Annotated in this window: 378 protein-coding genes, 3 tRNA genes and 4 pseudogenes (1 of these 385 only partly in view); 178 read left to right on the forward strand and 207 right to left on the reverse strand. The window is 60.9% G+C overall.

The window, feature by feature from the left end; all coding sequences use genetic code 11:
* The 4 genes in view from PVV54_RS24580 to PVV54_RS24595 are tightly spaced (at most 15 nt apart) and all read right to left on the reverse strand, a layout consistent with a single transcriptional unit that may run on beyond the window.
* On the reverse strand, positions 1–647 hold the start of the coding sequence (locus PVV54_RS24580) for a sarcosine oxidase subunit alpha (RefSeq protein WP_274907680.1). Its footprint begins 2,371 nt before the window's first position; only the first 647 of its 3,018 coding nucleotides appear in the window; it begins with the start codon at positions 645–647; its stop codon lies off the left edge, out of view.
* A complete protein-coding gene (locus PVV54_RS24585) occupies positions 644–979 on the reverse strand; it encodes a sarcosine oxidase subunit delta (RefSeq protein WP_274907681.1) in 336 nt (111 codons plus the stop codon). Before PVV54_RS24585 ends, PVV54_RS24580 begins: the two co-directional genes overlap by 4 nt.
* Before the next feature lie 15 nt (positions 980–994).
* Positions 995–2,245, reverse strand: a complete 1,251-nt coding sequence (locus PVV54_RS24590; protein ID WP_274907682.1) for a sarcosine oxidase subunit beta family protein — start codon at positions 2,243–2,245, stop codon at positions 995–997.
* Positions 2,246–2,260: 15 nt separating this feature from the next.
* Positions 2,261–3,514, reverse strand: a complete 1,254-nt coding sequence (locus PVV54_RS24595; RefSeq protein ID WP_274907683.1) for a serine hydroxymethyltransferase — start codon at positions 3,512–3,514, stop codon at positions 2,261–2,263.
* Between the two features lie 319 nt (positions 3,515–3,833).
* On the opposite strand from PVV54_RS24595, the gene PVV54_RS24600 reads away from it, so the two are divergent.
* On the forward strand, positions 3,834–4,874 hold the full coding sequence (locus tag PVV54_RS24600) for a threonine aldolase family protein (protein WP_274907684.1): 1,041 nt from the start codon (positions 3,834–3,836) through the stop codon (positions 4,872–4,874).
* Positions 4,875–5,008: 134 nt separating this feature from the next.
* Here the strand turns inward: PVV54_RS24600 and PVV54_RS24605 are convergent, their stop codons facing one another.
* The 3 genes from PVV54_RS24605 to PVV54_RS24615 all read right to left on the reverse strand — a co-directional run bounded on the left by PVV54_RS24605 (position 5,009) and on the right by PVV54_RS24615 (position 7,664).
* Positions 5,009–6,946, reverse strand: coding sequence for a methyl-accepting chemotaxis protein (locus PVV54_RS24605; RefSeq protein ID WP_274907685.1), 1,938 nt, complete (start codon positions 6,944–6,946; stop codon positions 5,009–5,011).
* 188 nt (positions 6,947–7,134) lie between these two features.
* Positions 7,135–7,437 (reverse strand): cell division protein ZapA, encoded by a 303-nt coding sequence (locus PVV54_RS24610; protein WP_274907686.1) that lies wholly within the window; start codon positions 7,435–7,437, stop codon positions 7,135–7,137.
* Complete coding sequence (locus PVV54_RS24615; RefSeq protein ID WP_274907687.1) at positions 7,434–7,664, reverse strand: hypothetical protein; 231 nt, start codon at positions 7,662–7,664, stop codon at positions 7,434–7,436. The genes PVV54_RS24610 and PVV54_RS24615 overlap by 4 nt, the downstream gene beginning before the upstream one ends.
* Positions 7,665–7,955: 291 nt before the next feature.
* Between PVV54_RS24615 and PVV54_RS26675 the strand changes: the two are divergent.
* Positions 7,956–8,711 (forward strand): annotated as a pseudogene (locus tag PVV54_RS26675) (MCP four helix bundle domain-containing protein); the annotation flags it as partial.
* Complete coding sequence (locus tag PVV54_RS26680) at positions 8,703–9,566, forward strand: methyl-accepting chemotaxis protein (protein WP_446731481.1); 864 nt, start codon at positions 8,703–8,705, stop codon at positions 9,564–9,566. The pseudogene PVV54_RS26675 and the gene PVV54_RS26680, both read left to right, overlap by 9 nt.
* Positions 9,567–9,689: 123 nt before the next feature.
* Here the strand turns inward: PVV54_RS26680 and gbcB are convergent, their stop codons facing one another.
* Positions 9,690–10,790, reverse strand: coding sequence for a glycine-betaine demethylase subunit GbcB (gene gbcB / locus PVV54_RS24625; RefSeq protein ID WP_274907689.1), 1,101 nt, complete (start codon positions 10,788–10,790; stop codon positions 9,690–9,692).
* 295 nt (positions 10,791–11,085) lie between these two features.
* Here gbcB and gbcA point away from each other — a divergent pair, with 295 nt between their 5' ends.
* Positions 11,086–12,378, forward strand: coding sequence for a glycine-betaine demethylase subunit GbcA (gene gbcA, locus PVV54_RS24630; protein WP_274907690.1), 1,293 nt, complete (start codon positions 11,086–11,088; stop codon positions 12,376–12,378).
* Between the two features lie 742 nt (positions 12,379–13,120).
* On the opposite strand, the gene etfB is transcribed toward gbcA, so the two are convergent.
* The 6 genes from etfB to PVV54_RS24660 form a co-directional block, all read right to left on the reverse strand.
* On the reverse strand, positions 13,121–13,891 hold the full coding sequence (etfB, locus tag PVV54_RS24635; protein WP_274907691.1) for an electron transfer flavoprotein subunit beta: 771 nt from the start codon (positions 13,889–13,891) through the stop codon (positions 13,121–13,123).
* 10 nt (positions 13,892–13,901) lie between these two features.
* Positions 13,902–15,134 carry an electron transfer flavoprotein subunit alpha gene (gene etfA / locus PVV54_RS24640; RefSeq protein ID WP_274907692.1) on the reverse strand — a complete coding sequence of 411 codons (1,233 nt, stop codon included), beginning with the start codon at positions 15,132–15,134 and terminating at the stop codon, positions 13,902–13,904.
* The gene (gene dgcB, locus PVV54_RS24645) at positions 15,134–17,086 is read right to left on the reverse strand and encodes a dimethylglycine demethylation protein DgcB (protein WP_274907693.1); all 1,953 of its coding nucleotides are present in this window, start codon (positions 17,084–17,086) and stop codon (positions 15,134–15,136) included. Before dgcB ends, etfA begins: the two co-directional genes overlap by 1 nt.
* 177 nt (positions 17,087–17,263) lie before the next feature.
* Positions 17,264–19,324, reverse strand: a complete 2,061-nt coding sequence (gene dgcA, locus PVV54_RS24650; RefSeq protein WP_274907694.1) for a dimethylglycine demethylation protein DgcA — start codon at positions 19,322–19,324, stop codon at positions 17,264–17,266.
* A gap of 15 nt (positions 19,325–19,339) precedes the next feature.
* Positions 19,340–19,870, reverse strand: coding sequence for a DUF5943 domain-containing protein (locus tag PVV54_RS24655; protein WP_054891724.1), 531 nt, complete (start codon positions 19,868–19,870; stop codon positions 19,340–19,342).
* 78 nt (positions 19,871–19,948) lie between these two features.
* A complete protein-coding gene (locus tag PVV54_RS24660; protein ID WP_003257506.1) occupies positions 19,949–20,926 on the reverse strand; it encodes a dipeptidase in 978 nt (325 codons plus the stop codon).
* Positions 20,927–21,211: 285 nt separating this feature from the next.
* Between PVV54_RS24660 and PVV54_RS24665 the strand changes: the two genes are divergently transcribed.
* A complete protein-coding gene (locus tag PVV54_RS24665) occupies positions 21,212–21,613 on the forward strand; it encodes a lysozyme inhibitor LprI family protein (RefSeq protein ID WP_274907695.1) in 402 nt (133 codons plus the stop codon).
* A gap of 154 nt (positions 21,614–21,767) precedes the next feature.
* On the opposite strand, the gene PVV54_RS24670 is transcribed toward PVV54_RS24665, so the two are convergent.
* Positions 21,768–22,712 carry a GlxA family transcriptional regulator gene (locus PVV54_RS24670; RefSeq protein ID WP_274907696.1) on the reverse strand — a complete coding sequence of 315 codons (945 nt, stop codon included), beginning with the start codon at positions 22,710–22,712 and terminating at the stop codon, positions 21,768–21,770.
* Positions 22,713–22,858: 146 nt separating this feature from the next.
* Between PVV54_RS24670 and choX the strand changes: the two genes are divergently transcribed.
* The 5 genes from choX to PVV54_RS24695 all read left to right on the forward strand — a co-directional run bounded on the left by choX (position 22,859) and on the right by PVV54_RS24695 (position 26,773).
* The gene (choX, locus tag PVV54_RS24675) at positions 22,859–23,803 is read left to right on the forward strand and encodes a choline ABC transporter substrate-binding protein (RefSeq protein ID WP_274907697.1); all 945 of its coding nucleotides are present in this window, start codon (positions 22,859–22,861) and stop codon (positions 23,801–23,803) included.
* 114 nt (positions 23,804–23,917) lie between these two features.
* Positions 23,918–24,802, forward strand: coding sequence for a 3-keto-5-aminohexanoate cleavage protein (locus PVV54_RS24680; protein WP_274907698.1), 885 nt, complete (start codon positions 23,918–23,920; stop codon positions 24,800–24,802).
* Positions 24,803–24,811: 9 nt separating this feature from the next.
* Positions 24,812–25,777, forward strand: coding sequence for an L-carnitine dehydrogenase (locus PVV54_RS24685; protein WP_274907699.1), 966 nt, complete (start codon positions 24,812–24,814; stop codon positions 25,775–25,777).
* Between the two features lie 10 nt (positions 25,778–25,787).
* Positions 25,788–26,261 carry a thioesterase family protein gene (locus tag PVV54_RS24690; protein ID WP_274907700.1) on the forward strand — a complete coding sequence of 158 codons (474 nt, stop codon included), beginning with the start codon at positions 25,788–25,790 and terminating at the stop codon, positions 26,259–26,261.
* A gap of 254 nt (positions 26,262–26,515) precedes the next feature.
* Positions 26,516–26,773: a hypothetical protein gene (locus PVV54_RS24695; RefSeq protein ID WP_159412923.1), complete on the forward strand. Its 258-nt coding sequence runs from the start codon at positions 26,516–26,518 to the stop codon at positions 26,771–26,773.
* A gap of 135 nt (positions 26,774–26,908) precedes the next feature.
* On the opposite strand, the gene PVV54_RS24700 is transcribed toward PVV54_RS24695, so the two are convergent.
* From PVV54_RS24700 to PVV54_RS24730, 7 genes are all read right to left on the reverse strand, one after another.
* Positions 26,909–28,576: an ABC transporter ATP-binding protein/permease gene (locus PVV54_RS24700; protein ID WP_274907701.1), complete on the reverse strand. Its 1,668-nt coding sequence runs from the start codon at positions 28,574–28,576 to the stop codon at positions 26,909–26,911.
* Positions 28,573–31,341 (reverse strand): insulinase family protein, encoded by a 2,769-nt coding sequence (locus tag PVV54_RS24705; protein ID WP_274907702.1) that lies wholly within the window; start codon positions 31,339–31,341, stop codon positions 28,573–28,575. The genes PVV54_RS24700 and PVV54_RS24705 overlap by 4 nt, the downstream gene beginning before the upstream one ends.
* Positions 31,342–31,371: 30 nt before the next feature.
* Positions 31,372–34,200 carry a TonB-dependent receptor gene (locus PVV54_RS24710; RefSeq protein WP_274907703.1) on the reverse strand — a complete coding sequence of 943 codons (2,829 nt, stop codon included), beginning with the start codon at positions 34,198–34,200 and terminating at the stop codon, positions 31,372–31,374.
* 120 nt (positions 34,201–34,320) lie between these two features.
* Positions 34,321–35,283 carry a FecR family protein gene (locus PVV54_RS24715; protein ID WP_274907704.1) on the reverse strand — a complete coding sequence of 321 codons (963 nt, stop codon included), beginning with the start codon at positions 35,281–35,283 and terminating at the stop codon, positions 34,321–34,323.
* An 88-nt stretch (positions 35,284–35,371) separates the two neighbouring features.
* A complete protein-coding gene (locus PVV54_RS24720; protein WP_274910494.1) occupies positions 35,372–35,863 on the reverse strand; it encodes a sigma-70 family RNA polymerase sigma factor in 492 nt (163 codons plus the stop codon).
* A gap of 158 nt (positions 35,864–36,021) precedes the next feature.
* Positions 36,022–37,128 carry a choline metabolism transcriptional regulator GbdR gene (gbdR, locus tag PVV54_RS24725; protein ID WP_274907705.1) on the reverse strand — a complete coding sequence of 369 codons (1,107 nt, stop codon included), beginning with the start codon at positions 37,126–37,128 and terminating at the stop codon, positions 36,022–36,024.
* Between the two features lie 463 nt (positions 37,129–37,591).
* A complete protein-coding gene (locus tag PVV54_RS24730) occupies positions 37,592–38,968 on the reverse strand; it encodes an L-serine ammonia-lyase (protein WP_274907706.1) in 1,377 nt (458 codons plus the stop codon).
* Positions 38,969–39,409: 441 nt separating this feature from the next.
* On the opposite strand from PVV54_RS24730, the gene PVV54_RS24735 reads away from it, so the two are divergent.
* The 3 genes from PVV54_RS24735 to choV all read left to right on the forward strand — a co-directional run bounded on the left by PVV54_RS24735 (position 39,410) and on the right by choV (position 42,462).
* Complete coding sequence (locus PVV54_RS24735; RefSeq protein WP_274907707.1) at positions 39,410–40,357, forward strand: choline ABC transporter substrate-binding protein; 948 nt, start codon at positions 39,410–39,412, stop codon at positions 40,355–40,357.
* A gap of 81 nt (positions 40,358–40,438) precedes the next feature.
* Positions 40,439–41,287 (forward strand): choline ABC transporter permease subunit, encoded by an 849-nt coding sequence (gene choW, locus PVV54_RS24740; RefSeq protein ID WP_274910495.1) that lies wholly within the window; start codon positions 40,439–40,441, stop codon positions 41,285–41,287.
* Positions 41,284–42,462, forward strand: a complete 1,179-nt coding sequence (choV, locus tag PVV54_RS24745) for a choline ABC transporter ATP-binding protein (RefSeq protein ID WP_274907708.1) — start codon at positions 41,284–41,286, stop codon at positions 42,460–42,462. Before choW ends, choV begins: the two co-directional genes overlap by 4 nt.
* Positions 42,463–42,579: 117 nt before the next feature.
* On the opposite strand, the gene hisF is transcribed toward choV, so the two are convergent.
* The 6 genes from hisF to PVV54_RS24775 form a co-directional block, all read right to left on the reverse strand.
* Positions 42,580–43,350 (reverse strand): imidazole glycerol phosphate synthase subunit HisF, encoded by a 771-nt coding sequence (gene hisF / locus PVV54_RS24750; protein WP_079226229.1) that lies wholly within the window; start codon positions 43,348–43,350, stop codon positions 42,580–42,582.
* 10 nt (positions 43,351–43,360) lie between these two features.
* Positions 43,361–44,098, reverse strand: a complete 738-nt coding sequence (gene hisA, locus PVV54_RS24755; RefSeq protein ID WP_274907709.1) for a 1-(5-phosphoribosyl)-5-[(5-phosphoribosylamino)methylideneamino]imidazole-4-carboxamide isomerase — start codon at positions 44,096–44,098, stop codon at positions 43,361–43,363.
* Between the two features lie 27 nt (positions 44,099–44,125).
* Entirely contained in the window at positions 44,126–44,386 is a 261-nt protein-coding gene (locus tag PVV54_RS24760) for a DUF2164 domain-containing protein (RefSeq protein ID WP_217886690.1), read from the reverse strand.
* Entirely contained in the window at positions 44,387–45,025 is a 639-nt protein-coding gene (hisH, locus tag PVV54_RS24765; RefSeq protein WP_274907710.1) for an imidazole glycerol phosphate synthase subunit HisH, read from the reverse strand.
* Entirely contained in the window at positions 45,026–45,619 is a 594-nt protein-coding gene (hisB, locus tag PVV54_RS24770; RefSeq protein ID WP_023532883.1) for an imidazoleglycerol-phosphate dehydratase HisB, read from the reverse strand.
* Between the two features lie 178 nt (positions 45,620–45,797).
* Positions 45,798–47,456 (reverse strand): OFA family MFS transporter, encoded by a 1,659-nt coding sequence (locus PVV54_RS24775; RefSeq protein WP_274907711.1) that lies wholly within the window; start codon positions 47,454–47,456, stop codon positions 45,798–45,800.
* A 429-nt stretch (positions 47,457–47,885) separates the two neighbouring features.
* Between PVV54_RS24775 and PVV54_RS24780 the strand changes: the two genes are divergently transcribed.
* The 5 genes from PVV54_RS24780 (at position 47,886) to PVV54_RS24800 (ending at position 52,235) form a co-directional block, all read left to right on the forward strand.
* Complete coding sequence (locus PVV54_RS24780) at positions 47,886–50,117, forward strand: AsmA family protein (protein WP_274907712.1); 2,232 nt, start codon at positions 47,886–47,888, stop codon at positions 50,115–50,117.
* The gene (gene mutY, locus PVV54_RS24785) at positions 50,114–51,181 is read left to right on the forward strand and encodes an A/G-specific adenine glycosylase (protein ID WP_274907713.1); all 1,068 of its coding nucleotides are present in this window, start codon (positions 50,114–50,116) and stop codon (positions 51,179–51,181) included. The genes PVV54_RS24780 and mutY overlap by 4 nt, the downstream gene beginning before the upstream one ends.
* Positions 51,178–51,450: an oxidative damage protection protein gene (locus tag PVV54_RS24790; RefSeq protein WP_274907714.1), complete on the forward strand. Its 273-nt coding sequence runs from the start codon at positions 51,178–51,180 to the stop codon at positions 51,448–51,450. The genes mutY and PVV54_RS24790 overlap by 4 nt, the downstream gene beginning before the upstream one ends.
* A gap of 90 nt (positions 51,451–51,540) precedes the next feature.
* Positions 51,541–51,616, forward strand: a tRNA-Phe gene (locus tag PVV54_RS24795).
* 175 nt (positions 51,617–51,791) lie between these two features.
* Positions 51,792–52,235, forward strand: a complete 444-nt coding sequence (locus PVV54_RS24800; protein ID WP_274907715.1) for a hypothetical protein — start codon at positions 51,792–51,794, stop codon at positions 52,233–52,235.
* Positions 52,236–52,429: 194 nt separating this feature from the next.
* Here PVV54_RS24800 and gabP read toward each other — a convergent pair whose 3' ends face one another.
* The gene (gene gabP, locus PVV54_RS24805; RefSeq protein WP_274907716.1) at positions 52,430–53,815 is read right to left on the reverse strand and encodes a GABA permease; all 1,386 of its coding nucleotides are present in this window, start codon (positions 53,813–53,815) and stop codon (positions 52,430–52,432) included.
* 596 nt (positions 53,816–54,411) lie between these two features.
* Here gabP and PVV54_RS24810 point away from each other — a divergent pair.
* The 5 genes from PVV54_RS24810 to PVV54_RS24830 all read left to right on the forward strand — a co-directional run bounded on the left by PVV54_RS24810 (position 54,412) and on the right by PVV54_RS24830 (position 58,701).
* On the forward strand, positions 54,412–55,185 hold the full coding sequence (locus PVV54_RS24810; protein ID WP_274907717.1) for an ABC transporter ATP-binding protein: 774 nt from the start codon (positions 54,412–54,414) through the stop codon (positions 55,183–55,185).
* Positions 55,186–55,196: 11 nt separating this feature from the next.
* Positions 55,197–55,949, forward strand: a complete 753-nt coding sequence (locus tag PVV54_RS24815; RefSeq protein WP_274907718.1) for an ABC transporter substrate-binding protein — start codon at positions 55,197–55,199, stop codon at positions 55,947–55,949.
* Between the two features lie 55 nt (positions 55,950–56,004).
* Positions 56,005–56,697 carry an ABC transporter permease gene (locus PVV54_RS24820; RefSeq protein ID WP_274907719.1) on the forward strand — a complete coding sequence of 231 codons (693 nt, stop codon included), beginning with the start codon at positions 56,005–56,007 and terminating at the stop codon, positions 56,695–56,697.
* Positions 56,697–57,386: an ABC transporter permease gene (locus PVV54_RS24825; RefSeq protein ID WP_274907720.1), complete on the forward strand. Its 690-nt coding sequence runs from the start codon at positions 56,697–56,699 to the stop codon at positions 57,384–57,386. The genes PVV54_RS24820 and PVV54_RS24825 overlap by 1 nt, the downstream gene beginning before the upstream one ends.
* Before the next feature lie 109 nt (positions 57,387–57,495).
* Entirely contained in the window at positions 57,496–58,701 is a 1,206-nt protein-coding gene (locus tag PVV54_RS24830; protein WP_274907721.1) for a methyltransferase, read from the forward strand.
* A gap of 356 nt (positions 58,702–59,057) precedes the next feature.
* Here the strand turns inward: PVV54_RS24830 and PVV54_RS24835 are convergent, their stop codons facing one another.
* Together PVV54_RS24835 and PVV54_RS24840 are read right to left on the reverse strand one after the other, a co-directional pair.
* A complete protein-coding gene (locus tag PVV54_RS24835) occupies positions 59,058–59,321 on the reverse strand; it encodes a DUF3077 domain-containing protein (protein WP_274907722.1) in 264 nt (87 codons plus the stop codon).
* Complete coding sequence (locus PVV54_RS24840) at positions 59,314–59,583, reverse strand: hypothetical protein (protein WP_274907723.1); 270 nt, start codon at positions 59,581–59,583, stop codon at positions 59,314–59,316. The genes PVV54_RS24835 and PVV54_RS24840 overlap by 8 nt, the downstream gene beginning before the upstream one ends.
* A 408-nt stretch (positions 59,584–59,991) precedes the next feature.
* On the opposite strand from PVV54_RS24840, the gene PVV54_RS24845 reads away from it, so the two are divergent.
* The 3 genes from PVV54_RS24845 to PVV54_RS24855 all read left to right on the forward strand — a co-directional run bounded on the left by PVV54_RS24845 (position 59,992) and on the right by PVV54_RS24855 (position 60,867).
* Positions 59,992–60,240 carry a hypothetical protein gene (locus tag PVV54_RS24845; protein WP_274907724.1) on the forward strand — a complete coding sequence of 83 codons (249 nt, stop codon included), beginning with the start codon at positions 59,992–59,994 and terminating at the stop codon, positions 60,238–60,240.
* A gap of 97 nt (positions 60,241–60,337) precedes the next feature.
* Positions 60,338–60,413, forward strand: a tRNA-Thr gene (locus PVV54_RS24850).
* 130 nt (positions 60,414–60,543) lie between these two features.
* On the forward strand, positions 60,544–60,867 hold the full coding sequence (locus PVV54_RS24855; RefSeq protein WP_274907725.1) for a helix-turn-helix domain-containing protein: 324 nt from the start codon (positions 60,544–60,546) through the stop codon (positions 60,865–60,867).
* Between the two features lie 404 nt (positions 60,868–61,271).
* On the opposite strand, the gene PVV54_RS24860 is transcribed toward PVV54_RS24855, so the two are convergent.
* The 3 genes from PVV54_RS24860 to PVV54_RS24870 all read right to left on the reverse strand — a co-directional run bounded on the left by PVV54_RS24860 (position 61,272) and on the right by PVV54_RS24870 (position 64,541).
* Positions 61,272–61,745, reverse strand: a complete 474-nt coding sequence (locus PVV54_RS24860) for a helix-turn-helix domain-containing protein (RefSeq protein WP_274907726.1) — start codon at positions 61,743–61,745, stop codon at positions 61,272–61,274.
* Positions 61,746–61,798: 53 nt separating this feature from the next.
* Positions 61,799–62,152, reverse strand: a complete 354-nt coding sequence (locus PVV54_RS24865; protein ID WP_274907727.1) for a type II toxin-antitoxin system HigB family toxin — start codon at positions 62,150–62,152, stop codon at positions 61,799–61,801.
* A 130-nt stretch (positions 62,153–62,282) separates the two neighbouring features.
* Entirely contained in the window at positions 62,283–64,541 is a 2,259-nt protein-coding gene (locus PVV54_RS24870; protein WP_274907728.1) for a TonB-dependent siderophore receptor, read from the reverse strand.
* A gap of 157 nt (positions 64,542–64,698) precedes the next feature.
* On the opposite strand from PVV54_RS24870, the gene PVV54_RS24875 reads away from it, so the two are divergent.
* Entirely contained in the window at positions 64,699–65,418 is a 720-nt protein-coding gene (locus PVV54_RS24875) for a response regulator (protein WP_274907729.1), read from the forward strand.
* A gap of 1 nt (position 65,419) precedes the next feature.
* A complete protein-coding gene (locus PVV54_RS24880) occupies positions 65,420–66,787 on the forward strand; it encodes an ATP-binding protein (RefSeq protein WP_274907730.1) in 1,368 nt (455 codons plus the stop codon).
* A gap of 188 nt (positions 66,788–66,975) precedes the next feature.
* Here PVV54_RS24880 and PVV54_RS24885 read toward each other — a convergent pair whose 3' ends face one another.
* Positions 66,976–68,295, reverse strand: coding sequence for an OprD family porin (locus PVV54_RS24885; RefSeq protein ID WP_274907731.1), 1,320 nt, complete (start codon positions 68,293–68,295; stop codon positions 66,976–66,978).
* 468 nt (positions 68,296–68,763) lie between these two features.
* Here PVV54_RS24885 and PVV54_RS24890 point away from each other — a divergent pair, with 468 nt between their 5' ends.
* A complete protein-coding gene (locus PVV54_RS24890; RefSeq protein WP_274907732.1) occupies positions 68,764–70,863 on the forward strand; it encodes a TonB-dependent receptor in 2,100 nt (699 codons plus the stop codon).
* Positions 70,864–70,929: 66 nt separating this feature from the next.
* Here PVV54_RS24890 and PVV54_RS24895 read toward each other — a convergent pair whose 3' ends face one another.
* From PVV54_RS24895 to PVV54_RS24910, 4 genes are all read right to left on the reverse strand, one after another.
* Entirely contained in the window at positions 70,930–71,925 is a 996-nt protein-coding gene (locus PVV54_RS24895; protein WP_274907733.1) for an IS110 family transposase, read from the reverse strand.
* A gap of 440 nt (positions 71,926–72,365) precedes the next feature.
* A complete protein-coding gene (locus PVV54_RS24900) occupies positions 72,366–72,563 on the reverse strand; it encodes a hypothetical protein (RefSeq protein ID WP_274907734.1) in 198 nt (65 codons plus the stop codon).
* A gap of 183 nt (positions 72,564–72,746) precedes the next feature.
* Complete coding sequence (aguA, locus tag PVV54_RS24905; RefSeq protein WP_274907735.1) at positions 72,747–73,853, reverse strand: agmatine deiminase; 1,107 nt, start codon at positions 73,851–73,853, stop codon at positions 72,747–72,749.
* Between the two features lie 141 nt (positions 73,854–73,994).
* Positions 73,995–76,895, reverse strand: a complete 2,901-nt coding sequence (locus PVV54_RS24910; protein WP_274907736.1) for an aminotransferase — start codon at positions 76,893–76,895, stop codon at positions 73,995–73,997.
* 192 nt (positions 76,896–77,087) lie between these two features.
* Between PVV54_RS24910 and rfbC the strand changes: the two genes are divergently transcribed.
* From rfbC to PVV54_RS24930, 4 genes are all read left to right on the forward strand, one after another.
* The gene (gene rfbC / locus PVV54_RS24915; RefSeq protein WP_274907737.1) at positions 77,088–77,633 is read left to right on the forward strand and encodes a dTDP-4-dehydrorhamnose 3,5-epimerase; all 546 of its coding nucleotides are present in this window, start codon (positions 77,088–77,090) and stop codon (positions 77,631–77,633) included.
* A 79-nt stretch (positions 77,634–77,712) separates the two neighbouring features.
* Positions 77,713–79,527, forward strand: coding sequence for a sensor histidine kinase (locus PVV54_RS24920; RefSeq protein WP_274907738.1), 1,815 nt, complete (start codon positions 77,713–77,715; stop codon positions 79,525–79,527).
* Positions 79,524–80,933, forward strand: coding sequence for a sigma-54-dependent transcriptional regulator (locus PVV54_RS24925; RefSeq protein WP_274907739.1), 1,410 nt, complete (start codon positions 79,524–79,526; stop codon positions 80,931–80,933). The genes PVV54_RS24920 and PVV54_RS24925 overlap by 4 nt, the downstream gene beginning before the upstream one ends.
* Positions 80,930–81,385 (forward strand): thioesterase domain-containing protein, encoded by a 456-nt coding sequence (locus tag PVV54_RS24930; RefSeq protein ID WP_274907740.1) that lies wholly within the window; start codon positions 80,930–80,932, stop codon positions 81,383–81,385. Before PVV54_RS24925 ends, PVV54_RS24930 begins: the two co-directional genes overlap by 4 nt.
* A gap of 100 nt (positions 81,386–81,485) precedes the next feature.
* On the opposite strand, the gene cysQ is transcribed toward PVV54_RS24930, so the two are convergent.
* Together cysQ and nudE are read right to left on the reverse strand one after the other, a co-directional pair.
* The gene (cysQ, locus tag PVV54_RS24935) at positions 81,486–82,313 is read right to left on the reverse strand and encodes a 3'(2'),5'-bisphosphate nucleotidase CysQ (RefSeq protein WP_274907741.1); all 828 of its coding nucleotides are present in this window, start codon (positions 82,311–82,313) and stop codon (positions 81,486–81,488) included.
* The gene (gene nudE / locus PVV54_RS24940; protein ID WP_274907742.1) at positions 82,310–82,876 is read right to left on the reverse strand and encodes an ADP compounds hydrolase NudE; all 567 of its coding nucleotides are present in this window, start codon (positions 82,874–82,876) and stop codon (positions 82,310–82,312) included. The genes cysQ and nudE overlap by 4 nt, the downstream gene beginning before the upstream one ends.
* Before the next feature lie 64 nt (positions 82,877–82,940).
* Between nudE and yrfG the strand changes: the two genes are divergently transcribed.
* Entirely contained in the window at positions 82,941–83,603 is a 663-nt protein-coding gene (yrfG, locus tag PVV54_RS24945) for a GMP/IMP nucleotidase (RefSeq protein WP_274907743.1), read from the forward strand.
* Between the two features lie 65 nt (positions 83,604–83,668).
* Here the strand turns inward: yrfG and lysM are convergent, their stop codons facing one another.
* On the reverse strand, positions 83,669–84,109 hold the full coding sequence (gene lysM / locus PVV54_RS24950) for a peptidoglycan-binding protein LysM (RefSeq protein WP_274907744.1): 441 nt from the start codon (positions 84,107–84,109) through the stop codon (positions 83,669–83,671).
* A gap of 174 nt (positions 84,110–84,283) precedes the next feature.
* Between lysM and fdhD the strand changes: the two genes are divergently transcribed.
* The 3 genes from fdhD (at position 84,284) to PVV54_RS24965 (ending at position 88,271) form a co-directional block, all read left to right on the forward strand.
* The gene (gene fdhD, locus PVV54_RS24955; RefSeq protein WP_274907745.1) at positions 84,284–85,114 is read left to right on the forward strand and encodes a formate dehydrogenase accessory sulfurtransferase FdhD; all 831 of its coding nucleotides are present in this window, start codon (positions 84,284–84,286) and stop codon (positions 85,112–85,114) included.
* A 5-nt stretch (positions 85,115–85,119) separates the two neighbouring features.
* Positions 85,120–87,465: an FdhF/YdeP family oxidoreductase gene (locus PVV54_RS24960; protein ID WP_274907746.1), complete on the forward strand. Its 2,346-nt coding sequence runs from the start codon at positions 85,120–85,122 to the stop codon at positions 87,463–87,465.
* 326 nt (positions 87,466–87,791) lie between these two features.
* The gene (locus PVV54_RS24965; protein WP_274907747.1) at positions 87,792–88,271 is read left to right on the forward strand and encodes a glycine zipper domain-containing protein; all 480 of its coding nucleotides are present in this window, start codon (positions 87,792–87,794) and stop codon (positions 88,269–88,271) included.
* A 54-nt stretch (positions 88,272–88,325) separates the two neighbouring features.
* On the opposite strand, the gene PVV54_RS24970 is transcribed toward PVV54_RS24965, so the two are convergent.
* From PVV54_RS24970 to hslO, 3 genes are all read right to left on the reverse strand, one after another.
* Positions 88,326–88,766 carry an acyl-CoA thioesterase gene (locus tag PVV54_RS24970; protein WP_274907748.1) on the reverse strand — a complete coding sequence of 147 codons (441 nt, stop codon included), beginning with the start codon at positions 88,764–88,766 and terminating at the stop codon, positions 88,326–88,328.
* A 196-nt stretch (positions 88,767–88,962) separates the two neighbouring features.
* Positions 88,963–90,504, reverse strand: a complete 1,542-nt coding sequence (locus tag PVV54_RS24975; protein ID WP_274907749.1) for a phosphoenolpyruvate carboxykinase — start codon at positions 90,502–90,504, stop codon at positions 88,963–88,965.
* Between the two features lie 179 nt (positions 90,505–90,683).
* On the reverse strand, positions 90,684–91,583 hold the full coding sequence (hslO, locus tag PVV54_RS24980) for an Hsp33 family molecular chaperone HslO (protein WP_274907750.1): 900 nt from the start codon (positions 91,581–91,583) through the stop codon (positions 90,684–90,686).
* Positions 91,584–91,691: 108 nt separating this feature from the next.
* Between hslO and PVV54_RS24985 the strand changes: the two genes are divergently transcribed.
* Positions 91,692–92,486, forward strand: a complete 795-nt coding sequence (locus PVV54_RS24985) for a phosphatase PAP2 family protein (protein ID WP_274907751.1) — start codon at positions 91,692–91,694, stop codon at positions 92,484–92,486.
* Positions 92,487–92,513: 27 nt separating this feature from the next.
* Here the strand turns inward: PVV54_RS24985 and PVV54_RS24990 are convergent, their stop codons facing one another.
* Positions 92,514–92,915 (reverse strand): RNA-binding S4 domain-containing protein, encoded by a 402-nt coding sequence (locus tag PVV54_RS24990; protein WP_274907752.1) that lies wholly within the window; start codon positions 92,913–92,915, stop codon positions 92,514–92,516.
* A 109-nt stretch (positions 92,916–93,024) separates the two neighbouring features.
* Between PVV54_RS24990 and rimB the strand changes: the two genes are divergently transcribed.
* Together rimB and rimK are read left to right on the forward strand one after the other, a co-directional pair.
* The gene (rimB, locus tag PVV54_RS24995; RefSeq protein ID WP_274907753.1) at positions 93,025–93,507 is read left to right on the forward strand and encodes a retropepsin-like aspartic endopeptidase RimB; all 483 of its coding nucleotides are present in this window, start codon (positions 93,025–93,027) and stop codon (positions 93,505–93,507) included.
* Positions 93,504–94,409 carry a 30S ribosomal protein S6--L-glutamate ligase gene (gene rimK, locus PVV54_RS25000; protein ID WP_015268602.1) on the forward strand — a complete coding sequence of 302 codons (906 nt, stop codon included), beginning with the start codon at positions 93,504–93,506 and terminating at the stop codon, positions 94,407–94,409. The genes rimB and rimK overlap by 4 nt, the downstream gene beginning before the upstream one ends.
* 62 nt (positions 94,410–94,471) lie before the next feature.
* On the opposite strand, the gene PVV54_RS25005 is transcribed toward rimK, so the two are convergent.
* A complete protein-coding gene (locus PVV54_RS25005; protein ID WP_274907754.1) occupies positions 94,472–95,785 on the reverse strand; it encodes an ATP-binding protein in 1,314 nt (437 codons plus the stop codon).
* A 13-nt stretch (positions 95,786–95,798) separates the two neighbouring features.
* Entirely contained in the window at positions 95,799–96,539 is a 741-nt protein-coding gene (gene ompR / locus PVV54_RS25010) for an osmolarity response regulator transcription factor OmpR (RefSeq protein WP_274907755.1), read from the reverse strand.
* A gap of 184 nt (positions 96,540–96,723) precedes the next feature.
* On the opposite strand from ompR, the gene PVV54_RS25015 reads away from it, so the two are divergent.
* From PVV54_RS25015 to PVV54_RS25030, 4 genes are all read left to right on the forward strand, one after another.
* Entirely contained in the window at positions 96,724–99,048 is a 2,325-nt protein-coding gene (locus tag PVV54_RS25015) for a Tex family protein (protein WP_274907756.1), read from the forward strand.
* Positions 99,048–99,431, forward strand: coding sequence for a PaaI family thioesterase (locus PVV54_RS25020; protein ID WP_274910496.1), 384 nt, complete (start codon positions 99,048–99,050; stop codon positions 99,429–99,431). Before PVV54_RS25015 ends, PVV54_RS25020 begins: the two co-directional genes overlap by 1 nt.
* A gap of 154 nt (positions 99,432–99,585) precedes the next feature.
* On the forward strand, positions 99,586–101,163 hold the full coding sequence (gene gshA, locus PVV54_RS25025) for a glutamate--cysteine ligase (RefSeq protein WP_274907757.1): 1,578 nt from the start codon (positions 99,586–99,588) through the stop codon (positions 101,161–101,163).
* On the forward strand, positions 101,163–101,795 hold the full coding sequence (locus tag PVV54_RS25030; protein ID WP_274907758.1) for a TetR/AcrR family transcriptional regulator: 633 nt from the start codon (positions 101,163–101,165) through the stop codon (positions 101,793–101,795). Before gshA ends, PVV54_RS25030 begins: the two co-directional genes overlap by 1 nt.
* Before the next feature lie 142 nt (positions 101,796–101,937).
* Here PVV54_RS25030 and PVV54_RS25035 read toward each other — a convergent pair whose 3' ends face one another.
* The 8 genes from PVV54_RS25035 to PVV54_RS25070 form a co-directional block, all read right to left on the reverse strand.
* Positions 101,938–102,153, reverse strand: coding sequence for a TOBE domain-containing protein (locus tag PVV54_RS25035; protein WP_008095172.1), 216 nt, complete (start codon positions 102,151–102,153; stop codon positions 101,938–101,940).
* Between the two features lie 31 nt (positions 102,154–102,184).
* Positions 102,185–102,997, reverse strand: coding sequence for an aliphatic sulfonates ABC transporter ATP-binding protein (gene ssuB / locus PVV54_RS25040; protein WP_274907759.1), 813 nt, complete (start codon positions 102,995–102,997; stop codon positions 102,185–102,187).
* Complete coding sequence (gene ssuC / locus PVV54_RS25045; protein WP_274907760.1) at positions 102,994–103,791, reverse strand: aliphatic sulfonate ABC transporter permease SsuC; 798 nt, start codon at positions 103,789–103,791, stop codon at positions 102,994–102,996. Before ssuC ends, ssuB begins: the two co-directional genes overlap by 4 nt.
* A 10-nt stretch (positions 103,792–103,801) precedes the next feature.
* Positions 103,802–104,950 (reverse strand): FMNH2-dependent alkanesulfonate monooxygenase, encoded by a 1,149-nt coding sequence (gene ssuD / locus PVV54_RS25050; RefSeq protein ID WP_274907761.1) that lies wholly within the window; start codon positions 104,948–104,950, stop codon positions 103,802–103,804.
* A gap of 35 nt (positions 104,951–104,985) precedes the next feature.
* Positions 104,986–105,951, reverse strand: a complete 966-nt coding sequence (locus PVV54_RS25055; protein WP_274907762.1) for a sulfonate ABC transporter substrate-binding protein — start codon at positions 105,949–105,951, stop codon at positions 104,986–104,988.
* Positions 105,952–106,035: 84 nt separating this feature from the next.
* Complete coding sequence (gene ssuE / locus PVV54_RS25060; RefSeq protein ID WP_274907763.1) at positions 106,036–106,629, reverse strand: NADPH-dependent FMN reductase; 594 nt, start codon at positions 106,627–106,629, stop codon at positions 106,036–106,038.
* A 281-nt stretch (positions 106,630–106,910) separates the two neighbouring features.
* Complete coding sequence (locus PVV54_RS25065) at positions 106,911–107,549, reverse strand: peroxiredoxin (protein WP_274907764.1); 639 nt, start codon at positions 107,547–107,549, stop codon at positions 106,911–106,913.
* A gap of 164 nt (positions 107,550–107,713) precedes the next feature.
* Positions 107,714–109,048 carry an OprD family porin gene (locus tag PVV54_RS25070; RefSeq protein ID WP_274907765.1) on the reverse strand — a complete coding sequence of 445 codons (1,335 nt, stop codon included), beginning with the start codon at positions 109,046–109,048 and terminating at the stop codon, positions 107,714–107,716.
* Positions 109,049–109,546: 498 nt separating this feature from the next.
* On the opposite strand from PVV54_RS25070, the gene tauA reads away from it, so the two are divergent.
* The 4 genes from tauA to tauD are packed head-to-tail and all read left to right on the forward strand — an operon-like array spanning position 109,547 to position 113,049.
* On the forward strand, positions 109,547–110,518 hold the full coding sequence (gene tauA, locus PVV54_RS25075; RefSeq protein WP_274907766.1) for a taurine ABC transporter substrate-binding protein: 972 nt from the start codon (positions 109,547–109,549) through the stop codon (positions 110,516–110,518).
* A gap of 24 nt (positions 110,519–110,542) precedes the next feature.
* Positions 110,543–111,331 (forward strand): taurine ABC transporter ATP-binding subunit, encoded by a 789-nt coding sequence (tauB, locus tag PVV54_RS25080; protein ID WP_274907767.1) that lies wholly within the window; start codon positions 110,543–110,545, stop codon positions 111,329–111,331.
* Positions 111,328–112,167 carry a taurine ABC transporter permease TauC gene (gene tauC / locus PVV54_RS25085; RefSeq protein WP_274907768.1) on the forward strand — a complete coding sequence of 280 codons (840 nt, stop codon included), beginning with the start codon at positions 111,328–111,330 and terminating at the stop codon, positions 112,165–112,167. The genes tauB and tauC overlap by 4 nt, the downstream gene beginning before the upstream one ends.
* A 48-nt stretch (positions 112,168–112,215) precedes the next feature.
* The gene (gene tauD / locus PVV54_RS25090) at positions 112,216–113,049 is read left to right on the forward strand and encodes a taurine dioxygenase (protein ID WP_274907769.1); all 834 of its coding nucleotides are present in this window, start codon (positions 112,216–112,218) and stop codon (positions 113,047–113,049) included.
* A gap of 85 nt (positions 113,050–113,134) precedes the next feature.
* On the opposite strand, the gene betT is transcribed toward tauD, so the two are convergent.
* Positions 113,135–115,096 (reverse strand): choline transporter BetT, encoded by a 1,962-nt coding sequence (betT, locus tag PVV54_RS25095; protein WP_274910497.1) that lies wholly within the window; start codon positions 115,094–115,096, stop codon positions 113,135–113,137.
* A 280-nt stretch (positions 115,097–115,376) separates the two neighbouring features.
* Positions 115,377–116,309 (reverse strand): serine O-acetyltransferase EpsC, encoded by a 933-nt coding sequence (epsC, locus tag PVV54_RS25100; protein ID WP_274907770.1) that lies wholly within the window; start codon positions 116,307–116,309, stop codon positions 115,377–115,379.
* Between the two features lie 254 nt (positions 116,310–116,563).
* Between epsC and tcyJ the strand changes: the two genes are divergently transcribed.
* The 9 genes from tcyJ to PVV54_RS25145 all read left to right on the forward strand — a co-directional run bounded on the left by tcyJ (position 116,564) and on the right by PVV54_RS25145 (position 125,462).
* Positions 116,564–117,358, forward strand: a complete 795-nt coding sequence (gene tcyJ / locus PVV54_RS25105) for a cystine ABC transporter substrate-binding protein (protein ID WP_274907771.1) — start codon at positions 116,564–116,566, stop codon at positions 117,356–117,358.
* Positions 117,355–118,023 (forward strand): cystine ABC transporter permease, encoded by a 669-nt coding sequence (tcyL, locus tag PVV54_RS25110; protein WP_274907772.1) that lies wholly within the window; start codon positions 117,355–117,357, stop codon positions 118,021–118,023. The genes tcyJ and tcyL overlap by 4 nt, the downstream gene beginning before the upstream one ends.
* A gap of 1 nt (position 118,024) precedes the next feature.
* Positions 118,025–118,786, forward strand: coding sequence for an L-cystine ABC transporter ATP-binding protein TcyN (gene tcyN, locus PVV54_RS25115; protein ID WP_274907773.1), 762 nt, complete (start codon positions 118,025–118,027; stop codon positions 118,784–118,786).
* Between the two features lie 224 nt (positions 118,787–119,010).
* Positions 119,011–120,252, forward strand: a complete 1,242-nt coding sequence (locus PVV54_RS25120) for an SfnB family sulfur acquisition oxidoreductase (protein ID WP_274907774.1) — start codon at positions 119,011–119,013, stop codon at positions 120,250–120,252.
* A gap of 108 nt (positions 120,253–120,360) precedes the next feature.
* Positions 120,361–121,542, forward strand: a complete 1,182-nt coding sequence (locus PVV54_RS25125) for an SfnB family sulfur acquisition oxidoreductase (RefSeq protein ID WP_274907775.1) — start codon at positions 120,361–120,363, stop codon at positions 121,540–121,542.
* Positions 121,542–122,924, forward strand: a complete 1,383-nt coding sequence (locus PVV54_RS25130; protein WP_274907776.1) for an LLM class flavin-dependent oxidoreductase — start codon at positions 121,542–121,544, stop codon at positions 122,922–122,924. Before PVV54_RS25125 ends, PVV54_RS25130 begins: the two co-directional genes overlap by 1 nt.
* A complete protein-coding gene (locus PVV54_RS25135; RefSeq protein ID WP_274907777.1) occupies positions 122,917–123,717 on the forward strand; it encodes a MetQ/NlpA family ABC transporter substrate-binding protein in 801 nt (266 codons plus the stop codon). Before PVV54_RS25130 ends, PVV54_RS25135 begins: the two co-directional genes overlap by 8 nt.
* A 1-nt stretch (position 123,718) precedes the next feature.
* On the forward strand, positions 123,719–124,828 hold the full coding sequence (locus PVV54_RS25140; RefSeq protein ID WP_274907778.1) for a methionine ABC transporter ATP-binding protein: 1,110 nt from the start codon (positions 123,719–123,721) through the stop codon (positions 124,826–124,828).
* A complete protein-coding gene (locus tag PVV54_RS25145) occupies positions 124,818–125,462 on the forward strand; it encodes a methionine ABC transporter permease (protein WP_008096606.1) in 645 nt (214 codons plus the stop codon). Before PVV54_RS25140 ends, PVV54_RS25145 begins: the two co-directional genes overlap by 11 nt.
* Positions 125,463–125,588: 126 nt before the next feature.
* Here the strand turns inward: PVV54_RS25145 and dibA are convergent, their stop codons facing one another.
* Positions 125,589–127,487, reverse strand: a complete 1,899-nt coding sequence (gene dibA / locus PVV54_RS25150; protein ID WP_274907779.1) for a phosphodiesterase DibA — start codon at positions 127,485–127,487, stop codon at positions 125,589–125,591.
* A gap of 152 nt (positions 127,488–127,639) precedes the next feature.
* Here dibA and desA point away from each other — a divergent pair, with 152 nt between their 5' ends.
* Together desA and PVV54_RS25160 are read left to right on the forward strand one after the other, a co-directional pair.
* Entirely contained in the window at positions 127,640–128,824 is a 1,185-nt protein-coding gene (gene desA, locus PVV54_RS25155) for a delta-9 fatty acid desaturase DesA (protein WP_274907780.1), read from the forward strand.
* 141 nt (positions 128,825–128,965) lie between these two features.
* Positions 128,966–129,952 carry a GGDEF domain-containing protein gene (locus tag PVV54_RS25160; protein WP_274907781.1) on the forward strand — a complete coding sequence of 329 codons (987 nt, stop codon included), beginning with the start codon at positions 128,966–128,968 and terminating at the stop codon, positions 129,950–129,952.
* Positions 129,953–129,974: 22 nt separating this feature from the next.
* Here PVV54_RS25160 and PVV54_RS25165 read toward each other — a convergent pair whose 3' ends face one another.
* From PVV54_RS25165 to PVV54_RS25185, 5 genes are all read right to left on the reverse strand, one after another.
* The gene (locus PVV54_RS25165) at positions 129,975–131,243 is read right to left on the reverse strand and encodes a response regulator (protein WP_274907782.1); all 1,269 of its coding nucleotides are present in this window, start codon (positions 131,241–131,243) and stop codon (positions 129,975–129,977) included.
* A 137-nt stretch (positions 131,244–131,380) separates the two neighbouring features.
* Positions 131,381–132,658 carry a 4-aminobutyrate--2-oxoglutarate transaminase gene (gene gabT, locus PVV54_RS25170; RefSeq protein ID WP_274907783.1) on the reverse strand — a complete coding sequence of 426 codons (1,278 nt, stop codon included), beginning with the start codon at positions 132,656–132,658 and terminating at the stop codon, positions 131,381–131,383.
* Between the two features lie 177 nt (positions 132,659–132,835).
* On the reverse strand, positions 132,836–134,278 hold the full coding sequence (gabD, locus tag PVV54_RS25175; RefSeq protein WP_274907784.1) for an NADP-dependent succinate-semialdehyde dehydrogenase: 1,443 nt from the start codon (positions 134,276–134,278) through the stop codon (positions 132,836–132,838).
* A gap of 256 nt (positions 134,279–134,534) precedes the next feature.
* A complete protein-coding gene (locus PVV54_RS25180; RefSeq protein ID WP_274907785.1) occupies positions 134,535–136,211 on the reverse strand; it encodes an aryl-sulfate sulfotransferase in 1,677 nt (558 codons plus the stop codon).
* Positions 136,212–136,228: 17 nt separating this feature from the next.
* A complete protein-coding gene (locus PVV54_RS25185; RefSeq protein ID WP_446731433.1) occupies positions 136,229–138,601 on the reverse strand; it encodes a TonB-dependent receptor in 2,373 nt (790 codons plus the stop codon).
* Between the two features lie 156 nt (positions 138,602–138,757).
* Between PVV54_RS25185 and PVV54_RS25190 the strand changes: the two genes are divergently transcribed.
* A complete protein-coding gene (locus PVV54_RS25190) occupies positions 138,758–139,660 on the forward strand; it encodes a LysR family transcriptional regulator (RefSeq protein ID WP_274907787.1) in 903 nt (300 codons plus the stop codon).
* A 369-nt stretch (positions 139,661–140,029) separates the two neighbouring features.
* On the opposite strand, the gene PVV54_RS25195 is transcribed toward PVV54_RS25190, so the two are convergent.
* The 3 genes from PVV54_RS25195 to PVV54_RS25205 all read right to left on the reverse strand — a co-directional run bounded on the left by PVV54_RS25195 (position 140,030) and on the right by PVV54_RS25205 (position 143,194).
* Entirely contained in the window at positions 140,030–141,088 is a 1,059-nt protein-coding gene (locus PVV54_RS25195; RefSeq protein ID WP_274910394.1) for an IS110 family transposase, read from the reverse strand.
* A 133-nt stretch (positions 141,089–141,221) separates the two neighbouring features.
* Complete coding sequence (locus tag PVV54_RS25200) at positions 141,222–142,127, reverse strand: TauD/TfdA dioxygenase family protein (RefSeq protein ID WP_274907788.1); 906 nt, start codon at positions 142,125–142,127, stop codon at positions 141,222–141,224.
* Between the two features lie 32 nt (positions 142,128–142,159).
* Entirely contained in the window at positions 142,160–143,194 is a 1,035-nt protein-coding gene (locus tag PVV54_RS25205; RefSeq protein WP_274907789.1) for an ABC transporter substrate-binding protein, read from the reverse strand.
* A 297-nt stretch (positions 143,195–143,491) separates the two neighbouring features.
* On the opposite strand from PVV54_RS25205, the gene PVV54_RS25210 reads away from it, so the two are divergent.
* Positions 143,492–145,072 (forward strand): ABC transporter permease, encoded by a 1,581-nt coding sequence (locus PVV54_RS25210; protein ID WP_274907790.1) that lies wholly within the window; start codon positions 143,492–143,494, stop codon positions 145,070–145,072.
* The gene (locus PVV54_RS25215; protein WP_274907791.1) at positions 145,069–145,932 is read left to right on the forward strand and encodes an ABC transporter ATP-binding protein; all 864 of its coding nucleotides are present in this window, start codon (positions 145,069–145,071) and stop codon (positions 145,930–145,932) included. The genes PVV54_RS25210 and PVV54_RS25215 overlap by 4 nt, the downstream gene beginning before the upstream one ends.
* A 3-nt stretch (positions 145,933–145,935) precedes the next feature.
* Here PVV54_RS25215 and PVV54_RS25220 read toward each other — a convergent pair whose 3' ends face one another.
* The 9 genes from PVV54_RS25220 to PVV54_RS25260 all read right to left on the reverse strand — a co-directional run bounded on the left by PVV54_RS25220 (position 145,936) and on the right by PVV54_RS25260 (position 155,723).
* On the reverse strand, positions 145,936–148,464 hold the full coding sequence (locus PVV54_RS25220; protein WP_274907792.1) for a dermonecrotic toxin domain-containing protein: 2,529 nt from the start codon (positions 148,462–148,464) through the stop codon (positions 145,936–145,938).
* 84 nt (positions 148,465–148,548) lie between these two features.
* Positions 148,549–148,824 carry a DUF971 domain-containing protein gene (locus tag PVV54_RS25225; RefSeq protein ID WP_274907793.1) on the reverse strand — a complete coding sequence of 92 codons (276 nt, stop codon included), beginning with the start codon at positions 148,822–148,824 and terminating at the stop codon, positions 148,549–148,551.
* Positions 148,824–149,789 (reverse strand): HEAT repeat domain-containing protein, encoded by a 966-nt coding sequence (locus PVV54_RS25230; RefSeq protein ID WP_274907794.1) that lies wholly within the window; start codon positions 149,787–149,789, stop codon positions 148,824–148,826. Before PVV54_RS25230 ends, PVV54_RS25225 begins: the two co-directional genes overlap by 1 nt.
* Positions 149,786–150,643 carry an ABC transporter ATP-binding protein gene (locus PVV54_RS25235; RefSeq protein ID WP_274907795.1) on the reverse strand — a complete coding sequence of 286 codons (858 nt, stop codon included), beginning with the start codon at positions 150,641–150,643 and terminating at the stop codon, positions 149,786–149,788. The genes PVV54_RS25230 and PVV54_RS25235 overlap by 4 nt, the downstream gene beginning before the upstream one ends.
* Entirely contained in the window at positions 150,643–151,425 is a 783-nt protein-coding gene (locus PVV54_RS25240) for an ABC transporter permease (RefSeq protein WP_274907796.1), read from the reverse strand. Before PVV54_RS25240 ends, PVV54_RS25235 begins: the two co-directional genes overlap by 1 nt.
* 16 nt (positions 151,426–151,441) lie before the next feature.
* The gene (locus PVV54_RS25245; protein ID WP_274907797.1) at positions 151,442–152,848 is read right to left on the reverse strand and encodes an ABC transporter substrate-binding protein; all 1,407 of its coding nucleotides are present in this window, start codon (positions 152,846–152,848) and stop codon (positions 151,442–151,444) included.
* Positions 152,849–152,968: 120 nt separating this feature from the next.
* The gene (locus tag PVV54_RS25250) at positions 152,969–153,214 is read right to left on the reverse strand and encodes a 4Fe-4S dicluster domain-containing protein (RefSeq protein ID WP_046616397.1); all 246 of its coding nucleotides are present in this window, start codon (positions 153,212–153,214) and stop codon (positions 152,969–152,971) included.
* A 38-nt stretch (positions 153,215–153,252) separates the two neighbouring features.
* A complete protein-coding gene (locus tag PVV54_RS25255; RefSeq protein WP_274907798.1) occupies positions 153,253–154,977 on the reverse strand; it encodes a fumarate reductase/succinate dehydrogenase flavoprotein subunit in 1,725 nt (574 codons plus the stop codon).
* Positions 154,974–155,723 carry a GntR family transcriptional regulator gene (locus tag PVV54_RS25260; RefSeq protein ID WP_274907799.1) on the reverse strand — a complete coding sequence of 250 codons (750 nt, stop codon included), beginning with the start codon at positions 155,721–155,723 and terminating at the stop codon, positions 154,974–154,976. Before PVV54_RS25260 ends, PVV54_RS25255 begins: the two co-directional genes overlap by 4 nt.
* A 247-nt stretch (positions 155,724–155,970) precedes the next feature.
* On the opposite strand from PVV54_RS25260, the gene PVV54_RS25265 reads away from it, so the two are divergent.
* From PVV54_RS25265 to PVV54_RS25275, 3 genes are all read left to right on the forward strand, one after another.
* A tRNA-Arg gene (locus PVV54_RS25265) sits at positions 155,971–156,047 on the forward strand.
* 134 nt (positions 156,048–156,181) lie between these two features.
* Complete coding sequence (locus tag PVV54_RS25270; protein ID WP_274907800.1) at positions 156,182–157,909, forward strand: dipeptidase; 1,728 nt, start codon at positions 156,182–156,184, stop codon at positions 157,907–157,909.
* Between the two features lie 162 nt (positions 157,910–158,071).
* Positions 158,072–158,509 (forward strand): CBS domain-containing protein, encoded by a 438-nt coding sequence (locus PVV54_RS25275; protein WP_274907801.1) that lies wholly within the window; start codon positions 158,072–158,074, stop codon positions 158,507–158,509.
* Positions 158,510–158,517: 8 nt separating this feature from the next.
* Here the strand turns inward: PVV54_RS25275 and PVV54_RS25280 are convergent, their stop codons facing one another.
* From PVV54_RS25280 to PVV54_RS25290, 3 genes are all read right to left on the reverse strand, one after another.
* Complete coding sequence (locus tag PVV54_RS25280; protein ID WP_274907802.1) at positions 158,518–159,156, reverse strand: NADH:ubiquinone oxidoreductase subunit N; 639 nt, start codon at positions 159,154–159,156, stop codon at positions 158,518–158,520.
* Between the two features lie 70 nt (positions 159,157–159,226).
* Positions 159,227–159,469 (reverse strand): DUF2789 domain-containing protein, encoded by a 243-nt coding sequence (locus PVV54_RS25285; RefSeq protein WP_274907803.1) that lies wholly within the window; start codon positions 159,467–159,469, stop codon positions 159,227–159,229.
* A gap of 61 nt (positions 159,470–159,530) precedes the next feature.
* A complete protein-coding gene (locus tag PVV54_RS25290; RefSeq protein ID WP_274907804.1) occupies positions 159,531–159,989 on the reverse strand; it encodes an aminoacyl-tRNA deacylase in 459 nt (152 codons plus the stop codon).
* Positions 159,990–160,086: 97 nt separating this feature from the next.
* Here PVV54_RS25290 and PVV54_RS25295 point away from each other — a divergent pair, with 97 nt between their 5' ends.
* The gene (locus PVV54_RS25295; RefSeq protein ID WP_274907805.1) at positions 160,087–161,436 is read left to right on the forward strand and encodes an NfeD family protein; all 1,350 of its coding nucleotides are present in this window, start codon (positions 160,087–160,089) and stop codon (positions 161,434–161,436) included.
* Positions 161,437–161,438: 2 nt separating this feature from the next.
* Positions 161,439–162,191 (forward strand): slipin family protein, encoded by a 753-nt coding sequence (locus PVV54_RS25300; protein WP_274907806.1) that lies wholly within the window; start codon positions 161,439–161,441, stop codon positions 162,189–162,191.
* Positions 162,192–162,235: 44 nt separating this feature from the next.
* Here the strand turns inward: PVV54_RS25300 and PVV54_RS25305 are convergent, their stop codons facing one another.
* Positions 162,236–162,868 (reverse strand): LysE family transporter, encoded by a 633-nt coding sequence (locus PVV54_RS25305; protein ID WP_274907807.1) that lies wholly within the window; start codon positions 162,866–162,868, stop codon positions 162,236–162,238.
* Between the two features lie 171 nt (positions 162,869–163,039).
* Positions 163,040–164,950 carry an ATP-binding cassette domain-containing protein gene (locus PVV54_RS25310; RefSeq protein WP_274907808.1) on the reverse strand — a complete coding sequence of 637 codons (1,911 nt, stop codon included), beginning with the start codon at positions 164,948–164,950 and terminating at the stop codon, positions 163,040–163,042.
* Positions 164,951–165,000: 50 nt separating this feature from the next.
* Here PVV54_RS25310 and PVV54_RS25315 point away from each other — a divergent pair, with 50 nt between their 5' ends.
* On the forward strand, positions 165,001–165,477 hold the full coding sequence (locus PVV54_RS25315; RefSeq protein ID WP_274910498.1) for a TIGR02444 family protein: 477 nt from the start codon (positions 165,001–165,003) through the stop codon (positions 165,475–165,477).
* Here the strand turns inward: PVV54_RS25315 and PVV54_RS25320 are convergent.
* Positions 165,453–166,535 carry an AlgP family protein gene (locus PVV54_RS25320; protein ID WP_274907809.1) on the reverse strand — a complete coding sequence of 361 codons (1,083 nt, stop codon included), beginning with the start codon at positions 166,533–166,535 and terminating at the stop codon, positions 165,453–165,455. The two genes, PVV54_RS25315 and PVV54_RS25320, sit on opposite strands and share 25 nt — an antisense overlap.
* Before the next feature lie 224 nt (positions 166,536–166,759).
* Here PVV54_RS25320 and PVV54_RS25325 point away from each other — a divergent pair, with 224 nt between their 5' ends.
* A complete protein-coding gene (locus PVV54_RS25325) occupies positions 166,760–167,425 on the forward strand; it encodes an FKBP-type peptidyl-prolyl cis-trans isomerase (RefSeq protein WP_274907810.1) in 666 nt (221 codons plus the stop codon).
* Between the two features lie 9 nt (positions 167,426–167,434).
* Here the strand turns inward: PVV54_RS25325 and rsd are convergent, their stop codons facing one another.
* The 7 genes from rsd to PVV54_RS25360 form a co-directional block, all read right to left on the reverse strand.
* Positions 167,435–167,905 (reverse strand): sigma D regulator, encoded by a 471-nt coding sequence (rsd, locus tag PVV54_RS25330; RefSeq protein WP_274910499.1) that lies wholly within the window; start codon positions 167,903–167,905, stop codon positions 167,435–167,437.
* A gap of 230 nt (positions 167,906–168,135) precedes the next feature.
* Positions 168,136–168,642 carry a disulfide bond formation protein B gene (locus tag PVV54_RS25335; protein WP_274907811.1) on the reverse strand — a complete coding sequence of 169 codons (507 nt, stop codon included), beginning with the start codon at positions 168,640–168,642 and terminating at the stop codon, positions 168,136–168,138.
* A 220-nt stretch (positions 168,643–168,862) separates the two neighbouring features.
* The gene (locus PVV54_RS25340) at positions 168,863–170,101 is read right to left on the reverse strand and encodes a heme biosynthesis protein HemY (protein WP_274907812.1); all 1,239 of its coding nucleotides are present in this window, start codon (positions 170,099–170,101) and stop codon (positions 168,863–168,865) included.
* The gene (locus PVV54_RS25345) at positions 170,098–171,198 is read right to left on the reverse strand and encodes a uroporphyrinogen-III C-methyltransferase (protein ID WP_274907813.1); all 1,101 of its coding nucleotides are present in this window, start codon (positions 171,196–171,198) and stop codon (positions 170,098–170,100) included. The genes PVV54_RS25340 and PVV54_RS25345 overlap by 4 nt, the downstream gene beginning before the upstream one ends.
* 46 nt (positions 171,199–171,244) lie before the next feature.
* Positions 171,245–172,012: a uroporphyrinogen-III synthase gene (locus PVV54_RS25350; RefSeq protein ID WP_274907814.1), complete on the reverse strand. Its 768-nt coding sequence runs from the start codon at positions 172,010–172,012 to the stop codon at positions 171,245–171,247.
* Complete coding sequence (hemC, locus tag PVV54_RS25355; RefSeq protein WP_274907815.1) at positions 172,009–172,950, reverse strand: hydroxymethylbilane synthase; 942 nt, start codon at positions 172,948–172,950, stop codon at positions 172,009–172,011. The genes PVV54_RS25350 and hemC overlap by 4 nt, the downstream gene beginning before the upstream one ends.
* A gap of 77 nt (positions 172,951–173,027) precedes the next feature.
* Complete coding sequence (locus PVV54_RS25360; protein WP_274907816.1) at positions 173,028–173,771, reverse strand: LytR/AlgR family response regulator transcription factor; 744 nt, start codon at positions 173,769–173,771, stop codon at positions 173,028–173,030.
* A 310-nt stretch (positions 173,772–174,081) separates the two neighbouring features.
* Between PVV54_RS25360 and argH the strand changes: the two genes are divergently transcribed.
* A complete protein-coding gene (gene argH / locus PVV54_RS25365) occupies positions 174,082–175,476 on the forward strand; it encodes an argininosuccinate lyase (protein WP_274907817.1) in 1,395 nt (464 codons plus the stop codon).
* A 118-nt stretch (positions 175,477–175,594) separates the two neighbouring features.
* Here the strand turns inward: argH and PVV54_RS25370 are convergent, their stop codons facing one another.
* Positions 175,595–176,257: a glutathione S-transferase gene (locus tag PVV54_RS25370; protein WP_274907818.1), complete on the reverse strand. Its 663-nt coding sequence runs from the start codon at positions 176,255–176,257 to the stop codon at positions 175,595–175,597.
* A 112-nt stretch (positions 176,258–176,369) separates the two neighbouring features.
* Between PVV54_RS25370 and PVV54_RS25375 the strand changes: the two genes are divergently transcribed.
* The 3 genes from PVV54_RS25375 (at position 176,370) to PVV54_RS25385 (ending at position 180,079) form a co-directional block, all read left to right on the forward strand.
* Positions 176,370–176,672, forward strand: coding sequence for a hypothetical protein (locus PVV54_RS25375; protein ID WP_274907819.1), 303 nt, complete (start codon positions 176,370–176,372; stop codon positions 176,670–176,672).
* A gap of 69 nt (positions 176,673–176,741) precedes the next feature.
* Entirely contained in the window at positions 176,742–176,987 is a 246-nt protein-coding gene (locus PVV54_RS25380) for a TIGR02647 family protein (protein ID WP_274907820.1), read from the forward strand.
* Between the two features lie 179 nt (positions 176,988–177,166).
* Positions 177,167–180,079 carry a class I adenylate cyclase gene (locus tag PVV54_RS25385; RefSeq protein WP_274907821.1) on the forward strand — a complete coding sequence of 971 codons (2,913 nt, stop codon included), beginning with the start codon at positions 177,167–177,169 and terminating at the stop codon, positions 180,077–180,079.
* An 8-nt stretch (positions 180,080–180,087) separates the two neighbouring features.
* Here PVV54_RS25385 and rnk read toward each other — a convergent pair whose 3' ends face one another.
* From rnk to cyaY, 3 genes are all read right to left on the reverse strand, one after another.
* Positions 180,088–180,498 carry a nucleoside diphosphate kinase regulator gene (gene rnk / locus PVV54_RS25390; RefSeq protein ID WP_274907822.1) on the reverse strand — a complete coding sequence of 137 codons (411 nt, stop codon included), beginning with the start codon at positions 180,496–180,498 and terminating at the stop codon, positions 180,088–180,090.
* A 111-nt stretch (positions 180,499–180,609) separates the two neighbouring features.
* Positions 180,610–180,822, reverse strand: a complete 213-nt coding sequence (locus PVV54_RS25395; protein ID WP_274907823.1) for a DUF1289 domain-containing protein — start codon at positions 180,820–180,822, stop codon at positions 180,610–180,612.
* Between the two features lies 1 nt (position 180,823).
* Entirely contained in the window at positions 180,824–181,156 is a 333-nt protein-coding gene (gene cyaY, locus PVV54_RS25400) for an iron donor protein CyaY (protein WP_274907824.1), read from the reverse strand.
* A 186-nt stretch (positions 181,157–181,342) separates the two neighbouring features.
* Here cyaY and lptM point away from each other — a divergent pair, with 186 nt between their 5' ends.
* From lptM to PVV54_RS25430, 6 genes are read left to right on the forward strand one after another with little or no spacing between them, the layout of a single operon-like run.
* Positions 181,343–181,546: an LPS translocon maturation chaperone LptM gene (gene lptM, locus PVV54_RS25405; RefSeq protein WP_274907825.1), complete on the forward strand. Its 204-nt coding sequence runs from the start codon at positions 181,343–181,345 to the stop codon at positions 181,544–181,546.
* Between the two features lie 9 nt (positions 181,547–181,555).
* A complete protein-coding gene (lysA, locus tag PVV54_RS25410) occupies positions 181,556–182,803 on the forward strand; it encodes a diaminopimelate decarboxylase (RefSeq protein WP_274907826.1) in 1,248 nt (415 codons plus the stop codon).
* Between the two features lie 4 nt (positions 182,804–182,807).
* On the forward strand, positions 182,808–183,638 hold the full coding sequence (gene dapF, locus PVV54_RS25415; protein WP_274907827.1) for a diaminopimelate epimerase: 831 nt from the start codon (positions 182,808–182,810) through the stop codon (positions 183,636–183,638).
* Between the two features lie 13 nt (positions 183,639–183,651).
* On the forward strand, positions 183,652–184,362 hold the full coding sequence (locus PVV54_RS25420) for a DUF484 family protein (protein WP_274907828.1): 711 nt from the start codon (positions 183,652–183,654) through the stop codon (positions 184,360–184,362).
* Positions 184,362–185,258, forward strand: a complete 897-nt coding sequence (gene xerC, locus PVV54_RS25425; protein ID WP_274907829.1) for a tyrosine recombinase XerC — start codon at positions 184,362–184,364, stop codon at positions 185,256–185,258. Before PVV54_RS25420 ends, xerC begins: the two co-directional genes overlap by 1 nt.
* On the forward strand, positions 185,258–185,956 hold the full coding sequence (locus PVV54_RS25430; protein ID WP_274907830.1) for an HAD family hydrolase: 699 nt from the start codon (positions 185,258–185,260) through the stop codon (positions 185,954–185,956). Before xerC ends, PVV54_RS25430 begins: the two co-directional genes overlap by 1 nt.
* A 109-nt stretch (positions 185,957–186,065) precedes the next feature.
* On the opposite strand, the gene sutA is transcribed toward PVV54_RS25430, so the two are convergent.
* The 3 genes from sutA to glnK all read right to left on the reverse strand — a co-directional run bounded on the left by sutA (position 186,066) and on the right by glnK (position 188,544).
* Positions 186,066–186,395, reverse strand: coding sequence for a transcriptional regulator SutA (gene sutA, locus PVV54_RS25435; protein WP_274907831.1), 330 nt, complete (start codon positions 186,393–186,395; stop codon positions 186,066–186,068).
* Between the two features lie 427 nt (positions 186,396–186,822).
* Complete coding sequence (locus PVV54_RS25440) at positions 186,823–188,157, reverse strand: ammonium transporter (protein ID WP_274907832.1); 1,335 nt, start codon at positions 188,155–188,157, stop codon at positions 186,823–186,825.
* A 48-nt stretch (positions 188,158–188,205) separates the two neighbouring features.
* Complete coding sequence (gene glnK, locus PVV54_RS25445; RefSeq protein ID WP_002555808.1) at positions 188,206–188,544, reverse strand: P-II family nitrogen regulator; 339 nt, start codon at positions 188,542–188,544, stop codon at positions 188,206–188,208.
* Positions 188,545–188,908: 364 nt separating this feature from the next.
* Here glnK and PVV54_RS25450 point away from each other — a divergent pair, with 364 nt between their 5' ends.
* Entirely contained in the window at positions 188,909–189,172 is a 264-nt protein-coding gene (locus tag PVV54_RS25450) for an accessory factor UbiK family protein (protein WP_060479960.1), read from the forward strand.
* 23 nt (positions 189,173–189,195) lie between these two features.
* Positions 189,196–189,627: a TOBE domain-containing protein gene (locus tag PVV54_RS25455; RefSeq protein ID WP_274907833.1), complete on the forward strand. Its 432-nt coding sequence runs from the start codon at positions 189,196–189,198 to the stop codon at positions 189,625–189,627.
* Between the two features lie 11 nt (positions 189,628–189,638).
* Here the strand turns inward: PVV54_RS25455 and PVV54_RS25460 are convergent, their stop codons facing one another.
* From PVV54_RS25460 to flgA, 4 genes are all read right to left on the reverse strand, one after another.
* Positions 189,639–191,654: a DUF4034 domain-containing protein gene (locus PVV54_RS25460; RefSeq protein WP_274907834.1), complete on the reverse strand. Its 2,016-nt coding sequence runs from the start codon at positions 191,652–191,654 to the stop codon at positions 189,639–189,641.
* A gap of 178 nt (positions 191,655–191,832) precedes the next feature.
* Positions 191,833–192,264 (reverse strand): flagellar protein FlgN, encoded by a 432-nt coding sequence (gene flgN / locus PVV54_RS25465; RefSeq protein WP_274907835.1) that lies wholly within the window; start codon positions 192,262–192,264, stop codon positions 191,833–191,835.
* Positions 192,265–192,303: 39 nt separating this feature from the next.
* Positions 192,304–192,600, reverse strand: coding sequence for a flagellar biosynthesis anti-sigma factor FlgM (locus PVV54_RS25470; protein ID WP_274907836.1), 297 nt, complete (start codon positions 192,598–192,600; stop codon positions 192,304–192,306).
* 88 nt (positions 192,601–192,688) lie between these two features.
* Positions 192,689–193,372, reverse strand: coding sequence for a flagellar basal body P-ring formation chaperone FlgA (gene flgA, locus PVV54_RS25475; protein ID WP_274907837.1), 684 nt, complete (start codon positions 193,370–193,372; stop codon positions 192,689–192,691).
* Between the two features lie 160 nt (positions 193,373–193,532).
* On the opposite strand from flgA, the gene flgB reads away from it, so the two are divergent.
* Genes flgB through flgL form a run of 11 tightly spaced genes read left to right on the forward strand, consistent with a single transcriptional unit; the run spans position 193,533 to position 203,417 of the window.
* Positions 193,533–193,946: a flagellar basal body rod protein FlgB gene (gene flgB, locus PVV54_RS25480; protein ID WP_274907838.1), complete on the forward strand. Its 414-nt coding sequence runs from the start codon at positions 193,533–193,535 to the stop codon at positions 193,944–193,946.
* A 15-nt stretch (positions 193,947–193,961) separates the two neighbouring features.
* On the forward strand, positions 193,962–194,369 hold the full coding sequence (gene flgC, locus PVV54_RS25485) for a flagellar basal body rod protein FlgC (RefSeq protein WP_274907839.1): 408 nt from the start codon (positions 193,962–193,964) through the stop codon (positions 194,367–194,369).
* A gap of 2 nt (positions 194,370–194,371) precedes the next feature.
* Entirely contained in the window at positions 194,372–195,049 is a 678-nt protein-coding gene (locus PVV54_RS25490) for a flagellar hook assembly protein FlgD (RefSeq protein ID WP_274907840.1), read from the forward strand.
* Positions 195,050–195,070: 21 nt separating this feature from the next.
* Complete coding sequence (flgE, locus tag PVV54_RS25495; protein WP_274907841.1) at positions 195,071–196,219, forward strand: flagellar hook protein FlgE; 1,149 nt, start codon at positions 195,071–195,073, stop codon at positions 196,217–196,219.
* 4 nt (positions 196,220–196,223) lie between these two features.
* Positions 196,224–196,979 (forward strand): flagellar basal body rod protein FlgF, encoded by a 756-nt coding sequence (locus PVV54_RS25500; protein ID WP_274907842.1) that lies wholly within the window; start codon positions 196,224–196,226, stop codon positions 196,977–196,979.
* A 30-nt stretch (positions 196,980–197,009) separates the two neighbouring features.
* On the forward strand, positions 197,010–197,792 hold the full coding sequence (gene flgG, locus PVV54_RS25505) for a flagellar basal-body rod protein FlgG (protein WP_274907843.1): 783 nt from the start codon (positions 197,010–197,012) through the stop codon (positions 197,790–197,792).
* 5 nt (positions 197,793–197,797) lie between these two features.
* Entirely contained in the window at positions 197,798–198,466 is a 669-nt protein-coding gene (locus PVV54_RS25510; RefSeq protein ID WP_274907844.1) for a flagellar basal body L-ring protein FlgH, read from the forward strand.
* Positions 198,467–198,476: 10 nt separating this feature from the next.
* Positions 198,477–199,616 carry a flagellar basal body P-ring protein FlgI gene (locus PVV54_RS25515; protein WP_274907845.1) on the forward strand — a complete coding sequence of 380 codons (1,140 nt, stop codon included), beginning with the start codon at positions 198,477–198,479 and terminating at the stop codon, positions 199,614–199,616.
* A complete protein-coding gene (gene flgJ, locus PVV54_RS25520) occupies positions 199,616–200,527 on the forward strand; it encodes a flagellar assembly peptidoglycan hydrolase FlgJ (protein WP_274907846.1) in 912 nt (303 codons plus the stop codon). The genes PVV54_RS25515 and flgJ overlap by 1 nt, the downstream gene beginning before the upstream one ends.
* Positions 200,528–200,587: 60 nt before the next feature.
* Positions 200,588–202,198 carry a flagellar hook-associated protein FlgK gene (gene flgK, locus PVV54_RS25525; RefSeq protein WP_274907847.1) on the forward strand — a complete coding sequence of 537 codons (1,611 nt, stop codon included), beginning with the start codon at positions 200,588–200,590 and terminating at the stop codon, positions 202,196–202,198.
* A 22-nt stretch (positions 202,199–202,220) separates the two neighbouring features.
* Positions 202,221–203,417, forward strand: coding sequence for a flagellar hook-associated protein FlgL (gene flgL, locus PVV54_RS25530; RefSeq protein WP_274907848.1), 1,197 nt, complete (start codon positions 202,221–202,223; stop codon positions 203,415–203,417).
* Between the two features lie 116 nt (positions 203,418–203,533).
* On the opposite strand, the gene PVV54_RS25535 is transcribed toward flgL, so the two are convergent.
* From PVV54_RS25535 to PVV54_RS25550, 4 genes and pseudogenes are all read right to left on the reverse strand, one after another.
* Positions 203,534–203,899 (reverse strand): hypothetical protein, encoded by a 366-nt coding sequence (locus PVV54_RS25535; protein ID WP_274907849.1) that lies wholly within the window; start codon positions 203,897–203,899, stop codon positions 203,534–203,536.
* Between the two features lie 383 nt (positions 203,900–204,282).
* Positions 204,283–205,254: pseudogene (locus PVV54_RS25540) on the reverse strand (hypothetical protein).
* 11 nt (positions 205,255–205,265) lie between these two features.
* On the reverse strand, positions 205,266–205,754 hold the full coding sequence (locus PVV54_RS25545) for an Hcp family type VI secretion system effector (RefSeq protein ID WP_274907850.1): 489 nt from the start codon (positions 205,752–205,754) through the stop codon (positions 205,266–205,268).
* Between the two features lie 266 nt (positions 205,755–206,020).
* Positions 206,021–206,365, reverse strand: a complete 345-nt coding sequence (locus PVV54_RS25550; protein WP_274907851.1) for a hypothetical protein — start codon at positions 206,363–206,365, stop codon at positions 206,021–206,023.
* A gap of 758 nt (positions 206,366–207,123) precedes the next feature.
* On the opposite strand from PVV54_RS25550, the gene PVV54_RS25555 reads away from it, so the two are divergent.
* Positions 207,124–207,980, forward strand: a protein-coding gene (locus PVV54_RS25555; protein ID WP_274907383.1) for an IS5 family transposase whose coding sequence is annotated in 2 segments (ribosomal slippage) — positions 207,124–207,465 and positions 207,468–207,980 — 855 coding nt in all. Because the reading frame shifts where the segments join, the coding sequence is not laid out codon by codon here.
* Positions 207,981–208,514: 534 nt separating this feature from the next.
* Positions 208,515–208,730: a hypothetical protein gene (locus tag PVV54_RS25560; RefSeq protein ID WP_274907852.1), complete on the forward strand. Its 216-nt coding sequence runs from the start codon at positions 208,515–208,517 to the stop codon at positions 208,728–208,730.
* Between the two features lie 33 nt (positions 208,731–208,763).
* On the opposite strand, the gene PVV54_RS25565 is transcribed toward PVV54_RS25560, so the two are convergent.
* The 14 genes from PVV54_RS25565 to fliF all read right to left on the reverse strand — a co-directional run bounded on the left by PVV54_RS25565 (position 208,764) and on the right by fliF (position 220,283).
* Positions 208,764–209,252: an Hcp family type VI secretion system effector gene (locus PVV54_RS25565; RefSeq protein WP_274907853.1), complete on the reverse strand. Its 489-nt coding sequence runs from the start codon at positions 209,250–209,252 to the stop codon at positions 208,764–208,766.
* A 213-nt stretch (positions 209,253–209,465) separates the two neighbouring features.
* Positions 209,466–210,245: a flagellar biosynthetic protein FliR gene (gene fliR, locus PVV54_RS25570; RefSeq protein ID WP_274907854.1), complete on the reverse strand. Its 780-nt coding sequence runs from the start codon at positions 210,243–210,245 to the stop codon at positions 209,466–209,468.
* 6 nt (positions 210,246–210,251) lie between these two features.
* Positions 210,252–210,521: a flagellar biosynthesis protein FliQ gene (fliQ, locus tag PVV54_RS25575; protein ID WP_274907855.1), complete on the reverse strand. Its 270-nt coding sequence runs from the start codon at positions 210,519–210,521 to the stop codon at positions 210,252–210,254.
* A gap of 19 nt (positions 210,522–210,540) precedes the next feature.
* Positions 210,541–211,290, reverse strand: coding sequence for a flagellar type III secretion system pore protein FliP (gene fliP / locus PVV54_RS25580; RefSeq protein ID WP_274907856.1), 750 nt, complete (start codon positions 211,288–211,290; stop codon positions 210,541–210,543).
* Positions 211,287–211,688: a flagellar biosynthetic protein FliO gene (gene fliO / locus PVV54_RS25585; protein ID WP_274907857.1), complete on the reverse strand. Its 402-nt coding sequence runs from the start codon at positions 211,686–211,688 to the stop codon at positions 211,287–211,289. Before fliO ends, fliP begins: the two co-directional genes overlap by 4 nt.
* The gene (gene fliN / locus PVV54_RS25590; protein ID WP_446731434.1) at positions 211,685–212,149 is read right to left on the reverse strand and encodes a flagellar motor switch protein FliN; all 465 of its coding nucleotides are present in this window, start codon (positions 212,147–212,149) and stop codon (positions 211,685–211,687) included. The genes fliO and fliN overlap by 4 nt, the downstream gene beginning before the upstream one ends.
* Positions 212,142–213,221: a flagellar motor switch protein FliM gene (gene fliM / locus PVV54_RS25595; RefSeq protein WP_274907858.1), complete on the reverse strand. Its 1,080-nt coding sequence runs from the start codon at positions 213,219–213,221 to the stop codon at positions 212,142–212,144. The genes fliN and fliM overlap by 8 nt, the downstream gene beginning before the upstream one ends.
* A gap of 4 nt (positions 213,222–213,225) precedes the next feature.
* Positions 213,226–213,681 carry a flagellar basal body-associated FliL family protein gene (locus PVV54_RS25600; RefSeq protein WP_274907859.1) on the reverse strand — a complete coding sequence of 152 codons (456 nt, stop codon included), beginning with the start codon at positions 213,679–213,681 and terminating at the stop codon, positions 213,226–213,228.
* Between the two features lie 112 nt (positions 213,682–213,793).
* Complete coding sequence (locus PVV54_RS25605) at positions 213,794–215,023, reverse strand: flagellar hook-length control protein FliK (protein ID WP_274907860.1); 1,230 nt, start codon at positions 215,021–215,023, stop codon at positions 213,794–213,796.
* A gap of 8 nt (positions 215,024–215,031) precedes the next feature.
* A complete protein-coding gene (gene fliJ, locus PVV54_RS25610) occupies positions 215,032–215,484 on the reverse strand; it encodes a flagellar export protein FliJ (protein WP_274907861.1) in 453 nt (150 codons plus the stop codon).
* A gap of 31 nt (positions 215,485–215,515) precedes the next feature.
* On the reverse strand, positions 215,516–216,901 hold the full coding sequence (fliI, locus tag PVV54_RS25615; protein WP_446731435.1) for a flagellar protein export ATPase FliI: 1,386 nt from the start codon (positions 216,899–216,901) through the stop codon (positions 215,516–215,518).
* A complete protein-coding gene (locus PVV54_RS25620; protein ID WP_274907862.1) occupies positions 216,898–217,590 on the reverse strand; it encodes a FliH/SctL family protein in 693 nt (230 codons plus the stop codon). The genes fliI and PVV54_RS25620 overlap by 4 nt, the downstream gene beginning before the upstream one ends.
* On the reverse strand, positions 217,583–218,581 hold the full coding sequence (gene fliG / locus PVV54_RS25625) for a flagellar motor switch protein FliG (protein ID WP_274907863.1): 999 nt from the start codon (positions 218,579–218,581) through the stop codon (positions 217,583–217,585). The genes PVV54_RS25620 and fliG overlap by 8 nt, the downstream gene beginning before the upstream one ends.
* The gene (gene fliF, locus PVV54_RS25630; protein ID WP_446731482.1) at positions 218,574–220,283 is read right to left on the reverse strand and encodes a flagellar basal-body MS-ring/collar protein FliF; all 1,710 of its coding nucleotides are present in this window, start codon (positions 220,281–220,283) and stop codon (positions 218,574–218,576) included. The genes fliG and fliF overlap by 8 nt, the downstream gene beginning before the upstream one ends.
* A gap of 249 nt (positions 220,284–220,532) precedes the next feature.
* Here fliF and fliE point away from each other — a divergent pair, with 249 nt between their 5' ends.
* The 12 genes from fliE to PVV54_RS25690 all read left to right on the forward strand — a co-directional run bounded on the left by fliE (position 220,533) and on the right by PVV54_RS25690 (position 231,778).
* Positions 220,533–220,850, forward strand: coding sequence for a flagellar hook-basal body complex protein FliE (gene fliE, locus PVV54_RS25635; RefSeq protein ID WP_274907865.1), 318 nt, complete (start codon positions 220,533–220,535; stop codon positions 220,848–220,850).
* 109 nt (positions 220,851–220,959) lie between these two features.
* Positions 220,960–222,342, forward strand: a complete 1,383-nt coding sequence (fliD, locus tag PVV54_RS25640; protein ID WP_274907866.1) for a flagellar filament capping protein FliD — start codon at positions 220,960–220,962, stop codon at positions 222,340–222,342.
* 18 nt (positions 222,343–222,360) lie between these two features.
* The gene (gene fliS / locus PVV54_RS25645) at positions 222,361–222,756 is read left to right on the forward strand and encodes a flagellar export chaperone FliS (protein WP_274907867.1); all 396 of its coding nucleotides are present in this window, start codon (positions 222,361–222,363) and stop codon (positions 222,754–222,756) included.
* 8 nt (positions 222,757–222,764) lie between these two features.
* Positions 222,765–223,127 carry a flagellar protein FliT gene (locus tag PVV54_RS25650; protein ID WP_274907868.1) on the forward strand — a complete coding sequence of 121 codons (363 nt, stop codon included), beginning with the start codon at positions 222,765–222,767 and terminating at the stop codon, positions 223,125–223,127.
* A 312-nt stretch (positions 223,128–223,439) separates the two neighbouring features.
* The gene (gene flhD / locus PVV54_RS25655; RefSeq protein ID WP_274907869.1) at positions 223,440–223,778 is read left to right on the forward strand and encodes a flagellar transcriptional regulator FlhD; all 339 of its coding nucleotides are present in this window, start codon (positions 223,440–223,442) and stop codon (positions 223,776–223,778) included.
* Positions 223,779–223,780: 2 nt separating this feature from the next.
* On the forward strand, positions 223,781–224,347 hold the full coding sequence (gene flhC, locus PVV54_RS25660; RefSeq protein WP_274907870.1) for a flagellar transcriptional regulator FlhC: 567 nt from the start codon (positions 223,781–223,783) through the stop codon (positions 224,345–224,347).
* A 94-nt stretch (positions 224,348–224,441) separates the two neighbouring features.
* Positions 224,442–225,320, forward strand: a complete 879-nt coding sequence (gene motA, locus PVV54_RS25665) for a flagellar motor stator protein MotA (protein ID WP_274907871.1) — start codon at positions 224,442–224,444, stop codon at positions 225,318–225,320.
* Entirely contained in the window at positions 225,317–226,162 is an 846-nt protein-coding gene (gene motB / locus PVV54_RS25670; protein ID WP_274907872.1) for a flagellar motor protein MotB, read from the forward strand. Before motA ends, motB begins: the two co-directional genes overlap by 4 nt.
* Before the next feature lie 180 nt (positions 226,163–226,342).
* Positions 226,343–227,512, forward strand: a complete 1,170-nt coding sequence (gene flhB, locus PVV54_RS25675) for a flagellar biosynthesis protein FlhB (protein WP_274907873.1) — start codon at positions 226,343–226,345, stop codon at positions 227,510–227,512.
* Complete coding sequence (gene flhA / locus PVV54_RS25680; RefSeq protein ID WP_274907874.1) at positions 227,509–229,611, forward strand: flagellar biosynthesis protein FlhA; 2,103 nt, start codon at positions 227,509–227,511, stop codon at positions 229,609–229,611. Before flhB ends, flhA begins: the two co-directional genes overlap by 4 nt.
* Before the next feature lie 142 nt (positions 229,612–229,753).
* Positions 229,754–230,446, forward strand: coding sequence for an RNA polymerase sigma factor FliA (locus tag PVV54_RS25685; RefSeq protein WP_274907875.1), 693 nt, complete (start codon positions 229,754–229,756; stop codon positions 230,444–230,446).
* Positions 230,447–230,455: 9 nt separating this feature from the next.
* Positions 230,456–231,778 carry a UDP-glucose dehydrogenase family protein gene (locus tag PVV54_RS25690; protein WP_274907876.1) on the forward strand — a complete coding sequence of 441 codons (1,323 nt, stop codon included), beginning with the start codon at positions 230,456–230,458 and terminating at the stop codon, positions 231,776–231,778.
* Positions 231,779–231,793: 15 nt separating this feature from the next.
* Here the strand turns inward: PVV54_RS25690 and PVV54_RS25695 are convergent, their stop codons facing one another.
* Positions 231,794–235,195: an O-linked N-acetylglucosamine transferase, SPINDLY family protein gene (locus tag PVV54_RS25695; RefSeq protein WP_274907877.1), complete on the reverse strand. Its 3,402-nt coding sequence runs from the start codon at positions 235,193–235,195 to the stop codon at positions 231,794–231,796.
* 261 nt (positions 235,196–235,456) lie between these two features.
* On the reverse strand, positions 235,457–236,509 hold the full coding sequence (locus PVV54_RS25700; RefSeq protein WP_274907878.1) for a flagellin N-terminal helical domain-containing protein: 1,053 nt from the start codon (positions 236,507–236,509) through the stop codon (positions 235,457–235,459).
* A gap of 272 nt (positions 236,510–236,781) precedes the next feature.
* On the opposite strand from PVV54_RS25700, the gene PVV54_RS25705 reads away from it, so the two are divergent.
* The 7 genes from PVV54_RS25705 to PVV54_RS25735 all read left to right on the forward strand — a co-directional run bounded on the left by PVV54_RS25705 (position 236,782) and on the right by PVV54_RS25735 (position 243,558).
* Entirely contained in the window at positions 236,782–237,606 is an 825-nt protein-coding gene (locus PVV54_RS25705; RefSeq protein ID WP_274907879.1) for a motility protein A, read from the forward strand.
* On the forward strand, positions 237,603–238,448 hold the full coding sequence (locus PVV54_RS25710) for an OmpA/MotB family protein (protein WP_274907880.1): 846 nt from the start codon (positions 237,603–237,605) through the stop codon (positions 238,446–238,448). Before PVV54_RS25705 ends, PVV54_RS25710 begins: the two co-directional genes overlap by 4 nt.
* An 87-nt stretch (positions 238,449–238,535) precedes the next feature.
* Positions 238,536–240,026 (forward strand): YifB family Mg chelatase-like AAA ATPase, encoded by a 1,491-nt coding sequence (locus tag PVV54_RS25715; protein ID WP_274907881.1) that lies wholly within the window; start codon positions 238,536–238,538, stop codon positions 240,024–240,026.
* A 129-nt stretch (positions 240,027–240,155) separates the two neighbouring features.
* Positions 240,156–240,416 (forward strand): DUF2790 domain-containing protein, encoded by a 261-nt coding sequence (locus PVV54_RS25720; RefSeq protein ID WP_274907882.1) that lies wholly within the window; start codon positions 240,156–240,158, stop codon positions 240,414–240,416.
* Positions 240,417–240,632: 216 nt separating this feature from the next.
* Positions 240,633–241,934: an Nramp family divalent metal transporter gene (locus PVV54_RS25725; RefSeq protein ID WP_274907883.1), complete on the forward strand. Its 1,302-nt coding sequence runs from the start codon at positions 240,633–240,635 to the stop codon at positions 241,932–241,934.
* 179 nt (positions 241,935–242,113) lie between these two features.
* A complete protein-coding gene (locus tag PVV54_RS25730) occupies positions 242,114–242,365 on the forward strand; it encodes a helix-turn-helix domain-containing protein (protein ID WP_274907884.1) in 252 nt (83 codons plus the stop codon).
* The gene (locus tag PVV54_RS25735) at positions 242,362–243,558 is read left to right on the forward strand and encodes a type II toxin-antitoxin system HipA family toxin (RefSeq protein WP_274907885.1); all 1,197 of its coding nucleotides are present in this window, start codon (positions 242,362–242,364) and stop codon (positions 243,556–243,558) included. Before PVV54_RS25730 ends, PVV54_RS25735 begins: the two co-directional genes overlap by 4 nt.
* Before the next feature lie 48 nt (positions 243,559–243,606).
* Here PVV54_RS25735 and PVV54_RS25740 read toward each other — a convergent pair whose 3' ends face one another.
* From PVV54_RS25740 to PVV54_RS25755, 4 genes are all read right to left on the reverse strand, one after another.
* Positions 243,607–243,879 carry a DUF3077 domain-containing protein gene (locus PVV54_RS25740; RefSeq protein WP_274907886.1) on the reverse strand — a complete coding sequence of 91 codons (273 nt, stop codon included), beginning with the start codon at positions 243,877–243,879 and terminating at the stop codon, positions 243,607–243,609.
* 3 nt (positions 243,880–243,882) lie between these two features.
* Positions 243,883–244,155 carry a hypothetical protein gene (locus PVV54_RS25745; protein WP_274907887.1) on the reverse strand — a complete coding sequence of 91 codons (273 nt, stop codon included), beginning with the start codon at positions 244,153–244,155 and terminating at the stop codon, positions 243,883–243,885.
* A 449-nt stretch (positions 244,156–244,604) separates the two neighbouring features.
* On the reverse strand, positions 244,605–244,976 hold the full coding sequence (locus tag PVV54_RS25750) for a response regulator transcription factor (RefSeq protein WP_274907888.1): 372 nt from the start codon (positions 244,974–244,976) through the stop codon (positions 244,605–244,607).
* Positions 244,973–245,965: a response regulator gene (locus tag PVV54_RS25755; protein ID WP_274907889.1), complete on the reverse strand. Its 993-nt coding sequence runs from the start codon at positions 245,963–245,965 to the stop codon at positions 244,973–244,975. The genes PVV54_RS25750 and PVV54_RS25755 overlap by 4 nt, the downstream gene beginning before the upstream one ends.
* A gap of 240 nt (positions 245,966–246,205) precedes the next feature.
* Here PVV54_RS25755 and PVV54_RS25760 point away from each other — a divergent pair, with 240 nt between their 5' ends.
* Positions 246,206–251,245 carry a trifunctional serine/threonine-protein kinase/ATP-binding protein/sensor histidine kinase gene (locus tag PVV54_RS25760; protein WP_274907890.1) on the forward strand — a complete coding sequence of 1,680 codons (5,040 nt, stop codon included), beginning with the start codon at positions 246,206–246,208 and terminating at the stop codon, positions 251,243–251,245.
* 42 nt (positions 251,246–251,287) lie between these two features.
* On the opposite strand, the gene ycaC (PVV54_RS25765) is transcribed toward PVV54_RS25760, so the two are convergent.
* Complete coding sequence (gene ycaC / locus PVV54_RS25765) at positions 251,288–251,914, reverse strand: isochorismate family cysteine hydrolase YcaC (RefSeq protein ID WP_217840925.1); 627 nt, start codon at positions 251,912–251,914, stop codon at positions 251,288–251,290.
* A gap of 72 nt (positions 251,915–251,986) precedes the next feature.
* Positions 251,987–252,358, reverse strand: coding sequence for a helix-turn-helix domain-containing protein (locus PVV54_RS25770; protein ID WP_274907891.1), 372 nt, complete (start codon positions 252,356–252,358; stop codon positions 251,987–251,989).
* A gap of 130 nt (positions 252,359–252,488) precedes the next feature.
* On the opposite strand from PVV54_RS25770, the gene PVV54_RS25775 reads away from it, so the two are divergent.
* The 3 genes from PVV54_RS25775 (at position 252,489) to PVV54_RS25785 (ending at position 256,172) form a co-directional block, all read left to right on the forward strand.
* The gene (locus PVV54_RS25775; protein ID WP_274907892.1) at positions 252,489–253,466 is read left to right on the forward strand and encodes a GlxA family transcriptional regulator; all 978 of its coding nucleotides are present in this window, start codon (positions 252,489–252,491) and stop codon (positions 253,464–253,466) included.
* Positions 253,467–253,598: 132 nt separating this feature from the next.
* Complete coding sequence (locus PVV54_RS25780; RefSeq protein WP_274907893.1) at positions 253,599–255,386, forward strand: monovalent cation:proton antiporter-2 (CPA2) family protein; 1,788 nt, start codon at positions 253,599–253,601, stop codon at positions 255,384–255,386.
* A gap of 207 nt (positions 255,387–255,593) precedes the next feature.
* Positions 255,594–256,172, forward strand: a complete 579-nt coding sequence (locus tag PVV54_RS25785; RefSeq protein ID WP_274907894.1) for a PBECR2 nuclease fold domain-containing protein — start codon at positions 255,594–255,596, stop codon at positions 256,170–256,172.
* Positions 256,173–256,367: 195 nt separating this feature from the next.
* Here the strand turns inward: PVV54_RS25785 and ycaC (PVV54_RS25790) are convergent, their stop codons facing one another.
* A complete protein-coding gene (gene ycaC / locus PVV54_RS25790; protein WP_274907895.1) occupies positions 256,368–256,997 on the reverse strand; it encodes an isochorismate family cysteine hydrolase YcaC in 630 nt (209 codons plus the stop codon).
* A gap of 135 nt (positions 256,998–257,132) precedes the next feature.
* On the opposite strand from ycaC (PVV54_RS25790), the gene PVV54_RS25795 reads away from it, so the two are divergent.
* The 3 genes from PVV54_RS25795 to PVV54_RS25805 all read left to right on the forward strand — a co-directional run bounded on the left by PVV54_RS25795 (position 257,133) and on the right by PVV54_RS25805 (position 261,097).
* Positions 257,133–258,044 carry a LysR substrate-binding domain-containing protein gene (locus PVV54_RS25795; RefSeq protein WP_274907896.1) on the forward strand — a complete coding sequence of 304 codons (912 nt, stop codon included), beginning with the start codon at positions 257,133–257,135 and terminating at the stop codon, positions 258,042–258,044.
* Between the two features lie 220 nt (positions 258,045–258,264).
* The gene (locus PVV54_RS25800; RefSeq protein WP_274907897.1) at positions 258,265–259,509 is read left to right on the forward strand and encodes an OprD family porin; all 1,245 of its coding nucleotides are present in this window, start codon (positions 258,265–258,267) and stop codon (positions 259,507–259,509) included.
* 1 nt (position 259,510) lies between these two features.
* Positions 259,511–261,097: an MFS transporter gene (locus PVV54_RS25805; RefSeq protein WP_274907898.1), complete on the forward strand. Its 1,587-nt coding sequence runs from the start codon at positions 259,511–259,513 to the stop codon at positions 261,095–261,097.
* An 81-nt stretch (positions 261,098–261,178) separates the two neighbouring features.
* Here PVV54_RS25805 and PVV54_RS25810 read toward each other — a convergent pair whose 3' ends face one another.
* The 4 genes from PVV54_RS25810 to ycaC (PVV54_RS25825) all read right to left on the reverse strand — a co-directional run bounded on the left by PVV54_RS25810 (position 261,179) and on the right by ycaC (PVV54_RS25825) (position 265,481).
* Entirely contained in the window at positions 261,179–263,020 is a 1,842-nt protein-coding gene (locus PVV54_RS25810) for an amidohydrolase (RefSeq protein ID WP_274910502.1), read from the reverse strand.
* Positions 263,021–263,307: 287 nt separating this feature from the next.
* Entirely contained in the window at positions 263,308–264,126 is an 819-nt protein-coding gene (locus PVV54_RS25815; protein WP_274907899.1) for an alpha/beta fold hydrolase, read from the reverse strand.
* Positions 264,127–264,168: 42 nt separating this feature from the next.
* Positions 264,169–264,735, reverse strand: coding sequence for an antibiotic biosynthesis monooxygenase (locus PVV54_RS25820; protein ID WP_274907900.1), 567 nt, complete (start codon positions 264,733–264,735; stop codon positions 264,169–264,171).
* Positions 264,736–264,851: 116 nt separating this feature from the next.
* Positions 264,852–265,481: an isochorismate family cysteine hydrolase YcaC gene (ycaC, locus tag PVV54_RS25825; protein ID WP_274907901.1), complete on the reverse strand. Its 630-nt coding sequence runs from the start codon at positions 265,479–265,481 to the stop codon at positions 264,852–264,854.
* 219 nt (positions 265,482–265,700) lie between these two features.
* On the opposite strand from ycaC (PVV54_RS25825), the gene PVV54_RS25830 reads away from it, so the two are divergent.
* Positions 265,701–267,128: a mechanosensitive ion channel family protein gene (locus PVV54_RS25830; RefSeq protein ID WP_274910503.1), complete on the forward strand. Its 1,428-nt coding sequence runs from the start codon at positions 265,701–265,703 to the stop codon at positions 267,126–267,128.
* Between the two features lie 62 nt (positions 267,129–267,190).
* Here PVV54_RS25830 and amaA read toward each other — a convergent pair whose 3' ends face one another.
* Positions 267,191–268,477 (reverse strand): L-pipecolate oxidase, encoded by a 1,287-nt coding sequence (gene amaA / locus PVV54_RS25835; RefSeq protein WP_274907902.1) that lies wholly within the window; start codon positions 268,475–268,477, stop codon positions 267,191–267,193.
* 148 nt (positions 268,478–268,625) lie between these two features.
* Positions 268,626–270,116 carry an L-piperidine-6-carboxylate dehydrogenase gene (amaB, locus tag PVV54_RS25840; protein WP_274907903.1) on the reverse strand — a complete coding sequence of 497 codons (1,491 nt, stop codon included), beginning with the start codon at positions 270,114–270,116 and terminating at the stop codon, positions 268,626–268,628.
* A 136-nt stretch (positions 270,117–270,252) separates the two neighbouring features.
* On the opposite strand from amaB, the gene PVV54_RS25845 reads away from it, so the two are divergent.
* Both PVV54_RS25845 and hglS read left to right on the forward strand, forming a co-directional pair.
* Positions 270,253–271,143 carry a LysR family transcriptional regulator gene (locus PVV54_RS25845; protein ID WP_274907904.1) on the forward strand — a complete coding sequence of 297 codons (891 nt, stop codon included), beginning with the start codon at positions 270,253–270,255 and terminating at the stop codon, positions 271,141–271,143.
* Positions 271,144–271,347: 204 nt separating this feature from the next.
* Entirely contained in the window at positions 271,348–272,742 is a 1,395-nt protein-coding gene (gene hglS / locus PVV54_RS25850) for a 2-oxoadipate dioxygenase/decarboxylase HglS (RefSeq protein ID WP_274907905.1), read from the forward strand.
* Between the two features lie 63 nt (positions 272,743–272,805).
* Here the strand turns inward: hglS and PVV54_RS26685 are convergent, their stop codons facing one another.
* From PVV54_RS26685 to PVV54_RS25860, 3 genes and pseudogenes are all read right to left on the reverse strand, one after another.
* Positions 272,806–273,669, reverse strand: a complete 864-nt coding sequence (locus PVV54_RS26685) for a methyl-accepting chemotaxis protein (protein WP_446731483.1) — start codon at positions 273,667–273,669, stop codon at positions 272,806–272,808.
* Positions 273,667–274,707 (reverse strand): annotated as a pseudogene (locus tag PVV54_RS26690) (Cache 3/Cache 2 fusion domain-containing protein); the annotation flags it as partial. The gene PVV54_RS26685 and the pseudogene PVV54_RS26690, both read right to left, overlap by 3 nt.
* A gap of 210 nt (positions 274,708–274,917) precedes the next feature.
* Complete coding sequence (locus PVV54_RS25860; protein WP_274907907.1) at positions 274,918–275,844, reverse strand: LysR substrate-binding domain-containing protein; 927 nt, start codon at positions 275,842–275,844, stop codon at positions 274,918–274,920.
* Positions 275,845–276,002: 158 nt separating this feature from the next.
* Here PVV54_RS25860 and PVV54_RS25865 point away from each other — a divergent pair, with 158 nt between their 5' ends.
* Positions 276,003–277,391, forward strand: a complete 1,389-nt coding sequence (locus tag PVV54_RS25865; RefSeq protein ID WP_274907908.1) for a NorM family multidrug efflux MATE transporter — start codon at positions 276,003–276,005, stop codon at positions 277,389–277,391.
* Between the two features lie 71 nt (positions 277,392–277,462).
* On the opposite strand, the gene PVV54_RS25870 is transcribed toward PVV54_RS25865, so the two are convergent.
* Positions 277,463–279,130 carry a putative bifunctional diguanylate cyclase/phosphodiesterase gene (locus PVV54_RS25870; RefSeq protein WP_274907909.1) on the reverse strand — a complete coding sequence of 556 codons (1,668 nt, stop codon included), beginning with the start codon at positions 279,128–279,130 and terminating at the stop codon, positions 277,463–277,465.
* A 295-nt stretch (positions 279,131–279,425) separates the two neighbouring features.
* Between PVV54_RS25870 and rep the strand changes: the two genes are divergently transcribed.
* Positions 279,426–281,435 carry a DNA helicase Rep gene (rep, locus tag PVV54_RS25875; protein ID WP_274907910.1) on the forward strand — a complete coding sequence of 670 codons (2,010 nt, stop codon included), beginning with the start codon at positions 279,426–279,428 and terminating at the stop codon, positions 281,433–281,435.
* A 63-nt stretch (positions 281,436–281,498) separates the two neighbouring features.
* Complete coding sequence (gene xpt, locus PVV54_RS25880) at positions 281,499–282,071, forward strand: xanthine phosphoribosyltransferase (RefSeq protein WP_213658889.1); 573 nt, start codon at positions 281,499–281,501, stop codon at positions 282,069–282,071.
* A 73-nt stretch (positions 282,072–282,144) separates the two neighbouring features.
* Here xpt and PVV54_RS25885 read toward each other — a convergent pair whose 3' ends face one another.
* From PVV54_RS25885 to dadA, 5 genes are all read right to left on the reverse strand, one after another.
* Positions 282,145–284,004, reverse strand: coding sequence for an acetyl-CoA hydrolase/transferase C-terminal domain-containing protein (locus tag PVV54_RS25885; RefSeq protein WP_274907911.1), 1,860 nt, complete (start codon positions 284,002–284,004; stop codon positions 282,145–282,147).
* A 205-nt stretch (positions 284,005–284,209) separates the two neighbouring features.
* Positions 284,210–284,614 (reverse strand): c-type cytochrome, encoded by a 405-nt coding sequence (locus tag PVV54_RS25890; RefSeq protein ID WP_274910504.1) that lies wholly within the window; start codon positions 284,612–284,614, stop codon positions 284,210–284,212.
* Positions 284,615–284,768: 154 nt separating this feature from the next.
* Positions 284,769–285,317 carry a cupin domain-containing protein gene (locus PVV54_RS25895; protein ID WP_274910505.1) on the reverse strand — a complete coding sequence of 183 codons (549 nt, stop codon included), beginning with the start codon at positions 285,315–285,317 and terminating at the stop codon, positions 284,769–284,771.
* A 110-nt stretch (positions 285,318–285,427) separates the two neighbouring features.
* The gene (gene alr, locus PVV54_RS25900; RefSeq protein ID WP_274907912.1) at positions 285,428–286,501 is read right to left on the reverse strand and encodes an alanine racemase; all 1,074 of its coding nucleotides are present in this window, start codon (positions 286,499–286,501) and stop codon (positions 285,428–285,430) included.
* Between the two features lie 100 nt (positions 286,502–286,601).
* Positions 286,602–287,906, reverse strand: coding sequence for a D-amino acid dehydrogenase (gene dadA, locus PVV54_RS25905; protein WP_274907913.1), 1,305 nt, complete (start codon positions 287,904–287,906; stop codon positions 286,602–286,604).
* Positions 287,907–288,059: 153 nt separating this feature from the next.
* Between dadA and dadR the strand changes: the two genes are divergently transcribed.
* A complete protein-coding gene (gene dadR, locus PVV54_RS25910; protein WP_003258963.1) occupies positions 288,060–288,548 on the forward strand; it encodes a transcriptional regulator DadR in 489 nt (162 codons plus the stop codon).
* Positions 288,549–288,550: 2 nt separating this feature from the next.
* On the opposite strand, the gene PVV54_RS25915 is transcribed toward dadR, so the two are convergent.
* Positions 288,551–288,904 carry a YkgJ family cysteine cluster protein gene (locus PVV54_RS25915; protein WP_274907914.1) on the reverse strand — a complete coding sequence of 118 codons (354 nt, stop codon included), beginning with the start codon at positions 288,902–288,904 and terminating at the stop codon, positions 288,551–288,553.
* A 110-nt stretch (positions 288,905–289,014) separates the two neighbouring features.
* On the opposite strand from PVV54_RS25915, the gene PVV54_RS25920 reads away from it, so the two are divergent.
* Positions 289,015–290,307, forward strand: coding sequence for an NAD(P)/FAD-dependent oxidoreductase (locus tag PVV54_RS25920; protein WP_274907915.1), 1,293 nt, complete (start codon positions 289,015–289,017; stop codon positions 290,305–290,307).
* A 14-nt stretch (positions 290,308–290,321) separates the two neighbouring features.
* On the opposite strand, the gene PVV54_RS25925 is transcribed toward PVV54_RS25920, so the two are convergent.
* The gene (locus PVV54_RS25925; protein ID WP_274907916.1) at positions 290,322–290,552 is read right to left on the reverse strand and encodes a DUF1127 domain-containing protein; all 231 of its coding nucleotides are present in this window, start codon (positions 290,550–290,552) and stop codon (positions 290,322–290,324) included.
* Positions 290,553–290,731: 179 nt separating this feature from the next.
* On the opposite strand from PVV54_RS25925, the gene PVV54_RS25930 reads away from it, so the two are divergent.
* Together PVV54_RS25930 and PVV54_RS25935 are read left to right on the forward strand one after the other, a co-directional pair.
* Positions 290,732–292,162, forward strand: coding sequence for an aminotransferase-like domain-containing protein (locus tag PVV54_RS25930; protein ID WP_274907917.1), 1,431 nt, complete (start codon positions 290,732–290,734; stop codon positions 292,160–292,162).
* A 60-nt stretch (positions 292,163–292,222) separates the two neighbouring features.
* Positions 292,223–293,776 carry a phospholipase D family protein gene (locus tag PVV54_RS25935; RefSeq protein WP_274907918.1) on the forward strand — a complete coding sequence of 518 codons (1,554 nt, stop codon included), beginning with the start codon at positions 292,223–292,225 and terminating at the stop codon, positions 293,774–293,776.
* A 5-nt stretch (positions 293,777–293,781) separates the two neighbouring features.
* Here PVV54_RS25935 and PVV54_RS25940 read toward each other — a convergent pair whose 3' ends face one another.
* On the reverse strand, positions 293,782–294,921 hold the full coding sequence (locus tag PVV54_RS25940; RefSeq protein WP_274907919.1) for an MFS transporter: 1,140 nt from the start codon (positions 294,919–294,921) through the stop codon (positions 293,782–293,784).
* 127 nt (positions 294,922–295,048) lie between these two features.
* Positions 295,049–296,542, reverse strand: coding sequence for an aldehyde dehydrogenase (locus PVV54_RS25945; RefSeq protein WP_274907920.1), 1,494 nt, complete (start codon positions 296,540–296,542; stop codon positions 295,049–295,051).
* A 196-nt stretch (positions 296,543–296,738) separates the two neighbouring features.
* On the opposite strand from PVV54_RS25945, the gene PVV54_RS25950 reads away from it, so the two are divergent.
* The 3 genes from PVV54_RS25950 to PVV54_RS25960 all read left to right on the forward strand — a co-directional run bounded on the left by PVV54_RS25950 (position 296,739) and on the right by PVV54_RS25960 (position 297,976).
* Positions 296,739–297,098 carry a cupin domain-containing protein gene (locus PVV54_RS25950; protein ID WP_274907921.1) on the forward strand — a complete coding sequence of 120 codons (360 nt, stop codon included), beginning with the start codon at positions 296,739–296,741 and terminating at the stop codon, positions 297,096–297,098.
* Positions 297,099–297,175: 77 nt separating this feature from the next.
* On the forward strand, positions 297,176–297,379 hold the full coding sequence (locus tag PVV54_RS25955) for an I78 family peptidase inhibitor (RefSeq protein WP_274907922.1): 204 nt from the start codon (positions 297,176–297,178) through the stop codon (positions 297,377–297,379).
* 321 nt (positions 297,380–297,700) lie between these two features.
* Positions 297,701–297,976, forward strand: coding sequence for a hypothetical protein (locus PVV54_RS25960; protein WP_274907923.1), 276 nt, complete (start codon positions 297,701–297,703; stop codon positions 297,974–297,976).
* Positions 297,977–298,052: 76 nt separating this feature from the next.
* Here PVV54_RS25960 and rpmG read toward each other — a convergent pair whose 3' ends face one another.
* A complete protein-coding gene (rpmG, locus tag PVV54_RS25965; protein WP_003253507.1) occupies positions 298,053–298,208 on the reverse strand; it encodes a 50S ribosomal protein L33 in 156 nt (51 codons plus the stop codon).
* Between the two features lie 10 nt (positions 298,209–298,218).
* Complete coding sequence (gene rpmB, locus PVV54_RS25970; protein ID WP_008091535.1) at positions 298,219–298,455, reverse strand: 50S ribosomal protein L28; 237 nt, start codon at positions 298,453–298,455, stop codon at positions 298,219–298,221.
* A 361-nt stretch (positions 298,456–298,816) separates the two neighbouring features.
* Here rpmB and PVV54_RS25975 point away from each other — a divergent pair, with 361 nt between their 5' ends.
* On the forward strand, positions 298,817–300,406 hold the full coding sequence (locus PVV54_RS25975; RefSeq protein WP_274907924.1) for an ABC transporter substrate-binding protein: 1,590 nt from the start codon (positions 298,817–298,819) through the stop codon (positions 300,404–300,406).
* Positions 300,407–300,441: 35 nt separating this feature from the next.
* Here PVV54_RS25975 and radC read toward each other — a convergent pair whose 3' ends face one another.
* Complete coding sequence (radC, locus tag PVV54_RS25980; RefSeq protein ID WP_274907925.1) at positions 300,442–301,122, reverse strand: RadC family protein; 681 nt, start codon at positions 301,120–301,122, stop codon at positions 300,442–300,444.
* 126 nt (positions 301,123–301,248) lie between these two features.
* Between radC and coaBC the strand changes: the two genes are divergently transcribed.
* From coaBC to argB, 4 genes and pseudogenes are all read left to right on the forward strand, one after another.
* Positions 301,249–302,460: a bifunctional phosphopantothenoylcysteine decarboxylase/phosphopantothenate--cysteine ligase CoaBC gene (coaBC, locus tag PVV54_RS25985; RefSeq protein WP_274907926.1), complete on the forward strand. Its 1,212-nt coding sequence runs from the start codon at positions 301,249–301,251 to the stop codon at positions 302,458–302,460.
* 5 nt (positions 302,461–302,465) lie between these two features.
* Positions 302,466–302,921: a dUTP diphosphatase gene (gene dut / locus PVV54_RS25990; protein ID WP_274907927.1), complete on the forward strand. Its 456-nt coding sequence runs from the start codon at positions 302,466–302,468 to the stop codon at positions 302,919–302,921.
* Positions 302,922–303,057: 136 nt separating this feature from the next.
* A pseudogene (locus PVV54_RS25995) lies at positions 303,058–304,431 on the forward strand (phosphomannomutase/phosphoglucomutase); the annotation flags it as partial.
* A 30-nt stretch (positions 304,432–304,461) separates the two neighbouring features.
* Positions 304,462–305,367 (forward strand): acetylglutamate kinase, encoded by a 906-nt coding sequence (gene argB, locus PVV54_RS26000; RefSeq protein WP_274907928.1) that lies wholly within the window; start codon positions 304,462–304,464, stop codon positions 305,365–305,367.
* Positions 305,368–305,453: 86 nt separating this feature from the next.
* On the opposite strand, the gene pyrE is transcribed toward argB, so the two are convergent.
* A complete protein-coding gene (gene pyrE / locus PVV54_RS26005) occupies positions 305,454–306,095 on the reverse strand; it encodes an orotate phosphoribosyltransferase (protein ID WP_016394033.1) in 642 nt (213 codons plus the stop codon).
* Between the two features lie 80 nt (positions 306,096–306,175).
* Here pyrE and PVV54_RS26010 point away from each other — a divergent pair, with 80 nt between their 5' ends.
* Entirely contained in the window at positions 306,176–306,955 is a 780-nt protein-coding gene (locus tag PVV54_RS26010) for an exodeoxyribonuclease III (RefSeq protein ID WP_274907929.1), read from the forward strand.
* Between the two features lie 88 nt (positions 306,956–307,043).
* On the opposite strand, the gene rph is transcribed toward PVV54_RS26010, so the two are convergent.
* Positions 307,044–307,766: a ribonuclease PH gene (gene rph / locus PVV54_RS26015; RefSeq protein ID WP_274907930.1), complete on the reverse strand. Its 723-nt coding sequence runs from the start codon at positions 307,764–307,766 to the stop codon at positions 307,044–307,046.
* A 227-nt stretch (positions 307,767–307,993) separates the two neighbouring features.
* Between rph and PVV54_RS26020 the strand changes: the two genes are divergently transcribed.
* Together PVV54_RS26020 and gmk are read left to right on the forward strand one after the other, a co-directional pair.
* On the forward strand, positions 307,994–308,857 hold the full coding sequence (locus tag PVV54_RS26020; RefSeq protein WP_274907931.1) for a YicC/YloC family endoribonuclease: 864 nt from the start codon (positions 307,994–307,996) through the stop codon (positions 308,855–308,857).
* A gap of 13 nt (positions 308,858–308,870) precedes the next feature.
* Positions 308,871–309,491, forward strand: a complete 621-nt coding sequence (gmk, locus tag PVV54_RS26025) for a guanylate kinase (protein ID WP_274907932.1) — start codon at positions 308,871–308,873, stop codon at positions 309,489–309,491.
* A gap of 56 nt (positions 309,492–309,547) precedes the next feature.
* Here gmk and PVV54_RS26030 read toward each other — a convergent pair whose 3' ends face one another.
* The 3 genes from PVV54_RS26030 to PVV54_RS26040 form a co-directional block, all read right to left on the reverse strand.
* A complete protein-coding gene (locus PVV54_RS26030) occupies positions 309,548–311,086 on the reverse strand; it encodes an APC family permease (protein ID WP_274907933.1) in 1,539 nt (512 codons plus the stop codon).
* Positions 311,087–311,200: 114 nt separating this feature from the next.
* The gene (locus PVV54_RS26035; RefSeq protein ID WP_274907934.1) at positions 311,201–311,950 is read right to left on the reverse strand and encodes a gamma-glutamyl-gamma-aminobutyrate hydrolase family protein; all 750 of its coding nucleotides are present in this window, start codon (positions 311,948–311,950) and stop codon (positions 311,201–311,203) included.
* 4 nt (positions 311,951–311,954) lie between these two features.
* On the reverse strand, positions 311,955–313,337 hold the full coding sequence (locus PVV54_RS26040) for a glutamine synthetase family protein (protein ID WP_274907935.1): 1,383 nt from the start codon (positions 313,335–313,337) through the stop codon (positions 311,955–311,957).
* 205 nt (positions 313,338–313,542) lie between these two features.
* Between PVV54_RS26040 and PVV54_RS26045 the strand changes: the two genes are divergently transcribed.
* From PVV54_RS26045 to PVV54_RS26065, 5 genes are all read left to right on the forward strand, one after another.
* Complete coding sequence (locus PVV54_RS26045; protein ID WP_274907936.1) at positions 313,543–314,415, forward strand: LysR family transcriptional regulator; 873 nt, start codon at positions 313,543–313,545, stop codon at positions 314,413–314,415.
* Positions 314,416–314,679: 264 nt separating this feature from the next.
* Complete coding sequence (gene rpoZ, locus PVV54_RS26050) at positions 314,680–314,943, forward strand: DNA-directed RNA polymerase subunit omega (RefSeq protein WP_016394025.1); 264 nt, start codon at positions 314,680–314,682, stop codon at positions 314,941–314,943.
* Positions 314,944–315,002: 59 nt separating this feature from the next.
* Complete coding sequence (spoT, locus tag PVV54_RS26055; protein ID WP_274907937.1) at positions 315,003–317,111, forward strand: bifunctional GTP diphosphokinase/guanosine-3',5'-bis pyrophosphate 3'-pyrophosphohydrolase; 2,109 nt, start codon at positions 315,003–315,005, stop codon at positions 317,109–317,111.
* A gap of 23 nt (positions 317,112–317,134) precedes the next feature.
* Positions 317,135–317,515, forward strand: a complete 381-nt coding sequence (locus PVV54_RS26060) for a RidA family protein (RefSeq protein ID WP_274907938.1) — start codon at positions 317,135–317,137, stop codon at positions 317,513–317,515.
* Positions 317,516–317,570: 55 nt separating this feature from the next.
* Positions 317,571–318,296, forward strand: a complete 726-nt coding sequence (locus PVV54_RS26065) for a hypothetical protein (protein WP_274907939.1) — start codon at positions 317,571–317,573, stop codon at positions 318,294–318,296.
* Between the two features lie 105 nt (positions 318,297–318,401).
* Here the strand turns inward: PVV54_RS26065 and PVV54_RS26070 are convergent, their stop codons facing one another.
* Complete coding sequence (locus PVV54_RS26070) at positions 318,402–319,259, reverse strand: SDR family oxidoreductase (RefSeq protein ID WP_274907940.1); 858 nt, start codon at positions 319,257–319,259, stop codon at positions 318,402–318,404.
* A 193-nt stretch (positions 319,260–319,452) separates the two neighbouring features.
* On the opposite strand from PVV54_RS26070, the gene exbB reads away from it, so the two are divergent.
* The 6 genes from exbB (at position 319,453) to PVV54_RS26100 (ending at position 326,172) form a co-directional block, all read left to right on the forward strand.
* Positions 319,453–320,424: a tonB-system energizer ExbB gene (gene exbB, locus PVV54_RS26075; protein WP_274907941.1), complete on the forward strand. Its 972-nt coding sequence runs from the start codon at positions 319,453–319,455 to the stop codon at positions 320,422–320,424.
* Between the two features lie 3 nt (positions 320,425–320,427).
* A complete protein-coding gene (exbD, locus tag PVV54_RS26080) occupies positions 320,428–320,856 on the forward strand; it encodes a TonB system transport protein ExbD (RefSeq protein WP_013974803.1) in 429 nt (142 codons plus the stop codon).
* A complete protein-coding gene (locus PVV54_RS26085) occupies positions 320,853–321,587 on the forward strand; it encodes an energy transducer TonB (RefSeq protein WP_274907942.1) in 735 nt (244 codons plus the stop codon). Before exbD ends, PVV54_RS26085 begins: the two co-directional genes overlap by 4 nt.
* Before the next feature lie 94 nt (positions 321,588–321,681).
* On the forward strand, positions 321,682–322,608 hold the full coding sequence (locus PVV54_RS26090) for a hydrogen peroxide-inducible genes activator (protein WP_274907943.1): 927 nt from the start codon (positions 321,682–321,684) through the stop codon (positions 322,606–322,608).
* A gap of 3 nt (positions 322,609–322,611) precedes the next feature.
* Positions 322,612–324,690 carry an ATP-dependent DNA helicase RecG gene (gene recG / locus PVV54_RS26095; protein WP_274907944.1) on the forward strand — a complete coding sequence of 693 codons (2,079 nt, stop codon included), beginning with the start codon at positions 322,612–322,614 and terminating at the stop codon, positions 324,688–324,690.
* Between the two features lie 78 nt (positions 324,691–324,768).
* Positions 324,769–326,172 carry an aminoacyl-tRNA deacylase and HDOD domain-containing protein gene (locus tag PVV54_RS26100; protein WP_274907945.1) on the forward strand — a complete coding sequence of 468 codons (1,404 nt, stop codon included), beginning with the start codon at positions 324,769–324,771 and terminating at the stop codon, positions 326,170–326,172.
* Positions 326,173–326,359: 187 nt separating this feature from the next.
* On the opposite strand, the gene PVV54_RS26105 is transcribed toward PVV54_RS26100, so the two are convergent.
* From PVV54_RS26105 to PVV54_RS26120, 4 genes are all read right to left on the reverse strand, one after another.
* On the reverse strand, positions 326,360–326,734 hold the full coding sequence (locus PVV54_RS26105) for a helicase (protein ID WP_274907946.1): 375 nt from the start codon (positions 326,732–326,734) through the stop codon (positions 326,360–326,362).
* A gap of 148 nt (positions 326,735–326,882) precedes the next feature.
* Positions 326,883–327,179, reverse strand: coding sequence for an HU family DNA-binding protein (locus PVV54_RS26110; RefSeq protein WP_054884748.1), 297 nt, complete (start codon positions 327,177–327,179; stop codon positions 326,883–326,885).
* Positions 327,180–327,365: 186 nt separating this feature from the next.
* A complete protein-coding gene (locus PVV54_RS26115) occupies positions 327,366–328,514 on the reverse strand; it encodes an NAD(P)/FAD-dependent oxidoreductase (RefSeq protein ID WP_274907947.1) in 1,149 nt (382 codons plus the stop codon).
* 34 nt (positions 328,515–328,548) lie between these two features.
* The gene (locus PVV54_RS26120; RefSeq protein WP_274907948.1) at positions 328,549–328,716 is read right to left on the reverse strand and encodes a rubredoxin; all 168 of its coding nucleotides are present in this window, start codon (positions 328,714–328,716) and stop codon (positions 328,549–328,551) included.
* A 117-nt stretch (positions 328,717–328,833) separates the two neighbouring features.
* Between PVV54_RS26120 and PVV54_RS26125 the strand changes: the two genes are divergently transcribed.
* On the forward strand, positions 328,834–329,391 hold the full coding sequence (locus PVV54_RS26125; RefSeq protein WP_274907949.1) for a chorismate--pyruvate lyase family protein: 558 nt from the start codon (positions 328,834–328,836) through the stop codon (positions 329,389–329,391).
* Positions 329,391–330,281 carry a 4-hydroxybenzoate octaprenyltransferase gene (gene ubiA / locus PVV54_RS26130; protein WP_274907950.1) on the forward strand — a complete coding sequence of 297 codons (891 nt, stop codon included), beginning with the start codon at positions 329,391–329,393 and terminating at the stop codon, positions 330,279–330,281. The genes PVV54_RS26125 and ubiA overlap by 1 nt, the downstream gene beginning before the upstream one ends.
* A gap of 31 nt (positions 330,282–330,312) precedes the next feature.
* On the opposite strand, the gene PVV54_RS26135 is transcribed toward ubiA, so the two are convergent.
* Positions 330,313–330,681, reverse strand: coding sequence for a COG4315 family predicted lipoprotein (locus PVV54_RS26135; RefSeq protein WP_274907951.1), 369 nt, complete (start codon positions 330,679–330,681; stop codon positions 330,313–330,315).
* A gap of 173 nt (positions 330,682–330,854) precedes the next feature.
* Between PVV54_RS26135 and phoB the strand changes: the two genes are divergently transcribed.
* The 3 genes from phoB (at position 330,855) to PVV54_RS26150 (ending at position 334,358) form a co-directional block, all read left to right on the forward strand.
* A complete protein-coding gene (gene phoB, locus PVV54_RS26140) occupies positions 330,855–331,544 on the forward strand; it encodes a phosphate regulon transcriptional regulator PhoB (RefSeq protein WP_274907952.1) in 690 nt (229 codons plus the stop codon).
* Positions 331,545–331,592: 48 nt separating this feature from the next.
* The gene (phoR, locus tag PVV54_RS26145) at positions 331,593–332,900 is read left to right on the forward strand and encodes a phosphate regulon sensor histidine kinase PhoR (protein ID WP_274907953.1); all 1,308 of its coding nucleotides are present in this window, start codon (positions 331,593–331,595) and stop codon (positions 332,898–332,900) included.
* A gap of 117 nt (positions 332,901–333,017) precedes the next feature.
* Positions 333,018–334,358, forward strand: a complete 1,341-nt coding sequence (locus PVV54_RS26150; protein WP_274907954.1) for a hemolysin family protein — start codon at positions 333,018–333,020, stop codon at positions 334,356–334,358.
* A 9-nt stretch (positions 334,359–334,367) separates the two neighbouring features.
* On the opposite strand, the gene PVV54_RS26155 is transcribed toward PVV54_RS26150, so the two are convergent.
* The 8 genes from PVV54_RS26155 to PVV54_RS26190 all read right to left on the reverse strand — a co-directional run bounded on the left by PVV54_RS26155 (position 334,368) and on the right by PVV54_RS26190 (position 344,746).
* On the reverse strand, positions 334,368–335,270 hold the full coding sequence (locus tag PVV54_RS26155; RefSeq protein ID WP_274907955.1) for a peptidoglycan DD-metalloendopeptidase family protein: 903 nt from the start codon (positions 335,268–335,270) through the stop codon (positions 334,368–334,370).
* 107 nt (positions 335,271–335,377) lie between these two features.
* Positions 335,378–336,277 (reverse strand): response regulator, encoded by a 900-nt coding sequence (locus tag PVV54_RS26160; RefSeq protein WP_274907956.1) that lies wholly within the window; start codon positions 336,275–336,277, stop codon positions 335,378–335,380.
* Positions 336,278–336,442: 165 nt separating this feature from the next.
* Positions 336,443–337,201 (reverse strand): phosphate signaling complex protein PhoU, encoded by a 759-nt coding sequence (phoU, locus tag PVV54_RS26165; protein WP_274907957.1) that lies wholly within the window; start codon positions 337,199–337,201, stop codon positions 336,443–336,445.
* Positions 337,202–337,262: 61 nt separating this feature from the next.
* Positions 337,263–338,096, reverse strand: coding sequence for a phosphate ABC transporter ATP-binding protein PstB (pstB, locus tag PVV54_RS26170; RefSeq protein WP_274907958.1), 834 nt, complete (start codon positions 338,094–338,096; stop codon positions 337,263–337,265).
* A gap of 72 nt (positions 338,097–338,168) precedes the next feature.
* Positions 338,169–339,839: a phosphate ABC transporter permease PstA gene (gene pstA / locus PVV54_RS26175; RefSeq protein WP_274907959.1), complete on the reverse strand. Its 1,671-nt coding sequence runs from the start codon at positions 339,837–339,839 to the stop codon at positions 338,169–338,171.
* 17 nt (positions 339,840–339,856) lie between these two features.
* Positions 339,857–342,145: an ABC transporter permease subunit gene (locus tag PVV54_RS26180; RefSeq protein ID WP_274907960.1), complete on the reverse strand. Its 2,289-nt coding sequence runs from the start codon at positions 342,143–342,145 to the stop codon at positions 339,857–339,859.
* 140 nt (positions 342,146–342,285) lie between these two features.
* Positions 342,286–343,284, reverse strand: a complete 999-nt coding sequence (locus PVV54_RS26185; RefSeq protein WP_274907961.1) for a phosphate ABC transporter substrate-binding protein PstS — start codon at positions 343,282–343,284, stop codon at positions 342,286–342,288.
* A gap of 172 nt (positions 343,285–343,456) precedes the next feature.
* Entirely contained in the window at positions 343,457–344,746 is a 1,290-nt protein-coding gene (locus tag PVV54_RS26190) for an MFS transporter (RefSeq protein ID WP_274907962.1), read from the reverse strand.
* Between the two features lie 359 nt (positions 344,747–345,105).
* Here PVV54_RS26190 and PVV54_RS26195 point away from each other — a divergent pair, with 359 nt between their 5' ends.
* Both PVV54_RS26195 and PVV54_RS26200 read left to right on the forward strand, forming a co-directional pair.
* Positions 345,106–345,504 (forward strand): acyl-CoA thioesterase, encoded by a 399-nt coding sequence (locus PVV54_RS26195; RefSeq protein ID WP_012274860.1) that lies wholly within the window; start codon positions 345,106–345,108, stop codon positions 345,502–345,504.
* A gap of 71 nt (positions 345,505–345,575) precedes the next feature.
* Positions 345,576–346,472 (forward strand): D-hexose-6-phosphate mutarotase, encoded by an 897-nt coding sequence (locus PVV54_RS26200; RefSeq protein ID WP_274907963.1) that lies wholly within the window; start codon positions 345,576–345,578, stop codon positions 346,470–346,472.
* A gap of 774 nt (positions 346,473–347,246) precedes the next feature.
* On the opposite strand, the gene PVV54_RS26205 is transcribed toward PVV54_RS26200, so the two are convergent.
* The 6 genes from PVV54_RS26205 to PVV54_RS26230 form a co-directional block, all read right to left on the reverse strand.
* The gene (locus PVV54_RS26205; RefSeq protein ID WP_274910394.1) at positions 347,247–348,305 is read right to left on the reverse strand and encodes an IS110 family transposase; all 1,059 of its coding nucleotides are present in this window, start codon (positions 348,303–348,305) and stop codon (positions 347,247–347,249) included.
* Positions 348,306–348,468: 163 nt separating this feature from the next.
* A complete protein-coding gene (locus PVV54_RS26210; RefSeq protein ID WP_274910506.1) occupies positions 348,469–349,002 on the reverse strand; it encodes a DUF3299 domain-containing protein in 534 nt (177 codons plus the stop codon).
* A 48-nt stretch (positions 349,003–349,050) separates the two neighbouring features.
* Positions 349,051–349,296, reverse strand: a complete 246-nt coding sequence (locus tag PVV54_RS26215; protein ID WP_010955824.1) for a GlsB/YeaQ/YmgE family stress response membrane protein — start codon at positions 349,294–349,296, stop codon at positions 349,051–349,053.
* A gap of 96 nt (positions 349,297–349,392) precedes the next feature.
* On the reverse strand, positions 349,393–350,475 hold the full coding sequence (locus PVV54_RS26220; RefSeq protein WP_274907964.1) for a 5-(carboxyamino)imidazole ribonucleotide synthase: 1,083 nt from the start codon (positions 350,473–350,475) through the stop codon (positions 349,393–349,395).
* A 10-nt stretch (positions 350,476–350,485) separates the two neighbouring features.
* A complete protein-coding gene (purE, locus tag PVV54_RS26225) occupies positions 350,486–350,977 on the reverse strand; it encodes a 5-(carboxyamino)imidazole ribonucleotide mutase (protein ID WP_003253304.1) in 492 nt (163 codons plus the stop codon).
* Positions 350,978–351,148: 171 nt separating this feature from the next.
* On the reverse strand, positions 351,149–352,081 hold the full coding sequence (locus PVV54_RS26230; protein ID WP_274907965.1) for a LysR substrate-binding domain-containing protein: 933 nt from the start codon (positions 352,079–352,081) through the stop codon (positions 351,149–351,151).
* A 182-nt stretch (positions 352,082–352,263) separates the two neighbouring features.
* On the opposite strand from PVV54_RS26230, the gene aspA reads away from it, so the two are divergent.
* The 4 genes from aspA to PVV54_RS26250 all read left to right on the forward strand — a co-directional run bounded on the left by aspA (position 352,264) and on the right by PVV54_RS26250 (position 357,112).
* Complete coding sequence (aspA, locus tag PVV54_RS26235) at positions 352,264–353,688, forward strand: aspartate ammonia-lyase (protein WP_274907966.1); 1,425 nt, start codon at positions 352,264–352,266, stop codon at positions 353,686–353,688.
* A 152-nt stretch (positions 353,689–353,840) separates the two neighbouring features.
* Complete coding sequence (locus PVV54_RS26240) at positions 353,841–354,833, forward strand: AraC family transcriptional regulator (RefSeq protein ID WP_274907967.1); 993 nt, start codon at positions 353,841–353,843, stop codon at positions 354,831–354,833.
* Between the two features lie 132 nt (positions 354,834–354,965).
* Entirely contained in the window at positions 354,966–356,009 is a 1,044-nt protein-coding gene (locus PVV54_RS26245) for a histone deacetylase family protein (RefSeq protein ID WP_274907968.1), read from the forward strand.
* Complete coding sequence (locus PVV54_RS26250; RefSeq protein WP_274907969.1) at positions 356,009–357,112, forward strand: polyamine ABC transporter substrate-binding protein; 1,104 nt, start codon at positions 356,009–356,011, stop codon at positions 357,110–357,112. The genes PVV54_RS26245 and PVV54_RS26250 overlap by 1 nt, the downstream gene beginning before the upstream one ends.
* Before the next feature lie 78 nt (positions 357,113–357,190).
* Here PVV54_RS26250 and pdxR read toward each other — a convergent pair whose 3' ends face one another.
* On the reverse strand, positions 357,191–358,723 hold the full coding sequence (gene pdxR, locus PVV54_RS26255; RefSeq protein WP_274907970.1) for a MocR-like pyridoxine biosynthesis transcription factor PdxR: 1,533 nt from the start codon (positions 358,721–358,723) through the stop codon (positions 357,191–357,193).
* 90 nt (positions 358,724–358,813) lie between these two features.
* Between pdxR and PVV54_RS26260 the strand changes: the two genes are divergently transcribed.
* The 3 genes from PVV54_RS26260 to PVV54_RS26270 are packed head-to-tail and all read left to right on the forward strand — an operon-like array spanning position 358,814 to position 360,580.
* Positions 358,814–359,443, forward strand: a complete 630-nt coding sequence (locus PVV54_RS26260; protein ID WP_274907971.1) for an FMN-binding negative transcriptional regulator — start codon at positions 358,814–358,816, stop codon at positions 359,441–359,443.
* 11 nt (positions 359,444–359,454) lie between these two features.
* Entirely contained in the window at positions 359,455–359,901 is a 447-nt protein-coding gene (locus tag PVV54_RS26265; protein WP_274907972.1) for a GNAT family N-acetyltransferase, read from the forward strand.
* A gap of 7 nt (positions 359,902–359,908) precedes the next feature.
* Positions 359,909–360,580, forward strand: a complete 672-nt coding sequence (locus PVV54_RS26270; RefSeq protein WP_274907973.1) for a GNAT family N-acetyltransferase — start codon at positions 359,909–359,911, stop codon at positions 360,578–360,580.
* Positions 360,581–360,657: 77 nt separating this feature from the next.
* Here the strand turns inward: PVV54_RS26270 and oadA are convergent, their stop codons facing one another.
* On the reverse strand, positions 360,658–362,466 hold the full coding sequence (oadA, locus tag PVV54_RS26275; RefSeq protein ID WP_274907974.1) for a sodium-extruding oxaloacetate decarboxylase subunit alpha: 1,809 nt from the start codon (positions 362,464–362,466) through the stop codon (positions 360,658–360,660).
* Between the two features lie 10 nt (positions 362,467–362,476).
* Entirely contained in the window at positions 362,477–363,892 is a 1,416-nt protein-coding gene (locus PVV54_RS26280) for an acetyl-CoA carboxylase biotin carboxylase subunit (RefSeq protein ID WP_274907975.1), read from the reverse strand.
* A 189-nt stretch (positions 363,893–364,081) separates the two neighbouring features.
* Between PVV54_RS26280 and PVV54_RS26285 the strand changes: the two genes are divergently transcribed.
* A complete protein-coding gene (locus tag PVV54_RS26285) occupies positions 364,082–365,044 on the forward strand; it encodes a LysR family transcriptional regulator (protein WP_274907976.1) in 963 nt (320 codons plus the stop codon).
* Here PVV54_RS26285 and PVV54_RS26290 read toward each other — a convergent pair.
* Positions 364,986–365,204: a PA3496 family putative envelope integrity protein gene (locus PVV54_RS26290; protein ID WP_274907977.1), complete on the reverse strand. Its 219-nt coding sequence runs from the start codon at positions 365,202–365,204 to the stop codon at positions 364,986–364,988. The genes PVV54_RS26285 and PVV54_RS26290 overlap by 59 nt on opposite strands.
* A 133-nt stretch (positions 365,205–365,337) precedes the next feature.
* Complete coding sequence (gene hexR / locus PVV54_RS26295; RefSeq protein ID WP_274907978.1) at positions 365,338–366,204, reverse strand: transcriptional regulator HexR; 867 nt, start codon at positions 366,202–366,204, stop codon at positions 365,338–365,340.
* A gap of 103 nt (positions 366,205–366,307) precedes the next feature.
* Between hexR and zwf the strand changes: the two genes are divergently transcribed.
* The 5 genes from zwf (at position 366,308) to PVV54_RS26320 (ending at position 371,961) form a co-directional block, all read left to right on the forward strand.
* Positions 366,308–367,750: a glucose-6-phosphate dehydrogenase gene (zwf, locus tag PVV54_RS26300; RefSeq protein ID WP_274907979.1), complete on the forward strand. Its 1,443-nt coding sequence runs from the start codon at positions 366,308–366,310 to the stop codon at positions 367,748–367,750.
* A gap of 85 nt (positions 367,751–367,835) precedes the next feature.
* The gene (locus PVV54_RS26305) at positions 367,836–368,141 is read left to right on the forward strand and encodes a hypothetical protein (protein ID WP_274907980.1); all 306 of its coding nucleotides are present in this window, start codon (positions 367,836–367,838) and stop codon (positions 368,139–368,141) included.
* A 132-nt stretch (positions 368,142–368,273) separates the two neighbouring features.
* Positions 368,274–370,460, forward strand: a complete 2,187-nt coding sequence (gene uvrD, locus PVV54_RS26310; protein WP_274907981.1) for a DNA helicase II — start codon at positions 368,274–368,276, stop codon at positions 370,458–370,460.
* Between the two features lie 121 nt (positions 370,461–370,581).
* Positions 370,582–371,439, forward strand: a complete 858-nt coding sequence (locus PVV54_RS26315) for a Tim44 domain-containing protein (RefSeq protein WP_274907982.1) — start codon at positions 370,582–370,584, stop codon at positions 371,437–371,439.
* Positions 371,440–371,553: 114 nt separating this feature from the next.
* The gene (locus PVV54_RS26320; protein WP_274907983.1) at positions 371,554–371,961 is read left to right on the forward strand and encodes an SMI1/KNR4 family protein; all 408 of its coding nucleotides are present in this window, start codon (positions 371,554–371,556) and stop codon (positions 371,959–371,961) included.
* A 99-nt stretch (positions 371,962–372,060) separates the two neighbouring features.
* Here PVV54_RS26320 and PVV54_RS26325 read toward each other — a convergent pair whose 3' ends face one another.
* Positions 372,061–373,821: a cation:proton antiporter gene (locus tag PVV54_RS26325; protein WP_274910507.1), complete on the reverse strand. Its 1,761-nt coding sequence runs from the start codon at positions 373,819–373,821 to the stop codon at positions 372,061–372,063.
* Positions 373,822–374,142: 321 nt separating this feature from the next.
* Here PVV54_RS26325 and PVV54_RS26330 point away from each other — a divergent pair, with 321 nt between their 5' ends.
* Complete coding sequence (locus PVV54_RS26330; RefSeq protein ID WP_274907984.1) at positions 374,143–374,628, forward strand: acyl-CoA thioesterase; 486 nt, start codon at positions 374,143–374,145, stop codon at positions 374,626–374,628.
* On the opposite strand, the gene pdxY is transcribed toward PVV54_RS26330, so the two are convergent.
* Positions 374,625–375,497 (reverse strand): pyridoxal kinase PdxY, encoded by an 873-nt coding sequence (gene pdxY / locus PVV54_RS26335; protein ID WP_274907985.1) that lies wholly within the window; start codon positions 375,495–375,497, stop codon positions 374,625–374,627. The two genes, PVV54_RS26330 and pdxY, sit on opposite strands and share 4 nt — an antisense overlap.
* Before the next feature lie 121 nt (positions 375,498–375,618).
* On the opposite strand from pdxY, the gene PVV54_RS26340 reads away from it, so the two are divergent.
* Positions 375,619–376,011 (forward strand): DUF3301 domain-containing protein, encoded by a 393-nt coding sequence (locus PVV54_RS26340; RefSeq protein WP_274907986.1) that lies wholly within the window; start codon positions 375,619–375,621, stop codon positions 376,009–376,011.
* Here PVV54_RS26340 and PVV54_RS26345 read toward each other — a convergent pair whose 3' ends face one another.
* From PVV54_RS26345 to zigA, 3 genes are read right to left on the reverse strand one after another with little or no spacing between them, the layout of a single operon-like run.
* Entirely contained in the window at positions 376,012–376,983 is a 972-nt protein-coding gene (locus PVV54_RS26345) for a CobW family GTP-binding protein (RefSeq protein WP_274907987.1), read from the reverse strand.
* Positions 376,984–377,021: 38 nt separating this feature from the next.
* Positions 377,022–377,648 carry a DUF1826 domain-containing protein gene (locus PVV54_RS26350; RefSeq protein ID WP_274907988.1) on the reverse strand — a complete coding sequence of 209 codons (627 nt, stop codon included), beginning with the start codon at positions 377,646–377,648 and terminating at the stop codon, positions 377,022–377,024.
* Positions 377,645–378,853 (reverse strand): zinc metallochaperone GTPase ZigA, encoded by a 1,209-nt coding sequence (gene zigA, locus PVV54_RS26355; RefSeq protein ID WP_274907989.1) that lies wholly within the window; start codon positions 378,851–378,853, stop codon positions 377,645–377,647. The genes PVV54_RS26350 and zigA overlap by 4 nt, the downstream gene beginning before the upstream one ends.
* Before the next feature lie 137 nt (positions 378,854–378,990).
* Here zigA and PVV54_RS26360 point away from each other — a divergent pair, with 137 nt between their 5' ends.
* Positions 378,991–379,344 carry a glutamine synthetase gene (locus PVV54_RS26360; RefSeq protein ID WP_274910508.1) on the forward strand — a complete coding sequence of 118 codons (354 nt, stop codon included), beginning with the start codon at positions 378,991–378,993 and terminating at the stop codon, positions 379,342–379,344.
* 24 nt (positions 379,345–379,368) lie between these two features.
* The gene (gene folE2 / locus PVV54_RS26365; RefSeq protein ID WP_274907990.1) at positions 379,369–380,256 is read left to right on the forward strand and encodes a GTP cyclohydrolase FolE2; all 888 of its coding nucleotides are present in this window, start codon (positions 379,369–379,371) and stop codon (positions 380,254–380,256) included.
* A gap of 8 nt (positions 380,257–380,264) precedes the next feature.
* Here the strand turns inward: folE2 and PVV54_RS26370 are convergent, their stop codons facing one another.
* Entirely contained in the window at positions 380,265–380,792 is a 528-nt protein-coding gene (locus tag PVV54_RS26370) for a DUF3617 domain-containing protein (protein WP_274907991.1), read from the reverse strand.
* Between the two features lie 129 nt (positions 380,793–380,921).
* Here PVV54_RS26370 and cls point away from each other — a divergent pair, with 129 nt between their 5' ends.
* Positions 380,922–382,361, forward strand: a complete 1,440-nt coding sequence (cls, locus tag PVV54_RS26375; protein ID WP_274907992.1) for a cardiolipin synthase — start codon at positions 380,922–380,924, stop codon at positions 382,359–382,361.
* A 37-nt stretch (positions 382,362–382,398) separates the two neighbouring features.
* Here the strand turns inward: cls and cfaB are convergent, their stop codons facing one another.
* Positions 382,399–383,583, reverse strand: coding sequence for a C17 cyclopropane fatty acid synthase CfaB (gene cfaB / locus PVV54_RS26380; RefSeq protein ID WP_274907993.1), 1,185 nt, complete (start codon positions 383,581–383,583; stop codon positions 382,399–382,401).
* A gap of 214 nt (positions 383,584–383,797) precedes the next feature.
* Between cfaB and lpdA the strand changes: the two genes are divergently transcribed.
* Complete coding sequence (gene lpdA, locus PVV54_RS26385) at positions 383,798–385,198, forward strand: dihydrolipoyl dehydrogenase (protein ID WP_274907994.1); 1,401 nt, start codon at positions 383,798–383,800, stop codon at positions 385,196–385,198.
* A gap of 60 nt (positions 385,199–385,258) precedes the next feature.
* Here the strand turns inward: lpdA and glmS are convergent, their stop codons facing one another.
* The 21 genes from glmS to rpmH all read right to left on the reverse strand — a co-directional run bounded on the left by glmS (position 385,259) and on the right by rpmH (position 405,411).
* Entirely contained in the window at positions 385,259–387,094 is a 1,836-nt protein-coding gene (glmS, locus tag PVV54_RS26390; protein ID WP_274907995.1) for a glutamine--fructose-6-phosphate transaminase (isomerizing), read from the reverse strand.
* A 2-nt stretch (positions 387,095–387,096) separates the two neighbouring features.
* Positions 387,097–387,873 carry a DeoR/GlpR family DNA-binding transcription regulator gene (locus PVV54_RS26395; protein WP_274907996.1) on the reverse strand — a complete coding sequence of 259 codons (777 nt, stop codon included), beginning with the start codon at positions 387,871–387,873 and terminating at the stop codon, positions 387,097–387,099.
* A 137-nt stretch (positions 387,874–388,010) separates the two neighbouring features.
* Entirely contained in the window at positions 388,011–389,378 is a 1,368-nt protein-coding gene (gene glmU, locus PVV54_RS26400) for a bifunctional UDP-N-acetylglucosamine diphosphorylase/glucosamine-1-phosphate N-acetyltransferase GlmU (protein ID WP_274907997.1), read from the reverse strand.
* 121 nt (positions 389,379–389,499) lie between these two features.
* Positions 389,500–389,919 carry a F0F1 ATP synthase subunit epsilon gene (locus tag PVV54_RS26405; RefSeq protein ID WP_274907998.1) on the reverse strand — a complete coding sequence of 140 codons (420 nt, stop codon included), beginning with the start codon at positions 389,917–389,919 and terminating at the stop codon, positions 389,500–389,502.
* 44 nt (positions 389,920–389,963) lie between these two features.
* Positions 389,964–391,340, reverse strand: a complete 1,377-nt coding sequence (gene atpD, locus PVV54_RS26410) for a F0F1 ATP synthase subunit beta (RefSeq protein ID WP_009684662.1) — start codon at positions 391,338–391,340, stop codon at positions 389,964–389,966.
* A gap of 27 nt (positions 391,341–391,367) precedes the next feature.
* Entirely contained in the window at positions 391,368–392,228 is an 861-nt protein-coding gene (gene atpG / locus PVV54_RS26415) for a F0F1 ATP synthase subunit gamma (RefSeq protein WP_013974905.1), read from the reverse strand.
* A 48-nt stretch (positions 392,229–392,276) separates the two neighbouring features.
* Entirely contained in the window at positions 392,277–393,821 is a 1,545-nt protein-coding gene (gene atpA, locus PVV54_RS26420; protein WP_054884841.1) for a F0F1 ATP synthase subunit alpha, read from the reverse strand.
* Positions 393,822–393,842: 21 nt separating this feature from the next.
* Complete coding sequence (locus PVV54_RS26425; RefSeq protein ID WP_003253191.1) at positions 393,843–394,379, reverse strand: F0F1 ATP synthase subunit delta; 537 nt, start codon at positions 394,377–394,379, stop codon at positions 393,843–393,845.
* Between the two features lie 12 nt (positions 394,380–394,391).
* Positions 394,392–394,862, reverse strand: coding sequence for a F0F1 ATP synthase subunit B (locus PVV54_RS26430; protein WP_254482375.1), 471 nt, complete (start codon positions 394,860–394,862; stop codon positions 394,392–394,394).
* 58 nt (positions 394,863–394,920) lie between these two features.
* Positions 394,921–395,178, reverse strand: a complete 258-nt coding sequence (atpE, locus tag PVV54_RS26435) for a F0F1 ATP synthase subunit C (RefSeq protein ID WP_003097235.1) — start codon at positions 395,176–395,178, stop codon at positions 394,921–394,923.
* A 143-nt stretch (positions 395,179–395,321) separates the two neighbouring features.
* Entirely contained in the window at positions 395,322–396,191 is an 870-nt protein-coding gene (atpB, locus tag PVV54_RS26440) for a F0F1 ATP synthase subunit A (protein WP_274907999.1), read from the reverse strand.
* Positions 396,192–396,207: 16 nt separating this feature from the next.
* Complete coding sequence (locus PVV54_RS26445) at positions 396,208–396,615, reverse strand: F0F1 ATP synthase subunit I (protein WP_274908000.1); 408 nt, start codon at positions 396,613–396,615, stop codon at positions 396,208–396,210.
* A gap of 149 nt (positions 396,616–396,764) precedes the next feature.
* The gene (locus tag PVV54_RS26450; protein WP_274908001.1) at positions 396,765–397,637 is read right to left on the reverse strand and encodes a ParB/RepB/Spo0J family partition protein; all 873 of its coding nucleotides are present in this window, start codon (positions 397,635–397,637) and stop codon (positions 396,765–396,767) included.
* Between the two features lie 9 nt (positions 397,638–397,646).
* Positions 397,647–398,438, reverse strand: coding sequence for a ParA family protein (locus PVV54_RS26455; RefSeq protein ID WP_167063662.1), 792 nt, complete (start codon positions 398,436–398,438; stop codon positions 397,647–397,649).
* An 18-nt stretch (positions 398,439–398,456) separates the two neighbouring features.
* The gene (gene rsmG, locus PVV54_RS26460; RefSeq protein ID WP_274908002.1) at positions 398,457–399,107 is read right to left on the reverse strand and encodes a 16S rRNA (guanine(527)-N(7))-methyltransferase RsmG; all 651 of its coding nucleotides are present in this window, start codon (positions 399,105–399,107) and stop codon (positions 398,457–398,459) included.
* Positions 399,104–400,996, reverse strand: coding sequence for a tRNA uridine-5-carboxymethylaminomethyl(34) synthesis enzyme MnmG (mnmG, locus tag PVV54_RS26465; protein WP_274908003.1), 1,893 nt, complete (start codon positions 400,994–400,996; stop codon positions 399,104–399,106). The genes rsmG and mnmG overlap by 4 nt, the downstream gene beginning before the upstream one ends.
* 482 nt (positions 400,997–401,478) lie before the next feature.
* Positions 401,479–402,849: a tRNA uridine-5-carboxymethylaminomethyl(34) synthesis GTPase MnmE gene (gene mnmE / locus PVV54_RS26470; protein WP_274908004.1), complete on the reverse strand. Its 1,371-nt coding sequence runs from the start codon at positions 402,847–402,849 to the stop codon at positions 401,479–401,481.
* 86 nt (positions 402,850–402,935) lie between these two features.
* Positions 402,936–404,618 carry a membrane protein insertase YidC gene (gene yidC / locus PVV54_RS26475; protein ID WP_274908005.1) on the reverse strand — a complete coding sequence of 561 codons (1,683 nt, stop codon included), beginning with the start codon at positions 404,616–404,618 and terminating at the stop codon, positions 402,936–402,938.
* A 2-nt stretch (positions 404,619–404,620) separates the two neighbouring features.
* Complete coding sequence (gene yidD, locus PVV54_RS26480; protein ID WP_274908006.1) at positions 404,621–404,866, reverse strand: membrane protein insertion efficiency factor YidD; 246 nt, start codon at positions 404,864–404,866, stop codon at positions 404,621–404,623.
* Positions 404,859–405,263: a ribonuclease P protein component gene (gene rnpA, locus PVV54_RS26485; RefSeq protein ID WP_274910509.1), complete on the reverse strand. Its 405-nt coding sequence runs from the start codon at positions 405,261–405,263 to the stop codon at positions 404,859–404,861. Before rnpA ends, yidD begins: the two co-directional genes overlap by 8 nt.
* A gap of 13 nt (positions 405,264–405,276) precedes the next feature.
* A complete protein-coding gene (gene rpmH / locus PVV54_RS26490) occupies positions 405,277–405,411 on the reverse strand; it encodes a 50S ribosomal protein L34 (RefSeq protein ID WP_003253163.1) in 135 nt (44 codons plus the stop codon).
* Between the last annotated feature and the right edge of the window lie 584 nt (positions 405,412–405,995).

The raw sequence follows: 405,995 nt of genomic DNA on the forward strand, positions 1-405,995 counted from the left end.
AGGGTTTCACGGCTGTCGAGCAGGCTGCCACCGAACTCTTCCTGTTCGTCGGCCAGGATCACGCGGGCACCGCTGCGGGCAGCGGCCAGCGCGGCGGCCAGGCCAGCAGGGCCGGCACCAACGATCAGCACGTCGCAGTGCTGGTTCATGTAGTCGTAGCTGTCCGGGTCGTTCTGCAGCGGCGCGCGGCCCAGGCCGGCAGCCTTGCGGATGTACTTCTCGTAAGTCATCCAGAACGATTTCGGGTACATGAAAGTTTTGTAGTAGAAGCCAGGCGGCATCATGCTGCCACCCACCTTGCCAAGGATGCCCATCACGTCGTTGTTGACGTTCGGCCAGCCGTTGGTGCTGGTGGCAACCAGGCCTGCATACAGCGCCTGCTGGGTGGCACGCACGTTAGGGATCTGGGTGGCTTCGCTGGAGCCGATCTGCAGGATGGCGTTCGGCTCTTCGGTACCGGCTGCGATGATGCCGCGCGGACGCGAGTACTTGAAGCTGCGGCCCACGATGTCGACGCCGTTGGCCAGCAGTGCGGCGGCCAGGGTGTCACCGGCATAACCCTGGTAGGTCTTGCCGTTGAAGGTGAAATTCAGGACCTTGCTGCGGTCGATACGGCCGCCGCTGGCGAGGCGATAGGTCTGGCTCATACTTTTTCCCCTTGGCCTTTGACGGTCGACGGTGCGCTGCTGGCCTTGCCTTGGGCGGTCACCTGTGGCTTCTCGCCAATCTTGTAGGTTTCCAGAATCTCGTAGGTCACGGTGTCACGGGTGACGTTGAAGTACTGGCGGCAGCCGGCAACGTGGTCCCACAGCTCGTGGTGGATGCCACGCGGGTTGTCGCGGAAGAACATGTACGTGCCCCACTCCTCGTCGGAGCAGGCATTAGGGTCCAGCGGGCGGGCGATGTGCGCCTGGCCTGAGGCGTGGAACTCTTCTTCGGAGCGCAGCTCGCCGCAGTGGGGACAGAAAATTTGCAACATGACGGTTGTCTCCGGTTAGTGGGCGACGGCAGCAGCGCCGTGTTCGTCGATCAAAGCGCCGTTGTAGAAACGGTCGATGGAGAAAGGCGCAGCCAGCGGGTGCATCTCGCCCTTGGCCAGGCTCGCCGCGAAGACGTTGCCCGAACCCGGGGTGGCCTTGAAGCCACCGGTGCCCCAGCCGCAGTTGAAGAACATGTTCTTGACCGGGGTCTTGGAGATGATCGGGCAAGCGTCCGGGGTGGTGTCGACGATGCCGCCCCACTGGCGGTTCATGCGCACGCGCGACAGGTTCGGGAACATTTCCACGATCGCCTGCAAGGTGTGCTCGATCACCGGGTACGAACCGCGCTGGCCGTAACCGACCCAGCCGTCGATACCGGCACCGATCACCAGGTCGCCCTTGTCGGACTGGCTGATGTAGCCGTGCACGGCGTTGGACATGATCACGCTGTCGATGATTGGCTTGATTGGCTCAGAAACGAGAGCCTGCAGCGGGTGCGATTCCAGCGGCAGACGGAAGCCGGCCAGCTTGGCCATGTGCCCGGAATTACCGGCGGTGACCACGCCGACGCGCTTGGCGCCGATGAAGCCTTTGTTGGTTTCTACACCAATGACCGCGCCGTTTTCCTTACGGAAGCCGATCACCTCGGTCTGCTGGATCAGGTCCACGCCCAAGGCGTCGGCAGCACGGGCAAAGCCCCAGGCCACGGCGTCGTGACGAGCCACGCCGCCACGGCGCTGAACGGTGGCGCCGAGGATCGGGTAACGGGTGTTCTTCGAGCAGTCCAGGTACGGGATTTCAGCCGCAACCTGGGCGGTGTTCAGCAGCTCGCCATCGACGCCATTGAGGCGGTTGGCGCTGACCCGGCGCTCGGAATCACGCATGTCCTGCAAGGTGTGGCACAGGTTGTAGACGCCACGCTGGGAGAACATCACGTTGTAGTTGAGGTCCTGGGACAGGCCCTCCCACAACTTCATGGCGTGCTCGTACAAATGCGCCGACTCGTCCCACAGGTAGTTGGAACGCACGATGGTGGTGTTACGGGCGGTGTTGCCGCCCCCCAGGTAACCCTTCTCGATCACCGCGACGTTGGTGATGCCGTGTTCCTTGGCCAGGTAGTAGGCCGTGGCCAGGCCGTGGCCGCCACCGCCGACGATGACCACGTCATAGACCTTTTTAGGGGTCGGCGTGCGCCACATGCGCTGCCAGTTTTCGTGGTGGCTGAGGGAGTGTTTGAAAAGGCCGAAGCCCGAGTAGCGTTGCATGGTCGTTTACTCCACTCAGCGGTAAACAGGGAAGTCGGCGCACAGGGCGGCGACGTTTTTCGCCACATCGGCTTCCACGTCGGCGTCACCCAGGTTGTCGAGGATGTCGCAGATCCAGCCGGCCAGGGCTACGCACTGGGCCACTTTGAAGCCACGGGTGGTGACGGCCGGGGTACCGATGCGCAGGCCGGAGGTGACGAACGGCGACTGCGGGTCGTTCGGTACGGCGTTCTTGTTGACGGTAATGTGCGCGCGGCCCAGAGCGGCGTCGGCGTCTTTACCGGTAAGGCCCTGGCGGATCAGGCTGACCAGGAACAGGTGGTTGTCGGTACCACCGGAAACCACGTCGTAGCCACGGTCGACAAATACTTCAGCCATGGCCTGGGCGTTTTCGATGACCTGCTTCTGGTAGGCCTTGAAGCCTGGTTCCAGGGCTTCCTTGAAGCACACGGCCTTGGCGGCGATGACGTGCATCAGCGGGCCACCCTGGGCGCCCGGGAATACGGCGGCGTTCAGCTTCTTCTCGATCTCTTCGTTCGACTTGGCCAGGATCAGGCCGCCACGCGGGCCGCGCAGGGTCTTGTGGGTGGTGGTGGTCACCACATCGGCGAACGGGATCGGGTTCGGGTACAGGCCAGCGGCCACCAGGCCGGCGACGTGGGCCATGTCGACGAACAGCAGCGCACCGACTTTATCGGCGATCTGACGGAAACGTGGGAAATCGAGGGTCTTGGAGTAGGCCGAGAAACCGGCGACGATCATCTTAGGCTTGTGCTCGACGGCCAGGCGCTCGACTTCGTCGTAGTCGATCAGGCCAGTGTCGGTGTTGATGCCGTACTGAACTGCATTGTACAGCTTGCCCGAGGAAGACACTTTGGCACCGTGGGTCAGGTGGCCGCCGTGGGCCAGGCTCATGCCCAGGATGGTGTCACCGGCTTGCAGCAGGGCCAGGTAGACCGCGCCGTTGGCCGACGAGCCGGAGTGCGGCTGAACGTTGGCGTAGTCGGCGCCGAACAGCTGCTTGGCGCGCTCGATGGCCAGTGCTTCAACCTTGTCTACGTGCTCGCAGCCGCCGTAATAGCGCTTGCCCGGGTAGCCTTCGGCGTACTTGTTGGTGAGGCCGCTGCCTTGGGCCTGCATCACGCGCTTGCTGGTGTAGTTCTCCGAGGCGATCAGCTCGATGTGATCTTCCTGGCGCTGTTCTTCGGCATTCATCGCCGCCAGCAGTGCGTCGTCATAACCCTGGATCTGGTCTTGCTTGCTGAACATCGTGTTTCTCCCGGCAGCGATCGATTCTTGTCTGTAAGGCACTGTGGCCCTTTGTGGCGATGGTATGACTGGCCGGGGCGGGTCAGATGCCTGCGCACGCCTTGCAATGGCGCGTTTACGACATTGGCTTTTGTGTTGCTCGCGCCGGCCTTATCGCGGATGAATCCGCTCCTACAAGCAATACGTACCACTGTAGGAGCGGATTTATCCGCGAAGGGCCCGTACAGACAGCCGCGAATCCAGCTGATACATCCTTGTATAGGCAACCGTTAAAGCGATGGTTTAGAGTGCTGTTCTGCGTCGTTCACAGGACAGTGTCATGACAGATAAGAGCCAACAATTCGCCAGCGACAACTACTCCGGCATCTGCCCCGAAGCGTGGGCGGCAATGGAGATGGCCAACCACGGCCACGACCGCGCCTACGGCGATGACCAATGGACCGAGCGTGCCTCGGAGTACTTCCGCAAACTGTTCGAAACCGACTGCGAGGTCTTCTTCGCCTTCAACGGCACCGCTGCCAACTCCCTGGCCCTGGCCTCGTTGTGCCAGAGCTACCACAGCGTGATCTGCTCCGAGACGGCCCACGTCGAGACCGACGAGTGTGGCGCGCCGGAATTCTTCTCCAACGGCTCCAAACTGCTGACTGCAGCCAGCATCAACGGCAAGCTGACGCCCGAGTCGATCCGTGAAGTGGCGCTCAAGCGCCAGGATATCCACTACCCCAAACCCCGCGTGGTGACCATTACCCAGGCTACCGAGGTAGGCACCGTCTACCGCCCTGACGAGCTCAGGGCGATCAGCGCCACCTGTAAGGAACTGGGCTTGAACCTGCACATGGACGGCGCGCGCTTTTCCAACGCCTGCGCGTTCCTCGGCTGCTCGCCAGCCGAACTGACCTGGAAGGCCGGGGTCGACGTGCTGTGCTTTGGCGGCACCAAGAACGGCATGGCGGTGGGTGAGGCGATTTTGTTCTTCAACCGTGACTTGGCAGAAGACTTTGACTACCGCTGCAAGCAGGCAGGGCAACTGGCGTCGAAGATGCGCTTCCTGTCGGCGCCTTGGGTTGGCTTGCTGGAAGATGATGCTTGGTTGAAGTATGGGTCACATGCCAACCGATGCGCGCAGTTGCTGGCTTCGCTGGTGAAGGATTTGCCAGGGGTGGAGCTGATGTTCCCGGTGGAGGCCAACGGGGTGTTCCTGCAGATGCCGGAGCATGCCATTGAAGCGCTGCGCAATAAGGGCTGGCGCTTCTATACCTTCATTGGTAGCGGCGGCGCGCGGTTCATGTGCTCGTGGGATACCGAAGAGGAACGGGTGCGGGAGCTGGCAGCGGATATCCGTAGCATTATTGGCGCCTGACAGATTGCTGGGAGGGCTTTGCCCTCCTTTCCGACCGGTCCGGCGCCCCGGCGAGGCCGCTCCTACAAGGGAATGCGCTGTCACTGTAGGAGCGGCCTTGTGTCGCGAAAGGGCCGCGCAGCGGCCCCGGCAATTTAAAGCCTAAACCCACCCATCTGCCGCGCCAGATCATCAGCCAACCCACGCAACGCCCGGCATTCCTCACGGCACCCCTGCACCTCCGCCACCGTTTCCCGCGCCAAATCGGAAATCCCCTGCACTGTCCGGTTAATTTCTTCGGTCACCGCAGATTGCTCTTCAGTCGCCGTGGCCACTTGGTGGTTCATGTCGCTGATGTGCTCAACCTGATCGGTAATTGCGCCCAGTGAAGCCCCGGTACGCTGGCTCGACTCCACGCCACTGCCTGTGGCCTGCTGCCCCGCCTGCATCGAACTCACCGCCGAACCCGCGCCCTGCTTGAGCCGCTGGATCATCTGCTGCACCTCATCGGTGGACAGCTGCGTGCGCCGCGCCAAAGTGCGCACTTCATCAGCCACCACGGCAAACCCACGGCCCATGTCCCCTGCCCGCGCTGCTTCGATGGCGGCATTCAGTGCCAACAGGTTGGTCTGTTCGGAAATACTGCGGATCACCGCCAAAACCTCATCAATTGAGGCAACTTCGTCGGCCAATTGGCTGACGGCATCAGCCGCCTTGCCAATATCTCCCGACATGCCTTCGATACCCTGAATCGACCGCCGCACCACTTCACGCGCCTGCAAGGCTTCATCCCGCGCCGACTGCGAGGCCTGCGCCGCATCCCCGGCATTGCGCGCAATGTCCTGCACCGTCAGGCCCATCTCATGCACGGCAGTAGCAACCATTTCGGTCATTTCCTGTTGCCGCCCCGAGCGCTCGGCAGTGTTATCCACCACATGGGTTACCTGCGCGACTGCCAGGTGCAGGCGCTCGGTGGTGCGCAAGACTTCGCCAATCAGCCCGCGCTGGCTGTCGAGGAAGCCATTGAAGCCACGGGCCAAGTCGCCTAGTTCGTCCTGGCGCGAATCGTCAAGGCGCTTGCTGAGGTCACCACCACCGCTGCCGATCTGCATCAGTGCGGTCGTCACCTGGCGGATCGGCCGTACCAGCCCGCGAGCAAGCAACACCACCAGTAACAGGGAAATCAGCGCCACACCGCCGCCGATCAGCGTGGTTAGCCAGATCGACTGGCGCATTTGCGCATAGATCTGCGCCTCGGGCACCTCTGCGACCAGCGTCCAGTTCATGTCGCGCAGGGGCAACGCTAGAGCCAGGTAGTCTTCGCCATCACGGCTGAAACGGCTGCTGCGTTGGGCGGAATCGCCCGAAAGAAGCGCTTGGGATGCATCGGCACCCAGCTGTTCGGCGAGCCGACGCTTGCCGCTGTACTGATTGTCGGGGTGCACCTGGATCAGGCCATCGTTGCGCACCAGGTACACCTTGCCGCGCTCACCGAAGCTGAAGTCATGGATCAGCCGTGACAGCTCGCTCATACGCAAGCCCATGCCTGCAACACCGACCAGCTTGCCGTCTTTTTCAACGCGATAGTCGATGAACAGCGCCAATTCGCCGGTAGAACCGTCAATGTCGATGTTGATCAGGCGCTCGGCACCGCTGTCGATGTAACCGTAGAACCAGCTGTCCTTGGGGTTGGCGCGGCTAAGGGTGCGGTCCAGGCCTTTCTCGTTGTAGTAGTGGCCAGTTTCGGTAGCGGCGAACATGGTGGTGAACGCTTTATTACGCTGCCTGGCGGCCTCAAGGTATTCAACGAATCGGGGAGCTTCGGCGGGGTCTTCGCCAGCTGCCAGCCAGTCGCGCAGCAGCGTATTGCCGGCGATGTCCGCAGCCGCCACCAACGGCTGGCCGAGCATGCGTTCGATATCGTTGCGGATGGCTTCGATACTGGCGGGCAAGGCGGTATCCACCAGATACCTTTCAGTCAGGCGGTTGAGCGCCACCGTGAAGATCACCACTACAACCAGAATGCTCGCCAGCAGGGCCGCGCCCATGCTCGCGATCAATTGCCACTGGATGCTCTTACGCCAGATACGCATGCCCCTTGCTCCCCGCAATTATTGTTTTGCGAGAAGTGTATACACATGAGTATCCGATTATTCCAGTGATCTAGAACAAGATCACGGTCCCTGTAGGAGCGGATTTATCCGCGAAGCAGGCGACGCGGTGGGCACCGGCTACGCCGGTGAACGCGGCTGAAGCCGCTCCTACAAGGGGAGTGCATTTCTTACTGCTCGGCAATGGTCCGAACAATCGCGTCCACCGTAGCATCAATCTGCGCCTGTGTACGTTCAAGCGTCTGCTGGTGTTCCTTCTGCAGTTCGACCTGCTTCGAGCACAGATTCAAGGCAGCCAACACCAACAGCTTGTCACCAATCAAAGTCGGGTACGAACGCTTGGTCTCGTTCAGCGCGTTGTTGAGCATCCGCACGGCCTGCGCCAGGGTTTCCTCCTGGCCTTCGGGCGCCTTGATCGAATAGTCGCTGCCGAGGATCGACACGACATTGATCGGCTGCGCTTGCAGTCTCATGCGCCGACGACGCCAGCACTGGCGCGCTCAACCAGCGCCTGAATACGCGCGGCGGTAGCGCCGTGCTTTTCTTCCTGCTCCATCAGCGACAGTTGCAGGGTTTCGTTTTCTTCCTTGGCCTGGGCCAGTTCCTGGCCAAGGGCGGAGTTCTGCTCGGTGAGTTGAGCGTTTTTCTGCATCAGGTCGCTGACCAGTTGCTCGAGTTGATTCAGGGAGGCTTCCAGCATGGGGGCTATCTCGGGTTGTTGCAAAGGGCGCACACGATAAAGAAAAGTGTCAGCCCTCGCCATTAAATATCGGATTTACAAGGAATATGCCTGGCAGATTGACAGAGTATCCCGGCCCTTGTTCCGACTTGGGTCAACCGCCGGTCAGGTAATTAGTTAGCTGGCTCACATTTTTTGCCTGTCGCACTCAAGACTGATCAGTCACGACCGATACCGGGATAGGTCACATTCTGTCGCACGGACCGCGCCCCTGCCCTAGCCCGGAATCTTCTTCCCATGTCCCTACGCAACATGAACATCGCCCCGCGTGCCTTGCTCGGGTTTGCCATGATCGGCCTGCTGATGCTTGGCCTCGGCGTCTTCTCGCTCATTCAGATGGGCAACATCCGCCAGGCCGGCGTCGCCATCGAGAACGTCAGCGTGCCCAGCATCAAGACCCTCGACGAACTCGGCATGCTCAACCTGCGCCTGCGCACCCTGTCTTACCGCCTGTTGCTGAACCGCGAACCGGAAACCCTGCGCGACACGCTGAATCTGCTGGACCAGCGCAACGCCCAGATCGACCGCGCCCGCCAGGCTTACGTGCCTTTGATCGGTGCACGTGATGAACAGGCAGCATTCGACCAGTACACCCAGCTGCTCAACGAGTATCGCCAACTCGAAGCGCGCATGCGCAGCATGAGCCAGGCTGGGCGCACCGACGAACTGCGCGATTTGCTGAACCGCGATTTGCTGGCCAACTCCGAACAGATCAACAAGGTCATGGACACCTTGGTGCAGATCAACACCGACCAGACCCGCGAAACCAACGAAACTGCCGCCAGCCAATATGCCGCGGCCTTTGCCCTGGTGATCGGCCTGCTGATCGCAGCCACCGTGCTGACTTTCCTGTGCGCCTTCCTGCTGACCCGCAGCATCGTCAAACCGATCGACGAAGCCCTCAAGGCCGCCGAGCAGGTGGCTGATGGCGACTTGACGCATGCGATCCACGCCGAAGGTACCGACGAAGCCGCCCGCTTGCTACGCGCCATGGCGCGCATGCAAGACAAACTGCGCGACACCCTGCAACTGATCGCCGGCTCCGCTACCCAGCTTGCCTCTGCAGCGGAAGAGCTCAACTGCGTCACCGACGTCAGTGCTCGTGGCCTGCAACAGCAGAACAACGAAATCGAGCAGGCGGCCACCGCCGTCACCGAAATGACCAGCGCTGTCGAGGAAGTGGCGCGCAACGCAGTAAGCACCTCCGAAGCCTCCAGTGAAGCCAGCCGGTCAGCTGGAGATGGCCGTGACCTGGTAATGGAGACCGTGGGCGCCATCGAGCGTATGAGCGGTGACGTGCAGGCGACCGCCAAGCTGATCACTCACCTGGCCGAGCAGTCGCGAGACATTGGCAAGGTACTGGACGTGATTCGCGGCCTTGCCGACCAGACCAACCTGTTGGCGCTGAATGCCGCCATCGAAGCCGCCCGCGCAGGTGAGGCCGGCCGTGGGTTTGCAGTGGTGGCAGACGAAGTGCGTGCACTGGCCCATCGCACGCAGCAGTCGACCAGTGAAATCGAGCGGATGATCGGCAGCATCCAGGGCGGCACCGAAGAAGCCGTGGCGTCGATGCGCACCAGCACCGAGCGCGCCGAATCGACGCTGAACATCGCCAAGGGCGCGGGCATGGCACTGGACAGCATTGCCGGAGCCGTGGCGCAGATCAATGAACGTAACCTGGTGATTGCCAGTGCGGCGGAAGAACAGGCCCAGGTGGCGCGGGAAGTGGACCGCAACCTGGTGAACATCAATGACCTGTCGGTGCAGAGTGCGACAGGTGCGCATCAGACCAGTGCGGCGAGTGCCGAGCTGTCGCGCCTGGCCGTTGATTTGAACGGTTTGGTGGCTCGTTTCCGTACTTGATATTAGAAAGGGGCCGCTTTGCGGCCCATCGCGGCTAAAGGCCGCTCCTACAAGGGAACGCGTACCCCCTGTAGGAGCGGCTTCAGCCGCGATGGGCTGCAAAGCAGCCCCAACAATCCAGGATCAGTAATCGATCCGAACATCCCCCTTGGGCACACTGCAGCACGACAGGATATAACCCTCGGCCTCGTCCTCCTCGGTAATCCCGCCGTTGTGCTCCATCTCTACCTCGCCGCCCAGCTTGAGCACCTTGCAGGTGCCGCAAATGCCCATGCCGCAGGCTTTCGGAATCATCAACCCGACCTTCGCCGCCGCCGCATGCACGGTTTCACCCGGGGCGATACGAATGCTCTTCTCGCTGCCGATGAACTCCACCAGGTTCAGGTCGGAAGCATCCACCTCCGGCGCATCGGCCGCCTGCTCGGCGTGCTCCACCGCATCGGCTTTGGCCTCTGGTGGCGTCGCGCCAAACGATTCCTCGTGGTAGTTGTTCATGTCGAAGCCCACTGCTTCGAGCATGCGCTTCACCGCCGTCATGTAAGGCGTAGGGCCGCAGCAGAAGATCGTGCGCTCCATGTAGTCCGGCGCAATCAGCTCCATCAAGCGCTGGTTCAGGTAACCGCGGTAACCCGCCCAAGGCTCACCCAACCCGTGCTTCTCGCAAATGATGTGCAGGCTGAAGTTGGGAATACGCGACGCCATCTGCTCCAGTTCGCGGTGGTAGATGATGTCCTTCGGTGAGCGGGCGCTGTGCACGAACACCATGTCGACGTTGGCGTTGGTGTCGTAGAACCAGCGAGCCATCGACATCACCGGGGTAATGCCTACCCCACCCGACAGGTACAGCGTTTTACCTGCCGGGAAGTCGATGGCATTGAACAGTCCCACCGGACCATGCACAGGCAATTCGGCGCCTTCGTGCATGGTGTCATGCAGGAAGTTGGACACCAGCCCGCCCGGCACGCGTTTAACCGTGATCGAGAAGCTGTATGGCACCGACGGCGAGCTGGAAATGGTGTAGGAGCGCATCACCGGCTTGCCTTCGATCTCCAACTCCAGGGTGACGAACTGCCCTGGTTTGAAGAAGAACATGATCGGCTGGTCTGCCATGAAGCAGAAGGTGCGCACGTCCCAGGTCTCCTGAATGACCTTGACGCAGCGCACGATGTGGCGACCGTTGGCCCAGGTCTGGGTGCTGACCGGATTGAGGAAGGTATCGGACATGTTCATCTCCAGCGGCCGACAATTGGCCTTTTTATGGCTGGGATAATGCGCAAGCCGAAGGCGTCGCACATTTCTGCCAGCGACATCGGCGTGCTTATAGCGACCAGCCCCGCGCTACAAGGGCTGGCGCGTCGGAATTGAAATAGGCCATGTCGCCCATGGATACGGTTCACAGTGCCTTCGGACGCACACTCCACGGCAAAAGAACACGCTGTTTGTGATGAGCAGCCTTGCGGCACCCAAAAGAACGATTAGCCACCTTTTGCCGGCCGAACACGGCCCCGAGGAATACACGATGGACGTCACCGCAACCCTGAGCCTGGGCGATCCACTTGAACCTGCACGCAAGGCCACCGCCGAGATGCTGCAAACCCGCGAGCGCACCTACTCGCTGCCCCAGCCGTTCTACACCGACGAGCGTCTGTTCCAGATCGACATGCAGGAGATCTTCCACAAGGAGTGGCTGATTGCAGGCATGACCTGCGAGATCCCGGCAAAGGGTAACTACATCACCCTGCAAATCGGCAAAAACCCGATCATCGTGGTGCGCGGTGCCGAGGGCAAGGTGCATGCCTTCCACAACGTCTGCCGCCACCGTGGTTCGCGCCTGTGCGTAAGTGAAAAAGGCAAGGTGGCCAAGCTGGTGTGCCATTACCACCAGTGGACGTATGAGCTGGACGGTCGGCTGCTGTTTGCGGGCACCGAAATGGGTGCCGACTTCGACATGAAGGAATACGGCCTCAAACCCGTGAACGTGAAGGTTGCCGGCGGCTACATCTTCATCAGCCTGTCGGAAAACCCGCCTGCCATCGACGAGTTCCTGGCCACCCTGGACCACTACATGGAACCGTACGACATGGAAAACACCAAGGTGGCGGTGCAAACCACCTTGATGGAAAAGGCCAACTGGAAACTGGTGCTGGAAAACAACCGCGAGTGCTACCACTGCAGCGGCTCACACCCGGAATTGCTGCAAACCCTGCTGGAATGGGATGACACCAACGACCCACGCGCCAGCCAGGAATTCAAGGACCATGTGGCCGCCTCCGCCGCCGCCTGGGAAGCCGAGAAAATCCCGTACCTGCACAAGAGCCACGGCCTGCGTAACCGCATCGTGCGCATGCCGCTGCTCAAGGGCACCGTGTCGATGACCATGGACGGCAAACAGGCCTGCCAGAAGCTGATGGGCCGCATCAAGAACCCGGATTTGGGCTCGATGCGCATCCTGCACCTGCCGCACTCGTGGAACCACTGCATGGGCGACCACATGATCGTCTTCACCGTGTGGCCAATCAGCGCTCAGGAGACCATGGTCACCACCAAATGGCTGGTGCACAAGGACGCCGTGGAAGGCGTGGACTACGACCCTGAGCGCATGCGCAAGGTGTGGGACGCCACCAACGACCAGGACCGTCGCCTGGCTGAAGAGAACCAGCGCGGGATCAACTCCACCGCCTACCAGCCCGGGCCTTACTCCAAGACCTATGAATTCGGCGTGGTGAACTTCATCGACTGGTACAGCCAGCGCGTGCTGGAAAACCTCGGCGCAGAGCCTGCGCCGTACTTGAAGGAAGTCAAAGCCCAGTAGCTTCAGCTGTTTGTACAAACGCCCCGGCCGAGCGATCTGCCGGGGCGTTTTACATTTCAGTCCAGAGCTTTGGCACATCTTATCCACAGAGTTAACTACAGGCGCAGTGGAAAGACACTTCAGAGGCCACGCCACACGTACTGGTCGTTTTTTGACCAAATCTCTGTAAGCCAATGATTACGCTGGCTGCAAGGTATATCCAACACCTTGTCCACAGAAGCGCCAACAGAATTTGTGAGCAGTCTTGAAAATGGATGTGGATAAGCGGCCCAGGCCCTTGAAAATGCTGGATTCACATGCGAATCAAGGGAATTGATCATTTATTGACCAATACACTGTAGGCCATGTATTTCAAGGCTCTCAGGATTTATCGAACATATTATCCACAGAGCGACCAACAGGGATTGTGGGAAACTGAGGACGGCGAGCGCCGGATGGCGTAAAAGAAAGCTGGATATTTTTTGATCAAAACCTTACAGCCCTTACCAGCAAAGGGCTGTAGCGATGCGCAAACACTTTATCCACACATTGGCGAACAGATTTGGTGAGCAAGTTGAGTGGAGGTGAAGGGGGTACGACGGGAGGAATTCGTTTGGCGCGAGATCGCGCGCCGCCCGCGCGGCGCATCGCGGCGGTCCGACGTCTCGGTAAATCCGCTCCTTGTATGTTGTGCTTGGCGCATTCCTGTAGGAGCGGATTTATCCGCGATGCACCGCCTTGGCGGTGCGCAATTTGAAACCACCTAACGCAAAACCCCTTCCTCAACCAACAACTTCAGAATCGCTTCAGCCCCTTCCTGTGGGGAAACATCTTTCATTACCTTCCCGCCCCCTCCACTGGCCTTGGCCGTCGCCGCCTTCATACGGTCCGCGCCACTCTTGGCCTTGATCACCTTCAACCGCTTGGGCCGTGGCCGGGCGGGTTGCAATTCGGCATCAACCAGCAGTTCATCTTCAACAACCGCCACATGACGTGCCGCCAACACACCCCGACGCGCCGGGCCAAACGCACTCTGGCGTGGCTTGGGCGCCGCGTTATCCACCGTGGCCAACAGCGGCAGGCGCACCTTCAACCTGCGCCGCTGCCCACGTGGCAGTGCCTGCAGTACCACGGCGCTGCCACTCTCGATCGACTCGACTTCGGCCAAGCCCACCACCAGCGGCCAGCCAAGCTTTTCTGCCAGCAGAAACGGCAGCATCCCCGACCCTTCCCCGGTTTCGGCCTGGCTGCCGGCCAGCACCAGTTGTGCGCCTGCATCACGCAGGTAATCGCCCAGCACGCCCAACACATCGGCGCCGACTGGCTGTTCGAGCACGTCCAGGTGCTCCAGCCCCATGCCCAGGTAGGCACGCAACGCCTCTTCACGAGGATCACCCGCATGCACAACCTGCAAGTTATCCCCAGCCAGCTGCAAGCCCAACTCGACCGCACGCGCATCCTGCTCTGCGCGGCGAGCGCGGCCCGAGCTTGGGTGGGCACCGATAGAGACCAGGCTGATGACTTTCGTACTCATGCTCATGCCCTTATGCCGCGTCGCGCTGAGCGCCGCTGCGGTAGTTGTCCACAGCCTCGATCAATGCCTTGAGAATCGCCGAACTGTCGCCAATCACCGACAAGTCGGCCCGTTTGATCATGTCGCAGCCCGGGTCGATGTTGATCGCCACCACCTTGTCGCAGGCACCGATGCCCTGCAGGTGCTGGATGGCGCCAGAGATACCCACAGCCACATACACGCGCGCCGTGACCCAAGTGCCCGTGGCGCCCACCTGGCGATTACGCGGCATGAAGCCATCGTCCACAGCCACCCGCGAGGCGCCCTCGGTGGCGCCAAGGGCCGCAGTGGCCTTGTGGTACAGGTCCCAATCCTTCACACCATTGCCGCCCGAGACGATGAACTCGGCCTCGGCCATTGCGATGGTTGCCGGGTCCACGGCCACCGAGCCGAGGTCTTCGATGCGCGACAGGCTGCGCGCGACGCTTGTGGACAACTCCACCGGCAGCGCTTCGTGGCGGGTTTCGCTGACCGGTTCGGCACATTCCGCAGCGCCCAGGATCAAACGCGGCACAGCGCGTTGCAGGTCTTGCTGGCCAGCACCGGCGCGGCCGATGCACTGGCCGTCCTTGACTTGCCAGACCCGCGTCGCCGGGCGCTCGCCCAAGGCCGCGCCCAGGCGCCGGCCCAGTTCGCCACCACCGGTGCGGCTGTCGGGCAGCAACCAATGGCGGGGCGTGAACTGGTTATCCACAGCCCGCAGGCCCTGCACCAGTTGCTCCGGTGCATAACCGTCAAATTCCTCACCTTCGATGACCAGCAAGCGGTCAACGCCGGCTGTGGAAAAGTTGCTTTCCTTGTGTTCACCGAAGACCACCGCCAACACTGCACCATCGCTGCCCGCCAAACCGTGGGCCATGCCCAGCAGATCTCGGTCATGGCTGCTGAGGCGACCGCCGACCATGTCCGGCACCACGGCGATGTAGAACGCCGGGGCAGGCACCTGATGCAGCGGCAACTGCACCTCGGCTGCCGCGCTGCGCCGCCCACCCACACCGGTACCCTGCTGGGCGCCGCTGCGATCGATGCGTTTGATGCCGGCCGGCCCTATGAAGCCGGCAGCCATTGCATGCGGGTTCTTGCGAATCAGGCCGTTTGGCCCCATCCAGCTGGTTTGTTGGGTCTGCATGGCCGCGTGCAGCGGGTGCAGGCGGTTACGGGCGATCCACTCGGCGCGTGGGTCGCGGCGGATGATGTCGCTCATCAATGCACCTCCGCAGGTTCACGTTTGGCCGCTTGCGGCTTTGGGGTTGCCGGGGTTTCCTCTTCGATCAGCACGTCAGCCACCAACTCGGCGAGGTCTTTGATCAGGGGGCGTGGTTCGACCACACCTTCGAGCATCGCCGTGCACTGCGGGCAGCCCACGGCCACCAGTTCGGCCTCGGTCTGGCGGATGTCGTCCATGCGCATGTCCGGGATGCGCTGCTTGCCCGGGATGTCGGTGATCGGCGCACCGCCGCCACCGCCACAGCAGCGGGAACGGAAGCCGGAGCGTTCCATCTCGCGCACTTCGATGCCCAGCGCCTTCAGCACTGCACGCGGGGCTTCGTACTCCCCGTTGTAGCGGCCCAGGTAGCACGGGTCGTGGTAGGTGACGCTGCCACCCTTGTGCTGGCCAAGGTTGAGTTTTTTCGCGGCAATCAGCTCGGCCATGTAAGTGCTGTGGTGCAGCACTTCATAGTTGCCACCCAGCGCGCCGTACTCGTTCTTCAGCACATGGAAACTGTGCGGGTCGCAGGTGACGATGCGTTGGAACGTGTACTTGGAAAGGGTCTGGATATTGCGTTTGGCCAACTGCTGGAAAGTGGCCTCATCGCCCAGTCGACGCGCAACATCACCGCTGTCGCGCTCTTCAAGGCCGAGCACGGCAAAATCAACACCAGAAGCCTTGAGCACTTTGACGAACGAACGCAGCGTGCGCTGGTTGCGCATGTCGAAGGCACCATCGCCGACCCAGAACAGCACTTCGGTATCTTTAATCTCCGACAGCAGTTTCAGGTTCAAGTCCGCTGCCCAGTTCATCCGCCCGCCCGGCGCGAAGCCGCCTGGGTTGTCGGTGGCGATCAGGTTGTCCAGCACCTCGGCGCCTTTGTTCGGGGTGGCGCCCTTTTCCAGCGTGAGGTGGCGGCGCATGTCGACGATGGCATCGACGTGCTCGATCATCATCGGGCATTCCTCGACGCAGGCGCGGCATGTGGTGCACGACCACAGTGTCTCGGCATCGACCAAGCCGTTGACGATTGGCTGGTGCGGGCTGCCGCCATGTTCGCCGATCGGCTTGCCCGGGTACGGGCTGCCGGCAAACTGTGCATCGGTGCCCCCGGCCAGGCCGATGACCATGTCCTGGATAAGCTTTTTGGGGTTGAGCGGCTGGCCGGCGGCGAAGGCCGGGCACATGGCTTCGCATTTGCCGCACTGCACGCAGGCGTCAAAGCCGAGCAGCTGGTTCCAGGTAAAGTCCGCCGGCTTTTCCACACCCAGCGGTGCACTCCGGTCTTCCAGGTCCAGCGGCTTGAGGCCTGTGGAGCGGCCACCGCCAAAGCGTTCGGCGCGGCGGTGCCAGGCCAGGTGCAAGGCACCGGCAAAGGCGTGCTTCATCGGCCCGCCCCAGGTCATGCCGAAGAACAGCTCCGACACGCCCCACAACACGCCCAGGCCAAGGATCGCGACCATCACCCAACCACCGGTGTTGGCGGGCAAAATGCCGGCAACCGGCAGGGTTGCAATGAAGAAGCTCGCCGCAAACATCAGCAAGCTCTTGGGCAAGCGCATCCACGGGCCCTTGGACAAGCGCGAAGGCGGATTGAGGCGGCGTTTGAAGACGAACACCGCACCGGTGAACATGATTACCGTGGCCACCAGCAAGGCGTAGCCGAGGATCTTGCTCTGCAGGCCGAAGCCATGCACCAGGATGGCCAGCAACGCCGACAGCACGAAGCCGCCCGCAGTGGCTACGTGGGTCTTGGACATATACTTGTCGCGCTCGACCACGTGGTGCAAGTCCACCAGGTAGCGCCGCGGCATCGCCAGCAGGCCGCCGACAAGGTTCACCTTGCTCGGCCTGCCCCGCCGCCACATGCGCACCCGGCGCACGGCGCCGAGCACCGCCAGGCCAAGGGCAGCGAACAGCAAGATGGGTAGAAGGGTGTTCAACATGGGAGGCTCCCACAACAGCTGAAATCTTGCGCCGCCCTCGAGAGCAGCGCGGACCCTGTAGGAGCGGATTTATCCGCGATGAGGCCAGCACAGGCTGATGCGTTGTCGCTGCTGACGCTATCGCGGATAAATCCGCTCCTACAGGGGGCCAGTCCCGCCTCTAGAAAGGCGGTGCGATCAGAAGTCCTTGCACAACCGCAAGGCGTCGTAGATCGCCGCATGCACGTTGCGCTGGGCCACGCAGTCGCCGATGCGGTACAGCAGGTAACCGTCGCCCGGCTGGCTGAGGATCGGCTGTGGCTTGATGGCAAACAGCGCCTCCACGTCGATCTGGCCCTTGTTGCGCGAACCTTCCTTCAGGGCGTAGTACAACTGCTCGTCAGGGCGCACGCCGTTTTCTACCACCACCTGATCGACCACGCGCTCTTCCTTGGCGCCGGTGTATTCGTTCTCCAGCACCGCCACCAGCTTGTCACCCTCGCGATAGACCTTTTCCAGCATCATGTCGCCGGTCATGATCACTTCTTTCGGGTACATGCTGCGGTAGTAGGTCGGGAAGGTCGTGCCGCCCATGGCCACGCCCGGTTTGATGTCATCAGTGACGATCTCGACCTGGCTGCCCTTGTCGGCGATGAAATCCGCCACCGACATGCCGGTGAACTCGCAAATGGTGTCGTACACCAGCACGTTCTTGCCCGGCGCAATCTTGCCGTCCAGTACGTCCCAGCTGCTGACTACCAGCCCTTCGGCGGCGCCCCAATGCTCGTTCTGCTCCAGGAACGAATGGCCACCCACCGCCAGCACGATAATGTCCGGGCGCAGGTCCTGAATGGTGTCTACATCAGCGGCAGTGCCCAAGCGCAGGTCGATCTTCAGGCGGGCGAATTCCAGCTGATACCAGCGGGTAATACCCGCGATCTGGTCGCGCTGCGGCGCCTTGGCGGCGATGGTGATCTGCCCGCCGATCTGGTCCTTTTTCTCGAACACGGTCACATCGTGGCCACGCTCGGCGGCAACACGTGCCGCTTCCATGCCGGCAGGGCCGGCACCGACGATCACCACCTTGCGTTTCGCCCCGGTGGTTTTCTCGATGATGTGCGGCACGCCCATGTATTCACGGGAGGTCGCGGCGTTCTGGATGCACAGTACGTCCAGGCCCTGATACTGGCGGTCGATGCAGTAGTTGGCACCCACGCACTGTTTGATCTGATCGACCTGGCCCATTTTGATCTTGGCGATCAGGTGCGGGTCGGCGATGTGGGCACGGGTCATGCCGACCATGTCCACGTAGCCACCTTCGAGAATGCGGGTGGCCTGGTTAGGGTCTTTGATGTTCTGCGCGTGCAGAACCGGGACCTTGACCACTTCCTTGATGCCGGCCGCCAGGTGCAGGAACGGCTCCGGCGGGTAGCTCATGTTGGGGATCACGTTGGCCAGGGTGTTATGGGTGTCGCAACCCGAGCCCACCACGCCAACGAAGTCGATCATGCCGGTGGCATCGTAGTAGGCGGCGATCTGCTTCATGTCCTCGTGGCTGAGGCCATCGGGGTGGAATTCGTCACCACAGATACGCATACCGACGCAGAAGTCATCACCGACTTCCTTGCGCACGGCCTTGAGCACTTCCAGGCCGAACTTCATGCGGCCTTCGAAGGTACCGCCCCATTCGTCGGTACGCTTGTTGACCCGCGGGCTCCAGAACTGGTCAATCATGTGCTGGTGCACTGCCGACAGTTCGACGCCGTCCAGGCCGCCCTCTTTGGCGCGGCGGGCAGCTTGCGCATAGTTGCCGATCACCCGCCAGATCTCTTCCACCTCAATCGTCTTGCAGGTGGCGCGGTGTACGGGTTCACGGATACCCGACGGCGACATCAGGGTCGGCCAGTTGAAGCCGTCCCAACGCGAGCGACGGCCCATGTGGGTAATCTGGATCATGATCTTGGCGCCATGCTTGTGCATGGCGTCGGCCAGGTTCTGGAAGTGCGGGATGATGCGGTCGGTCGACAGGTTGACCGACGACCACCATTCCTGCGGGCTGTCGATGGCCACCACGGACGAGCCGCCGCAGATCGCCAGGCCGATACCGCCCTTGGCCTTCTCTTCGTAGTACTTCACATACCGGTCGGTGGTCATGCCGCCGTCAGTGGCGTAGACCTCGGCGTGCGCAGTACTGAGCACGCGGTTGCGGATGGTCAGTTTGCCGATCTGGATCGGCTGGAACATTGCTTCGAATGCCATGACGCGGTCTCCGGCTTACAACGGCTTTGTAACGAACAGGCCATCTTCGTGGCCTTCTTCCGACCCGCCGTAAACCTGTTCGGCCACGGTGCGGATCGAGCTGCCGCGGGCAGCGAGAATCTGGTCCATGGCACCGGCAAACCAGCCGGTGAACATGTAGTCGACCTTGCGGCCGCACTTGCCATACACGTACACGAACGCCGAGTGCTTGAGCTTGACGCTGCAGGTGCCCTTATCCAGGTCGATGTCCTGGATCTCGAACAGGCCCCAGCCACGCTGGGACAGGCGCTTCATGTAGTGCTCGAACACCGCCACGCCTTCCAGGCCATGGCATTCGGCTTCCTTCTCGCACCAGTGCCAGGCGGACTTGTAGCCGGCCTTGTAGAGGATTTCGGCGTAGGCGTCGGCGCCCAGCACTTCCTCGATGCCAATGTGGTTGTTGACGAAGAAATGGCGTGGCACATACAGCATCGGCAAGGCGTCGCTGGTCCAGACACCGGTCTCGCTGTCGACTTCGATTGGCAATTGCGGGGCGATCTTGGCCATGGAAACTCAACTCCATAAAAATTTTTATGTGGGTGCCCCGGCGTTGCTGGCAGGGGCTAATCAGGCTTGGAGAGCGGCTTACTCGCCCCAGACGTCCTTGAGGACGTTGACCCAGTTCTCGCCCATGATCTTGCGTACCACGCGCTCGGAGTGGCCGCGCTTGAGCAGGGTTTCGGTGAGGTTGGGGAACTCGCCGACAGTACGAATGCCGAGCGGGTTGATGATCTTGCCGAAGTTGGTCAGGCGGCGGGCGTAACCCTTGTCGTGAGTCAGGTACTCGAAGAAGTCCTGGCCGTGGCCTTGGGTGAAGTCGGTACCGATACCGATAGCGTCTTCACCGACGATGTTCATGGTGTACTCGATGGCTTCGGCGTAGTCGTCGATGGTTGAGTCGATGCCCTTGGCCAGGAACGGCGCGAACATGGTCACGCCAACGAAGCCGCCGTGGTCGGCGATGAATTTCAGTTCTTCGTCGGACTTGTTACGCGGGTGCTCCTTCAGGCCCGAGGGCAGGCAGTGGGAGTAGCACACCGGTTTTTTCGATTCGAGGATGACTTCTTCAGACGTTTTGGAACCAACGTGGGACAGGTCGCACATGATGCCCACGCGGTTCATTTCCGCGACGATTTCGCGACCGAAGCCCGACAGGCCGCCATCGCGCTCGTAGCAACCGGTGCCCACCAGGTTCTGGGTGTTGTAGCACATTTGCACGATGCCCACGCCCAGCTGCTTGAACACGTCCACGTAGGCGATCTGGTCTTCGAAGGCGTGGGCGTTCTGGAAGCCGAAGAGAATGCCGGTTTTACCCAGTTCCTTGGCTTTGCGGATATCTGCGGTAGTACGCACTGGCATTACCAGGTCGCTGTTGTCGCGGATCAGCTTCTGGCTGGCAGCGATGTTGTCGACGGTGGCCTTGAAGCCTTCCCAGACCGACACCGTGCAATTGGCCGCAGTCAGCCCGCCCTTGCGCATGTCCTCGAACAGCTCGCGGTTCCATTTGGCAATGATCAGGCCGTCGATGACGATGCTGTCGGCGTGAAGTTCGGCTGGGCTCATCAGGCTGTCCCCTCTTATGAGTTTGCTGACGCCGAACCTTGTGCCGGCGCTTTGGGGCCAGCATATGCCTGTGCCTCGAGGCGCCCCGATGCAAAAACGACAGGGGGTTTGCCGAAAGCGTCAATGCGCGACAACAGGCCCTCTGGCCCGCCTTGCGGGGATGAGAGACAGTCTCGATTACGACCTTTGCGGCGGTTTCATGAACATTTCGTCAGGGAGCTATCGTCTTGTCTGAACCTGAGCGAGAATCCAGCCGGTTCGTCAGCCTTGTTGAGGAGAAAACGGATGAAATCAATGGCATGGCTGGTACTGCTGGCTGTGGTGACCGGGGCCCAGGCCGGTGAGGAAGAAAGCACGCCTTGCGATAACGTCGAAACCGACCAGCAGACGTATGCGTGCGCGGCGTTCAACAAACAAACCGCCGAGCGCGAGTTGAAAGCGGCTTATGACGACCTGATCCAGCGCATTCGTGACCAGTATGCTGACGAAACCGACAAGGCTACTGCGCTGACCGGGCGTATGGAGGCAGCGGAAAAGCTGTGGGCTCAGCTACGCGATGCCGATTGCAAGGTTGAGACCTATGCCGAGAAGCCGGGCAGCAAAGCGTTTCAGGCGGCTTGGGATACCTGTGTAGCGCAGCGCAGTGATGACCGGTCGGAATATTTGCAGTCCATTGGCCAGCAATAGCCCATCGCCCAAGCGCGATGCCCTGTAGGAGCGGCCTTGTGTCGCGAAAGGGCTGCGTAGCGGCCCCGGGGTTGTAGCTTCGCAACAGATATTGCCGGGGCTGCTCTGCAGCCCTTTCGCGACACAAGGCCGCTCCTACAGAGTTCGGCTCACCCTAAACGGCCCGGGCCAACCTGTCTTCGCGCGGGCACCGCGCAAACCGTGCCCGATAACACCGGGTAAAATACGACGCCGACTCAAACCCGCACGCCACTGCCACCTCCAGCACGCTCATGTCGGTCTGGCGCAGCAACTGCCGCGCCTTGTCCAGCCGCAGCCGCAGGTAAAACCCGCTAGGCGTGTCCTCCAGGTGCAACTTGAACAGCCGCTCCAACTGCCGCCGGGTCACCTGCACCGCATCGGCCAGCACCTGAGTATTGAGCGGCTGCTCAAGGTTGCGCTCCATCTCGCCAATCACCTTCACCAGCTTCTTGTTGCTGATGCCAAAGCGGCTGGCTATCTGCATGCGCTGGTGGTCCTGACGCGGGCGGATGCGCCCGAGCACGAACTGCTCGGACACTTGCACCGCCAGTTCGCTGCCATGTGCCTGGGCAATCAGGTCGAGCATCAGGTCGATTGACGCGGTACCCCCCGCGCAGGTGATGCGCCGCCGGTCGATTTCGAACAGTTCCTGGGTTACCTGCAGGCGCGGGTAGCGCTCCTTGAACGCATCCAGCGCTTCCCAATGCAGTGTTGCGCGATGGCCGTCGAGCAAGCCCGCCTCGGCCAACACCACAGGGCCCGTGTCGATGCCGCCGAGAATCACGCCCTCATGGTCGAGCCGGCGCAGCGCCTGTTGCAGCGTTGGCCCAAAACGAGCCAACGGCTCGAACCCCGCCACGATCAGCAAGATTCCACCCGGCTCACCCTCCCCCAATGCGCCATCGGCATTCACCGACATGCCATTGCTCGCTTCGACAGCGCCGCCATCCAGGCTCAGCACTCGCCAGCGATACGAAGGCCCCTTGAAGCGGTTTGCCACCCGCAGCGGCTCCAGGGCACTGATGAAGCCCATGGCCGAGAAGCCAGGTAACAGCAAAAAATGAATCAGTTGCGGCATTGCATGCTCCACAGCAAAGGTGGTCGCTTCCGTGCAATTGTTGGTCGCCAGGGTGCGATTTCCCACCCTGCCAGCAGCGTAGCGTGTTCACACGGCCCAGAGAGGCCGAACCCTATAACAATATGCCCTGCCGATGGAGAGCCACCATGCATCGCTTTGTCCGCCGCAGCCTGTTGTCCCTTGCCCTGAGCAGCATTGTCGCCACCCCGCTTTTCGCCGCCGAGCCAGCCGCTTGCAAGAACGTGCGCCTGGGCGTGGTCAACTGGACAGATGTCATCGCCACCAGCGCCATGGCCCAAGTGTTACTCGATGGCCTGGGCTACCAGACCAAGCAGACTAGCGCGTCGCAGCAGATCATCTTCGCCGGCATCCGAGACAAACGCCTGGACATGTTCCTCGGGTACTGGAACCCGATCATGACCCAGACCATCACGCCGTTCATCGATGCCAATCAGGTCAAGGTACTGGACAAACCAAGCCTGGAAGACGCCCGCGCCACCTTGGCTGTGCCCAAGTATCTGTATGACAAGGGCCTGAAGAGCTTCGCCGATATCCACAAGTTCGAGAAGGAGCTTGGCGGCAAGATCTACGGCATCGAGCCGGGTTCGGGTGCCAACACGCAGATCAAGGCCATGATCACCAAGAACCAGTTCGGCCTGGGCAAGTTCCAGTTGGTCGAGTCCAGCGAGGCCGGCATGCTCGCTGCAGTCGACCGCGCCGTGCGGCGCAAGGAAGCGGTGGTGTTCTTCGGCTGGGCGCCGCACCCGATGAACGTGAACATCGACATGGCATACCTGGGCGACAGCCAGGACGCGCTCGGCCCGGATGAAGGCCGCGCCACGGTGTGGACGGTGACGGCGCCGGACTATGCCGAGCGCTGCCCCAACGCCAATCGCTTGCTGGCAAACCTGAAATTCAGCGCCGAAGACGAGAGCCGCATGATGCAGCCGCTGCTTGATCACAAGGACGCCTTGGAATCGGCGCGGCAGTGGCTCAAAGACCACCCAGAGGATAAAGCGCGCTGGCTTGAGGGGGTAACCACCTTCGACGGCAAGCCTGCGGCGGACAACCTCAAGCTCACCGCCAACTGACAGACCGCATCGCGGATAAATCCGCTCCTACACCTATGCCTGGGCTTCTGCGCCCGCCGGTAGGAGCGGACTCATCCGCGATAAGCCAAAAACAGATCTCACAAGGAACCCACCATGAACCACGACGTCATCATCACCTGCGCCCTCACCGGCGCTGGCGACACGGTCGCCAAGAGCCACCTGGTCCCGGTCACCCCCAAACAGATCGCCGAATCCGCCGTCGAAGCCGCCAAAGCCGGCGCTACCGTGGTCCACTGCCATGTCCGCGACCCACAAACCGGCCGCTTCAGCCGCGATGTAAACCTGTACCGCGAAGTCATGGAACGCATCCGCGAAGCCGACGTGGACATCATCGTCAACCTCACCGCCGGCATGGGCGGCGACCTGGAAATCGGCCCGGGTGAATCGCCCATGGAATTTGGCCCAGGCACTGACCTGATCGGCCCGCTGGAGCGCCTGGCCCATGTTGAAGCCCTGCTGCCGGAAATCTGCACCCTGGACTGCGGCACGCTCAACTTCGGCGACGGCAACGCCATCTACGTCTCCACCCCGGCCCAACTGCGTGCCGGCGCCAAACGCATCACTGAACTGGGCGTAAAAGCGGAGTTGGAAATTTTCGACACCGGCCACCTGTGGTTCGCCAAGCAGATGATGAAAGAAGGCCTGCTCGAAGACCCGCTGTTCCAGTTGTGCCTGGGCATCCCGTGGGGCGCGCCGGCCGACACCACCACCATGAAAGCGATGGTCGACAACCTGCCCGCCAATGTTACCTGGGCAGGGTTTGGCATCGGTCGCATGCAAATGCCAATGGCCGCTCAGGCTGTACTGCTAGGCGGCAACGTGCGGGTGGGCCTGGAAGACAACCTGTATCTGGACCGTGGCGTACTGGCCAGCAACGGCCAACTGGTGGAGCGCGCCGCCGAAATCATCACCCGCATGGGTGGCCGTGTGCTCACCCCGGCAGAAGGCCGGGCAAAAATGAACCTCAAGCGCCCATAGGAGCCGCACATGCCTTTCATCACTGAAATCAAAACTTTCGCCGCCCTGGGTAGCGGCGTCATCGGCAGCGGCTGGGTAGCCCGCGCCCTGGCTCACGGCCTGGACGTGGTCGCTTGGGACCCGGCCCCAGGCGCCGAACAGGCCCTGTGCAAACGCATCGCCAACGCATGGCCAGCCCTTGAAAAACAGGGCCTGGCGCCAGGCGCCTCGCAAGCTCGCCTGCGGTTCGTCGCCACCATCGAAGAGTGCGTGCGCGATGCCGACTTCATTCAGGAAAGCGCCCCGGAACGCCTCGACCTCAAGCTTGACCTGCATGCGAAGATAAGCGCCGCCGCCAAGCCGGATGCCATCATCGGCTCCAGCACCTCTGGCCTGCTGCCCAGCGAATTCTACGAATCGGCCACCCACCCCGAACGCTGCGTGGTGGGCCACCCGTTCAACCCGGTGTATTTGCTGCCACTGGTGGAAATCGTCGGCGGCAACCGCACTTCGCCCGAGGCCATCGAGGCCGCAAAAACCATCTACACCGCCCTCGGCATGCGCCCGCTGCATGTACGCAAGGAAGTGCCCGGTTTCATTGCCGACCGGCTGCTCGAAGCCCTGTGGCGCGAGGCGCTGCACCTGGTCAACGACGGCGTGGCCACAACCGGCGAAATCGACGATGCCATCCGTTTTGGCGCTGGCTTGCGCTGGTCGTTCATGGGTACCTTCCTCACCTACACCCTGGCCGGTGGCGATGCCGGCATGCGCCACTTCATGTCGCAGTTCGGGCCAGCGCTGAAGCTGCCCTGGACCTACCTGCCAGCGCCAGAGCTGACCGACAAGTTGATCGACGACGTAGTGGATGGCACCTCGGACCAGCTGGGCGAACGCAGCATCGCCGCGCTGGAGCGCTATCGTGACGATACCCTGCTGGCGGTGCTGGAGGCGGTGAAAACCAGCAAAGCCAACCATGGCATGCAGTTCAGCGATTGAGGAAAGCACGATGCCCGCACTGATCACCTACCGCACCCCGGTCCAGGAGGACTGGGTCGACTACAACGGGCATTTGCGCGATGCCTTCTACCTGCTGATCTTCAGCTACGCCACCGATGCGCTGATGGAGCGCATCGGGCTGGATGCCGATAGCCGGGGGCAAAGCGGTAATTCGCTGTTTACCCTGGAAGCACACATCAACTACCTGCACGAGGTGAAGCTGGGCACCGAAGTGTGGGTGCAAACGCATATCATCGGTTTCGACAACAAGCGCCTGCAGGTGTATCACAGCCTGCACCGGGCGGGGTTCGACGAAGCGTTGGCTGCCAGCGAGCAAATGTTGCTGCATGTGGATTTGGCGGGGCCGAAGTCAGCGCCGTTCAGCGAACACAGCGCAGGGTTGCTGGAAGCTTTGGTGGGGGAGCAGCACGATCTGCAGCCGCCGGCATACATCGGGCGTGTGATTGGCCTGCCCAAAAAATAACCCCGGAAAGCCGTGAGCGTCCGGGGCCAAGAGCGAGCAACATCCACTGTGCGTGAGCGAGGGTGACCAAACCCTCTGGTACCGTGAATGAGCTCAGTGTGCTGACTTCCCGGTCACAGGAATTAGCCGGGAGCGACCTGTTCTTAGCCAAAGCAGCCATGGCGACATTCTGCCCTTGCAGGCATGTCGCCGTGGACACAGAATCGGTCGTAAATCACAGCAGCACTCTCTTAGCGATAAAAGGGACAACAGCCATGATGCATGCGGATTTGATTGATCAGGACGACCTCGCCGGCCACCTGCGCGCGCGCGGTTTCGATATCCCGGCCGGGGCCAGTGCCGAACAGGCCTGCGAGGCGGTGGTGCGGGGGCTGACCGAGCCGAACGCACGGGCGCTGAAGGGTATGGTCGAGCAGATGTATACCGGCAGTGCGACGATTTTGCCGGCGGTGCGGCAAGCGATCGACAAGCAGCTTTTGCCGGCGTTGGCGCAGTTCAGCCGGCGCGCCTGATTTTTCCGCTCTCACAGGGATCGCACTGATCCTTGAAGGTGTGCAATACCTGTAGGAGCGGATTCATCCGCGATCACCGACGCAGCCGGTGCCAATCACCGCGTCGTCTGCATCGCGGATGAATCCGCTCCTACACTATGCAGGTTCCGCCTGCTTCTCCATCTCAAAGGTCCGGTCAAACAATGTGACCAACCCCGGCTGGTGCGTAACCCCCACCACCGTGCACAACGGCAGTTCACGCCTCAGCATTTCCAACAGGCTCTGCGCGGCCTCATGATCCAGCTGGCTCGTCACCTCATCCAGGTACAACGTATCGGGCCGGTACAACAACGCCCGCGCCAGGCTCACCCGTTGCTGTTCGCCGCCAGAAAGCACCCGCCCCCATTCAGCCTCTTCATCCAGCCGCCTGCTCATCGCGCCCAGCCCCACCTTGGCCAGCGCGTCCACCAACCGCTGATCATCCATCGATTGCACCTGTGGATAAGCCAGTAGCTTGCGTAGGCTCATGTGCGGCATGTAAGGCTTTTGTGGTAACAACAGGCTGCGGCCGGGCGGCAATTGCCAGCTGCCTTGGCAATAAGGCCACATACCCTGCAGCGTCCTTAGCAGCGTCGACTTGCCCAGCCCGCTGCGCCCGGCCAGCCGTAGCCATTGGCCCGGTTTTACGCGCAGGTCCAGGTCCTGCAGCATTGGGCTGCCATCCGGCCGACACAGCGTTAACCCGCGCGTACACAAGCAATCGCCCTGCAGCGGTGCCACCGCTTGCGCTCGGCTGGCCGCGATGGCCTGCTCGAATTGCTCAAGCCGCTGCAACGCCGCACTCCAGCGCACCAGTTTCTCGTAGAGCTTGATAAACCAGCTCAACGAGCTGTGCACTGCATTGAATGCGCTGCGTATCTGCATCAGCCCACCCAGAGTGATGGCCTTGGCCATGAACGCCGGCAAGGCCGCAAACACCGGAATGATCAGGCTCAGCCGCTCGTAAGCGACGGTGAAGAGGCTCAGGTTGCGTTCACGGCCCATCAACTGCCGCCAATTGTCGGCAATGGCGCGAAACCGTTCGGCAAGGTGCTGGCGCTCTGCCTGTTCACCCCGGTAAAGGGCAATCTGCTCTGCATGATCACGCTTGCGCAGCAGGCTGGCGCGGAAATCCGCTTCACAGTGTTCACGTTCGTAGTTGAGCTTGTGCAACGGCTTGCCAATCAAATGCGTCAGCACGCTACCCATGATCGTGTAGGCCAGCACGAGCCACACCAGGTAACCGTGCACCGTGAACGTTTCGCCAAACAGCTCGAAGGTCTGCACCCCGGAGAGGTTCCACAGGATCACCACGAAAGCCCCAACCTGGGCCAGGTTGATCACCAGTGACGCAACCAGCTGGATGCTCAGCCCAACCATCAAATCGATGTCCTGGGCAATGCGCTGGTCAGGGTTGTCCGGCTCGCCGGTCAGGCCCAGGCGGTAAAACGCCTGATCGGAAAGCCAGGCATTGGTAAACCGCTCGGTCATCGCCTGGCGCCAGCGCAGTTCCAGGCCTTTGCGAATGTAATCGATGGCCACGAAGACCAGCACGTAGATGCCCAGGTAGAGCGCGTACTCACCCACAAGCCCGTACAACCCGGCGGTGTCGAATGCCGCCAGGGTGTCGTAAAAGGTCTTGCTCCAGCTGTTGATCAGCACGTTGATCTGCACCACCAGCAGGCCCAAGCCGATTACCGCGGCCAGCATGACCCAGGCCAGCCATTGCTGGCGGTCCTGCCAGAACGGGCGGCTGAGGCGGTAGAAGCTGCGCAGGGTATTCACAATGCCTGCTCCTGCGCCGAAGGTGCTGGCAGCAGGCGCAACTGGACTTGGTTGGCGGCAGGGAACAATTGCCGGGCCTGTTGCTGCAATTCAGGCAGCGTAAGCGCCTCTGGCAGCCTGACCTGCTCGCTCAGGTAGCGCGGGTCTTGCCAGTGCCGTTCGCTGAGGATCAGGCGCTTGAACTGGGTTTGCGGGTCATCACGGCGCTTGGCTTCCTGGCGCAGCAAGGCGCGGCGCTCGGCATCCAGCCAGTGCTGATCCACGTCCAGCCCGCCAAGTGTCTGTTGCGCCAGCTTCCACAGCTCGTCGACACGGGCCGGGTCGCAGGTGAAGCTCAGGTGGCTTTCGATACGCTGCGAGTCGGGGTTGAGTTCGGCATCGAACTGCAGGCGGTATACGCCCGAAGCTTCGCCGCGCAGTTGCTGTTTCAGGCGCTGGTTGGCCAAGTCTCGCAGCACGGCAACCCGCACAGCGGCATCGGGGCTCCAGGGTTGGGGCTGATAGCTGCTGGCTTGCAGTACGGCGCGTGGTTCAAGCGCAATAGGCAGGTCCTGTCGACGCTGGCCGGGACGTTGGTCCGCCGGCTCAGGGTTTGCTCTGGCGCCTCGTGGCAGGTTGGCCAGATAGGCCCGCACCAAGGGCTCCAGTTGCTCTGCCGGTACGTCGGCCATCAAGTAGTAAGTCACCGGCGCACTGACCAGGCGTTGCCAGTCGGTATCGAGCTGTTTCAGGTTCAATTGATTCAGCGCCGCCACGTCTGGGCTTTGCCAATGGTCAGCGCCATATTTCAGCACTCGCTGCTCACGCTCCTGGCGCGAACGTACATCATTGGGGCGGCTTTGCAGGCGTTGGCTCAGCTCATTGCGGGCGTCGGCAAACAGTTGTGGGTCAATGCCAGTCTGCTGGCTCAAACGGTAACTTTGCAGCACAGCCTGCAACTGCGCGGGCTCAGCGCCCAGGTTAAGCTGCAAACGCTGTGGTTGATGGTCCAGGCTGACGCTCAGGCGCTGCGCCTGGCGCCAGTTCTGCGCCCCTTCCGGCCCACTGCGCACGGCCAGTTGTGCGGCCATCTGCAAGCGCCAGGCGGGTGCATCGGCAAGGCGGTAGCCGGCCGACGATTCAGCCTGCAGTACCCCGTTACCGTCCGGGCCGTTGCGGCGCAGCCATACCAGCCGGTCACCGTTGCTCAATGCCCAGTGCTCGACCTGTTCGGCGGCGAAGACCTTGCGGGCAACGATATGCCCTTCCTGGCCCGGCACTGCAGGCTGGAACGTGGCGACCACGGGGGCTTCAGCCATTTGCTGCACGGGCGCTGCAAGCTTTTGCGCGGCAATGCTGGCCTGCAATGCCTCGACGGTTGCGACGGTAGGCAACTCGACCACCGACTGCCCCGGTACCGTGAACTGCAAAACCTGGTCGGTGCTGCCAAGCCACAGGCGCATTCTGGCGTTCAAGTCTGCCAGGCTGATACTCGGCAACACCTGCAAATAGCGGCCGGCAGCTGCATGGCGCTCGACCACGCTGGCTTCAGGTGCCGTGGCGTTGTTGAGCTGCTCGACCCATTGCTCGAAGGTGCGCGGCGCCTGGTTGGCGAGCGTCTTGTCGCCAAGGCTGCGGATATGCTCTCGCTCATGCTCGAAGTCCTGCGCGCTGAAACCATGCTGGCGCAGCCGCTCGATCTCGGTCAGCAACGCGCGCAGGGCCTGGTCGTGTGCCATGCCCTCTACACCAGCGGCAATACCCAGTACCGTCGATTGGCTGCCGATCAGGGTTTTCTGAGCGGTCAGGCGGCGTACTTCGGGTTCGCGTGGCTGACGGCGCAGGCTGTCAAGCAGTGCGGCCAGCGTCATGCGGTCGATCAAACGCTCGCGCATGGCTGCGCGGGTGGTACCACGGCTGTCCGGTTCATGCAGCCGTAGCAGCAGCGACACCTGATTGCCGCCAGATTGCGGGTCTTGCAGGCGGAAGATCTTCAGGCCCGGGTCCAGTGGCAGGTCGCGGTGGTTGCGCGGCGGTGTTTTGGGGCCTTTGGTGTCACCGAAAGCCGCTTCGATCTGGGCAAGCATTGCTTTGGGTTCGAAGTCGCCTACGACAGACACGACCATGTTCGACGGCTGGTACCAGGTCGCTTGGAAGTCTTGCAAGCTGGCCAGCGTGGCATGGCGAATGGCTGCTTCATTGCCAATGGTGCGGTGCGCGGGGTAGCGCGAACCCACCCGCTGCGAAGCCGTACGCTGGTCGTTCATGCGCTGCGCCACGCCCAGCCCGCCGCGCCATTCCTCGATTACGATGGGGCGTTCACGCTCAAGGTCGGCGGCGTTGTAATCGCGAGCGAAGGCCATGTCGGCCAGTACCTGCAAGGCTTGCGGGGTCTGCCGCACGCCCGCTGGCGGGCTGAGCATGTACTGGGTGCGCTCGTAATTGGTCACGGCATTGAAGTGCCGGCCCTGCACCCAGCCCAGCCCGGTCATGCGTTCACGCAGGTTCTGCGTTTGCCCGGCGCGGCTGTGAAACACCAGGTGCTCGACCAAGTGCGCGACACCGACCTGATCGTCGGTTTCGTCCACGGAGCCGGCATTCACAGTCATGCGCAGGTCGAGCCGGCCGGGCTGTGTTGTTTCGCGTACCAGCCGGTATTGAAGGCCGTTGGCCAGGGTGCCTTGGCTGACCCGGGTATCCCAGGGCAACGCGGCATCAGGTTCGGGTGCCGACACGCAGGCGCCGAGCAGCAGCGGGCCGAGCAGGCCCGCAATGAGCTTTTTCATCAGGGTATCCACGTTTTTTTTATGGGGCGATCAGAAGCGGTAGCCGACTTCCAGCCAGTACTGGCGGCCAATTTCATAGGTGGTACGAGCGGTGCTGCTGTTGCTGACGATAGGGTTGACCTTGTCGGTGACATTGGTGACGTCCACCGCCACGAACAGCGCTTGGTCCCGAGCAGTGGGGATCTCCCACTTGACCCGCATGTCCCACGTCGGCGCGGCTGCAACCGATGCCGTGTCGTAAACGCGCAAGGCTTCACCATCAACATCCTCGGTAAGGCCAGTGTCGATGATCTGCTCGTAAGCGCCGCGGTAGCGGAAGAAGTTGCTAATGCTCAGGTGCCAGGCCGGGATTTCGGTGATGGTGGTCAGGCGAGCGGTCCACGGGCGGTTGAAGTCGCTGGCTGGCAGCTCGCTGTAGGCCAGGCGCTTGCCATCGTAGATCACGTCGTCATCGGCATACTCGGCCTCACTGAAGCCGCTCTCGTAGGTGCTGTAGGCGTTCTTGCTGCGTGACCAGTCCAGCGCCACCTGCAGACTGGTGACACTGCCCAGCACACGGAAAGTCTGATTCGGGGTGATGGTCAGGGAAACGTTGTCGCTCTCGCTGGAGCCTGCGTTGACGTAGGTGTAGTAGATGCTCTGGTAGTCATCGAGCGCGTCCAGGCCAAGTACCCGCGACGAGGTGCGCACCACTTGGTCGTTACCCTTGCGATGCACGTATTTGAGCCGGAAGTCGGTGTTCAGCCAGCGCTGCTCAAGGCCAAGCATCAGCTCATCATCGTAGGGGATGTTCATGTCCGAGAAACGGTTGGTGTTGAGCACCTGGCGCCCTACCCACTCACCGGTCTGGCTGGTACGGGTGTAGGTAGTGTTCAAGGCTTGGCGGCCGTCGGCGAGGCGGTACTTGAACAGGTTGCGCCCGTAGTAGCGGTTGGCGCCGAAGACCAGCACGGTGCTGCGGTCGCCGAAGAAGTCGTAGTCACCGGCAAAGCGCGGCGACACGGTCTTCTGCTTCATGTAGTCGTCGCCCTCGAAACGCAGGCCGGGGCGCAGGCTGAGCTTGCCGATCTGCATCTGGTCATCGATGAAGAAGGCATAGGCGTTTTCGGTGAGGTCGATCTTGCCGGCGTTGTACTGGGTGCGGGTTTTACCCCACTGGCGGCTGCTGCCGTTAAGCAGCGGGCTGACCGAGCACCAGGGGTCGCTGCCAGCGCAGCTGGTGCCATTGTCACGCGTGAATGTGGTTACGCCCTGCCCGGTTTGCTCGCGCTCCCACACTGCACGCTGCTGCGACAACTCAAGGCCAGTGGTAAAGCTGTGACTGGCGCCAGCGATATCGAAGGTCTGCCACTCACCCTTGAGTGTGTAGTCGACGCCCCGCTGCGTCTGGTTGAGATTACCGAATGCACCCTCGCCGCTGCGCGCGGTGTTGCTGCTCGGGTTACCCCAATTCTTGGCCTCGGAGTAGTACCAGAGCACGGTGTCCGTCTCGTCAGACTCGCGTGAACTGTAGAGGTTGGTCAGCGCCAAAGTATGGGTCCAGCGCGCCTGGTCGCCTTCCCAGATCGCTTTCAGCGAGCCTTGCCAGCCGCCGTTCTTGTTGGTGAACCCGGAGTTAAGGAAGTTCTCGCGGAAGAACACATTCTCTTGCGGCGCCTGGATGAAAGAACCCTCAAGCGTGAGCCGGTCATTCACGTCCCAGTAGGTCTTGAGCATGTAGTTGTCGAGCTGCCGGGTCTGGTCTTCGCTGCTGTCGGCGTTCGGGCTGGTGTAGCCGTTGTCGTAGCGGTTGAGCGGGATGACCGAGCGGCGCTGGGAAAAGCTTAGGATCGCGCCAAAGTTGTCGGTCAGGTGGCCTTCGAGCATGCCGCGCAGGGTGGTTTTCTCGAATTCGGGCTGGTATTGCTCGGAAGACGAGTTGTCGAAACTCTCCTGATCCTGCTCGGTGATGTGATAGCGCGTCCATTCCGAGCGGCTTATGCCGTAGGAAAACTTGCCGTGCAGGTCTTTGCTCGGGCGGCGGGTGATGGCATCGATCACGCCGCCGTTGAAGCCGCCGTATTCCGCTGGCACGTTGCTGTCGTAAACCTTCACTTCCTGCAGCAAGTCAGCGTCCAGAGCAATGCCGTGAGGGTTGCTTGGCGCGGCGTCGAACTGTCGGTTCTCGCTGTAGCCGTGGGCACCGGGGTCCAGGTCGTTGTTGATCGAAATACCATCGATCATGAAGTTGTTCTGGTAGAACTTGGCGCCGTTGATGCTGATGTCGGCGGGGTCGATTTCGCCAGGCGTGTTGGAGCTTTTCTGCGCCCCGGAGAACTGCACGCTGGGGTGCATCTGCAGCAGCGTGGTGATGTCGCCGTTGGCACCGGGGAAGGCACGGATGGCTTTGCCGCTGATGACGGTCGCCCCCAGGTAACCATTACCCTCGGTATCCCCCAGCACCAGCGTATCGTGCAGCTCCAACGGGCCGTCATCGGCTTCGCTGTGCAGTAGACGCAGGTTGACCACATCACCCTCCGCGTCCCAGGTCAGGCCGCTACCGGAGAGCAGACGAGACAGGGCCGCCTCGCTGCTGAACTGGCCATGTACAGGGTTGCTTTGGGCACCCTCGAGCAACTGGGAATCGACACTGATCTGCAGCCTGCTTTGCTGGCCGAAGGCGATCAACGCGGCGGCCAGGCTCTGGGCCGGAATGTTGAAGGCGTGTACCTGCGCCAGTTGCGTGGGGGCTTCGGCCGCTAACAGTAACGGAGCATGCGGCATGCAGCCAAGGCCCAACAGGCTGCTGCCCAGCACAACTTTCAGGCGCAACGACCAACCCCGCGCTGGGCGCGGCTTACGGCTTGTTGTTTCAGTCATCCCACGTCCCCGCCCCGGCCACCGCCGGGCTGCAAAAATGAATACGAATCGATATCAGTTGTTGCGCGCGGGGAAGAAGACGGGAGATGTCAGGGGATTTTCAGAAAAAAATGAAAAAAATTATCTTGGCGCTTCAAGGACCAGCAGCCAAGGGCCATAACTGTGCACTTTTCCGCCGTGCGGTGTGATGACCGCTCGCAAGGCTGCCTCGGGCTTGAGCAGGTCATAAACACCCGTGACGCGCTTGTTACCCAACGCTTCATCACGCAGCAGCACCTTGCCCGGCACATGGCGCGCCAGCTCTTCCACCAGCTCGCGCACCGGTGTGCGGTCGGCAATCAACTGCCCTTGGCGCCAAGCAGCAGCTTGGGAAGGCTGGAAGGCCTGCACTTGCGCCTGCCCGTCCACGTAACGCAGACGTTGCCCGGCCGTGAGCGCGGCGGCCAGCACATGGGCCTGGTCTTCAACACGCACCGAGCCATGCTGCACATCCACCCCCACCCTGCCCGGCCGCAACTGCACGTTGAACGCCGTACCGGTCACTGTCACCCGCAACCCATCGGCACGCACGTGGAACGGTTTGTTCTTGTCGGGGGCGACTTCGAAAAATGCCTGCCCGGTCAGCAAGCGCACATCACGATGGCCGGCGGAATAATCCACGGCGATTGCGGTATCACCGTCCATCTGTACCACGCTGCCATCAGCCAACGTGATGCTGCGGGTCTCGCCGTCAGCTGTGCGGTAATCCGATTGCAACCGCAGGCTGAGCGATGGCGCCAGCGCCACCATCAAGCAAGCTGCCACGGCGGCACCAAGCCACCAACGGCGCTGCTTGCGTACCGGCAACTCAATCACCTTGGCAGATTGCGGCTCTGGCCATTGCGCCGCGGTGGTAGGCGCCACCTGCCCAGTCAGCCGCCACACGCGCTCGGCCTTGCCATACGCCTCGGCATTGGCTGTATCGCTGGCGCACCACTGGGCCAGCTCGGCGCGCAGTTGTGCATCGTGCGGGGCCTGCTGAATGCGCAGGAGCCAGTCCAGGGCCTGGTCGCGGCGGCTGGCTGCAGGGTCTGCTGACGTCATGTCCGGCAAGTCTCCAGGGGGCTCGGGGGCGCGAAGGGTCGCACAGAGTCGACCGGTTGAGCAAAAGACGCGCTAGCCAGGTGATTTTTCACTCCAGCCGCTCCATGCAGTGGCGCAACGCGTCGTGTACCAGTTGGTGCACCAGGCTGACCGACACATTCAGGTGTGTGGCCACCTGTTGCAGGGTGAAACCGCCCAGTCGGTGCATCTCGAAGGCAAGCCGCGTACGTTCGGGCAGCGACTCCAGCGCCTCGCTGATGGCAGCCAGTTCATTTTGCTGGGTGACCGTCTGTTCGGGGGACGCGCTGCTCGATGGCAGGTCGGCCAACAGCTCATCGCCGCCGGGCTGGGCTTTTTCCGTGGCGGTGCGGCGCGTCTGGTCGAGCGCCAGGTTGCGCACGATGCGGTACAGGTAGCTGGCGGGGTGGCGAATGTCGGCGGCATCGTCCTGGCGGCTGAAACGCAGCCAGGCTTCCTGAACCACATCTTCAGCGCGGGCACGACAACCCACGATCGGCGCGGCGTATTCGACCAGTGCCGACCGGTGGGCCAGGTAGAGCTGAAGTTTGTCGTCCGCCACGGGGTGGTATGCCAAGCGATTCGGGGGCGGCGATGTTACCTGTTGTCGAGAATCATTATCAACAGGTAGGTTTGTGCCAGCTTCATCGCGGATAAATCCGCTCCTACACGGGGAGCACCTGTAGGAGCGGATTTATCCGCGATGAAGGCGACTCGGTATCAGATCCTCACACTGGCAAATGTCGACTCATTACGCGCCTGGCTCAACGCCGCCATCGGCCCACTATGCGGCGACAGGGTCATGGCCTGCGGAATCGGCATCATCGCCACCTGCTGCGCGGTATTGGACCCCACACGCTCATCACGCGGCGGAATGCCGAAGTACTCGCGGTAGCACTTGGAAAAGTGCGGCGTAGACACAAACCCGCACACCGACGCCACTTCGATGATCGACATTGGCGTCTGCTTCAGCAGCTGCCGTGCGCGGATAAGCCGCAGCTTCAGGTAATACCGCGACGGCGAGCAGTGCAGGTACTTCTGGAACAGCCGCTCCAGCTGGCGTCGCGAAACGGACACGTACACCGCCAGTTCGTCCAGGTCGATCGGCTCTTCGAGGTTGGCCTCCATCAGCGCGACGATTTCCTGCAGCTTCGGCTGATTGGTGCCCAGCATGTGCTTGAGCGGCACGCGTTGGTGGTCTTGCTCGTTGCGGATGCGCTCGTACACGAACATCTCCGAGATCGCCGCCGAGAGTTCACGGCCGTGATCACGGCTGATCAGGTGCAGCATCATGTCCAGCGGCGCGGTGCCGCCAGAGCTGGTGAAGCGGTTGCGGTCGAGGGTGAACAGGCGGGTGCTCATGTTCACCCGCGGGAAGGCTTCCTGCATCGCAGCCAGGCATTCCCAGTGCACGCTGCAATCAAAGCCGTCCAGCAAGCCGGCACACGCCAGGGCCCAACTGCCGGTGCACACGGCACCCAGCCTGCGCGACTGACGAGCTTGGGCCTGCAGCCAGGTAACGTGCTCACGGGTAACGGAACGCTGGATGCCCACGCCACCGCAGACGATCACGGTGTCGATCGGTGGTGCATTGTTGATTGCGGCATCCGGGGTGATTTGCAGGCCATCGCTGGCCCACACCTGGCCGCCGTCGACGGTCAACGTATGCCAGCGGTACAGCTCGCGGCCAGACAACTGGTTGGCCATGCGCAGCGGCTCCACGGCCGATGCCAGGGAAATCAGGGTGAAATTGTCCAAAAGGAGAAATCCGATGGACTGTGGGGCTGTGCGGTTCTGGGTTGGATTCCCGGAGGTGTACGACGTCATCGCGATTTCTCCTCACACAAATGCAGGGTGTGCCTCAGGCGGGCACTGATTTCTTGTTATGGCCCCGGTTCACTATGCAGGGGCTTTGCCAATCTCAACGCAAACGCCGTGCCGGAAATTGAACGGTCATCCAAAAAAAACCAAAAACGACGCGTTCTTTCGGCATTTCGCGGGTTGCGTATGCATCGGGCGGCTCGCTGTAACGGGCGAGCCAGCGCCTTTGCGGGTAACGGCTGAGCAATTTGGTGACACGGGCAGTGTAAGTTGCCCAGAAACGACACTATTGAGTGTCACCGACAACGCTAGCACCGATAACGACATCCGACGATTGGTTGCGCCCCAAAAAAGGGCGGCCTTCAGAAACGCGCTGGCCTCTTCGCGGGTGAACCCGCCCCCACAGGGTACATCGCGAACCTGTGGGAGCGGGTTTACCCGCGAAGAGGCCAGTAAACTTACGGAAGGATCAGCACTCGATAGCGCTAACCGCCAACCCTCCCCGTGAAGTCTCTTTGTACTTGTCGTGCATATCGGCACCGGTATCGCGCATGGTGCGGATCACCTGGTCAAGCGAGATGAAGTGCTCACCATCCCCACGCAAAGCCATTTGCACGGCGTTGATCGCTTTCACGGCAGCAATCGCGTTGCGCTCAATGCATGGCACCTGCACCAGGCCACCGACCGGGTCGCAGGTCAGGCCCAGGTTGTGTTCAAGGGCAATTTCGGCGGCGTTCTCCACTTGAGGTGGCGTAGCGCCCAGCACTTCGGCAAGGCCTGCCGCTGCCATGGCACACGCTGACCCCACTTCGCCCTGGCAACCGACTTCGGCGCCGGAGATGGACGCGTTTTTCTTGCACAAAATGCCCACTGCTGCAGCACCCAGGAAGAAATCGACCACGTTGGACTCGTCCACCGCATCGCTGAAGCGCATGTAATAGTGCAACACCGCCGGGATGATGCCCGCCGCGCCGTTGGTAGGCGCTGTGACCATACGCCCGCCGGCCGCGTTTTCTTCGTTCACCGCCAAGGCGAACAGGTTCACCCACTCCATGGCGCTCATGGTCGAGCCGATCACGTTGGGCTTGCCGATCTCCTGCAGGCTGCGGTGCAGTTTGGCCGCGCGGCGGCGCACATTCAGCCCGCCGGGCAAGGTGCCTTCATATTTGAGCCCATTGTTGACGCATTCCTGCATGGCCTCCCAGAGCTTGTACAAGCCAGCGCGGATCTCTTCCTCGCTGCGCCAGACCTTCTCGTTGGCCATCATCAATTGCGACACGCTGAGGTCGTTTTGCTTGCACAGGCGCAGCAGTTCGGCGGCGCTGTTGAAATCGTACGGCAACACCGTCTGGTCGGCGTCCAGCACCCCGCTGGCGGCCTGCGCGGCATCCACCACAAAGCCGCCACCCACCGAGTAGTAGGTGTCGCGGTGCAGTTCGCCTTGCTCGCCTTCGGCGATCAGGGTCATGGCATTGGGGTGGTACGGCAGGTTCTCGTCCAGCAGCAGCATGTCGCGGGCCCACACGAATTCGATGGGCAGGCGGCTGTCCAGTTGCAGGACGTTGGTTTCGCGCAGGTCGGCGATGCGCGGCACGATCTGCGTAGGGTCAATGGCGTCGGGCCATTCACCCATCAGGCCCATGATGGTGGCGTTGTCGGTGCCGTGGCCAATACCCGTGGCCGACAGCGAGCCGTACAGCCGCACTTCGATCCGTTTCACCTGCTCCAGCTCGCCGCGCTCACGCAGCCCCTGGACGAACAAGGCGCCAGCACGCATGGGGCCAACGGTGTGGGAGCTGGAGGGCCCGACACCGATCTTGAACAGGTCGAACACGCTGATGGCCATTGTCGCTTCACCTCTTGCTGGGCTTGTCTCTGCGCGCCATGCGCAGGGCGGGGCAACTGCTAGGCTGAAGCTGCGAGCCGCCACGAATGCACGCATCATCGGTTTTTTACGCCCCCTCTCGCCGTCTGCAACCGACGTAGTTTTGTCCGCCAGCGCCGCGCAGTTTTAGCCAGCCGCGCGCCGCTTTCTGGCGGTGCAGTGACGGAAAAATGCGGCCACAGGGGTGGAAAAATCCATATGCGACATTGCCCGTACTGGAAGCGACCCGTTCCGTACTGGATACGACTCCACCCATAGGCGATTGCCCGGCGCTGGAGGATTATCGAAAGCGACTCGTATTGCACGGCCTCGCATCCTGCCCTCTGCAGGCCTGGTTGACCGGACCCTCAGAAAGCCCGGCAGCCCTCGCGAACCCGAAGATAAAATCACAGGAGTCCATCCATGAAAGGTTCACCCTCGCTGTTGCTGGTTGCGTTGCTTGCTGCACCGTTGCTGGCCCAGGCCGCCGAACCCGAGCAGTGCCAGACGGTACGCTTCTCGGACGTCGGCTGGACCGACATCACCGTGACAACCGCAACCACCAGCGTTGTGCTTGAAGCACTGGGTTACAAAACCCACACCACCATGATCTCGGTACCGGTGACCTACAAGTCGCTGGCCACCGGCAAAGACCTGGACGTGTTTCTCGGCAACTGGATGCCGACCATGGAGAACGACATCAAGCAGTACCGCGACGCCGGCACTGTCGAAACCGTTCGCGCCAACCTGGAAAACGCCAAATACACCCTGGCCGTGCCCCAGGCGCTGTACGACAAGGGCCTGAAGGATTTCAGCGACATTCCCAAGTTCAAGAAGGAACTGGACGGCAAGATCTACGGCATCGAGCCGGGTAACGATGGCAACCGCACCATCCAGAGCATGATCGACAAGAATGCCTTCGGCTTGAAAGACGCAGGCTTCAAGATCGTGCAGTCCAGCGAGGCCGGTATGCTGTCGCAGGTCGACCGGGCGCAGAAGCGCGGCGAAGCCATCGTGTTCCTCGGCTGGGAACCACACCCGATGAACACCCGTTTCAAGATGCAGTACCTGACCGGTGGGGACGACTTCTTCGGCCCCGAGTTCGGCAAGGCCACTGTGCTCACCAACACCCGCAAGGGTTATGCACAGGAGTGCAGCAACGTCGGGCAGCTGCTGAAGAACCTGTCGTTCGACCTCAAGGATGAAAGCACCATGATGGGCTATGTCCTGGACGACAAGATGAAGCCCGAAGACGCCGCCAAGAAATGGCTCAAGGCCAACCCAGGCAAGCTGGATACCTGGCTGGCTGGCGTGAACACCGTGGATGGCAAACCCGGCCTGGAGGCGGCCAAGGCCAAACTGACGCAATAACGCAAGACGCCAAGGCAACACCGCGGGGCAGGACCGTGCCTGCCCCGGACTGATTTCAATCTTTGCAGGTGGAAGCTCGCTATCATGCTTATCGATCAGAAAATACCCCTGGGGCAGTACATAGCCTCATTTGTCGAATGGTTGACCCAGAACGGCGCCAATTACTTCGATGCCATCGCCCAAGGCCTGGAATTCATGATCCATGGGGTCACCAGCGCCCTGACCTGGTTCAACCCGTTTGTCCTGATTGCCCTGTTTGCTGCCCTCGCGCACCTGATCCAGCGCAAAGTGGCGCTCACAATATTTGTCGCGCTTTCCTTCCTGCTGATCCTCAACCTGGGGTATTGGCAAGAAACCATGGAGACCCTGGCGCAGGTCACCTTCGCCACCGTGGTGTGTGTGGTGATCGGCGTACCGCTGGGCATTCTCGCGGCGCACAAGCCGATGTTCTACACCGCCATGCGCCCCGTACTGGACCTGATGCAGACGGTGCCGACCTTCGTTTACCTGATCCCTACCCTGACCCTGTTCGGCCTGGGCGTGGTACCGGGGCTGATTTCCACGGTGGTGTTCGCGATCGCCGCGCCAATCCGCCTGACCTACCTGGGCATCTGCGATGTACCGCAAGAGCTGATGGACGCCGGTAAAGCCTTTGGCTGCTCGCGCCGCCAACTGCTCACCCGTATCGAGCTGCCCCATGCCATGCCAAGCATTGCCGCCGGGGTTACCCAGTGCATCATGCTGTCGCTGTCGATGGTCGTGATTGCCGCCCTGGTGGGTGCTGATGGCCTGGGCAAACCGGTAGTCAACGCATTGAACACCGCTGATATTTCTCTGGGCTTCGAAGCGGGCCTGGCCATCGTGCTGCTGGCAATCATGCTCGACCGTATCTGCAAGCAACCGGAACTGCCGGTAAGGGGTGAGGCATGAGCATCATTCGTTTCGAAGACGTCGACGTCATCTTCTCCAACAAACCGCGTGAGGCGCTGGCGCTGCTCGATCAGGGCAAAACCCGCGAGCAGATCCTCAAGCAGACCGGCTTGGTCGTGGGTGTCGAAAAGGCCAACCTCGACATCAAGAAAGGCGAAATCTGCGTGCTGATGGGCCTGTCCGGTTCGGGCAAATCGAGCCTGCTGCGCTGCATCAACGGCCTCAACACCGTCAGCCGCGGCAAGCTGTTTGTGGAGCACGAAGGCAAGCATATCGACATTGCCCATTGCACCCCGGCAGAACTGAAGATGATGCGCACCAAGCGTATCGCCATGGTGTTCCAGAAGTTCGCCCTGATGCCGTGGCTAACCGTGCGCGAGAACATCAGCTTTGGCCTCGAGATGCAGGGCCGCCCCGAGAAGGAGCGGCGCAAGCTGGTGGACGAAAAGCTTGAGCTGGTGGGTTTGACCCAGTGGCGCAACAAGAAGCCGGATGAACTCTCCGGCGGCATGCAGCAGCGCGTGGGCCTGGCCCGGGCGCTGGCGATGGATGCCGATATCCTGCTGATGGACGAACCGTTCTCGGCTTTGGACCCGCTGATTCGCCAAGGCCTGCAGGACGAACTGCTGACCCTGCAGAGCAAACTGAACAAGACCATCGTATTCGTCAGTCACGACCTGGATGAAGCCCTCAAACTCGGCAGCCGCATCGCCATCATGAAAGATGGGCGCATCATCCAGTACAGTCGCCCCGAAGAAATCGTGCTGAACCCGGCCGACGAGTACGTGCGCACCTTCGTCGCCCACACCAACCCGCTGAACGTGCTGTGCGGCCGCAGCCTGATGCGCAGCCTGGACAACTGCAAGCGGGTCAATGGCTCGGTGTGCCTGGACCCAGGCATCGATTCGTGGCTGGACCTTGGCGAAGGTGGCGCCCTCAAACGCGCGCGGCAAGGCCAGAACGGGCTGGACATGCAGAACTGGGCACCGGGGCAGGATGTAGAGCTGCTGGAGCGCAGGCCAACCGTGGTGCACGCCGATATTGGCATGCGCGAGGCGCTGCAGATTCGTTATCAGACTGGCAACAAGCTGGTGCTGCAGGATAACGACAAGGTGGTGGGGATTTTGGGGGATACCGAGCTGTATCACGCGTTGCTCGGCAAGACGCACGGGTAGTGCCATTGGGGCCGCTGTGCGGCCCATCGCGGCTGAAGCCGCTCCTACAGAGGTACGCGCTCTCCTGTAGGAGCGGCTTTAGCCGCGATGGGCTGCAAAGCAGCCCCAATCAACGAATCAGCGAACCACGATCCCGCGCGAAGCCATGTAGGCCTTCGCCTCCGGCACCGTGTACTCACCAAAGTGGAAGATGCTCGCCGCCAACACCGCACTGGCATGCCCTTCCAGAATCCCATCCGCCAGATGCTGCAGGTTACCCACACCACCCGAAGCAATCACCGGGATCCCCAGCGCATCACTGATGGCGCGGGTAACACCCAGGTCAAAGCCATTCTTCATGCCGTCCTGGTCCATGCTGGTCAGCAAAATCTCGCCAGCACCGAGCCCTTCCATCTTCTTCGCCCACTCGACCGCATCCAGCCCGGTCGGCTTGCGCCCACCGTGGGTGAAGATTTCCCAACGCGGCTCTTCGCCCGGCCCGGAAACCTTCTTGGCATCGATAGCGACCACGATGCACTGCGAACCGAAACGGTCAGCAGCTTCGCCCACGAACTCCGGGTTGAACACCGCGGCAGTGTTGATGGACACCTTGTCAGCACCGGCATTGAGCAGGTTGCGGATGTCCTGCACGGTACGTACGCCACCGCCCACGGTCAGCGGGATGAACACCTGGCTGGCCATGCGCTCCACGGTATGCAGGGTGGTGTCGCGGCCGTCAACGCTGGCAGTGATGTCGAGGAAGGTGATTTCGTCGGCACCCTGCTCGTTGTAACGGCGGGCGATTTCCACCGGGTCACCGGCATCACGGATGTTCTCGAACTTGACGCCCTTGACCACCCGGCCGTTGTCCACGTCCAGGCAAGGGATGATGCGCTTGGCCAGTGCCATGGTTCAGTCCTCAGCCTTGGTAGTTGTCGCAGAAGGCCTGGGCCTCGGCGACATCGAGGGTGCCTTCGTAGATGGCACGGCCAGTGATTGCACCGATGATGCCGGGGGCCTTGGCGTCCAGCAGGGCCTTGATGTCACCCAGGTTGTGGATGCCGCCCGAGGCGATGACCGGGATCTTGGTGGCTTCGGCCAGTGCCTTGGTGAAAGGCACGTTGCAGCCCTGCATCATGCCGTCTTTGGCGATGTCGGTGTAAACGATCGACGACACGCCGTCAGCCTCGAAACGCTTGGCCAGGTCGATAACCTGTACGGCACTGACTTCGGCCCAGCCGTCGGTGGCAACAAAGCCGTCTTTGGCGTCCAGGCCAACGATGACCTTGCCCGGGAAGGCCTTGCACGCTTCGGCCACGAACTCAGGCTCTTTGACCGCCTTGGTGCCGATGATCACGTAGCTGACGCCAGCCTTGACGTAGTGCTCGATGGTTTCCAGCGAGCGAATGCCGCCGCCGATCTGGATCGGCAGGTTCGGGTAGCGCTTGGCAATGGCGGTAACCACTTCACCGTTGACCGGTTGCCCTTCGAAAGCGCCGTTCAGGTCAACCAGGTGCAGGCGGCGGCAGCCACCCTCGACCCACCTGGCAGCCATGCTCACCGGGTCATCGGAAAATACCGTGGAGTCTTCCATGCGGCCCTGGCGCAGGCGCACGCAAGCACCGTCCTTCAGATCGATAGCGGGGATAATCAGCATCTTGGGAACCTGTCTGTTCTTAGGGTTTCAGGGCTTCTCGAGCGCCCACAGATCGCTTTCGATGCTCTCGAACCGCTCCTTGAGGTGCAGCTGAACATCGGCAATCGCCCTGTTGTAGTAATGGGGTGCAATTTCTTTGCTGAACAGCTCGAGGACCTCGGCCACCTCAAACGACCCAAGCTGCAACTCGAAGCGGTCTTCAAGAAAGCGCTTCAAAGTGTCGAGCGCCTCGCGCTCCTGCTCGGGGGCCAGGGTGATGACCGGGGCCTTGGTCTTCGATCGGCTCATTTACCAGCGCCCGTCCCAGGCAACGAAGTTCTGCAGCAACTGCAGGCCATGGGTATGGCTCTTCTCCGGGTGGAACTGCACGGCAAAGCGCGAGCCATCAGCCAGCGCGGCAGCGAAGTCGACGCCGTAGTGGCCACGGCCGACCACCTGGCCCGGCTTGCCGGCATTGATGTAGTAGCTGTGCACGAAGTAGAAACGCGCGCGGTCCGGGATGTCGTGCCACAGCGGGTGGTCGATGGTCTGGCCGACTTCGTTCCAGCCCATGTGCGGCACTTTCAGGTGCTCGCCATCTTCTTGCAGGCCTTTGCCGAAGAAGCGCACCTGGCCCGGGAACAGGCCGATGCAGTCGACTCCCTGGTTCTCTTCGCTGTGCTCCAGCAGTGCCTGCATGCCCACACAGATGCCCAGGAAGGGGCGATCCTGACTGACTTCATGCACCAGCTTGTCAAAGCCCAGGCGGCGGATTTCGGCCATGCAGTCGCGGATCGCGCCCACACCAGGGAATACCACGCGGTCCGCTTCGCGGATTACCGCCGCGTCGCTGGTAACCAGCACCTTGCCGGCGCCGACATGCTCAAGCGCCTTGGCCACCGAGTGCAGGTTGCCCATGCCATAGTCGATTACGGCTACCGTCTGCATTTACAGGCACCCTTTGGTCGACGGCATTTGCCCTGCCATGCGCTCATCGAGGGTAACGGCCATGCGCAGCGCGCGGCCGAAAGCCTTGAATACGGTTTCGATCTGGTGGTGGGTGTTGTGGCCGCGCAGGTTGTCGATGTGCAGGGTCACCAAGGCGTGGTTGACGAAGCCCTGGAAGAACTCCTGGAACAGGTCCACATCGAAGCCACCAACGCTGGCGCGGGTGTACGGCACATGCATCTGCAGGCCGGGGCGGCCCGAGAAGTCGATGACCACACGCGACAGGGCTTCATCCAGCGGCACGTAGGCGTGGCCGTAGCGGAAGATACCTTTTTTGTCGCCAATGGCCTGGGCGAACGCCATGCCCAAGGTGATACCGACGTCTTCGACGGTATGGTGATCGTCGATATGCAGGTCGCCCTTGCACTCGATATCCAGATCGATCAGCCCATGACGGGCGATCTGGTCCAGCATGTGTTCAAGGAAAGGCACACCGATATCGAATCGGGCCTTGCCACTGCCATCGAGGTTGATCGAGCACTTGACCTGGGTTTCCAGGGTATTGCGCTCGACGGAAGCCTTACGTTCGACCATCACCAGCTCCGCAAAATCATTGGGCGAAAAGGGCATCATTATAGGCCCAAGACGCGCCAGCTTGAAACGCGGATGACATATGGCACTGGAACAAAAGGCTCCTACAGGAAATCGCAACCTCCTGTAGGAGCGGCCTCGTGTCGCGAAAGGGGCGCAAAGCGCCCCCAGCTTCTAAGCCTCAGTGAAACAACACCGCCGTCTTCTGCAGGGTAATCCACACCCCCCAAGCCAGCGGAATCACCACCACAGCCCAGGCAACCAGCACCAGCGGCAGGCTACCCGGCGCAGCGTGCCACTCCAGCGAACGCGCACCATCGGCACCTTTGTCGTGGCTCAGCGCACGCTCGGCAGCCAGTTCGGCATCGGTCATGAAGTGTTTATCGGCCACCGGGCGCACCAGCAGGTTGCAGATAAAGCCCAGCACCAGCAGGCCCGCGAGGATATACAGGGTCATGTCGTAAGCCGCCGCACGCTCAACACCCGCCGCAAGCTGATATTCACGCAGGTAGGTGATCAACACCGGGCCCAATACACCCGCTGCAGCCCAGGCTGTCAGCAGGCGACCGTGGATGGCACCAACCATCTGCGTACCGAACAGGTCGGCCAGGTAGGCCGGCACGGTGGCAAACCCGCCGCCATACATCGACAGAATGATGCAGAACGCCGCCACGAACAGCGCCACGTTACCCAGGTGGCCCATGTTCGGCACCAGGCTATAAAGGCCGACGCCCAGGGCGAAGAAGGCGAAGTAGGTGTTCTTGCGGCCGATGTAGTCCGAGAACGACGCCCAGAAGAATCGCCCACCGATGTTGAACAGGCTCAACAGGCCGGTGAAGCCCGCAGCAATGGCGGCAATTTGCGCCAACTGTGCGGCATTCAGCTCGCTGAAGCTCAGTTCGTTGCCCAGCAACTTGCCGGCAAACACTTCCTGCAACAGCGGCGAAGCCATGCCCAGGATGCCGATGCCCGCCGAAACGTTAAGGCACAGTACCAGCCAGATCAGCGCAAACTGCGGGGTTTTCCAGGCAACACTCACGTGCACGTGGCGGTCGGTGACCATGGCGTTGGCCTTTTTGACCGGCGCAGTCCAGCCTTCAGGCTTCCAGCCAGTAGGCGGAACGCGGTACGCCAAGGCGCCAGCGGTCATGAACACGAAGTAGATGGCCGCCATCACCACGAAGCTCTGCCATACGCCCACTTCATGCTCGCTGCCAAAGTGGCCCATCAGCGCGGTGGCCAGAGGTGCACCCACCATGGCGCCGCCGCCAAAGCCCATGATCGCCATGCCGGTGGCCATGCCACGCTTGTCCGGGAACCACTTGATCAGGGTAGAAACCGGCGAAATGTAGCCAAGGCCCAGGCCAATGCCACCGATCACGCCAGAGCCCAGCCACATCAGCCACAGTTGGTGAGTTTTCACACCAATGGCCGAAATCAGCATGCCGCCGCACCAACACAGCGCCGAAACCAGGCCGGCCTTGCGTGGGCCAGCGTGCTCCAGCCAGCCGCCCAGCACTGCCGCCGAGCAACCGAGGAAGACGAAGAACAGGGTGTAGATCCAGCTCAACATGGAAATCGGCCAGTCGCACTCAGCGGTGAACAGCTTGGCGATGAAGCCCATGTCTGGCGAACAGGCGACCGGCGCGGTAATGCCGATGGCCTGGGACAACGGCAACCAGAATACGGAGAAGCCGTAAGCCATGCCGATGCACAAGTGGATGGCCAGTGCTGCCGGCGGAACCAGCCAACGGTTGAAGCCCGGGCGGGCAATGATGCGCTCCTTCGACAGGAAGCTCGGCGCGCTGGCGACCGCTCCTGCCGTGATTGTGCTGCTCATGGATTCGATCCTTTTGTAGGTAGACGATGCGCGCGGATTGAATGCCCGACTCTTCGGCCGTTTCTGCCAACATCCGCGACAATCGGTCGCGGCGCTCCGCAAAGCGGCGCAAGATTACCAGTTTCACGTGCAATGAAAGCAATCTGATATCGTTATTTTTTGCTTGGCTGAATCGGTATTTCTGCGTTGTTTGTGCGGGCCTCTTCGCGGATAAATCCGCTCCTACAGGCCGGCGCGGTCCTTGTAGGAGCGGATTTATCCGCGATGAGGCCCGCGCAGCAAACCCAAACGGAACTGCCCAGCCCACAACTGTCGAAACCCCGAAACGTCAGAAATGCCTTGTATCGCTTGTCGGATAAGCAGGGCCCACCCGTGCGGCGCTATACTCAGCCGCTCGAATTTCATACAACGGACTACAAGGACTCGCCCATGAAAGCCTTCGGCAAAATCCTGGGACTGGGGCTTCTCGGGTTGCTGCTGATCATCGTGGCGCTGGGCTTTGCCCTGACCCACCTCTTCGATCCCAACGACTATAAAGACGAGATCCGCCAGTTGGCGCGCGACAAGGCCCATGTCGAGCTGACGCTCAATGGCGATATCGGCTGGAGCCTGTTCCCTTGGCTGGGCCTGGAGCTGCACGATGCCAGCATCGCCACACTGAACAAACCTACGGAACCGTTCGCCGACCTGCAGATGCTCGGCCTGTCGGTACGCGTGCTGCCCTTGCTGCGCCGCGAAGTGCAAATGAGCGATGTGCGCGTCGAAGGCTTGAACCTGACGCTGACCCGCGACGAACAGGGCCACGGCAACTGGGAAGACATCGGCAAACCGCTGCCGCCAACAGGTGAAGCCGGCACTCCGGCCACGCCACCCACCGCGCAAGCCCCTGCTCCGGAAGAAAGCAGCAGCGAACGCGCAGTCAAGCTCGACATCGACAGCCTGACCGTAAACAACGCCCGCGTGCAGTACACCGATGCCCAAAACGGCAAAAGCTACAGCGCCGAAAGCATCCAACTGAGCACAGGCCCGGTCCATGAAGGCGCGAATATCGCCCTCAAGGCCAGCGCCTTCCTCAGTGCCAGCCAGCCAAACATCAAAGCACGCACCGAACTGGCCGGCGAGCTGCGCTTCGACCGCAAGCTCAAACGCTACAACTTTGAAGACATGCGCCTGACGGGCGAAACGTCGGGCGAGCCAACCGGCGGCAAAACCGTGGCCTTTGGTGCCCAGGGCCAGTTGCTGGTCGATATGGCAGCCAACGTGGCGTCATGGAACGGCCTGAAAGTCTCGGCCAACCAATTGCGCGCACTCGGCGAGCTGAACTTGCGCGAGCTGGACAAAACCCCGCAACTGAGCGGCGGCCTGTCTATAGCCCAGTTCGACCTGCGCACCTTCCTTGACGGCATCGGCCGCCCACTGCCCGCCACCAATGACCCGGCGGCTTTCGGCAAGCTGGAACTGGTGACCCGCCTGCAAGGCACACCGAACAGCCTGACCTTGGCGGACCTGGCGGTGAAACTGGACGAAAGCACCTTCAGCGGCCGCGTTGCCGTGGAAGATTTCGCCAAGCAAGCCCTGCGCATACAGCTCAAAGGCGACAAGTTCGACGCAGATCGCTACATGCCGGCCAAAAGCGAAGAAGCCAAGGGCGCCACTGCAGCTCGCCAGGCTGAAGTGCAACAACAGGAAGCCAGCGCCGTGGCCGGTGCAGGCAGCACCCCGCTGCCCAACGCCCCGACCCAAGTGGCCTGGAGCAACGACAAGCTACTGCCGGTAGACCGCCTGCGCGCCCTCGACCTGCAGGCCGATGTGGCCTTCGGTTCGCTGACACTGGACAAGCTGCCCATTACCGATGCCCAGTTGCAAGCCACTGGCCAAGGCGGCCTGATCACCTTGCAAACCCTGCGCGGAGGCCTCTACGACGGCACCTTCGAAGCCAAGGGCACTGTCGATGTGCGCCCTGCCGTGCCGCAACTTGGCGTCAACACCAAGATCAACCGGGTGCCGGTCGAGCACTTCATCAAGGCCGAAGGCAAGGAGCAAACCCCGCCAGTCAAAGGCCTGCTGACCCTGAACAGCGACCTTACCGCCACCGGCAACAGCCAAAAGGCACTGGTCGACACCCTCAACGGCAGCGCAAACTTCACCATCAACGACGGTGTGCTGGTCAATGCCAACCTGGAGCAGCAACTCTGCCAGGCCATCGCCATCCTCAACCGCAAATCGCTCAGCGGCGAACCGCGCGGCAAGGACACCCCCTTCCAGGAGCTGCGCGGCAGCCTGGTGGTACGCAACGGTGTTGCCAGCAACCCTGACCTCAAGGCCCGCATCCCGGGCCTTACGGTCAACGGCAATGGCGACCTCGACCTGCGCGTGCTGGGTATGGATTACAACGTGGGTGTAGTGGTGGAAGGTGACCAGCGCGCCATGCCCGACCCGGCCTGCCAGGTCAACGAACGCTATGTGGGCGTTGAAGTGCCATTGCGCTGCCGTGGCCCGCTGGAACTTGGCGCCAAAGCCTGCCGCCTGGACCAGGAAGGCATGGGCAAAGTTGCCGCCAAACTCGCCGGCAACCGCCTTAAAGACAAGATTGATGAAAAACTCGGAGACAAAGTGAGCCCAGAACTCAAAGACGCGCTCAAGGGGCTGTTCAACCGATGAGCCCCGCGCAGTTCTCCAGCGCCGTGCTGGATTGGTACGACCAGCACGGCCGGCACGACCTGCCCTGGCAACAGGGTATCAACCCCTACCGGGTCTGGGTGTCGGAAATCATGCTGCAGCAGACCCAGGTGAGCACCGTGCTCAACTACTTCGACCGCTTCATGCAGGCCCTGCCAACCGTGCAGGCTCTGGCCGAAGCGCCCGAAGACGAGGTGTTGCACCTGTGGACCGGGCTGGGTTACTACACCCGCGCCCGTAACCTGCAGAAGGCCGCAAAGATCGTGGTCGAGCAGTACGGCGGTGAGTTCCCGCGCAGCGTCGAACAACTCACCGAGCTGCCCGGCATTGGCCGCTCCACGGCGGGCGCCATTGCCAGCATCAGCATGGGCATCCGCGCACCGATCCTCGACGGCAACGTAAAGCGCGTGCTGGCCCGCTATACCGCCCAGGCCGGATACCCCGGCGAACCCAAGGTTGCCAACCAGCTGTGGGCCACGGCGGAACGCTTCACCCCGCTCCAGCGCGCCAACCACTACACCCAGGCCATGATGGACATGGGCGCCACGCTGTGCACCCGCAGCAAGCCCAGTTGCCTGATCTGCCCGTTGCAGCAGGGCTGCGAAGCCCACCTGCATGGCGAAGAAACCCGCTACCCGGAGCCCAAGCCACGCAAGGCGCTGCCGCAACGCCGCACCTTGATGCCGCTGCTGGCCAACCACGAAGGCGCCATTCTGCTTTACCGCCGCCCGTCCAGCGGCCTGTGGGGTGGCCTGTGGAGCCTGCCCGAGCTGGACGACATCGCGCAGCTCGACGACCTGGCCTACCAGCACGGCCTGCGCCTGGCGGATAGCCGCGCCCTTGACGGCCTGACCCACACCTTCAGCCACTTCCAGCTGGCGATCGAGCCCTGGCTGGTACGCGTCGACCCCGTCGGCCAGCACGTGGCCGAGGCCGACTGGCTCTGGTATAACCTCGCCACCCCGCCGCGCCTGGGCCTTGCTGCCCCGGTCAAGAAGCTGCTCAAACGCGCGGCCGACGAACTGATTGCAGGAGAAGCCCGATGACCCGCACCGTGATGTGCCGCAAGTACAAAGAAGAACTCCCAGGCCTGGACCGCCCGCCCTACCCCGGCGCCAAGGGCCAGGACATCTTCGAACACATCTCGCAAAAAGCCTGGGCCGACTGGCAAAAACACCAGACCATGCTGATCAACGAAAAACGCCTGAACATGATGAACGGCGAGGACCGCAAGTACCTGCAGGGCGAGATGGACAAGTTCTTCGCTGGCGAAGAATACGCCCAGGCGGATGGCTACGTTCCACCCTCCGAATGACCCCATGAAACGTAAGCGACGGAATTAATTTAAAATTTTTTCAAAAAGTCGTTGACGAGCGGTTCGGAAATCTATTTAATTCACCTCGTCGCCCAGATAGCTCAGTCGGTAGAGCAGAGGATTGAAAATCCTCGTGTCGGCGGTTCGACTCCGTCTCTGGGCACCACCTTCAAGCTTCTGGTGGTTGCAAAGTTACCCGAAGCGACAACAAGAAACCCGCCTAGTGCGGGTTTTTTGTTGTCTGGATTTTCCCCCTCCCCAGCCTTCCATCAACAGTTCTTGGGTTTCCCGAGCAACTGCGCTTCAATACGCGCAAATTTCAAACACCCTCAGGACAAGCCATGGCCACCCCAACCAAACAACAGAAACGCGCCAAGCGCGCCGCCAGCAAGGCCAAGCAAAACCGCATGGTGCGCAGCGGCCAAGCGGTGAAGGCCAGTGCCGGCGACAGTGCCAGCATCGAGCAGGTGTTCGAAAAGGCGATGGCGTCGGACAGCTATAAAGAGCTGTTCGTGAAAATGAAGGCCGCGCAGGAGACCAGCCTGGTCGCGATGATTTCGGTGTTCCTGGTCGACCCGCTGCTGGCCCTGGTGCTCAAAGGGCACAAGGAAGAGCACGCCACCGATTACATCGTGCTGGTGTTCAATGCCTACCGCACCTGGCTGGATGGGGCGGATGAAGACACCACCATGGCGTGGCTGGAGAGCGATGAGTTCCAGGAGGCCTATATCGCGGCTTCCGAGTTGGTGGCCAAGCAGCAACAGCTGCAGAAGCAGTTTGGCTGAGAGGGCTTTGCGGCATGTGCCGGCCCTTCGCGGATAAATCCGCTCCTACAGGTACGGTGATCACCCTGTAATCCGCGATAGTCCGGTGATTACTCTGTAGGAGCGGATTTATCCGCGATGACGCCCGCACAACCAACAAAAAAGGCCGCGCCCTTCACAGGACGCGGCCTTTATACATCTGCAACCAACGCCGATCAGTTATCCAGCGCCACCCGCCCGGCCGCCTCGCGCTTGCGATGCACCAGCAGGCCCGCCGCCACCACGCCGATACTCAGCAGAGCAGTGGCCATGATCTCGACACGGTGATCCTCACGCAGCCCCATCACCACCAAAATGGCAACGATGAAGGCAATGGTCGCCCAGGTCAGCCCCGGGAACAGCCACATCTTGAACGAGATCTTCTCGCCACGCGCCTCACGCTGGCTACGCATGCGCAGTTGCGACACGGCAATCACCAGGTAAACCAGCAACGCAATGGCACCCGAGCTGGCCAGCAGGAACTCAAACACCTGGGCCGGCGCAACGAAGTTGGCGAACACGCACAGGAAGGCCGCGGCAGTAGACAGCAACACAGCCCAGTGCGGGGTACCCGCCTTGGTGGTGCGCTGGGCAATGGCCGGCGCGTCGCCACGCTTGCTCAGCGAGAACAGCATGCGCGACGAGGTGTACAGCGCCGAGTTCAGGCAGCTGGTTACGGCAATCAGCACCACGATGTCGACGATCAGCTTGGCATTCGGCACGCCGATACGGCTCAGCACGGTCTGGTACGAACCGGTCTCGGCCAGCGCCGGGTCGTTCCACGGCACCAGGGCCACGACCAGGAAGATCGACACCAGGTAGAACAGGCAGATACGCCAGATCACCGAGTTGGTGGCGCGGCTGATCTGTTTGCCCGGGTCTTTCGACTCGGCAGCAGCGATGGTGACGATTTCGGTACCCATGAACGAGAACATGGTGGTCAGCATGGCTGCCAGCACCGCGCCCAAGCCGTTTGGCATGAAGCCCTGGGTGTCGAACAGGTGGCTGGCACCGCTCACCTGGCTGTTCGGTACAAACCCGAACATGGCCGCACAGCCAACCGCGATGAAGCCAATGATCGCCAGCACTTTGAGCAGGGCGAACCAGAATTCGAACTCACCGTAATTTTTCACGCTGCACAAGTTGGTCAGCGTCAGCGCCAGGGTAATGACCAGGGAGAAGGCCCACAGGTCAACCGCAGGGAACCAGGCGTGCAGGATGGCTGCGGCGGCGTTGGCCTCCAGCGGGATCACCAACACCCAGAACCACCAGTAAAGCCAGCCGATGGTGAAACCGGCCCAACGCCCAATGGCGCGGTCGGCATAAGTGGAAAACGAACCCGTATCCGGCGAAGCAACCGCCATTTCACCGAGCATCCGCATCACCAGCACCACCAAGGTACCGGCAGCGGCATAGGCCAGCAGCACAGCCGGGCCTGCAGCAGCGATAGCGTGGCCGGAGCCTACGAAAAGACCGGCGCCGATAACGCCAGCAATGGAAAGCATGGTGACATGCCGTTGTTTGAGCCCCTGAGCGAGGTCATTGGAATTGTTACCGCTCATGAAAACTACCTTTGTAAGGAGTGGACCACTCGATTGCTTTTGTACGAAGCGCGCCTGGGGTTGTTTAGGCGTCGCTGCAATCGGCGGTTTCCCAGTGGCAATAAGCGGGCCATTTACACAAGACACTCGTCAGGTGACAGCGGCAGGCCCATAACGGCGGGGGTTGCAGGGCATTCGGCCAGCCTGTGACCGAAAGGCCGCCAAATACCCATGCCAAGTGCGGATTACTGAAATACTCACTTACAAACGCACCAAAGGTGCCCCTAGGTAACACCTTTGCACAATTGCAATGCACGGCGAGTGCAACCCAAGGCGCAACCTTAAAAGTTGTTTAACGGCCGGTGAGGCAAAAACGGCTTCCAAGCGCTGGGCAAAGCTGTCACCATCGCGCCTTTTTTTCATCAAGGCTCTGGAGCTGGCGAGACACTGCGGACATCTGCGCGACGTTGCACTGCAACGATGCGACAAACTGCCCCGTCTGCCGCCACAGCCCCCTGCGACCCTGTTGGCCGCTGTAATGCCGCTATGCTAGCGTGGCGCCTCGCCAGGAAGGCCGCCAACAGCTGGGAACGCACCCGAACACATGAGGACCGCACATGGCCCAGGCCACGCCCGCGCTGGAAATCCGCAACCTGCACAAACGCTACGGCCAGCAGGAAATTCTCAAAGGCATTTCGCTGACCGCGCGCGACGGTGACGTGATCTCCATCCTGGGGTCGTCCGGCTCCGGCAAATCCACCCTGCTGCGCTGCATCAACCTGCTGGAAAACCCGCACCAGGGCGAAATCCTCGTGGCCGGCGAAGCCCTCAAGCTCAAGGCCGCCAAAAACGGCGACCTGATCGCCGCCGACAACCGCCAGATCAACCGCCTGCGCAGCGAAATCGGCTTTGTCTTCCAGAACTTCAACCTGTGGCCGCACATGTCGATCCTCGACAACATCATCGAGGCGCCCCGCCGCGTGCTCGGCCAGAGCAAGGCCGAGGCCATCGAAGCCGCCGAAGCGCTGCTGAACAAGGTTGGAATATACGACAAGCGCCACAGCTTCCCTGCCCAGCTTTCCGGTGGCCAGCAACAGCGCGCCGCCATCGCCCGTACCCTGGCCATGAAACCTAAAGTGATCCTGTTCGACGAGCCCACCTCGGCGCTCGATCCGGAAATGGTCCAGGAAGTGCTTAACGTTATCCGCGCACTGGCCGAAGAAGGCCGTACCATGCTGCTGGTGACGCACGAAATGAACTTTGCCCGCCAGGTGTCCAGTGAAGTGGTCTTCCTGCACCAGGGCCTGGTAGAAGAGCAAGGATCGCCGCAGCAGGTCTTCGAAAACCCGACCTCGGCGCGTTGCAAGCAATTCATGTCCAGCCACCGCTAACGGAGCAATACATGCACACTTACAAGAAGTTCCTCCTGGCAGCCGCTGCCACACTGGTGATGTCGGCCAACGCCATGGCCGCAGAAAAACTGCGCATGGGCATCGAAGCCGCCTACCCACCGTTCAACAACAAGGATGCCAGCGGCCAGGTCGTAGGCTTCGACAAGGACATCGGCGACGCCCTGTGCGCCAAGATGAAAGTCGAGTGCTCGGTTGTTACCTCCGACTGGGACGGCATCATCCCTGCCCTGAACGCCAAGAAGTTCGACTTCCTGGTGTCGTCGCTGTCGATCACCGACGAGCGCAAGCAGGCCGTCGACTTCACCGACCCGTACTACTCCAACAAGCTGCAGTTCATTGCGCCTAAAAATGTCGACTTCAAAACCGACAAGGCTTCGCTCAAGGGCAAAGTGATCGGCACCCAGCGCGCCACCCTGGCCGGCACCTGGCTGGAAGACAACTTCGGCGACGATGTAGAAATCAAACTCTACGACACCCAGGAAAACGCCTACCTGGACCTGGTCTCTGGCCGCATCGACGGCATCCTGGCCGACAAGTACGTGCAGTACGAGTGGCTCAAGAGCAAGGACGGCATGAACTTCGAGTTCAAAGGTGAGCCAGTGGTCGACAGCGACAAGATCGGCATCGCCGTGCGCAAAGGCGACCCACTGCGCGAGAAGCTGAACGCCGCCCTGGCGGAAATCAAAGCTGACGGCACGTACAAGAAGATCAACGACAAGTACTTCCCGTTCAGCATCGAATGATCCGCCCCGACCGGCGCGCCCTTGCGGCGCGCCAGTCCCTAGAATGCACCTGCCAATGAATATCGACCTGCACGGATTCGGCCCGGCCATGGCGGCCGGCACCCTGATGACCGTAAAACTGGCGCTTTGCGCGTTGCTGCTGGGGCTTACCCTTGGTTTGCTCGGCGCCCTGGCCAAGACTTCTTCCATCAAGCCGCTGCAGTGGCTTGGCGGCTTTTACTCGACCCTGGTTCGTGGCGTGCCCGAACTGCTGTGGGTGTTGCTGATCTACTTCGGCACCGTGGGGCTGATGAACAGCCTTGGCGAAGCCCTGAACATGCCGGGCCTGGAGCTGAGCGCGTTTGCCGCTGGCGTTATCGCCCTGGGCCTGTGCTTTGGCGCCTATGCCACCGAGGTGTTCCGCGGCGCCATTCTGGCCATCCCCAAAGGCCACCGCGAAGCGGGCCTGGCATTGGGCCTGTCCAAAGGGCGCATCCTTTCGCGGATCATCCTGCCGCAAATGTGGCGTATCGCCCTGCCGGGCCTTGGCAACCTGTTCATGATCCTGATGAAGGACACCGCGCTGGTTTCGGTGATCGGCCTGGAAGAAATCATGCGCCACGCGCAAATCGGCGTGACCGTGACCAAGGAGCCGTTCACCTTCTACATGGTCGCTGCCTGCATCTACCTGAGCCTGACCGTCGTCGCCATGGCCGGCATGCACTTCATGGAAAAACGTGCCGCTCGCGGCTTTGCGAGGGCTGAATAATGAATTGGGAAGTCATCATCAAATGGCTGCCACGCCTGGCCCAGGGTGCAACCCTGACCCTGGAGCTGGTGGCCATCGCGGTTGTGGCCGGGTTGATCCTGGCCATCCCGCTGGGCATCGCCCGCTCCTCGCGCCTCTGGTACGTGCGCGCCGTGCCCTACAGCTACATTTTCTTCTTCCGTGGCACACCGCTGCTGGTGCAGCTGTTCTTGGTCTACTACGGCCTGGCCCAGTTCGACCTGGTGCGCCAGAGCAGCCTGTGGCCGTACCTGCGCGATCCGTTCTGGTGCACCGTGCTGACCATGACCCTGCACACCGCCGCCTACATCGCCGAAATTTTGCGTGGCGCATTGCAGGCCATACCTAAAGGCGAGATCGAAGCCGCACGGGCGCTGGGCATGTCACGGGGCAAAACGCTGTTCTACATCATGCTGCCACGTGCCGCCCGCATCGGCCTGCCGGCGTACAGCAACGAAGTGATTCTGATGCTCAAGGCCAGCGCCCTGGCCAGTACCGTGACCCTGCTGGAGCTGACCGGCATGGCGCGCACGATCATCGCCCGGACATACCTGCCGGTAGAAATCTTCTTCGCGGCCGGTGTGTTCTACCTGGTGATCTCGTTTGTGCTGGTGCAGGGCTTTAAATTGCTGGAGCGCTGGTTGCGCGTGGATGCCTGCCAAGGGCGCTGAAACCCTATCGCGGATAAATCCGCTCCTACAAGGCAACGCGCCACCCTTGTAGGAGCGGATTCATCCGCGATAGGGCCCCAAAAACCTCCACACCACTCAAGCCCCACCCATGCCCCCCTACCTCCACAGCCATCATCTCAACGACCGCTTCCAGGCCCTCGACCAGTTCCTGACCGAGCACCAGCACCTGTGGAAACCAAGGCCCTTCACCACCCTGCGCCTTGACTGGGAAGCTACATACCCCGACCTCGCCGCCCACCTGCGCCAGAGCCCCTTGGCCGACGCCGAAGCAGAGTTCGCCCCAAACACCCTGCCCGCCCCGTTCCCGCAACTGGCCGAGCAAGCCCGTCAACTGTCTGCGATTGGCGAATTGCCCGACACCGGCCTACCCCCTGCCGGCCACCGCCTGGACGTCGACGTACCCGGCCGCAAGTGGCAACAGATCGAAGCCTTCAGCCGCCGCTTGGGCTTTAGCGAGCAAACCAGCCACTGGCTGGACTGGTGCTCCGGCAAAGGCCACCTCGGCCGCCGCCTGCTACAGCCCGGCCAGCAACTCACCTGCCTTGAGTACGACGCTGAACTGGTACACGCCGGCCAGGCCCTGAGCGACCACCACCACCTGCCCGCCACCCACGTGCACCAGGACGTGATGGCCGCCGACAGCCGTCGCCACCTTGATGGCGATAAAAGCGTGGTTGCCTTGCACGCCTGCGGCGACCTGCATGTGCAGCTGCTGCGCGTTGCCAGTGAACAAGGCTGCCGCCATTTGGCCGTGGCCCCCTGCTGCTACAACCGCATCCACGGCGAGCACTACCAGCCGTTATCCACAGCCGCCCAAGCCTCACCGCTGCAGTTGTCCATCATCGACCTGAGCTTGCCCCTGAAAGAAGCCGTGACCGCCAGTGCCCGCATTCGCCACCAGCGCGATTGCTCCATGGCACGGCGCCTGGCGTTCGACCTGCTGCAGCGCGAGCAGCGCCAGTGCGATGAGTATTTGCCCACCCCTTCACTGCCCAAAGCCTGGCTGGACAAGCCGTTCGAGGCGTACTGCCGCGACTTGGCAGCACTTAAACAAGTGCCCCTTGCGGGAACTCCGAACTGGGCTACGCTTGAATCTTTCGGCTGGCAGCGCCTGGCCGAGGTACGCAACCTCGAACGCCTGCGCAACCTGTTCCGCCGCCCGTTGGAGATGTGGCTGGTACTCGACCGCGCCCTGTTCCTGGCGGAGCATGGCTACTCAGTGCGCCTGGGTACGTTTTGCGATTACCCCCTCACACCACGCAACCTGCTTTTGCTTGCCGAACAGGGCTGTTAACCACAGCACAACCTGTGGATAACTCTGTGAACAAGCTTTTGATGAATGGTTGGATCCATGCGCTATTTCAGCGCCCTTGCTTATTCCTTGATGCGCGTCAAGCCCAATAAAAACAGGCGTTTGCGCAAAGACCAGCGGCCAGCGTAATCGGCATGCCTTTCGCTCAACGCGCGAATGCCTCTTGTGCATAAGCATTCGTTGTGCATGGGCTCATCAACATTTCATCTGGCTCTGTAGGAGCGGATTTATCCGCGATCACCGCCGACGCGGTGCCCGGCACCGGCTACGCCGGTGATCGCGGCTAAAGCCGCTCCTACAAGGATTGCGCCGAATTCAGGATCGGTGCCCGACGACGATCAATGCCGACGGTTTTTGGCCACTTCGATATCGTTCATCAGCGCCTTGGCCATTGCACTCAGGTAGTCGGCGGCACCCAGCAGCTTGTGGTCATCCTCCATATCCCCCTCACACACCAGGTGCCTGATGTAGCCGAGCAGTACCGAAACCTGCTGATAGGCCTCATCCACCGGAACACCCGGCTGCACACGAAATAACCCAACGGCCGGGCTGCCGACTTCAAGCCAGGTTTCAACGCCTGCTGTCACTGTGCTGTCAGTCATGGTTCGGCTCCCTGCTTATACGGGCCAGGGCATGTTCAGCCAGCACCCGCGCCGAGTCGGTGGCGTGGGCGGCATTGCTGAGGATGTTAAGGCCAGGTTCGCCGGCGTGTAGCTGGCAGTAATCGTCGATGGTGTCGATTACGCCGCGCATGAGTTCACAGGCGTGGGCCAGGGCGTCGGGTGGGGAGATTTCGCTGTGGATGGAGAAGAATGGGGTGTTGATGAAGGTGTGGCGGGGTGGGTCGGGGACGATCTTTTTCATCTTAGGAATTCCTACATTCAGACAGGAGATTCCACTTCTCTTCTTTCTCACGGAACAGAGGTGGCAACCGTACACGGGGTGAGAAACCGAGTGAATGTAGGAAGCTCGGCCAGACCGAGGTCTGCCCGTGCACGGTCGCCATAGACGCAGCCGAAACATTCAAGCGGGTTCTCACACCCGGTCACCAGAAAATGGCGACCCAGGAACCTTATCCTTGGGGCGCTTCCCCGCCAACAGCGATACTTCAGCAGCGCGCGTAGGATAATTCCTAATCGCATCAATCCTGAAGCATTTGGTTTCAAGTTCAGAAATCTCTTACATCTGCTAACGCCTTCGCGAAATAGGCTTGGCCAGCGGTGTATCATCCGCAACCCAAAAAAATTGCCTGAATCCTCGGATTTAAAGATCGTGCCCCAAGCCAAACACCTTGCCCTGCTCGCCTGCGCCCTGGCCCTGACCGCCTGCGCTGGCGGCACCTCGCACACGCGTACCGACAACCTCGGCTGGAACACCCCCGGCATGCAGCTTGGCGGCGACAACGGCCTGCCCCTGCGCACCGAAAGCCCCTGCCGCAAGCGCGGCTGCGACAACCACAAGCTGTTTTTCAACCCCGGCAAGACCGAACCAAGCGTCAACACCATCCACCGCGGCTGGTAGGAGATTTCTCCTTTTGGGCCGGTGACTTAGGTCATTTGCGCTTTATTGAAAGAAGTGGTTTACAGGCGCCAAACGATCGTTATAATGACGCCCCATTGCCGGTATAGCTCAGATGGTAGAGCAACTGACTTGTAATCAGTAGGTCCCGGGTTCGATTCCTGGTGCCGGCACCATACGCAGTACTCAAAAGGCTCACCGAAAGGTGAGCCTTTTTTGTTTTCGCTACGAATCGAGCTTTGACTTGCCCCCGTCAAGGCAGCTACGATTTTATCGTAAATTTTAGATATTCGGGCAGGTCGGCCAATGGCACTCCAATTCCACGAAAGCCCCTTCCACGTCACCCACGATGCAGAAACGGCCAGTAAGATGGCCCTGAAGATGGACCTGTCCATTTTCATCACCGACTGCATCAAGAAAATGGGCCTCAAACAACATGAGGCTGCAGCCAGGCTCAACGTGGCCCAGTCCCGGGTATCCGAGCTAGCAAATGGCAAGATCGAGAAATTCACGCTGGACGCCATGATGGATATGCTCGACAAGCTCGGCTTCCGCACCAGCCTTGCACTGGCCTCGAACAGCTCGGGAGCCCTTCCTCAGATTGTCATCTCGCAGGTGCCAGGCAGCTAAACCCTGTAGCCCATCTTTCTGACATTTCTGCAGCGATCAAACGTATGCATCTGCGCTCCATTCCGAAGCCTCTGGCATCCCTTACTTTTGTGATCTTTTCTGGGCACCGTTTTTAAATAGGATGATCATGCCGATGTGACGCCGCACGTGCTCCACAATCAAACGGGTGAGAACATCATCCAGAAAGACCTAGAGACCATCCAGCGAAACCTTCAATCGCTTAGGATTCGACAACCGTTCGCCAACAATCATGAGCAGTTTTTCGTCATGATCGCCAGGCGTCACAACCTCACGCAATGATCCGCTGCGTTGTGAAGCAAGAAGCATCGGCCTAAATAGCGTAGTTCCCAACTTTTTAACTGATCGAGACCTACACGCTTTAGACCGCATCTACGCCCTCCCCCTCAAACCACCCCATGCATAAAAAACTCTACCGGGACTTTGAAAAACTCAGCAAAGCCCTTGATCTGCGCCACGGTCATCTTCCGCTTGCTGTTCAAGATTTCCGAAACAGCGCTTTGCGTAGCAATGGCAGACAGATCCTTCTGCTTCACACCCCGCTCCTCCATAAGGAACGCCAGCGCCTCGCTCTGACTAGCGTAGGGAATCAGCACCGTTTGCGATTCATAGTCATACACACGGTCAGCGACCATTTCTGCAAACCTTGCGGCTGCGTGAGTTTCGCTATCAGCGTGTGAATACAGCTCATCAATCAGTGCCATCCGCACCTGCAAATCGGCGTCATCCTGGATTGGCTCATGGCAGGCGGACAACAACTGAGCCATTGTCGCTACCTGGTTATTCAGGCTCTGGAGCATGGGTGAAATATTAGCGATGAACGCATCCAGCCCTGTGGCCTCGATCTTGTCTCGCTTCATGTTGCCACCTGTTAGTCGATCAGTTAGAAAAGCGTCAGTCATCAGAGAAATCGCTACCTGATGTCGCTCTTGCACCACTTGTCATACTCAGGATGCGACAAGATTGCCTTGATGTAGATGGTGCCCATTCGTGGGTTGATCCACGTAACGATTCGACACTCGTTTTTCCTAATATCAAAAATGTAGATATCGAGCGGTCCTTTACGGCTTGGCTCCCTAAGCTTCGAAAAAGGCACCCGATCAACGTTCCATCCAGAGGTCTCAGCCCAGGTATTACGCAGTTGTTCGAAGGAATCAAAGCGCAGGCTTGGCCTATCGAACGTCGTCAGCCACAGACTCAAAGGCGCCCTCCACCTCGCATGGGCTTCGATGGCCTTTGTAACCGCCGCTTTGGCAATCACCCGCATAAATTTTGATCCGGTATCCTTACACACGACACAAAAATATTCCGAATCCAGATATCTGTCAAGCAGATATCTGGATCCGGAATAACTGGCAGGGGCGACGCAGTGTCCAGGGCTTAGCCTTTCACGGCCGTCAAAACGCCGTACTCACCGTCAACGACATACTCCGTGGATCCCCATAAATCGCCCCCGCATAGAACCCGTACTGGGTGTAGTAATGCTTGTCGAACAGGTTATCCACATTCAGGCTCACCGCCGTGTCGTCCGTGACCTGATACTTGGCCATGGCATTCCAGATGGCATAACCCGACCAGTTCACATCCGTAGCCCCGCCACTCACCCCGTTCACCGGCTGGCCCGCCGGGCTTGAGATGGCGCGGATGTTGGTTTGCGCTTTCACACCCGCGCCGAGGGTCAGGCGGTCCAGCGGGCCAGACAGGCGATAGGTGGTGGACGCCTTGAACAGGTGCGATGGATCGCTACGCCCGTCGCTGTCGACGCGGCGGAAGTGCAGGTAGGTATAACCGGCATACACGTTCCAGTTCGGAGTCAAAGCGCCAGCGATTTCCAGGTCAATACCGTCCGTTTCCTGGCCAGTGCCAGCCTTGTAGGCATCGCCACCGGACGGGGTGGTCAGGCCATCGTCGAGCACGGCTTTGTTTTCCTGCTTGGTGCGGAAGTACGCCGCCGAGGCATTCAGGCGGCCATCCAGCCACTCGCCCTTGATGCCAGTTTCGTAGCTCTGGCCACGAATCGGTTCAACCTTGGTGCCACTCTCGGTTTCAGCCGTTTGCGGGTTGAAGATGTCGGTGTAGCTGGCATACAGCGAGTAGGTGTCGTTAAGGTCGTACACCGCGCCCAGGTAGGGGGTGACGATTCCATTGTTCTGCTGATTGCTGCGCACACCAGCGACGCTGCGGGTGGTGGCCGAGTAGTCGGTGGTGCGCACGCCGAGGATGACCGACAGCGGGTCGGTAATGCTCAGGCGGGTGGCGGCGTACATGCCTTGCAGGCGGGTGGTGGTCTTGGTGTGGCGGCCGGTGCGCGAGGCGATCATGTCGTAATCGCTGTCCACGCCGTTGTGCCAGTCGGTGACCGGGAAGCCGTTGTTGGCGCGGAACTGGCAACCCACAGAAGGCGCACTGACGCGATCGTCGCTGACCATGGTGCAACTGTATTCCGGCGACCACGCCACGGTGCGGCTGTCGTTGTAGCCGACCATCGCCTGGTGGGTGCGGCCGAACATCTGGAACGGGCCCGAGAGGTCAATTTGTGCGGACTGTTGGGTGGTGTCGCTGGAGCTGTGCAGGCCATTGAGCACGGCGCCGCTGCCGTCCTGGTCCCAGTAGCCGCCGTAGCTGCCACGGCCGGCGGAGTTGACCTTGGCCAGGCCGCGGTGGTTCAGCACTTCGGCGGTGCTTTGGGCGGCTTTCAGGTCCAGCGTCCAGTCGTTGTCGAAGCGGTGCTCCAGCGAGCCGAAAGCGGTGCGGGTGGTGTACTCACCAAAGCTCCAGCTGGGGACCACGTTGGTGCTGCGTGGCAGGTTGGTCTTGCTGCCGTCGTTGTACCAGATCGGGATGTTGGCACCCCAGCCGCCGCCGACCACCTTGTTGTACTCGTACTGGTAACCCGCGCCGAGGGTGGTGGCGTCGTCGATGTCGAATTCAAAATTGGCCAGGGCCGCGCGGGAGCGCTCGGACTGGTTGTCGCGGAATGAGTTGGCGTCGCCTTGGGTCATGACGAAGCGCGAGCGCAGGCGGCCGTCTTCGGACAGCGGCAGGTTGAGGTCGGCGCCCAGGCGGCGTTTGTCCCAGCTGCCGTAAGTGGCGTAGGCGCTGCCACCGAAGGTTTTGGTAGGCGCCTTGCGAATCAGGTTGACGGTGGCCGAGGGGTCGCCGGTGCCTCCCAGCAGGCCGTTGGCGCCGCGCACGATGTCGATGCGCTCGTAAAGGTCCATGTTCAGCGCGTTGCCGCCGCCGCTGAAGTCCGAGCCGCCCTGAAACTGCAGGCCGTCGACCTTCCAGTTACTGATCGAGTAACCACGGGCGCGGAAGTCGGTGCGCCCGCCTACCTCGGACTTGGTCGCGCTTACGCCGGGCGTGGTGTCCAGCGCCTGCTCGATGCTGTGGATATCGCGGTCATCCATTTGCTGGCGGGTGATGGTGGTGACCGATTGCGGCGTCTGCCGTGGGGTCAGGTTCAGGCCCGTGGAGCTGCGTGTGCTCTCGACCGTGTAACCGAGCTGGCCGGCTTCGTCGGCGGGCAGCAGGGCGCTGTCTTCGATTTGCGTGGCGTCCAGCTCCAGGGGTTGGCTGTCGGCCGCCATGGCGCTGCCGCTGATGGCTACGGCGACAAACAAGGCAAGCGGGTTGAGGCGGAAGACGTCTTGCATGATGCTCTTGGGTTTCATTTGGGAAGGCTTCGTATTTGCAGATGATTTTTTGTTAGGATTCTAGGCATCTGCCCTTCGCGCTCCATGCCCGGCTTGTACGGGGATGTAATCGTACGTAACGAGCGCTGCCGGCCCGTCTTTTAAAGGTGTTTTCCCGATGAGCACGACCTTGCTGGTTGTCGATGATGACGACGAAATCCGCGAACTTCTTTGCGATTACTTGAGCGATGCTGGCTATACCGTGCTTGCAGCCGCTGATGGCGAGGAGATGCGCGCGCAACTGGCGCAGCACAAAGTCGAACTGGTGGTATTGGACTTGATGCTGCCGGGCGAAGACGGTTTGAGCCTGTGCCGCCAGTTGCAAGCCACACCGAGCCTGGCGGTGATCATGCTGTCAGCCAAAGGCAGCACGCTGGACCGCATCATCGGGCTGGAGGTGGGTGCGGATGATTACCTGGCCAAGCCGTTTGAACCCCGTGAGCTGGTCGCCCGCATCAAGGCCGTGCTGCGTCGCCCACAGCGGCTCGATAACGCCGCCGTTGAACCTGCCGCAGAGGCGCAACGCTTCGCCGGTTTCAGCCTTGATCACGTCAAGCGCCTGCTTACCCGCCCCGACGGCCAGGCCCTCACCCTGCCCCGTTCGGATTACCGGGTGTTGCGTGAATTGCTGGACGCCAACAACCGCGTGGTCTCGCGCGACCAGTTGACGCGCAGCGCATTTGGCCGCGACCACCACCCGGATGATCGCTCGGTGGACATGTGCATCAGCCGCCTGCGCCAGCAGCTACGCCGGGCACCAAGCGGTGATGCGCAGATTCTCACCATTCGCAACGAAGGCTACCTGCTGACCATCAACCGCGCCGAGGCCGTTGGCTGAGATGCGCTGGTTTCGTCGGCTGTGGCCGCGCACGCTGTTTGGTCAGCTTTTGCTGATCATGGTCAGCGGCACCTTGGTGATCCAATTGATGTCGAGCAGCATCTGGTTCGACGTGCGCTTTGCCCAGGTGCTGGAGGCGCCGATCAGGCTGATGGCTGCGCGCAGCGCGCCTTTGATCGCGCAGGCGGATTGCCATGGTGGCCGCTTGAAGGTGCCCGCGCACTATCAGCTGCGCTGCGCCGAGTCAGTGCCGGAAGGCGATGATGACCCGCGACGCGGCCGCAGGCGGGTTGAGTTGCTGTTGCACCAAGCGCTCGAGTACGAACTGGGTCAAGCCCAGGAAGTACATTTGCTCAAGGTACAACTCACAGATGAACTTGGCCAACCGATCGTCTGGCGCAGCCTGTTCGGCCTGCGCACAGCCCAGGCGCATATCCAGTTTGCCGTGCCGCTGCCCGATGGCCACTGGTTGACCGTCGACGGGCAGGAATTGCAGGGCTGGAGCGGTGAGTCAGCCTGGGTGCTGATCAGCGACTACCTGTTGCGAGTGTATGCATTGCGTATCGCCGCAGTGCTGCTGGTGTGCCTGATCGCCGTGCGCCTGTGCCTGCGCCCGCTTCGGCGCCTGGCCGATGCTGCGCGCGGGCTGGGTGGCAACCTGGAGCAACCGCCTCTGGCGCTGGATGGCCCGGAAGAAGTGCGCCAGGCCGCCCAGGCCTTCAACGCCATGCAGCAGCGGTTGATTGCGATGGTCAACGACAAGGCCTACTTCCTGGCTGCGGTTTCCCACGACCTGCGCACCCCGCTCACCCGCATGCGCCTGCGCCTGGAGCGGCTGCCGGAGGGTGAACATCGGGAACGGCTGCGGCAGAACATCACGCAGATGGACGACATGATCGGCCAGGTGCTGGATTACCTGCGTGCTGGGGAGCAGCAAAACCTGCAGCACGTCGACATGGATCGACTGGTGGCGCGGTTGTGCAGTGATCTGGGGAGTGCGCAAGAGCCATTACCGATTGAAGGCCGGGTAGGTAGTTTGAGGGTGGATGCGTTGCTGATGCAGCGTTGCCTGCAGAATTTGCTGGTGAATGCGTTGCGCTATGGGAAGGAGGTTTCGGTCAAGCTGGAAGTTGCGGTTTCGGGTGTGTTCATTCACGTCGACGACCGTGGGCCGGGCATTGATCCGCGGTTGCTGGCTACCGTCACCGATCCGTTCGTGCGGGGTGAGGGGTCGCGTAATCAGGCGTCTGGGGGGTATGGGCTGGGGTTGAGCATTGCTCAGCGGATTGCCTGCAGCCATGGGGGGGAGTTGATGCTGGTGAATCGGCAGGGTGGGGGGTTACGGGTTTCGGTGTTGTTGCCTGGATGAGCATCCGGCTTGAAAAATGGGGGCGCTTTGCGCCCCTTTCGCGACACAAGGCCGCTCCCACAGGTTCAGTGCTTACCTCAAGGCATGCGCAATCCCTGTAGGAGCGGCTTTAGCCGCGAAGAGCTCGGCACAAGCAGCACAAGACAGTTGCTTGTGTCGCGATGGGCTGCAAAGCAGCCCATCGTGGATCAGAAGATGCTGATCGGGTACTCGACGAATACGCGGACTTCGTTGCCGTCGTCGTTGTAGCCGTTTTGCTGCACTGCGTTGTTGGTACGCAGGAACGAGCTACGCAGCTTGATCGACAGGTCTTTGGCCGGGCCTTCCTGAACGACGTAGCGGACCTGGTTGAAGATCTCGCGCTCTTTACCTTCGCCGAAACCTTGCGGGTTGGCGTTGTTGCGGGTGTTGATGTTGTCACCCACCACGTAGGCCACGGTGTAAGTCAGGCCAGGGACGCCATAGGCGCCGAAGTCCAAACCGTAGGCCAGCTGCCACGAACGCTCGTCTTCGGCGTTGAAGTCGGACCAGTAGGAGTTGGCCAGGTAAATGGTCGAACCACCGTCACCCACGCCGCCTTCGTTCTGGTACCAGCCGTAGTTGTAACCGGTGCTGCCGGTGCTGCGCTGGTGCGCCAACGTGAAGGTGTGCGGGCCGTAGGCGTACTTCGCGGCCAGGCTCCAGATGGTGTTGGAGTCGCCGTTCAGGCCGGCGGCCTGGACGTATTCCTTGTCGATGTCCGACTTGTAGCCGTTGAAGTCCAGGGTCAGGGACTGGTCGTTGGCAATCGGGAAGACGTAGTTCAAGCCCAGATAGTGCTTCTTCATCACGTCTTCGTTGTCTGCGGTGTACAGCGAAGCGGTGAAGTTGTCGGTGAACTTGTAGCTGCCGCCGAAGACGTTGATCGACTTCAGGCCGCCACCGTCACGGCGCTCGGCGCTCTTGCGCGCTTCTTGAGTGAAGCGGCCAGCGTTCAGCTCCAGGCCTTCGATCTCCTTGGAGGTGATCAGGGTGCCGGTGAAGCTTTCTGGCAGCAGGCGGCCGTCATCGTATTGCAGCACTGGCAGGGCTGGCATCTGGTCACCGTACTTCAGCACGGTGTTGGAGATGCGGAACTTAACGGCTGCGCCAGCACGGGACAGGTCGTGCGGGCCGCTGGCGTTGCCATCGGCGTTCTTGGTGTTTTCCGGTTTGAAGAAGTCGACACCAGCGCCACCGTTGTGGCCCTTGCCGCCGTCCAGGCGCACGGCGTACAGGCCGAAGGCGTCAACGCCAACACCGACGGTGCCTTGGGTGAAGCCGGAGGAGAAGTTGCCGATGAAAGCCTGGCCCCATTCGATCTGGTCATCGGTACCGTGTTTCTTGTCACGGTTGATGTAAGCGTTACGCAGGAGAACGTTTGCGTGGCTGTCTTCAATAAAGCCCTTGCTCTCGGCCTGCTCGTTGGCCTGTGCCTGGGTCGCGGCGATCATCGCCAGCGCGACCAGGCTGATCCTGGTTTTCAACATGTTGTTTTCCTTATATCTAAATCAAAAACGCTCTGCACTATGACGCCAGGAACCAACGCCCCTTCGTAGGTTCGACGCTATGCGGATCCAAACTGAAAAGCCCGCCAATGGTCGTGTGGCGGGCCTTGAACAGCAGCCTGGCCAGTGGTGGCCAGCAGGCGTTGGCCGAATCCTAGCCCTGTGCGATTACAAATGTCAAAAAGTCGTGAAATGCAGGTTGATATAACCAAAAAAACGCAGGCCTATGGTGCATTTCCATTGGTCTTTGCGCTGTCAGCGGGCATTTTCTCTTTTGTGGGAAAAGGGCAAGTTAAGCAGCCCATTTTTACAAGACCTGATGTACTCAAACGTACATTTACAAAATGACACATATGTAAAGACAGGCCTTTACAAATACCCAAGCAACAGCAAATAGCAAGCATTACCATTCGCACCTCTTTCACACCTGCCTACGTTGCGGATGCCTAAATGCCTGCCCCCTGCCGACTTTCACCCCTTACCCTTGGCCTGTCTCTGCTGTTCAGCGCAGCCTTTGCCAACGCCGCCACCACCCTGCCGGAAACATCTGTTACTGCCGAAACCGAGCGCGAAGAGGACAACCCACGCGTCAAGGAGGTGAGCACAGCAACACGCACCGCCACCCCTGTGCGCTACGTGCCCCAGGCCATCGATACGGTAAAAACTTCTAACGTTCTGGATTACGGCAGCAATACGTTGGGCAAGGCACTCGAAGGCATCCCCAACGTCAGCAGCGGCGCCGATACGCGCTTCGACAGCGTGCGTATTCGCGGCTTCGAGGCCAGCAACGACTTCTACCTGGACGGCATTCGCGACGACAGCCAGTACATTCGTGACCTGCACAACATCGAGCGGGTCGAAGTGCTCAAAGGCCCGGCGGCGGTGCTGTATGGCCGTGGCAGCCAGGGCGGCATCATCAACCGGGTCAGCAAGGCGCCTGAGCAAGGCCGCCGCTCATCCATCGAAGCCCAGGGCGGCAGCCAGGACCTGCGCAGCCTGTATGCCGACCTCAGCGCCGACCCCAGCGACACCATCAGCCTGCGCCTGAACATGGGCAACCAGGACAACAACAGCTTCCGCGACGGCATCGACGGCAGCCGCCAACTGTTCGCACCCTCGATGAGTTGGCAGCTCACGCCCGACCTGAACTGGCTGGTGCAATACGAATACAGCCGCTACAACCGCACCCCAGACCGTGGCATCCCCGGCGTAAACGGGCGCCCGGCGGATGTAAGCCGCAGCACCACCTACGGCGATACCCAGCGCGACTTCATCGATGACCGCGCCCAATCGCTGCGCTCGCGTCTGAACTATCAGTTGAACGACACCTGGCAACTGCGCCACACCCTGGGCCTGTTCAAGCTCGACAGCGAGTTCGACAACACCTACCTGACCGGCTACAACGCCAGCAACAACACCGTCACCCGCCAACGCTGGCAGCAGGACCTGAACACCCGCAACCTGTTCAACAACCTGGAAGCCGAAGGCCGCTTCGACACGCTCGGCTTAGAGCACACGCTGTTGGTAGGCCTCGAGTTCGGCAACCAGCGCCGTGACCCCACCCTTTACACCGCCGCCCCTGTGTCGGCCGGTGGCCAGGCAGTGCCGAGCCTGGACTTGAACAACCCCGACCGCAGCCTGCAGCACAACGGTCGCATGGTGGTGTCGAGCAACAACCACACCGTGGTCGACAGCCGCGGCCTGTACCTGCAGGACCAAATCCGCCTCAACGATCAGTGGCAGATTCTGGCCGGGGTGCGCTTTGACCAGTTCGAGGTGGAAACCACCAACAAGGTGCGCAACCTGACTGAAAACCAGGACAGCACCAGCACCAGTCCACGCCTGGGTGTGGTCTACACGCCATGGCGTGATCACTCCTTCTACGCCTCGTGGAGCAAGACCTTCTCACCGGTTGGCGGTGGCCTGATCGGTATAACCCCAGGCGCGCCGGGCAACAGCAACGAAACGGGCCCGGAACACACTAGGCAAAAAGAAATCGGGGTAAAAAGCGACTGGTTTGATGAGCGCCTGACCACCACCCTCGCCATCTATGAACTGGAGTTGTACAACCGCCGCACCCGTGACGCGAACAACCCCGAAATCACCGTGCTCAGCGGCCTGCAGCGCTCACGCGGCATCGAACTGACGGCCACGGGCAATATCGTTGGCAACTGGTATGTGCGCGGTGGCATTGGCTTGCAGGATGCAACCATCGTCAAGGACAACAACGGCCTGGAAGGCAACCGCATAAACGACGTGGCCAAGCGCAACGGCAGCCTGTTCGTGACCTGGAAACCGGAGCTGGGCTGGTATGCGGAGACGGGGCTGACACTGGTGGGCGAGCGCTATGCCGATAACCAGAACACCACGGTAATGCCGGGTTATGGCCGCTGGGATGCGCTGGCGGGCTTCCGTACCCATGACTGGGACGTGCGGGCAGCGTTGAACAACATTACCGACAAGACCTATTACGAATCGGCGACCAGTGCGGCGCAAATTCAGTTTGGTGAACCGCGTAGCCTGGTGGTAACAGGCACCTACGCTTTCTGATCGGATCTTATGAAATTGCACATAACGTATTGAATTAGCGGGGACATGTAGATACTCTGTTGGCGGTCAAGCTTTTCTCAGGTGTTCAGCGCTGAAAAGCTTGGCCGTATCAAATGGCTCATCTCCACGCATGCATGCCCAGATGCCTGTCAGGTACTTACGCATGACGGCAGCGATGGCCTGCATTTTCTTCTTGCCCCTGTTGACCAGCGACTCGTAAAAAGCCCTCGCATAAGGGTCGCAGCGCACCGCGGTCAAGGCAGGCATGTACATGGCTGCCCGCAGGTACGCATTCCCACTTTTGCCGAGTCTGCCGGGCTTATCAATGCTCGTCCCCGATTGTGTCTGTCGAACATCGAGTCCCGCGTGGCGAGCTACCTGCGAGGACTTGAGCATTTGAGGAAGGGTGGTCAGTTCAGCGAGTGCAGCAAGTGCCGAGACTTCTCCCATCCCGGGACCTGCAAGTAGCTGCTTGTACTGCCGAGTAAGCGTCGGACACTGGGCGATCAGCTCGCGACCTGCCTTACGGAAGCGCTCAATTCGATTATCCAGTGAAACAATCGCTTCCTCTTGATCCTCGATCAGCATCGACACGGTCGTAGCCGTTGCCTGTAATGCATGCAGCTCGTTTTTTGCCCTGGTGCGGTGTCCCACCAATCGATTGATATGTCGACCCAGAGCTCGCAGCTCAAGCTGCACAGGGTTTGGGGGTGTCCACAAGCGTGGTGTCATACGCTCGCCGTACTCGGACAGCAGTTGAGCATCTATTGCATCGGTCTTGCTGTTCACCAGCATCAGTTTGGCGAAATTGTGGAAGCTCTTGGGGTTGATCACTGAAACAGGGAGATCGGCCGCATGTAGCTCAAGGGCCAAGTCCAAGTAATAGATCCCGGTCGCCTCCATCACGATCGACTTGGGCTTGAGTGCCAGCAGCTTTTTTACTGCAGCCTTACGGCCTGCCGGTGTTTGAGCGATATCCCACTGACCGGCAGGACGCCCATCTTTGCGCACCCCGGCGATCGAAGTACGTGAGCCGATATCGAGACCAACCCAGACACTCATTCTTCCCCCTCCCAAGCGAGTTAGGTAACAATGGCCTCCGGTTCCCCGACCTCGAACTTCATGCCGCTGCAACCTTGTAATGCGAAGTCCGACTTGTCGGCTTCTCGATACTCTTCGTAGTGGGCAATGAGGCGGGGGGCCTCTCTACATACAAGGTCAGGGCCATCCCTGCCTTCAGGAGCGGTCGGCCTCCCCGGAAGTGCTTCTTCAGCCTGACGAGCATAACCACTCTCGCCAGGCCAGACACAACATACAAGGAGCGGCTTTAGCCGCGAACACCGGCAAAGCCGGTGCCAGGCACCGCGTCGCTTGCTTCGCGGCTAAAGCCGCTCCTACAGAGTACGCATCGCGCTTGGCTGCTGCGGAAGGCCAAAGGCCGGAAACGAAAACGCCACCGCATTCACGGTGGCGTTTTTCATGGGCCGGGCTCCTGCCCCGTTTCAGTGCCACACACCCATCAACGCTTCCAGTTCCGCATCACTGATCAAGCCTTGAGGGTAACGACCGTCAAGCAGACGTCGTGGGTCGGTCTTCCTGACCCGATTGCTTCCATGGTTTTTCAGCCAACGCGCCAAAACTTTGAGCGATTGCTGATTCACTGCCGATGGGCGCAAAGCCGTCTCACTTGCTGCGTTCATGTCTACACGTACTCCCTGGGCCCGTGAGCGGCTAATCTACGTCGCGATTGTTACAGTTCAGTGAGTTTGGCCTGAATGGTTAACTCACTGAAAAACAATACAAAACGTATGCCATCCGGCTTGCCGAACGTCGCGCAAATAAAAAGGCCCGTCATTTGACGGGCCTTTTCGTACTGTGTTGACTCAGCGCTTGTACGGTGCCGGCTGCTGCTGGGTCAGGCAGTGAATGTTGCCACCACCCAGCAACAGTTCACGGCCAGGGATCATCACCACTTCATGATCCGGGAAGATTTTGGCCAGAATCGCTCTGGCCTGCGCATCTGCCGGGTCGTTGAAGCTCGGCGCGATGATGCCACCGTTCACGATCAGGAAGTTCACGTACGAACCGGCCAGGCGAACCGATGGATCGCGCTCCTGGCTACCCGCCACGTGGTCAACGCCAGCGCACTCTTCTTCAGTGGCAAACAGCGGGCCCGGGATCGGCATTTTGTGCACCACAAACTCGCGGCCTTTGGCGTCGCGGGTGTTTTTCAGCACCTCGTAGGCGGCGTGGCAGCGCGCATAGTTGGGGTCGTTGGAATCATCGGTCCAGGCCAGTAACACTTCACCCGGGCTTACGTAACAGCAGAAGTTGTCGACGTGGCCGTCGGTTTCGTCGTTGTACAGGCCATCCGGCAGCCAGACGATGGTTTCCACGGCCAAGTGCTCGCGCAGAATGTCTTCGATCTGCTCGCGGTTCAGGTGTGGGTTGCGGTTGCGGTTGAGCAGGCACTCTTCGGTGGTGATCAGGGTGCCTTCACCGTCCACGTGGATCGAGCCACCCTCAAGCACGAAACCTTCCGTGTGGTAGCGCTGGCAACGCTCCATTTCCAGTACCTTGGCCGCCAGTTCTTCGTCACGGTTCCAAGGCGCATACAAGCCGCCGTCGAAGCCGCCCCAGGCGTTGAAACCCCAATCCACGCCGCGCACTTCGCCTTTGTCATTGATTACGAACGTCGGGCCGGTGTCGCGCACCCAGGCGTCGTCGTTGCTGATTTCGACCACGCGGATGTTAGGCAGGTCGAGCTGGCGACGGGCGTTTTCGTATTGGCCAGCGGAAACGGCAACGGTCACAGGCTCGAAGCGGGCGATGGCCTTGGCCAAGGTTACGTGGGCGGCCTGAGCAGGCTTGCCACCCAGGCGCCAGTTATCGGAGCGCTCTGGCCAGACCATCCAGACCTGGCTCTGTGGCGCCCACTCGGCAGGCATGTGGAAGCCATCGGCACGCGGGGTGGAGTTGAGGGTTTTCATCAGTATCCTCTGGATAGTCGATAAGGCGATGGCTAATTTATACCCGATATATATCGGCAATAGAAGCGAGCAGATCAATCATTAAGGAATAAAAAAGCCGATCAAGCCGATAACAATCGACCTGATCGGCTTAATCTTGTATCACAAGCCTTCGGAAAGAATTCGGTCAATGCTGTCCACAAAGTAGTCCACGCTGGCGCGCGTGGTACACATCGGCGGCTTGATCTTGAGGATATTCAGGTAGTCACCGGTTGGCTGCATGAAGATGCCCAGATCGCGCAGGCGGTTGCACAACGTGGTGGTTTCCTCGGTGGCTGGCTCCAGCGTGCTGCGGTCACGCACCAACTCCAGGCCCAGATAAAAACCTGACCCGTGGGCTGCACCGGCAAGCGGATGTTTATCGACCAGCGCTTCTAGCCGCGCCTTGAAATAACGCCCGGTATCACGGGCGTTTTCCCACAGGCCCTCTTCTTTCATCACGTCCAGCACTGCCATGCCGATACGGCAACTGACCGGGCTGCCGCCGGCCGAGGAGAAGAAGTAGCCCTCTGCCTCCAGCGCCTCGGCGATTTCCCGGCGGGTGATCACAGCGCCAAGCGGCTGGCCGTTGCCCATACCTTTGGCCATGGTGATGATGTCGGGTACAACGCCCTGTTCTTCAAAGCCCCAGAAGTACTCACCCAGGCGGCCGTAACCCACCTGCACTTCGTCGGCGATGCACACCCCACCGCGTGCCCGGACCTTGGCGTACGCTTCTTTCAGGTAACCCGGCGGCAACGAGATCCCGCCCGCGTTGCCATACACTGGCTCGCAAATCATGCCGGCCAGCTGGCGACCACGGCCATCCAGGTCGGCAAGCTTGGCATCGACGTCGCGCAGGTAATCGGCCGCGCTGCCGGCGCCCCGGAAGCGGCCGCGGAAGGTATTCGGCGCCTCCACTGGATGCACCCAGTCAGGTCGGGTTTCGAGGGCTTGCGGGTTGTCGGCGATCGAAGTGGAAATTGCGTCGGTGGCCACCGACCAGCCATGGTAGGCCTCCAGCACACTGAGCAGGTCACGCCCACCGCTGAAGGCCCAGGCCAGGCGGATGGCCAGGTCATTGGCTTCAGTACCGCTGTTCACCAAAAACACCCGGTCAAAGCCTGCTGGCGCAACCTCAAGCAAACGCTCGGAGAATTCAGCGATGGCGGCGTAATGGAACCTTGAGTTGGTATTCACCAGCGACCACTGCCGCGCCGATTCGGCCACCATACGCGGGTGCCCATGGCCAAGCACCGCAACGTTGTTGAGCATGTCCAGGTACGAGCGGCCCTGCATGTCTATCAGGTAATTGCGCCAGCCGCGCTCGATGTGTGGGGGCTGTGCGTAGTAGTGCTTCTGGGACCGGGCAAAGCTGGCATCGCGGCGTGCCAGCAGGGCCTGCGGGTCAGTCAATGGCTCGGCATTGCAATCGAACCCCAGCAATGGCGCAGGTGACGGGCATAGCGCCAGCCAGGCGTCTGCACGGGACGGCGTGGCGAAAAACGGCGGCTGGATGTCGACGGCCAGGCACAGTTGAACAGTCAAGAACCCACAGCAACTGCCCAGAGCCTGGCCTTTGGCCAAGGTTTGGCCTTCAGCCGGGGTATCTTCCAGCCCACTCAGCCAAAGCGCCCATGTTGCCGTAAGCAAGCAGCCGCGGCCGTCACCGTGGCGCTGCCAGGTGCCAGCTTCCGGCGCTTGTACCACGCTGCCATTGGGTACATGCAACTCCACCCCGAGCGCGCAGGTTGCCGGCTCTTCGGGCCGGTCGATGTGGGTTTGCGACAGGCGATATTGCCCATGCAAGCTGCAGGCGGGTGCAGGCTGCGCACTGAGCAGGCGTTGGTCAAAGCCGGGTTGCTCCCAGTTACCTGCTTCGCAGTGCACGCTCAGCACACCAAGATCGACGCGCTCCACTGCCTGCCCGGCCAGCTCTGGCAGCAATGTCGCGCAACCTGCCAAGTCAGGAGCAGCCGGCCGCATGCCGGCAGCCTGCAGGATGGCAGCCTCCATCAAGGCAAAGGGCACTGCGGTTGCGGTATCGAAAATTTCCCATTCATGGGCAATGTTGTCACGGGTGTACTGGTTGCCGGGGTCCACAGCCAGTTGCTGCTCGCTGCTCAACACCAGCACGGCGGCGCGATTGATTACCAACGGCCACAGCGCACGCAGCTCGGCCTCGGTCAGCGGGTTGATGGCCTGGTAGGCGCTGACGGCAGGCAGAATACGCAGCGGGTCGCCTTCGGCATGGTGCAGCAGTGCCGCGCACGTTACCGACAAGTCGGCGATGCGCCAGGTGCGCAGCAGGTCACCAAAATCGATGATCCCTTGCAGCTGCCACTGGCGTTCGCTGTCGCGGGCCCACACAGCATTGTCATCGGTGATGTCCAAGTGCACGGCCTGGCTCGGCAGTTGCCCGACCAGCGGTGCCAGATGGCTGGCGGCCAACTGCGTGGCGGTTTCCACTCGGGTGCGTTGCCCCGCGTCCTGAAGCACGGGTAACAAGTGCTCAACCAACGCGTGGGCGTGCTGTGGGTCCCACTGCAGGGTGCGCGCCAGGCCCGGGTGCTCGAAGCCGGCCAGCGCCTTGTCAAGCCGGGCGCACAGTGCACCCAGTTCCGCTACCAGCCGTGGTTCGAGGTGTTTCAGACGCGTAAGGGGCTGGCCTTCAATGTAATCCAGCAGCCGCGCGCGCAGCGGTTGCCCCTCGATGTCCAGCGCCAGCAGTGCCTGCCCGTCACGGGCGGTGCGCACAGCAGGCACAGGCAAGCCTTGCTCGTGCAGGTAAGCCAGCGCGGCGTGCTGAGCCTCCAGTTCAACCTGGGCATAGCTACCGTGGCATACCTTGAGCACAAACCGCCCCTGCCCGGTGTCCAGCCGGAAGTTGAGGTCCTGCTGGCTACCCAAAGGTTCCAGGGTGCCAGCCAGATCGTAGTGGGCCTGGAGCAAGGCGTGAGCCTGGGCTTCACTAAGCGAAGGGCTGGGCAAGCTGGAGCGCTGGATCAGGGTGCTGAGGGGCATGAAGGTGAAACCTCTTTTACTTTTCGCTTATCTCGCCACTGCCAAGGCAGTTACACAAGTGGCAATGATGAAAAGACATTCGTGCACTAACGCTAAGTCGTGGTGGCTGTCTAGGCTACAAGTAGCCAAGGGCGGCAGAATTCAACATGACCGGTAAGGTCGAAATCTGAAAACACTGGTCAAGAAAACACCATGAAGATTATCCAGACTGAAATACCCGACCTGCTGATCATTGAACCGAAAGTCTTCGGCGACAGCCGCGGTTTTTTCTTCGAAAGTTTCAATGCCAGGGAATTCAAGCGCCTTACCGGCTTTGACGGCGACTTTGTGCAGGACAACCATTCACGCTCGCAGCGCGGTGTGTTGCGCGGCCTGCATTACCAGATCAACAACCCGCAGGGCAAACTCGTGCGGGTCACCCAAGGCGAAGTGCTCGACGTGGCCGTGGATATCCGCCGCAGTTCCAAAACCTTCGGCCAATGGGTGGCCACCCGCCTGAACGCCGAAGACCACCGCCAGTTCTGGGTTCCGCCGGGGTTTGCCCATGGTTTCGTGGTGCTCAGCGAGTCCGCCGATTTCCTGTACAAGACCACCGACTACTACAACCCGACAGCCGAGCGCTGCATCCGCTGGGATGATCCGCAATTGGCCATCGACTGGGAGCTGGAGGTGGCGCCTTTGCTCTCAGCCAAGGACCAGGCGGGTACCCTGCTGAAAGACGCCGACCTGTTTCCCTGAGGCGGCCATCACCGGCAAGCGCTGATCAAGCGCCTCAAGTAGCGCATAATTGCGCCAGACCCAACTGGCGCATTCACGCATGATTGCAAAACCTACGCCCCCTCGCCGCCCCCGCTGGCGCAGCCTGGCCCTGCTGGCCCTGTGCCTTATCCCGCTGTTGTGGCCGCTGCACCACCTCGCCGAACGCTACTATCAGGACGAACTGGCCTCGCAAAACCGCCAGACACTCGACCTGTACGTCGCCAACCTGCTCGGCACCCTGCACCGCTACGAAACCCTGCCACAAATCCTCGGCGACCTGCCGGCGTTGCGCGGTGTGCTGGCCGACCCGTTCAAGCTCGAGGCCGTGACCAACGCCAACCGGCTACTGAAGGACATCGTCCACCAGACCGGGGCGGAGGTTATGTACCTGATGGACGTCAGCGGCAACACCTTGGCCGCCTCCAATTGGGACAAGCACGACAGCTTCGTGGGCCGCAATTTCGCCTTCCGCCCTTACTTCATCGAAGCGATGGACGGCCACCTCGGGCGCTTCTTCGGCCAAGGGACCACGTCGGCCAAGCGCGGCTACTTCTTCGCCGCAGCTGTGCGAGACCGCGAGCGCATCGTTGGTGTGCTCGTTGTAAAAGTCGACCTCGATCACACCGAAACGCTGTGGGGCCGCACGCCCGAACAGCTTTTGCTGACTGACCAGAACGGCGTGGTGGTGCTGACCTCCCGGCCCGACTGGCGCTTTCGCGCAACCCGCGAACTGACCGAGGCCGAACGCCAGGCGATCATCGCCATCCAGCCCTACCCCACCCAGGCGCCACAGCCCTTGGTGCTGAACCAGGACGCCTGGCTGATCCAGACCCGCGATATCAAGGAAACCGGCTGGCAAGTCAGCATTCTTGCCCCCCGCCTGTTGGTTGACCGCTCGGTGCAAACGGTCGTGGCCATTGGTGGTGGCACATTGCTTGTGGTCATGCTGCTGGCTGGCCTGGTGATGCAGCGGCGTCGGCATTACATCGACCGCATCGACCTCGAGGCACGCGGCCGCCAAGAGTTGGAAAAGCGCGTGGTTGAACGGACCTCTGACCTTGAAGGGCTCAATACCCGGCTCAAGAGTGCCGTGCTGGAGCGAGAAAACGCCCAGCAGGAACTGGTGCGCGCTCAGGACGAGCTGGTACAGGCTGGCAAGCTGTCTGTGCTTGGCACCATGTCGGCAAGCATCAGCCATGAACTCAATCAACCGCTGGCAGCCATCCGTAGCTACGCGGAAAACGCCGAAATCCTGCTCGATCACCAACGCACAGAAGACGCACGCGGCAACCTCAAGCTGATTGGCGAACTGACCGGGCGCATGGCCTCGATCATCGCCCACCTGCGCGCCTTCGCCCGCCGCGACCGCCACGCCCCGGAGAGCGTCGCCCTGCAACCGGCGCTGGATGACGCGCTGGCCCTGCTGGCCAAGCGCCGCCGTGCCATGGCGGTGGAGCTGATCCGTGACCTGCCGGACGCCACCCTGTGGGTGCAGGCGGGCGAAACACGCCTGCGCCAGGTGCTGGGTAACTTGCTGGCCAACGCACTCGACGCACTCACCGAAAAAGCCAACCCGCGCAGGCTTTGGCTGAGTGCCGAAAAACGCGATGACTGCGTCTACCTGTACATCCGCGACAACGGCCCGGGCTTCAGCCGCCAAGCGCTGGAACACGCCAAAGAGCCTTTCTTCACCACCAAGACCCGCACTCAGGGCTTGGGATTGGGCCTGGCCATCTGCGAAAGCCTGATGCGCGCGCTCGGCGGCGAACTACTGCTGGCCAACCACCCGGAAGGCGGCGCACTGCTCACCCTGCAACTGCGCGTGGCCGCACCCGGCGCCAACTTGCAACCTTCGGAGGACCCCTCGGCATGACGACCGAGATGCACATCGACAGCCAAGCCCAGGTGTTGCTGGTCGACGACGACCCACACCTGCGCCAGGCCCTGAGCCAAACACTGGACCTGGCCGGCCTCAAGGTGGTCGCCATGGCCGATGCCCAAGGCTTGGCCGACCGTATCGAGCCCGACTGGCCGGGGGTGGTGGTCAGTGATATCCGCATGCCCGGTATCGACGGCCTGCAATTGCTCGAACAACTGCACGCCCGTGACAACGAATTGCCGGTGCTACTGATCACTGGCCACGGTGATGTGCCACTGGCCGTGCAAGCCATGCGGGCGGGCGCCTATGATTTCCTCGAAAAACCCTTTGCCAGCGACGCATTGCTCGACAGCGTGCGCCGCGCCTTGGCCCTGCGCAGGCTGGTGCTGGACAACCGCAGCCTGCGCCTGGCGCTGAGCGACCGGCAGCAATTGGCCACGCGCCTGGTAGGCCATTCACCCTCGATGCAGCGCTTGCGCGAGCAAATTGGTGCCTTGGCCGGCACACGCGCCGACGTGCTGATCCTTGGCGAAACCGGTGCCGGCAAGGAAGTCGTTGCCCGCGCCCTGCACGATTTGTCGAGCCGGCGAGATGGCCCATTCGTGGCCATCAACGCCGGCGCGCTGGCCGAATCGGTGGTTGAAAGCGAACTGTTCGGCCATGAGCCAGGGGCGTTCACCGGGGCGCAAAAGCGTCGTATCGGCAAATTCGAGTTCGCCAATGGCGGCACCCTGTTCCTCGACGAAATCGAGAGCATGAGCCTGGACGTGCAGGTGAAATTGCTGCGCCTGTTGCAGGAGCGTGTGGTGGAACGGCTGGGGGGCAACCAGCTGATCCCCTTGGACATCCGCATCATCGCCGCCACCAAGGAAGACTTGCGCCAGTCCGCCGACCAAGGCCGCTTCCGGGCCGACCTGTATTACCGGCTGAACGTAGCGCCGTTGCGCATCCCGCCATTGCGCGAGCGTGGTGATGACATTCTGGTCCTGTTCCAGCACTTCGCCGACGCTGCAAGCCAGCGCCACGGCTTGCCGCCCCACAGCCTGCAGCCCGCCCAGCGGGCGATGCTGCTGCGTCACGACTGGCCGGGTAACGTGCGTGAGCTGCAAAACGCCGCCGAAAGATTTGCGCTGGGGCTTGAGCTGGCCCTTGATGGCCAGGTGCCTAGCGCACCCGCCCCCTCAGCGCCCATTTTGTTGGGCAATCTCAGTGAGCAGGTCGAACAGTTCGAACGCTCACTGATCGCAGCAGAACTCGGTCAGCCCCACAGTTCGATGCGCAGCCTGGCCGAAGCGCTTGGCATTCCTCGCAAAACCCTGCATGACAAATTGCGAAAGCATGGCCTGAACTTCGAAGGTGGCAGTAATGGGGCTGAAGAGCACGAGGACAACCGCCCATGAGCAGTGATAGCCAATACCTGCAGTCAGTGCTGCACACCGACATTCCTCTGACCCGCGAAATGGGCCTTGAAGTCATCGACTGGCAAGGCCATAACCTGCGCCTGCAATTGCCACTGGCCGCAAACGTCAACCACAAGAGCACCATGTTTGGCGGCAGCCTTTACTGCGCCGCGGTGCTTGCGGGGTGGGGCTGGCTGCACCTTCGGTTACGTGAGCTGGGCATCGATGACGGGCACATCGTCATTCAGGAAGGCCAGATCAGTTACCCGTTACCGGTCACGGGTACGGCGGTGGCGCAATGTGCTGCGCCGGACGAAAAAACTTGGGAGCGCTTCCTTGCGATGTACCAGCGTCGCGGCCGGGCACGGCTGACGCTGGAAACCACGGTGAGCAATGAAGGTAGCGAGGAGCCTGCCGTTCGGTTCAGTGGCCAGTACGTCTTGCATCGCTAACGGCTAGTCTGCGCACACCCTGTAGGAGCGGCTTGAGCCGCGAACACCGGCGCAGCCGGTGCCATCCACTGCGTCGGCTGCTTCGCGGATAAATCCGCTCCTACAGGGCCCCGGCTGACTGGATGAGCGCTTGTCGCCAACGGACGTCGCGGGGCAAGGCCAGGAAAAACGGGTTGAGCAGCGTCTCCCGTGCCGGGTAACTGAACGGCAAGCCATCCAGGCCGATCACCTCGCCTCCAGCACCTTCCACCACCCCTTGCGCTGCCGCCGTGTCCCACTGGGACGTCGGCGCCAAGCGCGGGTAACAGTCCGCATTGCCTTCAGCCAGCAGGCAAAACTTCAACGAACTGCCGATATTGGCCAGTTCCATTTCACCTACAGCAGCCCCTAGGCACGCCAGCAGCGCTTCCTGCTGCGGGCTGCTGTGGCGACGGCTGGCCACCACCGTGAATGGGGTGCCCGCAGGCGGAGCATTGCGCACAGTAATCGCCACTGCATCGGCGCCCGCTTCTGCGCGCCAAGCGCCCAGTTTTTGCCCACCAAAGTAGCAACGCCCATTGGTCGGCATCGAAACCACGCCAAACACCACTTCGCCATTCTCGATCAGCGCGATATTGACGGTGAACTCCTCGCTACCGGCAATAAACTCCTTGGTGCCATCCAGCGGGTCGACCAGCCACCAGCGCTGCCAGCCTTGTCGCTCGGCCAGCGGTATATTGCAATCTTCCTCGGAAAGGACCGGGATTTGAGGCGCCAGCGCCTGCAAGCCGTCTGCGATCACCCGGTGCGCAGCAAGGTCTGCAGCCGTCACTGGCGAGTCGTCCGCCTTGTTGGTGACCGCTACATCAGCGCGCCAGAACGGCAAGATCGCCTCACCGGCCAATTGGGCAAGTTTGACCACTTCATGCATCAATTGCAGGTCGTTCATACGTCCAGCAGCCCCCGTTGAGCCAGCAGGTCACGCGCCAGGTACAACGCCGCCAGCGCTCGACCTTCGGTGAACTGAGGATGCATGGCCAAGGCGGAAAGCTCGCGCAGGTTGACCTTGTCGACCCGCATCGGCTCAGGCTCGTCGCCTTCAAGGCGCTCCTCGTACAGATCAGTTGCCAGTACCACCTGAATTTTCTGGCTCATGTAGCCCGGCGACAGCGAAAGCTCGGTCAGGTGCTCCAGTTGGCGTGCGCCAAAACCGGCTTCCTCCTTGAGTTCCCGATCAGCTGCCGCCAGCACGTCTTCGCCCGGCTCGATCAGGCCTTTGGGCAGCGAAAGCTCATATTCATCGGTGCCGCCGCAGTATTCCTCGACAAGCACCGCGTGCTCCGCGTCGAGCATGGCCACGATCATTACCGCACCATACCCATTCCCCCGGCCCACCAATCGCTCATAGGTACGCTCGTTGCCATTGCTGAAGCGCAACTGCACAGCCTCCACCCGGAACAGGCGGCTGCTGGCGACGATCTCGCGGCTGAGTACGGTGGGTTTCTGGCGCATGGGGCGGCTCCTTGGCGTGAACGGGTTACTATACCGTGGCTTGCCGACTGAACGAGAATTTCCCATGCCTGTTCTTCCCTGGTCCGAAATCGATACCGTCCTGCTGGACATGGACGGCACCCTGCTCGACCTGCATTACGACAACCGCTTCTGGCTGGAGCACCTGCCCCAACGCTACGCCGAACTGCACGGGGTGAGCCGGGCCATGGCAGAGTTGGAGCTGCAGCCGCTGTTCGAGCAGCATGCCGGCACACTGAATTGGTACTGCCTGGACTTCTGGAGCCGCGAGCTGAAACTGCCGATTCGCGAACTCAAACGCGAAATTGCCCACCTGATTGCGTTGCGGCCCGACGCCGATACCTTCCTTGCCGCCATACGCCAGGCAGGCAAACGTGTGGTGATGATCACCAATGCGCATCGGGATTCGCTGTCGCTGAAGCTGGAGCGGGTGGAACTGGCGCCCTATTTCGAGCGCTTGATTACCTCCCATGATTACGGGTACCCGAAGGAAAGCCCGCAGTTCTGGGACGCGTTGCAAGCGGATATCGGCTTTGAGCCTGAACGCAGCCTGTTCATCGATGACACGCTGGCGATTCTGCGCAGTGCCCGCCATTTTGGCGTAGGGCATTTGCTGGCAGTACGCCAGCCGGATAGCCAGGCACAACCACGCGATACCCAAGAATTTGCTGCGGTCGAGGATTACCGGGCGTTGTTGGCTGGACTGTGAGGGAAATCAGCTCCTGTAGGAGCGGATTCATCCGCGAAGAGGCCAGCCCAGCCAATAAAGCCCTATCAGTCCGGAATCCGTAAAACCTGCCCCGGATAAATCTTGTCCGGGTGCGAAAGCATTGGTTTGTTGGCCTCAAAAATCTTGTTGTACTTGTTGGGGTCGCCGTACACCTTCTTCGAAATTGCACTGAGCGTGTCGCCCTTCTCCACGGTAACGAACCGCGCAGCCTGCGCCACCGGCCCGGTCACTGTGATCTGATCATCGACACTGGCCACACCATTGATATTGCCCGCCGCCAGAATGATCTTCTCCTTTTCCTCCTGGCTGGCCACCTCGCCCTTGAGGATGATCTTGTCACCCTCTACAGTGGCGGTGATGTTCGGGTTACCCAAGCCAACCTTGCTAACGTGCTGCTTCAGCTGCTCCTCGGCATTGGCATTGCCCGGAGTCAGCAGGTCGATCAACTTCTCGCCGGCTTCCTTCACGAAACTGAACAGGCTCATGACGCTCTCCTTGTTGACGAAACCTCGGAGCGGAAAGTCTAGGCCAGCTTTACCTTGCCCGCCCCTCTGCGACCAATCGACGCGGTCTATCAAGGCATAGACCCTAGCGATTAGACGCGGGCGGCGCACCGGCCTAGGCTGGTGCTATCAAAAAGCCGCCGGTAGCCCACACCGATGAACAGCAAGCCGCCGGTCTGCGCGGCCTCCTCACCCCTGGCCATGCCCGCCGCCAGTAACACCTACGACTACGCCCAGCTTGGCGACGGCGAACGTGCCTGCACGCCGCTGGCCGAAGAGGTCGCGCTGGCCATCGCCTACAACGGCCTGAACCAGGCGGTGATGCTGGTGAGCCCCACCGACCTTGAAGATTTTGCGGTCGGTTTCAGCGTTGGCAGTGGCATCGTGGAAGGCACCGACGAAATCTATGACCTCAAGCTTTCCGGTAGCGGTTCGGCGATGTACGCCGACCTGGAAATTTCCAGCCGCGCCTTCTGGAACCTGAAAAACCAGAGGCGCCAGCTGGCCGGCACCAGCGGCTGCGGCCTGTGCGGTGTGGAGGCGCTGGAACAGGCATTGCCTGAACTGGCCGAACTGCCCGGGGCACCATTGCCGCCTGCCCACTGGCTCGCCGGCCTGCGTGAACGCATCGATGCTTTTCAGCCGCTAGGCCAGCACTGCGGTGCGGTGCATGCGGCCCTGTTCATGAACAACAAAGGCGATTTACTGCTGGGCCGCGAAGATATCGGCCGCCACAACGCCCTGGACAAACTAATCGGCGCCCTGCTGCGCCAAGGCATCAGTACCGAAGGCGGGCTGGCCATCGTGACCAGCCGTTGCAGCCTTGAACTGATCCAGAAAGTGCTGCGCGCGGGCATCCAGACCCTGGTCAGCCTGTCGGCCCCCACCGGCCTCGCCCTGCAATGGGCACGCAAGCACAACCTCAACCTCATTCATCTCCCCAAACACAGTGCACCGCGGGTCTACAGCCCAGCGGCGGAGTCGTAACAGCCGTGACCTCGTACCAGAACCTCCCGGACAACGCCCCAGCCTCCACGCCTCGCTACAAGCCCTACCACGGCCCCGCTGGTGGCTGGGGGGCGCTGCGCAGCGTGGCCAAAGCCTGGGTTGGCAGCGACAACGCGCTGAAGAACATTCGCGCTTTGCTCAAGACCAACCAGAACGGCGGCTTCGACTGCCCCGGCTGCGCCTGGGGCGACTCGCCGGAAAGCGGTATGGTCAAGTTCTGCGAGAACGGCGCCAAAGCAGTGAACTGGGAGGCCACCAAGCGCCGCGTGGATGCTTCGTTCTTTGCCCGTTACAGCGTCAGTGCGCTGCTGCAGCAGAGCGACTACTGGCTTGAATACCAGGGCCGCCTGACTGAACCGATGGTTTACGACGCCGCCAGCGACCGCTACCAGCCCATTGCCTGGGATGCCGCGTTTGCACTCATCGCCAGCGAGCTGAATAAACTGGCCACGCCAGACCAGGCCGAGTTTTACACCTCGGGGCGCGCCAGCAACGAGGCGGCGTACCTGTACCAACTGTTCGTGCGGGCCTACGGCACCAACAACTTCCCCGATTGCTCGAACATGTGCCACGAGGCCAGCGGGGTGGCGCTTGGCCAAAGCGTCGGCGTTGGCAAGGGCACCGTCACCTTCGACGACTTCGAGCACGCCGACGCGATCTTCGTATGGGGCCAGAACCCGGGCACCAACCACCCGCGCATGCTCGACCCGCTGCGCGATGCAGTGAAACGAGGCGCTCAGGTGGTGTGCATCAACCCGCTCAAGGAGCGTGGCCTGGAACGCTTCCAGCACCCGCAAAACCCGCTGGAAATGCTCACCAACAGTGACCGCCCTACCAACACCGCTTTCTTCCGCCCTGCTTTGGGTGGCGACATGGCCATGCTGCGCGGCATGGCCAAGTTCGTGCTGCAATGGGAGCGGGAAGCTCAGGCCAATGGCGACCCGGCGGTTTTCGACCACGTGTTCATTGCCGAGCACGGCCATGGCGTAGACGAGTACCTGGCCGCAGTGGATGCAACGCCTTGGGAGCACATCGTGGCCCAATCCGGCCTCGACCTTGCCGACATTGAGCTGGCCGCGCGCATGTACTGCCGTGGCAAGCGGGTGATCATGTGCTGGGCGATGGGTATCACCCAGCATCGCCACTCGGTGCCGACCATCCAGGAAATCGTCAACCTGCAGATGCTGCGCGGCAACGTTGGCGTGCCAGGCGCCGGCCTGTGCCCGGTACGCGGGCATAGCAACGTGCAAGGTGACCGCACCATGGGCATCAACGAGCGCCCGCCCGTTGCCCTGCTCGATGCCATCGAAAAACGCTTCAACTTCCCGGTACCACGCCACAACGGCCACAACACGGTCGAGGCGATTCACGCCATGCTTGATGGTCGGGCCAAAGTCTTCATCGGCCTGGGCGGCAATTTCGCGCAGGCCACGCCGGACACCGAGCGCACCGCCCAAGCGTTGCGTAACTGCGAGCTGACCGTGCAGATCAGCACCAAGCTCAACCGCAGCCACCTGATTCATGGCAAGCAGGCGCTGATCTTGCCTTGCCTGGGCCGCACGGATATCGACCTGCAGAGCGACGGGCCGCAGGCTGTGACCGTGGAGGACTCGTTCAGCATGGTCCACGCCTCCAACGGCCAGCTCAAACCGTTATCGACCCAGATGCGCTCCGAACCTGCCGTGGTTGCCGGGATTGCTGCCGCTACGCTGGGCAAACGCCCGGTCGACTGGCACTGGCTGGTGGCCGACTATGGCCGCATTCGTGACTTGATTGCCGACACCATCGCCGGCTTCAGCGACTTTAACGAACGCCTGCGCAGCCCGGGTGGTTTCTACCTGGGCAACAGTGCAGGCAGCCGCCAATGGAAGACTGCTACAGGCAAGGCCAACTTCAAGGCAAACCTGCTGCCGGACACGCTGCTCGACGAACGCGTACGCGCCAGCGGCCAGTTGCCGGACCTGATCATGCAATCGATGCGCTCGCACGATCAGTACAACACCACCATTTATGGCCTGGACGACCGCTATCGTGGCGTACGCGGGCAACGTGACGTGCTGTTCGCCAACGAAGCCGACATCATCCGCCTGGGCTTCCAGCCGGGGCAGAAGGTCGACATCGTCTCGTTGTGGGGGGATGAACATGTGCGCCGTGTGCACGGCTTCACACTGCTGGCCTTCGACATCCCAGCTGGCCAGGCGGCGGCTTACTATCCGGAAGTAAACCCGCTGATTCCGTTGGAAAGCATTGGCCACGGCAGCCATACACCAACGTCGAAGTTCGTCGCCATCAAGCTGGAGAGAGCCAAAGACGACGGGCGAATCCTATAAATATCCGGCCGCAAGCGCGATGCGTACCCTGTAGGAGCGGCTTTAGCCGCGAAGCAAGCGACGCGGTGCCTGGCACCGGCTTTGCCGGTGTTCGCGGCTGAAGCCGCTCCTACAGAAGTAGCAGCCGGCCCATACAAAAAAGCCCTGTTCCGCGAGGTTCAGGGCTTTGTCATAAAAGGCTCAGACAAGCGAAAATCGATAAAGTTTCACAGCAAATACAGCAACTTAGAGAATTGTGTACAACTCGTGTTACTCGTCGGATTTTCGTTGCCAGCCGCCTCGCAGAGCCTCAAATTCGCCCTCGTCATCCCTATGAGGCTCTCTTGATGAAGAAGTACTCCTCGATTCTGTTGTTGTCTTTCAGCTTGCTCAGCGGCGTTGCCATGGCCGGTGGCAATACCGAGGCCGGCATTGGCGGCGCATTGGGTGGGGTACTCGGCTCCGTAGTGGGCAACTCCATCGGCGGTAGCACCGGCGGCGCCATTGGTGCCGGCCTGGGCGGCGCAGCCGGCGGTGCCCTGGGTGCCGACAAGCGCCAGCGTGGTGAGGCCGCCATCGGCGGTGCACTGGGCGCAGCGGGCGGTAACGTGGTTGGCCGCTCGGTAGGCGGTACCACCGGCAGCTACATTGGTGCAGCCGCAGGCGGCGGCGCCGGTGGCGCGCTCGGTAACTACCTGGGCAACAAAGCCGACGACGACGAGCGCCATGACGATCGCCGCTACCGTCGCGGCTACGACGACCGTCGCCACTACGACCGTGGCCACCACTACGGCCACCGCAAGCACAAGCGCCACTGGCGCGACTAGTACTCAAGGGTTCAGCCCGGGTAAAAAGAGCCCCGCCCTACCGGCGGGGCTTTTTCATGCCTGCGGATCGAGTTGCAGGCCCGACAGGATCACCTGCAACGGCTCCGGCAGGGGCACCGGCCGGCCACTCTCACGCTCTACAAACACCTGCACCACCACGCCTGCGGCACAGGCATCCGTCTCCCCTGGGCGATACAACGCCACGCGGTATTCCACTGTGCTGCCCGCCAGTCGCGTTACTCCCAGGCCCACTTCGAGCACATCCGGGAAGCCTGGCAGTGCGAAGAAATCCGCTGACGAACTGACCACGAACGCCGCCAGCTCGCCATCACGCAGGTCAAGTTCAGCTTGTTCTACCAGAAAGGCCTGGATAGCGGTTTCGAAAAAGCCGTGCACCGTGGCACCGGCGATGTGGCCGTTGTTGTCGTTGTCCTGAGGGCGGGTGAGAACGGGGTGGAAGTGGGAGAAGGCAGTGCGGTTGAGAGGTTCATTCATCGGACTGACTCGTTTTTCGCAAGGGATGCTACCAGTGAAACAGAATTTCCGGTTTTGTACTGCCTGAACCTGCCTCATCGCGGATGAAACCGCTCCTACAGGATCGCGTGATGTCTCCGCGATGGGCACAACTCAAAACCATCAGGTACAAAAAAGCCGCCCTCTCAGGCGGCTTTCTCGTTACGACCGGCTCAGCTTACAGCTGTGGGCCAGCAGCCTTGATGGCGTCGGACACGTCGAACTTTTTGAAGTTCTCGGTGAACAGCTTGGCCAGGCCTTTGGCAGCTTCGTCGTAGGCAGCTTGGTCAGCCCAGGTGTTGCGCGGGTTGAGCAGCTCGGTTTCGACGCCCGGCACGGCCTTTGGCACGTCCAGGTTGATGATGTCCAGGTGCTCGGTTTCGGCACCGATCAGCGCGCCGCTCTGGATGGCAGAGATCACGCCACGGGTGGTCGGGATGCTGAAGCGCTTGCCAACGCCGTAGCCACCGCCAGTCCAGCCGGTGTTGACCAGGTAAACCTTGGAGCCGAAAGCGTTGATGCGCTTGATCAGCAGCTCGGCGTACTCGCCAGCCGGACGCGGGAAGAACGGTGCGCCGAAGCAGGTGGAGAAGGTGGACTTGATGCCGCCGCCCGAACCCATTTCGGTGGAGCCGACCAGCGCGGTGTAGCCGGACAGGAAGTGGTAAGCCGCCTGCTCGTTGTTCAGGATCGAAACCGGAGGCAGAACGCCAGTCAGGTCGCAAGTCAGGAAGATCACAGCGTTAGGCTCGCCGCCCAGGTTCGCTTCGGAACGCTTGGCAACGTGCTCCAGCGGGTAGGCTGCGCGGCTGTTCTGGGTCAGGCTGACATCGGCGTAGTCGGCGTGCTTGTTGGCGTCGAGAACGACGTTTTCCAGCACGGCGCCGTGCTTGATGGCTTTCCAGATGACCGGCTCGTTCTTCTCGGACAAGTCGATGCACTTGGCGTAGCAGCCGCCTTCCATGTTGAAGACAACGCCTTCGCCCCAACCGTGCTCGTCGTCACCGATCAGGTAACGGCTTTCGTCGGCCGACAGGGTGGTCTTGCCGGTGCCGGACAGGCCGAAGAACAGGGTTACGTCACCCTCTTCGCCGATGTTGGCAGCGCAGTGCATCGGCAGCACGTCGGCGGCCGGCAGCAGGAAGTTCTGCACCGAGAACATGGCCTTCTTCATTTCACCGGCGTAACGCATGCCAGCGATCAGCACTTTCTTCTGGGCGAAGTTGATGATCACGCAACCGTCGGAGTTGGTGCCGTCACGCTCAGGCTCGCACACGAAGTTGGCAACGTTCAGGATCTGCCACTGGTCGCGGCCAGCCGGGTTGAACTGCTCGGGGTTGATGAACAGGCAACGGCCAAACAGGTTCTGCCAGGCGGTCTGGGTAGTCATCTTGACCGGCAGGTAGTGCTCGGCGGCAGCGCCTACGTGAACGTAGGAAACGAAGTGATCCTGGGCGTTGTTGAACGCCTCGACGCGAGCCCACAGGGCATCGAACTTGTCGGCCGGGAACTTGCGGTTGATCGGGCCCCAGGCGATGGCGTCCTGGGTGGAAGGTTCTTCGACGATGAAACGGTCAGCCGGCGAACGGCCAGTACGGTGGCCAGTCTCGACTACCAGTGCGCCAGTATCGGCCAGCACGCCTTCACCGCGTTGCAGCGCTTCTTCAACCAGCTTATCGACGCTCAGGTCGGTGTACACGGTGTTGTTGGCTTGCGTCATGAGATACCCCATCCGGCCCGAGGCCGAGTGCTCCAAACGTTTTGTAGTTGTCTTGGAAAAACTACTACAGCGAAAAAAGTGGCCGGATTATGCCAGAAACGCCCAAAAAAAGTAGGCCCCTCCTGTCGTAACCGCGCTTTTGCGCAATTCGACAGGAGATTCCCCTGAAATTAAACGTTTCAGTGGCGAGTTTCTGAGGCCGCGTCAGTGCCACCACCGGCAAACAGTTGTGCAACATCGCTGGCATCAAAGAAATACCGCTCATTGCAGAACTGGCAATCGATCTCTACCTTGCCGCCGCATTCGTCTACCAGCTGCTTGGCATCGTGCTCGCCCAAACTGACCAGCGCATTGCCGGAACGTTCGCGCGAGCAGCTGCATTTGAAGCGCAGTGGCTGGATATCGAACAGGCGCACAGCGTCTTCATGGTAGAGGCGGTGCAGCAGGGTTTCGTTGCCTTCAGCCCACTCTTCGGTTTTCAGCGTGCTGGCCAGGGCGACTACGTGCTGCCAGCTTTCTTCACGCTCTTCATCGTCGGGCTGACGGTCACGCGGCAACTGTTGCAACAGCAAACCACGGGCCTTGCCGCCCTGGGCATTGAGCCAGAAACGGGTGTTGAGCTGCTGCGACTGCACGAAGTAGTTGGTGAAACATTCCGACAGGTTGGCACCGTTGAGGTCAACGGTACCCTGATAGCGCTGGCCCTTGACCGGGTCAATGGTAAGGGTCAGGTGGCCGCCCGGCATCAATTGCTCAAGGGAGGCGTCGGCCGGGATCTGGTCTGCTTCGTAGCGGGCCATGCCGCGGATTTCACGGTCGCCCGAACACTCCACCATCAGCAGCGGGATCGGCCCCTCGGAACGCGCCTGCAGAATCAGCAGGCCATCGAACTTCAGCGCGCCTACCAGCAAGGAGGTTGCGGCCATCAGCTCACCGAGCAGTGTGGCGATCGGCTGCGGGTAGGGATGACGGGCCAGCACCTCGGCGTAGCTGTCGTCGAGAGACACCCACTCGCCGCGCACATCGCGCTCGTCGAAGATGAAACGTTGGGTGAAATCTGTATCTGGCAAGTCGCTCATGGTTGTCTGGCTATCTGAAAATGATGACAAAATAATTACCGGGGTTTGAAAGCCCCGTCGCAGAGCGCCCGCGAGGCGCCCATTCATTGCTGTAGATCGAGGTATTTTATGGACAATCGACCACTGTTCCAAGCAAGGTGGTCCTGGGGCCCATTGGCAGCCTGCACGCTGCTGCCCGTTGCCTTACTGTGTTTCTGGTTATGGCCTTTTGGCCAGATCCTGTGCCTGACTTTCGACGAATGGCTGTTTCACAGCCTGAATGCACCGTTGGCTTACAACACCACCTGGCGTTACATCTGGACCGTCGGCAGCCTGCGCCCATTTGACATCGTGGTGGGCCTGATCCTGCTGGCCGTGCTCATTCGCGGCGATTTCGTGTTCAAGGCAAGCCAGGTTCGCCAGGCTTTTTTCGGCTTTTTGGTCACGCTGATCCTATTAGTGGTGATTCGAGCGCTGTTTTCCAAGTGGGTCGATGCAATGGGTTGGCAGCACGACAGCCCGTCGATGGTGTTCGACAACGTAGTGCACCTTAGCGATTACTACCCACACCTGGAAAAAGCCTGGGAGCTGAAAGACCGGTCCAGCAACAGTTTCCCGGGGGATCACGCTTCGGTGTTGCTGATCTGGGCGTTGTTCATGAACCTGTTCAGCCGGGGGCTGGTGCAGCGTCTCGTTATCTGGGGCTTGGCGTTTCTGTTCATGATGCCGCGGCTGGTAGCGGGCGCGCATTGGGGGCAAGACGACTACATCGGCGGGTTGCTGATGGCGGTGTTGGCGCTGGGGTGGAGTTGCCATACCCCGCTGGTTGCCAAGGGCAGTGCGCTGTTACTGCGGTGGACAGCGCCGCTGTTCGCGATTGCGAGGAAGGTGCCGTTGATCAGGCACATGACGATAATCCGTTAGTCGTCTGGGGCTGCGTTGCAGCCCCAATCATTCAAAGCTCCCATGCAACTGGTGAATCTGCCGCCGCTGCTTCTTGTTCGGTCGCCCATCGGTGGTCACCCCCATCGCCCCTGCCTTGCGCAACTCTGCCGCCTGCTCCCGGCGCCGCAAGCTGTCTTCGGTTTCCGCATACAGTAGCTGCGCCTCGGGAGCGCCCCGGCGCACCACTGACAGCGCCTTGACCACGACCGTACGTTCATCAAAACCCGTGCGCAGTACAAACTCGTCACCCACCCGCGGCTCCTTGCCGGGCTTGCAGCGTTCACCACGGCAATGCACCTTGCCACTCTCGATAGCTGCCTTGGCCAGCGCCCGCGTCTTGTAAAAACGCGCAGCCCACAGCCATTTGTCCAGGCGAACTTTGTCGTCCTCTTCTGATTTTTGTGCCATCCCGTTACCTCGAACTCTGTCTTTCATCGAACTGTACTACCGTAACTGACGGATGCAAAAAGTCCCCGTCATGCTTACAGTTCACCACCTCATTCGTAGGGTGCGCTTAGTGAAGACATTTGACCATCTGACTGTGATCGGCCTGCGTGAATGGGTCGCGCTGCCGGACCTCGGTGTGGCAGGCCTGCGGGCCAAAATCGACACCGGCGCCAGCACGTCCAGCCTGCATGCCACCGAGGTGGAACCGTTCGAGCGCGACGGCCAGCCCTGGGTGCGTTTCACGGCTCACCTGGGGTCGGTCGTACAGTTACGCCATCGCCGCTGCGAAGCGCCGCTGGTGACCATGAAAACCATCAAGAGCTCCAACGGCCACGCCCAAACCCGTTATGTCATCCGCACCTCACTGGCCTTGGGCGATGGCGTGTGGGAGGTCGAGTTCACCCTGGCCTGCCGCAAGAACATGCGCTACCGGCTGCTGCTCGGCTCCAAGGCACTCATTCAGGGCCAGTTGGTGGTCAACCCTGGCCTCAAGTACGTTCAAGACAAACCGGCCTACCCGGCTACCCTTTCTCCTGTCACAGGTGCTGCATGAAGATCGCTGTGCTGTCGCGCAATCCGCGTCTGTATTCCACCCGCCGCCTGGTCGAAGCCGGGACCCAGCGCGGCCACGAAATGGTGGTGATCGATACCCTGCGGGCGTACATGAACATTGCCAGCCACAAGCCGCAGATCCATTACCGTGGCAAACCGCTGGAAGGCTTCGATGCGGTAATCCCGCGTATCGGTGCATCGGTGACGTTTTATGGCTGCGCCGTATTACGCCAGTTCGAGATGATGGGCGTTTACCCGCTCAACGAATCCGTGGCCATTGCCCGCTCACGCGACAAACTGCGCTCGTTACAGTTGCTGTCCCGGCGTGGCATCGGCCTGCCGATTACCGGTTTCGCCCACTCGCCGGATGATATTCCCGACCTGATCCAGATGGTCAACGGCGCACCGCTGGTCATCAAGGTGCTCGAAGGCACCCAGGGCATTGGTGTGGTGCTGTGCGAAACCACCAAGGCCGCCGAATCGGTGATCGAGGCGTTCATGGGCCTGAAGCAGAACATCATGGTTCAGGAGTACATCAAGGAGGCGGGTGGCGCGGATATCCGCTGCTTCGTGGTAGGCGACAAGGTGATTGCCTCGATGAAGCGCCAGGCCAAACCGGGCGAATTCCGTTCAAACCTGCACCGTGGCGGAGTGGCCAGCCTGATCAAGATCACGCCCGAAGAGCGCATGACGGCCATTCGAGCGGCCAAAGTGATGGGCCTGAGCGTGGCGGGTGTGGATATTTTGCGTTCAAACCATGGGCCATTGGTGATGGAGGTGAACTCATCGCCGGGGCTGGAGGGTATCGAGGTGACCACCGGCAAGAACGTTGCCGGGATGATCATCGAGCATCTGGAGAAGAACGGCGGGCCGAATCAGACGCGGACCAAAGGCAAAGGGTAATGGTCGCTGGCCGGCCTCACCGCCCGTAGGAGCGGCTTTAGCCGCGATGAGGCCGGCACAGATCACACCGCATTACGCGGCAACAACAACCCCAAAGGCAACCTCACCCGCGCCTCGATCCCCCCCCCGGATCGATTGCGCAACTCCACATTCCCGCCATGCTGCGCCGCAATCCGCTTGACGATCGCCAACCCCAACCCGGTGCCCTTGCCACCACGGGCCCGGTCACCACGTATGAACGGGTTGAAAATGGTCTCAAGCTCCGATTCGTCAATGCCCGTACCCCGGTCCAGCACACTGAGCACCACATAAGGCGCACTCTCGTCACCTGACACGTAGGCCGCTACTTCCACACCCTTGCCAGCGTGATGCAGAGCGTTGCCAATCAGGTTGCCCAACATGCGCTTGAGCGAAACACGCCGCAGCGGGAACGGCGGAATCGGCTCCAGGCACAGCCGCACGCGCTCTTCAGGCTGGTTGTAGGGCGCCACCACCTCGCGCACGAGGTCGGCCAGATCCACTTCTTCAATGGGCTCATCGCGCCCATCACGGATGAAGGCCAGAAACTGGTCGAGGATCGCGTCCATGTCCTCGATATCCCGCACCATGTCATCACTGAGTTCGCTGTCGCTATTCAGCAACGACAGGGACAAACGCAACCGTGTCAGCGGCGTGCGCAGGTCATGGGAAACCCCTGCCAGCATCAGCTCGCGCTCCTGCCCAGCCTTTTCCACGTCCTCGGCCATCTGGTTGAAAGCGCGGTACACCTCGGTCATCTCGCTGGGTGTGTCGCTGATCGGCAAACGCACGCTGCGCCCTTGGCCAAGTTGGCGGGCGGCGAACACCAGGCGCTTGAGCGGCTGGTTGAGTTGGCGCACGAAAATCCAGGCCGATGCGGTGGACAACAGGCCGATGGCCAGGAACCACCCCAGCACGTTCCAGATCTTTTGCCCGCGCAACGGGTGCGGATAGAGCGGCACCTTCAGCCAGCCAGGGCCCAGGCTCGGTGCATTGACCCACAAGGCGGGCGGCGCGTGGATACGCAGCCGGACTTCGGTGTCGTCACCCAATTCGGCCTGCATCTGGCGCTGATAAATTTCACTGTAGGGCCAATGCTGCTCGCCTTCGGGCACGCCCGAGCCGGTCACGCGGATAAGCCCGGCGGCCTCGGCGATTTTTTCGCGGTTGTCTTCATCTGCCGCCCAGTAAGCCCGCAAGGTCAGCGCCACGCCGTGACTGTACTGGCGGTCAACCAGTACATCTTCGTTCATCAGCAGGTAAACCAGCGTCAGCGCCTTGGAAAACAGGACGACGATCAGCACCAACCACAGCGTGCGGGCAAAGAAGCTTTGCGGGAACCAGAGCGGTGTTTTCATTAATGTTTGAACATCACTTGCCAGCGTTGCCGTCTGGTACGAACACGTAGCCCACGCCCCAAACCGTCTGGATATAGCGTGGTTTGGACGGGTCCGGCTCGATCATGCGGCGCAGGCGCGAAATCTGCACGTCGATAGAGCGTTCCAGAGCGTCCCACTCGCGACCACGGGCCAGGTTCATCAGCTTGTCGCGGGTCAGCGGTTCGCGGGCATGCATCACCAGGGCCTTGAGCACGGCGAACTCGCCGGTGGTCAGCATGTGCACTTCATCGCCACGCTTGAGCTCACGGGTAGCCAGCGACAACTCGTAATCGCCAAATGTGACCGACTCGTCCTCGCTGCCCGGCGCACCCGGCACGGTTGGCGACTGTCGGCGCAGCACGGCCTTCACCCGCGCCATCAGCTCGTCCGGGTTGAACGGCTTGCCCAGGTAATCGTCGGCGCCCAGCTCCAGCCCCTTGATACGGCTGAGCTCATCACCCTTGGCGGTCAGCATGATGATCGGGATCTGGTTGCTGGACTGACGCAGACGCTTGCACGCGGTCAGGCCGTCTTCGCCAGGCAGCATCAGGTCGAGCACCACCAGGTTGAACACCTCGCGTTGCAGCAGGCGGTCCATCTGTTCGGTATTGGGCACCGCGCGGGCGCGGTAGCCCTTGCTGGTGAAGAAACGTTCCAGCAGGCTGCTCAGCCCCGGGTCGTCATCGACGATGAGAATCTTTTCACCTTCTGCGGTGTTTGCGGTGCCAGTCATGAATAACTCCTCTGATTTCGCCGCGCATTATGGCGTAGCCATAGCTGCACGTGCCGTGAGCATTGTTAGCAGATTTTTCCCCCGGCGCCACTTCCTTGCCTCGGGCAAGCGGCCTAGGGCCATCACCGCAAGCTGTTTTCGATGGGTATAATGCGCGGCTTTCAATCCTTGTCAGGTGGTTTACATGGACAGCATCAACAGCCGTATCGCCGAGGAACTGGGCGTTCGCCCGCAGCAGGTCGAGGCGGCCGTAGGCCTGTTGGACGAAGGCTCGACCGTGCCCTTCATCGCCCGGTACCGCAAGGAAGTGACCGGCAGCCTGGACGATACCCAACTGCGCCACCTGGAAGAGCGCCTGCGCTACCTGCGCGAACTCGACGACCGCCGCGCCAGCATCCTGGCCAGCATCGAGGAACAGGGCAAGCTGACCCCTGAACTGGCCCGCGAAATCAAGCTGGCCGACACCAAGACCCGCCTCGAAGACTTGTACCTGCCGTACAAGCAAAAACGTCGCACCAAGGGCCAGATTGCCCTGGAGGCTGGCCTGGGCGAGCTGGCCGATGGCCTGTTCAACGACCCGCAACTGGCGCCGGAAAGCGAAGCTGCGCGCTTCGTTGATGCTGAAAAAGGCGTGGCCGACGTAAAAGCAGCCCTGGAAGGCGCCAAGTACATCCTCATGGAGCGTTTCGCCGAGGATGCTGCCCTGCTCGATAAGCTGCGCAACTTCCTCAAGCAGGAATCGGTACTGAGCGCCCGCGTGGTCGCTGGCAAGGAAGAAGAAGGCGCCAAGTTCCGCGACTACTTCGAACATGACGAATTGCTGCGCAATGCCCCGTCGCACCGGGCTCTGGCCATTTTCCGCGGCCGTAACGAAGGCGTGCTGAGCGCTTCGCTCAAAGTTGGCGAGGAGCTGCCGGGCACCCTGCACCCTTGCGAACTGATGATCGGCACCCACGTCGGCGTCGAAAACCGCAACCGCCCTGCCGACAAATGGCTGGGCGAGGTGGTGCGCTGGACCTGGAAGGTCAAGCTCTACACCCACCTGGAAACCGACCTGTTCGGCGAACTGCGTGACAACGCCGAAGGCGAGGCCATCAACGTGTTCGCCCACAACCTGCACGACCTGCTGCTGGCCGCCCCGGCCGGCCCGCGCGCCACCCTGGGCTTCGACCCGGGCCTGCGCACCGGTTGCAAAATCGCCGTGGTCGACGCCACCGGCAAGCTGCTGGACCACACCACGGTCTACCCGCATGCGCCGAAAAACGACTGGGACCGCACCATTTCCATCATGGCGGCCCTGTGCGCCAAGCACTCTGTCGAGCTGATCGCCATCGGCAACGGCACTGCCAGCCGCGAAAGCGACAAGCTGGTGGCAGAGCTGGTCAAAAAATACCCGGCACTGAAAATCACCAAAATCATGGTCTCTGAAGCCGGCGCATCGGTGTACTCGGCATCGGAGCTGGCCGCCCGTGAATTCCCGGACCTGGACGTGTCGATCCGTGGCGCGGTATCCATCGCCCGCCGCCTGCAAGACCCGCTGGCCGAACTGGTGAAGATCGACCCGAAGTCCATTGGCGTCGGCCAGTACCAGCACGACGTTTCCCAAGTGAAACTGGCCCGTGGCCTGGACGCAGTGGTCGAGGACTGCGTGAACGCCGTGGGCGTGGACGTCAACACGGCCTCGGTGGCCTTGCTGACTCGCATTTCCGGCCTGAACGCAACCTTGGCGCAGAACATCGTCGCCCACCGCGACGCCAACGGCCCGTTCGCCACCCGTGCGGCGCTGAAAAAAGTCAGCCGCCTGGGTGAAAAAACCTTCGAGCAAGCGGCTGGCTTCCTACGCGTGATGAACGGCGACAACCCGCTGGACGCCTCTGCGGTGCACCCCGAAGCTTACCCGCTGGTACAACGCATCGCCGCCGATACCAGCCGCGACATCCGCTCGCTGATTGGCGACAGCGGCTTCCTCAAGCGCCTGGACCCGAAGCAGTTCACCGACGAAACCTTCGGCCTGCCGACCGTCACCGACATCCTTCAGGAGCTGGACAAGCCCGGCCGTGACCCGCGCCCCGAGTTCAAAACCGCCACCTTCCAGGACGGCGTTGAGGACCTCAAGGATCTCGAGCCCGGCATGATCCTCGAAGGTGTGGTCACCAACGTCACCAACTTCGGTGCGTTCGTCGATATCGGCGTGCACCAGGATGGCTTGGTGCACATCTCGGCCCTGTCGGAAAAGTTCATCAAAGACCCGCGCGAAGCGGTCAAGGCCGGCGACGTGGTCAAGGTGAAGGTCATGGAAGTGGACATCCCGCGCAAGCGCGTCGGCCTGTCCATGCGCATGAGCGATACCCCGGGCGAGAAAGTCGAAGGCAACCGCGGTGGCAACCGTGGCAACGGCGGCAACCGTCAGCAACAGGCACCGCGCCAGCGTGAAACTGCTACCGCCGCCCCGGCCAACAACGCCATGGCCGCGCTGTTCGCCAACGCCAAGCAACTGAAGAAAAAATGATGGACGTGCCGAAGGAGTTTGTCGAAAGCGCCTTCAGCCAGCTCCTGGGCTGCCGCCTGCAACGCCTGGACACGGGTGTTGCCGAGGTAGCCCTGGCGCTGGAGCCGCACTTGCGCAACCGTGGCCAGAAGCTGCACGGCGGGGCGATTTTCAGCCTGGTGGACATCGCCATGGGCCTGGCCTGCTCGGCCAGCCATGGCTTTGACCAGCAAAGCGTCACCATAGAGTGCAAAATCAACTACATGCGCGCCGTCAGTGACGGTGAAGTGCTGTGCACGGCACGTGTTCTGCACGCCGGGCGCCGCACGCTGGTGGTCGACGCCGACGTAGTTCAAGGCGACAAGTTGGTGGCGAAAGCGCAAGGAACCTTCGCGGTTCTCTAGCTCACCAAGGGGTATCTGCGGTATTTTCCGGCGGTGCGCAGGCACTGCCGGAACCGCGTAAACCAGGCGACAACGCCAGTTCCTTTTCTCCTACCCTTGTAGACCGTCAACTCTACCCCCATATTGGGGCGACTGACGCGTGAAGGAATCCATCTTGAGCGACCTCCTCAACCGCCGCCTGAGCCTGCTCGGCGCCAATCTTCCCCTGCTCAAGCAGTGCCTGCACGGTATTGAGCGCGAATGCCTGCGCGTGACCGATGAAGGCCGCCTGGCACAAACGCCACACCCGGACAGCCTGGGTTCTGCGCTGACCAACGAGCAGATCACCACCGATTACTCCGAGTCGCTGCTGGAGTTCATCACCCCGGCCCTGCCCGACCCGGCCAAGGTGCTGGAGAGCCTCGAACAAACCCACCGCTTCGTCTACAGCAAGCTGGGTAACGAGTACCTGTGGAGCCCTTCGATGCCGTGCACATTGCCGGCCGAAGGAGACATCCCGATTGCCGAATACGGCACCTCCAACATTGGCAAGCTCAAGCACGTGTACCGCAAAGGCCTGGCCCTGCGCTACGGCCGCACCATGCAGTGCATTGCCGGCATCCACTACAACTTCTCGCTGCCCGAAGCGCTGTGGCCGTTGCTGCGTGAAGCCGAAGGCAGTACGCAGGATGACCGTGACTTTCAGTCCTCGGCATACATTGCGCTGATCCGCAACTTCCGCCGCTACAGCTGGCTGCTGATGTACCTGTTCGGCGCCTCGCCTGCACTGGACAAAGGCTTCCTGCGTGGCCGCCCACACCAGCTGGAAGAGCTGGATGCCGAAACCCTGTACCTGCCGTACGCCACCAGCCTGCGCATGAGCGACCTGGGTTACCAAAGCAACGCACAGGCAGGCCTCACCCCTTGCTACAACAACCTGGCGAGTTACACCGACAGCCTGCGCAAAGCGGTGGGTACACCCTACCCGCCTTATGTCGAAGTCGGCACGCACGTGGATGGCGAGTGGGTGCAGCTGAACACCAACATCCTGCAGATCGAAAACGAGTACTACTCGAACATCCGCCCCAAGCGCGTCACCTACACCGGCGAGCGGCCGATCCAGGCCCTGACATCGCGCGGCATCCAGTATGTGGAAGTGCGCTGCCTGGACATCAACCCGTTCCTGCCGGTAGGCATCGACCTCGAGGAAGCCCGCTTCCTGGATGCGTTCCTGCTGTTCTGCGCGCTGGAAGACAGCCCGCTGCTGGATAACGGCGAATGCGGCCAGTGCACCAACAACTTCCTGACCGTGGTCAAGGAAGGCCGTCGCCCTGGGCTGGACCTGCATCGCGATGGCCAACCGGTTGGCCTGCGGGAATGGGCCAGCGAATTGATCGCCCGGATCGGCAAGCTGGCCGAGTTGCTCGACCGCGCCCAAGGGGGTGAGGAACACGCCAAGGCGCTGGCGGCACAGCAGGCCAAGGTTGACGACGCTTCACTGACGCCATCCGCTCAGGTGCTTGCACGCATGACCGAGCATGACGAGACGTTCGTCCAGTTCGCCCTGCGCCAAAGCCGCCTGCACGCCGAAACGTTCCGCGAGCAGCCGCTGCCCGTCGAACGCCAGCAGGCCTACGAGACCCTGGCCCGCGACTCGCTGGCCGAGCAGTCACGCCTTGAACAGCAAGAAGTCGGCGACTTCGACCTGTTCGTGGGTGCGTATCAGGCCAGCATCCTGGCGATCAGCAACTGATGAGCCGCAACGCCAGCCCGCGCAAGCCGCGCGCCAGCAGCCAGGCCAGGATCGAAGCGATCCTGGCGGCGGCGCGTGAGCTGCTGGCGGGGCAAGGCGTGGCGGCGCTTTCGATCTATAGCGTGGCCGAGCGGGCACAGATTCCGCCCTCCTCCGTGTACCACTTCTTCGCCAGTGTGCCTGCGCTGCTGGAGGCGCTTACGGCCGACGTACACCGCGCCTTCCGTGAAGCGCTCAGCGCGCCCATCGACAGCAGCGCATTCGCTACCTGGCATGAACTGTCACGGCTGATCGAGCAACGCATGCTCGATATCTACAATGAGGACGCCGCTGCCCGGCAGCTTATTTTGGCGCAGCATGGTTTGAGTGAAGTGGTGCAGGCCGACCGTCAGCACGACATGGAACTGGGCGACCTGATGCATAAGCTGTTCGACCAGCATTTCCGTTTACCGGTGATGCCTGCGGATGTGGATGTGTTTGCGTTGGCCATGGAGTTGAGTGACCGGGTGTATGCGCGTTCGGTGCAGCTGCACGAGGCGATCACGCCGCGTATGGCTGAAGAGGGCAAGCGGGTGTTTGAGGCGTACCTGGGGTTGTATTTGCCGCCGTTTCTGGCTAAGCGTTTGAGCTGAAATTTTTGGGGCTGCTTTGCAGCCCATCGCGGATAAATCCGCTCCTACAGAGATCGTGCTGGATTCAAAACCTGCGCGGTCCCTGTAGGAGCGGATTTATCCGCGATGGGCCGCAAAGCGGCCCCAATTTCGAACAGACCCATCACAACTTGGCGATGGACACTTCCGTCGACTTAACAAACGCAATCACCTCACTCCCCACCTGCAACTCCAGCTCTTTCACCGAGCGGGTGGTGATCACCGAAGTCACGATCCCCGAGGCAGTCTGCACGTCGATTTCCGACAGCACCGGACCTTCCAGGATTTCTTTCACAGTGCCTTTGAACTGGTTGCGAACGTTGATGGCTTTGATAGTCATGGCTTGATTCCTTCTCTTTGGCTTCTAGGGTTCAGTGCGCCCAACGCAATTGCGTAGGCAAAGGGGCTACAGGTTCCGGCTCGGGCGCGGTGCCCGGGGCCGACAGCACGCGGTTCAGAACTTCACTTTCCAGCGCAGCCAGGCGGTGCGAACCACGCGCCCGGGGCCTTGCCAGGTCTACCTCAAGATCAAGGCCAACCTCGCCTTCTTCGATCAGGATCACCCGATCTGCCACGGCAACGGCTTCGCTGACGTCATGGGTAACCAGCAGCACCGTGAAACCGTGCTGGCGCCACAGGCGCTCGATCAGTTGCTGCATCTCGATTCGAGTCAGCGCATCCAGCGCACCCAGCGGCTCGTCCAGCAGCAGCAGGCGTGGCTGGTGGATCAGCGCACGGGCCAGGGCCACACGCTGCTTCTGGCCACCGGACAGGGCCGCCGGCCATTCATTGGCACGATCAGCCAGGCCAACCGCTTCCAACGCATCCAAGGCACGCTGGCGCCAGTCGCCACTCAGGCCCAGGCCGACGTTGTCGATCACCTTCTTCCAGGGCAGCAGCCGCGCATCCTGGAACATCAGGCGGGTTTCCTCACGGGCCTCGGCCAGCGGCGCGGCACCTGCCAGCAATTCGCCCGCCGTAGGCTGGTCGAGCCCGGCCAGTAGGCGCAGCAAGGTGCTCTTGCCGCAGCCACTGCGGCCAACGATGGCGACAAACTGGCCTGCCGGAATGTGCAGGTCGATGCCCTTGAGTACTTCACGCTGGCCAAAGGCTTTGCGCAGGCCGTTGGAGGCCAACGGGATGCCACGCAGCAGGCGTGGCGGCTGTTCTTTGAGCACGGTCATGCGCCCTCCTTCCTGGCCACTTGATACGCCGGGTGCCAGCGCAGCCATACACGCTCAAGGCCGCGGGCAGCCAGGTCGGCAAGCTTGCCGAGCACTGCGTACATGACGATGGCCAATACCACTACGTCGGTTTGCAGGAATTCCCGTGCGTTCATGGCCAGGTAACCGATACCGGCATTGGCCGAGATGGTTTCGGCCACGATCAGGGTCAGCCACATGAAGCCCAGGGCGAAGCGCACGCCAACCAGGATCGATGGCAATGCACCGGGCAGGATCACCTGGCGGAACAGGCCAAAGCCCGACAGGCCGTAGCTACGCGCCATTTCCACCAACGCCGGGTCGACGTTGCGGATGCCGTGGTAGGTGTTCAGGTAGATCGGGAACAACGTGCCCAGCGCGACCAGAAAGATCTTTGCCGACTCGTCGATACCGAACCACAGGATCACCAGCGGGATCAGCGCCAGGTGCGGCACGTTACGGATCATCTGCACCGAACTGTCGAGCAGGCGTTCACCCCAGTTCGACAGGCCGGTGATGAAGCCCAGCACCAGGCCGATGCTGCCGCCGATCAGAAAGCCCAGCCCGGCACGCCAGCCACTGATGGCCAGGTGAGTCCAGATTTCACCGCTGCGTACCAGCTCGACGCCAGCGCTGACCACCGCGCTTGGCGCAGGCAGGATGCGCGTCGACAGCCAGCCGGCGCTGACCGCCAGCTGCCACACTGCCAGTAACAGCACCGGCAGCGCCCACGGCGCCAAGCGCTGGGTCAGGTTGGAAGGGGTTGCACGACTCATGGTACGGCCCTCAACTCTGCGAGACGGACTTGGGCAGGATGTCGTTGGCGACCATCTCACCGAACGGGCTCACATAACCGCCGGTTTTGGCCTGCTCCGGGCGCTGCACGTCCAGGTACGGGAACAGCAACTCCGCCACGCGGTAGGACTCTTCCAGGTGCGGGTAGCCCGAGAAGATGAAGGTGTCGATGCCAAGGTCTGCGTATTCCTTGACCCGCGCCGCAACAGTCGGGCCGTCCCCTACCAGTGCCGTACCGGCACCACCACGCACCAGGCCAACCCCGGCCCACAAGTTGGGGCTGACTTCCAGCTTGTCGCGGTTGCCGTTGTGCAGTGCAGCCATGCGCTGCTGGCCTACCGAGTCGAAACGCGCCAGCGAGGCCTGGGCGCGGGCGATGGTTTCGTCATCCAGGTGCGAAATCAGCTTGTCGGCAGCAGCCCACGCTTCTTCGTTGGTTTCCCGCACGATTACATGCAGGCGAATGCCGAAGCGCACTTCGCGGCCTTGGGCGGCTGCTTTTTCGCGAACCTGGGCGATCTTTTCGGCTACTGCGCTTGGCGGCTCGCCCCAGGTCAGGTACAGCTCGACTTGCTCGGCGGCCAGGTCCTGAGCAGCTTCGGACGAACCACCAAAGTACAGCGGCGGGCGCGGCTGCTGGATCGGTGGATAGAGCAGCTTGGCGCCCTTCACCTGAATGTGCTTGCCATCGTAGTCGACCACTTCGCCTTCCAGCACTTTGCGCCAGATGCGGGTGAACTCGACCGACGCTTCGTAGCGTTCCTGGTGATTCAGGTGCAAGCCGTCACCGGCCAGCTCGTCCGGGTCGCCGCCGGTGACCAGGTTGAACAGGGCACGGCCATTGGACAGCCGATCGAGCGTAGCGGCCTGGCGTGCAGCCACGGTCGGCGAAATGATGCCAGGGCGCAGGGCCACCAGAAACTTCAGGTTCTGTGTCACCGGGATCAGCGACGCGGCCACTAGCCAGGAGTCTTCGCAGGAACGCCCGGTAGGAATCAGCACCCCACCAAAGCCAAGGCGGTCGGCGGCCTGGGCAATCTGTTGCAGGTAGCCATGGTCGACCGCGCGGGCGCCATCGGAGGTACCCAGGTACTTGCCGTCACCGTGGGTGGGGAGGAACCAGAAAATGTTAAGGCTCATTGGAGTTGTCTCCTCAAGGAATACAGGCGAATCAATCAAGGCGCGGTGGCAACCTTGGCCGGGGGTGTCCAGATCACGTCCTTGATGCTCAGCGGCTTGGGGATCAGCTTGAGCGCCTGGAAGGTGTCGGCGATTTTCTGTTGGGCGGCTACCACCTCAGGGGTGAGCGGCGCGGCACCGTAGCCTTGGCGTTTCACCGAGGTCAGGGTGATGTCGGCGGGCAGGCCGAGCAGCGGTGCGACCTGGGCGGTCACCTCTTGCGGGTTGGCCTGGGACCACTGGCCCACGGCGCGCACTTCCTCGATCAGGGTGTTGATCACGGCTGGGTGCTGGGTGGCGTAGTTACGGGTAGCGAGGTAGAACTGGTGGTTGTCGACCAGGTCTTTGCCGTCACGAAGGGTGCGGGCCTGCAACTGCTGCTCGGCAGCGGCCTGGTACGGGTCCCAGATCACCCAGGCATCCACGCTGCCTCGCTCGAAGGCGGCACGGGCGTCGGCAGGTGGCAGGTAGACCGGTTGAATGTCGCTGTACTTGAGGCCGGCGTCTTCCAATGCACGAACCAGCAGGTAATGGACGTTGGAGCCTTTGTTGAGGGCGACTTTCTTGCCTTTGAGTTCCTTCACCGACTGGATTGGCGAACCCTTCGGCACGAGGATGGCTTCGCTGTGCGGCGCAGGTGGCTCGTAGGCCACGTACAGCAGGTCGGCACCGGCAGCCTGGGCGAATACAGGCGGCGTTTCACCCGTGACGCCAAAGTCGATGGAGCCAACGTTCAGCCCTTCAAGCAGCTGCGGGCCACCGGGGAACTCGGTCCATTGCACCTGCACGCCCTGTTCAGCCAGGCGCTTTTCCAGCGTGCCCTTGGCCTTGAGCAGCACCAGGGTGCCGTATTTCTGATAACCGATACGCAGGCTTTCGGCCTGGGCTTGGGTGATGGCGCCGAAGGACACAGCCGCCGCAAACAGGGCGACCAGACCACGACGCAAGAAGACTGTGCGCATGGCGCTCTCCTGTGCGATTGGGTTCGGGTTGCACCTGCTTGCCTCGTTGACGGGCGAGTAAGGTGGTACAGCGGTAAGGCCGGGTCAGATGCTCCAGCGAGCGCTGATCAGGCGTTCATTCAGCACGCCGGGGGCCACGGGGCGCGGCCTGCGGGCCAGGGCAACGTGGAAGGTTTCCAGCGAGTCTTGCAAGCGTGCTTCCAGCGCCGGGGCCAGTTGTGCTGGCCGGGTGCCTTCTGCGTAAGCAATCTGGCTGTCATCGGCAAAGATCCCTTGCAGGGTCTCTTGTGCCTTGAGTGCCGACAGCACAGGTTTGAGTGCGTAATCCACTGCCAGCATGTGGGCGATGCTGCCGCCGGTGGCGATGGGCAAAACGATCTTGTGTTCCAGTGCGCGTTCAGGCAGCAGGTCGAGCAGGGTTTTCAGGGCGCCGGCGAACGATGCCTTGTACACCGGGGTAGCCACGATGAGGCCGTCGGCCTGTGCAACCAGCTGCTGGAAGTGCTGTACATGCGGGCTGTCGAAGCGCGCATGAAGCAGGTCTTCTGCCGGGAAATCTCGCACCTGGAAGGTCACCACCTCGACACCGTTGCCCTGCAGCCACTGGCGCGAACGCTCCAGCAACACGCCGGAGCGTGAACGGGTACTGGGGCTACCACCGATTGAGACGACCAGCATTACGGCGCTTCCTTGTGTTGGGTTGAGGAGACATTACCAGTCTGTTCATATATCTAGAAATCATATTTTTTCATTTGTTTATTCCATTCATATCTATGCCTGTCAGGGCCTCATCGCGGATAAATCCGCTCCTACAGGTAACGCGGACTTCAGGTCGGCGCGATCGTGGTAGGAGCGGATTTATCCGCGATGAACCCAACGCCGTTCTACAGGCATAAAAAAGGGCCGTCGAAACGGCCCGAATATCCCTGCATGGCTAAGAGCAATACAACGAGGATCCTTTAACGATTAGGTTGCGGAGTCAGGCGCAGGTAAGGCTTCACGGCGCGGTACCCTTTCGGGAAACGCTGCTTGATTTCGTCCTCATCCTTCAGCGAAGGCACGATCACCACTTCGTCACCATCCTGCCAGTTCCCTGGTGTGGCGACCTTGTGGTTGTCGGTAAGCTGCAGTGAGTCGATCACCCGCAGAATTTCGTTGAAGTTACGCCCGGTACTGGCCGGATAAGTAATGGTCAGGCGCACCTTCTTGTTCGGGTCGATCACGAACAGTGAGCGCACGGTCAGGGTGTCGCTGGCATTAGGGTGGATCAGGTCGTACAGGTCGGACACCTTACGGTCGGCGTCGGCAATGATCGGGAAGTTGACCACGGTGTTCTGGGTCTCGTTGATGTCCTCGATCCATTTGTGGTGCGAGTCGACCGGGTCCACCGACAGGGCAATGGCTTTGACGCCACGTTGGGCGAAGTCTTCCTTGAGCTTGGCGGTCAGGCCCAGCTCGGTGGTGCAGACCGGAGTGAAATCGGCCGGGTGGGAGAACAGCACACCCCAGCTGCTGCCCAGCCATTCGTGGAAGCGGATTTTGCCTTCGCTGGAATCCTGTTCGAAATCGGGGGCGATGTCGCCGAGTTTGAGGCTCATGGGGTGCGGCTCCTGTGCTGTGTTCTGGCCTTGTGGGTTCAATGTGCCTGCATCCGATGCAAAACAAAAAGAATAAATAACGATTTATTTATAACCGCAGAGCATACGAAATTGCGGGCACAAAAAAGCCTCGCACTAGGCGAGGCTCTTAGATCAGCTACGGCTTACAGGAAGTTGTAAGTGTAGTTGAAGATCAGGCGGGTCTGATCCTGGTCAGCCAGCGAGCTGGTGCCGGTGCCACGGTATACGCCGTGACGCAGGCTGGCGCCCAGGCCTTTGAAGGTGCCTTCCTGGATGACGTAGTCAACGCGAGCATCACGCTCCCACTCGCTGAAGGTACCGCCGCCAGTGGCGTTCTTGCCGTCTTCACCTTTCAGGTAAGCGACCGAAGCCTTCAGGCCTGGTACGCCCAGACGCGCGAAGTCATACGAGTACTGACCGAAGGTGGTGTTTTCACCGGCCTTGGCGAACTGGTTGATCATGCTGTCGGTGAACAGGTAGAAGCTTGCGCCGCCGGCACCTTCGAGCGAAGAGGTAGAGCCGTCTTTACGCACGTTGCCCTGGTTCAGCCAGACGAAGCCACCGTCGTCGCTAACCTGCTGATGGCCCAGCATCAGCGAGTGGCCACCCAAGGTGTAGGTGAACATCGCAGACCAGGTCTTGTTGTCGACCTCGCCCGAATTCTTGGCGTAGCCACCGTTGTTGTTGAAGGTGTAGCCCGCTTCGCCGTTGCGGCCGTCGCTGCTGCTGTCGAAGTAGCGCAGGTCGGTTTTGAACGACTGGTCGTCAGCAATCTTGAAGACGTGGGTCGCGCCCAGGAAGTGCTGCTTGTAGAAGTCTTCCAGGTTCGAGTAGTAGTACTGCAGGGTCAGGTCTGGAGTGAGCTTGTAGTCCAGGCCGCCGTAGCGGAACTTGTTGCTGTCGCGGTAGGCACCGGCGACCGACAGACCAGTACGGTTGCTCGAAGCACGGCCCATGGCGTGGGTCAGCTGACCGGCGTTGATGGTCAGGTTGTCGATTTCCTTCGACTGGATGGTGCCACCCTCGAAGGTTTGCGGCAGCAGACGGCCATCGTTGGAAACGAGGATCGGCAGGTTCGGTGCCAGGGCGCTACCGTAGTGAACCTCGGTCTTCGAGAAGCGAGCCTTGGCGTTACCGCCGATGCGGGCCCACTGGCTAGCAGCCGAACCATCGGAGTCGCTAGGGAAGAAGCTGCTGTTGTCCGGGTGCTTGCCGCGACCGCCATCCAGGTGAATACCCCACAGGGCCTGAACGTCAACGCCGAAACCAACGGTGCCTTGGGTGAAGCCGGACAGGTAGTCCAGCTTGAAGCCTTGGCCCGATTCGCGGTTGTCTGCGCCGCCATCACGGTTGTCGTTGTTGAAGTACATGGTGCGCGAGCTGAGTGCCAGTTTGCTGTCTTCGATGAAGCCGGCAGCGCTTGCTTGTTGGGCGAGAACCCCCAGTGCCACGGCCAGGGCCAGGCTGGACTTGTACATGTTTTGCTCCTCTACGTTCTAATTCTTGTGTATCTCTGGCGGTGGAGTCTTCTGCCCCGCTCGCCGTGGATGGACGATTTAGTCCCAAAGCGTGACCATTTAGTCAATGGTTTCTAAACGTTGCAAGACTATGGTCTAAGGTCGCCCCTGCGCTACAGGATAATGACAATCCTATAAATCCAAAATGACCGTTTTGTGAATTTGTAAGATTTTTACGGAATATAGTTGGAACGTTTACTACCAAAAGTTGTATCGACCCTGCAAATCAGATCTTTAGGTTATGTGCAAACGTTTGGCAAGCTGGCATCCATTTCCTACCCTCACGAAGGGACGAAAGGTTAGCAGCCCCTCCGCTTTCCGCCAGCGCCCTCCCCCACCTGCCCAGCATTAAAGCGTTTGGCTCCTAAGCTAATTCTAAAAAGTTATTTATTTTTGATTTCTTAGATCATCTAGTCTTCTCGCCATCCATCACATCGCTTGCCTGACGAGAGGTTCACCATGATCCCGCATGCCCCGCTGCGCCTGTTCGCCGCCCTGACTCTCGCCAGCGCCAGCTGGTTGGCCCAGGCTGCCGACCTCACGGTCGCCTACCAGACCACCGTCGATCCGGCCAAAGTGGCCCAGGCCGATGGCGACTATGAAAAAGCCAGCAAGGCCAGCATCGACTGGCGCAAGTTCGATAACGGCGCCGACGTGATTACCGCCGTGGCCAGTGGCGACGTGCAGATCGGCTACCTGGGTTCGAGCCCACTGGCCGCCGCCGCCACCCGCAAGCTACCCGTGGAAACCTTCCTGATTGCTACGCAGATCGGCGCCGGCGAAGCGCTGGTTGCCCGCGACAACATCAAGACGCCGCAGGACCTGGTGGGCAAGAAAGTCGCCGTGCCGTTCGTTTCCACCGGCCATTACAGCCTGCTGGCCGCGCTGAAGAGCTGGAACATCGACCCGTCCAAAGTCCAGATCCTCAACCTGGCGCCGCCCGCGATCATTGCCGCCTGGAAGCGCGGCGACATCGACGCCACCTACGTATGGGACCCGGCCCTGGGCGTAGCCAAAGAAAACGGCAAAGTGCTGATCACCTCCGGCCAGCTCGCCGAAAAAGGCGCCCCGACGTTCGACGCATGGATCGTGCGCAAAGACTTCGCCGCCAAGCACCCGGACGTGGTGAAGGCCTTCGCCAAGGTCACCCTCGACGCCTACGCCGACTACCGCAAAGACCCGAAAGCCTGGCTGGCCAACCCCGACAATGTCAGCAAGCTGGCCAAGCTGTCCGGCGCCAAAGCGGCAGACATCCCCGTGCTGCTGGAAGGCAACGTCTACCCGCTGGCAGCCGACCAGGCCCGCGAACTCGGCGCACCGACCACCCAGGCCCTCACCGACACGGCCACCTTCCTCAAACAGCAAGGCAAGGTCGAAGCGGTGCTGCCGGACTACTCGCCTTACGTCAGCGCCCAATACATCCCCAACTAAGCCTGCAACTGCACGGAGCCTGCCATGGCCTTGCTTGAACTGGAGCGCATCAGCGCACAGTACCCCGGCGCCACCGCCCCGGTGCTGGCCGACATCAACCTGAGCCTGGGGCCTCGCCAGTTGCTGGTGGCCTTGGGGCCATCCGGCAGCGGTAAGACCTCGCTGCTTAACCTGATCGCCGGCTTTGTTGCCCCCAGCAGCGGGCGCATCACCCTGGACGGTGTGCCAGTACAAGGCCCTGGTGCCGAGCGTGGCGTGGTGTTTCAGGACGACGCCCTGTTGCCTTGGCAGAACGTGCTGGGCAACGTGGCCTTCGGCCTGGAGCTGGCCGGCGTGCCCCGCGCCCAGCGCGAAGCAAAGGCCCGTGAAATGCTCGCCCTGGTCGACCTCGACGGCTTTGCCGAGCGGCGCATCTGGGAACTGTCCGGCGGCCAGAAACAGCGCGTAGGCTTGGCCCGTGCACTGGCGGCCAACCCGCGCGTGCTGTTGATGGACGAGCCCTTCGGCGCCCTCGATGCCTTCACACGCGAGCAAATGCAGGAATTGCTGCTGCAGGTGTGGCAACGCACCGCCAAGCCGGTGTTCCTGATCACCCATGACATTGAAGAAGCGGTGTTCCTCGCCAGCGAACTGGTATTGCTGGCACCGAACCCTGGCCGGGTGGTCGAGCGCCTGCAACTGGACTTCGGCCAGCGCTATGCCGCTGGCGAGTCAGCCCGCGCGATCAAGTCCGACCCACAATTCATCGAAACCCGCGAGCATGTACTGGCGCGGGTGTTCTCCCAACGCCAGAGCCAGCAGGAGCCCGCATGAGCAGCCTGGACCTGCCCGTTGCCGCCAAAGGCAACACTCAAACCCGGCCTGCCCTGAACGCTCGCCGCCCATTGTCTACCCGCTGGATCAGCACCCTGACACTGACCAGCCTGCTGCTGGCCTGGTGGCTAGTGACCGCTGCCGGCTGGGTCGAGCCGCTGTTCCTGCCGTCACCCGGCGACATCCTGGCCAAAGGCTGGAGCCTGCTCACCCAAGGCTACATGGACGCCAGCCTGTGGCAGCACCTGGGCGCGAGCCTCGGCCGCATCGGCCTGGCGCTTGCCGCTGCCACCCTGACCGCCATCCCGGTAGGCATCGCCATCGGCTACAACCGCGTGGCGCGCGGCATCCTAGACCCGCTGATCGAGTTCTACCGCCCCATCCCGCCGCTGGCCTACCTGCCACTGATCGTCATCTGGTGCGGTATTGGCGAGCTGTCCAAGGTACTGCTGATCTACCTGGCAATCTTCGCCCCGATCGCGATTGCCACCGCCACCGGCGTGCGCACCGTCGACCCGGCCAAGCTGCGTGCCGCGCAGTCGCTGGGAGCGACCAAGGCTCAGCTGATCCGCCATGTGATCCTGCCCAGCGCCCTGCCCGACATCCTTACCGGCATCCGCATCGGCCTGGGCGTGGGCTGGTCGACGCTGGTCGCCGCCGAATTGATCGCTGCCACGAGCGGCCTGGGCTTCATGGTGCAATCAGCTGCGCAGTTTCTGGTTACCGATGTGGTGGTACTGGGCATTTTGCTGATCGCCCTGATTGCCTTCGCCCTGGAAATGGGCTTGCGCGCCCTGCAACGCAAGCTGGTGCCCTGGCACGGGCAGAGCCACTGATTGCCTACTGACTACGCCGGCAACCCGGCGCCAGGAACGAGATAAGAAATGAGCCTGACCATCACCCCTCTCAGCCCGGCACTCGGCGCCCAGATCAGTGGCGTGGACATCAGCCGCGAGATCACCGTCGAACAACGCGATGCCATCGAACAGGCGCTACTGAAACACCAGGTGCTGTTCTTCCGCGACCAGCCGATCAACCCTGAGCAGCAAGCGCGTTTCGCCGCACGCTTTGGCGACCTGCACATTCACCCGATCTACCCGAATGTGCCAGAAACCCCGCAAGTGCTGATCCTCGACACCGCCGTTACCGACGTACGTGACAATGCCGTGTGGCACACCGATGTGACCTTTCTGCCGACCCCGGCGATGGGGGCCGTGCTCAGTGCCAAGCAATTGCCGGCCTACGGTGGCGATACCTTGTGGGCCAGCGGTATTGCGGCCTTCGAGGCACTGTCGGCACCGCTGCGTGAAATGCTTGATGGGCTGACAGCCACCCACGACTTTACCAAGTCGTTCCCACTGGAGCGTTTTGGCACAACCGCAGAAGACCTGGCCCGCTGGGAGGCAACACGGCGCAACAACCCACCGCTGTCGCACCCGGTGGTACGCACCCACCCGGTAAGCGGCCGCAAGGCGTTGTTCGTGAATGAAGGGTTTACCACGCGCATCAACGAACTGAGCGACTGGGAAAGCGAAGCGCTGCTGAAGCTACTGTTCGCCCATGCCACACGGCCGGAGTTCAGCATTCGCTGGCGTTGGCAGGAAAATGACGTGGCCTTTTGGGATAACCGCGTGACGCAGCATTTTGCGGTGGATGATTACCGGCCGAACCGGCGGGTGATGCATCGGGCGACGATCCTTGGGGATGCGCCCTTCTGAGGCCTCCTGCTCGGGCCTCTTCGCGGGTAAATCGCAGCGGCGAACCGCCGCTTCGATTTACCCGCGAAGAGGCCGGTGCAGGTTATCACCTGACCAGATGCAGGAACTGCATATGCCGTTCGTACTGATCCAGGATGTCGTTGATGATCTGCTCCTTGCTGTAGCCCACCAGGTCATAGTTCTGGCTGCCTTCACTCAGGTGCACCTCCGCCCGGTAATAACGGCGGTTCTTCAACTCCTGCGTGCCCAACCCACCCAATGCGAACGACGGCGTGAAGTACCCACGCATCTGCACTTGGTAAATGAACGGTTGCTCCTCGCCATGGCCAACCTTCAGGCTCACGTTGTCATGGCTAGGGTCATCCTGGGTCACCAGCACCAGCCCCTTCTGCTCGAACACCTCGCGCACCTCGGCAATCGCCGGGCGCACCACATCGTCCATGAAGCGATACACCTCGTCCCGTGACGGGAAGTGAACGGCCTGGCTCAGGCGCTGGCGCCAGCCACCACGGCCACGGCGCGACTGGGCAAACGGTGCCAGCGAGTGCATCTGCGCGATCTGCCGCTGGCTTTCAAGGTAGAAAGCCTTGTGCAGGCCCCACATCATGCACAGCAAGATCAGCGAGAAAGGCAGCGAGGTCAGCACCACCGCCGACTTCAAGGAATCAATGCTGCCCGCGAACAACAGGCTGCTGGTGATGAGCGCTGTCATTGCCCCCCAGAAGATGCGCAGCCAGTTCGGCCCGTCTTCGTCGGCACCGCCACCCTTGGCAGACAGCGTTGACAGCACTACCGTGCCCGAGTCAGCCGAGGTGACGAAGAACACAAAGCTGATGAACACCGTGACCGCGATGACCGTCTTGCTCCACGGGTAGGTTTCCAGCAGCAGGTAAAGGCTCATCGACGGGTCGTCCAGCGCCGACTGCCCAAGCGCGGTCATGCCGTGGTTGATCACCTGGTCCAGCGCGCTGTTGCCGAAAATCGACATCCACGCCAGGGTGAAGCCAAGCGGAATCAGCAGCACACCAAACACGAATTCACGAATGGTCCGGCCCCGTGAGATACGGGCAATGAACAGCCCCACGAACGGCGCCCAGGCAATCCACCAGGCCCAGTAGAACACTGTCCAGCCACCCAGCCAGTCACGTTGCTCACCGTAGGCGTATACGTCGAAACTCTTGCGTGGCAAGGCACCGAGGTAGTCGCCCAGGTTTTGAATCAAGGTGTTGAACAGGTGCTGAGTCGGCCCGGCGAACAGCACGAACAACAGCAGTGCGCAGGCCAGGAACAGGTTGATGTCACTCATCACCCGCACGCCTTTCTCAACCCCGGCAACAGCAACAGCTACCGCCGCCCCCATCATCAGGACAATGAGGATGACCTGCACCCACTGGCTGTGGCTGATGCCGAACAGGTAGTCCAGGCCGGCGTTGAGGTGCAGTACGCCAAAGCCCATGTCCGCACCCAGGCCGAACACCGTGGCAATGATGCCAAAGCCGTCCACCGCATAGCCGATCGGGCCGTTGATGCGCTTGCCGATCAGCGGGTACAGCGCCGAACGCAAGGCCAGCGGCAGGTTGTGGCGGTAGGCGAAATAGGCCAGCGCCATACCGACAAACGCAAACACACCCCAGCCGTGCAGGCCCCAATGCAAGAACAGGATCTGCATCGCCTGGCGCCCGGCCTCTGCCGTGCCTGCCTCGCCCTGCGGGGGCTGCAGCATGTGGGTCAGCGGTTCGGAAACGCAGAAGAAGAACAGCGTGATGCTGATGCCGGCGGCAAACAGCATGCCCGCCCACGACAGGTAACTGAACTCGGGTTCGTCGTGGTCGGCACCGAGCTTGATCTTGCCGTAGCCAGACAAGGCGGTGACCACCACGAAGACCAGGTACAGGGTCATGGCCAGCATGTAGTACCAGCCGACCGTGTTGGCCGCCCAGTTCTGCGCTGCCAACAGCCACTCGCCCGCCGCTTGCGGCTGCGCAATGACCACCAGGCCAAAAATGAGAATGAAGCTTGCCGCGAAGTAGAACACCGGCGGGTTCATGCGGATCTTGCCGTTGGCAAGCGATGGGGACGGTGCACTCATGAAGCGGGCACCTCGTCGATAGACGTGAGGTTCGTAATGAACGGGTTCAGCAAAGGAATCCTCCTGTTGAACACCGGCAGCGGACCAGCGTTTTTCGTTGAACAAGCGTTCAAGTTAAACATGGATTGGATTTCAATGCGAACCGGGGGGCTGGCCGGTCTGGCCTCATCGCGGATAAATCCGCCCCTACACGGACTGGTGTTTGTAGGAGCGGATTTATCCGCGATAGGCCCAAACCTCAGTTCTTATCCTGGCAATCCAACTGTAGATTGGCTTGGGTAATATTGCTCTCGGCCGGCACACTGCGGGTCAGCCACACATTACCGCCAATGGTCGAACCCTTGCCGATGGTGATCCGCCCCAGAATGGTTGCCCCTGCATAAATCACCACATCGTCCTCGACGATCGGGTGTCGCGCCAGCCCCTTGTGCAGCGTCCCCGACTCATCACTGGGGAAACGCTTGGCGCCCAGCGTCACGGCCTGGTAAATGCGTACCCGCTCGCCAATGATCGCCGTCTCGCCAATCACCACACCAGTGCCATGGTCGATGAAGAAGCTCTGCCCGATCTGCGCGCCTGGGTGAATGTCGATGCCCGTGGCCGAATGCGCCAGCTCCGAACTGATCCGCGCCAGCAGGGGCAAACCGGCCTGGTACAGGTGGTGGGCCAGGCGGTGGTGAATGATGGCCAGAATACCCGGGTAGCACAGCAGCACCTCATCGACGCTACGTGCCGCCGGGTCGCCGTGATAGGCAGCCAGTACGTCGGTATCGAGCAACACCCGCAGGCCCGGCAGGGCGGCGGCAAAGTCCTGAATCAAGCGCAGGGCATGGGCATCCACACCCGCCAGTTCACCTTTGCTCTGGCGTGCCGCATAACGCAACTCCAGGCGCGCCTGTGCCAGTAACGCGGTCAGCGCGGCATCCAGCGTGTGGCCGACGTAAAAGTCTTCACTTTCTTCACGCAGGTCTACCGGGCCAAGGCGCATCGGGAACAACGCCCCGCACAGCTGCTCAAGAATGTGCCGCATGGCCTCGCGCGACGGCAGCTCACGCCCGCCCTGTTCGCCAATGCTGCGGCCATTGCGGCTACGCCACTGCTCGCGTGCGCTACGCAGGCCACTGACGATGCCGTGCAATTGCCAATGCCCGGATGATGGTTGTTCGCTCACGGTTTTCTCCTGCTGGGCAGTCAGTCATTTTGAAATCCACTGTACGGCAAATCCGCCTCTTGGAAAAAACAACGCTTTATTCCATCCTGCGCTAAGTCAGGCATAAGCGGCGATGACGGCCTACCCTCTACCCAGCACAAACCTGACCAAAATCAAGATTGGGAATAACAAAATAAGTTTTTATTATTTCCAGGCCTATAAGGCCGACCCTATAGTCGCCACCCACCACTTCCACAACAAGCGCGGGGCCTGACATGTCGAAATTTGCCAAACCACTTCTGAGTGCCAGCCTGGCCATCCTGCTGGGTGCCGGCCTCTTCAGCCAGGCGTTCGCCGGCGAGCAGTTGAAGACCATCCAGGAAAAAGGCGTGATCAACGTCGGCCTGGAAGGCACCTACCCACCGTTCAGCTTCCAGGACGAAAACGGCAAGCTGACCGGCTTTGAAGTGGAGCTGTCCGAGTTGCTGGCCAAGGAACTGGGCGTGAAGGCCAAGGTCCAGCCGACCAAATGGGACGGCATCCTCGCCGCGCTGGAGTCCAAGCGCCTGGACGTGGTGATCAACCAGGTGACCATTTCCGAAGAGCGCAAAAAGAAGTATGACTTCTCCGAGCCTTACACCATCTCTGGCATTCAGGCGCTGATCCTGAAGAAAAAAGCCGACGCCCTGAACATCAAGACCGCCCAGGACCTGGCCGGCAAGAAGGTTGGCGTAGGCTTGGGCACCAACTACGAGCAATGGGTGAAGCAAGACGTACCGAAAGCTGACGTGCGCACCTATGAAGACGACCCGAGCAAGTTCGCCGACCTGCGCAACGGCCGTATCGACGCCATCCTGATCGACCGCCTGGCCGCCCTGGAATACGCGCAAAAAGCCAAGGACACGCAACTGGCAGGCGAAGCCTTCTCCCGCCTGGAAAGCGGCGTTGCCCTGCGCAAAGGTGAGCCTGAGCTGCTGGAGGCCATCAACAAGGCCATCGACAAGCTCAAGGCTGACGGCACGCTGGCCAAGCTGTCCGAAAAATACTTCGGTGCCGATGTCACCAGATGATCGCTGAAAGCCTGCAACTCGTTGTCGACTCCGCGCCCTTTCTGCTGAAGGGCGCGGGCTACACGGTGCTGCTGAGTGTCGGCGGCATGTTCTTCGGCCTGGTGCTGGGCTTTGCCCTGGCGCTGATGCGGCTGTCGAAGATCCTGCCGCTGAACTGGCTGGCACGTATCTACGTCTCGTTCTTCCGGGGCACGCCGCTGCTGGTGCAGCTGTTCGTGATCTACTTCGGCATGCCGCAGATCGGCATCGAACTCGACCCCATCCCCGCTTCGCTGATCGGCCTGTCACTGAACATGGCGGCCTATATCTGCGAAATCCTGCGGGCGGCGATTTCCTCGATCGACAAGGGCCAATGGGAAGCGTGTGCCAGCATCGGCATGACGCGCACCCAGGCCATGCGCCGGGCCATTCTGCCGCAGGCATTGCGCACTGCACTGCCGCCGCTGGGCAACAGCTTCATCTCGCTGGTCAAGGACACCGCACTGGCAGCCACCATTCAGGTGCCCGAGCTGTTCCGCCAGGCGCAGCTGATTACCGCCCGCACCTTTGAAGTCTTCACCATGTACCTGGCCGTTGCGGTGGTCTACTGGATCCTTTGCAGCATTCTTGCGCACTTCCAGAACCGCATGGAAGCGCGGGTAAACCAGCACGACCAGGAGCATTGAGATGATCGTAGTAGAAGGCCTGACCAAGCAGTTCAAGGGCCAGACCGTGCTCAACGGCATCGACCTGGCAGTGCAGCCGGGCGAAGTGGTGGCCATCATCGGCCCCAGCGGCTCTGGCAAAACCACCTTCCTGCGCTGCCTGAACCTGCTGGAAACGCCTGACGCCGGGCGCATTCAGATCGGCGATATCAGCATTGACGCCAACCGCCCGCTTGGGGGCCAGCAGAGTGCTATCCGCCGCCTGCGACAGCAGGCCGGGTTCGTGTTTCAGAACTTCAACCTGTTCCCCCATCGCACGGCACTGGAGAACGTCATCGAAGGGCCGGTGATCGTGAAGAAGACACCCCGCGACCAAGCCCTTGCGCTGGGCCGCAAGCTGCTGGCCAAAGTCGGCCTGGCGGGCAAGGAAGACGCCTACCCCCGCCGTCTTTCGGGCGGCCAGCAGCAGCGGGTGGCAATCGCCCGTGCATTGGCCATGGAACCCGAGGTGATCCTGTTCGACGAGCCCACCTCGGCGCTCGACCCGGAGCTGGTCGGCGAAGTGTTGGCGACCATCCGCGGCCTGGCCGAGGAAAAGCGCACCATGATCATCGTCACCCACGAGATGAGCTTTGCCCGGGATGTAGCAAACCGGGTGATCTTCTTCGACAAGGGCGTGATCGTTGAACAGGGCGAGGCCAAGGCGCTGTTTGCCAACCCGCGTGAAGAGCGCACCCGGCAGTTCTTGCGCAAGTTTCTCGGTACTGCCGCCAGCCAGGGCTGACGCTATCGCGGATAAATCCGCTCCTACAGGTATTCGTGTAGGAGCGGATTTATCCGCGATGAGGCCGGCACAGCCCCACAAATTCTCTCTTCTATATATATTCCAAAAGGTTAGTTCATAAACAATTAATAAGCCTTTAGGGTATATACACCGGACCACCGGACCAGCAAATGCCTGTCGCCATCAGCTGAAGCGACGCATCCACTTTGTGAGGTTCGGTTCTGATGACCACCCAGCCAAAAATACAATTCCAAAGCGATCTCGACAGTTCTCCCCTGCTGCTGCCAGCCAAAGTGCTGCGCACCGACGCCGAAGCCTTGCAAGCCGCCCGTGAACTGGCCGATGCCGCTCGCGAGCAAGCCTCGCGCCGTGACCAGCAACGCAAGTTGCCTTGGGCCGAGATCGAACAATTCACCCGCAGCGGCCTTGGCAGCATCAGCGTGCCAAAGGCATTCGGTGGCCCTGACGTATCGTTCGAAACCGTCGCCGAAGTTTTCCGCCTGATCAGCGCCGCCGACCCGGCGCTAGGGCAGATCCCGCAAAACCAGTTCGGCATGCTGCAACTGCTGCGCCTGACCGCCACCGAAGCCCAGCAGGCGCTGATCTTCCGCAGCGTGCTCGACGGCTGGCGCATCGGCAACGCCGGGCCAGAGCGCGGCAGCAAAGACACCCTTACCCTCAAGGCCAGAATCACCCGTGCAGGTGATGGCTATCGCATCAGCGGCGAGAAGTTTTACTCCACCGGTGCCCTGTTCGCGCACTGGGTAGCCGTCAAAGCATTGGACGATGAAGGCCGCCAGCGCTTGGCATTCGTGCGCCGCGGCGCGCCTGGGCTGCGCATTGTCGATGACTGGTCCGGCTTCGGCCAGCGCACCACCGCCAGCGGCACCGTACTGCTCGACCAGGTGCCAGTCGATGCAGAGTTGGTAATCGACAACTGGCGCCAACGCGAGATCCCGAACATTCAAGGCGCTGCCTCGCAACTGATTCAGGCGGCCATCGACGCCGGTATCGCCGAGGCCGCCATTGAAGACACCATCCGCTTCGTGCGTGAAAAGTCCCGCCCCTGGATCGAGGCAAAAGTAGAACGCGCCAGCGACGACCCCTACGTTATCGCCGACGTCGGCCGCCTGAAGCTCGAACTGCACGCGGCCGAGGCACTGCTGCGCAAGGCCGCACGGGTGCTCGATGAAGTGAACGCTGCCCCCATCGATGCCGCATCGGCTGCTCGGGCATCGATTGCCGTGGCAGAAGCCAAGGTACTGACCACCGAAATCTCGCTGCAGGCCAGCGAAAAACTGTTCGAGCTGGCTGGCAGCCGCGCCACCCTTGCCGAGTTCAACCTTGACCGCCACTGGCGCAATGCCCGGGTGCATACGCTGCACGACCCGGTGCGCTGGAAGTACCACGCGGTGGGCGCCTACCACCTGAACGGCACGCTGCCTGCGCGGCATTCCTGGATCTGATTTTTGGCCTTGGGGCTGCTGCGCAGCCCTGTGGGAGCGGTCTTGCCGGAGCGCCGGACCGGTCGGAAAGGGGCGCAACGCGCCCCCAAAAAGGCACTGGAGAACACCATGACAACAGCAATCATCAAGGACGACACCCAAGCCCTGGCCGTCGTCGAAGAACTCGCCCAGCACCTGCGCCACGACAGCGCCGAACGCGACCGCGAGCGCCGCCTGCCTCACCCGGAACTGGACCTGTTCACCCGCTCCGGCCTGTGGGCCATCACCGTACCCAAAGCCTTCGGCGGTGCCGGCGTATCCACCGTCACCCTGGCCAAAGTCATCGCCCGCATCGCACAGGCCGACGGATCCCTCGGCCAAATCCCGCAAAACCACTTCTACGCCCTGGAAGTACTGCGCGTTAACGGCACCCCCGAACAGCAAAAACGCCTCTACGGTGACGTGCTTGCAGGCCGCCGCTTCGGTAACGCGCTGGCCGAGCTGGGCACCAAAACCGCCCACGACCGCACCACTCGCCTGACCCGCGACGGCGACGGCTACCGCATCAATGGCCGCAAGTTTTACGCCACCGGCGCGATCTACGCGCAACGTATACCCACCTCGGTGATCGACGAGCAAGGTGTGCAGCACTTGGCCTACGTGCCGGCCGACAGCCAAGGCCTGCAGGTGATCGATGACTGGAGCGGCTTTGGCCAACGCACCACGGGCAGCGGCTCGGTGGTGTTCGACAACGTGTTCGTCCGCGCCGAAGACGTAGTGCCCTTCCAGTCCGCCTTCGAGCGCCCCACGCCGGTCGGCCCGTTCGCGCAGATTCTTCATGCATCCATCGACACCGGCATCGCCCGCGCCGCCTATGAAGACGCCCTGCACTTCGTACGCACCCGCAGCCGCCCTTGGGTCGACTCCGGTGTAGACAAAGCCAGCGATGACCCATTGACCCTGAAAAGCTTCGGCCACCTGGCCATCCGCCTGCACGCCGCCGAGGCCTTGCTGGAGCGGGCGGGCGAATTCCTCGACCAGGCGCAGGCCGTCAGCAACGCCGATACCGTCGCCGCCGCCTCCATTGCCGTGGCTGAAGCACGGGCCATCAGCACTGAAATCTCCCTGGCCGCCGGCACCACGCTATTCGAGCTTGCCGGCAGCCAGGCCACCCTGGCCGAACACAACCTCGACCGCCACTGGCGCAATGCCCGCGTGCACACCCTGCACGACCCGGTGCGCTGGAAGTACCACGCCATCGGCAACTACTACCTGAACGACGAAAAACCTCCGCGCCGGGGGACCATCTGATGGCCAGGCAGATCCTGCTCAATGCCTTCAACATGAACTGCATCGGGCATATCAACCACGGGCTGTGGACCCACCCGCGGGACACATCGACCCAGTACAAGACCTTGGCCTACTGGACTGACCTGGCGCGCCTGCTGGAGCGTGGGCTGTTCGACGGGCTGTTCATTGCGGACATCGTCGGCACCTACGACATCTATGGCAAATCCCTCGACGTCACGTTGAAAGAGTCGATCCAGTTGCCGGTCAACGACCCGCTGCTGCTGGTTTCGGCCATGGCCGCCGTAACCCGCCACCTGGGCTTCGGCCTGACCGCCAACCTCACCTACGAAGCGCCTTACCTGTTCGCCCGGCGCCTCTCTACCCTCGACCACCTGAGCAACGGCCGTGTGGGCTGGAACATTGTCACCGGCTACCTCGACAGCGCCGCGCGCGCCATGGGGCTGGAGCAGCAGCCCGAGCATGACCGCCGCTACGACCAGGCCGATGAGTACCTGCAGGTGCTGTACAAATTGCTGGAAGGCAGCTGGGAAGACGATGCCGTGGTCGAAGACCGCGAGCGCAGGGTTTATGCCGAACCCGCCAAAGTGCACAAGGTGCGGCACCACGGCGAGTTCTATAACGTCGAAGGCTACCACCTGTGTGAACCCTCGCCGCAACGCACGCCAGTGCTGTTCCAGGCGGGTAGTTCGGCACGAGGCCTGGCGTTCGCCGGTAATCACGCCGAATGCGTGTTCATCAGCGGCCAGGACAAACCCGCTACCCGCGCCCAGGTCGACAAGGTGCGCGCTGCTGCCAAGGCTGCTGGCCGTGACCCGCAGGCAGTCAAAGTGTTCATGGGTATTACCGTGATCGTCGCGCCCACCGAGCAAGAAGCGCGGGCCAAACATGCCGAATACCTGCGCCATGCCAGCCCCGAGGCCGGGGTGGCGCACTTCGCGGCCTCCACTGGCATCGATTTCGCCGCCTTTGAGCTGGACCAACCCATCGGCTTCAGCAAGGGCAACGCGATTCAGTCGGCAACCCGCCAGTTGCAGGAAAACGCCTGGACCCGCCGTCGCCTGCTGGAACAGCACGCCTTGGGCGGGCGTTACGTGACGCTGGTCGGCAACCCCGAGCAGGTCGCCGAACAACTGATTGCCTGGCTTGATGACACCGGCCTGGACGGATTCAACCTGACCCGTACCGTCACCCCGGAAAGTTTCGAGGACTTCATCGACCTGGTCGTCCCGCAACTGCAACAGCGCGGTCGTTACAAAACCGCCTACGCCGAAGGCTCCCTGCGCGAAAAGCTGTTCGCCAGCAGCCACCCGCACCTGCCCGCCGACCACCCAGGTTCGGCTTACCGTACCCCCGCCCCGACTGGAGTTTTGCACCATGCTTGAGAAACTGTTCCGCCCCGTCGCGGCAATTGCCCTGACCCTCGGCCTGTCCGCTACCACCCTGGCTGCCGAGCCGCTGAAAATCGGCACCACCGCCGCCTTCGCCATTCCGTTGGAAGCCGCTGTGGAAGAGGCCCATAAGCAGGGGCTCGAAGTGAAGCTGATCGAATTCAGTGACTGGATTGCCCCCAATGTCAGCCTCAACAGTGGCGACATCGACGTGAACTACTTCCAGCACATCCCGTTCCTGGAAAACGCCAAGGCCGCCGCCGGCTTCAACCTGGTGCCCTACGCACCCGGCATCATCAACAACGTTGGCCTGTACTCGAAAAAGTACAAAAGCTTTGCCGAGCTGCCCGAAGGCGCCAGCGTGGCCATCGCCAACGACCCGATCAACAGCGGCCGCGGCCTGCAGCTGCTGGCAAAGGCTGGGTTAATCACGCTTAAACCGGGGGTGGGCTACAAAGCCACCGAGGACGACATTGTCGCCAACCCGAAAAAATTGAAGATCCTGCAGGTGGAAGCCGTGCAACTGGTGCGCGCCTACGACGATGCCGACCTGGTGCAGGGCTACCCCGCCTACATCCGCCTGGCCAACAGCTTTGACGCCACTTCGGCATTGCTGTTCGACGGCCTGGAAAACAAGGAATACGTGATCCAGTTCGTCATCCGCCCACAAAACAAGGATGACCCACGCCTGGCAAAATTCGTCGATATCTACCAGCACTCGCCGGCCGTGCGCGCGGCGCTGAACAAGGCCCACGGCAGCCTCTACCAGGCCGGCTGGGAAGGCTGACATGAGCCAGGCCAGCGCGCTCAGGGCGCCTACACCTCAAGCAGTGCCAGCAACCGGCAGGGAACGGGCGCTGCGCCCGGGCGTCAATGAAGCCCACGTGCGCTTCATTGGCTTGGGCAAGACATATGACGGCCAGGCACAGCCTGCGCTGCAGGGCATCGACCTGAACATTCGCCGGGGCGAAATCTTCGGCATCATTGGCCGCAGTGGCGCGGGCAAATCGTCGCTGCTGCGCACGATCAACCGCCTTGAGCAACCCAGCCAGGGCCGGGTACTGATCGATCAGGTGGACATTGCCCCCTACGATGAAGACCGCTTGGTGGCACTGCGGCGGCGCATCGGCATGATCTTCCAGCACTTCAACCTGATGTCGGCCAAAACGGTGTGGCAGAACGTTGAGCTGCCGCTGAAAGTGGCTGGGGTCGCCAAGGCCGAGCGCCAACGCAAAGTTCGCGAACTGCTTGACCTGGTCGGCCTGCAGGAAAAGCATCATGTCTATCCGGCGCAGCTTTCCGGTGGGCAAAAGCAACGTGTCGGCATCGCACGCGCGTTGGTGCACGACCCCGAGATCCTGCTGTGCGATGAGGCCACTTCCGCGCTCGACCCGGAAACCACCGCGTCAATCCTTGAACTGCTGCGTGACATCAACCAGCGCCTGGGCCTGACCGTGGTGCTGATCACCCACGAAATGGCGGTGATCCGCGACATCTGCCACCGGGTGGTGGTGCTGGAGCGCGGCCAGATTGTCGAGCAGGGCGAAGTGTGGAAGGTATTCGGTTCGCCACGCCACGAGGTAACCCGCACCTTGCTGGCGCCGTTGCAGGCCAAGCTGCCTGCTTCACTCCAGGCAAGCCTTCGCGCTGACGCCGTTGGCCGCGACAGTGCCGTTGTACTGAAGCTGACCGTGCTGGGAGAACCCGCGTTGTCTGAGCTGTTCCACGACCTTGGTGGCCGCGTGCGCCTGTTGCAGGGTGGCGTTGAAACCATCGGCAACCATGCGCTCGGGCAACTGATCCTGTCGGTTCAAGGCTCGCCGCACAACACCCATCAGTTGCTCGAACGCGCCCGCCACTGGGCCGAAGAGGTAGAGGTACTGGGCCATGTGGTTTGATCGCTTGCTGGAAGGGTTGCTCGACACCCTGTTGATGGTTGGCGTTTCGTCGCTGATCGCCTTGTTGGTCGGCGTGCCGATGGCCGTGTTGCTGGTCACCAGCGACAAGGGCGGCATCTTTGAAGCGCCACTGCTCAACCGGGTGCTGGGCGCCTTCGTCAACCTGTTCCGCTCGATCCCGTTCCTGATCCTGATGGTGGCATTGATCCCGTTTACCCGCCTGGTGGTCGGCACCACCTATGGCGTGTGGGCTGCGGTTGTGCCGCTGACCATCGCCGCCACCCCGTTCTTCGCACGCATTGCCGAAGTGAGCTTGCGCGAGGTGGACCACGGGCTGGTCGAAGCGGCCCAGGCCATGGGTTGCCGGCGCTGGCACATTGTCTGGCACGTACTGCTGCCAGAGGCACTGCCGGGAATTGTCGGCGGGTTCACCATTACCCTGGTGACGCTGATCAACTCGTCGGCCATGGCTGGGGCAATTGGTGCGGGCGGGCTGGGGGATATTGCCTACCGGTACGGTTACCAGCGGTTTGACAGCCAGATCATGTTGACCGTGATTGCCATGCTGGTGGCGTTGGTGGCGTTGATTCAGCTGGGAGGGGATCGGTTGGCGAAAGGTTTGAACAAGCGCTGAAGCGCACCTGCAAACCGTACGCGATCCCTGTAGGAGCGGCTTTAGCCGCGAAGCAAGCGACGCGGTGCCTGGCACCGGCTTTGCCGGTGTTCGCGGCTAAAGCCGCTCCTACACGTCTCTGCTAATTCAATACTTTATGTGCAGATCCGTGGCGGGCACTGGCCGCCCAAACCAATACCCCTGCCCCAACTGGCACTGCTGCTCCAGCAGGAACTGCGCCTGCTCGGCCTGCTCGATCCCCTCGGCATGCACTTGCATGCCCATGCTCCGCGCCAGGGCGATGATCACGCGCACGATGGCGATGTCATCATCATCCAGCGGTAGCCCGGCGACGAAGCCTTGGTCGATCTTCAGTTTCTGCACCGGTAGCCGCTTGAGCCGCAGAAGTGACGAATACCCGGTGCCAAAGTCGTCGATGGCAAGGTTCAGGCCCAGTTCACGCAAGCGGTGCAACTGTTCCAGCGCAACTTCCGGGTCTTCCATGACAGCGCTTTCGGTTACTTCCAGTTCCAGTAACGCAGGATCAAGGCCCGTCTCGTGCAACACATCGGCCACCTGGCGGTACAGCTCATGCTGACCAAAAAGACGACTGGAAATGTTCACCGCCACAAACTCAAGCTCGCGCCCTTCCTTACGCCACTGCACCATCTGCTGACAGGCGTGACGCAGCACCCAGGCATCAATTTCGGCAATCAGCCCGGTACGCTCGGCAATCGGGATAAACTCGCCCGGCGGCACCAGGCCACGGGCTGGATGCTGCCAGCGTACCAAGGCCTCAACGCCCACCATGCGCGAAGTCAGCAGGTCGTGCACTGGCTGGAAGAACACCCGCAGCTCATCCTGGGCCAATGCCCTGCGCAATTCCCCTGCGGTTTCCACCCGGTGCTGGGCATGGGCGGTCAACTCTTCGGTGTACATCGCGTAGCAGGCGCGGCCATTGCCTTTGGCCTTGAACAAGGCTGCGTCAGCATTGCGCAATAATTGCTCAGCGCTCAACGCATCACTGGGGAACAGGCTGATGCCCACGCTCACGCTGATGAAAAGCCGGTGCCCATCGAATTCAAAGGGCTCGCGCATGCGCTCGATGATGCCCTGCGCCAGCTTGCCGGCCTGGCCAACTTGCTGGCAGTTCTCGGCCAGCACACCGAACTCGTCGCCCCCAAGCCGCGCCAGGGTCACACCATTGCCAAGCTCGCTGCACAGGCGCTCGCCCACCAGTTTGAGCAACTGGTCACCAATGGTATGGCCCAGGCCGTCGTTGATACTCTGGAAGTGATCCAGGTCCAGCAGCAACAGGGCACAACCGCGCTTATTGGCCTGTGCAGCCGCCAACGCATGCTCCACACGGTCGTTGAACAGCAGGCGATTGGGCAGGCCGGTGAGCGGGTCATGGTGCGCCAGGTAGGCAAGCTCTTGTTCGGAATGCTTGATCGCGCTGATGTCGCTGAAAACCGCTACGTAATGCGTCAACTCGCCACTGTCGTCACGAATAGCGCAGATGGTTTGCCACTGCGGGTAGATTTCGCCACTCTTGCGGCGGTTCCAGATCTCCCCGCTCCACTCACCTTTTTCGGCCAGCGTGGCGTAGATCTGCTGGTAAAACGGCGCCCCGTGTCGGCCCGACTTGAACTTGCTGGGGCGCTGGCCGAGCACTTCTTCCTGTTGATAACCGGTAATGCGCATGAACGCTCGGTTGACGTGCACGATCAGGCCCTGGCGGTCGGTGACCAGCACGCCTTCCAGGGTACTGTCGAACACCGCCGCGGCCATGCGCAGGCGCTCGCGGTCCTCGCTGCGCAGGCGCGCCCCGATGCCGATGAAATTGAGCAGGCGTGCGCGGGAGAAGAAGATCAGCACGGCACTGAGCAGCACCCACACGACCACATTGATCTGCCGACCAACGGTCAGTGCCAGTGGGTCATCGGACATGCTGCGCAAAACCAGCTCTGCCAGCACCAGCCAGAGAAACGAGAGCACCACATACAGCGCAGCCATGCGCAATGCGTCGCGAACAGATACGGACATCATGTCTTGGGGGAAAAGCCCATTGAAAAGGATGGGGCATTATAGAGGCTGAAACATGCCGTGACTTCCTATCTGAATGGGTGACTGGCTTTATTTCCCTGCACTGGGATAATCAGGCCCTTCCCCCTGTTGCTTCGAGGGCTTCCAAACCTATGTGGTACAACGGTCTGCTCGACTTGTCGGCCTGGCAGCTGGTTGGCGTTACTTTGCTGATGACCCACGTGACCATCGTCAGCGTTACCATCTACCTGCACCGCTACTCTGCCCACCGCGCGCTGGAACTCAACGGTGTGCTCAAGCACTTCTTCCGCTTCTGGCTGTGGCTGACCACGGCGCAGAACACCCGTGAGTGGACGGCCGTGCACCGCAAGCACCACGCCAAGTGCGAAACGCCGGATGACCCGCACAGCCCGGTGCACAAAGGGCTGTCCACGGTGCTGCGCAAAGGGGCGGAACTGTACCGCGAAGAAGCGCAAAACCCGGAAACCTTGCGCATCTACGGCAAGAACTGCCCGGAAGACTGGATAGAACGCAACCTCTACTCGCGCTACAAGTTCGGCGGTATCGCGTTGATGGCAGTTATCGACCTGCTGTTGTTTGGCACCATTGGCATCACGATCTGGGCCGTGCAGATGATGTGGATTCCAGTCTGGGCTGCCGGCGTGGTCAATGGCCTGGGCCATGCGGTTGGCTATCGCAACTTCGAATGTAAGGACGCTGCGACCAACCTGGTGCCTTGGGGCATCATTATTGGCGGAGAAGAGCTGCACAATAATCATCACACCTACCCCAACTCGGCCAAGCTTTCGGTCAAACGCTGGGAGTTCGACATGGGCTGGGCCTGGATCCGCCTGTTCAGCCTGTTACGCCTGGCCAAAGTGCAGCGTATCGCGCCCATTGCCCACCGCGTTGAAGGCAAGGCCAACCTGGACATGGACACCGCCATGGCCATCCTCAACAACCGCTTCCAGATCATGGCGCAGTACCGCAAGCTGGTGATCGGCCCACTGGTCAAGCAGGAACTGGCCAGGGTCGATGAATCGGTACGCCATCGCTTCCGTCGGGCCAAACGTCTGCTGTCGCGTGAAACAAGCCTGCTGGAAGACCGCCACCATGTGCGCATCGAGTCCATGCTGGCGCACAGCCAAGCCCTCAAGACCATCTACGAAAAGCGCTTGGCGCTTCAACAAATCTGGGCCCGCACCAGCGCCAACGGCCACGACATGCTGGCTGCGATGAAGGACTGGATTCACGAAGCCGAGGCCAGTGGCATCCACGCATTGCACGACTTTGCCGCGCAGTTGAAAACCTATTCGCTACGCCCGACCGGGGCGTAAGCGCCGTTGATCGGCACGCCCCGCAATGGGGCGTGCCAGCTGGAACTTAACCCCTGAAACACCACTCAAAGTCGCCACATCGCCCGCGTGGCGGGCTGGTTCTTGGCCGCGCGCTTTCCCGTCGAGAAACGCTCCGTGCACATGGCCAAGAACATCAATTCATCCCTGCCCGGCAATGCCCCACCCGAAGCTGCCCAAACCTTGCTCGCCTTGCTCCACGCCCAAGGCGAAGTCGCTCGCCTGAGCGAACGCGAGCAGCTTTACAGCTCCCTGCTGGACAGCGTAAACGCGGTGCTGTGGGCATTTGACTGGGAAGCCCGCAAAGTGCTTTACGTCAGCCCCGCCTATGAGCGCATTTTCGGTCGCCCGGCCAGCCTGGTGCTGGCCGACTACAACGAGTGGCGCGACAGCATTTACCCGGACGACCTGGACCATGCCGAACACAGCCTGGCCCAGGTACTGCTCAAAGGCTCGGTGGAAGACCGCGAGTACCGGATCATCAACGCCAATGGCCAAGTGCGCTGGCTCAGTGACAAGTGCTACATCAACCAGCAGCGTGAGGATGACCGGGTGATCATCGTCGGAATTGCCGAGGACATCACCGAGAAGAAGCAATTGGAAGGTGAACTGCAGCGTTTGGCCACCACCGACGTGCTGACCCAGAGCAGCAACCGCCGACACTTCTTCGAATGTGCCCAACAGGCATTCTCGAACGCCCGCGAGGAAGGCACACCGCTGGCCTTCCTTCTGCTGGACATTGATGATTTCAAGCAGATCAACGACCGCTATGGCCACCAGGAAGGTGACCAGGTGCTGCAGCGTATCGCCGACAGCGGCAAGGCCGTACTGCGCAGGGCAGACCTGTTCGGGCGGATTGGTGGTGAAGAGTTTGCAGCGGTCTTCCCTGGTTGCGATGCGTTGGTAGCCGAGCAGATTGCCGAGCGACTGCAGCGCGAGATTCAGCGGTTGAGCTTCAGCCATGGTGGCGCGGCTTACGGGGTTACGGTGAGCCAGGGCCTTACCGGGTTAACCGATGACGACGAATCCCTCGACAGCCTGTTTGCCCGGGCCGACGAGGCCATGTATCGAGCCAAGCGGCAGGGCAAAAACCAGATCGTACGCGGGTAAGCCCGCCTCACCCGCATGATCTTCAGCTGTTCGACTGATCTCCTTCGACCGTAGCGGCTGCCTCGGCCGGTTTCGTCTCCGGGTTATCCACTTTACGCAGGCGGTTAAGCTCCGGTAGCCCGACCTTCAGCAAGCGCGCGGTCTTGTTGTTGGCAACCTTCTCGAGCGCGTGATCGGCTGGCAGCCGCGACAGCTGCCCCGCCAGGTTCATCGCCAGAATCTCCCGCGAATACACCCCGCCGCCCAGCTGATAAATAGCCGCAATGAGTTCACGCAGGCTCAACGGCAAGCGCCAGCGTGTACGTAATGCAGAACCAAAGGCTGCGCCGAAATTATCAAGCGCCCCTTTGACCTGGATTTGGTCCAGTTCGCCACCGGCCAATCGCCATTCCTGCAGGCTGCGTAACACGGCGAGGTCACCCAGGCAGTGCAGCAAGCCAGCGCAGTAGCAGCGCTCTTCTTCAAGGTCGAGCATCCGCGCCAGCGACCGCGCATATTCTGCGGTATGCAGCGAAAGGTTCCAGAAATGCGCCGCCGGTTGCGCCAGCAACGGGTCGCTCAGGCGGGCGCTGCGCTTGAGCGTCAGGCCCAGAATCAGGTTCATGCTTTGCGTGCTGCCCAGCTTGTTCAATGCTTGCAGCAATGTCTGCACAGGTGCGTCACGGTGCAAGGCGGCACTGTTGGCTGCGGCAATCAGCACGGCCGTGATCTGCGGGTCGTTGCGCACCTCCTCTTCAAGTACCTTGAGATTCAGGCCCTGAGGGTTGAGCGCGCGCTTGATTGCCAGCTGCACATCCGCAAACAACGGCCCACCGTCGGCGGTGGCACGACGCTGCTCCAGGTAATCGTTGAGCTTGATGCCCGGCTGCAAGGCGGGGACGGGGCAGGCAACTTCCTCACCCGTGGCCATCAACAGTACTTCCAGCCGCTTGCGCAGCTTGTCCAGGTTCAGGGGTTTGCTCAGGTACTCGGTGGGGTGAAACTGCAGCGTTTCCCTCACACTGGCCGGGTCACTGCGCTCGCTCAGCAAAATGAACGGCAAACCCGGCTTTTCGGCCCTGGCGCGCACTCTGCGCAGCAGCTCCAGGCCATCACCGCCCGGCAGTTCCCGAGCCGCAATGATGAGGTCTGGCTTGCTGGAAAGCGCACTCAGTGCCTGAGTGCCGTCCGCGCACACCTGCAAACGCGCGTCACAGCGCACGCTAAGCAGCATTTCGCGAAGCATGTCGCGCACCCAAGGGTCGCCTTCGGCGATCAATACGCTAGGTGGGGTGGGGTCTGCAGCACTCATGGCCAACTCCTGAAAATCCCTGACACACAGTCCGTCGCAGCTTCCTGGGCAATTCCTCCAACAACCATAGCGCTACAAGCGTTTCATGGGCACAAAAAAAACCCGCCGAGGCGGGTTTTTTTTTGAAGCGTGTCACATCAGGCGAGTTCAGCGAAGCACTCTTCGATGATGGCCAGGCCTTTATCCAGCAGTTCGTCTTCGGCGGTCAGCGGCACCAGAATGCGCAGCACGTTGCCGTAGGTACCGCAGGACAGCAGGATCAGGCCCTTGTCGCGCGCCTTGGCAACCACTTGAGCTACAGCAGCAGCGTTCGGAGTGTGGGTGCCTTTCTCGAAGACTTCCACAGCGATCATCGAGCCCAGACCACGGACGTCGCCGATGATCGGGTGCTTTTCCTGGATCTGGCGCAGGCCAGCGGTCAGGTGCTCACCAACAGCCTTGCTGCGGTCCAGCAGTTTCTCTTCCTCGAACACCTGAATGACGGCCAGGGCCGCAGCGCAGGCGATCGGCGAACCGGCGTAGGTGCCGCCCAGGCCGCCCGGAGCGATGGCGTCCATGATCTCGGCCTTGCCGCACACACCGGCCAGCGGGAAGCCGCCAGCGATGGATTTGGCAAAGGTGGTCAGGTCAGGCGCAACGCCCATCTGCTCCATGGCGAAGAAGGTACCGGTGCGGCCAGCGCCGGTCTGTACTTCGTCGGCGATCAGCAGGATGCCGTGCTTGTCGCACAGCTCGCGCAGGCGCTTCATCAGCTCTTTCGGCGCAGGCAGGAAGCCGCCTTCGCCCTGAACTGGCTCCAGAATGATGGCGGCGATGTCGCGCGGCTCGGCATCGTTCTTGAAGATGCGCTCAACCGAGGCGATGGCGTCGTCAACGCTGATGCCGTGCAGTTCGCTCGGGAACAGGGCGCGGAAGATGCCGCCTGGCATCAGGCCCATGCCAGCGGAGTACGGCACGACTTTACCGGTCAGGCCCAGAGTCATCATGGTACGGCCGTGGTAGCCGCCGGTGAAGGCGATGACGCCAGCGCGGCCAGTGGCGGCACGGGCGATTTTCACGGCGTTTTCCACGGCTTCGGAGCCAGTGGAAACCAGCAGGGTCTTCTTGTCGAAGTCACCAGGGACCAGTTTGTTGATCTTCTCGCACAGCTCTACGTAGGGTTCGTAGGCCAGCACCTGGAAGCAGGTGTGGCTGACTTTGGTCAGCTGCTCTTGCACAGCTGCAACCACTTTCGGGTGCAGGTGGCCGGTGTTCAGTACAGCGATGCCGCCGGCGAAGTCGATCAGTTCGCGGCCTTCAACGTCGATCACAGTCGAGTTCTTCGCCGATTCGACGAAGATCGGGTGGATCTGGCCAACGCCCCGTGGGACGGCGGCTACACGACGTTGCATCAAGGATTCGTTGGTCTTGCTCATAATGCCCTCATTTGCGCCGAGTGGCGGCGCTTTTATTCGGGGGTGGCTGGGTTTGCCCGCGAACAGTATTCGTTGATCGACTGCCGTGAACGCCCTGGCCACCAGGTACTGCGATGTCAAAAAAGCCAGCGAGACGTCGCTCTCGCGCCCCGCTGGCGAGGTAAAACCTTTAGCGCATCAAACGCTGATGCACAGGTATTTGATTTCGAGGTAGTCCTCGATACCGTACTTGGAACCTTCACGGCCCAGGCCCGAGGCCTTGATACCGCCGAACGGCGCCACTTCGTTGGAGATCAGGCCGGTATTGATACCTACCATGCCGTATTCCAGCGCTTCGGCAACACGGAACACGCGGCTCATGTCACGGGCGTAGAAGTACGAAGCCAGGCCGAACTCGGTGTCGTTGGACATGGCGATGACTTCGGCTTCGTCCTTGAAGCGGAACAGCGGCGCCAGCGGGCCGAAGGTTTCTTCCTTGGCGACAGCCGCGGTGTTCGGTACGTTGACCAGAATGGTCGGCTCGAAGAAGTTGCCTTCGATCAGCTTGCCACCGGACAGCACCTTGGCGCCTTTGCCAACGGCGTCTTCGATGTGTTCCTGAACCTTGGCGACAGCCTTGCCGTCGATCAGCGGGCCAGTGGTGGTGCCTTCTTCCAGGCCGTTACCGATCTTCAGCTTGGCAACCGCGGCAGCCAGCTTCTCGGCGAACGCGTCATAGACGCCGTCCTGCACGTAGATACGGTTGGCGCAGACGCAGGTCTGGCCGTTGTTGCGGTACTTGGAGATGATCGCGCCCTCGACCGCCTTGTCCAGGTCGGCGTCGTCGAACACGATGAACGGAGCGTTGCCGCCCAGCTCCAGGGAAACCTTTTTGATGTCCTTGGCGCACTCTTCCATCAGCTGGCGACCGATTTCGGTGGAGCCAGTGAAGGACAGCTTGCGGACCAGGGAGTTGCCGGTCAGTTCGCCGCCAACTTCGCCGGCGCTGCCGGTAACGACGCTCAGCACGCCGGCCGGGATGCCGGCACGGTTTGCCAGCTCGACCAAGGCCAGGGCGGAGTACGGGGTCTGCGAAGCAGGCTTGAGCACCATAGTGCAGCCAGCGGCCAGGGCCGGGCCGGCTTTACGGGTGATCATGGCAGCCGGGAAGTTCCACGGGGTGATGGCCGCGGTAACACCGATTGGCTGCTTGATGACGATCAGACGCTTGTCTGGCTGGTGACCGGGGATGGTATCGCCGTAAACGCGCTTGGCTTCTTCAGCGAACCACTCGATGAACGAGGCGGCGTAGGCGATTTCGCCCTTGGCTTCGGCCAGCGGCTTGCCTTGTTCGGTGGTCATCAGGCGAGCCAGGTCGTCCTGGTTCTCGATCATCAGTTCGAACCAGCGACGCAGCTTGGCCGAACGCTCTTTGGCGGTCAGTGCACGCCAGGCCGGCAGGGCCTTGTCGGCGGCTTCGATGGCGCGGCGGGTTTCCGCGGTGCCCATCTTCGGCACGGTACCGATGACTTCACCGGTGGCCGGGTTGGTCACCTTGATGGTCTGGCCGCTGTCCGCATCCAGCCACTCACCGTTGATGAAGGCTTGTTGGCGGAACAACTGAGCGTCTTTGAGCTGCATGTCGGCTTCCCGAATTGTTGATTATTGAAAAGCGCCCGCGATGGGCTCGGAGCGTTTGAAATCTCAAACGAATGCTAAGCGGCTGCTGGGGTGTTGGACAATAGGCTGTTCGAAAAAAAGAACGAACGGTTGAACAGCTCGTCAAAAATTCAGGGTTTTAGGTAATTGCAACGGGCCTCTCGCGGATAAATCCGCTCCTACAGACATTACCCCTGTAGGAGCGGATTTATCCGCGATGAGGCCCGAGAAGGTTAAATCAGAACGCCGTGCCCAAATCAATCACCAGCGCCCTATACCCGACACTCCCCGGCTGCCGGCTGTGCACTTTCAGCTCCACCAGCACCTCCTGGGTACCACGCCGCACCTCATTAAGCACAGTGGTAGTCAGCTTCTCCGGGGTCAGGAAGTTCACCGAGGCTGAGTAGATGAACTGTGTATCGGTCTCCGGCCGGTAGGCGACCACCGAGGTCACCGGGCTGTACCACTCGTCGCCCCGCTCCTTGCCGTACTCCCACACCTGCTCGACCGTGCCTTTGGCCTCGTCGATCTTGTATTCCACGGCACGGCTGTAGTTTCCGGTCAGTTTGGTGGGTGAAAAGTCGCGCCCCCAGCCGTTGTCGAACACGGTCAATGTGCCTTTGCCAGTCAGCCAGGCAGTGTGCTGTGTCCAGGACCAGTCAAAACCTTCGCCCCCGACAGGGGTAAGCACTTTGTCGTGCAGGCGCTGCGGCCAGCCCTGCGGCGAAGCCAGGATCCACTTCACCTGCTTGTCGCGGCCAATCTTCGCTACGCCCTGGTGCCGCGCTGAAACGATAATGCTGTCGTCATCTGCATCGTAATCGATGGCATTGACGTGAGCCCAGTTACGCCCGGTGCCAACGCCGGGTGTGTCACCGAATGGCAGGTTGCCTTCGGCCAGTTCGTTGGCCAAACGGTCGTCCTGCTTCTGCACACCTTCAGGCAACTGGATTGCAGCCTTGCCCAAGGTTTCCAGCAAGTCCCCGCGGTAGGGGTCGAGAATCTGGTTAAGGTCCCAGAAGTCCAGCACATCACCGGCTTCGTTGACCTCAATAATATGGTCGCGGATCGAACGCACGCGCTTGCCGTCGGGGCGGCGGTAGTCACTGGTGCCAACACGCAACAGGTATGTGCCGTTGGATGTTTCGCGGATCTCGTGGGAAAAGTCGGCAAACTTGTCCGGCAGGCTGCGCTGCCAAATGCGCCGGCCCAGCAGGTCGAACTTGGAATAGGTCTGGCCCTGGCCCCAAATCAGCTTGCCGTCACGGGTCTGCTGGAAGCCCATGGTGCCACCCAGGCCATCGCGGCGGTTGGAGTCATGGATCTGCTCGATGTCCAGGTACCAACGTACATCGCCGTTGCTGTCGGCAATCCAGTTGTTACCCACCTGGTCCCACTCCGCCGCACCCCCCAAGCCGTTCCACTTGAAGGCACGGGCACCGGGAATATCGCCCTGCAGGTGGTTGAACAGGTACAACCGCTGCTCAAAGCCCGGGGCTACCTTGATCGGCTCCACCTCCGGCAGGGCAGCGGTCTGTTTCGCCACCACTGGCAAACGCACCGCCGGGGCGTAGATCTGGTAGCGCTCGCGCAAACGCTCGCCATCAAGCTTGTAGGTCACTTCCACTTCGTTGACGTGGTCCGGGTACAGCCCGAATACCGGGATGCCGCCATAAGTCCACAGCGAGCGGTCAGAAACGTCGTAGCTAATGTCCACCCCACGCTCACCGCGCCCCAGCACCCGCACGTGGGCGGCGCTCAAGGCACGCCCGCCATCGCGGATGATGGCGGTCAGCGGCGCCAGGCGATACGGGTTTACCACCACATCGCCGAGCAGCGCCTCGCCACGTTCTGGTACTTTCGCTGTCAGGCAGGCGCCCTCGGGCAATGCTGGGGTTTCGGTTTTGGCATTCATGGCATAGCTCCTTTTGCTCAGAAGTCGTAACGGGCAGTGGCGCCGACAGTGCGCGGGGTACCGAGTACGCCGGCATAGCCACCGTTGGCGGAGTTCCACAGGCTGGTGAAGTAGGTTTTGTCGCCGGCGTTTTTCACCCACAGCGACAGGTCGACCACGCCGTCGCCCTGGTCCAGGCGCACCCCGGCGGAGAGGTTGACCAGCGCATAGCTGGGGATCTGGCCGTAATCGGAGTCGTCGATGGTGCCCACCGCCTTGGAGCGGAAGGCGTAGCTGGCGGTGACGTACGGCTCGATGTGCTCGGCCAGTTGCCACTTGTACTGGCCGTTAAGGTTGGCGATGTACTTGGATGCACCCACTACCTGGTGGCCCGACAGGTCGCAGGTGGCCGTGGCATTGGCCAGGCTGACTTCAGGCGGGCATGGTGCGTCGTCATACTCGGTGTAGCGCACGTCATTCCACGAGCCGTTGAAGTTGAGCGTCAGGCCACGGATTGGCAGCGCGGTGGCCTCGAACTCCAGGCCACGCGAACGCACCTGGCCAGCATTGGCCAGGTACTGCACGCGGTTGATCTGGTCGTAGACGTTGGCCTGGTAACCGTGTACCTCGGCCCAGAACACGTTGGCGTTGAGTTGCAGGCGGTCTTCGAACAGGGTGCTCTTAAGGCCGACTTCAGCGTTGTTGACCCGCTCGGTGCCCACCAATAGCGAATCGGTGCCCAGACGCGGTGCCGCGCCCACGGTCAGGTTGATGCCCCCGGACTTCTCGCCGTGGGTCAGGGTCGCATAGCCCAACAGTTGGTCATTGAAGCGATAGCTCAGGCCAAGCAAGCCGGAGGGGCTGAAGCTGTACTGGTTTAGGTCACCGGAATCGTAGGCACCCGCCCTACCCTGACGCGCGGTCGCAGCCGCACCGCTCACAGCGGCACCGCCCACGGGCGCATCGCGGGTCACCCAGGCGCTTTTTTCTTCGTAGGTGCCGCGTATGCCCGCCGTGAAGTCCAGGCGGTCGGTGATGTGCCATGTACCTTGAGCGAACAAGGCATAACTGTCGGTATCGATGTGGCCATTGCCGATGCTGTCGACATTGGCCAACGCGCCGGCCGGGGTGGCGTTCCAGATGTCCGCCTGCGGCCCGTAGTAAGTGAAGGATTTGTTGTCCAGATCCTGTTTGAAGTAGTACGCACCCAACACGTAGTCGAACGCGCCACCGGTGGGCGACGCCAGGCGGATTTCCTGGGAGTACTGCTTGTCACGCACCGACACCCCGGCGCTGTAGAACACCGGCACGTTCAGGCCGTCATCGTTGCGCGGGGTGAAGTCCCACCAGCGGTAGGCGGTGATCGAGGTCAGGGTGAAGTCATTGGGCAAGGTCCAGTTGGCCTCCACCGAGGTGCCGCCCTGGAACACCGTCACCTGCTGGTCGGCATCGAAGTTGACCTTGCGGTCCTTGCCCGACACCAGCGTCGCCCCCGCCTGGGCCGCCAGCCTTTCGTACTGGTTCACGCCATTGATGGTCGGCCCGGTGCTGTAGAGGCTGAGAATGCCGTTGTTGGAATCTTCTTCGTTGTATTCCCCTATCCAGCGCAGGTTGAAGGTTTCGCTCGGCTGGAACAGCAACTGGGTACGAAAACCCTGCCGTTTGCCGCCATTGAGGTCGTGGCCGTCGTGAATGTTCTTCACATAGCCATCGTCTTCGGTGTGGTAAGCGCTGATGCGCCCGGCCAGGGTGTCGGTGATCGGGCCCGAGAAGCTGCCCTGGGTTTGCAGGTAACCGTCCTCTCCAATGGACTGCTGGATGCTGCCTTCGCGGTGGAAGGTCGGCTTGCGTGTGGTGATGTTGAGCACGCCGGCCGTGGTGTTCTTGCCAAACAGAGTGCCCTGCGGCCCGCGCAGCACTTCCAGCTGCTCAACGTCGAGCAAGTCGAACACCGCCATGCCCGGGCGGCCCAGATAGACGTTGTCCAGGTAGATACCGACGCTGCCCTCAAGGCCATCGCTGGCCGGGTTGTTGCCCAGGCCGCGAATCGAAATGCTCGACTGGCGAGCATGCACATAGGCGACATTGGTGCTGGGCACCAGCTGTTGCAGATCCTGCACACGGTAGATGCGTTGGGTTTCCAGCGTTTCGCTGCCGAGCACGCTGATCGGCGTAGGCACATCCTGTGCGGTTTCTTCACGGCGGCGGGCGTTGACTGTGACAGTGCCAAGCTTGGCGTCCTGCTCGACGGCCGGGGTGGTGTTGGCTGGCTCTTCGGCAAAGCTGGCGCCGGAGGCCCCCAGCAGTAAAGCCGCTGCCAACGGTTGCAAAGTGAACTGCGACGCGCGCGCAGGCCAACGGAAAACTCGGGACATGCAGATGCTCCTTGAGGCATGGGCCCTGGCGAGCATTTCCGTTGGCGGAACCGAATCGCGGTCAATCGGGCTTATATTCTTTTAAGTGATATAAATATTTGCATTTCATATTTTGTGGAATAAGTGACTCCCTTTATAAGGGGGCTAACCCACATCATCAATTGCAATCGACCGAAAGTTTCCATGTAGAAAATGCATATCGACCTCCGCCAGCTCCGCCACTTCATTGCCCTTGTCGAGCACCGCAGCTTTGTTGCGGCAGCGTCAGCGGTGAACCTGTCGCAATCGGCCTTCAGCCGCAGCATCCAGACGCTGGAACACAATGTCGGCTGCCGCCTGGTTGACCGTGCCAGCAAGGAACTGTCCCCTACCCGGCAAGGCTTGCTGGTGCTGGAGCATTCGCGGCGGCTGGTGCACGGGGCGCATAACCTGGTCAACGAAATCCACCAGTTCAATGGCGCCACCACGGGCGTGGTGCGCTTTGGCTCGGGGCCGGCCCCCGCCGGTGGCTTGGTGCCACGTGCAGTGGCGCGCTTCGTTGCCGAATACCCGGCAGCGCGTACGTGCTTCCAGGTGGATAACTGGCAGGCGCTAAACCGCAAGCTGATCGCTGAGGAAATCGAGTTTTTCGTCGCCGACACCCGCCAGTTCGAGTCCGACCCGGACTACCGGGTACACAAGCTGGCCGCGCAACGCTGGCACTTCTGTTGCCGTGAGGGGCACCCGCTGACCGAGCGCCCTCAGGTGCATGCGCGGGATGTGTTCGATTACCCGCTGGCTACTACCTTCCGCCCACCGAACATTCGCAAGGTGCTGAGCGACCTCAGCGGCCGTCAGGACTTTTTACCGACGGTGGAATGCGAGCACGGGTACGCGTTGCTGAACGTGGTGATGCACTCGGACACGATTGGTATCGCCTGCAGTGCGAACATGCGGGAGGGGCTGGTGGCGTTGCAGTTGGCAGACCTGGCGCCGGAGCATGAAGAGGCGTTTTATACCCGTTATGGGGTGGTGAGCCGGGTGGGGTATGGGCTGTCGCCGTTGGCGCAGGGCCTTGTGAGGCAATTGATAGCCTGCGATAGCAGTGCCTTGTAGGAGCGGATTCACCGAAGCGTCGGACTGCCGCGATGCGCCGCGCGAGCGGCGCCCGATTGACTGGCCAGCAGAAAGTGTTAGCCAACCCGCATCGCGGATAAATCCGCTCCTATGTATGGACTCGCCCACACTGTCTAGCTGCTTTTTGAACATAGGAACCCGGTTGCATCTATGTATCAGGCCTATTCGAGGAAGCTTTTCGCTTCTGGCCAACATCGTGGTGAGCTCGCAGTTTGCCGTTTACATTGAGGCCATAATGTTGCCGGGCCTGTAGGAGCGGAGGCATTTCTCTGCGACGGTCTTACCAAGGGGCAATGTTCACTAGCAGGGGTTGGGGCGCGCAGCGCCCCGGTGGCATTGCTCGGTTGATCAGCTGCTCATGGCAGCCTCCTCATGACCTTTCGGTTTGCGTTGATAAACCTGATCACTTTGCAGCAGTGACCAAATAATGCGCAGATTTCGATTAGCCAGTCTGATCGCCGCCTCCTTGCGCCCAAGGCGGGATAGCCAGCGCAAGAGGCGGCGATCATCTGGCTGATCGGAATCAGGCTTTAGCTGACTCAAGACAGCATGCGCGCCTTGAATCATCAAGCTGCGTATGTAGCCGTCACCTCGCTTGCTCATTCTGCCCAGCCTGATTTTGTTTCCGCTGCTGTGCTGGTCGGGCACGACACCGAAGAAAGCAGAAAACATCCGGCCACTGGCGAAGCGTGCAGGTTCTGTCTCTTTCGCCACGATCGCCGTGGCGATGATGGGGCCGACACCACGAATGGTGATCAACCGTTGTGCGACCTTATCCTCTTGGGCTGTCGCTTCGAGCCGCGCACTTAGCGTCGCAATGCGCTCACTCAGAAAGAGCCAGTCAGCTAGCAGTTCATCGAGCAACTCGCGCAACAAATCAGGCAGGGGCAAGGAGGCATCCTCAAGAGCTCGCGGTACATGTGTACTGATCGCGGTATCACCTTGGGGCATGGATACACCATGCTCAAGCAGCAAGCCACGCATCTGATTACCCAGCGCTGTATGTCGCTTGATGTTGCCGCGCCGGATACGGTGCAGCGCCTGAATAGTCAGTGCTGTGGTGCTCTTGACCGGTATCGAGGCGATGCTGCTGTCGCGACCAGCGCGCAAAATGGCATGAGCGTCGTTACGGTCGTTCTTGGCGCCACTGCGGTGCTCGGCCACGCGTTGCGCAGGCAGAATGCGAACCGGATTACCCTTGGCCTGCAGCAACCTGGCCCAGGCTTGCGCACCCGGACCACACTCCATCAAGACAGTTACCGTCACTGGCACCTTGAGTAGGAAATCATGGAAAGCCTGTCGGGATTTGATGCGATCTTCGTAGATCACCCGACCGGTAGCATCCTCGCCTGCTAACTGGAAGACCTGTTTGGCCAGGTCTACGCAGATGGTTGTGCAAAGCTCCACATCAGTGGAAGACAGGGAATCGTGCTTCGAACTATGCTTTTTCATGGTCTCGCCCTCGCTGCCGTTGGCTTCTTCGAACGCCACCGTGGCACTGTGATGCCTCGGCGGGGGCGAGTCCATCGATTACAAAGGTTTACCCTTTACGGGTCGTGATGCTCAGCTGGCCATCCACACCCACTGGCACTTCACCGGCCAATGTCACCCGGCGCACCACACGCGGCTGGGTTCCGTAGTCGTCCACGGCGTAGTGCTGGGTTGCCCGGTTGTCCCAGATAGCCACATCACCCGCTTGCCAGCGCCAGCGCACGGTGTTTTCAAGCCGGGTCACATGGCCTTGCAGCACGGCGAACAGATGCTGCGAATCGGCCAGTGAATAGCCCTTGATACGCTTCACGAAATGCCCCAGTTGCAGTGCCCGCTCGCCACTGATCGGGTGTACCCGCACCACAGGATGCTCGGTTTCATACACCGTCGAGGTGAACACCTTGCGATAACGCTCAAGCTTGGCCGGGTCTACATCCGGCTTGAGGCTGGCATAGTCGTACTCGTTGCTGTGTACCGCCCACAGCTTGTCGGCCAACTCGCGCAGGGGCTCGGGCAATTCGCGATAGGCTGCGGCGGTGTTGGCCCAGACCGTGTCGCCACCCGAGGCCGGCGCCACCACACTGCGCAGGATCGAAGCCTTGGGGTAGGCGTCGACAAAGGTCACGTCAGTGTGCCAGGAGTTGGCCCGCTGGCCCTCGGCACCGTCCAGTTGCAGCAGGTAACTGGTGCCATCCACCACCGGCACGGTGGGGTGTGCCACCGGTTCGCCCAGCAACTTGGCGAAAGCTTCCTGGCTTTGGTCATCCAGATGCGCTTGATCGCGGAAGAAAATCACCTTGTGTTCTACCAGCGCCGCCTGGATGGCGTCGATCGTGGCGCTGTCGAGATCAGCGCCCAGTTTCACTCCACGGATTTCGGCACCGATACGGCCGGCAACCGGGTGGATGTCGAGTTCAACGGTTTGCGGCGCAGTGGCCAATGCGGCATTGCTCATTGCTGTGGTCCTCACGGTCAAATGATGGTGTTTCAACGGGCGGCCTGAGTGGCCTGTTGCTGTTGCAGTGCGGCATCGAGGAAGCGCGGCTCGACCCACTCGGAAACCTTGAAGCTACGGCGGATCAGGCGCTCTTTAGCTGCCAGGTCCACCCCTTGTTGCAGAAGGCCGATGAATTCGGCGTCCAGCCGCGGATCGAAGTAGTGCGCAAGGTTTTCGCCCGCCAAGTCACCTTCAAGGATCAGCTTGGGGTAGTTGGCGGTAGTCGCCACCAGGTTTACGTAAGCCTCGCGGTTGCGGTCATCCTGCAGCCAACGGGCAGCTTGCTGCTGGGCGCTGACCAGGCGAGCGGTAAGGTCGGGGTGCTGACGGATGAAATCGCCAGTGCCCACCAGTACCGCTTGGGTGCTGCCTGCGCCTTTCAGGTCGCGGGAATTGACCGGCAACTCGACAAGGCCGCGCTCGCGCAAAGTCAGCAACGTGGACAGGCCCCAGGTGGCGTCGATCTGCTTGGCGGCAATGGCCGCATTGGCAGCGTTGAAGTCCAGGTTGATGACTTTCAGGTCGCGCTCGCTCAGGCCCTGGCTGGCCAAGGCACTGGCGAACGAGAGCTGGTTGGCGGTGCCGCGGAACACTGCAACGCGCTTGCCCTTGAGGTCTTGCAGGGTTTTGATGCCCGAGCCCGGCACAACGCCCAGGTAACTCTTGACCCCACGCACCCCGGCCGACAGCACATGCGTGTCCAGGCCATTGGCCTTGCCGATGATGGCTGCAAGGTCGCCCAGATAGGCAAAGTCCACCTGGCCGTTGGCCAGTGCTTCGTTGATCACTGGCCCGGCGCCCTTGAAGAAGCGCCAGTCAATGCGGATGCCGTCCTTGGCAAACTCCTTCTCCAGCAGTTGCTGATCGCGCAGCACGTCCACCACCCCCCCGGCGCTTGGCTTGCTGCCAGCACTCAAGTCGGGCACGGCGATGCGGATGCTTTGCGGCTCGGCGGCCTGGGCGTGTAACGCAATCAGGCCGAACAGGCTGAAGGCAGTAATCAAGTGACGCAGCGGGGTTTTCATGGCACGGCTCCTTGGCAGGCTGCCACCGGCGAGGGCCGGCGCTTTGGCCAGAAGCTAGTCAGGGATCGTTAGAACCTACAAAGATCAAAACTTCATTTTTTAGTAACTGAAAGACATAAATCAGCAGTCATGCGGCTCCGCGAGGGGCTTGCAGGGAACGCATGCAAAATATGAGGAAAACGCAACGCGAAGGGGCTTCCGCATGCACGGGGCGCATGCTCTTATCTCTTGAAATACGCATATGTAATTTTTTAATTCCATTTGCGAATAACGTGTGATCGTTTCGAGAGATAGCCGATGAATGGAGTTCTGAGCAGGAATCGAGCGGGGCCGCTGCGCGGCCCATCCGCGACACAAGGCCGCTCCTACAGATTCCACGCCGTCATAGTGCCGCTGGCACTCGTAGCGTTGTGGGTAGTGGCCAGCCGGCAGCACTGGATGAGCGAGCAGATCCTGCCGGCACCGTCGCTGGTCTGGCAAAGCGCCGTGGACTTCGGCTCCGGGGAAATCTGGGGGCATTTGTGGATAAGCCTGCAGCGCTTGTTCTGGGGATTGCTCGCTGGCATCGCCAGCGGTTTGCTGCTCGGCACCTGGATGGGTAGCTCGCGCCGGGCACAAACGCTGGTGTTGCCCACGTTCGTGGCGCTTGCGCAGATTCCTACGCTGGCCTGGATCCCCTTGTTCATGCTGTTGTTCGGTATCGGTGAGCTGCTCAAGCTGGTGGTACTGATCAAGGCGGTAGTGGTACCCGTGACGCTACACACCCTGGTGGGTGTACGAGATGCCCAGCCCAAACTGCGCGAAGCGGCTGCCGTGCTGCGGCTACCGCCCCACCTGCTGTTCCTGCGCCTGCTGCTGCCAGCGGCCCTGCCCGCCTTCCTTACCGGCGTGCGCCTGGCGCTGGCCACCGGCTGGACCTCGTTGCTGGCGGTCGAACTACTGGCATCCAGTGAAGGCATTGGCTACCTGATGGTCTGGGGGCGGCAGCTGTTCATGCTGGATCTGGTGTTCCTGTGCATCATCCTCATCGGCCTGGTGGGCGCGCTGATGGATCGCAGCTTCTCGGTACTTGAACGGCGCTTGCTGTTGTGGCCACAACCGGCCACCGGCGAACAACGTTTGAGGGCCACCTCCCAAAGCTGGCAGAGCCTCTTGCTGCCATTGGGGCTGCTGGTGCTATGGCAGACGATCAGCTTTTTCGGCTGGGTAGACCACAATATTCTTACTTCACCCCTGGGCGTACTGCGCGCCCTGCTCGACGGCGTGGCAGACGGCTCTTTGCCGCAAGCTCTGCTGTTGAGCCTGCAACGTACCCTGAGTGGCCTGTTGCTGGGCGGTGGTGCGGGCTTGCTCATAGGGCTGTGGCTGGGCCTTTCCCGAAACGCTGAACGGGTGTTGGGGCCAAGCCTGTCTGCATTACGCCAGGTGGCTCTGTTCGCCTGGGTGCCACTACTGACGGCATGGTTTGGTCTGGGGGAAGGCGCCAAACTGGTGTTCGTTGGCATGGCGGCGTTCTTCCCGTTGTTGATCGCCACCCAGCGCGGTATCGCCAGCCTGTCACCACAGCTGGGCGAGGCCGCGCAGGCATTGCGCCTGAACCTGGCGCAACGCCTGCGCCTGCTGGTGCTACCCGGTGCCGCGCCAGCAATCTTCGCCGGCCTTCGCCTGTCGCTGATCTATGCCTGGCTGGGCACCATCGGTGCCGAATACTTCATGCCCTCTGACGGCGGCATCGCCAGCCTGATGCTCGGTGCCCAGCAACTGTTCCGCATGGATCAGGTCATGGCCGCCATGGTGCTGATCGGCTTGGTCGGCGCCCTGCTCGGCAACCTTGGACAACGCCTCGAATCGCGCGCCACGCGCTGGAGAACCGCATGAACGCCTTCATCACCTCGGCCCTGCAGGCGGCCAATCAACCCGATGCCACCCCTGCGCTGGTCAGTTTCGAGAACGTCGGTAAAACCTTCAGTGTCGATGGCCAGGCATTCGAAGCCCTTCGGGGTTTTGACCTGTCGATCAATCAGGGTGAGTTCATTGCCATCGTCGGTGCCTCGGGCTGCGGCAAGTCCACGCTGCTGCGCCTACTGGTGGGGCTGGACACCGACTACAGCGGCACCATCAAGGTCGATGGCCAACCGGTGACAGGCATCGGCGGCGAACGCGGCATCGTGTTTCAGGAGCACCGCCTGTTCCCTTGGCTGACTGTTGAACAGAACATCGCGCTTGGGCTGGTGAACGAGCCACTGACACAAGGCGAACGTGCCCGCCGGGTGCATGAGTATGTGCAGCTGGTCGGCCTGGTGGGTTTCGAATCGGCTTACCCGCATCAGCTTTCGGGCGGCATGGCCCAGCGGGTGGCCATCGCCCGCGGGCTGGTCGCCAGCCCGCGCATCCTGCTGCTGGACGAACCTTTTGGTGCCCTGGACGCCTTGACCCGCCAGCAATTGCAGGACGAGTTGCTGGCCATTCGCGAGCGCGCAGGCATAACCACGCTGCTGGTGACTCACGATGCTGAAGAGGCCACCTACCTGGCCGACCGCGTGGTAGTGCTGGAGCCTCGCCCCGGGCGCATCAAGAGCGTGGTGGAAATCGACTTGCCTCACCCGCGCAGACGTACGGGCGTGGCGCTACACGGTTTGCGCGAGCGGGTGCTGCAACAGATAACCGGTGAACAACCCCACCTGAAACCGCAGGCCTCCAGGGTGGAAGGCCTGCGGCCAGAGCTGATCGCTCTTTAGCCTTTACGGCCACTGATCAGCCGGGAAAAACCGCTCGAGCCAAGGCGGGTTGCCCACCAGGTCTGCGTAGGCCGAGCGCTCGAACGGTTGCCCGCTGCGCATCTCGAAGGCGGGTTCATCGGCCCGCCGCGGCTGCTCACGGAGCCTGAACTTGATGAAGCGGTAGTGCTGCCCCTGAACGTCATGGATGTCATCAATACGGAAAGTGCTACCCGGCGTGAACAGCACTTCCGCTTCCTGCCAGTTCAATGACAAAGGCGCTACCGGGGCGCCGCTTAGCTGCTCGCTGCCCACCACCTCATAAAGCACGGTGTTCTCATCAAAATGCCCGGCCACCTCGGCGAGAGGGCGGGCAGCGGCCTCCTTGGGCAACATGAACCGGCGGGGGATGTAAGGGTTTTCGGTGAAGGATGTGATATCGGTGGCGACCAACAGGTCGCCTACCCGGATCGCACCCGCCCGATAGCGTGCCCCAAGCCCCACGCGCTCGCCACGCCCACCACGCCAGAGCAATGAAGCCCGGCTGCCCGGCAATCGCGCCAGCGAGTCGGCCAAAGTCCCGATAAAGTCATTGAGGGTTTCGTCCGTAAACCCCTGCAGGCGCGAGCGATCACCCCGGAATACATCATTCACCCTGGCCATGTGGCTGCTGTACTCCATAGCAAGGTCATTGTGCAGCTCACCTTCCTGGCTGAAGGTGTGGAAGCGCTGCCCCTGCACCTCAACATAATGGTGACCGAACTCATCCACAGGGGCCATGTGGCCAGCGAATGTCGGTAGCCCCGCGCGCTCCAGCAAGCGCGTCTGACGCTGCAACAGGGCAACTGAAAGCCGGTCTTCCATGGCCCGGTCGGGTTCCATGTAGGTGTCCCAGAATTGGGTAGTCAGGCCATCGGTATCACCGCCCGGTGCATACAGCCGCCATTGTCCGTCCAGGCCTCGGCGCACCAGCAAGCTTTCACGGATTTCCAGGTCGTCGAGATCACTCAACACCATCCAGCTGGACCAGCGGCTGTTGAAGTGGACCGGCAGGTTCATCTCACCCATGGCGATCCAGCTGCGGCCTTGGTCATCAACATGCACGCCCTGCAGAGGCCCTGAAGTGCGCGCAGGCACCACGGTAACCAGGTTGCTGTCGAGGTCTGCGAGCACTTGCCTGATCCTCCCGGATGAGCGCGCAGGCTCCAGCAGCGTTGCCAGTACCCCGCTGAAGTGGGGTGGTTCCCGGTAACTCAAGGCCTTGAGACCAAGCCCGACATCCACCAGCGCGAATGCACTGACCAGGGAGTCACCAATGGAAGCAAGAATGGCCTGAGTGCGCTCGGGTGCCGAGCGAGCTCGCACCGCGCCCTCAATGTCCAACCCCAGCCGTGCCAAGCCGGCACCCAGCATCGCCAGGCCAATCGGCCAGGCCATTAGCGAAAAACCACCAAACACCTGGATGAATGCCCCCAGGTATCCGCGCCAGAGCTGCTTGCGCAGGTCGCTATTACTGACCAGATTGTGCAAGGTCAGGCCGAGGTCGGCCTTCACCCATAGCATCAGGCTGTCGAACAGATCAGGGAGGATGAGCGCCTGGCCCTCACCAAATGGCCATTCGGGGCTGGAGTACGAGCCACTTTGCTGACGGGCCTTCTGCAGGGCGGCGGCTCGCCAGTACGGGTCCGATTGCGCGTCCATTCGGTACAGCGTGCTGAGCCAGCTTTGCGCATCCGTATCGCGTAGTCGATTGGACAGCCAGCGGATCATTGCACGCCGATCCTCGAATGCCCGCAAGGGCGACGCCATCGACGGCATGTAGACCACTAGCCTGCCAGACGCATGCTGGAAGGTCACCAAATGGCCCTTACCGAGCTGGAAATGGCGCACGGTCAACGTTGGCTGATGCCCGGAATACGTCAGCGCTGCCAGTGTAAGCGGTGCTCCCGCTTGCAGGCCCATCCAGGCTCTCAGGTTCTGCCGATCTACTTCAGCCAACAGGCCTCCCTCAACAGCCCGATCAATGTCGGCGAGGAAGCAGGCGCGGGCCAGCGCCGGAAAATCCAGGCCCTCCGCCCCCCAAAATCGCGCTTCGCGTTGGCTCACTTCAGATGCGAAGTCCAGTTGCCACAGGTAATCCATGACGTCCTTGGGTAGCAAGGCCACCTCATTGTTGGCACCGTATCGCTCGGCATCGAGCCCCTGATTGTAGAAGCCGCTGTAGACAGGCAGGGTGTCGGGCTCGGCCTGAAAGCCGCCGCCAAACCGGTGAATCAGCAGGTCGGTAAAACGTAGTGAACGGGTTGGTGGGCCGGCGTGCTGCCAACCGGTAACAGTCGGTGCGTTGGATGCCGTGGTGAACACGTGCCACCAGACCTTGTCCGGGTCCAAAGGCTTGCCGGTGTGTTCAAGCAGGTAGGCGGCCGCATGCTCGTGAGCCAGTTTATAGGGGTCGGGCCAAGCGCCCAGGAAGGCACGGGCCTTTTCCATGACGGCACGGGCATCACCCAGCGACGCCAGGCTACGGGCGAAATGATCGAGATCCAGGGGCACGGTGAAGATCCTCTTGGGCAGGGAGAGTCCTCGATTGAGCCGACCTTGGCATGACCGGTGGTGCTACTGCGTTGCCACCCGTCATCAACTCAGCCCGCGCAGGTAGCCCCACGGGTAGATACCGCGGTCATGGCCATCGCTGAACACCAGCTGCACGCCATAGCCTTGCACGACGATACGCTCGACGCGCACGCCATCCACCACCACGCCAATCGCCCCCTTGAGCAGTGCGGCACGGCACTGCGAGCACGGGCAGGCGCCACGCAAGCGGGTATGACTAAGCTGTTGCAGCCCCTCGGGCCACTGCACCTTCAATTCACCTCGATCACGCTCGTTGTGCAAAGCGACAGGGGCAGTCATCACTGGGCGCCCTGCAACTGCGCCAAGGCGATTCTCACTGCCTTGCGTACCTCCGGGTCGCTGTCGGCCTGCGCCTGTTCCAATGCGGGCAGGGCCTGGGCCACGCCCAGTTCGCCCAGCGCCAGCGCAGCCTCCTTGCGAAGGTTGGCAATGCCATGCCCGAGCAAGTCGGCCAGCGCCTGCAACGCTGCAACATGGCGCAGGCGGCCAAGCGCGCGGGCAGCACGCAGGCGCACCTGCCAGAAGGGGTCGCCCAAGGCCTTGATCAACGCCGCGCCCGCTGCTTGCTGGCTGATTTTGCCCAGGGTAGTGGCAGCTTCTTCGCGCACCTGCCATGCCGCATCATCCAGTGCACCGATCAACGCGGGCAGCACGCTGTCATCACGGGCCAACCCCAAAGCGCCGATGGCGGCGCGGCGCACTTCGGTGTCCGGCTCACTGGCAGCAAGGCGTGCCAGCACCGGCAAAGCTGGCGCGTGCTTGAGCCAACCCAGTACGCCCACGGCCTCACGACGTACAGAGGCATCCGGGTCTTCCAGTGCCGCCAGCGCCGGGGCCGCAGCCTCTTCAAGGCGCAGTTCGCGCAAGGCACGCAGGGTGCTTGCGCGTACAAACGCTTCGGCGTGGGCCACCCATGGCAAGACCAATAGCCCGGTTTCCTGGCTCTTGATCTCGCTCAGACTCTGCGCAGCCGCGGTACGCACCGCCACTGCAGGGTCGGCCAAGGCTGCGCATAGTGCCTGGATCACTTCTGGATCCTCCCAGGCTTCGAGAAGCCGCGCTGCCTCTTCACGCACCCCTTCAGCAGCGTCGACAAGCAGCGCGTCGGTCAGCCAGGGCAGGCCCTGCGGCTCTTCCAGGTCGGCCAGTTCGATCAGGGCAATGCGCCGCACTCCGGCATCGGCATCCCCCAAACGGGGCAGTAAATCGATGATGTCGGGGTGGTCGGTGTTTCGTTCAGTCATAGCGCAATCCTTAGAGGGGGGTGGTCAGAGTCCGGCAGGCCGAGCGGGGTCAGGCGCGGCAATTCGCGGCCCTCTTCGTGGCGCAGCAGGGCCAGGCAGTGACGCTTGAGATGGGTGAATGCCGGGCTGGTCAACAGGCTCGCTTGGCGAGGCCGCGCAAAGTCCACTTGCAGCTCTTCGATGAAGCGGCCCGGGCGCGGGCCCATCACCAATATGCGGTCGGCAAGAAACAGCGCCTCGTCGATGTCATGGGTGACAAACACCACGGTGGTGTGGATGCGTGCCCAGATATCCAGCAACATTTCCTGCATCCGCGAGCGGGTTTGCGCATCAAGTGCGCCAAACGGCTCGTCCATGAGCAACAGCCGGGGCCGATTGATCAGTACACGGGCAATTTCGGCGCGCTGCTGCATGCCACCAGAAAGCTGGCTCGGCCAGCGGCCAGCGAAGGCGGACAGGCCGACCAGGCGCAGCATTTCTGCCGCCTGCTGCTCACGCTCGGCTTTGCCCAGGCCCTGCATCTTCAGCCCGAAGGCGACGTTGTCGAGCACACTGCGCCACGGCAGCAACGTATGGTGCTGGAACACCATGCCGCGCTGGGGTGACGGGCCAACGATGGCCTCGCCATCCACGCTCAGCTGCCCGGCACTGGGCACCAGATGCCCGGCCAGCGCGCCAAGCAAAGTGGACTTGCCACAGCCGGACGGGCCAAGGATGCACACGAACTCACCGGGGGCCACGTCGAAGTCCAGGCGTTGCACGGCTTCGAACGCTTCATCCCCCGCTCCCAGGTGAATCGAAACGCCGCGCCCTTCGATCCGCCCGGTTGCCGGGGCCTGTTGATAACTGCTCATCAGGTGGCCCTCCGCACGCGGTACCACGGCGTTGCCAGCGCCCCCAGGCGCTTGATCAAGGCGCTGCTGCCCATGCCCATTACACCGATCAACAGCATGCCGACAATGATGTCGGGGTAGTTCTGCAAGGTGTAGGACTCCCAGGTGTAGTAACCAATACCGAACTGCCCGGAGATCATTTCGGCGGTGACCAGGCAAAACCAGGATGTCCCCATGCCGATGGCCAACCCCGTGACGATGCTCGGCAGTGCGCCGGGCAACACCACCTCGCGCAGAATTGCCCAACGCCCTGCGCCCAGGCTGCGGGCAGAGGCCACCAGCCTTGGGTCCACCGCCTCAACGCCATGAACGGTGTTGAGCAGGATCGGGAAAAGCGCGCCAGTGAAGGTAATGAAAACCATCGACAGCTCCGAAGATGGGAACATCAGGATCGCCAGCGGAATCCACGCCACAGCCGGGATTGGCCGCAACACTTCCAATGGCGGCAGCAGCGTGTCTTCTGCCCACTTCGAGCGGCCGATCAGCACGCCCAACGCCACGCCCAACAGCGCCGCGCCGACGTAACCGGCAAATACCCGGCCGAGGCTGCTGCCCAAATGCGCCAGCAAGGTGCTGGAGTTGAGCAACTGCCAGGCTGCACCCACTACCGCTGACGGCGTGGGCACATAGGTGAAGGTGAACAGGCCGAAGTCGAGTTTCGCGCTGGCTGCCACCTGCCAGAACAGCAGGCAGGCAAGCAGCGAGGCAACACGCACGGGCCAGCGCGTGAAATCACGGGTCATGGCGATTGCCTCCAGGTCAGCGCTGGGCGACCAGTTTCCGGTTAGCGCTGACGAAGTCCAACGCCTCTCCACCATGTGCCTTGGCGTATTGTTCGGCCTGGTCCTTCAACAGGAAGGCGGCCAGCTCCCCCTTGGCGTTGCGCACGAACCATGCCTGGTTGGCCAGCAACTTGATGCCACTGTCGGCGGCCTGGGCGTAGATGGCGCGGATGTCCTTGCCTTCCTGCTCCAGCTGCGCCAATGCACCAAGGGCTGCTTCCGGGGTGGTGTAGTGGCGAACCTTGTATTCGCCACGCACCCAGATTTGCGCCAGGCGGCTGAAGTCGGTGATGGGTTTGCCCGTCAGTGCGTCGGTGGCGGTCAGAGGCTGCGGGGCGTAGTTCTTCAGCGCCTTGTCATAATCCTGCCCAGCTTGCTTGAAGGCTGCACGTATGTACTGGTCATCGATGAACACGCTGGTATCAAGCCCGCGATCGGTCTTTTTGAGCAACTTGAGGGTATCGATCGACGTCGCAACAGCCTGGCGGTATTCAGGTTTCCAGGTCAGGTCTCGGGTCTGCAGGCCCAGCGGCCCGTGGAACAGGTAGTTGACCTCGGCTTCGATGCCGGTGACCTTCTCGATCAGCTCGCTGTACTTTTCAGGCTCGGCCGCTATCAGGCGGTCAGCCTCCAGGCTGGCGCGCAGGTAGGCGGTGACCACTTCCGGGTACTTTTTCGCATAGTTGGCATCGACCAGCGCGCCGTGGAACGTCGGGGCGTTGGCTTGGGCACCGTCATAAATCTTGCGGGCGAAGCCGCGGTTGGGAAACAGTTCGGCAAACGGCACAAAGTCGGCATGGGCTTCTATACGATTGCTGCGTAGGGCCGAACCTGCAATTTCCGGTGCCTGGGCAATGATGCGCACGTCTTTTTGCGGGTCCCAGCCTTGGGCTGCAATAGCGCGCAGCAACATGCCGTGGGCAGTGGAGGCAAACGGCACGGAAATGGTCTTGCCCTTGAGCTCACCCAGCGACTGCACGCTGGAGGCAGCGGGCACCACAATGCCATTGCCGCTGCCATGCACGCTGCCCGACAGCACGCTGATGAACAGGCTGCGTTTGCCGGCGTCCAGATGGGCCACGCCGTTGAACGAACCCGGGAAGTCCGCCATGGCGCCGAAATCCAGCTTGCCGGCGACCATTTCGTTGGTCAGGGGCGCGCCACTGGTGAAGTTCTTCCATTCAATCTGGTACTTGGCGTCCTTGTACTTGCCATCATGCGGCAGGTACTTGTCCAGCAGGCCCAGTTCACGAATCAGCAGGCCACCGGTGGCGCAGTTGATGGTGGTGTCCTGGGTGCCGATGGCAATGCGGATGGTTTCGGCGTTGGCGTGCAGGCCAGCGAGCGCCAGCGCGAGGCCGGCCACGGTTGTTGCAAGGCGCATGGGTGGTTCCCCTCGAATCGTTTTGAGTATTGGAATCGTCTCCGCCACCAGGATGGGGTGGTGGGAAACGAGGGGCATTGCAGGCGGGCGTCCGGTGGTTCGCCGGATGGCTTGGGTGGTTCAGCGCAGCAGGTACGGGATGTCGACTTTCACGGCGCCGGTGGGGCAATCCTTTTCGCAGGGCATGCAGTACCAGCATTCGTCAAAGGCCATGTAGGCCTTCTGCGTGGCCGGGTTGATGGCCAGCAGGTCCATGGGGCATACCTCAACGCATACGGTGCAGCCTTTGTCAGCGATGCATTTGTCTTCGTCGATGGTGACCGGAGCGCTGCTGCGAAAGAATATTTCCTGGGGTTGGTAGGCCATTTCACGGTGTCCTTGGGGCCTTTGGCCCTCTGTTCTGTTCAGGCAGCGTTGGCTTTGACGCGCAGCCGGTCATAGGCGGTCTGTTCTTCGGTATCCAGGGCAATCAGATAGGGCTCGACTGCTTTCTTGAAGCTGGTCATTTCGCCGTTTTCACCCTTTTTCAGGTGGCAATGGCAAAACCAGTCGGCGTCGTTACGCTCGGGGAAGTCCACCCGATGGTGATACAGGCCCCAGCGGCTTTCTTCACGGAACAACGAGGCCCGTGCTGCCATCTCGGCGCAATCGCGGATCACCGCCACTTCCATCGCCCGCATCAGTTCATGCGGGTTGTTTGCTTTCATCTGCTCAAGATCGCGCTCGATTTCGGCAAAGCGCGCCAGGCCGATTTCCATCTTTTTGGTGACCTTGGGTGGCTGCAGGTAATCGTTGACCATGCGTCGCAGCTTGTACTCGACCTGAGCGGGCGGCAGGCCGTGTTCGCGCCGCAGCGGTGCAAATACCCGCTCACGCTCACGTTCCACCTGCACCACATCAACCTCGGCATGTTCCCGATCCGCCACATAGCGCGCGGCGTTTACACCCGCAAACCAGCCGTAGGTGAATGCACCCAGCATGTAGTTGTGCGGCACGGCGGCCATGTCGCCCGCGGCGTACAAGCCCTTGACGCTGGTCTCGGCCTTTTCGTTGACCCACACCCCCGAAGCGGAATGCCCGGAGCAGAAGCCAATTTCGGAGATGTGCATCTCGACCATGTGCTGGCGGTAATCGGTACCGCGGCCTGCATGGAACTGCCCACGGCTGGGGCGCTCGTTGCTGTGCAGGATCTCTTCGATGTTCTGGATGGTTTCCTCGGCCAGGTGGTCGAGTTTGAGGAACAACGGGCCATTGCCACCTTCGAGTTCCTGATGGAACTCCCACATCATCTGCCCGCTCCAGTAATCGCACTCGATAAAGCGCTCACCCTTGCTGTTGGCCGTATAGCCGCCCAGCGGGCCGGTCACGTAAGCACAGGCGGGGCCGTTGTAGTCCTTGATCAACGGGTTGATCTGGAAGCACTCCAGGTTGGCCAGCTCGGCACCCGCGTGGTAGGCCATGGCATAGCCGTCACCCGCGTTGGTGGGGTTTTCGTAGGTACCCATCAGGTAACCCGACGATGGCAAGCCCAGCCGCCCGGCGGCGCCGCAGGCAAGGATCACCGCTTTGGCCCGCACCACACGAAACTCTCCGGTGCGGCAATCAAAGCCCATTACACCAGCGGCGGCGCCTTGGTCATCGAGCAGTATGCGGGTGCAGACCATGCGGTTGCTGATCTCGATACGCGCACGCTTGAGCTGGCGGTAAAGCACTTTCTTGATGTCATGGCCTTCAGGCATGGGCAGCACGTAGGCGCCCATGTGGTGGACTTTCTTCACGGCGTAATCGCCGGTTTCGTCTTTCTCGAACTTCACGCCCCAGCGGTCGAGCTGTTCGATGGTTTCAAAGCTGTGGGTGGCATACGCATGCACGGCAGCCTGGTTGACGATGCCGTCGTTGGCCACGGTGATTTCCTTGGTGTACTGCTCAGGCGTTGCGTGGCCGGGGATGATCGCGTTGTTCAGGCCGTCCATGCCCATGCTGATAGCACCGCTGCGCTTGACGTTGGCCTTGTCCAGCACCAGCACGCGCAGGGCCTTGTCCTGCTCCTTGGCCTTGATCGCCGCCATCGGCCCGGCCGTGCCGCCACCGATGACGATGATGTCGTAGTCCTGGGTTTCGAAGCTCATGCCTTGCCCCCTTTGTGGCGGTCGATGCGCAGGCGGTACTGGAAGGCATCGCCGCGGTAATAGAGGTGTTCGAAGTCCAGCGGCGCGCCGTCGGCGGTGTGAGTGAGGCGTTCGATACGCATGATCGGCGAGCCCTCCTCCACCTCCAGCGCCTGGGTCAGGTCGCTGTCGGCCAATACCGCATCGATGGCCAGGTCGGCGTGGCCAAGCGGGATGCCACAGTCGTTTTCCAGCAGCAGGAAGATGTCGCGGGTCACCAGGTCGGCCTTTTCCAGCTTTTCGCCGACGGCCTTGGGCAGCCAGGTCAATTCCAGGGACACCGGCTCGCGATTGATCAGGCGCACCCGGCGTATTTCGGTCACCAGGGTACCCTCCTCGACCTGCAACCGCGCCGCCACCAGGGCGTTGGCCGGTACGTGACGGAAGCTGCGCAGGCGGTTGAGCACTTCGTAGCCCATTTGCGTCATCGACTCACCCAGCCCCTGCAAGGTGCTGACGTTCTGGAACGCCTTGGGTTTGGCGACGAACGTGCCTTTGCCATGGATCTTGAACACCAGCCCTTCTTTCTGCAGGTCGCCCAGTGCCTGGCGCACGGTGATGCGGCTCACGTCGAAAGCCTTGCCCAGCTCACTCTCGGAGGGCATGCGGCTGTGGGGTGGGTAGGTGCCATCAAGAATGCGCTCGCGCAGCAGTTCCTTGAGCTGGGTGTAGAGCGGTACCGGGGACAAGGGGAGCAGTTCGGCCATGGGTCTCTTCGCTGATCGGTTACTTGTTATAACAAGTTGTGACTAGAGCATAGTGGGCATAACGCGCGTGACGGAAATACTGATATTGCATATGGATAGATGGGTTTGTGGTGATCTGTGCCGACGCTATCGCGGATGAATCCGCTCCTACAGGCTATGTACCAACCCTGAAGGGCCGTGGGGAAAAACGGCCATAGATCAAGGCGATGGACGCCACCGAATCAGATGGGTATCATGCGTGCGCGTTGCACTCGTAGCTCAGCTGGATAGAGTACTGCCCTCCGAAGGCAGGGGTCGTGGGTTCGAATCCCGCCGAGTGCGCCATTTCTGAAAGCCCCGGGTGAAAACTCGGGGCTTTTGCATTTGTGCGACATATCGCGTTTCTGGTACTCCCGTACCGCGGTGGGTTGGTGTTAGCGTGGGCACCCCGTTACTGATCGCGAAGGAATGCACGCTCCATGCAACTCAAGAAGATCACCGCAGCACTGCTGCTCAGCGGCGTAAGCCTGTTCACCCTCCCCGCCCACGCCAACCTTACGCAGCAGCAGTCCGCCGCCATCATCAAAGCCTATGACGGCACCGACCCAAGCAGTTTCAAGCAATTTATCGGCAAGCTAAAAGACAGCGACCTAGCCAAAATCGACAACCTCGGCGCCACACTCAACGCCTACCTCGCAAACAAAGCGCTGTCTGCCGAGCAACAGAACGAAATCAACCGCCTGCTCGGCATTTACACCCGTATCAAGTACGCCAAGGCCGCCACCGAGACCTTGCGCGAACTGGTGGCGATCCCTACCTTCAGCGTCGAAGGGGTGCCGCAACATGAGAACCCCGAGTTCCACAAGATCGCCGACCAGATCAAGGCGCTGGCCGATAGCTTTGGGCTGACGTTCCGCAACATCGACAACCGCGTTTACGAAATTTCGCTTGGCGCAGGCAAGGAAGTAATCGGCATCCACGCCCACGCCGATGTGGTGCCAGTCAACCCGGACAACTGGAAACTGGCCGATGGGACGCGCCTGGACCCGTTCAAGGTCACCTTGGTGGGCGACCGCATGTATGGCCGGGGTACCGAGGACGACAAGAACGGCATCGTCGTAGCCATGTACGCCTTGAAAGTCGCCAAGGACGAGCAACTGCCCCTGGCCCGACAATTCAAACTGCTGATCGACACCACCGAGGAAACCAGCGGCGACGCCATCCCCTACTACTTCGCCCGCAACCCCACGCCCAATTACAACCTCGCGCTCGACGGTGGCTACCCAGTGGTGATCGCCGAAAAAGGCTACGGCACTGTAATGGCCAGCTTCAGCAAACGCCCGGCCAGTGGCAAAGGTGCAGAAATCACCAACCTCACGGGTGGCTTGGCAACCAACCAGATCCCCACTACCTCGGTGGCAACACTGGTAGCCGATAAGCCTGAGCAACTGGCCAGCCAACTGGAAGAGGCCGGGGCTGACTATGTAAAGCGTAATGGCGGGGACTTCAGCATCCATGCCAAGCCAGATGGCAAAAATGTATTGCTCACCGTGACCGGTGTTTCCGCTCACTCTTCGGAGCCTGAATCCGGAGTTAACCCGGTGGCGCGCATGCTCGATTTCATCAACGGGCTCGGCGAGCGTGTTCCGCTGAAGCACAACCACTTCACCGATGCTGCCCGCTACGCCGCCGACAACTGGGGCCTGGATTACCTGGGCAACAAACTCGGCGTAGGCTTCAAGGACGATTTCATGGGGCCGCTCACCGCTTCGCTGACCTATGTCGGCGTGGACGAAAAAGGCTTGAAACTGGCCGTGAACCTGCGCGTACCCAAAGGCAAGCCGGTTGCCACCATCAAGGACGAGCTGGCCGACAAGCTAGGCAAATGGACCCGCAAAAGCCATACCTCGGTCGCTTTCGAATACAGCCTTGATGAGCCTATGTACCGCAACCCGGAAGGTGAGTGGGTAAAGGCACTGCTCGCTGTGGCGACTGAAAACCTGGGCATGAAGCATGAGTTTGGTACCTCGGCGGGCGCGACCTCGGTACACGACCTGCCCAACGGCGTGCAGTTCGGCCTGGCCATGCCGGACGTGAAGTACACCGGGCACAATGACAACGAGTTCAAGACCGTGGAGCAGTTCATGCTCGATTTGCAGGTGGTAAGCGAAATGGTCGCGCGGATTGGGCAGATGCCCGAACTTTAAAAGGCTTGCTCGCGGGCGCCCCCGCTCCTACCGGATAAACGGGAGCGGGGCTCATGGCGTTTTTCAATCGTCTCGATGCCGTTTCCTGCATTGCCGTGCAGGCTGGCGTGCCGGATGCTTTATTTACTCCGAGAGTTCGGTTTTCCACCCACAGAGGCCTGTATGAAGAACGTCGAAGAAATCCTCAAAACCAAAGCCCAGCATCAGACCGTGTACACCATCGGCCCTGACGACTCGGTGCTCGACGCCCTGAAGCTGCTGGCGGAAAAGAACGTCGGGGCACTGCCCGTAATCGAAAACGATGAGGTGGTAGGGATTGTCAGTGAGCGGGACTATGCACGCAAACTGGTGCTCAAAGGCCGATCTTCTGCAGCCACTCCCGTTCGGGAAATCATGAGTGCACCGGTGGTTACCGTCGAGCCCAAGCAGAACCTTGAGTACTGCATGAACCTGATGACCAACCGCCACCTGCGTCACCTGCCGGTGGTCAGCCATGGCCAGTTGCTAGGCCTGCTGTCGATTGGTGACCTGGTGAAGGAAACCATTGCCGAACAGCAGAACCTGATCCAGCAGCTGGAGCAATACATCCGGGGTGAATGATCCCCAACTCAGTGATAGGCGCGCTCCAGCTCGTCCAGCTGATGGTCGAAGCTACGCAGGCGCGCCGACCACGTGTACACCAGCACTTCCAGGTCCCGATTGAGCACAGCCGTGTTGCCATGGCCGTTGCTCGACGGCTCGCACAAGTCCAATTGATAGCGCTCACGCGCCATGGCCGTGGCCACGCTTGAAAGGTCGCGGGCATTGGCCAGCCAATGGTGATGATGGTCGTGGACTTCGCGGTCCAGAGCACGGCACTGGCGTTTGAGTGCATCCAGGCTCTGCTCCAGCGGCGTGCCCTTGAGCTCGCCCATCACCTCCTCGAAGGTGCGCCCTGAATGCCAGTAGCTGCCCCAGAAGTAGCGGTCGAACACCGTCTCTACGCGGCGTAATGCTACCTTGGTGTTCCAGATGGTCAGCAACGTTCGACCCTGAATCACTTCCCGCTTGTTCAGGTGAAACTGCTGCCAGGCAATCCACGTCAATGCCACCAGCGCCACCGCCGCAGTCACGGCCGCAGCCGCATACAGAAACTGCACCGCCTGGTTCATCTGGTGCGTGTGGCGGATACCGTAAAAGTAACCGGCCGTCAGGGTGCCCAGGATCGTCACGGAGCACCAGAATCCTGGTGCATAGGGATCTTTCATCTCGCCATCCCCTTATTGTTTTTCCTGAGCATAGCAACGGCCAATCACTCGTCAGGTGCCGCTGGGCACTTTATTTTCGGGGGCGACGCAAGGCCTCGTTGAGTTGATCGAACGGCACCGCCCAATCAGCATCCTCAATGATGCTTTCCTTCAGGAAAGTGCGCTGCGACTCCGTCCAGAACGGCGCATCCACCAGTTTGATTTCGTTCTTCAGTGGCGAGTGGCTGGCAATGAACTGGTCGATGCTGACCGCATCGTCTGGCAGGCCCAGTTGCTTGAACAATTCGGCGAATGGATGAATCGGCGCTTCCATGTTTCCTCCTTAAAGCCGGGCGGGCCGTCCACGACGCCAACCCGGCATTGGCTTGAGCACATCAGCACAGCTCACGGACTTCGGCTTTAGGTACCAATTTCAGGTACTGCTCCATGCTCATGTGGATCAGGTGATCGTGGTCACCCGCCTCAAGGTAGACATCGTTTTGGCGGGTAAGGCTCGAATCGAGCAACATTTTGATGCCGTACGCGTCACCCATTGCCGGGATGGCGCCGCGTTCGCAGTCGCCCAGCAGGGTTGGCAAGCCGCTTTCACGGGTCAGTTGCCAGGCGCCGGACATGCGCACCTTGCTCATGTCCAGGTGCCGGTTGGCCGGCAGCACCGCCATGATGTAATTGCCGTGCCGGTCATCGAGCATGACCGACTTCGCCACCCGCTCGGCGGGCACCCCGGCCGTGCGCGCCGATTCCAGGCTGGTGGCCGAGTGCGGGTGGGGAATGATGTCGTAATCGCAGTGGGCCTGGTCCAGGCGCTGCTGAAGGGTTTTGGCCATACGCATGATGCACCTCCGGTTTCGCCCCCACTGTTCAATTTTAGGCCCTGCCCGGCCGGGCATGGCTAAACTTCAGACATGGAGACACTCAAGGTGACGACAGGTGATCGCTCGCTGCTGGCGCTGCTGGTTGCTGTTGCTGCTGCTTGGCCTGACACCGAGCGGCCATGCAGCGCCCGGCGAAATCTGGGTGCTCAGCATCGATGATGCCATCGGCCCGGCCAGTGCCGACTATCTGGTACGTGGCCTGGAACAGGCGAGCACGCAAGGCGCCCAACTGGTTGTGATCCGCATGGACACCCCCGGCGGGCTGGACTCCGCCATGCGTCAGATGATCAAGGCTATTCTCGCCAGCCCCGTGCCAGTGGCGAGTTTCGTTGCCCCCAGTGGCGCCCGCGCCGCCAGCGCCGGCACCTACATTCTCTACGCAAGCCACGTGGCAGCCATGGCACCCGGGACCAATCTGGGCGCGGCAACACCAGTGCAGATAGGTGGCACGCCCGGGGCGCCGAAAGATGACAAGGCCAAATCTGGCGGCGAAGATGAAACCCTTACGCGCAAACAAATCAACGATGCCGCAGCCTACATCCGTGGCCTGGCCCAGCTGCGGGGGCGCAACGCCGATTGGGCCGAGCAGGCCGTACGCCAGGCTGTCAGCTTGCCTGCCAGTGAGGCATTGCGCCTGAAGGTCATCGACCAAGTGGCCAACGACCTGCCCGACCTGCTGCGCCAACTGCACGGCAAAACCCTCACTGCCGCCGATCAACCACGGCTGCTACAGACCCGTGGCGCACCCGTGGTCGAGTATCTGCCCGACTGGCGTACCCGCCTGCTGGCAGTTATCACCAACCCCAGCGTGGCGCTGATCCTGATCATGATCGGCGTGTACGGCCTGCTGTTCGAATTCATGAACCCCGGCTCCGCCGTTGGCGGGGTGGTCGGCGGGGTCTGCCTGCTGCTGGCGCTTTACGCCCTGCAACTGTTGCCCGTGAGCTTCGCTGGCGTGGCGCTGATCCTGCTCGGCCTTGCGTTCATGGTTGCCGAAGCGTTTCTACCGAGCTTCGGCGTGGTGGGCTTCGGCGGCGTTGTGGCCTTCGTGGTGGGCGCCGTGATCCTGATAGACACGGATGCTCCAGGGTTTGGCATTCCATTGCCGCTGATAGGTACCTTGGCCGTGCTCTCGGCGCTGTTGATCGGCGGCGTGCTGGGCATGGCCATCAAGGCCAGGCAACGTGTTTTGGTCAGTGGTGACGCCGGGCTTGTTGGCAGCCTTGTCACCGTCACCCACGTTACCAGCGAAGACCCGTTCCGCGGCTCGGTACAGGCCCAAGGTGAACAGTGGCAAGTCCACAGCTCGACGCCTCTACAACCCGGCCAGCACGTGCGGGTCACCGCACGCGAGGGGGTCATGCTGGAAGTCAGCGCCGCCGCACCCGCGGCGCAAGGAGAGTGACGATGTTCATGCAATTGGGGTTCGGTGCCGTGCTTCTCGTGCTGGCACTGCTATTACTGTCGGCATTTCGCATCCTGCGTGAGTATGAGCGTGGCGTGGTGTTTCAGTTGGGGCGTTTCTGGCAGGTGAAGGGGCCGGGGTTGATCCTGCTGATACCTGTGATTCAGCAAATGGTGCGTGTCGACCTGCGTACCGTGGTGCTGGATGTGCCGCCGCAGGATGTGATCACCCGCGACAACGTGTCTGTGAAGGTCAACGCCGTTGTGTACTTCAGGGTGCTAGACCCCCAGAAGGCCATCATTCAGGTCGAAGACTTCCTGGTTGCCACCAGCCAATTGGCCCAGACCACGTTGCGTGCAGTACTGGGCAAGCATGAACTGGACGAACTGCTGGCCGAACGCGAACAGCTCAACTCGGACATACGCCAGGTGCTGGATGCCCAGACTGATGCCTGGGGTATCAAGGTGGCCAATGTCGAAATCAAACACGTCGACCTCAACGAATCCATGGTTCGCGCCATCGCCCGCCAGGCAGAAGCTGAACGGGAACGACGAGCGAAAGTGATTCATGCCGAGGGCGAGTTGCAGGCTTCGGAGAAACTGATGCAGGCCGCGCAGATGCTCAGCAAGGAGCCAGGTGCCATGCAACTGCGTTACATGCAGACGCTGGGGACAATTGCCGGGGACAAGAGCTCGACCATTGTGTTTCCGTTGCCGATCGATTTGCTCAAGGGGTTGGTGGATAAGCAGAGATAGCATCAGGGCTTTTGCGTGGCAAAGCCCTGATGCCATTCAATTCCTCAGAGAGGCGCCCGGCGCAAGGTGGCCAGGAATGTAGCCGCGCCAATGAACAACCCGGCAAAGGTACGATTCAACCGCTTCTGCTGCTTGGGAGTACGCAGCAGGCGCAAAACACGGGAGGCCAGGCCGGTATAGCCCGCCATCACCAGCATGTCGACGGTGATCATGGTCACGGTGATTGCAATGTATTGCGGCAACAGCGGCGCATGCGGGTTGATGAACTGCGGCAGTACCGCAAGCATGAACACCAATGCCTTGGGGTTGCTGACATTGACCAGGAACCCACGGAACACCAGGCTCAACGGCTTGCCGATCGGGCGCACACCGGATTCGTCAGTCATGTCCATGGGCAACGCTCGCCATTGGCGGTAGGCAAGGTAAACGAGGTAAGCCACGCCAAACCATTTGATGATCTGGAATGCGGTGGCAGATGCAGCAAGGACGGCGCCAACGCCGGCCGCAATGATGGCGATCTGCACGATCAGGCCCAGCTGTAGGCCCAGAGCGTTCCAGTAACCGCGCCAAAAACCGTACTGCAGCCCGCTGGACATCGAGGCGATGGCCCCGGCACCTGGCGACAGGCTGATGACCCAGCACGCGGCAAAGAAGCCCAGCCACATTTCCATCGACATCACACACCTCGTTCAGACATATCGTGCAAAACGATAAGCTAAGGTGTTGGCGAAAAAATAACCAGTAAATTTTGAGGGATGTCTTCCCTGTGCTGGCCCTTCGCGGCTGAAGCCGCTCCTACAGGTTGGCGAAGAGCCTTGTAGGAGCGGCTTCAGCCGCGAAGTGATGGATCAGGACAACGCCTCAAGCTCAGCCTGCATGCTCTCCAGCGTTTCCAGCGCTTCCATCCAGCCTTCCTCAAGTTCGCCTTCGCGTTGCTTGAGCTTGGTCTGCCGAGCGAGCAGGTCTCGCAGTTCATCCTTGCGCGCCGCCTCATACAACCCACTGTCACCCAGCGCCGCTTCAATCTCGGCCAACTGCGCATGCACCTGGTTCAGCTCGGATTCCAGCTTGTCTGCAGCCTTTTTGTGCGGCGCCAGTTGCTGACGCAGCGCGGCAGCAGCCTGGCGCTGGGCCTTCTTGTCGGTCTTATCCGGGTTGACCGGCGCGTTGCTTACCGGTGCAGTGCGCTGACGGTACTCCACCAACCATCGGCTGTAGTCGTCCAGGTCACCGTCGAACACATCAACCTTGCCATCGGCTACCAGCAGGAAGTCGTCAGTGGTGCTCTTGAGCAAGTGCCGATCGTGGGATACCACCACCACGGCACCGGCAAACTCCTGCAATGCCATGGTCAGCGCCAGGCGCATTTCCAGGTCGAGGTGGTTGGTCGGTTCGTCAAGCAGCAGCAGGTTTGGCCGCTCCCAAGCAATCAGGGCCAAGGCCAGGCGGGCCTTTTCGCCACCCGAGAAATTCACCACCGGCTCATCGACCCGGTCACCATGGAAGTCGAAACCACCCAGGAAATCCCGCAGCGTCTGCTCGCGCTCGGTGGGCGCGATGCGCTGCAGGTGCAGCAGCGGGCTGGCCTTGTCGTCCAGCGAGTCGAGCTGGTGCTGGGCAAAGTAGCCAACGGCAAGGTTTTCGCCACGTACCAGGCGCCCTGCCAGCGGCTCCAGCTCGCCAGCGAGGTTCTTGATCAGGGTGGACTTGCCCGCACCGTTGGGGCCAAGCAAGCCAATCCGGGCACCGGGGGTGAGCTGCAGTTTGACCTTGTCGAGGATGGCTTTGTCGCCATAACCGAGACGGCCTTCGGACAGGCTCAGCAACGGGCTGGAGATTTTGTGCGACTCGCGGAAAACGAAGTCGAACGGTGAATCCACATGCGCCGCCGACAGCTCTTCCATGCGTTCAAGGGCCTTGATGCGGCTCTGCGCCTGGCGAGCCTTGGTGGCCTGAGCCTTGAAGCGGGCGATGTACTTTTCCATGTGCGCGCGCTGAGCTTGCTGCTTCTCGTAGGCCTGTTGCTGCTGGGCCAAACGCTCGGCACGGGTACGCTCGAAAGCGGTGTAGCCACCTTTGTACAGGTTGAGCTTGCGCTGCTCTACATGCAGCACATGGTCGACGACCGCATCCAGGAAGTCGCGGTCGTGGGAAATCAGCAACAGCGTGCCCGGGTAGCCCTTGAGCCAGTCCTCAAGCCACAGGATCGCATCAAGGTCCAGGTGGTTGGTGGGTTCGTCGAGCAGCAGCAGGTCGGATGGGCACATCAGTGCCTGCGCCAGGTTCAGGCGCATCCGCCAGCCACCGGAGAAGTCGCCGACACGGCGGTCCATCTGCTCGTTGGTGAAGCCCAGCCCAGCCAGCAACTTACGGGCGCGAGCGTCGGCGGTATAGCCGTCGGCACTTTCCAGTTCGCTGTGCAGACGTGCCAGGGCCGTGCCGTCATGAGCCTGCTCGGCCACGGCAAGTTCGGCCTGGACCTTGCGCAGGCGGGCGTCGCCATCGAGCACATAGTCCACTGCGATACGGTCGAGGGTGTCGACCTCCTGGCGCATGTGGGCGATGCGCCAGTCACCCGGCAGCAGGCAATCACCACCATCGGGCGACAGCTCACCGCGCAGCATGGCGAACAGGCTGGATTTTCCGGCGCCGTTGGCGCCGATCAGGCCGGCCTTGTGACCGGCGTGCAGGGTCATCTCGGCGCCTTCTAGCAAGCGCTGCGGACCACGCTGTAAAGTGAGGTTGGATAGTCTGATCATGATGGTCGCGGAGTCTACCAGCTTCCTCGGCCCATAGCGTGAGTGGAATGATGCACACCGACCTGTGGAATTACGCGCTGGCCTTGTATACCCGCCCCGGCGTCGAAGAGGCCTGCCTGAGCCTGCAAGCCCAAGGCTGTGATGTTTGCATGCTGCTGTGCGCAACCTGGCTACAAGGCCGCGGCGTTGCACCGACCCGTGACCGTATACAGGCATTGCAAACGTTAGCGGCGCCTTGGCAGCAAGAGGTCGTTTCCATGCTACGCCACCTGCGCCAGCAATGGCGCGCACAAGCACAACAAGACCCGCAGCTGGCTGCGTTGCGTGAGCAGGTAAAGGGGTTGGAGCTGCAAGCCGAAAAGCTGCTGCTGCAGCGGCTTGAAGCCTGTGCCCAAGCGTGGCCTTCAGGCGCCGGCGAGGCTGATTGGCTGACGTTGCTGACACCCGAGCACGCCCGGGGCCACGACGCGCTGAATCAGTTGCGCGTCGCGGCGGCAGGGCTTCAGGAGGCCGAGGACGGTGCCTGAGCTGGCGCGCTGGCCGGGGTAGCAGGAGTGGCAGGTGTTGCCGAGTTGGTTACCGGTGCACTTGCAGCAGGGGTAGCTGGCTTGGTTTCGGCTGGCTTACTGGCAGCGGGTCTGGTGGTGCGTGGTTTGGCGGGGGCTTTTACAGCGGGTTTGGCGGCAGGCTTGGCGGCGGCAGGCTTGGCAGCAGCAGGTTTTGCTGCAGGCTTGGCAGCGGCAGGTTTAGCCGGTGCTTTGGCGGCGGCGGGTTTTGCAGCTGCAGGTTTTGCAGCAGCTTTGGCCGGTGCTTTGGCCACTGCAGGTTTAGCCGCAGGCTTGGCAGCTGCTGGTTTGGCCGGTGCTGTTTTGGCTGCAGGCTTGGCAGCGGCAGCTTTGGCAGCAACAGGTTTGGCGGCTGGCTTGGCCGCAGCCGCTTTGGCCGGTGCCTTGGCAGCAGCAGGCTTGGCGGCTGCCGTTTTGGCCGGAGCCTTCGCAGCGGCAGGTTTAGCAGCTGGCTTGGCCGTAGCCGTTTTCGCCGGCGCCTTGGCAGCAACGGGTTTGGCAGCTGCCCGGGCAGGTGCCTTGGCGGCCGCAGGTTTGGCCGGTGCCTTTGCCGCAGGTTTCGATGCAGTTTTGGCTGGGGCTTTGGCTACAGCAGGTTTCGCCGCCTTGGCTGCTACTGCGCGCTGATCAAGTGCCTTGCCAGCAGCCTCACGCACCTTACCCACGCCCTGGGCCAGCTTCAGGCTTTCCTGCGCATCGCGCTTGAGGTGCTGAATATAAGTGCGAGTTTGCGTTTGGCGCTCTTTGAGCGAGTCGAGCAGCCCTTCAAGTTCGCCAATTGCTTTTTGAGCTTTACCTTGAGCTTTGGCTTTGCCTGCCTTGGCTGCGTCTTGCAACTTCAGGCGGCCGTTATGCAGTTTTTCCTGGGCCTTGACGCGCTGCTTTTCCAACTTGGCCAGCAGTTTTTCCGCATCAGCCAGCGCTTGCGAGCAGGCATCTTCCAAATGTTCGAGCAGGCTGCCCGAAAGTTGCTGGAGCAGGTGCAACGGTGTACTTACTGGCTTCTTCTTGGCCGACATGGTTTACCTCCTGGCTGACGAGATTGCGGCTCATACTATGCTTCTGCTGCTACCGCCGCTAGGGCATGTTGACAGTATCGGCGGCGCCGCGTTGCATGCCTGGGCAAAGTTGTTATCTTGCAGCTCCGTGCAAGTGTAGTTGCTTAACAAAGTATTGCTGATATTTACGTTTATCTCGCCAACAAGGCTGGCATACTTTCCCGCTCAATGAGCCGGAGTTGACCATGCCTCGTTCTCTGTTTCTCAGCCTGTATCTGGCAGCGCCATTTGCGCTGGCGGCCACTGAAGCGCCTACCGCGAATGAACACGACCTCGCTTACAGCCTGGGCGCAAGCCTGGGGGAGCGCCTGCGCCAGGAAGTGCCAGGGCTGCAACTGGACGCGCTGGTCGAAGGGCTGCGCCAGTCATATCAAGGCCAGCCGCTGAAGCTCGACAACGCGCGCATGCAAGCCATTTTGCAACAGCACGAAGAGCAGGCGAACAAGGCGGCAGTGGACGCCGAGACAGCCAAGCTTCAGGCGGTCGAAACGCGGTTCATGGCCAACGAACGGGCGCGCGCCGGGGTTCACGAACTGCCTGAAGGCGTACTCTACAGCGAGCTGAAAAGCGGCAATGGCACCCAGCCAAAAGCGGACGGCAAGGTTCAGGTGCGTTACGTGGGCAAACTGCCGGATGGGTCGGTTTTTGATCAGAACCAGCAGCCCCAGTGGTTCAAGCTGGACTCGGTAATCGAAGGGTGGCAGGTGGCCCTGCCGCATATGAAGGCGGGTTCGAAATGGCGGTTGGTGATTCCGTCGGCACAAGCCTATGGGGCAGAGGGCGCGGGAGACCTGATTGCGCCCTACACTCCACTGGTGTTCGAAATCGAGCTGCTGGCAGTCGGCGACTGAAGCCGTGCATCACGCCTCGACCACGTCCTCTTCCTTGTGCGCGTTGTGCAGCACCTCGATCAAGCAGTCTTCCAGCTCGAAGCGCTCATGCAAAAGGCTACCGAGCTTGCCAAGCTTCTCGGCGAAACGCTCGGTGTCTTTGCATTCAGCCTTTGCGCAATGGTCGTTGAAGGCCAATGCGATCTGGGTGGTGTCATTGATCCGCGGGTTGATTTCTTCTGCCAGCTTCAGCGCCTTCTCATCCCCGAACGCCTTGGCTTCACTGACCAATTGCTCGCAGACTTCGAAGTGCCACGCAGAAACATAATCGACCAGGAGCGCACAAAAGTCCCCGTTGGTGTCCTTGTCGGCGAAGGCCGCCTTCCCATCGCGCAATGCGCGGAAAGCCTGCACCAGCTGCTCGCGCTCCTCGAGCCAACGATCGATCAGACTGTGAACCCCGCCCCAGCGTTCCTGAGCGTTCTGACAACTATCGAGCATGACGATTCTTCCCTTCTGGGTAGATGCCGCTGCACCTCGCACCTCAACCGTGCAGCACAAAGGTGACATCAGCAGGACGGCATCGAGCAGTTGTGTTTTCGGTATGCGTGCTGCGAGATTATTCCCGCGCGTGCTGAGCATCAAGGTACGCAGCTGACAAAGTTCATACAAGCGTTTAATACCTTGAACCGTCACCACTGGTCGAACGAATGCCCCGGCCTTGCGCCAGGTCAAATTCTGCCCAGTGTGCGGAAACGATACGCCAGCAGGCAAATCAAGGGCAGCGCCGCCAAACACAGGAACGCCAGCATGCTCCACTCTGGCAGGGTCAGGTCGAGAAAGCTCCAGGTCATGGCGCTGCAATCAGGCCCTCCCAGCAACAGCTGGCTGGCTGCTTCATCCCATGGGCTGTCCAGCAACCCCCAAATCGACATCGGGCACTCATCGAAGAAGTTATCTGCCCCTTGCAACCACACATGCCGAGCCGCCAGGAAAACGCCGGCAGTCGCGCTTGCCAGCGCAAGGCGCGCATACCTCAGTGTGCCGCGGACACCAGGGCCGTGCACCGCTGCGGCAAAACATATCAAGGCATAGACGCCAAGCAGCAAGCGCTGGCTCAAACACAGCGGGCAAGGCAGCAAACCCAGGCTGGACTCCAGTTGGAAGGACGCAAGCAGCACACCCAGCGAGGCAAGGCAGGCAGGGGCAAAGAAGGCGCGCAATCGGGCCGGCAGCATGGGCGGTGAAGTCCCGGGACAATGAAGTGACTTGAAACGGTAGAGGAAAGGCGCACTTTGTTTCAAGGCGCTACAGGGTTGAGAAGGCACTGAGAGTTGAGTGAATTCTCTACCTGATTTGTAGGAAAGTTCCGATGGGACGAATTCTGGAAATAACTTGTTTCGTCGGAAGATTTACCAACCCCATGAACCCGCACGCTAGCGCGGGCTCATGGGTTGCTCAGGCGCGAGCGCCGTCCGGGAGAGGCAAGGCCAGCAGGCGTTCATCCAGCAAGCCGAGGCCTTCCTGGAACAGTTGGTTACTGCGCTCGGTCTCACCAAGGCCGGCGAGCAGCCTGGCAAGCTCGGCACACGCTTCCGGGTTACGTTCCATCTGCAAGCTGCTTTCAAGGTAGTCACGCGCCTTGCCCCACAAGCGGTTCTGCAAGCTCAACCGGCCGAGGGTGAGCAGCAGGCTCGGATCTTTCGGATGGGCCTTGAGCCAACCCTCGGCAGTTTGCAGCTGCCGCGCAGGGTCATCGCCGCGCACCAGGCCATACAGCCGGGCGAGGTGGCTTTCGTACTCGCGCTTGAGGGCAGTTCGCAGCACCTGCTCGGCTTCCCCTTGAGCCCCTGCCTGGCGCAGCTGTTCGGCGTAGGCCAGCACCAGTTGCGGCTCCTGGCGTTGAGCAGAGGTCAGTTGTTGCCAGGCGCGCTCAAGGGCCTGACGTGCAGTTTGAGCGTCCTCGCCCCGGGTAGCTGCCAGGCAGAGGTTCTGCCCCCACGCGCGTTGCTCCAGCGCCGCCAATTCAGTGGCAGGCAAGACCTTACCTTTGCGCAGGTCTGGCAGCAAACGGATGAGTGCCGACCAATCGCCGCGCTCCAGATACAGACGCTGCAAAAGGCGCAATACCTGGTTGTTGTGCGGGTGCCGCTCTTGCATGGCCAGCAGGGTTTCCAGAGCACCATCGGATTCGCCCCGGTCCAGCTGCAGCTGTGCGTGGGTCAGGGCAATGGCCAGCTCTGCCTCGGGCTGGCGCTCCAGCGCACGCTCCAGCAAATTGTCGCTTTCATCCTTGCGACCTTGCTCGTTGGCCGCACGGGCGGCGCCAAGGTAGTAGAGCAATGGCTGGCGCTCATGCTCAGCGGCGCGGTGCAAATGACGCTGGGCGCTGGCCCAGCGGCCTTCGGCCAGGTCCAGTTGACCCTGCTCGATGGCGATACGTACCCGGCGGCTGCGGTTACGCCGCGACCACGGGTTTACCACCCCGCTGGAGGTCAGCATCAGCCCGACCAGATAGCGCAGCAACAGCAACAGCACGACGATACCGACCAGCGCGGCCAGCGCGGCCCACAACCCGGACTGATAGCGGAAGCCGCCATAGGAAATCAGCACGTAGCCACTGTGCTTGGCCACCGCGATGCCCAACGCTGCAGCCACCACAATGGCCACCACGGCCAGCAGGTAGACGCGTTTCATTGTTTGCCCCCCTCGGCTTCGGCGGGCAGATGGCGGCGCTGGATGTACGCTTGCACCGCAGCCAGGCTTTCGCTCAGGTCAGGTGTAACGACCGAGACGGGTTGGTCGGCCAATGCATTGAGGCTGTCCAGCATGGCTTTGCTTTGCGGGTTGTCGGCATTGAAGTTGGCCAGCAACACACTGCGTGCGTCGTCCAGGGCTTGGGTATAAACCTTGCCTTCGCCGTTCAGCGCTGCCCATTGGGCTTGTTCGATGGTCAGGCTCAGGGCCAGACGCAATTGGTTGAGCGACTGCCCGGCCAACAAGGGCCGCACGTTCTCATCGGCATTGAAATCGACCTGGAAATACTTGGAGATCTCGGCCCACCATTGCGAGAGCCGGCTGGCGCCGTCCCCATCAGAAGTGAGCGCGCCCATTGCATCGGCGTTGCTATCAAACTCCGGAGACTGGGCACTGAGTTGCTGCACCAGTTCACGCTGGGCTGCAAGCTTGAGGAACAAGCCGGTTCGGTCTGGTTGCTGGGTGCTGTTCAGGGTGGCAAGGCTGCGCGCCAGTTGCTCACGGGCAGCAAAGGCGCCCGGGTCGCTTTGCTCACGCAGGATTTCATCTGCGCCTTCCACCAATGCCTTCGCGCTGGTGATGTCCTGCAGCGCCGAAAGCCGCAGCGTTGCCAGGCGCAGCAGGTGCTCGGCTTCAGCCAGGCGCCACTCCTTGCGGCTTTCGCCAAGCACCGTTTCCAGCCGCTGGCTCAGGCGTTGCTGGTCACCCTGCAGCTGCGCCACCAAACGGCGACGGTCTTCCAGTTCACTGGCCGCCGGCAGGCTCGCCAGTTGAGCGCTGATTTGCTGCTCACGTTGCTGCAGGGCCGCCGCACGCTGGTTCAACGCTTCGAGGTGCTGGCCTTGGCTCACTTCACTGCCTTGCAGCTGCCGCACCTGCCAGACACCCCAACCGCCCACCGCAACCCCTGCAGCCCCCACCAGCAGGGCCAAAAGCGCCAGGCCACTGCCAGTGCGCCTGGCGGGAACGGGAGTAGCCGCTGGTGTCGGCTCCTGGGCCGACGGCTGATCATTGTTGGACAAGACAGTTTCGCTCACGTATCCATCCTTTGCATGGGGGCGCATCGCTCTGATGCTCAGCGCCTTAAGAGGCAGGTGCAGCGCTGCGCTGCACGGCTGCCAGCAAGGCCGCGGCACTCGCGCCACGGCAATCCACAACCTGTTGGGCCCCTGCGGCCCTGGCCTGTTCGGCCACCCGTGGGCTCGGTACGAACAACGGCAGGCGCGCCAGCTGCGGCCAGTGCGCGTCGGCCATTTGCCGCAAGTGTTCAAAGCCCTGCCCACTGCTGACCACCAGACCATTGAGGCGTTCCGCTTCGATACGGCGCATCAGGGTGCCCGGCGGGTATTCCGGCAGGCAGCGGCGATACAGTTCCAGATAATCGACACTAGCACCTTGCTCCCCAAGACGCTCGGCCAGCAGTTCGCGACCTCCGACACCACGGACAATCACGACTCGTGGCGTAGGAACTGCGATAGCCTCGCGCAAGGCCGGGAGTAAGAGCAAGGCTTCGCTGTCATCACCTTGTGTAGGGAAATTCACCTTCAGACCAGCGGATTGCAGGATCCCGGCCGTGGCCTCCCCTACCGTGAACCAGCCCTTGAGCGGGGCTTGCAGCCCAGCCTGCGCTAACCGTTCCAGCAGCAGCCTGGCGGCCGGCTTGCTGACCACGATGACCGCCTGATACTGCCCCAGGGCTGAAATATGCTGGTGCTCGACAGGGTCGAGCACAACGGGTTCTATTGCCATCAGAGGCAAACTGCTGCTGGCCACGCCTTGCGCCGCCAGGCTTTGCGCCAATGCAACGCACTCTTCGGCAGGCCGGGTCAGCAACAGGCGCCAAGGGCTCACGGGTGCCCGGCCTCACCGTAGACTTCCTTGAGGATGGCTTCTGCACCCTGGCCCAGCAGGTCTTCGGCAACCTGCACGCCTAACGCCTCGGCGCTCGATCGGGGGGCGCGGGCATCGGCCACCAGCAGCTTGCCGCCGCTAGGCTGGCCGACCAGGCCGCGCAGCCAAAGCTGCCCGTCTTCAAGCACCGCGTAACACGCGATAGGCACTTGGCAACCACCGTTCAGGCGTTTGTTCAATGCGCGCTCGGCTACTACCCGGTCGGCGGTATCAACATGGTGCAGCGGTGCCAGCAACGCATGGATCTCCTTGTCGGCGCTGCGGCACTCGATCCCAACGGCACCCTGACCACCCGCCGGCAGGCTGTCGTCGACACTGATCGAGGAGGTGATGCGGTTTTCAAACCCAAGGCGAATCAAACCCGCGGCGGCAAGAATGATGGCGTCGTACTCACCGGCATCAAGCTTGGCCAGGCGCGTGTTGACGTTACCGCGCAGGAACTGGATTTTCAGGTCCGGGCGGCGTGCCAGCAACTGGGCCTGGCGGCGCAGGCTGGACGTACCCACGACGCTGCCGGCAGGCAGCGCCTCAAGGCTGGAGAAGGTATTGGAAACAAAGGCATCACGCGGGTCTTCCCGCTCGCAGATGCAGTACAGCCCCAGGCCCTCGGGGAAATCCATCGGCACGTCTTTCATCGAGTGCACGGCGATGTCGGCTTCATTGTCCAGCAGGGCGGTTTCCAGCTCTTTGACAAACAGGCCCTTGCCGCCGATTTTCGCCAAAGGCGCATCAAGCAGCTTGTCACCACGGCTGACCATGGGCACCAAGGTCACCAGCAGGCCAGGATGCGCCTGCTCCAGGCGGGCTTTGACGTATTCGGCCTGCCACAAGGCCAAGGCGCTTTTACGGGTGGCAATACGGATTTCGCGAGTGGACATGAAACGCCCCGATCCAGAGAAATGCTGCCGATGATAGCAGCATCGCCTGTTCTACGAGGGTTGTGTATGCGTTTGCGTCAAAGCGTCTGCATCATCTTGCGCACGCCGGCCACATGCCGGCGGCTCACCGTCAGGGCATCACCGTCCAGGCCTTTGAGGAACAGCTGGAAGTGCCCAAGTGGCGTACGTTGCAGCCGCTCGATTCGCTCGCGTGCCACCAGCGCATTGCGGTGGATGCGCACGAATCGCTCACCGAATTCATCTTCCAAAGCCTTGAGCGGTTCGTCGAGCAACACTTCACCAGCCTCGTGGCGCAAGGTCACGTACTTGTGATCGGCAATGAAATAGATCACCTGCGGCAGCGGAATCAGTTCGATCCCCTTGCGGGTTCGTGCACTGATATGGCTACGCGGGCTGCCGCCTTCACTTTTGGGCCGGGTAAGTACGGCCAGCTGGCCCCGGTTGGGTTTTTCAGCCTTGCGCAAGGCATCGCGCAAGGCCTGGGGTTGAATGGGCTTGGTCACATGGCTCAGCGTGCTGTTGTTAAACGCTTCTGCACCGTACTTGTCATCACCGGTACAGAACACCACCGAAGGCGGCGCCTCGCGCTCACACAGGCGAGCGGCAACCTGCAGGCCATCAAGGCCAGGCATGCCGATGTCCAGCAAAACCACATCGGGCTTGAGGCTTTCGATCAGCGTCAAGGCCTCCTCGCCGTTGGTGGCGCTGGGCTCCAGCACGCTGTACCCCTCCAGTTCAGCAAATAGCCGCGTCAGGCGTTCACGGGCTTGGGGTTCATCATCAACGATCAGGACATTCATAATTGCTCTGGATTCCTGAGTGAGTCTCGCACAGGTATAGCGTAGACAGATGCAGGTCGAGCGACACTGCGGTCACGCTCTAGACCGATACGAAGGCCAAAGATTCACTGAGCCGACAGATTCACTGCCAGTCCTCTGTCCAACTGTAGACGGTCCGTGGAACACTGCCGTTCAATCGTTGAATATCGCTTTGCCCTGTCGTTACAGGATGATTTGCACCGATTTCTCTCGACCGGCGTCCTGCGGTTGCCGGCCCAACCCTGCTATCATCGGCGCCACTTTTTCGTTCACGCCTTCAACGAGTGAATCCATGAGCACCGACAAGACCAATCAGTCCTGGGGCGGCCGCTTCAGTGAGCCCGTCGACGCCTTCGTCGCCCGCTTCACCGCCTCGGTCGATTTCGACAAGCGCCTGTACCGCCACGACATCATGGGTTCGATCGCCCACGCCACGATGCTGGCGCAGGTCGGCGTACTCAGCGATGCCGAACGCGACACCATCATCGACGGCCTGAACACCATTAAGGGCGAAATCGAGTCAGGCACCTTCGACTGGCGCGTCGACCTCGAAGACGTGCACATGAACATTGAAGCACGCCTCACCGACCGTATCGGCATCACCGGCAAGAAGCTGCACACCGGCCGTAGCCGCAACGACCAGGTCGCCACCGACATCCGCCTGTGGCTGCGCGACGAAATCGACCTGATCCTGGGCGAAATCACCCGCCTGCAACAGGGTTTGCTGGAACAGGCCGAGCGTGAAGCCGAAACCATCATGCCAGGCTTCACCCACCTGCAGACCGCCCAGCCAGTTACCTTCGGCCACCACCTGCTGGCCTGGTTCGAAATGCTCAGCCGTGACTACGAGCGCCTGGTCGACTGCCGCAAGCGCGCCAACCGCATGCCCCTGGGCAGCGCGGCACTGGCCGGCACCACCTACCCGATCGACCGCGAGCTGACCTGCAAACTGCTGGGCTTCGAAGCCGTGGCCGGCAACTCGCTGGATGGCGTTTCGGACCGCGACTTCGCCATCGAATTCTGCGCCGCCGCCAGCGTGGCGATGATGCACCTGTCGCGCTTCTCTGAAGAATTGGTGCTGTGGACCAGCGCCCAGTTCCAGTTCATCGACCTGCCAGACCGCTTCTGCACCGGCAGCTCGATCATGCCGCAAAAGAAGAACCCGGACGTCCCAGAGCTGGTACGTGGCAAGAGCGGCCGCGTGTTCGGCGCTCTGACCGGCCTGCTGACCCTGATGAAAGGCCAACCGCTGGCCTACAACAAGGACAACCAGGAAGACAAGGAGCCACTGTTCGACGCCGCCGACACCCTGCGTGATTCGCTGCGCGCTTTCGCCGACATGATCCCGGCCATCAAGCCCAAGCATGCCATCATGCGTGAAGCGGCGCTGCGCGGCTTCTCCACCGCTACCGACCTGGCCGATTACCTGGTCCGCCGCGGCCTGCCGTTCCGTGACTGCCACGAGATCGTTGGTCACGCAGTGAAGTACGGCGTCGATACTGGCAAAGACCTGGCCGAGATGAGCCTGGATGAGCTGCGCCAGTTCAGCGACCAGATCGAGCAGGATGTGTTTGCCGTGCTGACCCTGGAAGGGTCGGTGAATGCGCGTAACCACATTGGCGGCACCGCGCCGGCGCAGGTGCGCGCGGCCGTGGTTCGCGGCAAGGCGTTGCTGGCTTCGCGTTAATAGCCATTGCGAGGGCTTCGCCCTCGTTCGCGGATGAATCCGCTCCTACAACGAAACGCTAACCCCTGTAGGAGCGAATTTATTCGCGATGGGCTGCAAAGCAGCCCCCTCTGCCGACTCAGCGCTTCCCGCTGCTGATCATCTCCATAAACGCCGGCATCGCCGCGTCCTTGTCCGCCACAATCCGCGCCATGTGCGGGTTCTTACCCAGCAATTCCAGCAACGCCTTCGCCTGCGGGAAGTCCGCCAGGAAGTCGATGCCCAGCACCTTCTTGCCCACCAGGCAAGCCAGGTCTACCGAGAAGGCAAACATCAGGTCCGCCTGCGTCAACTGCTCACCCGCCACATAGGGCGCAAAGCGTCCATTGCGCTTGAGCGTGGCAAAACCGGCCAGCAACTCGGCCCGTGCGCGCTCCTTGATCAATGGCTCGACTGCCGCGCCAAAAAAAGCCTCGGCATAACACGTACGCGCAGGCAGCTCGATATACAGCTCGATTTCCTTGAGCAGCTCACGCACCTTGGCCTGCTCGAACGGGTCTGCCGGCAGCAGTGCCTTGCCGCCCTGCGTCTGCTCGAGATAGTCGAGAATCACGTTGGTCTCGCTGAGGAAGCCTTTTTCCGTCTCCAGCACCGGCACCTTGCCCCGCGGGCTCACTTCCAGCGCTTGCGGTGCCTGGCCGCCGTAGAAGGTGACCTCCTCGAAGGGCAGGCCTTTCTCCAGCAGGGCCAGCTTGACCATGTTGTAGTAATTGCTGACCGAGAATCCATGAAGCTTGAGCATTGGGTTACAGCCTCCAGGCCGTGTGGGGATGGCCCGGCTTTTATAGACCGATCAGCCGGGCATGGCCAGAGCAAGCGTGGCAAACTGTACGCCCCACCACAGGAGTACCGCCATGAGCGAGCCAACCGACATCGGCAATGACGACGATGAAGCCTTCGCCGAGGCCACACTGACCCAGGCCATCGAAAACCAGATCGAGAGCGGCGAGCCGCCAGCTGCCAAGGCCACCTTCAACAAGCTGACCCTGGTCGGCTATGAGCGTGAAGACATTCTCAACCTGATGGCACACGTGCTGGCCATCGAGATCGACAACATGCTCGACGAAGACCGCCCATTCGACAACGAGTGGTACGAAACGGCCCTACGCGCCCTGCCCGAACTGCCGCCTGAGGCAGATCAAGGCGACGACGAATAACCCGGCTACACTCCAAGGTCAGGCACCGCTGGCGGTGCCGCCATCCTTGTCTGGAAGTCAGGAGTCGCCATGTCGTTCACCCCCGAACTGATCGCCGAACTGGAAGTGCTTGCACTGTTCAATCTGGACAGCAGCCAGGAAGGTATCAAGATTCACGCAAATGCCTCCCCCGCCTTGGTTGCCGCAGCCAAGCGCCTGCATGACAAACAGCTCACCGATCAACCCGATGGCGGTTACCTGACCAGCCTTGGGCATGATGCGGTCGAAAGCGTGCAGTTGCTGCTCAACATTCTCAAGTCGCCTCAGCCTGCATAAGCCTGTACCGGCCCTATCGCGGATAAATCCGCTCCTACACAGGGACTGTAGGAGCGGATTTATCCGCGATAGGGCCGGTACCAGCGATAAAAAAATGACGCCAAAAAATAACTCGGCGCTTATCCGAGCACGTTACTCAGGCTAAACTCGCCACAGCCCCACCCTGCCCTGAGCGCACCATGAACCACCCGCACGAAATCCGCCCCGACCTGGACGAAGGCATCGACCGCAAGGTGCTGGCGAAATTGCGTGCGCGGTTCCTGCATCTCAACCAGGGCCGGCTGCAGCGGGCGATGGACGGGCTTTCGACCCGCCAGCAGCAGGTGCTGACGCTGTTGCCGCTGCTGTTCCACGTCAATCACCCGCTGCTGCCCGGTTACGTTTCGGGAGCCACTCCGGCCGGCGTATCGGGCTTTGAACCCGATGCCGAGCTGGTCGCCGAAGGCCAGCGCCTGGCGCGGTCTTTCACTTACAAAACCCGCCTCGGCAACCCGAACCGCCCCATCCATGGCCTGTTCCTGATGGGTAGCCTGGGTTCACTGGCTCAGGCAGAGCAAAGCGACATGGACTTGTGGGTATGTCATGCCCCGGGCCTGAGCGAGGTTCAGCTCGATGAACTGCGGCGCAAGTGCCAATTGCTCGAAGCCTGGGCAGACAGCCTTGGGGCCGAAGCGCATTTCTTCCTGATCGACCCGCAGGCTTTTGCTCAGGGCCAACGTGACAGCCAGCTCAGCTCCGACGATTGCGGCACCACGCAGCATTTTTTGCTGCTGGACGAGTTTTATCGCACCGCCATCTGGCTGGCCGGGCGCACGCCGTTGTGGTGGCTGGTGCCGGTTTATGAAGAGCAGAACTACAGGGCTTACACTGAAACGCTGCTGTCCAAACGTTTCATCCGCAGCACAGATGCACTCGATCTGGGCAACATGGCGCACATTCCGCCGGACGAGTTCGTTGGCGCAGGTTTGTGGCAGTTGTTCAAAGGCATCGATTCACCCTACAAATCCTTGCTCAAACTGCTGCTGACTGAGGTCTACGCCAGCGAACACCCGACGGTGCGCTGCCTGAGCCTGGATTACAAACAGGCGGTGTTCACCAGCCAGCCAAATCTCGATGAGCTCGACCCTTACGTCATGGTGTACCGGCGCATCGAGCGCTACCTGCTGGAGCGGGGTGAAACGGCGCGCCTGGAGCTGGTGCGGCGCAGCCTGTACCTGAAGGTGAACAAGAAACTCTCCGGCCTGGACCGCACACGCGGCAATGGCTGGCAACGTCAGCTGCTGCAGCGCCTGACGGATGAATGGGGCTGGGACGAGCGGCAGTTGGCCATGCTCGACAGCCGCAGCCAGTGGAAGGTACGGCAAGTTGCCGTCGAACGCCGTGAACTGGTGGCAGAACTCAACCACAGCTATCGCTTCCTCAGCCAGTTCGCTCAGAACCAGGGCGCCAGCAGCCGCGCCGACCAGCGCGACCTGAATGTGCTGGGCCGCCGCTTGTATGCCGCATTTGAGCGCCGTGCAGGCAAGATTGAGGTGATCAACCCGGGCATTGCGCCGGACCTTGCCGAAGATACCCTGACACTCGTTCAGTCCCCCAACCGTAAAGAGCCCGGCCAGCACCACTGGGGCCTGTACAACGGCAACCTGGGTGTTCACGAGTGGGAGCATTTCAGCCCGATCAAGCGTTGCCGTGAATTGCTCGAGCTGCTGACCTGGGCCCATCGCAACGGCGTTATCGACACTTCCACACGCCTGGCCCTGCACCCTGGTACCAGCGACCTGACCGAATTCGAGCTGTTCAATCTGCTGGGTAGCCTGCAACAGAGCATCCCCCTGCCGCTTGAAACGGTCAGCGAAGTGCGCCTGCTACAACCGAGCGTGGCGGATGAGATCCTGTTGCTGGTGAACGTGGGTGTCGACCCACTGCGTCATCATCGCGACCTTAACATCCTGATGACCACCGAGCGCACTGACTCGTTGAGTTACGCAGGGGTGCGCGAGAACCTGGTGCTGACCCTGGACCAGATCACCCTCAACAGCTGGAACGAAGTACTGGTTCAGCGTTACGACGGCGACCATGCCTTGGTGCGCTGCCTGCGCGACTTCCTCAACAACCTCGGCCAACGCAGCCACCGGCCGCGCGTGCGGGTACGCTGCTTCTGCCACAACCGGGCCCAGGCCATCAGCCAACGTGTGGAGGAAATCTTCGACACCGTTCAGTTGCTGCTCGACCAAGGTCGAAACCACCGCTATCTGCTGCAAATAGCACAGCACACCCATGTGCTGGAATTGCTACCCGGCGAGGTGAGCCTGGCGACTGTGGGCGAGCATGGCGCAGTGCTCGATTGCCTGGGCGAGGAGCGTGGCAGCTACAGCCCGTTGCACCTGGATACAAATGCGCTGCAGGACCACGATTTGCCATTGGTACTGGAGCAAGGCCGCCCTGACTGCATTCAGGTGTTCTACCGCCTGCTCGACGGCTGGGCCGACCTGTACGTGCTGGATGAATACAATGCGCTTTGGCAGCAACGCTTGCCGATGCAGGACGAGAGCCACCTGCTGCTACCTTTGCAGCGCTTCCTTCGCTCGGTTGTGATGCGCCGCGATGCCCGCTTGCCGCTGGATTACCTGCGGCAACTGCCGTTACAGATCCACTACGCCCAATTGCTGCCGTCCGGGCCGGGCAAGGCCCGCACCGTTGAGCCACGCCCGGCGCCCAGCGAGGGCATCGACCAACCCTATTACGAGGTTCAGGCCATTCTGGAAGCCGGTACGGGTGAAGGCGTGCACGTGACGCTTTACTGCGCCCAGCAGGAATTTTCCGAGTTGGACCATGGCGACGAACTGTACGCTGTGGTCGCCCGGCAGATTCTGGGCCAGCGCCGCAGTGCCGGGCACTATCGCTGCTACATCACCGATCTGGACCTTTCCGACCTGTTGGGCGACGAACTGGGGTCGACGAGTCTTTACCTGCGCTATAAACGCGAGCTGGAACAGGCGCTAAATGACGGTTTGGCCCACTGTAGGAGCGGATTTATCAGCGATGCAGGCAACGCAATGTATGGCACCGGCGATGCCGGTGATCGCGGATAAATCCGCTCCTACAGGTCGAAATCACCTGCGGCTTCGGGTTGATATTCAACTGCCAGCAGTTTCAGTTTCAACGTCTTGCCGCCGGGCGCGGGCCAGTCAATCTGTTCGCCCACTGACAACCCCAGCAACGCGCAGCCAATGGGCGCCAGGATCGAAACCTTACCCTCACCGCCCGCATCCTTGGGGTATACCAAGGTCAGGTGATAGTCCTTGCCGCTGGCCTCTTCCTGGCAATGCACACGGGAATTCATGGTCACCACACCTGCCGGCACTTCCTCATGGCCAACCACCTGCTCGGCGCGGTCCAGCTCACCCTGCAGGGCGAGTACCCCCGGCGTATTTTCGTCAAGGCTGTCGATCAGGCGTTCCAGACGCTGTACATCCAGCCGGGTAAGGATGAGGGAAGGCTTGGTGCTCATGGTCCAGTCATGCTCCTTTGAACAGGCATTTGCAGTAGGCAGATAAAACAAAACCCCGCCCAAGGGCGGGGTTTGTGAATGCTTTTGACACTACCACAGCCGAGCAAATACTCAAGCCTGCGTGCGCAGGGCCTGTGCTTCGCGGCAAATCTGCCGGCGCCGCTCGTCGTCCGCCGAACGCCACTCCCGGATGTGTTCCACATGCCGGTGGCAGCCGGTGCAGACCTTGCGCTCGTCCAGCCTGCACACGCTGATGCAGGGCGACGGAACAGCCGGGCTGACATTGCTGTAAAGCGGCTTGGGCGGCCGCGCCGGGGCACTCATTTCAGATCTCGTCGAAGTCCAGCTTCTCGCCGGCCCGCTCCCAGACAATGCGCTCAAGCATTTCGCCCAGCAGCTCTTCGCTCTTCTCACACACCCATTTGCGGCTTTCTTCGTCGTAATCGAAGTGGAAGCCGCCGGAACGGTCGGCCAGCCACAGCTGGCGCAGCGGCTCCTGGCGGCTGAAGATCAGCTGGCTGCCGTTGTCGAACTTGACGGTGAGCACACCGGCGGAATTCTCCATGTCCAAGTCCAGGCCGCTCTCGTCGAACAGGTCTTCCAGGGCCTGTTGGGTGGCGTCGACCAGATCATGGAAACGCGCTTCGCTCAAACTCATTGCAGGAACCTCGAAATTGGCTGCATTACAGGCAAGGCGGGCAAGATACGGGCGCCAGCCGCCGATTGCAAAGGTTTAACCGGTCACAAGAATAGCCCGCCCGACGGACCGGCCCTTGCATAGGCAAGCCGCCGGTCGCTCGGTATACTCGGGCGCAATACTGCATATTTCAAAGGATTTCACCCAATGAAGCGCCTGATTTCCTCGCTCGCGGCGCTGGTCGCGGTTGCCTGCCTCGTTTCGGCCTGCGGTCAGAAGGGCCCCCTGTACCTGCCGGAAGACGGCAAGGACGGCAAGGCCAGCCACAAGTCGCATCAGCACCAGCACGCCCAGCCTGTTCAACCGCAGGATGAACAGCCCCTCGAGCCCGAGCAGACGCCAGAGCAGTAAGGAAATCAGATGAACGCTTTCAACTACCGCGACGGTGAACTGTTCGCGGAGGGCGTGGCCCTGTCGGCCATCGCCGAACGTTTCGGCACCCCAACCTACGTTTATTCGCGCGCCCACATCGAGGCTCAGTACCGCAGCTATACCGATGCCCTGCAAGGTGTCGAGCACCTGGTCTGCTTCGCCGTGAAAGCCAACTCCAACCTGGGTGTGCTGAACCTGCTGGCCCGCATGGGCGCTGGCTTCGACATCGTCTCTGGCGGCGAACTGGAGCGTGTCCTGGCTGCTGGCGGCCGCGCCGACCGCGTAGTGTTCTCGGGGGTGGGTAAAACCCGCGAAGACATGCGCCGTGCGCTGGAAGTCGGCGTGCACTGCTTCAACGTCGAGTCCACCGACGAGATGGAGCGCCTGCAGGTGGTTGCCGCCGAGATGGGCAAAGTGGCCCCGGTTTCGCTGCGGGTCAACCCGGACGTTGATGCCGGCACCCACCCGTACATCTCCACGGGCCTCAAAGAAAACAAGTTCGGCATCGCCATCGCCGACGCCGAAGCCATTTACGTGCGCGCCGCACAGCTGCCAAACCTGGAAGTGGTCGGCGTTGACTGCCACATCGGCTCGCAGCTGACCACCGTCGACCCGTTCCTCGATGCCCTGGACCGCCTGCTGGACCTGGTCGACCGCCTGGCCGACTGCGGCATCCACCTGCGTCACCTGGACCTGGGCGGCGGCGTTGGCGTGCGTTACCGCGACGAAGAGCCGCCGCTGGTGGCCGACTACATGAAGGCCATCCGTGAACGCGTGGGCGAACGTGACCTGGCCCTGGTGTTCGAGCCGGGCCGCTACATCGTGGCCAACGCTGGCGTATTGCTGACCCGCGTGGAATACCTCAAGCACACCGAACACAAAGACTTCGCCATCATCGATGCGGCCATGAACGACCTGATCCGCCCAGCCCTGTACCAGGCGTGGATGGGCGTTAGTGCAGTCAAGCCGCGCGAAGGCCAAGGCCGTGCCTACGACCTGGTGGGCCCGATCTGCGAAACCGGCGATTTCCTCGCCAAAGATCGCGAACTGAACCTGGCCGAAGGTGACCTGCTGGCCGTGCAGTCCGCGGGCGCCTATGGTTTTGTGATGAGCTCCAACTACAACACCCGTGGCCGTTGCGCAGAAATCCTGGTCGACGGCGACCAGGCGTTCGAAGTTCGCCGTCGCGAGACCATTGCCGAACTGTTCGCCGGCGAAAGCCTGCTGCCGGAGTGAACCCATGCTGCTGCGTTTTACCAAGATGCACGGGTTGGGCAACGATTTCATGGTCCTGGACCTGGTCAGCCAGCACGCACACATTCAACCCAAGCATGCCAAGCAATGGGGTGACCGCCACACGGGCATCGGTTTTGACCAGCTGCTGATCGTCGAGGCGCCAAACAATCCGGAGGTGGATTTCCGCTACCGGATTTTCAATGCCGACGGTTCCGAGGTCGAGCAGTGCGGCAACGGTGCGCGCTGCTTTGCCAGGTTCGTGCTGGACAAGCGCCTGACCGCGAAAAAGCGCATCCGCGTCGAAACCAAGGGCGGCATCATTGAGCTGGACGTGCAGAACGACGGCCAGGTGTGTGTCGACATGGGCCCACCACGCTTCGTGCCCGCCGAAATCCCCTTCGTCGCCGACGAACAGGCACTGAACTACCCGCTGGAAGTCGACGGGCAGGTGCATTCGATTGCCGCCGTGTCCATGGGCAACCCGCACGCCGTGCTGCGTGTGGATGACGTGCACACCGCGCCGGTCCATGAACTGGGCCCGAAAGTCGAGCATCACCCGCGCTTCCCGCAGCGGGTGAATGCCGGCTTCCTGCAGGTGGTCGACCGCCACCGCGCCAACCTGCGCGTGTGGGAACGCGGTGCTGGCGAAACCCAGGCGTGCGGCACCGGCGCCTGCGCTGCGGCCGTTGCGGCCATTAGCCAGGGCTGGATGGATTCGCCGGTCACCCTCGACCTGCCAGGCGGGCGCCTGCACATTGAATGGGCTGGCCCCGGCAAGTCCGTACTGATGACCGGCCCAGCCGTACGCGTCTACGAAGGACAGGTTCGTCTCTAAGCGAGTAACCGCCATGACCGATCAGCCCCAGGTTGTACCCCAGCAGTCCAGCGAGCTTGATGCCGAAGCGGTGGTCGCCTACCTGCGCGCCCACCCCACCTTCTTTGCTGAGCACGACGATCTGCTGCTTGAACAGCGCATTCCCCACCAGCGCGGCGACAGCGTGTCGCTGGTGGAGCGCCAGCTCAAGCTGCTGCGCGACCGCAACATCGAGATGCGCCATCGCCTGTCGCAGCTCATGGATGTAGCCCGCGACAACGACCGGCTGTTCGACAAGACTCGCCGGCTGATCCTTGACCTGCTTGATGCTGCCAACCTCGAAGACGTGGTGATGGCGGTTGAAGACAGCCTGCGCCAGGAGTTTCAGGTGCCCTTCGTCAGCCTGATCCTGTTCGGGGACAATGCTGCGCCGGTGGGCAGGTGGGTCAGCAACGCCGAGGCTCAACAGGCTATCGGTGGCTTGCTGGGCGGTGGCAAGACGGTCAGTGGCAACCTGCGAGAGCACGAGCTGGCGTTCCTGTTTGGTGAGGAACAGCGTCTTGAGGTGGGCTCCAGTGCTGTCGCAGCCCTGGAGTATCAGGGGTTGCATGGCGTGCTGGCAATCGGCAGCCGCGACCCGCAGCACTACAAGAGCAGTGTCGGTACCTTGTTCCTCGGTTATATCGCCGAAGTGCTTGGGCGCGTGGTCCCGCGTGTTACCCAGACCTTGCGTCCGGTGCGTTGATGGAGCGCCAACTGGAGGCTTATTGCGCACACTTGCGCAACGAGCGCCAGGTGTCTGACCATACCCTGCTGGCGTATCGCCGCGACCTCGCAAAGGTCATCGACTACTGCAACGCTCAGGGCATCGCCAGCTGGAGTGCCTTGCAGATTCAACAGCTACGCCAACTGATTGCACGCCAGCATCACCAAGGCCAATCCTCGCGAAGCCTGGCAAGGCTCCTGTCGGCAGTGCGTGGGCTGTATCGCTACCTCAACCGTGAAGGCTTGTGCCAGCACGACCCGGCCACCGGCCTGAGCGCGCCCAAAGGCGAACGCCGCCTGCCCAAGACACTCGATACCGACCGCGCCCTGCAATTGCTCGACGGCGGCGTTGACGATGATTTCATTGCCCGCCGCGACCAAGCCATTCTCGAATTGTTCTACTCCTCCGGCCTACGGCTGTCCGAGTTGACCAACCTCGACCTGGAGCACCTGGACCTTGCCGGCGGCCTGGTTCAAGTGCTCGGTAAAGGGAGCAAGACACGAGTACTCCCGGTCGGCCGCAAAGCCCGTGAAGCCTTGCAGGAATGGTTCAGGCTAAGAGGCATCGGCAACCCACGCGATGGCGCAGTGTTCATCACCCGCCAAGGCAACCGTCTCAGCCCCCGGGCCATCCAGCTTCGGGTAAAAACCGCCGGCGAGCGCGAGCTTGGCCAGCATTTGCACCCGCACATGCTTCGCCACTCTTTTGCCAGCCATATGCTCGAATCCTCCCAGGACTTGCGCGCGGTGCAGGAAATGCTCGGCCACGCCGACATCAGCACCACGCAGATCTACACCCACCTGGACTTCCAGCACCTGGCCGCGGTGTACGACAGCGCCCACCCCCGGGCCAAACGCAGCAAAGGCACAGAATAATGAGCATCAAGCTGATCACGTTCGACCTTGACGACACCCTGTGGGACACCGCACCTGTAATAGCCAGTGCAGAGGTCGTGCTGCGCGACTGGCTTGAGGCTAACGCGCCAATTCTGGGAGGTGTTCCGGTGGAGCACCTGTTTGCCATTCGCGAGCGGCTGGTGCAAGCCGAACCGGGCCTGAAACATCGCATCAGCGCCCTACGCCGCCGCGTGCTGTTCCATGCGCTTGAGGAAGCCGGGTACAGCGAGAAACATGCCCAGGAACTGGCCAACGAGGGCTTTGAAGTGTTTCTGCATGCCCGGCATCAGGTTGAAGTGTTCCCTGAAGTACAGCCGGTGCTGGAAATGCTGCGCCATCACTACACACTGGGCGTGGTGACCAACGGCAACGCCGACGTACGCCGCCTGGGGCTTGCGGATTACTTCAAGTTTGCCTTGTGTGCGGAAGACCTGGGGATTGGCAAGCCCGACCCGGCGCCCTTCCTCGAAGCGCTCAAGCGTGGCGAGGCAGAGGCCGGTGCTGCCGTGCATATCGGCGATCACCCTGGCGACGACATTGCCGGCGCCCAGCGAGCGGGCTTGCGCGCGGTGTGGTTCAACCCCCAGGGCAAGGCATGGATGGGCGACCAAGCGCCGGATGCGGAAATTCAGCGGTTATCCCAGCTACCTGACGTACTGGCCCGCTGGCGCGTGTAGGAGCGGCCTTGCGGCCCCTTTCGCGACACGAGGCCGCTCCTACACAGACCGAGTCACGCCGGACACAAAAAAGCCCGCAGCGACGGCGGGCTTTTTTGTGTTCAGCCACTCAGATAGGGCGGCTGCCGTACTTGTTGTCCGGCTTCTTGGGCGGGTCGGCGACCACGTTGGCCTCGACTTCCTGAACCTTGCCACCGCGGGCAAGGAAATCTTCCATGGCCTTGGCCAAGGCATCACGTTCCTTTTGCTTGGCTTCCATGCTCGGCATCTCGTCTACCGAGACTGCCGCCTTGGATTTGCCCTTGGCAGCGGGAGCCGGGCTGCTGTCGTCATCGCCAGCGTCTTCAGCGCCATCATCGGCAGCCGCTTCGAGGCCTTCATCGCCCTCGTCTTCGTCGCCTACTTCGAGGTCATCATTTTCCAGATCGTCGTCGCTCATGTTCTACCTCATGACTTGCGAAAAGCAGGTTGGTTATAGACCGGTGCAGCCGTAGACCGGCAGCCACCAGTGAAAATTCAACTGGCCGTGGATTGGCCACTGCCCTTGGCCCTGCACTCCTGATGGGAGGCGGTACCCAACAGGCCCTGCTCCTGGCAGGACCTGAAAAATCCTTGAGCCCTGCTGGCCACACGCTATTGGCAAGCCTAGCAAACGCTGAGAAAGCGTGCGGACTACTCGTCAATCACCCTTCGGCGCGCATTCTAGCGCGCTTGTGGAAAAAACAAAGCACCCTGAATGCCCTACATGTTGTAAGTTTTTGGCCCACGTCGCGAACGTGACTGATAAACCGTTTGCTCTGCACGAAAAGCCGAATTTCAGGCAAAAAAATGCCCGGCGAGCCGGGCAAGTTTTTACAGCGTCGCAGTTACAGGTTGTAGCCGCGCTCGTTGTGTTGAGCCAGGTCGAGGCCGACCGACTCTTCTTCTTCGTTGACCCGCAGGCCCATCACCACGTCCAGTACCTTGAGGATCACGTAGGTAACGATGGCGGTGTAGACCACGGTGAAGATCACGCCCTTGGCCTGGATCCAGACTTGGGCACCGATGTCGGTGACCGCGCCGAAGCCGCCCAGGGCAGGTGCCGCGAACACACCGGTGAGAATGGCACCGATGATGCCGCCGATACCGTGCACGCCGAAGGCATCCAGCGAATCGTCGTAGCCCAGCTTGCGCTTGAGGCTGGTGGCGCAGAAGTAGCAGACCACACCCGACACCAGGCCGATTACCAGGGCGCCCATTGGGCCCACGGTACCGGCAGCCGGGGTAATTGCAACCAGGCCGGCGACCACACCCGAGGCAATGCCCAGAGCGCTTGGTTTACCGTGGCCGATCCACTCGGCGAACATCCAGCCCAGTGCGGCAGCAGCGGTGGCGATCTGGGTAACCAGCATGGCCATGCCTGCAGTGCCGTTGGCCGCTGCGGCAGAGCCGGCGTTGAAGCCGAACCAGCCGATCCACAGCATGGCAGCGCCCATCAGGGTGTAACCAAGATTGTGCGGGGCCATCGGGGTGGTCGGGTAACCTTTACGCTTGCCTAGCACCAGGCAGCAAACCAGGCCAGCAATACCGGCGTTGATGTGCACCACGGTGCCGCCAGCGAAGTCGAGTACGCCCCAGTCCCACATCAGCGCGCCGTCACCGCTCCATACCATGTGGGCGATCGGTGCGTAGACTAGGGTGAACCAGATGGCCATGAACACCAGCATCGCCGAAAACTTCATACGCTCGGCAAAGGCACCCACGATCAACGCCGGGGTGATGATGGCGAAGGTCATCTGGAAGGTGATGAACACGGCTTCAGGGAACAGTGCAGCGGCCGAGGTCAGGCCCGACGGCGTGACGCCGCTGAGGAAGGCCTTGGAGAAGCCGCCGACGAAGGAATTGAAGTTGAGCACGCCCTTTTCCATACCGGTGGTATCGAAAGCCAGGCTGTAGCCGTAGACGACCCACAGGATGCTCATCAAACCGGTAATGGCAAAGCACTGCATCATTACCGACAGCACGTTCTTGGAACGCACCATGCCGCCGTAGAACAGGGCCAGGCCCGGAATGGTCATGAACAGCACCAGCGCCGTCGCAGTCAACATCCAGGCGGTGTCGCCGGAGTTCAGCACTGGGGCAGCTGCTTCCTCTGCCAGGGCGATGCCGGGCATTGCGAGGGACAAAAGGGCTCCTAGCCCTGCGATCTTACGCAGAGTCATGTTTTTATCTCCTGGGGCTTTGGGGTTTGGTGAGGCTTTGGTTGGCGCTTAGATCGCGTCGGTATCGGTTTCGCCGGTACGGATGCGGATCGCCTGCTCCAGATTCACCACGAAGATCTTGCCGTCACCGATCTTGCCGGTGTTGGCCGCCTTGGTGATGGCTTCGATCACTCGATCAAGGTCCTTGTCGTCGATGGCGACGTCGATCTTCACCTTTGGCAGGAAGTCGACCACGTATTCCGCGCCGCGATACAGCTCGGTATGGCCCTTCTGCCGGCCGAAGCCCTTGACCTCGGTAACGGTGATGCCCTGCACGCCGATTTCCGACAGCGACTCGCGCACGTCGTCCAGCTTGAACGGCTTGATGATGGCTGTGACTAGCTTCATGAAACTCTCTCCCGATTTGGTGGACTTGCCCCAGGAAAACAAACCCGTCTCAAGTCTAAGCGCAGCGGTTGGCTTTGTAACGCGTCGTCGGCATCCGGCTCCGCGTGCGCACTGCTTGGTCACAAAGAACTGCATCAGTGCATGGCTCGTACTGGTCTTTGCAGAAACCTTGCCAGTTCCGCTAAAACCCCGAAAAACAGCGGCTTGCGTACAGCATCTTGCGTTGGCCAGTCGCCAGCACCAAAAAGATGCACAATTCTGGTGCGTGACGGCTTCGAAGACTGCTCGAAAAACGTGCAACCGGGCTCAGCAATGCCCCGTGCTACACTTCGGCCCATTTCTCGTTTTCAGTGGAACAACCGACATGCTCGCGCCAAAAGCCCTCCTCGACGCCCTGAGCGACCAGGCCTCGCGCCTGTTCAGCAGCGACACCGCCCAGCCCCGGGCTGAACTTGAAAGCCAGTTCAAGGTGTTGATGCAGGGCGCTTTCAGCAAACTGGACCTGGTCAGCCGCGAAGAATTCGATAGCCAGATGGTCGTACTGGCGCGCACCCGTGCACGCCTGGAAGCGCTGGAAAAGCAAGTGGCCGAGCTGGAGGCACGTTTGGCGCCCGCTGCACAGGAATAACAATCGATAAGGAGTGCATCACCATGAAAGTCAGTGCCCGCAATATGTTCGAAGGCAAGGTCAGTAACGTTCAACCTGGCGCGGTAAACGCCGAAGTCGAACTCACCCTGAACGGCGGCGGCGAGAAACTGGTGGCAGTGGTCACCATGGCCAGTATTCACAACCTCAACATCAATGTTGGTAAAGAAGCTGTGGCATTGGTGAAAGCTCCTTGGGTGGTGCTGATGACAGATGCCGATGGCTATAACTTGTCGGCACGTAATGCACTGGAAGGCGAAGTGGTACGCGTCGGTGATGGCGCGGTGAATGCCGAAGTGGTTCTGAAGCTGGCGGGCGGCACCGAGGTATTCTCGATCGTCACCCGTGAGGCCGTGCAAGAGCTTGGGCTGAAGCCCGGAGTCAAGGCCACCGCACTGATCAAGGCCTCGCACATCATCCTCGGCACCAAACCGTAAGCCGAACCCCATCAGGCCGAAGCCCGCTGCTGCTGTGGGCTTGCGGCTTTGGGCGGCAGCTCGCTGGCCTGCAGGTCACCTCGAAACAGCGTGGCGCCGCACACCGTGAACAATGTTTTGACCACGCTGTGCGAGTTGAGGATTTCAGCCTGAATGCCCGCAATTGCCGGCTCATTCGGTTGCAGTGTGACAGCTCGGTTTGCCCACTCGATGGCCGCAAACCGGCTTTGTTTACGCGTGCCATGCCCATACATCCAGGCTAGCCCCATTTCCGCGCAGGCACGCGCGGCAATGCCTTTGTCAGGGTAATCGAGCAAGCCCGACAAGTACTCAACCGCCTCGACACGTTCCTGCGAATCGCCCACCCGACGCAGCAGGATGCCCAGTTGCAAGCGGGCCAGGGCACCGACTTGGGCATGATGCGTCGCGTCCAGCAGCAGGCGCCGGACCGCGAGCATAGCGGTTCGATCCCGCAGGCCTTCGTTGTCCTGCATTCGCTGGCAGGCCAACTCGTACTTTGCAACCAGATCACCGGCCTCGGCGGCACACAACAGCCAATGCTGCGCCGCCTTAGCGTTCAAATAATGCGCAGGCGTTTTATCCAGCTTGCCCTGATGCAGTTCATGCAAGGCCATGGCTGCGTCAGACATCTTCAGTTCTGCGCATTGTTCATAGAGGTAGTACGCCGCATCGTGCAGGTTGGCCGAGCGCAGCATGCCCGGCACATCAAGCACTTCAAAACATTGGCCCGCATGCCAACACTGGCGCTTCACCGCGGTTTCTACCCACTGCCGGGCCGTGTCAAGGGACAGCTGAAAGCCCCAATAGCCAAATTGATGCCCAATAGCCCGCAGCGCGCAGGCTGCTGCCTGCTTGCGATCCAGGCAAAGCCCTTCGAGGATGACACGAAAGGCTTGATCAGCCTCTTGCGTTGGGTGATGCAATACGAGCTGGGCAACGCTGTAGAACCAGCCGCCAACTGAGCCAAAGCCCTGCTCAGGGCACAGGCCGGCAAACGCAACAAAATCCTGGGTAGCGCCAGCGAAATCCAGCGAATGAACACGCAGCCCACCTCGCCAGGCCAATAGCAGGGCACGCTCCCGTGGCCTGAGTTCGCGCTGCATCCACGCGTCGAGATGGCTCAACCACTGCGCAGCGTCACGCCACTGCTCGGCTTGCACCCGGTGCAGCCTGTCTTCAAGGATCAACCAGCGGATCGCATTGCGCTGCGCCTCGCCCCAGTTACGGCATAACGGGCCGCTTGCGACACGCTCAATGGCTTCATGGCTGCCGCCCCACCGCGGGGCCAGGTAGCGGGCATAGCGCTCAACGGCCTCGAAACACCCATCTCGCCAAGCCAGCGTATGCCGCAACCAGTAATCGTGCGCGCCTTCCTGGCCACTGAACAAGCGCGGGCTCAGGCAGTCAGGCAATGCCTGGGGCAATTCAACCAAGGGTACAAGGCCAAACTTGACCAACAGCGGCGCCACAGCCTCCTGCACTTCCACATCAGCATGCGCGCTGGGACGAAAACGTGCCGCCTGGCCATGAAACAGCTCCACCAACCAGCCGGGCTCACGAAAGTGCGCACTGACCAGCAACATGCCGATTGCAGCGGCGATTGGTTGCTCGGAGCGTTCCAAGGCCCGCATGAAATGTGCTGTGGCAATTTCGCAAGCCTGCTCGGCAGCCAGCCAGCGCGCATCGCTAACCTCTTGCGCAGCGCCCGTACCGCGAATGTCACAGGCGCGATTGAAACAGTGAAAGCCCATGACCACTTGCGGGTGGTAGGCCTTTGGGCAGGCTTCGATCCAGGCTTTGAGCACTTGGGTCAGGGCTTTGCTGCCACCTGCATCCCAGTCCACCAGCATGTCGCCCTGCACTGCCTCCAGATAGACCGGGCATTCACCGGGCGGTGCTTGCTGCCACTGGCTCTCGAGGGCATCAAAAGAACGGTTTAGTTCAGCGAATTCACAGGCTTGCACCCGGTCCCGCATCTGCTGGCGGGTGCGAATGAGCGTTTGCACGGGCATTACCTTAAGTCCATTTTTTTGGAGCCGCGTCGTCATCCGATGGCAGCGGCGGTAGCACTTAAACACTAAGCCATGGATCCGCTATGCGCAAAGATATTGGATCCATTATTTGTCAGACTCTATGAACAGCGCAGGGGAAACCCTTGTTCCAGACACGCTTTGAGGCACTCGCTCACGGTGTACCGGCCATCGGCCGACCATTGGGCCCATACAACCTGTCGGCAGTCATACGGCCCAGGAAGTCGAGAATTTGCCGATTGCCTTCCAGCCGCAGCGCCAATGCTTCACCGTTGGCTTGATTAAGCGCCCGCGCTCGCCTGGCCGCCTGCTGCATGCTGCGCCAGGCCTTCAGGCAGCCTGCCTCTTGCGCGGCACGCACAGCGCCTGCCTTGCACGGCCCATAGCCCAACTTCAGTTGTGCCCCGGCGCGCACCGCCTCCAGTTGCTCAAGGCGCAACAGCGCAGCTTGCTTGCCGGCTATCAACTCTCGCAGGCGCTCGGCATCCACGCGGCCTTGGGCCAAAGCCATGCGCTCCTGCTCCAGCAATTGAAGCAATTGCTCGACGACCCGTTGCTGCACGTCCAGGTGGCGATCCAGGCTCATCGGTAAACCTCGCTCAGCACCTTGCGCCACGGCTGGCGTTCATGTTGGCTCACCGCCGGCCATTTCGCGGATATCCGCGACCAGGCTGGTGTAGATGGCCTGAGCGTCGGTTTTCAGGCTACCGTCCGCTACCGACTGGCGCAGTGCTGCCACCTTTTCCAGGTCGACATCGGCGGCGGTGTCGGTATCCGTGAGGTCGCTGATCCCGGAAATCTGCACGGTTTCTTCGGCAAGGCTATCCAATGCCTGCTGCGCAACCCGCTGCGGCGCGTTGCCGGCCAGGTCGCTGTCGGCCTGCGAGACGATACTGGTGAGCTGAGGGCTAATGATTTTCACGGTAGGGGCTTCATTGGCTGTGGTTTAAACACTATCGGCATCGGTACGGCCCACCTTTGGCCTGCAATGGGTTTTAGACAAAATTTCATCATCGCAACAACAGTTCATTGTTGCCGATGACTTGAGCAGAGAATGTGCGGCCATCGTCACTCAGCACCCGCACCGTGCTCCCCATGCCGCCATTGTCCAAGGCCTTGCCATTGCGGCTAAGGCTGAACCCTGCGCCTTTCGACCGCAGTACAACCGTGCGATTGCGCTGTACCAGCCAGCGCTCACGCACGCCCTTGAGCGCTAATACGGCGCCAGCATCCACGCCTCGGGCCGCCTGCCTGCCAACCAACTGCTCGGCGCGCAAGGCACTGCCTTTTGGCAGGTCTTGCAACGGGCCTCTGCGGCTGGCAAGCATGTTGGGCTGGATGATGTCGCCCGCCTCGATCTTGCGCGTGGCAATAACATAATTGCCTACCGCACTTACCTGAACCTGCAAGTAACCGAGCACTGCATCCTGGCCGCTACAACGCACACCCACAGGCACGCGCCCCACAGCAAGCGCACGGGGGTGGACCAGGTACGGCTGTGGTTCAGCGCACGCCTGGATGCGCGAAACGGGCTGGCCGATGTCCAGCAGCGTCAGGCGGCTGCCGGAAGGCAATATGGGTTCGATCAACCGCCGAACCCGCTCCTGCAATACATCGCGCTCGGCCATCGCAAGCCCGCTCTGAAGCAGGCAAAGCAGCAGCCAGAAGCGCGCAACGCGGGCGGAACCAGTCATCACAGGCACCTTTCACAAGGGGTCAGGCGCAGCATTCTAGGCAGGCCGTCGGCAACACAAAGCTCGAATTGCTCGTCAAATAGCGGTCTGTTCCGGCCTTTGCCGGCAACGCCCGGCCACTACCCTGCACATCGTTCAACAGATGGCACGGGCCGCAGGCATGATCGACAAACTCGACAACGAGCTGCGTTTTCAGCAGGACGCAATGAGCTTGCGCGCTGAGCGCCAGCAAGTGTTGGCCAACAATATCGCCAACGCAGACACGCCCAATTACCGCGCACGGGACTTCGACTTCGCCAGTGAACTGGCCAGTTCCCTGAGCCAGGAGCGCGCAAACAAGGGCGGCATGGCCCTGGCCACCACGTCCGATCGCCACCTGCAGGCCTCGTTCAGCGCTGGCTCGAACCGCGAGCTGCTGTACCGGGTACCTGACCAGCCCAGCCTGGATGGCAACACAGTGGACATGGACCGCGAACGCGCCCAGTTCGCCGACAACAGCGTGCGCTACCAGGCCAGCCTGACCTTCCTCAACAGCCGCCTGCAGTCGCTCAAGACCGCAATGCAATCCGAATAACGCGGGGGACACAGCATGTCGATGTTCAGCATTTTCGATATCGCCGGCTCGGCACTCAGCGCCCAGTCAGAGCGCATGAACGTGACCGCCAGCAACCTGGCCAACGCCGACACCGCAAGCGGCCCTGATGGCGAAGCCTACCGCGCCCGCCAGGTGGTGTTCGAAACCCAGCTTGAGGGCGGCAGCGACATCGGTGGAGTGCGCGTGAGCCAGGTGATCGAGGACGGCTCGCCCATGCGCCAGGAATACCGCCCCGGCGACCCGCTTGCCGACGAATCGGGCTACGTGACCATGCCCAACGTCGAGCCGGTGGGTGAAATGGTGAACATGATCGCCGCCTCACGCTCGTACCAGGCCAACGTCGAAGTCATGGCCACCAGCAAAGAATTGATGCTCAAGACCCTGACCCTCGGCGAAGCCTGACCATGACCAGCACGATCGCAAGTTCCGTCCTTGCCACCATGAACAGCACCAGCAGCACCAGCGACAGCTCAAGCAGCAGCGCCGACGAGCTGCAGGACCAGTTCCTCACCCTGCTGACCACGCAACTGCAGAACCAGGACCCGACCGACCCGATGGACAACAGCGAGATGGTCACGCAGCTGGCGCAGATCAGCACCATCAGCAGCATCGAGGAAGTCACCACCACCCTGGAAGGCATCTCCAGCCAGATCAGCGCCTCCGAAACCCTGCAGGCCTCGGCACTGGTGGGCAATGGCGTGCTGATCGACGGCGACACCATCCAGGTGGCCAGCGGCGTTGCCACTGCCTTCGGCGTAACGCTCGACAGCGATGCCGACAGCGTCACCGTGAGCATTTCCGACAGCAGCGGCAACGTGGTCGCCACCCTGGATGCCGGCGACATGAGCGCCGGCACCCAGACCTTGTACTGGGACGGCACGCAGGACGACGGCAGTACCGCCGCCGATGGCAGCTACACCTTCACCGTCAACGCCACCAGCGACGACGAAAGCGTCACCACCACCACGCTCAAGTACGCCCTGGTAACCGGCGTGACCACCGACAGCAGCGACGAAGTAGCACTCGACCTGGGCGGCGTGAGCGACAACGTCGGCCTCAGCGACATCAAGCTAGTGCTCTGAACCCACAACAGGAGAACTACCATGGGCTTTTCCCAAGCGCTCAGCGGCCTGACCGCCGCATCCACCGATCTGGAAGTGGTCAGCAACAACATCTCCAACTCGCAGACCGTGGGTTTCAAGAGTTCGACAGTGCAGTTTGCCGACGTGTATTCCGGGGCTGACGTAGGCCTGGGCACAACCGTGTCGGGCGTGGTGCAGAATTTCGAGTCAGGCAGTTTAACGACCACGGACAACAGCCTGGACCTTGCCATCAACGGCGAAGGCTTCTTCACCTTCACCGACGGCACCCAGACCGTCTATTCCCGTAATGGCCAGTTGACCCTTACCGCCGATGGCTACCTGGTGAATGCGGCGGGCGACCAGCTGCTGGGCGTCAATGGCGTGATCCAGATCCCCACCAGCGGCATGCAGGCCAGCGCCAGCACCGAGCTGGACGCCGAGCTGAACCTGGACTCCAGCGAAGACATCATCACCGACACGTTCGATGCCACCGACTCGTCCACCTATTCGTACTCCACCACCGCCACGGTGTACGACTCGCTGGGCAACAGCCACACCTCGACGCTTTATTTCAGCAAAACCGCTGAAAACACCTGGGAAGTGCACTCGGCCATCGACGGCAACCTGCTGAGCGAAACCCAGACCGTGACCTTCAGCTCCAGCGGCCTGATCACCAGCGGCGAAACCGGCACCTACACCTACGACCCGGACAACGGTGCCGCCGAAATGACCATCGAACTGGACCTGACCGGCACCACGCAGTTCGGTAACGATTCCGAGGTGTCGAGCATTTCCCAGAACGGCTACACCTCCGGCAGCCTGGTCAGCTTCACCATCGACGACACCGGCACGGTGATCGCCACCTACTCCAACGACCAAACCCAGGACATCGACCAGATTCAGCTGGCGACCTTCTCCAACGAGAACGGTCTGCAGTCGAACGGCGACAACACCTGGCTGGCCACCAGTGCATCCGGCCAGGCGCTGTTGGGCGTGGCAGGCAGCGGCTCGCTGGGTTCGATCCTGAGCGGCACCACCGAAGACTCCAACGTCGACCTGACGGCGGAACTGGTGAACCTGATCATTGCCCAGCGCACTTTCCAGGCCAACGCCAAGTCGGTGACCGCGCAAAGTGAAGTGCTGCAGCAAGCCGTGAACATCGGGTCGTAACGCCATGGACCGGATGCTCTACACCGCCATGAGCGGGGCCAACCAGGCCCTGGAGCAGCAGGCTGTGGTGGCCAACAACCTGGCCAACATCGTGACCCCAGGGTTTCGCGCGCAACTGGTGCAGATGCAGTCTGCACCGGTGGCGGGCGAAGGCCTGCCCACGCGGGTTTCGGTCAGCGCCAGCGGCGTGGGCGTGGACTGGAGCGAAGGCCCGGTTACCCAGACCGACCGCAACCTGGACGTCGCCCTGGGCGAAAACACCCTGCTGGCGGTGCAAACCGCCGATGGTCAGGAAGCCTACACCCGCCGCGGCGACCTGCAGGTGGATGGCACCGGCGCCGTAACCCTGGCCGGTAGGCCGGTGATGGGTGACGGTGGCCCGATGAGCGTGCCGATGGGCAGCGAGGTCACCATCGGCAGCGACGGCACCATCAGCGTCCGCGAGCAAGGCATGGAGCCACGCGGCCTCAGCCCGGTCGGCAAGCTGAAGCTGGTGTCTGCCCTGCCCGGCACGCTGGAGGCTGGCACCGATGGGCTGCTGCGCCAACCGCCGGACGCCAACGGAGTATCCCAGCCGCTGGCGGCCGACGACACGCTGCGCCTGACCTCAGGCGCGCTCGAAGGCAGCAACGTCAGCCCCACCGGCGCCATGGTGGCGATGATCGACAACGCCCGCCGCTACGAAATGCAGATGAAAGCCATCAGCGCCGCAGACGAAAACGCCAAGTCCGCCAACCAATTGCTCGCCCTGCAGGGCTGAGCCGGCAACGAATGAACAGGTAACCGATCGATGATCAGATCTTTGTGGACGGCCAAGACCGGCCTTGAAGCCCAGCAAGGGCAGCTCGACGTCATTGCCAACAACCTGGCCAACGTCAGCACCAACGGGTTCAAGCGCTCGCGGGCGGTGTTCGAGGATCTCGTCTACCAGAACGTGCGCCAACCCGGTGCCCAGAGCAGTACCGACACCAATCTGCCATCAGGCCTGCAGGTTGGCACTGGTGTACGCCAGGTGGCCACCGAGCGCCTGCACACCCAAGGCAACCTGGAAGAAACCAGCAACTCCAAGGACCTGGCCATCAACGGCCTGGGCTTCTTTGAAGTGGACATGCCTGATGGCTCCACCGCCTACACCCGCGACGGCAGCTTCCAGCTGGACGCCAACGGTGAAATGGTCACCTCCAACGGCTACAAGCTCACCGCCGGCATCACCATCCCGGCCAGCGCCACATCGATCAGCGTCAGCACAGACGGCATCGTGTCGGTCACCCAGCCGGACAGCACCGCGTCGACCCAGGTCGGCCAGTTGAACCTGGCCTTGTTCGTCAACAACGCCGGCCTGGAGAGCATCGGGCAGAACTTGTACAAGGAAACCGACGCCTCCGGTGCCCCCACCGAGACCACGCCCGGCCTGAACGGTGGCGGCACCGTGAGCCAAGGCTATGTGGAAACCTCCAACGTCAACGTGGTGACGGAAATGGTCGGCATGATCCAGACCCAGCGCGCCTACGAAATCAACAGCAAGGCCGTCGAAACCTCCGACGAAATGCTGCAACGCCTGACCCAGCTTTGATGGCCATGACCCCACTCCGTATAACCGCCCTGCTGCTGGCCTGTACCTTGGCGGCCACCGGCTGCACGCAGCTTATTCGCAAGCCGGTCGTGCCTGACGAGTCCATGGACATTCCCTCGCCGCCCATGCGCATGGCCAACGGCTCGATCTACCAGGGTCAGCGTGGCTCGCAACCACTGTTCGAGGACCGCCGCCCACGCGTGGTCGGCGACACCCTGACCGTGCAGCTGAACGAGCAGGTCAGCGCCAGCAAGACCTCGTCGTCCAGTGCCGACCGCAGTGGCAGCATGGGCCTGGCGTTTTCCACTACGTCCGACCGCGAGTCCAAGGTGGGCAATTACGGCCTGAACGCCTCGACCGACCATGAGTTTGCCGGCAGCGGCGGCAGCCGAGCCAACAACTCGTTCACCGGCACCATTTCGGTAACCGTGATGGAAGTGCTGGCCAACGGTAACTTGCGCGTGCGGGGTGACAAGCAAATCGCAATCAACCAGGGCACCGAGTTCATCCGCTTCTCTGGCGTGGTCAACCCACGCTCGATTACCGGCGAAAACACCGTGCTGTCCAGCCAGGTGTCCCTGGCCCGCATCGAATACGTGGGTGAGGGTTACATCAATGAGGCGCAGCGCATGGGCTGGCTCCATCGCCTGCTGCTGAACCTGTCACCTTTCTAGCGAGTGAGCCATGGCTGAGTCCCCCTCCTTGCGGTCGCGCCGCGCACACTGGCTGCTGCGCCTGCTGCTGGTCGCCTGCCTGCCGCTGCTGTGCGGCACCTCTGAAGCCGAACAGATCCGCGACATTGCCGATTTCGCCGGCATCCGCACCAACAACCTGGTGGGCTACGGCCTGGTGGTCGGGCTGGACGGCACTGGCGACCAGACTACCCAAAGCCCGTTCACCGAACAGGGCCTGACCAACATGCTGTCGCAGCTTGGGGTGACCTTGCCCAGCGGCGCCAACATGCAGATGCGCAACATCGCGGCGGTGATCGTCACCGCCGACCTACCGCCCCTGAGCCGCCCCGGCCAGAAAATCGACGTAGTGGTGTCGTCGATAGGTAACGCCAAAAGCCTGCGGGGCGGCACACTGTTGATGACCCCGCTCAAAGGCGCCGATGGCGATGTGTATGCCATGGCCCAAGGTAACCTGCTGGTGGGCGGTGCAGGGGCGTCCGCCAATGGCAGCAGCGTGCAAATCAACCAGCTGGCCGGCGGGCGCATCAGCCGCGGCGCGGTGGTGGAGCAAACCGTACCGCTGAACCTGGGCATGCAGAACGGCGTCCTCGAACTGCAGTTGCGCGAACCGGACCCGGCCACCGCGCAACGGGTTGTGTTCGCCATCAACAGCGAAATGCGCAACACCGTCGCCTCGGCCGTGGACGGCGGCCTGGTACAGATCCAGGGGCCCTTCTCGGCCAACGAGCGGGTCAACTTCATGGCGCGCATCGACAGCATCGAAGTGCTGCCGATGCAGGCCCGCCCCAAGGTCATCCTCGATTCGCGTACAGGTTCGGTGGTGCTCAACGGTTCGGTGAAATTGTTCCGGGCCGCAGTGGCCCATGGTGACCTTTCGGTGACCATCGACACCACCAACACCATCAGCCAGCCGGGTGCCTTGAGCGGCGGGCAGACCGCCGGCACCGCCAACAGCGACATTTCCATCCAGACCCAAGCCCGTTCCCTGCGCGTGCTGGAGGGCAGTGCCGACTTGATGGACGTGGTCAAAGGCCTGAACGCGCTGGGCGCCACGCCCCAGGACTTGATGGTGATCCTGCAGGCGCTGAAAGCCGCCGGCTCCCTGCGGGCCGAGCTGGAGATCATCTGATGAGCCTTTCCGATGGTGCGGCAGGTTTTGCCTATGACGTGCGCGGCCTGCAGCGCTTGCGCAGCGAGGCCGGGCGCGAAGGCGAAGCCGGCCTGAAAGAAGCGGCCCGGCAGTTCGAGGCGTTGTTTCTACAGAACATGCTCAAGAGCATGCGGGCCGCCATCCCGAAATCGGAGCTGTCCAACAACTCTCAGACCGAGCTCTATACAGAGATGCTCGACCAGCAGTTGGCACAGAACCTGGCAGGACGCGGCATGGGCCTGGCCGATCAATTGACGCGTAGCCTGGCCGGCAGTGGGCTGGTCAGCGAACGCCAGGCCGCCGCCAGCGAATCCCCCGTTGTCAGCCTGGCCCGGCAAGCGCCGGCCTTCGATGCCTGGAAGCGTTACGAAGTGCGTGCCGAAGGGGCTGACCGCGCCGCGCATGTTGAAAACTTCGTCGCCCGCCTGGCCGACCCGGCACGCCAGGCAGCGGGCAAGAGTGGCGTGCCTGCCGAGCTGATCCTTGCCCAGGCCGCCCTGGAAACTGACTGGGGCCGTCGGCGCATCACCTGCGCCGACGGCAGCGACAGCCACAACCTGTTCGGCATCAAGGCCGGCGGGCGCTGGCAGGGCCAAACCACCGAGGTGCAAACCACCGAGTACGTAGCCGGTGAAGCTCAGAAACAAGTGGAAAGCTTCCGCGTCTACCCGGATGCCCAGGCCGCCTTCGACGACTACGCCCGGCTGATCCGTAGCCGCCCCGGCTATGCCGCCGCACGCAACGCCGCCAGCAGCAGCCAGGCAGCAGTCGCATTGCAACAAGGTGATTACGCCACCGACCCGCAGTACGCCAGCAAACTGATTGCCGTCATGGCCACCATCGGCCCGCTGCCGCCTGCCGGGCCCATCGCGCTTGCCAATGAGCAGTAACGCTCAAGATGCCCCTGCGCCGGGCCGATGTTGCGCAACATGTAGCCCAGGAGTTTTCCGATGAGCATCATTTCCATTGGCGTCAGCGGCCTTACGGCGGCGCAAATCGCCCTTGCCACCAGCAGCAACAACACCACCAACGCCTACACCGACGGCTACACCCGCCAGGTCGCCACCTTCAGCGAATCCTCCTCGGGTAGCGGCGTGCAGGTGTCCAGCGTCGACCGCCAGTACAACCAGTTCGTCACCACCCAGCTCAACGGCTCGATCAGTGCAGAAAGTGCGCTGTCTACCTACCAGACCGAGATCGACCAGATCGACAGCCTGCTGGCCGACAGCGACGGCAGCCTGGACACCCTGCTGCAAAGCTTCTTCTCGGCCATCCAGACCCTCACCTCGGACTCAAGCGACACCGCGGCCCGCGAAGAAGTGGTTGGCGCCGCAGAAACCCTGGCCAGCCAGTTCAACCAGCTGGGCAGCTACCTGTCCGAAATGGCTGAGGACGTGAACAACCAGATCGACGACCAGGTAACTCAGATCAACGACCTGAGTGCGCAGATCGCCACGCTCAACGACCAGATCAGCCTGTCCGAAACGCTGGGCAGCACATCCAACGACCTGCTCGACCAGCGCGACCTCCTGGTCAGTCAACTCAGCGAGCTGGTGGCAGTGGACGTCAATGTGCAGGACAACGGCAGCTACACCGTTTCGCTGAGCAACGGCATGGCGCTGGTTTCCGGGGGTGACAGCTTTGAACTCACCACCGAAGTGTCCGCCACCGATCCGAGCGAATCGTCCATCAGCTACGTGGATGCTGCCGGCAACAGCGTTGCGCTGGATACCGACACACTCGACAGCGGCTCGCTGGGTGGCCTGCTGGAGTTTCGTGACACCACGCTGGCCGAAACCCAGAACCAGCTGGGCCTGATGGCCGTGTCGCTGACCCAGGCGTTCAACACCCTGCAAGCCGAGGGTATCGACCTCAATGGCGATACCGGCAGCGACTTCTTCTCGGTCGCCGACCCGGTGGTGTACGGCAACACCGGCAATACTGGCGATGCCACGCTGACGGCCACGTTCAGCGACGATGTGAGCGAGCTTACCGCCAGCGACTACACCGTAACCTGGTCGGACAGCGACGGCTTCACCGTCACCCGCAATGACACAGGCGCCAGTGTCGACGCCACTTACGACAGTGACAGTGGCACCCTGACCTTTGCTGGCATGGAGCTGACCGTCAGCGGCACCGCCGATGAGGGTGACAGTTTCCTGGTGCAACCCACCCGCAACGCCGCCAGCAGCTTCACCACCGTCATCAGTGAAGGCGAGCAGATTGCGGCTGGCACCTCCAGCGGTGCCAGCGACAACACCAATGCCCTGGCAATGCTCGACCTGCAAACCAGCGACATCGTAGGCGGCAGTGCCACGCTCAGCGAAACCTACGCCTCGCTGGTAAGCGATGTGGGCAGCAGCGCCACCCGAGTGGCCGCGCAACTGGAAACCCAGTCGGCCCTGACCGACCAGCTGACTACCCTGCAGCAGTCGGAGTCCGGCGTGAACCTCGACGAAGAAGCCGCCAACCTGATCGTCTACCAGCAGTACTACCAGGCCTGCGCGAAGATCGTCGAAGTAGGCACCACGGTGCTCGACACCATCCTCGACATCAGCTGATAGCCGCCAAGGAGAGCCCGCCATGCGCTTGAGCAGTGCCACCATCTACAACCAGAACCTCAACTCCATGCTCGACCAGCAAGCCCAGTACCAGGCCGCTGCGCTGGAGGTGTCCAGCGGCACCCGCGTGGTCAACCCGTCGGACGATTCACTGGCTGCCGCGCAGGCCGTGAGCGTGCGCCAGTCGATTGCCGCCAACGAGCAGTACGCCGACTCCCGCGCCGCCATCACCACGTCGCTGTCCCAGGAAGAAAGCACCCTCGACAGCATCAACGACGCCATCACCAGCGCCATGAGCCTGGTGGTGCAGGCCGGCAACGGTACCTTGAGCGATGCCGACCGCGAGTCCCTGGCCACCTCGCTGCAGGGCGTTTACGACACGCTGGTCACCCTCGCCAACAGCACCGACAGCAACGGCAACTACCTGTTCTCCGGCTACCAGAGCCAAACCCCGGCCTTTGCCGAGAACGCCGATGGCGAGCTGGTCTATCAGGGCGACGACAACGTGGTCACGCAACAAGTCAGCGCCACCCAGACCATGGCCAGTGGCGACAATGGCGCCACGGTGTTCCTCTCCGTCAGCAGCACCGCCGGTTTCGTTGCCGAGGCCGGCGACAACAGTGGCACCCTGACCTTCGACGGCCCGGATGTCGCCGACACCAGCGCCACCAACTACGGCGAAGCCTTCACCCTGACCTTCAGCACCGCCGACGATGTCACCCTGCAATACAGCATCGACGGCCAGGACCCGGTGGCCTACACCGACGGCGAAACCCTGGAAATCAACGGCCTGAGCCTGACCCTGAGCGGCACACCCGCCGAAGGCGACACCCTGACCGTAAGCGCCGCAGCCGATGCCGACCCCGATGTGTTCGCCACCCTGCAAAACCTGATCACCGCACTGCAAACCCCCGTGGAAGATGACGCCGACCAGGCCGCGCTGACCAACACCCTGTCCACCGCCAACCGCGAACTGAGCAATGCCCAGGACAACGTGCTGACAACGCTTACCTCGGTGGGTACGCGCCTGAGCCAGGTGGAAGTGCTGGACACCATCGGCGACGACCTTGCGCTCAGCTATACCGAGCGGCTGTCGGGCCTGGTGGATGCCGACTACACCGAGTCCATTTCACGCTATGTAACCCTGCAGGTTTCGATGCAGGCGGCGCAGCAGACATTTGCCAGCGTGCAGCAGCTGTCGTTATTCGAGTACATCTAACCCCCCAACAACCGCTCCTCAGGCACACACAACCCCCTGTAGGAGCGGCTTCAGCCGCGAACACCGGCAAAGCCGGTGCCATCCTCAGCGAGGCTGCACCTCAATCACCATTCCACTTACTGCCTAACCACAGCACTGAAAATGAAAAACACAACCCCGGAGATTACAAGTCCGCCCCAAGAAATCATCAGTTTTCTTTTCAGTCTAACCGGAAATCTCAGCACTTCCTCAGCATCTGCTGCGCCCTTCCATATGAACAGTTTTGGCATCATCAACATATTTGCAGCCAGACAAGCTCGCAATACTCTCCCAACCAAACCTGCCGCTGCAAAGTTAGCCTTGTTATCTTGCACATAACGACATCTCGAGAGGTTATATTCAATAATTTCAAGGTATAGACAAGCCAAGTAGATCATCATGCCTACACCAATTGACATCCAAAGCAGCAGCATAGACGCTGTTATTACCAGCACTGTGTTCACCTTTTGTACCTAGCGCCTAAAAAATTTTATCCACACGCAAAAAGCCACAAAAGAAATGAGCCAGGTCAAGTGGCACATCCATGCAAGCACTAAATATTTCCTGAGTTGTTTTGGTAGGCTTTTCACATCGCCAACGTCAATCAACCCTTTGCGCTCGCAAAATTTATGCATAGAGAGCATTGCAGCAATTGATCCTGTGCGCACAATCTTCCCCACCATCCCAGAACCAGAGAGAGACAACCGTACATCATTCACCAACCTACTATTACTAAAGTGCGACTCGATTAAGTCAAGATACCGAGAAGCTATTATTCCCCACACACCAAAAACAACTAAAGGCGAGACAAACAGAGGAACCCCAATAGATAAAATTTGCAAGTTTGTCATTGATTGTACTCATATAAAACATCTCCCAGCTCTTCACCAGCTAATCCACCAAGTGTTCCGCCTACAGCCCCTCCCACACCTCCCCCCACTACGACACAGACGAGAGCACCCGTTCCTCCGGTGGCAATTCCTAGTGCTCCACAGACCATAGGCCCCAACATAGTTCCGGCGCCGCCGACAACACTTCCCAAGCCCACGCTGCCGACCAAGCTGCTTCCATTTACATACTTGGCCTTTTTACAGTCTTCCTCCCTGCCTTCAATACACGCCTTGTGAATCGACAGCCCGGTAGCTGTAACATCCAACGCTATGCCAATATATGTCCCGCTCTTGAGCAGATTCGCAGCCCTCGCCACCCCCGTCATCTTCTCGGCATACCCCTTAATCTCCCCCGCACTCAAATACCGTTTGGTCGATATCTGCAACATCCGTTTGGTCGCCCCTTGCCTGCGCAGCCCGGAACCATAAGCCGCCAACTTCTCAAGCTACTCCTCCAGTTGCATGAACAGCGCCGTGCGCTTCGCGTAAAACTCATCACGCGCGCGGAGGGTGCCGCTGCCCATGTACTGTCGATGCAACTGCTCGATCTGCTCCAGCGTCTTCTCGATTGCCTTCAGGTGTTTGGCCCAACCATCGGTGGCAATCCCTACCCCCATGGAGGCATGGGCCAGCAAACTCTGCAGCATCTCGAAGTTATCCAGCAGAAACCCGTCCACACCCCCGCCGTTGAACACGATGTCGCGGTGGATGCTCACCGCCTTGGCCATGAGGTACGCCTCATGGCTGGTGCAGGACGGGGTACTGGGGTCGCCGACGATCACCAATTCACCGGCGAACACCACCGTGTTGACGATGTGCGCGTTCAGCACATCGAATTTGGTGGCTTGATTGGCGTTCATCGGGGTGTTGCGCTTGAGCGTTGCGTAGTTCTGCGCGATGGGGTTGATGAAACTGCGTGCTTCGGCCATGGCGTTTTCCCTCACGCAAATGTCTTGTTGCCGATACGATCCCAGCCGCCGGTGACGTTGCCGCCCCCACTGCCATCGCGGCGCTGTTGGAGGGTGTAGGTGGTTTTGATGCGGCCGTAGTCGAGCTGCACGACTTCGGTGGGTACGCCGTTGTGGGCGCTTTGGGCGTAGTCGGCGATGATCACTTCTTCGAGCACCACTTCGTAGTACTTGAGTTTGTCGCCACCGGCCCGGCAGACCACCAGCTTTACCTCTTTCAGGTGCTGCCCGGTGCAGCTGGCCTGGAGCAGTTTGCAGCTGGCGCTGTCGAGGTATTTGGTGAAGGTGAGGTTGCTGAGGGCAGTACGCCCTGATGTGGCGCCGCCTGCGGTGCTGGCGGTGGCGGAGGTGCTTTGGCTGGTGCCGAAGGTGTAGCCGAGGATTTCGATCCAGTTGGGGTACTGGGCGTCCTTGGACTCACCGGCGATTTCGGCGATTTGAAGGTAGGCGTCGAAGGCCATGGTTACTGTTCCTTGTAAACGATTGGTGAGCTGACGAGGCTAGGCCTTGGGGGCAGCAGCTGCAATGGTTTCAAGGAGATCGACGCTTATTTCAGAAATTTCCTACATTTTTACTCATCTTGTTACACGTCAGGGTAGGAGCGGCTTTAGCCGCGATGCAGGCGACGCGGTGACTGGCACCGGCTGCGCCGGTGATCGCGGATGAATCCGCTCCTACAGGACATGAGCACTTATGTTTGCCCATAACTAAAAATCAACCAAGCGCGTTACAGCAGTATCAGCAAGACCAATATGCACAATGAAACCCACAGCCCAACAAGCAACCACTTCAATCTTCTTGGGAATCGCGCTATCTCAATGCCATCCGCCAACCCTTTACGAATAAATGGCCCAGGCATAAAAAACATGATAGCTATACAACAGGTACGTATGATTTTGCCGGGCAACCCAACCCGAGAAAAACCTTCTTGCAAAATAGCAATATATTTTGAATTAACCAGCAAAGCCTCAACGCGATCCACATAACAGATTGCCACATAAGTAATCACTACAACAACCAGCCCTAAACCGAAAATCACAATGCCAACTATACCTGACGCCAAAGTTATCATTCTGACCCCCAGCAATATAAGAACTCCCCTATCTTTTTACTCATATTGTTACAAGTCCTTGTAGGAGCGGCCTTGTGTCGCGAAAGGGCCGCAGAACGGCCCCGGCAATATCTGCTACAAAACTGAAATCCTGGGGCTGCTTCGCACCCTTTCGCGACAAGAGGCCGATCCTACCGGACATGAGCACACCAGCTTGCCCATACCTGAAAATACAGCCAAACACTACTGGGACACATAGAATCTATATATTCGATTTAGCCAGCTTTAGCCAGCAATAACACGCCACCATTGACAAAAAAACCACGAGATGAGCAATCCACAATCCTATTAGAAAGCGCCTCATCCGAACAGGAAAGCTATCCACGTCTCCAGAGTTCAGCAGTCCCTTTCTGATACAAATATCTCTCATTGACAAAAGCACTGAAATCGAACCCAGCCTCAGAACCTTTCCCACTACACCTGCCCCAGAGAATATATTTTTATTTCCCTCTACCATTTTGCTATTGGTGAAGAAAGATTCCACATACGACACATATCGAACTGCAGAATATATCCACACAAGTAAAATAATTGCCGCAGCCAAAAAAAGCGTGAAAATTATTAGCCCAAACGCTATGGACTTCATTTCGTCACCTCCAGCACAATTGTTCCGAATTCTTCCCCTAGGCTCTGTACGAAATCCCGAGAAACCCAATCGCCACCCTTCGGACGCTGAATTTCTGTAGGGTTCCCGGCCATCTACGGAAAGGAATTCTGTGATGGCAAAGCGTTACGAACTCTCGGATGAGGCTTGGACTGTGGTCGCCGATCTCTTCACAGAAACCCATTGCCGGGGGCGGCCCCGCCTGAGCGACCGTCTGATGCTCGATGGCGTGCTTTGGGTACTTTGTTCGGGTGCAGCGTGGCGAGATATGCCGGAACGCTTTGGCCCTTGGTCAACGGTGTATCAACGGTTCCGGGGCTGGCGAAACCAGGGCACATTCGATCAGATGCTCAAACGCTTGCACCTGAGACTGAATGAGCAAGGCTTGATTGATTTGCAAACCTGGATGATCGACTCAACCGCAGTACGCGCAACCCGAGCCTCTTCTGGCGCCGGGAAAAAAGGGGGCCTGACGAGCCTGCCGATCACGCTCTAGGCCGCAGTCGCGGTGGCCTGACAACCAAGATTCACATGCTCTGCGACGCCAACGGGACACCGTTGCGCTTCCTCCTCTCTGGCGGCCAAGCCAGTGACATCAGCTACGCGCAACCTCTGCTGGACGAAGTCAGCATTCCATCGAGCCAACGAGGCCGCCCGCGTAAACGCTGCAAGTGGTTGCTTGCCGACAAGGGCTACGACGCCGAAGCGCTGCGCCGCTACTGCGACCAATATCGAATGCAACCCGTCATTCCGATGCGTTCGATGAAGCGCAAGCCCAAGCCTGGCTTACCCAGGCTGTTTGACCGCCCCAAGTATCGACAGCGCAACATCATCGAACGCATGTTCGGCTGGCTGAAAGAGAACCGCCGGATCGTGACACGCTTCGACAAGCTCGCAAAAAGCTATGCCGCCATGGTCTCGCTGGCTTGTTCCATGCGATGTTTGCGACATCTCTTTTCGTACAGAGCCTAGAGCGCCTCCCACTTCCCCACCAGCCAGACCTCCTAATCCACCACCTACAACTGCACAAGCCAGCGCCCCTGGCCCACCGGTAGTTATCCCAAGAAACATTCCACACGCTATAGGTGCAAGATATCCACCCAACGCACCCCCACCCATACCACCAATCGTTTCACCCGCCAATGTACTGCCATCTACATATTTCGCCTTCCTGCATTCTTCTTCACGCCCCTCAGTACAAGCCTTGTGAATCGAAAGCGCGGTCGCAGTAACATCCAGCGCTAATCCAACGTACAACCCCTTCTGAACCAAGTTGGCCGCCCTCGCCACCCCAGTCATCTTCTCGGCATATCCCTTAATATCCCCTGCGCTCAAATACCGCTTGGTCGATATCTGCAACATCCGCTTGGTCACCCCCTGCCTGCGTAGCCCGGACCCATAAGCCGCCAACTTCTCAAGCTGCTCCTCCAGTTGCATGAACAGCGCCGTACGCTTCGCGTAAAACTCGTCACGCGCACGAAGGGTGCCGCTGCCCAGGTAGTCGCGGTGCAACTGCTCGATCTGCTCCAGCGTCTTCTCGATTGCCTTCAGGTGTTTGGCCCAACCATCGGTGGCAATCCCTCCCCCCATGGAGGCATGGGCCAGCAAACTCTGCAGCATCTCGAAGTTATCCAGCAGAAACCCGTCAACACCTCCGCCGTTGAACACGATGTCGCGGTGGATGCTCACCGAGCGTTGCGTAGTTCTGGGCGATGGGGTTGATGAAACTGCGTGCTTCGGCCATGGCGTTTTCCCTCACGCAAATGTCTTGTTGCCGATACGATCCCAGCCGCCGGTGACGTTGCCGCCCCCACTGCCATCGCGGCGCTGTTGGCGGGTGTAGGTGGTTTTGATGCGGCCGTAGTCGAGCTGCACGACTTCGGTGGGTACGCCGTTGTGGGCGCTTTGGGCGTAGTCGGCGATGATCACTTCTTCGAGCACCACTTCGTAGTACTTGAGTTTGTCGCCACCGGCCCGGCAGACCACCAGCTTTACCTCTTTCAGGTGCTGCCCGGTGCAGCTGGCCTGGAGCAGTTTGCAGCTGGCGCTGTCGAGGTATTTGGTGAAGGTGAGGTTGCTGAGGGCAGTACGCCCTGATGTGGCGCCGCCTGCGGTGCTGGCGGTGGCGGAGGTGCTTTGGCTGGTGCCGAAGGTGTAGCCGAGGATTTCGATCCAGTTGGGGTACTGGGCGTCTTTGCATTCACCGGCGATTTCGGCGATTTGAAGGTAGGCGTCGAAGGCCATGGTTACTGTTCCTTGTAAACGATTGGTCAGCTGACGAGGCTAGGCCTTGGGGGCAGCAGCTGCAATTGTTTCAAGGAGATCGACGCTTATTTCAGAAATTTCCTACATTTTTACTCATCTTGTTACACGTCAGGGTAGGAGCGGCTTTAGCCGCGATGCAGGCGACGCGGTGACTGGCACCGGCTGCGCCGGTGATCGCGGATGAATCCGCTCCTACAGGTTCTCGGTGAACAGCTGCATGAAGCGTAACGTCTGGTTCAGCAGGCCCGCCAAAAACTGCCCCAGGTCGCCCACCACCACCATCAACAGCACCATGCCCACAAACAGCGTTGCAGGGAAACCGACTGAAAACACCGTCAGCTGCGGCGCCACGCGGTTGAGGATGCCCATCGCCAGGTTGATGATCAGCAACGCACCCACCATGGGCAGCGCCAGCAACAGGCCGGTCAGGAAGATGGTGCCGCCATGCTGTGCCAACAGATTCCAGGCGTTCGGGTTGAAGCCGAAGTGGCCAATCGGAAGACGGGTGAAAGTGGAAGCCAGCAACTCCAGCACCATCAGGTGCCCGCCCAAGGCCAGGAACATGAGGATGGTCACCAGGCTGAGAAACCGCGACAGCACCTGGCTGTTGGTACCCGTGTCGGCAGAAAAGAACGAGGCAAAGGCCAAACCCATCTGCATGCCGCAGATTTCCCCGGCCATCTCCACCACCGCCAGGGTGATGCGCATGATCATGCCCAACGACATGCCGATCAGCATCTGCTCAACGATGACGCCAAACCCCGCCCAGGAAAACACGGCGATATCGGGCATGGGCGGCAGGTTCGGCGCCAGCAGAAAGGCGATCAACAAGGCCAGGCCAACCTTGACCTGATTCGACACATTCTTGTGCCCCAGAATCGGGTCGCTCATGAAAAACGCCAGCAACCGGCAAAACGGCCAGAGCAAGGCGCTCAGCCACAGCTGCAGCTGGTCCCAACCAACCTCGATCAACGCTGCTCAACCCACCAGTGTCGGCAAGCTGGTGATCAGCGCCCGGGTGTAGTCCACCAGCAACTCCATCAGCATTGGGCCGGCGAGGACCAATACCAGACAAACGCCAGCAAGCTTGGGGATGAACGACAAGGTCGATTCGTTGATCTGTGTGGCGGCCTGGAACAAGCTCACCAGCAAGCCGATGAACAAGGTCACCAGCAGCAGCGGCGCCGACACGGTCACGCACATGCGCATGCCTTTGTAGGCAAGGTCCATCACCATTTCCGGGGTCATCGCAAGGCTCCTCGCAGGCTCATACCGGGTAGAAACTCTGGGCCAGCGAACCGAGCAGCAACTGCCAGCCGTCCACCAGTACGAACAACATCAACTTGAACGGCAGGGAAATGGTCGACGGCGGCACCATCATCATGCCCAGCGCCATCAGCACACTGGCCACCAGCAGGTCGATGATCAGGAATGGGATGAAGATGGTGAACCCGGCCTGGAAGGCCGTTTTCAGTTCGCTGGTGACAAAGGCCGGCAACAGCACCCGCATGGGCACATCGTCCGGGCCCTGGATGTCGCCCAGCTTGGCCAGCCGGGCATACAGCGCAAGGTCTGCCTGGCGCGTCTGCGCCAGCATGAAGGTGCGGAAGGGCTTGCTGCCCTCGGCCAGAAACTGCTCGACGTTCATTTCATCCTGGGAAAACGGCACCCAGGCCTTCTGATAAGCCTGCTCCAGGGTCGGCGACATGACGAAGAAGGTCAAAAACAGCGCAAGGCCCAACAACACCTGATTGGGCGGTGCGCTGGTGGTGCCAATGGCGGTGCGCAGCAGGCCGAGCACGATGATGATGCGCGTAAAGCCGGTCATCATCAGCAACGCCGCCGGCAGAAACGCCATGGCGCTGAGCAGCAGCAAGGTCTGCAAACTCAACGACCACTTTTCGCCGCCGGCCTGCCCGGTAAAGCCCGACAAGCCCTGCACTGCTGGCGCGGCATCGGCCACCGGCAGCAACACCACCATCAGCAATGGCACCCAGGCCAAGCGCTGCAGGCTCATGGGCGTTGCCCGCCCTGTTTCAACGCCTCGACCAGGCGCGCGGCAAAGCTGCGCCCCGCGAGCTCGGGCGCCGCTATGTCGGCGGCGGAAGGCGCGTCGAGCTCTGCCAGGCAGGCCACTTGCTGCGCAGTCACGCCCAGCACCAGCCAGCGCCCACGCACTTCAACCACCACCACTCGCTCGCGCTGCCCCAGGCGACTGCTGCCCACGACCCGTACCAGCTTTTCGGCACCCGCGGGGCGAGCATTCAAGCGCGAGGCCAGCCAGCCACACAGCAGCACGCAGGCCATGACCACAACCAATGCGAGTGCTGTCTTGCCCAGCAGGCTCAACCCCACCAGATCCTCAGCGGGCACGCCAAAGCTGGCTGCCGGGGCCAAGTTTGTAGCGGCCGTCATCGGTTGAGCTTCTGTACACGCTCGGACGGCGTGATGATTTCGGTGATGCGAATGCCATAGCGGTCATCCACCACCACCACTTCACCCTGTGCGACCAGGTAGCTGTTGATCAGGATGTCCATCGGCTCACCCGCCAGGCCGTCGAGGGCCAGTACCGACCCCTGCGCCAGCTCCAGCAGCTGCTTGATGGTGATCCGCGTGCGGCCAAGCTCAACGCTGAGTTTGACCGGGATGTCCATGATCATTTCCAGCTCGCGCACCGAAGCGGCCGGCTTGGCCGTGCCCAATGGCTTGAAGACGGTGCTTTCAGCGCCATTGCCTGCCGGAGCCGGGGCCGGAACCGACTCGGCCTGTTCCGCCAGTGCTGCGGCCCACGGGTCTTCGGCGTCGGCACCTTGTTCGGCCATGGCGCTGGCCCATTCGTCTTCTTCGCGCGGTTCTGGGGTGTTTGGGTCACTCATGATCGGGTTCCTTGGCTTTGGGCAGGTGGCCCTTGACGAATCGGCTGGAAGAGGACGACTTGCCGATGGAGTGATCGATCAACTCCTTCACCAGCAAGGCGCGGGCGCCGTTGTAGCTGCCGTACTCGCAGGTCATCACCGGCACTCCGTCCACGCGTACCTTGACGCTGTCCGGCAGGTCGATGGGCAGCACGTCTCCGACTTTCAATGCCATGACCTGGCCAAGCCGCGATTCGATTTCGACAAAATCGGCGATCAGGTCGACCTGCGAGTGGGTAATCTCGTCCGCCATGCGCCGGTTCCACTGGCGCTCCTCTTCAGGGTTGGCATCGGTCAACGGCCCGGTCAGCAGCTGGCGCATGGGCTCGATCATCAGGTAGGGGATGACGATGTTGAAATCGGTGGACAAGTTGCCCACTTCCAGGTGGAACGTGGCATTGACCACGATCTCGTTGGGCGAGCCGGTGATGTTGGCGAACTTGGCCTGCATCTCGGAACGCAGGTATTCGATCTCCAGCGGGTACACCGACTTCCAGGCCGTGCTGTAGGCGTCCACCGTCAACCCCAGCAGGCGCCGGATGATGCGCTGCTCGGTATTGGTGAATTCGCGCCCTTCGGACTTGGTCACGAAACGGCCATCACCGCCGAACAGGTTGTCCACCACCATGAACACCACGCTGGGGGGAAACACCACCAGCGCAGTGCCGCGCAGCGGCTTCATTGCCAGCAGGTTGATATTGGAGGGCATTGGCAGGTTCAGGGAAAACTCACTGAAGCTCTGGTAGCCAATGCTCTTGAAAGTGATGTCCACGTTACGCCGGATGAGGTTGAACAGGCTCATGCGGAAGTGGCGTGCGAAGCGGCCATTGATGATGTCGAGGGTGTGCAGGCGTTCCTGGACTACGCGGTGCTGTGTAACCGGGTCGTAGGGGCGGACCCGCTCTTCATCCAACGCCTCGCCACCGGCGAAGTCGAACCCCTCGTCCTCGGCCAGGCCGGAGGTGTCCAGCTCATCGCCGCCTCGCAGCAGCATGTCGATCTCGTCCTGCGAGAGCATGTCGTGGGTCGGCATGGGCTTACTGCACGATGAAGTCGGTGTAGAGCACACCGAGCAACGCCAGGTCGGGCTGGTCGGCTGCCAGGGTACTGCGCAGCAGCTCCAGTATCTTCGCCGCCAACGCGTTCTTGCCCTGCGGGGTAGCCAGCTCATCGCTGTCCTGCCCGCTGAGCACGGTAAGCAGCTGGCTGCGAATCCTCGGCATGTAGAGCACCAGCAATTTCTGCGTGGCTTCGTTGCCGACTTCAAGGTTGAAGCCCACGTAAAGCATCATCGGCTCGTCGTGGATGTTGCGCAGGTTGACCGTCATGGGTGCGACGCTCACCAGCAGTGGCGCCACGTGAACAGTGCGGGCAGCCTGCGCATTGGCGCGCTCACGCATCACGTAAGCGTACACACCAGCGGAGCTGGCTGCGGCGGCGACCAGGGCTATGGGGGCGAACCATAGCCAGATCTTCTTGGTGGTGGTGGGCATGGACAGCTGCCTTGCGGAAAATGCGGTTCGAAAGGGCGCAAGTATGCCCAGCGGGTGGGGGTGGCTAAGGTGTGATTAGGGGGGCTTAAGGGGGTTATCTTGTGGCTTTGCCTTACAGATAAAGGTCAACGCCCAGGCGCGAGGCAACCACCTGCTCCACCGCCGCCATCTGTGGCGCCTGCGCCACCGGTTGCGAGCGCTCATCCGCGCCTGAGCCCTGCGATTCACGCCGGGGCTGCTCACCCGCCGCCTGTCGCGAGCCACCGTCATTGACCGACGCTTCGCCCAGCGTCAGGCCCTGTGATGCCAGCGCGCTCTGTAACTGTGGCAACGCTTGCTCCACGGCGGCCCGCACCGACGCGTGGGCCGAATGGAACTGCGCCTGCACGCCGCTCTCGCTTACGTTCAGGCTGATCGACAGCGGCCCGAGGTCGGTCGGGTTGAGTTGCATGTCCATTTTCTGCTCGCCACGCCGGACCATGGCGACCACCTGCTGGCCCAGATCACTTTGCCAAGACTCGCTACCTACGGTAGGCATTGCCTGGGCTGTGGATGCCAGCGCACTGCTGGAAGCCGGTGCTGCAGCCATGACCGGTGCCTGAACGTTGGGCAGCAAAGCAGGGTCGGCGTCCGCCGGTGCGCTTGGTGCTCCATCGGCGGTTGCACTGACCGGTGCGTCTGCTTGAACGCTGTCCGCCATCACTGCCTCCAATTGGCCGGTCGGGGCTTGCGCAGCGGCAACCTGAGCATCGGCCTGAGGCCACGCCGCCACTTCAGCCTGAGCGTCATCAACACCAGATGCCGTGGCGGGGCTGGCTGACCAAGCCACAGGGGGTGGGGCAGCCACCGCACCTGAGGCCAGTTGGCCGGCCGTGTCAATCAGCTCAAGCCGATGACGGATCGCTTCCAGCGAGTCCTCAGGTTGAGTTGGGCTGTCATCGGTGGCCAGATCATCGCCCTCTGATACTTCCTGCAAGCCCGCGAGCGTACTGACAGGTTCATCATCCGGCGGCAGCTCTGGCTCATCCAGCGAAAGTGTCAACGCTTGAGGCTGGTTCGTGACTGCCTGCGGCTGGGGTGCTTCTGGCAGTTCCGGCTGGGGCTCGGCGGTTGCAGCAGGCAAAGCCGGCGCATCCGCGACCACAGGTATTGGCTCAGCAACCTGAGCCTCCACTGGCGTGGCCATCTTCAGCGTTGGTGCCGGTACGGCAGTGGTTTGTGCCGCTTGCGCCTGCGAAAGGGCTGTGTCAAAGCCGGTTGCTCCGCCAGCGGTTGCTGCATCGGTGGCCGCTGCAGGGGCCTCTGCCGGCGCGACAGGCGAAATGGCGGTGATGATATCCACAGGAAGCCTCAGAATCCGCTGATGAATGATGTGCGCCGAGCCTGGCCCGCCAGCTCGTCGGTACGCCGCTGGTCGGCACGGCCAGCAATCAGGCGCTCCTGCTCCATACGCCGGGCCAACAGGGTTTCCAACGCATTGACCTTGCGCCACTGCTGCCGCCAGGCGTCCTGGTGCTGCGCCAATTGCGTGCGATGACGAGCCAGGCTTGTCTGCGCCCGTTCGATAGCACCCTCCAGCGACTTCAGAAAGCCCCGGTAATTGGCCAACGTCGACGGGCTCATGCCTGCACCCACCAGTTCCCGCTGCAGGCTCTGGCGATACTCGGCTTCATATTGGTCCAGCAGGCGCAGCTGTTCGGCCATCTGCTGCTCGGTGCGACGGCTTTGTGCCAGTGCGCTGGCAGCAGCCTCGCGGGCCCGGTCGGTGAGTTCGATTAGGAGTTGGAGTGACGCATGCGCCATGGGTGTTTACCTGTACGTACCGGGTCTGGGGTCATTTGCCGGGGAACAGCTGGTCAAGCCCGGCAAGCGTGTCGGCTACCGATGCACGCTCGTGAGTGCGCTGCTGCAGGAAGCGCTCGATGTGCGGATACAGCGTTACCGCACGGTCAAGCTGGGCATCGTGCCCCGGCGCATAAGCCCCCACGCTGATCAGGTCGCGGTTGCGCTGATAACGCGACAACGCCTGCTTGAGTTTCTGCGCCCTGCGCTGTTGCGGTTCGCTGACGATGGCGTTCATCGCCCGGCTGATCGAGGCTTCGATGTCGATGGCCGGGTAATGCCCGCTTTCCGCCAACTGGCGTGACAGCACGAAATGGCCATCAAGGATGGCCCGCGCCGAGTCGGCGATCGGGTCTTGCTGGTCGTCGCCCTCGCTGAGCACGGTATAAAACGCGGTAATCGAGCCACCGCCCCGGGGGCCGTTGCCGGCACGCTCCACCAGCTTTGGCAGCTTGGCGAAGACGGAAGGCGGGTAACCCTTGGTTGCTGGCGGCTCGCCCAGCGCCAGGGCGATCTCGCGCTGGGCCATGGCGTAGCGGGTGAGCGAATCCATGATCAGCAGCACGTCCTTGCCCTGCTCCCGAAAGTCTTCGGCCAGGCGCGTGGCATACAGCGCGCCCTGCAACCGCTGCAGCGGCGAGGCATCAGCGGGTGCTGCCACCACCACGGAGCGCTGCAACCCCTCTTCGCCCAGAATGTTGTCGATAAAGTCCTGAACTTCACGGCCCCGCTCACCAATCAACCCAACCACCACCACATCAGCCTGGGTGTAGCGTGCCATCATGCCCAGCAGTACCGACTTGCCCACACCGGAGCCTGCGAACAGGCCCAGGCGCTGGCCTTTACCAACACTCAGCAGTGCATTGATGGCGCGGATGCCCACATCGATCTGCTGTTCGATTGGCGCACGCTGCAACGGGTTGACCGGCTGGCCATGCAGGCTGGCGCGATGCGTTGCCTGCAACGCGCCCTTGCCATCGAACGGGTTGCCGCTGCTGTCCAGCACCCGGCCAAGCAGGCCCATGCCCAAGGGCACAGGGCGCACACCGTCGCTGGCGCCTGGCTCGTCGGCCAGGGCAAAAAACCTGGCCCCCGCCTGCAGGCCGTGAATTTCCTCAAGGGGCATCAGGTAGAGCACTTCACCGGCAAAACCGATCACTTCGGCCTCGGCGAATACAGCAGGGTTTGCGCCAGCCCGCACCAGCTCGATACGGCAACCCGCGCCCAAAGGCAGGCGCAGGCCAACCGCTTCCAGAACGATGCCGGTTGCCCGGGTAATGCGGCCACTGCGCTGATAGCCGGGAACGTGCAGAGCGTCACCGGCCAAAGCTTCCAGGCCTCGCCCCCAACGCTGCAGGTGTGGATTGGCACCTATCACTGCTGCGAGTCCAGCAGCCACTGGCCATTACGCTCGAACAGGGCTTGGCGGGTCTGGCAGGTGGCGTCCAGCTCTGCCCCGCTGCTGTGCACCCGGCAACCGCCCGGCAATAGTGCAGGGTCGGCTTGCAGCGCCCAGCCCGCCGCTTCAAGTTCATCCGCCAGGTTGCTCTGCACCCACGGCAAGTCATCGGGGTTCAAGCTCAACGCAGGCTTGCCCCCCAGCACCGGGTCGCTGGCCAGCATCTGCCGTACCAGTTCCTGCACCTGCTCGGGCTGCACGGCCATCGCCTTGCCGGCAAGGCGGGCTGCCAGGTCCAGCGCCATACGCCCCAGTTGCCCGGCCACTTGGCTATCCACTTCGCGCAACGCTTCATCAAAGCTCACGCACAGCGCACGCAGCGGCTCCAACGTTTGGCGAACCTGTTGGCGCAACTCCTCTGCAGCCGCCTCACGCCCTTCGGCCAGGCCCTGTGCATAACCTTGCTCCTTACCTTGGGCAAGGCCCGCCTGCTCAGCCTCAGCCATGGTCTGCTCACGCAGGCGCTGCAACTCCAGACGCTGTTCGAAGGCACGCTTGCGGGCGTGTTCACGGCGTGCCATCAAGGCATCCGCTGCCGCCGAATCACCCGCGCCCAGCGGTTCCATGCACCATGGCTGCCAATGAGCCTGCGGCAAGGGCTCAGACATAGGCGTCATCACCCCGTGCGGTCACCATGTCACCGGTTTCGGAGAGGCGACGAACAACCTGCAGGATCGACTTCTGCTCGGCCTCGATCTGCGACATGCGGATTGGCCCGCGGGCCTCCATGTCTTCACGGAACAACATGGCCGCACGCTGCGACATGTTGCGCAGGAAGCGGTCGAGCAAAGGCTCCGACGCCCCTTTCAGGGCGATGGACAGGGCGTTGCTGTCGATGTTCTGCAGCAGCGTCTGGATGCTGCGATCGTCCACATCGGCCAGGTTCTCGAACAGGAACATCTCGTCGAGGGTCTTCTGCGCGAGGTCGGCGTTGTAGTTGCGCAGGTTTTCGATGGCAGAAGCCTCGTGGCTGGTGGCCATCAGGTTGAGGATTTCCGCCGCGGCCTTCACGCCGCCCATCTTGCTGCGCTTGAGGCTCTGGCCATCGAGCATGCCGCCCAACACTTCGGTGAGTTCGTGCAGCGCTACCGGCTGCACGCCATTAAAGGTGGCGATGCGCAGGATGATGTCGTTGCGCAGCCGCTCGGTCAGCAACTGCAGAATTGCCGAAGCCTGGCTGCGCTCCAGGTGCACAAGAATGGTGGCGACGATCTGCGGGTGCTCGTCGCGGATCATTTCCGCCACCATCTGCGCTTCCATCAGGTTCAGCTTGTCGATGCCCGAGGCGCTGTTGCTGGTTTCGAGGATGTCGTCGATCAGGCTGGCAGCCCGTTCGCTGCCCAGCGCCTTGGTCAGCACAGCCCGAATGTGGTCACTGCTCTGGATGTTGATGGCTGCGTACTGCTCGGTCTCATCCATGAAGTCGGCCAGCACCTGGCGCATTTCCTCATGCGATACCTGGCTGAGCTTGGCCATCTCCCGGCTGATGTGCTCAACCTCTTCACCCGGCAGAAACTTGAACACTTCCGCCGCGCTGTCGGCATCCAGCGACAGCAGCAGGATGGCACTGCGGCGGGCACCGCTGATTTTGTTACTCATGCTTTTTCATCCAGCCACGCACAATCATGGCAACCAGGCGCGGGTCATCAGTGGCAAGCCGCTTGAGGCTCTCCATGTTCTGTTCGTATGCAGCGGCCTTGCGTGGCAGTGCCGGGCGCGAAGCGCCATCGGCACCCAGCATGGCATCGGCGCCCGCGCCGCTCGGCGTCAGGTCCATGTCGTCGTCTGCCAGCTCCATCAGGCCTGTCTGGCCCGTAGCCGCGGCGCGGCGCTGCATCGGTTTAAGCACTTTCTGCCACAGCACGAAGGCCACCGCCGCCACCAGCAGGTAACGCAACAGGCCCAAGGCCAGGTCGTGTGCTTCTGCGGTACGCCACCACGGCAATTCGTCCAGCTGCGCCTGCTCGTCCACGAAGGGGCTGTTGACCACCTGCACGGTATCGCCGCGGCCCTCGCTGAAGCCCATGGCCTGGCGCACCAGGTCATTGATGCCGGCCATTTCTTCCTTGCTCAACGGCTCGGTGGTGGGGGCGCCATCCTTGAGCACGGTGCGGTAGTTGACCACCACGGCAGCTGCAAGGCGCTGTACGTTGCCAAGGCTGGACTTGACGTGCTCCACGTCGCGGTCGACTTCGTAGTTGACCATGCGCTCGGTCTGCAGCGACTTGCCGGGCTCGGCGGTTGCACTGGCAGTAGCGGCATTGCCACCGGCCGGCGTTGGTGCGTTGGCGCGGGTCGGGGCAGGCGTATTCGGCGGGGAGTTGGTCAGCGCGCCCGGCACACCACGGCCGGCATCGCTGCCCTGCAGCATGCGCTCGGAGGTTTGCTGGCTACGTACCGCAGCGGCGCTGGTTTCCTGATTGGGGGCATAGCGTTCGGCGGTGCTCTCACGCGTCGAGAAGTCCACCTGAGCCACGACCCGGGCATGCACGTTGCGGCTACCCAGCAGCGGCGCGAGGATTTCTTCAATGCGCCGCTGGTAGCTGCGCTCGATTTCGCTCACGTAATCAAGCTTGGCGTCGTCGAGGCCGTCGCTGTCATGGCTGCGCGACAGCAGGCGGCCGCTCTGGTCAACCACGGTCACCCCGTCCACGGCCAGTTCCGGCACGCTGGAAGTCACCAGGTGAATGATTGCACTGACCTGGCCCTGGCCCAGTTCGCGGCCGGGCTGCAGGCTCAGGGTCACCGAGGCACGGGCCGCTTCGCGATCACGGGCGAATACCGAGTCCTTGGCCATTACCAGGTGGACCCGGGCATGGGCTACCGGCCCCAGGGATTCAATGGTACGCGCCAGTTCGCCTTCCAGGCCGCGCTGGTAATTGAGGTGTTCAGCGAACTGGCTGATGCCGAAGGCTTGTTTGTCCAGCAACTCAAAGCCGATGCTGCCGCCTTTGGGCAAGCCTTGTTCGGCCAGTTGCAGGCGCAAGGCGTTTTTCTGTTCGGCAGGCACCATGATGGTATGCCCGCCCTCCCCCAGCCGGTACGGTACGCCGCGCTTGTCCAGCTCGCTGATCACCTGGCCACCGTCGGCCTCGCTCAGGTTGGAGAACAGCACGCGGTACTCCGGCTCCTGCGCCCACAGCAGCAAGGCCACCACCACGGCGACTGCAGCGGCACCCGCCAGCATGAAGGGCAATAACGGCCGCCCGCGCAGCAACGCCGTCAATGCATCCAGGGGCCGGATGGGGTTGGCGATCGGCAGGTTCTTTTTTGCGGCCTTGGCCTGGGCAGCAGTCGTCACGAACACCTCGAAACGTGGGTTCTGGCGGTAAAGAAGGGCATTGCAGAGTCCGCTGGCAGTGGAAATCGGCCCGCAGTCCATCGGCCCAGAGGCGCGCAAGGCTTGGCGGGATTGGCTCAGCGTCATTCTGGCGAAGGCGCCCTCATGCAAAGGGCAGAAAAGCCCGCTGTTTTGCAGCCAATTGGGCAGATATGAACTTTCACCTACTTGTTAATCTGCGCGCAGTCACCCACCACGAGCCCCAGCGCCATGACCACCCAAGCCATCGCCGAAGCCCTGCAGCAGCTGAGCAGCCTTGCCGAACAGGCCCAGGGCGCCTCCACCCGCAATGCCAACCCGGCTGCGAGCGGTTTTGCGGGTGAACTGGAAAGCTCTCTGCAGCGCATCGTGCAGTTGCAGCGAACCGCCAGCACCCAGGCCAACGCGTTCCAGGCCGGCAGCAGCGAGGTGTCGCTGAGTGACGTGATGGCCGATTCGCAGAAAGCCAGCGTGGCTTTCCAGATGGGTGTACAGGTACGCAACCGGCTGCTCACGGCTTACAAAGATGTAATGGCCATGCAGGTTTGAGAGGCACGTCACACTTTTTCAGCATGCTCCGTTAAAGACGCAGTAACCGAATGCCGATGTTGCGCCCAAACGCGCTCTTTCCGCCGCGCACATCAGAACGGACCCGCACATGACGACTACCACCAGCTCCACGGCATCCATCACCAGCCTTGGCGTAGGCTCGGGCCTCGACCTGGAAAGCATTCTGGAAAGCCTGGAAGAGTCCAAGACCACCAGCCTGCTGGACCCGATCACCACCCAGGAAGAGTCTGTCGAAGCGGAAATTTCTGCATACGGCACGCTGACCAGCGCACTCGATGCGCTGCAAACAGCCGCCGAAGCCCTGGCCGATGCCAGCCTGTACGAAAGCCTGAGCACGAGTATTTCCGGCAGCGGCGTGGCGGTTTCGACCAGCAGCGATGCAGTGGCCGGCAGCTACAGCATTGAAGTGACCCAACTGGCCCAGGCCCAAAGCCTGGCCACCGACGGCATCAGCGACACCAGCAGCACCCTGGGCACCGGCACCTTGACGCTGCAGGTGGGCGACAGCGATGCGGTATCCATCACCCTCGACAGCAGCAACAACACCCTCGAAGGGCTACGCGACGCGATCAACGCCGCCGATGCGGGCGTCACCGCTACGCTGGTAAACGACGGCAGCGATACCCCCTACCGCCTGGTGCTGACCTCGGACAGTACCGGCACCGAGTCGGAAATGACGGTCAGCTACAGCAGCAGCGACAGCAGCGACCTCGCCACCTCTCTATTCGGCAACATGACCGAAACGGTGGCCGCGCAAGACGCGGAGCTGACCATCAACGGCATTGCCATCACCAGCCAGAGCAACACCGTTGAAGAGGCCCTGCAAGGTGTCACTCTGACTTTGAGCGCCACTGGCAGCTCGCAAACACTGACCATCGAGCGCGATACCGACACCATCCTCGATGCCATCACCAGTTTCGTCGATGCCTACAACGACTTCGTCGCCACTGTGGATGAGCTCACGGCCTACGATGCCGACGCAGGCACCGCGGGCGAGCTGCTGGGCGATTCCACCACTCGGCGCATCAGCACCGAATTGGCCAGCGACCTCTATAGCGAAATTGGCAGCGGCACGTTTACCTACCTGTCGCAACTGGGCATCGGCCTGGAGTCGGATGGCACCCTGTCGATTGACGAAGACACGCTGCAGAGCGCCCTGGACGACAACATTGATGCGGTGTCCGAGTTCTTCATCGGCACCGATGAAAGCTCTGGCTTCATCACCCGCATGACCGACGACCTGGACAACTACCTGGACGAAGACACTGGGCTGATTACCGCCAAGACAGACAGCCTGGACAGCAAGCTCGACCAGCTTGAAGAACGCTACGAAGAGAAGCAGGCCCTGATCGACTCCGAAATGGAGCGCTGGCGCGAAGAGTTCACCGAACTCGACACCCTGATCTCGACGCTCAATTCCACCGCCGATTACCTCACGACCCAGTTCGAGGCGCTCAACAGTGACGACTAATGCCCAGGAGCAGGCCGGATGATTCCGTCCAAGGACATAACCGCCTATGCCAAGGTGGCGCTGGAGAGCAGCATTCTTGCCGCCTCGCCCCACCAGCGCATCACCCTGCTGTTCGAGCACTACCAGGCCGCACTGCGCCTGGCCAGGTTACATATGCAGGCAGGCAACACGCCGGAAAAAGGCAAGGCGATTACCCGGGCGATCAATATCGTCAGCCGTGGCCTGCGTGGGTCGCTGGACCTGGAACAGGGCGGCGACATCGCCCGGCAACTTGACGATCTTTACGATTTTGTCGTGCGCCTGTTGCTGCGCGCCAACTTAGAGAACAACGAAGAATCCCTGAATGCCGCCGCAGAGCTCTTGGGCACTATTGCCTCGGCTTGGATCGCGATTGGCCCTGAAACCGAGGAATGACGGTAGATATGCTGCAAGCACAAGTGATCGCTGCCTACGAAGGGCTGCTTGAGCAAGCCCGTCGCATGCTGGCATGCGCCGAAAATGCCGACTGGGACGGCATATTCGCGCTCAAATCCCAGGGCCTGATCGACGCTGCCAGCTTGCAGCGCGCCGAAAGCCAGGCAGAACTCGATGAGGCGGGGCAACTGCGAAAGCTTGAACTGATCAGCGAAATAGTTGCACTGGACACGCAAGTCAGTCGCCACCTGCATGCGCGCCAGTCGTACCTTGGAAAACTTATGCAAGTTGGCCGTCAAAAGTGTGAACTGGATAACACTTATCGGGGCAAAGGAGAGGTGATATCACTAGGCCATCGCTTGTACCAGTAGGTACATTCGGCCATCATGAGCTAGCTAACTAATGCAACATATGCGTTTCACAATTAGTGCCTTCAAGAGCACACAAGAAACCGGGAAAAGTCTGCCCCTATCTGTTATCGGGCGACATGCTTGATAGTTTAGGAAAAATTTCTCGACGCCCCCAAACGGGGCAAAACGCACAACACGACAACCCGCCGGGAAACCGCGAGCCAGCAATGCCCACACCCAAAAGCCCTACCGCCAGGCGGGGTTTGGGGCAACTGTGTTCAACCGCGCGTTCACGGCGTGCCGGGGCTGTAGTACTTACTGAAAAAGGGGAGCATGGTGCCGCACACCGATACCTATCTTGCAGACATCCAGGAACTCAACCTTTCCTATCTGCTGCTGGCGCAAAACTTGTTGCGTAAAGATCGCGAAGTGGCGATGTTCCGCCTGAAACTCAACGACAACATGGCGGACTTGCTGACCCGCCTGAGCAGCAAGCAGATGACCCAGTTGTCCAGGATCAATCAGCTGATTTGCCGCCCCACTTTCGAAGAGGCAGAACGTATTTCCAGAGCGCTGGATAATTCCCGCGAACTGGGCATGGTCGAAATTCACACTTCTCTGCTAATGGCGGCCACCGACCGTTCAGATGGCATGCACAGTAGCGGCACCTGACCATGTCAGAGAAAAGTCTGGTCACCGAAATGCAGCAGGTGCAGTTGGCCATCGAACTGATCCAGCTGGGTGCTCGCCTGCAAGTGGTGGAGACAGAAACGTCGCTCACCCGTGGTCGGCTTATCCGCTTGTACAAGGAAGTACGCGGTGCCCCGCCGCCCAAAGGCATGCTGCCCTTTTCGACAGACTGGTTCGTCACCTGGCTGCCGAACATTCACTCTTCGCTGTTCTACAGCATCTACCGCAGCATGCTGGAGATCGGTGGCCACCGCATCGACGCCTTCATCAAGGCATACCGGCTTTACCTGGAGCACGCCGCCGGGCCCGATGGCGAGCGGGTTCTGGGCCTGACGCGCGCCTGGACACTGGTGCGCTTTGTCGAGAATGGCATGCTTGAGCAGATCCGCTGTTCCTGCTGCACGGGCGAATTCATCACCCACACCTACTCCCCCACCCACAACTACATCTGCGGCATCTGCCAGCCACCCTCGCGCGCGGGCAAAACCTTGAAACGGCGCGACATCGACCCCGAAAACCTCGACAGCCTGCGGCCGGTAAAGCAGCGCTGATCGAGGCTGGGCACCCGTTCGGGAAAGTTTCTTCAAGTCAGCCATCGTCGTTGCCGATCTTCAGCGGTCATTCACTGATTCGAGGAGCGGCGACGTGCTCATACTGTTAGGACTTACCGTGGCGCTGGCCTCGGCCCTGGGCGGCTTCGTGCTCTCCGGGGGTAGCCTGGGGCCGCTGTACCAACCCACCGAATTGCTGATGATCGTGGGCGCCGCGCTGGGCGCCTTCATTGCCGCCAACAACGGCAAGGCCATTCGCGCCACCTTCGGCGCGGTCTCGCGGTTCAAACGCAGCACCGGCTACGACAAAGCGTTTTACCTCGACTTGCTGGGCATGCTTTACAACCTGTTGAGCAAGGCCAGGCGCGAGAGCCTGCTGTCGATTGAGCGGGACATCGACGACCCGCGCCAAAGCCCGGTGTTCGCCAACCACCCGCAGTTGCTCGAAGACCCGCTGGTAATGAGCTTCGTCGTCGATTACCTGCGCCTGCTCATCAGCCTGTCGCTGCCGGCCCACGAGCTGGATGAACTGATGCTGCACGAGATCGAGGAATTCGAGAACGAAGCGCACTTGCCCGCCGATGCCCTGCACAAGGTCAGCGACGGCTTGCCGGCCTTCGGCATCGTCGCGGCAGTGCTCGGGGTGGTGAAGGCCTTGAGCGCGGTCAACGTGGGGCCCGACCTGATGGGCCAGATGATCGCCCATGCACTGGTCGGTACGTTCCTCGGCATCTACCTGGCCTACGGCGTGGTCGCCCCGCTCGCCAGCCGCATCGAACGGCAGACGGCGGAGTCCACTAAGATGCTGCACTGCCTGCGCATCACCTTGCTCACCCATGTGAAAGGCATCCCCCCGCAACTGGCCGTGGAGTTTGGCCGCAAGGCACTGCACAGCAGTGAACGGCCCAGCGCTGAAGAGCTGGAAAACCATGTGCGGGGGGGCAGCGGCCAGTCGAGCCCGGTTACGGCATGAGCGAACAGCCGATCATCATCCGCCGCCGCAAGAGAGCAGGCAGAGGCCACCACGGTGGGGCCTGGAAAATTGCCTTTGCCGACTTCATGACCGCACTGATGGCGCTGTTTCTGGTGCTGTGGGTGTTGTCCAATGCCGGCAACGGCGACAAGGAAGCGATTGCCGAGTACTTCAGTACGCCGCTGCTGGTGGCCCTGAGCCACGGCGACAAGAATTCCGCCAGCACCAGCGCCATCCCCGGTGGCGGTACCGACGCCAGCAGGCCAGAGAGCGAGCTCGCGCGCAAAGCCAAGCGGCCCACGCAGCTGTCGAGTGAAGAGCGTCGGCACTTGCAAAGCCTCAAACAGCGGCTGGAGAACGCTGTGGACCGCGACCCGAAGCTGAGCGAGCTGAAGCAACAGATTGCCATTGAGCTGAGCCCCGAGGGCCTGCGCGTGCAGTTGCTCGATACCGACAAGCGCCCGATGTTCGAGCTGGGCAGCGCGCGCGTGGCACCCTACATGAGCCAGCTTTTGCGCACATTTGCCCCGGTACTGAACGAGTTGCGCAACCAGATCCAGATCAGCGGGCACACCGACAGCCACCCCTACCCCGGCGGCGAAACCACTTATAGCAACTGGGACCTGTCCGCAGACCGCGCCAAAGCCTCGCGCCAGGAACTGGTGGCTGGCGGTCTGGACCCGGGCAAACTGTTGCGGGTGTCCGGCATGTCCGACCGCATCCGTTTCCCGGGTGCCGGGCCGTTCGATGCGGTCAACCGGCGCATCGAGATCATCGTGCTCGACAGCCAGGTGGCGCAGCGCATTCTGGCCCAGGATGAATTTGGCGAATCACCACCCTGACCTGTAGGAGCGGATTTATCCGCGATCACCGGCAAAGCCGGTGCCATGCACCGCGGCGTCTGCATCGCGGATAAATCCGCTCCTACAAGGGGCCGGTCAATCCGTGAGATCGACAATAGCGCATCTTTCAGCTGTTTTTTCGGGGCCTAGCATCGCTTTGCTCCCATTCAAAATGGCCCCATGGCCGAAACCAGCAAAGAAGACCGGACGGAAGCCGCAACCCCCCGACGCATCGAGAAAGCCCGCGAAGAGGGGCAGGTTGCCCGCTCCCGCGAATTGAGCACATTCATCATGCTGCTGGCCGGCATCGGTGGGCTGTGGGCGATGGGCGGGCGGCTTTATGACCACCTCGGCAGCATTCTGGAAAGGGGGCTGTTGTTCGACCGTGCCCAGCTGTTCGACACCACGCTCATGCTTACCACCCTCGCGTCCCTGAGCAGTGCGGCATTGCTGGCCCTCGTCCCCTTCTTCACGCTGATGGTAGTGGCGGCCCTTGCAGCACCAACGCTGCTTGGCGGGCTGGTCATTACCCTGGCAGCTGCAGCGCCACGCTTCTCGCGCCTGAACCCGATAAGCGGCCTTGGGCGCCTGTTCTCCGTGCAGGTGCTGGTGGAACTTGGCAAAGCAGTCGCCAAGGCCACACTGATCGGCGTGGTGCTGTACCTCTTCATGCACGCCCATATCGGCCAACTGCTCGGCCTGCCGAAACTGCCACCGCAGCAGGCGCTGGTCACGCTGATGGCACTGACAGCCAAGGCCTGCCTGATGTGCACCGCCGTGATGATCGTCGTGGTCGGCATCGACACGCCCTACCAGTTATGGACTTACGCAAAGAACCTGCGCATGTCCAAGGAAGAAATCCGCCAGGAGCACAAGAACTCCGACGGCGACCCGCACTTGAAGGCACGTATCCGCCGCCTGCAGCAAACCCGTGCGCGCAGGCGCATGATGAGCAAAGTGCCCAAGGCTGACGTGGTAGTGACCAACCCCAGCCACTTCGCCGTTGCCCTGAGCTACCGCAAGGAAAAGGACGGTGCCCCGCGGGTAGTCGCCAAGGGTGCCGATGCCGTGGCGCTGCGCATCCGCGAAATCGCCGCAGAACACCGGCTACCCATTCTTGAGGCCCCACCGCTGGCCCGCGCGCTGTACTTCCACGTGGACCTCGACCGGCAAATCCCCACCGAACTCTACACCGTCGTCGCCGAGGTGGTGGCCTGGGCCATCCGCCTCAAGCGCGTCGCCGTACACGGCGGCCCCGTACCGCCGATGCCAGCCAACCTGAACGTCCCCGAGGGCATGGACCAGCCCGGACGCAAACGCCCCACACCCGAGGACCCACAGACCCCATGAAAGGCCTGACCGCCCTGCTGCGCCGCGACAACTGGCTGATTGGCAGCGACCTCAAGATCATGACCGGGCCGGTGCTGATCGTGGTCATCCTGTCGATGATGATCCTGCCGCTGCCCACGTTCATCCTCGACCTGCTGTTCACCTTCAACATCGCCCTGGCGATCATGGTGTTGATCGTGAGCATGCTGACCGAAAAGCCGTTGGACTTCTCGGCGTTCCCTTCGGTGCTGCTGTTCACCACCTTGCTACGCCTGTCGCTGAACGTGGCCTCGACCCGGGTCATCCTGATGCACGGCCACACTGGCACGGACGCGGCGGGCAAGGTCATCGAAGCGTTTGGCGAGTTTCTGGTGGGCGGCAACTTTGCCGTGGGCCTGGCGCTGTTCCTGATCCTGGTCACCATCAACTTCATGGTGATCACCAAGGGCGCCGGGCGTATCGCCGAAGTGGGCGCGCGCTTCACGCTGGACTCGATGCCCGGCAAGCAGATGGCCATCGACGCCGACCTGAACGCCGGCCTGATCGGCGAGCCGGAAGCCCGCCGACGCCGCCGTGAAGTGGCCCAGGAAGCCGACTTCTTTGGCTCCATGGACGGCGCCAGCAAGTTCGTGCGCGGTGATGCCGTGGCGGGCCTGGTGATCATGGGCGTGTGCATTGTCGGCGGCCTGGCCATCGGCATGCTGCAGCACGACATGGCTTTTGGCGACGCTGCCCACACCTACACCATGCTCACCATCGGTGACGGCCTGGTGGCGCAGATCCCCGGCCTGGTGATCTCCATCGCCGCCGGCGTAATGGTTTCGCGCGTCAATACCGAAGAAGACGTGAGCCGGCAGATGATCGGCCAGCTGTTCAGCCGGCCAAAGATGTTGATGATGACCGCAGGCGTCATGGGCCTGCTGGGCCTGGTGCCCGGCATGCCCAACCTGGTTTTCCTGCTGCTCACCGCACTGCTCGGCGGCCTGGGCTGGTGGTTCTCGCGCCAGCAGGAAGAAGCCGAGCAGGCGCCGGCCAAAGCCGCACTGCCAAAACCCGCGGCACAGGCCAGCGAAGCGAGCTGGGACGATGTGAAGCTGGTAGACACTTTGAGCCTACGGGTGGGCCACCGCCTTATCCCGCTGGTGGATGTACGCCAGGAAGGCGAGTTGAGCACCCGCATCAAAAGCCTGCGCAAGAAATTTGCCCAGGACATGGGCTTTTTGCCGCCCGTGATCCATGTGCGCGATAACCTCGAACTGTCGCCCAACACCTACATCATCAGCCTCAAGGGTGTGGAGATCGGCCGGGGTGAAGTGTTCCCCGGCAAGTGGCTGGCCATCAACCCCGGCAAGGTCACCGGCCAACTGGACGGCAAGGAGGCTGTGGACCCGGCCTTTGGCCTGCCGGCCATCTGGATCGACCCAAGCCTGCGCGAGCACGGGCAAATCTACGGCTACACGGTGGTCGACGCCAGCACCGTGGCCGCCACGCACCTGAACCACCTGCTGCACCAGTACGCCAAAGACATGCTTGGGCGCAGCGAAGTGCAAAAGCTGCTGGACAAGCTGGGCGGCGACGGCAAAGGCCTGGTGGAGGAAGTGATCCCCAAGCTGCTGACCCTCACCCAACTACAGCGCATCCTGCAAAACCTGCTGGAAGAAAACGTACCGATCCGCGACCTGCGCACCATCCTCGACGCCCTGGCAGAGCACGGCGGCGCCCAGCAACCGCCAGACATTCAGGAGCTGACCGCCCTGGTGCGGGTTGCCCTCGGGCGTTCCATCGTCAACCAGTACTACGCCAACAAGCCCGAACTGCGCGTGATCGGCCTGGACTTCAAACTTGAACAGGTGGTGATGCAGGCCGTTGGCAACGGTGGCTCGCTGGAGCCGAGCCTGGCCGACACTTTGATGAAAGAAACCACCCTCGCCCTGGAGCGCCAGGAACTGGGCAACAACCCGCCGGTTCTGGTGGTGCCCAACCGCCTGCGACAGGTGTTGTCGCGCTTCCTGCGCCGCCGGCTGCGCCAGCTGGCAGTGATTGCGCTGAGCGAAGTGCCTGACGACCGCACCCTGCGCATCACCAGCATCATCGGTGCATCCGACAAGGCTAAGGCGTGAATAGCCCCGCCAGCACGTGCCTGTTCAAGGCTTAGCCACCCGCGCGCTGCACCGATAATCCCGACGCTACTTCCTGGGCGGCGCGCGGTTCGTGTTGGCGCGCAGGCCCCATCGCCACTCTTGTTCTTCACAGGCACGCACGATGTATACGGCACAAGGCAAGATGCACCAGCAGGCGCTGCTTCAGCAGTACTTGCCCTTGGTCAAACGGCATGCGCTGAACCTCAAGACCAGGCTGCCGCCAGGCATCGACATGGAAGACCTGATTCAGGCCGGGAGCATCGGCCTGCTCGATGCCATGACCCGCTACGACCAGACTTTGGGTATCCCATTCGGCACCTTTGCCGCACACCGCATTCGCGGCTCGATGATCGACGAATTGCGCACGCGGGACTGGGCGCCACGCCGCGTACGCCGTCAGGCCCGCCTGCTGGAAGACACCCTGCACCGTCTGGAACAAGGCCTTGGCCGGCCGCCCGGCGAGCGCGAAATAGCATCGGCCATGGGCATGTCCCTGCACGAATACCAGCAACTGCTGTGGGACATCAACGGCAGCCACATGCTGCCGATCGAGCAGGTGACCGAAGACGCACTGGAAGCCAATGAGCCCCACGGCCGAAACCCGTTGAACACGTTGCTGGATGAGCGCAACCAGGCAGGCCTGGTACGCGCCATCGAAAACCTGCCCGAGCGGGAACGCCTGCTGATGGTCCTGTACCACCAGGAAAAGCTCAACATGCGCGAGATCGGCCTGGTGCTGGAAATCAGCGAGTCGCGGGTTTGCCAGTTGCACAGCCTGGCGATCTCCCGCCTGCGCGCAGCATTGATGGCCTGAAGGAGCCTTATGAAAATCAGTGTGTTTGGTTCTGGCTATGTGGGGCTGGTGGCCAGCGCCTGCCTGGCCGACGTTGGCCATGATGTGCTGTGCATGGACATTGACCCGCAGCGCATCGCGCTGCTGCGCACAGGCGAAGTGCCCATTCATGAGCCCGGCCTGAACCTGCTGGTCGACGCCAACCTGCGTGCAGGCCGCCTGCAGTTCAGCACTGACGCTGCTGAAGCGGTGGCATTTGCTGACCTGCTGTTCATTGCCGTGGGCACTCCACCCGATGAGGACGGTTCGGCTGACCTGCGCCACGTGCTCGCCGTGGCCCGCAGCATCGGCCACCACATGGCCGGCTACAAGGTGGTTGTGAACAAGTCCACCGTGCCCGTGGGCACAGGCGAAAACGTGCATGCCACCATTGCCGGGGTACTTGCCGAGCGGGGCCTGCAACTGCCGTTCGATGTCTGCTCCAACCCGGAGTTTCTCAAGGAAGGCGCCGCCATCGAGGACTTCACCCGCGGCGCACGCATCGTGGTTGGCACCGACTCCGAACAGGTCCGCCAGCGCATGCGCGAGTGCTATGCGCCCTACAACCGCCACCACGACAAGCTCATGTTCATGAGCCTGCGGGCCGCAGAGCTGACCAAGTACGCCGCCAACGCCATGCTGGCCACCAAAATCAGCTTCATGAACGAAATGGCCAACCTGGCCGAACACCTGCAGGTAGACATCGAGCAGGTTCGCCATGGCATCGGCAGCGACCCACGCATCGGTTACGACTTCATCTACCCCGGTTGTGGCTATGGAGGCTCCTGCTTCCCCAAGGACATTCAGGCACTGAGCCGCAGCGCACACGAGGTGGGTTACGAACCGCAGTTGCTGCACGCCGTCGAAGCCATCAACCAGCGGCAGAAAGCCACCCTGTTCAAAAAGCTGAGCCATGCCTTGAATGGCGAAATCGAAGGCAAGACCATCGCCATCTGGGGCCTGGCCTTCAAGCCCAACACCGACGACATGCGCGCAGCCCCCAGCCGCGAGCTGATGGAAGCGCTGTGGCGGGCTGGCGCACGGGTGCAGGCCTATGATCCCGAGGCTATGGCCGAGTGTCGGCGCCTGTACGGTGAGCGCGACGACCTGCTGCTGGCCGGTGACCGCATTCAAGCGGTAAAGGGAGCCGACGCGCTGGTGATCTGCACCGAATGGAAAGCTTTCCGTAGCGTCGACTTCCACTGGCTGCGCCAACAACTGCGCAGCGCCGTGGTAATCGACGGCCGCAACCTGTACGAACCCCAGGCCGTGGCCAGCGCCGGGCTGACCTACCGGGCCATCGGCCGGGGCTGAACCTGGCGCCAGCCGTCAGCTGGCGTAGGTCACCTCGTTGAAGCTGGCCACCAGCCAGGTCAGCGCTTCGCGGGGGATATCACTCAGCGGTTGCACATCGAAACGCGCCATACGCCCGATGAACTCGGTGGGTGCCAGCAGGCGCTCGACCACATGGTAGTGCGGGCGGTCGAGGTAATCGTCGAACAGGACGATGGTGGGTTTGGTGACGCGCAGGCAAGCGGTGACGAAACAGGCAACGCGAAAACGCCCGTCGATCAGGATCACGTCCGGGGCCTCGAAGAATGGCTCATCCCACACCCGCAGCGGGTAGGTGTGAAAACGCTTCCAGCCCTCGGCGTTCCTGGGCCGCGCCCAGGCGCCCGTGGCGCCTACGTCCACCGGGTAAATACGCGGTGCCGAGGGTAATGCCGCCGCCTCGATCCACGATTGCATGTTTTGGGCCCAGCGCAGGTCGTTTTCCACCGTGAACACGGTCTTGCCGGGCATGCGCCCTGCCAGGGCCGTCGACCCGCCGCTGCCGTATTCCAGAATTACCTTGGCCTGTTCGTAGATGGCTTCGACATACTGGGCCACCTGCGCCGGGAAGGTCAGCTGCGGCTCGTGGAACACCGACTGGGCAGGCTCTGGGGCAGGGGCCGGCAGCTTTGGCTGCGCAGTAGTGGCCGGGTCATGATTCAGCCGCGCATGGCGCAGGTAATCCTGGGCAATGTCTTTATCCAGCGCTTGCAGCAGGTGTACGGCAAAGTCCCTGGCGTCATAGACCGTGTGCAACAGGAAAGCCAACTTGCGACGCTGGTTTTCGGCCAGCAGGGCCAGGCGCTCGGCGTTCGGCACGAACAGCGCGTCGGCGCAGGCCAGTTGCGAGGCTGGTAGGCCGGCGCATGCAGGGTCTTGGGCGTTGAAGCGTTGGTGCTGCAGGTTATGCAGGCGGTAGAACGTGAAGCCAAGGGGGGCCAGGCGCTGGCAAACACCGGCCAGGTCTGGTTGCTGCTCATGGGTGGGCATGAAGCTGACACGCGCCTGTACCAGCAGCGTATTGGCCAACGTGCGCGTGCCGTGGTCGAGTACGGCGAGGCTGTCGTTCAGGTGGTCGAGCACCAGCCAGTCCACGGCGCCGAGTCCCTCGATGGCATCCAGCGCAAGCGTTGAAACCGGCAAACGCGCCAGGACCGTCGATGGCTGAAGTTCGACGTCCTGTTGGATCGGCTCCAGGGTTGCGCTAAGCAGTGGGTCCAGGCAGGCACGCAAGCTCACCGCCTGCCCGTTGCCCAGAGCGGTACGCGGGTAGTAGTGCAATTCACCCAACTGGGCCAATTGCTCAGCGTTGCTGATGCGGCCAATCGGGTCGAAGGCGATGGTGGCCAGGGCACCCAGCCGTTGCAGTGCCACGAACTGCGGTGAGGCCAGCAACGAACCGCCGTGGTCCAGCGTGACGATACGGCCCTGGAACTTGAAGCTGAAACCGTCCTTTGGCGCCGCCGGGTGCGTCAGCGCCACGGCCTCGCTCTCGCCAGCGAAAAACGCCTGGCCTTGCTTGTCGAGCGTCAGCGCAGCAGGCACCTCACCGGCGCAATGGCGCTGCCAGATGGCGCGCAAGGCTGCGCCAAGATGGCCAGCAAAGCGCTGGCTATCGCACACCGGCGAGTTCATCAGCACACTGCGCAGCAGGCTACGGATGGTTGCCAGGCTGTCCAGATCGCGGGCCAGCCCGGCCGCCCGCTGGATATAGGCCTCCCAGCTGTCCACCACCAACTCCGGCAGCCCGGCGTTGACCAGGTGGGTTGCCGAGTGGCGGCCGGCAAAAGTCGGCCCCGGCAATGTCACAACCGGCACACCCATCAACAGCGCTTCGCAGGTGGTCAGGCCACCGGAGTACGGCCACGGGTCAAGGGCAATATCGACGCGGTTGTAGCACTCCAGCAGGCTCTTGTGCCCGACAGGGCCTTCCACCTGCAAGCGCTCAGGTGCGATGCCCTGGGTTTTCATCACCTCTTTTACATGCTGCTGCAGTTCTGGGTTGGCAAAGGCGCTGCCTTTGAGCAGCAGGCGCGAGCCGGGCACTTCATGCAGGAGTTCTGCCCAGTTTTCCAACACCTGGTCGTTGACCTTGGTTGGGTTGTTGAAGCAGCCGAAGGTGACGAAGCCGTTGCTTTGTGCCGGCAATGGCTTCACGTCGGGTGCGTAGGGCGGTGGGTCGTAGCAGATGTAGTCGTCCGGCAGGCGAATCAGTTTTTCGGTATAGAACGCGTCATCGCCCGCCGGTGACTCGATGGCGTCGCTGAGCAGGTAATCCATGGCCTCAAGGCCGGTTGTGTTGATCAGCCCGCCCACCCATTTCACCAGCAGCGGCGCGGGCTGCAAGGCCATGCAGCCCATGCGGCTGCCGGCGTTGTGGCCGCTCAGGTCGATGAGGATGTCGATGCGGTCTTCGCGGATCTGCTCAGCCAGGCGCTGGTCGGCCATGTGCCGGATGGGCCGCCAGGCCTGCATCCGCGCGCGAATACGCTGGGTCAGGTGGTCGCTGACCTGGCTGCTGCTGTAGGCGATCAACTGGAACTGGTGGCTGGGCAAGCGTTCCAGTACACCGACGATCATGTTGCCCACCGGATGCTGACGCAAGCCATCGGATACCAGGCCAATGCGGAGCACACGGTCGGGGGCAAGGTCTGCCACCTGTGGCCTGGCGGGGACGACCTTGGGCCCGAAGCGATGCTGCCACTGCTTGCAGAACTCGAAGATGTATTCGCGGCTGGCCAGTGGGTCGTAGTGCAACGTGGTAAGGCGGTTGGAGTAAGGCAGCATGTCGTTGCGGCCCACCAGCTCGATGGCCCGGGCATAGTGCTCTGCTGCCAGCGCGAGCTTGCCGATGTCCTTGTACAGGTTGGCCAGGTTGTTCCAGTGGCTGTAGTCCTTGGGCTCACGCACGATCAGCTGCTCGAACACCGCTATCGCTTCACCGTGGCGGTCCAGGCGGCCGAGGATCAAACCCTTGCGCGCGAGCAGCCGGCAGTCGTCGGGTTGGTGGCTCAGCGCCTTTTCGATGTGTTCGAGGGCCGGGGTGAAGCGGCCCTTTTCGAAGTACAACGCAGCCAGCCGGTGATAAGCGGGAGCGAACTGCGGATCGAGAAGGACTGCCCACATGGCGAGCGTTTCGGCACGTTCATCATCGCCCAGTTTTTGCGCTGCCTTGGCCACCAGCTCAAGTGCTTGAGGGTCGTTTGGCAGCAGCTGCAGTGCGCGCTCGAAACTCGCCAGTGCCTGCTCTGGGTCGCTGGTCAGTTGCATGTCGCCGAGTGTTTTCCAGGCGTTGGCATCGTTGGGGTATTGCTGGCAGAGACGGCGTGCCTGGGCCAGGTCGGTAGGGGGCTGTGGGCGGCTGGATTTGGGCGGGCGGGTGCGCTGGAGCTTGGGCATGAAGGCAGCCTTGTGGCAAAAGGACTTTGCCCTGAATGCTATCTGCCAGTGGAGGGGGTCAAAGCCCGGATAAGGGGACGATACTGCAGTTCAATCAGAGATTGAGCGCCGCTTGCGCGGCGCATCGCGGCGGTCCGACGTTTCGGTAAATACGCTCCTACACAGGAATGCGGTCCCCTGTAGGAGCGGATTTATCCGCGATACGCCGCGCAAGCGGCGCTCGATCCAACAGGCGCAGCCGTAGCCGCGCCTGGCGCCGCATTACTGCAGCAGCGACAGCATCTGCTGAGGCATCGAGTTGGCCTGCGACAGCACCGAAGTACCGGCCTGCTGCAGGATCTGCGCGCTGGTCATGGCCGATACTTCCGTGGCGTAGTCCACATCCTGAATGCCCGAACGGGCGGACGTCAGGTTGGTCACCGTGGTGGAGATGTTGGTGATCGCCGAGTCGAAGCGGTTCTGGATCGCACCGAGGTCCGAACGCATGGAGTCGATGGTGTTCAGCGCGTTGTCCAGCGAAGTCAGGGTGTTGGTGGACTTCTTGGTCACTGCGTTGTCGGTGTCGATGGTGATGGTTGCAGTGGTGGTGGTGCCGCTGGTGGTGGTGTCCACTTCAGCCGCGTAAGTCTTGCCACCGACGGTCAGGAAGTAGTTGCCCGAGGCGTCTTGCGACAGGGTGCCGCCGCTGACGGTGGTGCCCGAGCTGTCGACGTAGCTGGTGTTGGTGGAGGTGATCGCGGTGCCCGACGAGTCGGTCAGGGTGGTGGCGGTCAGGGTGGTGTCGTAACCGTTGACGTTGAAGTCGCCCAGGCCCAGGGTTTCGGCGTTGATTTCGCTCAGCGAGATCTCGATGGTTTCACCGTCGTTGGCGCCAACCTGGATGCTGATGGTCTGGTCTTTGGCCAGTACGTCCACGCCGTTGAACGAGGTTTGCTCGGAGATACGGTTGATCTCGTCCAGACGCTGGGTGATTTCGTCCTGGATCGACTGCAGGTCGGACTGCGAGTTGGTGCCGTTGGCGGCCTGTACTGCCAGCTCACGGATACGCTGCAGGTTGTCGTTCACCTGGTCCAGCGCGCCTTCAGTGGTCTGCGCCAGGGAGATGCCGTCGCTGGCGTTGCTGCTCGCCTGCTCCAGGCCGGTGATCTGCGAGCTCATGCGGTTGGCGATGGCCTGGCCGGCAGCGTCGTCGGAGGCGCTGTTGATTTTCAGGCCCGAGGACAGGCGCTCGATCGAGGTGCTCAGGCTGCTCTCCGAAGAGCTCAGGTTTTGCTGGGCGATGAGCGAGGTGATGTTGGTATTGATCACAGACATCTTGGGGTTCCTTTCATGGTTGTGACAAACACGGTCCGGCGCACAGCACGCACAGCGCCGTTGTCTTGCTGACACCGCGAACATCGGCGCCCGCAAAACCCACCTTTAACGCCCTCGCAATTTTTTTTTGCCGGTGCGCGATACCACCCCGCCCAACCCGGTCCGCCAAGCTGGCCCGAAAAAGTGCCTGTATTAACCGGTTTGCCTGCCCGCCTGTGCCGCTATAACGCTACTCATCATTGTCAACGGCGGCTGCCGTCAACGGAGTGCCCGTGAACCCTTCCACCCTGATCGGCCTGGTTGCCAGCACGGTATTGCTGACCGTGCTGCTGGCATTTGCCGCGCAACAACCGTCACTGCTGATCGACTTGCCAGGCCTGGGCATCGTGCTGATCGGCACCTTTGCCGCCACTTGCATCAGCTACCCAATGGCCGAAGTACGGCGCATTCCCGGGCTTGTGCTTACCGTGCTGCGCAGGGAACACGACCACTCGCCCGAAGACATCGATAGCCTGGTGAATCTGGCCCGTCGCTGGATCGATGGCGACAGCCGCGCCGTGGAAAATGCCCTGGCGCAGACGCATAACCCGTTCCTGTGTTGCGGCGTGCAGTTGCTGGTCGATCAAGTGCCCGAAGAAGACATTCTCGAACTGCTGCAATGGCGCATTGCCCGCCTGCGCGCCAAGGAACAGGCCGAAGCGCAACTGCTGCGCAGCATGGCCAACTACGCCCCGGCCTTCGGCATGCTCGGCACATTGGTTGGCCTGGTGAACATGGTGTTCGTGCTGGGTGATGGTGACCTGGGCAATGTCGGGCGGCAAATGGCTCTTAGCCTGACTACCACGCTATACGGCGTACTGCTGGCCAACCTGTTGTTCAGGCCGATGGCGGTAAAACTCGAGCGCCGCACCGAGCGCCGCGTGCTGGTGATGAACATGATCCTGCACGGCATCTCGATGATGGCCAGAAAGCGCAGCCCGGGCTTGATGCGTGAAACCCTAAAGTCCCTGGTTGAGCACTACCACGACGACCTGCAGCCACCCGTAACCCGCAGGGTTGGCAAACCGCTGCTCGTAGCCTGGCGCCGACGCCCATGACGCCCTCCTCGCCCAGCAGCATTGCCGACAACCGCCACTGGCTGGCCCACCAGCGTGCCCTGGAAACCGAACTGGCCAAGGCCCGAGAACGCCAGTGCAACCTCAAGCGCACAGGCCCCGGCGGGCCTGGTGCATCGCCGACAGAAAGCGACGGCGATGGCTGGATGCTCACTTACCTCGACCTGATGACGCTGCTGCTGGTGATGGTCCTGGCCATGCTGGCGCACAATATGACCCGTGCCAGCCAGGCCCCGGCGGTGTTGCCGCCGCCTGTGGATATCTCAAGCCTGACGCACATCGACCCGCCGGGTTCGTTGCTGCTGGTACCGCCTGTGGTTGCCGAGCCAGAGCCCCAGGAACCGGTGGCGGTAGTAGAAGAGCCTCCCGTCGCAGCCACCCCGGAACCGCCCAGCAGCCCGTTGGACGAATTGCCGCTGGACCAACTCGGCAGCGACATCGAAGTTATCCACAATGCCCGTAGTGTCAGCTTCCGCATCGACAGCAGCATCCTGTTCCCGTCCGGGCAGACCGACCTCGACCCTAAAGGCATGCAAGTGCTGCAACGCTTGGCGCAGGTGCTGAGCGGCGTACCGCACCGGATTGTCGTTGCCGGGCATACCGACACGCGCACGATCCGCAATGCACAGTACCCCTCCAACTGGGAACTGTCCGGCGCGCGTGCGGGAAGCGTGGTGCGCTATCTGCAGCAACAGGGGATTGCCAGTAATCGTCTGAGTGCGGTGGGTTTGGCCGCCACCCAGCCGTTGGCGGACAACAGCAGCGCAGAGGGGCGGGCCAAAAACCGGCGGGTCGAGTTGACGCTGGAGGCTGCAAAACCCTGACGCACTCTTTTGCCATGGCCCCCTCTGGGCGCCCTATGCTTGGCAAACCGCAGGAAGCGGTTATCCACAAGCGACAACGGAGCGTCCATGTCCTTAGCCCTCGTCCACAGCCGCGCCCAGGTGGGCGTGCAGGCGCCAGCGGTCAGTGTTGAAACCCACCTGACCAACGGCTTGCCCCACCTCACACTGGTCGGCCTGCCGGAAACCACGGTCAAGGAAAGCAAAGACCGGGTGCGCAGCGCCATCGTCAATTCAGGCCTGAATTACCCGGCGCGGCGCATTACCCAGAACCTGGCGCCCGCCGACTTGCCCAAGGATGGCGGGCGTTACGACCTGGCCATTGCTCTGGGCATCCTGGCGGCCGATGGCCAGTTGCCTGTTGCAGCGCTTGCTGAAATGGAGTGCCTGGGTGAATTGGCGCTGTCGGGCAAACTGCGCCCCGTGCAGGGTGTTTTGCCGGCGGCGCTGGCCGCACGCGAGGCAGGCCGGGCGATGGTGGTACCGCGCGAAAACGCCGAAGAAGCAAGCCTGGCCAGCGGGCTGGTGGTGTACGCCGTGGGCCATTTGCTGGAGTTGGTTGCCCACCTCAACGGGCAGGTGCCGCTGGCGCCGTTCGCAGCCAATGGTTTGGTGCTTCAGAGCCAGCCCTACCCTGATTTGAGCGAGGTGCAAGGCCAGGTTGCAGCCAAGCGCGCGTTGCTGCTGGCTGCCGCCGGGGCGCACAACCTGCTTTTCACGGGGCCTCCGGGCACTGGCAAAACACTGCTCGCCAGCCGCCTGCCCGGCCTGTTGCCGCCGCTGGATGAGCACGAAGCATTGGAGGTGGCTGCGATCCAGTCGGTGAGCGGGCACAAACCGCTAACCAGCTGGCCACAACGGCCCTTTCGCCATCCGCACCATTCCGCATCCGGCCCTGCGCTGGTCGGCGGCAGCAGCAGACCGCAACCCGGCGAAATCACGCTGGCTCATCATGGGGTGCTGTTTCTGGACGAATTACCCGAGTTTGAACGGCGTGTGCTCGAGGTGCTGCGCGAGCCGCTGGAATCGGGCGAAATCGTGATCGCCCGCGCCCGCGACAAGGTGCGCTTCCCGGCCCGTTTTCAGCTGGTGGCGGCCATGAACCCCTGCCCCTGTGGCTACCTGGGCGACCCCACCGGCCGCTGCCGCTGCAGCACCGAACAGATCCAGCGCTACCGCAACAAACTGTCCGGCCCCCTGCTGGACCGCATCGACTTGCACCTGACCGTGGCCCGGGAAACCACTACCCTCAACCATCAACCCTGCGGCGAAACCAGTGCCGAGGTAGCAGCGATGGTTGCCCAAGCCCGGGGAGTTCAACACCAGCGGCAAGGCTGTGCCAATGCCTTTCTGGACCTCGACGGGCTGCGCAATCATTGCCGGCTGCAGGCGGTGGATCAAACCTGGCTAGAGACCGCCTGCGAACGCCTGAGCCTTTCGCTGCGTGCTGCGCACCGGCTGATGAAAGTGGCGCGCACACTGGCCGACCTGGACGGCAGCACGACCATCGCCAAAGCCCACCTTGCCGAAGCGCTGCAGTATCGCCCTGGCAGCACTTAATTCCGTCATGCAGGCAATCAATCCCAGCCATAGCAGCATTATATTTTGCGCACTAAATAATTGAGCGCAGTATTAGCTCCAGACAGCAAGCAGTCGTCACCCAAACCTTACTGAATCTGGAGAACGATCATGACCCTTCGCAAAGCCTTCGCCCTTACCGTTGCCACCCTCACCCTCGGTGCCAGCGCTGGTGCCTTCGCCCAATCGACCGAGGCAACGCCTTACCGCTACGGCATGAACCTGGACATCGCCAAGGTGATCAGCGTCGATAGCCCAAGCAGCGCACAAGGCCAGGTGAACACCGCCACCCTGACTTATCGCGACAGCAACGGCGAGGTTCGTCGCGTCAGCTACAGCCAGCCGAACACTTCCCTCGCCAACCAGAACTGAAGTTTCTGGAAACCTGAAAAAGGCCGCTCTAGCGGCCTTTTCACATTGCGCAGTAGTAGCCATTTAGATGCATTGGCAACGGCCCCAGTATCGGCGAGGGCTTGAGCATTATCGGCAACATCCAGAAACAACTCAGTACAATTTATAGTTGTACGACGTCCTATCTACTGTGTTCGACTTCGCCCGTTCTCACAAAAAAAACAATGGAGACACCCGATGTCGAGCATCCCTTCTGTCGAGGGCAAGGCTGCTGTACACCCTCAAAGTCGCCTTACGCGGCTAGTAAAGCTGCTGGGCCCCGGCATCATCGCCGTGCTGTCCTGGCTGGGCGCAGGTGATCTGATAACCTCGTCCGTCGCTGGCGCCAACTACGGTTACGCCATGATGTGGGTACTGGCGGTTTCGTTGCTGCTCAGGTACCTCATCGTCAACATCATCGCCCGCTTCCAGCTGTGCAATAACCAAGGCATGACCATCCTCCAGGGCTATGCGCAACTGCACCCGGTGTTTGCCTGGTTCATGCTGGGGTATGCCCTGCTGATGGGGCATTTGATGAATGCCTACATGATCAAGGGTGCTGGCGAGTCGCTGGCCATGCTGCTGCGCATCGATTACCCGCTGCTGTGTTCCATGGCCGTTGTGCTGGCGGTGTGGATGCTGGTGGGGCGCAACATCTACGCCATGATCGAAGGCGTGATGAAGCTTCTGTTGGCAGTCATGACCCTGGCCTTCCTCGCGTTGGCTGTAATGTCCGGGCCGGATGTGGCAGGTATTGTCAAAGGCACCATCGGCTTCAGCATCCCCGCTGACGAAGGCGTACACGGCGCGCTGCTGGTGGCAGTTTCAGTAATCGGCGCAGTGGCAGGTTCGGTGGCCAACTTCGTGCACCCGTACGTGATGCGCCAAAAGGGCTGGGTTGGCCCGCAGCACAAGCGCATCCAGCGTAACGACCTGCTGTTTGCCGTATTTGTCGGCATCGTTATCAACCTGGCTATCTGGATCGTAGGCGCGGAAATCCTGCGGCCCAACGGCATCGAAGTGAAAACCCTGGGCGACCTGGGCAAGGCGCTGGAAATCTTCTTCGGCCCGATCGGCTGGTACATCTTCTTCATCGGCGTATTCGCCACCCTGTTTGCCAGCATTTCCGGCAAGACCACGGCGTTCCCGATGCTGATCACCGACGCCTTCCAGCATGTGCGCCCGGAACGCCGCGAGCGTTATGGCAAAGAGTTCCACAAAGACCCGATGCACAAGTGGTTCATGCTGTTCATCCTGGTGACGCCGCTGATCTGGTCCATCCCGGGCATGCCCGACTTCGTCACCCTGACCATTGGCGTGAGCGCGCTGAATATCATCGGCCTGCCGGTGATTTCGCTGGGCCTGCTGATCATGTCCAACCAGAAGTCGCTGCTGGCCAAGGAGTACCGCAACAACCTGTTCGAGAACATCGCACTGACGTTTGCGACGGGGCTGGCGTTGTGGGTGGCGTTCCAGTTGGGCATGGAGCTGTTTGCCTGACGGGAGGCTAGTGCCGCTTGCATTGCGAGTGGTGCCTGTAACTGTTTGCTTCAGATTGAAGGGCCGCGTTGCGGCCCTTTCGCATATAAAGCCACTCAGCCGTTCATCTAAATGGGGATGGACCAAGCTCTTGGTATCGTATACGTTACATGTACGCCACAATGTCACGAATATAAGACATGGACTTTACCCTCATCACCGAACGCCTAGGTATGCAGATACGCTCTCGCAGACAAAACCTGGGGCTCACCCAGGCTCAACTTGCGCAGCGCGCCAGGCTGACGCGGCAAAAGATTATCGCCGTGGAACAGGGCTGCCTCACAGTTACCATGGTGGCTTATGCCAAGGCATTGGGCGCTCTGGGTTGCGAGCTACAAGTCGTTCCGGCCGTGATGCCTACCCTGGACGAAATTCAGGGGATGTTTGAATGAGCACATCCTTGGCTGTTGCAACGCCGGAAGGGGAAAGCGGAACAATTCTGACCAGTTCAGGCGACTTCCTGTTTCGCTATGGAGCCCACGCCGACAAGGCAGCAGCTGTCAGTTTGCTCATGCCAGTTCGAGCAGAAGAGTATCGACAACGAGAACTTCACCCAATCTTTCAGATGAACCTGCCAGAGGGCTACGTGCTGGAGCAGTTGCGCAACCGCCTGGCAAAAGTTGTGCACGTAGACCCCATGCTTTTGCTGGCACTCTCTGGCAGCAGTTCGCCAGTGGGGCGAGTTCATGTCAGCTCGCGTTTGGTAGACACATTGCTCGAACGCCAGCACTTCCCTGGTGAAAACCTGAGTGAAATCCTGGCATGGGACGGCTCACACGATATTTTTGCCGATTTAGTCGACCGCTACATCTTACGCGCAGGTATCTCCGGCGTGCAGCCGAAGGTTTTGGTTCCAGAGCAAGCTGATGCAGGTGAGCAACGCTTCACATCGAAAACCTCCGAATTGATCATCAAAAGTGGTCGGGATGAGTATCCCGGCCTGGCAATCAATGAATTTCTCTGTATGTCCGTGGCTCAGGCCGCTGGTATTCCCGTGCCGCCGTTCTTTCTTTCAGAGAACTCAAAGCTGTTTGTCATGCGTCGTTTCGACAGAGACGAGCAGAATCGTCCGATCGGGTTCGAGGACATGACAGCACTCATGGGGCTCGCGGCTGATCAGAAGTACAGCAAAAGCTACGCAGCTATAGCCAAAGCCATTCGATTGTTTTGCGCCCCCGAGACCGTACAAACATCGCTCGACCAGTTATTTGAAATGGTGGTTTTGAGCTGCATTGTCGGCAACGGTGATGCCCACCTCAAGAATTTTGGCCTGCTGTACTCTAGCCCTACACAGAACGATGCCCGCCTGGCACCGGCCTATGACATCGTGAATACCACCGCTTATATCCCTGAGGATGTGCTGGCATTGTCTCTGTCAGGCAACAAGTCACTGTTTGCATCCCGCCTGGGCTTGCTGGAGTTTGCAGAAACTTGTGGTATTGAGCAGCCAGCAGAAATTATCAGGAAGCAACTGACCGCTCTGGAGCGAGTGCTGGCCAGTGCGCCGCAGCTTTGCGAACAAGCGCCACAGGTTGTTGCGGCCATCAAACAAAGCGCTGGCCCGTTTGTTCAGTCATTCGGGTAATGTCCTCTCAAAACCACCGGGGCCGGCATTGCCAGCCCCGGACGCCGGTCAGTGCGACCGGTTTCGGGCCATTTCGATGTCGTTCATCAACGCCTTGGCCAAGGCACTCAGATAGTCCGTTGCACCTAGCAGTTTGTGGTCATCTTCCATATCACCTTCGCGAACAAGGTGCTTGATGTAGCCCAGCAGGATCGAAACCTGCTGGTAGGCGTCATCAACGGGAATACCCGGCTGCACACGGAACAGGTCTGCAGGCGGATTGCCCGCATCGAGGCAGGTTTCCACGCCGATGGTGGTAAGGATCTTGGGTGCGTCCGCCATGCCTTATGCCTCCTCACGCTGTTGCTCATCGAACATCGCCAACACATGTTCCACCAGCGTATGGGCTATTTCGCTGGCATGCATGGCGTTGCCCAGCATGTTCAGGCCGGGTTCGCCGGCGCGGGCGCGGGAGTGTTCGTCGATGGTTTCGATGACGCCACGCAACAGTTGGCTGGCGTGAGCCAAGGCGTCGGATGGATGCATCTCGGTGTGGACGGTGAAGAAGGGGCTTATGGGGGGTTTCGGGCGGGGTGGGTCGGGGACGATCTTTTTCATGACACTCTCCTGGATTCAACTCAAGGAAACTGCCACTTCAACCTTTCTCACGGATTGGGGTGGCAGCCGTACGCAGGGTGAGAAACCGAGCGAATCCAGGAAGACCCGGCCAGACAAAGTCTGCCCGCGTACAGCCGCCATAGCGTAGCTACGGACTGAATTCGATATTCGGGTTCTCACACCCGGTCACCGAAGCGACCCAAGAACGTTATCCCTGTGGCATTTCCACGCCAATATCGAAACTTCAGCAGCGGCTGTAGGATAGTTCTGAACGAACTGAAATCTGAAGCATTTGGTTTCAAGTTAGGAAAAGTCTTACGGCTGATGCGGTCGAGGTAGGAGCGGATTTATCCGCGATGGGCGCAAAGCGCCCCCGGTTGTCAAATTGAGTTTTGTGGTGTGGCGTAGATCGAGCGCCGCCGCGCGGCGCATCGCGGATAAATCCGCTCCTACAGGTTGGGGTGCGCCAATGCTTCCTCAATCACCTTAAGCAGCGCCTCTTCCGCAAACGGCTTACCCAAACACCCCACCGCACCATTACCCATCGCCGCCGCAACCGCCCCATCATCCCAATGGGCAGACATGCAAATCACCGGTAACCGCCAGCCCCGCCGCCGCAACTCACGCTGCACATCCAACCCCGTCAGCCCAGGCATCTTCAGGTCCAGCAGCACACACCCGGCCTCCTGCAACGGGCCGGCGCACAGCAGTTCTTCACCCGAGGCAAACAACAACGTCGAATACCCGGCCGAACGCAGCAGGTTGGCCAGGCTCTTGCGCACCGAAGCATCGTCATCAACGACGCACACCCATTGGCTCATGGGGCGCTCAATCGCTCGGGCCGTGCCTCGATGACGTTGTGCATGGCCACCAACTCGACCAGCGACCGGGACTGCATCTTGTTCATGATGTTCTTCTTGTGCACCTTGGTCGTCACCTCGCTGGTGCCGATTTCCCTGGCAATTTCCTTGTGTGACAGGCCGCCGACTACCAACGAGAACACCTGACGCTCGCGCTGGGTCAGTTGCTGATACTTTGCCTGCACCTGCCGCGCATGCCGCCATTTGCGCCCTTGCACCACGGCGCGGGCACGCACCGCCTCAAGCAGCGTAAGCAACTGGCCTTCGTCGAATGGCTTGGTCAGAAACTCCACAGCCCCGGCGCGCATGGCCTGGACGGTCATTGGTACAGTGCCGAAGCCGCTCATGAACACGATCGGCCAAGGTAGATCGAGCCGCCGCAACGCCTCTTGCACTTCAAGGCCACTGGCCTCGGGCAGGTGCATGTCCAGCAGCAGGCAGGCACACGAGGTGTTCAGCCTGGCGTCGAACAGCGCTTCAGCGCTGCTGAACAACTGGTGCGGAATGTCCTGCGAACGCAGCAAGCGGCCCAGGGCCGTGCGCACCGATGGGTCGTCGTCCACCACCAGTACCGGCACGCTCGCGTGGTCACTTTCTTCGTCGAGGGGCTCGGGGGGCGTTGCCAGCGGAGATTGCCCAAGTGCCGTGGCCGGCACATCGAGCACGATGTCGGCAGCCAGGCGATAACCGCGACGCGACACGGTCTGAATCAGCCCACGATCACCAAAAGCCTTGCGCAGTAGCGACACCTGCACCTGCAAGTTGTTGTCCTCGACCACCGTACCGGCCCAGACCTGGCTGAACAGCTCTTCCTTGCCGACTACCCGGCCTTTGGCCTTGATCAGCGTGGCCAGTACTTCAAACGCACGCCCGCCCAACGGCACTGGCTTGCCGTCAAGAAACACCTCTCGCCGCTCCAGCGAGACCTGTGCCTTGCCTATTCGGATCATGCTTTCCCCTCACCGGCCCTGGCGGTTGTAAAGCCCCGTGCAATCTAGGCGTACGTCCGCGCGCTGACAATTATCCCGAGGGATAGGTTGGTCTTTGGACTATACAAGCGCCGGCCCATGGCAGGGGGGCAATAACGGTCAACATGGTGCCCGTTCCTGCCAAGCCGGCCGCATGCGCCAAGGCCCGTGATCTGGCTGCGTATACTCGCGCCTCAGGATGTCGCTAGCAGGGGGTGCTTTATGCTCGATGAACGCCTTGCACACAGGCCCATCGATTACGACCAATCGGTGGACGAAGGCTGGTTGAACCGGTGTGACATCACGCAACTGGGCCAAGAGGGTGAGCTTACCTGGTTCCGTTTGTGCGACCCGGCCTCGCGCCAAGCCTGGCTGGCCGTGCGCGCCCCTGTCGAGGCGCCAGCGGCCTGCCAACGCCTGGAGCGCGACTACCGCCTGCAGCTGGACCCACAATGGGCCGTCATTCCCTCAGCTTTCGTACGCTCTGCAGAAGGCCCGCTGCTGGTCTACCCGACAGGCCGTACCCTCGCCGACCTTATTGCCATAGGCCAGGCAAGCCTTGAGCTTTTCTTCAGCATCGCCGTCAACGCCGCCACCACCTTGGCCCTGGCCCACGAACGCAATGTGCTGCACGGCGCGTTGCAACCGGAGCACATCTGCATCCAGCGTGGCGAGCATGTCAGGTTGGGGGGCTTTCGCGCCGACACGCCGGAACTGGTCAGCGAGCAAGGCACGGCCATCGGCAACTGGTCGTACCTAGCGCCTGAACAGGTGTGCCCGCACGGTTCCAGCAGCGACCGGCGCAGTGATGTCTATGCACTGGCCGCAATCCTGTACCAATGGCTGTTGGGCGAGTTGCCGCTGGCCGGCCGTGACACCCAGCATTGGCGCCAATTGCATGCAGGCGTACAGCCACGAGCGGCCAGCGAAGTGGATAGCAAGGTGCCGCCAGCCCTGTGCCAAATCCTGGCCAAAGCACTGGCCAAAGAGCCGGACGCCCGCTACCAGACCGCCCGTGCACTGGCCATCGACCTGCAGCACTGCCAGCGCCAGTGGGCCACGACCGGATGCATTGTGCCGTTCGTGCCAGGCTGTGCCGACCCTGTTTCGCCAAACCGCGAGCGCCTGTATGGCCGCGAAGCAGAGCAGAAGGCCATCACCCTGCTGCTCAAGGCTTTGCACCGCGACAGTACGCCGCAAGCCCTGCACATTCAGGGTGCCGCTGGCATGGGCAAATCCAGCCTGGTGGAAACCACCCTCAAAGGCAGCGCGCAGGGTTACTGGGCCAGCGGCAAGTGCAACAGCCCCGAACAAAGCGTGCCATATGCCCCCTGGGTTGAAATACTGAGCTCGCTGACCACACAGCTACTGGCAAAGAGCGCGACCGAACTCGACAACCTGCGCCGCGAAATCCGCCGCCGCATCAAAGGCCATGGCCGCTTGCTGGCCAAGCTCGCCCCGGAAATACAGCTGATCACCGGGCCATTGCCCGCGCTACCACAAAAGCCGACACGGCTGGCGCTACAGAAAGAGCTGCGTGCAGTTGTCGACTTTCTGCGTGTGCTCTGCCGCCCGGGGCAGCCCTTGGCACTGTTTCTGGACGATATGCAGTGGGCAGACCCAGCCACCCAGCACCTGCTTGCGCACTTGCTTGCACAACCACCAAGCAACCTCCTGCTGATTTTTGCCAGCCGCACCGAGGCCACGCCTGCCAATGGTCCGCAACCACTGCGCAGCACCACCCTCAACCTGCGCCCACTGGGCGTGGGCGCCGTTACAGAGCTTGTCGGCGAGCGCTATCACGTGGACCCGCCTGCCGCCTTGCAGGTAGCGGAGTTGGTGCACGAGAAGACTGCCGGCAACCCGTTTTTCATCAACCAGATCCTCGATGCCATGGTCGAGGACCAGCTTTTCACCTTCGACACCCAGGCGATGCGTTGGTCCTGGTGCTTGCAAGCCGTCGCCCGGCATCGCTACGCCGACAATGTCGCCGACCTGATGATCCACCGCCTCGCTCGCCTGCCCGCCACCCAGTGCGATGTGCTACGCACCGCCAGCGCTGCGGGTGTGCGCTGTGACGAACGCTTGTTGCGCCGCCTGCTCGACCTGCCCGCCGGGCAACTGGCCCGTCACCTCAAGGCACTGATCGCTGCCGGCTTTTTGCTGCCAGGGCAAAAGTGCCTGGCCTTTGCCCACGACCGCGTGCAGGAGGCGGCCTACGAACTCACCCCTGCCCGCCAGCGCGCACCCTTGCATGCCCGCATTGCCCAGGCAATGCGCGAGATCTGGCAGCACGACATCCACGACGCTGTTTTCGATATTGCCAACCAGGTGCAGCGCGCCAGCCCGCGCGCATTTGAGGCAGATGAATGTGAGCAGTTTCTGAACGTGCTGCAGGATGCTGCCCTGCGTGCCCGCGAAAACGCCGCGTACGAGCAGTGCGCGGGCTACCTGCATACTGCCGAAACACTGCTGCGCCTGAGCGCCACGTGCGAAACCCAGGCCACCCACGCCTTTGCCATCGCCTGCCTGGCAGCGGAGTGCGACATGCAGCTATCGCGCATGCCGAAGGCTGAAGCACGGGTTTTAGAGTGTCAGCAACGTGCACGGTCCACTCTCGACAAGGCGCGGGTGTGCAAGCTGCAAGCCCAGTTGCACACGCTGCAAGGCGATTACGAAGCCGCCATCAACGCGGCACTGGGCGGCCTGGAGCTACTGGGCATTTCCCTGCCTCGCGGCCTCGACGCTTTACAGGTCGAAGCCACTTACAGGCATGTTCAGGCGCTGCTCGAACGTAAGGGGCGTCACTGCCTCGAATCGTTGCCACGCACCGATTCGGCTGAAGTGACCGTTGCCGTCGCTTTACTGGCAAGCCTGTCGTCATCGTTTTACGTACGCGACGATATCTGCTTCCTGCACCTGGCCAAACTGGTTGAGCTTTCGTTGCTCCATGGTGTCGCGCCAGGCAGTACCTATGGCCTGGCCTGGTTTGGCGTGATGAGTGCTGAACGCTTTGGCGCTTACCACGATGGGCACGCATACTGCCTGGCGGCATTGAAACTGATCGAGCGCCATGGGCTTGAAACCGACTTGACCAGCGCCTTGCTGGCACTGGATCAGGTAAGTGCCTGGACCACGCCCATCGAGTTCGCCCGTCACACTGCGCTTGAAGCTGTCGACTCGGCACGCCTGAGCGGTGACCTGGCCATGGCCTGCTATGCCTGCAACCACCTGGTTTCGGACTCACTGTTCATGGGCCGGCACTTACAGGAAGTGGCCGAAGAAGTGCAGCAAGGCCTGAGTACCGTGCGCCATTATGGCTACCACGATGTAGAAGTGATTTTGCTGGCGCAGCAGGGCTTTGTGGCCAGCATGACCGGCACCCCGTTCTCGGCGTTGGCCGCAGCGTCGAAGTCTCCCACCACAGCATTCTTCAGGCACCTGTTCAGCGCCATGGCTGCCTTCCACCTGGGCAACGTCCAGCAGGCACTCCAGCACCTGGCGGGCGCCGGCGAAAATGCCTGGGCAGCCCCGGCCCACATCAATCTGGCCGACTATCACCTTTTTCAGGGCCTGATCCTGGGTACCCCGGAAGCCCCCGGTGCCCTCGCCGACAAGCTGGCAACGCTGCACGCCCTGCGAGAACGCTTTGCCCTCTGGGCAGATTTCAACCCGGCTACTTTCCGCAACAAGGTGCTGCTGATCGAGGGTGTGATTGCCAAACTCGAAGGTGACGGCCTCGCCGCCATCCGCTGCTTCGATCAGGCGCAGATAGCCGCCACCGCAGCGGGTTTTATCCATGAGCAGGCCATCGCTCATGAGCAGTTGGCGGAAGTCTGCATACCCAGCGGGCTGATTTCCGGCGCCAATCTGCACCTGCGCATCGCCCGTGACTGCTTCCAGATCTGGGGGGCGGCAGGCAAGGTACGCCAGCTCGAAACCCTGCACCCTTTCCTGCGTACTCAGCCGATTCAGGAAACCCGCCACTCCACCAGCCAGGCCCGGCTGGACCTGGAGGCCGGCATCAAGGCTGCGCGGGCACTGTCCGAGGAAGTGCTGCTCGAGGGCCTGATCGAAACGCTGATGGGCCACCTGACCCAGCACTCCGGAGCCGACCGGGGCGTGCTGCTGATTGTCAGCGGTGCCGAGTTCCAGATGGCCGCCCTCGCCAGCATCGATGACACCGGGCTGCACGTGAGCATGGACAACTGCCAGAAATTCATGACCCAGGCGCCACTGTCGATCATCAACGCCACAATGCGCACGCGCAAACCGCTGGTGCTGAACGATGCCCTCAACGACTGCCCCGAAGCGTTCCGCCAGGAGCTGCATGACCGTAATGCGCGCTCGGTGCTGTGCTTGCCACTGGTTATCCAGGGTGTGCTGATTGGGCTGGTGTACCTGGAAAACCGCCTGGTACCCAACCTGTTTGGCAGCCAGCGTTTGGCAATGCTGGAAATTCTTGCTGCCCAGGCGGCGGTATCGCTGCAAACGGCCAAGTTCTATACCCGCCTGGCCGAAGACAACCAGAGCCGGGCACAGATGGAAGCAGAACTGCGCCAATCGCGTGCCGAACTGGCACGCAGCGCGCATTTGCAGGTAATGAACGAACTGTCGGCCTCCATCGCCCACGAAATCAGCCAGCCACTGCTCGGTATAGCGTCCAATGCAGCGGCCAGCCTGCGTTGGCTGAAGCGGGCTAAGCCAGACCTTGATGAAGCAATGGCTGGCCTTGAGGACATTCGCAGCGACAGCGAACGCGCCGCCAACATCGTGCGGGCGCTGCGCTCACTGGCCAAGCAGTCGCCGATGCAGTTGAAAGCGGTGCAACTGGATGAGCTGATCCTGGAAGTGGTGCGTTTGACCTGCGCCGATGCGGCCAAAAGCGCGGTTCACGTGGAAACCCGCTTGCAAGCCGGGGTTAGCGTGATGGCGGACCCGGTACAGATTCAGCAACTGGTGTACAACCTGATCACCAATGCGCTGGAAGCGCTTGCAGGGTTGCGCAGCGATGGCGAACTTCACATCAGCTCTGAGGTTGTGGCTGGGGCTGTGGAGATCTGCGTAGACGACAACGGGCCGGGTATTGCGCCGCAAGAACGCGAGCAGGTGTTCGGGGCGTTCTACACCACCAAGGGCGAGGGTTTGGGCATGGGGCTGGCGATTTGCAACTCGGTGGTGCAGGCCCATGGTGGGCAATTGCAGGCGCAGGTTTCGCCGTTGGGCGGATGCCGCATTCGGTTTACCTTGCCGATTGCTTGAAACCTGCACGAGCCCCCTTTCCGGGGCCCGTGCGGGTTTGCATCAACGGGCAGTCAACGCCGCGTAGCTGTTCATCAAGTTGCGATAGTTGGGAATGCGCTGCGACAGCAGGTTACCCAGCCCTTCGATGTCATTGCGCCAGTCACGGTGCAGCTCACAGGCCACCGAGAACCAGTTCATCATCTGCGCACCGGCCTGGGTCATGCGCACCCATGCGGCTTGCTGCACGGTTTCGTTGAAGGTGCCGGACGCATCAGTCACCACGAACACCTCAAAACCTTCGGCCAGCGCCGACAGGGTCGGGAACGCCACACACACGTCGGTTACCACACCGGCAATGATCAGTTGCTTGCGGCCGGTTGCCTTGATCGCCTTGACGAAATCTTCGTTGTCCCAGGCGTTGATCTGGCCTGGGCGGGCGATGTACGGCGCGTCCGGGAACATTTCTTTCAGCTCTGGCACCAACGGGCCGTTGGGGCCTTGCTCGAAGCTGGTGGTGAGGATGGTTGGCAGGCCAAAGAACTTGGCCAGGTCGCCCAGCGCCAGCACGTTGTTCTTGAACTCGTTGGGCGAGAAATCCTGCACCAGCGAGATCAGGCCGGTCTGGTGGTCAACCAGCAGTACTACGGCGTCGTCTTTGTTCAGGCGCTTGTAATCGGGTTGGCTCATGGGGTGACTCCTTGGATGGGTGGAAGGGGTCGGTACTGCCCGAAACGGGCTATACCGCAGGATAGATCCCGCTTAAGAAAGCGCATGTTCACGCGTCGCCTGGCGCCAGGCCTTGGGCGGCTGGCCAACCAGGCGGCTGAATGCGCGGGTGAAATGGGCCTGGTCGCAAAAGCCGCATTCCAGGCTCACATGGGTAATCGGGGCTTCGGTTGCCAGCAGGCGCTTGGCTTTTTCCATGCGCGCCAGCAGGCGCCATGCCTGGGGCGACAGGCCGGTGTTGACCTTGAAGGCGCGGGAGAAATGGCTGCGGGTGAGGTTGCACACACCGGCGATTTCGATGATCGACAGCGAACTGCGCAGCATCAGTTCCTTGGCCTGGTGCAGCCGTGCGGGGGTCAGGGCGCCAGGGGCTTGCAGCAAGTCTTGGGGTGTCCCAGGGTTCATGGCGACTCTCCTGTTCAATGGGGAAAGTCTCGCCCTTGGGGCATGACAAAGTCCTGAGGCGAACCTGAATAGTTCTTAATTGTGCGTATACCGTAATATGAGCGCTGGGCAAGTTTTCAGGGTTTGAGGTATGCAGGAAAATCGCGCTCACCGCACCGTGGCCATGGTGTTGTTCAACGACGTGCTGTTGCTGGATGTCACCGGGCCCATGGATGCGTTTGCCATTGCCAACCGGTTTCTGCCTGCTGAGCGGCAGTATCAGTTGCTGACATTGGCCGAAAGCCAAGGGCCAATTCGCAGCTCATGCGGATTGAAGGTCATGGCCGACCTGCAATTGAACGACTTGCCCGCGGCAGTAGACTTGCTGCTGGTGCCAGGCGGGCCGGGCGCCTACGACGTCGCCCTGCCCGAGCTGGAACGCTGGCTGCCTGACGCCGTGCAAAGCGCTAAACGCTTTGGTGCAATCTGCACCGGGGTATTTCTGCTGGGCCGAGCCGGGTTGCTGGGCGGCTACCGTTGCACCACGCACTGGAATTACGTTGAGCGCCTGGCCAACGCGTTCCCCGATACCAAGGTGGAAACCGAGCAGATCTACGTGATAGATCGCAACCTGGTGACGTCCGGGGGCATCACGGCAGGCATTGACCTGGCCTTGGCCATTGTCGCTGAAGACCATGGCAAGGCACTGGCACTGGAAGTAGCCAAGGTACTGCTGGTGGCAAGGCATCGTCAGGGCGGGCAAACGCCCTACGGGCCACTGCTGGCAGCGGTGCCGCGCGACGGCTCGCCGACTGCCCGGGTGCAGGCATACATCGTCGATCACATCGACCAGGCCTTCACCGTGCAGAAGATGGCCGACTTGGTAGCGATGAGCGCGCGTAACTTCGCCCGGACTTTTCAGCGTGAGGTGGGCATCACGCCGCTGCAGTACCTGCAGAACGCTCGCATCGACCGGGCGCGTAAATTGCTGGAGGGCAGCGAACTGGCGCTGAAGGTGGTGGCCGCACAGTGCGGGTTTGGCAGTGACCGGCATATGCGCAAAGTGTTTTGCGAGCGGTTGGGGATGACGCCGGCACAATATCGGGCGCAATTTGGTGGGGGCGAATAGGCCCACCACGCTGTCACTTTTTTCAAGACAATCAGTCTCGGCTAATGCTGATTGTCTACCACCCCTGCATTCCTCAAAATTGTCCTCCACACTGTTCTAATGCTGCCCCGGCAGCTCATGGAGTACGAGCCAATGCCACACGAAGGCAGCCTTCTGCAAACCGCGGTGATCTTCCTGCTCGCCGCTGTCCTCGCCGTCCCCCTGGCCAAGCGCCTGCAACTGGGTGCCGTGCTCGGTTACCTGCTGGCAGGTGTTGCCATCGGCCCGCAAGCGTTGGGCCTGATCCGCGACACCGAAAGCGTCGCGCACATTTCCGAGTTGGGCGTGGTCCTGCTGCTGTTCATCATCGGCCTGGAGTTGTCGCCCAAGCGCCTGTGGCTGATGCGCAAGTCGGTGTTCGGCGTGGGCACCGCACAGGTGCTGCTGACCGGCGCAGTGATCGGTGCCATTGCCCTGTTCGGCTTCAGCCAGTCGCTGGCGGCCGCCATCGTGCTGGGTCTGGGCCTGGCCCTGTCGTCCACGGCCCTTGGCCTGCAAAGCCTGGCTGAAAGCAAGCAGCTCAACGCGCCCCACGGCCGCCTGGCCTTTGCCATCCTGCTGTTCCAGGACATCGCCGCAATCCCGCTGATCGCACTTGTGCCGCTACTGGCCGCCAGCGGCCCGGATACCAGCCATGGCGACAGCCTGGAGCATGGCCTGAAGGTGTTCGCGAGCATCGCCGTGGTCATCGTCGGCGGGCGCTACCTGTTGCGCCCGGTGTTCCGTATCGTGGCCCGCACCGGTTTGCCGGAAGTGTCCACCGCAACGGCGTTGCTGGTAGTCATAGGCACGGCCTGGTTGATGGAAGAGGCTGGCGTTTCCATGGCCTTGGGTGCCTTCCTTGCCGGCCTGCTGCTGGCCGACTCGGAGTACCGCCACGAACTGGAATCGCAGATCGAACCGTTCAAAGGGCTGTTGCTGGGGCTGTTCTTCATCAGCGTCGGCATGGGCGCCAACCTGCGCCTGCTGCTGGAAATGCCGCTGGTACTGTTGGGCCTTACGCTACTGCTGGTGGCAGTAAAACTGGTGCTGCTGATTGGCGTCGGCCGCCTGGCCGGTGGCCTGAACAGCGCCAGCGCCCTGCGCCTGGGCATGGTGCTGGCCGCCGGTGGCGAATTTGCCTTCGTGGTGTTCAAGCTGGGCAAGGACCAAGGGCTGTTCGATACCCAGACCTACGACCTGTTGCTGATGACCATCACCCTGTCGATGGCCATTACCCCGCTGCTGATGCTCGGCTGCGCCCGCGCCCTCAAGCGCCCGCAACCGCAACGTGAAGTGCCCGAGCAGTACAAGACCATCGATGCCGGCACGCCGCGCGTGGTGATCGTCGGCATGGGCCGCATGGGGCAGATCGTCTCGCGCATCCTGCGGGCGCAGAAAATTCCGTTCGTAGCGCTGGAAACCTCGGTGGATGCCATCGAAATGACCCGCATGTTCGAACAGGCCCCAGTGTTCTATGGCGACCCCTTGCGCCCGGAGGTGCTGCATGCGGCCAAGGTGGGCGAAGCGGAGTACTTCGTGATTACCACCGATGACCCCGAAATCACCACCCGCACGGCCGAACGGGTCAAGCGCCTGTATCCGCACCTGAAAGTGCTGGCCCGCGCGCGCAACCGCCAACATGTGCACAAGCTGGTCGATGTGGGCGCCGAGCCGATTCGCGAAACGTTCTATTCCAGCCTGGAAATGACCCGGCGGGCGCTGGTGGGCCTGGGCCTGAGTGATGATCAGGCAGCGGACCGGATCGAGCGCTTTGCCCAGCATGACGAAGAGGTGCTGGAAGCACAGGGCCAGGTGCGTGATGACCGCGCCAAGGTGATGCAAACGGCCAAAGAGGCTCGGGTGGAGTTGGAGCGGTTGTTTGAGTCGGATGCGGATTAGAAATCGCTAATACGAATTTTGAAGAGGGCTGATGCCCTCTTTTTCATTTCCTGCCTCTGAAAACTCCATTTCCTACGTAATTCAGTTATCCGAGGAAATGCCCTACAGCCTATGTCGACACCCGTCTGATTGTCCGGGGCAATCCGTCTCCTTAGGCTCACTTGGCTAACGTCGCGCCAGCGATGCCGTTCCAAGCCAGGTATCTGATTGATCACCTCCACCTCATCCCGAAACGCCTCAGAAAAGAAAGGTCAAAGCACTTGGCACGATCAGCAATTGCCCGATCTCAGATCACTTGTACGCGAAATGCGCGCCCTTTCTGTCGAGGAACTGGCTGCTGCAGAATCGCTGGGCGCAGCAGTGGAACTCAGTGCACTGCATTTGGGTTTGAATGAAGCCGACATTGATTCGGTGACCGTTAAAACACCAATGGGCGATGTTGGCATTCAACGCAGTTGCATTCATCACATCGTCGAGAAAAGACAGGACGCGAGGGAACGCTATGTAAAGGTTGCACTGGATACGCTGATCGGGCCCTTCGAAGTGTGGGAAGTTGCCTACACCAATGAGACGTTCAGACTGGCCTTCATAGGTGTTTACGAGACCAAGCGACAAATGCTGGTGGTCGTCACACTCAGCAGCGGCAGAGCGCTGTGGAATTTCATGCAATGCGACGCGAAAGCGCTAAACAAGCATCGTCACGGAAAGTTGCTCTATAGACGCTACACGTTTCTGGAACGCAAAGAAAAAGGCCACTGTCACCAGTGGCCTCATAGTCGTGCTTGATATTCATATACACACCCTCAAGCCGGGGTGTGGAGGTCTCACCCTACGCTGATGATTCGGCCATCGACGGGGTTCCTACGCCAGCTTTTGCCGCCAAATGACAGCTGGTTTCGCGCTCAGATAAAACGCTAACAACACTCCTCAACCAAGTCAACCATGGCCGCCAAAGGTGGCCATCCATCGAGTTACCTAGTGTTACTTGCCCGCAGTCAGCGCGCCATAGCTGGTAATCAGGTTCCGATAATCCGGAATGTGGTTGGAGCACAGTGCCGCCAGGCCTTCGATGTCGTTGCGCCAGTCACGATGCAGCTCGCAGGCCACGCCAAACCAGGTCATCAGTTGTGCACCCGCCTGGCTCATGCGGTCGTGGGCAGCGTCGCGGGTCATTTCGTTGAAGGTACCGGAAGCATCGGTCACCACGAACACGTCAAACTCTTCTTCCAGTGCCGACAGTGCCGGGAAGGCAACGCAGACTTCAGTCACCACGCCGGCGATGATCAGCTGCTTCTTGCCGGTGGCCTTCACGGCCTTGACGAAATCTTCGTTGTCCCAAGCATTGATCTGGCCTGGGCGGGCGATGTACGGGGCATCCGGGAACAGGGCTTTCAGTTCCGGCACCAGCGGGCCGTTGGGGCCTTGCTCGAAGCTGGTGGTGAGGATGGTCGGCAGGTTGAAGAACTTGGCCAGGTCCGCCAGGGCCAGCACGTTGTTCTTGAACTTGTCCGGCTCGATGTCGCGCACCAGCGACAGCAGGCCAGCCTGGTGGTCAACCAGCAGTACGGCTGCATCGTCTTTGTTCAGGCGGTTGTAGGTGAATTTGCTCATGGTCTGTGCTCCTAAGGGTTATGAATTTTTCAGCATTTCGGGGTGTTTCGCGTTGATGGGCACAGATTAAAATCATCACCTTTGATGCACTAGACTGCGAAAATCGCCTTTAGCGTTCCATTTGGAGAACGATCATTGGAAGACCTGAACTCCCTCTACTTCTTCACCCAAGTTGTGGAACACGGCGGCTTCGCACCGGCCGGGCGTGCGCTGGACATGCCCAAGTCCAAGCTCAGCCGGCGCATCGCCGACCTTGAAGAACGCCTGGGCGTGCGCCTGCTCAACCGCACCAGCCGGCATTGTTCGCTCACCGAAATTGGCCAGGCCTACTACAACCGCTGCCTGGCCATGCGGGTAGAAGCCGAAGGCGCAGCGGAGATCATCGAGCGCAACCGCAGCGAGCCGCGTGGGCTGGTGCGCATCAGTTGCCCGACCACCCTGCTGAATTCGTGGGTCGGCCCGATGCTGACCCGCTACATGCTCAAGTACCCGCAAGTGGAGCTGTTCATCGAGAGCACCAACCGCCGCGTCGACTTGCTGCATGAAGGCTTCGACGTGGCGCTGCGCGTGCGCTTCCCGCCGCTGGAGAACACCGACATGGTGATGAAGGTGCTGAGTAACAGCACCCAATGCCTGGTTGGCCAACCCCAGTACCTCGAGCAACTACCCAAAGGTTTCGACCCCCAGTTGCTGGGCACGCTGCCCAGCGTGCATTGGGGCAGCGCGCAGCGCGAGTACCAGTGGGAGCTGTTCCAGGGCGAAGACACCAGCCGCAGCATCGTCATCCCGCACACCCCGCGCATGGTCACCGACGACCTGTTCGCCCTGCGCCATTTTGTGGTGGCAGGTGTTGGCATTGCGCACCTTCCGCGGGTGGCGGTACGTGAAGACCTCGCAGCGGGGCGGCTGGTGGAGTTGATACCAGACTGGCACCCGCGTTGCGGCATCGTGCATGCGATCTTCCCGTCACGGCGGGGGCTGCTGCCGTCGGTGCGTTCGTTGATCGACCACTTGGCCGAGGAGTTCGCCATCAGCGACATGGCATGAGATGCAGCTGCAGGCTATCGCTGTGCAGGAGCGGCCTTGTGTCGCGAAAGGGCTGCAGGGCAGCCCCGGCAATATCAGTTGCGAAGCTGAAATCCTGGGGCCGCTACGCGACCCTTTCGCGACACAAGGCCGCTCCCACAACATCCACCGCCAGCACACCTTTACAAGACCCTGCCCTTGCCTTACTGCACAGTGCCGGATCATAGCCCCCGGAGCCCTCATGATTCGCGCCACGCCCGGCCTGCTCGCCGCCCTCGCCCTCTGCCCGGCCTTCAGCCAGGCAGACGAACCCGGCTGGTCATTGCTCAGCCGCAACTACTTCCTGCACAGCGACTTCCGCTCGGGAGACGGCCAGAACTACCGCCAGGAATGGGCCCAAGGCTTCATCGGCGAGGTCCGTTCCGGCTTCACCGAAGGCACCCTCGGCCTGGGCATCGATGCCCACGGTTTCCTGGGCCTCAAGCTCGACGGAGGCCGTGGCCACGCGGGCACCGGCTTACTACCACGCGACAGTGACGGCCGTGCCGAATCGGACTATTCCAGCGCCGGCGCGGCCATCAAGCTACGCTTGGGCAACACCGAACTGCACTACGGCGAAATGACCGTGGAAACGCCAGTGTTTGATACAGGCGACAAACGCCTGCATCCCGAATACGCCACCGGGTGGTTCCTGGAGAACACCGACCTGCCCGACTGGCGCCTGCAGGCCGGGCGTTTCACCGCGTTCAACAACCAGGACAACAGCTCGACCCACGACGACTTCGGCGGCTACGGCGCCACCACCCATGGCCGCGCCATCAGCCTGGCCGGGGCCACTTTTACCCCCGCCGGCCCCTTCGGCGGCGCGCTGTACGCCGGGCAATTGCAGGACACCTGGCGCCAAGCCTACTTGAACCTCAACTTCAACGAAGGCAACTGGCGCCTGGACGGCAACCTCTACCAAACCCGTGATACCGGCAACGCCAGCGCCGGGGCCATCGACACCCTCGCCTACAGCCTGCTGGCCAAATACCGGCTGGGCGCCCAAGCCTTAACCCTGGCCTACCAGAAGGTTGAAGGCGATACCCCGTTCGACTTCGTCGGCGGCGACTCCATCTACCTCGCCAACTCGATCAAGTACGCCGACTTCAACGGCCCCGGCGAACGCTCGTGGCAACTGCGCTACGACCTCGATTTCGCCACCCTCGGGCTGCCGGGCCTGAGCCTGATGGGCCGTTACGTAAAAGGCAGCGGCATCAATGGCAGCCATGCGCCAGCTGATGGTGCCTATGCGGGCCAGCAAGGCCAGGGCGGGCGCCACTGGGAACGCGACATCGACCTGAAATACGTGGTGCAGTCCGGCGCCGCCAAAGACCTCAGCCTGTCGTTCTCCCACGTCAGCCACCGCGCCAACACCACCCAGGCAGGCGATGACATCGACCGCATCTACCTGATCATCGAATACCCACTCAAAGGCAGCTTCTGACATGAGCACCTCCCCTTCAGGCGCCTGGAGCCCCTTGCGCAACACCACCTTCCGCATGCTGTGGATCGCCACCATCGCCTCCAACATCGGCACCTGGATGCACGAGGTCGGCGCCGGCTGGCTGATGACCACGTTGTCGGCCAGCCCCCTGCACGTTGCGCTGATTCAGGTAGCGGGTTCGCTGCCGATGTTCTTCCTGGCATTGCCCGCCGGCGCAGCGGCGGACATCGTCGACAAACGCCGTTATCTGCTGATGGTGCAGCTATGGATGTCAGCTGTGGCCGTGGTGCTGGCTTCGCTGACCCTGCTCGGGCTGATGAACGTCACCCTGCTACTGGTACTGACCTTGGCCTTGGGGGTTGGCACCGCATTGATGATGCCCGCCTGGAGCGCACTGACGCCGGAGCTGGTTGGCAAGGAAGACCTGCCCAATGCGGTGGCCATTTCCAGTGTAGGCATCAACGTTTCACGGGCAATCGGCCCGGCCTTGGCAGGCGTGGTGGTGAGCCTGGTGGGGCCGTGGCTCACCTTCGCCCTCAACGCCGTCTCGTTCGCCGGGGTGATCCTGGTGCTGTTCTTGTGGAAGCGCGAAGTAAAAGAGCCGTTGCTGCCAGCTGAACGTTTCATGGGGGCAATGCGTACCGGCCTGCGTTTCGCGCGTAGCTCCAAACCCTTGCAGGCCGTGCTGTTGCGGGCGTTGGCGTTCTTCCTTTGCGCCAGTGCGGGCACTTCGCTGCTGCCACTGATCGTACGAGGTGAGATGCACGGCTCGGCTGCGGACTTTGGCCTGTTGCTGGCCGCCATCGGCATCGGTGCGGTAGCCGGAGCCACCTTGCTGCCGCGCTTGCGCGAACGCATCAGCCGCGATCGCCTGGTGATGCTGGCCAGCCTGTTGTACGCCGCCTTCCTGCTGGCCCTGGCGCTGGTGCGCAACTTCTATGTGCTGTTGCCGGCCATGCTGCTGAGCGGCGCAGCCTGGATTGCCGTGCTGTCCAACCTGCAGGTGGCAGCGCAAACTTCGGTACCCGCTTGGGTGCGGGCGCGGGCGCTGTCGGTGTACATCCTGATTTTCTTCGGCGCCATGGCGGCCGGCGGGCTGCTTTGGGGCACGCTGGCCAGCCATGCCTCGATCACCTTGAGCCTTTTGTTGGCAGCCGGGGGGTTGGCGCTGGGCACGCTGCTGACATGCAAAGTGGCATTGCCGGAAACCGAGGCCGAAGAGCTGACGCCTTCACTGCATTGGCCAGTACCGGTGCTGAACGACGACATGGACAAGGAAGCCGGGCCCGTGATGATCACGGTGGAGTACCACATCGAGCCAGCCAAAGCCGAGGCATTTCAGCAAGCCGCACAGGAGCTGGAGGCCATGCGCAAGCGCAATGGTGCGCTGTCGTGGGGGTTGATGCGCGACAGTTCAGACCCGGCGCTGTGGCTGGAATTCTTTTTCGAGGAGTCCTGGCTTGAACACTTGCGGCATCACCATCGTGTGACGCGGGGCGAGTTGAAGATCGAAGCGCGGGTGAGAATGTTCCAGAGTGAAGGGGTGCCGGTGCAGATTCGGCATCTGTTGGCGGGGGCGAAGCATTGATGTAAGCCTGTGCTGCCCGTTTCGGGCAGCAAGCCGTATCCCCGCTCCTGCACGTATGGCGCAGGAGCGGGGCACATCACGTCAAAACGCGAAGCAAGAGCAACCCAAAGCACCCCAGAAACCCTGGAAGTCATTCACCGGCACACTCGAATGCCGCGCCTTCTCATGGCTGTGGGCATGCACGCCGCAAGGCCCCACGCACTGGTGCGCCACCGCAGCCAGCGACGGAGTACCTACACGCCAGTGGCCGGGCACCTTGGTCACCGGAGACCATTCCGGCAGTACTGGTACCTGTGGTGGGCCGAGGCGGTCGAACTCGCCTGCTGCATACACCACCTTGCCATCAACGATGGTCAGTACCGACTCGATGCCTTTGATCGCCTCTTCATCGATGCTGAAGAAGTCCAGCGACAAGGCTGCCAGGTCGGCCAGCTGGCCAACCTTGATCTGCCCCTTCTTGCCCTGCTCACTGGAGAACCAGGCGCTGCCTTGGGTGAACAACTGCAGTGCGGTGTCGCGATCCAGGCCTTCCGGGTACAGCTCCATGCCGCCGACGGTCTTGCCGCTGACCAGCCAGTACAGCGACGTCCACGGGTTATAGCTGGATACACGAGTGGCGTCGGTACCGGCACCAACAGGCACACCCATTTCCAGCATGCGCTTGATCGGTGGGGTCTGTTCGGCCGCCTTGGCGCCGTAGCGGTCGACGAAATACTCGCCCTGGAAGGCCATACGGTCCTGGATCGCAATACCGCCGCCCAGTGCACGCACGCGCTCAATGTTCTGCGGGGTGATGGTTTCGGCGTGGTCGAAGAACCACGGCAGGCCGTTGAACGGGATATCGCGGTTGACCTTCTCGAACACGTCGAGCATGCGCGTGATCGACTCGTTGTACGTCGCGTGCAGGCGGAACGGCCAGCGCTGTTCAACCAGGTGGCGTACCACCGGTTCCAGCTCTTCTTCCATGGTTTGTGGCAAGTCCGGGCGCGGTTCGAGGAAGTCCTCGAAGTCGGCGGCAGAGAACACCAGCATTTCGCCGGCGCCATTGTGGCGCAGGAAGTCGGTGCCGCTGTGCAGCTTGACGCTGGAGGTCCACTTTTTGAAGTCGTCCAGCTCTTCCTTGGGCTTCTGGGTGAACAGGTTATAGGCGATGCGTACGGTCAGCTGGTTGTTGTCGGCCAGCTCCTGGATCACCGAATAGTCGTCAGGGAAGTTCTGGTAACCGCCGCCAGCGTCGATGGCGCTGGTCAGGCCCAGGCGGTTCAGCTCGCGCATGAACTGGCGGGTGGAGTTGACCTGGTACTCCAGCGGCAGCTTCGGCCCCTTGGCCAAAGTGGCGTAGAGAATCATCGCGTTGGGGCGTGCGATCAGCATGCCGGTTGGGTTGCCCATCTTGTCGCGCTGGATTTCACCACCCGGCGGGTTCGGCGTTTCCTTGGTGTAGCCCACAGCCTTGAGCGCGGCGCGGTTGAGCAGTGCGCGGTCATACAGGTGCAGCAGGAACACCGGGGTATCAGGTGCCGCCTGGTTGATTTCTTCCAGGGTAGGCATGCGCTTTTCAGCGAACTGGAATTCGTTCCAGCCACCGACCACGCGTACCCACTGCGGGGTTGGCGTGCGTGCAGCCTGGTCCTTGAGCATGCGCAGGGCGTCGGCCACAGAGGGCACGCCTTCCCAACGCAGTTCCAGGTTGTAGTTAAGGCCGCCCCGAATCAGGTGCAGGTGGGAGTCGTTCAGGCCCGGGATTACCGTGCGCTGCTTGAGGTCGATGATCTGGGTCGCGCTGCCCTTGTGGGCCATGGCCTCGGCGTCGTTGCCAACGGCAATGAAGCGGCCATCCTTGATGGCCACGGCGGTGGCCGTGGGCTTTTCACGGTCGACCGTGTGCAGTTTGCCGTTGAACAGGATCAGGTCGGCGGTCATGGAACCTCCTTGGGTGGATGCGTGGGCGGAGCCGGTGGCGCCGGTGAAAGGCAATGCCGACCAGAGCGCACCAGCGGCACCGAGTACGGTGCTGGTGGCGAGGAACTGGCGACGGGTCTTGTCGTTCGGGTCCTGGGACATGGGGTTCTCCGTCTAGTGCGGCAGGGGCAACTGCGAAGCATGCCGGTGGGGCCGGGCTGTGGATTGCATGAATGTGCGGTGGGTGAAGGTTAGAGCAGGTCTGGCTTCTTCGCGGGCGGTCTGGCACCCGCGAAGGCCTCACCCGGTCAGCGTTGCAGGAACGCCAGCAAATCCTCGTTCAGCTGCTGTGCATGGGTTACCGCAAACCCGTGCGGCGCCCCGCTGTACACTTTCAGCTCTGCCCCGCGGATCAGCTCTGCTGCCCGCTTGCCGGTAGTCTCGAACGGCACGATCTGGTCGTCGTCACCGTGGATCACCAAGGTCGGTACATCGATCTTCGCCATATCCGGGCGGAAGTCGGTTTCGGAAAACGCTGTAACGCAATCCAGCGTGCCTTTGATCGAGGCCATCAGCGCAATGTTCAGCGTCTGGGCCTGTACGCCCTGGGACACTTGCTGGCCATGGTTGATGCCATAGAACGGCGCGGCAAAGTCGGCAATGAACTGCGCGCGATCCGCACGCAGGCCGGCCTTGATGCCGTCGAATACTGAAGTATCGACGCCATCGGGGTTGTCTTCGCGCTTGCCGAACACCGGCGTCACTGCGCCCAACAGCACCAAACCGGCCACGCGCTCGCTGCCATGGCGGGCGATGTAGCGGCTGACATCACCGCCGCCCATGGAAAAACCGACCAGGGTAACTTCGCGCAGGTCGAGGTGTTCGATCAGTTGGGCGATGTCGTCGGCAAAGGTGTCGTAGTCATAACCGGTCCACGGCTGGTCGGAGCGGCCAAAGCCACGGCGGTCAAAGGCAATGGCACGGTAGCCACGGCTGGCCAGGTACTCCATCTGCGAATCCCACATGTCGGCGTCCAGTGGCCAGCCGTGGCTGAACAGTACGGGCTTGCCGCTGCCCCAATCCTTGTAATAAATCGAAGTGCCATCACGGGTAACGAGCGTGCTCATATCGGTATCTCCTTGAAAATGAAATGTGGTGGTAAGCGAAGTTCAGCCACGCAGCCAGTTGGCGCAGCGACGGGTTACCCAAGGCATGATGAAGAACACCACGGGCAGGATGACGAACAGGTTGACGATCAGGTTGCTGGTGATCACCCCACCCAGCTGCGGGAAGCGGGCAAAAAACGGCGCCAGCAATTGCGGGATGATCATGGTCATGGGGCAGATCACCAGGTAAGTCAGCAATGCCTGCTTCCAACGTGGAGGTTGCGCACCGCTGACACTCGGCGGGGTGAACCAGAACTCCGGGTCATCATGCACCTGGGTGTTGTCACCGCCCTCAAGCAGCGGCAGCACCTCGTCGACCAGCGCCTGGCGCTCAGCCGAGTTGACCCAGGCCTGCAGCAGGCTGGCGTCGGCAAAACGCACGACGGTAGTGAAGTGGCTACCGCCGTCGTCAGGGCGGATCACATTGACGTCCAGGTGCCCCGGCTGCCGGCGCGCGGTGCTGACCGTGCGCTTGAGCCATGTTTCGTAGCCCGCCAACGACTCGGCGCGGACTTTGTGCTGGATGACCAGGGTCACCACGTTACGGTTGTCTTGGAATGCGGTGTTCATCGGCGTTCCTTGGGATGAGCTGGCCCGCATCCACTGTGCAACGGTGAACGGGCGGAGGATTGAATGGGTGTGCTGCCGTTGTCGGGCACCGACTGCCGGTGCCCGGGCGCTGCGGCTTACTTGCTGCTGTTGAAGGCGTTGTAGCTGGTCATCAGGTTGCGGTAGTCCGGGATGTGGTTGGAGCACAGCGCGGCCAGGCCTTCGATGTCGTTGCGCCAGTCGCGGTGCAGCTCGCAGGCCACGCCGAACCAGGTCATCAGTTGTGCACCCGCCTGGCTCATGCGGTCGTGGGCGGCGTCGCGGGTCATGGCATTGAAGGTGCCGGAGGCATCGGTCACCACGAATACGTCAAACTCTTCTTCAAGGGCCGCCAGCGCCGGGAAGGCTACGCACACTTCAGTCACCACGCCGGCGATGATCAGCTGTTTCTTGCCGGTGGCTTTTACGGCTTTTACAAAGTCTTCGTTGTCCCAGGCGTTGATCTGGCCAGGGCGGGCGATGTAGGGGGCATCCGGGAACAGTTCTTTCAGTTCCGGCACCAGCGGGCCGTTGGGGCCTTGCTCGAAGCTGGTGGTCAGAATGGTCGGCAGGTTGAAGAACTTGGCCAGGTCAGCCAGGGCCAGCACGTTGTTCTTGAACGCATCCGGCTCGATGTCGCGCACCAGCGACAGCAGGCCAGCCTGGTGGTCAACCAGCAGTACGGCGGCGTCGTCTTTGTTCAGGCGGTTGTATTTGAAGTTGGTCATGGTCGTGCTCCTAAGGGTTTTGATTTTCAGTAAGTTGGGTGTTTCGCGTTGATGGGAGAAGATTAAAACCATCACCTTTGGAGCGGTAGATAGTAGTTTTTGGCTTTAGCGTTCTGTTTTAGGAACGATGAGATGGCATAGGGATTGGCACGCCCCATTGCCTGCGAAAGCAACCTGCTCTATTACTACCCCCAGCCCTCCCCTCACCCCGAGACCACCATGCTGGCGTTCATCCAGTCGTCCCCGTTGTTGCTCGGTACCACCCTGATCCTGCTCGACCTTGTGCTCTGGCAACTGATCCCTATCCAGCGTCGCGCCTGGCGCATCGGCTCGCGGCTGGCGATCTTCCTGCTGTTCAGCTGGGTATTGCTGGCTGCGGGGATGAGCCCGCTGCAACCACCGCCCTGGCCGGATGATGTGCCGCGCAACCTGATGGCGACCGTGCTGTCGATCGGGTGGTGGTTGTTCGGCGCTCGCACAGTGACCGTTGTTTTCGGCCTGTTGCTGGTGGCGCGCGGCAGTCATGGCGGGCGGTTGCTGCAGGATGTGCTGGGGGCGCTGATTTTCCTGGCAGCCGTGGTGGCCGCCGCGGGCTACGTGATGCAATTGCCGGTCAAAGGCCTGCTGGCTACGTCGGGGGTGATGGCCATCGTCATCGGCCTGGCGCTGCAAAGCACCTTGGCGGATGTGTTCAGCGGCATCGTTTTGAACACCACGCGGCCGTACCAGATTGGCGACTCGATCTCCATCGACGGCACCGAGGGAAAGGTGCTGGATATCGACTGGCGCGCCACACGCCTGCTCACCGGCAGCGGCAGCCTGGCGGTGATCCCCAACTCCGTGGCGGCCAAGGCCAGGCTGCTTAACCACAGCCGGCCGGCGGATGTGCATGGCGTATCGATTACGGTGGTGGTTCCGGCCAAAGTACGCCCAAAACGGGTTTTCGATGCGCTGGAAAAGGCCCTGCAAGGCGTCAGCGCCATCCTTGCAACACCCAAACCGAAAGTAACGGTGAAGGCCTCGACACTGGAGTCGGTGGAGTACGAAGCCAGTGGTTTTGTGGCTGACGCGGGCACCAAGGGCGATGCCCGCAACCAGTTGTTCGACTTGGCCCACCGCCATCTGGAGGCCAGTGGGGTGATGTGGAACGTCGACCTGGCGATGCCGCCACGCAGCCGTCAGCGAGAGGTACTGGACGAGGTGCGGGTGTTCCGCTCATTGAGCGATGAAGAGCGCGATGCACTGAGCCAGCGTATGACTGCGGTGGAGTATCTGGCCGACCAGGTGATCCTGGAGATTGGCGAACATTCCGATCACTTGTTGGTGATTGGCAGCGGTGTGGTATCAGCGTCGATACGCGATGGTGACAAGCTGCTGGAGGCCGGGCGCATGGGGCCGGGCGAGGTGCTGGGGATCGAGGGCATCATCGATGAAGACAACTCGTTCGCCGAGTTCCGCACGCTGACCAGTTGTGTGCTGTATCGCATTGACAAGGAACAGGTGAAAAGCTGCCTGGTGCAACGTGGCGAGGTGCAGACGGCGCTGAGCAAGTTGCAGCGGTTCCGCCGGCAGAGCCGGGAGTCGTTGTTGTTGCAGAAGCCGGCGTTGATCAAGAAGGGCGGGTTTCTTAGCTGGTTGCACAAGTAAGCCTGTGCTGGCCTTTGCGCAGGTAAATCGCAGCGGCGATTTACCCGCGAAAAGGCCAGTTGTTACAACACAACCCTCAAGCACTGGCCTGCGTGATACAGCGAAAAACCTGACTCATAAAATGCAGTCCGCAACGAAGGTGCGCTCACCCCTGTCATCGGCGAGAACGGGATCGGTAAGCTATCCGCCTCCCCCTTCAGCAGAAACTCGGCAAACGCCCGGCCAATCACGGTGCCGGTGGTGTTGCCGCGCCCGTTATACCCCGTCACCGCCACCAACCCCGGCGCAGGCTCGAACAGCCGCATCAGGTGGTCGGGGGTGAAGTCGATACAGCCCGTCCAGTGCATCTCCCACTCGACCTTGCCCAGTTCCGGGTAGTAATGGCTCTGGATACGGTCGGCCCAGCTGCGCACGAACCACGACGGTTTGTTATCCACCCGGCCAAGGCTGCCGAGCAACAGGCGGCCCTGATCGTCACGACGGATGCTGCTGAGCACGGTGCGGGTGTCCCACGAGCCTTGGCCATGCGGCAGCACTTTGTCCGCAGCCGCGCCCTGCAAGGGTTTGGAGGCAACCTGGTAGTAGTAACCCCGGAAGAACTGCTTCTGCAGGTTGCTCCAGTCACCTTCGGTGTAGGCACCAGTGGAAATCACCACCTTTTCTGCCTGCACCGAGCCACGTGCCGTCTTCACCCGCCAGCCATCGCTCTCACGGGCAAGGCCTTCAACCGAGGATTGCTGGAACAGCTTGCCGCCAAGGCGCACAACCGCAGCAGCCAGGCCTTGCGTGTAACCCATGGGGTTGATAGTGCCAGCGCGGCGATCAAGCAGCGCGGCAGAAATCTTGTCGGTGCCACAGTACTCCTGGCACTCGGCGCCAGTCAGCAGCTCCACATCGGCACCCCGGCGGTGCCATTGTTGGTGGCGTGCTTCAAGGTCGGCAATGCCTGTGGCGTTGTGCGCCATGTGCAGGGTGCCTTTGTGCTGCGCCTGGCAATCGATACCGAGGCGTTCGATCATGGCGAACACTTCGCCCGGGGCCTCGCCCAATACCTTGTTCAGGCGGCTGCCCTGCTTCTGGCCCAGTGTTGCCTCGACATCGTCAGGGCGGATCCAGGTGCCGGCGTTGACCAGTCCAACGTTGCGCCCGGAGCCACCGTGGCCAATTTTCCAGGCTTCGAGCAAGATCACCGACTTGCCCTGCTCAAGCAAATGGATCGCGGCCGACAAGCCGGTAATGCCGCCACCAATAACGCAGACATCGGCCGTGTGTTCACCGGCCAGAGCCTGGTCGGGCACGGCCTGAGTGCTGACGAATTCCCACAAGCATTGTTGACGCAGTTCGGACATGGGCCGGCTCCAGCAAATTGTTCTTGTTGGGGCCGCAATGCGGCCCATCGCGGGTAAACCCGCTCCTACAGGTCCTTCAAACGCTGCGAAGGACCTGTAGGAGCGGGTTTACCCGCGAACCGGGGGCAACGCCCCCGGCCATCCAGCATCAATCGAACACGATACCCTGCGCCAGCGGCAGCTCACGCGAGTAGTTCACGGTGTTGGTCTGGCGGCGCATGTAGCCCTTCCAGGCATCCGAACCCGACTCACGGCCACCGCCAGTCTCTTTCTCACCACCAAACGCCCCGCCAATCTCCGCGCCACTGGTGCCGATGTTGACGTTGGCAATGCCGCAATCGCTGCCCGAGGCGCTCTGGAAGCGCTCAGCCTCACGAATGTCGGTGGTGAAGATGCACGACGACAGACCTTGCGGCACTTCATTGTTCAGGCGCAGGGCCTCTTCGAAGTCGTCATAGGCCAGCACGTACAGGATCGGGGCGAAGGTTTCGTGGCGCACCACGTCGCTCTGGGCCGGCATCTCGGCGATGGCTGGCGACACGTAGTAGGCGTTCGGGTACTGGTCGGCCAACTGGCGCTCACCGCCGAATACCTGGCCGCCTTCGTCGCGGGCCTTGGCCAGTGCACCTTGCATGGCGTCGAACGACAGCTTGTCGATCAGCGGGCCAACCAGGTTGTCCTTGCGTGGGTCGCCAATGCGAACCTTGCCGTAGGCCGCTTTGACACGGGCAACCACTTCGTCCTTGATCGAACGATGCACGATCAGGCGGCGCAGGGTGGTGCAGCGCTGGCCAGCGGTGCCGACAGCGGAGAACAGGATGCCGCGCACGGCCAGGTCCAGGTCTGCGCTTGGGGCCAGGATCATGGCGTTGTTGCCACCCAGTTCAAGGATGCTGCGGCCAAAGCGTGCAGCTACGCGCGGGCCGACTTCACGCCCCATGCGGGTGCTACCGGTCGCGCTGACCAGCGGAACGCGTGGGTCGTCAACCAGCGCTTCACCGGCTTCACGGCCACCAATCACCAGTTGCGACAGGCCAGCCGGGGCATCGCCGAAGGCTTTCAGGGCTTTTTCGAACAGCGCCTGGCAAGCCAAAGCGGTCAACGGGGTTTTCTCGGACGGTTTCCACACCACCGAGTTGCCGGCCACCAACGCCAGCGCCGTGTTCCATGCCCATACGGCAACCGGGAAGTTAAAGGCGCTGATCACACCGACCACACCCAGCGGATGCCAGGTTTCACGCATGTGGTGGCCAGGGCGCTCGGAAGCGATGGTCAGGCCGTACAGCTGGCGCGAAAGGCCAACGGCAAAGTCGCAGATGTCGATCATTTCCTGGACTTCGCCCAGCCCTTCCTGGGTGATCTTGCCAGCTTCGATCGAAACCAGCTCGCCAAGGTCAGCTTTGTGCTCACGCAGTACTTCGCCGAACAAACGCACCAGCTCGCCACGGCGCGGAGCCGGCACAGTGCGCCAGGCTTCGAAGGCTGCCTGGGCCTGGTCGATGCAGACGGTGGTTTCGGCCTTGCCGAGCAGCTTCACCGTAGCGATCTGGCTGCCGTCGATCGGCGTGTGAACAGGGTAGTCGCCCTGGGTGTAAGCCACGGCGGCAACGCCAAGGCGATCGAGCAATCCAGCAACCATTTGTGCTTCTCCTACATCGGGTGATGGGGTGGAAAAATGATGTGGATCAGTATTAATCCGATCACACCGGTGCAACAAACGACCTTTATTCCGCATATCATTCCGTCAGGTAATGATTTGAGCCACTGAGAACGCCATGACCAAACGCCTGGTGCCGTCCATGACCGCCCTGCAGTGCTTCGAAGCTGCAGCCCGCCACCTGAGCTTTACCCGTGCCGCCGAGGAGCTGCACCTGACCCAGAGTGCCGTCAGCAAGCAGGTGGCGCAGCTCGAAGAGATGCTGCGCCACCACTTGTTCCTGCGCATCCGCAGGCGCCTGCAGCTTACGCCTGCGGGCAGCTTGTACCTGGCCGAGGTCAACAAGATCCTCACGCAAGTGGACATGTCCAGCCGCTACGTCCTCACCTACGGCGAGCAGACCGAGATATTGAAGGTAGCCACTCAGCCGAGTTTTGGCGTGCGCTGGCTGATTCCGCACCTCAAGGGTTTTGGCAAACGCCACCCGAACATCCACCTGGACATTCGCAACGAGATGGAGCCATTCGCCTTGCTGCAGGGCTCGGCGGATGTGGTGTTCTTTTATGGGCAAGGCACCTGGCCGGGGGCAACGTGCGTGGAGTTGTTCCGTGAAGAAGTGGTGCCGGTGTGTGCACCAGAGTTGCTGGCGGGGCGTGAGCTGGCAGATGCCGCAGCGCTGGCAGAACTCGTGCTGTTGCAGAGCACATCGCGGCCAGAGGCTTGGCATGAATGGTTTTTGGAGTTGGGGCTGCACAGTGTAAGCGCCTACCATGGGCCGAGGTTCGACACCTTCTACATGGCATTGAGCGCCGCCCAGTCAGGGTGTGGGGTGGCGTTGGTGCCTCGGTATCTGGTGGCGAAGGAGTTGGCGGATGGGAGCTTGGTGGTTGCCTGGCCCCATGCAATGCGCAGTGCCGGCGCGCATTACCTTGCCTATGCCGAGCATGCGGCGGAGGTGCCGAAGGTGCGGGCGTTGGTGGGGTGGGTTCGCGAGCAGCTTATGGTTTGAGGGCCTCATCGCGGCGGTCCGACGTCTCGGTAAATCCGCTCCTACACCGGCCATGTAGGAGCGGATTTACCGAGACGTCGGACCGCCGCGAGAGGCCCTGAAGGTCGATCATAAAAGGAATGACAGTCCTACTTTTTTTCGCTTGTGGCCATAGTCCATTCCCAGCTTTCATGTAATCGTCCGAACCTAACCAGGAAGCTTGCGATGCCCGCCCACGATTTCGTCAGCCCCGACAGCATCCGCGCGCAGTTCTCTGCCGCCATGTCGCTCATGTACAAACAGGAAGTGCCACTGTACGGCACGCTGCTGGAGCTGGTGAGTGAAATCAACCAGCAGGTCATGACGCAACAGCCTGAAGTGGCCCAAGCCCTGCGCTGGACCGGGGAAGTCGAGCGCCTCGACCAGGAGCGCCACGGTGCCATCCGCGTCGGTACCGCCGAAGAACTGGCCACCATCGCCCGCCTGTTCGCGGTCATGGGCATGCAGCCAGTCGGCTACTACGACCTCAGTTCCGCCGGCGTGCCGGTGCACTCCACGGCGTTCCGAGCCGTGCACGAGCAGTCGCTGCACGTCAGCCCGTTCCGCGTGTTCACCTCGCTGCTGCGCCTGGAGCTGATCGACAACCCGCAACTGCGTGAGCTCGCACAAGGCATCCTGGCCAAGCGCAAGATATTCACCAACCGTGCCCTCGAACTGATTGCTCAATGCGAGCGCGACGGTGGCCTGAACGCAGCCGATGCCGACACATTCGTGCAAGAGGCACTGCACACCTTCCGCTGGCACCACGATGCCACGGTGACTGCCGATCAGTACCAGCAACTACACGATCAGCACCGCCTGATCGCCGATGTGGTGGCGTTCCAAGGCCCGCACATCAACCACCTGACCCCACGCACGCTGGACATTGATGCAATCCAGCTTGGCATGCCCGCCAAGGGCATCCCGCCGAAGGCCGTGGTCGAGGGCCCGCCCACCCGTCGCCACCCGATCCTGCTGCGCCAAACCAGCTTCAAGGCCCTGCAGGAAAAGGTCGCGTTCAGTGATCAAAATGCCAGCGAGGGCAGCCACACTGCACGCTTTGGCGAAATCGAGCAGCGTGGCGCGGCCCTTACCCCAAAGGGGCGCCAACTCTACGACAAGCTGCTGGACGCAACCCGCGCAGCACTGGGCAGCGCGCCAGCCGAGGCCAATGCCGAGCGCTACATGGCCCTGCTGCAGGAACACTTCGCCGCGTTCCCGGATGACCTGGCGCAAATGCGCGAACAGGGGCTGGCGTACTTCCGTTACTTCGCGACTGAAAAGGGGCTGGCCGCGCGCGATCAGCAAGGGCGGCCAACCACGCTTGAAGGGCTGATCGACGCAGGGCATGTGCATTTCGAAGCACTGGTTTACGAGGACTTCCTGCCCGTCAGCGCAGCGGGGATCTTCCAGTCCAACCTGGGTGATGATGCCCAGGCGGAATATGGCAGCAACGCCAACCGCGAGGCCTTCGAGGCGGCGTTGGGGTTGCAGGTGCAGGATGAGCTGGCGTTGTATGCGCAGACTGAGCAGCGGTCGTTGCAAGGGTGCGCGCAGGCGCTGAACCTGTCGGGTATTTGAAGGGGCCGCGGCGGCCCGACGCCTCAGAGAATCCGCTCCTGCACGGAGCGGATTTTTTTGCGATCAAACCCGGAACCGATCTACCTCTTGGCGCAACTGCGCCGCCAGCCCTTCCAGCTCCCGCGCGGTGAAGGCCAGCTCGTTGGCCACATCGCGCTGCTCGCTGTTGGCCTGGGCAATGCTCTGCAGGTTGCGGCTGAGCACGGTTGCGGTGCTGCTCTGCTCCTGAGTCGCGGTGCTGATCACGGCAAACTGCTCGCCTGCCGCCCGGCTTTGCTCATCGATGCGCGCCAGTGCCTCCGCCACTTTGCCGTTACGGTCCAGGCCTTCCTGCATCAGCTGGTTGCCCTGCTCCAGGGTGTTGATGGCATGGCCCGTCTGCTGCTGGATGCTGGTGATCATGCCGGAGATTTCATCCGTGGCTTGGCGGGTACGCGCCGCCAAACCCCGCACTTCATCGGCAACCACTGCAAAGCCGCGCCCTTGCTCACCGGCGCGAGCCGCTTCGATGGCAGCGTTCAGGGCCAGCAGGTTGGTCTGCTCGGCAATCGAGGTGATCACGCTGATAATGCCGCCGATTTCCTGAGAGCGTGCCCCCAGGGTATCCATTACGGTTGCAGTGCCGCCCAGCGCCTCGGCGATCTGACGCAGCGAACTCGACGCTTCGTCCATCGCAGTACGGCCGATGCGCGTCTGCTGCGCGTTGTCGCGCGCCATGCGCTCGGTGCCGGCCATATTGTCGGCGATGTTCATCGAGGTGGCGCTGAACTCCTCCACCGCACCGGCCATGCTGGTGATTTCACCTGACTGCTGCTCCATGCCTTCACAGGCTCCGGTCGAGAGGCCCGACAGCGAACGGGCGCGCCCGCTGACTTGCTCGGAGGCACCACGAATGTGCTCGACCATGGTTGCCAGCGCTTCGCCCATCTTGTTGAAACTGCGTGCAAGCTGGCCAATTTCGTCATGGCTGGTGATGGCCAGGCGTGCACTCAGGTCGCCCGCGCCCAGTGCTTCGGCCTGACGGACCAGATCGTCCAGTGGGCGCAGTTTGCGGCGCAGCAGCCACAAGGTGGCGACAACGGCCAACAGCATCGCCAGCAGGCTGCCAATGGCCAGGCGCAGGCCGACACTCCAGGTCACCTCGCGGATTTCCGCTTCGGGCATGCTGGCGACCACTGTCCAGGGGCCTTCGGCAAAGGGTGCGCTGGCGCTGAACAGTGGCTGGTCGGCATTGGCCGGCGGCACCAGCCATTCGCCCCGCTCATCGCGCAAGGCCAGCGAGCCGGTCTCGCCAATGCGGAAGCGTTTGAGGTTGTTGAACTGCGCGTTCTGCGCGTCGGTGTAATCGAAACCGACGAACAGCACGGCGATGACCCGGCCACTGCCGTCGCTCACGGGCACATAGCGGGTCATGTAGTTGCGCTCGAACAGCAACGCACGGCCCACGTAGGTTTGCCCGGCCAGCAGTTTCGCGTAGGCCGGGTGCTGGCGATCGAGCTGAGTACCAATGGCGCGGCTTCCATCCTGCTTCTTGAGGCTGGTGCTGATGCGCACGAAGTCGTCACCGCTGCGCACGAACAGGGTGGCTACGCCTGCGGTCATCTGCTGGAATTCGTCGACTTGCTGGAAGTCGTTGTTCAGCAGGTGCTCGCCCAGGTACAAGGCTGGCGTGGCTTGCCCGGCAACCTGTACGGTTTCGCCAGCGTGCAAGGCAAGGCCCGATGCGAATCGGCGCTCGAACAGGCCGCTCAGGCGCTGGGTGTTGTCCTTGAGCGAGCCATGGAACGTATCCAGCTGGTCGGCCAGTAAACGTGCCTCGCTGGCCAGGTGTTGCTGGCGCGTGGTGAAGTTGGCGTCATCCAGTGAGCGCAGGGCAAACAGGGTACTGCCGGTGATCACCAGCGCCAGCACAATGGCGAGGGCGACACCGAGTTGCGAGGCAATGCGGGCACGCGGTTGAGACATGGGGGGAAGCTCCGACGGTGAAACACGCCCTCTGGCGGGACGCTGGTGCCAATTAATCGGCTTCGCAGGGGAATACTTGAGTGTCGGGCACGGGTAAACGCAAACCTTTGCGTTGTGCCAGTACGGGCCTCATCGCGGATGAATCCGCTCCTACAGGTCTGCACACCTCTGTAGGAGCGGATTCATCCGCGATGAGGCCCGTACCGGCAATCAAACTGCCGGCAGTACTTGCACATCCGGCAAATCCACCGCCGCCGCCTCTTCCTGCAAAAATGCACTTAACCGCCGCAACCGCTCGCCCCCCGGCCGTGTGCGCGGCCACACCAGGTAATAATCCATGCCGCTGGGCACCGCCGTTGGCCATGGCAGGCTCAAACGGCCCTGGGCCACGTCCTCGGCAACCATCAGCAAGTCCCCCATGGAAATACCGTAACCACGGGCCGCCGCGATCATGCCCAGCTCCAGCGTGTCGAACACCTGCCCGCCCTTGAGCGATATCTTGTCTGCGAGGCCCATGCGCTCCAGCCAGGCACGCCAGTCGCGCTTGTCCGGGGTGGGGTGCAGCAATTCGATACCCGCCAGCCGCCGCTCATCCAAAGGCCCGTCTTCAAGCAGGTCCGGCGCCCCCACCGGGATCAACAGCTCGGAAAACAGCCGGCGTACTTCCCAGTCCTGCGGAAAAACGCCATCACTGAGCAGCACGGCGCAGTCAAAAGGCTCCTGGTTGAAATCCACATGGTCGACGTCCATCCACGCGCTGGTCAGCTGCACCTCGTTGCCCGGCTGCAGGTGGCGAAAGCGGCTCAGGCGTGCCAGCAACCAACGCATGGTCAGGGTCGAAGGGGCCTTCATGCGCAGCATGTCATCTTCACCGCGCAAGGTGTCGCAGGCACGCTCCAATGCGGTGAAACCCTCCCGTACGCCAGGCAGCAGCATCCGCGCGGCTTCGGTCAGTTGCAGGCTACGCCCGCTGCGCACGAACAGCCGGCAGGCAAAGTGATCCTCCAAGGTGCGGATGTGCCGACTGACCGCGCTCTGGGTAATCGACAGTTCTTCGCCGGCGCGGGTGAATGAAGTGAGCCGGGCGGCGGCTTCAAATGCGCGCAGCGCATAAAGCGGGGGCAGCTGACGGGACATGGTGCACCAATGTTTTTGGGGGCAATCAGGGAAACGTGGAAATCATACATGCATGAGTTCAACTCATGCCAACCATCGCTTTTATCCTTTTGTGCAAAGCTGACCAAAGCCTCAGAATCCACGCCTTGCTCACAGGATCTGGAAGAAGGACAGCCAACATGCACGTCGTGCCAACCAAAGAACTCAAGGCTTTGCTGCGCCTCGCCGGGCCGCTGATCGCCTCGCAGTTGGCGCACATGCTGATGGTGCTGACCGACACCCTGATGATGGCCCGCATCAGCCCGCAGGCGCTGGCCGGCGGTGGGCTGGGCGCGGCCAGCTATTCGTTCGTGTCGATTTTCTGCCTGGGCGTGATTGCCGCGGTAGGCACCTTGGTGGCAATTCGCAAAGGCGCCAACGATATTGAGGGCGCGACACGCCTGGCACAAAACGGCCTGTGGCTGGCCTGGGGCCTGGCACTGGTAGCGGCACTGGCGCTGTGGAACCTGGAGCCGGTGTTGCTGCTGTTTGGGCAAAAGCCTGAAAACGTCAGCGCCGCCGCCGAATTCCTCACCCTGCTGCCGTTGGCGCTGCCCGGCTACCTGACGTTCATGGCTTTGCGCGGCTTCACCAGTGCCCTGGGCCGCTCGACGCCCGTGATGGTCATCAGCCTGGTCGGCACCGTGCTGAATTACCTGTTCAACCATGCGCTGATCGAAGGTATGTTCGGCCTGCCCAAGCTTGGGCTGATGGGTATCGGCATGGTCACTGCCGTGGTCTCGATGGGCATGGCCATTGCCTTGGCGCTATACATACGCTGGCACTCGGCTTACGACGCCTATCCATTGCGCAAGGGGTTGTCGCGCCCGTCCCTGCCCGCGTTGCGTGAGCTGTGGCGGTTGGGCCTGCCGATTGGGGGCACCTACATGGTTGAAGTCGGCCTGTTCGCATTCGCCGCACTTTGCATGGGTGTACTTGGCAGCACCGAGCTTGCCGCGCACCAGATTGCCCTGCAGATCGTATCCACCGCCTTCATGGTGCCGACGGGGCTCTCTTACGCTGTGACCATGCGCGTAGGGCTTTACTACGGCGCGGGCAAACTGCTGGCTGCACGTAGCGCGGGGCGGGTTGGCATGGGCTTCGGCGCAGTGCTCATGTTCGGCTTCGCCGCGCTGTTCTGGTTGCTGCCCAACGAACTGGTAGGCCTGTTCATCGACCGCGACGACCCGGCGTTTGCGGCAATCTTCCAGTTGGCCGTTCAACTGCTGATGGTGGCAGCTTGGTTCGAGCTTTTCGATGGGGTGCAAACCATCGCCATGGGTTCGATACGTGGGTTGAAGGATGCCAAGACCACGTTCCTGATCGGGCTGTGCTGCTACTGGTTGGTGGGGGCGCCGAGCGCTTGGCTGTTCACGTTTACGCTGGGAGGCGGTGCGGTAGGCGTCTGGTGGGGCTTGGCGCTGGGGTTGGCCTGTGCTTCGGTGGCGCTGACGATTGGCTTTGAGTGGCGGATGCGGCGGTTGCTGGGGAAGGCGAAGGTGCGTGAGGGAGCGGCTGTTTCGGTTTGATTTGGGGGCCTCTCGCGGATGAATCCGCTCCTACAAAGGCCGTGTAGGAGCGGATTCATCCGCGATAATGCCTACAGGGCTTCGGCCAGCCTGCGCCCGGATGCCTGCATCAGGTAGTCCATCAACTCCCCCACCGGCAGGGGTTTGCTGACCAGGAACCCCTGCACCTGATCACACCCGAATTCGCGCAGCAAAGCCATCTGCTCATGGCTCTCTACGCCTTCGGCCACCACCTCAAGGTTGAGGTTGTGCGCCAGATTGATCATCGCGTGCACCAATTTACGGTTCTCTTCACGCATCTCCATTTCGGCAACGAAGCTGCGGTCTACCTTGAGCAACGTGATCGGCAGGCTGTTCAGGTGCACGAACGACGAAAAGCCAGTGCCGAAATCATCCAGCGAGAAACGCACGCCCAAGCGCCCGAGCGCATCCATGGTCTGGCGCACCAGTTCGTTGCGGCGCATCACTGCCGTTTCCGTCAGTTCGAACTCCAGCCAGCGGGCGTCCACGCCATGCTCGATGATCAAACGGCTCAAGGTGGCCAACAGTTGGCTGTCCTGAAACTGGCGGAAGCTCAGGTTTACCGCCATGTGCAAGGGCGCCAACCCACTTTCGCGCAACGCCTGCATGTCACGCAGAGCGCGGGAAATAACCCAGTAGCCCAGCGGCACAATCAACCCACTCTGTTCGGCCAACGGCACGAACTCGCTGGGCGGCAGCAGGCCGCGCTCGGCATGCCGCCAGCGCACCAAGGCCTCCAGGCCAACAATGCGGCCATCGGCCAGATTCAACCGTGGCTGGTAGTGCAACTCCAGCTCGTCACGACGCAGCGCCCGGCGTAGCTCACCCTCCAGGTCGGCCAAACTACGGGCATTGCGGTTGATGCGCTCGTTGAAGACATGAAAGGTGCAGCCCTGGCTGCTCTTGGCCTGGCGCATGGCGATGTGTGCATGCCACATCAATGGGTCGGCACCGCTCTGGGCGCGGGCATGGGCCAGGCCCAGGCTGCAACCGAGCAGCAGGCTTTCGCCGTCTATCCAGTAGGGCTCGGCCAAGGCTTCGACGATGCGCTCGGCTATCCACTCGGCGCGGTTGGGGTCGCGCCGGGTATCAATCAGCAAGGCAAATTCGTCACTGCCCAGGCGCGCCAGCTGATCACCCGCCTCCAGTTGCTGCTTTAGGCGCGATACCACCTGCAGAATAAGCCGATCACCACCCTGATGGCCCAAGGCGTCGTTAACGTGGCGGAAGTTGTCCAGGTCCAGATGGCCGAGTGCTACTCCACGGCCTTCATGTTCGGCAAGGCGTGCGGTCAGCAGTGCCTGAAAGCCCTGACGATTGGCGATGCCAGTCAGTGGGTCTTGCTCGGCCAGGCGCTGCAAGGTCGCAACCAGCACGCCACGCTCACGCACATGGCGCAGCGAGCGGCGCAACGAATCAGCATTGAGTTGGCTGCGTACCAGCCAGTCGCTCACGCCAGTCGGCGGCGCCGTGGGTTCATCATCCAGCAGCAGGATGGTCGGCAACTCACAACGCCCAGGTGCCGGCTGCAGGGCCGGGGTTGCCAGCACCACGGCCTGGCGGTCATGGCTGAACAGGCTGTCGACCGCAGCCCAGTTCGGCGCGGTCAGCAAAACCGCCGTGCCACCCAGCGGCATCAGGCATTCGCGCAACAGGGCGGCCCATTCCGGCTCATCAGCCAACAACAGCAAACGCAATGGTTCGACAGGCGTGGACAAGCGGGCTCCTTAGGCGTGGGCGGTCAAGCGAGAGGGGTCGGGTATGCTACTGCATAAATGAAAATGATTTTCACTTTTAGGCATATCCTTGCCAACACCGCTTCCCGACGCATTTTGACGTGCATCCTGCGCGAAAGTCGCTCAACCGGCAATTACGATTTTTTCCGTGAATAGCATTAGCCTCACTAATGATAAAGACGGGTAAAAGTCTGACTCAAACGTCAGACGGTCGCGCCACAACACGCTCTTGCCTGTTAGAATGCGCGGCTATTTTCTGGTGACCCCGGTTTCTAGCATGTCCCGACTCAACCCCAGGCAACAGGAAGCCCGTGATTACGTCGGCGGCCCTCTTTTGGTGCTCGCTGGTGCAGGCTCTGGCAAGACCAGCGTAATCACCCGCAAGATTGCCCACCTCATCCAGAACTGCGGCATCCGTGCCCAGTACATCGTGGCGATGACCTTTACCAACAAGGCCGCCCGCGAGATGAAGGAGCGGGTGGCAACCCTGCTGCGCCCTGGGGAAGGCCGTGGCCTCACAGTGTGCACATTCCACAACCTGGGCCTGAACATCATCCGCAAGGAGCACGAGCGCCTGGGCTACAAGCCGGGCTTCTCGATCTTCGACGAATCCGACATCAAGGCGCTGCTGTCGGACATCATGCAGAAGGAATATTCCGGCGACGACGGCATCGACGAGATCAAGAACATGATCGGTGCCTGGAAAAACGACCTGATCCTGCCCGCCGAAGCACTCGAAAAGGCGCGCAACCCCCGCGAACAGACGGCCGCCATCGTCTACACCCACTACCAGCGCACGCTCAAGGCGTTCAACGCGGTGGACTTCGACGACCTGATCCTGCTGCCGGTCAAGCTGTTTCAGGAGCACCCCGACGTGCTCGAACGCTGGCAGAACCGCGTGCGCTACCTGCTGGTGGACGAATACCAGGACACCAACGCCAGCCAGTATCTGCTGGTGAAAATGCTGATTGGCATGCGCAACCAGTTCACCGTGGTAGGCGACGATGACCAGTCGATCTACGCCTGGCGCGGCGCTCGGCCCGAAAACCTGATGCTGCTCAAAGAGGACTATCCCTCTTTGAAAGTGGTGATGCTGGAGCAGAACTACCGCTCCACCAGCCGCATTCTGCGCTGCGCCAACGTGCTGATCGCCAACAACCCGCACGATTTCGAGAAGCAGCTGTGGAGTGAGATGGGTGTTGGCGACGAGATTCGCGTCATACGCTGCAAGAACGAGGAAGCCGAGGCCGAACGCGTGGCCATGGAAATCCTCACCTTGCACTTGCGCACCAACCGCCCCTACAGCGATTTCGCCATCCTTTACCGCGGCAACTACCAGGCCAAGCTGATCGAACTGAAACTGCAGCACCACCAGGTGCCGTACCGTCTATCGGGCGGTAACAGCTTCTTCGGCCGTCAGGAGGTGAAGGACCTGATGGCCTACCTGCGCCTACTGGTGAACCCGGACGATGACAACGCCTACTTGCGGGTGATCAACGTGCCACGCCGGGAAATCGGCTCGACCACGCTGGAAAAGCTCGGCAACTACGCCACCGAGCGCGGCATTTCGATGTACGCCGCCAGCGAAGAGCTGGGCCTTGGCGAGCATCTGGACGCCCGCTACACCGAACGCTTGCAGCGCTTCAAGCACTGGCTCGACGGCGTGCGCCACAAAGTGGCCCTGGAAGACCCGATTGCCGCGCTGCACGAGATGATCCGCGACATCGACTACGAAAACTGGATTCGCCAGCAAACCGCCAGCGACAAGGCTGCCGAGTTCCGCATCAGCAACGTCTGGTTCCTGGTCGAAGCGCTGAAGAACACCCTCGAAAAAGACGAAGAGGGTGACATGACCATCGAAGACGCCATCGGCAAGCTGGTGCTGCGCGACATGCTTGAGCGCCAGCAAGAAGAGGAAGAGAACGCCGAAGGTGTGCAGATGATGACCCTGCACGCTTCCAAGGGCCTGGAATTCCCTTACGTGTTCATCATGGGCATGGAGGAGGAAATCCTCCCCCACCGCTCGAGCATCGAGGCCGACACCATCGAAGAAGAACGCCGCCTGGCTTACGTGGGCATCACCCGAGCCCGCCAGACCCTGGCGTTCACCTTTGCGGCCAAGCGCAAGCAGTACGGCGAAATCATCGACTGCACGCCCAGCCGCTTCCTCGACGAACTGCCACCGGACGACCTGGCCTGGGAAGGCCTGGACGATGCACCGGTCGAGGTGAAGGCCGCGCGCGGCAACAACGCGCTGGCCGATATCCGGGCAATGCTCAAACGCTGATCAACCATTACTCTTTAACATTGCCGCTTCTTGCGGCCACCTTTGCTACATCGGAGATACACAGTGGAAGCACTGCAGCAGAAGATTCGCGAAGAAGGCATCGTGCTTTCCGATCAGGTTCTCAAAGTCGACGCGTTTCTCAACCACCAGATCGACCCTGCACTGATGCAGCTGATCGGTGACGAGTTCGCCCGCCTGTTCGCTGACTCGGGCGTGACCAAGATCGTCACCATCGAAGCGTCGGGCATCGCCCCGGCAGTGATGACCGGCCTGAAGCTGGGTGTTCCGGTGATCTTCGCGCGTAAGCACCAGTCGCTGACCCTGACTGAAAACCTGCTGACTGCCTCGGTGTATTCCTTCACCAAGCAGACCGAGAACACCGTGGCCATCTCGCCGCGCCACCTCAACAGCAGTGACCGCGTGCTGGTAATTGACGACTTCCTCGCCAACGGCAAGGCGTCCCAGGCACTGATTTCGATCATCAAGCAGGCCGGCGCTACCGTGGCGGGCCTGGGTATCGTGATCGAGAAGTCGTTCCAGGGCGGCCGTGCCGAACTGGACAGCCAGGGTTACCGCGTTGAATCGCTGGCCCGGGTCAAATCGCTGGAAGGTGGCGTGGTCAGCTTCATCGATTGATCGTAGCGCCTGCATCGCGGATAAATCCGCTCCTACACGGCCTCTGTAGGAGCGGATTTATCCGCGATGACCGCTACGCGGTCGCAGCAAGCCCCGCTAGCAAAAGCCGTCGGTACATTTCCTCTTTCAACCCCTGCGGATCACCAAGCCGCATCCGCGCCAAGTGCGCCTCATACCCTCCCGGCCCTGGCGCATCGATTGCCGCCTTGCCTAATTCCAGCACCTCACTCAACCTGAACTTGCTCTTCAACCAGTTCAGCGCCCGCAGCAAATCACGCTCCTCTGGAGTGAAATCGGTCCCAAGCGGATATTCCGGGAACAACCTCGAATGCCGGGCATGAATCGCCTCCAGCCGCTCGGGCGTGTTGTCTGCGTAACGCGCATCAAGCTCGAAGCCCTTGGCCAGTTTGCCAGCATCCTTTGCCTGCTCGATCAGCCCAGCCTGGAACCTTGAGTCGGTGATGGCGAGCAAGCGCGCAATCACTTCACTGTCAGTTTGCCCTCGCAAGTCAGCAATGCCGTATTCGGTCACCACGATATCGCGCAGGTGCCGGGGGATCGTGCAGTGGCCGTACTGCCAAAGCAGGTTTGAGCTCACTTCCCCACCGGCCTCGCGCCAACTGCGCAGCAACAGGATGGAACGCCCACCTTCCAATGCATGGCCCTGGGCAACGAAGTTGTATTGCCCGCCCACGCCGCTGAGCACACGCCCGTCCTCCAGCTGGTCGGCCACCCCCGCACCCAGCAGGGTCATGCCGAAGGCCGTGTTGATGAAGCGTGCGTCGCGCCGCTGCCGGCGTTTCAGTTCCTCCTGCCCATACAGCTCGTTGATGAAGCTGATGCGCGTCATCATGAAATGCGCGCGCTGCTCAAGCGGCATCTCTCGCAGCCGTTGGTAGAACGCACGCGGCCCCAGGAAAAAGCCGCCATGCACCAGTACACCCTGTTCGTCAGCCGGGCGCCGCACCACACCGGCTTCGGCCAGCACCAGCAGGCCGTTGACGAACATTTCACTGCAGCCGTACAAGCCTTGGGCGAAGGCATCCAGCCCCCCTTCCCGCTCGATCATGTCGTGCCACGGGCCAGCGTCCAGCTCATCCATGAGCGCACGGTAGCCACCGTTATCGCCCTGCCTCGCCAGCAACGCTGCCGTAACGGCATCGCCCATTGCGCCAATGCCGATCTGCAGTGTGCCGCCATCGCGCACCAGCGTGCTCGCATAAAGGCCGATGCAGTGGTCCTGGGTGGTGACCGGCATGTTGGGCGTCGAGAACAAGCGGCGTTGCTCCGGCTCATCGAGCAACAGGTCGAAGGCATCGATCGCCAGCTCGGCATCGCCGGGCATGTAAGGCAGTTCAGCGTGGACCTGGCCGAGCATCAGGATGGTTTCGCCAGCGGCGCGGCGCTTGGTGATCATCGGCAACAGGTCGAGAGTGATGTCGGGGTTACAGGCGAGGCTCAGGTGATTCGGGCGCTCGGGCGTGGTGGCAACCAGTTGCGCGACCAGGTTCAAACCCTTGGCGTTGATATCGCGGGCTGCATGGCTGTAGTTGCTGCTGACGTAGTCCTGCTGCGCGGGCTCGCTGTGCATCAGGCTGCCGGGCTGCATGAAAAACTGCTCGACGCGGATGTTCGGCGGCAGGCTGTCATTGCGCAGGTCCGCGAGGTAGTCGAGCTCTTCGTAATCGGCAAATACGCGATCGATGAAGGGTTCGAGGAAGCGCCGTTGCAGGCCATCGCCCAGTGGCGGGCGACCGAGGCTGAGGGCGGTGTAGATGGTCAGACGGCGCTCAGGCAATTCGCGAACCCGTTTGTACAACGCATTCACGAACGCGTTGGGTTTGCCAAGGCCCAGCGGCAGGCCCATGTGTATATGGGCAGGCAGGCGCGCCAGGACTTGCTCGACAGCCAGTTCGGTGGAGCAGAGATGCATCTGGGCCTCCTGAGTCTTCCTTGGGGTCAGGGGTTGGACATGACTGGGAGCTGGTTTGTTGCCTGTACTGGCCTCTCGCGGATAAATCCGCTCCTACAGGCTGCGCGTTACCTGTAGGAGCGGATTCATCCGCGAAAGGCCAGCACTGACAACACAAAAACAAAGCCCGCCAAAAAAGACGGGCCTCATGCAATTCGTTTGCGGCTTACAACCCCGACATTTTCTTGATCGCCCCTTTCAGATCATCATCCGAACAATCGGCACAGGTGCCCTTCGGCGGCATCGCATTGATGCCGGTAATGGCCTTGGCCAGGATGCCGTCCAGGCCGCCCTGATGGTCGGCACGCTCCTTCCACGCCGCCGTGTCACCGATCTTCGGCGCACCCAGCAGCCCGCTGCCATGGCAGGCGTTGCAATGCTTGGCGATGATTTCATCCGGCGTCTTTGCACCACCGCCACCCGCCGAGGCAACCACTTCCATGCCCTTGCATTCCTGGCCTTGCACGCACACCTGGCCGACCGGCTCAAGGCGCTTGGCGATGTCGTCGTTGGTTGCAGCAGTTGCATGGAGTGCCCAGAGGGCGAATACGGCGGCTGGTACGGCCAGCATCTTCTTGATTTGGTTCACGCGAACACCCTCATGGTGGCTAATCACGCCCGCGGCCACGGTAATGCGAGCGTTGAAAAGTATAGCGGGAACCCGGAAGCCGTGAAACGACCCTACTCTGGAAAGGGGTATTAGCGAATCAATGCACTGCGCTGGATCAAAAATTCGATGGCGTGGCTGCACTGATCAGCCTGGCAGGCTGGTCGAACGGGTTGCGAAAACGGTGCGGGCGGGTGCTTTCGAAGTAGTAGCTGTCGCCTTCTTCGAGGATGAAGATCTCGTTGCCGACCACCAGTTCCAGGCGGCCTTCAAGCAAAATGCCGGTTTCTTCGCCGTCATGGGTGAGCATTTCTTCGCCGGTATCTGCACCCGGTGGGTATACCTCGTTGAGAAATGCAATCGCCCGGTTAGGGTGCGACTTGCCCACCAGTTTCATGGTGACCGCGCCATCGGAAATGTCGATCAGCTCGTGGGCCTTGTAAACGACCTGAGTGGGGCTTTCAGGCTCCAGCTCAACCGAGAAGAACTCCACCATCGACATCGGAATACCGCTCAGCACCTTGCGCAGCGAGCTGATGGAGGGGCTCACGCTGTTTTTCTCGATCATCGAGATGGTGCTGTTGGTTACGCCAGCGCGTTTGGCCAGCTCACGCTGGGAAAGGCCCTTGAGCTTGCGGATGGCTTGCAGTCGTTCGCCGACGTCCAAAGCTGGAGCCTCCTGAAACGGTGAGATGGCGGGGTGCATGTGAACGATATCATGGCAATGCCGTTCAGAATTTACAACACACCGCCCCTCAACCTGTCCGCTTCGGCGCCTTATTCGCCGTGATAGTCCAGCGGCACGCGCTTCAGGTTGCAGAATATTTCGTACGGAATGGTTTCAGCGTGCAGGGCCACGTCGCTGGCCAGTACTTGCTTGCCCCACAGTTCGACCGGGCTGCCGATGGTGGCTTCGGGTACGTCGGTGAGGTCGATGCACAGCATGTCCATGGAAACCCGGCCGATCAGCTGGCTGCGTTTGCCGGCCACCATCACCGGGGTACCGGTAGGCGCATGGCGTGGGTAGCCGTCGGCATAGCCCATTGCGACCACGCCAACCCGGGTCGGTCGCGAGCTGATGTATTTGGCGCCGTAGCCGACCGGCTCGCCGGCCGGCAACTCTCGCACGCTGATAACCCGGGATTGCAGGGTCATCACTGGCTGCAGGCGCGCGGCGTGGGGCTGTTGCACCTCGAACGGGGTAGCGCCGTACAGCATGATGCCAGGCCGTACCCAGTCGCTTGGCGCTTGTGGCCAAGCCAATACGCCCGGCGAATTGCGCAGGCTGCATTCGGCGGCCAGGCCTTGGCGTGCTGCTTCGAACACGGCGATTTGCTGGGCGGTGGCATCGGCCTCCGGCTCGTCAGCGCGGGCGAAGTGGCTCATCAGCACGATGCGCGAGACTTTGCCGCTGGCCAACAAGCGCTGGTAAGCCTCGTGGTAGTCCTTGGGATGCAAGCCGACACGATGCATGCCGCTGTCGAGTTTCAGCCAGAGGGTCAGAGGCTTGTGCACCGGAGTTTGTTCAATTGCTTCCAATTGCCACAGCGAATGCACCACGCACCACAGGTCATGTTCGGCGATCAACGCCAGTTCGCTGGCTTCGAAAAAGCCCTCAAGCAACAAGACCGGGGCTTTGATGCCAGCGGCGCGCAGCTCCAGCGCTTCTTCGATACAGGCCACGGCAAAGCCATCCGCTTCAGCCTCCAGGGCCAGGGCGCAGCGTACGGCTCCGTGGCCGTAGGCATCGGCCTTGATCACGGCTAAGGCTTTGGCACCGGTGAGCTCACGGGCGAGGCGGTAGTTGTGGCGGAGGGCTTGAAGGTCGATCAGGGCACGGGCGGGGCGCATGGCGGCTGCCTTATGGTGGTTCTGGTTAAAAACGGTGGTGGTTCCTTCGCGGCTAAAGCCGCTCCCTGCAGGAGCGGCTTTAGCCGCGGTAGGGCCAACCCTATTGCTGATGAACAGGCGCCGTCTGGCCATGCTTGGCCACTTCACGGCTGTTGCCATACCGGGAAATGTCCAACCCCTCGGCGCTGATCTGCGGCTTCTTGCGCGCAATCAGGTCCGCCAGCAAACGGCCGGAGCCGCATGCCATGGTCCAGCCCAGCGTTCCGTGGCCAGTGTTCAAGTACAGGTTGCGGAACTTGGTGGCACCCACAATCGGCGTACCGTCCGGTGTTGCCGGGCGCAGGCCGGTCCAGAAACTGGCTTGGCTCAGGTCGCCGCCACGAGGATAAAGGTCGTTGACGATCATCTCCAGCGTTTCACGTCGACGCGGGTTAAGTGACAAGTCAAAACCGGCAATTTCAGCCATGCCGCCAACGCGGATGCGGTTGTCGAAACGGGTAATGGCCACCTTGTAGGTTTCGTCCAGAATGGTCGAAGTCGGCGCCATGTCGGCATTGGTGATCGGTACGGTCAGCGAGTAGCCCTTGAGCGGGTAAACCGGTGCCTTGATGCCAAGCGGTTTTAGCATCTGCGGCGAATAGCTGCCCAGTGCCAGCACGTAACGGTCTGCTGTTTCCAGCTTGCCGTCGATCCACACGCCATTGATGCGGTCGCCCGCGAAGTCCAGGCGCTGGATGTCCTGACCAAAGCGGAATTCCACGCCCAGCTTGACCGCCATATCCGCGAGTTTGGTAGTGAAGAGCTGGCAGTCGCCTGTCTGGTCGTTTGGCAGGCGCAGAGCGCCCGCCAGGATATCCTTGACGCCCGCCAGCGCGGGTTCAACGCGAGCAATGCCATCGCGGTCGAGCAGTTCGTAAGGCACCCCGGACTGTTCGAGCACGGCGATGTCCTTGGCCGCTGCGTCTACCTGGGCCTGGGTGCGGAACAATTGAGTGGTGCCCAAGGTACGGCTTTCGTAGGCAATGCCGGTTTCCGCGCGCAGCTCGTCCAGGCAATCACGGCTGTACTCGGACAAGCGCACCATGCGCTCCTTGTTCACCGCATAACGGCTTGCAGTGCAATTACGCAGCATCTGCGCCATCCACAGGTACTGGTCAACATCGCCGGTCAGCTTGATGGCCAAAGGCGCGTGGCGCTCCAGCAGCCACTTGATGGCTTTGAGCGGTACACCGGGGGCAGCCCAGGGCGAGGCGTACCCGGGCGAGATCTGGCCCGCGTTGGCGAAGCTGGTCTCCATGGCCACCGCCGGCTGGCGGTCAACCACGGTCACTTCAAAGCCTTGCCGGGCCAGGTAATAGGCACTGGCGGTACCGATCACACCACTACCAAGCACCAGAACTCGCATCGTTGAACCCTCGCACGCGGCGCACCGCATTTTTGTTGAAATGGCATGGATGCGCGCAGTATAAGAATTCAAGACCAGTGCAATTCACTGTATAAAAGCCTATATTTGGCGAGAATTCTCGGCAAAAACGCCTTTCACGGAGGGGCATCCCCTATGAGAACCCAGCACCAGAGCAAGCGTGAACTGGACAAGATCGACCGCAATATCCTGCGGATCCTGCAGAATGACGGGCGTATCTCGTTCACTGAACTGGGCGAGAAAGTCGGGTTGTCCACTACCCCTTGCACCGAGCGGGTCCGCCGCCTGGAGCGCGAAGGCATCATCATGGGCTACAACGCCCGGCTCAATCCGCAGCACTTGAAGGGCAGCCTGCTGGTGTTTGTGGAAATCAGCCTCGATTACAAGTCGGGCGATACCTTCGAGGAGTTCCGCCGCGCGGTGCTCAAGCTGCCGCATGTGCTGGAGTGCCATTTGGTATCGGGCGATTTCGACTACTTGGTAAAGGCGCGGATTTCGGAAATGGCGTCATACCGCAAGCTGCTGGGCGACATCCTGCTCAAGCTGCCGCACGTGCGCGAATCGAAGAGCTACATCGTGATGGAAGAGGTGAAAGAGAGCCTCTGCCTGCCCATCCCGGACTGAAACTAGACCAACACCTGGCGCGTACTGGCAATCAGTTGGTGGACCAACTGTTCGGTGGCGGGCTCAATCATCTGTTGAGGCCCTCGCCCGCGCGGGCAGGCCAGCTTCGGGGTTGTGCCAAACAGCCGGCAAATCAACGGCCGCTCACCGTAAACCGTGCAACCATCAGGCCCCAGGTGCACACAGTCGAGTCGCTCCAGCGCGGCATCCTGTTCAGCCCGGGTTTTGCGCGGCAGGCGAGCCATTTCCTCTGCCGAAGCAGTCACGGGGCCACAGCAATCGTGGCAGCCGGGCTCACATTCGAATGATGGGATGAGTTCGCGCAGGAACTGGGTCTTATGGAAGCTGCAGGACATGGCTGGGTGTTGGGCAAGTAAAGTGGCTGGATTATAGGCCCATTCGCGTTGCCCCACCGCAATGCCACAGCTTATCCTCGCCCCCTCCCCCATCTACCAGGGCCGCCCAGATGATTCACAGCGCGCAGCACGCCGCCTCCTATTACGCCGCCAGCAGCGCGCAGCACCCTGATCATCCTTTTCTGCAGGGCGAACACAGTGCCGATGTGTGCATTGTCGGCGGCGGCTATTCCGGCCTGAACACGGCCATTGAACTGGCCGAGCGAGGCCTGTCGGTCATTTTGCTCGAGGCCCGCAAACTAGGCTGGGGCGCCAGCGGCCGTAACGGTGGCCAACTGATCCGCGGCGTCGGCCATGGCCTGGAGCAGTTTCTACCGGTCATTGGTGAAGAGGGCGTACGCAGCATGAAGCTGATGGGGCTTGAGGCTGTTGAGATCGTCCGCGACCGCATCGAGCGCCATGCCATTGACTGCGATCTGACCTGGGGCTATTGCGACCTGGCCAACAAGCCCGGCGAGCTCGAAGGCTTTGCCGAGGATGCCGAAGAACTGCGCAGCCTGGGCTACCAGCACGAACTGCGCCTGGTGCAAAAGGAAGATATCCACAGCGTGGTGGGTTCGGACCGCTATGTCGGGGGCCTGATCGACATGGGCTCCGGGCACCTGCACCCTCTCAACCTGGCACTGGGTGAAGCGGCCGTGGCCAGCCGCCTGGGTGTACGGCTGTTTGAACAGTCGGAAGTCACACGGATTGAATACGGCCCGCAGGTCAAAGTGCACACTGCGCAAGGCCAAGTGCGCGCACAGACCCTGGTGCTGTGCTGCAACGCGTATCACAACGGCCTGAACCGTGAGTTGGGCGGCAAGGTGCTACCTGCCGGCAGCTACATCATCGCCACCGAGCCCTTGGGCGAAGAGCGTGCACGCCAACTGTTGCCACAGAACATGGCGGTTTGTGACCAGCGAGTGGCACTGGACTACTATCGCCTGTCCGCCGACCACCGCCTGCTGTTCGGCGGCGCATGCCACTATTCGGGCCGCGACCCGCAAGACATTGCCGCCTACATGCGGCCCAAAATGCTGAAGGTTTTCCCACAGTTGGCCGACGTGCGTATCAACTACCAATGGGGTGGCATGATCGGCATCGGCGCCAACCGCTTGCCGCAAATAGGCCGCCTGGCCAGCCAGCCGAATGTCTATTACGCCCAGGCGTACTCGGGTCACGGCCTGAATGCCACGCATCTGGCCGCCCGCCTGCTGGGAGAGGCGATCAGCGGCCAGCAAAGCGGGCGTTTTGACTTGTTTGCCAAAGTGCCACACATCACCTTCCCGGGTGGCAAACACTTACGCTCGCCGTTGCTGGCGCTGGGGATGCTCTGGCATCGGCTCAAAGAGTTGGTCTGAACCCGGTAGCGGGTTCAGTCCTTCCAAAAGGGTTTGACGCCCTCTTCCCTGGCCTGGTCCCTACTCAAACCAATATCGCGCAATTGCTCATCATCCAGTTGCAGCAACGCCCTGCGGGTGTGCCAGCGGTGCAGCATCAGCCCCCATCGGCCAAGCCCTGCCGGGGCATTGAAGACCTTGGCCTGCTCCCCCGCTTCCAGCTCCTTGGCCAACAGTTGCAAACGCACATCGCTCATGCCACCCATTACTGCGCTCTCCCATTCAGTTGATACCGCAGAGAAAGCATGCGCCCGGGCAATAGCGACAATACAGAACCAATACAGCCTTATTATTCCCATACAGAATTGGCTAAAAGCGAGCTGAATGGGGTATTTTCAGCACATCTGTACTGGTCGCCGACCGATAACTGCGCCGGAGTATGCCCGTGACCCTTTACCTGAACCTCGCCGAACTACTCGGCGCGCGCATCGAGCAGGGCCTCTATCGCCCGGGGCAGCGCCTGCCATCGGTGCGCGCCTTGAGCATTGAGCATGGTGTCAGCTTGAGTACCGTGCAGCAGGCCTACCGCACGCTGGAAGACAGCGGCATGGTTTCGCCCCGCCCCAAATCCGGCTATTTCGTCAGCGACCACCGCCAGCTGCCTGCCCTGCCCGCCGTCAGTCGCCCCGCTCAGCGCCCTGTGGATATCTCTCAGTGGGAGCAAGTACTGGAACTGGTACGCAGCACGCCGCGCCAGGATGTCATCCAGCTTGGTCGCGGCATGCCCGACATCGATACCCCTACCCTGAAGCCCTTGCTGCGCAGCCTCGCCCAGCTCAGCCGGCGTCAGGACATGCCCGGGCTTTATTACGAGAACATCCATGGCAACCTCGCCCTGCGCGAACAAATCGCCCGCCTGATGCTCGATTCTGGTTGCCGCGTTGGCCCTGCCGACCTGGTGGTGACCACAGGTTGCCATGAGGCGTTGTCGTGCAGCATCCGTGCTGTTTGCGAGCCAGGCGACATCGTTGCAGTCGACTCGCCCAGCTTTCATGGCGCCATGCAAACGCTGAAAGGGCTGGGCATGAAGGCGCTCGAGATACCTACCGATCCGGTCACCGGCATAAGCCTGGAGGCGCTGGAACTGGCGCTGGAGCAGTGGCCGATCAAGCTCATCCAGATCACCCCGAACTGCAACAATCCGCTCGGCTACATCATGCCCGAAGCACGCAAGAAGGCCTTGCTGAGCCTGGCTCAGCGCTACGACGTGGCCATTCTGGAAGACGACGTCTATGGCGACTTGGCCTATACCTATCCACGGCCACGTACCATCAAATCGTTCGACGACGATGGTCGCGTGCTGCTGTGCAGTTCGTTCTCGAAAACCCTGGCCCCAGGCCTTCGCGTCGGCTGGGTAGCACCGGGCCGCTACCTGGAACGGGTGCTGCACATGAAGTACATCAGCACTGGCAGCTCGGCCAGCCAACCGCAGTTGGCCATCGCCGACTTCATTGCCGCCGGGCACTACCACCCTCATGTGCGACGCATGCGTAGCCAGTACCAGCGTGCGCGTGATCAGATGAGCGACTGGGTGAACCGCTACTTCCCGGCGGGCACCCGCGTCAGCCGGCCTCAGGGCGGCTTCATGCTGTGGGTGGAATTACCCGAACATTTCGACACGCTTCAGCTAAACCGCGCTTTACTGGAACAGGGCGTACAGGTTGCCGTGGGCAGTATCTTTTCCGCCTCGGGCAAGTTCCGCCATTGCCTGCGCATGAACTTCGCAGCACGCGCAACACCGCAAATTGAGGAAGCGGTGCGCAAAGTAGGCGAAGCCGCCCTTCGTCTACTGGCAGAGGACGCAGTGCACACGTAACTTTGCGCCACCCTCTGGAGTCCAAACCTTAAAGCGATTGCTGAACAGGACGATTTGCCCTTGAGATTGCTGCGAGCTCTGCCTCTGCTGCTGGGTATGCTTGGCCTGGCAGGCTGTGCCAGTGTCGGCCCGCAGCGCGAAATCAGCCAGGCATTGCCTGCTCAGGATTCTGCCTTTGGCCGCTCCGTGCTGCGCCAGGCGGCACCATACGAAGGGCGCTCAGGCTTTCGCTTGCTGCCCAACAGCAACGAGGCTTTTAGAGCCCGAGCCGAGCTGATCCGCAATGCCCAGGCCAGCATCGACCTGCAGTACTACATCGTTCACGATGGCTTGAGCACCCGCGCGTTGGTCCATGAACTACTGCGGGCAGCCGACCGTGGCGTGCGTATACGCATTCTGCTCGACGACACTACCAGCGACGGGCTCGATACCATCATGGGCACGCTCGACGCCCATCCAAACATCCAGATTCGCCTGTTCAACCCGCTGCATCTGGGGCGCAGCACGGGCGTAACCCGTGCCGCAGGCCGACTGTTCAACCTGTCGCGCCAGCACCGGCGGATGCACAACAAGCTGTTTCTGGTGGACAACAGCATGGCCATCGTCGGTGGTCGCAACCTGGGTGATGAATACTTCGATGCCGAACCCAACCTGAACTTCACCGATATCGACCTGTTGGGTGTGGGCCCGGTGGCCGAACAGCTGGGGCACGGTTTTGATCAGTACTGGAACAGCGCCCTGAGCCGGCCCATTGGCGACTTCCTGTGGCGCCAGCCCAGTGCCAGCGACCTGCATGCCAGCCGCCAACGCCTGGAGGTTTCACTTGCCCAGGCAAGAGTGCAGCGCAAGGCGCTGTACGACCGCCTGATGTCCTATCAGTCGCAGCCACGCCTGGACGTTTGGCGCAATGAACTGATCTGGGCACATAGCCAGGCGCTGTGGGACGCACCGAGCAAAGTGCTGGCCGATGATGAACCCGACCCGCACTTGCTGATGAGCCAACAGTTGGCACCCGACTTGGCCAACGTGCACAACGAGTTGATTCTGGTTTCGGCCTACTTCGTACCGGGTGACCCGGGCCTGCTGTACCTGACTGGGCGCGCTGACGCCGGGGTATCGGTGAAACTGCTAACCAACTCACTGGAAGCCACCGATGTACCGGCCGTGCATGGCGGCTATGCCCCCTATCGCAGGGCGTTGCTGGAGCACGGCGTACAGCTTTACGAATTGCGTCGCCAGCCAGGTGACGCCATATCACGGCACGGATTGGGCTTCCACGGCAGCTCTGACTCGAGCCTGCACAGCAAGGCGATTGTCTTTGATCGGCGCAAGACCTTCATCGGCTCGTTCAACTTCGACCCACGATCCGTTCTGTGGAATACCGAAGTCGGAGTGCTGGTCGACAGCCCGGAGCTGGCCGAATACACCCGTGAACTGGCCCTGCAAGGTATGGCGCCAGCACTGAGCTATCGGCCCACGCTGATCGACGACAAACTGGTGTGGGTGACCGAGGACAATGGCCAGCGGCACGTGCTGACGTCCGAGCCTGGTGGCGCGTGGCGACGGCTCAATGCCTGGATCAGCAAGGCCGTGGGATTGGAAAAGATGCTGTAAGCGCGTCAGGCTGACAACGGCTCAAAAGCACCACGGCGTCGAGTCAGCAGCACCAACCCCGCCGCCCCCACGGCCATCAGCAATGGCAGTGCGTGGCCGCTGATCCACTGGCTACCGGCGCCTGCCAGCAATGGCCCGAGCAGGCAGCCAATACCCCATAGCTGCGCCACGTGGGCATTGGCACGGACCAGTTCATCATCCCTATACCGCTCGCCGATCAGCACCAGGGACAAGGTGAACAAGCCCCCGGCACTGGCACCGAACAGCACCCAAAGCGGCCATATCAACGGGGTCTGCAGCATCAATGGAATCGCCAGGCTGGAAACCAGCAGGGTAACCGCGCAGCCTGTGAACAAGGTACGCCGCGACATGTGATCCGCCAGCGCCCCGATGGGTAGCTGCAACACGGCATCCCCCACCACCACGGTGCTGACCATGAACAGTGCAACCTCGGTGGTAAAGCCTTGTTGCAGGCAATACACCGGCAACAGAGTCAGGATCATCGCCTCGAAAGCGGCGAAAAGTGCGATGGCCCAGGCGATCACCGGCAGCCGCCTGCAAAAGGTGAACAAATCGCGGAACGTTACGCTACAGGCCTCAGTACTTGGAGCGCCACCTCTGCCCAAAAGCAACAGTGGAGCGAATAGCAACAGACCCGTCGCGGCCCAGAAACCGAAGTCATCGTCCGCCCCCAGAAAACCCAACACCAACGGGCCAGCCAGTTGGCTCAAGGCATAGCTGCTGCCATACAAGGCAACCAGACGCCCCCGCCACTGCTCGACCACCAACTGGTTGATCCAGCTCTCGCCGAGGATGAAGACGACCGTGAGCGACATGCCGATCAGCAGTCGCAGCGCCAACCAAAGGGGGTAGCTGGGCAGCAGTGCCAACAGGCCAATCGACAACGCCCCGCCCCACAAGCACAGGCGCATGGCCGAGGGAACGCCGACCCAACCAGCCAGGCGGCTGGCCAGGCTGGCGCCCAGGAGTACGCCCAGGGCAGGCATCGCCGCCATGACGCCGATGGCGAAGCTGCCGTAACCCCAGGCTTCCAGGCGTAGCGACACCAGCGGCATGCTCACGCCCAGGGCAAGGCCGACGCTCAGCACCGAGGCCAGTACAGCAAAGTAGGTTGCCCAGCGCATGTGTACTCCCTGTTGGATTTTCATTGGCCCATTCGCGGGTAAACCCGCTCCCACAGGGACAGCGCCGGACTCAAAGCCGGCGCTGCCCCTGTGAGAGCGGGTTTACCCGCGAAAAAGACCTAAAGGATTACAGCTTGATCCAGGTCGCTTTCAGCTCGGTGTACTTCTCCAGCGCATGCAGCGACTTGTCACGGCCGTTGCCCGACTGCTTGAAGCCACCGAACGGCGCAGTCATGTCGCCGCCGTCGTACTGGTTGACCCAGACGCTGCCAGCGCGCACGGCACGGGCGGTCTTGTGGGCCTTGGAGATGTCCGAAGTCCAGATGCCGGCAGCCAGGCCATACGGGGTGTCGTTGGCGATGGCGATGGCTTCTTCGGCGGTATCGAAGGCGATTACCGACAGTACCGGGCCAAAAATCTCTTCTTGCGCGATTCTCATGGCGTTGGTCACGCCGTCGAAGATGGTCGGCTCAACGTAGGTTCCGCCGGTTTCCTCGAGGGTACGCTTACCACCGGCAAGCAGCTTGGCGCCGTCCTTGTGGCCGGCGTCGATGTACGACAGCACGGTGTTCATCTGCTGGGTATCGACCAGCGCGCCGACGGTGGTTTGCGGGTCCAGCGGGTTGCCTGGTTTCCAGCCTTTGAGGGCCTCGACCACCATTGGCAGGAATTTGTCCTTGATCGAGCGTTCCACCAACAAGCGGGAACCTGCCGTGCACACTTCACCCTGGTTGAAGGCGATGGCACTTGCGGCAGCTTCAGCGGCGGCCTGCAGGTCTGGGGCATCGGCAAAGACGATGTTGGGGCTCTTGCCGCCAGCTTCCAGCCAGATACGCTTCATGTTCGACTCGCCTGCGTACACCATCAGCTGCTTGGCGATCTTGGTCGAACCGGTGAACACCAGGGTGTCGACGTCCATGTGCAGGGCCAGGGCCTTGCCCACGGTGTGGCCGTAACCCGGCAGCACGTTCAGAACGCCGGCAGGAATACCAGCCTCAATGGCTAGTTGGGCGATACGGATGGCAGTCAACGGCGACTTTTCGGACGGCTTGAGCACCACGGAGTTGCCAGTGGCCAGCGCAGGGCCAAGTTTCCAGCAGGCCATCAGCAGGGGGAAGTTCCACGGTACGATGGCACCCACTACGCCAACAGGCTCGCGGGTGACCAGGCCGAGTTGATCGTGCGGGGTCGGCGCGACTTCGTCGTAGACCTTGTCGATGGCTTCTGCGGTCCAGTGGATGGCATTGGCCGCGCCCGGGATGTCGATGCTGGAGGAGTCGCCGATCGGCTTGCCCATGTCCAGTGTTTCCAGCAGGGCCAGTTCTTCGACGTTCTTGCGCAGCAAATCGGCAAAGCGGATCAGCTTGGCTTTGCGCTTGGCCGGTGCCAGTTGCGACCACACGCCAGAATCGAAGGTGGCGCGGGCGTTTTCAACGGCACGGTTGGCGTCGGCAAGGTCGCAGCTGGCAACCTTGGCCAGGAAGCGTCCGTCGACCGGGCTCAGGCAGTCGAAAGTCTCACCGGATGCGGCGTCGGTGTATTCGCCATTGATGAAGGCACGCCCTTCGATTTTCAGTTGCTGGGCGCGTTGTTCCCAATCTGCACGAGTCAGGGTGGTCATACGAAACTCCTCCTCTTGTTTAGGTGCAACGCCGCACTGAGGACTCACAGGCGTTGTCAGAATGCTGGCCCGGCGGCAAGCGCACACAGGCATGCGATACCCTAAACCAGCCAATGCAAACTATCAATATATTTGACACGAAAGGCTGAAAAGCCTACTGATGTTCATTTTATTAAACAACAACAGGAGCCGTACCATGAGTATCGCCAGCATCATTGATTTCGCCCAGGTACTGACCGAGGCAGAACGATACCGCCCGGCGGCGGAAAAAATCATCAAGGGTGAGCCTGACCAGGCAGTCTACAACCACTATTCCAGCCCCTGCGGGCAGTTTGCTGCAGGCGTGTGGGAAGGTGAGGTCGGGCAGTGGACAGTAAGTTACACCGAGCACGAGTACTGCGAGATCGTCCAGGGTGTTTCGGTGCTGCGCGACCAGGATGGCGGAGCCAAAACCCTGCGTGCCGGTGATCGTTTTGTGATTCCCGCGGGTTTCAAGGGCACTTGGGAGGTGCTGGAGCCGTGCCGCAAGATTTACGTAATGTTTGAGAACAAGTAATTATCTAAAGCATCCGCGATGTCCCGTTGCATGACGATGAGCCTGCCCGACCCGGGCTTCTCATCAGGAGACGCATCATGGACCAAGATGTTTTTATCAAGAAGATTGCACATTTGATCGGTACGCCCTACGAGGACGCCATCAAAGCGAAGATCTCGCAAGCAACCGGGATTGCAGTCGTAGCGGGCCCTAAAGACATCATCACCAGGGACATCCGTAATGATCGGGCAATCGTGTCGGTTGATGGGAAGGGCGTGATCACTGCCATAAGGATCGGCTGATTCTTCAGCACCGAACGGCACGCAAAAAACCCGCCTACGCAAGGAAGCGGGTTTTTTAAGGTCGTCGATCAATGACCTGAGCTTCTTTGTACAGAACAGAGCGCAGCCTCATACCAGACGATGAGGCTGCCAAAATCCTGCAGGCCGGAAATCGTTTTTTTGATTCCCGCAGGTTTCAAGAGCGTCCGGAAGGCGCTGGAGCCGAGCAACAAAATCTACGTAATGCCTGAACAGAAGTAATTATGTAGCGCTGTCATCTATCGATGCCTTTGGAGTATGAACCTGCCCAACCGGGCGTGAACATCAACCAAGGAGTGCATCATGACGATGAGCTTGATCGAAGAAATGAAGAAAAAGGTAATGGCTCAGGCTGCTGAAAAGGCCAAAGCACAAGAGTTGCTGCTGAAAAAGGTGCAGGAAATGACCGGCATCCAGATCGGCCTGCCCTTTCAGGAAGGCATCAAAGCGGAAATCCTCAAAGCCACTGGTTTGCCCGCAATCAAAGTGTGCGACATCAAACCGGGCGAAGAGCGAGATGACCGCATTGCCATCGAAACCGACGCGAAAGGCTTGATTACCCGCCTGATGATGCGTTGAGAACAGCCGCATTTTTGACATGCGGGCAAAAAAAAACCGCTTCCGTGAGGAAGCGGTTTTTTTGGTCGCCGATCAATTACTTGATCTTGGCTTCCTTGTACACCACGTGCTTGCGAACAACCGGATCATATTTCTTGATCTCGATTTTGTCCGGAGTGGTGCGCTTGTTCTTGTCGGTGGTGTAGAAGTGGCCGGTACCGGCACTCGAAACCAGACGGATCAATTCACGCATGATGTTCTCCTTAGACCTTGGCGCCAGCGCGACGGATGTCAACCAGAACGGCGTCGATGCCGCGCTTGTCGATGATACGCATGCCCTTGGCGGAAACGCGCAGACGCACGAAACGGTTCTCGGACTCAACCCAGAAACGGTGGTGCTGCAGGTTCGGCAGGAAACGACGACGGGTTTTGTTGTTTGCGTGGGAAATGTTGTTCCCGGTTACTGGACCCTTACCAGTAACTTGACAGACTCTCGACATGACTCAGCCCTCTAAAACCACATGCCCAACCCGGCATGGGTTGGCCGCTTAATCTCTCAGTCTTTGGCGCCAGGCGCCGTGATTCTGGAGGTCTTATCGACCGGATCCGCTGATGCGACAGGCCGAGCCCCTAGAAAAGAGCGCTGCTTTATACCAGAAAGACTACGCCACAACAACAGAAGATGAGCATCTGCTTGCTGCAAATCGTGCGCGAGCAGCATAGCGACTCGCCCGCCGCGCTGTCGACCGCTCGTCGCCAAACACCAGAAAAAGAGGGTGGTCATTTCTTGTTACGCGCACTAGGGTAGGACATTTCCAGACTGCAATGGCAGATGGGCCACTGATCAGCCAAGGAGCCACCATGCGTGCTGCCGCCCTTTCCTTATTGTTCACTTCCCTGCTTGCCGCAGGCATTGCCCAGGCCGCACCGCTGAGTGTCTGCACTGAAGCCAGCCCCGAAGGCTTTGACGTAGTGCAGTACAACTCGCTGACCACCACCAACGCATCAGCTGATGTGCTGATGAACCGCCTGGTCGAATTCGATGCAGCCCAGGGCAAGGTCGTCCCAAGCCTGGCGCAGAGCTGGACGGTATCGCCCGACGGGCTGGTCTACGATTTCAAGCTGCGTGAAGCGGTCAAGTTCCACTCCACACCGTATTTCAAGCCAACGCGCGAACTGAATGCCGAAGACGTGCTGTTCAGTTTCCAGCGCATGCTCTACCCGGCACACCCGTGGCACAAAACAGCGCCAGGTGGATATCCGCACGCCCAGTCGTTACAGCTCGGCAGCCTGATCAAGTCGATCGAGGCACCAGAACCAGGCATTGTGCGTTTTACCCTCACTCACGCAGATGCCACCTTCCTGGCAACCCTGAGCATGGGCTTTGCGTCCATCTATTCCGCCGAATACGCCGACAAGCTGCTCAAGGCCGGCACCCCGGAAAAACTCAACAGCCAACCGATAGGCACCGGCCCGTTCGTGTTCCAGCGCTTCCAGAAAGACGCGGTGGTGCGCTACCGCGCCAACCCGGACTATTTTGCCGGCAAGCCGGCAGTTGACCCGTTGATTTTCGCCATCACCACCGACGCCAACGTGCGCCTGCAGAAGCTCAAGCGCAACGAATGCCAGGTAGCGCTTTCACCCAAGCCACTGGATGTTGCCGAAGCGGGCAAGGACGGCAACCTCAAGGTAGCGACCACGCCAGCCTTCATGACCGCATTTGTGGCCATCAACAGTGAGCACCCGCCGCTGGACAAGCCTGAGGTACGCCAGGCGATCAACCTGGCCTTTGACAAGCAGGCCTACCTCAAGGCCGTGTTTGAAGACACTGCCACCGCCGCCAACGGCCCCTATCCGCCTAACACCTGGAGCTATGCCAAGGACCTGCCCGGTTACCCACTGGACCTGAAAAAGGCCAAGGCATTGCTGACAAAAGCTGGCCTGCCGGATGGGTTCAGCACCACGATCTGGACTCGCCCGTCGGGCAGCCTGCTCAACCCAAACCCCAGCCTTGGTGCACAAATGCTCCAGGCAGACCTGAGCAAAGTCGGCATCAAGGCAGAAATTCGCGTCATCGAGTGGGGCGAGCTGATTCGCCGGGCGAAGGCGGGCGAGCATGATCTGCTGTTCATGGGCTGGGCGGGCGACAACGGCGACCCGGACAACTTCCTCAGCCCGCAGTTTTCCTGTGCAGCGGTCAAATCCGGGACCAACTTTGCGCGGTTCTGCGATAACCGTCTGGACCAGTTGATCAGCGCCGGGCGCACCACCAACGACCAAAGCGTACGCAGCCGGCTGTATCAGCAGGCGCAAACGCTGATTCAGCAGCAGGCATTGTGGGTGCCGCTGGCCCATCCGACGGCCACGGCCTTGCTGCACCAAGGGGTTGAGGGCTATCAGGTGAGCCCATTCGGGCGCCTGGACTTCAGCAAGGTCTCGGTGGGTCGCTAATGCCCGCGCCCGCCCCTCTACAGGGGCGGGCTTGCCTAAGCAACAATCCACCCTTGTTCAACCATGGACAACGGTTCCCCATCACCGACGATGATGTGATCGATCACCCGCACATCGATCAATGCCAGCGCACGCTTGAGCGCCAGTGTCATCTGCACGTCGTCCTGGCTGGGTTCACTGTTCCCGGACGGGTGGTTGTGGCAAAGAATCAATGCTGCCGCATTGTGCAACAGCGAGCGGCGCACCACCTCACGCGGGTAGATACTGGCCCGGTCAATAGTGCCGCGAAACAGTATTTCGAAAGCAAGTGGTCGGTGTTTGGTATCGAGAAACAGGCAGCCGAACACTTCACTGGCCTCATGACGCAGCATTGCCTTGAGGTAACGCCGCACCGCTGACGGGCTTTCCATTGCTGGTGCACGCTCCATGCCTTCATCGAGGTATCGCCGACCAATTTCCAACAATGCCTGCAACTGAGCGTACTTGACCGGCCCCAGGCCCGGCTCGCGCAAAACGGCCGCGCGGTCGGCCTCCAGAAACTGCCTGAGCCCGCCAAATCGCACCAGCAGCCCGCGCGCCAGGTCCAGCACGTTACAGCCCGCAACACCCGAGCCCAGCAGTACGGCAACCAGTTCGGCGTCCGACAACACCCCTGCGCCTCGCAACAGCAATTTTTCCCTTGGCCGCTCTTCAACTGGCCATTCCCTGATGTTCATATGCCTCCTGGCAACCCACTACGGCCTGTTTCAGCCCTGTGTTAATCTATTTCGCTTCGTAAATGCGACGTTCTGCCGCAGGCAGATTACCGTCGCCGCCCGCTTTCACTGGAAAAAGGCAAGCCTATGCAGCGGCTGTATCGCAAGCGCATCGTTCTCGGCGTGGGTGGTGGCATTGCCGCCTACAAAAGTGCCGAACTGATTCGCCGACTCCTGGAGCACGGCGCGCAGGTGCGCGTCGTCATGACCCGTGGTGGTGCCGAGTTCATCACTCCGCTCACCCTGCAGGCGCTGTCCGGCCACCCGGTGCACATGGATTTGCTCGACCCCGCCGCAGAGGCGGCCATGGGCCATATCGAACTGGCCAAATGGGCCGACCTGGTGCTCATCGCCCCGGCAACCGCCGACCTCATGGCACGCATGGCACAGGGCATGGCTGACGACCTGCTGACCACCCTGGTGCTGGCCACCGATGCCACCGTGGCCGTTGCCCCGGCCATGAATCAGGCCATGTGGCGCGACCCAGCCACCCAAGCCAACCTCGCGCTGCTCAAAGACCGCGGCATTCAGGTATTCGGCCCTGCGTCCGGTAGCCAGGCCTGCGGCGACGTTGGGCTGGGCCGCATGCTCGAAGCCACCGACCTGGCCTGGTGCGCCGCCGAAAGCTTCAAACGCCAAGCGCTCACCGGCAAACACGTGCTGATTACCGCCGGCCCGACCCAGGAAAACATCGACCCGGTGCGCTACATCACCAATCATAGCTCCGGCAAGATGGGTTTCGCTCTGGCCGAGGCAGCCGCAGAAGCCGGTGCTCGGGTAACCCTCGTGACCGGCCCGGTGCACCTGCAAACGCCTGACCGGGTCAACCGGATTGACGTGGTGAGCGCGCGCGACATGCTTGCGGCCTGTGAAGCTGCCATGCCATGCGACCTGTTCATCGCCTCCGCTGCGGTCGCGGACTACCGCCCGGAAGTGGTTGCACCACAAAAATTGAAGAAAGACCCTACCACCGGCGACGGCATGCTGCTGCAGATGGTGCGCAATCCCGATATCCTTGCCACCATTGCTGGCCGCGATGACCGCCCGTTCAGCGTCGGCTTCGCTGCCGAAACCGAACACTTGCTCGATTACGCCACGCGCAAGCTCAAGGACAAGAACCTCGACCTGATCGTCGCCAATGATGTGGCCAACCCCAGCATCGGCTTCAACAGCGAAGAAAACGCCCTGACCGTGATCGACCGCCAGCAACACCAGACCCTCTTCGCGCAGACCAGCAAGGGCAAGATCGCCCGGCAACTGGTCGCCTTCATCGCCGAACGGCTCAATCAGGTTCAATAAGTTACATGCACGCTCTACAAGCCAAAATCCTCGACCCACGCCTGGGCAACGAATTCCCGCTGCCCCAGTACGCCACCCCAGGCTCCGCCGGCCTTGACCTGCGCGCCCTGCTCAAAGAAGACACCGTTCTTGAGCCAGGTCAGACCGTGCTCATCCCGACTGGCCTATCGATCTACATCGGCGACCCAGGTTTGGCGGCAATGATTCTGCCGCGCTCGGGCCTGGGCCATAAGCACGGCATCGTGCTCGGCAACCTGGTCGGCCTGATCGACTCGGATTACCAGGGCGAACTGATGGTGTCGTGCTGGAACCGTGGCAACACGCCGTTCACCATCGCCGTTGGCGAGCGCATTGCCCAACTGGTGCTCGTGCCTGTGGTACAAGCGCATTTCGACATCGTGGAAAGCTTCGACGAAAGCCAGCGCGGCACTGGCGGCTTCGGCCACTCCGGTACCAACTGAGCCCTTCAAGCGACCGCTCGGGCCATGGATGGCGAACTCTCCGGCGATTCCATCGTCCAAGCGTTCAGTTTGTGCCTGCCCGGCAAGCCTTTGACTAATGGAGCTTCCAGAGATGAACGACATGGCCCACCTGGTCCCCGCACTGCCTGACAGCATTTTCCGCGCCTATGACATCCGCGGCGTTGTCGGCAAAACCTTGCACGCCGAAACCGCCTACTGGATCGGCCGCGCCATCGGCGCACAAAGCCTGGCTCAGGGTGAACCGCAGGTTTCTGTCGGCCGCGATGGTCGCCTGTCCGGCCCGATGCTGGTCGAGCAATTGATCCAGGGCCTGGCCGATGCGGGCTGCCAGGTCACCGACGTTGGCCTGGTGCCTACCCCGGCGCTGTACTACGCCGCCAACGTGCTGGCCGGCAAGTCCGGCGTAATGCTCACCGGCAGTCACAACCCCTCTGACTACAACGGCTTCAAGATCATCATCGCCGGCGACACCCTGGCCAATGAGCAGATCCAGGCCCTGCTGACCCGCCTGAAAACCAACGACCTGACGCGTGCAGAAGGCAGCGTGCAGAAAGTCGAAATCCTTGACCGCTACTTCCAGCAAATCGTCGGCGACGTGAAGCTGGCCAAGAAGCTCAAGGTGGTCGTGGACTGCGGCAACGGTGCCGCTGGCGTCATCGCGCCGCAACTGATCGAGGCCTTGGGCTGCGAAGTCATCCCGTTGTTCTGCGAGGTGGACGGCAACTTCCCCAACCACCACCCGGACCCGGGCAAGCCTGAAAACCTCGAAGACCTGATCGCCAAGGTCAAGGAAACCGGCGCCGACATCGGCCTGGCCTTCGACGGCGACGGCGATCGCGTGGGCGTAGTGACCAACACAGGCAACATCGTCTACCCGGACCGCTTGCTGATGCTGTTTGCCCAGGACGTGCTGTCGCGCAACCCGGGCGCAGAAATCATCTTCGATGTGAAGTGCACCCGCCGCCTGACCCCGCTGATCGAGCAACACGGTGGCCGCCCGCTAATGTGGAAAACCGGTCATTCGTTGATCAAGAAGAAGATGAAGCAAACCGGTTCGCTGCTGGCCGGCGAAATGAGCGGGCACATCTTCATCAAGGAACGCTGGTATGGTTTTGACGATGGCATCTACAGTGCCGCGCGCCTGCTGGAGATCCTCAGCAAGGCCGGGCAGAGCGCAGAAACCCTGTTTGCCGCCTTCCCGGATGATATTTCCACGCCGGAAATCAACATTGATGTGACCGACGAGGGTAAATTCAGCATCATTGATGCACTGCAACGCGACGCCGACTGGGGCGAAGCCAACCTGACCACCATTGACGGTGTGCGGGTTGACTATGCCAAGGGCTGGGGCCTGGTGCGCGCCTCCAACACCACGCCGGTGCTGGTACTGCGCTTCGAAGCCGAAAGCGACGCCGAGTTGCAACGTATCAAGGATGTATTCCGCGCCCAGTTGCTGAGGGTTGCCCCTGAGCTGCAACTGCCGTTCTGACCGACTATCTGTTCCTTACAGGAGCCCTGCATGACCCTCGATCGCGATGCCGCTTCCCATGTAGCCGAGGTTTTGTCCGAAGCACTGCCTTACATTCGCCGCTTTGTCGGCAAGACCCTGGTCATCAAGTACGGCGGCAACGCGATGGAGAGCGAAGAGCTCAAGACCGGCTTTGCCCGCGACATCGTGCTGATGAAAGCCGTGGGCATCAACCCGGTGGTCGTGCACGGCGGTGGCCCCCAGATCGGCGACCTGCTCAAGCGCCTGTCGATCGAAAGCCACTTCATCGACGGCATGCGCGTGACTGACGCCGCAACCATGGATGTGGTGGAAATGGTGCTGGGCGGCCAGGTCAACAAGGACATCGTCAACCTGATCAACCGCCATGGCGGCAGCGCCATCGGCCTGACCGGCAAGGACGCGGAGCTGATCCGCGCCCGTAAACTGACCGTCTCCCGCCAGACGCCGGAGATGACCCAGCCGGAAATCATTGATATCGGCCACGTCGGCGAAGTGGTCAGCGTCAATACCGACCTCTTGAACATGCTGGTCAAAGGCGACTTCATCCCGGTGATCGCACCGATCGGCGTGGGCGCCAACGGCGAGTCGTACAACATCAACGCCGACCTGGTGGCAGGCAAGGTAGCTGAAGCACTGAAGGCTGAAAAGCTGATGCTGCTGACCAACATTGCCGGCCTGATGGACAAACAAGGCCAGGTCCTGACCGGGCTGACCACCGAACAGGTGAATGAACTGATCGCTGACGGCACCATCTACGGCGGCATGCTGCCAAAGATCAAATGCGCACTGGAAGCGGTACAGGGCGGCGTGAACAGCTCGCACATCATCGACGGCCGCGTGCCGAATGCCGTACTGCTGGAGATCTTCACCGACAGCGGCGTGGGCACCCTGATCACCAACCGTAAGCGTCACTGATAACCTGCCCGCGAAGAGGCCGGAACAGGCAGTACAAAAAAGGCGACCTTCACTAGAAGGTCGCCTTTTTCGTTACCAGGCCAGGATCAGATCCCGTATTGCGCCCGATACGCCTCGACGGCCGGCAGATGCTGCTTCAATTGCGGGTCATCGGCCAGGAATTCCAGTACCTGGGTCAGCGAAACGATGCTGACTACCGGAATACCAAAGTCACGCTCAACTTCCTGGATTGCCGACAGCTCGCCGTTGCCCCGCTCTTCGCGGTTCAATGCGATCAGCACACCAGCGGCTTTGGCCTGCTGAGCGTTGATGATCTGCATCACTTCGCGAATGGCGGTGCCAGCGGTGATCACGTCATCAATGATCAGCACTTCACCGGCCAGCGGTGCGCCGACCAGGCTGCCGCCCTCACCGTGATCCTTGGCTTCCTTGCGGTTGAAGCACCATGGCACATCGAGCTGATGCTGGTCAGCCAAGGCCACAGCGGTGGTGGCCGCCAGGGGAATGCCCTTGTAGGCAGGCCCGAACAGCACGTCGAACGGGATTTTGCTGTCGACGATGGCCGCCGCGTAGCAACGCCCCAGCTGGGCCAGTGCAGAACCCGTGTTAAACAGGCCGGCATTGAAGAAATACGGGCTGGTACGCCCCGATTTAAGAGTGAACTCACCGAAACGCAGGACCCCGCGATCGATGGCAAAACGGATAAAGTCGCGCTGATACGGCTGCATGGAAAGTCCCGGACACCACGGATTTAGCTAAATGGGTTGAGCTCGGGTATCATACACGCACGAGAAATTTGGGGCCATTTATGCGGATCATCAGTGTGAACGTGAATGGCATTCAGGCTGCAGCCGAGCGCGGATTGCTCAGCTGGCTGCAAGCCCAGAATGCCGACGTCATCTGCCTTCAGGATACCCGCGCCTCGGCCTTTGAACTCGACGACCCAGCTTTCCAGCTCGATGGCTATTTCCTTTATGCCTGCGACGCAGAAGTACCCGCCCAAGGTGGCGTGGCACTGTACTCGCGCATGCAGCCCAAGGCAGTCATCACCGGCCTGGGCTTCGAGACAGCCGACCGCTACGGGCGTTATCTGCAAGCAGATTTCGACAAAGTGAGTATTGCCACCTTGCTGCTGCCTTCGGGCATGAACGGCGACGAAGACTTGAACCAGAAATTCAAGTTGATGGACGACTTCGGCAAATACCTGGACAAGCAGCGCCGTAAACGTCGCGAATACATTTATTGCGGCTCGTTCTACGTGGCGCAGCAGAAGCTGGACATCAAAAACTGGCGTGACAGCCAGCAGTCTCCAGGCTTCCTGCCACCAGAGCGTGCCTGGATGGATGCAATTACCGGCGACATGGGCTATGTGGATGCCCTGCGCGAGGTCAGCCGTGAAGGCGACCAGTACAGCTGGTGGCCGGATAATGAACAAGCAGAAATGCTCAACCTGGGCTATCGGTTCGACTACCAGATCCTGACCCCAGGCCTGCGCCGCTTCGTGCGCAACGCCCGTCTGCCGCGCCAGCCGCGCTTCTCGCAGCATGCGCCGCTGATTGTCGACTACGATTGGACGTTGACGATCTGAATGCCGAGGGCCTCAAAGAGGCCCATCGCGGATAAATCCGCTCCTACAAGCGTAGGAGCGGATTTATCCGCGATGAAGGCAACACAAATCAATCAGCCAAAGCTGCCTGCTGCAATTCGAAGATCTCGTTCATGCCCTTCTGCGCCAATGCCAACATCGCATTGAAGTCTTCAGGCTGGAACGGCGCACCTTCAGCAGTACCCTGCACCTCGATGAAACCACCGGCACTGGTCATGACCACGTTCAGGTCGGTTTCGGCTGCGGAATCTTCCAGGTAGTCCAGGTCCAGCACTGCCTCGCCCTGATACATACCCACCGAAACAGCGGCAATCATGTGCTTGAGCGGGTTGCCAGCCTTCAGGCCGCCACGTTTCTTGATCACCGCCAGGGCGTCGCACAGGGCGACCATGGCACCGGTGATGGACGCCGTGCGGGTGCCGCCGTCGGCCTGGATCACGTCGCAATCGACGTACAAGGTGATGTCGCCCAGCTTGCTCATGTCCAGCGCGGCGCGCAGCGAGCGGCCGATCAGGCGCTGGATTTCCAGGGTACGGCCACCCTGCTTGCCACGGCTGGCTTCACGCTGGTTACGTTCGCCGGTGGAGCGCGGCAGCATGCCGTATTCGGCGGTCAGCCAGCCTTGGCCCTGGCCTTTGAGGAAGCGCGGCACACCGTTCTCGACACTGACCGTGCAGATGACCTTGGTGTCACCGAACTCGACCAGTACCGACCCTTCGGCGTGCTTGGTGTAGTTGCGGGTGAGGCGGATCGAGCGGAGCTGATCGGCGGCGCGACCACTTGGACGTTTCATCTGGGATACCTGTACTGGGACTTTGAATCTGCCCAGCATTATAGAGCCCGCAGTCCAATGAAGACATGCCTATTGTCGAGCGGTGGACGGCCTGTCGCCTTTTCCCACTGCCAGTGCGTGCGATCTGTAACATGGTCGGATTGGGCGGCAAGGCCGCACTGCGCTACAATCCTGCGCCTTGCAGCCGAAAGGCTTTTCGCTCATTTCATCTACGCGAGGTACTCTCCATGGTGCACAGCATGACCGCTTTTGCTCGTGTCGAGCGCGCAGGCAGCCAAGGCACCCTGGTTTGGGAGCTGCGCTCGGTCAACCACCGCTACCTTGAGCCCCACCTGCGCCTGCCCGACGCCCTGCGCGACCTAGAAGGCGCAGTGCGTGAGGGCCTGCGCCAAGGCCTGTCGCGCGGCAAGGTCGAATGCACCCTGCGCTTGCACGAAGACAGCAATGGCAAGCCATTGAAGGTCGACCACGAGCGGGCAGCGCAACTGGTCGCCGCGGCAGAACAAGTCGCAGGCCTGATCAAGCAGCCGGCAGCGCTCAACCCGCTGGAAGTGCTGTCCTGGCCGGGCGTACTGGTGGCTGATACCAGCGACCCTCAAGCACTGAACGCAGAAGCCGTGGCGCTGTTCGACGAGGCCCTGGCAGAGCTCAAGGCCGGGCGCCTGCGCGAAGGCCAGGAACTGGCCAGGCTGATCAATGAGCGCCTGGACAGCATCGCCACAGAGGTCACCACCCTGCGCGGCCTTGTCCCGCAGATGCTGGCCGCCCAACGGCAGAAGATTATCGACCGCTTTGGCGACCTCAAGGCAGAGCTCGACCCCCAACGCCTTGAGCAGGAAATGGTCTTGCTGGCCCAGAAGAGCGACGTCGCCGAAGAGCTCGACCGACTCAGCACCCACGTGAACGAAGTGCGGCGGGTGCTCAAGTCCGGCGGTGCTGCCGGGCGGCGCCTGGACTTCCTGATGCAGGAGCTGAACCGCGAGGCCAACACCCTGGGCTCCAAGGCCTTCGACCCACGCAGCACGCAAGCGGCGGTCAACCTGAAGGTGCTGATCGAACAGATGCGTGAACAAGTACAGAACATCGAGTAAGGCCACCCCCACCATGAATCACAGCAGCGGCACCCTTTACATCGTTTCGGCACCATCAGGCGCCGGCAAGACCAGCCTGGTCAATGCCCTGATCAAGGATGATGGGCACGTCAGCGTCTCGGTTTCGCACACCACCCGCAGCAAGCGCCCGGGCGAAGAGCATGGCGTGAACTACCACTTCGTCAGCCACGATGAGTTCAAGGCACTGATTGCCCAGAACGATTTCCTGGAGCATGCCGAAGTGTTCGGCAACTTCTACGGCACCTCGCGCAGCGCGCTGCAGCAGGTGCTGGACCAAGGCAATGACCTGATCCTGGAAATCGACTGGCAAGGTGCACGCCAGGTTCGCGAGCTGATGCCGGAAGCACGCTCGATCTTCATCTTGCCGCCCAGCCAGGAAGCCCTGCGCCACCGCTTGGACAACCGCGGGCAGGACAGTGAAGAAATCATTGCCGGCCGCATGAAGGAAGCGGTCAGCGAAATGGAGCACTACGACGAGTATGAGTACGTCATCATCAATGACAACTTTGCCGATGCGCTGGAGGAGTTGAAGGCGGTGTTCCGTTCGAACCGTCTGCTACTGAAGAAACAGCAACAGCGTAACGGTGAACTGCTGAAAGACTTGCTCTCCTGATAGAACGAGTGGGGCTGCGTTGCAGCCCTATCCGACCGGTCCGGCGCCCCCCAGCTTTACTCCTGCAATTGCAGGGTCGCTTGCTGCCGCAAGGTAGCCCCCAGGAAATACGCCGGCGCCCGCATCCGCGACAACATCATCAGCACAATACCCAGTGCCGAGATGATCGCCGCAATCACGAACACCAGCCCCAACCCACCCACATGCGAACCGCTGCCGAAATCCGGCGAGGCGCTGTCGATGGCCGTGCGCACGAATATCACCGACAAGATCACCCCACCCACCAGCGGGCACAGGCCGCGCATGAAGAAGTGGCGCAGGCTGTCAAACAGGCTGTGGCGGAAGTACCAGACACAGGCAAACGCCGTCAGCGAATAGTAGAAACAGATCATCATGCCCAGCGCCGTGATGGTGTCGGCCAGCACGTTCTCACTCAAGGTACGCATGGTCACGTAGAACAGGCCCGCTGCAATGCCGGCACAAATGGTCGCATAACGCGGTGTTTGTGAACGCGGGCAGACTTCGGCAAAGCGCTGCGGCACAGCACCGTAGTAACCCATGGCGAGCAGGGTGCGCGCAGGCGACACGAAGGTCGACTGCAGCGAGGCAGCGGTGCTGGCCAGCACGGCAATCGACATCAAAATGGCCAAAGGCCCCATTACCGGCCCTGCCAGGTGGGCAAAGACGTTTTCCTGAATGCGCGGGTTATTCAGGCCCAGGCCATCTTCGCTGATCCCGGCGAACTGCAGGGTGGCGATGGCAGTGAGCAGGTACAGCCCGAGGATCAACAGCACTGTCCAGGTTGCCGCCTTGCCCGGAACCTCCTCGCTGCCGATCGACTCTTCACTGACCGTCAGGCACACATCCCAACCCCAGAAGATGAAGATTGATAGCGACAGCCCCGCCGCAAAGGCGGAGAACGACTCGACGCCGAACGGGTTGAACCAGGCCAGGTCGAATGCCAACGGTGGTGGCGCGGTGGTTTCACTGAACGCCGCAAAGGCAAAACCGATCAGCACCAGCAACTGCAAGGCCACAAGCCCATACTGAACTGTCATGGTCGTGGTCATGCCCCGACAACAGATCCACACCGCCAGGGCAATAAACACGCAACAAGTGGTGATGTTGACCAGCAAATTGTCCGCAAGGGCTGCCAGTTCGTGGTTGCCGGTGATCTGCGCAAGGAAGAGGTAGAAGAAATCGACCGCCACGCCCGCCAGGTTGGATAGCACGATAGTGGTGGCGACCACCAAGCCCCAACCTCCGATCCAGCCAATCATCGGGCCGAATGCACGGGCCGACCAGGTAAAGGACGTACCGCTATCTGGCTCCGCCGAATTCAACTCGCGGTAGCCGAGGGCCACCAGCAGCATGGGCAGGAAACCAACGATGAAGACTGCAGGAAGGTGTGCACCGACCTCGCGCACGGTCGGACCCAGTGCGCCGGTCAAGGTATAGACCGGCGCGATGGTGGAAATGCCCAGGACTACGCTGGCCAGCAGTCCCAGGCGGCCTTTGGCCAACCCTTTGCTGCGCTGAGTACCGCCCGAGTCGGCCGCATCGGGTGGGCGGCCGGCTTCTGTGTAATTGCTCATGAGAAAACGCCGTAACTATTGGAATTGTTGTCACAGGCCTTGCAAGCAAGGCGCTTTCACTCATTGAAAGCTTGCGAATCGGTATGAGTCATCCAAGACCTTCGGGTAATAACCCTACCGTGCAGCACGGGCAATGCAGGCCTCGCGAAACGCCTCGAAAAGGCGCAAGGAGACCGGGTTTTCGGCGAAACGCCATTCCGGGTGCCACTGCACGCCAAGCACAAAGCCCGGCGCATCAGGCATGGACACCGCTTCGATCAGGCCATCCGGGGCCCGTGCTTCGACGCGCAGGCCCGGGGCCAGGCGGTCGATGCCCTGGCTGTGCAGCGAGTTGACCTCGAACTGCGCAGCCAGACCCAGGCGCTCGAACAACCCGCCAGGCGCAATGCTGACGGAATGACGAGGGCCATATTGCACTTCAAGAGGGGCGTCCTCAGGTTCGCGGTGGTCCAGATAGCCAGGTAGCTCTTGCACCCGCTGGTGCAGGCTGCCGCCCAGGGCCACATTAAGCTCCTGAAAACCTCGGCATACGCAGAACACCGGAACACCTGCGGCAATGGCTGCCTGCAACAGCGGCAAGGTCAGACGATCACGCGCAAGGTCATGCCGAGTGCCTTCCGCGCTGGGGGCGCCATTGTAATGATGCGGCTCGACATTTGAAGGCGAGCCGGTAAAAAGAATGCCATCGAGCCTGGCCAGCAACGCCTGAGCGTCGCTGCCCCCATCGCGGGCCGGCAAAATCAGCGGCAACCCGGCAAAACCGGCCGCCTCGACGTACTTGTCACCCACCGTGTGCGACGAGTTTTTCCCCACCTGCTGGCGGCAGGCACTGACACCGATCAAAGGGACCGCAGTTGCGCTCATGGGCTTACACCGTGTGCAGGTACCAGTTGTACTCAAGGTCGGAGATCGAGACTTCGAATTCGGCCAGCTCACTTTCCTTGCAGGCCACGAAGATATCGATGTAGTCCGGGCTGATGTATTGGTTAAGGACTTCGCTGTCGTCCAGCGCCCGCAGGGCATCGCGCAGGTTGTTCGGCAGGCTTTGTTCCAATTGCTCGTACGAATTGCCCTCGATTGGCGCCTCGGGCTCGACCTTGTTGGTCAGGCCGTGGTGGATGCCGGCGAGGATCGAGGCGAGCATCAGATAAGGGTTGGCATCGGCACCCGCCACACGGTGTTCGATACGCACGTTTTCACTGCTGTCGGTGGGGACGCGAACGGCCACGGTGCGGTTGTCCAACCCCCAGCTTGGTGCGTTGGGCACATAGAACTGTGCCCCGAAGCGGCGGTAAGAGTTGATGTTCGGGCACAGGAAGGCCATGGAAGCCGGCATGGTTTCCAGTACGCCGCCGATGGCATGGCGCAGGGTGTCGCTTTGCAGCGGGTCGTCGCAGGCAAAGATGTTCTTGCCGGTTTTCTTGTCCAGCAGCGAAATGTGCACGTGCAGGCCGTTACCCGCCTGGCCCGGGTAAGGCTTGGCCATGAAGGTTGTGTCCATTTCATGGTCATAGGCGACGTTTTTGATCAGGCGCTTGAGCAGGATCGCGTAGTCGCAGGCCTTCATCGGGTCGGCAACGTGGTGCAAGTTGACTTCAAACTGGGCGGGTGCGCTTTCCTTGACGATGGCATCGGCCGGCAAGCCCTGCTCTTTTGCCGCCTCAAGCATGTCTTGCAGGCAATCGGCGTATTCGTCGAGGTCGTCGATGAGGTACACCTGGGTCGACTGCGGGCGCTTGCCGGAAATCGGTGAGCGCGGAGGCTGTGGCCGACCGTTGAGGTTGTCCTGGTCAATCAGGTAGAACTCAAGCTCGAACGCGGCGCAGATATCCAGGCCCATGGCGTCGAACTTGCTCACCACCTGGCGCAGCACTTCGCGCGGGTCGGCGAAAAACGGCTGGCCATCCAGTTCGTGCATGGTCATCAACAGCTGGGCGGTCGGGCGCTTCTGCCATGGCTCGTCGGACAAGGTACCGGGGATCGGGTAGCAGATGCGGTCGGCATCACCGATGTCCAGGCCCAGGCCGGTGCTCTCGACGGTCGAACCGTTGATGTCCAGTGCAAACAACGACGCCGGCAGGTTGATCCCCTTTTCGTACACCTTGTGCAGGCTGGCCCGCTCGATGCGCTTGCCGCGCACCACGCCGTTCATGTCGGAGATCAGCAGATCCACGTACTGAGTGTCGGGATGAGCCTGAAGAAACTCATTCATCTCGCTGGAGGAACTGGCGCACGGGGTGACCGACGTCATGGTGTACATCCTTTGATGTGCTGCGGCGATGTGGGGATACGGCTGGCGCCACACGGGCGACGATGGTTGCAGCTGTTGTTTTTTTCACTATTCCCATCGTGGGGATTGTTACCCGACCGGGCGCATTGATTCCCGGGGGCGGTTCAACTATAAAATGGCCTAAACGCAACAGACATTGGCATTTCGGCAAGCAGAGCGTGCACCAATGCAATATCAGATTACTCACGCCGACCTCTCTCTGGTTCTGGCTCTGGAGCGCGGGCGCTCGCTGGCAAAGGCTGCCGAACTGCTCAAGGTGGACGTTTCAACCGTTTTCCGGTCAATTCGCCGGCTTGAATCGGCACTTGGCACGGCCCTGTTCGTGAAGAGCCGCAAGGGCTACCTGCCGACCGACACCGCCCAAGCCTTGGCCGAACAGGCCGAACGCGCCGAACAGGCGCTGGATGCGGCACGCATCGCAATGAGCAGCGGTGAGCAAGTGGTCAGCGGCACGGTACGCGTCACCTGCACCGAAGCGGTAATGCATAGCCTGCTTCTGCCGGCGCTGGCGGCTTTCATGCCGAACTACCCCGCCCTTTCACTGGAAATGGGCACCTCCAACACGTTTGCCAACCTTAGCCGCCGCGATGCCGACATCGCGCTGCGCTTGACCAACACGCCCCCCGAACACTTGGTCGGGCGCTGCCTGGGCTCTACGTCTTACGTGATCTGCGGCCAGCCACAGTGGCGTGAGCGGCTGGCCGAATCGGTCGGCAGTGTGCCCTGGATCGCTCCGGACGATTCGATGCAGGACCACCCTACTGTGGTCTGGCGTAACCAACAGCATCCGGGCCTGAGCCCGCGCTACCTGTGCAGCAGCATGTCTACCATCGCTCAGCTGGTAAGCACCGGCATGGGCGTTGCCGCGCTGCCTGACTACATGGTCGATGCCTTGCCGGGAGTTGATGCGCTCAGCGGGCCGCTGCCGGGGTGCGATACACAGCTATGGCTGCTGACCCGGCCGGATTGCCGGGCTTTGCGTTCGGTGCAGACGCTGTTCGAGGAACTGACGCCGCGGTTGCGGGACGCCATGTTGTGAGGGTGTTGTGTTTCATGGGTTTCGGAAGGTATCGTCAGGGTCAAGCATTTGGGGTGTCTGTTCCGGCCCTTTCGCGGCTAAAGCCGCTCCTACAGGGCATGCGATCTTTGTGGGAGCGGCTTCAGCCGCGAAGAATCAAACACAGGACCATCGGGCATGGCAAACAAAACAGCGCTTCCCTATTGGCTGGTGATTTTTTAAACTATCGAGTCCGCCTGCCCATATTGGGTTGCACGCCCACCGCATTTGCTACTGAGGAAGACCATGGCCCGCGTAACTGTTGAAGACTGCCTGGAACACGTGGATAACCGTTTTGAGCTGGTCATGCTCTCGACCAAGCGCGCCCGTCAGCTGGCTACCGGCGGCAAAGAGCCGCGCGTAGCGTGGGAAAACGACAAACCGACCGTGGTCGCCCTGCGCGAAATCGCCGAAGGTATCGTCACCCCTGAGTTCATCGCCGCCGAAGAGATCGTCACCGAGGATCCGGTCTTCGCCGCGTTCGAGGACGAGTCCAACGAGGCTGTCTGATTGATGCCCGGTCGACGTCGCGCGGCACCCGGCCCTCTTCCTCGGCAAGAGGTAAAACCATGCCGGGTATAGAAGCCTTAGCCGAACGGCTGTCGACCTATCTGGGCCCTGAACAGGTCAATCTGGTTCGCCGGGCCTATTTCTACGCTGAACAGGCACACGACGGGCAGCGCCGCCGCAGTGGCGAGCCCTACGTGACGCATCCGCTGGCCGTGGCCAGCATCCTCGCAGACATGCACATGGACCATCAGAGCCTGATGGCGGCCATGCTGCACGACGTGATCGAAGATACCGGCATCGCCAAGGAAGCCCTCTGCCAACAGTTTGGCGAGACGGTGGCCGAACTGGTGGACGGGGTCAGCAAACTGACCCAGATGAACTTCGAGACCAAGGCCGAGGCTCAGGCCGAAAACTTCCAGAAGATGGCCATGGCCATGGCACGCGACATCCGCGTGATCCTGGTCAAACTGGCCGACCGCCTGCACAACATGCGCACGCTGGAAGTGCTGTCTGGCGAAAAACGCCGACGCATCGCCAAGGAAACCCTCGAAATCTACGCCCCTATCGCCAACCGGCTGGGCATGCACACCGTGCGCGTGGAGTTCGAAGACCTTGGCTTCAAGGCCATGCACCCGATGCGTTCGTCGCTGATTCATCGCGCGGTGAAGAGTGCACGGGGCAACCGTAAAGAGATTGTCGCCAAGATCGAGCACTCGCTGGCCAACTGCCTGGCCGCCGACGGCATCGAAGGCGAAGTCAGCGGGCGTCAAAAACACCTCTATGGCATCTACAAGAAGATGCGCGGCAAGCGCCGTGCCTTCAACGAAATCATGGACGTGTACGCCTTCCGCATCATCGTCGACAAGGTAGACACCTGCTACCGCGTGCTGGGTGCGGTGCACAACCTGTACAAGCCGCTGCCCGGCCGCTTCAAGGATTACATCGCAATCCCCAAGGCCAACGGCTATCAGTCGCTGCACACCACGCTGTTCGGCATGCACGGCGTGCCCATCGAGATCCAGATCCGCACCCGCGAAATGGAAGAGATGGCCAACAACGGCATTGCCGCGCACTGGCTGTACAAATCCAACGACGATGAACAGCCCAAGGGCAACCATGCCCGTGCCCGCCAGTGGGTCAAGGGCATCCTCGAACTGCAGCAGCGTGCTGGCAACTCGCTGGAATTCATCGAGAGCGTGAAGATCGACCTGTTCCCGGACGAGGTTTATGTCTTTACGCCCAAAGGCCGGATCATGGAGCTGCCAAAAGGCTCCACCGCCGTGGACTTTGCTTATGCGGTGCATACCGACGTTGGCAACAGCTGCATCGCCTGCCGCATCAACCGCCGCCTGGCACCGCTGTCCGAACCGCTGCAAAGCGGCTCTACAGTCGAGATCGTCAGTGCCCCGGGCGCACGCCCAAACCCGGCCTGGCTCAACTTCGTGGTCACCGGCAAGGCACGTACCCATATTCGCCACGCGCTCAAACAGCAGCGTCGCTCCGAGTCGATCAGCCTGGGCGAGCGCCTGCTGAACAAGGTGCTGACCGGCTTCGACAGCAGCCTGGAGGTGATTCCACAGGAGCGTATTCAGGGCATCCTCGCCGAATACCGCCTGGAACTCATCGAAGACTTGCTCGAAGACATCGGCCTGGGCAACCGCATGGCTTATGTGGTCGCGCGACGCCTGCTGTCCGCAGAAGGCGAGCAGCTACCGGCACCGGAAGGCCCGCTGGCCATTCGCGGCACCGAAGGCTTGGTGCTCAGTTACGCCAAGTGCTGCACACCGATCCCTGGCGACCCGATCGTCGGCCACTTGTCGGCGGGCAAAGGCATGGTCGTGCACCTGGAAACCTGCCGCAACATCAGCGAAATCCGCCATAACCCGGAAAAATGCGTGCAGCTTTCCTGGGCCAAGGACATTTCCGGCGAATTCAATGTGGAGCTGCGCGTGGAGCTGGAGCACCAGCGCGGCCTCATCGCGCTGCTGGCCAGCAGCGTCAACGCCGCCGACGGCAACATCGAGAAGATCAGCATGGACGAACGCGACGGCCGTATCAGCGTTGTCCAACTGGTGGTCAGCGTGCACGACCGCGTGCACCTGGCTCGTGTGATCAAGAAGCTGCGTACGCTGACAGGTGTGGTTCGCATCACCCGCATGCGTACGTAGTCCGCCAACCGCAAGGAGTCATCATGAGCAAGACCGTCATCAACAGCGACAAGGCCCCTGCCGCTATCGGCACTTACTCTCAGGCGATCAAGGCCGGCAACACCGTGTACATGTCGGGCCAGATCCCGCTGGACCCGAAAACCATGGAGCTGGTTGAAGGTTTCGAAGCCCAGACTGTACAGGTGTTCGAAAACCTCAAGGCCGTGGCTGAAGCCGCTGGCGGTTCCTTCAAGGACATCGTCAAGCTGAACATCTTCCTCACTGACCTGAGCCACTTCGCCAAGGTCAACGAAGTGATGGCCCGCTACTTCGACCAGCCCTACCCAGCCCGCGCCGCCATTGGCGTTGCCGCACTGCCGAAAGGCGCCCAGGTAGAAATGGACGCCATCCTGGTCATCGAATGATGCCGCGGGTGGCGGGCGCCCTGCCCGCCACCTCTTTGTTCAAGGTTATTCCATCATGCGTCAAGCACTGCCCCTCGCGCTGGCAGCTCTGCTTCTAAGCGGCTGCGCCAGTCATAAACCTGAAGATTTCAACGGCACCTGGATCAACCAGGACGCCATCAAGGCCGCCATCAAAGGCGGCAGTCTGCGCCAGGCGTTGAACGAGCATGGCCCGGTGCTGGAGTGGAAGCTGGATGTGGCTAACCAGCAGGCCAGCTTCAGCAATGGCTTCGAAGCCGTTGATGGCCAGCTGACCAGCAATGAAAAGCAAATGCAGGCCAACTTCCAGGGCTCGCTGGTCGAGCAGCTTATGCTCGATGGCGACGAACTGAAGACCACCGACCAGTCCGGCTCCGAGCAGAATTTCGTCCGCTCCAAGCTGCCTGGCAATGCGCCGCTGGGCGGCAGCTTTGAGAAAGCCCTCTATCAAGCCTATCTTGGCGGTGACTGGAAGATCATTGACGGCGACGGCAAAGGTGGTGTGGTGCGCTTCGCTGACAACGGCAGTGTGACCGGCCTTCCCGGCCCTGATCGCTATGCTTTGTGCCTGGCCGGCGATTGTGCCGACATGGGTGGAAGCAATGACAGCATGTGGCTGGAGCGCAACCAACGCGGTGCACCTTTCATCTTCAAACGTGACGATGACCGACTGGAGATATTCCGGGCAGTTAACCGCGCCCAGCCAGATGAGAAGCCTCAACTGGCTGCCGGTGCGAGGCAGTGGGTGCTGGAGCGAGATTAAGTCAGCCCCCGGCTTGTAGGAGCGGCCTAGTGTCGCGAACGGGCCGCAAAGCGGCCCCGGCAATCTATGTTGCGAAGCTGAAAACCTGGGGCCGCTCCTACATGCTCAGCCTTTGCCCTGCAGGATGGCCGCATACCCTTCCTTGTAACTCGGATAAGCTGGCACCCAACCCAATGCCCGCACCCGGGCATTACTGCAACGCTTGCTCCCGGTTCGGCGTACCCGCTGCTCATCCGACCACTCGGTAACGCCCATGTACGCCCGCAACCAGGCCACCACATCGGCCAGTGGTGCCGGATCGTCATCGACACCGATGTAATAATCGTCCAGCGCCACACCTTCGGCATCAGCATTCAACAGGAAGGCCATCAGGCTTGCCGCGTCCTCGGCATGGATACGGTTGCCATACAGCGGCGGCTCTTCTGCCACTCGATAACCTTGGCGCACCTGGCTCAGCAGCAATTCACGCCCTGGCCCGTAGATACCTGTAAGCCGCACAACGCTCGCAGGAATACCGCTGCTCAACGCTAGCTGCTCAGCCTCGAGCATCACACGCCCGGAGTATCCCTCAGGTTCCGTGGCCGCCGTTTCGTCGATCCACTCCCCATCCTTTTGAGCAAACACGCTGCTGCTGGACACAAACAGCAAGCGACGCGGGCGCTGAGCACGCTCAGCCAGCCATGCCAATACATGGCGCAGGCCCAGGACATACGCCTCTTGATAGCCTGCCTCGTCATGCTGGCTGGCTGCCACGCAGTAAACCAGATAGTCCGGTGAACGTTGCGGCCATGCCTGGGGGATGGTGGGCTCTGAAAGGTCGGCAGCGACCGGAACCACCCCTTGGGGCAGTTGATCTATCGAGCGGCGCAAACCGCTGACACTCCAGCCACGGGCTAGCAGTTGCCGGGCCAGACGGCCACCCACATCACCGCAGCCTACGATCATCGCGGAAAGGTCTGACATCAAAAAATCCTCTAGACCATCGATTAGTACTTGAAGGATTACACGATAGGCGGCTAGACCGCAGGTGAAAAAAGCAACATCATTACTTTTGTTAACAAGAATTACTTGCAATAATGGCAACCCTTATCTGTTCTCGGCCTACATCGAGGCCTTGGAGAACGTTCACCTTTTTTCTTCATCAGGTCCGGCCAGCATGACACGCACTCAACCTTCCGCTTCGCCAACCCCGTCGCGCGCCTGGCGCGCCATCGCCGCGCTGATGTTCAGCCTGGTGCTGGCCCCGGTGGCCATGGCCGATGAGCCAGCTGCCAACGCCAGTGCACCAGCCGCTGTCAGCGCGCCATCAGCACCAGCAGCCGAAGGCCAGGCCCCGGCAGGCGAAGCACAGGCTGCTGCGCCGGCCGACTCCCAGGTTGTGGTAGACCCTGCCACCAACGCACTGGTCGAGGACACGACCCTGGGCATGGCACATGACCTGTCCCCGTGGGGCATGTACCAGAACGCCGACGTGGTGGTGAAGGCTGTGATGATCGGCCTGGTCATCGCCTCGATCATTACCTGGACCATCTGGATCGCCAAAGGCTTCGAACTGCTCGGCGCCAAACGTCGCCTGCGCGGTGAAATCGCTCAGCTGAAGAAGTCCGCCAGCCTCAAGGAAGCCAGTGACGTTTCCAACAAGGAAGGCACCCTGGCCCACACCCTGGTCCATGATGCCCTCGAAGAAATGCGCCTGTCGGCCAATGCCCGTGAAAAAGAAGGCATCAAGGAGCGCGTCAGCTTCCGTCTGGAGCGCCTGGTTCACGCCAGCGGCCGCAACATGAGCAATGGCACCGGCGTGCTCGCCACCATCGGCTCCACTGCGCCGTTCGTGGGCCTGTTCGGTACTGTTTGGGGCATCATGAACAGCTTCATCGGCATCGCCAAAACCCAGACCACCAACCTGGCCGTCGTTGCCCCCGGTATTGCTGAAGCGCTGCTCGCTACCGCGCTGGGCCTGGTTGCCGCAATCCCGGCCGTAGTCATCTACAACGTCTTCGCCCGCTCGATTGCTGGCTACAAGGCGCAGGTGTCGGACGCTTCGGCACAGGTTCTGCTGCTGGTCAGCCGTGACCTCGACCACCAGGGTGGCGAACGCGCCGCCCCGCACATGGTGAAAGTGGGGTAAGCCATGGGCCTGCATCTCAATGAAGGTGGCGACGACCTCGCCGAAAACCACGAAATCAACGTTACGCCGTTCATCGACGTAATGCTGGTGCTGCTGATCATTTTCATGGTCGCAGCCCCCTTGGCCACCGTCGACATCAAAGTCGACCTGCCGGCCTCGACCGCCAAACCGGCGCCGAGGCCCGAGAAACCGGTGTTCGTCAGCGTCAAGGCCGACCAGAAGCTGTATGTCGGTGACGATCAGGTGCCTGCCCCCGACCAGCTTGGCCCGATGCTCGATGCCAAGACCAAGGGCGACAAGGAAACCACCATCTTCTTCCAGGCCGATAAAGGTGTGGATTACGGTGACCTGATGGAAGTGATGAACAACATGCGCGCGGCCGGCTACCTCAAAGTCGGTCTGGTAGGTCTTGAGACGGCAGCGAAGAAATGACGAAGACGCGGCACAATCTGGCGCGTTACAGCGGCAGCCTGGCCATCGTGCTGGGTGTCCATGCCGTCGCTGTGCTGCTGACGCTCAACTGGTCGGTGCCTCAAGCCGTCGAGCTGCCTCCGGCAGCCATGATGGTCGAGCTGGCACCGCTGCCTGAGCCCGCGCCGCCACCACCTCCGAAGGTCGCCCCGCAGCCGCCGGCAGAGGTTGAAGAACCACCGCTGCCAAAGCTGGTCGAGGCGCCGAAACCCAAAATCGCCATTGCCAAGCCACCCAAGCCGAAGCCCAAGCCGCAGCCGCCCAAGCCCGAGAAAAAGCCTGAGCCGCCAAAGGATGAGCCACCGGCCAAGGAAGAAGTCGTCGATACACCGCCAAGCAACACGCCACCGCAAAAGTCGGCGGCACCAGCGCCAAGTATCGCGTCAAACAGCAAGGCATTGCCGACCTGGCAGAGTGATCTGCTGCGTCACCTGGCAAAGTACAAGCGCTACCCGGAAGACGCTCGCCGCCGTGGCCTGCAGGGCATCAACCGCCTGCGGTTCGTGGTCGACGCCGAAGGCAAGGTGGTCTCGTACGCCATGGCAGGCGGTTCCGGCAGTGCAGCACTGGACCGCGCAACATTGGAGATGATCCGCCGGGCTGGCACGGTACCCAAGCCACCTGCTGAGTTGCTGACCAATGGCACGATCGAAGTCGTGGCACCGTTCGTCTACTCGCTGGACCGTCGCTGATACTTTTGTTTCTGTCACAATTCGGCAAGTCTGATAACGTGCGTCTATCGATTGCAGCCGCTATGCTGGGGCCGCAACTTCATGGACGCACGTTATGACCCTCACAGAACTCCGCTACATCGTCACACTCGCCCAGGAGCAGCACTTCGGCCACGCCGCCGAGCGCTGCCATGTCAGCCAGCCGACCCTGTCAGTGGGTGTGAAGAAGCTGGAAGACGAGCTTGGCGTCCTGATTTTCGAGCGCAGCAAGAGCGCGGTGCGGCTGACCCCCGTCGGTGAAAGCATCGTTGCCCAGGCGCAGAAGGTGCTGGAGCAGGCCCAAGGCATTCGCGAACTGGCTCAGGCTGGCAAAAACCAGCTGACGGCTCCCCTCAAGGTTGGCGCCATCTATACAGTCGGCCCGTACCTCTTCCCGCACCTGATTCCGCAACTGCATCGCGTGGCACCGCAAATGCCGCTGTACATCGAAGAAAACTTCACCCATGTACTGCGAGAAAAGCTGCGCAATGGTGAACTGGACGCCGTGATCATCGCGCTGCCGTTCAACGAAGCTGACGTGCTGACACTGCCGCTTTATGACGAGCCGTTCTGCGCCCTGATGCCGGCCGATCACCCGTGGACCGCGAAAAAGACCATCGATACAGCGATGCTCAACGACAAGAGCCTGCTGTTGCTCGGCGAGGGCCACTGCTTCCGTGACCAGGTGCTGGAAGCCTGCCCGACCCTGAACAAAGGGGGAGACGGCGCCAAGCACACCACCGTGGAGTCCAGTTCTCTGGAAACCATCCGTCATATGGTCGCCTCGGGCCTGGGTGTGTCGATCCTGCCGTTGTCGGCAGTGCACAGCCATCACTATGCACCGGGGGTCATCGAAGTGCGCCCACTCACGGCACCTGCACCGTTCCGTACAGTGGCAATTGCATGGCGTGCCAGCTTCCCGCGGCCAAAGGCCATCGAGATCCTAGCCGACTCGATCCGCCTTTGCTCGGTAGCCAAGGCGCCCGTGGAACAACCGGCCTGATCCATGACTGAGCTGTCGAAGGTCTCGGTCACCGCGCTCAAGGGCGTAGGCGAAGCCATGGCGGAAAAGCTCGCCAAGGTTGGCCTGGAGAACCTGCAGGATTTGCTGTTCCACCTGCCCCTGCGTTATCAAGACCGCACTCGCGTGGTGCCCATCGGCCAATTGCGCCCTGGGCAGGATGCAGTCATCGAAGGTGTGGTCAGCGGTGCCGACGTGACCATGGGCAAGCGCCGCAGCCTGGTCGTGCGCCTGGGTGACGGCAGTGGCGTGTTGAGCCTGCGCTTCTACCACTTCAGCAATGCACAGAAGGAAGGCCTCAAACGGGGTACGCACCTGCGCTGCTACGGCGAGGCGCGCCCAGGCGCTTCAGGCCTGGAGATCTACCACCCGGAATACCGGGCCCTTAACGGCGATGAGCCGCCGCCACCCGTCGAACAGACGCTGACGCCCATTTACCCGTCCACAGAAGGCCTGACCCAGCAGCGTTTGCGCCTGCTATGCCAGCAAAGCCTGGGTATGCTCGGCCCGCGCAGCTTGCCGGACTGGCTGCCCGATGAACTGGCTCGGGATTACCAATTGGCGCCACTGGACGATGCCATCCGCTACCTGCACAACCCACCCGCCGATGCAGACCTCGACGAGCTTGCAGAAGGCCAGCACTGGGCCCAGCACCGCTTGGCGTTCGAAGAGCTGCTGACCCATCAGCTGTCCCAGCAACGCCTGCGCGAGAGCCAACGTAGCTTGCGGGCGCCAGTGTTGCCCAAAGCCAACCGCCTGCAGGCACAGTACCTGGCCAACTTGGGTTTCAAGCCAACCGGCGCTCAGCAGCGGGTTGCCAACGAGATTGCCTACGACTTGAGCCAGCATGAGCCAATGATGCGCCTGGTCCAGGGCGATGTCGGTGCAGGCAAGACCGTTGTGGCTGCCCTTGCCGCCTTGCAGGCCCTGGAGGCCGGCTACCAAGTGGCATTGATGGCACCCACCGAGATTCTTGCCGAGCAGCACTACATCACATTCAAGCGATGGCTGGAGCCACTCGGTATCGAAGTCGCCTGGCTGGCCGGCAAGCTCAAGGGCAAAGCCCGCGCCAGCGCGCTGGAACAGATCGCGAGCGGCGCACCAATGGTGGTCGGCACCCACGCACTGTTCCAGGACGAAGTGCAGTTCAAGCACCTGGCCCTGGCAATCATCGATGAGCAACACCGTTTCGGCGTGCAGCAGCGCCTGGCGTTGCGCAAAAAAGGCGTCGCAGGCGAACTGTGCCCGCACCAGCTGATCATGACCGCCACACCCATCCCGCGCACATTGGCCATGAGTGCCTATGCCGACCTCGACACTTCAGTACTGGACGAGCTGCCGCCGGGGCGTACTCCGGTTAACACCGTGCTGGTCGCCGACAGCCGCCGCTTCGAAGTGGTCGAACGCGTACGTGCCGCCTGCGCCGAAGGCCGCCAAGCCTACTGGGTGTGCACGTTGATCGAAGAGTCCGAAGAACTCACCTGCCAGGCGGCAGAAAGCACCTACGAAGAGCTCGGCAGTGCCTTGGGCGAACTGCGCGTTGGCCTGATCCACGGGCGCATGAAGCCTGCGGAAAAAGCCGCCGTCATGGCAGAGTTCAAGGCGGGCAACCTGCAATTGCTGGTTGCCACCACGGTAATCGAAGTCGGTGTGGACGTCCCCAACGCCAGCCTCATGATCATCGAAAACCCCGAGCGTCTGGGCCTGGCCCAATTGCACCAGTTGCGCGGCCGGGTTGGCCGGGGCAGCGCAGTCAGCCATTGCGTGCTGCTGTACCACCCCCCATTGTCACAAATCGGCCGCGAGCGGTTGGGCATCATGCGCGAGACCAATGACGGGTTCGTCATCGCCGAGAAGGACCTGGAGCTACGTGGCCCGGGCGAAATGCTCGGGACACGGCAAACCGGCCTGCTACAGTTCAAGGTCGCTGACCTGATGCGCGACGCCGACCTGCTGCCTGCCGTGCGCGATGCCGCGCAAGCCCTGCTGGTGCGTTGGCCAGAACATGTCAGCCCGCTTCTCGACCGCTGGCTGCGCCATGGCCAGCAATATGGCCAAGTGTGACGACTGTCCCAGAATGGATCCAGATTTGAGACCAGACTGGTTATACTTCGCGTTTAAAAGAATCAGTGGATACGGACCATGACTGAAGTTGCCCTGGACACCGCAACCCCACACGCGCCCTCGGTGATCAAGTTGCTGCTGGAGAAACTCGGCGTGGCTTATCGCGAGGTGCCTGAGCATCCGGCGCAGCCGGCGGCTTCGCGGGTACAGGCGATTCTGCTCGACGACGAGATCGGTGCCTTGATGGTGCTGTTCCCCCAGAGCAAGCTGCTCGACCTCAATCGCCTTGAAGAACTGACCGGGCGTAAGCTCAAGGCAGTGCCTGTTGCGCGCCTCAAGCAAATGCTCGACAAACATGGCCTGAAGGCGCTGCCCGCTATCCCGGCCTTGACCAGCTCACCTTGCCTTTACGAAGAGAAGCTGCTCAGCAACGACACGCTGCTGGTTCAGTCGGGTGAAGCTGGCCTTTTGCTGGAAATCGAGCGCGATGATTTCAGGCGCATGCTGAAAAAGGCCAGCGCCGGCAGCTTCGGCCAGCCAGTGAGGGAAATCCGCCCCAACCTCGACCGCCCGGATGACGACCCCAAAGAAATCACCCTGGCCGTGCAGGCTTTCACCGCGCGACGTATTCAGAAGCGCCTGGAAGAAACCATTGAAATTCCACCGCTGGCCGATACCGCGCAAAAGATCATCAAACTGCGCGTGGACCCCAATGCCACCATCGATGACATTACCGGCGTAGTCGAAACCGACCCGGCCCTGGCCGCCCAGGTCGTGAGCTGGGCGGCTTCGCCCTACTACGCCTCGCCCGGCAGGATCCGCTCGGTGGAAGATGCCATCGTGCGCGTGCTGGGCTTCGACCTGGTGATCAATCTCGCCCTGGGCCTGGCGCTGGGCAAGACCCTGAGCCTACCCAAGGATCAGCCGCAGGAAGCGACCCCCTACTGGCAGCAATCCATCTACACGGCAGCCATCATCGAGGGGCTGACCCGTGCCATGCCGCGCGCCGAACGCCCTGAAGCAGGCCTTACCTATCTGGCAGGGCTGCTGCACAACTTTGGCTACTTGCTGCTGGCGCACGTGTTCCCGCCTCACTTCTCGCTGATCTGTCGTCACCTTGAGATCAACCCGCACCTGAACCACACCTACGTGGAACAGCACCTGCTGGGCATCAGCCGTGAGCAGATTGGTGCCTGGCTGATGAAGCTGTGGGACATGCCCGAGGAGCTCTCCACCGCGCTGCGCTTCCAGCATGACCCGTCCTATGCAGGCGAAAATTCGGCCTATCCCAACCTGGTCTGCCTGGCGACCCGACTGCTGCGTTCGCGGGGCATTGGCTCGGGGCCACAGGAAGAGATCCCGGATGAACTGCTGGAGCGGTTGGGGATTACCCGGGACAAGGCCCTGGATGTGGTGAACAAGGTGCTGGAGGCCGAGTCCTTGCTGCGCGAGCTGGCCTCGCAGTTCAACGCCCCGCATTGAGGTACCTGTAGGAGCGGCTTTAGCCGCGAACACCGGCGAAGCCGGTGCCAGGCACCGCGTCGCTTGCTTCGCGGCTGAAGCCGCTCCCACAGGATACGTGCCACATTTGCGGCCCCAGCTCTTTCTGCGACAGCGCAGCCCGGATGGGCTGGGTAATCTCCTACAGGATTTGCGAAGGTCGCTCGACTCAGCTTTTCTTCTTCGGTTTCAGGTACTTCATCAAGCCCTGAAACCACATCACCAGCGCCGGGTTGCCCTTGATCTGGATGTTCTTGTCCTGAATGCCCTGCATGAACGCCAATTGCTTGTTGCCCGCCTGCAGCGTGGCAAAGCCATAGGCCGCATCCTTGAAAGCGATTGCAAAGGCAGGTTGTGGGTGAGTGCCTCCCTTGCTGCTGATGCGCTCACCGCTGACCAAAAAATGCCGGGCGATCTTGCCGTCCAGCGTCTGCATCTGGAACACCAGGTCGCGATCCTTGAGTTGCTGCTGGAATGCCGGGTTATTGCGGCTGGCCCTGGCCATCAACAGCCCCATGGCCCAGAGAAGAAAGCGGAACTTCATCAACGCGCCTCGAACGTAAAGTGACTAAGGTACGCAGTTTATCCTTTTCCTGAACGGTTTATGCAAGTTCGCAACACGTTGTCGCCAAAATGCACAACGGGCGCCTTCAGGCGCCCGTTTTACTGACACTGGGGTTGTCAGGTGTCGATCACTTTTTCTTGGCGGGCTTGGCTGGCGTGTTAACGCTATCGCGCAGGTTTTTGCCCGGCTTGAAGGCTACGGTATTGCTGGCCTTGATTTTTACCGGCTGACCGGTTTGCGGGTTCTTGCCAGTGCGGGCACCACGATGGCGTTTTTCAAAGGTGCCGAAACCGACCAGGGTAACCGTGTCCTTGTCCAGAGCACCGGTGATGCTGTCGAGGATCGCGTTCAACACCTGGTTGGCCTTTTCCTTGGTCAGGTCGGCCTTTTCGGCGATGACGGCGGCGAGTTCTGGTTTGCGCATAGTGAAGCCTCTTTGACGGGATTTCTTGTTGTTATGCCGTGCTGCCATGAAGCAGCGTTCAAGGCACCGCAGGCTCTAATCTGCGGCAGACGGAAGTGAGAATGGCACGGCCTCAGAGGCCGCGCCAGTATCCGGACGGCCATTGTGCTGGCAACAACAGGATAAATCCGACAGAACGCATGCTATTTATGCCATGAGGGGTGGAAGCTGCCGGTTGAGGGCCAGTTTTTCCATGACCGCCGCGCCGGTCAGGGCATACCCCAACAGCTGGCCGTCGGCTGCATGGCAGAGCACTTTGAGGTCGCTCCCCTGCCCTTCCACTTGCCAGCTGCCATCACTACCCATGGGCGGTGGCGAAACCACCAACGGGCACGCGGGTGTTTTCACGGTAATCGGCATCGGCCCGTAGCTGACCGCTGTTGGTTTGCCCGCCAATGTCTGGGCCAACGCCCGGGCACAGGCCATCAGCGGCATCACATAAAGCAGGTTGATACCGTCGACTTCGGCACAATCGCCCAGCGCAAAAATGTTGCCATGTGAGGTGCGCAGCTGACGGTCCACCACCACACCGTGGTTTGTCTGCAGCCCGGCTGCAGCAGCCAGGTCGATACGCGGGCGCAGGCCAACGGCCGACACCACCAAGTCACAAGGGATCACGCTGCCATCGGAAAGATGGGCTTCAAGGCCCTCATTCACTTGCTGCAAACGTGTCAGCACCGGGCCAAGATGGAACCGTACGCCCAAACGCTCGAGGCCAGCCTGCACAGCAGCTGCAGCGGCCGGGTGCAGCAAGGTCGGCATGACTTGCTCACAGGGAGCCACCACTTCCACGTGGAAACCACCCTGGCTCATGTCGTTGGCAAACTCGCAGCCGATCAAGCCGGCCCCCAGGATCAAAACACGCTGCTTGCCCGCGGCGGCGGCACGAAAGCGTGCGTAATCCTCCAGATCGTTGATCGGAAAGACCTGATCGGCGCCATTCCCTTCAATCGGCACCTGTACGGTCTGCGCGCCCCATGCCAGCACCAGATCGCGATAGGCAACCGCCTCTTCACCGATCCACAGGCGTTTGTGGCCGGGGTCGATACCGCTGATGCGCGTGTGGGTACGGATCTCGGCATTGAGTTGCTCTGCCATGGCGCCCGGCTCAGCCATGCACAAACCATCGGCATCCTTCTGCTTGGCAAACCCCAGCGAGAGCATTGGCTTGGAATAGGAGCGGCCATCGTCAGCCGTGATCAACAGCAGGGGTGTCTGGCTGTCCAGCTTGCGAAATTCGCGGGCCAGGTTATAGCCGGCCAGGCCGGTACCGATGATTACCACGGGGGACGTCATGTCGCGCATTCCTCACATTCAGACAGGTTGAAACTTAGCCAATGGCGATCATTTCGAAGTCGCTCTTGCCCACGCCGCAGTCGGGGCAAAGCCAGTCTTCAGGCACATCTTCCCAGCGAGTCCCAGGGGGGATGCCCTCATCCGGACAACCTTCGGCTTCGTCATAGATGAAGCCACACACAATGCATTGCCACTTTTTCATCAGGCTTGTTCCTCATTCAGGCTGCGGGCTTTGTAATGGCCCTGCCCTCAGTATGCAAGCAGTCAGGGCAATCATGCTAAGCTCGCCGCCTCTCTGGCTGTAACAAAGCATACCGACGTGTCGCACGAATCCCCGCAAGCAGCCGCTGCCGTGTGGCTGCCGTTTTCACAGCTGGCCACCGATGTCGACCAGCACACCTTGGGCTGGCTGTTCGATGAAGGCTCCCTGACGCGCCGTCTCACCCACCTTTCCCACGACCACTTCAGCGTTACGCCCTTGTACGAAGGCTGGCAAGCCCTGCGCGCAGATGAATGCCTGGCACTCGGCATTGCAGTGGGTGCAGAAGGTTGGGTGCGCGAGGTGTACCTGCGTGGCCATGGCCAGCCATGGGTGTTCGCGCGCAGTGTGGCCAGCCGTGTAGCCCTTGAGCGCGGCGGCCTGGACCTGGAAACCCTCGGTAGTCGGTCGCTTGGCGAGCTGCTGTTCTGCGACCAGGCGTTCATCCGCCACCCGATCGAAGTCTGCACTTATCCAACGGCGTGGCTGCCCACCGAGATGGCTTGCGCAGGGCTGTGGGGCCGCCGCTCGCGCTTTGCCCGCAACGGCCTCGACTTGCTGGTGGCCGAAGTGTTCCTGCCAACCCTGTGGCAAGCGGCCAAGGAGGAAACCCGCTGATGTACCTGCAACTGCTCAAGTCGCTCAACCGCCTGCACCCGCGTGCCTGGGACTTCGTTCAGTTAAGCCGCATGGATCGGCCTATCGGCATCTACCTATTGCTATGGCCTACCCTGACGGCGGTGTGGATTGCTGGCAATGGTGCGCCTACCCTGGCGAACGTGCTTATCTTTGGCCTTGGCGTGGTGTTGATGCGTGCGGCTGGCTGCTGCATCAACGATTTTGCCGACCGCAAAGTCGACGGGCACGTCAAGCGCACGGCCGATCGGCCACTGGCAAGTGGCCGGGTGAAGCCCATAGAAGCGTTGGCGCTGTTCGCCATCCTGGTTGCCGTCAGTTTCCTCCTGGTGCTGTGCACAAACAGCCAGACGGTTTGGTTGTCATTTGGCGCTGTCGCCCTGGCGTTCTGCTATCCGTTCATGAAGCGCTACACCTACTACCCGCAGGTGGTTCTGGGTGCGGCCTATTCCTGGGGCATCCCCATGGCATTCACCGCAGCGGGTGGGGATCTGCCAGCCAGCGCCTGGCTGTTGTACATCGCCAACTTACTGTGGACCGTGGGTTACGACACCTACTACGCCATGGTCGACCGCGATGACGACCTGAAGATAGGCGTGAAATCGACCGCCATCCTGTTTGGCGAAGCTGACCGGGTGATCATCCTCACCCTGCAACTGCTGTCACTCGGGTGCCTGTTGCTCGCGGGCAGCCGCTTTGAGTTGGGTGGGTGGTTCCACTTGGGCCTGCTTGGCGCCGTGGCGTGCTTTGCCTGGGAATACTGGTCGACGCGCAAGCTGGACCGGGAGTCGTGCTTCAAGGCGTTTTTGCACAATCACTGGGCGGGGATGCTGATTTTCATCGGGGTCGTGCTGAATTACGCGCTGCGTTGAATTCTGGGGCCGCAAAGCGGCCCCAGCAATTTCAGGGCTTGGCAACGTGCCAGACGTCCTTCATGCCATCACCGGTCATCTCTCCGGCTTTCTTGTCCTTGATGAACGTGTACAGCGGCTTGCCGTCATACGCCCACTGCATCGAACCGTCATCACGCTTGATTTGTGACCACTTGCCTTCAGCCTTTTCCCCGTCCTTGACCATCAGCGGCGGCCAGTTAGTCGCACAATCGCCATTACACATCGACTTGCCACCGGCATCTTTGTCGAAGGTGTACAGCGTCATGCCGTTGTGATCGACCCACATGCCGTCCTTCTCCATGGCATGGTGGGCCGACGCTACCCCGGGCAGCGCCAGTGCAGTGAATAGGGCCATCCAGCTCAGCGTGTGTCGTGTCATTGGAATCACCGTAAATTCGGGGTGGATTGCATTGTGTTTGCCGTCGCAGCGGCCCTCTGAAGCCTAGTCCAGTCATGGAATGTCGCCATAACGGCCAACGCCCTGTCACACAGCTGCAATAATTCCGTTATCTAATGCGGGCCAGACACGATTATCCAGGAGAGGTTTTGAGCATGGTTGGCAGAAACATTCTGATCGTCGACGACGAAGCACCCATTCGCGAGATGATCGCCGTTGCCCTGGAAATGGCCGGCTATGACTGCCTGGAAGCCGAAAACTCCCAACAGGCCCACGCGATCATCGTCGACCGCAAGCCGGACCTGATCCTGCTCGACTGGATGCTGCCGGGCACTTCCGGCATCGAGTTGGCCCGCCGCCTCAAGCGCGACGAGCTGACTGGCGACATCCCGATCATCATGCTCACCGCCAAAGGTGAAGAAGACAACAAGATCCAGGGTCTGGAAGTGGGCGCTGACGACTACATTACCAAGCCCTTCTCGCCCCGCGAGCTGGTGGCCCGGCTGAAGGCCGTATTGCGCCGCACCGGCCCGAACGACAGCGAGGCACCGATCGAAGTGGGCGGGCTGCTGCTGGACCCAATCAGCCACCGCGTGACCATCGATGGCAAGCCGGCCGAGATGGGCCCCACCGAATACCGCCTGCTGCAGTTCTTCATGACCCATCAGGAGCGCGCCTACACCCGTGGCCAGTTGCTCGACCAGGTCTGGGGCGGCAACGTATATGTCGAGGAGCGCACTGTCGATGTGCACATCCGCCGGCTGCGCAAGGCACTGGGTGAAGCCTACGAAAATCTGGTACAAACCGTCCGGGGCACTGGCTATCGCTTCTCGACCAAAAGCTGATCGAGCACCAAAGCGCCACGCCGCACGTCGTTGTACAAGGACCGTCACTTGAACCAGAACTGGCACGCGACCCTGATTCGCCACCTGTTGCTGCTGATCACCGTCTGCCTGATCGGCGGCCTGGTCAGCGGCTACTACGGCTGGAGCCTGGCCATCGGCCTGGCACTGTATCTGGGCTGGACCCTCAAGCAACTGCTGCGCCTGCATGACTGGCTGCGCAATCACCAACCCGATGAAGCACCGCCGGACGGTTACGGCCTGTGGGGCGAGGTGTTTGACAGCATCTACCACCTGCAACGCCGCGACCAGCGCGTGCGAGGCCGCCTGCAGGCGGTGATCGACCGGGTTCAGGAATCCACTGCCGCCCTGCGCGATGCAGTGATCATGCTCGACAGCGACGGCAACCTGGAATGGTGGAACCGCGCCGCAGAAACCCTGCTGGGGTTCAAAACCCCACAGGATGGCGGGCAGCCGGTCACCAACCTGGTGCGCCACCCCCGTTTCAAGGAGTACTTCGAGTCGGAAAACTACGCGGAACCGCTGGAGATCCCCTCCCCGATCAACGACCGCCTGCGCGTTCAGTTGCACCTGACCCGCTACGGCAACAATGAACACCTGATGCTGGTGCGCGATGTCACCCGCATCCACCAGCTGGAGCAGATGCGCAAGGACTTCGTGGCCAACGTATCGCATGAGTTGCGCACGCCGCTAACGGTAATCACCGGCTACCTGGAAACCCTGCTGGACAACGTCGAGGACGTGAACCCCCGCTGGGCCCGTGCACTGCAGCAGATGAGCCAGCAAGGCTCGCGCATGCAAACCCTGCTTAACGACTTGCTGCTGCTGGCCAAGCTGGAGGCCACCGATTACCCGTCGGACAACCAGCCGGTGGCGGTCGATGCAATGCTGGCCGCCATCAAAAACGACGCTCAGGCGCTGTCGGGGCCGCGCAATCAACGCATTAGCCTGGATGCAACACCCGGGATAAAGCTCAAAGGCAGTGAATCCGAACTACGCAGCGCCTTTTCCAACCTGGTGTTCAACGCGGTCAAGTACACCCAGGATGAAGGCAACATCCGGATCCGCCTGTGGGCGGATGATCAAGGCGTGCACCTTTCGGTGCAGGATTCCGGCGTGGGTATCGATGCCAAGCATCTGCCGCGCCTGACCGAGCGGTTTTACCGGGTCGACTCCAGCCGCGCCTCCAACACCGGGGGCACGGGGCTTGGGCTGGCGATCGTCAAGCATGTGCTGATGCGCCATCGCGGCAAGCTGGAGATCAGCAGTGTGCCGGGGCATGGCAGCACCTTTACCTGTCATTTTGCACCGGCACAATTGGCCAGCAACCGGGGCTGATGGCACCGGCACCCTTTGCTTTTGTAGCTTCAGCCGCTACATTGGACCCCCTGTGCCAGCAAAAGCTGGCACTTTATTTTCTATTTCCCCAAAGACGGACCCCGTAAAAACTCCATCATGGACCCTTCCCCTGGTATCAGCCTCACCTCGTTATTCGCCGATTTCGGCATGATCATCTTTGCCTTCTTCCTGGTGCTGCTCAACGGCTTCTTCGTTGCCGCCGAGTTCGCCATGGTCAAGCTGCGCTCCACTCGCGTCGAGTCCATTGCCGAACTGCACGGCTGGCGCGGCAGCATCTTGCGCAAGGTTCACAACCAGCTCGACGCCTACCTGTCCGCCTGCCAGCTGGGTATCACCCTTGCCTCGCTGGGCCTGGGCTGGGTCGGCGAGCCGGCATTCGCGCACCTGCTCGAACCGCTGCTGGCCTACCTGGGCGTGGACTCGCCCGAGCTGATCAAGGGTGTGTCGTTCTTCGTTGCGTTCTTCGTCATCTCGTACCTGCACATCGTGGTCGGTGAACTGGCGCCCAAGTCGTGGGCGATCCGCAAACCCGAGCTGCTGTCGCTGTGGACGGCCGTGCCGTTGTACACGTTCTACTGGCTGATGTACCCGGCCATCTACCTGCTCAACGCCAGCGCCAACACCATTTTGCGTATTGCCGGCCAGGGCGAGCCGGGCCCGCACCATGAGCACCATTACAGCCGCGAAGAGCTGAAACTGATCCTGCACTCCAGCCGCGGCCAGGACCCAAGCGACCAAGGCATGCGCGTGCTGGCCTCGGCCGTGGAAATGGGCGAGCTGGAAGTGGTCGACTGGGCCAACTCGCGTGAAGACATGGTCAGCATTGATGCCCATGCGCCACTGAAGGAAATCCTCGCCCTGGTGCGGCGCCACAAGTTCAGCCGCTACCCGCTGTACGACGCCGAGCGCGAAGAGTTCACCGGGCTGCTGCACATCAAAGACCTGTTGCTGGAACTGGCCGAGCTGGAGCACCTGCCCGAAACGGTTGACCTCGAAGACCTGGCCCGGCCGCTGGAGCGGGTATCGCGGCACATGCCACTGGCCCAGCTGCTGGAGCAGTTCCGCAAGGGTGGCGCGCACTTTGTGCTGGTCGAAGAAGCCGATGGCAAGGTCATCGGCTACCTGACCATGGAAGACGTGCTGGAAGTGCTGGTGGGCGACATTCAGGACGAACACCGCAAGACCGAGCGCGGCATCCTGGCCTACCAGCCTGGCAAGTTGCTGGTACGCGGTGACACGCCACTGTTCAAGGTCGAGCGCCTGCTGGGCGTTGACCTTGACCATATCGAAGCCGAAACCCTGGCCGGTCTCATCTACGAAACGCTCAAGCGCGTGCCCGAAGAAGAGGAAGTGCTGGAAGTCGAAGGCCTGCGCATCATCATCAAGAAGATGAAAGGGCCGAAGATCGTGCTGGCCAAGGTGCTCAAACTGGATTGAGCACTTGGCTCATGGGTTGCCGGCGGTAAAGTCCGGCAGCCCGCCGATTGGCCGGTCGAACTGGAACGGTATCGACTCCAGCGCAAAGCCCACATTGCGCTGAACCACGAAATGCAGGTGCGGGCCGGTGCTGTTGCCGGTGTTGCCCGATTTGGCCAGTGCCTGGCCCAGCCCCACTTGCTGCCCCTCCCTCACCACCACCGAACCGCGCATCAGGTGCAGGTACACGCCCATGGTGCCGTCCGGGTGCAGGATGCGCACAAAGTTGCCTGCGGGGTTGGTGCCCCGGCCAGTCTGGTTGTTCTCGATTTTTACCACCACGCCGGCCCGCGCCGCGATGATCGGCGTGCCCTCAGGCATGGCTATGTCCATGGCATAGCGCCCCTTGGCGCCAAAATGGCTGAAGCGCCCATTGGGCCCTTGGGTGAGCCGGAATGGCCCGCCTTTCCACGGGAATGGATACCGATAGCCTTGGGAGCGCTGAACAGGGTCACCCATGGCGTACTGAAACTTGCTGGCGTACTTCAAAGGCCCGCCCGGAGCGGCCAGCACCGAGCTGAGCACCTTGGTAGAACGCGGCCCCACCACACTGCGTACAATACGCGGGGCATTGCCGCCAAAGGCGTTGGCAAGCTTGTCGATGCGCAACTCGACCTCCATCGGTACGTACAGGTCGTTACGCACAAAAAAACGCACACCACCGGGGAACGGCTCGGTTTGCAGGCGCACCTGGCCATCAACCCGCTCCAACATGGGCTCGCGTAGCGTGAACGTCTTGGCACCGGGGCTGGGGCGGTCCGAGTAGGACACCACACCAAAATCATCGGTGGTTCTGTAGAGGGTCATGCCGAAGCTCGACACCGAGGCCGAAAGCAAGGCACAGCACAGCAGCAAGCGGGCGGCGGCGGGCATGATAGTGGCTTTTTGACAGTTGTGATCTGTCGAAGCCTAGCAGCCCGTTTTGAGAGCGGTACGACAGTTGGTCGGGTCGCCGCACCATCACTCAAACAGCTGGATAATCAGGCGCCAGGGGTAAAGTGCTTTTGCGCGGTGCCGCGGGCGATCAGGCGCGACAGGTAATCCAGCTTCTGGGCATCCTGGTCGACGAACTTGAACGTCAGTTGCAGCCAGTCGCTTTCAGGCTTGGGCTCCAGTGCCGCAACGGCATGCAGGTAGCCGTTGAGCCGTGCGACCTCCGCGTTCTCGCCTTGCTCCAGGTCCAGCACAGCGCCTTCAAGCACCTGCGGCAGTGCTGCACTGCGACGCACCACCAGCAACGCTTCCTTCAGGCTCAGCGCCTTGATCACGCAGGCTTGGGTGCCACTGGCCAGGCGCAGCTGGCCCTGGCCACGGCCAGTCTGGGCAGCGGCTGCAGCGGCTGATTGCGGGGGCGGTGCATTGAGCAAAGGCTTGGCAACTGCGGCGGCAGGCGCCACTTTGACGGCCTCGGGCTTACCGCCGGTCAAAGCGCTCAACGAATCATTGGCAAACGCCGAGTTTACCCGCGCCGGGCCACCTGCCATCAGGCTTTCCAGCTTGCCGATCTTGGTCAGGGCCTTCTTCACCTTGGTCAGCAACTGCTCATTGGTGAATGGCTTGCCGACGAAGTCGGAAACGCCGGCCTGGATGGCCTGGATCACGTTCTCCTTGTCACCACGGCTGGTGACCATGATGAACTGCATGCTCTTCATTTCAGGTTGCTGGCGGCACCAGGTAAGCAATTCCAGGCCCGTCATTTCAGGCATTTCCCAGTCGCACAGAACCAGGTCGAACGCCTCCTTACTCAGCATGGCCATCGCCTTACGGCCGTTTACGGCATCTTCGATGACCATGCCCGGGAAGGCATTGCGCAGGCACTTCCTGACCAGGTCACGGATGAACGGGGCGTCATCCACAACCAGCACATTCACTTTACTCATCGATACTCCTCTTGAATCCCGACTGGCCAACCGCTCAACGGTGGCCACTTGCCAATGCCTGGGTCACGCCGGGACTGCTTCGCATCGTTCGCGGGTGCCTGCTGGTTGCTCTGCCACAAACGAAAACGCCCGGCCAAAGCCGGGCGTTAAAGCTCGGGAGCAAACTTATTTATCGTCCGGTTCGGCAGGAACATTAGCCTTTTCAGCAGTGCCTTCGACTTCCGCCTTCATACGCTTGAGGCCCATGTGGCGCACGTCTGTACCGCGCACCAGATAAATCACCAGCTCGGAGATGTTGCGCGCGTGGTCGCCGATGCGCTCCAGCGAGCGCAGGGCCCAAATCACGCTCAGTACCCGCGAGATCGAACGCGGGTCTTCCATCATGTAGGTCACCAGCTCGCGCAGGGCGGTTTTGTACTCACGGTCGATGGTCTTGTCGTACTGGGCCACCGACAACGCCAGGTCCGCGTCGAAGCGGGCAAAGGCGTCAAGGGCATCACGCACCATGTTGCGCACCTGGTCGCCGATGTGGCGCACTTCCACGTAGCCACGTGGCGACTCGCCTTCCTCGCACAGCTGGATGGCCCGGCGGGCAATCTTGGTCGACTCGTCGCCAATGCGCTCCAGGTCGATCACCGACTTGGAAATACTGATGATCAAGCGCAGGTCGGAAGCCGCCGGCTGGCGACGCGCGAGGATGCGCACGCATTCCTCGTCGATGTTGCGCTCCATCTGGTTGATTTGCTCGTCGACCTCGCGTACCTGCTGAGCCAGGCCCGAATCGGCCTCGATCAAGGCGGTAACAGCGTCGTTCACCTGTTTCTCGACCAGGCCACCCATCGCCAACAAGTGGCTGCGGACCTCTTCGAGTTCGGCGTTGAATTGCTGTGAAATATGGTGCGTAAGGCTTTCTTTGTTGATCATCGTTTCGCTCCGCGAAGCAGCTGCAAGCTTCAAATGGTTCGTGTCTGTCCCTGGCTTGTGCTTAGCCGTAGCGACCGGTGATGTAATCCTCGGTCTGCTTCTTCGCCGGGTTGGTGAACAGGGTGTCGGTATCACCGAATTCGACCAGTTTGCCCATGTACATGAACGCCGTGTAGTCCGAAACACGGGCGGCCTGCTGCATGTTGTGGGTCACGATAACGATGGTGTACTTGGATTTCAGTTCGTAGATCAGCTCTTCGACTTTCAGCGTCGAGATCGGGTCCAGTGCCGAGCACGGCTCGTCGAGCAGCAGTACTTCCGGCTCAACGGCGATGGTACGGGCGATCACCAGGCGCTGTTGCTGGCCACCGGACAGGCCAAGCGCCGACTCGTGCAAGCGGTCCTTGACCTCATCCCACAACGCAGCCCCCTTCAATGCCCACTCCACGGCTTCGTCCAGCGTGCGCTTCTTGTTGATGCCCTGAATCCGCAGGCCATAAACCACGTTCTCGTAGATGGTCTTGGGGAACGGGTTGGGTTTCTGGAACACCATGCCCACGCGGCGACGCAGCTCGGCCACGTCTTCGCCTTTGCGGTAGATGTTGTTGCCGTAAAGGTTGATGGCGCCTTCCACACGGCAACCGTCAACCAGGTCGTTCATGCGGTTGAAAGTACGCAGCAGGGTGGACTTGCCGCAGCCAGACGGGCCGATGAAGGCGGTCACGCGCTGCTTGGGGATGTTCATGCTGACATCGAACAAGGCCTGCTTGTCGCCGTAGAACAGGCTCAGGCCAGGCACTTCGATGGCCACGGTTTCTTCTGCCAGGCGCAGGCTTTGCTTGTCGCGACCCAGGGCAGACATGTCGATGCCGTGAGTATGGGATTCTTGCTGCATGGTCAACTCCATACGCTATCAAGTCGTTTCAAAGGGCCGCCCGGCTCACGGGCGGCACGCTTGTAATCAGGGTCAGCTGTCGAGGGCCTTGTACTTCTCGCGCAGGTGGTTACGGATCCACACCGCCGAGAGGTTAAGGGTGGCGATTACCATCACCAGCAGCAATGCGGTGGCGTACACCAGCGGCCGCGCAGCCTCGACGTTCGGGCTCTGGAAGCCGACATCGTAGATGTGGAAGCCCAGGTGCATGATCTTCTGGTCCAGGTGCAGGTACGGGTAGTTACCGTCCACCGGCAGCGACGGGGCCAGCTTGACCACACCCACCAGCATCAACGGCGCCACTTCACCGGCGGCGCGTGCCACGGCGAGGATCATGCCGGTCATCATGGCCGGGCTGGCCATCGGCAGTACAATCTTCCACAAGGTCTCGGCCTTGGTCGCACCCAGCGCCAGCGAGCCCTCACGCACAGTGCGCGGAATACGCGCCAGGCCTTCCTCGGTCGCAACGATCACCACAGGCACGGCCAGCAGGGCCAGGGTCAGCGAAGCCCACAGCAGGCCAGGCGTACCCAAGGTAGGCGCCGGCAGCGACTCCGGGAAGAACAAGCGGTCGATTGAGCCGCCCAACACGTAGACGAAGAAGCCCAGGCCGAACACGCCATACACGATCGCCGGAACACCGGCCAGGTTGTTCACCGCAATACGGATCAGGCGAGTCACCGGGCCCTGCCTGGCGTATTCGCGCAGGTAAACCGCTGCCAGTACACCGAACGGGGTAACGATCACGGCCATGATCAGGGTCATCATCACGGTACCGAAGATGGCCGGGAAGATACCGCCCTCGGTATTGGCTTCACGCGGGTCGTCGCTGAGGAACTCCCACACCTTGGCAACGTAGGCCCCCATCTTGGCGAACCCGGACATGGCGTTCGGCTGGATGGCGTGTACTACCTTGCTCAGGTTGACCTCGGTTTCACGCCCGTTACCGTCGCGAACCACGATGCTGTCACGGGCAAACGCCTGGTGCAGGCCGGTCAGTCGATCTTCGATAGCCTTGTAACGGCTGTTCAGCTCTGCACGTTCAGCGTCCATGTCAGCCTGGGCGGCGGCGTCCAGCTTGCCTTCCAGTTCCAGCTTGCGGCCGTGCAGGCGCAGGCGCTCAAGGCCATGGTTGATGGCACCGATGTCCTTTTTCTCGAGGCTCTGCAGTTCGCTGTTGAACTGGTTGGCGCGCTTGAGGCGGGCCTGCAGTTCGTTCCAGGCGGCCGGCCCTGTTGCTACTACGCGGCCTTCTTCCTTGATGCTGACCAGGTAGCCGTAGAAGTTGCCCCATTCACGGCGCTCCAGGGCAATCAGGTCTGCCGGGCGCTGTTCATCGACCAGCCAGTCGCCAACCACCCAGGTGAAATCGCTACCGTTAAGGTCGCGGTTACCCACCTTGATCAGCTCACGGGTCATGAACTCCGGGCCTTCATCAGGTACTGGCAAGCCAGCACCTTTCAAGCGCGCCCGAGGTACCTCTTCCTTCTGTACCACTTCACCGACCACAACATGGTCTGCCTGGCCCGGAACCTTGTAGGTGGCCTGGATCAGGTCGGCGGGCCAGAAGTGGCCCAGGCCGCGTACAGCAATCACTGCCAGCAGGCCGACGGTCATGATGACCGCCATGGCCACCGCGCCACCGCTGATCCAGACGCCTGGTGCGCCGCTCTTGAACCAGCCTTTGAGGGAATCCTTTTTCACGGATCTCTACCTTTCTATCAAAGCGACGAGTATTTCTTGCGCAGACGCTGGCGAATCAGCTCGGCCAAGGTGTTCATGATGAAGGTGAACATCAGCAGCACGAGGGCGGCGAGGAACAACACACGGTAATGGCTGCCGCCGACTTCGGATTCGGGCATTTCCACCGCCACGTTGGCAGCCAGGGTGCGCATACCTTCGAACAGGTTCATCTCCATTACCGGGGTGTTGCCAGTGGCCATGAGCACGATCATGGTCTCGCCCACTGCTCGGCCCATGCCGATCATCAGCGCCGAGAAGATGCCCGGGCTGGCAGTCAGGATGACTACGCGGGTGAGGGTCTGCCAAGGCGTGGCACCCAGAGCCAGCGAGCCCAGTGTCAGGCTGCGCGGCACGCTGAACACGGCATCTTCGGCGATCGAGTAGATGTTCGGGATGACCGCGAAGCCCATGGCAATCCCCACCACCAGAGCGTTGCGCTGGTCGTAGGTGATGCCCAGGTCGTTGGTGATCCACAAACGCATATCGCCGTCGAAGAACCAGCTTTCCAGATGCGGGCTCATGGTCAAGGCGCCCCAGCCGATCACCAGAATCACCGGGATCAGGATCGCTGCTTCCCAGCCATCCGGGATGCGCAGGCGGATCGACTCCGGCAGGCGGCTCCAGCCGAAGCCCGCAAGCAGGATGCCCACCGGCATGATGACGAACAGGCTGAACACACCCGGCAGGTGGCCTTCGAGGTACGGGGCCAGGAACAAGCCGGCAAAGAAGCCGAGGATGACCGTCGGCATCGCTTCCATGAGTTCGATCACCGGTTTGACCTTGCGGCGCATGCCGGGTGCCATGAAGTACGCAGTATAGATAGCGGCGGCAATGGCCAGCGGCGCCGCCAGGATCATCGCGTAGAACGCGGCCTTGAGGGTACCGAAGGTCAACGGCGACAGGCTCAGCTTGGGCTCGAAGTCGGTGTTCGACGCAGTCGACTGCCACACGTATTTGGGCTCGTCGTAGTTCTCGTACCACACCTTGCCCCACAACGCGCTGAAGGAAACTTCCGGGTGGGGGTTTTTCAGGCTAAGTGGCAGCAGCTTGCCGCCTTCTTCGATGATGATGCGGTTGGCACGTGGCGACAGGGCCAGGATACCCGGGCCTTCGGCAACAGGCTCGACCAGCAGGGTGCGGTGCGCGGTGCTGTGGAACACGCCCAGCTTGCCCTCGGCGTCCAGGGCGATGAAACCCTTGCGGCGCTCTTCGGCATCGATTTGCACGATGGGCGCCTTGCCCATCTGGAAGGTCCGGATTTGCTTGAAGCGCGACTCGCCATCCGGGTCTCGGGCCATGAACCACTGGGCCAGCCCGCCCTTGGAGTCACCGATAATCAGCGAAATGCCACCGACCAGTTGGCCTGTGGCGGTGATTTCGGTATCGGCGCTTTCCGTCAGCTTGTACCGGCCATTGAGGCTCTTGTCACGCAGGCTGAAGACATCAGCCGTGGCGCGGCCGTTGATCACATACAGCCACTGCTGGCGCGGGTCGATGAAGATGTTCTTCACCACCTCGGTCATTTGCGGCAGTTCGATGCGGTTCTGCTCGGTGGTGACCTCGCCGGTCATCATGTTTTCGGTGCGCGAGAGCTCGATCACTTGCAGATGCGCACCCGTGGAGCCAGCCAACATCAAGGTTTCACCGTTGATGTTGACGCTCACGTGCTCCAGCGGGCGGCCTTGGTCGTCGAGCACGAGCGGCTCTTTACCGTAGGGGAAGTCCACACCTGGGGTGATGGTCTTCTTGTTGTCCGGGTACGTGATCTTGTACGTGTGATGGAAGGTCAGCGCCTGGCCATTGGACAGCCCCAGCACCACCATCGGGCTGCCGGGCTGGTCGGTACTGATCGAGGTAACCTGGGTGCCTGCCGGCAGTGGCAGGTCGACACGGCTCAGTTCGCTGCCGGTCTTGGTATCGAAGAACAGAGCCTGGCCCTTGTCCGAAACCCGCATACCCACCAGGTTCTGCTCTTCAAGCGCGATCAACAGCGGCTTGCCGGCATCCTGCTGCAGCCAGGTAGGCTCCAGAGCTTTCTTGCTGGTCAACGTAGCGCCTTGGAACAGCGGCAACACAACGTAGGCCAGGTAGAAGAAGATCAGGGTAATGGCTGCCAACACAGCAAGCCCGCCCACCAGTACATACCAACGGGTCAGGCGATCCTTGAGGGCACGCATGCGGCGCTTGCGCTGCAACTCGGGCGTATTGAAATCAATGCGCACGGGGGGGGAGTTGGGAGTCATTGTGGAATTGGCCAGATCATTCATGCGCACACCCTAGCGGTCCCGTATGACAAAAACATGACAGTGCGATGACGCACGAAAGCCCGCCGCTCAGGAACCCTGGCTTCGGGCTGGGAAGTCGGGGAAAAGGCCGGGCGGCAGCGCCCGGCCTCCTCCTCAGTTACTTACTTCTTTGCAACGTTACCGGCGTGGTTCAGGCCCAGGTCAGCCAGGGTCTTCTCAACCACTTTGGCCGGCAGCGGGATGTAACCATCCTTCACCACGACCTGCTGGCCAGCTTGCGACAGCACCAGCTTGATGAATTCGGCATCCAACGGAGCCAGAGGCTTGTTCGGGGCCTTGTTCACGTAAACATACAGGAAGCGCGACAGCGGGTAGGTGCCGTTCAGGGCGTTGGCTTCGTTGTCTTCAACAAAGGCGCCGCCTTCTTTCTTGGCCAGGGCTACGGTCTTGACGCTCGCGGTCTTGTAACCGATGCCCGAGTAGCCGATGCCGTTCAGCGAGGAGCTGATCGACTGCACAACCGAAGCCGAGCCAGGCTGTTCGTTGACGTTAGGCTTGAAGTCGCCTTTGCACAGGGCTTCTTCCTTGAAGTAGCCGTAGGTGCCGGATACCGAGTTACGGCCGAACAGCTGGACCGGCTTGTTGGCCAGGTCGCCGGTCACACCCAGGTCACCCCAGGTTTTGACGTCGGCTTTGCCACCGCACAGGCGGGTAGACGAGAAGATGGCATCGACCTGGGCCATGGTCAGGCCTTTGATCGGGTTGTCCTTGTGAACGAACACGGCCAGGGCGTCAACGGCAACCGGGATGGCAGTCGGCTTGTAGCCGTATTTCTGCTCGAACGCCTGCAGCTCGACGTCCTTCATCTTGCGGCTCATCGGGCCGAGGTTGGCGGTACCTTCGGTCAGCGCGGGTGGTGCGGTGGAGGAACCGGCCGCCTGGATCTGGATGTTTACGTTCGGATATTCCTTCTTGTAGGCCTCGGCCCACAGAGTCATCAGGTTCGCCAGGGTATCGGAACCGACGCTGGAGAGGTTGCCCGAAACACCGGTGGTTTTGGTGTAGGTCGGGATAGCTGGGTCGACGGCGGCTACCGCGTTGGCGGTTGCAACGCCAGCGGCGGCGAAGGTAAGGGCCGCCATCAAACGCTTCAGTTTCATGCCTTGCTCCTAGCAGGAATATTGGGTGTGTTGGATGGAACGGTGGCCAGTATCTGCAGGCCGCATGAATACGATATGACTTGAATGTGACATTTGGATGAAAGGCCATCACTGGATTCAGTGATGGCCTTCTTCAAAGGATGCAGAGTGAACTCACTCCACGGGAGCGGATTCAACGTTTGTTAGCGAGCAGGTAAAGGCCCACGATCAGGCCAACAGCGCACAGCCCCGCCACATAATAAGCAGGCGCCATCGGGCTAACTTTCAACAGCGCAGTCACCACCATCGGCGTCAAACCACCAAAAATGGCATAGGCCACATTGTACGAGAACGACAGGCCGCTAAACCGCACTACAGGGGGGAAGGCCTTGACCATCACGTAGGGGACGGCGCCGATTACGCCCACGCACAGGCCGGTGATGGCATACAGTGGGAACAGCAAATCAGGCCGCGTTGGCAGGCTGTGATAGAAGGTCCACGAACTGATCAGCAACATAAGGCTACCGATCACGAATACCCGGCCCGCGCCAAAGCGGTCGGCCAGGCTACCGGCGCCGATACAACCCAGGCTGAGCAACACAATCGCCAGGCTGTTGGCCTTGAGCGAGTCAGTCGGGCTGATGTGATAAATGCTTTGCAGCAAGGCCGGGGTCATCAGAATGACCACGACAATGCCTGCCGACAGCAGCCAGGTCAGCAACATCGACAGCAAGATGGGGCCGCGGTGATCGCGCAGTACAGCGCGCAGTGGCAACTCTTCGGCCAGTGCCTTGCGTTCCTGCATTTCAGCGAAAACAGGGGTTTCATGCAGCCAGCGGCGCAGGTAAACCGAAAACAGGCCGAACACACCGCCCATCAGGAACGGGATACGCCAAGCGTAATCGGCGACTTCCTCGGCGCTGTAAATCGTGTTGATCAGCGTCGCCACCAGCGAGCCGAGCAAAATGCCCGCCGTCAAGCCAGCGGTCAGCGTGCCGCAGGCGTAGCCGGTATTGCGCGCTGGCACGTGTTCGGAGACGAACACCCAGGCACCCGGCACCTCACCGCCAATCGCAGCACCCTGGATTACACGCATCAGCAACAGCAGCACCGGCGCCCACAGGCCAATCTGTGCGTAGGTCGGCAGCAAGCCCATGACCAGCGTTGGCAAGGCCATCATGAAGATGCTCAGGGTAAACATCTTCTTGCGCCCGAGCAGGTCACCGAAGTGAGCCATGATGATGCCGCCCAGCGGGCGCGCCAGATAACCAGCTGCAAAGATGCCGAACGTTTGCATCAAGCGCAGCCATTCGGGCATGTCGGCCGGGAAGAACAGTTTGCCCACCACCGTCGCAAAGAACACGAAAATGATGAAGTCGTAGAACTCCAGCGCTCCGCCCAGGGCGGACAGTGAGAGAGTTTTGTAGTCACTGCGGGTCAGCGGCCGCGAGGGCTGCTCGATACTGCTCGGCACGGAGGTCATCGCTCGTCGTTCTCTTGTAGGTCATGCAGGCCGCTTGGTACGCGGCTTCTGGATTGGGGAGAGTGGCGAAGATAGCAAATTGCCGAGCCCGGCCGGAAGCGATACAAAAACCCAACAGATATTCATGACTGCACGGTCGTCGCCTGACGTTTGGCTATATATACTGGCGACTCGTAGGAAAAGGTTGCAGAAAGCGTGGGATATTGTGCGAAAACGCCGGTCTTTATGTCGGGCGGTTTCGCAGAATGTCCCTGGGCCGCTCAATAAAAGCGAAATCAGCGTAGGATGTTTGCAGCTGAATCGTTTATACGGCCTTGCGCCCCACCAACGAAAGCGTCACGGGTCAGAGGCCCCACCGCATGATCGAGCTCGAACAAGAAGATCCTATCCCGCAAGGCGACCTTGCTTTGCAAATCACGGCGTTACCCCGTGAAACCAATGGTTTCGGCGATATCTTTGGCGGCTGGCTGGTCGCCCAGATGGATTTGGCCGGCACCGCCATGGCCAGCCGGGTAGCGGGTGGCCGAGTGGCTACAGTTGCCATCGACCGCATGGCCTTCCTGGTGCCGGTGGCCGTGGGCGCGCAGCTTTCCTTTTATACCCAGACGCTGGAGATCGGCCGCAGCTCGATCCAGATGATGGTAGAAGTGTGGAGCGACGACCCGCTGTCCAGCGAATGGCGCAAGGTCACCGAGGCAGCTTTCGTCTTCGTGGCCATCGACGGCAGCGGCCGTACCCGCTCGGTGCCTCGTCGCTGAGCCATGCGAGCGGTAAACTCATTGAATGTCATCGGGTCCAAGCCCCACACGCATTCAATGAGACGAGCGCTATGGCTACTTTCAAGGTCGAAACCGAGCAACACGGCGAGCTCAACTGCTGGCGCATCAGCAGCGACCGCGCCGAACTACTGATCGCTCAACAGGGTGCGCAGATCCTCAGCTACCAGCGGGTTGGCGAACCGCCGCTGCTGTGGCTGAGCGACCAGGCTATTTTCCGCAAGGGCAAGTCTGTGCGCGCCGGTGTACCAGTGTGCTGGCCGTGGTTTGGGAATTTGCAGCGCAACCCGGGCACCGTTCAAGCTATGTTTCACGGTGCAGAGGCACCCGCCCACGGGCTGGCCCGCGATCGTGACTGGCAACTCTTGGGTATCGAGGAAGCCGGTACTTCACTACGCATCGAGTTCGAGTTGCCTGATGCCCAGGGCGATCTGCCTGGATGGCCACACGACGTCGAGCTTAAACTGCTGATCGTGCTGGATGATGCGCTGGAGCTGACGTTGACCAGCCGCAATATGGGTAATGCGCCGGTCACCATCAGCCAGGCTTTACACAGCTACTTTGCGGTCAGCGATGTGCACCAGGCGCGTGTCGAGGGCGTTGAAGGCCTTGATTACATCGAAACCCTCGCCGATTGGGAGCAACGCCAGCAACAAGGTGCCCTGACGTTTACTGGCGAGACTGACCGTATCTATCTCGATACCCCGAAGCAACTGAGCATCGTTGACCCGCACTGGCAGCGCAGAATCACCCTGACCAGCAGCGGCTCACGTTCGGCGGTGATATGGAACCCGTGGATCGACAAGGCCAAGGGGCTGGCCGACATGGCCGATGATGGCTGGCAGCGAATGCTGTGCATCGAGACGGCGAATGTCCGGGATGACGTGGTGACCTTGGCGCCCGGGCAGCGGCATGATCTGCGCGTGGCGATTGGCAGTGAGATGACCTGACTTCCGGGCTGGCCACATCGCGGCGGAAGCTGCTACGGGATGCATGGCGACACGCTGGGAATTTAGGAAGTTTCCTACAGCTCGTATCGAATACCATCACCTTCTCAGCGGGAAGTGATGTGCTTAGGCTTCAGACCGTCGCCGAACAACTTGGCGATCGGGTGTGGTAGCCCGGATGCATTCTTTCCATGACAGCCTATGGTGGCTGTGCGCGGGAGGCTTTCGAGCCTGCCTGGCTTGGAAAATGCCCAGGTCTACCACCCCGTGTACAGCCGCCACCCTATTCATGTGGTAGTGATCGGGGGCGGCACTGAGCGAGCATTTTCCGATGACCAAGAAGCTAGTCCCAGATCCCCCCCTTCCCTGCACGACAAACCGTTCTTTTGCCTTGGCGGGATTTGGCGTTACCTCGGCCTTAAGGTGGGCGTGATTCGTGTAGGAGCGGCTTTAGCCGCGAACACCGGCGAAGCCGGTGCCATGCACCGCGTCGCCTGCTTCGCGGCTGAAGCCGCTCCTATGTATGGACTCGCCCACACTGTCTAGCTGCTTTTTGAACATAGGAACCCGGTTGCATCTATGTATCAGGCCTATTCGAGGAAGCTTTTCGCTTCTGGCCAACATCGTGGTGAGCTCGCAGTTTGCCGTTTACATTGAGGCCATAATGTTGCCGGGCCTGTAGGAGCGGAGGCATTTCTCTGCGACGGTCTTACCAAGGGGCAATGTTCACTAGCAGGGGTTGGGGCGCGCAGCGCCCCGGTGGCATTGCTCGGTTGATCAGCTGCTCATGGCAGCCTCCTCATGACCTTTCGGTTTGCGTTGATAAACCTGATCACTTTGCAGCAGTGACCAAATAATGCGCAGATTTCGATTAGCCAGTCTGATCGCCGCCTCCTTGCGCCCAAGGCGGGATAGCCAGCGCAAGAGGCGGCGATCATCTGGCTGATCGGAATCAGGCTTTAGCTGACTCAAGACAGCATGCGCGCCTTGAATCATCAAGCTGCGTATGTAGCCGTCACCTCGCTTGCTCATTCTGCCCAGCCTGATTTTGTTTCCGCTGCTGTGCTGGTCGGGCACGACACCGAAGAAAGCAGAAAACATCCGGCCACTGGCGAAGCGTGCAGGTTCTGTCTCTTTCGCCACGATCGCCGTGGCGATGATGGGGCCGACACCACGAATGGTGATCAACCGTTGTGCGACCTTATCCTCTTGGGCTGTCGCTTCGAGCCGCGCACTTAGCGTCGCAATGCGCTCACTCAGAAAGAGCCAGTCAGCTAGCAGTTCATCGAGCAACTCGCGCAACAAATCAGGCAGGGGCAAGGAGGCATCCTCAAGAGCTCGCGGTACATGTGTACTGATCGCGGTATCACCTTGGGGCATGGATACACCATGCTCAAGCAGCAAGCCACGCATCTGATTACCCAGCGCTGTATGTCGCTTGATGTTGCCGCGCCGGATACGGTGCAGCGCCTGAATAGTCAGTGCTGTGGTGCTCTTGACCGGTATCGAGGCGATGCTGCTGTCGCGACCAGCGCGCAAAATGGCATGAGCGTCGTTACGGTCGTTCTTGGCGCCACTGCGGTGCTCGGCCACGCGTTGCGCAGGCAGAATGCGAACCGGATTACCCTTGGCCTGCAGCAACCTGGCCCAGGCTTGCGCACCCGGACCACACTCCATCAAGACAGTTACCGTCACTGGCACCTTGAGTAGGAAATCATGGAAAGCCTGTCGGGATTTGATGCGATCTTCGTAGATCACCCGACCGGTAGCATCCTCGCCTGCTAACTGGAAGACCTGTTTGGCCAGGTCTACGCAGATGGTTGTGCAAAGCTCCACATCAGTGGAAGACAGGGAATCGTGCTTCGAACTATGCTTTTTCATGGTCTCGCCCTCGCTGCCGTTGGCTTCTTCGAACGCCACCGTGGCACTGTGATGCCTCGGCGGGGGCGAGTCCATCGATTACAGGGGGGCGGTTACAGTGCGATGACCAATACAGGCTTCAAAGATCAGCGTCTTCCACAACCCTCACCTTCCCCGCATCCAGCGCATAGGCCGCATCCGCCAGGTCATTACTGACGCTCTCCACCTTCAACGTGCCGCTGACCCACAACGGCGTGTAGATATCGTCGATCTTCAACCCTTTTGGATAGCGCACCAGCACCAACTGGTTAGGCGGTGGTGGCGGTACATGAATGCAGGCCCCTGGGTAAGGCACCAGGAAGAACAGTGTGCTGTTGCCCTTGGCATCGCTCTCCAAGGGCACCGGATAACCGCCCAGTCGGATTTCCTTGCCATTCATGGCTGCCACGGTTTTGGTCGAGTACATCACCGCTGGCAAGCCCTTGCTTTGCTTCAGCCCGCCTTTGGCAGTGAAGGTGCCCATCGCCTCGGGCGAGTTGTGGTCGATTTCCGGCATCTGCTCTAGTGCCTTCTGGTCCGACTTGGGCATCAGCTCCAACCAGTCGGTCTCAGGCAGTTCGGCATGGGCCAGGGCGCTGGCAAGCAGCAAAGGAAGGAGGAAAAACGCACGCATGAAAATGCTCGGCAACTCGAATGAATTGCCGGGCATTCTACCCGCTATTCAGCGTTTCTTGATGAATCCGTAGATCACCAGAAGGACCACGGCGCCAACCAGCGCCCCGAAGAACCCTGCGGCCTGACCTGCCTGGTAAATCCCGAGTGCCTGGCCGCCGTACGTAGCGAGCAAGGAGCCGGCGATACCCAGCAGAATGGTCATGATCCAGCCCATGCTGTCGTCGCCCGGTTTGATGAAGCGGGCCAACAGGCCGACGATGAGGCCGATGAAGATGGTTCCGATGATGCCCATGGCAATCCCTCTGCAGTGAAAGTGGAACAAGCCAAAGCCTAGTCAGAGCTTTGGCTTGTTGCCATTTCAGAGGGCTTGCCGCCAGCAGAAGTTCGGTCAGTTGCCGATCAGCGCTTCTACTTCGGCGATCTTGGCCTTGAGGGTGGCCATATCCTGGCAACGCAGGGTGGCGTGGCCAACCTTGCGCCCGACCTTGAAGGCTTTGCCGTAGTGATGCAGGTGGCAATCTTCGATGGCCGCAACCTTGCCCACAGCCGGCACTTCACCAATGAAGTTGAGCATGGCGCTCTCACCGACCTTGGCAGTCGAGCCCAGCGGCAGGCCAGCAACGGCACGCAGGTGGTTTTCGAACTGGCTGCACTCGGCGCCTTCGATGGTCCAGTGCCCGGAGTTGTGTACGCGCGGGGCGATTTCGTTGGCCTTGAGGCCACCGTCAACTTCAAAGAACTCGAACGCCATCACGCCAACATAGTCCAGCTGCTTGAGCACGCGACCTACGTAATCTTCGGCCAGGGCCTGCAGTGGGTGTGCTTCACTGGCTACCGACAGGCGCAGGATGCCGCTTTCGTGGGTGTTGTGTACCAGCGGGTAGAAGCGGGTTTCGCCATCACGGGCACGCACGGCCACCAGCGATACTTCGCCCGTGAAAGGTACGAAACCTTCCAGCAGGCAAGGTACGCTGCCCAGCTCGGCGAATGTGCCGAGCACGTCTTCTGGCTTGCGCAGCACCTTCTGGCCCTTGCCGTCATAACCCAATGTACGGGTTTTCAGCACGGCAGGCAGGCCGATGCTGGCAACGGCTGCATCCAGGTCTGCTTGCGAAAGGATGTCTGCGAATGCTGGCGTCGGAATGCCCAGGTCGCGGAACATGCTTTTCTCGAACAGGCGATCACGGGCGATACGCAGCGCCTCGGCACTTGGGTAAACCGGGACGAACTGCGACAGGAAGGCCACGGTCTCGGCCGGGACGCTTTCGAACTCGAAGGTGACCAGGTCTACTTCGTCGGCCAGCTGGCGCAGATGGTCCTGATCGCCGTAGTCGGCACGCAGGTGCTCACCCAAGGGCGCGGCACACGCGTCTGGCGCAGGGTCGAGGAAGGCGAAGTTCATGCCCAGCGGAGTACCCGCCAGGGCCAGCATGCGGCCCAGTTGGCCACCACCGATTACACCAATCTTCATGGGTTCAGCCTCAAGCCTGACGCGGGTCTGGATTGTCCAGTACGGTATCGGTCTGCTCCGTGCGGAACTGCTTCAGCGCGGCGTGATACTGCGGGTACTTGGCACCCAGAATGCTCGCCGACAGCAGTGCGGCGTTGACGGCACCCGCGCGGCCGATGGCCAGGGTGGCAACCGGCACACCGGCAGGCATCTGCACGATCGACAGCAGCGAGTCGACTCCGGAGAGCATCGACGACTGCACCGGAACGCCCAGCACTGGCAGGTGAGTCTTGGCAGCGCACATGCCTGGCAGGTGAGCGGCGCCACCGGCACCGGCAATGATCACCTCGATGCCACGCCCTTCAGCCTCTTCGGCATACTGGAACAGCAAGTCCGGGGTGCGATGGGCGGAAACCACCTTCACTTCGTAGGGAATGCCGAGTTTTTCCAGCATATCGGCGGTGTGGCTAAGGGTGGACCAATCGGACTTGGAGCCCATGATCACGCCAACCAGTGCACTCATCGTCGAGCCTCTTCGCTTGTGCGCCATTGGGCGCGTCAAAAAACAACAAGCCACGCGGGACGACCGGCGTGGCTTGTTTGCTGATCATAACCGGACGCATCCGGTCGAAAGGCCGCGCAGTATACCGTAACCCAAGGCCTTGCTGGCACCCCCGGCGACCAACTGTCGCCCTTATTTTTCGGGGCTTTGGCTGACTTTTGGGTCAACCGCCACGCCACCTTCGAGCTTGCGCCAAAGGAGGCGCACATTAGCCTTGCGTACCAAGGCGCAGCGATACAGACGGATTTCCAAGGGCACATGCCATTGGCTACCGCCGCAAATGGCCAGTTCGCCACGCTCAAGCTCGCCCCGCATGGACAAGCGCGGCACCCAGGCAACGCCCATGCCTTCCAGTGCCATGCTCTTCAGGCTGTCGGCCATTGCCGTTTCATACACCGTGGTATAGCGCAGGTTGCGCTGGCGCAGCAGCAGGCTGACCGAGCGACCGAGGAAAGCGCCTGCGCTGTATGCCAGCAGCGGCACACTGCCGTCGCTTTCCAGGTCAAACAGTGGCTTGCCGTCGGCATCTACAGCGCATACCGGCAACATTTCCGTATTGCCCATGTGTAACGACGGGAAAATCTCGGCGTCCATCTGCAACGCAGCGTCGGGGTCATAGAAAGCCAGCATCAGATCGCAACCGCCCTCGCGCAATGCGTGCACTGCATCCCCGACGTTAGTCGCAACCAGGCGGGTGGCGATGTTCAAGCCATCATTGCGCAACTGGGCGACCCAACGCGGGAAGAAGCCTGACGCCAGAGAGTGCGCGGCCGCTACCTGAATCACTTCGCCCTGCCCTCCTTCAAGATGATGCAAATGGCGTAAAACTTCGCTCAACTGGTCGACAACAGTGCGCGCGGTAACGAGAAACAGTTGGCCGGCCTCAGTCAATTCAATGGGCGTGCGGGAACGATTCACCAAGGTCAGGCCGAGGGCTGCTTCAAGGCTGCGAATGCGTCGGCTGAATGCTGGCTGGGTGACAAACCGGCGCTCCGCCGCCTGAGAAAAACTGCGTGTGGAGGCCAGGGCACTGAAGTCCTCCAACCATTTGCTTTCAAGGTTCATGAAGCAGATCCCCCGGCATGCACCAAAATGGAACACGCTCGAATGTCAATTGGCGTCACATGAAACAGTATGCCGTTTGTGCATAGGTTAGCGTGCAACAGCATTGGCCGCAAAATCCCCTTCAGGCCTAGGATTGGCGCCATTCCGGCATGTGCCGGGTCAAAATCGAGATGATATCCATCATGTCCTCCGCTGCATCGTTCCGCGTCGAAAAAGATCTGCTTGGTACCCTTGAAGTTCCTGCCGATGCCTACTACGGCATCCAGACCCTGCGCGCTGCCAACAACTTCCACCTCTCCGGTGTTCCGCTGTCGCACTACCCGAAACTGGTAGTCGGCCTGGCGATGGTCAAGCAGGCCGCTGCTGACGCCAACCGGGAGCTGGGGCACTTGAGCGATGCCAAGCACGCTGCCATCAGCGCAGCTTGCGGGCGACTGATCAAAGGCGACTACCACGAGCAGTTCGTGGTGGACATGATTCAAGGCGGTGCTGGTACTTCTACCAACATGAACGCCAACGAAGTCATCGCCAACATCGCACTGGAGGCCATGGGCCACCAGAAGGGTGAGTACCAGTACCTGCACCCGAACAACGATGTGAACATGGCGCAGTCGACCAACGACGCCTACCCGACCGCCATCCGCCTGGGCCTGCTGTTGGGCCATGACGCCCTGCTGGCCAGCCTCGACAGCCTGATTCAGGCCTTCGCCGCCAAGGGTAAAGAATTCGATCACGTACTGAAGATGGGCCGTACCCAGCTGCAGGACGCTGTACCGATGACCCTGGGCCAGGAATTCCGCGCCTTCGCCACCACCATGACCGAAGACCTGCAGCGCCTGCGCTCGCTGGCCCCGGAACTGCTGACCGAAATCAACCTGGGTGGTACCGCCATCGGCACCGGCATCAACGCCGACCCTGGCTACCAGGCCCTGGCTGTACAGCGCCTGGCGATCATCAGCGGCCAGCCGCTGGTACCGGCTGCCGACCTGATCGAAGCTACCTCCGACATGGGCGCCTTCGTGCTGTTCTCCGGCATGCTCAAGCGTACCGCGGTCAAGCTGTCGAAGATCTGCAACGACCTGCGCCTGCTGTCCAGCGGCCCGCGCACCGGCATCAACGAAATCAACCTGCCGGCTCGCCAGCCAGGCAGCTCGATCATGCCAGGCAAGGTCAACCCGGTTATCCCGGAAGCCGTGAACCAAGTCGCCTTCGCCATCATGGGCAACGACCTGGCCCTGACCGTCGCCGCCGAAGGTGGCCAGCTGCAGCTGAACGTGATGGAGCCGCTGATCGCCTACAAGATCTTCGACTCGATCCGCCTGCTGCAACGCGCCATGGACATGCTGCGCGAGCACTGCATCGTCGGCATCACCGCCAACGAACAGCGTTGCCGTGAACTGGTCGAGCACTCGATCGGCCTGGTCACCGCCCTGAACCCTTACATCGGCTACGAAAACGCCACCCGTATCGCCCGCGTAGCGCTGGAAACCGGCCGCGGCGTGCTGGAACTGGTACGTGAGGAACAGCTGCTGGACGAAGCGATGCTCAACGACATCCTGCGCCCGGAAAACATGATCGCTCCACGTCTGGTTCCGCTGAAGGCGTAACCCGGCCGCTGCAAACAGTCTCACCAGGTCGAGGGACTAGACACCTCTCAACCTTTCCAGGGCCCGAGCGCACGCATCGGGCCCTTTTTTTGTTCGATTCCCGGCACACAACTTGCTCCATAATGCCTCCCAGCCCTACGGGATGACCGAGCATGCTGCACAGCCACCTGACCACCCTCAACGCGGTTTCGCTGATTCTCAACCTGTTCGAGGAAGACGGTTGCGAAGCTGCGGCGCTGCTCGCTGGCAGCGGCATAGGCCCGGCAGACCTTGGCCATGCCGATGCCCGCATTACCACGCAGCAGGAGCATCAGGTGTGCGCCAACGCGGTGGCGCGGCGCGAAGACATCGGCCTGGAACTGGGCCGACGCATGCATGTGTCTTGCTACGGCATGCTCGGTTACGCCCTGCTCTCCAGTGCCACTTTGGGTGACGCCTTGCGCCTGGCGCTGCAGTTTCCGGCACTGCTGGGAACAGTCTTCCAGCTTCGCCTGATCGACGATGGCCAGCGTGTCTGGTTCAGCGCCGGCGATTATCGAGACAACCCGACGCTGGCCGCCTTCAACGCCGAGTTTTGCCTGGTGTCGCTGAAAGTCATCTGCGATGACCTGCTCGGCCGCCCGCTGCCGCTGCTGGGGGCACGATTCGAGCACGTCAAACCGGGGTACCACGCGCTCTATGACGGTGCATTTCAATGCCCGCTGAATTTTGAGGCAGACGACAACGCCTTTGCCTTCGAACGTCGCTGGCTCGATACACCGCTGCCCCTGGCCGACCCCATCACACACAAAGCCATGAGCGAACGCTGCCGGCGGTTGAATCTGGAGTTCACTGGGCGTCAGGCTTGGCTGGGTCGGATTCGGCAGTTGCTGTTGCAGCAACTGGATGCAGCACCGGGCCTGGAAGGCCTGGCACGGCAGATGAACTGTTCATCGCGAACCTTGCGTCGCCATTTGCAGGCGCTGGGCAGCAGTTATCAACAGCTGCTGGATGAATTGCGCTTCGAGCGGGCGAAGCAGTTGCTGGCAGATGAGCAAATGCCCATTTACCGCATTGCCGAGACGCTGGGTTTCAGTGAGACGGCGAGCTTTCGCCATGCGTTCCAGCGTTGGAGCGGGGTTGCACCCAGCCATTTTCGCGGTTGACCTCATCGCCAAGCGAACCATGATGGCCAGCTACGTTGGCCATATCGATCCCCTTTTGGCCGTTTGCAACGTTCTCCGCGTGAGGTCATCCACTGAAAATGACCCCACGCCAGTCCTACCGGAGAACAACAAATGCTGACGATTTATTCCGATGATCACCGCCTGCACCATGGCCGCTGCGAGCTGATCGACGGCCAACTGATGCCCTGCTTTGAAATGCCGTCTCGCGCCGACCACGTGCTCGAACAGGTAAAAAAGCGCAATCTGGGCGACATCAAAGGCCCGACTGACTTCGGGCGGGCGCCGCTGCAACGCATTCACAGCAACGACTACCTGAGCTTCTTCGAAGGCGCCTGGGCGCGCTGGGCCGCATTGGGCCACGAAGGTGACCTGCTGCCCTTCACCTGGCCAGCCCGCACCCTGCGCCAGGTCAAACCCACCGGGCTGCATGGCGAGCTGGGCTACTACAGCTTCGACGCCGGCGCTCCAATTACCGCTGGCACCTGGCAAGCTGCGTACAGCGCCGCGCAAGTCGCGCTCACGGCCCAAGCCGCGATCCAGCAAGGCGCACATTCGGCCTTCGCCCTGTGCCGCCCGCCAGGCCACCATGCCGCTGCCGAAGTCATGGGCGGTTATTGCTACCTCAACAATGCGGCTATTGCGGCCCAGGCCTTCCTCGACCAGGGGCGGTCCAAAGTGGCCATTCTTGATGTCGACTACCACCACGGCAACGGCACCCAAGACATCTTCTACCAACGCAGCGATGTGTTCTTCGCCTCGATCCATGGCGATCCACAGGCGGAATTCCCGTTTTTTCTGGGTTATGCAGACGAAGTCGGCGAAGGCGACGGTGAAGGCTGCAACATCAACTATCCGCTGCCTGCCGGAAGCGACTGGGCGGCCTGGAGCGCGGCACTGGAACAAGCTTGCCAGCGTATTGCCGAGTACGACGCTGACGTATTAGTGATTTCCTTGGGCGTGGACACCTTCAAGGACGACCCGATTTCCCAGTTCAAACTGGACAGCCCCGACTACCTGGAAATGGGCAAGCGCATCGCCCAGCTCGGCAAACCGACCTTATTCGTGATGGAAGGTGGCTACGCTGTGGAAGAAATCGGCATCAACGCGGTAAATGTGCTGGAAGGCTTCCAGCTTGCCCAACCAGGAGCCCGGTAATGGTCCGACTCAAGCGTCTGCTCGCCCCTGTCATCGCTGCCACCCTGTTAACCGGTGCCCTGCACGCTCAAGCCGAGCAGCGCACCCTGCGTGTGTATAACTGGTTCGACTACATCACCCCGCAGACCTTGACCGACTTCCAGAAGGACAGCGGCGTCAAGCTGATCTACGACATCTTTGACACCAACGAGGCGCTGGAAGCCAAGCTGCTCACCGGTAACTCCGGCTATGACGTGGTGGTGCCGTCCAACGTGTTCCTGGCCAAGCAGATCGAAGCGGGCGTGTTCCAGCCGCTCGATCGCAGCAAACTGCCGAACTGGCAACACCTGGATCCGGCCTTGATGAAATTGATCGAAGCCAACGACCCCGGCAACAAGTTTGCCGTGCCCTACATGTATGGCACCGTGCTGATCGGTTTCAACCCGGAGAAAGTCAAGGCAGCACTGGGCGAAAATGCGCCTGTGGACAGCTGGGACCTGATTTTCAAGGAAGAGAATATTGCCAAGCTCAAGCAATGCGGCGTGGCACTGCTCGATTCGCCGTCGGAGATCCTGCCTTTGGCCCTGAAGTACCTGGGCCTGGACCCCAACAGCGGTAAGCCGGACGACTACAAGAAAGCCGAAGCGCTTCTGTTGAAGATTCGCCCTCATGTCACTTACTTCCACTCGTCCAAGTACATGGCTGACATTGCCAATGGCGACATCTGCGTGGCGGTAGGCTACAGCGGCAGCTTCTCTCAGGCGGCAAACCGGGCGCGCGAAGCCAAGAACGGTGTAGTTGTTGACATGCGCCTGCCCAAGGAAGGTGCTCCCATCTGGTTCGACATGTTGTCGATCCCAAAAAATGCAGCCAACCCTGAAGATGCGCATGCATTCATCAACTACTTGCTACGACCGGAAGTGATCGCTCCGATCAGTGACTTTGTGGGGTATCCGAACCCCAACAAGGATGCGACCGAGAAGGTAAGCCCGGCGATTCGCAATAACCCGAATCTGTACCCGACTGCCGAAGCGATGGCCAAGCTGTATACGCTCAAACCATTGCCGCGAGAGGCTGAACGGGCACGCACTCGGGCTTGGACACGGATCAAGTCTGGCACTTGAGCACAGCTAACCCACGATGATCGGGGGATGCAGAACCATTGTAGGAGCGGGGGGCTACCCGCGAGTACGGTGCCTGCATCACCCCTTGCGCCAAGCCTTGCGCAAGCGCATCAAAGCCTCGGCAATTTCACCCTCCGGAACAGCCGCAAACCCCAGCACCAACCCCGCACGCTTATCCACAGGCACCGGGCTGTCTTCCAGCCAGTAGCTGCTCAGCGGGTTCACCTCGACACCCACTGTTTCAGCCTGGGCTACAAGTTCCTGCTCCCGCGCGAAGTTATCCACATCCACTTTTACATGCAGCCCCGCCGCCACTTCCGGCATCGGGCCCAGCCCCGATACGCCCACCGGCCAACCAGCCTTGAGCACATTGCGCCGACTTAGCGCTGCCTTGCGCATGCGCCGGATGTGACGCTGGAAGTGCCCCTGGGCCATGAATTCTGCCATCACGCACTGGGTACCAACCTCGGAATGCCGCATCGCCAGCGCTCTGCCCTGGCTGAATGACTGCACCAGCCGTGAAGGCAGCACCAAGTACCCAAGGCGCAACGCCGGGAACGCGATCTTGCCGAAAGTCCCCACGTACAACACGCGCCCTTGACGGTCCAATGCCGCCAAGGGTGCCAGTGGCGCGCCGCTGTAGCGGTATTCGCCGTCGTAGTCGTCCTCGATGATCCAACCATCGCGGCGCTCTGCCCACGCAAGCAACGCCAAGCGCCGAGCCAGGCTCATGGTCACCCCGGTCGGGTACTGATGGGCGGGCGTGACATACGCCAAGCGGCATTCCTTCAATTGCTCCAGCCGAGCGCTCTCCATGCCCTCCCCATCCACGGGTATCCCTACCACCTTGCCACCGGCTACGGCAAAGGTATGCCCAGCGGCTCGATAGCCCGGGTTTTCCACAGCCACGCCGTCACCCGGCTGCAACAACAATTGTGCACAAAGGCTGATGGCCTGTTGCGCACCACTGGTGATCACAATTTGTTCAGCGGTGCAGGACAGGCCCCGTGAGCGACGCAGGTAGGCCGAAATCAACTCGCGCAACCCATGCTCGCCTGCGGGGTCTCCGTAACCCAACTGCACACGGTCCGGATTTCGCCAGAAACCCGCCTGTAGCTTGGCCCACACATTGAAGGGGAACAGATCAAACGCTGGGATGCCCACGCGAAATGCACGCGGCGCTCCTGTTTTAGGGGGCGGAAGATGGTTGCTTTTCAGGCGTTCCAACGGCTCGCTGGAAAGCATGTTGCTGGATAAATCCTCAGTGACTTTTGAATGAAATGTGGATAAACCTGTTGATAAACCACGGGATAACCCTGTGGATAGTTGTGTGGATATTTTTTCCAACCGACTCACATAGGTCCCATCTCCAACCCGGCTTTCGATGTAGCCCTCTGCATACAGCTGATCGTAAGCCCGCACCACGCTATTGCGCGACAGCGCCAGCATCGCTGCCAGATCACGGGTGGCCGGTAACCGCGTGCCGCTGCTCAACCGCCCGTCCAGCACCCGAGAGCGCAAGGCTTCATACAACTGCTGGCTCAGCCCGCGACGGCGGTCGATGACGAGCCCCGCTGGGTCGAAAGGCAACACGAGGGGATGATCGCTCACGGAATTGGACCTCTCAAAACAGCTGTAAATGGATCTTACACTGGACCAATAGCCTGCCTAGGATGGAGCCATTCCACAAGGATTGCGCACATGTACAACAGCAAACCGCACCAGGAACATGACCTAGAACGCTTGCACCGGCACATGCTCGACACGCGCCTGGCGGTACTGATAAGCCACGGGGAGCAGGGCCTGCTGGCTTCGCACCTGCCCGTGCTGCTCGACCCCTGCGAAGGTGAGTCCGGTACCGTCTATGCCCACCTCGCCAGGGCCAATCGCCAGTGGCAGGACCTTGAACAGGGCCGCGAGATGCTGCTGGTGTTCCCAGGGGCAGATGCTTACGTGAGCCCCGGCTATTACCCGAGCAAGGCCGACAACCCCAAAGTAGTGCCAACCTGGAACTACCTTGCCGTGCACGCCTACGGCCCGGTCGAAGTGATCCACGACGCCACACCGCTATTGCAGATTGTTAGCCGCCTGACCGATCACCATGAGCAAGGCCGCGACCAGCCTTGGAAAGTGGCCGACGCCCCCAGCGATTACCTCGAAGGCATGCTCCGCGCCATTGTCGGCATCCGCATGCCCATCACACGCCTGCAGGGAGCACGCAAACTCAGCCAGAACCGCTCTGCGCAAGACATTGCCGGCGTGCGTGACGGCTTGGGCGCCAGCCCCGATTACCTCGACAACCAACTTGCCGCGCACATGCGCCAGCTCTGAAGGAAAACCCCATGCCCAGCGTTACCCTGCGCCCTGTTGGCGCCAATGACCATGCCGCCTGGCTCGCCTTGTGGCAGGCCTACCTGCGCTTTTACCAGACAGAACTGGCCGACGAAGTCAGCGCCAGCACCTGGCAGCGCTTGCTTGATGTGAACGAGCCAACCCACTCTGCCCTCGCCTGGGTCGATGACAAGGCTGTAGGCATGGTCAACTGGATCTATCATCGGTCGAACTGGAGCATCGAGAACTCCTGCTACCTGCAGGACTTGTATGTGGACAGCAGCCAGCGCGGCCTGGGTATTGGCCGCCAGTTGATCGAACATGTGTACGCCACCGCCAAAGCTGCCGGATGCATCAAAGTGCACTGGCTGACCCATGAAACCAATGCCACGGCCATCAGCCTGTACGAACAGGTTGCCGAGCGCCCGGGCTTCATCCAATTCCGCAAAGGGTTGTAGGCCGAACATGACAGATGCATTGAACTGGAAACCCGCTGCCACACCCAAGGCCGAATCCATCGATGGCCGTTTCATTCGCCTGGAAAAGCTCGACCCGGCACGTCATGGGGATGACCTATGGGAAGTACTGCAAGGCCCTGGCTCCGACCCGGTGCTTTGGGACTACTTGCCGTACGGCCCATTCAATGAACGCGCGGCCTTTGATAGCTGGCTGCAAGGCAACGCCGCCGGCCACGACCCGCTCTACTTCACTGTGATCGACCGCGCCAGCGGCCAAGCCCAGGGCATGCTTACCCTGATGTCGATCGTACCCGACCACGGCCGCATCGAAATTGGCCATATCGCCTTCGGCGCCGCCATGCAGCGCTCGCCGAAAAGTACCGAAGCGGTGTACCTGCTGGGCAAGCTCAGCTTTGAGTTGGGCAATCGCCGACTGGAGTGGAAGTGCAATAACGCCAATGCTCGCTCCAAACGGGCGGCAGAGCGCTTGGGCTTCCAGTCAGAAGGGGTTTTCCGCAAGCATCTTGTGGTCAAAGACCACAACCGGGATACAGCGTGGTATTCGATTACCGATGATGAATGGCCGCAGGTAGCAACGGGGTTTGAGCGGTGGTTGAGCGCGGAAAATCAGCAGGATGGGGGGCAAGTGCGCACACTGGAAGCGTGTCGTAAAGGCTGACACCTGCAAACCCGAAGCAAAAAAAAGGGGAGCATCCGCCCCCCAGAGGTTAACTGCTTGTAGATGAGGGCTTTAACTCAGCCCTCGATCTCGATCAGGATCTCGCCCGGCGTCACACGGTCGCCCTTGGCCACGTGGATAGCCACAACCTTGCCGGCAATGGCCGCCTGCACTTCGGTTTCCATCTTCATGGCTTCAGTAATCAGCACCGCTTGGCCTGCCTTGACCACATCGCCTTCCTTGACCAGCACGTCGACAATGTTGCCCGGCATGGTGGTGCTGACGTGGCCCGGTGCACTGGCCTGTTTGCGCTTGCTGCTACCACCGCCGACGAATTCGTTCAGCGGCTCGAACACCACCTCTTCCGGCATGCCGTCGATCGACAGGTAGAAGTGGCGCTTGCCCTCGGCCTTGACGCCTACGCCTGTGATATCCACGCGGTAGGTTTCGCCGTGCACATCGATGACGAACTCGGTCGGTACACCTTCGCCACCTGGTGCGGCAACAGCGCCAGCTTCAGGGATCGGCAGCAGCGTTTCCGGGGTCAGGGTGCCGGCTTCACGCTCTTCGAGGAACTTGCGGCCGATGTCCGGGAACATGGCAAAGGTCAGTACGTCTTCCTCACTGCGTGCCAGGGCACCGATGTCGGCACGCAGCTTGGCCATTTCCGGCTTGAGCAAGTCGGCCGGGCGTACATCAATCACCTCTTCGCTGCCGATCGCCTGACGGCGCAGTTGTTCGTTGACCACGCCAGGGGCCTTGCCGTAGCCGCCCTGCAGGTAAAGCTTCACCTCGTTGGTGATGGTCTTGTAGCGCTCGCCGGCCAGCACATTGAAGAACGCCTGAGTGCCCACGATCTGCGAGGTCGGAGTAACCAGCGGCGGGAAGCCGAGGTCTTCACGCACCCGCGGGATCTCAGCCAACACTTCGTTCATGCGGTTGAGTGCGCCTTGCTCCTTGAGCTGGTTGGCCAGGTTGGAAATCATGCCGCCCGGCACCTGGTTGACCTGCACGCGGGTGTCCACGGCGGTGAACTCGCTCTCGAACTGGTGGTACTTCTTGCGCACCGCATAGAAGTACAGGCCGATTTCCTGCAGCAGCTCCAGGTCCAGGCCGGTATCGAACTCACTGCCCTTCAGGGCTGCAACCATCGACTCGGTGCCCGGGTGGCTGGTGCCCCAAGCAAAGCTGGAGATGGCGGTGTCGATATGGTCGGCGCCGTTTTCCACTGCCTTGAGCTGGCACATGGCAGCCAGGCCGGCGGTGTCATGGGAGTGAATGAACACTGGCAGCGACTGCTCGGCCTTCAACGCCTTGACCAGCTCGCCGGTGGCAAACGGAGTCAGCAGGCCGGCCATGTCCTTGATTGCCACCGAGTCGCAACCCATGGCTTCCATCTGCTTGGCCTGGTTCACGAATGCCTCGATGGTGTGCACCGGGCTGGTGGTGTAGGCGATTGTGCCTTGGGCATGCTTGCCGGCAGCCTTTACGGCCTCGATAGCTACACGCAGGTTACGCACGTCGTTCATTGCATCAAAAATGCGGAACACATCAATGCCGTTGACCGCTGCCTTGGCCACGAAAGCCTTCACCACATCATCGCTATAGTGGCGGTAGCCCAGCAGGTTCTGGCCACGCAGCAGCATTTGCAGGCGGGTGTTGGGCAAGGCGTTACGCAGTTTGCGCAGGCGCTCCCATGGGTCTTCTTTGAGGAAGCGTACGCAGGCATCAAAGGTGGCGCCGCCCCAGACTTCCAGCGACCAATAGCCAACTTTGTCGAGCTTGTCGCAGATCGGGAGCATGTCGTCAGTGCGCATGCGGGTGGCCAGCAGGGACTGGTGGGCGTCGCGCAGGATCGTGTCGGTTACGTGAATTTTCTTGGACATTATGGGTTCCTCACAGGCCTGCGTGGGCGGCGATGGCGGCGGCGATGGCCAGGGCCAGCTCTTCGGGTTTGCGCTTGATCGAGTAGTTGGTCAGTTCAGGGTGGCTTTCGACAAAGCTGGTGTTGAACTGGCCACTGCGGAATTCCGGGTTGCGCAGGATTTCCTGGTAGTACGCAGCGGTGGTCTTGACCCCTTGCAAGCGCATGTCGTCCAGAGCCCGCAGGCCGCGGTCCATGGCTTCTTCCCAAGTCAACGCCCACACCACCAGTTTCAGGCACATGGAGTCGTAGTAGGGTGGAATGGTGTAGCCGGTATAAATCGCCGTGTCGGTACGTACGCCCGGGCCGCCGGGGGCGTAGTAACGGGTGATCTTGCCGAAGCTTGGCAGGAAGTTGTTTTTCGGGTCTTCAGCGTTGATTCGGAACTGCAACGCGTAACCCCGGTGGTGGATGTCTTCCTGCTTGACCGAAAGCGGCAGGCCGGACGCGATGCGAATTTGCTCGCGGACGATGTCGATACCGGTGATTTCTTCGGTGATGGTGTGCTCCACCTGTACGCGGGTGTTCATTTCCATGAAGTACACCTCGCCATCGGCGAGCAGGAACTCCACGGTACCGGCGTTCTCGTAATCCACCGCTTTGGCAGCACGCACCGCCAGGTCGCCGATGTAGGCGCGCTGCTCAGGGGTGAGCTGTGGGCTTGGAGCTATTTCGATGAGTTTCTGGTTGCGGCGCTGGATCGAGCAATCGCGCTCAAACAGGTGTACCACGTTGCCGTGGCTGTCACCGAGGATCTGCGCCTCGATGTGCTTAGGGTTGACGATGCACTTTTCCAGGAACACTTCAGCAGAGCCGAAGGCCTTGGTGGCTTCGGAAATCACCCGAGGGAAATTCTGCTCCAGTTCTTCACGGCTGTTGCAGCGGCGAATGCCGCGCCCGCCGCCGCCAGAGGTGGCTTTGAGCATTACCGGGTAACCAATGCGGTCACCTTCGCTCAAGGCTTCGTGGATGTCGGCAACGTTGCCTTCGGTGCCCGGAGTAACCGGAACGCCTGCGGTGATCATGGTGCGACGGGCTTCAGTCTTGTCGCCCATGCGGCGGATGACGTCTGCGGCCGGGCCGATGAACTTGATACCGCGCTCGGCGCAAATCTCTGCCAGCTCAGCATTTTCCGACAGGAAACCATAGCCTGGGTGCAAGGCATCACAGCCGGTTTCCACAGCCAGGTTGACCAGCTTGCGCGGGTTCAGATAACCGGCCAGCGGCTCGGAACCAATGCTGTAAGCCTCGTCAGCACGCTTGACGTGCAAGGCATGACGATCGGCATCGGAATAGATCGCTACAGAGCGAATGCCCATTTCGGCGCACGCCCGTACGATGCGGACTGCGATTTCACCCCGGTTGGCGATCAGGATTTTTTTTATCACTGGAGTCTTCCCAAAGCCGTAGGAACAGACGAACCGGTTCTACCGGTCGGCGCGTGACCAGACGTCGCTGGCCAGTCGCACATTCACCCTAGCGCTGTAGGTTGATAAACAAAAATCAATATTTGTTAGGGGCTGTATTAGCAAAAGCTTATAGTTTGGTAACAAGGTTTTGCCGAAGGGACGGTAAATATGCGTAAGTCATTGATGCGTATGACATTACGTCAGCTGCAAATCTTCAATGAGGTGTGCGACTTGCGCTCCTACAGCCGTGCTGCGGAAGAGATGGCACTGACGCAACCCGCCGTTAGTCTACAAATCCGTCAGCTTGAAGAGCTGATCGGCCAGCCCCTTTTTGAGTATGTTGGCAAAAAGCTGTACCTGACCGAAGCGGCCGAGGCACTGCAACGGGCAAGCCGCGACATATTCGGCCGCCTGGAGAGCCTCGACATGCAACTGTCGGACATGCAGGGTTCGCTGCAAGGGCAGTTGAAACTGGCGATCGAGTCCAGCGCCAAGTACTTCGTGCCACACCTGTTCGCGGCCTTCAAGCAGCGCCACCCTGAGGTCAACCTGACGCTCACGGTGGTCAATCGTGCACAGGCAATCCGGCGCCTGTCTGATAACCGTGACGACCTGATCATTATGTCGATGGTGCCGCAGGACATGGGCCTGGATTTCCTGCCGTTCCTCAATAACCCGATCATTGCCGTAGCGCCGCCGGACCATGCGCTGTGCAAGCTTGAGCAATTGCGTTTGCAGGATCTGGAGCCGCACACCCTGTTGATCCGGGAACAAGGCTCGGGAACGCGCAAAGCCTGTGAAGAGTATTTCAAGGACAAGCGCGTGCACTTCACCCAAACGCTGGAAGTGGCATCTGCCGATGCCCAACGCGAATGCGTGATTGCCGGCCTGGGTATCGCTTTGCTGACCCGCCACGCGGTGAACATGGAGCTGGCCACCGGTGTGCTCAATGAACTGCCTGTGGAGGAATTGCCACTGTACCGAAGCTGGTGTGTAGTGCAGGCCAAGGCCAAGCGACAATCGCCGGTCGCGTTGGCCTTTCTGGCGTTCATCCGCAGCGAACGTGCATTGATCAGCGCGCTTGTTGAGCGCTTTTCAGGGAAATTGCCGCCGACGCCTGCCACACCGTGAGGTCCTGTAACTCGGGGTAATCGGCCAGATCGCGAAGCAGTTGGCGTTGATCGCAATAGCTTTCGATCGCGCGGCGATACTCCATCCGGCGCTGATCCTTTTCCTGCTGTTTACGAGCTTTGGCGTTGGGTTGGTAGATGCCGTCGTTGTCACGAGCCATTGCCTGTCTCCCAGATAGGATGCGGGAGTTTCAGACTGGACTTTGCGGTTTACGGTTTGGCTTTGGAATGGTGACAGAACGGTGAAATTTAAGGTGCCCGCGCCGACAACTCAGCAGGCTCAGGCACATATGATCAGTCGTCCATCGCCTTGATGGACTTGGGTGACAGACGCAGGCTGCGCAAACTGCGCTTAACGCTCTTCAGGTGGTTGACCAGGCTTGGCCCACGCGCCATGGCGACGCCCATGGCCAGCACATCGATTACCACCAGGTGAGCGATGCGTGACGTCAGCGGGGTATAGATTTCAGTGTCTTCGTGCACATCAATCGCCAGGTTGACAGTCGACAGCTCGGCAAGTGGCGTTGCACTCGGGCACAGGGTAATCAGGTTGGCACCGCTTTCCCGCACAAGGTTGGCGGTGATCAACAGGTCCTTGGAACGCCCAGACTGAGAAATGCACACGGCCACATCCCCGGGCTTCAACGTCACCGCAGACATCGCCTGCATGTGCGGGTCCGAATAGGCTGCAGCATTGAGCAGCAGGCGGAAGAACTTGTGCTGGGCATCCGCCGCTACTGCTCCGGATGCACCGAAACCATAAAACTCCACACGCTGCGCCTGAGCCATGGCACTCACCGCTTGCTGCAAGGCATGCGGATCAAGTTGCTCACGCACTTCCATCAATGTGTGCAGGGTAGTGTCGAAAATTTTCAGGCTGTAGTCGGCGACCGAGTCGTCTTCATGGATGGCGAACTGGCCGAAGCTCGCACCCGCAGCCAGGCTTTGCGCCAGCTTGAGCTTCAGGTCCTGGAAACCCGAGCACCCGATCGCACGGCAAAATCGCACAATGGTCGGTTCGCTGATACCTACGCTGTGAGCCAGATCGGCCATGGAACTGTGCATGACGGCCGCCGGGTCAAGCAGCACGTGGTCCGCGACTTTGAGTTCCGATTTGCGCAGCAGGTGGCGCGATTGGGCGATATGTTGCAACAGATTCACGGGCTGGACTCGGTTATGATCGGCTGGCCGGGATGTAGCTTTCTTGTAGTTATACTACATGGACGTCAACCCGCCCAGTTAAACGAACGTGGAGAGTGGTGGTTTGACGATTCCTTGCGACATTCTGGTGTTCGGCGGCACTGGCGACCTGGCCTTGCACAAGCTGCTGCCGGCGCTCTATCACCTGTATCGCGAGGCACGTCTGAACACTGCCGTACGCGTCATTGCCCTCGCTCGGCGCAACATTTCGCGCAATGACTACCTCAGGCTCGCCGAGCGCCATTGCAGATCGCAGATCGCGCGCAACGATTTCGAGGAAGATGTGTGGCAACGCTTTTGCGCCCGGATTGACTACTTCCCCATGGATGCGTCGCAAAGCGCCGACTTCGGGCGCCTGGCACGCTACCTTGGCGAACCTGGGGGGCTTACTCGCATCTACTACCTGGCAACGGCACCGAACCTGTTCGTGCCCATCGCCAATCATCTGCGCATTGCCGGGCTGGCTGACAGCGAAGCACGCATCGTGCTGGAGAAACCGATCGGCCATTCACTGACTTCTGCCACGGCCATCAATGAAGCGATTGGTGCGGTTTTCGATGAGCCCCAGGTGTTTCGCATCGACCACTACCTGGGTAAAGAAACCGTACAGAACCTCATGGCACTGCGCTTCGCCAATGCAATGCTTGAACCGGTATGGCGCAATGGGCAGGTTGATCATGTTCAGATCAGCGTGTGCGAAACCCTTGGTGTAGAGAACCGTGGCGCGTACTACGACCGAGCGGGCGCAACCCGCGACATGCTGCAGAATCACCTGCTGCAGCTGTTGTGCCTTGTGGCCATGGAGCCCCCTGCGCAGTTCGAAGCCGAAGCCGTTCGCGATGAAAAGGTAAAAATCTTGCGGGCCCTGAAGCCAATCAGCGGCCAGGACGTACAAGACAAGACCGTACGTGGGCAATACGGTGCCGGCCATATCGGTGGCCAGGAAGTACCTGCCTATTATTTCGAGAAGGATGTGGATAACGACAGCGACACCGAAACCTTTGTTGCCGTGCAGGCACACATCGACAATTGGCGCTGGGCCGGCGTGCCTTTTTACCTGCGCACGGGCAAGCGCATGGCACGGCGCTCTTCGCAGATCGTCATCCAGTTCAAACCTGTGCCCCATGAGCTATTCAGTGGCGGCCAGGTCAACCAGTTGCTGATTCAGTTGCAACCTGATGAACGCATCAGCCTGCGCATGATGAGCAAGGCCCCCGGCAAAGGGATGCGCCTGGAGCCGGTCGACCTTGACCTCAATTTGGCCAATGCTTTCGGCCTGACGCGCCGCTGGGAGGCTTACGAGCGCTTGTTGCTGGATGTGCTTGAAGGTGATTCAACCTTGTTCATGCGCCGTGACGAGGTAGAGGCGGCCTGGGCCTGGATCGACCCGATCATCAAAGGGTGGGAAGAGCATTTCCAGGCCCCTCGGCATTACGCCGCCGGCAACAATGGCCCCGATCAGGCCAGCAGCCTTCTTGCCAGGCATGGCAGGCAATGGCATGGCTGAAGGCTTTCATGCTGCCTGAGCGCCCGAAATGGGAAGAGAGTGCGCCAGCGATATCGCACTGCCTCCTCATATACGGAACCCGCTCATGATCAACATTGACAATTTCATCGCCATCAACGACAAGCGCAACGGCCAGAACAGCTTCAAGGTTTTCGGGACGGTAATGGTATCCAACCCAGCCATTACTCCTGCCCTGAGCGAGCCAACCTTTCGCCACCGTGGTGGCTGGGAAGTGCTGAACCTCGACCTGCGTGACGAAGGCGGCTTTGCCCCACAGGTGTTGACCAGCAAATCAGTCTACTTTGAACGCGCAGGCGGTACCCACTGGGGTACCGTCGAGATCAATCACCCAGGTGGAACCAGTCATCTCAAGATCATTACCATCGAGTGATCTGCCCATGATCGGGCTGCGTATTCGAATGGGTACGCAGCCTGGACACTCATCGATGAGCGGTGGCGATGAAGGTGAATATTTATACAGTAGGTGTTTGCCCCGCCACTGGCCTGCCCCTAGAATGGCCGGATGCACACAGACGACCTCTCCCTCCTGCTGAATTCCCTCAACGATGCCCAACGCCAGGCCGTCGCGGCCACGCTCGGGCGTCAACTGGTGCTTGCTGGCGCCGGTTCCGGTAAAACCCGCGTGCTGGTACACCGCATTGCCTGGCTGATCCAGGTGGAGCAAGCCTCGCCGCACTCGATCCTGTCGGTGACCTTCACCAACAAGGCTGCCGCCGAGATGCGCCAGCGTATCGAGCAATTGCTGGGCATAAACCCGGCGGGCATGTGGGTGGGGACCTTCCACGGGCTTGCACACCGCCTGTTGCGAGCGCACTGGCAGGAAGCGCGCCTGGTGCAGAACTTCCAGATTCTCGACAGCGACGACCAGCAGCGGCTGATCAAACGGGTAATGCGCGAGCTGGGCCTCGACGAGCAGAAGTGGCCAGCCCGCCAAGCCCAATGGTTCATCAACGGGCAAAAGGACGAAGGCCTGCGCCCACAGCATATTCAGGCCAGTGGCGACCTGTTCCTGCAGACCATGCGCGACGTCTATAGCGCCTACGAACAGGCCTGCGAACGCGCCGGGGTCATCGACTTCTCCGAACTGCTGTTACGCGCCCTCGACTTGTGGCGTGATCACCCCGGCCTGCTGGAACACTACCAGCGCCGCTTCCGCCACTTGTTGGTGGACGAGTTCCAGGACACCAACGCCGTTCAGTACGCCTGGTTGCGGCTGCTGGCGGGCAAAAATGGTGGCAGCCTGATGGCTGTGGGCGACGACGACCAGTCGATTTACGGCTGGCGCGGCGCCAAGATCGAGAATATCCACCAGTACACTGCCGACTTCCCTGACGCCGAGATGATTCGCCTGGAGCAGAACTATCGCTCCACCGGGGGCATCCTCAAAGCCGCCAACGCACTGATCGCCAACAATAGCGGGCGCTTGGGCAAAGAGTTGTGGACCGACATGGGCGAAGGTGAGCCGTTGACGCTTTATGCGGCTTACAACGAGCATGATGAAGCACGCTACGTGGTCGAAACCATCGAGAGCTTGATCAAGCAGGGCAATGCACGCAGCGACATCGCCATCCTGTACCGTTCCAACGCCCAGTCTCGGGTGCTGGAAGAAGCCCTGCTGCGCGAGCGTATTCCCTACCGAATTTATGGTGGTCAGCGCTTCTTCGAACGCGCCGAAATCAAGAACGCGATGGCTTACCTGCGCTTGCTGGAGGGACGCGGCAATGACGCGGCACTGGAGCGCGTGATCAATGTGCCGCCACGTGGCATTGGTGAAAAGACCGTCGAAGCCATCCGTGATCACGCACGCCACACCCAGTTGTCGATGTGGGAAGCCATGTGTCAGCTGATTGCCGCCAAGGCGCTCAAGGGCCGCGCCGCCAGCGCTCTGGGCGCCTTTATCGAGTTGATCGAGAACCTGGCGGGCAAGGTCGCCGACATGCCGCTGCATACCATGACCCAAACGGTCATCGAGCAGTCGGGGCTGATCATCTATCACCAGGAAGAAAAGGGTGAAAAGGGCCAGGCACGGGTAGAAAACCTTGAGGAATTGGTCAGCGCCGCGCGCAACTTCGAAACCAGCGAAGACGATGCTGACCTGTCACCACTCTCCGCCTTCCTCGGCCACGCCTCGCTCGAAGCGGGCGAGTCGCAGGCTGACGAGCACGAAGACAGCATTCAGCTGATGACGCTTCACAGCGCCAAGGGCCTCGAATTCCCCTACGTGTTTCTGGTAGGCATGGAAGAAGGCCTGTTCCCGCACAAGATGAGCCTGGAAGAGCCGGGCCGTTTGGAGGAGGAACGCCGGCTTGCGTATGTGGGCATCACCCGCGCCATGCGCCAGTTGATCATGACTTACGCAGAAACACGTCGCTTGTATGGGAGCGAGACCTACAACAAGGTGTCTCGATTCGTACGTGAGATTCCGGCTGGCCTGGTGCAGGAAGTGCGCCTCTCCAACAGTGTGAGCCGCCCGTTCGGTAGCGCGCAAAGCAATACGAGCAGCCTGTTCGCAAACGCCAGCATCCCGCAGACGGCCTTCAGCCTTGGCCAAAGGGTGCAACACTCAGTGTTTGGCGAAGGCGTGATCCTGAATTTCGAAGGCTCCGGGGCCCAGGCGCGGGTGCAGGTGAATTTTGCCGAAGGCAGCAAATGGCTGATGCTGGGGTATGCCAAGCTTGAGGCCATCTGAGCCTGGCTGAACACCTTTGTAACATTCAGGCAAAAGCTCGAAACATTATGTCGCTGGTCATGTGCACAGGAACCTGTGCACCATGACGCGCGTGCAATCCACAACAGGGGAAATCCCATTTATGCAACGTTTTCTTAGCATCGCACTGGCGCTCTGCGTCGGCCTGACGCTGAGCCTGGAAGCTGACGCCGCCAAGCGTTTCGGCGGCGGCAAGAGCTCGGGCTCCGCGCCTATCCACCAGACCCGCCAGGCTACGCCAACAACGCCTGCCGCCGCGCCGACCGCTCCTGGCCGTGCTCCGGCCGCCGCAAGCGGTGCATCGCGCTGGCTGGGCCCTCTGGCCGGCCTCGCTGCCGGTGGCCTGCTGGCTTCCATGTTCATGGGTGACGGCTTCGAAGGCCTGCAGATCATGGACTTCCTGATCGTCGCGCTCATCGCCTTCCTGGTGTTCCGCTTCATTGCCGCGCGCCGCCGTCAGCAGCAGCCGCAAATGGCCATGCCAGGCCACGCGCCGATGCAGCGTGAAGCTCACAACCAGCCTGCTCAACCGTCGATCTTCGGTGGTTCGGCTGCCCCGGCAGCTGCTGCCGCTCCGGTAATCAACGCGCCGGCGTGGTTCAACGAGCAAAGCTTCCTGGCCGCCGCGCGCAGCCACTTCCAGTCGCTGCAGCAGCACTGGGACGCGAACGAAATGGATAAAATCGCCGAGTTCGTGACCCCGCAGATGCTTGAGTTCCTCAAGCGTGAGCGTGCTGAGCTGGGCGATGGCTTCCAGTCCACGTACATCGATGATCTCGATGTGCAACTGGACGGTGTTGATGATCGCTCCGACCGCACCGACGCCACCCTGACGTTCCGTGGCGTGTCGAAGTCCTCGCGCTTCGACCAGGGCGAAGCCTTCAGCGAAAGCTGGCACATGGTTCGCGCCCAAGGCGAAAACCAGCCATGGCTGGTCGCAGGTATCCGTCAAAACGGTTAATTGCCGCACGCTGTACAAAAAACCCCGGGCCTGCCCCGGGGTTTTTGCTTTTGCCAGAGCGGGCTACTAGGGTATAACGCGCAGCGTTGTCATCAAGGTCAGAGGAAATGAACCGTGGAAGAAGTGATCGAACAACTCCGTGAAGCCAATGAACCCGTGCCGGTGCCATTGGAACTTCCCGACGAGGATCAGCTGGTCGAGATTGAGGAAGAGTTGTTCATCAACATCCCATTCGTGTTCAAGGAATTTTTGCTGACCGTCAGTGATGTGGTGTATGGCTCGCTGGAGCCGGTGACCGTTACAGACCCGCAGTCGCACACTTATCTGCCTGACGTTGCAGCCAATGCCTGGGACGCAGGCGTGCCGCGCGATCTGATCCCGCTTTGCGAAGATGGCAACAACTACTACTGCGTCGAGGAAGACGGCACTGTGGTCTTGTGGGATGGCGACGAAGAAGCCATTGGCGAAGATAGTTGGGAGTCCGTGTGGCACTGGGCGCGGGATGTCTGGCTGGAAAGCTGACTGCCTCGAAGACAGAACGAGCCACAAGCCATTACTGCCACTTAAGATCGCCAGGCTTGCTGTGCCTGGCGACCTCGCTACCACCCACTCCCTGTCAGATCAGTGCGTGTGATCGCGACTATTCTCCAGCGTCTCCATTAACGCAATCTGCATACGCGAATGCACGCGTATGAACCAGCGCCACAACACTGCAACCACCGCCGCAGCCACGATCGCGATGATCAGCAGCAACTCGCTGGTGGGCAGAATGCTTGCCGACAAGGCCGAGAGCAGCAAGAAGATCACCAACAACGACAGCAACGGAATCACCTCGGCCACCACACGGCGTACACGTTGGGTATGGCGACCGGCCATTTCCGGCTTCACGCCCATCTCCGCCAACAGCATCGACAACGCTTTGAGCTTACGATATGCCGCGATCAGGAACGGTAGCGACAGCAGAAGCGCCGCCCCCCAGATGACCGCTTTTTGCTGGCTGGCATCACTTACCCACTCGCTAAGCCATTCACCGATACGCCCGGCGAAGTAACCGCCACTGAAGAAGATAGCGATGACCAGCGCCAGGTTGACACCCACCTGCAGCAGAATGCGCCGGATCATCGCTGCCAGCATGGCACCTTCACCTTGCGGCTGAATGCTGCGCAACCATTCGCCATATAGAGAGAGCACCCGCGCGAGCCGACTTGGAACCACCTTGCCCAGCTTTTGCGACAGCGGGTCGGCAGCACGAATAAGGTAAGGCGTCAGCAAGGTGGTGATGGCCGAGACTGCCACGGCGACCGGATACAGGAAATCGCTGGTCACCTGTAGCGTCACACCCAAGGCCGCAATGATGAAAGAAAATTCGCCAATCTGCGAAAGCCCCATGCCCACCCGCATTGATGTGCGGCCGTCGTTGCCGGCAATGAATGCGCCCAAGCCACACGACAGCATCTTGCCCAGCACTACAGCCAGCGTAATGACAACAATCGGCCATGCATACTCGATGAGCACCTGCGGGTCGATCATCAAGCCGATGGCGACAAAGAAGATGGCACTGAACAAATCACGCACTGGCTCAATCAGACGCTCAATTTTCAACAACTGACGCGACTCGGCCATGATCGCACCGATCAGGAATGCGCCCAGCACCATGCTGTACTCGAGTTTTACAACCAACAGGCAGAAGCCGAAACACAAGCCGAGCACCGTGATCAGCAGCATTTCGTTGCTTTCGAATTTCGCCACGTATGCCAGTAAGCGTGGCACGAGCAGAATGCCGATCACCAACGCCACAATCATGAACAGCGACAGCTTACCCACTGTGGAGAACACTTCGCCGGAACTGACAGAACCACTGACCGCGATACCGGACAGCAGGGCAATAATGCCGATACCGAGGATGTCCTCAACGATCAATACACCAAAGATCAGCTGAGCAAAACGCTCGTTTTTCATCTTCAGGTCATTGAGCGCCTTGACGATGATGGTGGTTGAAGAAATTGCCAGGATCGCGCCGAGGAACAACGAATCCATTGTGCTCCAACCAAACCAGCGGCCGATTTCGAAACCAATCCAGATCATCAGGACGATTTCAAGAAACGCTGCAATGAATGCCGTGGCTCCCACCTTGAAAAGCTTGCGTAGGCTGAACTCAAGCCCAAGGCAGAACATCAGGAAAATAACCCCCAGTTCGGCAAGGGTCTTGATGGTGTCTTCGTCATGAATGAGCCCGAACGGGGGCGTATGCGGGCCGATGATGAAGCCCGCAACGATGTAGCCCAACACCACCGGTTGTTTAAGGCGGTGGAAGAGGATCGTCACCACACCGGCGACCAGCATGATCACTGCCAGATCCTGAATGAAACTGATGGCATGCATGGCGCGATTCTCCTTTCTCGATGCCCGGGCAGACCGCTCCTCTGCCAAGGCAAACCTGAGCGAGCAGCAAGTACATACTGTATTGAATGCAGGAACGCCCATGTTGCATGGGCGTACTCAGGTTAACATCGCACCCTGCCGCATAACGCCGGTGCAATATGTAGAAACAGATCGGCTGGTTCAAAGGCCTTGATGGCATGATCGGCGTGACGATGGACCGTCAGCCAGCGTCCCGTATCAGGAAGGAAAACTTCAAGAGGGGAAATAGAAGTGTCTGCAGATACCCACCCCGATTCAGCGCAACCTCACCGTGAGCCCACTATGGAACCTGGAAACGCCCAGCTGAGCATGACCGTCCTGATGACCCCGGACATGGCCAACTTTTCTGGCAACGTACACGGCGGCACCCTACTCAAGTACCTCGATGAAGTGGCCTACGCGTGCGCAAGCCGCTATGCCGGCAGCTACGTAGTAACACTGTCGGTCGACCAGGTGATATTCCGCGAACCCGTGCATGTTGGCGAGCTGGTTACCTTTCTGGCTTCGGTGAATTACACCGGCAACACTTCCATGGAAGTCGGTATCAAGGTGGTGACCGAAAATATTCGCGAGCGCTCGGTACGCCATTCAAACAGCTGCTTCTTCACCATGGTCGCGGTCGACGATAACCGTCGCCCCGTCCCTGTACCGCCGCGTCAACCGCAAACCAGCGAAGAGAAGCGGCGCTTCCTTCAAGGCCAGCAACGCCGCCAAATTCGTCAGGAACTGGAGAAGCGCTACCAGGACTTGAAGACAGACTCGATTTAAAACTCCAGGCCCCGTGCCTCAAAGCGCACGCGCGGGTGGGCTATACGATCCTGGGCCCGCACCAGCTGCAATTCATAACTGGTGCAGGCCTGAGTTTCGAGCAACACCTCGTGCACAGCCGCTGCAGCGAACTCAAAAGCCTGCACCCAGTTGTCTCCCAACAGCACGCGAGACAGGAACAGGCCTGAGGTCAAGTCACCCACGCCTACCGGCTGGCGCGGGAACGCCAGTAGCGGACGGCGCAAGTGCCAACTCTGCTCCCGGGTCACCAGCAGCATCTCGAACATGTCTTCAGCACGGCCCGGATAGCTTAGGTGCTTGACCAGTACTACCTGCGGGCCGCGCTCCAGCAAACCGCGCGCCATGCCAACACAGTCTTCAAGTGACTCTGCCCTACGGCCGCAGAAACTATCCAACTCAAGCTGGTTGGGGCACAGGATATCGGCCTTGGCGACTGCCTCTTCCAACAGGAAATCGCTGACTTCCTGTGGAACGATACAGCCTTTTTCCGCATGCCCCATGACAGGGTCACAAAGATAGAGCGCCCCCGGGTTTGCCGCCTTGATCCGCTCTACCCCCGCCAGAATTGCCCGGCCCTGCTCGGCACTGCCCAGATAGCCAGACAACACAGCATCACAGTGCCCAAGCTCACCAATATTGGAAATACCTTCCACCAACGCAGGAATTTGCGCTGGAGCAAGCACATCGCCCGCCCACTGGCCATACTGAGTGTGATTGGAAAACTGCACCGTATTCAGCGGCCAAACATTCACACCTATCCGCTGCATTGGAAACACCGCAGCGCTGTTGCCGGCGTGGCCGAACACCACATGGGACTGGATGGCGAGCAGGTGCGGGGTACGTTTCATCGGGGGTGATTTCCAAAGCTGTTTCTAGGATTGTGCGTCGCGCAGTATGAACTCGATTGCCACCTGTACGACAGACCAGGGACGCAGTTAAGCTGGTTCGACCTGTTTGGAGCATATGTAAATGTTGACCCTGGAGAATCTGTTTGTCCTGATGCTGGTGGCCACGGCAGGCGCTTGGTTATGGCACAACCACGGGCTGCGCGAGAAGGCCCTGGAACGGGTCAAGCAGCATTGCGCCAAGCTTGATCTGGAACTACTGGATGATGCAGTCGCGCTCAAGCGCATAGCATTCATTCGCGATGCCAACGGCAAGAAGCGTTTGGCGCGGGTGTATGCCTTTGAGTTCACCGTGACGGGTGAGCAGCGCCATCCAGGGACTGTGACGCAATTTGGCGCGCATAGCGTTCAGATTGAACTAGCGCCCTACCCGTTCGAAATCAAGACACCGCCGCGCTCTGACAATGTCATCGAGATGCAGCAGTGGCGCCAGGAACATAACCGCTGGCGCAATTGATTAACCTGCAAGGCACTTCATGAGTTCATCCTGCAGTGCCTGCTTGGATTGAGGCTGGTCGAAGATCAATTCCAGGCGAGTGTCTTTGCGCCAGGCACTCGCTTGCCAAGCTGGTAATAGGCCTTCCAACCCATTAAAGGAATGCCATCCAGCAGAGCTGTGGATAATGCCTTTGGCACGGCGCCACTGCCAGCGTTCAAGAAACTCGCGCAAACGCTGTGGATCAAATTGAATACCTGGGTGCCACCGCCATCCGATGCTCCAGCCCCCCTCGCCTTGCTGAGCAAGGCAAATGGGCTGTGCTAAGTCTGTCCACAGGGCCGAAACCGTCTGCGGCAGGTTTTCCACAGGCATTTTACCCACAGGCACTTCGCAGGAAGTAGCAAGCGGGAGACGTGGAAGCAGCCCGAACGGTACGCGACCTTGTGCTGTCCATAAGCCGTTTTTTGTTGAAAAAGTCTTGTTTATCAACAGCCTGCAATTTTCATCCACAGCTTCGCTTTTGTTGAAAATGAGTAATGCACAAGCGTCCATGGCTTGTTGTTGGGCGTCATTCAGCAGTGCCCCCGCTGCCAGCGCCTGGGCATCAACAACCATCACCAGAGGTTGAACTGCCAACACTCCAACCCAAGGCGCGTTACCTAGCTGCGCCATTAGTTGCAGCGGATGCCCAAGGCCTGACGGTTCGATGAAAAGCCGATCAGGTCGATGCTTGCGCAGCAGGCGCGCCAGGCCGACCTGAAAAGGAGTGCCATTGACGCAGCACAGGCAGCCTCCTGCTACCTCGGCGATGGAAATACCGTCTTCATCCTGGCTGAGCAATGCTGCATCCAACCCGATTTGACCGAATTCATTCACAAGCACTGCCCAGCGTTCGTCAACTGGCCGCTGGGCCATCAGGTGGCGAATCAGGCTGGTCTTGCCAGCCCCCAAGGGGCCTGCGATGACATGGGTAGGAATATTCTGCAGCATAGGCGCACTTCAATTCTTGAGTCCCCCACTATGCCCCGTCATGCCAGCCAGTCAAGGCTAAGGAGCAGTCGGCGCTCAGTGCTGGACGGGGATCGATGTATGAGGCCCGCTCCTTCGTTACCTATCCACTTCTCGCCTTTTAACAGTGCTACGTCGCCAGCAGACAATCGTTGAATGTTATCCACAGGTGCCTGGCTCCGGCACAAATCAACTCGATCAATTGCCCCCTCTTTCAGCCATTCGCTGCCGGGGCCAACATAGGTCGACAATAGCCTCACCGGCACGTTATCCACATGAAAGCGAGGGCACATAGCGCCGGTGAGCACTCGAAGCCTAAGCCCGACCCGGCGTGCCCCAAGCAAGCAGGTGAACGCCGAAACCAGCCAGGCTACATCAGCAACAAAGCTTTCATAGCCTTGCAATGCGGCAGCTTCATGGAGCAGCCCGCGCAAAACCGGCGCTTCATGCTCATGTACATCCAATACACGTTGATCAGCAATAGATTGGCCCTGGCTGACCACCAAGGTGGCAAAGTCCTCGATCTGGGCTGGCAAGTGCCGTTGCCAAACGGCCATGTTTACCCCCTCTGCCAATACTTCAGCCAGCACATTCGGCGACTCGCCGAACTTTTGCCTGATATCCGCAGCTTGCGAGGCCAGAGTCATGCCGCTTCCTCGCTATGCCAAGGCCCGAACGGATCCTGCAGATGCAGCCATGCCTTGGGCCCGAGTGCCATCTCTTCATCATTCAGCAAGCAGGCATTCAGCTCTGTGGATAACTGCACATAGTCGATACCTTGCCCTATGAACACCAACTCCTGACGGCAATCGCCTGATTCAGCTGCCCAATGCCGGAGAATTTCAGCCGTGCTCTGTTCATCCTGCGGCCAGTTTTCACGTGGCACGAAACGCCACCACCGGCCAGCGAGACCATGGCGCATCATGCCGCCAGCCTGCGACCAACTGCCTGCCTCCTGATACTTGCTAGCCAGCCAATAGAAGCCTTTGGAACGCAACAGCCGGCCATTACTCCACTCTCTGTGGATAAAGTCGTAGAAGCGTTGAGGATGCAAAGGCCGACGCGCCTCCCAGGTCGTCGCAGCGATGCCGTATTCCTCGGTTTCCGGCACGTGCTCACCACGCATTTCCCGCAACCAGCCGGGTGCCTGGGCAGCCAGCTCGAAGTCGAACAGACCGGTATCGAGGATCTGTGCCAATGGCACCTCTCCCATGACCATTGGCACCACCTGCGCCCTGGCATTCAACGTACGCAAGATCGCGGTGAGCTCTTCGCGCTCATGCTGGCTGATCAGATCTATCTTGCTTAACAAAAGAACATCGGCAAATTCAACCTGCTCAATCAGCAGGTCACTGATTGATCGCTCATCTTCTTCACCCAGCGTTTGGCCTCGACTCGCCAAGCTTTCAGCCGCCTGATAGTCACGCAGGAAATTCAGGCCATCAACGACCGTAACCATGGTGTCCAAACGGGCCATGTCGGACAGGCTTCTGCCCTGTTCATCGCGAAAGGTGAATGTTTCGGCAACCGGCAGTGGCTCTGAAATGCCCGTCGATTCAATCAGCAGATAATCAAAACGACCTTCCTCAGCCAAACGCGCCACTTCATCCAACAAATCCTCACGCAGGGTGCAGCAGATACACCCATTGCTCATTTCCACCAGTTTTTCTTCGGCGCGGTTCAGGCTGACATTGCGCTGCACCTCGCTGGCATCGATGTTGATTTCACTCATGTCGTTGACGATGACAGCGACGCGCAGATTGTCGCGGTTACGCAGAACATGGTTGAGCAGCGTACTTTTGCCAGCCCCCAGGAAGCCGGAAAGCACAGTGACAGGGAGACGGTTGGGCATGACGAAACCTCTTCAGGCGGGCGCATTCGAAACGATGCATTGCACAATGTTATAAAGTAACAATACAATTTCGCCAAGCCGTATCCGTCGAATGGGTAATTCTGGTGATGAAAATTATTCTGCAATGCGCTGCGCTGATGCTCACGCTGGTGGTTGCGACGTCTTCGATTGCAGCAACGCAGAGGGCGTTGGCGGCCTGCACTCGCAGCGCAACGTTGCTCGCTTGTAACGATGCCAAGGGGAATTACTACAGCGTACAGACGGAGGGCAATCACCTGTTCCTGCGGGGTTTTGATGTAGCCACGCGTCGTCTTTGGTCCCAGACAAACAGCCAATACGGCACGTTGACGTTCTTCACAGGTTTGGCCAGCGACGGTGAAGCTTGGGTCGGTTACACCCGGCGCGTTGGTTGGACAACATTGAATCGCGTGTCCAGCTCTTCGGGCCAACGCTTTAATCTGCATTGCAGCCTGGTTGGCGGATGCCGCTGAAGCTAACCTTACTTGGTAACTCAAATGACTAACCTGACACTCCCCGACATCGCCACACAGCAACAGCAGCACGCTACCCCACTGGATTGGGTTGGCATGTGCGGGATCGCTGTACCTACAGTTATCGAGGGCCGCCACGTCAGTGCCAAATTCGATGTCGGGGTCAGCCTGGTTGACGGTTCATCCCGAGGGATCCACATGTCACGGCTGTACCTTTCACTGCAGTCGTTAGAGCATCAACCGCTCACCCCAACGACGATCCGCCAATTGCTCAGCGACTTCATGCGCAGCCATGAGGGGCTATCTTCTGCCGCTTATGTGCGAATTTCCTTTGAACATTTGCTCAAGAGGGCGGCCCTCGTCAGTCCACTTACAGGTTGGAAAAGCTACGCAATCACTGTGGATGCTAGGTTGGAAAATGGAATGTTCCACGTGGAACTATTTGTGCGAGTGCCCTACTCATCCACTTGCCCATGCTCAGCAGCGCTTGCGCGGCAGTTAGTTCAGCAACAGTTCACAGCGGATTTTAACGGGCAACAAATAAACCACGATGATGTGTTGGCATGGCTAGGAAGCAGCGAGGGGATCGTTGCAACCCCTCACAGCCAACGTAGTCACGCCGAAATTCACGTCCGTCTAAACAGCAGCGTGCAAGTGCTGCCACTGACCGAGTTGATTGATCAAGTCGAAATTAGCTTGGGTACTGCTGTTCAAACGGCTGTGAAACGTGCAGATGAACAAGCCTTCGCATTGGCCAATGGGCAGAATTTGATGTTTTGTGAAGATGCAGCGCGACGGCTTCACCAAACGCTGAGGCACCTGGAGTGGGCATGCGCCTTCAAGCTTCGCGTGGAACATGCAGAGAGCCTGCATGCCCACGACGCGGTTGCCAGCAGCCAATGGCAATGGTGAGGATCATGTTAGCTTCGTGGTTGAACCGAGCCGCAGTCACTGCCTAACCACACTGCTCTGGTATTCATACTGCCCTGTTGCTGCACACCCGAGGCATTGAACGTACCGTTAACTTGAGTAGTGAATTCCTTGTCACTCAGGAACGTGGCCTGGCCCTTTCCTTGTGCCTTGGGGCAACTGAACTCGAACTTCCACACGTTGCCGGTACGGTCAGTAATTCGCTGGGTGCAGCCAGACTTTGGGTCTTGTAGCGGAATGTCATTCGTCTGAACTTGCTCAGGCGTGAGGCACGAACGCACACCGTTGCCGCCTACTGTCACACCCTGTTTGGCCAGCACACCCTCCATCATCGCCCGCTGCTCAGGCGGCAAGTTTTTCAGCTGGCCAAGCATGAACTGCATGTCGGGTAACGGCTTACCATCGACCTGCATGTTACTGGTTGTCAGCTCCCAGAGACCGGGTTGCAACATCTGTGCATTTACCAGTGGGCTGCTCAAGCCGAGTGCCATAGCCAACAGTGGCAAACGAATCTTCATGGGTGAATGCTCCTGAAAAACCGACCCATCGGCCGGACTGATCCTTAGACGCTGAATCCGCTTTCAGGTTGCAAGACGGGTACGGAACATGTTCTGTTATCGGCTGTGTACTCGACAAGCAGGATGCGTATGGATTACCACAGCCCCTACTTCTTCGGCTACGTGCTGGGCCTTATTCACTTACTTGGCATCATCGCTGCTTTACACGCACTGTTCACGGTACGCACTGCTCAAGGCGCCATTGCCTGGGCCATGCCTTTGTTCTTCATTCCTTACTTCACGCTCATTCCCTACCTGATTTTTGGTTCGCGCTCGTTCTATGCCTACATCCATGCGCGGCGACAGGCGAATCAGGAGATGCACGTGGCGATGGCTAACTTGAACTGGCGACCCTGGGTAGAAGAGGCGCTAACTGCTCGAGAGTCGGACAGCTATGCTGCGCTACGCGCGATGCCGAAACTTGGACGCATGCCTTGCTTGGCAAATAATCAGGTCAAGTTACTGATCAATGGCAAGGCGACCTTCGATGCGATTTTCGCCGCCATTGCGAAGGCTCGAAACACTGTACTGGTGCAGTTCTTCATCATTCACGATGACACCGTCGGCAATTCGCTGAAGCAGCTTTTACTAAGCAAGGCCGCTGAAGGTGTGAAGGTGTACGTGCTCTATGACCGTGTCGGCAGCCATGCCCTGCCCGCAAGTTACAGCCAGCAACTACGTGATGGCGGTGTACAGATTCATGCATTTGCCACGCGCCGCGGTTGGTTCAACCGCTTCCAGGTGAACTTCCGGAACCACCGCAAGATCGTTGTCGTGGATGGGCTTACAGGGTTTATCGGTGGCCACAACGTGGGTGACGAATACCTTGGCGAGCACCCTCGCTTGTCTCCCTGGCGCGATACCCACGTGCAGATCGGTGGGCCGGTGCTTGCTTGCCTGCAGGAGTCCTTTGCGGAAGATTGGTACTGGGCAACGCGCGAGTTGCCCCCATTGATACTGCCAGATACCTACCCCGACAACGGCGTGCTCTGCCAGACATTGGCCAGTGGCCCGGCCGACCCACAGGAAACCTGTTCGCTGTTCTTCCTGGAAGCTATCCACTCGGCGACTCGCCGCGTATGGATCACCAGCCCATATTTCATTCCCGATGAAGCCGTATTCGCGGCCTTGCGCCTGGCCGTACTGCGGGGCGTAGATGTACGCATATTGATCCCTTCACGCCCGGATCATAGGGTCGTCTATGCCGCCTCAAGCCTGTTCGCCTTTGAGGCCGTGCGTGCCGGTGTCAGGATGTTCCGCTACCTGCCAGGGTTCCTGCATCAAAAAGTCGTGCTGGTGGATGACGAAGTCAGTGCCATCGGCAGTGCCAACCTGGACAACCGTTCATTCAGGCTGAACTTCGAGATCACCCTGCTGACAGTCGACCGTGGCTTTGCTGATCAAGTCGAGGCAATGCTCATCAAGGACTTTGACGAAGCGCGGGAGATCACCGCCGAAGACAGCCGCGATACCCATCGCATTCAACAACTAGGGATGCGGATTGCCCGCCTGATTTCACCAATCCTTTAATGACAGGGGCCGCATCTGCGGCCCCTATCGTGTGCTCTCAGCGATACAAATCTTCACGTGTCCATGGCAAATCATGGTGGCCGTCTGCATACGGTTTGACTGCCAAGATCTGGTGCAGATTAATCCACCCTTTCTGAAACGCGTAAGCACAGCCAGCCAGGTACAAGCGCCAGATGCGCAGCGTTTTATCCGGCACCATGGCAGCCGCCTTGTGCAACTGGTTTTCCAGGTTCTCACTCCAGTGATGCAAAGTCTTGGCGTAATGCAACCGCAGGCTTTCTACATCAACAACCTCCAGCCCGGCCTGACAAACACTTGCCGTAATCATCGACAGGTGAGGTAACTCTCCATTGGGGAATACATAACGGTCGATGAACTCCCCGGCTCCACGACCAACCGGTCGGCCGTCGATATGCTTGGCAGTGATGCCATGGTTCATTACCAGGCCACCTTCACGCACCGCTCCAAAAAGCTTCTGGCAGTAGAGTGCAAGGTTGGCATGCCCCACATGTTCAAACATGCCAACACTGACGACCTTGTCGAAGCGGCCATCCTGAGGCAGGTCGCGGTAGTCCAGAATCCGCAGATCGACCTTGTCCGACAGCCCATCGTCCTCGACGCGTTGTCGGCCAAGCTTGAGCTGCTCTTTACTCAACGTGATGCCGAATACCTTGGCGCCGTATTCACGCGCAGCGAACCGTGAGAGGCCCCCCCAACCGCAACCAACATCCAACAAGTAATCCCCCGCCTCAAGACGAAGCTTGCGACACAGGTGATCGAACTTGTCCTGTTGGGCCAGATCCAGACCATTATCCGGCTCTCGAAAGTACGCACAGGAGTAGGCCATGTCCTGATCGAGCCAGAGCTGATAGAACTCGTTCGAGACATCGTAGTGGTAGGAGATCGCCTCGGCATCCGTAGTTTTGTCGTGTGAGGCGCGCTGTGGCGGCGTCTGGTCATCATCGGGCAGCAGTGCTTCGCTAAGCTCATCGCAAACCCGGATGGCTTCACCGATGTCGCCTTCCAGTTCCAGTTTGCCTTCAACAAAGGCGGTACCAAGAACGTTCATGCTGGGATGAGTCAGCTGGCTGATCAGCTGAGGTTCCTTCACCAGAATGGTAACGAGCGGGCTGGGTCCCAGATCGAACTGGTTGCCGTCCCAGAGTTTCAGACGCAGTGGCAAATGCAAGCTCTGCAGTGCCGGCGGAAGTTGCGCAAGCATTAACAAACCTCCTATCCAATCTCGGGCGACCCGTGACATTAGAACGCCATCGGAAAAGGGTAGTTCATTCGTACGAAGTTTCCCCTAAACCCGACTATGGTCTAGAACGAACCATTCTTAGAGATGCGATGGATTGTATACAATTTCCTTCGCGCAGCTTACCCTTGTGCCCCTCTCGCGCTTCTTCATCCGTTTCTTCATCTGGAGTAAACCCATGAAATCCTATGATGTGGTGATCATCGGTGGCGGCCCCGGCGGCTACAATGCGGCAATTCGTGCAGGCCAGTTGGGCATGAGCGTTGCCTGTGTCGAGGGACGGTCAACCCTCGGCGGCACATGCCTTAATGTTGGCTGCATGCCATCCAAAGCGTTGCTTCACGCATCGGAGCTCTTTGAAGCTGCCAATGGCGAAGAGTTTGCCAACCTGGGTATCGAGGTGAAGCCATCGCTTAACCTCGCCCAAATGATGAAACAGAAGGACGATAGCGTCACAGGCCTGACCAAAGGCATCGAGTACCTGTTCCGCAAGAACAAGGTCGACTGGATCAAGGGATGGGGCAGGCTCGAGGGTGTCGGCAAAGTCCTTGTCAAAGCCGAGGATGGTACCGAGACAGAACTGCAAGCCAAGGACATCGTCATTGCCACCGGTTCCGAACCCACTCCCCTGCCCGGTGTGAACATCGATAACCAGCGCATCATTGATTCAACCGGCGCTCTGTCTTTGCCCAGCGTACCTAAACACCTGATCGTCATCGGTGCTGGCGTAATCGGTCTGGAATTGGGTTCGGTCTGGCGACGTCTCGGTGCTCAGGTAACTGTCATCGAGTACCTGGACCGCATCTGCCCTGGCACCGATGCAGAAACTGCAAAGACCTTGCAAAAGGCCTTGGCCAAACAGGGCATGACCTTCAAGCTGGGCAGCAAGGTCACGCAGGCAACCCCTTCAGCCGATGGTGTCAGCCTCACCCTGGAGCCAGCCGCCGGCGGTGCCACTGAAATCCTGCAAGCTGATTATGTACTGGTCGCCATCGGTCGCCGTCCTTACACCAAAGGCCTGAATCTCGAAAGCGTGGGGCTGGAAACTGATAAACGCGGCATGCTCGGGAATGAACAACACCGCACTTCAGTTCCTGGAGTATGGGTGATCGGTGATGTCACTTCTGGCCCAATGCTCGCGCACAAGGCCGAGGACGAGGCAGTGGCCTGCATCGAGCGGATCCACGGTAAACCCCATGAAGTTAACTACAACCTCATCCCAGGCGTTATTTACACCAAGCCGGAAATGGCTACTGTCGGCAAGACCGAAGAACAACTGAAGGCCGAAGGCCGCGCCTACAAAGTCGGCAAGTTCCCCTTCACCGCCAACAGCCGGGCGAAGATCAATCACGAGACCGAGGGGTTTGCAAAAGTAATCGCTGATGCCAACACGGACGAAGTGCTTGGCGTACATTTGGTGGGCCCGAGCGTCAGCGAAATGATCGGCGAGTTCTGTGTGGCCATGGAGTTCTCGGCATCCGCGGAGGATATTGCCCTCACCTGCCACCCGCATCCAACCCGTTCCGAGGCTTTGCGCCAAGCCGCCATGAACGTGGATGGGATGGCGATGCAGATCTGAGCTGCGCTTCGCCCAAAAAACAAAACCCCTTTTCAGGGGTTTTGTTATCACTCTTCCGGCTTACTCTACGGTCACAGACTTGGCCAGGTTCCGCGGCTGGTCAACATCGGTCCCTTTTAGCACTGCAACGTAGTACGAAAGCAGTTGCAGAGGAATGGTATAGAGGATGGGCGCCAGCTCGTCTGCGATATGCGGCACGTTAATCACATGCGTGCCCTCGCCATTGGTCATGCCCGCCTGCTCGTCCGCGAACACAACCAACTCGCCGCCACGCGCACGCACTTCTTGCAGGTTCGACTTGAGCTTTTCCAGCAGCTCGTTGTTGGGCGCAACGGTCACTACCGGCATATCGCTATCCACCAGCGCCAGTGGGCCATGCTTGAGTTCACCGGCCGGATAAGCTTCGGCGTGAATATAGGAAATTTCTTTGAGCTTAAGAGCGCCTTCCATCGCCACTGGGTACTGTGCGCCTCGGCCCAGGAACAGCGTGTGGTGTTTGTCGGCAAACAGCTCTGCGATTTTCTCCACCGTGGTATCCATCGCCAGCGCTTCACCCAATCGCGCGGGCAAACGACGTAGTTCTTCTACCAAACGAGCTTCGACACCCTTCTCCAGAGAGCCACGCACCTGGCCCAGCGCCAGGGTGAGCAGCATTAATGACACCAACTGAGTGGTGAAGGCCTTGGTTGAAGCAACGCCAATTTCAGGGCCTGCCAACGTCAGCAAGGTCAGGTCAGACTCACGTACCAACGAACTGATGCCAACGTTGCAGATAGCCAAGCTACCCAGGAAGCCCAGTTCCTTGGCATTGCGCAGGGCTGCCAGGGTGTCCGCGGTTTCGCCAGACTGGGAGATCGAAACAAACAACGTGTCAGGCTGTACCACTACCTTGCGATAGCGGAACTCGCTGGCCACCTCAACTTGGCAAGGAATGCCTGCCAGGCTTTCAAGCCAGTAACGGGCGACCATGCCGGCGTGGTAGCTGGTGCCGCATGCCACGATCTGCACGTTGCGCACTTTGGCGAAAAGCTCGGCAGCCTGTGGGCCGAACGCCTGGACCATGACATGGTCCTTGCCCAGTCGGCTTTCCAGCGTGCGCTGAACCACAGTTGGCTGCTCGTGGATCTCCTTGAGCATGAAGTGGCGGTACGCGCCCTTGTCCGCAGCTTCGGCACCTTCGTGATACTGCACGGTTTCACGCTGGACAGGGTTACCGGCCTGGTCCCAGATATTCACTTGATCACGACGAATCTCAGCGATGTCACCCTCTTCCAGGTACATGAAACGGTCGGTGACCTGGCGCAGCGCCAACTGGTCCGAGGCGAGGAAGTTCTCGCCATGGCCCAGGCCAATCACCAACGGGCTGCCGCTACGCGCAGCGACCAGGCGGTCTGGCTGCTTGGCACTGATCAGCGAAAGGCCATAAGCGCCATGCAGGCGCTTCACCGCGGACTTCAGAGCATCTGCCAAATCAGGGATGGTTTTCAGGGTGTGATGAATCAGGTGCACGATCACTTCGGTGTCGGTCTGCGACGCAAACACATACCCCAAGCCTTTCAGCTCTTCGCGCAGTTCTTCGTGGTTTTCAATGATGCCGTTGTGCACAACAGCCACTTCGTTGCCAGAGAAGTGTGGGTGGGCATTACCCTCGGTCGGTGCACCATGCGTCGCCCAACGCGTATGAGCGATGCCCAGTTGGCCAACCAAAGGGCTGGCAGCGTTGGCCGCCTCCAGTTCAGCAACTTTGCCGATGCGGCGAAGGCGCTGCAGTTCATCCTGCTGTGTATAAACCGCCAGGCCGGCGCTGTCGTAGCCGCGGTACTCAAGGCGCTTGAGGCCTTCGATCAGGATGGCGGTGATGTTGCGCTCAGCTACGGCACCAACGATTCCACACATGTTTATTGCTCCTGGCTGATCGCGGCACAGATCAGGTTGATGCCGCGGGCTTCAATTTGGTCGCGAGCCTCTGCGGGCAAGCGTTCGTCTGTAATCAGGGTATGCACACTGCCCCAAGGCAGCTCGAGGTTCGGAATCTTGCGCCCCACCTTGTCGGACTCGACCATCACGATCACTTCGCGAGCCACCTCCGCCATGACTCGGCTCAAGCCCAGTAACTCATTGAAGGTGGTGGTACCTCGGTTGAGGTCGATGCCGTCCGCGCCGATGAAGAGCTGGTCGAAATCGTAAGAGCGTAGTACCTGCTCGGCGACTTGCCCCTGGAACGACTCGGAGTGCGGGTCCCAGGTACCGCCGGTCATGAGCAGAACAGGTTCATGCTCAAGCTCGCTGATTGCGCGGGCGACGTTCAAGGAATTGGTCATCACTACCAGGCCCGGCTGACGCCCAAGCTCAGGGATCATTGCAGCCGTGGTGCTGCCACTGTCGATAATGATTCGGGCATGTTCGCGGATTCGGCCTACAGCAGCGCGAGCAATGGCCCTCTTGTAAGCGGAAACAGGCTGCGCCGCTTCACCGAGCATCTCCTGAGGTACGGGCACCGCACCACCGTATCGACGCAACAGCAAACCGTTGGCTTCCAGAGCGGCCAGATCCTTGCGAATGGTCACTTCGGAAGTTTCAAAACGCTTGGCCAAAGCATCCACACTGACCTCGCCCTGCTCGGTGAGCAGGGTGAGAATGTTGTGACGGCGTTGGGGCGTATTTCGTTTCGACATGAGCGCTTAAGTTTCGATTCGAAAGATAATGATTGCAATCAAAACCTAAGATCACCATTTCGTCAAATAATTCTTGGGCAAAAAAAAGCCGACTTATTCACAAAAGTCGGCTTTCCTTCAAAGTAGCTGTGTATAACTCAACTCTTCTTAATCTTTTCGGGCCGCTTCCAGCCATCGATATTGCGCTGGCGTGCCCGGGCAACAGCAAGCTGCCCAGCCTCTACAGTTTGAGTGATGGTGGAGCCAGCTGCTGTCGTCGCACCCGTCTTGATATCCACAGGCGCTACCAACGAATTGTTGGAGCCGATGAACACATCCTCGCCCATCACGGTCTTGAACTTGTTGGCGCCGTCGTAGTTGCAGGTGATGGTGCCAGCACCAATGTTGGTGCGTGCTCCAACCTCAGCGTCGCCCAGGTAGGTCAGGTGCCCCGCCTTGGCACCCTCTCCCAAATGGGCATTTTTGAGTTCCACAAAGTTACCCACATGGGCCTTGGCTTCGAGCACGCTGCCCGGGCGCAGTCGGGCAAACGGGCCGGCATCGCTACCCTCGCCCATCACCGCACCTTCCAGGTGGCTGTTGGCTTTGATAACCACGCCTTTGCGCAGCGTACTGTTCTTGATGACGCAGTTCGGCCCGATCTGCACGTCGTCCTCGATCACAACCTTGCCTTCGAGAATGACGTTGATGTCTATGAGCACATCACGGCCCACCGTCACTTCACCGCGAACATCAAACCGTGCGGGATCACGCAGCGTGACGCCTTGGGCCATCAGCCGGCGGCCTTCGCGCAGTTGGTAGTGGCGCTCGAGCTCGGACAGTTGACGACGGTCATTCGCACCCTGCACTTCCATTGGATCGTGCGGCTGCTCGGTGGCCACCACCAGGCCATCGGCCACGGCCATCGCGATGACGTCGGTAAGGTAGTACTCACCCTGGGCGTTGTTGTTCGACAGCCGAGCCATCCAGTCAGCCAGGCGTGCTGCCGGCATGGCGAGAATACCGGTGTTGCCTTCCTTGATCGCCTTCTGTGCTTCGTTAGCGTCTTTGTGCTCGACAATCTCGACAACCTGGCCAACCGTGTCGCGCACGATACGGCCATAACCGGTAGGGTCCTGCAGATTAACGGTGAGCAGCCCCAATTGCTGTTCACTGACTTTGGCCAGCAGCCGCTGCAAAGTTTCGACCTCGATCAGAGGCACATCGCCATACAGTACCAGCACGGTATCGGCAGTGATGGCTGGCAAAGCCTGTGCAACAGCATGGCCAGTACCCAACTGCTTGTCCTGCATGACGAAATTCAGGTCATCTGCTGCCAGACGTTCACGTACCAGCTCGGCACCATGGCCAATCACAACGTGAATACCCTTTGGCTCAAGCTGCCGCGCGCTGTGGATAACATGGCCGAGCATTGAATTGCCGGCTACCGGGTGCAGCACCTTGGGCAGCGCGGAGCGCATGCGCGTGCCTTGGCCTGCGGCGAGAATGACGATATCGAGGGACATTGACTGGCTACCGATCCTGGGCGGTCAGGGATGACCGAAAAGGGGAATTCTGAAAAAGAAAAAGGGTAGCCGAGGCTACCCTTTAACTCAATCGCATTGCAGGTGATCGGCCGCGGCCGGATCACTTGCCTCTGCGCAATTGCTGGACAGTACGCAGCTGAGCTGCAGCCTCGGCCAGACGTGCGGCAGCAGCGCCGTAGTCGAAGTCCGAGCCTTTAGTGTTCAGCGCGTTCTCGGCAGCCTTGAGGGCTTCCTGAGCCTGAGCTTCGTCCAGGTCGGCAGCACGTTGCACGGTGTCGGCGAGAACCTTGACCATGTTTGGCTGCACTTCGAGGAAGCCACCGGAGATGTAGTACACCTCTTGAGTGCCACCCTGCTTGGTCAGCGTGATCGGACCCGGCTTGAGATTGGTGATCAGCGGCGCGTGGCCTGGAGCGATACCGAGATCGCCCAGGTTGCCGTGCGCTACTACCATCTCGACCAGACCGGAGAAGATTTCTCCTTCCGCGCTGACGATATCGCAATGGACTGTCATAGCCATCTGCTTGCCTCAACCTGATTAGCGCCCCTTGCGGGGCGCCGGGATTACAGTTTCTTGGCTTTCTCGATCGCTTCGTCGATGCTGCCGACCATGTAGAACGCTTGTTCTGGCAGGTGGTCGTAGTCACCTTTGAGGATACCGCTGAAGCCAGCGATGGTGTCCTTCAGGGAAACGTACTTGCCTGGCGAGCCGGTGAAGACTTCGGCCACGAAGAACGGCTGCGACAGGAAGCGCTGGATCTTACGAGCGCGGGCTACCAGTTGCTTGTCGCTTTCGGACAGTTCGTCCATACCCAGGATCGCGATGATGTCTTTCAGCTCTTTGTAGCGCTGCAGAACATACTGAACGCCACGAGCGGTCTCGTAGTGCTCGTTGCCGATCACGTTCGGGTCCAGCTGGCGCGAAGTCGAGTCCAGTGGGTCGACCGCTGGGTAGATACCCAGGGAAGCGATGTCACGGGACAGAACGACGGTGGCGTCCAAGTGGGCGAAGGTGGTCGCTGGCGACGGGTCGGTCAGGTCGTCCGCAGGTACGTATACGGCCTGGACGGAGGTGATCGAACCTTCCTTGGTGGAGGTGATACGCTCTTGCAGAACGCCCATCTCTTCAGCCAGGGTCGGCTGGTAACCTACTGCCGAAGGCATACGGCCCAGCAGTGCGGATACTTCGGTACCGGCCAGGGTGTAACGATAGATGTTGTCGACGAACAGCAGAACGTCGTTACCTTCGTCACGGAACTTCTCAGCCATGGTCAGGCCGGTCAGCGCTACGCGCAGACGGTTTCCTGGTGGCTCGTTCATCTGACCGTAGACCAGCGCTACCTTGTCGAGAACGTTGGAGTCCTTCATCTCGTGGTAGAAGTCGTTACCCTCACGAGTACGCTCACCCACACCAGCGAACACAGAGTAACCGCTGTGTTCCATGGCGATGTTACGGATCAGTTCCATCATGTTAACGGTCTTGCCGACGCCGGCACCACCGAACAGACCAACCTTACCACCCTTGGCGAACGGGCAAACCAGGTCGATAACCTTGATGCCGGTTTCCAGCAGGTCGTTGCCGCCCGCCTGGTCAGCGAACGAAGGCGCTGGCTGGTGGATACCGCGACGCTCTTCTTCGCCGATCGGGCCGGCTTCGTCGATCGGGTTGCCCAGTACGTCCATGATACGGCCGAGGGTGGCCTTACCAACTGGAACGGAAATGGCAGCGCCGGTGTCGACGACATCCAGACCGCGCTTCAGGCCTTCGGTCGAGCCCATCGCAATGGTACGAACCACGCCGTCGCCCAGCTGCTGCTGAACTTCGAGGGTGGTTTCCGCGCCTTGTACTTTCAGCGCGTTGTAAACACTCGGCACGACGTCACGTGGGAATTCCACGTCGATGACGGCGCCGATGATTTGAACGATACGTCCGCTACTCATAGCTGGATCCTCTGAATTTTTGAACCGTTAAACCGCGGCAGCGCCGCCGACGATTTCCGAGATCTCCTGGGTGATCGCAGCCTGACGCGCCTTGTTGTAGATCAACTGAAGCTCTTTGATCAAATCACCGGCGTTGTCTGTGGCGTTCTTCATGGCGATCATCCGGGCCGCTTGTTCAGCAGCGTTGTTCTCGACCACCGCCTGGTAAACCTGCGACTCCACGTAACGCACCATCAAGCCGTCCAGCAGCTCTTTTGCGTCGGGTTCGTACAGGTAATCCCAGTGATGCTTGAGATCCTGATCCGGGGTTGCCACCAACGGTACCAATTGCTCGACCGTCGGCTTCTGGGTCATGGTGTTGATGAACTTGTTCGAAACCACCGAAAGGCGATCGATACGGCCGTCCAGGTAGGCGTCCAGCATCACTTTGACGGAGCCGATCAGATCGTTGATCGATGGCTCTTCGCCCAGGTGGCTGATCGCGGCTACGACGTTACCGCCAAAGATGCGGAAGAAAGTCGCACCCTTGCTGCCGATCACGCACAGGTCGATTTCCACGCCCTGTTCGCGGTTTTCGTTCATGTCCTTGACCAGGGCCTTGAACAGGTTGGTATTCAAGCCACCGCACAAGCCACGATCACTGCTCACCACGATATAACCGGCGCGCTTTACAGGGCGCTCGATCATGAACGGGTGGCGGTATTCCGGGTTGGCGTTGGCCAGATGACCGATCACCTGGCGGATACGCTCCGCGTAAGGACGGCTAGCAGCCATGCGCATTTGTGCCTTGCGCATCTTGCTGACCGCCACTTTCTCCATGGCGCTGGTAATTTTTTGCGTGCTTTTGATGCTCGCAATCTTACTGCGAATCTCTTTTGCGCCTGCCATGTATCACCTATCAGGTTAGCAAGCGGGGGCCGGAGCCCCCGCTGCGGCTTACCAGGTCTGGGTGGCCTTGAACTTCTCGATACCAGCTTTCATGCCAGCGTCGATTTCGTCGTTGAAGTCACCCTTCACGTTGATCTTCGCCATCAGTTCGGCGTGATCACGGTTGAAGTAGGCGATCAGTGCTTGCTCGAAGCTGCCGACCTTGGAGACTTCTACGTCGGTCAGGAAGCCACGCTCAGCGGCGTACAGCGACAGAGCCATGTCCGCGATGGACATCGGCGCGTACTGCTTCTGCTTCATCAGCTCGGTAACGCGCTGACCATGCTCCAGCTGCTTGCGGGTCGCTTCGTCCAGATCGGAAGCGAACTGGGCGAATGCAGCCAGTTCACGGTACTGAGCCAGAGCGGTACGGATACCACCGGACAGCTTCTTGATGATCTTGGTCTGAGCAGCGCCACCAACACGGGATACCGAAACACCGGCGTTAACTGCAGGGCGGATGCCCGAGTTGAACATGGCCGATTCCAGGAAGATCTGACCGTCGGTGATGGAAATCACGTTGGTCGGAACGAACGCGGAAACGTCGCCAGCCTGGGTTTCGATGATCGGCAGAGCGGTCAGGGAACCGGTTTTGCCAGTTACAGCACCGTTGGTGAACTTCTCGACATACTCTTCGGAAACGCGCGATGCACGCTCCAGCAGACGGGAGTGGAGATAGAACACGTCGCCTGGGTACGCTTCACGTCCTGGCGGACGGCGCAGCAGCAGGGAGATCTGACGGTAAGCAACGGCCTGCTTGGACAGGTCATCGTAAACGATCAGCGCGTCTTCACCGCGGTCACGGAAGAACTCGCCCATGGTGCAGCCGGCGTAAGGTGCCAGGAACTGCAGTGCGGCGGATTCCGAAGCACTGGCAACGACCACGATGGTGTTGGCCAGGGCGCCGGTTTCTTCCAGCTTGCGAACGATGTTGGCAACGGTGGAGCGCTTTTGGCCGACAGCAACATAAACACAGAAAATACCGGAGTCTTTCTGGTTGATGATGGCGTCGATGGCCATGGCGGTCTTGCCGATCTGACGGTCACCGATGATCAGCTCGCGCTGGCCACGGCCAACAGGGATCATGGCGTCGACGGACTTGTAGCCAGTCTGTACAGGCTGGTCTACCGACTTACGCCAGATCACGCCTGGGGCCACTTTCTCGACCGCGTCGGTCTGGGTGTTGCCCAGAGGACCTTTGCCGTCGATCGGGTTGCCCAGTGCGTCGACGACGCGGCCCAGAAGTTCCTTACCAACCGGAACTTCCAGGATGCGGCCGGTGCACTTGGCGCTCATGCCTTCGGCGAGGGTGTCATAGGCACCCAGGATCACCGCACCAACGGAGTCTTGCTCCAGGTTCAGTGCCATACCGAAGACGCTGCCAGGGAACTCGATCATTTCGCCGTACATTACGTCGGCCAGACCGTGGATCCGCACGATACCGTCGGAAACCGAAACGACGGTACCTTCGTTACGGGCTTGGGAGCTCACATCGAGGTTGTCGATGCGGCCCTTGATGATTTCACTAATTTCGGAAGGATTGAGTTGCTGCATTGCTCTGCTGCCCCTTCAAACTCAAGATTTCAATGCTTCGGCCAGTTTCGCGATTTTGCCGCGAACAGAGCCATCGATTACCAGGTCACCAGCGCGGATGACGACGCCGCCAATCAGGCTGGCATCCTCCGACGCGTGCAGGCGCACTTCCTGGCCTAACCGTGCACTGAGAACCTTGGCGAGTTTGTCTTGCTGTTCTTGGTTCAACGCGAAGGCACTGGTGACTTCCACGTCCACGGATTTCTCTTGCTCGGCCTTGTACAGGTCAAACAGAGCGGCAATCTCCGGCAGAAGCAGGAGACGGTCGTTTTCCGCGGCAACATGAATGAAATTCTGTGCCTGCGCATTGAACTTGTCACCGCACACGTCAATAAACGTGGCGGCCTTTTCTGCGCTCGTCAGTCGCGGGGCCTTGAGCAGGCGCTGCATGGTGTCGTCTTGCGACACCGCAGCAGCCAGGCCGAGCATGGCTGACCAATTGGCCAGTTGCTGATGGGCCTGGGCATGCTCAAAGGCAGCCTTAGCGTAAGGTCGGGCCAACGTGGTCAGTTCTGCCATGATCGCCCTCGCTTAAATTTCAGCGGCCAGTTTGTTAACCAGCTCCGCATGCGCGTTTTGATCGATTGTGGCGCCAAGGATCTTTTCAGCACCACCAACGGCCAGTGCACCCACTTGGGCACGCAGGGCGTCTTTGGCGCTGTTCAGTTCCTGTTCGATCTCGGCCAGAGCCTGAGCCTTCACACGGTCAGCTTCGACGCGAGCCTGTTCACGGGCTTCCTCGACAAGCTGAGCAGCGCGTTTCTTGCTTTGCTCAATGATTTCGGCTGCCTGTGCTTTAGCTTCACGCAGTTGCTGACCCACTTTCTCTTGGGCCAGCTCCAGGTCGCGAGCTGCGCGGTTGGCAGCGTCCAAGCCGTCAGCAATCTTCTTTTGGCGCTCTTGCAGGGCAGTGATGACCGGAGGCCATACGTACTTCATGCAGAAGAGTACAAAAATCAGAAAAGCAACGGATTGGCCAATCAGGGTTGCATTAATGTTCACGCCAACACCTCGCTCGGTCTTTGTCCATCACACCAATCAACTCGTAAAAAACGAGTGATTAGCCGGCGATCTGACCAACGAAGGGGTTCGCGAAGGTGAAGAACAGAGCGATACCAACACCGATCATGGTTACGGCGTCGAGCAGACCGGCAACGATGAACATTTTGACCTGCAGCATCGGAACCATCTCAGGCTGACGAGCAGCGCCTTCCAGGAACTTGCCGCCCAGCAGGCCGAAACCAATGGCGGTACCCAGAGCACCCAGGCCGATCAGCAGAGCAACAGCGATAGCGGTCAGACCAACTACAGTTTCCATCTTTCCTCCCGACTTTTACGTCGTATTGGTTAGGTTTTTAGTTTGAAGCGGTAAAACAAATCGTTTGGTACAGCTTGCCCTTGCGGACTTTTTAAGCCCTCCCCCAAACGAGCGGGGAAGGCTATCAGACACGCCAGGCGGTCTTAATGGTTATCTTCGTGAGCCATCGACAGGTAAACGATGGTAAGCATCATGAAGATGAAAGCTTGCAGGGTGATGATCAGGATGTGGAACACAGCCCACGCCCATTGCAGTACGACGCCCAGGCCGCTGAGCCACAGGATGCCGGTGCCGAACATTACCGCGATCAGGATGAACACCAGCTCGCCGGCATACATGTTGCCGAACAGACGCAGTGCCAGCGAGATCGGTTTGGCGATCAGAGTGACGAATTCCAGCAGGAAGTTCACTGGGATCAGCAGGATCTGAACGAAGATGTTCTTGCTGCCGAACGGGTGCAGGGTGAGCTCGCCGATGAAGCCGCCCAGGCCCTTGACCTTGATGCTGTAGAAGATGATCAGCGCGAACACACTCAGGGCCATGCCCAGGGTGGCGTTTGGGTCGGTGGTGGATACCGCGCGGAACGGAATGTGCGGATCACCGGAGATCAGGATGGCCAGCTGAGGAATCCAGTCGACCGGTACCAGGTCGATGGCGTTCATCAGGAACACCCAGACGAAAATGGTCAACGCCAGTGGCGCGATCACCGGGCTGCGGCCGTGGAAGGAGTCCTTCACGCTGCCGTGAACGAAGTCCACCAGCACTTCAACGAAGTTCTGCAGGGCACCTGGCTGGCCGGAAGTGGCCTTTTTAGCCGCCATGCGGAAGATGAACAGGAAGATCAGACCCAGCGCAACGGACCAACCCAGGGTGTCCAGGTGGAACGCCCAGAAGCCCATTGCCTTGGCTTCTGCAGCCGAATGGGCCAAGCCCCAGCTGCCGTCTGGTAGTTGACCGTAGGTCAGGTTCTGCAAGTGGTGCTGGATATAGCCCGAAGCGGTTTCTGCTGCCATGGTTGCCTCAAACGCCCTAAGGTCTCGAAAGTCTTTTATTCATCAGCAGGGGTGCGAACCAGCTGACCAAAAGGGTCAGCGTGAAGACACCGAAAACTGCTAACGGCGCCAATGGCTTCACTCCTGCGAAGGTCAGTGCAAAAAGCACTGCCGTCAAAATCATCTTGCCTGCCTCGCCTGCGTAGAACGACTTGACGATGGCCTGCGCCGCCCGGGCTCCGCTATAGCGAAAAGCCTTCCAGGCGAAATACAAATTAGGTAGCCAGGCAATCAAACCTCCGCAAAGGCCTGAATATCCACTGACCACCCCTTTCCACTGCCACAACACCAGCGTTGCCAGCAGCAGTACGACACATTGAGCCAGCAGTACCGGAAAAACCGCCCAGCGATGGAAAGGCAGGCGGTTTGGCGTGCGTATTTCCATCACAACTGCTCCTCGGAAGTCGACCAACAAGTCAATATCGACTTGGCATAATTTGTGCCGACAAAATGCGCGCAGAGTATAGGGGTGGATTAACCCCTATTCAACTCTTCGGTAGTGATTTCCGACTGCGCGCTACAACAGGAATTGTTTCAGCGGATGTGAGCAAGGACGCCTTGCAACTCGTCAAGCGAGTTATAGCGAATAACCAACTGGCCTTTACCCTTGTTGCCATGGCGGATCTGCACAGGAGAGCCCAAACGCTCTGCAAGCCGCTGTTCAAGGCGCTCGATATCCGGATCAGGTTTGCTCGGCTCGACCGGATCTGGTTTACCGTTAAGCCACTGCCTGACCAGTGCCTCAGTTTGGCGCACGGTGAGGCCGCGTGCGACAACATGACGCGCCCCCTCTTCCTGCCGATCTTCCTCAAGCCCGAGCAATGCACGTGCGTGGCCCATTTCCAGGTCGCCATGGGCGAGCATGGTCTTGATGGCCTCAGGGAGAGAGATCAGGCGCAACAGGTTGGCAACAGTCACCCGTGACTTACCGACGGCATCAGCCACTTGCTGCTGGGTCAGTTCGAACTCCTGCTGCAGGCGTTGCAATGCCAGGGCCTCTTCAAGCGGGTTGAGGTCCTCGCGCTGAATGTTCTCGATCAGCGCCATGGCGATGGCTGCTTCGTCCGGCACCTCGCGGACCATCGCCGGGATGGAATCCAGGCCGGCCTGCTGGGTGGCGCGCCAGCGACGCTCACCGGCAATGATTTCGTAGCGGTTGCCATCGATCGGGCGAACCACGATCGGCTGCATCACGCCGTGATTGCGAATCGAGTGCGCCAGTTCTTCCAGCGCCTCCGGATCCATGTCGCGGCGCGGCTGGTACTTGCCGCGCTGGATCAGCTCGACTGGCAGGTGTTGCAGTTCTTTCTGGTCGATCTTGACAGCCTGCTCTTCGAGCGCACTGACGGAAGGACCACTGAGCAGTGCATCCAACCCACGTCCGAGACCCCGTTTCTTAACGGCCATGCGGATTCCTTAAGTTGTTTGTGCAGTGCGTGATTGACGACGTTGACGGCGAACCAGTTCCCCGGCCAGGGCAAGGTAAGCAAGTGCGCCACGCGATTGTTTGTCATACGCCAAAGCCGGCATGCCGAAACTCGGCGCTTCTGCCAGGCGAATGTTGCGCGGAATGACCGTATCGTACAACTGTTCGCCAAAGTGTTCCTTGAGCTGCGCGGATACATCGTTGTTCAGGCTCAGACGCGGGTCGTACATGGTCCGCAGCAGGCCTTCGATTTTCAGCTCCGGGTTCAGTCGGGCAGCGATGCGCTTGATGTTATCCACAAGGTCGCTGAGGCCTTCCAGCGCGTAGTACTCACACTGCATCGGAATGATCACGCCATCGGAAGCGACCAGTGCGTTCAGCGTGAGCATCGACAGCGAAGGTGGGCAGTCGATCAGGATGTAGTCGTAATTCTCACGGATTGGCGCCAGTGCATTGCGCAAGCGGCTTTCCTTGACCTGCATTTCCAGCAGCACAACTTCCGCGGCGGTGAGGTCGCGGTTGGCCGGCAGCAGTTGAAAACCGCCATGCTCGGAGTAGTGCATGGCCTGGGCAAGGTCGCATTCCCCGATCAGCAGGTCATAGACCGAGTGTTCGAGTTCGTGTTTGTCCACACCGCTGCCCATGGTGGCGTTGCCCTGCGGATCGAGGTCGATCAGCAGTACACGACGCTTGGTCGCAGCCAGCGATGCTGCAAGATTGATACAGGTGGTGGTCTTACCCACACCACCTTTCTGGTTCGCGATCGCGAATACCTTAGCCATTGTTGCGTGTGTTCCCAGTCATGCCTTGCGGCGCAGTATCAGCAGATGGCGCTGGCCCTGGCAACCCGGAACGGTCAGGGCCTGCTCGCTTTCCACTGTGAAGTCTGCGGGCAATGCTACCAGTTCATCGGCAGGATGCAGCCCCTTCATTGCAAGCCATTGCGTCCCGGTGTCGCCCAGATGGCGGGTCCAGTTGGTGAAGTTCTCCATGCTGCTGAAGGCGCGAGAGACGATTCCGCTAAATGGTTGCGACGGCTGAAACGCTTCGACCCTGCTGTGGATAACCGTGAGGTTGTCCAGCTTGAGCTCCATTTTCACTTGGGTCAGGAAGCGAGTCTTCTTGCCGTTGGCGTCCAGTACCGTCACCTGTTTGTGCGGATGCAGGATAGCCAACGGAATGCCAGGCATGCCACCGCCGCTACCAACATCCAGCCAGTTCTGACGATCACTGTGGATAAACGGCATCACGCTGAGGCTGTCGAGCAAATGGCGCGAGACCATTTCGTCAGGATCGCGCACAGCGGTCAGGTTGTAGGCTTTGTTCCACTTGATCAACAGGGCCAGGTAACCCAGCAGCTTCTCGTGCTGCTCGGCGCTCAGCTCGACATCGAGCTGGCGCGCACCTGTGGACAACTCTTCTGCATGTTGTGGGGTGACCAGAGAACTCAAGCGCTTTGCTCCAATTCGCGGCCAGCGCCGCGCTTTTTCAGATGAATCAGCAACAGGGAAATCGCCGCCGGAGTAACACCAGGGATTCGAGACGCCTGGCCCAAGGTCTCTGGACGCGTCTGGCCGAGCTTGCCCTGAATTTCCTTGGAAAGCCCGGAAATCGTGGTGTAGTCGATATCCACAGGCAAGCGCGTATCTTCGCTGGCACGCAGGCGGGCGATTTCGTCTTGTTGGCGGTCGATGTAACCGGCGTATTTGGTCTTGATCTCGACCTGCTCGGCAACTTGGGGATCAATTACGTCACCGCCGGTGGCTTCAATCAGCCCGGCGTAGTCGATTTCGGGACGCGCCAACAGGTTGAGCAAGCTGTACTCATGGCTCAGAGGGGTGCCGAACTTATCCACAATGGCTTGGCCTTGCGGGGTATTCGGCCGCACCCAAGTCGATTTCAGCCGCTGCTCCTCGCGCTCGATGCCATCGCGCTTGGCGCAGAAAGCAGCCCAGCGTTCATCGTCGATCAGGCCGAGCTCGCGGCCCTTCTCGGTCAGACGCAGGTCCGCGTTGTCTTCGCGCAGGATCAAGCGGTATTCGGCCCGGGAGGTGAACATGCGGTACGGCTCTTGGGTGCCCAGAGTAATCAGGTCATCGACGAGCACACCGATGTACGCCTCATCACGGCGTGGGCACCAGCTTTCTCGGCCTTGAGCACGCAATGCCGCGTTGGTACCGGCAAGCAAACCTTGAGCCCCGGCCTCTTCGTAACCGGTGGTGCCATTGATCTGGCCAGCAAAGAACAGGCCACCGATGACCTTGGTTTCAAGGCTGTACTTCAGATCACGCGGGTCAAAGTAGTCGTACTCGATCGCATAGCCCGGGCGGACGATGTGGGCGTTCTCCATGCCACGAATCGAACGCACCAGTTCCAGTTGCACGTCGAAAGGCAGAGATGTGGAGATACCGTTGGGGTAAAGCTCATGGGTGGTCAGGCCTTCCGGCTCAATGAACACCTGGTGGCTTTCCTTATCGGCAAAACGATGAATCTTGTCCTCGATCGACGGGCAATAACGTGGCCCGACGCCTTCGATGACCCCGGAGTACATCGGCGAACGGTCAAGGTTCGAGGCAATGATCTCGTGAGTGCGCGCATTGGTATGCGTGATCCAGCAACTCACCTGACGTGGGTGCATTTCAGCGTTGCCCATGAACGACATCACCGGGATCGGGGTATCTCCCGGTTGCTCGGTCATTACCGAGAAGTCCACAGATCGACCATCAATGCGAGGCGGAGTACCTGTTTTCAGGCGGCCGACACGCAGTGGCAATTCACGCATGCGATGGGCCAGGGCAATCGAGGGCGGATCGCCGGCGCGGCCACCGGAATGGTTCTGCAAACCGATATGGATCAGGCCACCCAGGAAGGTACCTGTGGTCAATACCACCGATTCGGCAAAGAAACGCAGGCCCATCTGGGTAACTACGCCTTTGACCTGGTCCTGCTCGACGATCAGGTCATCACAAGACTGCTGGAATATCCACAGGTTGGGCTGGTTTTCCAGGATCTCACGTACCACCGCCTTGTAGATGGCGCGGTCAGCCTGTGCACGGGTTGCGCGCACAGCTGGGCCCTTGCGGTTATTGAGGATGCGGAACTGGATGCCGCTCTTGTCGGTAGCCAACGCCATCGCGCCGCCGAGCGCATCGATCTCTTTGACCAGGTGACTTTTGCCAATACCACCGATGGCCGGGTTGCAGCTCATATGACCGAGGGTTTCCACGTTGTGGGTCAGCAACAGGGTTTTCACACCCATGCGTGCAGACGCAAGCGCAGCCTCGGTACCGGCATGGCCGCCGCCGATGACGATCACTTCAAAACGGGAAGGGAAATCCACCACGCACCTCGTGCCTGTTTTGCAAATAGAGAAGGTAAGCGGACAAGTATAGGGACTTCACCCCCTCTAAAGAAACCGTCTGAGCAAATTTTGATCAGTCTGTGGATGAATGGCAGACAACAGAAATCAAAGAGAAAAACTTTATAAAAGCTTTGTTTTTATGTTTATTCTTATGCACATGTGTATCTGTGGATAAACCCATGAAGCCCTTTAACAGCAAGATCTACAGCGAAATTGAAAGCTGTGGTTTAGTAGCAATGAGGGCTATGGATAAGGTCATTTAGGCTGTGGATAAAAGGTGTTATTACCCACAAGCGTTTTCATCCTCAGAAAAAATGACCGGTTATCAACGGAGCTGAAGGCGGGTTTTCCACAGGGCTCCCGAACCCAGTTTTCGGCTGAGATTGCCCGACGAACGGCAAAATCCGGGCAAAAAAAAGCCGCTCCCTAGGAGCGGCCTTGGTTTACGCGCGGGCTGTGAACTACTTGCCAATGCAGAAGCTTGAGAAAATCCGCCCCAGCAGATCGTCCGAGCTGAATGCACCAGTAATTTCGCCCAAGGCGTGTTGGGCTTGGCGCAGGTCCTCCGCCAGCAATTCACCAGCCCCCGCCAATGTCAGCTGGGCACGTCCGTGTTCCAGATGAGAACTTGCCTGACGCAGCGCATCCAGGTGTCGCCTGCGGGCACTGAAGCCGCTTTCTGCGGTTTGTTCATAACCCATGCAGGCCTTGAGGTGGTCCCGCAGCAGCTGCAGCCCCTGATCATCGCCCTTGGCGCTCAGGGTGATAGTGACGTGCCCGTCCGCGCACTGTTCCAGGCCGATGCACTCACCACTCAAGTCCGCTTTGTTTCGGATCAGAGTGACTTTGGTGGGATTGGGTCGCAGATCGAGAAACTCCGGCCACAGTGCAAATGGATCACTGGCCTCAGGCGCAGTGGAATCCACCACCAGCAATACCCGGTCAGCCTCGCCGATGGCCTTCAAGGCACGCTCGACACCAATCTTTTCCACATGGTCATCGGTGTCGCGCAGGCCGGCCGTATCTACTACATGCAACGGCATGCCATCAATGTGGATATGTTCACGCAGAATATCCCGAGTAGTACCTGCGATATCCGTCACGATCGCCGCCTCTCGCCCAGCCAGCTTATTCAACAGGCTGGACTTCCCTGCGTTCGGCCTGCCGGCGATCACTACCGTCATGCCATCACGAAGCAGTGCACCTTGGCCAGCTTCGCGCTGTACTGTGGACAACTCCTCACGAACGGCGTCCAGCATCGACAGCACGTGACCGTCGGCAAGGAAATCGATCTCTTCCTCGGGGAAGTCGATTGCGGCTTCAACGTAGATCCGTAAGGCGATCAGCGCCTCGGTCAGGCTGTGCACACGCTTTGAAAACTCACCCTGCAGCGAGCGCAATGCATTGCGTGCCGCTTGGCTTGAACTGGCTTCAATAAGATCCGCAATCGCCTCAGCCTGAGCCAAATCGAGCTTGTCATTCAGGAAGGCACGCTCACTGAATTCACCTGGGCGAGCAAGCCTGCAGCCGGCTTGTACACAGCGTTGCAGCAGCATGTCGAGGACAACTGGGCCACCGTGCCCTTGAAGCTCGAGCACGTCTTCCCCTGTGAACGAGTTAGGCCCGGGGAAGAACAGAGCGATGCCTTCGTCCAGCACCAAGCCATCCTCATCACGGAATGGCCCGTAATGGGCATGCCGTGGCGTCAGCGTACGGCCGGTAATGAGTTGGCCCGCCTGGGCTGCCAATGGCCCTGACAGCCTGACGATCCCGACGCCTCCGCGGCCCTGGGCGGTGGCAATGGCGGCAATGGTTTCACGCACAGTGTTCATGCTCGAAAGCCCCTACGACAAAAACGACAGATAGCAAAAACGCCCCCGAGGGGGCGTTCTTATTCACAGGCTAGCGCAGTAGCCCGTCAAGCAGCTGCTTTTTTGCTGGCTGCTTCAATGCTGCGAGTGATGTACCACTGCTGTGTAATCGACAAGCAGTTGTTCACAACCCAGTACAGCACCAGACCGGCCGGGAACCACAGGAAGAAGAAGGTGAAGATGATCGGCATCATTTTCATCACCTTGGCCTGCATCGGATCCGGCGGAGTCGGGTTCAGACGCTGCTGGATGAACATGGTTGCACCCATGATGATCGGCAGGATGAAGAACGGATCCTTGATCGACAGGTCGGTAATCCACAGCATCCACGGAGCCTGGCGCATTTCTACGCTTTCCAGCAGTACCCAGTACAAAGCCAGGAACACCGGCATCTGAACCAGGATCGGCAAGCAGCCGCCCAGTGGGTTGATCTTTTCTTTCTTGTACAGCTCCATCATCGCCTGAGACATCTTCTGGCGATCATCCCCGAAGCGCTCCTTCAGGGCGGCAAGCTTCGGCGATACGGCACGCATGCGCGCCATCGAGCGGTAGCTGGCAGCCGACAGCGGGAAGAACAGGCCTTTGATGAGCATGGTCAGGACGATGATCGACCAACCCCAGTTACCCAGCAGGCTGTGGATATGTTGCAGCAGCCAGAAAATTGGCTGGGCAATGAACCACAGGAAGCCGTAGTCGACGGTCAGTTCCAGGCCTGGCGACAGTTCTTTGAGCTTGGACTGGATCTTCGGGCCGGCATACAGCATGGCGCTGGTTTCGACCTTGCCACCAGCAGGTACGCTGATGGCCGGGCCGGTATAGCCGATGATGTAATTGCCCTGGCTGTCCTTGCGCGTCTGAACAACGTTGTTGTCCGACTTGGCCGGAATCCAGGCAGTCACGAAGTAGTGCTGCAGCCAGGCAACCCAGCCACCAGACACATTTTCTTTCATGCTGCCTTTGTCGATGTCCTTCATCGACACTTTCTTGTACGGCTCGGCGGCTGTCCACAGGGCGGCGCCCAGGTAGGTGGCAGTGCCGGTGGCGGTACTCGACGATGGGTCGGAGCTGGCGTCACGCTTGAGCTGAGCAAACATGTTGCCGTTCCAGGCCTGCGCGCTCTGGTTGTCGATGAGGTAGCTGACATTCAGGTCATACTCACCGCGCTTGAGGCTGAAGCGCTTGATGTAGTTGACACCGTTGTCGCTGAACTTCAGGTCGACGACCAGTTGTTCCTGGCCATCGGCCAGTTGATAGCTTTTCTGCTCGGTTGCGTACAGAGGGCGACCTGCCGCGCGGGCGTCCGGGCCGTTTACGCCAGTCAGGCCGCTTTGCGCGAGGTAAACACGCTCGCCGCCATTATCGAACAGCTGGAACGGGATATCCGGATGGTCCTGACGACGCGGGTATTTCGGCAGGGTCAGCTGGACGATGTCACCACCGACCGGATCGATAGCCAGTTCCAGGACGTCAGTCTTGACCCGGATCAGGTCCTTGCTGACCGCAACCGGAGCCAGTTCGGCGGGGCTGGAATCGGCGTTGGCGCTTGGCACATCGGCGCTGGCGCCGGCATTGCCGGCCGGAACACCATCCGGCAGGGCCGGGGCAACAGTGCTGGCAGCAGTATTCTGAGTCGGCAGGGCAGCCTGGCCGTAGTCCTGGTTCCATTTGAGGACCATGACATAGGACACGATTGCCAGGGCGACGATCAGGATCGTGCGTTTAATATCCATGATTACTCGGCTATCGAAGAAGTTCGGGGGGTAGGCGCGGGAGGAACGGGGTCGAAACCACCGTCGTTCCAAGGATGACAACGCCCAAGGCGACGAACGGTTAGCCACCCACCACGCAAGACGCCATGCGTTTCGATGGCTTCCAATGCGTAACAGGAGCAACTGGGGTAGAAACGACAGTGGCTGGCCATCAGTGGACTGATGGCGTAACGGTAAAACTGGATCGGAACGAGGGCCAGTTTACGCATCTCGGCTGTCTACCCCTGCGGAATCGGCGATTGCAACTGGGCTGGGTCGGCTACGAGCCAGGCGTTTCCAGAGCTTGCCAAAGTGTTGGTGCAATTCCGGGTTTTCTATCTCACCCAATCCCTTGCGCGCGACGATCACGATGTCCAGCCCAGCGAGCATCTGCTGGTTCAGACGGAAGGAATCGCGCATCAAGCGCTTGAGGCGGTTGCGTTGAACGGCCAGCTTGACGCTTTTCTTGCCGATCACCAGGCCGAGGCGTGGGTGATCGAGGCCATTCTCGCGAGCAAGGATCAGCAGGTTTTTCCCTGGAACCTTGCCGGTTGGGGAGTCGAAGACCGCTTTGAAGTGCCGGGGTGTAAGCAGTCGCTTTTCCCGACTGAAGTCCTGACTCACCACCTGTGCCGAAAAATCAAATGGCCAGACGCTTACGGCCTTTGGCACGACGACGCGACAGAACAGCGCGGCCGTTCTTGGTGGCCATACGGGCACGGAAGCCGTGGGTGCGAGCGCGCTTGATGGTGCTTGGTTGGAAAGTACGTTTCATGGCGTGTTACCTGGGTTTGTCGACAACGGGCCGGAATGGCCCCCTTTTTAAGAGATCGGCGATTCTAGAGAAAGCAAGCCAATAGGTCAATTTCCAACCAGTCATTCCTTATAGATGGTGACCTTGATACGTCCCCCTTCAGAGCCCCAAGGCTCATGAGCAAACGACGAACAAGATCTAAAAAAAGAAGAGACATATAAAAAGCTTTTTTGAAGAACTTATAAATCTTTAGTGGATAAATATCTGTGGATAACAGTGCGCACACCTTTATTCACGGGCTGTACAGAGATTTATAACCTTGTCTGTAACAGGTGCGACGCTTGTGCCTTTTGTGAGTAAAATCTGTGGATTAAATCGATGTTTACCCACAGGCTGGTTATCCACAAGGAAAATATCAGGGTTGTGCATAGCCCTCATGGGGTGTTATCCACAGGGCTTATTCACAGCATGCGGAAGGCGTTTTGGTCGCTAAATGGCTGTTTTGTCACGATCTATAACGTTTCCACATGTGGATAAGTGGTCGCTTGACCGGTACAATGGCGGTTTGTTTTTGCCTCATCCGGCTTTCAACTCAGGGGATATCC

The organism is Pseudomonas sp. PSKL.D1 (genome assembly GCF_028898945.1).
Lineage (GTDB): Bacteria > Pseudomonadota > Gammaproteobacteria > Pseudomonadales > Pseudomonadaceae > Aquipseudomonas.

What these genes read in the sequence shown, in the direction of transcription:
- PVV54_RS24585 (WP_274907681.1), bottom strand. Translation starts at nt 979, where the DNA reads ATGTTGCAAATTTTCTGTCCCCACTGCGGCGAGCTGCGCTCCGAAGAA.
- PVV54_RS24590 (WP_274907682.1), bottom strand. Translation starts at nt 2,245, where the DNA reads ATGCAACGCTACTCGGGCTTCGGCCTTTTCAAACACTCCCTCAGCCAC.
- PVV54_RS24595 (WP_274907683.1), bottom strand. Translation starts at nt 3,514, where the DNA reads ATGTTCAGCAAGCAAGACCAGATCCAGGGTTATGACGACGCACTGCTG.
- PVV54_RS24600 (WP_274907684.1), top strand. Translation starts at nt 3,834, where the DNA reads ATGACAGATAAGAGCCAACAATTCGCCAGCGACAACTACTCCGGCATC.
- PVV54_RS24605 (WP_274907685.1), bottom strand. Translation starts at nt 6,946, where the DNA reads ATGCGTATCTGGCGTAAGAGCATCCAGTGGCAATTGATCGCGAGCATG.
- PVV54_RS24610 (WP_274907686.1), bottom strand. Translation starts at nt 7,437, where the DNA reads ATGAGACTGCAAGCGCAGCCGATCAATGTCGTGTCGATCCTCGGCAGC.
- PVV54_RS24615 (WP_274907687.1), bottom strand. Translation starts at nt 7,664, where the DNA reads ATGCTGGAAGCCTCCCTGAATCAACTCGAGCAACTGGTCAGCGACCTG.
- PVV54_RS26680 (WP_446731481.1), top strand. Translation starts at nt 8,703, where the DNA reads ATGCAAGACAAACTGCGCGACACCCTGCAACTGATCGCCGGCTCCGCT.
- gbcB (WP_274907689.1), bottom strand. Translation starts at nt 10,790, where the DNA reads ATGTCCGATACCTTCCTCAATCCGGTCAGCACCCAGACCTGGGCCAAC.
- gbcA (WP_274907690.1), top strand. Translation starts at nt 11,086, where the DNA reads ATGGACGTCACCGCAACCCTGAGCCTGGGCGATCCACTTGAACCTGCA.
- etfB (WP_274907691.1), bottom strand. Translation starts at nt 13,891, where the DNA reads ATGAGTACGAAAGTCATCAGCCTGGTCTCTATCGGTGCCCACCCAAGC.
- etfA (WP_274907692.1), bottom strand. Translation starts at nt 15,134, where the DNA reads ATGAGCGACATCATCCGCCGCGACCCACGCGCCGAGTGGATCGCCCGT.
- dgcB (WP_274907693.1), bottom strand. Translation starts at nt 17,086, where the DNA reads ATGTTGAACACCCTTCTACCCATCTTGCTGTTCGCTGCCCTTGGCCTG.
- dgcA (WP_274907694.1), bottom strand. Translation starts at nt 19,324, where the DNA reads ATGGCATTCGAAGCAATGTTCCAGCCGATCCAGATCGGCAAACTGACC.
- PVV54_RS24655 (WP_054891724.1), bottom strand. Translation starts at nt 19,870, where the DNA reads ATGGCCAAGATCGCCCCGCAATTGCCAATCGAAGTCGACAGCGAGACC.
- PVV54_RS24660 (WP_003257506.1), bottom strand. Translation starts at nt 20,926, where the DNA reads ATGAGCCCAGCCGAACTTCACGCCGACAGCATCGTCATCGACGGCCTG.
- PVV54_RS24665 (WP_274907695.1), top strand. Translation starts at nt 21,212, where the DNA reads ATGAAATCAATGGCATGGCTGGTACTGCTGGCTGTGGTGACCGGGGCC.
- PVV54_RS24670 (WP_274907696.1), bottom strand. Translation starts at nt 22,712, where the DNA reads ATGCCGCAACTGATTCATTTTTTGCTGTTACCTGGCTTCTCGGCCATG.
- choX (WP_274907697.1), top strand. Translation starts at nt 22,859, where the DNA reads ATGCATCGCTTTGTCCGCCGCAGCCTGTTGTCCCTTGCCCTGAGCAGC.
- PVV54_RS24680 (WP_274907698.1), top strand. Translation starts at nt 23,918, where the DNA reads ATGAACCACGACGTCATCATCACCTGCGCCCTCACCGGCGCTGGCGAC.
- PVV54_RS24685 (WP_274907699.1), top strand. Translation starts at nt 24,812, where the DNA reads ATGCCTTTCATCACTGAAATCAAAACTTTCGCCGCCCTGGGTAGCGGC.
- PVV54_RS24690 (WP_274907700.1), top strand. Translation starts at nt 25,788, where the DNA reads ATGCCCGCACTGATCACCTACCGCACCCCGGTCCAGGAGGACTGGGTC.
- PVV54_RS24695 (WP_159412923.1), top strand. Translation starts at nt 26,516, where the DNA reads ATGATGCATGCGGATTTGATTGATCAGGACGACCTCGCCGGCCACCTG.
- PVV54_RS24705 (WP_274907702.1), bottom strand. Translation starts at nt 31,341, where the DNA reads ATGAAAAAGCTCATTGCGGGCCTGCTCGGCCCGCTGCTGCTCGGCGCC.
- PVV54_RS24710 (WP_274907703.1), bottom strand. Translation starts at nt 34,200, where the DNA reads ATGACTGAAACAACAAGCCGTAAGCCGCGCCCAGCGCGGGGTTGGTCG.
- PVV54_RS24715 (WP_274907704.1), bottom strand. Translation starts at nt 35,283, where the DNA reads ATGACGTCAGCAGACCCTGCAGCCAGCCGCCGCGACCAGGCCCTGGAC.
- gbdR (WP_274907705.1), bottom strand. Translation starts at nt 37,128, where the DNA reads ATGACGTCGTACACCTCCGGGAATCCAACCCAGAACCGCACAGCCCCA.
- PVV54_RS24730 (WP_274907706.1), bottom strand. Translation starts at nt 38,968, where the DNA reads ATGGCCATCAGCGTGTTCGACCTGTTCAAGATCGGTGTCGGGCCCTCC.
- PVV54_RS24735 (WP_274907707.1), top strand. Translation starts at nt 39,410, where the DNA reads ATGAAAGGTTCACCCTCGCTGTTGCTGGTTGCGTTGCTTGCTGCACCG.
- choV (WP_274907708.1), top strand. Translation starts at nt 41,284, where the DNA reads ATGAGCATCATTCGTTTCGAAGACGTCGACGTCATCTTCTCCAACAAA.
- hisF (WP_079226229.1), bottom strand. Translation starts at nt 43,350, where the DNA reads ATGGCACTGGCCAAGCGCATCATCCCTTGCCTGGACGTGGACAACGGC.
- hisA (WP_274907709.1), bottom strand. Translation starts at nt 44,098, where the DNA reads ATGCTGATTATCCCCGCTATCGATCTGAAGGACGGTGCTTGCGTGCGC.
- PVV54_RS24760 (WP_217886690.1), bottom strand. Translation starts at nt 44,386, where the DNA reads ATGAGCCGATCGAAGACCAAGGCCCCGGTCATCACCCTGGCCCCCGAG.
- hisH (WP_274907710.1), bottom strand. Translation starts at nt 45,025, where the DNA reads ATGCAGACGGTAGCCGTAATCGACTATGGCATGGGCAACCTGCACTCG.
- hisB (WP_023532883.1), bottom strand. Translation starts at nt 45,619, where the DNA reads ATGGTCGAACGTAAGGCTTCCGTCGAGCGCAATACCCTGGAAACCCAG.
- PVV54_RS24775 (WP_274907711.1), bottom strand. Translation starts at nt 47,456, where the DNA reads ATGAGCAGCACAATCACGGCAGGAGCGGTCGCCAGCGCGCCGAGCTTC.
- PVV54_RS24780 (WP_274907712.1), top strand. Translation starts at nt 47,886, where the DNA reads ATGAAAGCCTTCGGCAAAATCCTGGGACTGGGGCTTCTCGGGTTGCTG.
- mutY (WP_274907713.1), top strand. Translation starts at nt 50,114, where the DNA reads ATGAGCCCCGCGCAGTTCTCCAGCGCCGTGCTGGATTGGTACGACCAG.
- PVV54_RS24790 (WP_274907714.1), top strand. Translation starts at nt 51,178, where the DNA reads ATGACCCGCACCGTGATGTGCCGCAAGTACAAAGAAGAACTCCCAGGC.
- PVV54_RS24800 (WP_274907715.1), top strand. Translation starts at nt 51,792, where the DNA reads ATGGCCACCCCAACCAAACAACAGAAACGCGCCAAGCGCGCCGCCAGC.
- gabP (WP_274907716.1), bottom strand. Translation starts at nt 53,815, where the DNA reads ATGAGCGGTAACAATTCCAATGACCTCGCTCAGGGGCTCAAACAACGG.
- PVV54_RS24810 (WP_274907717.1), top strand. Translation starts at nt 54,412, where the DNA reads ATGGCCCAGGCCACGCCCGCGCTGGAAATCCGCAACCTGCACAAACGC.
- PVV54_RS24815 (WP_274907718.1), top strand. Translation starts at nt 55,197, where the DNA reads ATGCACACTTACAAGAAGTTCCTCCTGGCAGCCGCTGCCACACTGGTG.
- PVV54_RS24820 (WP_274907719.1), top strand. Translation starts at nt 56,005, where the DNA reads ATGAATATCGACCTGCACGGATTCGGCCCGGCCATGGCGGCCGGCACC.
- PVV54_RS24825 (WP_274907720.1), top strand. Translation starts at nt 56,697, where the DNA reads ATGAATTGGGAAGTCATCATCAAATGGCTGCCACGCCTGGCCCAGGGT.
- PVV54_RS24830 (WP_274907721.1), top strand. Translation starts at nt 57,496, where the DNA reads ATGCCCCCCTACCTCCACAGCCATCATCTCAACGACCGCTTCCAGGCC.
- PVV54_RS24835 (WP_274907722.1), bottom strand. Translation starts at nt 59,321, where the DNA reads ATGACTGACAGCACAGTGACAGCAGGCGTTGAAACCTGGCTTGAAGTC.
- PVV54_RS24840 (WP_274907723.1), bottom strand. Translation starts at nt 59,583, where the DNA reads ATGAAAAAGATCGTCCCCGACCCACCCCGCCACACCTTCATCAACACC.
- PVV54_RS24855 (WP_274907725.1), top strand. Translation starts at nt 60,544, where the DNA reads ATGGCACTCCAATTCCACGAAAGCCCCTTCCACGTCACCCACGATGCA.
- PVV54_RS24860 (WP_274907726.1), bottom strand. Translation starts at nt 61,745, where the DNA reads ATGAAGCGAGACAAGATCGAGGCCACAGGGCTGGATGCGTTCATCGCT.
- PVV54_RS24865 (WP_274907727.1), bottom strand. Translation starts at nt 62,152, where the DNA reads ATGCGGGTGATTGCCAAAGCGGCGGTTACAAAGGCCATCGAAGCCCAT.
- PVV54_RS24870 (WP_274907728.1), bottom strand. Translation starts at nt 64,541, where the DNA reads ATGCAAGACGTCTTCCGCCTCAACCCGCTTGCCTTGTTTGTCGCCGTA.
- PVV54_RS24875 (WP_274907729.1), top strand. Translation starts at nt 64,699, where the DNA reads ATGAGCACGACCTTGCTGGTTGTCGATGATGACGACGAAATCCGCGAA.
- PVV54_RS24880 (WP_274907730.1), top strand. Translation starts at nt 65,420, where the DNA reads ATGCGCTGGTTTCGTCGGCTGTGGCCGCGCACGCTGTTTGGTCAGCTT.
- PVV54_RS24885 (WP_274907731.1), bottom strand. Translation starts at nt 68,295, where the DNA reads ATGTTGAAAACCAGGATCAGCCTGGTCGCGCTGGCGATGATCGCCGCG.
- PVV54_RS24890 (WP_274907732.1), top strand. Translation starts at nt 68,764, where the DNA reads ATGCCTGCCCCCTGCCGACTTTCACCCCTTACCCTTGGCCTGTCTCTG.
- PVV54_RS24895 (WP_274907733.1), bottom strand. Translation starts at nt 71,925, where the DNA reads ATGAGTGTCTGGGTTGGTCTCGATATCGGCTCACGTACTTCGATCGCC.
- PVV54_RS24900 (WP_274907734.1), bottom strand. Translation starts at nt 72,563, where the DNA reads ATGAACGCAGCAAGTGAGACGGCTTTGCGCCCATCGGCAGTGAATCAG.
- aguA (WP_274907735.1), bottom strand. Translation starts at nt 73,853, where the DNA reads ATGAAAACCCTCAACTCCACCCCGCGTGCCGATGGCTTCCACATGCCT.
- PVV54_RS24910 (WP_274907736.1), bottom strand. Translation starts at nt 76,895, where the DNA reads ATGCCCCTCAGCACCCTGATCCAGCGCTCCAGCTTGCCCAGCCCTTCG.
- rfbC (WP_274907737.1), top strand. Translation starts at nt 77,088, where the DNA reads ATGAAGATTATCCAGACTGAAATACCCGACCTGCTGATCATTGAACCG.
- PVV54_RS24920 (WP_274907738.1), top strand. Translation starts at nt 77,713, where the DNA reads ATGATTGCAAAACCTACGCCCCCTCGCCGCCCCCGCTGGCGCAGCCTG.
- PVV54_RS24925 (WP_274907739.1), top strand. Translation starts at nt 79,524, where the DNA reads ATGACGACCGAGATGCACATCGACAGCCAAGCCCAGGTGTTGCTGGTC.
- PVV54_RS24930 (WP_274907740.1), top strand. Translation starts at nt 80,930, where the DNA reads ATGAGCAGTGATAGCCAATACCTGCAGTCAGTGCTGCACACCGACATT.
- cysQ (WP_274907741.1), bottom strand. Translation starts at nt 82,313, where the DNA reads ATGAACGACCTGCAATTGATGCATGAAGTGGTCAAACTTGCCCAATTG.
- nudE (WP_274907742.1), bottom strand. Translation starts at nt 82,876, where the DNA reads ATGCGCCAGAAACCCACCGTACTCAGCCGCGAGATCGTCGCCAGCAGC.
- yrfG (WP_274907743.1), top strand. Translation starts at nt 82,941, where the DNA reads ATGCCTGTTCTTCCCTGGTCCGAAATCGATACCGTCCTGCTGGACATG.
- lysM (WP_274907744.1), bottom strand. Translation starts at nt 84,109, where the DNA reads ATGAGCCTGTTCAGTTTCGTGAAGGAAGCCGGCGAGAAGTTGATCGAC.
- fdhD (WP_274907745.1), top strand. Translation starts at nt 84,284, where the DNA reads ATGAACAGCAAGCCGCCGGTCTGCGCGGCCTCCTCACCCCTGGCCATG.
- PVV54_RS24965 (WP_274907747.1), top strand. Translation starts at nt 87,792, where the DNA reads ATGAAGAAGTACTCCTCGATTCTGTTGTTGTCTTTCAGCTTGCTCAGC.
- PVV54_RS24970 (WP_274907748.1), bottom strand. Translation starts at nt 88,766, where the DNA reads ATGAATGAACCTCTCAACCGCACTGCCTTCTCCCACTTCCACCCCGTT.
- PVV54_RS24975 (WP_274907749.1), bottom strand. Translation starts at nt 90,504, where the DNA reads ATGACGCAAGCCAACAACACCGTGTACACCGACCTGAGCGTCGATAAG.
- hslO (WP_274907750.1), bottom strand. Translation starts at nt 91,583, where the DNA reads ATGAGCGACTTGCCAGATACAGATTTCACCCAACGTTTCATCTTCGAC.
- PVV54_RS24985 (WP_274907751.1), top strand. Translation starts at nt 91,692, where the DNA reads ATGGACAATCGACCACTGTTCCAAGCAAGGTGGTCCTGGGGCCCATTG.
- PVV54_RS24990 (WP_274907752.1), bottom strand. Translation starts at nt 92,915, where the DNA reads ATGGCACAAAAATCAGAAGAGGACGACAAAGTTCGCCTGGACAAATGG.
- rimK (WP_015268602.1), top strand. Translation starts at nt 93,504, where the DNA reads ATGAAGATCGCTGTGCTGTCGCGCAATCCGCGTCTGTATTCCACCCGC.
- PVV54_RS25005 (WP_274907754.1), bottom strand. Translation starts at nt 95,785, where the DNA reads ATGAAAACACCGCTCTGGTTCCCGCAAAGCTTCTTTGCCCGCACGCTG.
- ompR (WP_274907755.1), bottom strand. Translation starts at nt 96,539, where the DNA reads ATGACTGGCACCGCAAACACCGCAGAAGGTGAAAAGATTCTCATCGTC.
- PVV54_RS25015 (WP_274907756.1), top strand. Translation starts at nt 96,724, where the DNA reads ATGGACAGCATCAACAGCCGTATCGCCGAGGAACTGGGCGTTCGCCCG.
- PVV54_RS25020 (WP_274910496.1), top strand. Translation starts at nt 99,048, where the DNA reads ATGGACGTGCCGAAGGAGTTTGTCGAAAGCGCCTTCAGCCAGCTCCTG.
- PVV54_RS25030 (WP_274907758.1), top strand. Translation starts at nt 101,163, where the DNA reads ATGAGCCGCAACGCCAGCCCGCGCAAGCCGCGCGCCAGCAGCCAGGCC.
- PVV54_RS25035 (WP_008095172.1), bottom strand. Translation starts at nt 102,153, where the DNA reads ATGACTATCAAAGCCATCAACGTTCGCAACCAGTTCAAAGGCACTGTG.
- ssuB (WP_274907759.1), bottom strand. Translation starts at nt 102,997, where the DNA reads ATGACCGTGCTCAAAGAACAGCCGCCACGCCTGCTGCGTGGCATCCCG.
- ssuC (WP_274907760.1), bottom strand. Translation starts at nt 103,791, where the DNA reads ATGAGTCGTGCAACCCCTTCCAACCTGACCCAGCGCTTGGCGCCGTGG.
- ssuD (WP_274907761.1), bottom strand. Translation starts at nt 104,950, where the DNA reads ATGAGCCTTAACATTTTCTGGTTCCTCCCCACCCACGGTGACGGCAAG.
- PVV54_RS25055 (WP_274907762.1), bottom strand. Translation starts at nt 105,951, where the DNA reads ATGCGCACAGTCTTCTTGCGTCGTGGTCTGGTCGCCCTGTTTGCGGCG.
- ssuE (WP_274907763.1), bottom strand. Translation starts at nt 106,629, where the DNA reads ATGCTGGTCGTCTCAATCGGTGGTAGCCCCAGTACCCGTTCACGCTCC.
- PVV54_RS25065 (WP_274907764.1), bottom strand. Translation starts at nt 107,549, where the DNA reads ATGAGCCTCAAACTCGGCGACATCGCCCCCGATTTCGAACAGGATTCC.
- PVV54_RS25070 (WP_274907765.1), bottom strand. Translation starts at nt 109,048, where the DNA reads ATGTACAAGTCCAGCCTGGCCCTGGCCGTGGCACTGGGGGTTCTCGCC.
- tauA (WP_274907766.1), top strand. Translation starts at nt 109,547, where the DNA reads ATGATCCCGCATGCCCCGCTGCGCCTGTTCGCCGCCCTGACTCTCGCC.
- tauB (WP_274907767.1), top strand. Translation starts at nt 110,543, where the DNA reads ATGGCCTTGCTTGAACTGGAGCGCATCAGCGCACAGTACCCCGGCGCC.
- tauC (WP_274907768.1), top strand. Translation starts at nt 111,328, where the DNA reads ATGAGCAGCCTGGACCTGCCCGTTGCCGCCAAAGGCAACACTCAAACC.
- tauD (WP_274907769.1), top strand. Translation starts at nt 112,216, where the DNA reads ATGAGCCTGACCATCACCCCTCTCAGCCCGGCACTCGGCGCCCAGATC.
- betT (WP_274910497.1), bottom strand. Translation starts at nt 115,096, where the DNA reads ATGAACCCGCCGGTGTTCTACTTCGCGGCAAGCTTCATTCTCATTTTT.
- tcyJ (WP_274907771.1), top strand. Translation starts at nt 116,564, where the DNA reads ATGTCGAAATTTGCCAAACCACTTCTGAGTGCCAGCCTGGCCATCCTG.
- tcyL (WP_274907772.1), top strand. Translation starts at nt 117,355, where the DNA reads ATGATCGCTGAAAGCCTGCAACTCGTTGTCGACTCCGCGCCCTTTCTG.
- tcyN (WP_274907773.1), top strand. Translation starts at nt 118,025, where the DNA reads ATGATCGTAGTAGAAGGCCTGACCAAGCAGTTCAAGGGCCAGACCGTG.
- PVV54_RS25120 (WP_274907774.1), top strand. Translation starts at nt 119,011, where the DNA reads ATGACCACCCAGCCAAAAATACAATTCCAAAGCGATCTCGACAGTTCT.
- PVV54_RS25125 (WP_274907775.1), top strand. Translation starts at nt 120,361, where the DNA reads ATGACAACAGCAATCATCAAGGACGACACCCAAGCCCTGGCCGTCGTC.
- PVV54_RS25130 (WP_274907776.1), top strand. Translation starts at nt 121,542, where the DNA reads ATGGCCAGGCAGATCCTGCTCAATGCCTTCAACATGAACTGCATCGGG.
- PVV54_RS25135 (WP_274907777.1), top strand. Translation starts at nt 122,917, where the DNA reads ATGCTTGAGAAACTGTTCCGCCCCGTCGCGGCAATTGCCCTGACCCTC.
- PVV54_RS25140 (WP_274907778.1), top strand. Translation starts at nt 123,719, where the DNA reads ATGAGCCAGGCCAGCGCGCTCAGGGCGCCTACACCTCAAGCAGTGCCA.
- PVV54_RS25145 (WP_008096606.1), top strand. Translation starts at nt 124,818, where the DNA reads ATGTGGTTTGATCGCTTGCTGGAAGGGTTGCTCGACACCCTGTTGATG.
- dibA (WP_274907779.1), bottom strand. Translation starts at nt 127,487, where the DNA reads ATGTCCGTATCTGTTCGCGACGCATTGCGCATGGCTGCGCTGTATGTG.
- desA (WP_274907780.1), top strand. Translation starts at nt 127,640, where the DNA reads ATGTGGTACAACGGTCTGCTCGACTTGTCGGCCTGGCAGCTGGTTGGC.
- PVV54_RS25160 (WP_274907781.1), top strand. Translation starts at nt 128,966, where the DNA reads ATGGCCAAGAACATCAATTCATCCCTGCCCGGCAATGCCCCACCCGAA.
- PVV54_RS25165 (WP_274907782.1), bottom strand. Translation starts at nt 131,243, where the DNA reads ATGAGTGCTGCAGACCCCACCCCACCTAGCGTATTGATCGCCGAAGGC.
- gabT (WP_274907783.1), bottom strand. Translation starts at nt 132,658, where the DNA reads ATGAGCAAGACCAACGAATCCTTGATGCAACGTCGTGTAGCCGCCGTC.
- gabD (WP_274907784.1), bottom strand. Translation starts at nt 134,278, where the DNA reads ATGCAGCTCAAAGACGCTCAGTTGTTCCGCCAACAAGCCTTCATCAAC.
- PVV54_RS25180 (WP_274907785.1), bottom strand. Translation starts at nt 136,211, where the DNA reads ATGAATGCCAAAACCGAAACCCCAGCATTGCCCGAGGGCGCCTGCCTG.
- PVV54_RS25185 (WP_446731433.1), bottom strand. Translation starts at nt 138,601, where the DNA reads ATGCTCGCCAGGGCCCATGCCTCAAGGAGCATCTGCATGTCCCGAGTT.
- PVV54_RS25190 (WP_274907787.1), top strand. Translation starts at nt 138,758, where the DNA reads ATGCATATCGACCTCCGCCAGCTCCGCCACTTCATTGCCCTTGTCGAG.
- PVV54_RS25200 (WP_274907788.1), bottom strand. Translation starts at nt 142,127, where the DNA reads ATGAGCAATGCCGCATTGGCCACTGCGCCGCAAACCGTTGAACTCGAC.
- PVV54_RS25205 (WP_274907789.1), bottom strand. Translation starts at nt 143,194, where the DNA reads ATGAAAACCCCGCTGCGTCACTTGATTACTGCCTTCAGCCTGTTCGGC.
- PVV54_RS25210 (WP_274907790.1), top strand. Translation starts at nt 143,492, where the DNA reads ATGAATGGAGTTCTGAGCAGGAATCGAGCGGGGCCGCTGCGCGGCCCA.
- PVV54_RS25215 (WP_274907791.1), top strand. Translation starts at nt 145,069, where the DNA reads ATGAACGCCTTCATCACCTCGGCCCTGCAGGCGGCCAATCAACCCGAT.
- PVV54_RS25225 (WP_274907793.1), bottom strand. Translation starts at nt 148,824, where the DNA reads ATGACTGCCCCTGTCGCTTTGCACAACGAGCGTGATCGAGGTGAATTG.
- PVV54_RS25230 (WP_274907794.1), bottom strand. Translation starts at nt 149,789, where the DNA reads ATGACTGAACGAAACACCGACCACCCCGACATCATCGATTTACTGCCC.
- PVV54_RS25235 (WP_274907795.1), bottom strand. Translation starts at nt 150,643, where the DNA reads ATGAGCAGTTATCAACAGGCCCCGGCAACCGGGCGGATCGAAGGGCGC.
- PVV54_RS25240 (WP_274907796.1), bottom strand. Translation starts at nt 151,425, where the DNA reads ATGACCCGTGATTTCACGCGCTGGCCCGTGCGTGTTGCCTCGCTGCTT.
- PVV54_RS25245 (WP_274907797.1), bottom strand. Translation starts at nt 152,848, where the DNA reads ATGCGCCTTGCAACAACCGTGGCCGGCCTCGCGCTGGCGCTCGCTGGC.
- PVV54_RS25250 (WP_046616397.1), bottom strand. Translation starts at nt 153,214, where the DNA reads ATGGCCTACCAACCCCAGGAAATATTCTTTCGCAGCAGCGCTCCGGTC.
- PVV54_RS25255 (WP_274907798.1), bottom strand. Translation starts at nt 154,977, where the DNA reads ATGAGCTTCGAAACCCAGGACTACGACATCATCGTCATCGGTGGCGGC.
- PVV54_RS25260 (WP_274907799.1), bottom strand. Translation starts at nt 155,723, where the DNA reads ATGGCCGAACTGCTCCCCTTGTCCCCGGTACCGCTCTACACCCAGCTC.
- PVV54_RS25270 (WP_274907800.1), top strand. Translation starts at nt 156,182, where the DNA reads ATGCAACTCAAGAAGATCACCGCAGCACTGCTGCTCAGCGGCGTAAGC.
- PVV54_RS25275 (WP_274907801.1), top strand. Translation starts at nt 158,072, where the DNA reads ATGAAGAACGTCGAAGAAATCCTCAAAACCAAAGCCCAGCATCAGACC.
- PVV54_RS25280 (WP_274907802.1), bottom strand. Translation starts at nt 159,156, where the DNA reads ATGAAAGATCCCTATGCACCAGGATTCTGGTGCTCCGTGACGATCCTG.
- PVV54_RS25285 (WP_274907803.1), bottom strand. Translation starts at nt 159,469, where the DNA reads ATGGAAGCGCCGATTCATCCATTCGCCGAATTGTTCAAGCAACTGGGC.
- PVV54_RS25290 (WP_274907804.1), bottom strand. Translation starts at nt 159,989, where the DNA reads ATGCGTATGGCCAAAACCCTTCAGCAGCGCCTGGACCAGGCCCACTGC.
- PVV54_RS25300 (WP_274907806.1), top strand. Translation starts at nt 161,439, where the DNA reads ATGTTCATGCAATTGGGGTTCGGTGCCGTGCTTCTCGTGCTGGCACTG.
- PVV54_RS25305 (WP_274907807.1), bottom strand. Translation starts at nt 162,868, where the DNA reads ATGTCGATGGAAATGTGGCTGGGCTTCTTTGCCGCGTGCTGGGTCATC.
- PVV54_RS25310 (WP_274907808.1), bottom strand. Translation starts at nt 164,950, where the DNA reads ATGATCAGACTATCCAACCTCACTTTACAGCGTGGTCCGCAGCGCTTG.
- PVV54_RS25315 (WP_274910498.1), top strand. Translation starts at nt 165,001, where the DNA reads ATGCACACCGACCTGTGGAATTACGCGCTGGCCTTGTATACCCGCCCC.
- PVV54_RS25320 (WP_274907809.1), bottom strand. Translation starts at nt 166,535, where the DNA reads ATGTCGGCCAAGAAGAAGCCAGTAAGTACACCGTTGCACCTGCTCCAG.
- PVV54_RS25325 (WP_274907810.1), top strand. Translation starts at nt 166,760, where the DNA reads ATGCCTCGTTCTCTGTTTCTCAGCCTGTATCTGGCAGCGCCATTTGCG.
- rsd (WP_274910499.1), bottom strand. Translation starts at nt 167,905, where the DNA reads ATGCTCGATAGTTGTCAGAACGCTCAGGAACGCTGGGGCGGGGTTCAC.
- PVV54_RS25335 (WP_274907811.1), bottom strand. Translation starts at nt 168,642, where the DNA reads ATGCTGCCGGCCCGATTGCGCGCCTTCTTTGCCCCTGCCTGCCTTGCC.
- PVV54_RS25340 (WP_274907812.1), bottom strand. Translation starts at nt 170,101, where the DNA reads ATGAAACGCGTCTACCTGCTGGCCGTGGTGGCCATTGTGGTGGCTGCA.
- hemC (WP_274907815.1), bottom strand. Translation starts at nt 172,950, where the DNA reads ATGTCCACTCGCGAAATCCGTATTGCCACCCGTAAAAGCGCCTTGGCC.
- PVV54_RS25360 (WP_274907816.1), bottom strand. Translation starts at nt 173,771, where the DNA reads ATGAATGTCCTGATCGTTGATGATGAACCCCAAGCCCGTGAACGCCTG.
- argH (WP_274907817.1), top strand. Translation starts at nt 174,082, where the DNA reads ATGAGCACCGACAAGACCAATCAGTCCTGGGGCGGCCGCTTCAGTGAG.
- PVV54_RS25370 (WP_274907818.1), bottom strand. Translation starts at nt 176,257, where the DNA reads ATGCTCAAGCTTCATGGATTCTCGGTCAGCAATTACTACAACATGGTC.
- PVV54_RS25375 (WP_274907819.1), top strand. Translation starts at nt 176,370, where the DNA reads ATGAGCGAGCCAACCGACATCGGCAATGACGACGATGAAGCCTTCGCC.
- PVV54_RS25380 (WP_274907820.1), top strand. Translation starts at nt 176,742, where the DNA reads ATGTCGTTCACCCCCGAACTGATCGCCGAACTGGAAGTGCTTGCACTG.
- PVV54_RS25385 (WP_274907821.1), top strand. Translation starts at nt 177,167, where the DNA reads ATGAACCACCCGCACGAAATCCGCCCCGACCTGGACGAAGGCATCGAC.
- rnk (WP_274907822.1), bottom strand. Translation starts at nt 180,498, where the DNA reads ATGAGCACCAAGCCTTCCCTCATCCTTACCCGGCTGGATGTACAGCGT.
- PVV54_RS25395 (WP_274907823.1), bottom strand. Translation starts at nt 180,822, where the DNA reads ATGAGTGCCCCGGCGCGGCCGCCCAAGCCGCTTTACAGCAATGTCAGC.
- cyaY (WP_274907824.1), bottom strand. Translation starts at nt 181,156, where the DNA reads ATGAGTTTGAGCGAAGCGCGTTTCCATGATCTGGTCGACGCCACCCAA.
- lptM (WP_274907825.1), top strand. Translation starts at nt 181,343, where the DNA reads ATGAAGCGCCTGATTTCCTCGCTCGCGGCGCTGGTCGCGGTTGCCTGC.
- lysA (WP_274907826.1), top strand. Translation starts at nt 181,556, where the DNA reads ATGAACGCTTTCAACTACCGCGACGGTGAACTGTTCGCGGAGGGCGTG.
- dapF (WP_274907827.1), top strand. Translation starts at nt 182,808, where the DNA reads ATGCTGCTGCGTTTTACCAAGATGCACGGGTTGGGCAACGATTTCATG.
- PVV54_RS25420 (WP_274907828.1), top strand. Translation starts at nt 183,652, where the DNA reads ATGACCGATCAGCCCCAGGTTGTACCCCAGCAGTCCAGCGAGCTTGAT.
- xerC (WP_274907829.1), top strand. Translation starts at nt 184,362, where the DNA reads ATGGAGCGCCAACTGGAGGCTTATTGCGCACACTTGCGCAACGAGCGC.
- PVV54_RS25430 (WP_274907830.1), top strand. Translation starts at nt 185,258, where the DNA reads ATGAGCATCAAGCTGATCACGTTCGACCTTGACGACACCCTGTGGGAC.
- sutA (WP_274907831.1), bottom strand. Translation starts at nt 186,395, where the DNA reads ATGAGCGACGACGATCTGGAAAATGATGACCTCGAAGTAGGCGACGAA.
- PVV54_RS25440 (WP_274907832.1), bottom strand. Translation starts at nt 188,157, where the DNA reads ATGACTCTGCGTAAGATCGCAGGGCTAGGAGCCCTTTTGTCCCTCGCA.
- glnK (WP_002555808.1), bottom strand. Translation starts at nt 188,544, where the DNA reads ATGAAGCTAGTCACAGCCATCATCAAGCCGTTCAAGCTGGACGACGTG.
- PVV54_RS25450 (WP_060479960.1), top strand. Translation starts at nt 188,909, where the DNA reads ATGCTCGCGCCAAAAGCCCTCCTCGACGCCCTGAGCGACCAGGCCTCG.
- PVV54_RS25455 (WP_274907833.1), top strand. Translation starts at nt 189,196, where the DNA reads ATGAAAGTCAGTGCCCGCAATATGTTCGAAGGCAAGGTCAGTAACGTT.
- flgN (WP_274907835.1), bottom strand. Translation starts at nt 192,264, where the DNA reads ATGAGCCTGGATCGCCACCTGGACGTGCAGCAACGGGTCGTCGAGCAA.
- flgA (WP_274907837.1), bottom strand. Translation starts at nt 193,372, where the DNA reads ATGACTGGTTCCGCCCGCGTTGCGCGCTTCTGGCTGCTGCTTTGCCTG.
- flgB (WP_274907838.1), top strand. Translation starts at nt 193,533, where the DNA reads ATGATCGACAAACTCGACAACGAGCTGCGTTTTCAGCAGGACGCAATG.
- flgC (WP_274907839.1), top strand. Translation starts at nt 193,962, where the DNA reads ATGTCGATGTTCAGCATTTTCGATATCGCCGGCTCGGCACTCAGCGCC.
- PVV54_RS25490 (WP_274907840.1), top strand. Translation starts at nt 194,372, where the DNA reads ATGACCAGCACGATCGCAAGTTCCGTCCTTGCCACCATGAACAGCACC.
- flgE (WP_274907841.1), top strand. Translation starts at nt 195,071, where the DNA reads ATGGGCTTTTCCCAAGCGCTCAGCGGCCTGACCGCCGCATCCACCGAT.
- PVV54_RS25500 (WP_274907842.1), top strand. Translation starts at nt 196,224, where the DNA reads ATGGACCGGATGCTCTACACCGCCATGAGCGGGGCCAACCAGGCCCTG.
- flgG (WP_274907843.1), top strand. Translation starts at nt 197,010, where the DNA reads ATGATCAGATCTTTGTGGACGGCCAAGACCGGCCTTGAAGCCCAGCAA.
- PVV54_RS25510 (WP_274907844.1), top strand. Translation starts at nt 197,798, where the DNA reads ATGACCCCACTCCGTATAACCGCCCTGCTGCTGGCCTGTACCTTGGCG.
- PVV54_RS25515 (WP_274907845.1), top strand. Translation starts at nt 198,477, where the DNA reads ATGGCTGAGTCCCCCTCCTTGCGGTCGCGCCGCGCACACTGGCTGCTG.
- flgJ (WP_274907846.1), top strand. Translation starts at nt 199,616, where the DNA reads ATGAGCCTTTCCGATGGTGCGGCAGGTTTTGCCTATGACGTGCGCGGC.
- flgK (WP_274907847.1), top strand. Translation starts at nt 200,588, where the DNA reads ATGAGCATCATTTCCATTGGCGTCAGCGGCCTTACGGCGGCGCAAATC.
- flgL (WP_274907848.1), top strand. Translation starts at nt 202,221, where the DNA reads ATGCGCTTGAGCAGTGCCACCATCTACAACCAGAACCTCAACTCCATG.
- PVV54_RS25545 (WP_274907850.1), bottom strand. Translation starts at nt 205,754, where the DNA reads ATGGCCTTCGACGCCTACCTTCAAATCGCCGAAATCGCCGGTGAGTCC.
- PVV54_RS25550 (WP_274907851.1), bottom strand. Translation starts at nt 206,365, where the DNA reads ATGATAACTTTGGCGTCAGGTATAGTTGGCATTGTGATTTTCGGTTTA.
- PVV54_RS25565 (WP_274907853.1), bottom strand. Translation starts at nt 209,252, where the DNA reads ATGGCCTTCGACGCCTACCTTCAAATCGCCGAAATCGCCGGTGAATGC.
- fliQ (WP_274907855.1), bottom strand. Translation starts at nt 210,521, where the DNA reads ATGACCCCGGAAATGGTGATGGACCTTGCCTACAAAGGCATGCGCATG.
- fliP (WP_274907856.1), bottom strand. Translation starts at nt 211,290, where the DNA reads ATGAGCCTGCAGCGCTTGGCCTGGGTGCCATTGCTGATGGTGGTGTTG.
- fliO (WP_274907857.1), bottom strand. Translation starts at nt 211,688, where the DNA reads ATGACGGCCGCTACAAACTTGGCCCCGGCAGCCAGCTTTGGCGTGCCC.
- fliN (WP_446731434.1), bottom strand. Translation starts at nt 212,149, where the DNA reads ATGAGTGACCCAAACACCCCAGAACCGCGCGAAGAAGACGAATGGGCC.
- fliM (WP_274907858.1), bottom strand. Translation starts at nt 213,221, where the DNA reads ATGCCGACCCACGACATGCTCTCGCAGGACGAGATCGACATGCTGCTG.
- PVV54_RS25600 (WP_274907859.1), bottom strand. Translation starts at nt 213,681, where the DNA reads ATGCCCACCACCACCAAGAAGATCTGGCTATGGTTCGCCCCCATAGCC.
- fliJ (WP_274907861.1), bottom strand. Translation starts at nt 215,484, where the DNA reads ATGGCGCATGCGTCACTCCAACTCCTAATCGAACTCACCGACCGGGCC.
- PVV54_RS25620 (WP_274907862.1), bottom strand. Translation starts at nt 217,590, where the DNA reads ATGTCTGAGCCCTTGCCGCAGGCTCATTGGCAGCCATGGTGCATGGAA.
- fliG (WP_274907863.1), bottom strand. Translation starts at nt 218,581, where the DNA reads ATGAGTAACAAAATCAGCGGTGCCCGCCGCAGTGCCATCCTGCTGCTG.
- fliE (WP_274907865.1), top strand. Translation starts at nt 220,533, where the DNA reads ATGACCACCCAAGCCATCGCCGAAGCCCTGCAGCAGCTGAGCAGCCTT.
- fliD (WP_274907866.1), top strand. Translation starts at nt 220,960, where the DNA reads ATGACGACTACCACCAGCTCCACGGCATCCATCACCAGCCTTGGCGTA.
- fliS (WP_274907867.1), top strand. Translation starts at nt 222,361, where the DNA reads ATGATTCCGTCCAAGGACATAACCGCCTATGCCAAGGTGGCGCTGGAG.
- PVV54_RS25650 (WP_274907868.1), top strand. Translation starts at nt 222,765, where the DNA reads ATGCTGCAAGCACAAGTGATCGCTGCCTACGAAGGGCTGCTTGAGCAA.
- flhD (WP_274907869.1), top strand. Translation starts at nt 223,440, where the DNA reads ATGGTGCCGCACACCGATACCTATCTTGCAGACATCCAGGAACTCAAC.
- flhC (WP_274907870.1), top strand. Translation starts at nt 223,781, where the DNA reads ATGTCAGAGAAAAGTCTGGTCACCGAAATGCAGCAGGTGCAGTTGGCC.
- motB (WP_274907872.1), top strand. Translation starts at nt 225,317, where the DNA reads ATGAGCGAACAGCCGATCATCATCCGCCGCCGCAAGAGAGCAGGCAGA.
- flhB (WP_274907873.1), top strand. Translation starts at nt 226,343, where the DNA reads ATGGCCGAAACCAGCAAAGAAGACCGGACGGAAGCCGCAACCCCCCGA.
- flhA (WP_274907874.1), top strand. Translation starts at nt 227,509, where the DNA reads ATGAAAGGCCTGACCGCCCTGCTGCGCCGCGACAACTGGCTGATTGGC.
- PVV54_RS25685 (WP_274907875.1), top strand. Translation starts at nt 229,754, where the DNA reads ATGTATACGGCACAAGGCAAGATGCACCAGCAGGCGCTGCTTCAGCAG.
- PVV54_RS25690 (WP_274907876.1), top strand. Translation starts at nt 230,456, where the DNA reads ATGAAAATCAGTGTGTTTGGTTCTGGCTATGTGGGGCTGGTGGCCAGC.
- PVV54_RS25695 (WP_274907877.1), bottom strand. Translation starts at nt 235,195, where the DNA reads ATGCCCAAGCTCCAGCGCACCCGCCCGCCCAAATCCAGCCGCCCACAG.
- PVV54_RS25700 (WP_274907878.1), bottom strand. Translation starts at nt 236,509, where the DNA reads ATGTCTGTGATCAATACCAACATCACCTCGCTCATCGCCCAGCAAAAC.
- PVV54_RS25710 (WP_274907880.1), top strand. Translation starts at nt 237,603, where the DNA reads ATGACGCCCTCCTCGCCCAGCAGCATTGCCGACAACCGCCACTGGCTG.
- PVV54_RS25715 (WP_274907881.1), top strand. Translation starts at nt 238,536, where the DNA reads ATGTCCTTAGCCCTCGTCCACAGCCGCGCCCAGGTGGGCGTGCAGGCG.
- PVV54_RS25720 (WP_274907882.1), top strand. Translation starts at nt 240,156, where the DNA reads ATGACCCTTCGCAAAGCCTTCGCCCTTACCGTTGCCACCCTCACCCTC.
- PVV54_RS25725 (WP_274907883.1), top strand. Translation starts at nt 240,633, where the DNA reads ATGTCGAGCATCCCTTCTGTCGAGGGCAAGGCTGCTGTACACCCTCAA.
- PVV54_RS25730 (WP_274907884.1), top strand. Translation starts at nt 242,114, where the DNA reads ATGGACTTTACCCTCATCACCGAACGCCTAGGTATGCAGATACGCTCT.
- PVV54_RS25735 (WP_274907885.1), top strand. Translation starts at nt 242,362, where the DNA reads ATGAGCACATCCTTGGCTGTTGCAACGCCGGAAGGGGAAAGCGGAACA.
- PVV54_RS25740 (WP_274907886.1), bottom strand. Translation starts at nt 243,879, where the DNA reads ATGGCGGACGCACCCAAGATCCTTACCACCATCGGCGTGGAAACCTGC.
- PVV54_RS25745 (WP_274907887.1), bottom strand. Translation starts at nt 244,155, where the DNA reads ATGAAAAAGATCGTCCCCGACCCACCCCGCCCGAAACCCCCCATAAGC.
- PVV54_RS25750 (WP_274907888.1), bottom strand. Translation starts at nt 244,976, where the DNA reads ATGAGCCAATGGGTGTGCGTCGTTGATGACGATGCTTCGGTGCGCAAG.
- PVV54_RS25755 (WP_274907889.1), bottom strand. Translation starts at nt 245,965, where the DNA reads ATGATCCGAATAGGCAAGGCACAGGTCTCGCTGGAGCGGCGAGAGGTG.
- PVV54_RS25760 (WP_274907890.1), top strand. Translation starts at nt 246,206, where the DNA reads ATGCTCGATGAACGCCTTGCACACAGGCCCATCGATTACGACCAATCG.
- ycaC (WP_217840925.1), bottom strand. Translation starts at nt 251,914, where the DNA reads ATGAGCCAACCCGATTACAAGCGCCTGAACAAAGACGACGCCGTAGTA.
- PVV54_RS25770 (WP_274907891.1), bottom strand. Translation starts at nt 252,358, where the DNA reads ATGAACCCTGGGACACCCCAAGACTTGCTGCAAGCCCCTGGCGCCCTG.
- PVV54_RS25775 (WP_274907892.1), top strand. Translation starts at nt 252,489, where the DNA reads ATGCAGGAAAATCGCGCTCACCGCACCGTGGCCATGGTGTTGTTCAAC.
- PVV54_RS25780 (WP_274907893.1), top strand. Translation starts at nt 253,599, where the DNA reads ATGCCACACGAAGGCAGCCTTCTGCAAACCGCGGTGATCTTCCTGCTC.
- ycaC (WP_274907895.1), bottom strand. Translation starts at nt 256,997, where the DNA reads ATGAGCAAATTCACCTACAACCGCCTGAACAAAGACGATGCAGCCGTA.
- PVV54_RS25800 (WP_274907897.1), top strand. Translation starts at nt 258,265, where the DNA reads ATGATTCGCGCCACGCCCGGCCTGCTCGCCGCCCTCGCCCTCTGCCCG.
- PVV54_RS25805 (WP_274907898.1), top strand. Translation starts at nt 259,511, where the DNA reads ATGAGCACCTCCCCTTCAGGCGCCTGGAGCCCCTTGCGCAACACCACC.
- PVV54_RS25810 (WP_274910502.1), bottom strand. Translation starts at nt 263,020, where the DNA reads ATGACCGCCGACCTGATCCTGTTCAACGGCAAACTGCACACGGTCGAC.
- PVV54_RS25815 (WP_274907899.1), bottom strand. Translation starts at nt 264,126, where the DNA reads ATGAGCACGCTCGTTACCCGTGATGGCACTTCGATTTATTACAAGGAT.
- PVV54_RS25820 (WP_274907900.1), bottom strand. Translation starts at nt 264,735, where the DNA reads ATGAACACCGCATTCCAAGACAACCGTAACGTGGTGACCCTGGTCATC.
- ycaC (WP_274907901.1), bottom strand. Translation starts at nt 265,481, where the DNA reads ATGACCAACTTCAAATACAACCGCCTGAACAAAGACGACGCCGCCGTA.
- PVV54_RS25830 (WP_274910503.1), top strand. Translation starts at nt 265,701, where the DNA reads ATGCTGGCGTTCATCCAGTCGTCCCCGTTGTTGCTCGGTACCACCCTG.
- amaA (WP_274907902.1), bottom strand. Translation starts at nt 268,477, where the DNA reads ATGTCCGAACTGCGTCAACAATGCTTGTGGGAATTCGTCAGCACTCAG.
- amaB (WP_274907903.1), bottom strand. Translation starts at nt 270,116, where the DNA reads ATGGTTGCTGGATTGCTCGATCGCCTTGGCGTTGCCGCCGTGGCTTAC.
- PVV54_RS25845 (WP_274907904.1), top strand. Translation starts at nt 270,253, where the DNA reads ATGACCAAACGCCTGGTGCCGTCCATGACCGCCCTGCAGTGCTTCGAA.
- hglS (WP_274907905.1), top strand. Translation starts at nt 271,348, where the DNA reads ATGCCCGCCCACGATTTCGTCAGCCCCGACAGCATCCGCGCGCAGTTC.
- PVV54_RS26685 (WP_446731483.1), bottom strand. Translation starts at nt 273,669, where the DNA reads ATGGGCGAAGCGCTGGCAACCATGGTCGAGCACATTCGTGGTGCCTCC.
- PVV54_RS25860 (WP_274907907.1), bottom strand. Translation starts at nt 275,844, where the DNA reads ATGTCCCGTCAGCTGCCCCCGCTTTATGCGCTGCGCGCATTTGAAGCC.
- PVV54_RS25865 (WP_274907908.1), top strand. Translation starts at nt 276,003, where the DNA reads ATGCACGTCGTGCCAACCAAAGAACTCAAGGCTTTGCTGCGCCTCGCC.
- rep (WP_274907910.1), top strand. Translation starts at nt 279,426, where the DNA reads ATGTCCCGACTCAACCCCAGGCAACAGGAAGCCCGTGATTACGTCGGC.
- PVV54_RS25885 (WP_274907911.1), bottom strand. Translation starts at nt 284,004, where the DNA reads ATGCATCTCTGCTCCACCGAACTGGCTGTCGAGCAAGTCCTGGCGCGC.
- PVV54_RS25890 (WP_274910504.1), bottom strand. Translation starts at nt 284,614, where the DNA reads ATGCTGGCCGTACCAGCCGCCGTATTCGCCCTCTGGGCACTCCATGCA.
- alr (WP_274907912.1), bottom strand. Translation starts at nt 286,501, where the DNA reads ATGCGCCCCGCCCGTGCCCTGATCGACCTTCAAGCCCTCCGCCACAAC.
- dadA (WP_274907913.1), bottom strand. Translation starts at nt 287,906, where the DNA reads ATGCGAGTTCTGGTGCTTGGTAGTGGTGTGATCGGTACCGCCAGTGCC.
- dadR (WP_003258963.1), top strand. Translation starts at nt 288,060, where the DNA reads ATGAGAACCCAGCACCAGAGCAAGCGTGAACTGGACAAGATCGACCGC.
- PVV54_RS25915 (WP_274907914.1), bottom strand. Translation starts at nt 288,904, where the DNA reads ATGTCCTGCAGCTTCCATAAGACCCAGTTCCTGCGCGAACTCATCCCA.
- PVV54_RS25920 (WP_274907915.1), top strand. Translation starts at nt 289,015, where the DNA reads ATGATTCACAGCGCGCAGCACGCCGCCTCCTATTACGCCGCCAGCAGC.
- PVV54_RS25925 (WP_274907916.1), bottom strand. Translation starts at nt 290,552, where the DNA reads ATGGGTGGCATGAGCGATGTGCGTTTGCAACTGTTGGCCAAGGAGCTG.
- PVV54_RS25940 (WP_274907919.1), bottom strand. Translation starts at nt 294,921, where the DNA reads ATGCGCTGGGCAACCTACTTTGCTGTACTGGCCTCGGTGCTGAGCGTC.
- PVV54_RS25945 (WP_274907920.1), bottom strand. Translation starts at nt 296,542, where the DNA reads ATGACCACCCTGACTCGTGCAGATTGGGAACAACGCGCCCAGCAACTG.
- PVV54_RS25950 (WP_274907921.1), top strand. Translation starts at nt 296,739, where the DNA reads ATGAGTATCGCCAGCATCATTGATTTCGCCCAGGTACTGACCGAGGCA.
- PVV54_RS25955 (WP_274907922.1), top strand. Translation starts at nt 297,176, where the DNA reads ATGGACCAAGATGTTTTTATCAAGAAGATTGCACATTTGATCGGTACG.
- PVV54_RS25960 (WP_274907923.1), top strand. Translation starts at nt 297,701, where the DNA reads ATGACGATGAGCTTGATCGAAGAAATGAAGAAAAAGGTAATGGCTCAG.
- rpmG (WP_003253507.1), bottom strand. Translation starts at nt 298,208, where the DNA reads ATGCGTGAATTGATCCGTCTGGTTTCGAGTGCCGGTACCGGCCACTTC.
- rpmB (WP_008091535.1), bottom strand. Translation starts at nt 298,455, where the DNA reads ATGTCGAGAGTCTGTCAAGTTACTGGTAAGGGTCCAGTAACCGGGAAC.
- PVV54_RS25975 (WP_274907924.1), top strand. Translation starts at nt 298,817, where the DNA reads ATGCGTGCTGCCGCCCTTTCCTTATTGTTCACTTCCCTGCTTGCCGCA.
- radC (WP_274907925.1), bottom strand. Translation starts at nt 301,122, where the DNA reads ATGAACATCAGGGAATGGCCAGTTGAAGAGCGGCCAAGGGAAAAATTG.
- coaBC (WP_274907926.1), top strand. Translation starts at nt 301,249, where the DNA reads ATGCAGCGGCTGTATCGCAAGCGCATCGTTCTCGGCGTGGGTGGTGGC.
- dut (WP_274907927.1), top strand. Translation starts at nt 302,466, where the DNA reads ATGCACGCTCTACAAGCCAAAATCCTCGACCCACGCCTGGGCAACGAA.
- argB (WP_274907928.1), top strand. Translation starts at nt 304,462, where the DNA reads ATGACCCTCGATCGCGATGCCGCTTCCCATGTAGCCGAGGTTTTGTCC.
- pyrE (WP_016394033.1), bottom strand. Translation starts at nt 306,095, where the DNA reads ATGCAGCCGTATCAGCGCGACTTTATCCGTTTTGCCATCGATCGCGGG.
- PVV54_RS26010 (WP_274907929.1), top strand. Translation starts at nt 306,176, where the DNA reads ATGCGGATCATCAGTGTGAACGTGAATGGCATTCAGGCTGCAGCCGAG.
- rph (WP_274907930.1), bottom strand. Translation starts at nt 307,766, where the DNA reads ATGAAACGTCCAAGTGGTCGCGCCGCCGATCAGCTCCGCTCGATCCGC.
- PVV54_RS26020 (WP_274907931.1), top strand. Translation starts at nt 307,994, where the DNA reads ATGGTGCACAGCATGACCGCTTTTGCTCGTGTCGAGCGCGCAGGCAGC.
- gmk (WP_274907932.1), top strand. Translation starts at nt 308,871, where the DNA reads ATGAATCACAGCAGCGGCACCCTTTACATCGTTTCGGCACCATCAGGC.
- PVV54_RS26030 (WP_274907933.1), bottom strand. Translation starts at nt 311,086, where the DNA reads ATGAGCAATTACACAGAAGCCGGCCGCCCACCCGATGCGGCCGACTCG.
- PVV54_RS26035 (WP_274907934.1), bottom strand. Translation starts at nt 311,950, where the DNA reads ATGAGCGCAACTGCGGTCCCTTTGATCGGTGTCAGTGCCTGCCGCCAG.
- PVV54_RS26040 (WP_274907935.1), bottom strand. Translation starts at nt 313,337, where the DNA reads ATGACGTCGGTCACCCCGTGCGCCAGTTCCTCCAGCGAGATGAATGAG.
- PVV54_RS26045 (WP_274907936.1), top strand. Translation starts at nt 313,543, where the DNA reads ATGCAATATCAGATTACTCACGCCGACCTCTCTCTGGTTCTGGCTCTG.
- rpoZ (WP_016394025.1), top strand. Translation starts at nt 314,680, where the DNA reads ATGGCCCGCGTAACTGTTGAAGACTGCCTGGAACACGTGGATAACCGT.
- spoT (WP_274907937.1), top strand. Translation starts at nt 315,003, where the DNA reads ATGCCGGGTATAGAAGCCTTAGCCGAACGGCTGTCGACCTATCTGGGC.
- PVV54_RS26060 (WP_274907938.1), top strand. Translation starts at nt 317,135, where the DNA reads ATGAGCAAGACCGTCATCAACAGCGACAAGGCCCCTGCCGCTATCGGC.
- PVV54_RS26065 (WP_274907939.1), top strand. Translation starts at nt 317,571, where the DNA reads ATGCGTCAAGCACTGCCCCTCGCGCTGGCAGCTCTGCTTCTAAGCGGC.
- PVV54_RS26070 (WP_274907940.1), bottom strand. Translation starts at nt 319,259, where the DNA reads ATGTCAGACCTTTCCGCGATGATCGTAGGCTGCGGTGATGTGGGTGGC.
- exbB (WP_274907941.1), top strand. Translation starts at nt 319,453, where the DNA reads ATGACACGCACTCAACCTTCCGCTTCGCCAACCCCGTCGCGCGCCTGG.
- exbD (WP_013974803.1), top strand. Translation starts at nt 320,428, where the DNA reads ATGGGCCTGCATCTCAATGAAGGTGGCGACGACCTCGCCGAAAACCAC.
- PVV54_RS26085 (WP_274907942.1), top strand. Translation starts at nt 320,853, where the DNA reads ATGACGAAGACGCGGCACAATCTGGCGCGTTACAGCGGCAGCCTGGCC.
- PVV54_RS26090 (WP_274907943.1), top strand. Translation starts at nt 321,682, where the DNA reads ATGACCCTCACAGAACTCCGCTACATCGTCACACTCGCCCAGGAGCAG.
- recG (WP_274907944.1), top strand. Translation starts at nt 322,612, where the DNA reads ATGACTGAGCTGTCGAAGGTCTCGGTCACCGCGCTCAAGGGCGTAGGC.
- PVV54_RS26100 (WP_274907945.1), top strand. Translation starts at nt 324,769, where the DNA reads ATGACTGAAGTTGCCCTGGACACCGCAACCCCACACGCGCCCTCGGTG.
- PVV54_RS26105 (WP_274907946.1), bottom strand. Translation starts at nt 326,734, where the DNA reads ATGAAGTTCCGCTTTCTTCTCTGGGCCATGGGGCTGTTGATGGCCAGG.
- PVV54_RS26110 (WP_054884748.1), bottom strand. Translation starts at nt 327,179, where the DNA reads ATGCGCAAACCAGAACTCGCCGCCGTCATCGCCGAAAAGGCCGACCTG.
- PVV54_RS26115 (WP_274907947.1), bottom strand. Translation starts at nt 328,514, where the DNA reads ATGACGTCCCCCGTGGTAATCATCGGTACCGGCCTGGCCGGCTATAAC.
- PVV54_RS26120 (WP_274907948.1), bottom strand. Translation starts at nt 328,716, where the DNA reads ATGAAAAAGTGGCAATGCATTGTGTGTGGCTTCATCTATGACGAAGCC.
- ubiA (WP_274907950.1), top strand. Translation starts at nt 329,391, where the DNA reads ATGTACCTGCAACTGCTCAAGTCGCTCAACCGCCTGCACCCGCGTGCC.
- PVV54_RS26135 (WP_274907951.1), bottom strand. Translation starts at nt 330,681, where the DNA reads ATGACACGACACACGCTGAGCTGGATGGCCCTATTCACTGCACTGGCG.
- phoB (WP_274907952.1), top strand. Translation starts at nt 330,855, where the DNA reads ATGGTTGGCAGAAACATTCTGATCGTCGACGACGAAGCACCCATTCGC.
- PVV54_RS26150 (WP_274907954.1), top strand. Translation starts at nt 333,018, where the DNA reads ATGGACCCTTCCCCTGGTATCAGCCTCACCTCGTTATTCGCCGATTTC.
- PVV54_RS26155 (WP_274907955.1), bottom strand. Translation starts at nt 335,270, where the DNA reads ATGCCCGCCGCCGCCCGCTTGCTGCTGTGCTGTGCCTTGCTTTCGGCC.
- PVV54_RS26160 (WP_274907956.1), bottom strand. Translation starts at nt 336,277, where the DNA reads ATGAGTAAAGTGAATGTGCTGGTTGTGGATGACGCCCCGTTCATCCGT.
- phoU (WP_274907957.1), bottom strand. Translation starts at nt 337,201, where the DNA reads ATGATCAACAAAGAAAGCCTTACGCACCATATTTCACAGCAATTCAAC.
- pstB (WP_274907958.1), bottom strand. Translation starts at nt 338,096, where the DNA reads ATGCAGCAAGAATCCCATACTCACGGCATCGACATGTCTGCCCTGGGT.
- PVV54_RS26180 (WP_274907960.1), bottom strand. Translation starts at nt 342,145, where the DNA reads ATGAATGATCTGGCCAATTCCACAATGACTCCCAACTCCCCCCCCGTG.
- PVV54_RS26185 (WP_274907961.1), bottom strand. Translation starts at nt 343,284, where the DNA reads ATGAAACTGAAGCGTTTGATGGCGGCCCTTACCTTCGCCGCCGCTGGC.
- PVV54_RS26190 (WP_274907962.1), bottom strand. Translation starts at nt 344,746, where the DNA reads ATGACCTCCGTGCCGAGCAGTATCGAGCAGCCCTCGCGGCCGCTGACC.
- PVV54_RS26195 (WP_012274860.1), top strand. Translation starts at nt 345,106, where the DNA reads ATGATCGAGCTCGAACAAGAAGATCCTATCCCGCAAGGCGACCTTGCT.
- PVV54_RS26200 (WP_274907963.1), top strand. Translation starts at nt 345,576, where the DNA reads ATGGCTACTTTCAAGGTCGAAACCGAGCAACACGGCGAGCTCAACTGC.
- PVV54_RS26210 (WP_274910506.1), bottom strand. Translation starts at nt 349,002, where the DNA reads ATGCGTGCGTTTTTCCTCCTTCCTTTGCTGCTTGCCAGCGCCCTGGCC.
- PVV54_RS26215 (WP_010955824.1), bottom strand. Translation starts at nt 349,296, where the DNA reads ATGGGCATCATCGGAACCATCTTCATCGGCCTCATCGTCGGCCTGTTG.
- PVV54_RS26220 (WP_274907964.1), bottom strand. Translation starts at nt 350,475, where the DNA reads ATGAAGATTGGTGTAATCGGTGGTGGCCAACTGGGCCGCATGCTGGCC.
- purE (WP_003253304.1), bottom strand. Translation starts at nt 350,977, where the DNA reads ATGAGTGCACTGGTTGGCGTGATCATGGGCTCCAAGTCCGATTGGTCC.
- PVV54_RS26230 (WP_274907965.1), bottom strand. Translation starts at nt 352,081, where the DNA reads ATGAACCTTGAAAGCAAATGGTTGGAGGACTTCAGTGCCCTGGCCTCC.
- aspA (WP_274907966.1), top strand. Translation starts at nt 352,264, where the DNA reads ATGTCCTCCGCTGCATCGTTCCGCGTCGAAAAAGATCTGCTTGGTACC.
- PVV54_RS26240 (WP_274907967.1), top strand. Translation starts at nt 353,841, where the DNA reads ATGCTGCACAGCCACCTGACCACCCTCAACGCGGTTTCGCTGATTCTC.
- PVV54_RS26245 (WP_274907968.1), top strand. Translation starts at nt 354,966, where the DNA reads ATGCTGACGATTTATTCCGATGATCACCGCCTGCACCATGGCCGCTGC.
- PVV54_RS26250 (WP_274907969.1), top strand. Translation starts at nt 356,009, where the DNA reads ATGGTCCGACTCAAGCGTCTGCTCGCCCCTGTCATCGCTGCCACCCTG.
- PVV54_RS26260 (WP_274907971.1), top strand. Translation starts at nt 358,814, where the DNA reads ATGTACAACAGCAAACCGCACCAGGAACATGACCTAGAACGCTTGCAC.
- PVV54_RS26265 (WP_274907972.1), top strand. Translation starts at nt 359,455, where the DNA reads ATGCCCAGCGTTACCCTGCGCCCTGTTGGCGCCAATGACCATGCCGCC.
- PVV54_RS26270 (WP_274907973.1), top strand. Translation starts at nt 359,909, where the DNA reads ATGACAGATGCATTGAACTGGAAACCCGCTGCCACACCCAAGGCCGAA.
- oadA (WP_274907974.1), bottom strand. Translation starts at nt 362,466, where the DNA reads ATGTCCAAGAAAATTCACGTAACCGACACGATCCTGCGCGACGCCCAC.
- PVV54_RS26285 (WP_274907976.1), top strand. Translation starts at nt 364,082, where the DNA reads ATGCGTAAGTCATTGATGCGTATGACATTACGTCAGCTGCAAATCTTC.
- PVV54_RS26290 (WP_274907977.1), bottom strand. Translation starts at nt 365,204, where the DNA reads ATGGCTCGTGACAACGACGGCATCTACCAACCCAACGCCAAAGCTCGT.
- PVV54_RS26305 (WP_274907980.1), top strand. Translation starts at nt 367,836, where the DNA reads ATGATCAACATTGACAATTTCATCGCCATCAACGACAAGCGCAACGGC.
- uvrD (WP_274907981.1), top strand. Translation starts at nt 368,274, where the DNA reads ATGCACACAGACGACCTCTCCCTCCTGCTGAATTCCCTCAACGATGCC.
- PVV54_RS26315 (WP_274907982.1), top strand. Translation starts at nt 370,582, where the DNA reads ATGCAACGTTTTCTTAGCATCGCACTGGCGCTCTGCGTCGGCCTGACG.
- PVV54_RS26325 (WP_274910507.1), bottom strand. Translation starts at nt 373,821, where the DNA reads ATGCATGCCATCAGTTTCATTCAGGATCTGGCAGTGATCATGCTGGTC.
- PVV54_RS26330 (WP_274907984.1), top strand. Translation starts at nt 374,143, where the DNA reads ATGGAACCTGGAAACGCCCAGCTGAGCATGACCGTCCTGATGACCCCG.
- pdxY (WP_274907985.1), bottom strand. Translation starts at nt 375,497, where the DNA reads ATGAAACGTACCCCGCACCTGCTCGCCATCCAGTCCCATGTGGTGTTC.
- PVV54_RS26340 (WP_274907986.1), top strand. Translation starts at nt 375,619, where the DNA reads ATGTTGACCCTGGAGAATCTGTTTGTCCTGATGCTGGTGGCCACGGCA.
- PVV54_RS26345 (WP_274907987.1), bottom strand. Translation starts at nt 376,983, where the DNA reads ATGCTGCAGAATATTCCTACCCATGTCATCGCAGGCCCCTTGGGGGCT.
- PVV54_RS26350 (WP_274907988.1), bottom strand. Translation starts at nt 377,648, where the DNA reads ATGACTCTGGCCTCGCAAGCTGCGGATATCAGGCAAAAGTTCGGCGAG.
- zigA (WP_274907989.1), bottom strand. Translation starts at nt 378,853, where the DNA reads ATGCCCAACCGTCTCCCTGTCACTGTGCTTTCCGGCTTCCTGGGGGCT.
- PVV54_RS26360 (WP_274910508.1), top strand. Translation starts at nt 378,991, where the DNA reads ATGCTCACGCTGGTGGTTGCGACGTCTTCGATTGCAGCAACGCAGAGG.
- folE2 (WP_274907990.1), top strand. Translation starts at nt 379,369, where the DNA reads ATGACTAACCTGACACTCCCCGACATCGCCACACAGCAACAGCAGCAC.
- PVV54_RS26370 (WP_274907991.1), bottom strand. Translation starts at nt 380,792, where the DNA reads ATGAAGATTCGTTTGCCACTGTTGGCTATGGCACTCGGCTTGAGCAGC.
- cls (WP_274907992.1), top strand. Translation starts at nt 380,922, where the DNA reads ATGGATTACCACAGCCCCTACTTCTTCGGCTACGTGCTGGGCCTTATT.
- cfaB (WP_274907993.1), bottom strand. Translation starts at nt 383,583, where the DNA reads ATGCTTGCGCAACTTCCGCCGGCACTGCAGAGCTTGCATTTGCCACTG.
- lpdA (WP_274907994.1), top strand. Translation starts at nt 383,798, where the DNA reads ATGAAATCCTATGATGTGGTGATCATCGGTGGCGGCCCCGGCGGCTAC.
- glmS (WP_274907995.1), bottom strand. Translation starts at nt 387,094, where the DNA reads ATGTGTGGAATCGTTGGTGCCGTAGCTGAGCGCAACATCACCGCCATC.
- PVV54_RS26395 (WP_274907996.1), bottom strand. Translation starts at nt 387,873, where the DNA reads ATGTCGAAACGAAATACGCCCCAACGCCGTCACAACATTCTCACCCTG.
- glmU (WP_274907997.1), bottom strand. Translation starts at nt 389,378, where the DNA reads ATGTCCCTCGATATCGTCATTCTCGCCGCAGGCCAAGGCACGCGCATG.
- PVV54_RS26405 (WP_274907998.1), bottom strand. Translation starts at nt 389,919, where the DNA reads ATGGCTATGACAGTCCATTGCGATATCGTCAGCGCGGAAGGAGAAATC.
- atpD (WP_009684662.1), bottom strand. Translation starts at nt 391,340, where the DNA reads ATGAGTAGCGGACGTATCGTTCAAATCATCGGCGCCGTCATCGACGTG.
- atpG (WP_013974905.1), bottom strand. Translation starts at nt 392,228, where the DNA reads ATGGCAGGCGCAAAAGAGATTCGCAGTAAGATTGCGAGCATCAAAAGC.
- atpA (WP_054884841.1), bottom strand. Translation starts at nt 393,821, where the DNA reads ATGCAGCAACTCAATCCTTCCGAAATTAGTGAAATCATCAAGGGCCGC.
- PVV54_RS26425 (WP_003253191.1), bottom strand. Translation starts at nt 394,379, where the DNA reads ATGGCAGAACTGACCACGTTGGCCCGACCTTACGCTAAGGCTGCCTTT.
- atpE (WP_003097235.1), bottom strand. Translation starts at nt 395,178, where the DNA reads ATGGAAACTGTAGTTGGTCTGACCGCTATCGCTGTTGCTCTGCTGATC.
- atpB (WP_274907999.1), bottom strand. Translation starts at nt 396,191, where the DNA reads ATGGCAGCAGAAACCGCTTCGGGCTATATCCAGCACCACTTGCAGAAC.
- PVV54_RS26445 (WP_274908000.1), bottom strand. Translation starts at nt 396,615, where the DNA reads ATGGAAATACGCACGCCAAACCGCCTGCCTTTCCATCGCTGGGCGGTT.
- PVV54_RS26450 (WP_274908001.1), bottom strand. Translation starts at nt 397,637, where the DNA reads ATGGCCGTTAAGAAACGGGGTCTCGGACGTGGGTTGGATGCACTGCTC.
- PVV54_RS26455 (WP_167063662.1), bottom strand. Translation starts at nt 398,438, where the DNA reads ATGGCTAAGGTATTCGCGATCGCGAACCAGAAAGGTGGTGTGGGTAAG.
- mnmE (WP_274908004.1), bottom strand. Translation starts at nt 402,849, where the DNA reads ATGAACACTGTGCGTGAAACCATTGCCGCCATTGCCACCGCCCAGGGC.
- yidC (WP_274908005.1), bottom strand. Translation starts at nt 404,618, where the DNA reads ATGGATATTAAACGCACGATCCTGATCGTCGCCCTGGCAATCGTGTCC.
- yidD (WP_274908006.1), bottom strand. Translation starts at nt 404,866, where the DNA reads ATGCGTAAACTGGCCCTCGTTCCGATCCAGTTTTACCGTTACGCCATC.
- rpmH (WP_003253163.1), bottom strand. Translation starts at nt 405,411, where the DNA reads ATGAAACGTACTTTCCAACCAAGCACCATCAAGCGCGCTCGCACCCAC.